316 protein-coding genes and 5 pseudogenes are annotated in these 353,239 nt (G+C 58.8%); 135 read left to right on the top strand and 186 right to left on the bottom strand.

The features are described 5' to 3' along the window. Window positions 1-231: 231 nt before the first annotated feature. Together CKW21_RS14555 and CKW21_RS14550 are read right to left on the bottom strand one after the other, a co-directional pair. Window positions 232-1,452: a CaiB/BaiF CoA-transferase family protein gene (locus CKW21_RS14555; protein WP_095194645.1), complete on the bottom strand. Its 1,221-nt coding sequence runs from the start codon at window positions 1,450-1,452 to the stop codon at window positions 232-234. Between the two features lie 12 nt (window positions 1,453-1,464). Beyond that, window positions 1,465-2,646 (bottom strand): acyl-CoA dehydrogenase, encoded by a 1,182-nt coding sequence (locus CKW21_RS14550; protein WP_095194644.1) that lies wholly within the window; start codon window positions 2,644-2,646, stop codon window positions 1,465-1,467. Between the two features lie 158 nt (window positions 2,647-2,804). Here CKW21_RS14550 and CKW21_RS14545 point away from each other — a divergent pair, with 158 nt between their 5' ends. From CKW21_RS14545 to CKW21_RS14495, 11 genes are all read left to right on the top strand, one after another. Next, the gene (locus tag CKW21_RS14545; protein WP_095194643.1) at window positions 2,805-3,704 is read left to right on the top strand and encodes a LysR family transcriptional regulator; all 900 of its coding nucleotides are present in this window, start codon (window positions 2,805-2,807) and stop codon (window positions 3,702-3,704) included. Between the two features lie 434 nt (window positions 3,705-4,138). Continuing rightward, window positions 4,139-5,260, top strand: a complete 1,122-nt coding sequence (locus tag CKW21_RS14540) for a Re/Si-specific NAD(P)(+) transhydrogenase subunit alpha (RefSeq protein WP_095194642.1) — start codon at window positions 4,139-4,141, stop codon at window positions 5,258-5,260. 11 nt (window positions 5,261-5,271) lie between these two features. Next, on the top strand, window positions 5,272-5,628 hold the full coding sequence (locus tag CKW21_RS14535) for an NAD(P) transhydrogenase subunit alpha (RefSeq protein WP_007992881.1): 357 nt from the start codon (window positions 5,272-5,274) through the stop codon (window positions 5,626-5,628). After that, the gene (locus tag CKW21_RS14530; RefSeq protein ID WP_095194641.1) at window positions 5,625-7,061 is read left to right on the top strand and encodes an NAD(P)(+) transhydrogenase (Re/Si-specific) subunit beta; all 1,437 of its coding nucleotides are present in this window, start codon (window positions 5,625-5,627) and stop codon (window positions 7,059-7,061) included. Before CKW21_RS14535 ends, CKW21_RS14530 begins: the two co-directional genes overlap by 4 nt. Before the next feature lie 213 nt (window positions 7,062-7,274). Further along, entirely contained in the window at window positions 7,275-8,768 is a 1,494-nt protein-coding gene (locus CKW21_RS14525) for an acetyl-CoA hydrolase/transferase family protein (RefSeq protein ID WP_095194640.1), read from the top strand. Window positions 8,769-9,087: 319 nt separating this feature from the next. Then, complete coding sequence (locus CKW21_RS14520) at window positions 9,088-9,303, top strand: DUF1127 domain-containing protein (RefSeq protein ID WP_028619839.1); 216 nt, start codon at window positions 9,088-9,090, stop codon at window positions 9,301-9,303. A 258-nt stretch (window positions 9,304-9,561) separates the two neighbouring features. Continuing rightward, window positions 9,562-9,771, top strand: a complete 210-nt coding sequence (locus CKW21_RS14515; protein ID WP_095194639.1) for a DUF1127 domain-containing protein — start codon at window positions 9,562-9,564, stop codon at window positions 9,769-9,771. 142 nt (window positions 9,772-9,913) lie between these two features. Then, window positions 9,914-10,231, top strand: a complete 318-nt coding sequence (locus CKW21_RS14510; RefSeq protein ID WP_095194638.1) for a DUF2388 domain-containing protein — start codon at window positions 9,914-9,916, stop codon at window positions 10,229-10,231. A gap of 107 nt (window positions 10,232-10,338) precedes the next feature. Next, window positions 10,339-10,656 (top strand): DUF2388 domain-containing protein, encoded by a 318-nt coding sequence (locus CKW21_RS14505; protein WP_095194637.1) that lies wholly within the window; start codon window positions 10,339-10,341, stop codon window positions 10,654-10,656. Between the two features lie 28 nt (window positions 10,657-10,684). After that, entirely contained in the window at window positions 10,685-11,005 is a 321-nt protein-coding gene (locus tag CKW21_RS14500) for a DUF2388 domain-containing protein (RefSeq protein ID WP_095194636.1), read from the top strand. Between the two features lie 20 nt (window positions 11,006-11,025). Further along, window positions 11,026-12,963: a DUF4105 domain-containing protein gene (locus CKW21_RS14495; protein ID WP_371917523.1), complete on the top strand. Its 1,938-nt coding sequence runs from the start codon at window positions 11,026-11,028 to the stop codon at window positions 12,961-12,963. 24 nt (window positions 12,964-12,987) lie between these two features. Here the strand turns inward: CKW21_RS14495 and CKW21_RS14490 are convergent, their stop codons facing one another. From CKW21_RS14490 to tssA, 16 genes are all read right to left on the bottom strand, one after another. After that, on the bottom strand, window positions 12,988-13,986 hold the full coding sequence (locus CKW21_RS14490) for a serine/threonine-protein kinase (protein ID WP_095194634.1): 999 nt from the start codon (window positions 13,984-13,986) through the stop codon (window positions 12,988-12,990). Then, entirely contained in the window at window positions 13,983-14,711 is a 729-nt protein-coding gene (locus CKW21_RS14485; RefSeq protein WP_095194633.1) for a PP2C family serine/threonine-protein phosphatase, read from the bottom strand. The genes CKW21_RS14490 and CKW21_RS14485 overlap by 4 nt, the downstream gene beginning before the upstream one ends. Next, window positions 14,711-18,214: a type VI secretion system membrane subunit TssM gene (gene tssM, locus CKW21_RS14480; protein WP_095194632.1), complete on the bottom strand. Its 3,504-nt coding sequence runs from the start codon at window positions 18,212-18,214 to the stop codon at window positions 14,711-14,713. Before tssM ends, CKW21_RS14485 begins: the two co-directional genes overlap by 1 nt. Further along, window positions 18,214-19,107, bottom strand: coding sequence for a type IVB secretion system protein IcmH/DotU (icmH, locus tag CKW21_RS14475; protein WP_095194631.1), 894 nt, complete (start codon window positions 19,105-19,107; stop codon window positions 18,214-18,216). The genes tssM and icmH overlap by 1 nt, the downstream gene beginning before the upstream one ends. Before the next feature lie 5 nt (window positions 19,108-19,112). Beyond that, window positions 19,113-20,444: a type VI secretion system baseplate subunit TssK gene (gene tssK / locus CKW21_RS14470; RefSeq protein WP_095194630.1), complete on the bottom strand. Its 1,332-nt coding sequence runs from the start codon at window positions 20,442-20,444 to the stop codon at window positions 19,113-19,115. 2 nt (window positions 20,445-20,446) lie between these two features. Beyond that, window positions 20,447-20,947, bottom strand: coding sequence for a type VI secretion system lipoprotein TssJ (tssJ, locus tag CKW21_RS14465; RefSeq protein ID WP_095194629.1), 501 nt, complete (start codon window positions 20,945-20,947; stop codon window positions 20,447-20,449). 5 nt (window positions 20,948-20,952) lie between these two features. Beyond that, window positions 20,953-22,143 (bottom strand): type VI secretion system-associated FHA domain protein TagH, encoded by a 1,191-nt coding sequence (tagH, locus tag CKW21_RS14460; RefSeq protein WP_095194628.1) that lies wholly within the window; start codon window positions 22,141-22,143, stop codon window positions 20,953-20,955. Window positions 22,144-22,160: 17 nt separating this feature from the next. Beyond that, complete coding sequence (locus tag CKW21_RS14455; protein ID WP_095194627.1) at window positions 22,161-22,301, bottom strand: type VI secretion protein; 141 nt, start codon at window positions 22,299-22,301, stop codon at window positions 22,161-22,163. Window positions 22,302-22,377: 76 nt separating this feature from the next. Then, window positions 22,378-23,895 carry a sigma 54-interacting transcriptional regulator gene (locus CKW21_RS14450; RefSeq protein WP_095194626.1) on the bottom strand — a complete coding sequence of 506 codons (1,518 nt, stop codon included), beginning with the start codon at window positions 23,893-23,895 and terminating at the stop codon, window positions 22,378-22,380. A 10-nt stretch (window positions 23,896-23,905) separates the two neighbouring features. Further along, window positions 23,906-26,512, bottom strand: a complete 2,607-nt coding sequence (gene tssH / locus CKW21_RS14445) for a type VI secretion system ATPase TssH (protein WP_095194625.1) — start codon at window positions 26,510-26,512, stop codon at window positions 23,906-23,908. A gap of 3 nt (window positions 26,513-26,515) precedes the next feature. Beyond that, window positions 26,516-27,532 (bottom strand): type VI secretion system baseplate subunit TssG, encoded by a 1,017-nt coding sequence (gene tssG, locus CKW21_RS14440; RefSeq protein WP_095194624.1) that lies wholly within the window; start codon window positions 27,530-27,532, stop codon window positions 26,516-26,518. Next, window positions 27,496-29,283, bottom strand: a complete 1,788-nt coding sequence (tssF, locus tag CKW21_RS14435) for a type VI secretion system baseplate subunit TssF (RefSeq protein ID WP_095194623.1) — start codon at window positions 29,281-29,283, stop codon at window positions 27,496-27,498. Before tssF ends, tssG begins: the two co-directional genes overlap by 37 nt. 15 nt (window positions 29,284-29,298) lie before the next feature. Continuing rightward, on the bottom strand, window positions 29,299-29,709 hold the full coding sequence (gene tssE / locus CKW21_RS14430) for a type VI secretion system baseplate subunit TssE (RefSeq protein ID WP_095194622.1): 411 nt from the start codon (window positions 29,707-29,709) through the stop codon (window positions 29,299-29,301). 13 nt (window positions 29,710-29,722) lie between these two features. Then, window positions 29,723-31,195, bottom strand: coding sequence for a type VI secretion system contractile sheath large subunit (gene tssC / locus CKW21_RS14425; protein ID WP_095194621.1), 1,473 nt, complete (start codon window positions 31,193-31,195; stop codon window positions 29,723-29,725). Between the two features lie 29 nt (window positions 31,196-31,224). Continuing rightward, the gene (gene tssB / locus CKW21_RS14420) at window positions 31,225-31,728 is read right to left on the bottom strand and encodes a type VI secretion system contractile sheath small subunit (protein ID WP_095194620.1); all 504 of its coding nucleotides are present in this window, start codon (window positions 31,726-31,728) and stop codon (window positions 31,225-31,227) included. A gap of 32 nt (window positions 31,729-31,760) precedes the next feature. Beyond that, window positions 31,761-33,317 carry a type VI secretion system protein TssA gene (gene tssA, locus CKW21_RS14415; RefSeq protein WP_095194619.1) on the bottom strand — a complete coding sequence of 519 codons (1,557 nt, stop codon included), beginning with the start codon at window positions 33,315-33,317 and terminating at the stop codon, window positions 31,761-31,763. Window positions 33,318-34,036: 719 nt separating this feature from the next. Between tssA and CKW21_RS14410 the strand changes: the two genes are divergently transcribed. After that, window positions 34,037-34,432 carry a DUF6124 family protein gene (locus tag CKW21_RS14410; protein WP_095194618.1) on the top strand — a complete coding sequence of 132 codons (396 nt, stop codon included), beginning with the start codon at window positions 34,037-34,039 and terminating at the stop codon, window positions 34,430-34,432. Window positions 34,433-34,705: 273 nt separating this feature from the next. Here CKW21_RS14410 and CKW21_RS14405 read toward each other — a convergent pair whose 3' ends face one another. From CKW21_RS14405 to CKW21_RS14395, 3 genes are all read right to left on the bottom strand, one after another. Then, complete coding sequence (locus CKW21_RS14405) at window positions 34,706-34,981, bottom strand: HU family DNA-binding protein (protein ID WP_003213368.1); 276 nt, start codon at window positions 34,979-34,981, stop codon at window positions 34,706-34,708. Between the two features lie 194 nt (window positions 34,982-35,175). Beyond that, window positions 35,176-36,324, bottom strand: coding sequence for an NAD(P)/FAD-dependent oxidoreductase (locus tag CKW21_RS14400; protein WP_095194617.1), 1,149 nt, complete (start codon window positions 36,322-36,324; stop codon window positions 35,176-35,178). Between the two features lie 17 nt (window positions 36,325-36,341). After that, window positions 36,342-36,512, bottom strand: coding sequence for a rubredoxin (locus CKW21_RS14395; RefSeq protein WP_095194616.1), 171 nt, complete (start codon window positions 36,510-36,512; stop codon window positions 36,342-36,344). 200 nt (window positions 36,513-36,712) lie between these two features. Between CKW21_RS14395 and CKW21_RS14390 the strand changes: the two genes are divergently transcribed. Next, window positions 36,713-37,276 (top strand): chorismate lyase, encoded by a 564-nt coding sequence (locus CKW21_RS14390; protein ID WP_095194615.1) that lies wholly within the window; start codon window positions 36,713-36,715, stop codon window positions 37,274-37,276. Continuing rightward, window positions 37,276-38,166: a 4-hydroxybenzoate octaprenyltransferase gene (ubiA, locus tag CKW21_RS14385; protein ID WP_095194614.1), complete on the top strand. Its 891-nt coding sequence runs from the start codon at window positions 37,276-37,278 to the stop codon at window positions 38,164-38,166. The genes CKW21_RS14390 and ubiA overlap by 1 nt, the downstream gene beginning before the upstream one ends. 134 nt (window positions 38,167-38,300) lie before the next feature. Here ubiA and CKW21_RS14380 read toward each other — a convergent pair whose 3' ends face one another. Beyond that, window positions 38,301-38,687: a hypothetical protein gene (locus tag CKW21_RS14380; protein WP_095194613.1), complete on the bottom strand. Its 387-nt coding sequence runs from the start codon at window positions 38,685-38,687 to the stop codon at window positions 38,301-38,303. A 151-nt stretch (window positions 38,688-38,838) separates the two neighbouring features. Between CKW21_RS14380 and phoB the strand changes: the two genes are divergently transcribed. From phoB to CKW21_RS14365, 3 genes are all read left to right on the top strand, one after another. Further along, window positions 38,839-39,528, top strand: a complete 690-nt coding sequence (gene phoB / locus CKW21_RS14375; RefSeq protein ID WP_008064504.1) for a phosphate regulon transcriptional regulator PhoB — start codon at window positions 38,839-38,841, stop codon at window positions 39,526-39,528. A gap of 148 nt (window positions 39,529-39,676) precedes the next feature. Further along, window positions 39,677-40,963 carry a phosphate regulon sensor histidine kinase PhoR gene (gene phoR, locus CKW21_RS14370; protein ID WP_256590227.1) on the top strand — a complete coding sequence of 429 codons (1,287 nt, stop codon included), beginning with the start codon at window positions 39,677-39,679 and terminating at the stop codon, window positions 40,961-40,963. A gap of 123 nt (window positions 40,964-41,086) precedes the next feature. Beyond that, entirely contained in the window at window positions 41,087-42,427 is a 1,341-nt protein-coding gene (locus CKW21_RS14365; RefSeq protein ID WP_095194611.1) for a hemolysin family protein, read from the top strand. Window positions 42,428-42,541: 114 nt separating this feature from the next. Here CKW21_RS14365 and CKW21_RS14360 read toward each other — a convergent pair whose 3' ends face one another. From CKW21_RS14360 to CKW21_RS14325, 8 genes are all read right to left on the bottom strand, one after another. After that, complete coding sequence (locus tag CKW21_RS14360) at window positions 42,542-43,438, bottom strand: M23 family metallopeptidase (protein WP_095194610.1); 897 nt, start codon at window positions 43,436-43,438, stop codon at window positions 42,542-42,544. Between the two features lie 222 nt (window positions 43,439-43,660). After that, window positions 43,661-44,578 (bottom strand): response regulator, encoded by a 918-nt coding sequence (locus CKW21_RS14355; protein WP_095194609.1) that lies wholly within the window; start codon window positions 44,576-44,578, stop codon window positions 43,661-43,663. A gap of 167 nt (window positions 44,579-44,745) precedes the next feature. Continuing rightward, window positions 44,746-45,507: a phosphate signaling complex protein PhoU gene (phoU, locus tag CKW21_RS14350; RefSeq protein ID WP_095194608.1), complete on the bottom strand. Its 762-nt coding sequence runs from the start codon at window positions 45,505-45,507 to the stop codon at window positions 44,746-44,748. A gap of 111 nt (window positions 45,508-45,618) precedes the next feature. Further along, window positions 45,619-46,452 (bottom strand): phosphate ABC transporter ATP-binding protein PstB, encoded by an 834-nt coding sequence (gene pstB, locus CKW21_RS14345; protein ID WP_008064516.1) that lies wholly within the window; start codon window positions 46,450-46,452, stop codon window positions 45,619-45,621. A gap of 188 nt (window positions 46,453-46,640) precedes the next feature. Beyond that, complete coding sequence (gene pstA, locus CKW21_RS14340) at window positions 46,641-48,311, bottom strand: phosphate ABC transporter permease PstA (RefSeq protein ID WP_095194607.1); 1,671 nt, start codon at window positions 48,309-48,311, stop codon at window positions 46,641-46,643. Between the two features lie 15 nt (window positions 48,312-48,326). Further along, entirely contained in the window at window positions 48,327-50,609 is a 2,283-nt protein-coding gene (locus CKW21_RS14335) for an ABC transporter permease subunit (protein WP_095194606.1), read from the bottom strand. A 252-nt stretch (window positions 50,610-50,861) separates the two neighbouring features. Further along, complete coding sequence (locus tag CKW21_RS14330) at window positions 50,862-51,860, bottom strand: phosphate ABC transporter substrate-binding protein PstS (protein ID WP_095194605.1); 999 nt, start codon at window positions 51,858-51,860, stop codon at window positions 50,862-50,864. 232 nt (window positions 51,861-52,092) lie between these two features. Beyond that, a complete protein-coding gene (locus CKW21_RS14325) occupies window positions 52,093-53,391 on the bottom strand; it encodes an MFS transporter (RefSeq protein ID WP_095194604.1) in 1,299 nt (432 codons plus the stop codon). A gap of 364 nt (window positions 53,392-53,755) precedes the next feature. On the opposite strand from CKW21_RS14325, the gene CKW21_RS14320 reads away from it, so the two are divergent. Both CKW21_RS14320 and CKW21_RS14315 read left to right on the top strand, forming a co-directional pair. Beyond that, window positions 53,756-54,160: an acyl-CoA thioesterase gene (locus CKW21_RS14320; protein WP_007896491.1), complete on the top strand. Its 405-nt coding sequence runs from the start codon at window positions 53,756-53,758 to the stop codon at window positions 54,158-54,160. A gap of 69 nt (window positions 54,161-54,229) precedes the next feature. Next, a complete protein-coding gene (locus CKW21_RS14315; protein WP_095194603.1) occupies window positions 54,230-55,129 on the top strand; it encodes a D-hexose-6-phosphate mutarotase in 900 nt (299 codons plus the stop codon). 115 nt (window positions 55,130-55,244) lie between these two features. Here CKW21_RS14315 and CKW21_RS14310 read toward each other — a convergent pair whose 3' ends face one another. The 5 genes from CKW21_RS14310 to CKW21_RS14290 form a co-directional block, all read right to left on the bottom strand. After that, window positions 55,245-55,781 (bottom strand): DUF3299 domain-containing protein, encoded by a 537-nt coding sequence (locus tag CKW21_RS14310; RefSeq protein ID WP_095194602.1) that lies wholly within the window; start codon window positions 55,779-55,781, stop codon window positions 55,245-55,247. Window positions 55,782-55,864: 83 nt separating this feature from the next. After that, window positions 55,865-56,110, bottom strand: a complete 246-nt coding sequence (locus tag CKW21_RS14305) for a GlsB/YeaQ/YmgE family stress response membrane protein (RefSeq protein WP_008064532.1) — start codon at window positions 56,108-56,110, stop codon at window positions 55,865-55,867. Between the two features lie 112 nt (window positions 56,111-56,222). Beyond that, window positions 56,223-57,305: a 5-(carboxyamino)imidazole ribonucleotide synthase gene (locus CKW21_RS14300; protein ID WP_095194601.1), complete on the bottom strand. Its 1,083-nt coding sequence runs from the start codon at window positions 57,303-57,305 to the stop codon at window positions 56,223-56,225. Between the two features lie 11 nt (window positions 57,306-57,316). Continuing rightward, complete coding sequence (gene purE / locus CKW21_RS14295; RefSeq protein WP_095194600.1) at window positions 57,317-57,808, bottom strand: 5-(carboxyamino)imidazole ribonucleotide mutase; 492 nt, start codon at window positions 57,806-57,808, stop codon at window positions 57,317-57,319. Between the two features lie 935 nt (window positions 57,809-58,743). Beyond that, window positions 58,744-59,652: a LysR substrate-binding domain-containing protein gene (locus CKW21_RS14290; protein WP_095194599.1), complete on the bottom strand. Its 909-nt coding sequence runs from the start codon at window positions 59,650-59,652 to the stop codon at window positions 58,744-58,746. A gap of 180 nt (window positions 59,653-59,832) precedes the next feature. Between CKW21_RS14290 and aspA the strand changes: the two genes are divergently transcribed. The 4 genes from aspA (at window position 59,833) to CKW21_RS14270 (ending at window position 69,082) form a co-directional block, all read left to right on the top strand. Beyond that, complete coding sequence (aspA, locus tag CKW21_RS14285) at window positions 59,833-61,257, top strand: aspartate ammonia-lyase (RefSeq protein WP_020797941.1); 1,425 nt, start codon at window positions 59,833-59,835, stop codon at window positions 61,255-61,257. A gap of 437 nt (window positions 61,258-61,694) precedes the next feature. Then, window positions 61,695-63,143 carry a sodium:alanine symporter family protein gene (locus tag CKW21_RS14280; RefSeq protein ID WP_095194598.1) on the top strand — a complete coding sequence of 483 codons (1,449 nt, stop codon included), beginning with the start codon at window positions 61,695-61,697 and terminating at the stop codon, window positions 63,141-63,143. Between the two features lie 165 nt (window positions 63,144-63,308). Next, a complete protein-coding gene (locus CKW21_RS14275; RefSeq protein WP_095194597.1) occupies window positions 63,309-64,313 on the top strand; it encodes an asparaginase in 1,005 nt (334 codons plus the stop codon). A gap of 119 nt (window positions 64,314-64,432) precedes the next feature. Then, window positions 64,433-69,082 carry a dermonecrotic toxin domain-containing protein gene (locus CKW21_RS14270; protein WP_095194596.1) on the top strand — a complete coding sequence of 1,550 codons (4,650 nt, stop codon included), beginning with the start codon at window positions 64,433-64,435 and terminating at the stop codon, window positions 69,080-69,082. Window positions 69,083-69,235: 153 nt separating this feature from the next. Here CKW21_RS14270 and CKW21_RS14265 read toward each other — a convergent pair whose 3' ends face one another. Continuing rightward, window positions 69,236-69,655, bottom strand: a complete 420-nt coding sequence (locus CKW21_RS14265; RefSeq protein WP_095194595.1) for a hypothetical protein — start codon at window positions 69,653-69,655, stop codon at window positions 69,236-69,238. Between the two features lie 292 nt (window positions 69,656-69,947). On the opposite strand from CKW21_RS14265, the gene CKW21_RS14260 reads away from it, so the two are divergent. The 3 genes from CKW21_RS14260 to CKW21_RS14245 all read left to right on the top strand — a co-directional run bounded on the left by CKW21_RS14260 (window position 69,948) and on the right by CKW21_RS14245 (window position 73,352). Beyond that, window positions 69,948-70,943: an AraC family transcriptional regulator gene (locus CKW21_RS14260; RefSeq protein WP_095194594.1), complete on the top strand. Its 996-nt coding sequence runs from the start codon at window positions 69,948-69,950 to the stop codon at window positions 70,941-70,943. Between the two features lie 265 nt (window positions 70,944-71,208). After that, entirely contained in the window at window positions 71,209-72,246 is a 1,038-nt protein-coding gene (locus CKW21_RS14250) for a histone deacetylase family protein (protein WP_095194592.1), read from the top strand. Window positions 72,247-72,251: 5 nt separating this feature from the next. After that, window positions 72,252-73,352, top strand: coding sequence for a polyamine ABC transporter substrate-binding protein (locus CKW21_RS14245; RefSeq protein WP_095194591.1), 1,101 nt, complete (start codon window positions 72,252-72,254; stop codon window positions 73,350-73,352). Window positions 73,353-73,490: 138 nt separating this feature from the next. On the opposite strand, the gene CKW21_RS14240 is transcribed toward CKW21_RS14245, so the two are convergent. Further along, window positions 73,491-75,041, bottom strand: coding sequence for a PLP-dependent aminotransferase family protein (locus tag CKW21_RS14240; RefSeq protein ID WP_095194590.1), 1,551 nt, complete (start codon window positions 75,039-75,041; stop codon window positions 73,491-73,493). A 92-nt stretch (window positions 75,042-75,133) separates the two neighbouring features. Here CKW21_RS14240 and CKW21_RS14235 point away from each other — a divergent pair, with 92 nt between their 5' ends. From CKW21_RS14235 to CKW21_RS14220, 4 genes are all read left to right on the top strand, one after another. Continuing rightward, window positions 75,134-75,757: an FMN-binding negative transcriptional regulator gene (locus CKW21_RS14235; protein WP_095194655.1), complete on the top strand. Its 624-nt coding sequence runs from the start codon at window positions 75,134-75,136 to the stop codon at window positions 75,755-75,757. A 9-nt stretch (window positions 75,758-75,766) separates the two neighbouring features. Further along, a complete protein-coding gene (locus CKW21_RS14230) occupies window positions 75,767-76,213 on the top strand; it encodes a GNAT family N-acetyltransferase (RefSeq protein ID WP_095194589.1) in 447 nt (148 codons plus the stop codon). Window positions 76,214-76,230: 17 nt separating this feature from the next. Further along, window positions 76,231-76,902, top strand: a complete 672-nt coding sequence (locus CKW21_RS14225; protein ID WP_095194588.1) for a GNAT family N-acetyltransferase — start codon at window positions 76,231-76,233, stop codon at window positions 76,900-76,902. Between the two features lie 139 nt (window positions 76,903-77,041). Then, window positions 77,042-80,005, top strand: coding sequence for an autotransporter domain-containing protein (locus CKW21_RS14220; protein ID WP_095194587.1), 2,964 nt, complete (start codon window positions 77,042-77,044; stop codon window positions 80,003-80,005). A 193-nt stretch (window positions 80,006-80,198) separates the two neighbouring features. Here the strand turns inward: CKW21_RS14220 and oadA are convergent, their stop codons facing one another. After that, entirely contained in the window at window positions 80,199-82,007 is a 1,809-nt protein-coding gene (gene oadA, locus CKW21_RS14215; RefSeq protein WP_095194586.1) for a sodium-extruding oxaloacetate decarboxylase subunit alpha, read from the bottom strand. An 11-nt stretch (window positions 82,008-82,018) separates the two neighbouring features. Continuing rightward, window positions 82,019-83,434, bottom strand: coding sequence for an acetyl-CoA carboxylase biotin carboxylase subunit (locus CKW21_RS14210; protein ID WP_095194585.1), 1,416 nt, complete (start codon window positions 83,432-83,434; stop codon window positions 82,019-82,021). A 189-nt stretch (window positions 83,435-83,623) separates the two neighbouring features. Here CKW21_RS14210 and CKW21_RS14205 point away from each other — a divergent pair, with 189 nt between their 5' ends. After that, on the top strand, window positions 83,624-84,586 hold the full coding sequence (locus CKW21_RS14205; RefSeq protein WP_095194584.1) for a LysR family transcriptional regulator: 963 nt from the start codon (window positions 83,624-83,626) through the stop codon (window positions 84,584-84,586). On the opposite strand, the gene CKW21_RS14200 is transcribed toward CKW21_RS14205, so the two are convergent. Both CKW21_RS14200 and hexR read right to left on the bottom strand, forming a co-directional pair. Continuing rightward, complete coding sequence (locus CKW21_RS14200; RefSeq protein WP_095194583.1) at window positions 84,528-84,740, bottom strand: PA3496 family putative envelope integrity protein; 213 nt, start codon at window positions 84,738-84,740, stop codon at window positions 84,528-84,530. The genes CKW21_RS14205 and CKW21_RS14200 overlap by 59 nt on opposite strands. Window positions 84,741-84,978: 238 nt before the next feature. Continuing rightward, entirely contained in the window at window positions 84,979-85,845 is an 867-nt protein-coding gene (gene hexR / locus CKW21_RS14195; protein ID WP_007927594.1) for a transcriptional regulator HexR, read from the bottom strand. 351 nt (window positions 85,846-86,196) lie between these two features. Here hexR and CKW21_RS14190 point away from each other — a divergent pair, with 351 nt between their 5' ends. Further along, window positions 86,197-86,511 carry a hypothetical protein gene (locus tag CKW21_RS14190; protein ID WP_095194582.1) on the top strand — a complete coding sequence of 105 codons (315 nt, stop codon included), beginning with the start codon at window positions 86,197-86,199 and terminating at the stop codon, window positions 86,509-86,511. A 59-nt stretch (window positions 86,512-86,570) separates the two neighbouring features. Here the strand turns inward: CKW21_RS14190 and CKW21_RS14185 are convergent, their stop codons facing one another. Beyond that, window positions 86,571-89,432 carry an EAL domain-containing protein gene (locus CKW21_RS14185; RefSeq protein WP_095194581.1) on the bottom strand — a complete coding sequence of 954 codons (2,862 nt, stop codon included), beginning with the start codon at window positions 89,430-89,432 and terminating at the stop codon, window positions 86,571-86,573. Between the two features lie 258 nt (window positions 89,433-89,690). Between CKW21_RS14185 and uvrD the strand changes: the two genes are divergently transcribed. The 4 genes from uvrD to CKW21_RS14165 all read left to right on the top strand — a co-directional run bounded on the left by uvrD (window position 89,691) and on the right by CKW21_RS14165 (window position 94,055). Beyond that, the gene (gene uvrD / locus CKW21_RS14180) at window positions 89,691-91,874 is read left to right on the top strand and encodes a DNA helicase II (RefSeq protein WP_095194580.1); all 2,184 of its coding nucleotides are present in this window, start codon (window positions 89,691-89,693) and stop codon (window positions 91,872-91,874) included. Window positions 91,875-92,011: 137 nt separating this feature from the next. Beyond that, window positions 92,012-92,452: an EamA family transporter gene (locus CKW21_RS14175; protein ID WP_095194579.1), complete on the top strand. Its 441-nt coding sequence runs from the start codon at window positions 92,012-92,014 to the stop codon at window positions 92,450-92,452. Between the two features lie 179 nt (window positions 92,453-92,631). Further along, window positions 92,632-93,510 (top strand): Tim44 domain-containing protein, encoded by an 879-nt coding sequence (locus CKW21_RS14170; protein ID WP_095194578.1) that lies wholly within the window; start codon window positions 92,632-92,634, stop codon window positions 93,508-93,510. Window positions 93,511-93,647: 137 nt separating this feature from the next. After that, complete coding sequence (locus CKW21_RS14165) at window positions 93,648-94,055, top strand: SMI1/KNR4 family protein (RefSeq protein WP_095194577.1); 408 nt, start codon at window positions 93,648-93,650, stop codon at window positions 94,053-94,055. A gap of 21 nt (window positions 94,056-94,076) precedes the next feature. Here the strand turns inward: CKW21_RS14165 and CKW21_RS14160 are convergent, their stop codons facing one another. Continuing rightward, window positions 94,077-95,840, bottom strand: a complete 1,764-nt coding sequence (locus tag CKW21_RS14160) for a cation:proton antiporter (protein WP_095194576.1) — start codon at window positions 95,838-95,840, stop codon at window positions 94,077-94,079. A 286-nt stretch (window positions 95,841-96,126) separates the two neighbouring features. On the opposite strand from CKW21_RS14160, the gene CKW21_RS14155 reads away from it, so the two are divergent. After that, a complete protein-coding gene (locus CKW21_RS14155; RefSeq protein WP_095194575.1) occupies window positions 96,127-96,609 on the top strand; it encodes an acyl-CoA thioesterase in 483 nt (160 codons plus the stop codon). 145 nt (window positions 96,610-96,754) lie between these two features. On the opposite strand, the gene pdxY is transcribed toward CKW21_RS14155, so the two are convergent. After that, window positions 96,755-97,627, bottom strand: a complete 873-nt coding sequence (pdxY, locus tag CKW21_RS14150; RefSeq protein WP_095194574.1) for a pyridoxal kinase PdxY — start codon at window positions 97,625-97,627, stop codon at window positions 96,755-96,757. Window positions 97,628-97,746: 119 nt separating this feature from the next. Here pdxY and CKW21_RS14145 point away from each other — a divergent pair, with 119 nt between their 5' ends. Next, window positions 97,747-98,160, top strand: a complete 414-nt coding sequence (locus tag CKW21_RS14145; RefSeq protein WP_095194573.1) for a DUF3301 domain-containing protein — start codon at window positions 97,747-97,749, stop codon at window positions 98,158-98,160. Window positions 98,161-98,286: 126 nt separating this feature from the next. On the opposite strand, the gene CKW21_RS14140 is transcribed toward CKW21_RS14145, so the two are convergent. Then, window positions 98,287-99,252 (bottom strand): GTP-binding protein, encoded by a 966-nt coding sequence (locus CKW21_RS14140; RefSeq protein WP_095194572.1) that lies wholly within the window; start codon window positions 99,250-99,252, stop codon window positions 98,287-98,289. 25 nt (window positions 99,253-99,277) lie between these two features. Here CKW21_RS14140 and CKW21_RS14135 point away from each other — a divergent pair. Beyond that, a pseudogene (locus CKW21_RS14135) lies at window positions 99,278-99,634 on the top strand (NADH:ubiquinone oxidoreductase). Between the two features lie 13 nt (window positions 99,635-99,647). On the opposite strand, the gene zigA reads toward CKW21_RS14135, so the two are convergent. Next, the gene (gene zigA / locus CKW21_RS14130) at window positions 99,648-100,853 is read right to left on the bottom strand and encodes a zinc metallochaperone GTPase ZigA (protein WP_095194571.1); all 1,206 of its coding nucleotides are present in this window, start codon (window positions 100,851-100,853) and stop codon (window positions 99,648-99,650) included. Window positions 100,854-100,969: 116 nt separating this feature from the next. Here zigA and folE2 point away from each other — a divergent pair, with 116 nt between their 5' ends. The 5 genes and pseudogenes from folE2 (at window position 100,970) to CKW21_RS14105 (ending at window position 105,309) form a co-directional block, all read left to right on the top strand. Further along, the gene (gene folE2 / locus CKW21_RS14125) at window positions 100,970-101,866 is read left to right on the top strand and encodes a GTP cyclohydrolase FolE2 (RefSeq protein ID WP_095194570.1); all 897 of its coding nucleotides are present in this window, start codon (window positions 100,970-100,972) and stop codon (window positions 101,864-101,866) included. Continuing rightward, complete coding sequence (locus tag CKW21_RS14120) at window positions 101,863-102,531, top strand: metal ABC transporter ATP-binding protein (protein ID WP_095194569.1); 669 nt, start codon at window positions 101,863-101,865, stop codon at window positions 102,529-102,531. Before folE2 ends, CKW21_RS14120 begins: the two co-directional genes overlap by 4 nt. Next, window positions 102,531-103,397: a metal ABC transporter permease gene (locus CKW21_RS14115; protein ID WP_095194568.1), complete on the top strand. Its 867-nt coding sequence runs from the start codon at window positions 102,531-102,533 to the stop codon at window positions 103,395-103,397. The genes CKW21_RS14120 and CKW21_RS14115 overlap by 1 nt, the downstream gene beginning before the upstream one ends. Before the next feature lie 11 nt (window positions 103,398-103,408). Next, a pseudogene (locus tag CKW21_RS14110) lies at window positions 103,409-104,284 on the top strand (metal ABC transporter substrate-binding protein). 119 nt (window positions 104,285-104,403) lie between these two features. Continuing rightward, window positions 104,404-105,309, top strand: a complete 906-nt coding sequence (locus tag CKW21_RS14105; RefSeq protein WP_095194567.1) for a His/Gly/Thr/Pro-type tRNA ligase C-terminal domain-containing protein — start codon at window positions 104,404-104,406, stop codon at window positions 105,307-105,309. Window positions 105,310-105,387: 78 nt separating this feature from the next. Here CKW21_RS14105 and CKW21_RS14100 read toward each other — a convergent pair whose 3' ends face one another. Further along, entirely contained in the window at window positions 105,388-105,909 is a 522-nt protein-coding gene (locus CKW21_RS14100; RefSeq protein WP_095194566.1) for a DUF3617 domain-containing protein, read from the bottom strand. Window positions 105,910-106,042: 133 nt separating this feature from the next. On the opposite strand from CKW21_RS14100, the gene cls reads away from it, so the two are divergent. Continuing rightward, window positions 106,043-107,482: a cardiolipin synthase gene (gene cls / locus CKW21_RS14095; protein ID WP_095194565.1), complete on the top strand. Its 1,440-nt coding sequence runs from the start codon at window positions 106,043-106,045 to the stop codon at window positions 107,480-107,482. Here the strand turns inward: cls and cfaB are convergent. The 5 genes from cfaB to hflK (CKW21_RS14070) form a co-directional block, all read right to left on the bottom strand. Continuing rightward, complete coding sequence (gene cfaB, locus CKW21_RS14090) at window positions 107,479-108,666, bottom strand: C17 cyclopropane fatty acid synthase CfaB (RefSeq protein ID WP_095194564.1); 1,188 nt, start codon at window positions 108,664-108,666, stop codon at window positions 107,479-107,481. The two genes, cls and cfaB, sit on opposite strands and share 4 nt — an antisense overlap. Window positions 108,667-108,947: 281 nt before the next feature. Beyond that, window positions 108,948-110,846, bottom strand: a complete 1,899-nt coding sequence (locus tag CKW21_RS14085) for a cation-translocating P-type ATPase (protein ID WP_095194563.1) — start codon at window positions 110,844-110,846, stop codon at window positions 108,948-108,950. Continuing rightward, window positions 110,843-111,901, bottom strand: coding sequence for a protease modulator HflK (hflK, locus tag CKW21_RS14080; RefSeq protein ID WP_095194562.1), 1,059 nt, complete (start codon window positions 111,899-111,901; stop codon window positions 110,843-110,845). Before hflK (CKW21_RS14080) ends, CKW21_RS14085 begins: the two co-directional genes overlap by 4 nt. After that, window positions 111,898-112,941: a protease modulator HflC gene (gene hflC, locus CKW21_RS14075; RefSeq protein WP_095194561.1), complete on the bottom strand. Its 1,044-nt coding sequence runs from the start codon at window positions 112,939-112,941 to the stop codon at window positions 111,898-111,900. The genes hflK (CKW21_RS14080) and hflC overlap by 4 nt, the downstream gene beginning before the upstream one ends. Further along, window positions 112,938-114,896 (bottom strand): protease modulator HflK, encoded by a 1,959-nt coding sequence (gene hflK, locus CKW21_RS14070; protein ID WP_095194654.1) that lies wholly within the window; start codon window positions 114,894-114,896, stop codon window positions 112,938-112,940. Before hflK (CKW21_RS14070) ends, hflC begins: the two co-directional genes overlap by 4 nt. 217 nt (window positions 114,897-115,113) lie before the next feature. Between hflK (CKW21_RS14070) and lpdA the strand changes: the two genes are divergently transcribed. After that, window positions 115,114-116,514: a dihydrolipoyl dehydrogenase gene (gene lpdA, locus CKW21_RS14065; protein WP_095194560.1), complete on the top strand. Its 1,401-nt coding sequence runs from the start codon at window positions 115,114-115,116 to the stop codon at window positions 116,512-116,514. Window positions 116,515-116,625: 111 nt separating this feature from the next. Here lpdA and CKW21_RS14060 read toward each other — a convergent pair whose 3' ends face one another. Continuing rightward, window positions 116,626-117,099 (bottom strand): Lrp/AsnC family transcriptional regulator, encoded by a 474-nt coding sequence (locus CKW21_RS14060; RefSeq protein WP_095194559.1) that lies wholly within the window; start codon window positions 117,097-117,099, stop codon window positions 116,626-116,628. A 145-nt stretch (window positions 117,100-117,244) separates the two neighbouring features. Between CKW21_RS14060 and CKW21_RS14055 the strand changes: the two genes are divergently transcribed. Then, on the top strand, window positions 117,245-117,874 hold the full coding sequence (locus CKW21_RS14055) for a LysE family translocator (RefSeq protein ID WP_095194558.1): 630 nt from the start codon (window positions 117,245-117,247) through the stop codon (window positions 117,872-117,874). 3 nt (window positions 117,875-117,877) lie between these two features. Here CKW21_RS14055 and CKW21_RS14050 read toward each other — a convergent pair whose 3' ends face one another. The 13 genes from CKW21_RS14050 to CKW21_RS13990 form a co-directional block, all read right to left on the bottom strand. Further along, window positions 117,878-119,995 carry a hypothetical protein gene (locus CKW21_RS14050; protein ID WP_095194557.1) on the bottom strand — a complete coding sequence of 706 codons (2,118 nt, stop codon included), beginning with the start codon at window positions 119,993-119,995 and terminating at the stop codon, window positions 117,878-117,880. Beyond that, window positions 119,982-121,178, bottom strand: a complete 1,197-nt coding sequence (locus CKW21_RS14045; protein ID WP_095194556.1) for a DUF3142 domain-containing protein — start codon at window positions 121,176-121,178, stop codon at window positions 119,982-119,984. The genes CKW21_RS14050 and CKW21_RS14045 overlap by 14 nt, the downstream gene beginning before the upstream one ends. Window positions 121,179-121,291: 113 nt before the next feature. Then, complete coding sequence (locus CKW21_RS14040) at window positions 121,292-123,322, bottom strand: pyridoxamine 5'-phosphate oxidase family protein (protein ID WP_095194555.1); 2,031 nt, start codon at window positions 123,320-123,322, stop codon at window positions 121,292-121,294. Between the two features lie 63 nt (window positions 123,323-123,385). Next, the gene (locus CKW21_RS14035) at window positions 123,386-124,012 is read right to left on the bottom strand and encodes a glutathione S-transferase family protein (RefSeq protein WP_095194554.1); all 627 of its coding nucleotides are present in this window, start codon (window positions 124,010-124,012) and stop codon (window positions 123,386-123,388) included. A 124-nt stretch (window positions 124,013-124,136) separates the two neighbouring features. Next, complete coding sequence (locus CKW21_RS14030; protein ID WP_095194653.1) at window positions 124,137-125,039, bottom strand: LysR family transcriptional regulator; 903 nt, start codon at window positions 125,037-125,039, stop codon at window positions 124,137-124,139. Window positions 125,040-125,132: 93 nt separating this feature from the next. Beyond that, complete coding sequence (proC, locus tag CKW21_RS14025; RefSeq protein WP_095194553.1) at window positions 125,133-125,951, bottom strand: pyrroline-5-carboxylate reductase; 819 nt, start codon at window positions 125,949-125,951, stop codon at window positions 125,133-125,135. 10 nt (window positions 125,952-125,961) lie between these two features. Further along, complete coding sequence (gene rocD / locus CKW21_RS14020) at window positions 125,962-127,158, bottom strand: ornithine--oxo-acid transaminase (protein WP_095194552.1); 1,197 nt, start codon at window positions 127,156-127,158, stop codon at window positions 125,962-125,964. 39 nt (window positions 127,159-127,197) lie between these two features. Next, window positions 127,198-128,316, bottom strand: coding sequence for a succinylglutamate desuccinylase/aspartoacylase family protein (locus CKW21_RS14015; RefSeq protein ID WP_095194551.1), 1,119 nt, complete (start codon window positions 128,314-128,316; stop codon window positions 127,198-127,200). A 181-nt stretch (window positions 128,317-128,497) separates the two neighbouring features. Next, window positions 128,498-129,754 (bottom strand): OprD family porin, encoded by a 1,257-nt coding sequence (locus tag CKW21_RS14010; RefSeq protein ID WP_095194550.1) that lies wholly within the window; start codon window positions 129,752-129,754, stop codon window positions 128,498-128,500. A 114-nt stretch (window positions 129,755-129,868) separates the two neighbouring features. Continuing rightward, window positions 129,869-131,524: an ABC transporter ATP-binding protein gene (locus CKW21_RS14005; protein ID WP_095194549.1), complete on the bottom strand. Its 1,656-nt coding sequence runs from the start codon at window positions 131,522-131,524 to the stop codon at window positions 129,869-129,871. Window positions 131,525-131,526: 2 nt separating this feature from the next. Continuing rightward, a complete protein-coding gene (locus tag CKW21_RS14000) occupies window positions 131,527-132,411 on the bottom strand; it encodes an ABC transporter permease (RefSeq protein WP_095194548.1) in 885 nt (294 codons plus the stop codon). Continuing rightward, complete coding sequence (locus CKW21_RS13995) at window positions 132,408-133,349, bottom strand: ABC transporter permease (protein WP_095194547.1); 942 nt, start codon at window positions 133,347-133,349, stop codon at window positions 132,408-132,410. Before CKW21_RS13995 ends, CKW21_RS14000 begins: the two co-directional genes overlap by 4 nt. A gap of 2 nt (window positions 133,350-133,351) precedes the next feature. Next, complete coding sequence (locus CKW21_RS13990) at window positions 133,352-134,908, bottom strand: ABC transporter substrate-binding protein (protein WP_095194546.1); 1,557 nt, start codon at window positions 134,906-134,908, stop codon at window positions 133,352-133,354. Between the two features lie 472 nt (window positions 134,909-135,380). Between CKW21_RS13990 and CKW21_RS13985 the strand changes: the two genes are divergently transcribed. Then, complete coding sequence (locus CKW21_RS13985) at window positions 135,381-136,298, top strand: LysR substrate-binding domain-containing protein (protein ID WP_095194545.1); 918 nt, start codon at window positions 135,381-135,383, stop codon at window positions 136,296-136,298. Window positions 136,299-136,353: 55 nt separating this feature from the next. Continuing rightward, a complete protein-coding gene (locus tag CKW21_RS13980) occupies window positions 136,354-137,826 on the top strand; it encodes a serine hydrolase (RefSeq protein WP_095194544.1) in 1,473 nt (490 codons plus the stop codon). A gap of 227 nt (window positions 137,827-138,053) precedes the next feature. On the opposite strand, the gene glmS is transcribed toward CKW21_RS13980, so the two are convergent. The 21 genes from glmS to rpmH form a co-directional block, all read right to left on the bottom strand. After that, window positions 138,054-139,886: a glutamine--fructose-6-phosphate transaminase (isomerizing) gene (gene glmS, locus CKW21_RS13970; RefSeq protein WP_095194542.1), complete on the bottom strand. Its 1,833-nt coding sequence runs from the start codon at window positions 139,884-139,886 to the stop codon at window positions 138,054-138,056. A gap of 1 nt (window position 139,887) precedes the next feature. Beyond that, entirely contained in the window at window positions 139,888-140,664 is a 777-nt protein-coding gene (locus CKW21_RS13965) for a DeoR/GlpR family DNA-binding transcription regulator (RefSeq protein ID WP_095194541.1), read from the bottom strand. A 218-nt stretch (window positions 140,665-140,882) separates the two neighbouring features. Continuing rightward, window positions 140,883-142,250, bottom strand: coding sequence for a bifunctional UDP-N-acetylglucosamine diphosphorylase/glucosamine-1-phosphate N-acetyltransferase GlmU (gene glmU, locus CKW21_RS13960; protein ID WP_095194540.1), 1,368 nt, complete (start codon window positions 142,248-142,250; stop codon window positions 140,883-140,885). Window positions 142,251-142,363: 113 nt separating this feature from the next. Next, window positions 142,364-142,789 (bottom strand): F0F1 ATP synthase subunit epsilon, encoded by a 426-nt coding sequence (locus CKW21_RS13955; RefSeq protein WP_010465460.1) that lies wholly within the window; start codon window positions 142,787-142,789, stop codon window positions 142,364-142,366. A 45-nt stretch (window positions 142,790-142,834) separates the two neighbouring features. Beyond that, entirely contained in the window at window positions 142,835-144,211 is a 1,377-nt protein-coding gene (gene atpD / locus CKW21_RS13950) for a F0F1 ATP synthase subunit beta (RefSeq protein WP_095194539.1), read from the bottom strand. A 27-nt stretch (window positions 144,212-144,238) separates the two neighbouring features. After that, window positions 144,239-145,099 carry a F0F1 ATP synthase subunit gamma gene (gene atpG, locus CKW21_RS13945; RefSeq protein ID WP_095194538.1) on the bottom strand — a complete coding sequence of 287 codons (861 nt, stop codon included), beginning with the start codon at window positions 145,097-145,099 and terminating at the stop codon, window positions 144,239-144,241. Between the two features lie 50 nt (window positions 145,100-145,149). Next, the gene (gene atpA / locus CKW21_RS13940; protein WP_095194537.1) at window positions 145,150-146,694 is read right to left on the bottom strand and encodes a F0F1 ATP synthase subunit alpha; all 1,545 of its coding nucleotides are present in this window, start codon (window positions 146,692-146,694) and stop codon (window positions 145,150-145,152) included. Window positions 146,695-146,715: 21 nt separating this feature from the next. Beyond that, window positions 146,716-147,252, bottom strand: a complete 537-nt coding sequence (locus CKW21_RS13935; protein ID WP_095194536.1) for a F0F1 ATP synthase subunit delta — start codon at window positions 147,250-147,252, stop codon at window positions 146,716-146,718. Window positions 147,253-147,264: 12 nt separating this feature from the next. Continuing rightward, window positions 147,265-147,735: a F0F1 ATP synthase subunit B gene (locus tag CKW21_RS13930; RefSeq protein ID WP_095194535.1), complete on the bottom strand. Its 471-nt coding sequence runs from the start codon at window positions 147,733-147,735 to the stop codon at window positions 147,265-147,267. A gap of 58 nt (window positions 147,736-147,793) precedes the next feature. Further along, the gene (atpE, locus tag CKW21_RS13925; protein ID WP_003097235.1) at window positions 147,794-148,051 is read right to left on the bottom strand and encodes a F0F1 ATP synthase subunit C; all 258 of its coding nucleotides are present in this window, start codon (window positions 148,049-148,051) and stop codon (window positions 147,794-147,796) included. A 131-nt stretch (window positions 148,052-148,182) separates the two neighbouring features. Continuing rightward, entirely contained in the window at window positions 148,183-149,052 is an 870-nt protein-coding gene (gene atpB / locus CKW21_RS13920) for a F0F1 ATP synthase subunit A (RefSeq protein ID WP_095194534.1), read from the bottom strand. Between the two features lie 16 nt (window positions 149,053-149,068). Next, entirely contained in the window at window positions 149,069-149,476 is a 408-nt protein-coding gene (locus CKW21_RS13915; RefSeq protein ID WP_095194533.1) for a F0F1 ATP synthase subunit I, read from the bottom strand. A 148-nt stretch (window positions 149,477-149,624) separates the two neighbouring features. After that, window positions 149,625-150,497, bottom strand: a complete 873-nt coding sequence (locus CKW21_RS13910) for a ParB/RepB/Spo0J family partition protein (protein WP_095194532.1) — start codon at window positions 150,495-150,497, stop codon at window positions 149,625-149,627. 9 nt (window positions 150,498-150,506) lie between these two features. Beyond that, entirely contained in the window at window positions 150,507-151,304 is a 798-nt protein-coding gene (locus CKW21_RS13905; protein ID WP_095194531.1) for a ParA family protein, read from the bottom strand. An 18-nt stretch (window positions 151,305-151,322) separates the two neighbouring features. Next, complete coding sequence (gene rsmG / locus CKW21_RS13900; protein WP_095194530.1) at window positions 151,323-151,967, bottom strand: 16S rRNA (guanine(527)-N(7))-methyltransferase RsmG; 645 nt, start codon at window positions 151,965-151,967, stop codon at window positions 151,323-151,325. Next, window positions 151,964-153,856 (bottom strand): tRNA uridine-5-carboxymethylaminomethyl(34) synthesis enzyme MnmG, encoded by a 1,893-nt coding sequence (gene mnmG / locus CKW21_RS13895; RefSeq protein ID WP_095194529.1) that lies wholly within the window; start codon window positions 153,854-153,856, stop codon window positions 151,964-151,966. Before mnmG ends, rsmG begins: the two co-directional genes overlap by 4 nt. A 554-nt stretch (window positions 153,857-154,410) precedes the next feature. Beyond that, entirely contained in the window at window positions 154,411-155,781 is a 1,371-nt protein-coding gene (gene mnmE, locus CKW21_RS13885) for a tRNA uridine-5-carboxymethylaminomethyl(34) synthesis GTPase MnmE (RefSeq protein ID WP_095194528.1), read from the bottom strand. A 79-nt stretch (window positions 155,782-155,860) separates the two neighbouring features. Then, the gene (gene yidC / locus CKW21_RS13880; protein ID WP_095194527.1) at window positions 155,861-157,540 is read right to left on the bottom strand and encodes a membrane protein insertase YidC; all 1,680 of its coding nucleotides are present in this window, start codon (window positions 157,538-157,540) and stop codon (window positions 155,861-155,863) included. Between the two features lie 2 nt (window positions 157,541-157,542). After that, on the bottom strand, window positions 157,543-157,788 hold the full coding sequence (yidD, locus tag CKW21_RS13875; RefSeq protein WP_010207715.1) for a membrane protein insertion efficiency factor YidD: 246 nt from the start codon (window positions 157,786-157,788) through the stop codon (window positions 157,543-157,545). Beyond that, window positions 157,781-158,182, bottom strand: coding sequence for a ribonuclease P protein component (gene rnpA, locus CKW21_RS13870; protein WP_197677877.1), 402 nt, complete (start codon window positions 158,180-158,182; stop codon window positions 157,781-157,783). The genes yidD and rnpA overlap by 8 nt, the downstream gene beginning before the upstream one ends. 16 nt (window positions 158,183-158,198) lie before the next feature. Then, window positions 158,199-158,333 carry a 50S ribosomal protein L34 gene (gene rpmH, locus CKW21_RS13865; protein WP_003213577.1) on the bottom strand — a complete coding sequence of 45 codons (135 nt, stop codon included), beginning with the start codon at window positions 158,331-158,333 and terminating at the stop codon, window positions 158,199-158,201. Window positions 158,334-158,901: 568 nt separating this feature from the next. Here rpmH and dnaA point away from each other — a divergent pair. Genes dnaA through gyrB form a run of 4 tightly spaced genes read left to right on the top strand, consistent with a single transcriptional unit; the run spans window position 158,902 to window position 165,121 of the window. After that, window positions 158,902-160,431: a chromosomal replication initiator protein DnaA gene (dnaA, locus tag CKW21_RS13860; protein ID WP_095194526.1), complete on the top strand. Its 1,530-nt coding sequence runs from the start codon at window positions 158,902-158,904 to the stop codon at window positions 160,429-160,431. A 39-nt stretch (window positions 160,432-160,470) separates the two neighbouring features. Then, window positions 160,471-161,574, top strand: a complete 1,104-nt coding sequence (gene dnaN / locus CKW21_RS13855) for a DNA polymerase III subunit beta (RefSeq protein ID WP_095194525.1) — start codon at window positions 160,471-160,473, stop codon at window positions 161,572-161,574. A 20-nt stretch (window positions 161,575-161,594) separates the two neighbouring features. Continuing rightward, window positions 161,595-162,698, top strand: coding sequence for a DNA replication/repair protein RecF (gene recF / locus CKW21_RS13850; protein WP_095194524.1), 1,104 nt, complete (start codon window positions 161,595-161,597; stop codon window positions 162,696-162,698). Between the two features lie 5 nt (window positions 162,699-162,703). Beyond that, entirely contained in the window at window positions 162,704-165,121 is a 2,418-nt protein-coding gene (gyrB, locus tag CKW21_RS13845; RefSeq protein ID WP_095194652.1) for a DNA topoisomerase (ATP-hydrolyzing) subunit B, read from the top strand. Between the two features lie 275 nt (window positions 165,122-165,396). On the opposite strand, the gene CKW21_RS13840 is transcribed toward gyrB, so the two are convergent. The 4 genes from CKW21_RS13840 to glyQ all read right to left on the bottom strand — a co-directional run bounded on the left by CKW21_RS13840 (window position 165,397) and on the right by glyQ (window position 169,787). Beyond that, complete coding sequence (locus CKW21_RS13840) at window positions 165,397-166,176, bottom strand: 1-acyl-sn-glycerol-3-phosphate acyltransferase (protein ID WP_095194523.1); 780 nt, start codon at window positions 166,174-166,176, stop codon at window positions 165,397-165,399. 66 nt (window positions 166,177-166,242) lie between these two features. Beyond that, window positions 166,243-166,776: a D-glycero-beta-D-manno-heptose 1,7-bisphosphate 7-phosphatase gene (gmhB, locus tag CKW21_RS13835; protein ID WP_095194522.1), complete on the bottom strand. Its 534-nt coding sequence runs from the start codon at window positions 166,774-166,776 to the stop codon at window positions 166,243-166,245. Window positions 166,777-166,782: 6 nt separating this feature from the next. Further along, complete coding sequence (gene glyS, locus CKW21_RS13830; protein ID WP_095194521.1) at window positions 166,783-168,837, bottom strand: glycine--tRNA ligase subunit beta; 2,055 nt, start codon at window positions 168,835-168,837, stop codon at window positions 166,783-166,785. Beyond that, window positions 168,834-169,787 carry a glycine--tRNA ligase subunit alpha gene (glyQ, locus tag CKW21_RS13825; RefSeq protein WP_003213601.1) on the bottom strand — a complete coding sequence of 318 codons (954 nt, stop codon included), beginning with the start codon at window positions 169,785-169,787 and terminating at the stop codon, window positions 168,834-168,836. Before glyQ ends, glyS begins: the two co-directional genes overlap by 4 nt. An 81-nt stretch (window positions 169,788-169,868) precedes the next feature. Between glyQ and tag the strand changes: the two genes are divergently transcribed. The 3 genes from tag (at window position 169,869) to CKW21_RS13810 (ending at window position 171,666) form a co-directional block, all read left to right on the top strand. Further along, entirely contained in the window at window positions 169,869-170,426 is a 558-nt protein-coding gene (gene tag, locus CKW21_RS13820; RefSeq protein WP_095194520.1) for a DNA-3-methyladenine glycosylase I, read from the top strand. A gap of 40 nt (window positions 170,427-170,466) precedes the next feature. Next, window positions 170,467-171,354 (top strand): lysophospholipid acyltransferase, encoded by an 888-nt coding sequence (locus tag CKW21_RS13815; RefSeq protein WP_095194519.1) that lies wholly within the window; start codon window positions 170,467-170,469, stop codon window positions 171,352-171,354. A 72-nt stretch (window positions 171,355-171,426) separates the two neighbouring features. Further along, window positions 171,427-171,666, top strand: coding sequence for a PilZ domain-containing protein (locus CKW21_RS13810; RefSeq protein ID WP_095194518.1), 240 nt, complete (start codon window positions 171,427-171,429; stop codon window positions 171,664-171,666). Here CKW21_RS13810 and CKW21_RS13805 read toward each other — a convergent pair whose 3' ends face one another. From CKW21_RS13805 to def, 5 genes are all read right to left on the bottom strand, one after another. After that, window positions 171,667-171,981: a tetratricopeptide repeat protein gene (locus CKW21_RS13805; protein WP_095194517.1), complete on the bottom strand. Its 315-nt coding sequence runs from the start codon at window positions 171,979-171,981 to the stop codon at window positions 171,667-171,669. 162 nt (window positions 171,982-172,143) lie between these two features. Further along, window positions 172,144-173,517 carry a Trk system potassium transporter TrkA gene (gene trkA, locus CKW21_RS13800; protein ID WP_095194516.1) on the bottom strand — a complete coding sequence of 458 codons (1,374 nt, stop codon included), beginning with the start codon at window positions 173,515-173,517 and terminating at the stop codon, window positions 172,144-172,146. A 22-nt stretch (window positions 173,518-173,539) separates the two neighbouring features. Beyond that, on the bottom strand, window positions 173,540-174,850 hold the full coding sequence (rsmB, locus tag CKW21_RS13795; protein WP_095194515.1) for a 16S rRNA (cytosine(967)-C(5))-methyltransferase RsmB: 1,311 nt from the start codon (window positions 174,848-174,850) through the stop codon (window positions 173,540-173,542). Then, window positions 174,847-175,806 (bottom strand): methionyl-tRNA formyltransferase, encoded by a 960-nt coding sequence (gene fmt / locus CKW21_RS13790; RefSeq protein ID WP_095194514.1) that lies wholly within the window; start codon window positions 175,804-175,806, stop codon window positions 174,847-174,849. Before fmt ends, rsmB begins: the two co-directional genes overlap by 4 nt. Window positions 175,807-175,876: 70 nt before the next feature. Continuing rightward, entirely contained in the window at window positions 175,877-176,383 is a 507-nt protein-coding gene (gene def, locus CKW21_RS13785; protein WP_095194513.1) for a peptide deformylase, read from the bottom strand. Window positions 176,384-176,554: 171 nt separating this feature from the next. Here def and CKW21_RS13780 point away from each other — a divergent pair, with 171 nt between their 5' ends. From CKW21_RS13780 to CKW21_RS13770, 3 genes are all read left to right on the top strand, one after another. Continuing rightward, window positions 176,555-177,580, top strand: a complete 1,026-nt coding sequence (locus CKW21_RS13780; RefSeq protein WP_095194512.1) for a LysM peptidoglycan-binding domain-containing protein — start codon at window positions 176,555-176,557, stop codon at window positions 177,578-177,580. An 81-nt stretch (window positions 177,581-177,661) separates the two neighbouring features. Then, window positions 177,662-178,765 (top strand): DNA-processing protein DprA, encoded by a 1,104-nt coding sequence (gene dprA, locus CKW21_RS13775; RefSeq protein ID WP_095194511.1) that lies wholly within the window; start codon window positions 177,662-177,664, stop codon window positions 178,763-178,765. Window positions 178,766-178,819: 54 nt separating this feature from the next. Continuing rightward, window positions 178,820-179,377, top strand: a complete 558-nt coding sequence (locus CKW21_RS13770; protein WP_095194510.1) for an L-threonylcarbamoyladenylate synthase — start codon at window positions 178,820-178,822, stop codon at window positions 179,375-179,377. 116 nt (window positions 179,378-179,493) lie between these two features. Here the strand turns inward: CKW21_RS13770 and CKW21_RS13765 are convergent, their stop codons facing one another. Continuing rightward, entirely contained in the window at window positions 179,494-180,471 is a 978-nt protein-coding gene (locus tag CKW21_RS13765) for an NADPH:quinone reductase (protein WP_095194509.1), read from the bottom strand. A 162-nt stretch (window positions 180,472-180,633) separates the two neighbouring features. Here CKW21_RS13765 and hemF point away from each other — a divergent pair, with 162 nt between their 5' ends. Together hemF and aroE are read left to right on the top strand one after the other, a co-directional pair. Continuing rightward, window positions 180,634-181,548, top strand: coding sequence for an oxygen-dependent coproporphyrinogen oxidase (gene hemF, locus CKW21_RS13760; RefSeq protein ID WP_095194508.1), 915 nt, complete (start codon window positions 180,634-180,636; stop codon window positions 181,546-181,548). A 13-nt stretch (window positions 181,549-181,561) separates the two neighbouring features. Then, window positions 181,562-182,383, top strand: coding sequence for a shikimate dehydrogenase (gene aroE / locus CKW21_RS13755; RefSeq protein ID WP_095194507.1), 822 nt, complete (start codon window positions 181,562-181,564; stop codon window positions 182,381-182,383). Window positions 182,384-182,511: 128 nt separating this feature from the next. Here aroE and CKW21_RS13750 read toward each other — a convergent pair whose 3' ends face one another. The 3 genes from CKW21_RS13750 to betC form a co-directional block, all read right to left on the bottom strand. Then, on the bottom strand, window positions 182,512-184,080 hold the full coding sequence (locus CKW21_RS13750; protein ID WP_095194506.1) for a SulP family inorganic anion transporter: 1,569 nt from the start codon (window positions 184,078-184,080) through the stop codon (window positions 182,512-182,514). Window positions 184,081-184,291: 211 nt separating this feature from the next. Then, a complete protein-coding gene (gene choX / locus CKW21_RS13745) occupies window positions 184,292-185,212 on the bottom strand; it encodes a choline ABC transporter substrate-binding protein (protein ID WP_095194505.1) in 921 nt (306 codons plus the stop codon). 16 nt (window positions 185,213-185,228) lie between these two features. Further along, window positions 185,229-186,743, bottom strand: coding sequence for a choline-sulfatase (gene betC / locus CKW21_RS13740; protein WP_095194504.1), 1,515 nt, complete (start codon window positions 186,741-186,743; stop codon window positions 185,229-185,231). 114 nt (window positions 186,744-186,857) lie between these two features. Here betC and CKW21_RS13735 point away from each other — a divergent pair, with 114 nt between their 5' ends. Beyond that, window positions 186,858-187,808 (top strand): LysR family transcriptional regulator, encoded by a 951-nt coding sequence (locus CKW21_RS13735; protein WP_095194503.1) that lies wholly within the window; start codon window positions 186,858-186,860, stop codon window positions 187,806-187,808. On the opposite strand, the gene CKW21_RS13730 is transcribed toward CKW21_RS13735, so the two are convergent. Then, window positions 187,805-188,467: an NAD(P)-dependent oxidoreductase gene (locus CKW21_RS13730; protein WP_095194502.1), complete on the bottom strand. Its 663-nt coding sequence runs from the start codon at window positions 188,465-188,467 to the stop codon at window positions 187,805-187,807. The two genes, CKW21_RS13735 and CKW21_RS13730, sit on opposite strands and share 4 nt — an antisense overlap. Window positions 188,468-188,549: 82 nt before the next feature. On the opposite strand from CKW21_RS13730, the gene CKW21_RS13725 reads away from it, so the two are divergent. Continuing rightward, window positions 188,550-188,876, top strand: a complete 327-nt coding sequence (locus CKW21_RS13725; RefSeq protein ID WP_095194501.1) for a DOPA 4,5-dioxygenase family protein — start codon at window positions 188,550-188,552, stop codon at window positions 188,874-188,876. Window positions 188,877-188,893: 17 nt separating this feature from the next. Here CKW21_RS13725 and CKW21_RS13720 read toward each other — a convergent pair whose 3' ends face one another. Further along, on the bottom strand, window positions 188,894-189,295 hold the full coding sequence (locus CKW21_RS13720; RefSeq protein ID WP_095194500.1) for a GFA family protein: 402 nt from the start codon (window positions 189,293-189,295) through the stop codon (window positions 188,894-188,896). Between the two features lie 410 nt (window positions 189,296-189,705). Here CKW21_RS13720 and CKW21_RS13715 point away from each other — a divergent pair, with 410 nt between their 5' ends. The 9 genes from CKW21_RS13715 (at window position 189,706) to CKW21_RS13675 (ending at window position 200,177) form a co-directional block, all read left to right on the top strand. After that, entirely contained in the window at window positions 189,706-191,013 is a 1,308-nt protein-coding gene (locus CKW21_RS13715; RefSeq protein WP_056854231.1) for a CitMHS family transporter, read from the top strand. An 85-nt stretch (window positions 191,014-191,098) separates the two neighbouring features. Next, window positions 191,099-191,866: a TerC family protein gene (locus CKW21_RS13710; RefSeq protein ID WP_095194499.1), complete on the top strand. Its 768-nt coding sequence runs from the start codon at window positions 191,099-191,101 to the stop codon at window positions 191,864-191,866. A 312-nt stretch (window positions 191,867-192,178) separates the two neighbouring features. Next, entirely contained in the window at window positions 192,179-193,837 is a 1,659-nt protein-coding gene (locus CKW21_RS13705) for a Na/Pi cotransporter family protein (RefSeq protein WP_095194498.1), read from the top strand. Between the two features lie 174 nt (window positions 193,838-194,011). Further along, window positions 194,012-195,388 (top strand): pitrilysin family protein, encoded by a 1,377-nt coding sequence (locus CKW21_RS13700; protein WP_095194497.1) that lies wholly within the window; start codon window positions 194,012-194,014, stop codon window positions 195,386-195,388. Between the two features lie 193 nt (window positions 195,389-195,581). Next, window positions 195,582-196,610 carry a DUF5924 family protein gene (locus tag CKW21_RS13695; RefSeq protein WP_095194496.1) on the top strand — a complete coding sequence of 343 codons (1,029 nt, stop codon included), beginning with the start codon at window positions 195,582-195,584 and terminating at the stop codon, window positions 196,608-196,610. Window positions 196,611-196,665: 55 nt separating this feature from the next. Beyond that, window positions 196,666-197,814, top strand: coding sequence for an ABC transporter permease (locus tag CKW21_RS13690; protein WP_095194495.1), 1,149 nt, complete (start codon window positions 196,666-196,668; stop codon window positions 197,812-197,814). After that, the gene (locus tag CKW21_RS13685) at window positions 197,811-198,614 is read left to right on the top strand and encodes an ABC transporter ATP-binding protein (protein ID WP_095194494.1); all 804 of its coding nucleotides are present in this window, start codon (window positions 197,811-197,813) and stop codon (window positions 198,612-198,614) included. The genes CKW21_RS13690 and CKW21_RS13685 overlap by 4 nt, the downstream gene beginning before the upstream one ends. A 1-nt stretch (window position 198,615) precedes the next feature. Beyond that, window positions 198,616-199,554, top strand: a complete 939-nt coding sequence (locus CKW21_RS13680) for an MlaD family protein (protein WP_095194493.1) — start codon at window positions 198,616-198,618, stop codon at window positions 199,552-199,554. Then, window positions 199,551-200,177 carry an ABC-type transport auxiliary lipoprotein family protein gene (locus CKW21_RS13675; protein WP_095194492.1) on the top strand — a complete coding sequence of 209 codons (627 nt, stop codon included), beginning with the start codon at window positions 199,551-199,553 and terminating at the stop codon, window positions 200,175-200,177. The genes CKW21_RS13680 and CKW21_RS13675 overlap by 4 nt, the downstream gene beginning before the upstream one ends. A 127-nt stretch (window positions 200,178-200,304) precedes the next feature. Here CKW21_RS13675 and CKW21_RS13670 read toward each other — a convergent pair whose 3' ends face one another. The 4 genes from CKW21_RS13670 to CKW21_RS13650 form a co-directional block, all read right to left on the bottom strand. Then, window positions 200,305-201,534 carry a nucleoside recognition domain-containing protein gene (locus CKW21_RS13670; protein WP_095194491.1) on the bottom strand — a complete coding sequence of 410 codons (1,230 nt, stop codon included), beginning with the start codon at window positions 201,532-201,534 and terminating at the stop codon, window positions 200,305-200,307. A 205-nt stretch (window positions 201,535-201,739) separates the two neighbouring features. Continuing rightward, on the bottom strand, window positions 201,740-203,071 hold the full coding sequence (gene gltP / locus CKW21_RS13660; protein ID WP_095194489.1) for a glutamate/aspartate:proton symporter GltP: 1,332 nt from the start codon (window positions 203,069-203,071) through the stop codon (window positions 201,740-201,742). Between the two features lie 872 nt (window positions 203,072-203,943). After that, entirely contained in the window at window positions 203,944-204,108 is a 165-nt protein-coding gene (locus CKW21_RS13655) for a DUF1328 domain-containing protein (protein WP_003170804.1), read from the bottom strand. A 72-nt stretch (window positions 204,109-204,180) separates the two neighbouring features. Beyond that, window positions 204,181-204,468: a hypothetical protein gene (locus CKW21_RS13650; protein WP_095194488.1), complete on the bottom strand. Its 288-nt coding sequence runs from the start codon at window positions 204,466-204,468 to the stop codon at window positions 204,181-204,183. A gap of 435 nt (window positions 204,469-204,903) precedes the next feature. Here CKW21_RS13650 and algB point away from each other — a divergent pair, with 435 nt between their 5' ends. Next, complete coding sequence (gene algB, locus CKW21_RS13645; RefSeq protein ID WP_095194487.1) at window positions 204,904-206,250, top strand: sigma-54-dependent response regulator transcription factor AlgB; 1,347 nt, start codon at window positions 204,904-204,906, stop codon at window positions 206,248-206,250. 10 nt (window positions 206,251-206,260) lie between these two features. Beyond that, a complete protein-coding gene (locus CKW21_RS13640; protein WP_095194486.1) occupies window positions 206,261-208,051 on the top strand; it encodes a KinB sensor domain-containing domain in 1,791 nt (596 codons plus the stop codon). 6 nt (window positions 208,052-208,057) lie between these two features. Here CKW21_RS13640 and CKW21_RS13635 read toward each other — a convergent pair whose 3' ends face one another. From CKW21_RS13635 to CKW21_RS13600, 7 genes are all read right to left on the bottom strand, one after another. Then, on the bottom strand, window positions 208,058-209,668 hold the full coding sequence (locus tag CKW21_RS13635) for an EAL domain-containing protein (RefSeq protein ID WP_095194485.1): 1,611 nt from the start codon (window positions 209,666-209,668) through the stop codon (window positions 208,058-208,060). Between the two features lie 77 nt (window positions 209,669-209,745). Continuing rightward, window positions 209,746-210,525, bottom strand: coding sequence for an N-acetylmuramoyl-L-alanine amidase (locus CKW21_RS13630; RefSeq protein WP_095194484.1), 780 nt, complete (start codon window positions 210,523-210,525; stop codon window positions 209,746-209,748). Window positions 210,526-210,630: 105 nt separating this feature from the next. Next, window positions 210,631-212,685 carry a GGDEF domain-containing protein gene (locus tag CKW21_RS13625; RefSeq protein ID WP_095194483.1) on the bottom strand — a complete coding sequence of 685 codons (2,055 nt, stop codon included), beginning with the start codon at window positions 212,683-212,685 and terminating at the stop codon, window positions 210,631-210,633. Then, entirely contained in the window at window positions 212,686-213,561 is an 876-nt protein-coding gene (locus CKW21_RS13620; protein WP_095194482.1) for an endonuclease/exonuclease/phosphatase family protein, read from the bottom strand. Window positions 213,562-213,575: 14 nt separating this feature from the next. Beyond that, on the bottom strand, window positions 213,576-214,217 hold the full coding sequence (locus CKW21_RS13615; RefSeq protein WP_095194481.1) for a thiol:disulfide interchange protein DsbA/DsbL: 642 nt from the start codon (window positions 214,215-214,217) through the stop codon (window positions 213,576-213,578). A 200-nt stretch (window positions 214,218-214,417) separates the two neighbouring features. Further along, a complete protein-coding gene (locus CKW21_RS13605; protein ID WP_095194479.1) occupies window positions 214,418-215,047 on the bottom strand; it encodes a cytochrome c in 630 nt (209 codons plus the stop codon). 45 nt (window positions 215,048-215,092) lie between these two features. After that, entirely contained in the window at window positions 215,093-215,383 is a 291-nt protein-coding gene (locus CKW21_RS13600; protein ID WP_019020904.1) for a cytochrome c5 family protein, read from the bottom strand. Between the two features lie 191 nt (window positions 215,384-215,574). On the opposite strand from CKW21_RS13600, the gene yihA reads away from it, so the two are divergent. Continuing rightward, a complete protein-coding gene (gene yihA, locus CKW21_RS13595; protein ID WP_095194478.1) occupies window positions 215,575-216,216 on the top strand; it encodes a ribosome biogenesis GTP-binding protein YihA/YsxC in 642 nt (213 codons plus the stop codon). Between the two features lie 333 nt (window positions 216,217-216,549). On the opposite strand, the gene polA is transcribed toward yihA, so the two are convergent. Continuing rightward, window positions 216,550-219,354 carry a DNA polymerase I gene (gene polA, locus CKW21_RS13590; RefSeq protein ID WP_095194477.1) on the bottom strand — a complete coding sequence of 935 codons (2,805 nt, stop codon included), beginning with the start codon at window positions 219,352-219,354 and terminating at the stop codon, window positions 216,550-216,552. 74 nt (window positions 219,355-219,428) lie between these two features. On the opposite strand from polA, the gene CKW21_RS13585 reads away from it, so the two are divergent. Together CKW21_RS13585 and CKW21_RS13580 are read left to right on the top strand one after the other, a co-directional pair. Then, window positions 219,429-219,719, top strand: coding sequence for a DUF2782 domain-containing protein (locus CKW21_RS13585; RefSeq protein WP_095194476.1), 291 nt, complete (start codon window positions 219,429-219,431; stop codon window positions 219,717-219,719). A gap of 57 nt (window positions 219,720-219,776) precedes the next feature. Continuing rightward, entirely contained in the window at window positions 219,777-220,727 is a 951-nt protein-coding gene (locus CKW21_RS13580; RefSeq protein ID WP_095194475.1) for a homoserine kinase, read from the top strand. Window positions 220,728-220,836: 109 nt separating this feature from the next. On the opposite strand, the gene CKW21_RS13575 is transcribed toward CKW21_RS13580, so the two are convergent. Beyond that, a complete protein-coding gene (locus CKW21_RS13575; RefSeq protein ID WP_095194651.1) occupies window positions 220,837-221,757 on the bottom strand; it encodes a zinc ABC transporter substrate-binding protein ZnuA in 921 nt (306 codons plus the stop codon). A 66-nt stretch (window positions 221,758-221,823) separates the two neighbouring features. On the opposite strand from CKW21_RS13575, the gene zur reads away from it, so the two are divergent. The 4 genes from zur to CKW21_RS13555 are packed head-to-tail and all read left to right on the top strand — an operon-like array spanning window position 221,824 to window position 224,629. Next, window positions 221,824-222,306: a zinc uptake transcriptional repressor Zur gene (gene zur, locus CKW21_RS13570; RefSeq protein WP_095194474.1), complete on the top strand. Its 483-nt coding sequence runs from the start codon at window positions 221,824-221,826 to the stop codon at window positions 222,304-222,306. After that, window positions 222,306-223,091, top strand: coding sequence for a zinc ABC transporter ATP-binding protein ZnuC (znuC, locus tag CKW21_RS13565; RefSeq protein WP_095194473.1), 786 nt, complete (start codon window positions 222,306-222,308; stop codon window positions 223,089-223,091). The genes zur and znuC overlap by 1 nt, the downstream gene beginning before the upstream one ends. Next, window positions 223,084-223,872 (top strand): zinc ABC transporter permease subunit ZnuB, encoded by a 789-nt coding sequence (gene znuB, locus CKW21_RS13560; RefSeq protein ID WP_095194472.1) that lies wholly within the window; start codon window positions 223,084-223,086, stop codon window positions 223,870-223,872. Before znuC ends, znuB begins: the two co-directional genes overlap by 8 nt. Window positions 223,873-223,909: 37 nt before the next feature. Next, the gene (locus tag CKW21_RS13555; RefSeq protein ID WP_095194471.1) at window positions 223,910-224,629 is read left to right on the top strand and encodes a PA5502 family lipoprotein; all 720 of its coding nucleotides are present in this window, start codon (window positions 223,910-223,912) and stop codon (window positions 224,627-224,629) included. 93 nt (window positions 224,630-224,722) lie between these two features. Here CKW21_RS13555 and katE read toward each other — a convergent pair whose 3' ends face one another. Continuing rightward, complete coding sequence (gene katE, locus CKW21_RS13550) at window positions 224,723-226,891, bottom strand: catalase HPII (RefSeq protein WP_256590224.1); 2,169 nt, start codon at window positions 226,889-226,891, stop codon at window positions 224,723-224,725. 178 nt (window positions 226,892-227,069) lie between these two features. Between katE and CKW21_RS13545 the strand changes: the two genes are divergently transcribed. The 3 genes from CKW21_RS13545 (at window position 227,070) to CKW21_RS13535 (ending at window position 229,587) form a co-directional block, all read left to right on the top strand. Continuing rightward, the gene (locus CKW21_RS13545; RefSeq protein WP_095194469.1) at window positions 227,070-228,077 is read left to right on the top strand and encodes a methionine ABC transporter ATP-binding protein; all 1,008 of its coding nucleotides are present in this window, start codon (window positions 227,070-227,072) and stop codon (window positions 228,075-228,077) included. Then, complete coding sequence (locus CKW21_RS13540) at window positions 228,077-228,751, top strand: methionine ABC transporter permease (protein WP_095194468.1); 675 nt, start codon at window positions 228,077-228,079, stop codon at window positions 228,749-228,751. Before CKW21_RS13545 ends, CKW21_RS13540 begins: the two co-directional genes overlap by 1 nt. 62 nt (window positions 228,752-228,813) lie before the next feature. Continuing rightward, entirely contained in the window at window positions 228,814-229,587 is a 774-nt protein-coding gene (locus CKW21_RS13535) for a MetQ/NlpA family ABC transporter substrate-binding protein (protein WP_095194467.1), read from the top strand. 172 nt (window positions 229,588-229,759) lie between these two features. Here the strand turns inward: CKW21_RS13535 and CKW21_RS13530 are convergent, their stop codons facing one another. From CKW21_RS13530 to CKW21_RS13510, 5 genes are read right to left on the bottom strand one after another with little or no spacing between them, the layout of a single operon-like run. Then, a complete protein-coding gene (locus CKW21_RS13530; RefSeq protein WP_095194466.1) occupies window positions 229,760-230,395 on the bottom strand; it encodes an SCO family protein in 636 nt (211 codons plus the stop codon). After that, the gene (gene cyoE / locus CKW21_RS13525) at window positions 230,392-231,291 is read right to left on the bottom strand and encodes a heme o synthase (protein ID WP_095194465.1); all 900 of its coding nucleotides are present in this window, start codon (window positions 231,289-231,291) and stop codon (window positions 230,392-230,394) included. The genes CKW21_RS13530 and cyoE overlap by 4 nt, the downstream gene beginning before the upstream one ends. Then, a complete protein-coding gene (locus CKW21_RS13520; RefSeq protein WP_095194464.1) occupies window positions 231,279-232,352 on the bottom strand; it encodes a heme A synthase in 1,074 nt (357 codons plus the stop codon). Before CKW21_RS13520 ends, cyoE begins: the two co-directional genes overlap by 13 nt. A 10-nt stretch (window positions 232,353-232,362) precedes the next feature. After that, the gene (locus CKW21_RS13515) at window positions 232,363-232,956 is read right to left on the bottom strand and encodes a hypothetical protein (RefSeq protein WP_095194650.1); all 594 of its coding nucleotides are present in this window, start codon (window positions 232,954-232,956) and stop codon (window positions 232,363-232,365) included. Continuing rightward, the gene (locus CKW21_RS13510; protein ID WP_095194463.1) at window positions 232,922-233,662 is read right to left on the bottom strand and encodes an SURF1 family protein; all 741 of its coding nucleotides are present in this window, start codon (window positions 233,660-233,662) and stop codon (window positions 232,922-232,924) included. Before CKW21_RS13510 ends, CKW21_RS13515 begins: the two co-directional genes overlap by 35 nt. A gap of 71 nt (window positions 233,663-233,733) precedes the next feature. Here CKW21_RS13510 and CKW21_RS13505 point away from each other — a divergent pair, with 71 nt between their 5' ends. After that, complete coding sequence (locus tag CKW21_RS13505) at window positions 233,734-233,937, top strand: twin transmembrane helix small protein (RefSeq protein ID WP_095194462.1); 204 nt, start codon at window positions 233,734-233,736, stop codon at window positions 233,935-233,937. 92 nt (window positions 233,938-234,029) lie between these two features. Here the strand turns inward: CKW21_RS13505 and CKW21_RS13500 are convergent, their stop codons facing one another. The 4 genes from CKW21_RS13500 to coxB all read right to left on the bottom strand — a co-directional run bounded on the left by CKW21_RS13500 (window position 234,030) and on the right by coxB (window position 238,423). Further along, entirely contained in the window at window positions 234,030-234,917 is an 888-nt protein-coding gene (locus CKW21_RS13500) for a cytochrome c oxidase subunit 3 (protein WP_095194461.1), read from the bottom strand. Between the two features lie 25 nt (window positions 234,918-234,942). Further along, complete coding sequence (locus CKW21_RS13495) at window positions 234,943-235,494, bottom strand: cytochrome c oxidase assembly protein (protein WP_095194460.1); 552 nt, start codon at window positions 235,492-235,494, stop codon at window positions 234,943-234,945. A gap of 126 nt (window positions 235,495-235,620) precedes the next feature. Further along, the gene (gene ctaD, locus CKW21_RS13490) at window positions 235,621-237,213 is read right to left on the bottom strand and encodes a cytochrome c oxidase subunit I (RefSeq protein ID WP_095194459.1); all 1,593 of its coding nucleotides are present in this window, start codon (window positions 237,211-237,213) and stop codon (window positions 235,621-235,623) included. Window positions 237,214-237,295: 82 nt separating this feature from the next. Then, the gene (gene coxB / locus CKW21_RS13485) at window positions 237,296-238,423 is read right to left on the bottom strand and encodes a cytochrome c oxidase subunit II (RefSeq protein ID WP_095194458.1); all 1,128 of its coding nucleotides are present in this window, start codon (window positions 238,421-238,423) and stop codon (window positions 237,296-237,298) included. Window positions 238,424-238,793: 370 nt separating this feature from the next. Between coxB and CKW21_RS13480 the strand changes: the two genes are divergently transcribed. After that, the gene (locus CKW21_RS13480; protein ID WP_095194457.1) at window positions 238,794-239,444 is read left to right on the top strand and encodes a hypothetical protein; all 651 of its coding nucleotides are present in this window, start codon (window positions 238,794-238,796) and stop codon (window positions 239,442-239,444) included. 127 nt (window positions 239,445-239,571) lie between these two features. Here the strand turns inward: CKW21_RS13480 and CKW21_RS13475 are convergent, their stop codons facing one another. The 3 genes from CKW21_RS13475 to CKW21_RS13465 all read right to left on the bottom strand — a co-directional run bounded on the left by CKW21_RS13475 (window position 239,572) and on the right by CKW21_RS13465 (window position 243,221). Further along, window positions 239,572-241,098 carry a SulP family inorganic anion transporter gene (locus CKW21_RS13475; protein ID WP_095194456.1) on the bottom strand — a complete coding sequence of 509 codons (1,527 nt, stop codon included), beginning with the start codon at window positions 241,096-241,098 and terminating at the stop codon, window positions 239,572-239,574. A 90-nt stretch (window positions 241,099-241,188) separates the two neighbouring features. Next, complete coding sequence (locus CKW21_RS13470) at window positions 241,189-241,920, bottom strand: carbonic anhydrase (RefSeq protein ID WP_095194455.1); 732 nt, start codon at window positions 241,918-241,920, stop codon at window positions 241,189-241,191. Between the two features lie 242 nt (window positions 241,921-242,162). Beyond that, window positions 242,163-243,221: a PA0069 family radical SAM protein gene (locus tag CKW21_RS13465; RefSeq protein WP_095194454.1), complete on the bottom strand. Its 1,059-nt coding sequence runs from the start codon at window positions 243,219-243,221 to the stop codon at window positions 242,163-242,165. Between the two features lie 207 nt (window positions 243,222-243,428). On the opposite strand from CKW21_RS13465, the gene CKW21_RS13460 reads away from it, so the two are divergent. Together CKW21_RS13460 and CKW21_RS13455 are read left to right on the top strand one after the other, a co-directional pair. Beyond that, window positions 243,429-243,731, top strand: coding sequence for a hypothetical protein (locus CKW21_RS13460; protein ID WP_095194453.1), 303 nt, complete (start codon window positions 243,429-243,431; stop codon window positions 243,729-243,731). Between the two features lie 224 nt (window positions 243,732-243,955). Then, a complete protein-coding gene (locus CKW21_RS13455) occupies window positions 243,956-244,597 on the top strand; it encodes a tyrosine-protein phosphatase (RefSeq protein WP_095194452.1) in 642 nt (213 codons plus the stop codon). Window positions 244,598-244,642: 45 nt separating this feature from the next. On the opposite strand, the gene CKW21_RS13450 is transcribed toward CKW21_RS13455, so the two are convergent. Together CKW21_RS13450 and prlC are read right to left on the bottom strand one after the other, a co-directional pair. Further along, on the bottom strand, window positions 244,643-244,930 hold the full coding sequence (locus CKW21_RS13450) for a YheV family putative zinc ribbon protein (protein WP_095194451.1): 288 nt from the start codon (window positions 244,928-244,930) through the stop codon (window positions 244,643-244,645). Beyond that, complete coding sequence (prlC, locus tag CKW21_RS13445; RefSeq protein WP_170948667.1) at window positions 244,927-247,005, bottom strand: oligopeptidase A; 2,079 nt, start codon at window positions 247,003-247,005, stop codon at window positions 244,927-244,929. Before prlC ends, CKW21_RS13450 begins: the two co-directional genes overlap by 4 nt. A 62-nt stretch (window positions 247,006-247,067) precedes the next feature. Here prlC and CKW21_RS13440 point away from each other — a divergent pair, with 62 nt between their 5' ends. Beyond that, the gene (locus CKW21_RS13440; RefSeq protein WP_095194450.1) at window positions 247,068-247,613 is read left to right on the top strand and encodes a gamma carbonic anhydrase family protein; all 546 of its coding nucleotides are present in this window, start codon (window positions 247,068-247,070) and stop codon (window positions 247,611-247,613) included. 28 nt (window positions 247,614-247,641) lie between these two features. Further along, window positions 247,642-248,289 (top strand): HAD family hydrolase, encoded by a 648-nt coding sequence (locus CKW21_RS13435; RefSeq protein WP_095194449.1) that lies wholly within the window; start codon window positions 247,642-247,644, stop codon window positions 248,287-248,289. A 162-nt stretch (window positions 248,290-248,451) separates the two neighbouring features. On the opposite strand, the gene CKW21_RS13430 is transcribed toward CKW21_RS13435, so the two are convergent. Beyond that, window positions 248,452-249,525: an aminopeptidase gene (locus tag CKW21_RS13430; RefSeq protein ID WP_095194448.1), complete on the bottom strand. Its 1,074-nt coding sequence runs from the start codon at window positions 249,523-249,525 to the stop codon at window positions 248,452-248,454. Window positions 249,526-249,584: 59 nt separating this feature from the next. On the opposite strand from CKW21_RS13430, the gene CKW21_RS13425 reads away from it, so the two are divergent. Both CKW21_RS13425 and CKW21_RS13420 read left to right on the top strand, forming a co-directional pair. Beyond that, window positions 249,585-250,007, top strand: a complete 423-nt coding sequence (locus CKW21_RS13425) for a hypothetical protein (RefSeq protein WP_095194447.1) — start codon at window positions 249,585-249,587, stop codon at window positions 250,005-250,007. A gap of 40 nt (window positions 250,008-250,047) precedes the next feature. Next, window positions 250,048-250,467 carry a hypothetical protein gene (locus tag CKW21_RS13420; RefSeq protein WP_095194446.1) on the top strand — a complete coding sequence of 140 codons (420 nt, stop codon included), beginning with the start codon at window positions 250,048-250,050 and terminating at the stop codon, window positions 250,465-250,467. A gap of 6 nt (window positions 250,468-250,473) precedes the next feature. Here CKW21_RS13420 and CKW21_RS13415 read toward each other — a convergent pair whose 3' ends face one another. After that, complete coding sequence (locus tag CKW21_RS13415; RefSeq protein ID WP_095194445.1) at window positions 250,474-250,707, bottom strand: DUF1161 domain-containing protein; 234 nt, start codon at window positions 250,705-250,707, stop codon at window positions 250,474-250,476. A 184-nt stretch (window positions 250,708-250,891) separates the two neighbouring features. Further along, window positions 250,892-251,323 carry an OsmC family protein gene (locus CKW21_RS13410; RefSeq protein WP_095194444.1) on the bottom strand — a complete coding sequence of 144 codons (432 nt, stop codon included), beginning with the start codon at window positions 251,321-251,323 and terminating at the stop codon, window positions 250,892-250,894. A 238-nt stretch (window positions 251,324-251,561) separates the two neighbouring features. Between CKW21_RS13410 and CKW21_RS13405 the strand changes: the two genes are divergently transcribed. Further along, a complete protein-coding gene (locus tag CKW21_RS13405) occupies window positions 251,562-252,563 on the top strand; it encodes an LLM class flavin-dependent oxidoreductase (RefSeq protein ID WP_095194443.1) in 1,002 nt (333 codons plus the stop codon). A 130-nt stretch (window positions 252,564-252,693) separates the two neighbouring features. Here the strand turns inward: CKW21_RS13405 and CKW21_RS13395 are convergent, their stop codons facing one another. Then, window positions 252,694-252,915: a DUF1161 domain-containing protein gene (locus CKW21_RS13395; protein ID WP_095194442.1), complete on the bottom strand. Its 222-nt coding sequence runs from the start codon at window positions 252,913-252,915 to the stop codon at window positions 252,694-252,696. A 123-nt stretch (window positions 252,916-253,038) separates the two neighbouring features. Then, window positions 253,039-253,254 (bottom strand): dodecin, encoded by a 216-nt coding sequence (locus tag CKW21_RS13390; RefSeq protein ID WP_008027736.1) that lies wholly within the window; start codon window positions 253,252-253,254, stop codon window positions 253,039-253,041. Between the two features lie 157 nt (window positions 253,255-253,411). Here CKW21_RS13390 and CKW21_RS13385 point away from each other — a divergent pair, with 157 nt between their 5' ends. Next, complete coding sequence (locus tag CKW21_RS13385; RefSeq protein WP_095194441.1) at window positions 253,412-253,738, top strand: YqjD family protein; 327 nt, start codon at window positions 253,412-253,414, stop codon at window positions 253,736-253,738. Here CKW21_RS13385 and CKW21_RS13380 read toward each other — a convergent pair. Next, window positions 253,735-254,628 (bottom strand): LysR family transcriptional regulator, encoded by an 894-nt coding sequence (locus CKW21_RS13380; protein WP_095194440.1) that lies wholly within the window; start codon window positions 254,626-254,628, stop codon window positions 253,735-253,737. The genes CKW21_RS13385 and CKW21_RS13380 overlap by 4 nt on opposite strands. Before the next feature lie 112 nt (window positions 254,629-254,740). Here CKW21_RS13380 and trpB point away from each other — a divergent pair, with 112 nt between their 5' ends. The 4 genes from trpB to CKW21_RS13360 all read left to right on the top strand — a co-directional run bounded on the left by trpB (window position 254,741) and on the right by CKW21_RS13360 (window position 257,918). Beyond that, window positions 254,741-255,961, top strand: a complete 1,221-nt coding sequence (trpB, locus tag CKW21_RS13375; protein WP_046818704.1) for a tryptophan synthase subunit beta — start codon at window positions 254,741-254,743, stop codon at window positions 255,959-255,961. Further along, a complete protein-coding gene (gene trpA / locus CKW21_RS13370) occupies window positions 255,961-256,773 on the top strand; it encodes a tryptophan synthase subunit alpha (protein WP_095194439.1) in 813 nt (270 codons plus the stop codon). The genes trpB and trpA overlap by 1 nt, the downstream gene beginning before the upstream one ends. Before the next feature lie 121 nt (window positions 256,774-256,894). Beyond that, window positions 256,895-257,341 carry an anti-virulence regulator CigR family protein gene (locus tag CKW21_RS13365; protein ID WP_095194438.1) on the top strand — a complete coding sequence of 149 codons (447 nt, stop codon included), beginning with the start codon at window positions 256,895-256,897 and terminating at the stop codon, window positions 257,339-257,341. Between the two features lie 193 nt (window positions 257,342-257,534). Continuing rightward, window positions 257,535-257,918 carry a helicase gene (locus tag CKW21_RS13360; protein ID WP_095194437.1) on the top strand — a complete coding sequence of 128 codons (384 nt, stop codon included), beginning with the start codon at window positions 257,535-257,537 and terminating at the stop codon, window positions 257,916-257,918. Window positions 257,919-258,015: 97 nt separating this feature from the next. Here the strand turns inward: CKW21_RS13360 and CKW21_RS13355 are convergent, their stop codons facing one another. The 6 genes from CKW21_RS13355 to exbB all read right to left on the bottom strand — a co-directional run bounded on the left by CKW21_RS13355 (window position 258,016) and on the right by exbB (window position 264,930). Next, complete coding sequence (locus CKW21_RS13355) at window positions 258,016-259,416, bottom strand: aminoacyl-tRNA deacylase and HDOD domain-containing protein (protein WP_095194436.1); 1,401 nt, start codon at window positions 259,414-259,416, stop codon at window positions 258,016-258,018. A 78-nt stretch (window positions 259,417-259,494) separates the two neighbouring features. Then, complete coding sequence (gene recG / locus CKW21_RS13350; RefSeq protein WP_095194435.1) at window positions 259,495-261,570, bottom strand: ATP-dependent DNA helicase RecG; 2,076 nt, start codon at window positions 261,568-261,570, stop codon at window positions 259,495-259,497. Between the two features lie 9 nt (window positions 261,571-261,579). Then, a complete protein-coding gene (locus CKW21_RS13345) occupies window positions 261,580-262,509 on the bottom strand; it encodes a hydrogen peroxide-inducible genes activator (protein WP_095194434.1) in 930 nt (309 codons plus the stop codon). 265 nt (window positions 262,510-262,774) lie between these two features. Further along, window positions 262,775-263,524: an energy transducer TonB gene (locus CKW21_RS13340; RefSeq protein ID WP_095194433.1), complete on the bottom strand. Its 750-nt coding sequence runs from the start codon at window positions 263,522-263,524 to the stop codon at window positions 262,775-262,777. Then, a complete protein-coding gene (exbD, locus tag CKW21_RS13335; RefSeq protein ID WP_095194432.1) occupies window positions 263,521-263,949 on the bottom strand; it encodes a TonB system transport protein ExbD in 429 nt (142 codons plus the stop codon). Before exbD ends, CKW21_RS13340 begins: the two co-directional genes overlap by 4 nt. A 6-nt stretch (window positions 263,950-263,955) precedes the next feature. Continuing rightward, window positions 263,956-264,930 carry a tonB-system energizer ExbB gene (gene exbB / locus CKW21_RS13330; RefSeq protein WP_095194431.1) on the bottom strand — a complete coding sequence of 325 codons (975 nt, stop codon included), beginning with the start codon at window positions 264,928-264,930 and terminating at the stop codon, window positions 263,956-263,958. A gap of 188 nt (window positions 264,931-265,118) precedes the next feature. On the opposite strand from exbB, the gene CKW21_RS13325 reads away from it, so the two are divergent. After that, window positions 265,119-265,976, top strand: a complete 858-nt coding sequence (locus CKW21_RS13325; protein ID WP_095194430.1) for an SDR family oxidoreductase — start codon at window positions 265,119-265,121, stop codon at window positions 265,974-265,976. A 140-nt stretch (window positions 265,977-266,116) separates the two neighbouring features. On the opposite strand, the gene CKW21_RS13320 is transcribed toward CKW21_RS13325, so the two are convergent. The 6 genes from CKW21_RS13320 to CKW21_RS13295 form a co-directional block, all read right to left on the bottom strand. Beyond that, window positions 266,117-266,857, bottom strand: coding sequence for a hypothetical protein (locus tag CKW21_RS13320; protein ID WP_095194429.1), 741 nt, complete (start codon window positions 266,855-266,857; stop codon window positions 266,117-266,119). Between the two features lie 67 nt (window positions 266,858-266,924). Then, window positions 266,925-267,305, bottom strand: coding sequence for a RidA family protein (locus tag CKW21_RS13315; protein WP_003229509.1), 381 nt, complete (start codon window positions 267,303-267,305; stop codon window positions 266,925-266,927). 27 nt (window positions 267,306-267,332) lie between these two features. Then, complete coding sequence (gene spoT / locus CKW21_RS13310; RefSeq protein WP_095194428.1) at window positions 267,333-269,438, bottom strand: bifunctional GTP diphosphokinase/guanosine-3',5'-bis pyrophosphate 3'-pyrophosphohydrolase; 2,106 nt, start codon at window positions 269,436-269,438, stop codon at window positions 267,333-267,335. Window positions 269,439-269,495: 57 nt separating this feature from the next. Next, the gene (rpoZ, locus tag CKW21_RS13305; RefSeq protein WP_007921129.1) at window positions 269,496-269,759 is read right to left on the bottom strand and encodes a DNA-directed RNA polymerase subunit omega; all 264 of its coding nucleotides are present in this window, start codon (window positions 269,757-269,759) and stop codon (window positions 269,496-269,498) included. A gap of 167 nt (window positions 269,760-269,926) precedes the next feature. After that, window positions 269,927-270,547: a guanylate kinase gene (gmk, locus tag CKW21_RS13300; RefSeq protein ID WP_095194427.1), complete on the bottom strand. Its 621-nt coding sequence runs from the start codon at window positions 270,545-270,547 to the stop codon at window positions 269,927-269,929. A gap of 12 nt (window positions 270,548-270,559) precedes the next feature. Beyond that, complete coding sequence (locus CKW21_RS13295; RefSeq protein ID WP_095194426.1) at window positions 270,560-271,423, bottom strand: YicC/YloC family endoribonuclease; 864 nt, start codon at window positions 271,421-271,423, stop codon at window positions 270,560-270,562. Window positions 271,424-271,689: 266 nt separating this feature from the next. Here CKW21_RS13295 and rph point away from each other — a divergent pair, with 266 nt between their 5' ends. Then, window positions 271,690-272,412: a ribonuclease PH gene (gene rph, locus CKW21_RS13290; RefSeq protein ID WP_047535109.1), complete on the top strand. Its 723-nt coding sequence runs from the start codon at window positions 271,690-271,692 to the stop codon at window positions 272,410-272,412. A gap of 28 nt (window positions 272,413-272,440) precedes the next feature. Beyond that, on the top strand, window positions 272,441-272,809 hold the full coding sequence (locus CKW21_RS13285) for a DUF4870 domain-containing protein (RefSeq protein WP_095194425.1): 369 nt from the start codon (window positions 272,441-272,443) through the stop codon (window positions 272,807-272,809). 169 nt (window positions 272,810-272,978) lie between these two features. Here CKW21_RS13285 and CKW21_RS13280 read toward each other — a convergent pair whose 3' ends face one another. Further along, the gene (locus CKW21_RS13280; RefSeq protein ID WP_053163881.1) at window positions 272,979-273,758 is read right to left on the bottom strand and encodes an exodeoxyribonuclease III; all 780 of its coding nucleotides are present in this window, start codon (window positions 273,756-273,758) and stop codon (window positions 272,979-272,981) included. 82 nt (window positions 273,759-273,840) lie between these two features. Here CKW21_RS13280 and pyrE point away from each other — a divergent pair, with 82 nt between their 5' ends. Further along, window positions 273,841-274,485 carry an orotate phosphoribosyltransferase gene (gene pyrE / locus CKW21_RS13275; protein ID WP_034147724.1) on the top strand — a complete coding sequence of 215 codons (645 nt, stop codon included), beginning with the start codon at window positions 273,841-273,843 and terminating at the stop codon, window positions 274,483-274,485. 167 nt (window positions 274,486-274,652) lie between these two features. Here pyrE and argB read toward each other — a convergent pair whose 3' ends face one another. The 4 genes and pseudogenes from argB to coaBC all read right to left on the bottom strand — a co-directional run bounded on the left by argB (window position 274,653) and on the right by coaBC (window position 278,840). Then, window positions 274,653-275,558 (bottom strand): acetylglutamate kinase, encoded by a 906-nt coding sequence (argB, locus tag CKW21_RS13270; RefSeq protein WP_095194424.1) that lies wholly within the window; start codon window positions 275,556-275,558, stop codon window positions 274,653-274,655. Between the two features lie 17 nt (window positions 275,559-275,575). Further along, window positions 275,576-276,979 (bottom strand): annotated as a pseudogene (locus CKW21_RS13265) (phosphomannomutase/phosphoglucomutase); the annotation flags it as partial. A gap of 191 nt (window positions 276,980-277,170) precedes the next feature. Beyond that, a complete protein-coding gene (gene dut, locus CKW21_RS13260; protein WP_095194422.1) occupies window positions 277,171-277,626 on the bottom strand; it encodes a dUTP diphosphatase in 456 nt (151 codons plus the stop codon). Between the two features lie 5 nt (window positions 277,627-277,631). Then, window positions 277,632-278,840: a bifunctional phosphopantothenoylcysteine decarboxylase/phosphopantothenate--cysteine ligase CoaBC gene (coaBC, locus tag CKW21_RS13255; protein ID WP_095194421.1), complete on the bottom strand. Its 1,209-nt coding sequence runs from the start codon at window positions 278,838-278,840 to the stop codon at window positions 277,632-277,634. 135 nt (window positions 278,841-278,975) lie between these two features. Here coaBC and radC point away from each other — a divergent pair, with 135 nt between their 5' ends. After that, window positions 278,976-279,650, top strand: a complete 675-nt coding sequence (gene radC, locus CKW21_RS13250; protein ID WP_095194420.1) for a DNA repair protein RadC — start codon at window positions 278,976-278,978, stop codon at window positions 279,648-279,650. A gap of 134 nt (window positions 279,651-279,784) precedes the next feature. Here the strand turns inward: radC and CKW21_RS13245 are convergent, their stop codons facing one another. After that, window positions 279,785-281,371 (bottom strand): ABC transporter substrate-binding protein, encoded by a 1,587-nt coding sequence (locus CKW21_RS13245; protein ID WP_095194419.1) that lies wholly within the window; start codon window positions 281,369-281,371, stop codon window positions 279,785-279,787. A 445-nt stretch (window positions 281,372-281,816) separates the two neighbouring features. Here CKW21_RS13245 and rpmB point away from each other — a divergent pair, with 445 nt between their 5' ends. Both rpmB and rpmG read left to right on the top strand, forming a co-directional pair. Continuing rightward, entirely contained in the window at window positions 281,817-282,050 is a 234-nt protein-coding gene (gene rpmB / locus CKW21_RS13240) for a 50S ribosomal protein L28 (protein ID WP_003177273.1), read from the top strand. Window positions 282,051-282,061: 11 nt separating this feature from the next. Continuing rightward, entirely contained in the window at window positions 282,062-282,217 is a 156-nt protein-coding gene (gene rpmG, locus CKW21_RS13235) for a 50S ribosomal protein L33 (RefSeq protein ID WP_007894709.1), read from the top strand. A gap of 189 nt (window positions 282,218-282,406) precedes the next feature. Here the strand turns inward: rpmG and CKW21_RS13230 are convergent, their stop codons facing one another. Further along, a complete protein-coding gene (locus tag CKW21_RS13230) occupies window positions 282,407-282,769 on the bottom strand; it encodes a cupin domain-containing protein (RefSeq protein WP_095194418.1) in 363 nt (120 codons plus the stop codon). A 236-nt stretch (window positions 282,770-283,005) separates the two neighbouring features. On the opposite strand from CKW21_RS13230, the gene CKW21_RS13225 reads away from it, so the two are divergent. Together CKW21_RS13225 and CKW21_RS13220 are read left to right on the top strand one after the other, a co-directional pair. Next, window positions 283,006-284,499, top strand: a complete 1,494-nt coding sequence (locus CKW21_RS13225; RefSeq protein ID WP_095194417.1) for an aldehyde dehydrogenase — start codon at window positions 283,006-283,008, stop codon at window positions 284,497-284,499. A gap of 187 nt (window positions 284,500-284,686) precedes the next feature. Further along, on the top strand, window positions 284,687-285,832 hold the full coding sequence (locus tag CKW21_RS13220; protein WP_095194416.1) for an MFS transporter: 1,146 nt from the start codon (window positions 284,687-284,689) through the stop codon (window positions 285,830-285,832). Here the strand turns inward: CKW21_RS13220 and CKW21_RS13215 are convergent. After that, window positions 285,829-287,397 (bottom strand): phospholipase D family protein, encoded by a 1,569-nt coding sequence (locus tag CKW21_RS13215; RefSeq protein WP_095194415.1) that lies wholly within the window; start codon window positions 287,395-287,397, stop codon window positions 285,829-285,831. The two genes, CKW21_RS13220 and CKW21_RS13215, sit on opposite strands and share 4 nt — an antisense overlap. A 57-nt stretch (window positions 287,398-287,454) precedes the next feature. Further along, on the bottom strand, window positions 287,455-288,888 hold the full coding sequence (locus CKW21_RS13210; RefSeq protein ID WP_095194414.1) for a PLP-dependent aminotransferase family protein: 1,434 nt from the start codon (window positions 288,886-288,888) through the stop codon (window positions 287,455-287,457). A 179-nt stretch (window positions 288,889-289,067) separates the two neighbouring features. Between CKW21_RS13210 and CKW21_RS13205 the strand changes: the two genes are divergently transcribed. After that, the gene (locus tag CKW21_RS13205) at window positions 289,068-289,313 is read left to right on the top strand and encodes a DUF1127 domain-containing protein (RefSeq protein ID WP_095194413.1); all 246 of its coding nucleotides are present in this window, start codon (window positions 289,068-289,070) and stop codon (window positions 289,311-289,313) included. A gap of 138 nt (window positions 289,314-289,451) precedes the next feature. Here CKW21_RS13205 and CKW21_RS13200 read toward each other — a convergent pair whose 3' ends face one another. After that, complete coding sequence (locus CKW21_RS13200; RefSeq protein WP_095194412.1) at window positions 289,452-290,744, bottom strand: FAD-binding oxidoreductase; 1,293 nt, start codon at window positions 290,742-290,744, stop codon at window positions 289,452-289,454. A 148-nt stretch (window positions 290,745-290,892) separates the two neighbouring features. Here CKW21_RS13200 and CKW21_RS13195 point away from each other — a divergent pair, with 148 nt between their 5' ends. Beyond that, complete coding sequence (locus CKW21_RS13195; protein WP_095194411.1) at window positions 290,893-291,246, top strand: YkgJ family cysteine cluster protein; 354 nt, start codon at window positions 290,893-290,895, stop codon at window positions 291,244-291,246. Window positions 291,247-291,387: 141 nt separating this feature from the next. On the opposite strand, the gene CKW21_RS13190 is transcribed toward CKW21_RS13195, so the two are convergent. Further along, window positions 291,388-291,876, bottom strand: coding sequence for an Lrp/AsnC ligand binding domain-containing protein (locus CKW21_RS13190; protein ID WP_095194410.1), 489 nt, complete (start codon window positions 291,874-291,876; stop codon window positions 291,388-291,390). Between the two features lie 157 nt (window positions 291,877-292,033). On the opposite strand from CKW21_RS13190, the gene dadA reads away from it, so the two are divergent. The 5 genes from dadA (at window position 292,034) to CKW21_RS13165 (ending at window position 298,022) form a co-directional block, all read left to right on the top strand. Next, on the top strand, window positions 292,034-293,338 hold the full coding sequence (gene dadA, locus CKW21_RS13185; protein ID WP_095194648.1) for a D-amino acid dehydrogenase: 1,305 nt from the start codon (window positions 292,034-292,036) through the stop codon (window positions 293,336-293,338). Between the two features lie 133 nt (window positions 293,339-293,471). Then, window positions 293,472-294,545, top strand: coding sequence for an alanine racemase (alr, locus tag CKW21_RS13180; protein WP_095194647.1), 1,074 nt, complete (start codon window positions 293,472-293,474; stop codon window positions 294,543-294,545). A gap of 128 nt (window positions 294,546-294,673) precedes the next feature. Then, entirely contained in the window at window positions 294,674-295,222 is a 549-nt protein-coding gene (locus tag CKW21_RS13175) for a cupin domain-containing protein (protein ID WP_007947433.1), read from the top strand. A gap of 182 nt (window positions 295,223-295,404) precedes the next feature. Continuing rightward, on the top strand, window positions 295,405-295,818 hold the full coding sequence (locus CKW21_RS13170; protein WP_095194409.1) for a cytochrome c5 family protein: 414 nt from the start codon (window positions 295,405-295,407) through the stop codon (window positions 295,816-295,818). 281 nt (window positions 295,819-296,099) lie between these two features. After that, on the top strand, window positions 296,100-298,022 hold the full coding sequence (locus tag CKW21_RS13165) for an acetyl-CoA hydrolase/transferase C-terminal domain-containing protein (RefSeq protein WP_095194408.1): 1,923 nt from the start codon (window positions 296,100-296,102) through the stop codon (window positions 298,020-298,022). 132 nt (window positions 298,023-298,154) lie between these two features. On the opposite strand, the gene CKW21_RS13160 is transcribed toward CKW21_RS13165, so the two are convergent. Continuing rightward, the gene (locus CKW21_RS13160) at window positions 298,155-298,727 is read right to left on the bottom strand and encodes a xanthine phosphoribosyltransferase (RefSeq protein ID WP_095052388.1); all 573 of its coding nucleotides are present in this window, start codon (window positions 298,725-298,727) and stop codon (window positions 298,155-298,157) included. A gap of 56 nt (window positions 298,728-298,783) precedes the next feature. Then, window positions 298,784-300,793 carry a DNA helicase Rep gene (gene rep / locus CKW21_RS13155; RefSeq protein WP_095194407.1) on the bottom strand — a complete coding sequence of 670 codons (2,010 nt, stop codon included), beginning with the start codon at window positions 300,791-300,793 and terminating at the stop codon, window positions 298,784-298,786. Between the two features lie 264 nt (window positions 300,794-301,057). On the opposite strand from rep, the gene CKW21_RS13150 reads away from it, so the two are divergent. Then, on the top strand, window positions 301,058-302,731 hold the full coding sequence (locus CKW21_RS13150) for a bifunctional diguanylate cyclase/phosphodiesterase (RefSeq protein WP_095194406.1): 1,674 nt from the start codon (window positions 301,058-301,060) through the stop codon (window positions 302,729-302,731). A 107-nt stretch (window positions 302,732-302,838) separates the two neighbouring features. Here CKW21_RS13150 and CKW21_RS13145 read toward each other — a convergent pair whose 3' ends face one another. After that, a complete protein-coding gene (locus tag CKW21_RS13145; protein WP_095194405.1) occupies window positions 302,839-304,236 on the bottom strand; it encodes a NorM family multidrug efflux MATE transporter in 1,398 nt (465 codons plus the stop codon). Between the two features lie 158 nt (window positions 304,237-304,394). Here CKW21_RS13145 and CKW21_RS13140 point away from each other — a divergent pair, with 158 nt between their 5' ends. Both CKW21_RS13140 and CKW21_RS13130 read left to right on the top strand, forming a co-directional pair. Then, window positions 304,395-305,315, top strand: coding sequence for a LysR substrate-binding domain-containing protein (locus CKW21_RS13140; RefSeq protein WP_095194404.1), 921 nt, complete (start codon window positions 304,395-304,397; stop codon window positions 305,313-305,315). A gap of 187 nt (window positions 305,316-305,502) precedes the next feature. Beyond that, the gene (locus CKW21_RS13130; RefSeq protein WP_095194403.1) at window positions 305,503-307,479 is read left to right on the top strand and encodes a methyl-accepting chemotaxis protein; all 1,977 of its coding nucleotides are present in this window, start codon (window positions 305,503-305,505) and stop codon (window positions 307,477-307,479) included. 136 nt (window positions 307,480-307,615) lie between these two features. Here CKW21_RS13130 and CKW21_RS13125 read toward each other — a convergent pair whose 3' ends face one another. From CKW21_RS13125 to CKW21_RS13070, 12 genes and pseudogenes are all read right to left on the bottom strand, one after another. Continuing rightward, window positions 307,616-309,103, bottom strand: a complete 1,488-nt coding sequence (locus CKW21_RS13125) for a VWA domain-containing protein (RefSeq protein WP_095194402.1) — start codon at window positions 309,101-309,103, stop codon at window positions 307,616-307,618. Window positions 309,104-309,159: 56 nt separating this feature from the next. Next, window positions 309,160-309,666: a hypothetical protein gene (locus tag CKW21_RS13120; protein WP_057712764.1), complete on the bottom strand. Its 507-nt coding sequence runs from the start codon at window positions 309,664-309,666 to the stop codon at window positions 309,160-309,162. 4 nt (window positions 309,667-309,670) lie between these two features. Further along, entirely contained in the window at window positions 309,671-310,408 is a 738-nt protein-coding gene (locus CKW21_RS13115) for a hypothetical protein (RefSeq protein WP_095194401.1), read from the bottom strand. Between the two features lie 34 nt (window positions 310,409-310,442). Then, window positions 310,443-311,987, bottom strand: coding sequence for an SUMF1/EgtB/PvdO family nonheme iron enzyme (locus tag CKW21_RS13110; protein WP_095194400.1), 1,545 nt, complete (start codon window positions 311,985-311,987; stop codon window positions 310,443-310,445). Further along, entirely contained in the window at window positions 311,977-313,200 is a 1,224-nt protein-coding gene (locus CKW21_RS13105; protein ID WP_095194399.1) for an ABC transporter permease, read from the bottom strand. Before CKW21_RS13105 ends, CKW21_RS13110 begins: the two co-directional genes overlap by 11 nt. Then, a complete protein-coding gene (locus tag CKW21_RS13100) occupies window positions 313,184-313,885 on the bottom strand; it encodes an ABC transporter ATP-binding protein (RefSeq protein ID WP_095194398.1) in 702 nt (233 codons plus the stop codon). Before CKW21_RS13100 ends, CKW21_RS13105 begins: the two co-directional genes overlap by 17 nt. A 10-nt stretch (window positions 313,886-313,895) precedes the next feature. After that, window positions 313,896-315,887 (bottom strand): vWA domain-containing protein, encoded by a 1,992-nt coding sequence (locus CKW21_RS13095; protein ID WP_095194397.1) that lies wholly within the window; start codon window positions 315,885-315,887, stop codon window positions 313,896-313,898. Next, a complete protein-coding gene (locus CKW21_RS13090; RefSeq protein WP_095194396.1) occupies window positions 315,887-316,909 on the bottom strand; it encodes a hypothetical protein in 1,023 nt (340 codons plus the stop codon). Before CKW21_RS13090 ends, CKW21_RS13095 begins: the two co-directional genes overlap by 1 nt. A gap of 3 nt (window positions 316,910-316,912) precedes the next feature. Then, window positions 316,913-319,627, bottom strand: a complete 2,715-nt coding sequence (locus CKW21_RS13085; RefSeq protein ID WP_095194395.1) for a putative virulence factor — start codon at window positions 319,625-319,627, stop codon at window positions 316,913-316,915. Beyond that, complete coding sequence (locus CKW21_RS13080; RefSeq protein WP_095194394.1) at window positions 319,624-322,689, bottom strand: virulence factor SrfB; 3,066 nt, start codon at window positions 322,687-322,689, stop codon at window positions 319,624-319,626. Before CKW21_RS13080 ends, CKW21_RS13085 begins: the two co-directional genes overlap by 4 nt. A gap of 16 nt (window positions 322,690-322,705) precedes the next feature. Next, the gene (locus CKW21_RS13075) at window positions 322,706-324,094 is read right to left on the bottom strand and encodes an SrfA family protein (protein WP_095194393.1); all 1,389 of its coding nucleotides are present in this window, start codon (window positions 324,092-324,094) and stop codon (window positions 322,706-322,708) included. Window positions 324,095-324,634: 540 nt separating this feature from the next. Then, a pseudogene (locus CKW21_RS13070) lies at window positions 324,635-325,285 on the bottom strand (ATP-binding protein); the annotation flags it as partial. Window positions 325,286-325,543: 258 nt separating this feature from the next. On the opposite strand from CKW21_RS13070, the gene CKW21_RS13065 reads away from it, so the two are divergent. From CKW21_RS13065 to CKW21_RS32325, 7 genes and pseudogenes are all read left to right on the top strand, one after another. After that, complete coding sequence (locus CKW21_RS13065) at window positions 325,544-326,068, top strand: TnsA endonuclease N-terminal domain-containing protein (RefSeq protein ID WP_371917522.1); 525 nt, start codon at window positions 325,544-325,546, stop codon at window positions 326,066-326,068. Further along, a complete protein-coding gene (locus CKW21_RS13060; RefSeq protein ID WP_095194391.1) occupies window positions 326,065-327,984 on the top strand; it encodes a Mu transposase C-terminal domain-containing protein in 1,920 nt (639 codons plus the stop codon). The genes CKW21_RS13065 and CKW21_RS13060 overlap by 4 nt, the downstream gene beginning before the upstream one ends. Further along, window positions 327,981-328,874 (top strand): TniB family NTP-binding protein, encoded by an 894-nt coding sequence (locus tag CKW21_RS13055; RefSeq protein ID WP_095194390.1) that lies wholly within the window; start codon window positions 327,981-327,983, stop codon window positions 328,872-328,874. Before CKW21_RS13060 ends, CKW21_RS13055 begins: the two co-directional genes overlap by 4 nt. Further along, a complete protein-coding gene (locus CKW21_RS32330) occupies window positions 328,826-329,944 on the top strand; it encodes a TniQ family protein (protein ID WP_095194389.1) in 1,119 nt (372 codons plus the stop codon). The genes CKW21_RS13055 and CKW21_RS32330 overlap by 49 nt, the downstream gene beginning before the upstream one ends. 518 nt (window positions 329,945-330,462) lie before the next feature. Then, complete coding sequence (locus CKW21_RS13040; RefSeq protein WP_256590218.1) at window positions 330,463-331,374, top strand: hypothetical protein; 912 nt, start codon at window positions 330,463-330,465, stop codon at window positions 331,372-331,374. Between the two features lie 109 nt (window positions 331,375-331,483). Beyond that, entirely contained in the window at window positions 331,484-331,834 is a 351-nt protein-coding gene (locus CKW21_RS31790; RefSeq protein ID WP_095194386.1) for a hypothetical protein, read from the top strand. A 36-nt stretch (window positions 331,835-331,870) separates the two neighbouring features. Next, window positions 331,871-332,092, top strand: a pseudogene (locus CKW21_RS32325) (IS66 family transposase); the annotation flags it as partial. 63 nt (window positions 332,093-332,155) lie between these two features. On the opposite strand, the gene CKW21_RS13030 reads toward CKW21_RS32325, so the two are convergent. The 6 genes from CKW21_RS13030 to CKW21_RS13005 all read right to left on the bottom strand — a co-directional run bounded on the left by CKW21_RS13030 (window position 332,156) and on the right by CKW21_RS13005 (window position 337,551). Then, window positions 332,156-332,467, bottom strand: coding sequence for a hypothetical protein (locus CKW21_RS13030; RefSeq protein WP_095194385.1), 312 nt, complete (start codon window positions 332,465-332,467; stop codon window positions 332,156-332,158). 139 nt (window positions 332,468-332,606) lie between these two features. Next, on the bottom strand, window positions 332,607-334,256 hold the full coding sequence (locus CKW21_RS13025; protein ID WP_141232962.1) for a hypothetical protein: 1,650 nt from the start codon (window positions 334,254-334,256) through the stop codon (window positions 332,607-332,609). Between the two features lie 184 nt (window positions 334,257-334,440). Continuing rightward, window positions 334,441-335,175: a DUF5677 domain-containing protein gene (locus tag CKW21_RS13020; protein WP_141232961.1), complete on the bottom strand. Its 735-nt coding sequence runs from the start codon at window positions 335,173-335,175 to the stop codon at window positions 334,441-334,443. A 172-nt stretch (window positions 335,176-335,347) separates the two neighbouring features. Beyond that, entirely contained in the window at window positions 335,348-335,590 is a 243-nt protein-coding gene (locus CKW21_RS13015; RefSeq protein ID WP_095194382.1) for a molecular chaperone DnaJ, read from the bottom strand. 133 nt (window positions 335,591-335,723) lie between these two features. Next, window positions 335,724-336,950 carry a hypothetical protein gene (locus tag CKW21_RS13010; protein WP_095194381.1) on the bottom strand — a complete coding sequence of 409 codons (1,227 nt, stop codon included), beginning with the start codon at window positions 336,948-336,950 and terminating at the stop codon, window positions 335,724-335,726. A gap of 232 nt (window positions 336,951-337,182) precedes the next feature. Beyond that, window positions 337,183-337,551: a hypothetical protein gene (locus CKW21_RS13005; RefSeq protein WP_095194380.1), complete on the bottom strand. Its 369-nt coding sequence runs from the start codon at window positions 337,549-337,551 to the stop codon at window positions 337,183-337,185. A gap of 662 nt (window positions 337,552-338,213) precedes the next feature. Between CKW21_RS13005 and CKW21_RS13000 the strand changes: the two genes are divergently transcribed. From CKW21_RS13000 to CKW21_RS12980, 5 genes are read left to right on the top strand one after another with little or no spacing between them, the layout of a single operon-like run. Then, on the top strand, window positions 338,214-338,486 hold the full coding sequence (locus tag CKW21_RS13000; protein ID WP_095194379.1) for a hypothetical protein: 273 nt from the start codon (window positions 338,214-338,216) through the stop codon (window positions 338,484-338,486). Further along, a complete protein-coding gene (locus tag CKW21_RS12995) occupies window positions 338,483-338,833 on the top strand; it encodes a helix-turn-helix domain-containing protein (protein WP_095194378.1) in 351 nt (116 codons plus the stop codon). Before CKW21_RS13000 ends, CKW21_RS12995 begins: the two co-directional genes overlap by 4 nt. A 9-nt stretch (window positions 338,834-338,842) precedes the next feature. Beyond that, a complete protein-coding gene (locus CKW21_RS12990) occupies window positions 338,843-339,859 on the top strand; it encodes an ImmA/IrrE family metallo-endopeptidase (protein ID WP_095194377.1) in 1,017 nt (338 codons plus the stop codon). Beyond that, window positions 339,856-340,500 carry a C1 family peptidase gene (locus CKW21_RS12985; RefSeq protein ID WP_095194376.1) on the top strand — a complete coding sequence of 215 codons (645 nt, stop codon included), beginning with the start codon at window positions 339,856-339,858 and terminating at the stop codon, window positions 340,498-340,500. Before CKW21_RS12990 ends, CKW21_RS12985 begins: the two co-directional genes overlap by 4 nt. After that, the gene (locus tag CKW21_RS12980; RefSeq protein ID WP_095194375.1) at window positions 340,484-341,287 is read left to right on the top strand and encodes a hypothetical protein; all 804 of its coding nucleotides are present in this window, start codon (window positions 340,484-340,486) and stop codon (window positions 341,285-341,287) included. The genes CKW21_RS12985 and CKW21_RS12980 overlap by 17 nt, the downstream gene beginning before the upstream one ends. Here the strand turns inward: CKW21_RS12980 and CKW21_RS12975 are convergent, their stop codons facing one another. From CKW21_RS12975 to CKW21_RS12965, 3 genes are read right to left on the bottom strand one after another with little or no spacing between them, the layout of a single operon-like run. Next, a complete protein-coding gene (locus tag CKW21_RS12975; protein ID WP_095194374.1) occupies window positions 341,288-341,959 on the bottom strand; it encodes a uracil-DNA glycosylase in 672 nt (223 codons plus the stop codon). A 6-nt stretch (window positions 341,960-341,965) separates the two neighbouring features. Beyond that, window positions 341,966-343,171: a nucleoside triphosphate pyrophosphohydrolase family protein gene (locus CKW21_RS12970; protein ID WP_095194373.1), complete on the bottom strand. Its 1,206-nt coding sequence runs from the start codon at window positions 343,169-343,171 to the stop codon at window positions 341,966-341,968. Beyond that, window positions 343,128-343,484 (bottom strand): DUF4031 domain-containing protein, encoded by a 357-nt coding sequence (locus CKW21_RS12965; RefSeq protein WP_095194372.1) that lies wholly within the window; start codon window positions 343,482-343,484, stop codon window positions 343,128-343,130. Before CKW21_RS12965 ends, CKW21_RS12970 begins: the two co-directional genes overlap by 44 nt. A 45-nt stretch (window positions 343,485-343,529) precedes the next feature. On the opposite strand from CKW21_RS12965, the gene CKW21_RS32320 reads away from it, so the two are divergent. The 4 genes from CKW21_RS32320 (at window position 343,530) to CKW21_RS30790 (ending at window position 346,460) form a co-directional block, all read left to right on the top strand. Then, entirely contained in the window at window positions 343,530-343,877 is a 348-nt protein-coding gene (locus tag CKW21_RS32320; RefSeq protein ID WP_095194371.1) for a helix-turn-helix transcriptional regulator, read from the top strand. 392 nt (window positions 343,878-344,269) lie between these two features. Then, window positions 344,270-345,124: a hypothetical protein gene (locus CKW21_RS12955; RefSeq protein WP_095194370.1), complete on the top strand. Its 855-nt coding sequence runs from the start codon at window positions 344,270-344,272 to the stop codon at window positions 345,122-345,124. After that, window positions 345,121-345,885 (top strand): hypothetical protein, encoded by a 765-nt coding sequence (locus CKW21_RS12950; protein ID WP_141232960.1) that lies wholly within the window; start codon window positions 345,121-345,123, stop codon window positions 345,883-345,885. The genes CKW21_RS12955 and CKW21_RS12950 overlap by 4 nt, the downstream gene beginning before the upstream one ends. A 56-nt stretch (window positions 345,886-345,941) precedes the next feature. Continuing rightward, window positions 345,942-346,460: a hypothetical protein gene (locus CKW21_RS30790; protein ID WP_141232959.1), complete on the top strand. Its 519-nt coding sequence runs from the start codon at window positions 345,942-345,944 to the stop codon at window positions 346,458-346,460. 133 nt (window positions 346,461-346,593) lie between these two features. On the opposite strand, the gene CKW21_RS12940 is transcribed toward CKW21_RS30790, so the two are convergent. The 3 genes from CKW21_RS12940 to CKW21_RS12930 form a co-directional block, all read right to left on the bottom strand. After that, complete coding sequence (locus CKW21_RS12940; RefSeq protein ID WP_095194367.1) at window positions 346,594-347,205, bottom strand: hypothetical protein; 612 nt, start codon at window positions 347,203-347,205, stop codon at window positions 346,594-346,596. Beyond that, a complete protein-coding gene (locus CKW21_RS12935) occupies window positions 347,198-347,917 on the bottom strand; it encodes a hypothetical protein (RefSeq protein WP_095194366.1) in 720 nt (239 codons plus the stop codon). Before CKW21_RS12935 ends, CKW21_RS12940 begins: the two co-directional genes overlap by 8 nt. A gap of 305 nt (window positions 347,918-348,222) precedes the next feature. Next, the gene (locus CKW21_RS12930) at window positions 348,223-348,975 is read right to left on the bottom strand and encodes a LysE family translocator (protein WP_256590217.1); all 753 of its coding nucleotides are present in this window, start codon (window positions 348,973-348,975) and stop codon (window positions 348,223-348,225) included. Between the two features lie 960 nt (window positions 348,976-349,935). On the opposite strand from CKW21_RS12930, the gene CKW21_RS12925 reads away from it, so the two are divergent. Further along, window positions 349,936-350,328 carry a hypothetical protein gene (locus CKW21_RS12925; RefSeq protein ID WP_095194365.1) on the top strand — a complete coding sequence of 131 codons (393 nt, stop codon included), beginning with the start codon at window positions 349,936-349,938 and terminating at the stop codon, window positions 350,326-350,328. Window positions 350,329-350,574: 246 nt separating this feature from the next. Further along, entirely contained in the window at window positions 350,575-353,025 is a 2,451-nt protein-coding gene (locus CKW21_RS12920) for an AAA family ATPase (protein ID WP_095194364.1), read from the top strand. Window positions 353,026-353,239: the final 214 nt, after the last annotated feature.

The following is a 353,239-nucleotide window of genomic DNA, read 5'->3' as shown; positions in this document are numbered from 1 at the left end:
TTCGGCTTCGATGACCTGAAGCAACCCGCTGCCGAAAACTGCGTAACTCATTGTTTACCAAGGAGTTTTCCGTTTCGACTGCGCCGGAAGTGGGGCGAATTATAGACACCTGAGATCTGCCGTCAACCGTTAATTTCAGTTTTCTTTCAATAAGTTACGAGAGGCAGGAAATGAGCCCGCTCCACCCACACCTGGAAGGAGCAAGCCACTCTTCTATATAGGGGGAAATCCTTAGAGCACGCCGGACTCTTTGAAGTTAGCCACGGTACCGGCATCCAGCCCCAGTACCCGCTGTAGAACCTCAAACGTATGCTCCCCCAACAAAGGAGGCGCACGACGGTACTCCACCGGCGTCTCCGACAAACGTATCGGGCTCGCCACCTGCGGCACCATGCCAGCCAGCGCATGCGGCAACTCAATCGCCAACCCGCGCGCCTTGACCTGAGGATCGGCAAACATCTGTGCAAGATCATTAATAGGCCCACAAGGAACCCCCGCCTGCTCCAGCTGAGCCACCCATTCAGCAGTGGTCTTGAATACAGTGGCCTGGCGGATCAGTGGAATGAGGACCGCCCTATTGGCCACCCGCAGTTTGTTGGTTGCGAAGCGCGGATCATCCGCCCACTGAGGCTGCCCGGCGACCTCCGCGAATTTGCGGAACTGCCCGTCATTACCCACGGTAAGAATGAAGTCGCCATCCGCCGTAGGAAAATCCTGATAAGGCACGATGTTCGGATGAGCATTCCCCAAGCGTTTGGGCGCATTGCCTGTCGTCAGGTAGTTCATCGCCTGGTTAGCCAGGCACGCCACCTGAACATCCAGCAACGCCATATCAATATGCTGACCGCCACCGTCATGATCACGATGTGCAAGCGCCGCCAGGATCGCGACCGTCGAGTAGAGCCCGGTCAAAATATCTGTCAGCGCCACACCCACCTTCACCGGTCCTGCCCCCTCATCGCCTTCAGGTCGCCCTGTCAGACTCATGAGGCCGCCCAACCCCTGGATCATGAAGTCATAACCCGCACGCTTGGCATAAGGACCGGTTTGACCGAATCCGGTGATCGAGCAATAGATCAGGTCCGGGTTGATTGCCTTCAACGATTCGTAGTCCAGCCCGTAAGCCGCCAGACCACCGACCTTGAAGTTCTCGATCAGGATGTCCGACTTCGCCGCCAGATCTCGCACCAGCTTCCGCCCCTCTGGGCGCGTGAAGTCGATAGTCACCGATTGCTTGTTGCGATTGGCCGACAAGTAATAGGCGGCCTCGCTAGTGTTCTCGCCATAAGCGTCTTTAAGGAATGGCGGGCCCCAGGCGCGCGTATCATCACCATTGCCCGGGCGCTCGACCTTGATCACTTCAGCGCCAAGGTCGGCAAGAATCTGCCCGGCCCACGGCCCGGCCAGCACCCGCGATAAATCCAGTACCCGTAGATGTGAAAGCGCGCCCATGCCGTTCCCCTATTAATAGAACGCCTGGATGCCGGTCTGCGCCCGACCGAGGATCAGCGCGTGGACGTCATGCGTACCCTCATAGGTATTCACCACTTCCAGGTTGACCAGATGGCGAGCGACACCGAACTCGTCGGAGATACCGTTGCCGCCCAGCATGTCGCGGGCCATGCGCGCAATGTCCAGGGACTTGCCGCAAGAGTTGCGCTTCATCATCGAAGTGATTTCAACCGCTGCAGTACCTTCGTCCTTCATGCGCCCCAGGCGCAGGCAGCCTTGCAGCGCCATGGTGATTTCGGTCTGCATGTCGGCCAGCTTCTTCTGGATCAACTGAGTGGCAGCCAATGGGCGGCCGAACTGCTGACGATCCAGTGTGTACTGGCGAGCGGTGTGCCAGCAGAACTCAGCAGCACCCAGCGCTCCCCAGGAAATGCCGTAACGTGCCGAGTTGAGGCAAGTGAAAGGACCTTTCAAACCACGGACATCCGGGAAGATGTTCTCTTCGGGGACAAACACGTTGTCCATGACGATCTCGCCGGTGATCGATGCGCGCAGGCCGACCTTGCCGTGAATCGCCGGGGCGCTCAGGCCCTTCCAGCCTTTTTCCAGAACGAAGCCACGGATATCGCCCGCGTCGTCTTTACCCCAGATCACGAACACATCGGCGATCGGGCTGTTGGTAATCCACATCTTGCTGCCAGTCAGGCTGTAGCCGCCTTCCACTTTACGCGCACGAGTAATCATCGCGCCCGGGTCGGAACCGTGGTTAGGCTCGGTCAGGCCGAAGCAGCCGATCCACTCGCCCGAGGCCAGTTTCGGCAGGTACTTCTGTTTTTGCGCCTCGGTACCGAACTCATTGATCGGCACCATCACCAGTGAGGACTGCACACTCATCATCGAGCGATAGCCGGAGTCGATGCGCTCGACCTCACGGGCAATCAAGCCGTAGCTGACATAGTTCAGGCCGCTGCCACCGTACTGCTCCGGAATGGTCGCACCCAACAGGCCCACTTCGCCCATCTCGCGGAAAATCGCCGGGTCGGTCTTTTCATGACGGAACGCTTCGAGAATGCGCGGCGCGAGGCTCTGCTGGGCGAACTGCGCGGCAGTGTCGCGGATCATGCGCTCTTCTTCGGTGAGCTGTTGATCCAGCAGCAGGGGATCGATCCAGTTGAAGCTAGCTTTACCGGCCATGAGTATGTCCTCTCGAAACGGGTCAAATAAACGTGGACTGATCCTAGGCCCGGTTCACCGTCTCGGCAAACGAGGATTTTGCATACTGTTGTGCTAATTTCTCACTCCGAAACGTCGCAAAACGCATTTAACGCGATGTATTAGTGAGGTTGACGTACATGCGCAGGAAGATACCCAGCACAACGGCCCTGATCAGCTTTGAGGCAGCTGCACGCCATGAGAGCTTTACCAAGGCAGCGCAGGAACTTTCGCTGACGCAAGGGGCGATTTGCCGACAGATCGCCGGCCTTGAGGAATTCCTCAGCGTAGAACTGTTCCGACGTTCGCGGCGCGGCGTGAAGCTGACAGAAGCCGGTCTTTCCTACAGCCGCAGGGTCGCCACCCAACTTGATGCAGTCGAACGGGACACCCTGTCCGTGATGGGTCAGCAAGGTGCCAATGTGATCGAACTGGCCGTAGTTCCGACGTTCGGCACCCAGTGGCTGCTGCCTCGACTCAAGGACTTCCAGCAAAAACACCCGGAAGTGACGGTCAACCTGACCAACCGCACACGCCCCTTCCTGTTTGCCGATACGGACTTTGACGCAGCGATTTACTTCGGCGACGCGGACTGGCCCGGTACGGAGTCCCACCGCTTGATGGGCGAACATCCGCTTCCCGTTTGCAGCCCCAACCTGATGGGGAAAAACACTCATCTGACCGCCGGTGAAATCGCTGAACTCCCCCTTTTGCAACAGACCACCCGCCCCTACGCCTGGCGACATTGGTTTAACTCTCAGCGACTGAATGTCCCTCGCGACATGACAGGACCGCGCTACGAGCTATTCTCCATGCTGGCCCAGGCGGCCATGCACGACATGGGCATCGCCTTGATTCCACCCTTCCTGATTCAGCATGAATTGGCCGAGAAACGACTGGTCATTGCCAACCCCCAGGCACTCTCCAGCATCAAGGCTTATTACCTGATGATTCCTGAGCGGAAGGTCGAATCGGCGTCTTTAAGGGCATTCAGAGATTGGCTGGTCAATCAGGCGCACAGCTACAGCCTCGAAGGATAAAGGCTTACAGAGGATAGCTGACCCCGTAGTCAGCAAAATAAAAACCCTACAGATATAACTATTTGTCGCATATTCGAAGACTGTACCGAAAGCAGTACAAACGTCCCACAAGCGCCTGAACATATGGCTTTGCGCCGCTATTTCGAAGCAATGCAGGAACATTCATATGGCCTATGTGAAAATTCTCAAATTCAAGAAAAATGCTCTGAAAGGCACGCTTTACAAGGGACTGCGCTTAATCGATGCGACATTCGGTCACGGGGTGACTTGTAGTTAATTTTCCGTCACGCGTCATAATCCCTTGAAGGGCACAAAGTTCGCCTGCAAAATGCCGCGCCCCGCCCTGATTTGGCGGGGTCGTGCTGATCGGCCGCCCCAGCCGCACCATCCGTAGTGCATGGGTTTACTCAATAAGATCACGCAGGAGATTTGACGTGCACATTGGTGTTCCTCTCGAAACCCAGACCGGTGAAACACGGGTTGCTGCAACCCCTGAAACCATTAAGAAGCTGATCGGCCAGGGTCATAAGGTCACTGTACAAAGCGGCGCCGGCGTCAATGCCAGCGTTGTCGACAGTGCCTATGAAGCCGCAGGCGCAACCATTGGCAGCGCCGGTGACGCGTTTGGTGCAGAGCTGATTCTGAAGGTCGTCGCCCCCACTGACAGCGAACTTGCGCTGATAAAAAGCGGCACCATTGTGGTGGGGATGCTCAATCCGTTCAGTAACGAAACCATCGCCAAAATGGCCGAGTGCGGCATTACCGCGTTTGCGCTGGAAGCTGCGCCACGCACCTCCCGCGCCCAGAGCCTGGATGTGCTGTCTTCGCAAGCCAACATCGCCGGCTATAAAGCCGTGTTGCTGGCTGCTCACCACTATCCGCGATTCATGCCGATGCTGATGACCGCTGCGGGCACCGTGAAAGCGGCGCGCGTGCTGATTCTCGGCGCCGGCGTCGCCGGACTGCAGGCCATCGCCACAGCGAAACGCCTGGGAGCGGTGATCGAGGCGTCCGACGTGCGCCCTGCGGTTAAAGAGCAGATCGAATCCCTCGGCGCCAAGTTCGTCGACGTACCTTACGAGACCGATGAAGAGCGCGAATGTGCCGTTGGTGTCGGCGGCTACGCACGCCCAATGCCGGCCAGTTGGATGCAACGTCAGGCTGTGGCCGTGCACGAACGCGCCAAGCAGGCTGACATTGTTATCACCACCGCGCTGATTCCAGGCCGCAAGGCGCCGACGCTATTGAGCGCGGAAACCGTGGCGCAAATGAAACCGGGCTCGGTGGTCATCGATCTGGCGGCGGCCCAAGGCGGTAACTGCCCGCTGACCGTGGCTGATCAGGTGGTCGTCGAGAATGGCGTAACCATCGTCGGCCCGACCAATCTGGCGGCCGCGGTCGCAGCCGACGCCTCGGCGCTGTATGCACGCAACCTGCTGGACTTCATGAAATTGTTGTTCGATAAAGAAGGACAACTGGTGATCAACCTTGAAGACGATATCGTCGCCGCGTGCCTGATGTGCCGCGACGGCCAGATCGTGCGCAAGAACGGCTGAGGATAAAAACAATGGAAGACATGCTGATCTCTCACGGTATCTACAACCTGATCATCTTTGTGCTGGCTATCTATGTCGGCTACCACGTGGTCTGGAACGTGACCCCTGCCCTGCACACACCACTGATGGCCGTGACCAACGCGATCTCGGCTATCGTCATCGTCGGCGCCATGCTCGCGGCCGCCCTCACCGTGACCCCACTGGGCAAGACCATGGGCACCCTCGCCGTGGCCCTGGCCGCGGTCAACGTGTTTGGTGGCTTCCTGGTGACCCGACGCATGCTGGAAATGTTCAAGAAGAAAGCGGCGCCAGCAAAGGCTCCGGCAGCCAAGGCCGAAGCAGTCAAGGCTGAGGTGCAGCAAGCATGAGCATGAATCTGGTTACTTCCCTGTATTTGATCGCCTCAGTCTGCTTCATCCAGGCGCTCAAGGGACTCTCGCATCCCACCACGTCGCGTCGCGGCAACCTGTTCGGCATGCTCGGCATGGGCCTGGCGATCCTCACCACGGTTGGCCTGATCTACAAGCTGGGTGCCGAACTGGCCCACGACGGTATCGTCTACGTGATCGTCGGCCTGCTGATCGGTGGCACTGTCGGTACGATCATGGCCAAGCGTGTTGAAATGACCAAGATGCCCGAACTGGTCGCCTTCATGCACAGCATGATCGGCCTGGCAGCGGTGTTCATCGCCGTGGCCGCCGTGGTCGAGCCACAGTCGCTGGGCATCGTCCAGAACCTCGGCGATGCAATCCCGGCCGGTAACCGCCTGGAGTTGTTCCTCGGCGCTGCCATCGGTGCGATCACCTTCTCCGGTTCGGTCATTGCCTTCGGCAAACTGGCAGGCAAGTACAAGTTCCGCCTGTTCCAGGGCGCGCCAGTACAGTTTGGCGGTCAGCACAAGCTGAACCTGCTGCTGGGTCTGGCCACACTGGCACTGGGCGTGACTTTCATGCTCACCGGCGACTACACCGCTTTCGGCGTGATGCTGGCGCTGGCCTTCGTACTCGGCGTGCTGATCATCATCCCGATTGGCGGCGCCGACATGCCGGTCGTCGTGTCCATGCTCAACAGCTACTCCGGCTGGGCAGCAGCGGGCATCGGCTTCTCGCTGAACAACTCGATGCTGATCATCGCCGGTTCTCTGGTGGGCTCAAGCGGTGCGATTCTCTCGTACATCATGTGCAAGGCGATGAACCGTTCGTTCTTCAACGTACTGCTCGGTGGTTTCGGCAACACCGCGGACGCGGCCGGCCCTGCCGGCTCGAAAGAAGCCCGCCCGGTGAAATCCGGTTCGGCTGACGACGCGACCTTCCTGCTGACCAACGCCGACACTGTGATCATCGTTCCAGGCTACGGCCTGGCGGTAGCACGGGCGCAACATGCGCTGAAGGAACTGACCGAGAAGCTGACCCATCGCGGCGTGACCGTGAAGTATGCGATCCACCCGGTTGCCGGTCGTATGCCGGGCCACATGAACGTACTGCTGGCCGAAGCCGAAGTGCCTTACGACCAGGTGTTCGAGATGGACGACATCAACTCCGAGTTCGGTCAGGCCGACGTGGTGCTGGTGCTGGGCGCCAACGACGTGGTCAACCCGGCCGCCAAGAACGATCCGAAATCGCCGATTGCCGGCATGCCGATTCTCGAAGCGTTCAAGGCCAAGACCATCATCGTCAACAAGCGCTCGATGGCCAGCGGTTATGCCGGTCTGGACAATGAACTGTTCTACCTGGACAAAACCATGATGGTGTTCGGTGACGCGAAAAAAGTCATCGAGGACATGGTCAAGGCCGTCGAATAACCCTCGCCGGCACCACAAAACGCCCCGACTTGTCGGGGCGTTTTTGTTTGCGCAAATCGTCGGACAAACCGTCTCTTTGTTACTGATCCGGTAATGGTGTTTTGCTTGAAAGGCCCGGAATAGAGGCCTCTTTTGCGACCTTGGTAGCGGGACAGGGACCGGCGAAATTCAATAGACTGCGCTTCCTGTACCCGTTGCCCGAGATAACAATCCATGTACCGTGACCGAATTCGCCTGCCTTCGTTGTTGGATAAAGTGATGAGTGCCGCCGAGGCTGCCGCCTTGATTGAGGACGGCATGACCGTCGGCATGAGCGGCTTCACCCGCGCCGGCGAAGCCAAGGCCGTACCCCATGCACTGGCCGAGCGGGCCAAGGTCACGCCGCTGAAGATCAGCCTTATGACCGGCGCCAGCCTGGGCAACGACCTCGACAAACAGCTCACCGAAGCCGGCGTATTGTCACGACGCATGCCGTTCCAGGTGGACAGCACACTGCGCAAGGCGATCAACGCCGGGGACGTGATGTTCATCGACCAGCACCTCTCGGAAACCGTCGAGCAACTGCGCAACCAGCAATTGAAGCTGCCGGACATCGCGGTCATCGAAGCCGTCGCCATCACCGAACAAGGCCATATTGTGCCGACCACTTCCGTGGGCAACTCCGCCAGCTTCGCGATCTTCGCCAAACATGTGATTGTCGAGATCAATCTCGCGCACAACCCGAACCTCGAAGGTCTGCACGACATCTATATCCCGACCTATCGCCCGACCCGCACACCGATTCCGCTGGTCAAGGTCGACGATCGCATTGGCAGCACCGCCATCCCGATTCCGCCGGAAAAGATCGTCGCAATCGTGGTCACCAACCAGTCCGACTCACCTTCCACCGTATTGCCGCCGGACGTAGACACCCAGGCCATCGCCGATCACCTGATCGACTTCTTCAAGCAGGAAGTCGACGCCGGACGCATGACCAACAAGCTCGGCCCGCTGCAGGCCGGGATCGGCACTATCGCCAACTCCGTGATGTGCGGCTTGATCGACTCGCCCTTCGAAGACCTGACGATGTACTCCGAAGTGCTGCAGGACTCGACCTTCGACCTGATCGACGCCGGCAAGTTGAGCTTTGCCTCGGGCAGCTCGATCACGCTGTCGAGCCGTCGCAACGCCGATGTGTTCGGCAATCTGGAGCGCTATAAGGACAAACTGGTGCTGCGCCCGCAGGAAATTTCCAACCACCCCGAAGTGGTCCGTCGCCTCGGCATCATTGGCATCAACACGGCGCTGGAGTTCGACATTTATGGCAACGTCAACTCCACCCACGTCTGCGGCACGCGGATGATGAACGGCATAGGCGGTTCCGGCGACTTCGCGCGCAATGCGCACCTTGCGGTGTTCGTGACCAAGTCGATCGCCAAGAGCGGCGCCATTTCCAGCGTGGTGCCGATGGTCAGCCACGTTGACCATACCGAGCATGACGTCGACATCCTCGTCACCGAAGTCGGCCTGGCCGACCTGCGTGGCCTGGCGCCCCGGGAACGCGCCCGCGTCATCATCGACAACTGCGTGCACCCCGACTACCGCCAGGCATTGAATGACTACTTCAATGCTGCTTGCGCCATCGGCGGACACACGCCACATATCCTGCGCGATGCCCTGAGTTGGCACATGAACCTGGAAGAAACCGGGCGAATGCTTGCCGTGTAATGAATACAGATAACCGCTGGCGCAAACACAGTTTCGCCAGCGTGCTATTGCCAAGTCAAAACTCGCCAAAAACTGTACTGCTGTACCGGTTATTTCCTACAAAAATACCCTACGCCACGAGACCAAATCAGCAAAATCGCACCACAACAGTGCAGATAGGTACAGTTGCCTCAATTTAGACCAGTACACCCCCTATAAACAGTTAACTGAGCTCTCACAATACAGGTGAACTGTATCTACAGAGACTAGGCAAACAGGAGGATCATGGGCACCAGTTAAACCACTACCTAATCCCGCCACAAGCGGAAGGATGAAAACCATGGAACGTACACTCAGTTCCGATCTGTTCTTCGAAAACACCGCTGCAAAAACCCAGGCTTCCATGCCTCTGCGCGTTATCGCCAACCTGATGCTGTGGCAGCGCCGCATCTCCAGCCGCCACCAACTGGCTCGCCTGGATTCGCGTCTGCTGGCTGATGCCGGGATTAGCGAAGCACAACGCTACGAAGAGCTGAGCAAGCCGTTCTGGCGCTAAGTGAGCGTCGCTGGCTCTGACCCACAGGGTCCATCGCCAGCAACCCGAATTGAACAAACAAAGCCCGTCGTGGGAAACCACGACGGGCTTTGTCGTTTTGGCGAATTAAAACAGGCGACACAGAAGATGAAACGCCGTACAGATACAGTTTAGAAAAATGCATAACTGAACCAGTACAATTTAACCCCAGTGTGTCTGTTGCCAGCCTGCGGCCGGGATCACTCTTGAATCCCACCACGACCGCAAAAGGACTGCACCATGAATCACGCTCAGGACACGTCCCTTTCCACGCCTCAATCCAATCGTCGCTTGAATTGGCTCCGCGGATTGCTCTGCAGGTTCTGTAACAGCCTGGAAAGGAGCAGAACCCGGTATTTACTGGGCCAGCTCGATGATCGGCAGCTTTCAGACCTGGGTATCAGCCACGCCGAGCGAATCAACGAATTAGACAAACCCTTTTGGCGCTGATGTCGCCCGAACAGATGGGACTGTTCGAATGGCTATGCGCAGGCCTAATATCAGAACAGAACGTGGCGAATGCGGAGTGTCTAACGTCTGACTCTCCAGACACCGCGCCATTTTTCAATTGATTTACCAAAGGAGCTACACCATGTCCCGTCTTCGCCTGCTCAGCGCTGCAGCCCTGCTTGCCGTGGCTGCCAATGCCCACGCCACCAGCTTCATCGTGACCACCGATGCCGTCGTCGGTGCACTCAAAGCCACCTCCGACGCGACCTCGGACGTCACCTCATCCTTCCGCGATGACAAGATCGTACTCGCCGCCCGTGATGACGCCGCCAGCTTCGTTGCCAGCGAAGGCAACATTCGCGGCGTAAAACTGGAAAGCGCCCTCGATCACATTCGCCATCAAGCACCACAGCTGAACGCATCCGATGCACAACTGGCGCAGGCGATCCTCGCGATCTAAGCGCCTTCCCTGACATGGGACACGCCCGACGTGTCCCCGTGTTTCGGCGCTGGCTCTAGAACGGGCATTGCGCTAGCCTTGGGACTCGCTTTCAACCGTCGAGTCTCATGCGTTTTCTTTCGAATCTGTTACTCACTTCAGCCTTTCTTGCGGCCAATTATTCGGGTACTGCCTGCGCCTTCGACGCCTTTAACCTGTCGACCCAAGGCATCGTGGCCAGCGGTTACGCCACAAGCATGGTGACCTCCGCCCCCTTCGACCATAAACTGCTGCTCGCCGCCCAGGATGACGCCGCGGCATTCATTGCCAGCGATGGCCAACTGAGAGGCGCACAACTGGAGTCGGCCCTGCGTTATCTGCGTCAGACCCAGCCAAAACTTCATGTCAGCGATCTTGAACTGGCACAGGCAATTCTCGTCCAATAGTTATCCTTAGTTCCTCCGGAGTCGTTCCATGCGTAGCCCGCTGATTGCCGCCACCCTTGGCCTGTTGTTGTTGGCCGATATGGCCCAGGCCCATACCCTGGTTGCCACCAGTAACATCCTCATCCGTGCCACCGAGCGCACACTGGATTTCACTTCCGACACCACCACGTCGATCCGCGATTCGAAAATCGTCCGTGAAGCCCACGACGACGCCGCCAGTTTCGTCGCAACCAATGGCGATATTCGCGGTGCGCACCTGGAAGCCGCCTTCGACATGCTGCGCACCCGCGTACCGGAAGCCCGTGACGCCAGTGATCAGGTACTCGCCGAAGCCATCCTCGCACTGTGAAGTTTCCAGCAGCCTGGCTGATGGCCGGGGCGCTGTTGCTATTGGGCAACAGCGCCCACGCAGGCCTTGAATTACACCTCAAGACCGAAGGCTTGAGTCCCGCACAACAGCAAGCCAGCCAGGCTTTGCTCGATGAAGCCATGCAGGCGCTACCGCCGCGCTTTATCGAGCAACTGGACCGGCGCATCGACGTCGGCTGGACCGATGACATGCCCGGCAACGCCTATGGCCAGGCATCGCTGGTGTCCGAACTCGATCTGAATCGCAAACTGCTGGCCAGCCTCACGGACGGCAGCGCCGCGACCCAAAAAACCTATCGCCCCCATGGCACTGTGCGCCGGGAAATGCTCGCCACGGTGTTGCACGAACTGACCCACATCTATGACCGTTCCCGCCTGTGGTCGCCGGCGGAACGTACCTTGATCCAACGCTGCACCCGCCAGGACAACAGCTCAGGCCTGATCGGCATTCCCGACCAATGCCGTGGCCAGTCCGGCCGCCGCTTTACCCTCAGCGACGATCCACGCCTGCTCGACCTCGCCGGCTGGCCGCAATACGTAGGCCGTCGCGGCGAGCGCGAACAGTACAACCGGCAGATCGCGCGTAGCCCGGACATCTACGAGACCAGCAGCCCCAAAGAGTTCGTCGCGGTCAACATGGAGTACTTCCTCCTCGACCCCGGCTACGCCTGTCGCCGCCCTGCCCTGTACCGCTACTACCAGGAACACTTCGGCTGGGCGCCCGCCGCCAAAGACACCTGCGGCAAAACCTACGCCTTCCTTAACGCCGGCAATGACTTTGCCAAGACGCCACTGGGTCAAGTCGACCCCGAGCGGGTGTATGCCGTCGACTACCTGCTGGCCGAAGCCAATCAGAACTGGGTCAGCCGCTGGGGTCACAGCATGTTGCGGCTGGTGATCTGTGCGCCCGGTCGCCCGCGCGGGCCGGACTGTCGGCTGGACCTGGACCAACATCTGGTGCTGTCCTACCGCGCCTTCGTCGGCGACGTACAGCTGTCGAGCTGGGATGGGCTAGTGGGTAAATACCCGTCGCGCCTGTTTGTGCTGCCGCTGGCCCAGGTGATCGATGAATACACCAAGACCGAATTGCGCAGCCTGGCTTCCGTGCCGCTGAACCTGTCGCGCAACGAGATTGATGAGGTGGTGGAACACGCCGCCGAGATGCACTGGAGCTACGACGGCAACTACTTCTTCCTCTCCAACAACTGCGCCGTAGAAGGCCTGAAATTGCTGCGCAGCGGCACCAACAATTCGAAACTGGTGGGGTTGGACAGCATCATGCCCAACGGCCTGCTCGAAGTACTCAAGGGGCGCGGCCTGGCGGACACCAGCGTGCTGGACGACCCCCGTGAAGCACTGCGCCTGGGTTACCGCTTCGACTCCTTCCGCGAACGCTACCAAGCAATGTTCGAAGTGCTGAAGAAACACTTGCCGATCAAGCAGGAAAAGGTCGAGGACTGGCTGTCATTGAAAGCCGAACAGCGCCGCCAATGGTTCGATCAGGCTGACCTGCGCACCAGCGCCGCGTTACTCCTGCTCGAACAGGCCAGCTTCCGCCAGCAATTGGTGCTGGCCCAGGACGAAGTGAAGCAACGTTACCTGGGCGCCCGGGAACTGCAACACGGCGGCATGGACAGGGCCAACAAAACCTTGCAGGAAATTCTCGCCAACAGCGGCTTCCTCAGCCGCCCGGCGGAACTGCTCGGCAGCGGCGGCTATGGCTTGCCGCAACCGAATGAATGGCAACGCCTGGAATCGGAAAGCAGCCTGCGCCAGAAACAGCTACAGGCACTGAGCGGGGATCTGGACAAGGAAGTGCGTGCGTTGCTCGAACCGGAACGCGCTGCGGAAATGGCGGCCAATGAAGCTAACGTGAAGCAGATTGGGGAGCATCTACGTAAATTGCATAAGGCTTCGGGGGGGTTGGAGTTGCCGTGATGCCTTACAACCGGATCGCCCAGATCAGCGTCCGGCCCACCGTCGCAACCACGACGATTGCGTGTTGAAGGCGTCATACAGTTGCCGGGCCGTGATAGTGCGTTGGGCTACATCGAAACTCAGGGCCTTTCGTAGCGCGGGCCAACAGTATTTCGGCAAATACCGGGGGGCTCGCAATTCACGGTCAAGATGCTCATCCCGCGCGCGGGTTGAGGGCCAACGGCGGAATGGGTGTTTGCCACCCGCCAACTCATACAACACACATGCCACGGCATAAATGTCCGAAGCAACGGACAGCGGCTTGCCGTCGAGCAATTCGGGGGCGGCATAACCTGGAGTCCAGGCCTTGAATCGGTCGCGACTCAGCTTCGGCACGCCCGGAATGATGCTTTCATCGGCTCGGCCCAGACCGAAATCAAACAGCCGAACGCCTTCTTCACTGAGCATCACGTTGCTCGGTTTTAGATCCCCGTGCAGCACACCACGGCTGTGGACATGGTCCAATGCGTCGAGCAGCGGGAGCGCGACATCGCGCAATTCTGGCCACGATATTCCAAGAGGCCTTTCGCAGAGCAGTTTATCGAGGGTCAGACCGCGCATCAGCTCCATGGTGAAGAAGGCTCGATGGCAACCTGTGTCCACTTCAAAACTGTTCAAGCGCAGCACATTCGGATGGTGCAAATGTTGGGTGAGGGCGAACTCACTGTAGAGGAAGGCGCTGGCGTCCGGGGAATCGACGAGGTCTTCACCGAGCATTTTCAGCGCGACGTAAGGCTCACGGTCACCGAACTGTTCGTGCAACAGATCCCGTGCGCGATACACCATGCCCATACCACCAGCACCGAGCAACCGCTCGATGCGGTATCGTCCAGACAGCACTTCAGGCAATTCGACGGCGGAGGCCTGGGGCGAGATGGCGTCCTGGGATGCGGTGGCAGGTTTGGCGAAAGCAAAATAGGTCAGGTCGGCGACCTCCCCTTCGCAGATCGGGAGTTTCTCAGGTGTTGGTGCGAGCTCACTCATTGGCGAATCACCACACCCGTCAGGTTATCCCGCGCCGGACCGCTCAAGGCACTATCGAACAAGCGCTCCATCACTTGCGTTGGTGTATTCAGACTCAGGGCGCTGCCCAGTGCGTTGCTGCTCAAGGCTTGATACAAACCATCACTGCACAGCAAAAACGAGTCTCCGGGATACACCATCAATTCCAGTACCTCGAGCGTCAGCTCTTCGCTTGCCCCTACTGCGCGGGTCAATGCTCCGGCATGCGGTTGAATGCTGGCCTGTCCGGCGCACATCTGCTGCTGGTCGATCAGTTGCTGCATCAGCGAATGGTCCTTGGTCAGCTGATACAAGCATTGGTCACGCCACAAATAACAGCGGCTGTCGCCAGCCCAGATACACGCCGCACGACTGCCATCCACCAGCAGCACTACCACGGTGCTGCCGACGATGCTGTCCTGATGCCCGGCCATTAGGGTCAACTCTTGGCCCAAACGACGATTGAGCCAATGCAGGCACTGACTCACACCTATGAGTCGATCATCGAAGTTTTTGTGCATCGGCAACTCCGCCAGGCTGGCAACGATCATCTGGCTGGCAATGTCGCCCCCTTGATGCCCACCCATGCCATCGGCGACCACCCAAAGCCCCTGCTGTGGACAATCAAGAAAAGCATCTTCATTGCGCCCCCTGACCTTCCCGGGGTCGGTACGCGCAGCACTACGCCAGGGGCTGATCATCGACATCAGAGTTGCGCCGGCATGCGGAACGTACGCAATACACCCATATCGAACGGATTCGGCGCACGTTGACTCGTCAGCAGATAGTTGGCGCGCAGGCCACCCAGATCGGCTTTGAGCACCAGCACATCCCGACCGATGAGGTATTCGGTCTGCATCAAGTCCAACAAACGGAACAGCGACCACGGACCGCTGTTTTTCTCGATACCGATCGGACGCTCGGTCATTCTCTCGAGTACCAGGCTGGTGCGGCCGTCTTCGGCATCATTTGGCCATTTGAATGAAGCCGCTACGATTGGCCCGTGGCGATACTCCATGGCCTTGTCTCCAAATCGGAACTCGGAACGGCTGACCGCCGGGTCGAGGGTGTACGGCTCCAGCTTGAAAAGCACGTACGGCGCGGCGGAGTTCTCGGCGAAGAAACTCTGGCGAATAATGTGTGCTGAAGCCATCTGATCGAGGTAAATCCGAGACACGGGCAGATTTTGACCATCAATACTGCGCAAACGGTAGTTACCCGGGCCGCCGCTGACAAATGGACGCATGTAGTTGTCGAAGAAGCGGTCAACGATGCCTTGAGCCTTGAAAAACTCGCGAAAATCGCTGATCGCCACGTCGCTGGCGCTATGCGCGCTAAATGGATAACGCTTGTAGATCGCCTTGCCATAGAAGCTGTACAGCTCGCTTTGATAGCGCTGATTCAGGTACTGATAGGCGTCACCCAGCACCAGACGCCAGGCATCTTCGGCCAGCACGTTGAACCAGGCACCGACTGGTCGCGGCAAGCGACCTGAGGCCATGCGCAATTGACTCAGCGCATCACGCTGGTTAGCCATACGGGCCTTGGCCAGGTCATACGCCGCCTGATCAGGTGAGCTGGCACGAGCCAGACTCGACAATTGCAGTTGCAGCTCATTGAGCGCGTGCATTACAGGGGTCAGGTCGGCGCTCGGGCCGTTATTTTCATCCAGTAACCGGTGGAGAGGTTCAAAGCGACGTTGCAGGGCCTTTCTCGCGGTGTCCGGCAGATTACTGCCCAAGGCGCCTGATGCTTTTTTTAATGTGGCGACGGCGAGTTTTCCAACCTTGCCATTCTTCTCTGCCAATGTTTGTGCGGCTGTCGCTACGTCATCTACAGCATCGGTGACCACCGGGAAATGAGTGTTTTCACGCACCTGCACGAGCAGTTGCATCACGGGCGAGTTGGCAGATGTCAGGCCGGCCAGCTGCTCTGCCCCTTCGAGTGCGTGGTTGATGGGCTGTAAAGCAACCCTCCCCATCGCATCGCCCCATGCATTGGCGTAGTCACGGAAATAAAATTGCTCCAGCTCGACCATTAAGCGTCGCAAGTCCATGTTGCTGATGTTCGACACCTCACCCAGCACCCAGTTGTCGCGCAAAATGTCGGTGACCAGCGCAGCGCCCCGGACCGAGAAATACTGCTGATAACCCTGCTGGGTGTAAAAGCCAGGGATCGGATGATCAGTGCCAATCAATAGTGCACCCTGTGGCCCCAGATGCTGACTCAAACGGTACTCCGGGAGAATGCGAGCCTGCTCGTGGAGCATTCGGTAAACCACATTGGCCAGGGATTCGCTGCGCAAGCTCTGACGTGCCTGGGCCACTAGTGAATCATTGAGGGGGTAGCTGAATGGTAGTGCTAGTAAATGGTCAATATGGGCGTTCAAGCGGTTTTGCACTGAAGTATTGCCCGCGTATCGCACGGACCAATCCGTGGCAACCCAATCCTTAAGCCATGCCACGTCGCGGCGATCCTGGTTGCTCAGCATCAGGTATGCACGCAGGCCGTTGAGCAAAAGTTCGCGGTCTTTCATGTTGGTGCGGATCTGCCCTTCCAGCAGCGTCGCGAGCCGCGGCAGAAGTTGCGCTTCAAGCTCGCGCTCGTAGGCGCTTCTGATCACCGTATTTACCTCTACACCTTGGTACAAGCCACCCCGCTCGTGGTACGAGACATCGCGTTTGTCAGGGAACAATTGAGTTGCCGCGAAGCTGGTGTCGAGGGACTCGAGCGCCGGCAGCCATTCATCTTGTGCACTCAGGGTCGATCGCTGTTGAATCCAGGTCTGCGCCAGAGCACGAAGGTTATCCAAGCGCTCATGGTTGGCCGAGAAGCTGCAGGCCCATAAAAAACCAAACAAACTCAATGCAGTCAGCGCCCCCACATACAGCGCGCGCTGCATCCAGGAAAGACGGTTGCGCTCACGTTTGTCCAGCTCGACAAGACCGGATTCGGAAAAGATTATCCGACTGAACAAATGGTGGATAAACCGCGAATGCCCAGCATGCCGGACCGGCGCCGCCCCATATTTCAGCCCTTCACCGGCACCAGTTTGGTGATCCTGCGGTTTGCTTGAGTAAGTGGCACTGGTGAGGTAGAAACCGCGTAATTGGCCCGTGTGCGGATTACGGCTACTACTAAATGTCTTTTCGACGAATTTGCACAGCCCTTCACCAACCTGACCCAATTGATGCGGAAAATCGAGAATGCGGCCTCGACGCAGAGGGTCGCGCTCTTGATGCATGCGCATGATCACCTGACTGTTGAGGCGCTGTAGCAATGCTTCGAATTCGATGCGTACCGCGGTAGCGACAGACGCCAGCGATGCTTCACTCAGACTGGCGCCCAGCACCTGCTCCTTTTCCTCCCGGGTCAGTTGATCGAAGAACTCGTGAAAACCCGGCTGATCATCCGTTTTACTTAACACCAAGTAGATCGGAAGGTCGACGTGCAGCCTTTGCTGTATCTCTTGCAAACGTGAACGCACGTGGTTCGCCAAAGCCTCCAAACTCTCATGGTCATGGCTGAACAAGGTTTGCACCGGGAGCATCACCATCACACCATTGAGCGGTCTGCTGCGACATCGTTTATGCAAAAGGCAGAGTAAAGAGCTCCAGCCACTGGCGTCGACTTCGACGTTTGACTGAGTCAGGTAGCGGCCGGCCGTCTCGAGCAGCACACCGTTCTCAGTGAAGTACCAATCGCAATACTCTGTACTGGGCAAATCGCGAGTCAGCGTACGGTCGAACGAATTGAGCGGAAACTCCAGGCCTGAACGCTCCAGTAAACTGGTTTTGCCACTGCTCTGAGGACCGATCAGCAAGTACCACGGCAATTCACGACGCCCGCGATAGAGGCTAGAAGTCCTGAGGGTGTGAAGGGCATTTTTAAAGCGCACCTTCAGTTCTGTGAGTTCCTGATTGATCTGTTGATGACGGAACAGACTTGCCCGACCGTCTTCGGAGCTTTCCAGGATCTGCTTGCGTACACCGGCGCGCCAATTGACGAAAACCATGGTCAGGCCCCAGACCAGAAACAACACGCTGATGCTCAGCAGTCGCGAGGTGGGACTTTCCCAGAACCTGTAATCATCCACCGCCAACAGCGGTCCGATGCGCCACACCAGCAGTGCGACAAACAACACCAACAACAGGCTCCAGATCCACGTCTTTTTCAGGAAAGGGCTGGTTCTTCTGAAGAGCTTGATCATCACCTGCGCCCCTTCAATTGGTGCGACTGCGATTGAACCGCTGCTTGCTCAATTTGCTGGAATGGCTTTAAAACCAAAGCGCGCTGCTCACCCAATACCCAGGCAAACCCTGAGTACATAACGATCAGGCACACCCCGGTAATCAGCGTCACCATCCACCAGGGCACAATCTGCACCAGACCGCGCCGCGGGCCTTCACCAACACCCTTGCAGTGCTGTGAAAGTTCACGCGGAACATCTACGTGCAACTGGTGAATCTGTCGATAGAGTGCATCACGGAGATTTTCCAGCTCCTGATGGCCTCGCGACTGAACTCGGTATTTGCCCTCGAATCCAAGCGCCAGGCACAGATACATCAGCTCCAGCATCGGTAGGTGCTTCACCGGGTTTTTTGATAGACGATCAAGGAGCTGGAAGAATCTTTCACCCCCTGACGTCTCATTGTGAAATGTGCTCAAAAGGCTCATTTTCGACCACTCGCCTTCTTTACCCCACGCAGAGGTCGCCACGGCCTCGTCAACAACTGTGCACAGTATGTAACGTGCGGTTGATACCCGGCCGCTTTCGACACCCTTGTGTAGCGCGTTATCAAAAAAATCTACCAACGCGGTACTCAACCGCTGGTTAAGGGTTGGCAAGTCTTCACCGGCGCCGGTCTGTTTGAGCCGCACCACTTCCGATAGCAGGCCGGATGCCGCCGCCACCAACGCGTTGAGACTGATGCTGAAAGTATGTGCCGGCCGCTGTCGAGCGGCGTAAATCATGCGCGCCTCCAACTGCTCGAAACGCGGTGGTGCGGTAGAGTCAGTCAGGTTTACCTGCGCCGGTCCATGACCCAAACGATCGAGCAGCACGGTTTTGTCGTCCTGATGATGTTCCATGTCCTTGATCATGTTGCTCAGTTCCTGATGGCCCAGAATTTCAATTCGAGCTCGGCGAATTCACCGGAGACATGGAACGCAAAGCCGCCAGAGCGTTCGAGTTGTGTCTGGTATTCGGAACTGAGTTCGAGGATGAAATAGGTTTTGTTGGCGTGGAACGCGATCTGTCGCGGGGCTACCGGTAATGGCCTGACTTTGATACCCGGCAAATGAAGATTGACCAGTTGACGGATGCTCTCCACCGGACCGACCTTGAGGTGCGCCGGCAATCGATGACGCAGTTCTTCGCCATCGCATTGAGCACTGGCGGCGAGTACGAACGAGGCCGAGCCCAGTAATTTATGGTCGTGCAACGGCGAAACAATGATTCCGTACTGACGCGCCTGCATCGGCAACTCGACGGCATGCTGTTCCAGCACCATCGATAGAACCTGACGAATCGCCTCCATGAGTTTACGGAAGCTTGTGCCCTGGTCACTGTGCTCATAGCGACTGTCCAGTCCAGGGCGCTTGCTTTCGCTGGAGAAAGTAGCCAGTTCGCCCAGCAGGGTCAGCAGTATGCAGTACAGCTCTTGAGGATGAAGCTGCTCCCTGGTGAGGTAATGACGCAACAGTGGTTCGGTACGGTTGATCAATTGCAGCATCATGAAATCGCCCACTTCCGCGCCCCCCACCTTGCCATTGGAGCGAATCCGCTCGGCAATGGCGTCCCCCCGATGGCCGAGCATGCTGATGACCTCTTTCAGACAAGAGAGCAGATAGCTGGACGAGTGCACCTGCAGGTACGTCGCCACGAAATCCGGATCTAGGGTGATCACACCATCGGGAGTGGTGTCGAGTACTTGGCAGACTTTCAGCTTTACAAAGGCCTGATCGTTTTGCTGTTCGCCTAGCATTAAGCGCAAGTCCGGACGGGCGCAACTCACCGTGCTGGTGCAACCGTCTCCCGCATTGGAGTCGGCGATCTCAATTTCATAGGCGATGTAACGCGCCAGTACGTCGCTTTGCTCCGGACGGCGTGATTCGACATGGTTGCCGGTCACTAGCGGCAACGCCAGATAGATGGGTGAATTGACGGTGTTGGCAGGTATGTCCAGGATGAGGGGTCTGGTGCTGCCTCCCACTTCGAAGAGACTGCCATCCGGCAGGATCCCCGAGGCACAGTTGAGAACCACTTTCCCCATCTTGAGAAACTGCAGATCGATTTCCAGGTTCAGGAGACCCGAGATGTAACTGCCTACAAGCTGTGTTCGGGCTTTCAACTGATGGTCGTGGTAGCGATCGCTGTGCTGCAAGTGCTGCGGACGCAGCAACATGCCTTCTTGCCACAAGACTTTATGGGTATGCATGTTCAATCACCTGCCTTGGCAAGAGTTTCATTGCTGCTGCGAATCCCTGCATGGTCGAGCTTGAGGTCCGAGTTGGTAATTCCCCCAGACGTGAGTGGCACGGTGAAGCGCCACCTGGTTTCAGGTAGGTCACGGTAGGCAGCGAGGATGCCGACGTAGCGACTCTCCCCTTGCACGCTGAGCTTGAGTTCTACAGTTTCCCCGGGGCGTAGCTGTAGCTCTTCACTGGTCACAAGATCCGGCATCAGGGATGACGCCGCGCGCTCGTAAAGGCTGAAGAAGTCGGCGTTCTCGAACGCAACCGGGTGCTTCAGCTCGAGCAAGCGCACGACAATCGGAGATGGACGCCCATGGAGATCCGGATTCAGTTGATCACTGGCGGTCAGCTTCAGATTGAGTTTGGTCATACCGGAATACGGCGATAACACCGAGCAACCAGCCAGCAACAGCAGCGCTGCGAGACCGGTCAGCGCATTGATTGAAACAGTCCAACGGCGCGACATGTGTGTCATCCCTGGAGGTCAGAATGGAGAGTGGAGATCAGGCGAATCTGCTCTTCATAGGCCAGTGCAAAGTCTCTCGTCAGCAAGCGCTCGCTCCAGTCGTCATCCTGTAGCAGGGCCTGGTGGTAACGGCCATAGGCTTTCCAACGGCTACCGGAAGTGGCGATCAGTGACTTGTTATCGCGCTCGAAACGCAAGGTCAGCTGTTGTGGTGAGAGATGCTCCAGAGTCCCTCGAAGCGCTGCGCGACTGCCGGCCAGCAACGCCACTTGGTGCGCCTGTAGATCACGGAAAACACGAGAGATCGCTTGCTCTGCTGATAATTGGCCTGGTTTATTGGCCAACAGCATCCCCAGCGCCTCACCTGCACCAACGCCGATCTTCAGCGGGTTTGTGGGTGACCCTTGCAGGGTCGTCTGGGCAAGCCGCAACTCGTTTTTCAGCTCGCTGCGGGTGCGCAGGCTTTGCTGTAAGCCGCAGACGCTTTGCTTGAGCAATCGGGCGGCATCGAGCGCTACTGCTTCGCGGGCGACAGGGTCGAGGCCCTTGAGATCTACTCCCAGTGCGGCACCGAAGCGCTCCCAGAAATCCTCACGCTGAGGCTCGGTTACCTTGGGCCTGACTGATGCGGGTCCTGACGGAGTTTCAACCAGCTGCGGTACCGTCAGATTTTCCATGTCGATGCGTGCATAGTCGGCGCATTGCATGGGTGCTTGAAACGGCACTTCGAAGTCCTTCAGTTCATCGAGCTCGTAGCAAGAACGCTCCATCTGATCAATGCCCCTCAACGGATCGAACTCAAGGAACACATCATCAGGAATGATGTTGCCTGTCCTGGAAGGACGGCAGGCTTCGGCGCCTGAGAATGCAGAGTCATGACTCAGTCGCGCGTGGATCTCGAAGTCGCCCAACGCATAAATACTGCCGGTCTCGATACGAATCGCTTCCCCCTTCATTAGTGGGGTACCACTGACTTGATCCTGGATACCGTTGCTGCTGATATCGGTCAGGTAAAACACGCCCTCGTGATAGCTGATCATTGCGTGGTGGCTGGAAAGGTGACGTTTGCGGTCGGGAATAACCCAGTCGCAATCCTCGCCCCGACCGATCAATCCACCAGACTGTGTGAAAGTTTTCTGGCACAAATCGGTCGGCACGAACTGTTTGTTGTTCAGCATTTCTAAAACCAGTTCCAAGGTGGTGCTCCCTGTATTTACTTGCCGCGATTGACTGCCTGTGGATCACCCAAGGGGCGATAGGTGTTGTCGTTGTACTTATAGTTACCGCCACAGCCGCCAACACCGAATAAAACGACGAGCGCCAGCAAAGCGGCCTGCCAGTGACGAACAGGCATGCGAGGTCTCCGAAAGACAAAAGAGGTTGGAACCGGTTGAGCGGACTCAGGGAACCGATCATCCGTAGCCAGAGGATTAACCATCGAGATCACCTGGCTTGATGTTCAAACGTGCGAGGCGATACAACAGCGTACGGCGCGGCAGCCCGAGCTCCCGGGCAGCAATCGTCTGATTGCCGTTGTTTTTACGCAGACAATCGATCACCAGACTGCGTTCGACCTGCACAAGGCGCTCGCGCAAGTGCAGGCTGCTATCTTGCGTAATTGCATCCATAGGCAGAGAAAAGTGTCCGACCAGCAATTCGTCTCCCTCGCACAGCAACACCGCACGCTCGACGAGTCCTTTGAGTTCGCGCACATTGCCGGGAAAGGCATAAGCGGCCAGATGACTCAGCGCCGCCTCAGACCAATGCACGCTATCGCGTTGCAAAAATGTGCAGGCCTTTTCAGCGAAATGCCGGGCCAGATCGAGGATGTCACCTGCGCGTTGACGCAGGGCCGGCAGTTCGATTGGAAATTGCGCGAGACGGTAGTACAGGTCCTCACGGAATTTTCCTTCCCTGACCAGCAACGCCAGATCACGGTGGGTCGCCGCGATAATGCGTACGTCGATCTTATGGGTATCGTTACAACCCAGCGGCCGAACCTCACCCTCCTGCAAAACCCTCAACAACCTGGCTTGCAGGGATAACGGCATATCGCCGATTTCATCCAGGAACAGGGTGCCGCCGTTAGCCGCATCGAACAGCCCGGCGCGATCGCGGTCGGCACCGGTGAAGGCACCTTTTCGGTAGCCGAACAGTTCACTTTCCAAGAGGTTTTCGGCGAATGCCGCGCAGTTCTGCACGATAAGTGGTCGAGAGTGCCGAGGACCACCATCGTGAATTGCCCGCGCAACCACTTCCTTGCCAGTACCCGTCTCGCCGCGCAACAACACGGTGTAAGGACTATGCATGACCTTACTGATCAGCAAATAGGTTCGGCGCATGGCCGGACTATTGCCTATCAGTCCATAACCGCTGGCATTCGGGACGCTGTCTGATGCAGATCGTGTGTTGCCAGACGGCAGACGCAGCCGTTGCAGCAGTTGCAGCTGACTAAGTACAAACGAGCCCAATTGACCCAGTGACTCGGCAAGCCCTTGCAGATCAACGTGTTGGCGGCTGGCACAGAGCACTAAACCCTCAACGCCCTTTTGCCGATTTAGCAGAGGCACACACAACAACGATTTCCATGGTTTGCTCTGGAGCGGCAAAAAACTGGTTTCGTACAAGCTGTCACTCAAGGAGTCGAGGCACACCACGCGGTTCTGGCGCAGGGCGTATTGCAGCAGTTGCGCATCGTTGAAATCCATCGGGAAGTCCGCCCTGTCCCGAGGCTGCAAAATGCCGTTCAGGTGTTCGGAGTTCAGTTCCAGGCAGCCGTGGTTTGCGTCAAGCAAATATAATTGCGCCAGCTCGCAATCACTCAGTTGCGTCACTGCACGAAGAAAGTCACCCAGCAATACAGCGCTGTCCGCCGCCTGAGACAAACTGGCGAATTGATCCAGCAAGGCTTCGGCATACGCCAGCGATTGAGGCGTTTGAGCGAGCATTACCCCCATCTCAAGCGAACTCGCAGATGACGCCGGCATCAACATCCAGCGTCGCATGAACACGTGTGAAGTGATCACCGGTTGCCATTGCATCAAGCAAGCGGTCAGCCACCCGGGGCAGCACATGCCGATCCAGCAACTGGTCAATCAGACGGGCACCGCTGTCGCTTTGCGTGCAAAGCCCGGCCAAGTGATCGACAAGGTTCTGGCAATAGCCGAAATCCAGCTGACGACGATGCAGGCGCTCTCTCAAGCGGCCAAGCTTGACCTCGATCAGTTCACAGAGTACCGGTCCACTGACCGGGTAATACGGCACTATGCGCATGCGTGCCAGCAGCGCCGGCTTGAAGTGTTGGATGAGAATCGGGCGAATGGAGGCTTCGAGCTCCTGCACGGGTGGTCGTGCAACGTTTTCGCACAGCTCGCTGATCCGCTCGCTACCCAGATTGGAGGTCATCAGAATGAGCGTGTTTCGAAAGTCGATCTGGCGCCCTTCCCCATCGTTGGCCAAGCCTTTGTCAAAGATTTGGTAGAACAGGTTAAGTACGTCCGGATCAGCCTTTTCGACCTCATCAAGCAATACAACGGAATACGGCTTCTGACGCACGGCTTCGGTAAGCATGCCGCCCTCCCCGTAACCGACATAACCAGGTGGCGCTCCGATCAAGCGAGAGACGGTATGCTTTTCCTGGAACTCCGACATGTTGATGGTTGTAATAAAACGATCGCCGCCATACAACAAATCCGCTAGCGCCAGCGCGGTTTCGGTCTTGCCGACGCCACTCGGGCCAACCAGCAGAAATACGCCCACTGGCGCTTCAGGATTGTTCAGGCCGGTGGCTGTCGCACGCATCGAGCGATCCAGTATCTCGATGGCTTGTTCCTGACCACGAATACGATTGCGCAGGTCAGTAGCAAAGCTGGCGATCCTGGCGTTGTGCTCAAGGGCCAGTTGAGACAACGGCACTCCCGTCCAGGCACTAATGACTTCAGCCACCAGACGCGGGCACACTTCAAAACTCACCAGGCGTTGTCTGACTTGCGAATCAGTCAAGTTGCGATGGACTTCGTTGAGCGCAACTCCCAGAACTTCGATGTCCGGTGCCTGCTCCTCATTTGAAACTGTTCTAGTGACAGCTTCTTCCCGGGCCCTTGCCAGTTGCTGACGCAGATCCAGCAGACGTTCGGCCAGTTCCTTTTGCTCAGTCCACAGCGACTCCAGTTCAGCCCTTTCGTACTCAACCAGGACGAGGCGTTCTTGCAGGGCGGCCAGCACCTTATGATCAATCAGCAATCCCGCCTCGGCGTCCCGACACATGGCCTGACACTGGCGGACACCTTCAGCCAGTTCGCCACGCAAACGCTCCAGACTTTGCGGAGCAGCAGCCAGGCTGATACGCACGCGGGCACATGCAGTGTCGAGAACATCAACGGCTTTGTCCGGTAGTTGACGACCGGTCAGGTAGCGAGCAGACAATTCAGCCGCTGCCACCACAGCGTCATCGCGAAGGTAAATGCCGTGGCTCTTCTCATACACCGGAGCCAGCCCGCGAAGGATTGTCACGGCTTCGCTGATAGTTGGTTCATGCAATTGCACGGGTTGAAAACGTCGGGCCAGGGCCGGGTCTTTTTCGAAGTATTTCTTGTACTCCGTCCAGGTCGTGGCGGCGATGGTTCGCAACTCGCCACGAGCCAGCGCTGGCTTGAGCAGATTGGCCGCATCGGAACCACCGGCACTGCCTCCCGCGCCGATCAGCGCATGAGCTTCGTCGATGAACAGGATCACCGGCTTTGGCCTGTCCTTGACTTCATCAATTACACCCTTGAGGCGCCGCTCGAACTCACCTTTGATGCTGGCGCCGGCCTGTAATAGCCCCATGTCCAGGGACAACAACTCAACACCTTTCAACACCGGCGGTACTTCACCGGCAGCGATGCGCAATGCCAGGCCTTCGACAATGGCCGTTTTCCCCACGCCCGCTTCGCCGACCACGATCGGATTGTTCTTGCGACGACGGGCGAGAATATCGACCATCTGACAGATCTCAGTATCGCGGCACAACACCGGGTCCAATTTGCCGTCACGGGCTTGTTGAGTCAGGTTGTGAGTGAAGCGTTCCAATAAGGATTCAGCGGATCCAACCGGTTTGCCGGTGGCTGGCGGCTCAATCCGGGATAACGCGAATTCTTTAATTCGCTCAATGTTCAGCCTCGCGAGCAACAATTGGTAACGGCTACCGGCGTAGCGCAGTGGATTGCACAACAAAGAGAGGATCAGTGAGGCCTGTCCAATCACGCTCTCACCCAACTCGAGAGTTGCCAGCAGTAAGGCATCCTGTAGCCATTGAATCAGTTCCAGTGCAAACACAGGTCGCTGCGAAGCGGTGCTCTCGACTCGCAATTGCAACGCGACCGCCAACTCACTGGCATCTACTTCAGCGTCTTGCAGGGCACGACCTAGCAAACCTTGTGGGCGCTCCAATAACGCCAGCAGAAAATCCTCGACGAGCACTTTGCTGCCACCACGGGCGATGCAGCGCTCGGCAGAGCTTTCCAGGTCGTGACGGCTTTCGGCGTCAAGCGCCTGGATAAGCTGTTGCAGGTCCACAGTGATCATTGCTCACATCCTTAATGAGTTTTTACTGCTCAGTGTCACCACGCCGTCGGCGCGTTCGCGGCCCAGCCAACTTGTCCAACCCAGATGACAGACATTCAGCTCACCGATGCGCAGCTCGCGAATTTCTTCCTGACGCAGGGCCAGACGAATGTCGTAGTCGAGCGGATCACGCAGGGTGAATCGCACCAGCGCACACAACGGCTGATAGCCGAAACCGAGCGGCAGGAATTCATGAAAGCGTTGCCAGTCGAGTTGGCGAATATGAATCCGGAATTTTCCGCCTCGATCGCGAACGTGCTCGCCCAGTACCAGGTCTTCACCGAGTTTGCTGTTGCTGCGCCCGAGGCCATTGCGTTGCTCGTCGAGAATCGCGACGCGACGCTCGATGCATTGCTCAATGGTCAGCTCGGCGTGCTTGAAGTAGTAACGTAGTACTGCCTCGATCAAGGCTGCCGAGTGCGCTCGCAGACTGAGCAGACCGAGGTACGGCAGCAAGCGCTTCCAATTCAACTCCCGGGCCTTGCGGATCTCTTCGCCACCAAGACCTATCAGGGCAAACAGTTGCGAAGAAAAAGAATCGAGGGCACCACTCTGGAAGCCCGCGTGATATCGGTACTTGCGCCAGATCGGCCACATCAGCCGTTGCAATCGGTGATGAAACAGATCGAGGAAATTGCGGGTCGGGTTACCCTCTTCGCCGTCCCTCAAGGCCTGTTCGGCATAAAACGCAGGCAGCGGTGAACCGGAACCCACCAGGCTTATCAGGTTGAATCGCAACCGCGCGCGCATCTGCCCGTGCTCTTCAAAGAACTCCACACGGTCCACGTCGCTACCGGGAAAACCAAGGCTCGGATTAGCCTGGAATTCCAGCTGGTCGTACAGTTGGTCTTCGCTCAGATGCGGATATATCTCGCGCAGCCGATCAATCACCAGTCGCACAGCCTGAAACAGTGAATATTCTCTAATTGCCCGGCTCAGCCCGCTTAAAGCAGGGGCTGAAGCCCCATGCGCGGTGTCCATTGATAGACCTCTCCTTGTGTGCTGATTACCCGCAGCTCGTGATACGAATTGAGGCTGGCGTAAAGTGCGAAAAACTCGTTGAGTACCGAAGCGAACACGAACAGATCGCCCTCACCGATATACCCCTGTGGGTCGATGACCAGTTCGGTGCGCAAGCCTCGTACCGGTAATCCACGGTGCAATCTGTCGACATGCTGATGCTTGATCGACTTCAGCCCGCCGAGCAGCCTCTTGCTGACTTTCTCAGCCTGCTGGTCGTAGTAGCGTGGCAGGTCGTAGGTTTCGAGAATCAGCTTCAAAGCATTGACGTCGGCCAGGGACAGATAGTTGAGCGACATATTGCTTATCAGCTTCCAGAGGAAGTCCTGATTGAGCGGCGGCGCAAAACATGATGTGACCGAAGTGATGTTGCGAAAACGCAGGAACTCGGGCGTCTGCCTGCAAGGCTGGTTGATGTCACCGGGCTTTAACTTGCGCGGCAGGTTTTGGTTGGTGCACATCAGCTCGACCGAGAGCGTTTCCTGTACTTCGCAATGTTGAATGCCGAAGCTCAGATAGGTATCAAGACCGTCGTGAAGCAAGGATGAACGCTGGCGAACGCTGTAATGCGGGCGGCTGACCGGCACATCGAAACTTGGATCGTGCTCGAAGGATTCGAACGGCACATACTCCCGATTACCCAGCCCCCCAGTTCTCCATCCGGTGACGCTTTCAACCGAAAACACCCCGCAGTGTTGCGGGTCGTACTCGGCTGGCAGGAGCAAGTGCTCATCTTGTTTGCCGTCGAGACGCACTGGCAGCGCGTCGTGTGTGAACAGATTGACGATCGGTGTGCAGTGGAGCTTTATGTTGTCCAGGGTCGGACACAGTTGCTGCGATGCGCTCTTGCGAATATCAAAGCGCAACTCCAAACCTCGCACCTGTTTCATGCTGTCTTCGGATAAAGTCTTGAGCAGGTCGAGTCCGTTGATATCGACGAACAGGAACTTGTCCTGGAAAGCGAAATACTCCTGCAGGTAGCGATAACCACGGAAGGTATTCAACGGGTAAGGCACCAATGCGTCTTCTTCGGCAAAACCTACCGGTTGCACGTGACTACCAGGTAACCGGAGTGCCATCGGCATGTCTTTCACCCCAGCGATTGGCTTGCCGGCACCATCCAACGGGACTAACTCGATGCCATGCAGATGACGCAACAGGCTCAGGTAAAGCATCTGGCTGATGTAGCGTTCGCCCGTGAAGTGCAGGCGCAAACGATTCAACGCCAGCTCACCAAAATGGCCGTCAGTGCTCATCTCTAGTCGCAAGCTCAAAAGCGAACCATCGCCTTTGGCCGAATAATTCAGCCCGATAAGATTCAGCGCTGAGACTTCGGTCGAGTAGCACGTGCGAAAACGACAACGCATACCGTCGATCGGCACACTCTCCACCGGTGTGTCGCGTTCAACCACAAATGCCGGTTCCGAACGCGTCAATGCAGCAAACTGCAAAATGCTGAACGCCGGCAACGGTCGCATATAGTTGGGCCACAGTAACTGCATCAACGACTGGCACAGCTCCGGCAATTCGTCGTCAAGTTTCTGCCGCAGACGCCCGGTCAAAAACGCGAAGCCTTCAAGCAACCGCTCTACATCCGGATCACGTCCGGGCTGGCCCAGGAAAGGTGCCAATGCCGGACTACGCTCGGCGAAACGACGGCCCAACTGGCGGAGTGCGGTCAGTTCGCTTTGGTAGTAGTGGTTAAAAGACATCGAGAATTCCATTTGTCATTGGCTGACCTTGACCTGTCCACTGCCATCCAGGCACGCGGTAAAACTGACCTGACGTTTGAAGCCATCGATTTCCAACAAACCTTCAATGCTGAAGGACAGGCGAAGTCGATCGTCATCGCGCACTCCAGGAGAAACCTGGACTTTGCTCAGACGAGGTTCGTAGGCCTCAATGAAGTGTTCAATGGCCAGACGCGCCTGACTCAGGGAGTCGTGCAGACTCAGGCGCATGTCATTGAGATCGGGTAATCCGTAGTCGGGCAATGTCTGCACGCTGCCCATACGGGTACTTAGCATCTTGGCCAGATGGGCAGCCACAGACGCCATGGCAGAGTTTTCGCGACTCCAGCCAACCCGTTTTTCCACATCTCCGCCCAGGCGCTCGAAGAGGCTGCCATATCCAGTCATGAGTCAGCTTCTCTTACTCTTTGTCCAGCTTGCCAACCAGAGACAGGGTGAAATCGGCACCCATGTACTTGAAGTGCGGACGCACATTGAGGCTGACGCGATACCAGCCCGGTTCCCCGTCGACATCGCTGACAATGATCTGCGCTGAGCGCAGTGGTCGACGACCACGGACTTCAGCACTCGGGTTTTCCTGGTCGGCTACGTACTGGCGAATCCATTTGTTGAGCTCCTGCTCGAGGTCAGTACGTTCCTTCCACGAACCCAGTTGCTCGCGCTGCAGTACCTTTAAATAATGGGCCAGGCGATTGACGATCATCATGTACGGCAATTGGGTGCCGAGCTTGTAGTTCAGTTCTGCAACCTTGCCTTCGGCGCTGATGCCGAAGTGTTTCGACTTCTGCACGGAACTGGCGGAAAAGAAAGCTGCGTTGTCGCTACCTTTGCGCATCGTCAGGGCGATAAACCCTTCCTCCGCCAGCTCGTATTCACGGCGATCGGACACCAGCACTTCGGTCGGAATTTTGGTTTCGATTTCGCCCATGCTTTCGAAGTGGTGCAACGGCAGATCCTCAACCGCACCGCCGCTTTGCGGGCCGATGATATTTGGGCACCAGCGGAACCTGGCGAAGCTGTCGGTCAGTCGCGTGCCGAACGCGTAAGCCGTGTTGCCCCACAAATAGTGCTCGTGGTTGTTGGCCACGGTTTCTTTGTAGACGAACGATTTCACCGGGTTCTCTTGCGGATCGTACGGATTGCGTAGCAGGAAACGCGGAACAGTCAGCGCCATGTAACGCGCATCCTCTGATTGGCGGAAACTCTGCCATTTGGCGAATTGCGGGCCGTCGAAGTGATCTTTCAGATCTTTCAGGTCAGGCAGGCCGGTAAAGCTCTCCAAGCCGAAAAATCCTGGACCCGCCGCTGCGATGAAAGGCGCATGGGACATGCAGGCGACACTGGACACGTACTGCATCAGCTTCACATCCGGCGAGCTCGGCGACATGAAATAGTTAGCAATGATCGCTCCGACCGGCTGGCCGCCGAACTGGCCGTACTCAGCGGTGTAAATGTGCTTATACAAGCCAGACTGCATCACCTCCGGTGAATCTTCGAAGTCATCCAACAGGTCTTCTTTGGAGACGCTGAGGAATTCGATCTTTATGTTCTCGCGAAAGTTGGTGCGATCAACCAACAACTGCAGGCCTCGCCACGAGGACTCCACCGACTGAAAGTCAGGGTGGTGGAGGATTTCATCCATTTGGCGGCTGAGTTTGCTGTCGATCTCGGCGATCATCCGATCGACCATGGCTTTCTTGACCGGCTCACCATTGTTCTGGGGCTTGAGTAGTTCTTCAATAAACGCCGATACACCACGTTTGGCGATGGCGTAGGCTTCGTCGTCAGGGCTCAGACGGGTTTCGGCAATGATGCTGTCGAGAATGCTGTATTCACTCTCGTTGCCATGCTGCTGCGCTGCATTTGTATTCACGGTATTGGCTTCCTTGACGGGTGGCAGATTCAGGCGGGTTGAGCATCGGTGTTGAGCCCTAGCTCACCCAGTACGCGGCTGCGGGATTCGTCATCTGCCAAAACGCCTTCAATGGCCTTGCGGAACGCAGGTGTATTACCGAGAGGCCCCTTGAGCGCAACCAACGCATTGCGCAGCTCCATCAGTTTTTTCAGTTCCGGCACTTGATCGACCAGGCTGGCCGGATTGAAATCCTTCATCGAGTTGACACGCAGATCCACAACCAATTCATCTGAGCCGCTGTCATCCTGAAGTCGATTTGGCACACCCAATGTCACCCGCAACTCCTGCTTGGCCAGTACTTCGTCAAAGGTCATCTTGTCGATGTTGATCGGCTTGCGATCTTCAACTTTCCGGTCATCCTTGCGTTGGGTGTAGTCACCGATCGCCAGCAGTTTCAGCGGCAGTTCAATCTCTTCCTGAGCACCACCAGTGGCGGGTTTGAAAGTGACGTTGATGCGTTCCTTGGGGGCTACCGAGCCTTCTTTGGCCATGGCGATTCTCCTTGCGGTTGTGGCCCTGGGGCCTAGTCGAGTGCCACTTCGATATCGAGGTGGCACAGCCTGCGATAAATCTCTTCCTTGCATTCGCGCACCGCGTGGTTCTGCGGCAATGACTCGCAGCAGCTATGCAGCAACTGCAGCACTTGCAACGCAAGATCCGGCTCCCAGGCGTGCAGGCCTGCGTCCCTTAATGTCTGGTCGAGGGTTTCAAGTTGGGTCTTGGCCAATTCAAACTTCCTGGCCATGAAGCACAGGCGTGCGAGTGCGAACTGCCAGAAAAACCGCGCCCGCCCGCCGTGAGCGGCCAGCAGGCCCTGCTTGAGAATCTGCACGGCAGCCTTGAGGCCGTCCTTACGCAAGACAGGCTGGACGTCTTCCAGGGCCTGCTCCCAAGCCGGTAAAGCCTCAAGGATTTCTGCGGAGCGCGGTGCATGGGGACTTTGCAAATGCGGCATGATTTGGGTATTGACCCATGTACGGGTGGCCGGATCAGCGAATGGAGCGCCGTCATGAAAGCGCAACTCGAGGATGCCAGGCAGACGCTGAATCAATAGTGCGAAGTGGATTTCCACTTCACGCATGGCCATCTCTGCGTTCAATCCCTGAAGGCATTCCCAAACCATCCGCTGACCGTCAAACCAGAACGGCGCCTTGGACAGACTGGACTCCAGCTCCACCAGCAAATCAGCGTATCGGGCTTGCTCGTAGTGCTCTTGTAAGAGTTGGAGCCTGTCGACGGGTAACCCGCGCAGGGCTGTGATCTGCTCGGCGTTTCGCTCGGGCAATGTGTCGACAGGTAGCCAGAGCAGCGTACGGTTGAGGCGTAATGCGCGCAGATCGGTCGCCTTTTGTTTGAGCCACCAGGCACACAGCGGTCGCGCGCTGTCCTGTTGGGCACGCAAGGCTTTATGGGCATCTTTTTCGTTATCAATGGGCGTGCAGGGGTTGAATAGCTGCGTGGCAACCTGTTTGACCTGAGCCACTGCGGACTCAACGACGCTGGGTGTCGATTGATGCTCGGTTGTGCGTTGCACCAGATTTTTCAGGCGACGGGAAATGGGTAGCAACAAAGGTGCGTCGTCGCCTAGGCGTTTGGTGCAAATGGCATCAAGCCCTTCCAGATGCTCCACAAGACAATGGAACAAGGGCAGTTGCTCTTTGATCGCGACGTTTTCAGTGAGCACCTTTTCGAGACGCGGCACCAACCAGTTGATCGCGGCAGCACGGGTACGGGATTTTTTCGGGTAAACCTCGGTCCAGTGACTTTCACACAGGTGACGCAACAACCCGAGGCCGGCCAACAGTCCCTGGAAAGACTCACCCTGGTACAAGGCCCATGTCAGCCAGACGCCCACCCGTAAATCCTTGGACTGAGTCCGCAGCAGGCTTTCGCAGTTCTCGCGAACTTTCAACCAATCAATCTGACCTCGTTCCTGCATGGATCGAGCTTTATCCAACTCACTTTCCAACGCTTCGTATTCGCTCGAATAGCGAACATCCTCCCCTGCAAAATTACCGTTGCAGACTGGTGACTTGGCTAATTCAAGATAATGCGCCGATAGTTTAGTTGAATATGTCATAGAAACTTACAACTCACGTCAAGGAATACCCTTGCAAGTAGACAGGATTACGAAAAAGCCAGGTTTTGGATGTTGGGCAAGTGTACGTCCGAACCCACGAAGCAAAGGCCATCCGTTGAAGGCTGGAGAACTTATTATGAAATTGAGGCCGAATATGTAGGAAAAGTCGCTGTATTCCATGCGATTTGCCATTCCCCGGTGTAAGACAGCAATAAACTGAAGAATATTGATTAAACAGCAATCTCTATAGTGCAATTATTTGCGCATTATTTAGTGTTCAATGCCTCACGAAATTGATAGTAGTTAAAGCAACGAAATCTATGTCACTGAATGCTTCTTGATCTGTACTCCACTGATCAACACCTACTCAACAACCCCATGTTTAAGAATCGTCAGATTTACTTCAGGAAAGCTACGACACCTTGCGCCGTTGCCTACGGGTACGCCAGAATCCGCCGGCTTGTGCGCCTTGGGGCCGGTCGGTAACTTGATTTCCGTCACTGATCGTCAGTGGTCGGGTTTAGTCGCCCGCTGGTAATTGAAGTTGCACAAGCGTCTGTCAGACAGGTATTCCCTACCTGCATTTGATGGTGGCTGTGCGCAGGGCACCTTAGGGTGCGCCGGCTTCTTCAATTCCCCGGACCGACTAACCTGCGTACAGCCGCCACCCTTCGTTTAGTCGCGAAGTGATGTCAGCATCATCAATGGAATTGAAGATCATGTTCAAAGTAACTCCAAACCCGCCGGACTCCGATCCGGTATCGCCGTACGAAAACCTCGATTCAAAGAAACTTCACGAAGCCGCCGAGCGCGCCCTCGACCATCACTTCCCGCCAACCGAAAAGAAGCCACCGAAACGCAACGGCCAACTCTTCAGCGTCTGCCCGGACATCAACACTGAAGCCCTCCTGGCCAACGCCTCGGAAGACCTACTGTCGATCAGCGCCATCGCCGCCGACCTCGCCGATAATGTAGACGGTTCGCGTCGTTCCGTAGCCTTGGCACTCAGCCGCATGGCCGATGGGGTGCAGTTGTTGGTGGAGCGAGCGCTGGATGATCTGGATGAACCGGAAATGGCGGCGATACTCGCCAAGCAACAAAGCCGGGCCTGCTAACTCGCCATGCAATGAACAACTCCGATTGGTGGAAACTTGAGTCTTTGAGAAACCCGTGGCGAGGGAGCTTGATCCCGCCTGAGTGCACAACTCTCACAAGAATTACGAAGTTGTCAGATTTTTTGGGGCCGCTTCGCTGCCCAACGCGAGCAAGCTCGCTCGCCACAAGGTCTCGTATTGCTTAAGACTCCGGCACAAAAAATGGGCACCCAACCTCGGTTGGCGTGCCCATTTTTTATTCCACTCTCCCGCTACGCGGGTCAGGGAAACGGCTTACGGATTGACGCTGTCTTTCAAGGATTTGCCTGGCTTGAACGCAACGGTGTTGCTGGCCTTGATCTTTACTGGCTCACCGGTTTGCGGGTTTTTGCCGGTGCGGGCGCCGCGGTGGCGTTGCAGGAAGGTGCCGAAGCCTACCAGCGTGACGCTGTCTTTGCGGTGCAGGGCGCCGGTGATTTCTTCGAGAACGGCGTTCAGGACGCGGTTGGCCTGCTCTTTGGTGAGGTCTGCTTTTTCAGCAATTGCTGCGGCGAGTTCTGGTTTACGCATGTTAGTGAAGCCCCTTTGACGGTTTTTTGTTGTTATGTCCGTGCTGCTCTCTATGGAGCAGCGCCCAAGGCGCCGCAGATGCTCTACTCTGCGGCAGACGGGAGTGAGGATGGCACGCACGGAAGCCCTGCGCCAGTATCCGCGTGGCCATTCTCAGGGCATTTTGGGGGTGATTCCGACAGAACGACCGGTATTTACGCCAGCAGTGTCGGAAGCTCTTTATTCAGGGCCAGTTTTTCCATCACGGCCGTACCGGTGAGGGCATAACCGAGCAGCTTTCCGCTGGCATCGCGGCATAACACCTTGATGTCGGCGCCCTGCCCTTCGACCGTCCAGACGCCTTCCGCACCCCGTGGCGGCGGGGACACCACCAACGGGCACACCGGGGTTTTGACGGTGATGGGCATCGGGCCATAGTTGACCGTTGTCGGGTTGCCGGCGAGGGTCTGGGCCAGCGCTCGCGCACAGCTCATCAGGGGCATCACGTACAGCAAATTCAGCCCATCGACCTCGGCGCAGTCGCCCAGGGCGTAGATATTGGCGTGGGAGGTTTGCAGGTGACGGTCGACGACGACGCCACGATTGACCTGCAAACCGGCAGCGGCGGCCAGGTCGATGCGCGGGCGCAGGCCAACGGCCGAGACCACGACGTCGCACGGGATGACCTGGCCGTCGGACAGGTGCGCTTCCAGGCCGTCGGCGACCTTCTGCAGGCGAGTGAGCACCGGCCCCAGGTGGAAACGTGCACCTAGGCTTTCCAGCCCGGCCTGTACCGCAGCAGCGGCGGCCGGGTGCAGCAGGGTCGGCATGACCTGTTCGCACGGTGCAACCAGTTGCACCTCATAACCGCCCAAGCTCAGGTCGTTGGCGAACTCGCAGCCAATCAGGCCGGCGCCGAGCAACAACACCCGACGCTTGCCGGCCGCTGCCGCGCGAAAGCGTGCGTAGTCTTCCAGGTCGTTGATGGGGAACACGCAGTCCGCCGCGTCGCCTTCGATGGGCACGCGCACGGTTTCAGCCCCCCAGGCCAGGATCAGGTCGCGGTAGTACACCGCTTCTTCACCGATCCACAGGCGTTTGTGGCCCGGGTCGATGCCGCTGATGCGGGTGTGGGTGCGCACTTCGGCCTTCAACTGTTCGGCCATCGCGCCCGGTTCGGCCATGCTCAGGCCGTCGGCGTCTTTGTTTTTGCCGAAACCGGTGGAGAGCATCGGCTTGGAGTAGGAGCGCCCGTCATCGGCGGTAATCAGCAGCAGCGGGGTTTCGCCATCGAGTTTGCGAAACTCCCGGGCCAGGTTGTAGCCAGCCAGGCCGGTGCCGACGATCACGACAGGTGCGTTCATTCCTTACTCCTCAGTTTTCAAGCGGTGATTTCGATCATTTCAAAATCCATCTTGCCCACACCGCAGTCCGGGCACAGCCAGTCTTCCGGCACGTCTTGCCACAGGGTGCCCGGCGCAATGCCGTCATCCGGCCAGCCTTCGGCTTCGTTGTAGATCAGGCCGCAGACCACACATTGCCACTTTTTCATTCAGGTACTTCCTCAGGGTTCAGGCTTTTGCCGGCGCGAACGGCCGATGATTGCAGCGCTGCCGTTCGGCTCAGCGCGTTTTGTACTGATGGGGCCACGCAGATGCAAGCCCGTTCGGTGCAACGGGCGGGCGGATCACTCAATTTCATGAGCTGACATGTTAAGCTCGCCGCCTCCTTTGCTGCCAATAATGACTCATTGTGCAACACACAAACTCCACCCGTTCGGCCCCGCTCTGGCTCCCTCAAAGCCTGCTGACGCCCCTCCCCGACCCGTTTACCCTCGACTGGCTGTTTGACGAAGGATCGCTGACCCGACGCCTGACCCGCTTGTCGAATGACGGTTTCAGCGTCACGCCGCTGTTCGAAGGCTGGCAAACCCTGCGCGCCGATGAATGCGCCGCGCTGGACCTGGCCGAAGGCAGCGAAGGCTGGGTGCGCGAGGTGTATTTGCGCGGGCATGGCCAGGCCTGGGTGTTTGCCCGCAGCGTCGCGGCGCGCAGCGCGTTGCAGGGCGACGGCTTGCACATGGACGAACTGGGCAGCCGTTCCCTGGGCGAACTGTTGTTTTGCGACCACGCCTTCCAGCGTCGCGCCATCGAGGTTTGTCACTATCCTCAAGCGTGGCTGCCGACCGAGGTGCAGGCGCCTGAGCTGTGGGGTCGCCGCTCGCGCTTCGACCGCGGTACGTTGAGCGTGCTGGTGGCTGAAATCTTCCTGCCGACCCTGTGGAGCGCCGCCCGCGCCCACCCGGAGAACTACTGATGTACCAGAGCCTGCTCAAGTCCCTGAATCGCTTGAACCCACGGGCCTGGGATTTCATTCAGCTGACGCGCATGGACAAGCCGATCGGCATCTATCTGCTGCTGTGGCCTACGTTATGGGCGCTGTGGATTGCCGGCAAGGGCTCGCCGTCGCTGGCCAATATCGTGATTTTCGTGCTTGGCGTGGTGCTGACCCGCGCGGGCGGCTGCGTGATCAACGATTGGGCGGACCGCAAGGTCGACGGCCATGTGAAGCGCACCGAACAGCGCCCGCTGCCGAGCGGCAAGATCAGCTCCAAAGAAGCGCTGGTGTTCTTCGCCTTGCTGATGGGCGTGAGTTTCCTGCTGGTGCTGTGCACCAATGCGGCAACGATCTGGCTGTCGTTCGGCGGCTTGGCCCTGGCCTGCACTTATCCGTTCATGAAGCGTTACACCTATTACCCGCAAGTGGTGCTGGGCGCGGCGTTTTCCTGGGGGATGCCGATGGCGTTCACCGCTGAAACCGGCGAGTTGCCGGCAGCAGCCTGGTTGCTGTGGATCGCCAACCTGATGTGGACGGTGGGCTACGACACTTATTACGCGATGACCGACCGTGACGACGACTTGAAGATCGGCGTGAAATCCACGGCGATTCTGTTTGGCGAGGCAGACCGGGTGATCATCCTGACCCTGCAAGGGTTGGCGCTGGGTTGCCTGTTGCTGGCCGGTTCGAAGTTCGAGCTTGGCGGCTGGTTCCACCTCGGCCTGGCGGTGGCGGCGGGCTGTTTTGCCTGGGAGTTCTGGTACACCCGCAGCAAGGACCGCATGCGCTGCTTCAAGGCGTTTTTGCACAACCATTGGGCCGGGTTGGCGATTTTTGTCGGGATTGTGCTGGATTACGGGTTGCGCTGAAGCCTGGGATTACCCCTGACTCGATTTCCTGTAGGAGCGAGCTTGCTCGCGAAAAAACCAGAGCCGCCGTTGGGCATCTGGTTTTACGCGTTATCGTTCACGCCCATCGCGAGCAAGCTCGCTCCTACAGAGAATTACTTCTGCGACTCGCGCACAACGTGCCAAACGTCCTTCATCTTGTCGCCCGTCATGTCTCCCGGGGCCTTGTCCTTGACGAAGTAGTACAACGGCTTGCCGTCGTAGGCCCATTGCATGCTGCCGTCATCACGTTTGATGACGCTCCATTTACCTTCAGCCTGGGCACCCGCTTCCGCCATCAGTGGCGGCCAATTATCCGCGCACTGGCCAGTACAGGCAGACTTGCCGCCGGTGTCCTTGTCGAAGGTGTACAACGTCATGCCTTTGTGGTCGGTCATCACGCCGCCTTTCATCATCGCCGGCTCGGCAGCGAAGGCCATTGTTGGTAAAGCGAGGGCAGCCGCCAACAGCAGGCCTTTGAAGGATTGCGAGCATAGCTTCATGGAAACCTTCCTTTTGTGGTTGTCAGGATTCGGACTTAGAGCTTAGTCCAGGTTCGTGACAACCGCAGACGACTAAAATACTGTCACACGACTGCAATAATTCCGTTATCTAATGCGGCGCAAGACAGTTAAATGACAAGAGGATTAAGGCATGGTTGGCAGGAGCATTCTGATCGTCGACGACGAAGCGCCCATTCGCGAAATGATCGCCGTTGCGTTGGAAATGGCCGGCTATGACTGCCTGGAGGCTGAAAACTCCCAGCAGGCCCACGCCATTATCGTCGACCGCAAACCGGACCTGATCCTGCTCGACTGGATGCTGCCCGGCACGTCCGGCATCGAGCTGGCCCGCCGCCTCAAGCGCGATGAGCTGACCGGGGATATCCCGATCATCATGCTCACCGCCAAGGGCGAAGAGGACAACAAGATCCAGGGCCTGGAAGTCGGCGCCGACGATTACATCACCAAACCCTTTTCCCCCCGCGAGCTGGTTGCGCGCCTCAAAGCCGTACTGCGCCGTGCCGGCCCGAGCGATGGCGAGGCGCCGATTGAAGTCGGTGGCCTGCTGTTGGACCCAATCGGCCACCGTGTGACCATCGATGGCAAACCCGCGGAAATGGGACCGACCGAATACCGTCTGCTGCAATTTTTCATGACCCACCAGGAGCGCGCCTATACCCGTGGCCAGTTGCTGGATCAGGTCTGGGGCGGCAACGTGTATGTCGAGGAGCGCACTGTCGACGTGCACATCCGTCGCCTGCGCAAAGCCCTCGGCGATGCCTATGAAAACCTGGTACAAACCGTGCGCGGCACCGGCTACCGCTTTTCTACTAAGGCCTGACGGCAGTTACAAGCTGCAAGCTTCAAGCGGCAAGCTAAAGCCAACCCGCATCGAACTTGCAGCTTGAGGCTTGAAGCTAGAGGCTGCTTTTCTTTCAAGGACGCGCGTTCAAGTGAACCAAAACTGGCATGGCACCCTGATTCGCCACATGCTGCTACTGGTCACCGCCTGCCTGGTGATCGGCCTGATTACCGGCTACTACGGCTGGAGCCTCGCTGCGGGACTGGGCCTTTACCTGGCCTGGACGCTCAAGCAATTGCTGCGTTTGCACGAATGGCTGCGCCTGCACAAACCCGATGAAGCACCGCCCGATGGCTACGGTCTGTGGGGCGAGGTGTTCGACAGCATCTACCACCTGCAACGTCGTGACCAACGAGTACGCGGGCGCCTGCAAGCGGTGATCGACCGGGTTCAGGAATCCACGGCGGCCTTGAAAGACGCGGTGGTCATGCTCGACAGCGACGGCAACCTGGAATGGTGGAACCGCGCCGCCGAGACCCTGTTGGGCCTCAAGACTCCGCAGGACAGCGGCCAGCCGGTGACCAACCTGGTGCGTCATCCGCGGTTCAAGGAGTACTTCGAGCAGGACAGCTACGCCGAGCCGTTGGAAATCCCCTCGCCGACCAACGACCGGATGCGCATTCAGCTGTACATCACCCGCTACGGCAATAACGAGCATTTGATGCTGGTGCGCGACGTGACGCGCATCCATCAGCTGGAACAGATGCGCAAAGACTTCATCGCCAACGTGTCCCATGAGCTGCGCACACCGCTGACGGTGATTTGCGGTTACCTGGAAACCTTGCTCGACAACGTCGAGGAAGTGAACCCGCGCTGGACCCGCGCCCTGCAGCAAATGCAGCAACAGGGCGGGCGCATGCAGACCTTGCTCAACGACTTGCTGCTGCTGGCGAAACTGGAAGCCACCGATTACCCGTCGGACAACCAACCCGTGGCCATCGACGGTTTGCTGCAGTCGATCAAGAGTGATGCGCAACAGCTGTCGGGCCAAAAAAACCAGAAAATTTCCCTGGAAGCCGACCCGACGATCCTGCTCAAGGGCAGCGAAGCGGAATTGCGCAGCGCGTTTTCCAATCTGGTGTTCAACGCAGTGAAATACACCCAGGCCGAAGGCAACATTCGTATTCGCTGGTGGGGCGATGAGCAAGGCGCGCACCTGAGCGTGCAGGACTCCGGCATCGGCATCGACAGCAAACACCTGCCGCGCCTGACCGAACGCTTCTACCGCGTCGACTCCAGCCGCAACTCCAACACCGGCGGTACAGGGCTGGGCCTGGCCATCGTCAAGCACGTGCTGTTGCGCCATCGCGCGCGCATGGAGATCAGCAGCGTGCCGGGCCACGGCAGTACCTTTACCTGCCATTTCGCCCCTGCCCAGGTCAGCAAATCCCGGGTCATCAGTACCGCGGACTGATACCGGCCAGCACGCGCCACTAGGCAATCGCCAAGTCAGCCGTTACATTGGCTGACTTGCGCCTGCTTTTCAGGCGCACTTTTTTCTTTCCATTCGAATACACGGAACCCGCAAAACTCCATCATGGACCCTTCCCCTGGCTTGTCCCTCGCAACAATATTCGCCGACTTCGGCATGATTCTTTTTGCTCTGATCCTGGTTTTGCTCAACGGCTTTTTCGTTGCGGCCGAATTTGCCATGGTCAAATTGCGCTCGACCCGGGTCGAAGCCATCGCTGAGCAGCACGGCTGGCGCGGGCACATCCTGCGCACGGTGCACAGTCAGCTCGATGCTTACCTGTCGGCGTGCCAATTGGGTATCACCCTCGCCTCCCTCGGGCTTGGCTGGGTCGGCGAGCCGGCGTTCGCCCACCTTCTGGCTCCTGTGCTGAGTGCTGCCGGCGTGGACTCCGCCGAAGTGGTCAAGGCGGTGTCGTTCTTCACCGCGTTCTTCATCATTTCGTACCTGCACATCGTGGTCGGCGAACTGGCACCGAAATCCTGGGCGATCCGCAAACCTGAATTGCTGTCGCTGTGGACGGCAGTGCCGCTGTACCTGTTCTACTGGGCCATGTACCCGGCCATCTACCTGCTCAACGCCAGCGCCAACCAGATCCTGCGCATTGCAGGGCAAGGCGAGCCCGGCCCGCACCACGAGCACCACTACAGCCGTGAAGAACTGAAACTGATCCTGCACTCCAGCCGTGGTCAGGACCCCAGCGACCAAGGCATGCGCGTATTGGCCTCGGCGGTGGAAATGGGCGAGCTGGAAGTGGTCGATTGGGCCAACTCTCGCGAAGACCTGGTGACCCTGGAGTTCAACGCACCGCTCAAGGAAATCCTGGCGATGTTCCGTCGCCACAAGTTCAGCCGCTATCCGGTGTACGACAGCGAGCGCCAGGAGTTCGTCGGCCTGCTGCACATCAAGGACCTGCTGCTGGAGCTGGCAGCCCTGGACCACATTCCCGAGTCGTTCAACCTGGCCGAACTGACCCGCCCGCTGGAGCGTGTATCCCGGCATATGCCGCTGTCGCAGTTGCTGGAGCAGTTCCGCAAGGGCGGCTCGCACTTCGCCGTGGTTGAAGAGGCCGACGGCAATATCATCGGCTACCTGACCATGGAAGACGTGCTGGAAGTGCTGGTGGGCGACATCCAGGACGAACACCGCAAGGCCGAGCGCGGGATCCTCGCGTACCAGCCGGGCAAACTGCTGGTGCGCGGTGATACGCCGCTGTTCAAGGTCGAACGGCTGCTGGGCATCGATCTGGACCACGTCGAAGCCGAAACACTCGCCGGGCTGGTCTACGACAGCCTCAAGCGGGTGCCGGAAGAGGAAGAAGTACTGGAAGTCGAAGGCCTGCGGATCATCATCAAGAAGATGAAAGGGCCGAAGATTGTCCTGGCCAAGGTGTTGATGCTCGATTGACGCACTGATCTGACACCCAGTCGATCCCTTCGCGAGCAGGCTCGCTCCCACAATTGGAATGCATTCCAATGTGGGAGCGAGCCTGCTCGCGAAGGCGTCAGCTCAAACAACACCTCATTGTTTGCCCAACGCAAAGTTGGGCAACGCCCCCACCGGCTGATTGAACCGGAACGGTATGGACACCAGCCCCATCCCGGTATTGCGCTGCACCGCGAAGTGCAGATGCGGCCCGCTGCTGTTGCCGGTATTGCCTGACAGTGCCAGCGCACTGCCCACTGCCACCTGCTGCCCCTCGCGAACACTGATCGAGCCCTTTTTCAGGTGCAGGTACACGCCCATGGTGCCGTCATCGTGCAGCACCCGTACGAAATTGCCCGACGGGTCGGTGCCGCGTCCGGTCTGGCGGTTTTCGGTTTTCACCACGACTCCGCCACGGGCGGCGACGATTGGCGTGCCCACGGGCATGGCGATGTCCATGGCGTAACGGTTCTTCGGCCCATAGTGGCTGTACTGGCCATTGGCACCCTGACTCAGGCGAAACGGCCCACCTCGCCAAGGCAGCGGATAGCGATAGACCATGGCGGCTCCTGACGGGTCGCCCAGGGAGTATTCGAACCTTGGGGTATACACCAGCGGCTTTCCGGGGCGGCTGGCCTTGAGCAGCGCCAGACGAATGCTGCTGCGTGCGGGCATCACCCGACGGATCGGCCGACTCGGTGCGCCGCTGACGTTGTTCAGGCCGGCAAAACTCAGTTCGATCTCTACCGGCGCATACAGGTCATTGCGCACAAACACGCTGTCCATGCCTTTGAGCTTCTTGATATCGAGGTACACCTGACGCTCCAGGTGCTCGTCCATGCGATCGCGAAAGACGAACACCTTGGCGCCCTTGATGGGGCGATCGCTGTAGGAGACCACGCCATTGGCGTCGGTGGACGTGTAGATCGTCATGGCCACAGCCGAGGTGGATGCCATGAAAAGACTACAGAAATACAGCAGGCGCGCGTACATGGGCAGGGTTCTGTCGAGTAAGGCCTGGGAAGGAGCCTAGCAGCTGCAATGGACCCGGGTAGTCGGCAGATGTTTCAAGATGGGTGGATCAGGGTGATGTGTGGTGCAGGTGATGGCCCCTTCGTCGGAACGCCGCCCGGAGCAAGCCCGCTCCCACAGGTTCAGCGGCAATCCTGCGGGAGCGGGCTTGCCCGCGAAGGCTGACTAACAGGCGATACGGGATCAAGCGCCCGGAATAAAGTGCTTCTGCGCCGTGCCCCGGGCAATCAATCGGGAGATGTAATCAAGCTTCTGCGCATCCTGATCGACGAAGCGGAAGGTCAGTTGCAACCATTCGCTGTCAGGTTTCTGCTCGTGGGCGACGATGGCGTGCAGGTAGCCGTTCAGGCGCGCCGTTTCGGCGTTGTCGCCCTGCTCCAGGTCGAGTACGGCGCTGTCGAGCACTTGCGGCAGGGTGTCGGCACGTTTGACCACCAACAGCGCTTCCTTGAGGCTCAGGGCCTTGATCACGCATTGCTGAATGCCGTTCGGCAAGCGCAGTTGACCCTGGCCACGCCCTCCCACGGCGGCCGCAGCGGCTATCGGTGCCTTGACCGGTGGGCTGTTGAGCAAGCCACGGGCTGGGGCGGCTGCCGCAGCAGGCGCCGGTGCAGTGGGCGCCACCACGGCGGCCTTGCCACCGGTCAATGCATTGAGCGAGTCATTGCCGAATGCCGAGCTGGTTTTGGTATTGGCGGTGTTCATCAAGGAGTCGAGCTTGCCGACCTTGTGCAGCGCCTGCTTGACCTTGGTGATCAATTGCTCGTTGGTGAATGGCTTGCTGACATAACCGGATACCCCGGCCTGGATCGCCTGGACGACGTTCTCTTTGTCGCCACGGCTGGTCACCATGACAAACGGCATGCCTTTGAGATTGTCCTGCTCGCGGCACCAGGTCAGCAGTTCCAGGCCGGACATTTCCGGCATTTCCCAGTCGCACAGCACCAGGTCGAACGTTTCCCGGGCCAGCAGGGCCTGAGCCTTCCTGCCGTTGACGGCGTCTTCGATCCGCATGCCCGGGAAATAGTTACGCAGGCATTTCTTTACCAGGTCACGAATGAACGAGGCATCGTCCACGACCAATACACTGACCTTACTCATCCATAACCCCTTTAAAAAATCCCGGCAAGCATACCGCTTTGCTGATGGCACTTTGCCAAAAACCTTCAGTCACGCCGGCACTTTTCGTTCGCGGGTGCTGCTTTTCGAATTCGTAAGCCACAAACAAAAACGCCCGGCCAAAGGGCCGGGCGCGTCCTGGGGCAACCTTACTTATCGTCAGCTTTGCCCGGAACATTAGCGGTTTCGCCACTTGTTCCCTCAACTTCTTCCTTCATGCGTTTAAGGCCCAGGTGACGCACGTCAGTGCCGCGCACCAGGTAAATCACCAGTTCCGAAATATTGCGCGCATGGTCACCGATGCGCTCCAGCGAACGCAGCACCCAGATGATGCTCAAGACCCGCGAGATAGAGCGTGGGTCTTCCATCATGTAAGTCGCCAGCTCACGCAGGGCAGTCTTGTATTCGCGGTCGATGATCTTGTCGTACTGCGCCACCGACAACGCCAGGTCGGCGTCGAAACGGGCAAAGGCGTCCAGGGCATCGCGCACCATGTTGCGGACCTGGTCGCCAATGTGGCGCACCTCGACGTAACCGCGTGGCGCTTCGCCTTCTTCGCACAGCTGAATGGCGCGACGGGCGATCTTGGTCGCTTCATCACCGATGCGCTCCAGGTCGATCACCGACTTGGAGATGCTGATGATCAGGCGCAAGTCAGATGCCGCCGGCTGGCGACGAGCCAGAATGCGCAGGCATTCTTCGTCGATATTACGTTCCATCTGGTTGATCTGGTCGTCGATCTCGCGCACCTGCTGGGCCAGGCCGGAGTCGGCCTCGATCAGTGCGGTCACCGCGTCGTTGACCTGCTTCTCGACCAGCCCGCCCATGGCCAGGAGGTGGCTGCGCACTTCCTCAAGCTCAGCGTTGAACTGCTGGGAGATGTGATGGGTTAAGCCTTCCTTCGAAATCATCTTTTGCTCCGCGATAGCTGTGAGCTGCAAGCTACAAGCTGCAAGCTGTTTTGTGTCGTACTCGAACCGCTCTTACTTGCCGCTTGAAGCTTGCGGCTTGCAGCTGTACGGCTAGCCGTACCGCCCGGTGATGTAGTCTTCGGTCTGCTTCTTCGCCGGATTGGTGAACAAGGTGTCGGTGTCGCCGAACTCCACCAGTTTGCCCATGTACATGAACGCCGTGTAGTCGGAAACCCGCGCGGCCTGCTGCATGTTGTGGGTCACGATGACGATGGTGAACTTGGATTTCAGTTCGTAGATCAGCTCTTCGACTTTCAGCGTCGAGATCGGGTCGAGTGCCGAGCAAGGTTCGTCGAGCAGCAGCACTTCCGGTTCCACGGCGATGGTGCGGGCAATCACAAGACGTTGCTGCTGACCACCGGACAGGCCCAGTGCCGACTCGTGCAGACGGTCCTTGACTTCGTCCCACAGCGCCGCGCCTTTCAACGCCCACTCAACGGCCTCGTCGAGTACACGCTTTTTGTTGATGCCCTGGATACGCAGGCCGTAGACCACGTTCTCGTAGATGGTTTTCGGGAACGGGTTCGGCTTCTGGAACACCATGCCGACACGACGACGCAGCTCCGCCACGTCTTCGCCCTTGCGGTAGATGTTGTTGCCGTACAGGTTGATTGCGCCTTCGACACGGCAGCCATCGACCAGGTCGTTCATGCGATTGAACGTACGTAACAGCGTGGACTTGCCGCAGCCGGACGGGCCGATGAAGGCGGTCACGCGCTGTTTCGGGATGTTCATGCTGACGTCGTACAGCGCTTGTTTATCGCCGTAGAACAGGCTCAGGCCCGGCACTTCAATGGCCACGGTTTCCTGCTCGAGGCTCAGGCTCTGTTTATCGCGACCCAGGGCCGACATGTTGATGCCGTGGGTATGTGCTTCGTGCTGCATGGGAGGCTCCCTGTGCTAACAAATTCGGTTCGGAACGCCGCTTGGCGGCATGTCCAATCAATGTTCGATTGGACGCGATCCACTGTGGGAGCGGGCTTGCCCGCGAAGACGTCAGCACATCCGCAAATGATGTGACTGACAGATCGCTTTCGCGGGCAAGCCCGATCCCACAGGGTTCGCGTCGACTCTTAGCTATCCAGCGCCTTGTACTTCTCGCGCAGGTGGTTACGGATGTAAACGGCCGACAGGTTCAATGTCGCAATCACCAGCACCAGCAACAGCGCTGTGGCGTATACCAGCGGCCGCGCGGCTTCGACGTTCGGGCTCTGGAAGCCGACGTCATAAATATGGAAGCCCAGGTGCATGATCTTCTGGTCCAGGTGCAGGTACGGGTAGTTGCCGTCCACCGGCAGCGACGGCGCCAGTTTCACCACACCCACCAGCATCAGCGGCGCCACTTCACCCGCGGCGCGGGCCACGGCGAGGATCATGCCGGTCATCATCGCCGGGCTGGCCATCGGCAGCACGATCTTCCACAAGGTTTCGGCCTTGGTCGCGCCGAGGGCCAACGAACCTTCACGCACGGTGCGAGGAATCCGCGCCAGCCCCTCTTCGGTGGCCACGATCACCACCGGCACCGCCAGCAGCGCCAGGGTCAACGAAGCCCACAGCAGACCCGGCGTACCGAAGGTCGGCGCCGGCAAGGCCTCAGGGAAGAACAGACGGTCGAGCGAGCCACCCAGCACATAGACGAAGAAGCCCAGACCGAACACGCCATAAACGATGGCCGGAACGCCCGCCAGGTTGTTCACCGCGATGCGGATCACCCGGGTCAGGGTGTTCTGCTTGGCGTATTCACGCAGGTACACCGCCGCCAGCACGCCAAACGGGGTCACGATCATCGCCATGATCAGGGTCATCATCACGGTGCCGAAGATCGCCGGGAAAATCCCGCCTTCGGTGTTCGCTTCACGCGGGTCATCGCTGAGGAATTCCCACACCTTGCTGAAGTAGAAACCAATCTTGGTGAAGGTGCCCATGGCGTTCGGCTGATAGGCGTGAACCACTTTACCGAGGCTGATTTCGATTTCTTTGCCATTGGCATCACGGGCGGTCAGGCTGTCGCGGTTGAACTGCGCGTGCAGATCGCCCAGACGGGCCTCGATGTCCTGATAACGGGCATTGAGTTCGGCGCGCTCGGACTCCATGTCCGCTTGCGCGGCTGGATCAAGCTTGCCTTCCAGTTCCAGTTTGCGGCTGTGCAGGCGGATGCGCTCGAGACCGGCGTTGATCGCGCCGATGTCGACCTTTTCCAAAGTCTTGAGTTGCGCGGCCAGCTGATTCACGCGGTTGATCCGCGCTTGCAGCTCGGGCCAGGCAGCTTCGCCTTCGGCGATCACCTTGCCGTCCTGTTTGACGTTGACCAGGTAACCGTAGAAGTTGCCCCACTCGCGACGCTCCAGCGCCATCAATTCGACCGGGTTTTTCTGATTGGTCAGCCACTCGCCAACGATCCAGGTGAAGTCGGTGCCGTTCAGGTCACGGTTGCCGACCTTGATCAGCTCACGGGTCATGAACTCCGGGCCTTCATCCGGCACCGGCAGGCCAGCGCTTTTCAGGCGCGCGCGCGGCACTTCTTCCTTCTGTACCACTTCGCCGATGACCAGGTGATTGGCCTGGCCCGGCACATCGTAGCTGGCATGCACCAGATCCGCCGGCCAGAAGTGACCCAGACCGCGCACGGCAATCACCGCCAACAGGCCAATGGTCATGATGACCGCGATGGACACCGCGCCACCGCTGATCCAGACGCCCGGGGCGCCGCTCTTGAACCATCCTTTCAGGGAGTTCTGTTTCACAGACTTCTACCTTTCTTAAAGCGACGAGTATTTCTTGCGCAGACGCTGACGAATCAGTTCCGCGAGGGTGTTCATGATGAAGGTGAACAACAGCAGCACCAGCGCCGAGAGGAACAGCACGCGGTAGTGGCTGCCGCCGACTTCCGACTCCGGCATTTCCACCGCGACGTTGGCCGCCAGGGTGCGCAGGCCTTCGAACAGGTTCATTTCCATGACCGGGGTGTTGCCGGTGGCCATCAGCACGATCATGGTTTCACCCACCGCGCGGCCCATGCCGATCATCAGCGCCGAGAAGATGCCCGGGCTGGCGGTAAGAATCACCACGCGGGTCATGGTCTGCCACGGCGTGGCACCGAGGGCCAGGGAACCGAGGGTCAGGCCACGCGGTACGCTGAACACGGCGTCTTCGGCAATGGAGTAGATGTTCGGGATCACCGCAAAGCCCATGGCCAGACCGACCACCAGTGCGTTGCGCTGGTCGTAGGTGATGCCCAGGTCGTGGGAGATCCACATCCGCATGTCGCCGCCGAAGAACCAGTTCTCCATGTACGGGCTCATGTACAGCGAGAGCCAGCCGACGAACATGATCACCGGAATCAGCAGGGCACTTTCCCAGCCGTCAGGGACTTTCAGGCGGATCGACTCAGGCAGGCGGCTGAAGGTGAAACCGGCGACCAGAATGCCGATCGGCAACAACATCAGCAGGCTGAAGATGCCCGGCAGATGCCCTTCCACATACGGCGCGAGGAACAGACCGGCGAAGAATCCGAGGATCACCGTCGGCATTGCTTCCATCAACTCGATCACCGGCTTGACCTTGCGGCGCATGCCCGGGGCCATGAAGTACGCGGTGTAGATCGCAGCGGCGACAGCCAGGGGCGCGGCCAGCAGCATGGCGTAGAACGCAGCTTTCAGGGTGCCGAACGTCAGCGGGGACAGGCTCAGCTTCGGTTCGAAGTCGGTGTTGGCGGCAGTCGATTGCCAGACGTATTTAGGCTCGTCGTAGTTCTCGTACCAGACCTTGCTCCACAACGCGCTCCACGACACTTCCGGATGCGGGTTGTCCAGCAGCAACGGTTGCAGTTTGCCGCCCTGCTCCACGATCACGCGGTTGGCCCGTGGCGACAGGCCGAACAGGCCTTGGCCTTCGACCACCTGGTCCACCAGCAAGGTGCGGTGGGCGGTACTGTGGAACACGCCGAGCTTGCCGGAAGCATCCAGGGCGACGAAGCCCTTGCGGCGCTCTTCGGCGGTGATTTCCACGATTGGCGTGGTGCCCATCTGGAAGGTGCGGATTTGCTTCAGGCGCTGTTCGCCATCCGGATCGCGCGCCATGAACCACTGGGCCAGGCCACCTTTGGAATCACCGAGGATCAGCGAGATGCCGCCTACGAGCTGAGTACTGGCGGTAATTTCAGCGTCACCGTTTTCCAGCAGTTTGTAGCGTCCATTGAGGCTCTTGTCGCGCAGGCTGAACACGTCGGCCTGGGCACGACCGTTGACCACATACAGCCATTGCTGGCGCGGGTCGACGAAGATGTTCTTCACCGGCTCGGTCATTTGCGGCAGATCGATACGCTTCTGCTCGTTGGTGATCTCGCCGGTCATCATGTTTTCTTCGCTGGTCAGCGACAGAACATTGAGTTGCGAACCGGTGGAACCGACCAGCATCAGGGTCGAATCGTTGGCGTTGAGGCTGACATGCTCCAGCGCACCGCCGGTTTCGTTCAGCGCGATCGGGGTTTCGCCGTAAGGGTATTCGATGGCCGGCGAGATGGTTTTCTTGCCGTCCGGATAGCTGACTTTATACGTGTGACGGAACACCAGGGCCTGACCGTTGGAAAAACCCACGGCGACCAGCGGGTGACCGGGTTGATCTTCGCCGATGGACGTTACGCTGGCGCCTGCAGGAACCGGCAGATCAACGCGCTTGAGTTCAGCGCCACTGTCGATATCGAAGAACAGTGCCTGGCCCTTGTCGGAAACCCGCATGGCGACCTGGTTCTGCTCTTCAAGGGAAAACATCAACGGCTTGCCGGCATCTTGCATCCAGGCAGGCGTGATGGCGTCCTTGGCAGTCAGGCTGGCACCCTGAAACAGGGGCATGACCACGTAGGCAAGGAAGAAGAAAATCAGCGTGATCGCCGCCAGAACGGCGAGCCCGCCCACGAGGACGTACCAGCGAGTCAGGCGATCCTTGAGCGCGCGAATGCGGCGCTTGCGTTGTAGCTCAGGCGTATTGAAATCAATTCGCTTGGGGGGATTTGTAGTCATTGTGGAATTGGCCAGATCATTCATTCGCACACCCTAGCGATCCTGTATGACAGAAAGATGACAGTGCAGTGACGCAACAAATCCGCCGCCAGCGGGAACTGGCAGTGGACAGAGAATTTGGGAGGGCCGGGTTGCCGGAAATGGCAACCCTGAGCCGTTGTAGGAGCGAGCTTGCTCGCGAAGATGGAACATTCAGACACATTTTCTGTGGCTCGACTTCCATCGCGAGCAAGCTCGCTCCTACACAGGTCCGGAGTGAACTCCGGACCTAGGGTTTTACTTTTTTGCTACGTTGTTACCTTCCTGCAGACCCAGGTCAGCCAGTGCTTTTGCAGCAACCTTGGCTGGCAGCGGGATGTAGCCGTCTTTCACTACAACTTCCTGACCCTGCTTGGACAGAACCAGTTTCACGAACTCGGCTTCCAGCGGGGCCAGAGGCTTGTTCGGGGCCTTGTTGACGTAAACGTACAGGAAGCGTGACAGCGGGTACTTGCCGTTCAGGGCGTTTTCTTCGGTGTCTTCGATGAAGTCGGTGCTGCCTTTCTTGGCCAGGGCCACCGTCTTCACGCTAGCGGTTTTGTAGCCGATGCCCGAGTAACCGATGCCGTTCAGCGAGGAGCTGATCGACTGCACGACCGAAGCCGAGCCTGGTTGTTCGTTGACGTTTGGCTTGAAGTCGCCTTTGCACAGGGCTTCTTCCTTGAAGTAGCCGTAGGTGCCGGATACCGAGTTACGACCAAACAGTTGAACCGGCTTGTTGGCCAGGTCACCGGTCACGCCCAGGTCACCCCAGGTTTTCACGTCGGTTTTAGCGCCGCACAGACGAGTGGACGAGAAAATCGAGTCAACCTGTTCCATGGTCAGGTGCTGGATCGGGTTGTCCTTGTGCACGAATACAGCCAGGGCGTCCACGGCAACCGGGATTGCGGTTGGCTTGTAGCCGTACTTCTGCTCGAAGGCAGCCAGTTCGGTGTCCTTCATCTTACGGCTCATCGGGCCCAGGTTGGAGGTGCCTTCAGTCAGCGCAGGTGGCGCAGTGGCGGAGCCAGCGGCCTGAATCTGGATGTTTACGTTCGGGTATTCTTTTTTGTAGTTCTCAGCCCAGAGGGTCATGAGGTTGGCCAGGGTATCGGAGCCGACGCTGGACAGGTTGCCCGACACACCAGTGGTCTTGGTGTAGCTCGGGATAGCAGGGTCAACAGCGGCAACCGCGTTGGCAGTCGCAACGCCAGCAGCGACAAAAGTCATTGCCGCCATCAAACGCTTCAGTTTCATGCCTTACTCCTAGCAGATAGGGTGTGTTAAGTCGGGGCCAAGTATCAGCAGGCCGTGTGAACACTCTATGGCTGAAATATGACAATTGGATGAAAGGCCAGTATTCGAGTTTTTCCTGGATGATTCATGGCGCTCCAATCGCCAGCAGGCTGGCTCCCACATTGGAATGCATTTCAATGTGGGAGCCAGCCTGCTGGCGATTGGGCCGGTACAGACGACAGGAAAGTCGAAATTAACGACCCTTCTTCCAGAGATACGCCCCCACCAGAATCCCCACCCCACACAGCACCGCCACGTAATACGCCGGCCCCATCGGGCTTTCCTTGAGCAGCAGGCTTACGATCATCGGCGTCAGACCACCGAAAATCGCGTAGGCAACGTTGTAGGAAAACGACAGGCCGCTGAAGCGCACAACTGGCGGGAACGCCTTGACCATCACATACGGCACCGCACCGATGGTGCCCACCAGCAGGCCGGTCACGGCGTACATCGGGAACAACCAGTCCGGGTGGTCGGCCAGGTTGTGATAGAAGGTCCAGGAGCTGGCCAGCAACGCGGTACAACCGATCACGAAGACTCGCCCCGCTCCAAAGCGATCCGCCAGGGCACCGGAAATGATGCAGCCAAAGCTCAGCAGCACAATCGCCACGCTGTTGGATTGCAGGGCTGTGGTTGGTGAGAAATGGTAGACCGTCTGCAACACGGTCGGGGTCATCAGGATCAGTACCACAATGGCGGCGGACAGCAGCCAGGTCAGCAGCATGGAAATGGCGATAGCACCACGATGATCACGCAGCACCGCACGCAGCGGCACTTCTTCGGCCAGGGCCTTGCGCAGTTGCAGTTCGGCGAACACCGGGGTTTCGTGCAGCCAGCGGCGCAGGTACACCGAGAACAGGCCGAACACACCGCCCAGCAGGAACGGGATCCGCCAGGCGTAATCCGACACTTGCGCCGGGGTATAAACGCTGTTGATCGCCGTAGCCACCAGTGAACCCAGCAAGATACCCGCCGTCAGTCCGCTGGTCAGGGTGCCGCAGGCATAACCGATATGGCGTTGCGGCACGTGTTCGGAAACGAAGACCCAGGCGCCGGGCACTTCACCACCAATCGCGGCGCCCTGGATCACCCGCATCAACAGCAACAGGATCGGCGCCCACATGCCGATCTGCGCATAAGTCGGCAGCAGGCCCATGATCAGGGTCGGCACCGCCATCATGAAAATACTCAGGGTAAACATCTTCTTGCGCCCCAGCAGGTCGCCGAAGTGCGCCATCACGATGCCCCCCAGCGGCCGGGCCAGGTAACCGGCGGCGAAGATGCCGAAGGTCTGCATCAGGCGCAGCCACTCGGGCATGTCCGCCGGGAAGAACAGCTTGCCCACCACCGTGGCGAAGAACACGAAGATGATGAAGTCGTAAAACTCCAGCGCGCCCCCCAGGGCCGACAGCGATAGTGTCTTGTAGTCGCTGCGGGTCAATGGACGTGCTGGTTGTGAAGGCTGCGCGATACTCGAGGGCGCTGTGGTCATGGCAAGGGCTTCTCTTATAGTCAGGTCTGCCGCCCCAACAACGCTGGCAGGGGCTCGGGCAGGTCCGGCACGATAGCAAATTGTTCGAAAAAGCACATAAAGGTGCTTATTTGACGGTCAAAATGAGAACCGGACGGTCGTATCGGAGTCTACCGACCGATATACTCGCAACTGTGCAATGGCTTGCAAGGGTTGCTGTGCGAAAACGCCTGTCAGGTTCATAGGCGATTTCGCAGAGTTTCCCTTTAGGCGCCTTATGGAAAACGTGACGAACGTAGTATGTTCGGTGCTGAATCGTTTTTCCTGAAGACGGCTACCACCAGGCATTACCAATGAAGAGTCACGGGTCAGAGGCACCCCCGGCATGATAGAGCTCGAACAAGAAGATCCGATCCCGCAAGGCGACCTGGCCCTGCAAATCACCGCACTTCCCCGCGAAACCAATGGCTTTGGCGATATTTTCGGCGGCTGGCTGGTGGCGCAGATGGATTTGGCGGGTACCGCGATGGCCAGCAAGGTAGCCGGTGGTCGCGTGGCCACGGTGGCGATCGACCGCATGGCGTTTCTGGTACCGGTGGCGGTGGGCGCCCAGCTCTCCTTCTATACACAGGCACTGGAAATCGGCCGCAGCTCGATCCAGATGATGGTCGAGGTCTGGAGCGACGATCCGCTGTCCAGCGAATGGCGAAAAGTCACCGAAGCGGTGTTCGTATTCGTCGCCATCGATGGCAGCGGCCGCACTCGCTCGGTTCCGCCTCGCGCCCGTTAAAGAGCCTCGTTAAACCCGGCGACCGTTTTACGGTCCATTGCAGTCCTGTCACTGATCGAGAGCTGTCCCATGAGCACGCCCAACGTTGAAGCCGTGAAACTGGATGAACTGAACTGCTGGCGCATCCGCCACGGTCAGGCCGAATTACTGGTGGCCCAGCAAGGCGCGCACATCCTCAGTTATCAATTGGCTGGTGAACCGCCAGTGATCTGGCTCAATGACGAGGCTGTGTTCAAGGCCGGCAAAAGCATCCGCGCCGGTGTGCCGGTGTGCTGGCCGTGGTTCGGCAACTTCTCGCGCAACCCGCAGAGTGTGCAGGCGATGCGCGTCGGCAACGAGCCGCCAAGCGCTCATGGCTTGGTGCGCGCGATGGACTGGGAACTGGGAGGCATCGAAGCCGAGGGCGAAAGCCTGAAGGTCGAATTCCTCCTGCCCTACCCTGAAGGAGGCTTGCCAGGCTGGCCGCATAAGGTGGACTTGAAGCTGAGCATTCGCCTGGACGAGCAACTGCACATCAGCCTGACCAGCCACAACCAAGGCGCTGAAACAGTGACCATCAGCCAGGCACTGCACAGCTATTTCGCCGTCAGTGATGTGCGCAACGTGCATGTCGAAGGTGTGGATGGCTTGAATTACATCGAGACGCTGGATAACTGGAAAACCGTCACCCAGACCGGCGATCTGCGCTTTGACGGCGAAACAGACCGCATCTACCTCGATCCTCCGGCAAAACTGAGCATCGTCGACCCAACCTGGGAGCGGCGCATCGAGCTGACCAGTACCGGCTCGCGCTCGGCGGTGATCTGGAACCCATGGATCGACCGCGCCGCGGCATTCAGCGACATGGCCGACGATGGCTGGCAGCGCATGTTGTGCATCGAGACGGCGAATGTGATGGATGATGTGGTGGCATTGGCGCCGGGAGCCAGCCATACCCTGGGCGTGAGCATCGCCAGCAAGCCTAACTAATATCCAAAAGCCATTGTGGGAGCGAGCCTGCTCGCGAAGGCGGCATAACAGTCAACATTGATGTTGGATGTTATGGCCTCTTCGCGAGCAGGCTCGCTCCCACAGTTTTGATTTTCTACAGGTCTGATTCCTGCACCACCCGCACCTTCGCCGCATCCAGCGCATAGGCCGCGTCCGCCAGGTCGTTGCTGACCTTCTCGATCTTCAGCGTGCCAGTAACCCACAACGGCGTGTAGATATCATTGAGCTTCAGGCCCTTGGGGTAACGCACCAGCACCAGTTGATTGGGCGGAGGTGGCGGTACGTGGATGCAGGCGCCGGGGTACGGCACGAGGAAGAACAACGTGCTGTGGCCCTTTGCATCGGTTTCCAGCGGCACCGGATAACCGCCCAGGCGGATGTTCTTGTCGTTCATCGACGACACGGTCTTGGTCGAATACATCACCGCCGGCAGGCCTTTGCTCTGCTTCATGCCACCCTTTTCGGTAAAGGTGCCATTGGCTTCGGGGGAGTTGTGGTCGATCTCGGGCATGGCCTCGAGGGCTTTCTGGTCCGACTTGGGCATCAGTTCGAGCCAGTCGGTTTCCGGCAGTTCGCCGGCGTGGGCAAGGCCCGTACCCAGGAAAACAAGAGTCAACAGAAGACGGCGCATGAAAATGCTCGGTAGGGTTGAGGAAATCGCCGGGCATTCTAGTCCTCCCGGGCTGCGCAGCCGAGAGGACTTTGTCGCCTGAATCAGTTCTTTTTGATCAAGCCGTAGATGACCAGCAAGATGACAGCGCCCACCAGCGCACCGATGAAGCCTGCGCCTTCACCCGCTTGATAGAAGCCCAGGGCCTGGCCGCCGTAAGTGGCCGCCAACGAACCGCCAATACCGAGCAGGATGGTCATGATCCAGCCCATGCTGTCATCGCCCGGCTTCAGGAACCGTGCCAGCAGGCCGACGATCAAGCCGATAAAGATGGTTCCGATAATTCCCATGGCATTTCCCTCTGATTTGGTTGGTTATGCGAAAGCCTAGTCAGACTTTGGCATCCTGCCATGAGAGAACGGCGGCCCCGCAATGGTTCCGCCGCTGCCAAATGAAACTGATTTACTCGGCGATGAGCGCTTCGACCTTGAGGATCTGCGCGGCCAGCGTTTCGCGGTCCGCACAGCGCAGGTTGGCGTGACCGACCTTGCGGCCGACCTTGAACGCCTTGCCGTAGTGATGCAGATGGCAATCGGCAATGGCCATGACTTTCTCGGTCTCCGGCACTTTGCCGATGAAGTTGACCATCGCGCTTTCGCCGACCTTGGCGGTCGAACCCAGCGGCAGGCCAGCGACCGCCCGCAGGTGGTTTTCGAACTGGCTGCACTCGGCGCCTTCGGTGGTCCAGTGCCCGGAGTTGTGCACTCGCGGGGCGATTTCGTTGGCCTTGAGACCGCCGTCGACTTCGAAGAACTCGAACGCCATCACGCCGACGTAGTCCAGCTGCTTGAGCACGCGGCTGGAGTAGTCCTCAGCCAGGGCTTGCAGCGGATGGTCGGTACTGGCCACGGACAGTTTGAGAATGCCGCTGTCGTGGGTGTTGTGAACCAATGGATAGAACTTCGTTTCACCATCGCGGGCACGCACGGCGATCAGCGAGACTTCACCGGTGAACGGCACGAAGCCTTCCAGCAGGCAGGCCACGCTGCCCAGTTCGGCGAACGTGCCGACCACGTCTTCAGCGCTGCGCAGTACTTTCTGGCCCTTGCCGTCGTAACCCAGGGTACGGGTCTTGAGCACGGCCGGCAGACCGATGGAAGCCACGGCGGCGTCCAGGCCAGCCTGGGACTGAATGTCGGCGAACGCCGGAGTCGGAATCCCCAAGTCCTTGAACATGCTCTTTTCGAACCAGCGATCGCGGGCGATACGCAGGGCTTCGGCGCTCGGGTAAACCGGAACGAATTGCGAGAGGAATGCCACGGTTTCTGCCGGAACGCTCTCGAATTCGAAAGTCACCAGGTCGACTTCATCGGCCAGCTGACGCAGGTGATCCTGATCGCCGTAATCGGCACGCAGGTGTTCGCCCAATGCAGCGGCGCAAGCGTCTGGCGCCGGGTCCAGGAAAGCGAAGTTCATGCCCAGCGGAGTGCCCGCCAGCGCCAACATGCGACCCAACTGGCCGCCACCGATTACACCGATCTTCATCGTCAACAACCTCAGGCGATGCGTGGGTCTGGATTTTCCAGGACGCTGTCTGTCTGTTCAGCACGGAAGGTTTTCAGCACCTTGTGGAACTGCGGGTGCTTGGCGCCAAGGATACTCGCCGACAGCAGCGCTGCGTTGATCGCGCCGGCCTTGCCGATGGCCAGGGTGGCGACCGGAATGCCGGCCGGCATCTGCACGATGGAGAGCAGCGAATCGACGCCCGAGAGCATCGCCGACTGTACCGGCACGCCCAGTACCGGCAGGTGGGTCTTGGCCGCACACATGCCCGGCAAGTGGGCCGCGCCACCGGCACCGGCGATGATCACCTCGATGCCACGCGCCTCGGCTTCTTCAGCGTACTGGAACAGCAGGTCCGGGGTGCGGTGGGCAGAGACCACTTTCACCTCGTAAGGGATGCCGAGCTTTTCCAGCATATCGGCGGTGTGGCTAAGGGTGGACCAATCGGACTTGGAGCCCATGATCACGCCAACCAGTGCACTCATCGTCGTGCCTCTTCTCTCTGGGCGCCCGCAGGCGCGTCAAAAAACAACAAGCCACGCAATGTGCGTGGCTTGAATGTACGAATTATGGCCGGTCGTAACCGGCCGAAGGCCGCGCAGTATACCTCAATGAAGCCAATAAACAGCCCCTGATACGACCATCTGTCATACGGTGCAAACCGGCAGTTTTATTGACTTTAAGGTCAGCCAAAACCACGAGCTAACAAAGGAAACTCAATGAGAGTGAAATTCGCAAGATCGTGTATTGGTAATCCCGTCCTTCAGATGGTCGACCCATGAACTCCAGCCAATAACCTCACGTACTCATTGAACTCCGGCAGAGAGGACGCGTGTTGATGAACGGACTCTGACGGGTAGATATGTAATTCAGGTGGCAAAGTTGGTTTCGGGTCGGCATGAGACGCTTGAACAACAAACAACTTAGATAGATCACACATAATAATTCTCCATTAAACATAATAATTCAATAATTAACAATACGCTTGCACACTAAATCTGGTGCAGGCTCATTAAATGACATTAGCATTAAAAAAAACAATACTTAGATGTCGCTCGATGTAACCAGGCACACCTGAAAACACTGGGGTTTGTTGGCGGGAAGATAAGACTGCGCTTGACAAATGGCGAACCGCATGGAGTTTCGCTTACATGAGCAACTCAGCATCGCTTCGTTTACACCGAATACTTTGTCGACCATTAAGCTTGTTGCATACAAACAGTCAAAACCTCCCGAATTCAAATACAACAGCGGGTGGCTATTCACGACACTGAAAGCCACCGCCCTGCGTTTCAATTATTATTTTTTACGGCGCCAAACATCTATTCAGACAAATCCCCTGAACAACACTTCAACAGCACCGGCATATACCAAGGGCATTTTTAATAAACAAATTCTAGTCACTTCACCCAATACCGAGTCATGTAGCGCTCGCCGCTCCACCTTCAAGCTTGCGCCACAACAACCGTACGTTAGCTTTGCGCACCAACGCGCATCGGTACAAGCGAATCTCCAGCGGCACATGCCACTGTGGACCACCGCACACCACCAGTTCACCGCGGGCCAGTTCGGCGCGTACGCTGAGCTGTGGCACCCAGGCAATGCCCAATCCTTCCAGCGCCATGCTCTTCAAGCTGTCGGCCATGGCGGTTTCGTAAATGGTGGTGAAGCGCAATGCCCGTTGGCGTAGCAACATGTTCACCGAACGTCCGAGGAAGGCACCAGCACTATAGGCAAGCAACGGCACGCTGCCCTCACCTTCCAGATCGAACAGTGGTTTGCCATTCGCGTCCGCTGCACACACTGGCAGCATTTCGGTATTGCCCAGGTGCAGTGACGGGAAGATTTCCGGGTCCATCTGCATCGCCGCATCCGGGTCGTAGAACGCCAGCATCAGGTCGCACCCCCCTTCACGCAGCGCATGCACCGCGTCGCCGACGTTGGTCGCCACCAACCGCGTGGCGATGTTCAGACCTTCGTTGCGCAGTTGGGCGATCCAGCGCGGGAAGAAGCCCAGGGCCAACGAGTGCGCGGCGGCGACTTGCATCACTTCGCCCTGCCCGCCTTCCAGATGATGAAGATGACGCAGCACTTCGCCGAGCTGTTCGACTACGGTACGCGCGGTGACCAGAAACAACTGCCCCGCCGCCGTCAGCTCGACGGGCGTACGCGAGCGGTTGACCAGCGTCAGCCCCAGCGCGGCTTCGAGGCTGCGGATCCGCCGGCTGAAGGCCGGTTGGGTCACGAAGCGCCGTTCCGCCGCCTGGGAGAAGCTGCGGGTGGCGGCCAGGGCACTGAAGTCCTCCAGCCATTTACTTTCCAGATTCATCACGTCCTCCCGGACACGCACCAATTTAGGTCACACGCTCACCGCGAACGCGGCGTCACATAGGCATTATGCCGAATATGCATAGGCCAGTGTTTAACAGCATTGGCCCAAAATTCTCCACAAGCCTAGCATTTGCAGTGTTCCGGCACAGACCGGGTCCATATCGAGATGATTTCTATCATGTCCTCCGCTGCATCATTCCGCACAGAAAAAGACCTGCTTGGCGTACTCGAAGTACCGGCTCAAGCGTATTACGGCATCCAGACCCTGCGAGCGGTGAATAACTTCCGTCTCTCCGGCGTTCCGATTTCGCATTACCCGAAGCTGGTAGTCGGCCTGGCGATGGTCAAACAAGCCGCCGCTGATGCCAACCGCGAGCTGGGTCACCTGAGCGAAGCCAAGCACGCTGCCATCAGCGAAGCCTGTGCCCGTCTGATCCGCGGCGACTTCCACGAAGAGTTCGTGGTGGACATGATTCAAGGCGGCGCTGGCACTTCGACCAACATGAATGCCAACGAAGTCATCGCCAACATCGCGCTGGAGGCCATGGGTCACCAGAAGGGCGAATACCAGTACCTGCACCCGAACAACGACGTGAACATGGCGCAGTCGACCAACGACGCTTACCCGACGGCGATCCGCCTGGGTCTGCTGCTGGGTCACGACGCGCTGCTGGCCAGCCTCGACAGCCTGATCCAGTCGTTCGCCGCCAAAGGTGAAGAATTCAGCCACGTCCTGAAGATGGGACGTACCCAGCTGCAAGACGCTGTGCCGATGACCCTGGGCCAGGAATTCCGTGCCTTCGCCACCACCCTGGGCGAAGACCTGGCACGCCTGAAGACATTGGCGCCAGAACTGCTGACTGAAGTGAACCTGGGCGGTACCGCGATCGGTACCGGCATCAACGCCGACCCGCGTTACCAGCACCTGGCCGTTCAGCGCCTGGCCACCATCAGCGGTCATCCGCTGGTACCGGCAGCCGACCTGATCGAAGCCACTTCCGACATGGGCGCCTTCGTGCTGTTCTCCGGCATGCTCAAGCGCACCGCGGTCAAGCTGTCGAAGATCTGCAACGACCTGCGCCTGCTGTCCAGCGGCCCGCGCACCGGCATCAATGAAATCAACCTGCCGGCGCGTCAGCCAGGCAGCTCGATCATGCCAGGCAAGGTCAACCCGGTTATTCCGGAAGCCGTGAACCAGGTGGCATTCCAGATCATCGGCAACGACCTGGCCCTGACCATCGCCGCCGAAGGTGGCCAGTTGCAGCTGAACGTGATGGAACCGCTGATCGCCTTCAAGATCTTCGACTCGATCCGCCTGCTGCAACGCGCCATGGACATGCTGCGCGAGCACTGCATCACCGGCATCACCGCCAACGAAGAACGTTGCCGGGAACTGGTCGAGCACTCGATCGGCCTGGTCACCGCGCTGAACCCGTACATCGGCTATGAAAACGCCACCCGCATCGCCCGTATCGCCCTAGAAAGCGGCCGCGGCGTGCTGGAACTGGTGCGCGAAGAAGGCCTGCTCGACGACGCCATGCTCGCCGACATCCTGCGCCCGGAAAACATGATTGCTCCGCGTCTGGTTCCGCTCAAAGCCTGAGCCGACGCGTTACCTGTAGCACCGCTCACCAGGTCGAGGGACTAGACACCTCTCACCTTTTGAGGGCTTGGAGATCACTCTCCAGGCCCTTTTTTTTAACTTTTTATAGGTAAACACAGACCCTGTGGGAGCGAGCCTGCTCCGGGCGGCGTTTCGACGAAGAGGCCATTACACTCAACATCGATGCTGTCATTTACACCGCTTTCGCGAGCAGGCTCGCTCCCACAGACAAGCATCGGTATAGTGCCGCCCCTCTTCGCGTGAGCGGTCGTCGGTAGCGAGGCTACAACCCATGCGAAACCCGAACTAATAACAAACCCGCGATATGAAACCGGGACGAACATCGACCCGCCCGTTGTGCCGTGCGCCAACGGATGTAACTCGATGTGTCTATCCGGCCAGCATTTGCCTACACAAAAAACAGCGAGGAATAATCCATGCTCGAAGTCATTAACGACTTCCTCTCAGGGAAAGTACTGATCGTGCTCATTGTCGGGCTCGGTGGCTACTTCACGATCCGCTCGCGTTTCGTTCAATTGCGCCACTTCTTCCATATGTTCGCGGTGTTCCGCGACAGCCTGCGCAGCAGCACCGGTCAACTCAGTTCGTTCCAGGCCCTGATGCTCAGCCTCGCCGGCCGTGTCGGCGCGGGCAACATCGCCGGTGTCGGCATCGCCGTAACCCTCGGCGGGCCCGGCGCGGTGTTCTGGATGTGGGTGACCGCATTGGTCGGCATGTCCAGCAGCTTCTTCGAATGCTCCCTCGGCCAGCTCTACAAACGCGCTGACGCCGACGGTACCTATCGTGGCGGCCCGTCCTACTACATCCAGCACGGCCTGCAAAAACGCTGGCTGGGGATGATCATGGCGTTCCTGCTGCTGATCACCTTCGGCTTCGCCTTCAACGGCCTGCAATCCCATGCCGTGACCCACTCGCTGAACAACGCCTTCGGCCTTGACACGACTTACACCGGTATCGCTCTGGCAGTACTGCTGGGCCTGGTGTTCATCGGCGGGATCAAGCGCATCGCCAAGGTCGCCGACCTGCTGGTACCGGTGAAAACCCTGGTGTACATCGGCGTGACCCTCTACGTGATCGTGCTGCAGTTCGATCAGGTGCCGGGCATGTTGATGACCATCGTCAAAAGCGCCTTCGGTCTCGACCAGGCCTTCGGCGGGTTGATCGGCAGCGCGATTATCATGGGCGTGAAGCGTGGCGTGTTTGCCAACGAAGCGGGCCTGGGCAGTGCGCCGAACGTGGCTGCCGTTGCGTCGGTCGAGCATCCGGTGGCGCAAGGCGTGGTCCAGGCGTTCAGCGTGTTCCTCGATACCTTCGTGATCTGCACCTGCACCGCGCTGCTGATCCTGCTATCGGGCTTCTACACTCCAGGGTTCGAAGGCGACGGCATTGCCCTGACCCAGAACTCCCTGGCCGCCGTGGTCGGTGACTGGGGTCGGATGTTCATCTCCGTGGCCCTGGCGTTGTTCGTCTTCACGTCGATCCTCTACAACTACTACCTGGGCGAAAGTAACCTGCGCTTTTTGATCGGTGAAAACCGCAAGGCGCTGATCGGCTACCGCGCGCTGGTACTGCTATTGATTTTCTGGGGTGCCATCGAAAACCTCGGCACCGTGTTCGCTTTCGCCGACATCACCATGACCCTGCTCGCGTTCGTCAACCTGATCGCGCTGTTCCTGCTGTTCAAGGTCGGCATGCGCATCCTGCGCGACTACGATGACCAGCGCGCTGCCGGCATCGAGACCCCCGTCTTCGATTCAAGCAAGTTCCCGGATCTGGACCTGGACCTCAAAGCCTGGCCGGCCAACCCACCGCCAGCCACCAAGGCTCAAACTCAGCCGCAAGGCGTACCCGCGGCGCAACGCTGATTGGTAAACAACGGGCGCATCCCCTGCGCCCGTCAGTTAAAGTGCACACATTGTGGGAGCGAGCCTGCTCGCGAAAGGGCCATCACCTTCAACATCTTCGTTGACTGAGACACCGCTTTCGCAAGCAGGCTCGCTCCCACAGTTTTCTCTTGCGGAGACCTGCTCATGATTTCCAATACCTACCCTGCCGCGCAAAATGTCATGGTGCTCTACACCGGCGGCACCATCGGCATGCAAGCCAGCGCCAATGGCCTGGCCCCGGCGTCCGGTTTCGAAGCGCGGATGCGCGACTATCTGCACAGCCAGCCTGAACTCGTGGTGCCGCAGTGGCGCTTCCGCGAAATGGCGCCGCTGATCGACAGCGCCAACATGACCCCCACCTATTGGCAGCAACTGCGCGAAGCGGTAGTCGATGCGATTGATGTTCAAGGCTGCGATAGCGTGCTGATCCTGCACGGCACCGACACCCTGGCCTACAGCGCAGCAGCCATGAGCTTTCAACTGCTGGGCCTGAATGCCCGTGTGTGCTTTACCGGTTCGATGCTGCCGGCCGGCGTGACCGACAGCGATGCCTGGGAAAACCTGGGCGGTGCGCTGGTCGCTTTGGGCCAGGGCCTGGCACCCGGCGTGCATCTGTACTTCCACGGCGAACGGCTGGACCCGACCCGTTGCGCGAAAGTGCGCAGTTTCGGTCGCCATCCGTTCAAGCGCCTGGAACGTCAGGGCGGCGGTGTGAAGGCCGCTTCACTGCCCGCCGCGTTGAACTACAACCAGCGCAAACAACTGGCGAACATCGCGGTGTTGCCGCTGTTTCCCGGCATCAGCGCCGAGATTCTGGATGGCCTGCTCGACAGCGGCATTCAGGGCCTGGTGCTGGAGTGTTACGGCAGCGGCACCGGGCCAAGCGACAACCCCGAATTCCTCGCCAGCCTGGAACGGGCCCGGGACAAGGGCGTGGCGGTGGTTGCAGTTACGCAATGCTATGAAGGTGGCGTCGAGCTGGATGTGTATGAGGCCGGTAGCCGCTTGCGCGGCGTCGGTGTGCTGTCTGGCGGCGGGATGACCCGCGAAGCCGCCTTTGGCAAGCTGCATGCGCTGTTGGGCGCCAGCCTGGATACCGCAGAAGTTCGCCGTCTGGTCGAACTGGATCTGTGTGGCGAATTGAGCTGAATCTGAAAACCATTGGGTATAAATAATTACCACCTTCCCTGACTGATGGCTCCCTAGCATGGAAAACCCGAGGCTTGTCCTCGGGCAACTTCCATGACTTTGAAACGCAGGGATGCACCATGAGCTCATCCGTCTCACCCCCCACACAGCAGACGCCCCCCCATCAGGACGCCATCGATGCCCTGATCACTCAACTGAACATCGGCCCCGACTTGAGAGACGTGGCGGCCGTGTTGCTGCGCCAATCTTTGCAAAAATTGTATCCGGCGCTGGATTTCGACCCAAGCATTCTCATGGTCGGCACGCCCTCATGGGAAATCTTCGATGATGAAATCGTGCCCGGCCCCACCCACTATCAAGCGCTGACTGAAATCCTCGCCAATCAGACGGTGCTCGCAGTGCCGGCCCTGTACATCGAGGGTGAGCACTTCCTGACCCAACAGCCGATTACCAAACCGGCCATTCATTTGCCGGTGCGGATCGACGAAATTGCCAACATGATCAATTTGCTCGCTCCTGTGATGCTCAAGGCCTTTCAGGAGCAGCAACTGGAGTACTGGAACAACGCCGAAGGCAGTTCCGGTCCGCGCTGGCACGAGCTTTCGAACACACTGCGGAGTTTTTGGAATGTCGATCAAGTCACCGGGTGGAACGAAGATGACTGCAGCATGGCACGCACCTTGTTCCGCACACCGGACCTGACAACCCTTGAAGTCGTGGATCCGTATAAAAGCAAAGCGTATCTGGTTGCTATTGACCTGGTAGACGGTGAGAACACAGTACATCTGGACGAGATGTCGATCGCCGTTCTGGTCGGTACCCATCAGAAGAAAACCTCCGTCCTGACCCACTCGTTGCTCAAGGGGTATGAAAAATTCGACTCCCTGGAACAGTTTGGCGCAACGCTGCCCGCCCACGTAAATGTGGCACCAGGTCAGGAAATCCAGTGGCAGTTAGTGGAGGTCAGCGGAAACTATTTCGACCATCTGGCTTGCATGCTGGTATCTATCCAGATTGCCATTATCGGTGCTCTTGATTTCTCCCCCCTCAGACACACTCGCCCGCACAAACCTCGCCTCGCCCCTGATGTGGATGTTAACGAAGCCAAAACAGCAGGTCCGAAGCTTGATTGGTACAAGGACGCTCTCCCTGACTGGCTCAGCTCCGCTTCCCTCCCGGATTTAAACAACTACTCCCGGCACTTGAAGGATCTGGCAGTGTTGCACAGCCAGAATGAAGGCAAGACTTACCTGGAAGACATCCTGCCCATCGAGCAGTACGCCCTCGACGTGCTGACCGCCCAAATGAAAAGCGACCATCCAGACGAACCGCAGCCGGATCTGGCCACGATTGAAATTCGCGTCCGGAATCTTGTCATTTGGGGAACATTCGTCGTCCCCGGTAAAGTCGAGACTTCCACATTCAGCGTGGTTGATCTGGCGCTGCAGAACCTCATCGCCCTCCCCCTCGGAGACAAGTCCATTCTCTCCACCAACGGCAAGCCGCTACCTGAGTGGATGACCGTAGAGTATGTGGAAGGACTCGTCAGCAAAGCGAATATCGGTAGCACCTACCCGGCCCTGATCAAGGAAAAACTGCTTGATGACCCGAAAGAATCGACGCGCCGACAAGCCTTGTACGCCCAGCACCTGAAGATCCAGTTACCGTTGCTGGCCTTGCAATGCAAGATTCGCGAGGAAGCCGGCATCGACGCACGCGGGTACCGTTATGTCGCTGCCGTGATGGAGTCCGAAATCACTGATCGTGTGGTCGAAGGTCAGACCATCGTGATGCGTGCTCTGGCCTTTGTCCCGAAGCGTCGAACAGGTGGCGCCGAAGACGAAGTCGCCAACATGTTCGTGATTGGCCCCCAGGACACGACGGCCGGCCCATGCCTGCTGTATCGGCCAATGCTGGATCAACCATTGACCCAATACCCTTCTCTATTCAACTTGTTTTACGCCATTCAGCAATCCGTCAGCCTGCGCGAATCGGTGCTGGCGTGGCTGCCGGACGACAGTCGCAGCGACTATACCAATTACGTTTTCCCAGGTTCTCTGCCATCACCCTGGGCTGTTGTCGAGTTTCTGGCGGATCCCATCAAACTCGTGGCAATGACCGGGCCAATAGCCCTGGGAGGAAAGGCCATGGAGGGCGATCTGTGCGCGGCCCTGTTCAAGGCAAACGCAAATGCCCTGGTTGAGCTCGCCGATCGTCAATCGGTATCAAACACCGAAAGCCGGTGGGCCAGTTTCAAGCGGGCCGGCTGGATGTTGTTCAACGCAGTCCTGCCCTTTTTGGGGCGAACCATCGGTATGGGGGCCTGGATCTGGCAGATCATGGACCAGCTTCAAGAACTGCATGACGCGAAAGAACAAAACGACAATCAGGCGCAATGGGCAGCCCTCGCTGATCTATTGCTCAATCTCGGGATGGCGATCACGTTGCATATCGCCACTCAGGACACTTCAGGCAAACACCAGGCGAAGAACGAGCCAGCAGTTAAACCCACCTTAACCAAGGCACCCGTGGTAGAAAAAACCAGTGTTAAACAACTGACCAGTAGCGCCTCCCATGAGACACCCAGCCCTCAGCAAACCCTGAACATCAATGGAGCGGTAAATCGAACGCCCATTACATTGGCTAAGGTTCTGGACCGCTTCAAAATTACCCGACCTGCAAGTATCGGTACTGCTCATGCCGAGGCAGACGTCCATCGGCATCTCTACAGTGCCAACAAGAAATGGTATGCCCCCGTGGGGGAGAACTGGTACGAGGTCTCGGCGGATGAAGACGGTAACGTCACGATCATTGACTCCACACAACCCACACGCTCAGGCCCGGCCCTGATCAACAATACGAAGGGTGAATGGTTTATCGATCCCCGTCTGCGTCTGCGAGGCGGAGGGGTGAAAAGCCATTCCAGGACAGCTCAGGCTCAAGCCACCACAAAAGCTCAGGATCTGCGTACAAAACTGGCTGCATTCGAAAGCGGCAAAGCAGCCGCGCAAAAAGAGCTGCAACAGGCCCGCCAAGCAATGATCGATGCCGACACCGAGACCGCTCAAGCCAAGCGTCTGCTCTACCTGCAGAAGCTGGAATCCCAGCAAGAGGACTACGCAACAGCGCTGAAAAATCTCAAGACTTTACATGTCTTTTCACCAACGGCGGACTATCAACAGAAGTCGCTGAGCTACCTGAACGCTCAGCTCGAACTCATTCATGCCGGCATTCGAGAAAGGCTCACCACCTTCACCCCCAAAATGCGAACTGTCCTGGATCACATCAATCGTCAGGCCGAAAACCCACAAGAGCGTCATATCGAAGACGCGAGGCAAATGTGTGTGATGTCCCAAGACATGATTGCGCGCCTGGACAATATCCAGTCGCGGGTCAGGGAACTCAAGGGTTTTGGAAAAGAAGGGCTACACTTGAGCCAGCAGACCCTCCAGCATCTACCCGTATATAAAGCCGATGATCTCAAGGCGCTCCAGGTGACACTGGCGCGCAATCTATGCCTGCCCAAAACTACGCTCGCCACGATGGCCGACGCCTGGTCCACCCTGGACAACATCGTCGATAAGGCCGACATGGCCGTTCAAGTCTTGCGAGAAACATTGGATGAACGCAGTGTGGCCCGCCTCGACGAACGAATCGACACCCTCAACAACCTGATTGAACAATTCAACATCATTGACGAACGCCTGCAGGATTTCCAGACGATGTATTCCAAGGATGTCCTTGAAGAGCCGCTGAAAAGCCTGCGCCACCAGCTCGATGAGTTCAAAGACCGCGCCGCGCGCAATCTGGTGCTGGTAATCGAAGAAAGAGATGCGATACGCGCTCTACCCTCCGCGCCTCTGTTTAAGCCAAGGCCAAAGAAGGTATTTATCAAGACGCGTTATCACGGCGTTCTCATCGGGCAACCACGTCTCACCGCGCAGGGTTTGGAGACTGACCTGGTGGATATCACCTCCCCACTCACCGCAAAGGTCATCGCAACGTTCCACCGCAAAAACTCGGACACCTGGGTTGAGCACGTGGAAATCGCGGCGGCCAGCAACGCCATTGCGGATCTGCAACCCAGCATCAGTGAAGGCCAGGCCTTGCTTGACGAGCTGCCAGCGTTCAAGACGCGCATGACCGAATTACTGAAACAGCCAGGGCGTTCACCTGGCGGTGTGGAGTTCCTGTTTCACCAGCACGCGACTCAACTGGAACGGGCCAGCAAAAAAATCGAGCAAGCGCTGACCGACAGCAATGCCACCGAGAGCAATGGCACCGAGAACAGCAGCGCAAGTTCGGCCGCCCAAGTGAATAAATCACTCACCGACGCCGCACAGGATCTCTATCAACAAGCCACCAGCAACATGCTGAAGTTGACCAAACAGCAAGCACCCACCCTGGCGGGCATTGAATGGTTAAAAAACAAGCAAGAAATAAGCATCACCAAAACCGTCGATCGACGGCGCCTTAAAGGTGGCAAGATCCAGTATCTGGACGAATACACCATCAGTGACAAGAAAAGCCGCGAGATCCTCTGGTATGCGCATTTTCTGTATTCCACTTCGTGGGTGCCTGCCAAAGCCTTTCTCTACGCACGTTTGAAAACCCCAAAAGAGCAAAGCCTGGGTATGAGCGCCGACACCCCTGAAGGGCTCAACAGTTCACAACGTCTGGCCTATTACCGCAGCATGATTGGTCTGGAGCAGGCTACGCAGTTGTTTTTCAATGCGGGTACAGAAAACAAAAGTTGTGAAGTCTGCTGACATCCAGCGCCCTTGCCGTCGAGAACGCTCAAAACTCCGCAGGAGCCGACTTGCCGGAGATCAAGTCAACGCAGTGTACTAGTTACACTGCGTTATCGAACTTCGCCAGCAAGCCGACTCCTGGAATCGCCCATCCCGCCAGAACGGCTGGCTTTAAGTTTTTATCGGAGAAATACAGAATTCTCCGTTCTTTAGCTCGGAGACCGGCGCTCCATCTCGCACCTTAATATGAAATTTCCCGGTGACCGGGGAGTCATCAAAATAGACCGTTAGTGCTCCGCTTTTCGGATCATATACTTGAGAGTCATGGATGCAGAGAACCAACGCATAGGGGTGTGGTAAAACAATTTCCTTCCCGAGATCCTTCTCGTCAATTCTTATGAGGAATCCCTCTTTTACATGGTTTCCATCTTGTGAACCAAAGATCACTTGAACAGCACCATTATTCAAATTTAAAGATTGCGCCGGATAGATTTTACTCACGCCATCCACTTCTACCGTAGCCTCTCCAACTTCTTTTGGCGCATGCGCGGATTTATTGCTCAGCCATTTTTTAATATCCTTCATCTTCATTTCGTTCACCTTTTAAAATTAATGAACAACCTGATATGTAACGATCGAAAACCTAGCTCACAGTTAACGCAGGGTCAAATTTAAAGCCGCAAATAAACTATTATTTAACCACTCTAAAAAAATCCGACGAAATACTAATTCCACCCATCTAAACTGATATTAATGACAGTGGGCAAACTCGCTAAATATCTATAAATTTAAATGGCGAGCAGCCACATCTTGAATACTGTGCTATTTCAACCCGGCACAAAACTTGCCTTTCGTTGCGTATATTCAGTAACCGGATGCTTACATGCTCCACTCCCACCTCACCACCCTCAACGCCGTCTCCCTGATCCTCAGCACCTTCAAGGCCGAGGGCCTGTCGAGCGAAGCGCTGCTGGCCGGCAGTGGCATCAGTGCGGCAGACCTCAGCCGGGCCGACACGCGCATCACGACCAATCAGGAGATGCAGGTCTGCGCCAACGCCGTTGCCCTCAAACGCGACATCGGCCTGGAGCTGGGGCGGCGCATGCACGTTTCGTCCTACGGCATGCTCGGTTACGCATTGCTCACCAGTGCCACCTTCGGTGACGCATTACGTTTGGCGATGCGTTATCCGGCACTCCTGGGAACACTGTTCGAACTGAGTCTGGAAGACGACGGCGAGCGCGTCTGGTTCGTCGCCGCCGATTACCGGGAGAACCCGGCGCTGGCGGTGTTCAATGCCGAGTTCTGCCTGGTCTCGCTGAAAGTCATCTGCGACGACTTGCTCGGTCACCCGCTGCCGCTGCTGGCCGCACGCTTTGAACATGCCGCACCCGATTATGAATCGACTTACGCCGAGCACTTTGATTGCCCGCTGCACTTCGGTGCGCGGGACAACGCCTTTGCCTTCGACCAGCAGTGGCTAGACCAACCCTTGCCACTGGCGGATGTCATCACCCATCAGGCCATGGCTGAACGCTGCCGCAAGCAGAACACCGAGTTCACCGGGCGCCAGGCGTGGCTGGGGCGGATTCGCCAGCTGCTCAGGGCGCAATTGAATGCGGCACCGGGGCTTGAAGGCCTGGCCGAACAGATGAACTGTTCCGCGCGAACCTTGCGCCGGCACCTCAAGGATCTGGGCTGCAGTTATCAGGAGTTGCTCGACGAATTGCGTTTCGAACAGGCCAAGCAAATGCTTTGCGAGGATCAACTGCCGATCTACCGGATTGCCGAGGCGTTGGGCTTCAGCGAAACCGCGAGTTTCCGTCATGCGTTTGTGCGCTGGAGTGGTGTGGCGCCCAGCCAGTTCCGCCCTCACTGATCATTCATGTGGGAGCGAGCCTGCTCGCGAAGGCGTCGGATAATCCAACCTCCTAGGCGACTGATGCACCGCTTTCGCGAGCAGGCTCGCTCCCACAGGTTGTGCATTCCATGCCCGGTTCGGGTGTTCAGCCGTGCCAACAAGGGGCGAATTTCGGTCAAATGTTTTGGCCACATTAATCCCCTTTTGGCCTTTCCTGCCGTTCTCCAAAACCGTCTGCGCCGCAAGACTGTGTTCAACCGAATCAGCCTGCGGAGAACAAGAAATGCTGACGATCTACTCGGACGATCACCACCTGCACCACGGCCGTTGTGAATTGATCGACGGGCAACTCAAGCCCTGCTTCGAGATGCCTTCACGTGCCGACCATGTATTGGCACGGGTGCAAAACCAGAACCTCGGTCCGGTAGAAGGACCGAAGGATTTTGGCCTCGAACCGATCGCGCGCATCCACAGCCGCGACTACCTCGACTTCTTCAAAGGCGCCTGGGCCCGTTGGACCGAGTTCAACACCGACGGCGACTTGCTGCCCTACACGTGGCCGGCCCGTACCTTGCGCCGTATCAAGCCCGCCAGCCTGCACGGCGAACTCGGTTACTACAGCTTCGACGGCGGCGCCCCCATCACCGCCGGCACCTGGCAAGCAGCATACAGCGCGGCGCAAGTGGCGCTCACCGCTCAAGCGCAAATCCAGCGCGGCGCCCACAGCGCCTTCGCCCTGTGCCGTCCACCGGGACACCACGCCGCCGGCGATTTGATGGGGGGTTATTGCTACCTCAACAACGCCGCCATCGCCGCTCAGGCGTTCCTCGATCAGGGCCACAAAAAGGTCGCGATCCTCGATGTCGACTACCACCACGGCAACGGCACCCAGTCGATTTTCTACGAGCGCAGTGACGTCTTGTTCACCTCGATCCACGGCCACCCGGAAGCCGAGTTCCCATTCTTCCTCGGCTATGAAGATGAGTTGGGCGAAGGTCCCGGCGAGGGTTTCAACTTCAACTACCCGCTGGCCGCAGGTTCGGGCTGGGACATCTGGAGCGCGGCGCTGGAGCAGGCCTGCAAAGAGATCGAAAACTACGGTGCCGACATCATCGTCGTGTCCCTGGGCGTCGACACCTTCAAGGATGATCCGATCTCGCAATTCAAGCTCGATAGCCCGGATTACCTGGCCATGGGCAAGCGCATTGCCGGTCTTGGCAAACCAACGCTGTTCGTGATGGAAGGTGGCTACGCCGTTGAGGAAATCGGCATCAATGCCGTGAACGTTCTCGAAGGTTTTGAAAGCGCCCAGGGGAAATAACAACAATGAACAGACTCAAGCGTTTTATCGCGCCAGCGTTATGCGCCACGGTACTCAGCGGCGCTGTGCATGCCCAAGAGCGAACGTTGCGCGTCTACAACTGGTTCGACTACATCACCCCCAAGGCCCTGGAAGACTTCAAGGCGCAGAACACCCAGACCAAACTGGTCTACGATATCTTCGACACCAACGAGGCCCTTGAAGCCAAATTGCTGACTGGCAACTCCGGCTACGACGTGGTGGTGCCATCCAACGTGTTCCTCGCCAAGCAAATTGAAGCCGGTGTGTTCCAACCGCTGGACCGCAGCAAGTTGCCGAACTGGAACCACCTCGATCCCAAGCTGATGAAACTGATCGAGGCCAATGACCCTGGCAACCAATTCGCCGTGCCCTACATGTACGGCACCATCCTGATCGGCTTCAATCCGGACAAGGTCAAAGCCGCATTGGGCGCCGACGCACCAGTGGACAGCTGGGACCTGATCTTCAAGGAAGAGAACATCAGCAAGCTCAAACAGTGCGGCGTCGCCCTGCTCGATTCGCCATCGGAGATCCTGCCCCTGGCCCTGCAACACCTGGGCCTGGACCCCAACAGCAAAAAACCTGCGGACTACGACAAGGCAGAAGCGCTGTTGATGAAAATCCGTCCGTACGTCACCTACTTCCATTCCTCCAAATACATGGCCGACATCGCCAACGGCGACATTTGCGTCGCAGTCGGTTATTCCGGCAGCTTCTCCCAGGCCGCCAATCGCGCCAAGGAAGCCAAGAACGGCGTGATTGTCGACATGCGCCTGCCCAAGGAAGGCGCGCCGATCTGGTTCGACATGCTGGCCATTCCGAAAGGTGCGAAAAACACAGAGGACGCCTACACCTTCATCAACTATTTGCTGCAACCTCAGGTGATCGCCCCAGTCAGCGACTTTGTCGGCTACCCGAACCCGAACAAGGACGCCACAGAGTTGGTCGACCCGGCAATCCGCAATAACCCGAACCTGTACCCGACCGAAACGACGATGAGCACGCTCTACACCCTGCAACCGCTGCCGCGCGATGCCGAGCGTGCGCGGACCCGGGCCTGGACCAAGATCAAGTCCGGGACTTGATAACAAGCACTGTTGCACTGACGACCATGACCTGTGGGAGCGAGCCCGCTCGCGAAAGGGTCGGTACATCCGCCGCCAAATCTGCTGTGGTTGGAATACCGTCTTCGCGAGCAGGCTCGCTCCCACAGGAGTTACGCTTTAGTGACCCCACGCCGAACGCAACCGCACCAATGCCGCCTGAATGTCAGCGTCCGGCACAGCGGCGAACCCCAACACCAGACCGGCACGCTCATCTGCTGGCCGGGTCGAATCCGGTAGCCAATAGCTGCTCAACGCATTGATCTCAACCCCCACCGTCTCGGCTAGCGCCACCAACTCACGTTCGCGAGCCACGCTCTCGACCGGAACTGTCAAATGCAGCCCGGCTGCCACACTCGGCAGACTGCCCAAGCCGGGGATATCTTTTGGCCAATCCGCCAGAAGGGTGTTGCGACGACTCAGAGCAGCCCGCCGCATCCGCCGGATGTGCCGCTGAAAATGCCCTGCCGCCATGAACTCGGCCATCACCGCTTGAGTGCTGACTTCCGAGTGCCGTACGTCCACTGCGCGGCGTTGCGAAAACGCATCCACCAGTGGTGGCGGCAGCACCAGATAACCCAGGCGCAACGCTGGAAAAGCAACCTTGCCGAAGGTCCCGACGTACAAAACCCGCCCCTGACGATCGAGTGCCGCCAACGGCGCCAATGGCGCGCCGCTGTAGCGATACTCGCCATCGTAGTCGTCCTCGACGATCCAACCTTGGGTGCGCTCGGCCCAGGCGAGCAATTCAAGGCGGCGCGCCAGGCTCATGACCACACCGGTCGGGTACTGGTGCGAAGGTGTGACATAGACCAGACGACAGTCATTGAGCGCTGACAATTCGGCGCAATCGATGCCCTCGCTGTCCACCGACACGCCGTGCAGGTGCGCCCCGGCCACCGCGAAGGCATGACCGGCAGCCCGATACCCCGGATTTTCAATGGCCACCCCATCGCCGGGCTCCACCAGCAACTGTGCACAAAGGCTGATTCCCTGTTGCGCGCCACTGGTGATCACAATTTGCTCAGCTGTGCACTGCATGCCGCGGGAACTGCGCAAATAAGCCGCGATCATGCCCCGCAACCGCGCATCGCCGGCCGGGTCGCCATAACACAGCTGTTGTAAATCCGGTTTGCGCCAGAAAGCCGCATTCAGCTTGGCCCACACCTCAAAAGGAAACAGATCGAATGCCGGAACACCCACCCTGAAAGCACGAGGCGGACCGCTCGGTGGCACAGGTAAATGGTTCTTTTCAACACGTCGTAAAGCACCGCTGTGGATAACTTTGCTGGATGAAACTACAGGTAAATCCTGCCATTTTGTGGATAAGGCTGTGGGTAAGCCTGTTGACAACCCTGTGGATACTTTTGTGGATAGTTTTTTCCCAGGCATCGCGCTTTGCGGCAACTGCGCGACATAAGTCCCGTCACCGACCCGCCCCTCGATAAAGCCTTCTGCATACAGCTGATCGTAGGCGCGCACCACGCTGTTGCGCGAAATCGACAGTGCCGCGGCCAGATCCCGGCTGGCCGGCAAACGCGTGCCGCTGGCCAGTCGTCCGTCGAGCACCCGTAAACGCAATGCCTGATAGAGCTGACGGCTCAGACCCTGGCGGCGATCGAGTTCGATGCCGGCCGGGTTGAACGACAGGGACAGCGGCTCGCTATTCATGTTAATGGACCTATGAAATTGGTCATTAATGGCTCTTACAACAGACCAATAGCATGCCTAGGATGCAGGCATTCGCCAAGGAAAATTTCACCATGTACACGCCCCGCGCTTTTGCCATCGATGAGTTGTCCCAACTGCACGAACTGATCCTGGCCACCCGCCTCGCCATATTGGTAACCAACGGCGAACACGGTTTGCAGGCCAGTCATGTACCCGTGCTACTCCATCGTGAACAGGGCCCGAACGGCACGCTGTACGGGCATCTGGCCAAGGCCAATCCGCAGTGGAAAGACCTGCGCGACGGCGCCGAAGCCCTGCTGATTTTTTCCGGTGCCGATGCCTACGTCAGCCCGGGCTTTTATCCGAGCAAGGCCGAGCACGGCAAAGTCGTCCCGACCTGGAACTACGTCGCCGTACACGCCTATGGCCGCGCCGAAACATTCAGCGATGGCGGACGGCTGCTCGACATCGTCAGCACCCTGACCGATCGCCATGAGAGCAGCCGTGCCCAGCCCTGGAAAGTCGCCGATGCGCCCGCCGATTACATCGACGGCATGCTCAAGGCCATCGTCGGTTTCGCCGTGCCGATCGAACGCCTGGAGGGCAAGCGCAAGCTCAGCCAGAACCGTAGCACCGCAGACATCGCCGGTGTGCGCGGAGGGTTGGCCGCCAGCCCTGACGTGCACGATCAGGCCCTCGCCCACTTGATGCGTTAAGGAATGAACATGAGTCAGATCGAGATTCGCCCGGTCAGCGCCGACGACCACGGCGCCTGGCTGCCGCTGTGGCAAGCCTACCTGCGCTTCTACAACACCGAACTGCCCGAAGCCGTCACCCAAAGCACCTGGCAGCGCCTGCTCGACCCGAGCGAACCGACCCACGCCGCCCTCGCCTGGGCTGACGGCAAAGCGGTGGGCATGGTGCATTTCATCTACCATCGCTCGAACTGGAGCATCGAAAATTCCTGCTACCTGCAAGACCTGCTGGTAGAACCGCAAACCCGTGGCACCGGCGTCGGTCGCCTGCTGATCGAACACGTCTACGCTACCGCCAAGGCCGACGGTTGCTGCAAAGTGCATTGGCTGACTCACGAAACCAACGCCACAGCGATCCAGCTCTACGAGCGCATCGCCGAACGCCCCGGTTTCATTCAGTTTCGTAAAGCCATCTGAGGCTCAAGGAGAACAACATGTCGACTTCACTCGCCGATTGGAAAGGCGTTCCGGCACCCTCGGTGCAAACGATCGAAGGACGCTTTATCCGCCTGGAAAAACTCGACCCGGCGCGCCACGGCGACGATTTGTTCAAAGCCCTGCAAGGCCCCGGGGCCGACCCCAAGCTCTGGGACTACTTGCCGTACGGCCCGTTCCCGGAACGCAGCGCCTTCAATGACTGGCTGAACAACCACGCCGCCAACAGCGACCCGTATTTCTTCAGCGTGATCGACCGCGCCAGCGGCGAGGTGCAAGGCATCCTCAGCCTGATGTCCATCGTCCCGGCCCAGGGCCGCATCGAAATCGGCCACGTCACCTTCGGCGCCCCGATGCAGCGCTCGCCGAAAAGCACCGAGGCAGTGTATCTGCTGGCCAAGGAGTCCTTCGCCCTCGGCTACCGTCGCCTGGAATGGAAGTGCAACAACGGCAACGCCCGCTCCAAATACGCGGCTGAGCGTCTGGGCTTCACTTTCGAAGGCGTGTTCCGCCAGCACATGGTGGTCAAGGGTCAGAACCGGGATACGGCGTGGTATTCGATTCTGGACTCGGAATGGCCGGCGATTGCCGCGGGGTTCGAGCAGTGGTTGAGTGATGAAAACCAAACGGGGTCGGGGCAACTGAAAACGCTGACTGAGTGCCGTGGATAATCTTCAGCGCCTGGATGTACGCCTTCGCGGGCGGCGTTCCGACTTGCCCGCGAAGCGCTTTTCAACACAGCCCGACATCAATCTGTAAAAACCATCCGCTATACAGGACGCCCCGCTTATAACGAAACGGACGTCCAAAATGCCCTTCTCGCCCCAGCGCCTGGCGCTCGTCATCGCTCTGTCGATCAGCACCGGCACCCTCGCGGCACCGTATAAAACCGTGCAGATCGATACCGCCACCACCACAGCGCAAACCCTGGGTGGCGCTGACACGTTGACGATTTCGGCGCCGGGCAGCATTACCAATGCCGGCAAGGCCGTCAGCCTCAAGGACGGTACTGCCGGCGCCGGGGTGGTGATTGATAACGCGGGGCAGATTGTTTCTACCGGTGGCCGGGCGATTGACAGCAGTGGCGACCTGACCCAGGCGCGCAACTACAGCATTTACAACCGCGCGGGCGGGCAGATTCTGGGGTTCAACGATGCGCTGCGCATCGACAGCAACTTCGTCAGCGGCAGTCTGTTGATCGATAACAGCGGCATCATCCGCTCCACCACCGGCCAGGGCCTGGACCTGGATGCACTGCGCAGTGCCGGGGTCACGACCACGATCATCAACCGCGCGGGCGGACTGATTCGCGGCGATGCCAGCGACGGCATGAAGACCGGTGCCAACGCGACCATCACCAACTACGGCGAGATCTCCACCGGCGATTCACACAATGCCGACGAGAAGTTCGACGGTGTCGATATCGACTCGGCAACTGGCGTGACAGTGACCAACTACGGCAACATTTCCGGTGGGCGTCACGGCATCACCACTGATCTGGGTGCGACCCTGACCAACTTTGGGCACATCACCGGGCGCAACGGCTCCGGTTTCGGCTCCGATGGCGATGGCACGGTGATCAACCACGGCATCATTACCGGCGCCTATTCAGGGTTGCAGCCAAATGGCGACGGCGATGGCGTAGACATCGACAAAATCGCCCATATCGAAAACTACGGCACCATTCAGGGCGTCGGTGCCGGTGGTGTGGACAAGGCTGGCTTCGCCAACGGCAGCGAAGGCATCGCACTCGGCGGCGGCTATATTCTCAACGCCAGCGGCGCGCTGATCAGCGGCGCCGACAGCGCGATTCTGGTGGATGACGGCAGCGGCGGCTCAGGGTTGGCGGCGACCACCCTGGAGAACTTCGGGACCATCCAGGGCCTCAATGGCTTCGGTGTGAAATTCGTCGGCGAGTTCGCCGACAGCGTGACCAACGGCGGCACCATCAGCGGTAGCAACGGCCTGGCGCTGGACCTCGGCGGCGGCAACGACAGTCTGACCCTGCGCAACGGCAGCCGTTTCATCGGCGCAGTGGATGGCGGCAGCGGTTACGACCGTGTGGTGATGGACGACGCGGCGGGCGGCAGCTTCGGCGGCAGTCGCCATTTCGAATGGCTGGAGGTCAAGCAAGGCGCCTGGACACTCACCGGCAGCGGCGACTTCAGCGACGGCGGCGCCGTGCGCAACGGCGCAACCCTGATCAACCACGGCAGCATTGCCGGCAGCCTGACGGTGGATGCCGGCGGTGTGTATGCCGGGGGTGGTTCGGTGGGCAATCTCGACGTCAATGGCACCTTGCGAACCGACACCGGTCTCGGCACGGCAACCATCGTGCACGACCTGAGCATGGGCCGCGCATCGACCCTCGCCTATGGCGTCAATGCCGACGGCAGCAGCGCCCCGGTGCAGGTCGGCGGCACAGCCAACCTCAATGGCGCGACCCTGGCGGTCAATCCCGGCAGCGGTACCTATCCGTGGCAAAGCCACTACACCGTGCTGCAAGCCGCACGCATCAACGGCACGTTCGGCACGGTCACCAGTAACTACGCATTCCTCACACCAACGCTTGCCTACACGCCAACCCAGGTCGATCTGACCTATACCCGTAACGACGTGGCCTTCAATGAATTCGCCGTCACCGGCAACGGCAGCAACGCTGCCAACAGCCTGGCGTCACTGGGCAGGAACAACGCGTTGTATAACGCTTTGTTGAACACCACCAACGCTACAGCCGGCGCGGCGATTGAACAACTGAGCGGTGCCAGCAATGCCAATCTGACCAGTGCGACACTCGGCGCCAGCAGTCAGGTCGGCGCCAGCATGCTTTCGGCGATGCAGCAAATGGGCGGCAGCCCGGGCCTGATGGTCGGTTTGGATCAACGCGACACGCCGATCCTCGCCGCCAATGGCGTACCGTCCGAAGCCCGCCATTTGAACGACCCGAATGCTCGCGGCCGTCTCTGGCTGCAGGCCATCGGCGGTTACGGCAAGCTGGACGGCGAACACGGCAACAGCGGTCTGGAACAACGCACCAAAGGCAGCGTGTTGGGTGCGGATTGGTCGCTGAATCCACAGTGGCGCCTGGGTGTGCTTGGCGGCTATTCGAAGACCGATCTGGATGCCACGGGCGCCGACGGCAATGTCGAGAGCTGGCATGCCGGTGTTTATGCGCAACATCAAAACGGCCCATTGGCCCTGCGCCTCGGCGCGGCGTACAGCGGCCATCAGGGCGAGAGCAAACGCACCATCGCATTCAATGGTTTCAGCGACCGCCCCAAAGGCGACTACGACGCCGACAGCCAGCAGGCTTTCGCTGAACTCGGCTACGCCATGGGCAGCGGCCGGCTCAGTGCCGAGCCGTTTGCCAGCCTCGGCTACCAGCGCTACCACCGTGACAGTTATCAGGAAAAAGGCGGCGCCGCCTCTCTGCACGTCGATGGACAAACCCAGGACAACTTCAGCACCACCTTCGGCCTGCGCCTGGCACACCTGAGCAGTCTGGATAACGGCATGAGCCTGACCCCGCGTATGACCGCGGGCTGGAAACACACCTACGGCGATGTCAGCAATTCAACCCGGCAGGCATTTGTGACGGGTGGCACGGCGTTCAGTGTCGATGGCGTTTCGCTGGATCGGGACAGCCTGGTGCTGGAGGCAGGGCTGGATGTGGGCATTTCGGCTCGTCATTCGCTGGGCATCGGATACAGCGGGGAAATCGGCAACAACAGCCGCAATCACGGTTTGATCGGGCAGTGGCAAATGAGTTTCTGATCGCTGAATCAATGCAATACCTGTGGGAGCGAGCCTGCTCGCGAAGGCGGTAATACATTCAACATTTGTGCAGGCTGACACTGCGCATTCGCGAGTAGGCTCGCTCCCACAATTAACCCGCGTTTCTTCAGTGCAAAAAAAAGGGGAGCACATGCCCCCCCGAGGTTTAAAGCGTTGTATCGAGGTTGTTAATTCAACCTTCGATCTCGATCAGGATTTCGCCAGGGTTGACCCGGTCGCCCTTGGCCACGTGAATGGCGGTGACTTTACCGGCGATGGCAGCCTGGACTTCGGTTTCCATCTTCATCGCTTCGGTGATCAGCACGGCCTGGCCCGCCTTGACGGTGTCGCCTTCCTTGACCAGCACGTCGACGATGTTGCCCGGCATGGTGGTGCTGACGTGGCCCGGCGCAGTCGCTTGCTTGCGCTTGCTGCTGCCGCCGCTGACGAATTCGTTGAGCGGTTCGAACACCACTTCTTCCGGCATGCCATCGATGGACAGGTAGAAGTGACGCTTGCCTTCAGCCTTGACGCCGACACCAGTGATGTCGACGCGATAGGTTTCACCGTGAACGTCGATGACGAACTCGGTCGGCACGCCTTCACCGCCGGCCGAGGCAACACCGCCGGCTTCAGGAATCGGCAACAACACTTCCGGAGTCAGGGTGCCGGCGGCACGCTCTTCGAGGAACTTGCGGCCGATATCCGGGAACATGGCAAAGGTCAGCACGTCTTCTTCAGACTTGGCCAGGGCACCGATATCGGCACGCAGCTTGGCCATTTCCGGCTTGAGCAGGTCGGCCGGGCGAACGTCGATCACCTCTTCGCTGCCAATGGCCTGGCGACGCAGTTTCTCGTTCACGGCGCCTGGCGCCTTGCCGTAGCCGCCTTGCAGATACAGCTTCACTTCGTTGGTGATGGTCTTGTAGCGCTCGCCGGCCAGCACGTTGAAGAACGCCTGGGTGCCGACAATCTGCGAGGTCGGGGTCACCAGCGGCGGGAAGCCGAGGTCTTCGCGAACACGCGGGATCTCTGCCAGCACTTCGCTCATGCGATTAAGGGCGCCCTGCTCTTTGAGCTGGTTGGCCAAGTTGGAGATCATGCCGCCCGGAACCTGGTTGACCTGTACGCGGGTATCGACGGCGGTGAATTCGCTTTCGAACTGGTGGTACTTCTTGCGCACGGCGTAGAAATACAGGCCGATTTCCTGCAGCAGTTCCAGGTTCAGACCGGTGTCGTACTCACTGCCTTTAAGGGCGGCGACCATCGACTCGGTACCCGGGTGGCTGGTGCCGGAGGCGAAGCTGGAGATCGCGGTGTCGATGTGGTCGGCACCGTTTTCGATGGCCTTGAGCTGGCACATCGCGGCCAGGCCGGCCGTGTCATGGGAGTGGATAAACACAGGCAGCGACTGCTCGGCTTTCAACGCCCTGACCAGTTCGCCGGTGGCGTATGGGGTCAGCAAACCGGCCATGTCCTTGATCGCCACCGAGTCGCAACCCATGGCTTCCATTTGCTTGGCTTGTGCCACGAACGCATCGATGGTGTGCACCGGGCTGGTGGTGTAGGCGATGGTGCCCTGGGCATGCTTGCCCGCCGCTTTCACCGCTTCGATGGCCACGCGCAGGTTACGCACATCGTTCATGGCGTCGAAGATGCGGAACACGTCGATGCCGTTGACCGCGGCCTTGGCCACGAAAGCCTTGACCACATCATCGCTGTAGTGGCGGTAGCCCAGCAGGTTCTGGCCGCGCAAGAGCATTTGCAGACGGGTGTTAGGCAATGCCGCGCGCAGCTGGCGCAGACGCTCCCACGGGTCTTCCTTCAGGAAGCGCACGCAGGCGTCGAACGTGGCGCCGCCCCAGCATTCCAGCGACCAGTAGCCGACTTTGTCGAGCTTGTCGCAGATCGGCAGCATGTCTTCGGTGCGCATGCGGGTCGCGAGCAGCGATTGGTGGGCGTCGCGCAGGATGGTGTCGGTTACGTGAATCTTCTTGCTCATTGTTCTATTCCTCACAGGCCTGCGTGGGCGGCGATGGCGGCGGCGATGGCCAGGGCCAGCTCTTCGGGTTTGCGCTTGATCGAGTAGTTGGTCAGTTCAGGGTGGCTTTCAACGAAGCTGGTGTTGAACTGGCCGCTACGGAATTCCGGATTGCGCAGGATTTCCTGATAGTAGGCGGCGGTGGTCTTGACCCCTTGCAGACGCATGTCGTCGAGGGCGCGCAAACCACGGTCCATCGCCTCTTCCCAGGTCAGCGCCCACACCACCAGTTTCAGGCACATGGAATCGTAGAACGGCGGAATGGTGTAACCGGTGTAGATCGCCGTGTCGGTACGTACACCGGGACCGCCGGGTGCGTAGTAACGAGTGATCTTGCCGAAGCTCGGCAGGAAGTTGTTTTTCGGGTCTTCGGCGTTGATCCGGAATTGCAGGGCGAAACCACGGTGGTGGATGTCTTCCTGCTTCACCGAAAGCGGCAGGCCGGAAGCAATGCGGATCTGCTCGCGGACAATGTCGATACCGGTGATTTCTTCGGTGATGGTGTGTTCCACCTGCACCCGGGTGTTCATCTCCATGAAGTACACCTCGCCCTCGGCGAGCAGGAACTCCACGGTACCGGCGTTCTCATAGCCCACGGCTTTGGCGGCACGTACCGACAGGTCGCCGATGTAGGCGCGCTGCTCAGGGGTCAGCTGCGGGCTCGGGGCAATCTCGATCAGCTTCTGGTTGCGGCGCTGGATCGAGCAGTCACGCTCGAACAGATGCACCACGTTGCCAAAGCTGTCGCCGAGGATCTGCGCTTCGATATGTTTCGGATTGACGATGCATTTTTCCAGGAACACTTCCGCAGAACCGAAGGCCTTGGTGGCTTCGGAGATGACCCGCGGGAAAGCCTGCTCGAGTTCTTCGCGGCTGTTGCAGCGACGGATACCGCGGCCGCCACCACCGGACGTGGCCTTGAGCATCACCGGATAACCGATGCGATCGCCTTCGTTCAGGGCTTCTTCGATCCCCGAGACGTTGCCTTCGGTGCCCGGAGTGACCGGCACGCCAGCCTTGATCATGCTGCGGCGGGCTTCGGTCTTGTCGCCCATACGGCGAATGACTTCAGCCGATGGACCGATGAACTTGATACCGCGCTCGGCGCAGATGTCCGCCAGTTCCGCGTTTTCCGAAAGGAAACCGTAGCCAGGATGCAACGCATCGCAACCGGTCTCCACGGCCAGGTTCACCAGCTTGCGCGGGTTCAGGTAACCCGCCAGGGGCTCGGCACCAATACTGTGGGCCTCGTCCGCACGCTTCACATGCAGGGCATGGCGGTCGGCGTCGGAATAGATCGCGACCGAGCGGATGCCCATTTCGGCGCAGGCACGCACGATTCGTACGGCAATCTCACCACGGTTGGCGATCAGGATCTTTGTTATCACTTGGAAATTCCCTTGAGCCGGTGGTACCCACGACCTGCTAGACCAGGTCGACGCGTGACCAAATGTTTCAATTTGGTCGCAGGACCACACTAGCGCTCACAAGGGATTAACAAAAATGAATAATAATTGGGTCACGCATAAGTAAAGACTTATAGTTAGCTCATCAGCCTGCGGCGAGAAAATAAAAAAATGCGTAAGTCCTTGATGCGTATGACGTTGCGTCAATTGCAGATCTTCAACGAAGTCTGTGATCTGAGGTCCTACAGCCGCGCAGCCGACGAAATGTCGCTCACACAACCCGCCGTCAGCCTGCAGATTCGTCAACTCGAGGAGCTGATTGGTCAACCTTTGTTCGATTACGTCGGCAAAAAACTCTACATGACGGAAGCGGCTGAAGCACTGCAACGCGCCAGCCGGGACATTTTCGGGCGCCTGGAAAACCTCGACATGCAGCTCTCCGACATGCAGGGCTCATTGCAGGGGCAGCTGAAACTGGCGGTGGAATCCAGCGCCAAGTACTTCGTCCCCCACCTGTTTGCCGCGTTCAAGCGTCAGCATCCGGAGGTGAACCTGCAACTGACGGTGGTCAACCGCGGCCAAGTGATTCGACGCCTCTCCGATAACCGCGATGACCTGGTGATCATGTCCATGGTGCCGCAAGACATGGGGCTGGAGTTCCTGCCGTTCCTCAACAACCCGATCGTCGCTGTCGCGCCGCCCGATCATCCGCTGTGCCACATGGGGCCGTTGCGCCTGCAGGATCTTGAACCTTACACCCTGTTGCTGCGCGAACCCGGCTCCGGCACACGCCTTGCCTGCGAAGAGTATTTCAAGGAGAAGCGTGTGCACTTCAACCAGACACAGGAAGTGTCCTCAGCCGAAGCCCAGCGTGAATGTGTATTGGCGGGACTGGGCGTGGCGCTGTTGACGCGCCACGCCCTGAACCTGGAACTGGCGACCGGCGGGTTGATTGAGTTGCCGGTCGAAGAATTGCCGCTGTACCGCAGCTGGTGCCTGGTGCAGGCCAAGGCCAAACGGCTGTCACCGGTGGCTCACGCATTCCTTGCGTTTGTGCGAAGTGAGCGGGTGCAGATCAGCGGCCTGGTTGAGCGTTTCGACGGGAAGCTGTCGAGGCCGCCTGCCAGTAATTGAGTTCAAACTCTTCCGGAAAATCGCCGATCTCGGCAAGAAGCTGACGTCGTTCGCAGCGATCTTCGATGGCGCGGCGAAACTCCATGCGGCGCTGGTCTTCCTGCTGACGACGGGTTTTGACGGCGCTGTTGCGTTCTTCGTAGGGCTGGGCCATTTCGAGTCTCCCAAGGCGAGTACGGGAGCTTCAAGATAGGCGCGGGGGATGACGGTTTGGCGGCTTGTGCGTTACAGCCTGATGAAAGTTGTGGTGTATTCAAGGGACGCCTTCGCGAGCAGGCTCGCTCCCACAGGGTTAGTGGTGTGAACAGATTCTGTGCAGCACCGAAGAACCACTGTGGGAGCGAGCCTGCTCGCGAATGAAGGTCGGAACGACCTTCCGCCTTTTCAGATGATCAGTCGTCCAGCGCTTTCACCGACTTTGGCGACAATCGCAAACTGCGCAGGCTGCGCTTGACGCTCTTGAGGTGGTTGACCAGGCTCGGCCCGCGCGCCATGGCCACGCCCATTGCCAGGACGTCGATCACCACCAGGTGAGCGATCCGCGAGGTCAGCGGCGTGTAGATTTCGGTGTCCTCATGCACGTCGATTGCCAGGTTGACGGTCGACAGCTCAGCCAACGGCGTCTGGCTTGGGCACAGGGTGATCAACGAAGCACCGCTTTCGCGCACCAGGTTGGCGGTGATCAGTAGGTCCTTGGAACGCCCGGACTGGGAAATGCAGATCGCCACATCGGTCGGTTTCAGGGTCACCGCCGACATCGCTTGCATGTGCGGGTCGGAATACGCTGCCGCTGTCAGCAGCAAACGGAAAAACTTGTGCTGCGCATCTGCCGCTACCGCACCCGAAGCGCCAAAGCCATAGAACTCCACGCGCTGAGCCTGGGACATCAGCGTCACCGCTCGCTGCAACTCCACCGGATCGAGCTTCTCGCGAACCTCCATCAGGGTATGCAGGGTGGTGTCGAAGATTTTCAGGCTGTAGTCGGCGACCGAGTCATCTTCATGGATCGCGAACTGCCCGAAACTCGCGCCTGCCGCCAGGCTTTGGGCCAGCTTCAACTTCAGGTCCTGAAACCCGGAGCAACCGATGGCGCGGCAAAAACGCACGATGGTCGGTTCGCTGATACCGACGCTATGGGCCAGGTCGGCCATGGAGCTGTGCATCACGGCCGCGGGGTCAAGCAGCACGTGATCGGCGACCTTGAGCTCCGACTTGCGTAACAGGTGGCGAGACTGGGCGATGTGTTGCAGCAGATTCAAAGGGCTGGACTCTTTGTTATTGGCAGGTGCCGGGGATGTAGCACGCTTGTAGTTATACTACATGAATCGGCTTTTTGCCTGCTCAATCCGTAACCAGATCCCTCGATTTCAGGTACTCGCACCTCATGTAGCACTCAGTTTCGATGCTCAAGCACGTCATCGTTGCGCGACCTGACCATGACAACGAATAAATATTCGCCGATCAAAGTACTACCCGTAGTTATTACATTGACATTCACAAAAACATACAGCCTTACAAACCAGAACCTCAAACCTCTCCAATTCTCCATTTCAGATAGATATATTAATCCGGCAGGAAGCCACCTTATTTAATTAAAGGGATTATTAAACATGAGTATTAAAACCAAAAACTGGACCGCACAAATCGACCGAATGCCGGGCAACCCGTCTTTCCGCGTCTATGCCACCATAACCGTACCCCACAGCGGTGTCACACCCAAACTGGAATACATGAAACTGCAGGACAAGTCATTCAATGTGCGGTTGGAACTGAAACTGGAAACATCCGATGAGCCATCCTTGCAAGTTGAAACCGACAAGTTTGTCGAATACAAGGTAATGGGTGACTCCAATGTCCCAAGCGTTAGCATTTTCTATAAAGGCGAGTTGCTGCACCGCATCGACAAAGTTCTGATTACCAACTAAGAAACTCCCGCATCAAGGCTGCCCGTCAACCTTCGCAAGGGGTCGACGGGATTGGCCTTTCAATCCATGCTTTGTTCACGTAGTAGTGCTGCCAGCCCATCCGCCTCTATCGGCCGACTGATGAGATACCCTTGCACCTCATCACATCGCTCCCCCTTGAGAAACTCAAGTTGCTCCCGTCGCTCCACCCCTTCCGCAACAACCTTCAGCGATAAGCCATGTGCCATGGCAATGATCGCTCGGGTGATCGCTGCATCCTCCGTACCCTCCCCCAGGCCGCGAATGAATGCCTGATCGATCTTCACGTAATCCACTGGAATCCGCTTGAGGTAGCTCAGGGATGAATAGCCAGTGCCAAAATCGTCGATCGCCAGCTTTACGCCCAGATCACGCAGCTGCTGGAAGGTCGCGATGATGTGCTCGACGCTGTCCAGCAACTGACTTTCAGTGAGTTCCAGCTCCAGGTAGTGCGGTGCCAGGCCGGTTTCTTCCAGCACCTGCCGCACGAGACTGACCAGCTTGCCCTGCCGCAGTTGATGCACCGACAAATTGACGGAAACCCGAATCGGCTCAAGCCCCAGCCGCTGCCACTCGCAGGCTTGCCAGCAAGCCTGGCGCAGCACGAACTCGCCGATCGGACCAATCAAGCCGGTTTCTTCGGCCAAACCGATGAAGTCTCCCGGCGGCACGCGCCCCATGGTCGGGTGATCCCAACGCACCAACGCCTCGGCGGCGTTCAGTTTGCCCGTGGCGAGGCACAGTTTCGGCTGGTAAAAAACCTTCAACTGCTTCTCTTCAACCGCTTTACGCAGCTGGTTTTCCAGCTGCAAGCGCTCCAGCGTGCTGGCTTGCAAGCTGTCGGTGTAGAACTGGAAGTTGTTGCCACCCAAATGCTTGGCATGTTGCATGGCCATGTTCGATTGGCTGACCAACGCGGAAATTTCCCGGGCATTGTCCGGCAACAGACTGATGCCCATCGACGCGCTGACCACCAGTTCATGCCCTTCGACCGTCACCGGCAAACGCAACTTGTTCGCCAAACGTGTGGCGACCCGCGCCAGGCTCGACAGGTTGCCATAGGCGTTGAACAGCACCGCGAACTCATCGCCGGACAAACGCGCGATGGTGTCCGCCTCGGGCAGCGCATTGACCAGTCGCCGGGCCATTTTCTGCAACAACTGGTCGGCGACTTCATGACCCAGACTGTCGTTGAGTTGTTTGAAGCGGTCCAGGTTGATGTGTAGCAGCGCCAGGCTGCGATAGCCGCCCTGACGCACACGCTGATGAGCCTCGCTGAGCCGTTCGCGAAACATCGAACGGTTGGCCAGGCCGGTGAGTTCATCGTAATGGGTCAGGTAGCGCATCCGCTCTTCGGATTCTCGGCGAGCGGAGAGATCTGCGAAGAAGCCGACGATATGGCTAACCTTTCCCCGAGTATCGCGCACAGTATTCAACTGCAACCATTGCGGATACATCTCGCCATTCTTGCGGGTTTCCACCAGTTCGCCCTGCCAGCTGCCGTGCTGCTCCAGCGCCTGATGAATCGCTGCGTAATGACGGCGAGCGTCGCGGCTGCATGGCAACTCGACGACATTGCGCCCGAGCATGTCCTCGATCTCATAACCGGTTACACGACTGAAGGCCTGATTGACCGCGATCAGGGCGTAGCTGGGGTCGAAGATCATGATGCCTTCGCTGGCTGCCTCGAACACCGTCGCCGCCAATTGTTGCTGCTCTTCAAGTGCCTTGCTGACGCTGATGTCACGGCGAGTGCCCACCATGCGGATCACCCGGCCGTTTTCGGCCCGCTCGACCGCCCGCCCGCGATCCTCGATCCAGACCCAGTGACCGTCGCCGTGGCGCACGCGGTATTCGATCTGATAATCCTCGGTGCGCCCCTTCAAATGCTCGACCAACGCCTTTTTCAGTGCCGGAAGATCCTCGGGATGCAGACGGGGCTTGAGGTGGCGCAACATCGCCGTCACGTATTCCGGCTCCAGGCCGAACAATTCCTGAATGTGCGTGTGATGGACTTCGTCGGTTTGCAGGTTCCAGTCCCACAGTCCCAGCTCACTGGCCTTCAATGCCAACGCCAGACGCGCTTCACTCTTGCTCAATGCCTGGTTGGCGGCGTCCAGTTCCAGGCTGCGCTGGGCCACGCGAGTTTCCAGATCGACCTGGATTTCACGCAATTCGTCTTCGGCACGCCGGCGTTGATCGATTTCCCTGGCCAGCTCTTTATTGAGTTGATCGCTGCAGTTTTGCGCCTGCTGCAGATGTTCGATCAGCGCCTGATTCTGGAACCGTCGCAACATGCCGTTATCGATCAGCCGATTGACCTGCCAGGCAACCACGCTCAATGCACCGAGCAAAATCAGTCCAAACCAGCCCCACCCCTGCTCCTGCCCCCAAAACATGTAGGCGATGGCCGGCAATAAACAGGGCAAGGTGAACGACAGAAACGCCGGCAGGCTGACGGCGTAGGCAACACTGGCTGAAAGGGCGGCCGCGCCGATCAGACCGAAAACCCAGGCTTGCTGGATGAAATTGTCGGCGGGAACCAGGGCGATACCCGCGCCGGCCAGCGTCAGGCCGGTGAGCCCCGAACCCAGTAAAAACATGCGCCGCCAGATCGGATGGGCCTGACGGTTGGGAATCGCCGAATCGAAGGCGGCCACCTGAATCACCCGCAACGCCACCAACGACAGCAACCACACCAGCCAGACCGAGACCAGGAAGTAGCGCTGCGGGCTCCAGAGCAAACCGGCGCAGACCAGACCATTAGTCAACATGAACAAAGTGGGCAGCAAAGAGCCCTGATACAGCAGACGCGTGCGTTCAACCGCCATTTCCATGGCGTATTGCTTTCGGATAACCCGGGGCTCCACAGAGGGGCCCGACAGATCGGAGCTGAGGGTCATAGGCAATGTTCTTGTTCTTATAATGATGAGCATGAGCCCGAAACATCGACGGAGCATACACAAGGCAGTGCCCGTACCAAACTGCTACAGATCAAAAAACAGACAAAATCACTGACCGTCCGACTCGACCTCCAAGCTGCCAGCGTAGAGCGGCCAACGCTTGCAGGCGATGACTGACCGGTCGTCCCGCGCGCATCTTTCATCGGCTAAAGCAAAGCGGGGTTTGCCCGGTGTGTCGCCGCCCCCTAGAATGCCCCGATGCGCGATGATCTCTCCCTTCTGCTGAACTCCCTCAACGATGCCCAACGCCAGGCCGTAGCGGCCCCCGTGGGTCGTCAGTTGGTCCTGGCCGGTGCTGGTTCCGGTAAAACCCGAGTGCTGGTGCACCGTATCGCCTGGTTGATCCAGGTCGAAAACGCATCGCCACACTCCATCCTGTCGGTGACGTTCACCAACAAGGCTGCTGCCGAGATGCGCCAACGTATCGAGCAGCTGATGGGCATCAACCCGGCCGGCATGTGGGTCGGTACCTTCCACGGCCTGGCGCACCGCTTGCTGCGTGCGCACTGGCAGGAAGCCGGGCTGAGCCAGACCTTCCAGATTCTCGACAGCGACGACCAGCAACGGCTGGTCAAGCGGGTGATCCGCGAGCTCGGTCTGGATGAGCAACGCTGGCCGGCCCGCCAGGCCCAATGGTTCATCAACGGGCAGAAAGACGAAGGTCTGCGCCCGCAACACATTCAAGCCAGCGGCGACTTGTTCCTGGCGACCATGCGCAGCATCTACGAGGCCTATGAGGCCGCGTGCCTGCGCGCCGGCGTCATCGACTTCTCCGAACTGCTGCTGCGTGCCCTCGACCTGTGGCGCGACCACCCGGGGCTGCTGGCGCATTATCAGAAGCGTTTCCGGCACATTCTGGTGGACGAGTTCCAGGACACCAACGCCGTGCAGTACGCCTGGTTGCGCTTGCTGGCCAAGGGTGGCGACAGCCTGATGGTGGTCGGCGACGACGATCAGTCGATTTACGGCTGGCGCGGGGCAAAAATCGAGAACATCTACCAGTATTCCGAAGACTTTCCCGACGCCGTGACCATTCGACTGGAGCAGAACTATCGCTCCACCGCCGGCATCCTGAAAGCCGCCAACGCCCTGATCGCCAACAACACCGGTCGTCTGGGCAAGGAACTGTGGACGGATGGCGGCGAAGGCGAAGCGATCAACCTGTACGCCGCGTTCAACGAGCATGACGAAGCCCGCTACGTTGTCGAAACCATCGAAAGCGCGCTGAAAACCGGCCTGGCGCGTAGTGATATTGCGATTTTGTACCGCTCCAACGCCCAATCGCGCGTTTTGGAAGAAGCTTTATTGCGTGAGCGTATTCCGTATCGTATCTATGGCGGTCAGCGCTTCTTCGAACGGGCTGAAATCAAGAACGCCATGGCTTATTTGCGCTTGCTCGAAGGCCGAGGCAACGATGCCGCGCTGGAACGGGTGATCAACGTGCCGGCCCGTGGCATCGGCGAAAAAACCGTCGAAGCGATTCGCGACCATGCGCGCCACAGCGATGTGTCGATGTGGGAAGCGATGCGCCAACTGGTGGCCAACAAGGGCCTTACCGGTCGCGCCGCCAGCGCACTGGGCGCGTTTATCGAGCTGATCGAAAACCTCGCAGCCAAGTGCATGGACATGCCGCTGCACTTGATGACCCAGACCGTCATCGAGCAGTCGGGGCTTATCGCTTACCACGAAGCGGAGAAAGGCGAGAAAGGCCAGGCTCGGGTAGAAAACCTTGAGGAACTGGTCAGTGCCGCGCGCAACTTCGAAAACAGTGAAGAAGACGAGGATCTGACGCCACTGGCCGCGTTCCTCGGTCACGCTTCGCTGGAGGCCGGGGACACCCAGGCCGACGAGCACGAAGACAGCATTCAGCTGATGACCCTGCACAGCGCCAAGGGCCTGGAATTCCCCTATGTGTTCCTGGTGGGCATGGAAGAGGGTCTTTTCCCGCACAAAATGAGCCTGGAAGAGCCCGGTCGCCTTGAGGAAGAACGTCGTCTGGCATATGTCGGTGTCACCCGCGCCATGCATAACCTGGTGATGACCTATGCTGAAACCCGACGCCTGTATGGCAGCGAAACCTACAACAAGGTCTCGCGTTTCGTACGCGAAGTGCCGAAAGGCCTGATCCAGGAAGTACGGCTTTCCAACAGCGTCAGCCGTCCGTTCGGCGGTGGCCAGCAGCAGAGTACCAGCAGCCTGTTCGGCGGCAGCGAAATCCCGCAGACCGGTTTCAGTCTCGGCCAGGCAGTACGGCATTCGGTGTTCGGCGACGGCGTGATCCTGAACTTCGAAGGCGCCGGCGCACAGGCGCGGGTTCAGGTGAACTTCAGCGAAGGCAGCAAGTGGCTGATGCTGGGGTATGCCAAGCTGGAGGCGATCTGACAGCTTTCCGGGGTGGCTTTCTGTGGGAGCGCGCCTGCTCGCGAATTAAAGCACTTCGGTCTATCTGGAAAACCGGGGGGCGCAGCTTTCGCGAGCAGGCTCGCTCCCACAGGTTGGTCTGACTAAAGGAAAAAGTCATGGGCTCAGGCTTCTTTTCTTCCTGGACATTCTGGGCCTTGTTATCGGCTGTCTTTGCGGCGTTGACCGCCATTTTCGCGAAGATCGGTGTCGAAAACGTCAACGCTGACTTCGCCACACTGCTGCGAACGGTCGTGGTCCTGGTCAGTCTGGCCTTGATTTTGTACGCCACGGGCCAATATCAGGCATTAGGATCGATATCGTCCAAAAGCTACCTGTTCCTGCTGTTGTCAGGCCTGGCTACCGGCGCATCGTGGATTTGCTACTTCCGCGCATTGAAAGTCGGTCCGGCGTCCCTGGTCGCTCCAGTGGACAAACTCAGTGTGGTTCTGGTGGCCGTGCTCGGCGTGATCCTGCTAGGTGAAAAACTCGACCTGCGCCAATGGGGCGGAATCGGACTGATCACGGCAGGGGTAGTGATGTTGGCGCTACGACGCTAGGCATCTGTCCTACAGAACTTATCCACTCATCCTACAGACCAAAGTTAACAAGCCTTATTGCGCTGACTGAAGCTGAACCGAACCTGTCAGGCAAAAGCCCGAAACACTCTGCCGCTAGCCAGTAACACTTCAGCTGTGCAACATGGCGCGCGTGCCTTCCACAAATGGGAATTCCCTTTATGAAACGTTTTCTTAGCATCGCCATGGCGTTGTGCATCGGCCTGACGATGAGTCTCGACGTCAATGCCGCCAAGCGCTTCGGTGGTGGCAAAAGCGCAGGCGCTGCGCCGACTCACCAGACCAGCCAAATGGCTCCTTCTTCTCCTGGCATGGGCGGCGCCGCAGCGACCGCTGGTGCTGCCGGTGCCGCTGGCGCTGCTGCCAAGGCCGGCGGTGCTTCGCGCTGGCTCGGTCCTCTGGCCGGCATCGCCGCCGGTGGCCTGTTGGCGTCCATGTTCATGGGCGACGGCTTCCAGGGCATGCAGATCCTCGACATCCTGATCATGGCGGTCATCGCGTTCCTGGTCTTCCGTTTCATCGCCGCCCGTCGCCGCAAGCAGCAGGAGCAGTTCGCTCCGGCTGGTCACGCGCCGATGCAGCGTGAAGCGTTCGAACAGAAGCCTGCTGGCGGTTCGATCTTCGGCGGCTCGGCTGCACCGGTTGCCGCACGTCCGGTCATCAATGCACCGGCCTGGTTCAATGAAAGGAATTTCATTGAAGCGGCCCGCAACCACTTCCAGTCCCTGCAACAGCACTGGGACGCCAACGAAATGGACAAGATCGCCGAGTTCGTGACCCCGCAGATGCTGGAGTTCCTCAAGCGCGAACGTGCCGACCTGGGCGACGGTTTCCAATCCACCTACATTGATAACCTCAATGTGCAACTGGACGGTGTGGATGATCGCGCCGACAAGACCATCGCCACCCTGACCTTCAGCGGTGTGTCGAAAACCTCGCGTTTCGACCAGGGCGAAGTGTTCAGCGAAAGCTGGAACATGGAACGCGCCCAGGGCGAAAACCAGCCTTGGCTGGTGGCAGGTATCCGCCAGAACGGCTGATCCCCCTCCGCGCTTGATACGCTGTAATAAAAACCCCGGCTTGCCGGGGTTTTTCTATTTCGCGATTGCATCTATAGCGAGCTACTGTATAAACCGCCCCATATAAACCGCGCCATTCAAGCAAGAGGATCCCGGACGTGGAAGAAATCATCGAACAACTGCGTGAAGCCAACGAACCGGTACCGGTCCCCTTGGAGTTGCCCGACGAAGATCTGCTGGTCGAAATCGAAGAACAACTGTTCATCGACATTCCATTTGTCTTCAGAGAGTTTTTGCTGACCGTCAGCGACGTGGTCTACGGCAGCCTGGAGCCGGTCACCGTCACCGACCCGCAATCCCACACTTACCTGCCGGACGTCGCTGCCAACGCCTGGGATGCTGGCGTCGATCGCAGCCTGATTCCGATCTGCCAGGACGGCGACAACTACTACTGTGTCGAAGAAGACGGCACCGTGGTGCTGTGGCAAGGCGACGAAGAGCTGATCGCCGAAGAAACCTGGGAGTCGGTGTGGCACTGGGCGCGGGACGTCTGGCTGGAAAGCTGAGTCAGCTGACGCCCCATCGGGTCAGTGCCCTGGCGAATCCTTGTGGTTGTCCAGGGTATCCAGCAAGGCCACTTGCATGCGCGTGTGAACGCGGATAAACCAGCGCCACAGCAGCGCAGCCACGGCAGCCGCTACCACGGCGATCAGCACCAGCAACTTGTTGGTCGGCAGAATACTGGCCGACAAGGCTGCCAACAGCAGGAAAATCACCAACAGCGAGAGGATCGGGATCACTTCGGCGATCACCCGGCGCACTCGCTGCGTGTGACGTCCGGCCATTTCCGGCTTCACCCCCATTTCCGCCAGCAACATCGACAGCGCCTTGAGCTTGCGATACGCGGCAATCAGGAAGGGCAGCGAAAGCAGCAGCGCCCCACCCCAGATCAACGCTTTCTGCCAGCTTGGGTCACTGATCCAGTCTTGCAGGTAAGTAGACATTCGCTCAGCGAAGTAAGCGCCCGCGAAGAAGATCGCAATCACCAGCGCCAGATTGACCCCCACCTGCAGCAAGATCCGCCGAATCATCGAAGCCAGCAACGCCCCCTCTCCCTGCGGCTGAATGCTGCGCAACCATTCGCCATACATCCCCAAAACCCGAGCCAGCCGTTGCGGCATCACCGTGGCCAGCTTGATCGACAATGGGTCGGCCGCGCGGATCAAATAGGGCGTCATCAACGTGGTGAGCACCGAAACTGCCACGGCCACCGGATAAAGGAAGTTACTGGTGACCTGCAGGGTCATGCCCAGCGAGGCGATGATGAAGGAAAATTCGCCAATCTGCGAAAGCCCCATCCCCACACGCAGTGAGGTGCGTCCGTCATTGCCGGCGATAAAGGCGCCCAGACCGCAGGACAACATCTTGCCGAGCACAACCGCCAACGTGATCACTGCGATTGGCCAGGCGTACTGCAGCAAAATCATCGGGTCTAGCATCAACCCGATCGCCACGAAAAAAATCGCGCTGAACAAGTCGCGAACCGGTTCGATCAGGCGCTCGATTTTCAGCAACTGCCGGGATTCGGCCATGATCGCGCCAATCAGGAATGCGCCGAGCACCATGCTGTATTCGAGTTTGACCACCAGCAGGCAGAAGCCGAAACACAGGCCCAGCACGGTGATCAGCAGCATTTCGTTGCTGTCGAATTTGGCCACGTAGGCCAGTAGCCGTGGAACCAGCAAGATGCCGATCACCAGCGCGACGATCATGAACAGCGAGAGTTTTCCAACGGTGGAAAATACCTCGCCCGAGCTGACCGTTCCGCTGACCGCGATGCTCGACAGCAAGGCGATGATGCCGATGCCCAGAATGTCCTCAACGATCAGCACACCGAAAATCAGCTGCGCAAAGCGCTCGTTTTTCATCTTCAGATCGTTGAGCGCCTTGACGATGATGGTGGTCGAGGAAATGGCCAGAATCGCGCCGAGGAACAGCGAATCCATGGTGTTCCAGTCGAACCAGCGACCGATCTCGTAGCCGATCCAGATCATCAGCACGATTTCCATGAACGCCGCGATAAACGCCGTGGCGCCGACCTTGAACAGCTTGCGCAGGCTGAATTCCAGACCCAGGCAAAACATCAGGAAAATCACCCCGAGTTCAGCCAGGGTCTTGATGGTGCCTTCGTCGTGGATCAGGCTGAACGGCGGCGTGTGCGGACCAATGATGAAGCCGGCAACGATATAGCCAAGCACCACCGGCTGTTTGAAGCGGTGGAACAGCACGGTCACCACACCTGCGACCAACATGATCACTGCCAGATCCTGAATAAAACTGATGGCATGCATGGTGTGGGGCTCCTTGGTTGGACAACGTTCAATCGCAGACGCGGGAAATGTCCGATTGAGCAGAGTAAAAATTCGTTTTTGGTGTAGGAATTTGCCTTTTGGGGTGGGCTTTTGCAGGGTAACACCGCGACTTCCGGCAGAAATGCGGTGCAATATATGGAAACAGATCGATCCGGCGTGACGGCAGCTTACCGTCCGGCGTCCCGATAACTGTTGGTTCGAAAAAACCATGCAGGCACCCGCAGAGGTGCATCCCTCAAACCCTGCCTTGATCCGTGAGAACGCTATGGAACCCGGAAACGCCCAGCTGTCGATGACGGTATTGATGACCCCCGACATGGCCAACTTCTCTGGCAATGTTCACGGCGGTACCCTGCTCAAGTACCTCGACGAAGTCGCCTACGCCTGCGCCAGCCGCTATGCCGGACGCTACGTGGTGACCCTGTCGGTAGACCAGGTGATTTTCCGTGAGCCGATCCATGTCGGCGAACTGGTGACCTTCCTTGCTTCGGTCAACTACACCGGGAACACCTCGATGGAGGTAGGCATCAAGGTGGTGACCGAGAACATCCGCGAGCGCTCGGTGCGCCATACCAATAGCTGCTTCTTCACCATGGTCGCGGTGGATGACCAGCGCAAACCCGCGCCGGTACCGCCTCTGCAGCCGGAGAACAGCGAAGACAAGCGCCGCTACATCCAGGCCCAGCAGCGTCGTCAGATTCGTCAGGAACTGGAAAAGCGGTATCAGGAAATCAAGGGTGATGCCTGAGGCGCATCAGGTCGTTTGATGGCGCGCTTTAGATAGTCTTCGCGAGCAGGCTCGCTCCCACAATGGATCTCGGTCTGCACAAACTCTGTGACCGCAGCAAATCCGTGTGGGAGCGAGCCTGCTCGCGAATGGGACCAGCGAGGAATTAGAGGCTGATAGAGGTCGCTTCGAACCGCACCCGAGGATGGGCGATCCGGTCCTGCGCCCGCACCAGCTCCAGCTCGTAGCTGGCGCAGGCCTGGGTTTCCAACAGCACCTCATGCACCGCCGACGCCGCGAATTCAAAAGCAGCCAACAGGCTGTCGCCCAGCAGGACGCGCGCCAGAAACAATCCAGAGGTCAGGTCACCAACACCCACTGGCTGACGCGGAAACGCCAGTAGCGGACGTTGCAGGTGCCAGCTGCCCTCGGCCGTCACCAGCAGCATTTCGAAGACGCCCGGCGTTTTGCCCGGGTAGTCCAGATGCTTGACCAGCACCGCTTTCGGCCCACGCGCCAGCAGCGCCCGCGCCATCGCCAGGCAGTCGAACAGCGACTGCGGCTTGCGCCCCGAGAAGCTGTCGAGTTCCAGCTGATTCGGGCACATGAAGTCGGCCACGGCGGCGGCCTCCTCCAGCAGGAAATCGCTGACTTCCGCCGGTACACTGCAGCCTTTTTCCGGATGGCCCATCACCGGGTCGCACAAGTAAAGCGCCTTGGGATTCATCGATTTGATTCGCGCGACACCTGTGAGGATGGCCCGGCCTTGAGCCGCGCTGCCGAGGTAACCCGATAACACTGCATCGCAATTGCCCAACTCGCCAATCGCCGCGATACCTTCTACCAGATCGGGGATCTGGTGCGGAGCCAACACGTCGCCGGCCCATTGGCCGTACTGGGTATGGTTGGAGAACTGCACGGTGTTGAGCGGCCAGACATTCACCCCGACCCGCTGCATCGGGAAAACCGCGGCACTGTTGCCGGCGTGACCGAACACCACGTGGGACTGGATAGCGAGCAGATGGGGCGTACGTTTCATGCGGTGAGTTTCCGTAAAACGATTGAAATTCGAGCAGCGCAGTATGCGACTAAACGCAGCCTGTACGACAGACCGGCGACGCAGTTAAGCTGACACTATCTTGTTGGAGCGCCCTGTTGATGCTGACCCTTGGAAATATTTTCGTGCTGATGCTGCTTGCCACCGCGGGTGCCTGGCTGTGGCACAACCACGGTTTGCGCGAACGTGCACTGGAGCGGGTCAAGCAGCATTGCAGCAACGTCGGGATCGAATTGCTGGATGGTAATGTGGCGCTGAAAAAAATCGCGTTCATCAAGGATGCCAGTGGCCAGCGGCGCCTGGCCCGTGTGTATAACTTCGAATTCACCGTGACCGGCGAAACCCGTCATAACGGCACTATCACCCAGTTCGGCCCCCACAGTGTGCAGATCGAACTGGCGCCCTACCCGATGCCGTTCGACGACACCCCGCCCGTCGCCGACGTGGTCAAGCCCAGCGCCCAGGTGATCGAACTGAGCCATTGGCGGCAGGAACATAACAAGTGGCGGCCTTGATGATTGATGCCGTCAGTTAAATCCATTCGCGAGCAAGCTCGCTCCCACATTTGAGAATGGGCTCCCCTGTGGGAGCGAGCCTGCTCGCGAATGGGCCATTAGCCACAATACAGAAACCCGCTAGTTCTATTGAACCCTGCATTCCGCCAAACCTCTCTGCAGCAAATCAACCTCCTGCGACTCACTGAAAATCAATTCAACCCGCGAATCCTGCCGCCATTCACTCGACTGCCATTCCAGTATCGAGTTATCCACTGCATTCGCCGACACCCAGCCTTGGCCACTGTGGATAACCAACTTCGCCCTTCGCCAGGCAAGGCCTTCAAGCCATTGCTCGACAAGTGCCAAATCGAATGTCTGGCTTGGGTGCCAACGCCAGCCGACGCTCCAGCCACCCTCCTGTTCCTGACTCAAGCAAATCGGAAAGGCCGGATCAGTCCAGATCGCCGGAACCTGCGCCAGCCCCTTGGGCACAACAAAGTTATCCACACCCGCCACGGCCCGAGCCTCCAGGCCGGGCAGTTCGCTCAATGGCAGCATTGCTTGTTGCGTCCAGTACAACGGTCGAACCGGTAGCTGATTGGCGAGGCGCTGGCGATCAGCCTCATCGAGATTTTCCGATTTATTCATCAGCAGCAGTCCGGCATCGTTCAGCGCCTCCTGTTGCGCCTGCGGCAGCAACTTGCCGTCCGCGAGCGCCTGAGCGTCCAAAACCAGTACACAAGGCAGTACACTTAGTACACCTCGCCACGGCGTTTCACTCAGCTGACTGAGCAGCTGCGCCGGATGGCCCAGGCCAGATGGCTCGATAAACAGGCGATCCGGCCGGGCCTTGCGCAGCAGCCGGCCGAGCCCGATCTGAAACGGCGCGCCGTTGACGCAACACAAACAGCCCCCGGCCACCTCACCCAGTGAGATACCATCGGCATCGCGAGTCAGCAGCGCAGCGTCGAGGCCGATCTGGCCGAATTCGTTGATCAACACCGCCCAGCGCTCACCGTCAGGGCGTTGCGCCAGCAGGTGCCTGATCAGGCTGGTCTTGCCGGCCCCCAAGGGTCCGGCGATGACGTGGGTGGGAATGTTCTGCAACATGATCGAAGGTTCTGAGGAGGTAAGGATGCGGTGGATGGGATGGTCGCTATTGCTGTCGCTTGCTAGCGGCGAGGCGCTGGCCCAGGCCTGCGTAGTCCACAGCCAGGCGGAACGGCTCGACGTTAAAGTCTGCCAGCAAAACCGCAATATCCCGGAAAAACTGTTCGCCGACGGATTCTGCCAGCCAAACCTGGCCGGGCAGAACGTCGAAGTGCAGTAAGTCGACCAGTGCCCCAGCGGGGCGTTCGGCGTGTGCAGCGACGCCCAAGTCGCCAATATGCCTTACCGACAGGATATTCACTATTACGGCGTTGCCACGGATGCGGCGTATCTGAAGCCGTATTGTGAAACCAAGAGCCAGGGAACCTGGCTCAAGCCTTGAACTCAGTCGTCGTTCACGCCACCTCTTCGAACCACGGACCAAACGGATCCGGCAGCCTCTGCCAGCCCTCTTCACCCATTGCCATTTCATCGTCGGTCAGCAAGCAATCATCGAGCTCGACAGTGAGCTGTGCGAAATCAATGTCCTGGCCGATGAACACCAGTTCCTGTCGGCAATCACCGGAGGCAGCGGCCCAGTTTTTCATGATGGCGGCGGTGCTTTCAGCGTCCTGTGGCCATTGACTCTTCGGCACGAAACGCCACCAGCGCCCGGCATAGCCATGGCGCATCAACCCACCCGCCTGGGACCAGCTGCCGGCGTCCATGGGTTTGCTCGCCAGCCAGAAAAAGCCCTTGGAACGCAGTAACTTGCCATTGGGCCACGGCCGGTCGATGAAGTTGAAAAAACGCTGTGGATGAAAGGGGCGGCGCGCACGATAAGCGCGAGAGGCGATGCCGTACTCCTCGGTTTCCGGTACATGTTCACCGCGCAGTTCCCGCAGCCAGCCCGGTGCCTGTGCAGCTTTTTCGAAGTTGAAGCGTCCGGTATTGAGGATCTTCTCCAGCGGCACTTCGCCCATGACCATCGGAATGATTTCCGCCTGTGCGTTGAGTCGTTCGAGGATCGCCATCAGCTCCAGGCGGTCGCGGCTGCTGATCAGGTCGGCCTTGCTGATCAGGATGACGTCGGCGAATTCGATCTGCTCGATCAACAGATCGGTAATCGCGCGTTCATCCTCCTCACCCAGGGTTTCGCCACGGGAAGCAAGACTTTCGGCAGCCTGATAATCGAGCAGGAAATTCATGCCATCGACCACAGTGACCATGGTGTCGAGTCGCGCGATGTCGGTGAGGCTTTGGCCGTTTTCGTCACGGAAAGTAAACGTCTCCGCAACCGGCAGCGGTTCGGAAATACCCGTGGATTCGATCAACAGATAATCGAAGCGACCGTCCCGTGCGAGTTTGCTTACCTCCTCTAATAAATCTTCGCGCAGGGTGCAGCAAATGCAGCCGTTGCTCATTTCCACGAGTTTTTCTTCTGCTCGATTGAGGCTGACATCGCGCTGGACTTCACTGCCGTCAATGTTGATTTCACTCATATCGTTGACGATTACAGCAACCCGCAGATTATTACGATTACGTAGTACGTAATTAAGAAGTGTACTTTTTCCAGCCCCTAAAAAGCCCGACAGGACGGTAACGGGGAGACGATTGGCCATCAGATAGTCCTCACAGGGTTACCCGGTCAAATTGCCGGGCTTGATTAGCGTTATGTTATAACTATATTGTTATACAGTAACACACCAAATCAACCCCTCTCACGATGGACCTGCTGATGAATGCGCTGACTCTGCCGGATATCGCCGCGCAGGCCTCACGCCAAACCCTGCCACTGGAGTGGGTGGGTATGTGTGGCATTGCTCTTCCTGTTCTGATTGGAAACGAACGTGTGGCTGCAACGGTTGATGCCGGTGTGAGCCTCGACAACGGTGAGGCGCGCGGTATTCATATGTCGCGGCTTTATCTGGCGTTGGAAAGGCTTGAGCACGAACCCCTTTCACCCGATCTGCTTCGGCGAGTCCTGTTGAGTTTCCTCACCAGTCATGACGGTTTGTCGAACAATGCTTACTTGAATATTCACACGGATTTACTGTTGAAAAGGCCGGCGCTGATCAGCCCTTTGGCCGGCTGGAAATCCTATCCCGTCAGCATCCAGGCACGTTTGAAAAACGCGATGTTCCACGTGGAACTAAAAATCCAGGTGCCTTATTCCTCGACGTGCCCCTGTTCAGCAGCGCTTTCCCGACAACTGATCCAACAACAATTCGTCGATGACTTCGCCAACAAGGCTCTACACCATGCCGATGTGTTGGCTTGGCTCGGCTCTCCCAAGGGCATCGTTGCAACCCCGCATAGTCAACGCAGCACAGCGCAGTTGTGCCTGCGCCTGGACGACTATCTCGATGATCTGCCGCTGATCGCGTTGATCAATGACGCCGAAGCGGCCCTCGGCACCGCTGTGCAAACCGCCGTGAAGCGCGCCGACGAACAAGCCTTCGCACTGGCCAACGGTCAGAACCTGATGTTCTGCGAAGACGCCGCTCGACGCTTGAACCTGGCCCTGAAACGCTCACCCGGTATCAACGGTTTTCACATTCGAGTTGTTCACGCCGAGAGCCTCCACGCCCATGACGCGGTTGCCGAAAGTCTCTGGAACTGGGAGCAGACATGATCCGTTTTCAGGCTTTGCGTTGGGGCGCGCCGGGGCAACCGCTGACGCCGCCTCTCGATATCGAGCTGTCAAAGGGAAGCATGACCGCCGTGATCGGTGCCAATGGCTGCGGCAAAAGCAGCTTGTTGAAAGTCATCGCCGGGCTGCAAAAACCGCTCGCGGGAAAGGTCTTGCTGGATGTACCACGCAAGGGCTCCCTCTCGTTTCTGCCGCAGCAGCAACATCTTGATCGCCAATTCCCCATCAACCTTCAGGAACTGGTCGCCGCCGGTTTCTGGGGCAGTAAGCAATCGCCTGCGTGGCGTCGTGATCGTCTTGAATCGGTACTGGAAGATTGGTGCCTGAGCGGCCTCGAACGGCGCCCCTTGATGGCCCTTTCGGGGGGCGAGTTGCAGCGTGCGTTGCTCGCTCGCTTGAGCCTCACCGATGCGCCGTTGCTGCTGCTCGACGAACCCCATGCCGCCCTGGACGAACTCGGTCAGGCACTGCTCTGGAGACACATCCACAGGTGGCATGCCGCCGATCGAACCCTGGTGGTTGTGTGTCATGACCTGGCCGCCGTTCGCCATCACATCCCCCACACACTGCTGATCAAAAGCAGCGGATGCGTCTTCGGGTCGAGCACCGATCTCATTCGCCAACAACCTCAAGCACAGGTGGCCTGATGCTTGGCGCCGCTCATCTTTGGCAACCCTTCAACGAATTCGTGTTCATGCGCCGGGCGTTGTTGGGTGGTTTGGTTCTGGCGTGCAGCACAGCGCCCCTGGGCGTATTTCTGATCCTGCGACGGATGAGCCTGATCGGTGACGCGGTGGCACACGGCATCCTGCCCGGGGCCGCATTGGGTTTCTGGTTCGCCGGCTTGAGCCTTCCCGCATTGACCCTCGGTGGCCTCGGCGCGGGTCTCGGCATGGCCGGGCTCGCCGCCTGGATCACCCGTCGCACGGGCTTGCGAGAGGACGCCAGTCTCGCGGCGATCTACCCGATTTCCCTGGCCAGCGGCGTGCTGATTCTTGGTATCGCCGGTAAACGCCTGGACCTGCTGCACCTGCTGTTCGGCTCGGCGTTGGCAGTCGACGCCCCGACCCTGAACGGCATGCTCTGGGTTTGCGGGGTGAGTCTGATCGCCATGCTGGTGATCTATCGCCCCCTTCTGCTGGACACCCTCGACCCGCTTTTCCTGCAGTCCGTCAGCCGCCTCGGTCCCCTGGCCCATGGCGTATTCCTGACGCTGGTGGTGCTGAATCTGGTGATCGGTTTCCAGGCCATCGGCGCGTTGATGGTGGTCGGCCTGATGATGCTGCCCGCCGCGGCCTCACGGTTCTGGAGTCGGCGCTTGCCGGTGTTGATGGCTATTGCCGCGCTGCTCGGCAGTCTCTCGGTTTGGCTCGGGTTGTTGCTGTCCTTCCATTACTCGCTGCCCAGCGGTCCGGCCATCGTCCTGGTGGCGGGCGGTTGGTATCTGCTGTCCGTCGTGTTCGGACCTGTGCACGGTTTGTTGCGCCGCCCGCCTTTGCTCACATCCCAATGAGGTATTACCCGATGCGCGCTTTATTCGTGCTGTTCAGTTTGATGCTGTCGATGTCGCTGTCTGCCGCAGAAAAACTCCAGGTGGTCACCAGTTTCAGCATCCTCGCCGACATGACGCAGCAGGTCGGCGGCGATCACATCCAAATCACCAACATGGTCGGCCCCGACGCCGATGCCCACACTTATTAGCCAACCCCGGACGACGGCCAGGCGCTGCTCAAAGCGAAGCTCATCATTAAAAACGGCTTGGGATTCGAGCCATGGCTCGATCGCCTGGTGATCAGTACCGAGACCAAGGCGCCGGTAATCAGCGCCAGCCAGGGCGTGATCCCGCGCTCCCTGGATGAAGACGGCGAGACTGTTCCCGACCCGCATGCCTGGCACAACCTGGCGAACGCCGAGCTGTACATCAGCAACATCACCAAGGCATTGATTGCCGCCGACCCGGCGAACAAGGCCGACTATCAGCGCAACAGCCAAGCTTACCTGAAGCAAATCTACGCCCTGCTTGCGCAAGCCAGGGCCAAGCTCGGTTCACTGCCGCCGGGCAACCGCAAGATCGTGACGTCCCATGATGCCTTCGGTTATCTGGGACAGGCCTACGGGATCGATTTCATGGCGCCCCAGGGTTTGTCCACCGAGCGCGAACCTTCAGCCGCCGAAGTCGCTGCGCTGATTACCCAGATTCGTCAGGCCAAGGTCAAAGCGGTGTTCATGGAAAACATCAAGGACTCGCGCCTGCTCAAGCAGATTGCCGACGAAAGCGGCGCCCGGATCGGCGGCACCTTGTACTCAGATGCGCTCGCTGCGACCGGCCCGGCCAGTACGTTTACCGGGTTGTTCGAATACAACATCAACACCCTGTACGACGCGCTGAGCAAGCCATGATCCGTGTCCCGGAGTGTTCGCAAACGTGGCTCGACAAACGTCTACATGACAAAAGCAATCGTTTGCCGCTAATGTTGATGCGCTAGCGCGTGTGATCGAAGCATCCGAGAACAATAACCATGATCCAGATCACCCTGCCCGATGGTTCATTGCGTGAGTATGACCAACCGCTGTCCGTACATGAGGTTGCCGCGAGTATTGGCCCCGGGCTGGCCAACGCAGCGGTAGCCGGTCGGGTCAATGGCGTGTTGGTGGATTGCGAGTTCATGATCAAGGCGGATGCCAGAGTCAGCATCGTAACGGCGCAGGAGCCCGACGGGCTGGAGATCCTCCGCCGCTCCTGTTCGCTGATGCTCGCAATGGCGGTCAAACAACTGCACACCCATGCGCAATTGCGAACGGGCTCGGAGCTGGGTGATGGATTCTATTGCGAGTTTGCTGTCGACCGTCCTTTGACCACAGCGGACCTTCCCCTCATCGAAGCGCGCATGCAAACACTGGCGGCGACCAACCATTCGATCCGCCGACGTCCGACGCCCTCTCCATCGACACCTCCCGAGCATCTGTCGCTGTACCGCCTCGGTGACACCGAGTATCTGACAACTGGCCCGCACGTCCCTACCACCAAGGTGCTGCAGGCATTTGCCCTTGATCATGTCAGCGGGACCTTGCAGCAACGCATCTACGGTACCTGCTGGTCCAGCCACCAGGAACTGCAGCAGTGGCGCTTGCCGCCTCATGTGGTGGTCGTCAGCATGGATGAGCGCCAGACGAGCTATGCACACGCGGTCACCGAGCGCCTTCGCCGCAGTGGCGTGCGTGCCCTTGCGGATCTGCGCCACGAGAAAGTCCGCCACAAGATTCGTCATCACAGCCAGACAGTGCCGTACGTGGTAGTGGTCGGGGAGAAGGAAAAGGCCGGTGGGTTTGTCAGTGTTCGCAGTCGCGATGGACAGGATTTTGGCAGGATGGCGGTTGAGGCGGTGTGTGAGTGGTTAGGGCAACCCGGGATTTCGGGTGTCTGAACGGATGCCATCGCGAGCAAGCTCGCTCCCACAGGGGATAGTATTTAACCTGTGGGAGCGAGCCTGCTCGCGAAGCTTTTAAGCTCTCGGCTTGACTGTCCCGCAATCCTGCCCCAACCACACGGCGCGACTTTCCAGGCTGCCCTTCTGTTGGAGGCCGGTGGCATTGAACGTGCCGTTGACCTTGGTAGTGAACTCACGGTCACTGAGGAAAGTCGCAACACCCGCACCCTGCGCTTTCGGGCAACTGAAGCGGAACTTCCACTGGTTACCGGTGCGGTCGGTGATTTCCTGCTTGCAGCCCGATTGCGGGTCCGTCAGCGGGATATCGTCGGTCTTGACCTGCTCCGGCGTCAGGCACGCGCGAATCCCCTTGCCGCCCATGGTGATGCCCTGTTTTTCCAGCTGCGCGCGCTGTTCAGGGGTCATCTGACTTTGTATCTGCCCGAGGATCAGTTGCAGATCCGGCAGGTTCTGGTCATCGACCTTCATGTTGCTGGTGGTCAATTCCCACAAACCTGGCTGCAGCATCTGCGCCTGAGCGGCCACAGGAAGTGCCAAACCCAGCGTAATGGCCAAACCCAGCAAACGAACGTTCATCATGTAACTCCTGATCAATGGTGGCCGTTAGACGTCAGCCACGGGCTTCGGTTCATGGGCCAATTAAATAGCGACATTCTGCCCGGAACATGGTCTGTTAAGCATTGAATCTTCAGGAGCAAGGCTGCCCCCCATGGATTATTTTGGACCCCATATTTTCGGCTACACCATCGCATTGCTGCACTCCCTGGGCACGATCGCAGCGATCCACGCCGTGTTGACCGTTCGAACCGCCCAAGGCTCGATCGCCTGGGCCTTGTCTCTGGTCTTCATGCCCTACCTGACGCTCATCCCCTATCTGGTATTCGGCCGCAGTACCTTCGACGGTTACATCAAGGCCCGGCGCCAGGCCAACGAAGAAATGCGCAAAGCCGTCTCCGAGCTCAATTGGCGGCCGTGGGTAGAAGAAGCGCTTACCGCTCGCGCTTCCAATGCTTATGCGTCGCTCAGGGCGATGCCGAAGCTGGGGCGCATGCCGTGCCTGGCAAACAACGAAGTGAAACTGCTGATCAATGGCCGGGCCACCTTCGATGCGATTTTCAACGCCATCCGCCAGGCCAAAGAAGCGGTGCTGATCCAGTTCTTCATCATTCATGACGACCGCCTCGGCCAGCGCCTGCATAACCTGCTGCTGGAGAAAGCGGCCGAAGGCGTGGCGGTCTATCTGCTCTATGACCGAATCGGCAGCCATTCCCTGCCCCACCGTTATGTGCAGGCGCTGCGCGATGGCGGTGTCGAGGTCAAGGCATTCGCGACCCGCAGCGGCTGGCTGAACCGCTTCCAGGTCAACTTTCGCAACCACCGCAAGATCGTGGTGGTCGACGGCATCCTCGGTTTCGTCGGCGGACACAACGTCGGCGACGAATACATGGGTGAGAAACCGCCGCTGGCGCCCTGGCGTGATACCCACGTACAGGTACGCGGCCCCGTGGTGGCCTGCATGCAGGAATCCTTCGCCGAAGACTGGTTCTGGGCGGCCCGATCGTTACCGCCGCTGATCCTGCCAGAGGAGTACCCGGACGACGGCGTCCTGTGCCAAATGCTCGCCAGCGGCCCGGCAGACCCCTACGAGACCTGTTCACTGTTCTTCGTCGAAGCCATCCACGCAGCGACCGAACGGGTGTGGATCACCAGCCCGTATTTCATACCCGACGAAGCCGTATTCGCCGCATTGCGCCTGGCGGTGCTGCGCGGGGTAGATGTACGGATTCTGCTGCCGTCACGGCCCGATCACCGTATCGTCTACGCGGCCTCGAGTCTGTTTGCCTTCGAAGCGGTGCGTGCGGGCGTACGGGTGTTCCGCTACGAACCCGGTTTCCTGCATCAGAAAGTGGTGTTGATCGACAGCGAAATCAGCGCCATCGGCAGTGCCAACATGGACAACCGTTCGTTCCGCTTGAACTTCGAAGTGATGCTGCTGACGGTCGACAGCGCGTTTGCCGCCAAAGTAGAGCAGATGCTCAACGATGACTTCGCCCAGGCCCACGAAATCGCCAAAGGAGAGGGCCGGGAGACCGCACGCCTGCAACAGGTCGGCATGCGGATCGCCCGGCTTATTTCGCCGATTCTTTAGGGGTTGTAGATGTCGTCCCGGGTCCATGGCAGTTCATGGCTGCCATCGGGGTGCGCTTTGACTGCAAGGATCTGGTGCAGGTTGATCCAGCCCCTGGCGAACGCATAGGCGCAGCCCGCCAGGTACAGGCGCCAGATCCGCAACGCTTGTTCCGGCACCAGTTTCGCGGCGGCCTCGAGATTGTCTTCCAGACGTTCGCTCCAGTGATCCAGGGTACGTGCATAGTGCAGGCGCAGGCTTTCGACATCGACGATCTCAAGCCCTGCTTCGCTGATCTCGGCAGAAATCATCGACAGGTGCGGCAGCTCGCCGTTGGGAAACACATACTTCTCGATGAACTCACCGGCACCGCGTCCCACCGGGCGACCATCGGTGTGTTTGGCGGTGATCCCATGGTTCATCACCAGGCCGCCCTCCTTCACCGCGCCGAACAAGGTTTTGCAGTACTCGGCCAGGTTCGCATGACCGACGTGTTCGAACATGCCGACGCTGACCACTTTGTCGAAGCGACCGTCCTGCGGCAGGTCGCGGTAGTCGAGCAACTGCAGCTCGATCATGTCCTCCAGACCTTCTTCTTTCACGCGTTCACGGGCTAAAGCCAGTTGCTCTTTACTGAGGGTAATACCAAATACTTTCGCGCCGAATTCACGGGCCGCATACCGCGCAAGGCCGCCCCAACCGCAGCCGACATCCAGCAAATACTCGCCCGGTTGCAGGCGCAACTTGCGACATAGATGACGAAACTTGGCCTGCTGGGCCTGCTCCAGCGACTCGCTGCCGGTCTCGAAATAAGCGCAGGAATAAGCCATGTCGCTGTCGAGCCACAACTGATAAAAGGCGTTGGAAAGGTCGTAGTGGTAGGAAATGGCCTTGGCGTCGGTCTCTTTATCGTGGGCGGTACGGACGGGCTGATTGTCCTCATCCGCATCACGCAACGCCTGGCTCAATTCATCACACACGCGGATCACATCACTGATAGAGCCTTCGAGCTCCAGCTTGCCCTCGACAAACGCTGCTCCGAGCGAGCTGAGGCTTGGATGGGTGAACTGGGTAACCATCTGTGGGTCCTTGACCACAATGGTGACGCTGGGCGTCGGCCCCAGATTGAATTCATGGCCATCCCAGAGTCGCAGGCGTAGCGGTAACTGCAGATTCTGTAAGGCCGGTGGAAGTTGCGCGAGCATGGAAAATCCCCCTTGTTTCAGACGTCTGCTGAGAGGTTAGACCATCCTGGAAAAATAGCTGCCTATCGATTTCATAGCGGATTTCTATGAAGCTGCTGCACCCGAAAATTCGTCGTGAATTCACAGAAATGATCGCTCTTACCCTAAATGACTACAGATTTGGCGCACAGTTCTGTAAACCATTTGTAGGAGCGAGCTCTGCTCGCGATGGACGTGAACGATAACGCGCCCTGCCTGAATGAGCGCGTTACCTGGACGTTTTTCGCGAGCAGAGCTCGCTCCTATAGCTTGAGCAACGGTTCCTGAAACCGCAGCAAACGCCCGGCATTGCCCAACACCAGCAATGTGCTGAAGTTATGCAACAACGCCGCGATCATTGCCCCGGCCGCGCCGAGCCAGCCGAACGCAGCGAAGGCAACGATGGCCAGGGTCCAGCCCAGACCAATGATCACGTTGACCTGCAAGGTTTGCCGACACTGGCGACTCAAGCGCACGCAGGTCCCCAGACGACGCAAGTCACTGCCGATCAACACGATATCTGCCGACGCCAGGGCGATGTCCGCGCCGCCGGCGCCCATGGCCACGCCTACCACGCCAGCCTTGAGGGCCAACGAATCATTGATACCGTCCCCCACCACCATAGGCCGAAAACCATTACCAATTTCTTTCAACACACGGTTGAGTTTGTCCTCAGGCAACGCCTGCGCTTCGACATCACTGATACCCACATCCCGCGCCAGCGTATGCGCCACGCTTTTGCGATCGCCGGTGAGCAACAGCTGTCGTCCCAAGCCAAGATCACGCAACTCGCTCAGGGCAAACCTGGCTTCGGGTTTCACGCTGTCGGCCAGCAGCAGCCAGGCGAGGAACTCCCCGTTGAGTGCCAGTCCGGCAATCGGGCCGTCGTGGTCGGGAACGGTTGAAGTGGGAATCTTCAACTGAGCGAACAGCTCCGGTCGCCCGAGCGCAGCCTCACCCTGCTCCGTCATGGCCACCACACCCAGGCCCTGACGTTCATGAATATCCGTGAGCAGCAAAAAATGCTCCTGTGTCACCAGCCCGGCCAGCGCCCGGCTGACCGGGTGACTGCTGGCGGAACCGAGGCTGGCGGCGAGTTTCAGCACAGGGGTGCGATCCTCCAGCGGGCTGTCGATGGATTGCAGGCGCAAGGTGCCAAAGGTAAGGGTGCCGGTCTTGTCGACCACCAGCGAGGTCAGGTCTGCCAGCTCTTCAAGAAACGCCGAGCTGCGTATCAGAATCCCATGTCGTGCCGCCACGGCTACGCCGGCAATTGCGGTAGCAGGCGCCGACAACACCAACGCACAGGGACAGGCCGCCACCAGTACCGCGAGCATGGCCTGAGCATCGTTGGTGATGAACCAGGTCACTGCGGCCAGCAACAACACCAACACCATGTAGCTGCCGGCGTAACGCTCCAATAGCCGCGTGATCGGCGGTTTCGAACGCTCGGCGTTTTGCATCAGCGCGATGACTTTGCCGAGGGTCGACTCATGGCCGGTGCGGGTTACTTCGATGCGCAGCAGGCCATCGAGATTGATCGCCCCCCCGAACACCGGCATGCCGACGCCTGCCTCAACCGGCACTGATTCACCGGTAATGGAGGCGGTATCGAGACTCGCTTGACCGGAGAGTACGAGGCCATCCGCTGGCACTCGATCACCGGCGCGCACTTCCACCCGGTCGCCAGCCTTGAGCGTGCCGTTGTCGACTTCAACGATGGAGCCGTCGGCCTGAATCTTCCGCGCATGACTGCGCGTCAGTTTGCCGAGGGCACGAATGGCTTCCTGCGAACCAATTACGCTGCGCTCTTCCAGGACATGGCCGAAGATCATGATGATCGGCAGCAAGGCCGCCGTCAGCAGATCGCCGGTCGCCCAGGCACCGAGCATGGCCAATGCGATCAGCTGATCGGTGATGCCGTGCAGGCTCGGATAACGCAAGCTGTACCAGGCCGAGCGCATGACCGGGACGGCCACCAGCACGGAAGCAAAACCCAGCAGCAATTGGCTGACACCGGTCTGCTCGGGCGACAACCAGCGCCAGACCAAACCGAGTATGAGCAAGCCGAGGGCGAGCATGGCCAGGGTCAATTGGCGAGCGGCGCTGCGTTGTTCGGCCGAGGACAACATGCTCGGTGCAGCGGCGGTTTGCGCAGTCATTGTGCAGCTCCCTGAATGATCAGGCGGGAATCGTCTTTCGGATCAACCGTGGTCACCGAACCCGCCTGCCCGAGAATTTTCGGCATCCGTTCGCGGTAAATCCGCAGCAACATCTGTGGGTCGGTGCCTTGTTGTTGTGCCTTCGCCAGGCTCATCACCGTGGCCGTATCAGCAGAGGCTTTCGCCAACCGTTCACTCGCCTGTGCGTGAGCGACTTGCAGTGTGCGGTCGGCTTGTTCGTTGGCGGCCTGAGTCAGCTTCTCGGCTTCAGTGCGCGCATTGGCCACGGCTTTGTCCGCTTGCTGGCCGGCCGTCAACACCGCATTGAAAGCGTTCACCGCAGGCCCGGGCAAACTCGATTGCACATCGACCCGCGCCACTTCGATCCCGAGCCCCTGACCGATCGCCGTTAGTTCGGTAAGGCGTTGATTGATGGCCTGCACCAAATCACCGCGCAAGCGCTCGCGTCTTTCGGCTGCCTTGCTATCGGCACCGATCAACTCCGGTCGCGCCACCAGAATGGTGTCCAGATCACGCGCCGCCGTCAGTGCCAACGCGCTGCGAGTGACCAGGCGATCCAGTGCCGGTAGCACATGTTCACCTTGCAGCACGAAAGCATAGGGATCCGTCACCTTAAAGAAGACCCGCACATCGAGTTGCACCACCCCGGCATCTCCGGTCAACAGGTAACCGGAGCCTGCCAGCGCATCGCTGATGGGTGTGGCGAAACTGGCGGCGCGATCGGCTTGTAAAGCCGCATCACTGCGCAGCAGATTTTCCACCCGACGCTCGATCACCCGATCGGCTGCGGGCAACAAAATCACCTGCTCAAACGGCCGCGGCCAAGCCAATAGCAACCCGGCATTCTGGATGCGATCCAGCGCACCGAAATGCAGAACCACCGCGCGATTTTGCGGATCAATCTGCCGCACATTGGAAAACGCCCACGCCAAAGCGGCCAACACCGTCACCGCATACAACGCGAGAAATGCCAGTCGCCCCGCTTGAATCCAGGGACTGCTCAATTCATTTGTTCCACGTGGAACCACGCTCATGGTTGCGACCCGGATTTGTTATCGAGGCTTGGCGGACCGTCAACCAACACCCGGAATGGCGCAGCATCGGTGCGCAAAATCAGTTTTGTCCCTGGCGTCACCACCGTACCCAAGGTATCGAGTGAGCGCAGCAGGTTGTACAGCTGTGGCGAGCCGGCGTAGGCACGACCGTAAATTTGCGCGGCTTCAACGCGTGATTGCGCTTCGATGTCTGCGGCTTTTACCGTGGCATCGGCCTGCACGATCCGCGCATCACGTTCGGCTGCAGAACGAATTTGTGCCGCTTCACGCTTGCCGATGGCGGTACGTTCGGTGGCGATGGTTTCACGCTCGGCACGCATACGATCGACCGTCGCGGTGAGGGTGACCGATGGCAGGGTCAGACGCTCGATTCCGACCTGCAACACGCGCACGCCATACGTGGTGAGCAACTGCTGATCAATTTGCTGGCGCAACTGCGCCTCGAAATCGGCGATGTGCACCTGACTGGCGTCCGTGTTCACCAGGTTGGCCAGGTCGAAACTGCTGGCGGTGGTTTCCAGCGCCGAGCCGACAAATGTACGAATCTGACGCGCCGCTTCATCCGGCTGATTTTGTACGGCACGCATGAAGCGCTGCACATTGTCCGGGTCGCCCTGCACCTGCCAGGCTACGTAAGCTTGAACAATGATGCGCAAGCCATCGCGCGTACCCACGTCCTGCAAACCGCTGGAGGTGGTGCGCAGTCGCAGGTCAACCGGGATGGCCGCTTCGAACGGCGCCGGCCAGCGCCAGCCAAGACCCGGTTCAAGCAACACCCGCGACGGATTGCCGAAGCGCGTGATCACCGTGGCCTCCCCCGATCTCACCTGCACCAGGCTCGCCGCTGCAACCGCGAACGCCACCAACAACGCCGCCCAGCCCATGCGCCGCCATGGAAAAGGACCAGCCTCCTGTGGATCGCCATGATGGTGATGATGGTGACCGTGGTGATGATGCCCGCCATGGCCATGATCGTGGCCGGCGTGGTCATCGTGATTGTGAGTATGAGACTGGCTCAATTGGCAGCTCCTGGCTGAGCGGTTTTACGTGACGGCGCGGGATCAGCCGGTAATGTGAATGTACGCAGGTCGATGGTCGGCGCATTGTTGCTGCCGCCCAGACGATGATCGAGCACCAGCAACCTGGCATTGGCCAGGCCTTGGGACAGTTGACTGAGGTACTGCTCCAGCACAAAGGCCTGGCCGGCGCTGGCGTAAGCTTTTTGCTCGGCACTGAATTTGAGGTCGGCTGCTTGCGCACTCGCGTTTATTTCACGAGCGCTGGCCGTCGCTTGATCGCGGGCGATGCTGGCCTGCAGTTGCGCCTGGTGGGTGGCTTCGGCAGCCGCTCCGCGTTCTCGGGCGATCAGGGCCTGCGCACCGATCTGCGCCGCTTGCACGCTGTGATAAGCATTGGCAGCCCCGGCCGGTGGGTGAATCGCTTCGACCACCGTGGCAAGGATTTCCACGCCGCTGTCGAGTGTGTTCAGGTCCGCCTGCACCGCGCGACCGATCTCTTCGGCAAGCCCTACCCGGTCTTCTCCGAGCAACCCGTCCAGGGTCCGGGAAGCGAAGTCGTGGACCAGAATCCTGCTGGCCGTGCTGCGGATCAGTGTCGGCACATCGGCGCTGTTGTAAGTCGCCGCCAGTGCCGCCTGATCGCTCAGGCCGATGCGATAGACGAAACGCACGTCCATGTTGACGATCTGAAAGCTCTGCTTGTCAGCACGGCTGCTGGCGATCACTTGGGATTTGTCGTTCACATGGCTCGCATCCCACAACCGATTCGCCGTGAGCGGCGCCGGACCCTCAGCGGGGGCGGCCTGTATGGGTGCCGATGTTTCTCCAACGCTGGTGGCCAACTCGTGAACCACGCCGTTTTCAACACTCAGCACCCGGCCCAGCGGCCAGGGCAAGCCGGCATGCAAACCAGGGCCGAACACCGCCACCGGTTTGCCGAAACGCTCGTAAATGCCCCGCCCCTGCAGCGGAATTTCGTGAATGCCGGTGAGTGACCAACCGACGATAACAACAACGGCCAGCACCGGTAAGAACGCCCGGCGCATGTAAGTAAAAGCCCAGATCTGCCGCAGGTCGATGCCGAAGCGGTTATGCAGTTCGTGCTGCAGCGCCAGTAATGGCTGCGGTGGCCAGCGCAGCATGTCAGCAACAAAACTGCGCGCAAGCAACGAAGGTTCAAGTTGTTCACGGCGGGGACTGAACAACGACAGCACCGCGCGCAACAGCAACTCCACCGCGACCAGTCCCGGCAGCAGGCCGATCAGCACCGCCAGACGCACCGGCCACACCGAGGCTTCATTGCCGAGCAACAGGCACAATGCTTCCAGCACCAGGCTGATGATCGCCACCCGAGTCAGCTGCGCCAACGCTCCGGCTTCAGGCCACTGAGCCGGGGTTTCCTGAGCCAGTTGACGTTCCAGCACCAGCAAACCGAACGCCAGCAACAAGGCCAAGGCCGCGCCGACAGTGGCCGACAACCCCAGCGCGGCAGGTGGCAAGCCAAGGTTCCAGACCTGTTTAACGCAAAGCAGCGCCAACAATGCCCAACCGCCGAGCCATAGCGTTGGCGCACCGATCTGTTTGAGGATGTGCAGCCAGCGCTGGCCTATGCGATCCAGCAGTCGTTCGTACCAGCCTACCGGGGATTCGACTTCTTGCGCTTCGACCACCGGCACCACGGGATTCAACGCCCGCGCCCGCCATTGCGTCACCCACCAGGCCGATTGCAAACCGGCAACCAACACCAGCAACGCAGCGCTTTGATTGAACAACAGCGCCGGCCAAAGAGATTGCGAGGCAAAGAGCCCGACAAAGAACCCCACCACCAACCCCATGGCCGCCAGCACGCCGAGGCCGATAGCGAGCTGCCGCAGTCGCCGCCCTTGAAAAACTGCCTGTTGAAAGCGCGATAGCTCCGCTACCTGCGCTTCCTCCACATCGAGATCGACTTGCATACCACCCCAGTGCTCCACTTTGCTCACATCGCAATTCGTTACGATATAACGAAAAGAGTGAAATTTCCGTACTCAATTGCGTTATCTAAAGATGCGTAACCTGTCCCTTGCCTGAAGCCTTGACCGAAAGGCGCCATAACGCACATATTACGTTCGTAATTTTTTATTCGGGGCTACTTTTACCCTCCCGATCCCCTTTCCATCCAGGAGTCGATCCATGAGCACTTATGACGTCGTGATACTGGGCGGTGGCCCCGGCGGTTACAACGCAGCGATCCGCGCTGGCCAATTGGGTTTGAAAGCGGCTTGCGTTGAAGGACGCGCCACCCTCGGCGGCACCTGTCTGAACGTCGGCTGCATGCCATCCAAGGCGTTGCTGCACGCCTCCGAACTTTACGACGCGGCCATGGGCGCGGAATTTGCCAACCTGGGCATTGAGGTCAAACCCACGCTTAATCTCGCCCAGATGATGAAACAGAAAGATGAAAGCGTGACCGGATTGACCAAGGGCATCGAGTTTCTCTTTCGCAAAAACAAGGTCGACTGGATCAAGGGCTGGGGCCACATCGACGGGCCGGGCAAAGTCACGGTGACGGATAACGCGGGCGGCAAGACCGAACTCAGTGCCAAGGACATCATCATCGCCACCGGTTCCGAGCCCACTCCCCTGCCCGGCGTGGATATCGATAACAAGCGCATCCTCGATTCCACCGGCGCACTTTCACTGACGCAAGTGCCCAAGCATCTGGTGGTGATCGGCGCCGGCGTGATCGGCCTGGAGCTGGGCTCGGTGTGGCGGCGTCTGGGCGCGCAGGTGACCGTGGTCGAATTCCTCGACCGGATCTGCCCCGGCGTGGATGGCGAAGCAGGCAAAACCCTGCAGCGCTCGTTGAGCAAGCAAGGCATCAGCTTCAAGCTGAGCTCCAAAGTCACCCGCGCCACAACGTCAGACAGCGGCGTGCAGCTCAGCGTCGAACCCGCCGCGGGTGGTACCGCCGAAACGATTGAAGCCGATTACGTACTGGTGGCTATCGGGCGCCGACCTTATACACAGGGTCTGGGACTGGAGAACGTCGGCCTCGCCACGGACAAACGCGGCATGCTCGCCAACAAGGGTCATCGCACCGAAGCCGCCGGGGTCTGGGTAATCGGCGACGTGACATCCGGACCGATGCTCGCACACAAGGCCGAAGACGAAGCCATGGCCTGCGTCGAGCAGATCGTCGGCAAGGCTGGCGAGGTCAATTACGAGCTGATTCCCAACGTGATCTACACCAAACCCGAACTGGCCAGCGTCGGCAGAACCGAAGAGCAACTCAAGGCTGAAGGCCGGGCGTACAAGGTCGGCAAATTCCCCTTCACCGCCAACAGCCGGGCGAAGATCAATCACGAAACCGAAGGCTTCGCCAAGGTCCTGGCCGATGAGCGCACCGATGAAATCCTCGGCGTGCACCTTGTGGGGCCTAGCGTCAGTGAAATGATCGGCGAGTATTGTGTGGCCATGGAGTTCAGCGCATCCGCCGAAGACATTGCCCTGACCTGCCATCCACACCCGACCCGTTCGGAGGCCTTGCGCCAGGCGGCGATGAATGTGGAGGGGATGGCGACGCAGATGTAAGGCTGAAGAATTGTCGTGATTGCTCTACCGCTTTCGCGAGCAGGCTCGCTCCCACAGCAGCTCAATGATGCCCTGCGGGAGCAAGCCTGCTTGCGAAGCAAGCGACTCGGTCTAGAGCGGCAAATGCTCAAGCGGCAACGCCCCCGGCGCCTTCACCGTATGAATCGCAAAATTGCTGCGGATATCGCTCACACCCGGCAACTTGAGCAAACGCCCCGTGAGAAACCGGTCATAACCCCGCAAGTCCGGCACCACCACCTGCAACAGAAAATCCGATTCCCCGGACACCAGAAACGCCGAAATCACCTCGGGCAACGCCGTTACGGCCAGGCGAAAGGCTTCGGCCTGTTCGTCGTTATGGCGCTCGACCTTCACCCCGACGAACACCGTTAAACCGAGTCCGACTTCATCGCGATCCAGATTGGCCTGATAGCCACGAATCACCCCGGCGTCTTCCAACATCCGCACCCGCCGCAAGCAGGGCGACGCGGACAGGCCGATCTCGTCAGCCAGCTGCACATTGCTCAGGCGACCGTCCCGTTGCAGCGCGGCGAGAATCTTGCGGTCGTAGGCATCGAGTTTCATGGTTTGGCAGATCCGGAGAATTCATCGGGCACTTAATGGCAGATTATGCCAACCCAAGCTGTTTTAGAAGCAAACTACGCAAGCACCTGCCCTGCCCCTTCGCCCTAGACTGGCCGTACCGAATCGACAACGAATGGGGTGCGACATGGCGGGACTCTGGCTGTTTTTCATGGCGCTGGCGGTGGTGTACCTGCTGCCTGGACCAGACATGATCCTGCTGTTGCAGACCGGCGCGCGTCAGGGCAAAGGCGCGGCATTGGCCACTGCCGTGGGATTGGCCATCGCCCGGGGTTGTCATGTGGCATTGGCGGCCCTCGGGCTGGCGGCACTGTTCAAGGCGGCGCCCTGGACCTTTGATGTTGTACGCCTGGCCGGTGCCGCGTACTTGTTGTGGATCGGCATTCAGTGCCTGCGCACGACGATGCTGCCGAACCTGAACGGCTCGAATGCAACCGGCGAAAAACCGCGTTATCGGGAAGCGATCCAGCGCGGTTTGCTGACCAACCTCCTCAACCCCAAAGCGTTGCTGTTCTGCTCGGTGCTGCTGCCGCAGTTCATTGATCCCCACGCAGGACCGGTGCTTGCGCAATTCGCCACCTTGGGTGTGGTGCTGGTGGCCGTCGGTTTACTGTTCGACAGCGCTTACGCCCTGGCCGGCGCCGCCCTGGGCCGATGGTTGCAACGCAGTCCATCAGCCCAACGCCTGCAGCAGTGGTTGTTCGGTAGCCTGTTGATCGGTTTCGCCGTGCGGCTGACGTTTGTTCAGCAGGCTTGAGCCTCACTGAACCTTGCGGCGGCGGCGATTGATCAGCATCAGCGCTGCTGCCGTAACGGCCAGCACACCGCCCACCTGCAGTGCTCTCTTGTACGGTCGCAGCGTTGACCGAGCCGCGTCGGTGACCTGGGTGACATAGCGTTTGTCGGCGTTCTGGAAGTCAGGATCCTGGCACTGATGGCCAAAATCACCGGCCCACACAACATACGGACCATTCTCGACGTAACGCCGATAGAACGCGCTTTGTTCTTGCAGACTTGTGCCCCAGTTCGACGCCCTGCACAGCACCGCTGCAAATGCCTGACTGCTGTGGGGTAAATGATTTGCAGCCTTGTTCGCCAAAGCGGTGGCGACAAAACGGTAATGGAAGCGTTCATCTGGCTGTGCGACTGTCGCTTGTTGTCGCTGGACCTCGCCCTCGGCGATTAGCGGTCCCACCTTGAGCTCAGAGGTTTCAAGACTGTAATTGCCCCCGAAGGTCGCATAATCCGGAGACATCTCGTAGCCCAACAACTCCATTCCGTCGTAACGGGCCACCTGCGCGGCATGGAAATAAGCGAATGCCCGTTTGGTCGGCCACCATTTCGATTCGGCATCGTCTCTCAACTGCCCGTACCAACGAGCCTTGTGTTGCAACTCGACACGGTCAAAATACGCAGGTGCTTCGTCATAGCGCTCTTCGCGCAATAATCGCCGCGCGAGCAAGTTGCGCAGTTTCGCCGCCACCGGCAACGGCACGTAGTTATCACGATCTTGCTGAGTCAGCGCCGGTGGCGCCGGTACCTGGGTATCGACGTATTGCTTGAGTTCATCAACGGTCAGCACCCGCTCGGCGACCGTCGCCGCATCCAACCAGTAGATCTCATTGCTGCGGTAAAGCTGATCGAACGCTTGCAGATAATCCCCGCGTTGCAAGGCAAGAATCGCGCTTTCACCTTCAACCCGACACTTGGGCTGCACTGATTCAAAAGCCCAGTCCGGAGTGCGCCGCTCGCCCCAGGATTCATTCTGTGGGAAGGCCTGGGCCGCTTTCGCATAGGCCGCAGCCGCCGCATTTTTATCGCCTTCGCGCACCGCCAGCTTGGCCCGCAGCCACCAGGCCAGGCCGCCATCACCGGCGTGTTCGAGGAATGCCTTGGCGCTGGCGTAATCGCCCTGTTGATAATTCACCGCTGCCAGGCGATCGGCATTGTCGAGACTGCCGCGGGTGCTGCCTTGAAGTAGCTTGATCAATTTTTGTTCGTTCGGCGGCTGATCACCGAATGACCAGCCCAGGCGACTGATCAACGATGCCGTGACCAATTGCTGCACTGGTTGTTGCTTGAGCAGTTCAGCCAGTTGCTCCTCAGGCATATTCGCCAGATCGGCCATCAACAATTTCAACGAGGTGTAGCCCACGGTCGAACCGTGGCGGTTTTGCGTGGCATAGAGTTCGATGGCGCTGTCCCAGTCGCCCACGGTACGCGCCACGCGAGCCTCTTCACCGAGGCTGGCGACACCCAGCTCCAGCGGATCACTGTAGCCGTCGATGCTCAGTTGCCGGGTTTGCTCGAACGCCGTTCTCGACTGCGCCAGCAGGTCCGAGCCTGCGCCCGCTTGCGAACTCATGGCGAACAACGCGCGGCCCAACGAATAGGCCGCCCAGGTACTGCGCAACGCCCGTTGATCAGACGGTAACGCGAGCACCTTCTGAAAATAATCCGCCGCCAAACCCTGGTCATCCGCAGCAAACGCCACGGCTCCAGCCAGATACAGCCTGAGTTCGGCAGGCAGACTCGCGCCTTGCGCCTCAACCTGGCGAGCATCGGTCAGACCACGCAGCTGCTTCACCAAAGCTTGTTGTTCGACGGTCAAACCGGTTTGCTCGGCTTGGCTGCGTTGTTCCGCGTAGTCGGTGGCGTCCATGCCATACGCAACTTCTGTGACGTCTTTCAATCCACCGATCGCCTGCCCAAGCCGATTGATCTCAAACCGGAAGTTGCCTTCCGGCAACTCCGCCAGCGACTGGCCACGGTTATCCAGCAGACGCATGGGAAAGTCAGGCCCGCACGCCAGTGCCGAGCCCAGTGGCAGGCTAAGGCTCAGGCACAGCAGATGGCGCGGCCAGTTATGGGTGAACATTCGACTCTCCTTGATCAATTTTTGCGCAGCGTGCCCAACCGATGGCGCGCTGCCCGCCGGCTGCTATCCGGCCGTCACGCAGGCGGGTGAAGGTAAGCAGATCCGGACCTTGTTGCAACGCATACCCGGCCAGCGCATCGGCCCCCTCGCAACCTTGCACCGCCAGTGTCAGACGCTCGGGCCAGGCGCTGTCAAGATTGCCCTCGTTGCGCACGCCGATGTCGTAGAGGCCCTGGTGCGCCGAGAGGCTCAGCGCCAGCCGACTGTCGAGGGCATCACCACGCGCCACGGCGCGCAGGGTGGTCAGGCTCCAGGCCCGACGGTCATTGGCCAGCGGCAGGCGAAACCAGATCAGGCCGGCCAGATGCGCCGGCGGGTCGGCGCGCAGTTCGGTGCCAAGCTGGCTCAATGGCTGCGGATCGGCCAGCAGCTCCCGGCGTTGGCCGTCCCGCTCGATGCTGACTTCACTCTCCACGATTGGCGTACCGCCGGCATCCGGCAACAGTGCCACGCCATACGCTGGCAGCGCCAGATAGAAGGGTTTGGCTGTAACGCGACTCCAGGCTTTCACCCACTGCCGTGCCTGATCCGGATCAAACAGTCCATGACGCGGATCGCTCACCGCATGTACCTGCAACACGCTGCTGTCGACTGTGGATAACAACGCTGGCAACTCGGGACTGTCGAGCCAGGCCGGCAGTGCGGTAATGCTCAGCGGCACAGAGGTCGGCAGCACAGCGCGCAAGTGCGTCAGGAATTCGCGATAGGCCGGCAGCCGAGCGTTACCCGCGTCGTGGTCGATTTCCACGCCGGCGAGCGTCAGGCCCTGTGCCTGCCAGTCACTGATCACCTGCTGAATCTGCGTCGTGACCTCGTCCCGGTTCAGCGACTTCAGCTGCCCATCGAGGCGAATCACGGCAATCAGCGGCCGGCCATCCGCCTTGAGCAGCGCCGGATCAATCCGCGCCCGACTCCAGCCCGCCTGGGGAAAGGCTTGCAACGCCAGCACTCGAAGGGTGGAGAAGTCTGCACGGCTGTCTCTCAGCGCCGCTTCATGGGCCGGCGTCCATTGCCTTTGCCAAACGTAAAGCTGCTGATCGAGTGGCGGTGCGTCTGGCCGTTCGCAACCATTGAGCAGCGCGAGCGTCGTCAGTACGAACATCCAGCGAGTGAGAAAAAACATGAAAGCGTCTGTCCCTGAAAATGCACAAAGGGCCGTCAACGGCCCTTTTTCGTTCTGCCCACTACCCTACTCAGCCATCGACCGCCGAGCAAATGTTCACCTCAGTTCATTCTTCACAGGTCCAGAACCAAAGGCTGCGAACCCTGAGCCGGAATCGCACAGCAAATCAGAACCTGCCCTTCATCCGGTACTTCCGCTGGCGGCTGTGGGTAATTCACCTGGCCACTGATCAGTCGCGTCTTGCAGGTACCGCAGGAGCCACCACGGCAACTGAATTCCGGGCGCAAGCCACGGCTTTCCGCCAACTCCAGCAGACTGCCGCCGTCGGGTTGCCAACGCGCCTCCTTGGCCGAACGCTGGAACACCACCGGCACCGAAGTGGTGGCCGCAGGCGGCTGCTCGATAACCACCGCATCGGGGTCCGGGCGCCGACGCAAGGTTGATGGGCCGAAGGTTTCCGCGTGAATCCGCGTATCACGAATATCCAGTTCCCGCAGGCTGTCGTACAGCCCTTGGGTAAAACTGCCGGGGCCGCACAGGACAAAATCCACCTGATCGTAGTCCTCGGCCTCAATCAGGGTTTTGATCAGTTCCACGTCGATCCGCCCAGCCAAATCGAAATCCTCGCCCTCCCGCGCCTCCGGCTCCGGTTGACTGAGCAGGCGCACCACCCTGACCGCGTCACCGGCTTCGTCGAGTAAGCGGTTCAGTTCAGGACGAAACACCTGATCGGCCAACGTGCGCGAACTCTGCAAGAACAAGGTCGGGCGTATACGGCGTGTACGCAACCCTTGATAAACCACCTCACGAAGCATCGACAGCAACGGCGTGATGCCGACCCCGGCGGCCAGCAATATCAGTGGCCGACGCTCATGGGGCGCCACGGTGAAATGCCCTTGGGGCGCGCGTGCCTCCAGCAGGTCGCCAACGCGAACCTGCTCATGAAGGTGCGAAGACACTCGCCCGTCACGCTTCACGCTGATGCGGAAAAAGTCATCAGACGGCGCACTCGACAGGCTGTACGTGCGGATATGCACGTCACCATCAATGTTGAATCGCAAAGGCAAATGCTGCCCGGCCTGAAATAGCGGCAGACCGGCGCCATCGGCTGGCTCCAGATAAATCGAACGGATGTTGTGGCTTTGCGCTTCGACCCGCACCACCCGCAGGGGCCGCCACTGATCGCCCAGGGCCTTTGCTTGCAGACGCGCCGCGGCTTGCGCCCAGGTGCCGGTGAGCAAACTGGTGGGCGATACGCCGTCGAAGCGCCAACGCAACGCCAGTGCAGCAGGACGACGAACTACATGTTCCACGTGGAACGTCCACAAACGTTCAGCACCTTGAAATGCCTCGACCTGCGGTCCTTCAAGGATGATTTCGGTGCGACCGCTCAGTTGCAGCAGATCACCCGAATTGAAATCGATGAACAGCAAACCGGCCCGGGGATTGACCAGCAGGTTGCCCAGCGTGTTGAAAAACAGATTGCCGGCGAAATCCGGAATGGTCAGCCGATTCCCTTCCACGTGTACGAAGCCGGCCTGTCCGCCGCGATGGGAAACGTCCACCGAACGCTCGCCATCGACGTCCACGTAACTGGCGACAAAGAAGGTGTCAGCCTCGGCAATCACGGCTTTGGTCGCGTCATCCAGTTCGTTGAGGTGCTGGGCGATACGCGTCGCCGGGTCCGCCAGCGGCACGGTACGAAACTGGCGCAATTGGATGTATTGCGGGCAATTGCCAAAGGACTGTTGCACCGTCACCCCGAAGCCGTCCGCTGACACGCCGCCAACACGTCCGTTGATGCGGTTGCGTCGCCGGGTGTGCAGCTCGATCCCCAGCAGACCGATGGCCGCCCCCTCACTCAATTGCGCGGGATCGTCAGCGGCCAGCAGGCTGCTGAATTGCAAAAGCCCGGGTTCGGGCGAGTGAGCGAAACCCGGCGCGCCTTCCAGCACACTGGCCCACGGATTGCCATCCGCATCGACTGCCCCATACAGCATGAACGGCAATTGCTGGTAGAAGGTGCGGTGCTGGTCGGGCATTTCGCTGCGAATCACCCTACGGCCCAACGTCTCCATTCGCTCGACAACGCCTACATGTGCCTGCAATTGTTGCTCGCCGGCATGCCACGGTGAACGGTCCATTACGGATTCTCCCCTGCACCCAAGGCGCAGCGTGAAAGGCCCGGAAAAGCCGGGCCACCAGCATCAGGCAGTTTTTTGCAGGCCAGCGACGGTGCGCGGCATGCCGACAAAACCGGGCAAGGCTTCGACCCGGGCCAGCCAGGTGCGAATGTTGGCGTAGTCGTCCAGCGACACATTGCCTTCCGGCGCGTGGGCGATGTAACTGTAGGCAGCCACGTCGGCAATCGTCGGCTCATTGCCGGCCAGATAAGCCGTGTTCGCCAGTTCGTGATCGATGACCTTGAGCACGGTGTGGGCGTAGGGGATCACTTCATCAGCTCTGTAAGGCGCACCGAACACCGTGATCAGCCTCGCCCGGGCCGGGCCGAATGCGATGGGACCCGCAGCGGCGGATAGCCAGCGCTGCACTTTTGCCGCGCCGACCGGATCGGTGGGCAGCCAGCGACCGTTGCCATACTTTTGCGCCAGATAAACCAGGATCGCGTTGGAATCGGCCAGCACCACACCCTGGTCATCCAGCACCGGCACCTGACCAAACGAATTGAGTGCCAGGAACTCCGGTTTTTTGTGTTCGCCCTTGGCCAGGTCCACCAGGATCAGCTCGGTCGGCAGTTGCAGCAGCGAGAGCATCAATTCCACACGGTGAGCGTGGCCGGAACGTGGGAAGTTGTAGAGTTTGATGGCTTGCATGGTCGACTCCGTGGGGTGAGTGGCGCTGTTCGGGAACGAGCAGCACCGATGGCAGCCATCTTCTACCAGTCATCAAAACAACAGAATAATCAGTAAACGCAATCCATTATTTCAGCTAGTGAAATTATCCATGCAATGCAGGATGCGTTCTGAGGCCATCCACCACGAAGTCGACAAAACTGCGCACCCGGGCCGGCGCCTTGCGACCGCCTTGATAGACCACATGGATAGGCAGTGGCGGCATTTCAAAATCCGCCAGAATAATTTCCAACTCCCCGGCTGCAATCTTGCTTGCCACCTGATATGACAGAATCCGAGTACACCCAAGTCCCAAGGCCGCCGCAGTAATGGCGGCCTGATTCGCCGTCACCACCAGACGCGGTTCGGCCCGAATGCTCAGCGGCTCGCCTTGCTCAAGAAATGGCCAGTTTCTTGATTGACCAATGGCGGATGTCGCAATGATTGGCGTATGCGCTAGTTCCTGCGGGTGCATTGGTCGCCCATGGCTGGTCAGAAACTGCGGCGAGGCGACGATTACCCGTCGAACCTCCCCTACCCGAATCGCATGCTGATTGCTGTCGGGCAGCTCTCCAATGCGTACCGCAACATCGATCCCCTCCTCGACCACACTGACCACACGATCAACCAGCAGCGCATTAATCGACACCTCTGGGAATTGCGTCAGAAAACTCACCATCAGTGGTGTGACGAACAGCTCCCCAAACAAAACCGGCGCAGTTATCGTCAATTGCCCACGTGGTTGGGCATGACTTCCTGCTGCCGAATCCTCGGCTTCCTGCACTTCGGCGAGAATTCTGCGACAGTCCTCCAGATACCGCTGACCCGCCTCGCTCAAATGCACGCTGCGCGTCGTACGCGTGAGCAACTGCGTGCCGATGCGCTTCTCCAGCGCCGCCACCGCCCGGGTGACGCTGGCCGCCGACATGCCCAAACGCCGCGCCGCTACCGAAAACCCTTGCTCCTGGGCAACGGCAGTGAAGACCTGCATTTCCTGGAAGCGGTCCATGGGCATGTCCTCGATTGAGATAAAAAAATCGCAACCGGAGGCTGCGATTTTCATGGTGATTCAAAACCGGGATTTTTGACAACCTGGCATTTTTCAAACCTCCAACGGATGAGCGAGTTCGGCCGAGCGATGCGCACTCGCCGTCAGCGCCTTCTCCACCAGTGATTCGAAGCCACCGACTTGAAACACCTTGATCGCAGCCTCGGTCGTCCCTCCGGGCGAGGTCACCCGACGGCGCAGCTCGCCGGCCTCGACCTCACTGCCCAGCGCCATGCGAGCCGCCCCGAGCGCGGTCTGCAGGGTCAGCTGCACGGCAGTTTCCCGTGGCAATCCGAGTTTCTCGCCGGCAGCGGTCATGGTTTCGATCAACAGGAAAAAATACGCCGGCCCGCTCCCGGACACCGCCGTCACCGCATCGAGCTGCTGTTCCTGATCCAGCCACAGTGCCAGGCCGACAGCCGATAACAATCCCTCGGCCCACGTCCGCTGTTCGGCACTGACACGGGCATTGGCATACAGCCCGCTGACACCCTGGCGCACCATTGCCGGGGTATTCGGCATGCAGCGCACGATGGCCACCTCACCCAGCCACTTCGCCAGGCTGATGCTCGTGATGCCGGCAGCGATCGACACCACCAATTGCCGAGGCAGCAGGTGCGGGCGCAATGCTTCACAGACCGATTTCACGGCTTGCGGCTTGACCGCCAGCACCACCACATCGGCGCCTTCGACGACGAGATGGTTATCGGCGAAGGTTTGAATGCCGTGTTCGGCATGGATCCGCGCACGTTGTTCCGCGCGAGGGCAACTTGCGCGAATCAATAAAGCATCCAACCCCTTGGCGCGTAATCCGCCGATCAGGCTGCCAGCCATGTTGCCCGCACCGACGAAGGCAATTCGAGTATTGCTCATGAGCCTTCCATCAACGCAGCTGATTGAAGACGCGCTCGATGCGGGTCAGGCCCCATCCAAGCTCGTCGAGCGTGATTGAAAGTGGAGGCGCCACACGCAGGACATTTTCGTGGGTTTCACGGGTCATCACCCCTTCCTCCAACAGTGCCTCACAGTAAGGTTTCGCCGGGCGATCCAACTCGATCCCCACCCACAATCCGCGACCACGCACTTCTCTAATCGCAGGATCATTGAAGCCTTGCAGTCGGGCCTTCAAGTGCTCGCCCAGGCGCGCACTGTTTTCAATCAGCCCCTCTTCATCCAAAACCTTCAGGGCTTCAAGACCAATGGCCGCAGCCAGCGGATTGCCACCGAACGTCGAACCGTGGCTGCCGGGATCAAACTGATCGAGGATCTCCCGCCCGGCTACAAATGCCGACACCGGCATGATCCCGCCACCCAAAGCCTTACCGAGAATCAAGGCGTCAGGACGAATCTCTTCGTGTTCGAAGGCGAACCATTTCCCGGTGCGTCCAAGCCCGGATTGAATCTCGTCGAGGATCAGCAAGGTATTGGTCTCGTCACACAGCTTGCGCAATTCGCGCAGGAAGCCTGCCGGAGGAACACGGATACCCGCCTCGCCCTGAATCGGCTCGATCAGCACCGCACAGGTGTGCTCGTTGATGGCCTCGCGAAAACTGGCGATGTCGCCAAAACGTGCCTGTTTGAAGCCGTCGCAAAACGGACCAAAGTCAGCCTTGTAGGAAGGTTCGGAAGAGAAGCCGACAATGGTGGACGTACGCCCGTGGAAATTGTTGTCCGCGACGACGATTTCAGCGCGGTTCGCCTCAATCCCCTTCACCCGATAACCCCAACGCCGTGCGGCCTTGATCGCCGTCTCGACGGCCTCGGCACCACTGTTCATCGGCAATGCGCCAGCAAACCCGGTGACCCGGCAAAGTGCTTCCAGAAAGGCACCCAGCGGCTGGCTGTAGAAAGCCCGGGACACCACACTGATCTTGTCGATCTGAGCCACCGCCGCCTGGCGAATCCGTGGATGAACATGGCCGTGGCTGACCGCGGAATACGCCGACATCATGTCCAGGTAGCGCTTACCCGCTTCATCGGTTGCCCACACCCCTTCCCCTTTGACCAGCACCACAGGCAGTGGTGAATAGTTATGAGCGCAGAAGCGGTTTTCCAGCTCGATCGTATCTACAGAGTTCATCATCAACTTCCTGAAACATTGAATTCGGAGGCAGTGCCCTCAGGCACCCAGAAGCTTGCCGGTGCGGATCGGCACCGGGCCGGAAACCCGTCCCAGCGGATCACCGGGTCTGACGTAGCGGATTTCACGGCGCATGTAGAGCACACCGCTGTTGTGGCTGCTGAGCGTGGTGGTTTCGCCCGTCGTGGGGTCGACAATGTCGAACAGCGCCTGGCCTGCCTCGACATGGCTGCCGACCGGGACGCGATGTACGAGAATGCCGGCGGAGCGGGCATAGAACTGCTCACTGCCGGACAGCGGTGTGGCCGGATTGAGTAACGGTGGCTGCGGCGATGGAATGCCCTCGATGGCACCGCGATGGATCAAGTACTCGATAATCGCGGCGGCGTCCTGTTCGGCCACTTCATAGGACACGTCGCGCTGCCCACGGTGCTCGATCGTCACCGCAACCGTACCGTTGGGTATCGGGAACGCTTCACCGAACCGGGCTTGCAGGTTTGTCCACAGCAGGCACAGCGCTTCATCGAAGGAGTAACCTTGCGAGTCATTGGCCAGCAACGACACCTGTGCGCCCAGGTATCGCGAGAGCGGCTCGACTTCGCTCCAGATCTCTTCGCCGGTGTACAGATGCATGGCCGCTTCGCGGGAACAATGCAGATCGAGTACCACGTCTGCGTCGTGGGCCAGCAACATCAAGGTGCGTTGCAATGACGCGTATTCATCCACAGGGTCCCAGGCCGTGAGGCACTCGCTCCACGCCGAACGGATCAGCGCGCGATTGCTCTGGATGTCCTGACTGAGTCCACCCTCGATTTTTTGTGCAATCTCTTGGTGGTAAACCGGGAAACTGCGGTTGTAGTTACGACCACTGCCCAACTCGAAACGTCCGCTCAAGGCGCCCATGACGTACTGGCTCAAGCCCGCCGGATTGGCCACGGCCACCAGAACGATTTCGTCCTTCAGGCGGTTGGCCTTTTCCAGGGCGACCAGGTGTCGACGCAGCATCGTCGCCACCAGCATGGCGGGAATTTCATCCGCGTGCAGAGCCGCCTGGATGTAGATCTTGCGGCCCTGTCCGGTCGGTCCGTAATGCTCGCTGTCGATGTGCCTGCGGCTGCCATGTGTCGCCTGAAGCAATACGTGTTCGCGATGTTCCATAGGGTAAAACTCTCGAATTCAAAGTAGGACGGCCACTGGGTGAATCATAAAGAGAGGCTCTGGACCGCCATAAGGGCGGTCCCGGCTATCCCGATCGGGTAAATCGATCAGGCGAAGAAAATTCGTTCATCACTGCCGTCAGCCGGGTTTGAAACCCTGCTGACGGCGTCCCCCGCAACGACTACCAGAGCGCCAGGGTGTAACCGATGATGAGGCGGTTTTCGTTGGTGTCGTTGTAGTAATTGCCTTTGTTTTGCGCGTTGCGCCAGCGCACCGAGACACCTTTCAAGGGCCCGCTCTGAAGCGCGTAAGTGATATCGAAATCGCGTTCCCACTCGCGGCCTTCGCCGTCGAAGCCGATGATTTCGGCCTGGTCGCCTTTGGCGTAGCGCGTGGAGAAGGTCAGTCCCGGCACACCCAGCGCAGCGAAGTCGTAGTCATAGCGCGCATGCCAGGCGCGCTCATTGGTTTGCGAAAAGTTACCCAACTGGTATTCGGTGAAGAGGTACGTGACCGAGCCATCGACATAGGTAAACGGCGTGCTGCCCATTTGCTTCTGATAGCCGCCGCCGATGCTGTGTCCATTCCAGTTCCAGGTCAGTCGCGTACTCAGGGCACGGTTGTCGACCTTGCCGGCCAGCCCGGACCCGTCCTTATCGGCATCGAAATAACGAATGTCGGTTTTCAGCGTGCCTGCACCGAGGGCGAAGCTGTTTTTCAAGCCGACATACTGCTGGCCATAGAGGTTTTCCAGCTGCGCGTAGTGATAGCTCAGAACAGTATTGGGCGTGAGCTTGTAGTCGCCGCCAGCGAAACGAAACTGATCGCTGGCCGCCGTACTTTTGTAGGCTTTGTTCTGCGCTGTCAGACGCATGTCTTCGTAGTCGGTCGAATCACGGTCCTTGGCCTGATCGAGCTGACCCAGGCTCAGCGTCAGATCCTTGATGTCACTGGAAATGAGTTGAGCGCCACTGAACGACTGTGGGAACAGTCGACTGGTGTTGGGCTGCAGCGTCGGCAAATTCGGCACCAGATAGCCGACACGCAGCTCACTCTTGGCCAGACGCGCCTTGCCGGTCACACCCAGCTTGGAATACTCATCGTAGGCGCGCTTGTCGCTGCCGCGGTTCAGCAGGCCCGTACCGGAACGATCGGGGCTGGAGTCGAGCTTGATCCCCAGCATGCCAACGGTGTCCACACCAAAACCCACGACGCCCTCGGTGAAGCCGGACTTCACGTCCAGGGTAAAACCCTGGGCCCACTCTTCGCGCTTGGACTGCGTCGACTCTTCGCGGTAATCACGGTTGAAGTAATAGTTCTTTGTGTCCAGCGTTGCACTGCTGTCCTTGAAGAACTCCGCCTGGGCCATGCCCGGAATGCAGCCCGTGCCGACGACGCTCAGGCCGGTCATTAATTGAGTCAGGGATTTTTTTTTCATGTTGTTGGCTCCTGGCAGATCAATGGTTGAGGGAATGTTTTTTTGTTTTTTTCAGGCATGGCTTCGCCGTTCGCGCAAATCATCGATTTGCGCGTCGGTGTCGCTTTTGTCTGGTTAGTTCACGGCTTGAATCACTGCGGGGACGGGGCTGGGTCGTATGCGATAACCACCGCCTTCAAGTTTTTCCAGCGGGCTGGCCGCGGCCAACAGCTTTTGGGTGTAAGGGTGTTGCGGACGATCAAAGATCTCATCGCGCGCGCCCATCTCGACCACCTTGCCCTGGCTCATGACCGCGACGCGATGGGCAATACGCTCCACGGCCGCCAGGTCATGGGAGATGAACAGACAGGCAAAGCCGTATTGCGCCTGCAAGCGCTCGAACAACTCGAGAATCTGTTTCTGGATGGTCATGTCCAGTGCCGAAATCGGTTCGTCGGCGATCACCAGGCGTGGATGACGCACCAGCGCACGACCGATGGCGACACGTTGGCGCTGACCACCCGACAGTTGATGCGGGAAGCGGTCGACAAAATGATCCGCCAGACCAACGTCGATCAAGGTTTTGCGCACACGCTCACGCCGTTGTTCCGCGTTCAGACTGTGCTCGTGACGCAGCGGCTCGGCGAGGATTTCGCCGATTTTCATCCGTGGATCGAGTGACGAAAAAGGGTCCTGGAAAATCATCTGGCACTGCAGACGATGCTCACGGTTGCCCGCCTTGAGGATGTCGACGCCCTCGAAGCGAATCGCCCCTTCACATGGATTGACCAAGCCGACCACCGCACGGCCGAGGGTGGTCTTGCCCGAACCGCTGCCACCGACCAGGGCCAGGGTTTCTCCCGGCGCGATACTCAGGCTGGCCGAATGCACGACGCGTTTGTATTGGCTTCGCCCCCAGAAACTGCGAGGTCCCGGGTGTTCGATGCAGACGCCTTCGACCTCCAGCAGCGGACGCTCGCTCGGCGGCAACGGCACCAGATCGCCGCGCCGGGGCAAGGCTTCCAGCAACTGCCGGGTGTACTCGGCCTCGGGCGCCAGCAAAATGCGTTCGATACTGCCCTGCTCCACGGCTCGACCATCGCGCATGACCACCACTTTGTGGGCATAACGCGCCACCAGCGACAGGTCATGGCTGATGAACAGGATGGCCGTACCCTCTTCCCGGGTCAGGTCCAGCATCAACTTGAGAACATCCAATTGCGCCAGGCAATCGAGCGCGGTGGTCGGCTCGTCGGCAATCAACAAGGCCGGTCGCAGCAACATCACCGACGCCAACATGATGCGCTGGCGCATGCCGCCGGAGAATTCGTGGGGATAAGCGGCGAGACAACGCTCGGCATCGGCGATGCCGATGTGGCCCAGCATCTTCAGGGAGCGCTGGCGGATTTCTTCTTCGCTCAGGTCGGTATGCAGGCGCAAGCCTTCGGCCATCTGCTGGCCGATGGTCAGCGACGGGTTCAGGGAAACCATCGGTTCCTGGAACACCATGCCGATTTTAGCCCCACGGATCTGCCGCAGCGCTTCGGGTGTCAACGCATTGAGATCGCGTCCCTGAAAACGCACCGCGCCACCACACTGCTCCAGCGGCGGCGGCAGCAGACCGATGGCCGCGCGTGCCGCCATGGTCTTGCCACTGCCGGACTCGCCGACCAGTGCAACGATTTCACCGGGGGCGATGGTGAAGCTCAGGTCGTCGACCGCCAACGCGCCTTCCGGACCGACCCGAATCTTCAGGTTTTCTACTGCCAACAAAATATCGGATGCCGCCATGATCACTTCCTCATCCGCGGGTCGAGACGATCGCGCAGCGCATCGCCAGAAAGGTTGAAGGCCAGCAACGACAGGGCAATCAAAACGCCGGGGAACATCCCGAGCCAGCTGGCGGTGGCGATGTAGGGGCGGCTCGCCGCGAGCATGTTGCCCCACGTGGCGGCGGGTGGCGGTACGCCCAGGCCGAGGAAACTCAAGGAGCTTTCAGCGAGAATCGCCCAGCCGAACATGCTGGTGGCCAGCACGCAGATCGGTGCCACGCAATTGGGCGCAATGTGACGCAGCATGGTGTACAGCTCGGAGTTGCCGATCACGCGGGAGGCTTCGACGAACTCTTTTTCACGCAACGACAGCACGGTGCCGCGCACCACGCGAACCACCGATGGCGTATACGCCAGGCTGAGTGCCAGGACGATGCCGTACAGGCTCGGACCCATGATCGCCATCAATCCCAATGCCAGCAGGATGCCGGGGAATGCCAGCAGGGCGTCGTTGATCATCATCAGAACCCGGTCGACCCAGCCGCGCATGAACCCCGCCAGCAACCCCAGGAAAGTGCCGGCGATAACCGCCAGACTGACCGTCAACCAACTGATCCAGAGACTGGTGTGCGCACCGATCATCAAGCGGCTGAGTACGTCACGACCATACTCATCGGTCCCCAGCCAGTGCTGCATCGAGGGCGCCTGCAAGCGAGCCATCAGGTTCAACGCCAAGGGATCGGACGGTGTCCACACCAGGCCCACCAGTGCCATGGCCAGCAACAGAACGAGCAACCCGCCACCGATCAAACCATTCAATGGCAACCGGCCTCGCGAACGCCGGCGCGGTACAGTCACCGGCGGCACGGGAACGGTGTAGGGAGGAGGAGAAACAGGCTTGTTCATAGCTTGACCCTGGGATCGAAGAGCGGATAAAGAAGATCGACCAGCAAGTTGACGAGCACGTAGACGAAGGTCACCAGCAGCAGGCAGCCCTGCAATACCGGGTAGTCCCGTGCATAAATCGAATCGACCATCAGGCGGCCGAGGCCCGGCAGGGTAAACACGGTTTCCAGGACCGCAATGCCGCCGAGCAGGTTGCCGAGAATCAGACCGATCAGCGTCAACGTCGGAGCGAAGGCATTACGCAGTGCGTGCCGCCACAACACCGCCCGCTCGGAAAGGCCCTTGGCCCGGGCGTGGGTGATGTACTCCAGGCGCAGCACTTCGACAGCGCTGGCGCGTGCCATGCGGGTGATGGCGCCGAGTTCGACCAGGGTCAACGTGACGATGGGCAAAACGATGTAGCTGAGTGCCTGCCACGGGTCCTCATTGAAAGCGACATACCCCACCACCGGCAGCCAGCCCAGCTTGATACCGAAGCCGTACAACAGCAAAAGTCCCAACCAGAAACTCGGTATCGACAGCAGCAATGTCGCACCAGCCACCACACCGAAATCCATCCCGCTGTTCTGTTTCCACGCCGCCAACAGGCCCAATGGCACAGCGATCAACGCAGCGAACAGCACCGACACCAGAACGATGCTGGCGCTCACGCTGAAGCGGTCCAGGAGTAACGGCAGCACGGCCTGATTGGTGGTGATCGAGAAGCCCAGATCACCGCTGAGCACAGCCTTGAGCCAGATCACGAACTGCATAACCAATGGCTGATCCAGACCCAACGCTTCGCGGGTCGCGGCCAGGCTCTGGGCGTCGGCCATGTCGCCGAGCATCAGCAGCGCCGGATCACCCGGCACCATCCGGATGATGGCAAACACCATCAACGAGATCAGCAGCAGCGTCGGCAATGACATGGCCAGCCGCTGCACAATGAAACGCATCATGATCAGGGTCTCCCGGCTTGCAGATCAACGGTCCACAGACGTGGCTTGGAGACTGGCCACGGACGAAGCCCCTGCACGTAATCACGGTGCGCCGAGATCGAGTTGCCGTTGTACATCACGATCAGCGGCACATCCTTGATCATCTGTTGATGCAATTTATCGAACAGCACCTGACGCTTGGCCGGATCGGATTCACGCATGGCTTCCGACAGCCATTCCCGGGCCTGCGGGTTGTCCCAGACCTTGCGCGGCTCCTTGTCTTTGTCGCCGGTGACTGAATCGAAACTCAATGCCGGGTCCAGTCGTTCGGAGTAAGGAAACGCCATCATCTGGTAGTTACCGGTCTGATAGCGCTCCAGCTGAGTCCCCCACTCCAGGGTTTCCAGCACCAGATTGATGCCGCTTTCCTTGGCCATGGCTTGCGTGAACACGCCCATGTCGAAGATCGAAGGGTAGCGTTTGTTCACCAGGAGTTTGATCGGCTGGCCTTTATAACCGGCCTCGGCGAGCAGACGACGGGCCTTGACCGGGTCATAGCCATAACCCTTGTCTTCAACCGCCTGATGATATTTGCTGCCCACTGCAACCATCGAGGCGTTGGCCTTGGAGCGGTTGTCGGTCAAGGCAGCGACGATTTGCGAGGTGTCCAGCGAGTAGGCAATTGCCTCGCGCAAGCGCACATCCTGCAAAAGTGGGTCACGGGTCTGGAACAACAGGGCACTGATCGACATGGTGCCACTGGACGAAACCTTCACCTTCGGGATCGCTGCCAATTCGTTGGCATCCAGCGGTGTGACATCCACCAGCATGTCGACGTTTTTCGACAGCAACGCCGCCTTGGCGGCCGCCGGGTCCGGGATGATCATGAGTTTGATGCGATCAAGCGTCGTCGATTTGTTGCCGGTGTAGCCATCGGGAGCGGCTTCTGCGCGCGGTGTGTAATCCGCGAAGCGCAGCAGCTCGATCGACTGTGCGGCCTTCCATTCGCCCAGCTTAAACGGCCCGGTGCCGATCGGGGCTTTCCAGGCGCCATCCACCACAGAATCAGGGTGCACGATGCCGCTGCCACCGCATTCCGGCAGCGCCGTGCTGGCCAGGAAAAGTCCGCTGGGCTTATCGAGCGTGAACACCACAGTCAGCGGATCCGGGGCCGAGATATCGACCACTTTGGTCCCACCGCTGCCATCAAACGCGCCCAGACAACGCCATTGGGTTTTCGGATCAAGATAACGACGCCAGCTCCACAGCACTTCAGCGGATGTCAGAGACGCGCCATTCTGAAACTTCACACCGTCGCGAAGGTGGAAGGTGTAGCGCAGGCCATCTTCGGAAACCTGCACTTCCTTGGCCAGCAGCGGACCGACGCTGGCGTCCTCGCGAAAAGCCACCAGTCCTTCGGTCAAATGCAGGATCACCGCATCCGAGTTGGTGTCACGGTTAACACCCGGCTCAGTGCTGCGAATGTCTGCGTTCAAGGCCACGGTCAGGGTGTTGTCCGCCCAGGCGTGGGCGGTCATGACGGCCGAGAGGCCGCCGGCCAGAAGAAAAGCTTTGTTCATATCAAGAACCTTTAGCTGTCGGCCCGGACGTTGGCAGGACCTCAAGACGAAGGCACGGCCGGGCACATGATGATTTTTCTTGTTTTACAGCTCCGCCGGGCACACGCCTGAGGGAGGTTTTACATCCGATGTCATTGTTGTTTTGGGTTTGTGTTTTGGGATTGATTGCCGCGAAGCGATGAACCGGTCCGAAGTGATCCAAGGTGATGGGGCCGATCTTAGGGGGGTGGCAAGCGCATTGAGAAGAACGTATGGGATGATCATGTTCGGTATTTCCGCTCACCCCACTGACCATTCATCGCCAATGCGAATCAACGGCCCGCCAACCGGGGGTTTGCGCGGTATTGCCTAACTTTCATAAATCACTTTGTCCGATCATGATCACTTGAATCGATAGCATTTACGGGCATTTGTTCGGATAAGCTTCGGTCAAATCGATCATGCCTTGCCGTGTTCCCTGAGGTTACCTCCCATGACGCTGGTTCATCTTCGTGCCTTTTGCTCGGTCGTCGAGAAAGGCAGCTTTCGTTCGGCGGCCCGGCAATTGGGTGTTGCGCAGAGTACCCTGACCCAATCGATCCAAAGCCTCGAAAAAGAGTTGGGCGTCGTCCTGCTGGCGCGCTCCAACCAGGGCATCAACCTGACGCCAGCGGGCGAAAGTTTTCTGACCCGGGCGCGTTCGATCACCATGGATTGCGATCGTGCGTTGCAAGACATCCAGCAATGGAAGGGCGAACCCGAAGGGCAAATCGCACTGGGTGTCACCGCAGAACCCCTGGCCGAACTGCTGATGCCGGTTTTCAGCAGCTTCACGCGCAAATTCCCCAAGGTGCAGGTTCACGTCGCCAGCGGCTCGACAAAGATGTTGATCGAGAAGATTCGCGATGGCCGACTCGACTTCGTCATGTGCCCCCTGGCGCCCAACGTCACCGACATCGACCTGAACATCGAGCGGCTCTACAGCTCCGATGCCAGCATCATCGCACGCAAAGGGCATCCACAAGCACACGCCCGTTCAGTGCGCGAGTTGACTGACTGTCAATGGATCAGCGTAAGGCCCGCCGGCGTGGTGGGCGGTGCAGAGAACCGGTTGATCGAGTTGTTCAGGGCTCAAGGACTGGCACCGCCGAAGATCGCGATCACGGCCGACTCATTGCTGGAAATCCTGCACATCGTGTCAGAGTCAGACTACCTGACCATCGAACCGCGCATGCTGCCCGGCATGAAGCTGTTCTCCTCGTCATTGATCACTATCCCGATCCGGGAACCGCTGGCTTCGCGCGATGTGTGCCTGATCAGCCGTCGATCTTCACCGTTCACCCAGGTCACGCAGGAATTGACCAGTATGCTGATTTCCTACTCGCGCCTGGTCCATCGACCCAAAGGCTGAGACCACGTTTCCCCCTTCGATCACTTCCGTTCACGTCACAAGAGACCTGCCTTTCATGCCTGCGCACCCTTCCTTGTCGTCCGTCCCCTCTTTTTCAACAAGTCATGACGGACTGCACCGCTCGACGGCCAGTGAGGCAGGCATCGCGCCTGATCGCATCATTGCCTTTCTCGATGAGGTCGAGAGCGCTGGCCTGGACTTGCACGGGCTGATCCTGCACCGCCATGGCAAAGTCGCCGTCGAAGGCTGGAAGTGGCCCTACACCCCGGATCGCCCGCGTGTCCTGCATTCGGTAGCGAAAAGCTTCACGGCGTGCGCCATCGGTTTCCTGCATGACGAAGGTCTGCTGCACCTCAGCGATACGGTGATGTCTTTCTTCCCGGAACACCTGCCGGCGCACGTCGATCCGCGTTTGCCGAGCATGACCGTCGAGCATTTGCTGACAATGCGCACCGGCCATCAATCCAACACATCGGGATCGGTCTGGCGCTCAATCGACAGCAGCTGGATCACCGAGTTTTTCAAGATTCCGCTGGTCCATGAGCCTGGTGGACACTATGTCTACACCAGCGCTGCCAGCTACATGCTGTCGGCGATCGTGACCAAGGTAACGGGCCAGACCATGCATGATTATCTGCGTCCACGCCTGTTCGAACCGCTAGGCATTACGGACGAGCACTGGGCCATCGGACCTGACGGAATCAACCCGGGCGGCAATGGCCTGACCGCTACGCCGGCGTCCATGCTCAAGCTCGGCATCCTCCATGCTCAGGATGGCCTGTGGGAAGGCAAACGTATTCTGTCGAGCAAATGGGTCCAGGCCGCGACTCGCCCGCAAGGCGGTTCCAACAGCAAGTACGGGTATCACTGGGCGATCAAACCACAAGGGGCCTACTGCGCGGTTGGCGTTTTCGTACAAATGGCGATTGTCTTTCCGGGCGATGGTGCAACGCTGGCGCTGGTCGGCGCCATGAAGAACTCGGCACAGATCATCCCGCATATCGAACGTCACTTTCCGGCGGCCTTCCTCGACACCCCGCAATCGACGACTGAAGCGGACACCCGCCTGATGCAACGTCTGGATACGATGCGCCAGGTACCCGCATTCGAATCCGCAGCCACTTCCCCTTTCGCCGTTTCCACCACTTTCGATATGGAGACCAACGACCTGGGCGTCGCTCGGCTCAGTTTTACCTTTGAAACCGATGCGCTGACCGTGTACCTGACCGATAACTCGGGGGTTCATCGCATTGTTGCGGGACTGGATTGCTGGCATCAGGGGACCACGGACATGCCAGGCAGTGAACTGCACCATGGCTACGCCTTCAAGGACGAAGCCGTCATCGCCGGCGCACGCTGGCTCGATGGCAAGACACTGGAGATGCAATGGATCTACCTCGCCAGCGCCTTCCGCGACACGGTCCATTGCACCTTTACGGCAGATGGCCTGACGTGGGAACGCAGCGTCAATGTCAACAGCGGTGTGCTGGCCCAACAGCCACTACGGGGTCGGCGATTGACGGACTGAAAAAAAACCCGAAGTCGGGGGAATGCTGTTCACTTACGCGGATCCTGAGCCTTACCAATCCCTGTGGCGAGCGAGCTTGCTCGCGTTGGGCTGCGCAGCAGCCCCAAAAAATCTGGTAACCAACGTGATTTTTGTGAGTGCTGCGCACTCAAACGGGAGCAAGCTCCCTCGCCACAGATTTCTCACTAACTCAAGAACCGCTTAAGGTTTTACCGGCTGTGGATAACTTATTCCACCGTCACCGACTTCGCCAGGTTGCGCGGCTGGTCAACGTCAGTGCCCTTCAGAACGGCCACGTAGTAAGACAGCAGTTGCAACGGGATGGTGTAGAGGATCGGCGAAAGGATGTCGTGGATGTGCGGCATCTGCACGACGTGCGTGCCTTCACCATTGGTCATGCCGGCCTTCTCGTCGGCGAAGACGATCAGCTCGCCACCACGGGCACGGACTTCCTGAAGGTTGGACTTCAGTTTCTCCAGCAGCTCGTTGTTTGGCGCCACGGTCACCACGGGCATGTCGTTATCCACAAGCGCCAACGGACCATGTTTCAACTCGCCGGCCGGGTAGGCTTCGGCGTGGATGTAGGAGATTTCCTTGAGCTTGAGTGCCCCTTCCATCGCCACCGGGAATTGCGCGCCACGGCCGAGGAACAGCGTGTGGTTCTTCTCGGCGAACAGCTCGGCGATTTTCTCCACGGTGCTGTCCATTGCCAGCGCCTCGCCCAAACGGGTTGGCAGGCGACGCAGTTCTTCGACCAGCCTGGCTTCAACGCCGTCGGCCAAGGTACCGCTTACCTGACCCAGGGACAGGGTCAGCAGCAGCAAGCCAACCAGTTGGGTGGTGAACGCTTTGGTCGATGCCACGCCGATTTCGCGACCGGCCTGGGTCAGCAGCGTCAGATCGGACTCACGCACAAGGGAGCTGATGCCAACGTTGCAGATGGCCAAACTGGCGAGAAAGCCCAGTTCCTTGGCGTTACGCAGAGCGGCCAGGGTGTCGGCGGTTTCGCCGGACTGGGAAATGGTGACGAACAGGGTGTCAGGTTGCACCACGACCTTGCGGTAGCGGAACTCGCTGGCGACTTCGACCTGACAAGGGATACCGGCCAGTTCTTCGAGCCAGTAACGGGCGACCATGCCGGCGTGATAGCTGGTGCCGCAAGCGACGATCTGCACGTTGCGCACTTTGGCGAACAGCTCGGCCGCCTGTGGACCGAATGCCTGCACCAATACTTGGTTCTGGCTGATGCGACCTTCCAGGGTGCGCTGCACCACGGACGGTTGTTCGTGGATCTCCTTGAGCATGAAATGGCGGAACTCGCCTTTCTCCGCAGCTTCGGCGCCATCGCGGTATTGCACGGCTTCGCGCTCGACAGCCTGGCCGTTAACGTCCCAGATCTGCACGCTGTCGCGACGAATTTCCGCGATATCGCCTTCTTCCAGGTACATGAAACGGTCGGTGACTTGACGCAGGGCCAGCTGGTCGGAGGCCAGGAAGTTTTCACCCAGGCCCAGACCGATCACCAGCGGGCTACCGCTACGGGCCGCCACCAGGCGATCCGGTTGCTGGGCGCTGATCACCGCCAAGCCGTAAGCACCATGCAGTTCTTTGACTGTCGCCTTGAGGGCAACGGTCAGATCACGCAATTCCTTGAGTTTGTGGTTCAGCAAATGGGCGATGACTTCAGTGTCGGTGTCCGACGTAAAGACGTGGCCCAGGGCTTTGAGCTGCTCGCGTAGCGCTTCGTGGTTTTCGATGATGCCGTTGTGCACCACCGCCAGATCACCGGAAAAATGCGGATGCGCGTTTCGCTCGCTCGGAGCACCGTGCGTCGCCCAACGGGTATGGGCGATACCCAAGCGGCCGGCCAGGGCTTCTTCATTCAGGGCTTGCTCCAACTCGCTGACCTTGCCCGGACGACGCAGGCGCTGGAGTTTTTCGTCATTGGTGTAAACCGCGACCCCGGCACTGTCATACCCGCGGTACTCAAGACGCTTGAGGCCTTCGACCAGGATGGCAGTGATGTTACGTTCTGCGACTGCGCCAACAATTCCACACATGCTATTTCTCCTGACTGACGGCCGCGCAAATCAAAGTGATACCGCGGGCCTGAATCTGATCCCGTGCCTCAGCCGGCAGGCGATCATCGGTAATTAGGGTATGGACACTGCTCCAGGGCAGTTCCAGGTTGGGAATCTTGCGACCGATCTTGTCGGCTTCCACCATCACCACCACTTCGCGCGCCACTTCGGCCATGACCCGGCTCAATCCCAGCAACTCATTGAAGGTCGTCGTGCCACGCACCAGATCGATGCCATCGGCACCGATGAACAATTGGTCGAAGTCGTAAGAGCGTAGTACCTGCTCGGCAACCTGCCCTTGAAAGGACTCAGAGTGCGGGTCCCAGGTGCCTCCGGTCATCAGCAGCACCGGCTCATGCTCGAGCTCGCTCAGGGCATTGGCGACATGCAGGGAATTGGTCATCACCACCAGACCCGGTTGTTGGCCGAGTTCCGGGATCATCGCTGCGGTGGTGCTGCCGCTGTCGATGATGATGCGCGCGTGTTCGCGAATCCGCGTCACTGCAGCACGGGCGATGGCTTGCTTGTATTTGGAGACAGGCTGACTGAGATCGGCCACCAGTTCCTGGGGCATAGTGATCGCACCGCCATAACGACGTAGCAGCAAACCGTTGCTTTCAAGTGCGGCCAAATCCTTGCGAATCGTAACTTCAGAGGTTTCGAAGCGCTTGGCCAGTTCGTCCACACTGACTTCGCCTTGCTCGTTGAGCAAGGCCAGGATGTTGTGGCGGCGTTGAGGTGTATTGCGCTTCGACATGGTTGATTAAGTTTCGATCCGAAAGATAACGTAAGCAATCAAAACCTATCAGTGAAACTTCGTCAAGCGCGAGGCGATAAAAAGTTCTGTGGATAAACGCTTCGCGGGCAAGGCCACTCCCCCAAGGTATATTGATAACCCTGTGGGAGCGGGCTTGCCCGCGAATACGATGGTTCTGCCTGTGCGTAACTTCAGCTCATCATCGATATGTGGATAACTCAGCTTTTTTTGACCTTCTCCGGCCGCTTCCAGCCATCGATGTTCTTCTGGCGTGCGCGCCCCACCGCCAACTGGGATTTATCCACAGTGGAGGTAATGGTCGAACCCGCTGCGGTCGTCGCACCGTCGAGGATATCCACAGGCGCTACCAACGAGTTGTTGGAACCAATGAAAACATCTTCGCCCAACACCGTTTTCCACTTGTTGGCGCCATCGTAGTTGCACGTGATGGTGCCGGCGCCGATGTTGGTGCGTGCACCGATTTCGGCATCGCCCAGATACGTCAGATGGCCGGCCTTGGCGCCTTCACCCAAATGCGCGTTTTTCAGTTCGACAAAGTTACCCACATGCGCCCGTGCTTCCAGCACCGTACCTGGACGCAAACGCGCAAACGGCCCGGCATCGCTGCCTTCACCGAGAATCGCGCCTTCGATATGGCTGTTCGCCTTGATCACCACGCCTTCTCGCAGGGTGCTGTCCTTGATCACACAGTTCGGGCCGATCACCACGTCATCTTCGATGACAACCTTGCCTTCGAGAATCACGTTGATATCGATCAGCACGTCACGGCCAACGGTTACTTCACCGCGTACGTCAAAACGTGCGGGGTCGCGCAGGGTTACGCCCTGGGCCATCAAGCGGCGACCGGCGCGCAACTGATAGTGACGCTCAAGCTCGGAAAGCTGCTTGCGGTCGTTGGCGCCCTGCACTTCCATGGCGTCGTGGGGTTGTTCGGTGGCGACGACCAGACCGTCGTTCACTGCCATTTCGATCACGTCCGTCAGGTAGTACTCACCCTGAACGTTGTTGTTCGACAGACGACCGGTCCAATCAGCCAGGCGGTCCGAAGGCATCGCGAGGATACCGGTGTTGCCTTCTTTGATAGCGCGCTGAGATTCGTTGGCGTCCTTGTGCTCAACGATGGCAGAGACCTTACCGTCAGCATCACGAACGATTCGGCCGTAACCGGCTGGATCGTCCAGCTCGACGGTTAGCAAGCCCATTTGCCCTGGCACTACCAGTTTGAGCAAGCGTTGCAGAGTTTCGACTTCAATCAACGGCACATCACCGTAAAGAACCAGCACGGTATCGGCTTCGATGAATGGAATCGCTTGGGCCACGGCATGACCGGTGCCCAGCTGTTTGTCCTGAAGGACGAAATTCAGATCGTCGGCGGCCAGGCGTTCACGTACTGCCTCGGCACCATGACCGATTACCACATGGATGCGCTGTGGATCGAGTTGCCGGGCGCTGTGGATAACATGGCCGAGCATCGAATTGCCGGCAATCGGGTGCAAGACTTTCGGCAAGGCCGAACGCATGCGCGTACCTTGACCAGCAGCGAGAATAACGATTTCAAGAGACATGACTGGCTACCAATCCTGGGTGGTCAGCGGCTGCGACCATAGTGATGAAAGTCGGAAAAGAAAAAAGGGTAGCCGAGGCTACCCTTTTTAATCAATCGCACAACAAGCTGGCCTTAATGGCCGAACTTCTTGCGGATCTGCTGGACGGTGCGCAGCTGAGCTGCAGCCTCGGCCAGACGTGCGGCAGCAGAACCGTAATCGAATTCCGCGCCCCGCTCATGCAAGGCCTTCTCGGCAGCCTTAACGGCTTCCTGAGCGGAGGCTTCGTCCAGGTCGGCAGCACGTTGCACGGTGTCGGCAAGAACCTTGACCATGTTCGGCTGAACCTCGAGGAAACCACCGGAGATGTAATACACCTCCTCTTCCCCGCCCTGCTTGATCAGGCGGATCGGACCCGGCTTGAGATTGGTGATGAGCGGCGCGTGACCCAGGGCGATACCAAGATCACCCAGTGCACCGTGCGCAACCACCATCTCGACCAGACCGGAAAAGATTTCTCCTTCCGCGCTGACGATATCGCAATGGACTGTCATAGCCATCTGATTGCCTCAACCTAAATTAGCGCCCGTTGCCGGGCGCCGGGATTACAGTTTCTTGGCTTTCTCGATCGCTTCTTCGATGCCGCCAACCATGTAGAACGCTTGTTCTGGCAGGTGGTCGTAGTCACCGTTGAGGATGCCTTTGAAGCCAGCAATGGTGTCTTTCAGGGAAACGTATTTACCCGAAGCACCGGTGAAGACTTCAGCCACGAAGAACGGCTGCGACAAGAAACGCTGGATTTTACGAGCACGGTTTACCAACTGCTTGTCGGCTTCCGACAGCTCATCCATACCCAGGATCGCAATGATGTCCTTCAGTTCTTTGTAACGTTGCAGCACGTACTGAACACCACGAGCAGTCTCGTAGTGGTCGTTGCCGATCACGTTAGGGTCCAGCTGACGCGAAGTCGAGTCCAGTGGGTCTACCGCTGGGTAGATACCCAGGGAAGCGATGTCACGGGACAGAACGACGGTGGCGTCCAAGTGGGCAAACGTGGTCGCTGGCGACGGGTCAGTCAAGTCGTCCGCTGGTACGTATACGGCCTGGATCGAAGTAATCGAACCTTGCTTGGTCGAAGTGATGCGCTCTTGCAGCACGCCCATCTCTTCAGCCAGGGTCGGCTGGTAACCTACTGCCGAAGGCATACGGCCCAGCAGTGCGGATACTTCGGTACCGGCCAGGGTGTAACGATAGATGTTGTCGACGAACAGCAGAACGTCGTTACCTTCGTCACGGAACTTCTCGGCCATGGTCAGGCCGGTCAGGGCTACGCGCAGACGGTTTCCCGGCGGCTCGTTCATCTGACCGTAAACCAGTGCCACTTTGTCCAGAACGTTGGAGTCCTTCATCTCGTGGTAGAAGTCGTTACCCTCACGAGTACGCTCACCCACACCGGCGAACACGGAATAACCGCTGTGCTCGATGGCGATGTTACGGATCAGTTCCATCATGTTTACGGTCTTGCCTACACCGGCACCACCGAACAGACCGACTTTACCACCCTTGGCGAACGGGCAAACCAGGTCGATAACCTTGATACCGGTTTCCAGCAGGTCGTTGCCGCCCGCTTGTTCAGCGAAGGATGGCGCAGGACGGTGAATGCCCCAGCGCTCTTCGGTGTCGATCGGGCCAGCTTCGTCAATCGGGTTGCCCAATACGTCCATGATCCGGCCCAGGGTCGCTTTACCGACTGGTACGGAGATGGCAGCGCCGGAGTCGATAACGTCCAGACCGCGCTTCAAGCCTTCGGTGGAACCCATCGCAATGGTGCGAACTACGCCGTCGCCCAGCTGCTGCTGAACTTCCAGGGTAGTTTCCGCGCCTTGTACTTTCAGCGCGTTGTAGATGCTCGGTACGCTGTCGCGTGGAAATTCCACGTCGATAACGGCGCCGATGATTTGAACGATACGTCCGCTACTCATAGCTGGATCCTCTGAATATTTGAACCGTTAAACCGCGGCAGCGCCGCCGACGATTTCCGAGATCTCTTGGGTGATCGCAGCCTGACGCGCCTTGTTGTAGACCAGCTGCAAATCGCTGATCAAATCACCGGCGTTGTCGGTAGCGTTCTTCATCGCGATCATCCGCGCAGCTTGTTCAGCCGCATTGTTCTCGATCACCGCCTGGTACACCTGCGACTCCACGTAACGCACCATCAGGCCGTCAAGCAGCTCTTTGGCGTCCGGTTCGTAGAGATAGTCCCAGTGGTGCTTGAGTTCTTGATCCGGGGTTGCCACCAGCGGAACCAATTGCTCCACGGTAGGCTGCTGCGTCATGGTGTTGACGAACTTGTTGGACACCACGGACAAGCGGTCAATACGACCGTCCAGATAAGCGTCCAGCATCACCTTGACGCTGCCGATCAGATCATTGATCGACGGCTCTTCACCCAGGTGGCTGATAGCTGCAACGACGTTACCGCCGAAGTTGCGGAAGAAAGCCGCACCCTTGCTACCAATCACACACAGATCAATCTCGACGCCGTTTTCGCGGTTTACCGCCATGTCCTTGACCAGGGCCTTGAACAGGTTGGTGTTCAAGCCGCCGCACAGACCACGGTCACTGCTCACCACGACATAACCGACGCGCTTGACTTCGCGGTCGATCATGAACGGATGGCGGTATTCCGGGTTGGCGTTGGCCAGATGCCCAATTACCTGGCGGATACGCTCCGCATAAGGACGGCTAGCAGCCATGCGCATTTGTGCCTTGCGCATTTTGCTGACCGCCACTTTTTCCATGGCGCTGGTAATTTTTTGCGTGCTTTTGATGCTCGCAATCTTACTGCGAATCTCTTTTGCGCCTGCCATGTAACACCTATCAGGTTAGCAAGCGGGAGCCTTCCGGCCCCCGCTGCGGCTTACCAGGTTTGGGTGGCCTTGAACTTCTCGATACCGGCTTTCATACCGCCATCGATTTCGTCATTGAAGTCACCCTTCACGTTGATCTTCGCCATCAATTCGGCGTGATCGCGGTTGAAGTAAGCAATCAGCGCTTGCTCGAAGCTGCCGACTTTGGCGATTTCAACGTCAGTCAGGAACCCACGCTCAGCGGCATACAGCGACAGCGACATGTCGGCGATCGACATTGGCGCGTATTGCTTCTGCTTCATCAGCTCGGTAACGCGCTGACCATGCTCAAGTTGCTTACGGGTCGCTTCGTCCAGGTCAGAAGCGAACTGGGCGAATGCCGCCAGTTCACGGTACTGAGCCAGAGCGGTACGAATACCACCGGAGAGCTTCTTGATGATCTTGGTCTGAGCGGCACCACCCACACGGGATACCGAAACACCGGCGTTCACTGCAGGACGAATGCCCGAGTTGAACATGGCCGATTCCAGGAAGATCTGACCGTCGGTGATGGAAATCACGTTGGTCGGAACGAACGCGGAAACGTCGCCAGCCTGGGTTTCGATGATCGGCAGTGCGGTCAGGGAACCGGTTTTGCCGGTCACTGCGCCGTTGGTGAACTTCTCTACGTACTCTTCCGAAACGCGGGATGCGCGCTCCAGCAGACGGGAGTGGAGATAGAACACGTCGCCTGGGTAAGCTTCACGGCCTGGTGGACGGCGCAGCAGCAGGGAAATCTGGCGGTAAGCCACTGCTTGCTTGGACAGATCGTCATAAACGATCAGCGCGTCTTCACCGCGGTCGCGGAAGTATTCGCCCATGGTGCAACCGGAGTACGGTGCCAGGAATTGCAGCGCAGGAGATTCCGAAGCACTGGCAGCCACGATGATCGTGTTGGCCAGGGCGCCGTTTTCTTCCAGCTTGCGAACCACGTTGGCGATGGTCGATTGTTTCTGACCGATCGCTACGTAGACGCAGAAAATGCCGCTGTTCTTCTGGTTGATGATCGCGTCGATCGCCAGAGCGGTTTTACCGATCTGACGGTCACCGATGATCAGCTCACGCTGGCCACGGCCGACAGGGATCATGGCATCGACAGCCTTGTAGCCAGTCTGTACAGGCTGGTCTACCGACTTACGCCAGATCACGCCTGGAGCAACTTTCTCGACCGCATCGGTCTCGGTGTTGTTCAGCGGACCTTTGCCATCAACAGGGTTACCCAGTGCGTCGACTACGCGACCCAGCAGTTCCTTACCAACCGGAACTTCCAGGATGCGGCCAGTGCACTTGGCGCTCATGCCTTCAGCCAGAGACTGGTATGCACCCAATACAACGGCACCTACGGAGTCTTGCTCCAGGTTGAGGGCCATACCGTAGACACCGCCCGGAAACTCGATCATCTCGCCGTACATGACGTCGGCCAGACCGTGAATCCGCACGATGCCGTCAGATACGCTGACGACAGTGCCTTCGTTACGGGCTTGGGAGGTCACATCGAGCTTGTCGATGCGGCCCTTGATAATTTCACTTATTTCGGAAGGATTGAGTTGCTGCATTGCTCTGCTGCCCCTTCAAACTCAAGATTTCAATGCTTCGGCAAGTTTCGCGATTTTGCCGCGAATCGAGCCATCGATAACCAGGTCGCCGGCGCGGATGACGACACCCCCAATAAGGGATGAATCTTCCTCGACTTGCAGGCGCACTTCCCGGTTGAGTCGTGCACTGAGAACCTTGGCGAGTTTGTCTTGCTGTTCTTGGTTCAATGCGAATGCACTGGTGACTTCAACGTCTACCGACTTCTCTTGCTCAGCCTTGTACAGGTCAAACAGAGCGGCGATCTCCGGCAACAGCAGGAGACGTTCGTTTTCGGCAACGACGTTAATGAAGTTCTGTGCCTTGGCATCAAACTTGTCGCCGCACACGTCAATGAACGTGGCGGCCTTTTCTGCGCTCGTCAGTCGCGGGGCCTTGAGCACGCGCTGCATGGTGTCGTCTTCCGACACCGCTGCAGCCAGGCCGAGCATGGCTGACCAATTGGCCAGTTGCTGGTGGGCCTGAGCGTGCTCGAAGGCCGCCTTAGCGTAAGGTCGGGCCAACGTGGTCAGTTCTGCCATGATCGCCCTCGCTTAGATTTCAGCAGCCAGTTGGTTAACCAGCTCTGCGTGCGCGTTTTGATCGATTGACTTGCCCAGGATCTTCGAAGCACCGTCAACGGCCAGGCTACCCACTTGGGCGCGCAGCGCGTCTTTGACGCTGTTCAGTTCCTGTTCGATCTCGGCCTGAGCCTGAGCCTTCACACGGTCAGCTTCGACGCGAGCCTGTTCACGGGCTTCGTCGACAATCTGGGTACCGCGCTTCTTGGCTTGCTCGATGATTTCAGCTGCCTGAGCTTTCGCTTCGCGCAGTTGGTGACCCGCTTTCTCTTGGGCCAACTCCAGGTCGCGAGCTGCTCGGCTGGCAGCGTCCAGTCCATCCGCGATCTTCTTTTGACGTTCGTGCAGTGCCGCGATGACCGGAGGCCATACGAACTTCATGCAGAACAGTACAAAAATGAGGAACGCAACGGACTGGCCAATCAGGGTCGCATTAATGTTCACGCCAACACCTCGCAGTTACGTTGTCCATCACATCAAATCACTCGGAAGATCCGAGTAATTAGCCAGCGATCTGACCAACGAACGGGTTCGCAAAGGTGAAGAACAGAGCGATACCAACACCGATCATGGTTACGGCGTCGAGCAGACCGGCAACGATGAACATTTTAACTTGCAGCATTGGAACCATTTCTGGCTGACGCGCTGCGCCTTCCAGGAACTTGCCGCCCAGCAGGCCGAAACCAATTGCGGTACCCAGTGCGCCCAGGCCGATCAACAGTGCAACAGCGATAGCGGTTAGACCAACTACAGTTTCCATCTTTCCTCCCGACTTTTACGTCGTATGGTTTAGGTTTTTTAGATTAAAGCGGTAAAACAAATCGTTTCAGAGCCCCCAAGGACTCCCCTCCCGTTTGACCGGGAGGGACATCAGACTAGTCGAGACTGGTCTTAATGGTTTTCTTCGTGCGCCATCGACAGGTAGACGATGGTCAGCATCATGAAGATGAACGCCTGCAGGGTGATGATCAGGATGTGGAACACTGCCCACGCCCACTGCAGAACAACGCCCAGGCCGCTGAGCCAGAGCAGGCCGCTGCCGAACATCACAGCGATCAGGATGAACACCAGCTCGCCGGCATACATGTTGCCGAACAGACGCAGAGCCAGGGAAATCGGCTTGGCGATCAGGGTCACGAATTCCAGCAGGAAGTTCACCGGGATCAGCAGGGCCTGAACGAAGATGTTCTTGCTGCCGAACGGGTGCAGGGTCAGCTCGCCGATGAAACCGCCGAGGCCCTTGACCTTGATGCTATAGAAAATGATCAGTGCGAAAACCGAGAACGCCATGCCCAGGGTCGCGTTCGGGTCGGTGGTCGACACGGCACGGAACGGGATGTGTGCATCGCCGGAGATCATGATGGCCAGCTGAGGAATCCAGTCGACCGGTACCAGGTCGACGGCGTTCATCAGGAACACCCAGACGAAGATGGTCAGTGCCAGCGGTGCGATCACCGGGCTACGGCCATGGAAGCTGTCTTTCACGCTGCCATCGACGAATTCGACCAATACTTCAACGAAGTTCTGCAAAGCACCTGGCTGACCGGATGTCGCCTTCTTTGCCGCCATGCGGAAAAGAAGAACGAAAATCAGACCCAATGCGACCGACCAGCCGAGGGTATCGACGTGGAAAGCCCAGAAGCCCATTTCCTTGGCTTCTGCTGCGGTGTGGGCAAAGCCCCAGCCGCCGGTAGGGTGCTGACCGAAAGTCAGGTTCTGCAAGTGGTGCTGGATATAGCCCGAAGCGGTTGTTTCTGCCATGGTTGCCTCAAACGCCCTAAGGTCTCGAAAGTCTTGTTCTCATCAGCAGGGGAGCGAACCAGCTGACCGACTGAGTCAGCACGAAGGCACCGAAGACTGCTATCGGCGCCAATGGCTTCACACCTGCAAACACCAGTGCAAACAGCACTGCCGTCAAAATCAGTTTGCCCGCCTCGCCGGCATAAAAAGACCGGACGATGGCTTGAGCTGCTCGGGCGCCGGAAAACCGAAATGCCCTGTGAGCGAAATAAACATTGGGAAGCAAGGCTATCAGGCCTCCGCAAAGTCCCGAGTACCCGGCAACGACTCCATACCATTGCCAGAGCGCCAGAGCGGCAATGAGCAAAATGACAAATTGAGCCATTAACACCGGAAAAACCGCGAGGCGATGGAACGGCAAGCGGTTTGGCGTGCGGGTTTCCATCACTATTGCTCTCCAATGGTCGGCTGCCGAAATTCAATAACTTGGCATAATTTGTGCCGACAAAATGCGCGCAGAGTATAGGGGCGGTTCTGCCCCTATTCAACTGTCAGGTAGTGATTTCCGACTGCGCGCTACATGAGGAAATGTTTCAGCGAATATGTGCGAGCACGCCTTGAAGCTCATCCAGGGAGTTGTAGCCAATCACCAACTGCCCTTTTCCCTTCTTCCCGTGCCGAATCTGCACCGCAGAGCCTAGGCGCTCGGCCAGACGCTGCTCCAATCGGGCGATATCCGGGTCTGGTTTTACGGGTTCGACGGGCTCGGGTTTGCCACTCAACCACTGACGAACCAGTGCCTCGGTTTGGCGCACGGTGAGTCCGCGTGCGACAACATGTCGCGCCCCTTCGACCTGTTGATTGTCCGGCAAACCGAGCAAAGCACGGGCATGGCCCATTTCCAGATCGCCATGGGACAACATCGTCTTGATGACTTCCGGCAACGAGATCAGGCGCAGCAGGTTGGCCACGGTCACCCGGGACTTACCGACGGCTTCGGCCACCTGTTGCTGGGTCAACTGGAACTCCTGCTGCAGACGCTGCAAGGCCATCGCTTCTTCAATCGGATTCAGGTCTTCGCGCTGGATGTTCTCGATCAGCGCGATGGCGATCGCGGTTTCATCGGGCACGTCGCGAACCATCGCAGGGATGGTTTCCTGCCCGGCTTGCTGGCTGGCACGCCAGCGGCGTTCACCAGCAATGATTTCAAAACGGCCGCTGCCAATCGGACGAACCACGATGGGCTGCATGACGCCCTGGGCCTTGATCGACTGTGCCAGTTCTTCCAGCGCCTGGGGATCCATGTCCCGACGCGGCTGGTATTTGCCGCGCTGGAGCAGGTCCAGTGGCAGATGTTGCAGCTCACGCTGATCGGCTTGCGCCGCTTGTTCTTCCAGCGAGCTGACAGTCGGACCACTCAGCAGTGCATCCAGTCCACGTCCGAGACCTCGTTTCTTGACGGCCATGGGGATTCCTTAAGTTGCCTGAGCAGCGGCGATGCGTGAGTTTTTACGCTGACGACGAACCATTTCCCCGGCCAGAGCCAGATAGGCTACAGCGCCGCGCGATGCTTTGTCGTACGCCAACGCCGGCATACCGTAGCTTGGAGCTTCGGCCAGTCGAATGTTGCGCGGAATGACCGTGTCGTAGAGCTGATCACCGAAGTGTTCCTTGAGCTGCGCCGACACATCGTTCATCAGGCTCAGGCGCGGGTCGTACATCGTACGCAACAGGCCTTCGACCTTGAGGTTCGGGTTCAGCAACTCAGCGATGCGCTTGATGTTATCCACAAGGTCGCTCAAGCCTTCGAGTGCGAAGTACTCGCACTGCATGGGGATAATCACCCCGTCAGCGGCAACCAATGCGTTCAAGGTGAGCATCGAAAGCGACGGCGGGCAGTCGATCAGGATGTAATCGTAGTTTTCACGGATCGGCGCCAGCGCACTGCGCAGGCGGCTTTCCTTCATCTGCATTTCCAGCAAAACCACTTCGGCGGCCGTCAGGTCGCGGTTGGCCGGCAACAGCTGGTAACCACCGTGCTCCGAGTAATGCATGGCCTGGGCCAGATCGCACTCGCCGATCAGCAGGTCATAGACCGAGTTTTCCAGGCCGTGTTTATCCACACCGCTACCCATGGTGGCGTTGCCCTGTGGATCGAGATCGATCAACAACACCCGGCGCTTGGTTGCGACGAGGGATGCTGCGAGGTTGATGCAGGTGGTGGTCTTGCCCACACCACCCTTTTGGTTCGCTATCGCGAATACCTTAGCCATTCTTGCTTGTGTTCCCAATCATGCCGTGCGGCGCAGTATCAGCAGATGGCGTTGGCCTTGGCAACCGGGTACGGCCAGGGCGTGTTCGCTATCGAGGTGGAAGTCTGTCGGCAATGCTACCAGCTCATCGGCGGGATGAACGCCCTTCATTGCCAGCCAACGTGTATCGGTATCACCGAGGTGACGCGTCCAGTTGGTGAAGTTCTCCATGCTGCTGAACGCCCGGGAAATGATCCCGTTGAACGGCTGAGCTGGCTGGAAAGCTTCGACGCGACTGTGGATAACTTGCAGGTTATCCAGTTTGAGTTCGAGTTTGACCTGGGTCAGAAAGCGGGTTTTCTTGCCGTTGCTGTCCAGACAGGTGACTTGAGACTGCGGAAACAGGATCGCCAGCGGAATACCCGGCATACCGCCGCCACTGCCAACGTCCAGCCAGCGGCCGTTTTCGATGAACGACATCACACTCAAGCTATCGAGCAAATGACGGGACACCATTTCGTCCGGATCGCGCACCGCGGTCAGGTTGTAAGCCTTGTTCCATTTGATCAACAGGGCCAGGTAACCCAGCAATTGCGCGTGCTGGGTTTCTGTCAGCGTGACACCGAGCTGGCGAGCGCCTGTGGATAACTCTTCGGCATGTTGCGAGGTGACCAACGAACTCAAGCGCTTTGCTCCAACTGACGGCCCGCGCCGCGTTTTTTCAAATGAATCATCAACAGCGAAATCGCCGCTGGGGTAACGCCCGGAATACGCGACGCCTGGCCCAGGGTTTCCGGACGGGTCGCACCGAGCTTGCTCTGGATCTCTTTGGAGAGACCGGAAATATTCGTGTAATCGATATCCACAGGCAGTTTCGTGTCTTCGCTGGCGCGTAGACGGGCGATTTCATCCTGTTGACGATCGATGTAACCGGCATATTTGGTCTTGATTTCGACCTGCTCGGCGACCTGTGGATCTTCTGCACCTTCACCGGTTACGGCGATCAGACCAGCGTAGTCGATTTCCGGACGGCTCAAGAGGTTGAGCAAGTTGTATTCGTGGGTCAGCGGCGTGCCGAATTTTTCGGCAATCGCATCGCCTTGTGCAGTACCGGGGCGAACCCAGGTGCTTTTCAGTCGCTGTTCTTCCTGCGCGATACTTTCGCGCTTTTTGCTGAACGCAGCCCAACGCTCGTCATTGACCAGACCCAGTTCGCGACCTTTTTCGGTCAAGCGCAGGTCGGCGTTGTCTTCACGCAGAATCAGGCGGTACTCGGCGCGGGAAGTGAACATACGGTACGGCTCTTGGGTGCCGAGCGTAATCAGGTCGTCAACCAACACCCCGATGTACGCCTCATCGCGACGTGGGCACCAGGCGTCTTTGCCTTGTGCACGCAGCGCGGCGTTGGTTCCCGCCAACAAACCCTGGGCGCCGGCTTCTTCGTAACCGGTGGTGCCGTTGATCTGTCCGGCAAAGAACAGGCCGCCGATGACTTTGGTTTCCAGGCTGTACTTCAGGTCACGCGGATCGAAGTAGTCATATTCGATGGCGTAACCCGGACGCACGATGTGCGCGTTTTCCATGCCGCGGATCGATTGCACGATCTGCAATTGCACATCGAACGGCAGGGATGTGGATATCCCGTTCGGATACAGCTCGTTTGTGGTCAGGCCTTCCGGCTCGATGAAGACCTGATGGCTTTCCTTGTCGGCAAAACGATGGATCTTGTCTTCAATCGACGGGCAGTAACGCGGGCCAATGCCTTCGATCACACCGGAATACATCGGCGATCGATCCAGGTTGGCAGCAATGATTTCGTGGGTACGCGCGTTGGTATGGGTAATCCAGCAACTGATCTGCCGTGGATGCTGCTCTTTGGAACCCATGAACGACATCACCGGAATCGGCGTGTCACCCGCTTGCTCGGTCATGACCGAGAAATCCACAGATCGGGCGTCAATACGCGGCGGTGTACCGGTTTTCAGGCGACCAACCCGTAAAGGCAATTCACGCAAGCGGTGAGCGAGGGCGATCGACGGTGGATCTCCGGCACGTCCACCGGAAAAATTCTGCATGCCGATGTGGATAAGTCCACCCAGGAAGGTGCCTGTGGTCAAAACAACCGAATCGGCGAGAAAACGCAGACCCATTTGAGTGACTACACCACGTACCTGGTCTTGCTCGACGATCAGATCATCGGCGGCTTGTTGAAATATCCACAGGTTCGGCTGGTTTTCCAGGATTTCACGGACAGCGGCCTTGTAAAGAACCCGGTCGGCTTGAGCGCGAGTGGCGCGCACGGCCGGGCCTTTGCGGCTGTTCAATACGCGAAATTGAATACCACCTTTATCGGTAGCCATGGCCATTGCGCCGCCAAGGGCGTCGATTTCCTTGACCAGATGACTTTTGCCAATGCCGCCAATGGCTGGGTTGCAGCTCATGGCACCGAGGGTTTCCACGTTGTGCGTCAGCAACAGGGTTTTCACCCCCATGCGTGCTGAGGCCAGTGCTGCCTCGGTACCGGCATGACCGCCGCCGATGACGATCACTTCAAAACGGGAAGGGAAATCCACCACGCACCTCGTGCCTGCTTAAGTAGGTAATTCAGGAATAGTTTGAGCTCAGGTTTTTGGACCTGGTCGACAAGTATAGGGACTTCGCCCTTCCTAAAGAACCCTTTGCACAAAATTTAACCAGCTGTGGAGAAGTCACGGTTATAGAAATTAAAAAGAGAGAAATTTATTAAATCTTTGTTTTTATGTTTATTTCTACTGACTGACCTTTCTGTGGATAGATTCACGTAGCCTTTTATTTTCAATGTGTACAGAGATTCAAAACCCTGTGGTCATGTGCCAAGGAGGCCCTTGGATAACCGCTTTAAGCCTGTGGATGAATGGGATGGTTATCCACAGAGGTGGTTACCTTCAGTTTTGAGGCCCTGTTATCAACTGCCCTCAGTGGCAGTTATTCACAGAGCTTAATCCACAGAAAAAGCGTTGGATGGCGGAAATTTGGGTACGACTGATCCGCTCAAGCAGAAAGAATCCGCTCAGCACTGGAGGTTGCGTTTCAGAAAAAAGAAGAGAACAGGCAGGCACGAATGGCCTGCCTGTGGAGAACGGAAGGACTATTTACCGATGCAGAAGCTGGAGAAAATTCGCCCTAGCAGATCATCAGAGCTGAAGGCTCCAGTGATTTCCCCAAGAGATTGCTGAGCTTGTCGCAAATCCTCCGCCAGCAGTTCGCCGGCACCGGCCAGTGTCAATTGCGAGCGTCCGTGTTCCAGGGAGTCACTGGCATGGCGCAAGGCCTCAAGGTGACGCCGGCGAGCGCTGAAGCTGCTCTCCGAGGTTTGCTCATATCCCATACAGGCCTTGAGGTGTTCACGCAGCAGTTCCAGGCCGACGCCTGCAGACTTGGCACTTAGACTGATGGTGACATGGCCATCGTCGCTGACATCCAGGGCCATCGCTTCCCCGGTCAAGTCAGCCTTGTTACGGATCAGCGTGACTTTTGACGGATCTGGACGGGTTTCGAGGAATTCTGGCCACAAGGCGAAGGGATCAGCCGCTTCGGGAGCCGTGGCATCAACGACCAACAGCACGCGATCTGCCTCGCCAATAGCTTTCAATGCGCGCTCGACGCCGATTTTTTCCACATGATCGTCGGTATCGCGAAGGCCTGCGGTATCGACCACGTGCAGCGGCATGCCGTCGATGTGGATATGTTCGCGCAGGACGTCGCGGGTCGTGCCGGCAATTTCGGTCACAATGGCCGCTTCGCGACCGGCCAATGCGTTGAGCAGGCTGGATTTACCGGCATTCGGCCGACCGGCAATCACCACGGTCATACCGTCGCGCAGCAGGGCACCCTGCCCGGCCTCGCGCAAGACGGTGGATAACTCGTCTCGTACTTTATCGAGCATGCTCAGCACATGGCCATCGGCAAGGAAGTCGATCTCTTCTTCCGGAAAATCGATCGCCGCTTCGACGTAGATGCGCAGGCCGATAAGTTGTTCGGTGAGGTTATGCACACGCTGGGAAAATGCACCTTGCAACGAGCGCAGGGCGTTGCGTGCCGCCTGTGCAGAACTCGCCTCGATCAAGTCTGCGATTGCTTCGGCTTGGGCCAGGTCGAGTTTGTCATTGAGGAAGGCGCGTTCGCTGAATTCCCCCGGCCGGGCGAGACGGCAACCCAGTTCAAGGCAGCGTTTGAGCAGCATATCCAGAACGATAGGGCCGCCATGGCCCTGCAACTCCAGCACGTCTTCGCCGGTGAACGAGTTCGGTCCAGGAAAGTACAGTGCTATCCCCTGATCCAGCACCTCGTCGTTTTCACCGAGGAACGGACCATAATGGGCGTATCGCGGTTTGAGTTCGCGACCGCTGAAGGCCGTGGCCGCAACGCTGGCCAACGGCCCGGAAATACGGACAATACCCACGCCGCCCCGACCTTGAGCAGTGGCGACCGCGGCAATGGTTTCACGAGGAGCGCTCATAAACCGGTATCCAGACAAAAGTGACAGATAGCAAAACGCCCCACTAGGGGGCGTTCTGAGTGGTTATCCACAGTGTAAATCAGGCAGTCGCTTTGGCAGCTGCTTCAATCTTACGAGTGATGTACCACTGTTGGGCGATCGACAGGCAGTTGTTCACTACCCAGTACAGCACCAGACCGGCCGGGAACCACAGGAAGAAGAAGGTGAAGATGATTGGCATCATCTTCATCACCTTGGCCTGCATCGGATCCGGTGGAGTCGGGTTCAGCTGCTGCTGGATGAACATGGTTGCGCCCATGATGATCGGCAGAATGAAGAACGGATCCTTGATCGACAGGTCAGTGATCCACAGCATGAACGGCGCTTGGCGCATTTCAACGCTTTCCAGCAGAACCCAGTACAACGAAAGGAAAACCGGCATCTGCACGAGGATTGGCAAGCAACCACCCAGCGGATTGATCTTCTCTTTCTTGTACAGCTCCATCATGGCTTGCGACATTTTCTGCCGGTCATCGCCATGTTGCTCTTTCAACGCAGCCAGTTTCGGTGCCACTGCACGCATGCGCGCCATGGATTTGTAGCTGGCAGCCGACAACGGGAAGAAGATCCCTTTGATCAGCATGGTCAGGAAAATGATCGACCAGCCCCAGTTACCCACAATGGCGTGGATATGTTGCAGTAACCAGAAGATAGGTTGAGCGATGAACCACAGAATGCCGTAGTCGACGGTCAGTTCAAGACCTGGGGACAACTCTTTCAGCACTGCCTGGCTTTTCGGACCGGCGTACAAAGTAGCGCTGGTTTCAGCCTTCGCACCCGGCGCAACGGTCAGAGATGGACCGGTGTAACCGATAATGTAGTTGCCTTTGCTGTCTTTACGGGTCTGGACGATGTTGTTTTCGCCCTTGGCCGGAATCCACGCGGTCACGAAGTAGTGTTGCAACCAGGCAACCCAACCACCGGTGACGGTTTCTTTCAGCTGAGCCTTGTCCATGTCGCTCATCGACACTTTCTTGTATGGCTCGTTACTTGTCCACAGGGCGGCGCCCAGGTAAGTCGCGGTGCCGGTGGCAGTGCTGGAAGACGGATCGGAGCTGGCGTCACGCTTCAATTGCGCGAACATCGCCCCGGACCAGGGCTGAGCGCTCTGGTTGTCGATCAGGTAGGAAACGGTTACGTCATACAGGCCGCGCTTCAGAGTGAAACGCTTGATGTAATTGACGCCGTCCTTGCTGAACTTCAGGTCCACGACCAATTGGTCCTGACCGTCAGCCAGTTGATAAATCTTCTTCTCCGAGGAGTAAACAGGACGACCGGCAGGACTTGCGTCCGGGCCGTTGCTGCCGATCAGGCCGCTTTGTGCCAGATAAGTGCGCTCGTTACCGTTGTCGAACAGCTGGAATGGAATTTCCGGATGATCCTGACGACGTGGATACAGCGGCAGTTTCAGCTGGGCAACATCACCACCTTGTGGATCGACAGCCAGATCGAGCACATCCGTTTTGATCTGAATGAGATCGGTGCTTGCAGCTACCGGAGTTTCGGCAGGTGCACTGGTATCGTTTGCGGCGTGTGGAATGTCGTCACTGACGGACGCTTTATTGCCAGTTGCCGTATCCGGGAGACCCGGTGCGGTCGTACTGGAAGCAACATTCTGAGTCGGCAGGGCAGCCTGGCCATAATCCTGGTTCCATTTAAGAACCAGAACGTAGGACACGATTGCCAGGGCGACGATCAGGATCGTGCGTTTGATATCCATGATTACTCGGCCATCGAAGAAGAACGGGAGGTAGGGATAGGTGGAACCGGGTCATAACCACCGGGATTCCACGGATGACAGCGACCTAAACGACGAAAGGTCAGCCAGCCACCGCGCAGAAGGCCATGATTTTCGATGGCTTCCAACGCGTAGCAGGAACAACTGGGGTAGAAACGACAGTGACTGGCCATCAGGGGACTAATGGCATAGCGGTAAAACTGGATCGGAACGAGGGCCAGTTTACGCATCTGGACTGTCTACCCCTACAGTTTCGGTTTTGACTGCTGGTACCGGCGTGCTACGTGCCAGACGCTTCCAGAGTTTGCCGAAATGCTGAATCAATTCGGGGTTTTCTACGTCACCCAAACCTTTGCGCGCGACGATAACAATGTCCCAGCCGACCAGTAAATCCTGGTTGAGGCGAAACGATTCGCGCATCAGACGTTTGAGGCGATTGCGCTCGACGGAGAGCTTTACGCTCTTTTTCCCGATAACCAGCCCGAGACGGGGGTGATCAAGATCGTTGTTGCGCGCAAGGAGCAGGAGATTTTTCCCCGGAACCTTGCCGGTAGGGGAGTCAAAGACTGCCTTGAAATGCCGGGGTGTAAGCAGACGCTTTTCCCGACTGAAGTCCTGACTCACCTCCAGTGCCGGATTATCAAACTGCCAGACGCGCACGACCTTTGGCGCGACGACGCGACAGGACGGCACGACCGTTCTTGGTAGCCATGCGAGCACGGAAACCGTGGGTACGAGCGCGTTTGATAGTGCTTGGTTGGAAAGTACGTTTCATTGTCGTGTTACCTGGTTCGTCCACAACGGGCCGGAATGGCCCCCGTTTTAAGAGACCGGGGATTCTAGAGAAAGCAAGCCTCTAGGTCAATTTCCAACCAACGTTTCCTTATAAATAGATCTCCAGAGCGTCTGCCTGGACTCTGACCCTTCGCTAGACATAAAAATAAAGAAGGAAAGTATTTAAAGCTTTTCTGTAAAGCTTATAAAAGCTAGAGGCACGTTCGTCTGTGGATAACTGGCTTCAGACCTTATACTGCAAGCTGTACAGAGAATGACAACTACGGTGGAAAACCGTGTTAAGCCTGTGCTGCACTGTCGGAAAACCTGTGTGTGAAAAGTCGGTTTATCCACAGGCAGGTTATCCACCGAGTTTTGCCCCCAGTTGTGCAATGCCCTCAAGACGGGTTATCCACAGAGCTTATGCACAGACCATTGGTCGTCTTTTTTTTGTATAAACCGCTGATTCTTCTTGGTCGATGCCCCACCTACGTGTGGATAAGTCGGCGTCTGATCGTTACAATGGCCGCTTGTTTTTGCCTCACCGGCTTTCAACTTAGGGGATATCCGTGTCAGTGGAACTTTGGCAGCAGTGCGTGGAGCTTTTGCGCGATGAGCTGCCTGCCCAACAATTCAACACTTGGATCCGTCCACTACAGGTCGAAGCCGAAGGCGACGAGTTGCGTGTCTACGCGCCCAATCGTTTTGTCCTGGACTGGGTCAACGAAAAGTACCTGGGTCGCGTCCTGGAATTGCTGGATGAGCATGGCAACGGGATGGCGCCAGCGCTTTCCTTATTAATAGGCAGCAAACGCAGTTCGGCACCGCGTGCCGCTCCGAATGCCCCCCTGGCTGCCGCTGCAGCAGCTTCCCAGATACAGACAGCTTCGGCCCAGATCACTGCGCCGGCACCCGCACCGACAACGACTCAAACCAAACGCGCAACGCAAAAAGTTGCCGAGGTCATTGAGGAAGAGCCGTCGCGTGACAGTTTCGACCCGATGGCGGGGGCCAGCTCGCAGCAGGCTCCGGTTCGGGCGGAACAACGCACTGTGCAGGTGGAAGGCGCGCTCAAGCACACCAGCTACCTGAACCGCACCTTTACCTTTGAAAACTTCGTTGAGGGTAAATCCAACCAACTGGCCCGGGCTGCGGCCTGGCAGGTCGCGGATAACCCCAAGCATGGCTATAACCCGCTCTTCCTTTATGGTGGCGTGGGCTTGGGTAAAACCCACTTGATGCATGCTGTGGGTAACCACCTATTAAAGAAGAACCCGAATGCCAAGGTTGTTTACCTGCATTCCGAGCGCTTCGTGGCGGACATGGTCAAGGCTTTGCAGCTGAACGCGATCAACGAATTCAAACGTTTCTACCGCTCGGTAGACGCTTTGCTTATCGACGACATTCAGTTCTTTGCTCGCAAGGAGCGCTCTCAGGAAGAGTTTTTCCACACCTTCAACGCCCTGCTTGAAGGTGGCCAGCAAGTCATTCTCACCAGTGACCGCTACCCGAAAGAAATCGAAGGCCTTGAAGAACGCCTGAAATCCCGCTTCGGCTGGGGCCTGACAGTAGCTGTCGAGCCGCCTGAGCTGGAAACCCGCGTGGCGATCCTGATGAAAAAGGCGGACCAGGCCAAAGTCGAGCTGCCCCACGACGCCGCGTTCTTCATTGCCCAGCGCATTCGCTCCAACGTCCGTGAACTCGAAGGCGCGCTCAAGCGTGTGATCGCTCACTCTCACTTCATGGGCCGCGACATCACCATCGAGTTGATTCGCGAATCTTTGAAGGATCTGTTGGCGCTGCAAGACAAATTGGTCTCTGTGGATAACATTCAGCGTACCGTCGCCGAGTACTACAAGATCAAGATCTCCGACTTGCTGTCCAAACGCCGTTCGCGTTCGGTCGCCCGTCCACGTCAGGTCGCCATGGCGTTGTCCAAGGAACTGACCAACCACAGCCTGCCGGAAATTGGCGATGTGTTTGGCGGACGTGACCACACGACGGTTTTGCACGCCTGTCGCAAGATCAACGAACTTAAGGAATCCGACGCGGACATCCGCGAGGACTACAAGAACCTGCTGCGTACACTGACCACTTGATGAACACCAGCGCAGCTAATTAAGGCAAGGGACTAGACCATGCATTTCACCATTCAACGCGAAGCCCTGTTGAAACCCCTGCAACTGGTCGCAGGCGTCGTTGAGCGCCGACAGACCTTGCCGGTGCTCTCAAACGTGCTGCTGGTTGTCGAAGGCCAGCAACTGTCGCTGACCGGTACTGACCTGGAAGTCGAGCTGGTCGGTCGTGTTCAACTCGAAGAGCCCGCAGAACCAGGTTCCATCACCGTACCTGCGCGCAAGCTGATGGATATCTGCAAAAGCTTGCCTAACGATGCGCTGATCGACATCAAGGTGGACGAGCAAAAGCTTGTGGTGAAGGCCGGCCGTAGCCGTTTCACCCTGTCGACTTTGCCGGCCAATGACTTCCCGACGGTAGAAGAAGGCCCGGGTTCGCTGACCTGCAGCCTTGAACAAAGCAAGCTGCGTCGCTTGATCGAGCGAACCAGCTTCGCCATGGCCCAGCAGGATGTGCGCTACTACCTCAACGGCATGCTGCTGGAAGTCTCGGCCGGTGTGATTCGGGCCGTGGCCACTGACGGCCACCGCCTGGCCATGTGTTCGATGCAGGCTGATATCGGCCAGCCGGATCGCCATCAGGTCATCGTGCCACGCAAAGGCATTCTGGAACTGGCGCGTCTGCTGACTGAACCGGACGGCAACGTCAGCATCGTTCTGGGTCAGCACCACATTCGCGCTACCACCGGTGAATTTACTTTCACCTCCAAACTGGTCGACGGTAAGTTCCCGGATTACGAGCGTGTGTTGCCCAAGGGCGGTGACAAGCTGGTACTGGGGGATCGTCAGGCGTTGCGCGAAGCTTTCAGCCGAACCGCGATTCTGTCCAACGAGAAATACCGGGGTATCCGTCTGCAACTGGCCAATGGTCAGCTGAAGATCCAGGCGAACAACCCGGAGCAAGAGGAAGCGGAAGAAGAGGTGGGTGTTGAGTACAACGGCAGCTCCCTGGAAATCGGCTTCAACGTGAGCTACCTGCTCGACGTATTGGGCGTGATGACCACCGAGCAAGTTCGTCTGATCCTGTCCGACTCCAACAGCAGCGCGCTGGTGCAAGAGTCCGACAATGACGACTCGGCCTACGTTGTCATGCCGATGCGTCTGTAATCATGCTCAGCAGAAGCTAGATGTCCTTAAGTCGCGTCTCGGTCACCGCGGTGCGCAATCTGCACCCGGTGACCTTCTCCCCCTCCCCCAGAATCAATATTCTTTACGGCGCCAACGGCAGCGGCAAAACCAGTGTTCTGGAAGCCATCCACCTGCTGGGGCTTGCCCGTTCGTTTCGCAGCACCCGTTTGTTACCGGTCATTCAGTACGAGCAATTGGCATGCACAGTGTTCGGCCAGGTTGAGCTGGCTGAAGGTGGACATAGCGCCCTCGGTATATCGCGTGACCGCCAGGGGGAGTTCCAGATCCGTATCGACGGGCAAAACGCTCGCAGTGCTGCGCAGCTGGCCGAAATCCTGCCCCTACAGTTGATCAACCCCGATAGTTTTCGCCTGCTCGAAGGTGCACCGAAGATTCGCCGACAGTTCCTCGACTGGGGTGTGTTCCACGTGGAACCACGGTTCATGTCCACCTGGCAGCGTTTGCAGAAGGCCCTGCGCCAGAGAAACTCTTGGCTGCGGCATGGTACACTTGACGCCGTTTCGCAAGCGGTTTGGGACAGGGAACTGTGCCAGGCCAGCGCTGAAATTGATGAATACCGCCGCGCTTATATCAAAGCCTTGAAGCCAGTCTTTGAACAGACCTTGAGCGAACTGGTTGAGCTCGAGGGCTTGACGCTCAGCTATTACCGAGGTTGGGACAAGGACCGTGAGCTGAGCGCTGTGCTCGCCGGTTCCCTTCAACGGGATCAGCAGATGGGGCATACCCAAGCCGGACCGCAACGCGCAGATTTGCGTCTCAGATTAGGCGCACATAATGCCGCGGACATCTTGTCTCGCGGACAGCAGAAGTTGGTGGTTTGCGCATTACGGATTGCTCAAGGGCATCTGGTCAGCCAGATCCGCCGCGGTCAGTGTATTTATCTGGTGGATGACCTGCCGTCCGAACTGGACGAGCACCACCGTCGCGCGCTTTGCCGCTTGTTGGAAGACTTACGCTGCCAGGTGTTTATCACCTGTGTAGATCACGAATTATTGAGGGAAGGCTGGCAGACGGAAACGCCAGTCGCTCTGTTCCACGTGGAACAGGGCCGTATCACCCAGACCCACGACCATCGGGAGTGAAGGCATTGAGCGAAGAAAATACGTACGACTCAACGAGCATTAAAGTGCTGAAAGGCCTGGATGCCGTACGCAAACGTCCCGGTATGTACATTGGCGACACCGATGATGGTAGCGGTCTGCACCACATGGTGTTCGAGGTGGTTGATAACTCGATCGACGAAGCGCTGGCCGGCCATTGCGACGACATCAGCATCATCATCCACCCGGATGAATCCATCACCGTTCGCGACAACGGCCGTGGTATCCCGGTAGACGTGCACAAAGAAGAAGGCGTATCGGCAGCCGAGGTCATCATGACCGTGCTGCACGCCGGCGGTAAGTTCGACGACAACTCCTACAAGGTTTCCGGCGGCCTGCACGGTGTAGGTGTGTCGGTGGTGAACGCCCTGTCTGAGGAGCTGGTCCTGACCGTTCGCCGTAGCGGCAAGATCTGGGAGCAGACCTACGTGCACGGTGTTCCGCAGGAGCCGATGAAAATTGTCGGCGACAGCGAAACCACCGGTACCCAGATTCACTTCAAGGCTTCCAGCGAAACCTTCAAGAACATCCACTTCAGCTGGGACATCCTGGCCAAGCGGATTCGTGAACTGTCCTTCCTCAACTCCGGTGTCGGCATCGTCCTCAAGGACGAGCGCAGCGGCAAGGAAGAACTGTTCAAATACGAAGGCGGCCTGCGTGCATTCGTTGAATACCTGAACACCAACAAGACCCCGGTCAACCAGGTGTTCCACTTCAACATCCAGCGTGAAGACGGCATCGGCGTGGAAATCGCCCTGCAGTGGAACGACAGCTTCAACGAGAACCTGTTGTGCTTCACCAACAACATTCCTCAGCGCGATGGCGGTACTCACCTGGTGGGTTTCCGTTCCGCGCTGACGCGTAACCTGAACACCTACATCGAAGCCGAAGGCCTGGCGAAGAAGCACAAGGTCGCGACCACCGGTGACGATGCCCGTGAAGGCCTGACAGCGATCATTTCGGTGAAGGTGCCGGATCCGAAGTTCAGCTCCCAGACCAAAGACAAGCTGGTGTCTTCTGAAGTGAAGACCGCGGTCGAACAGGAAATGGGTAAGTACTTCTCCGACTTCCTGCTGGAAAACCCGAACGAAGCCAAGCTGGTCGTCGGCAAGATGATCGACGCTGCTCGTGCCCGTGAAGCGGCGCGCAAGGCACGTGAGATGACCCGCCGCAAAGGCGCCCTGGACATCGCCGGCCTGCCGGGCAAACTGGCTGACTGCCAGGAAAAGGACCCTGCCCTTTCCGAACTGTACCTCGTGGAAGGTGACTCTGCTGGCGGTTCCGCCAAGCAGGGCCGTAACCGTAAGACTCAGGCGATTCTGCCGCTCAAGGGTAAAATCCTGAACGTCGAGAAGGCGCGTTTCGACAAGATGATCTCTTCCCAGGAAGTGGGCACCTTGATCACAGCGCTGGGCTGTGGCATCGGTCGCGAAGAGTACAACATCGACAAGCTGCGTTATCACAACATCATCATCATGACCGATGCTGACGTCGACGGTTCGCACATCCGTACCCTGCTGCTGACCTTCTTCTTCCGTCAGCTGCCTGAGCTGATCGAGCGTGGCTACATCTATATCGCTCAGCCACCGCTGTATAAGGTCAAGAAAGGCAAGCAAGAGCAATACATCAAAGACGACGACGCCATGGAAGAGTACATGACGCAGTCGGCCCTGGAAGATGCAAGCCTGCACCTGAACGAAGATGCACCGGGTATTTCCGGTGAAGCCCTTGAGCGCCTGGTGAATGACTTCCGTCTGGTGATGAAGACCCTCAAGCGCCTGTCACGCCTGTACCCACAGGAACTGACCGAGCACTTCATCTACCTGCCGGCCGTCAGCCTGGAGCAGCTGTCCGATCACGCAGCGATGCAGGATTGGCTGGCCCAGTACGAAGTCCGTCTGCGCACCGTCGAGAAGTCGGGCCTGGTGTACAAGGCGAGCCTGCGTGAAGACCGCGAACGTAATGTCTGGCTGCCAGAGGTCGAACTGATCTCCCACGGCCTGTCGAACTACGTCACGTTCAACCGCGACTTCTTCGGCAGCAATGACTACAAAACCGTTGTTTCCCTCGGGGCTCAGTTGAGCACCCTGCTGGACGACGGCGCGTACATCCAGCGTGGCGAGCGCAAGAAGGCGGTCACCGAGTTCAAGGAAGCCCTTGACTGGCTGATGGCAGAAAGCACCAAGCGCCACACCATCCAGCGATACAAAGGACTGGGTGAGATGAACCCGGACCAGCTGTGGGAAACCACCATGGACCCAAGCGTTCGCCGGATGCTCAAAGTGACCATCGAAGACGCCATTGGCGCCGACCAGATCTTCAACACCCTCATGGGGGATGCGGTCGAACCTCGCCGTGACTTCATCGAAAGCAACGCCCTGGCGGTTTCCAACCTGGACTTCTGATTCAGATTGCCCGCCAAATAAAAAAGGCCAACGTTCAAGCGTTGGCCTTTTTTATTGTGTGCAAGGTCGCAATCTGGTTTGCACTTCGCGATGGAAACGGTCTGAGCACAGGTATAAAAAAACCGGCTATATCAGCCGGTTTTTTTGCGCCCGAAAAAAACTTATGCACGTTTTTCGGAAATTTATCGGTTTATGAAATATGTATATAAATCAATAATTTATGATTGAGATACAGCATTTTTCTCAAAAACGGTACACAGGTTATCCACAGAAACTCAAACGGCCACCTGATCGTTGGAAACCGGAGCTTGCGGCGTCGGTGGGAGCGAGCCCATTTCCCGTTGCATCTGCTCGTTCCAGGCCTGGACCCGGTCGTTCAAATCGGCAATGGCGCGCGGTCCGCTGCCTTCGGCAAACATCGGTGCGCCAATGATCACGGTAATCACACCCTGCTTCTTTGCCCAACCGGTCTTGGGCCAGAACTTCCCGGCATTGTGCGCAATCGGCAGCACGGGCAACTCTGCATTGACCGCCAGCGCAGTCCCGCCCCGGGAGAACTTGCCGATAGTGCCGTAAGGAACGCGCGTGCCTTCGGGGAAGATCAGCACCCAGACGTTGTCCTTGAGCAGCTCGTCGCCCTTCTTCGCCACGTGCTTGAGTGCGGCTTTCGGATTGTCACGGTCGATGGCGATCGGACGCAGCATGGCCATGGCCCAGCCAAAGAACGGCACATACAACAACTCACGTTTGAGCACCTGGCTCAACGGTTCGAAATACGCCGAGAGAAAGAACGTTTCCCAAGTGCTCTGGTGATTCGATTGAATCACACAGGGCCGGTCAGGCACGTTCTCGGCGCCCTTCACTTCGTAGCGGATACCGAGGAACACCTTGCTCAGCCACAAGGCGCAGCGGCACCAGTACACATTGATGAAGCGATAGCGCGCCTTGAACGGGAGAAAGGGCGCGATAAAAAAGCTCAGGCTGCACCACAGCAAAGAGCTGGTGCCCAGCAGCAGGTAAAAGAGGAAGGTTCTGATGGCCTGCAGTATCGACATGGCGACGTTTACCGTTACGGGCACTGCCCGACTGTTCAAGCGCACTCCCGAACTGTCGAAAGCGCTCTAATTGTGGATAAGTTCTGCGGCAATCGCCGCCAGATCATCGAAAATCAATGTGCCTGCCGGTAGGGTCTTGCCCAAAGTCTTTTCGCCTTTCCCGGTCTTTACCAAAACTGGCTGAGAATCGACGGCTTTGGCGGCTTCCAGGTCACCGAGACTATCGCCGACGAACCATAGATCAGTCAGCGACACGTTGTAATGTGCGGCGATGTTTTTCAACATTCCGGGTTTTGGCTTGCGGCAATCGCAACCGTCGTCCGGCCCGTGCGGGCAATAGACGATCAGCCCGACTTCACCACCCTGCTGCGCCACCAGCGAGCGCAAGCGCTCGTGCATGGCGTCCAGGGTGGCGATGTCGTAATAGCCGCGAGCGATGCCCGACTGGTTGGTAGCGACCGCTACCGTCCAGCCGGCCTTGCTCAACTGCGCGATGGCTTCGATCGAACCGGGAAGTGGAATCCACTCCTCCACCGACTTGATGTAAGCGTCGGAGTCATAATTGATCACTCCGTCCCGATCGAGAATCAGCAGTTTCAAACAGACTTACCCCAGCAACGAAATATCGGCGACGCCGAGGAACAAGCCACGCAGACGCGCCAGCAGCGCATAGCGGTTGGCGCGGACCTTGGCATCCTCAGCGTTGACCATCACCGCTTCGAAGAACGCATCCACCGGTTCACGCAGGGCGGCCAGACGTGCCAGCGACTCGCTGTACTGACGTGCCGCGGCCATTGGCTGAACAGCCTGGTCTGCCTGCTGGATCGCCGAGTACAGGGAGAACTCGTTGGCATTGTCGAAGTACTTGGCTTCCACGACCGTCGGCACGGAGCCTTCGACCTTGCTCAGCAGGTTCGACACACGCTTGTTCACGGCCGCCAGGGCTGCGGCTTCCGGCAATTTGCGGAACGCCTCCACCGCTTGCACGCGCTGGTCGAAGTCCAGGGCCGAACCCGGCTTCAGGGCGCGTACCGACAGGTAGGTCGCGACATCAACACCTTCGTCTTCGTAACGCGCACGCAGGCGGTCGAAGATGAACTCCAGCACCGCGTCGTTGAGGCCGGCTGCCTTGACCTTGGCGCCAAATGCATTCACAGCGAAAGCCACGGCATCGTTCAGATCCAGATCCAGTTGTTTCTCGATCAGGATGCGCAGCACACCAAGTGCGGCACGGCGCAGGGCGTATGGGTCTTTACTGCCGGTAGGCAGCATGCCGATGCCGAAGATGCCGACCAGTGTATCGAGCTTGTCGGCGATGGCCACGGCCGCACCGGTCAGGGTGGACGGCAGTTCAGCGCCGGCACCGCGCGGCATGTACTGCTCGTTCAGAGCCAGTGCGACATCTTCCGGCTCGCCATCGTTGAGGGCGTAGTAGTAGCCGGCGACACCTTGCATTTCCGGGAACTCGCCGACCATTTCGGTCGCCAGGTCGCACTTGGACAGCAAGCCTGCACGAGCAGCCCAGGAAGCGTTACCGCCAATGCGCGCGGCAATGTAAGCGGCGAGTTTGGAAACACGTTCGGCCTTGTCATAGACGCTGCCGAGTTTTTCCTGGAACACCACGTTTTGCAGGCGCTGGTTGAAGTCTTCGAGTTTCTGCTTCTTGTCTTGCTTGAAGAAGAACTCGGCGTCGGTCAGGCGTGGGCGAACCACTTTCTCGTTACCGGCGATGATCTGCTGCGGGTCCTTGCTCTCGATGTTGGCCACGGTAATGAAACGTGGCAGCAACTTGCCGTCGACATCCAGCAGGCAGAAGTACTTCTGGTTGTCCTGCATGGTGGTGATCAAAGCTTCTTGCGGTACATCGAGGAAGCGTTCTTCGAACGAGCACACCAGCGGCACCGGCCACTCGACCAGCGCGGTCACTTCGTCGAGCAGGTCCGGTGGCACGATGGCGGTGCCTTCCTGGCGGGTTGCCAGCTCTTCGGTGCGCTTGCTGATGATCTCGCGACGCTCGTTGGCATCGGCCAACACGTAAGCGGCACGCAGATCGGCCAGGTAGCTGGACGGCGAACCGATACGCACGCTTTCCGGGTGGTGGAAGCGGTGACCACGGGAGTCGCGACCGGCCTTCTGGGCGAGGATGGTGCAATCGATGACCTGGTCACCGAGCAGCATCACCAGCCATTGGGTCGGGCGAACGAATTCTTCCTTGCGCGCGCCCCAGCGCATGCGCTTGGGAATCGGCAGGTCGTTCAGCGAATCTTCGACGATGGTCGGCAGCAGGCTCGCGGTCGGCTTGCCGGCGATGCTTTGGCTGTAGCGCAGTTTCGGGCCGCTCTGATCGATTTCGCTCAGGTCGACGCCGCACTTCTTGGCAAAGCCCAGTGCCGCTTGAGTCGGATTGCCTTCGGCATCGAAGGCGGCCTGGCGTGGCGGGCCATCCAGGTTGATGCTGCGATCCGGCTGTTCGGTGGCCAGCGAGGTGATCAGCACGGCCAGGCGACGTGGCGCCGCGTAAACGGTTTTGGTCTCGTAGTTCAGGCCGGCGGCTTGCAGGCCCTTGTCGATACCGGCAAGGAACGCCTCGGCCAGGGTGTTCAGGGCTTTGGGTGGCAGTTCTTCAGTGCCCAATTCAACCAGAAAATCCAGAGCACTCATTGTGCAGCCTCCAGCTTGGCCAGTACTTCGTCACGCAGGTCCGGGGTCGCCATCGGGAAGCCCAGCTTGGCGCGCGCCAGCAGGTAGGCTTGCGCAACGGAACGCGCCAGGGTGCGAACACGCAGGATGTATTGCTGACGCGCAGTCACGGAAATCGCCCGGCGCGCATCCAGCAGGTTGAAAGTATGGGAAGCCTTCAACACCATTTCGTAGCTCGGCAACGGCAGCGGCTGGTCGAGTTCGATCAGGCGCTTGGCTTCGCTTTCATAGAAATCGAACAGTTCGAACAGCTTCTCGACGTTGGCGTGCTCGAAGTTGTAGGTCGACTGCTCCACTTCGTTCTGGTGGAACACGTCGCCGTAGGTCACCTTGCCGAATGGACCGTCAGCCCAGACCAGGTCGTAGACCGAGTCCACGCCTTGCAGGTACATGGCCAGGCGTTCCAGACCGTAAGTGATCTCGCCGGTTACCGGATAGCACTCGATGCCGCCCGCTTGCTGGAAGTAAGTGAACTGGGTCACTTCCATACCGTTGAGCCAGACTTCCCAGCCCAGACCCCAGGCGCCGAGGGTCGGCGATTCCCAGTTGTCTTCGACGAAGCGGATGTCATGCACCAATGGGTCCAGGCCCACGTGCTTGAGGGAACCCAGGTACAGTTCCTGGAAGTTGTCCGGGTTCGGCTTCAGGACAACCTGGAACTGGTAGTAGTGCTGCAGACGGTTCGGGTTTTCGCCGTAGCGGCCGTCAGTCGGGCGACGGCTTGGCTGCACGTAGGCGGCGTTCCAGGTTTCCGGGCCAATGGCGCGCAGGAATGTAGCGGTGTGGAAAGTGCCGGCGCCTACTTCCATATCGTAGGGCTGAAGTACCACACAACCTTGCTCGGCCCAGTATTGCTGGAGGGCGAGGATCAAGTCTTGGAAGGTACGCACGGCTGGCGTAGGCTGGCTCACGAAATTCACCTGTTTCTTGGGCTGCGATTTAAAGAGCGGGAGTATACCCGATTCATTGCTGCGCACGCCCCCTGGAGCCTTATGCCACGCTGCTTTTGGTGTTCCGAAGATCCGCTGTACATGGCTTATCACGATCAGGAGTGGGGCACGCCGCTACGCGATGCGCAGGGTTTGTTCGAGTTGCTTTTGCTCGAAGGGTTCCAGGCCGGCCTTTCCTGGATCACCGTGTTGCGCAAACGCGAGCATTATCGCCAGGTGATGTATGGCTTCGATGTGCAGCGCGTGGCACAGATGAGCGACGCTGAAATCGATGAATTGATGCTCGACCCGGGCATCATCCGCAACCGCCTCAAGCTCAACGCGGCCCGGCGCAATGCCCAGGCCTGGCTGGCGCTGGAAGACCCGGTGGCGTTTCTCTGGTCCTTTGTCGGGGATGTGCCGAAGATCAATCATTTCAAGGATCGCAGCGAAGTGCCGGCTGTCACGCCCGAGGCGGTGGAGATGAGCAAAGGCTTGAAAAAAGCCGGCTTCACCTTCGTAGGGCCAACCATTTGTTATGCGTTGATGCAGGCTTCGGGCATGGTCATGGATCACACGCAGGATTGCGATCGCTACGCGATGCTGGCCAACGGCGGTTAGAATAGCCGCCTCGCGCACAGCACAAGATCAGGAGTGACCTGTGGATAAGTTTAAAGGCGCCTTGCTGGTAGGCGCTCTGCGGCTGTTTGCCCTGCTCCCTTGGCGGGCAGTGCAGGCTGTCGGCTCGGCGATTGGCTGGGTGATGTGGAAAACCCCCAACCGCTCCCGCGACGTGGTGCGGATCAACCTCTCCAAATGCTTTCCGGACATGGACCCCGCCGAACGCGAGCGTCTGGTCGGCCAGAGCCTGAAAGATATCGGCAAGTCCCTGACTGAAAGCGCCTGCGCCTGGATCTGGCCGGCCCAGCGTTCCATCGACCTGGTGCGCGAAGTCGAAGGCCTCGACGTGTTAAAGGACGCCCTAGCCTCCGGCAAAGGCGTCGTTGGCATCACCAGTCACCTGGGCAACTGGGAAGTGCTCAACCATTTCTATTGCAGCCAGTGCAAACCCATCATTTTCTACCGCCCGCCAAAATTGAAGGCGGTGGATGAATTGCTGCAAAAGCAGCGCGTACAACTGGGCAACAAGGTGGCCGCGTCCACCAAGGAAGGCATCCTCAGCGTCATCAAGGAAGTGCGCAAAGGTGGTGCAGTGGGCATTCCCGCTGACCCGGAACCGGCTGAATCCGCCGGGATTTTCGTGCCGTTCTTCGCCACTCAGGCACTGACCAGCAAGTTCGTACCGAACATGCTCGCCGGCGGCAAAGCGGTCGGTGTGTTCCTGCACGCGCTGCGGCTGCCGGACGGTTCGGGCTACAAGGTGATCCTGGAAGCTGCGCCAGAGGCCATGTACAGCACCGATACCGCAACGTCCTGTGCCGCGATGAGCCAGGTGGTAGAGCGCTATGTGCGGGCGTATCCGAGCCAATACATGTGGAGCATGAAGCGCTTCAAGAAGCGTCCTCCCGGTGAGGAGCGCTGGTACTGAGTCGGTTGGCACGATCTGTGGATAACCTTGATGTCTGGGTTATCCACAACCGTTCATTCAAGGGCGCAGAAGATGTCCGAACAACGCAAATCATTTCGCATCAAGATTACTCACGAAAGCTTCGGCGAATGCCTGGGCCAGACGCGCAACCTGTCGACCACGGGGGTCTACGTCAAGCATCCGGTATTGTCGACGCTGCCTAGAGGCGCAGTGGTTTACGGGCAAGTCCAGGACTTACCCACAGGTGCTCCGCGGGTGCGCATGGAAGTGGTGCAAGTCGATGCCGAGGGTATTGGCCTGCGCTACCTCTGATCAGTGCGCTTGACGATCGAGCTTCTTCAAAAACACCGTCATCTCCTTCTCGGCCTGCTTGTCGCCGTGGTTTCGAGCGGCTTCCAGACCTTTCTCCCAGGCCTGACGTGCAGCGGCATAATCCGCCAGCGCCAGATGGGCCTTGCCCAATAGCTTCCAGGCGGCAGAATACTTAGGATCGATCTCGACGCAGCGCTGAAAATGTTCCACAGCCTTGGCGTTCTCCCCCAGATCGAGATAACCCTTGCCCAGGCCGAAGCGCAGCAATGAGTTATCCACACCCTTGGCGAGCATTTTTTCCAGGGATTCGATCATGGTGGATTCCTTATTCGGGTGTATCAGGAAAGGATCTGATTTCGGTGCGGCCGCCTTCGCGAGCAGGATCGCTCCCACAGTTGATCTTCAGTGACCACAAATGTTGTGTACAGCCGAAAACCCTGTGGGAGCGAGCCTGCTCGCGAAGAGGCCAGCGCCGGCTCAGAAAAAGCTAAGCCCCACATGGAACAGCTTTTCCACATCGCGAATATGCTTTTTATCCACAAGGAACAGAATCACATGGTCACCCGCCGCGATCACCGTGTCATCGTGGGCGATGATCACTTCTTCGTCGCGGATGATCGCACCGATGGTGGTGCCCGGCGGCAGGCCGATATTCTCGATGGATTTGCCAATGACCTTGCTCGATTTGGCATCGCCGTGGGCAATCGCCTCGATGGCTTCCGCCGCGCCTCGTCGCAGTGAGTGCACGCTGACGATATCGCCGCGCCGCACGTGAGCCAGCAGAGTACCGATGGTTGCCAGTTGCGGGCTGATGGCGATGTCGATGTCGCCGCCCTGGATCAGGTCGACATAGGCCGGGTTGTTGATGATGGTCATCACCTTCTTCGCGCCCAGGCGCTTGGCCAGCAGCGACGACATGATGTTGGCTTCGTCGTCATTGGTCAGGGCCAGGAAGATATCGGCGTCGGCGATGTTCTCTTCCAGCAGCAGGTCGCGGTCCGAGGCACTGCCTTGAAGCACTACGGTGCTGTTGAGGTTGTCCGAGAGATGTCGGCAACGCGCCGGGTTCATCTCGATGATCTTCACCTGGTAACGGCTTTCAATGGCCTCGGCCAGGCGTTCACCGATCTGCCCGCCACCGGCGATGACGATGCGTTTGTAAGTCTCGTCGAGACGGCGCATTTCACTCATGACCGCGCGAATGTTCGCCCGGGCGGCGATGAAAAACACTTCGTCATCCGCCTCGATCACCGTATCGCCCTGGGGCAGGATCGGCCGGTCACGACGGAAAATCGCCGCGACGCGGGTTTCGACGTTCGGCATGTGTTCGCGCAGCTGCCGCAGTTGCTGGCCCACCAGTGGCCCGCCGTAGTAAGCCCGCACGGCGACGAGCTGTGCCTTGCCTTCTGCGAAGTCGATCACCTGCAAGGCGCCCGGATGCTGGATCAGGCGCTTGATGTAGTTGGTGACCACTTGCTCCGGGCTGATCAGCACGTCCACCGGGATGGCTTCGTTATCGAACAATTCGTCGCGGGTCAGGTACGCGGCTTCGCGGACCCGGGCGATCTTGGTGGGCGTGTGGAACAGGGTGTGGGCGACCTGGCAGGCCACCATGTTGGTTTCGTCACTGCTGGTCACGGCGACCAGCATGTCGGCATCGTCCGCCCCGGCCTGGCGCAGAATGGTCGGCAGCGAGCCGCGACCTTGCACCGTGCGGATGTCCAGGCGGTCGCCAAGGTCGCGCAGGCGTTCGCCGTCGGTGTCTACCACCGTGATGTCATTGGCTTCGCTGGCCAGGTGTTCTGCCAGCGAACCGCCGACTTGCCCCGCACCGAGGATGATGATTTTCATCCAGTCACTCCATTGAATCCGTTTAACCGCGCGCGGCGGCGATCTTGATCAGCTTGGCGTAATAGAACCCGTCATGCCCGCCTTCCCGGGCCAGCAACTGGCGACCATGGGGCTGCTTGATTCCCGCCGCAGTAGCCAGGTCCAGTTCGCGGGCACCGGGGGTTCGGGTGAGGAACGACTCGATGACTTCGGTGTTCTCGGTCGGCAATGTCGAGCACGTTGCATAGAGCAGGATGCCGCCAACCTCCAGGGTTTTCCACATGGCGTCGAGCAATTCGCCTTGCAGCACCGCCAGCGCGGCGATGTCATCCGGTTGGCGGGTCAACTTGATGTCCGGGTGGCGACGGATCACGCCAGTGGCCGAGCACGGTGCGTCCAGCAGGATGCGCTGGAATGGTTTGCCATCCCACCAGGCCTCGGTGTCGCGGCCGTCGGCGGCGATCAACTCGGCGCTCAGGCCCAGGCGTTCGAGGTTTTCCCGCACCCGTACCAGGCGCTTGGCTTCCAGGTCCACCGCTACCACGCCGGCCAGTGCGGGTTCGGCTTCGAGGATATGACAGGTCTTGCCGCCCGGTGCGCAGCAGGCGTCCAACACCCGTTGGCCCGGGGCCAGATCGAGCAGATCAGCCGCCAATTGTGCCGCTTCATCCTGCACACTGATCCAGCCTTCGGCGAAACCCGGAAGGCTGCGCACGTCGGCGGCTGCGTCGAGGATGATGCCATCCCGACTGTAAACGCAGGGGTTGGCGGCGATTCCGGCCTGGCTGAGCAGTTCCAGATAGGCATCGCGTGTTTGATGGCGACGGTTGACCCGCAAAATCATCGGCGGGTGCGCGTTGTTCGCCGCGCAAATCGCTTCCCACTGCTCGGGCCAGAAGGCTTTCAGGGATTTCTGCAGCCAGCGCGGGTGGGCGGTGCGTACCACCGGATCATGCTCCAGCTCGGCCAGCAACGCTTCGCTTTCCCGTTGGGCGCGGCGCAATACGGCGTTAAGCAAGGCTTTGGCCCAGGGCTTTTTCAGCTTGTCGGCGCAACCGACGGTTTCGCCGATGGCGGCGTGAGCCGGGACGCGGGTGTAGAGCAATTGGTAGAGGCCGACCAGCAGCAGCGCTTCGACATCGGCATCGGCCGCCTTGAACGGTTTCTGCAAAAGCTTGGCCGCCAGTGCCGACAAACGTGGCTGCCAGCGCGCGGTGCCGAACGCCAGGTCCTGGGTGAAACCGCGGTCGCGGTCCTCGACCTTGTCCATTTGTGTCGGCAGTGAACTGTTAAGTGAGGCTTTTCCGCTCAGAACAGCAGCCAGTGCCTTGGCGGCGGCCAGACGTGGATTCATTGAACGTCCACCGTTTGACCCAGTAGGGTACCGGTGGCGAATTTCTCGCGACGGCTGTTGAACAGGTCGCTGAAATTCAGTGCCTTGCCGCCGGGCAATTGCAGACGGGTCAGGCACAAGGCCTGTTCACCGCAGGCGACGATCAGGCCGTCCTTGCTGGCGCCAAGGATCTCCCCCGGAGCGCCCTTGCCTTCAGCCAGATTCGCGGCCAGGACTTTCAGTGCTTCGCCGTTCAGCGTGCTGTGAGTGATCGGCCACGGATTGAAGGCACGGACCAGACGCTCCAGCTCAACGGCCGGGCGGTTCCAGTCGATGCGGGCTTCGTCCTTGTTCAATTTGTGCGCGTAGGTGGCGAGGCTGTCGTCCTGCACTTCGCCCTCCAGTGTTCCGGCGGCGAGACCGGCAATCGCTTGCACCACCGCCGGTGGACCCATTTCGGCCAGGCGGTCGTGGAGGCTGCCGCCGGTGTCTTCGGCGCTGATCGGCGTGGTGACTCTCAGCAACATCGGCCCGGTGTCCAGGCCCGCTTCCATGCGCATCACGGTCACGCCACTTTCGCGGTCACCCGCTTCGACGGCGCGCTGGATCGGCGCCGCACCGCGCCAGCGAGGCAGCAGGGAGGCATGGCTGTTGATGCAACCCAGGCGCGGAATATCCAGCACGGCTTGCGGCAGGATCAGCCCGTAGGCGACCACCACCATCAAGTCCGGTTTCAGCACGGCCAATTCGGCCTGAGCGTCTTCGTTGCGCAGTGTTGGCGGTTGCAGCACCGGGATGTTGTGCTCCAGCGCCAGCTGCTTGACCGGGCTCGGCATCAATTTCTGCCCACGACCTGCCGGGCGATCCGGTTGGGTGTAGACCGCGACGATCTCGTAAGGGCTGTCGAGCAGCGCCTTGAGGTGTTCGGCGGCGAATTCCGGGGTGCCGGCAAAGACAATGCGCAATGGCTCGGTCATGGGTGGCTCTCTATTGCAAAGCTTCTTGAAAAGAAAAAGGCTTGCCGCAGCAAGCCTTTGAAGATGGGCATCAGGCGTTCTGGCGATGAAGCTTTTCCAGTTTCTTCTTGATGCGGTCGCGTTTGAGCGTGGACAGGTAATCGACGAACAATTTGCCGTTGAGGTGGTCGCATTCATGCTGGATGCACACAGCGAGCAAGTCTTCGGCGATCAGTTCGTAAGGCTTGCCGTCGCGGTCCAGCGCCTTGACCTTGACCCGTTGCGGACGATCGACGTTTTCGTAGAAGCCCGGTACCGAAAGGCAGCCTTCCTGGTACTGGCCCATCTCGTCGGTCAGAGGTTCGAGCTCGGGGTTGATGAACACTCGCGGCTCGGTGCGGTCTTCGGAAAGGTCCATCACGACGATACGTTTATGTACGTTGACCTGGGTCGCGGCGAGGCCGATGCCTGGTGCCTCATACATTGTTTCAAACATGTCATCGACCAACTGACGCACTTCGTCGTCCACTACGGCCACCGGTTTGGCGATGGTGCGCAGGCGCGAGTCAGGGAATTCGAGGATGTTCAAAATGGCCATAAGCTTGATGACTGCACGTGTGAAGTAAGGTCGGGTCGGTGGCCTGGTGAGTCCGAAGAGGCAGGCTACCTTTGTGAAACGTAGCTCCCTTCTCTTCATAAGCAAGCCGGGAGCGAGCCACTGACGGCTCTGGCGTTTCACGCGAACGTACATAATAAAGGGATTCACCGCATGAGGAAATCACTACTCGCCTTGCTGCTTCTGGTCTCTGCCGGTCTGGCGCACGGGCAAGTGCAACTCAGGGAAGGTTTTCCACAGCAATACATCGTCGTATCGGGGGACACACTCTGGGACATCTCGGGAAAATTCCTTCGTGAGCCGTGGCAATGGCCGCAGCTCTGGCAAGCCAATCAGCAAATCGAAAACCCCAGCCTCATCTACCCCGGCGATACGCTTTCGTTGGTTTACGTCAACGGTCAACCACGCCTGACCCTCGATCGCGGGGTCTCCCGAGGCACCATCAAACTCTCGCCGCGAGTGCGCAGCAGTCCGGTGGCTGACGCGATTCCGAGCATTCCTCTGAAATCGATCAACAGTTTTCTGCTGAGCAACCGCATCGTCGACAAGTCCGAGGATTTCGACAAGGCGCCGTACATCGTCGCCGGTGATGACGAACGCGTGCTCAGCGGCATCGGCGACCGTATTTTCGCCCGCGGCCACTTTGACCCGGCGCAACCGGTCTACGGCATCTTCCGCCAGGGCAAGGTCTACACCGATCCGCAGACCCGGGAGTTTCTGGGGATCAACGCCGACGACATCGGCGGCGGCGAGATCATCGCCACCGAAGGTGACGTCGCCACGCTGGCGTTGCAGCGCACCACCCAGGAAGTGCGCCTCGGTGACCGTTTGTTCAGCGGCGAGGAACGTTCGATCAATTCGACCTTCATGCCCAGCGCACCCGGCGCCGACATCAACGGCCTGATCATTGATGTGCCGCGCGGGGTCACCCAGATCGGCGCACTGGACGTGGTCACGCTGAACAAGGGCCAGCGCGATGGCCTGGCCGAAGGCAATGTGTTGGTGGTGATGAAGACCGGGGAAACCGTGCGTGACCGGATCACCGGCCAGCCGCTGAAAATTCCTGATGAACGCGCCGGCCTGCTGATGGTTTTCCGTACCTACGACAAGCTCAGCTACGGGCTGGTGCTCAACGCGTCGCGTTCCCTGGCGGTGATGGACAAGGTGCGAAATCCGTAAGCTTGCTTCACAAGTTACCAACAGAGTTATCCACAGCTTATTCCCGCTTGGACGGGGGCTTATAACGATCAAGGATGATCCATGTCGCAGTCAGCTTTTACACCGGTTTCACCCGCGGAACTGGAGGCTCGTTTACGCCTGCATCGATTGCCGGAACTCGGTCCGGCGCGATTCAGGAAGTTGCTGGAGGCCTTCGGTTCAGCGTCAAAAGCCATCAGCGCACCGGCCAGCGCCTGGCGTGCGCTGGGCTTGCCATTGGCCTGTTCCGAGGCTCGACGATGCTCGGAGGTCCGCGATGGCGCAAGCCATGCGCTGGCCTGGCTAGAGCGTCCGGGCCAGCATTTATTGATGTGGGACCAGCCTGACTACCCGGCGCTGCTGGCGCAAATCAGCGATGCACCGCCATTGTTGTTCGTCGCAGGCAATCTCGACATTCTGGAAAAACCGCAACTGGCGATGGTGGGCAGTCGTCGCGCGTCAAGGCCGGGCATGGACACCGCTGTTGCGTTCTCCCGCAGTCTGGCCGGTGCCGGATTTGTCATCACCAGCGGTCTGGCCCTGGGCATCGACGCCGCTGCGCATCAGGCAGCACTGGACGTTGGCGGGCAAACGATCGGAGTGCTCGGCACCGGGCTGGAAAAATTTTATCCACAGCGCAATCGGCCGCTGGCCGATGCGATGATCGCCTCCGGTAGCGCAGTGCTTTCCGAGTTTCCGCTGGACGCCGGCCCGACGGCCAGCAATTTCCCGCGACGCAATCGAATCATCAGCGGTTTGTCCCTTGGCGTGTTGGTGGTCGAGGCCAGCGTCGCCAGCGGTTCCTTGATCACCGCGAGGCTGGCGGCGGAACAAGGGCGCGAGGTCTATGCCATTCCGGGGTCGATCCACCACCCCGGCGCCAAGGGTTGTCACCAGTTGATCCGCGACGGTGCGGTGCTTGTGGAAACCGTCGAACATATCCTTGAAGCCTTGCGTGGCTGGCAACAGCTGCCGTTATCCAAAGACGAGCCAGCGAAAGCCATCCACCCTTTGCTGAAGTTACTCCACGCTGCGCCCCACACCAGTGAAGCGCTGGCCGACGCCATCGGTTGGACCTTGCCCAATGTACTGGTGGCGCTGACCGAACTGGAAATGGAGGGCCGCGCAGTCTGCGAAAACGGGCGCTGGTTTGCGCGGGTGAGCTAGGTTTTATAAGGAAGATCGGTAAACTGCACAGAGCCTTATTCTGGAGCGTTTTTCATGGTCAACAGTTGGCGTGTGCAACAAGCCGCACGAGCCGTTCGCGCGGGGGCGGTAATTGCCTACCCAACCGAAGCCGTCTGGGGTCTGGGTTGCGACCCGTGGGACGAAGAGGCAGTGGACCGGTTGTTGCTGATCAAGGGCCGGTCTGTGGATAAGGGCCTGATTCTGGTCGCGGATAACATTCGCCAGTTCGACTTCCTGTTCGAGGACTTCCCCGAATTGTGGATGGACCGCATGGCCAGCACCTGGCCGGGGCCGAATACCTGGCTGGTGCCGCATCAGAATATGTTGCCGCAGTGGATTACCGGCGTGCATGAAACGGTGGCCCTGCGGGTCAGCGATCACCCCCAAGTACGGGATTTGTGCGCCCTCGTCGGGCCGTTGGTGTCGACCTCTGCCAACCCGCAGGGCCGGCCGGCGGCGCGCACGCGGATTCGCGTCGAGCAGTATTTCCGTGGGCAGGTTGATCTGGTGCTGGGCGGGAATCTGGGCGGGCGCAAGAACCCGAGCGTGATTCGTGATTTGGCAACCGGGCATGTTGTGCGCCCGGATTAATACCGTGGTGTGGCCATTCGCGAGCAGGCTCGCTCCCACAGTAGATCTTCAGGGAACACAGAATGGGTGTTCGACAACGATCAAATGTGGGAGCGAGCCTGCTCGCGAAATCGTCCTTAAGGCAACAGAACCACCGATCCTGTCGTACGCCGTGCCGACAATTCAGCCTGCGCCTTCGCCGCTTCCGCCAGTGGATAACGCTGGCTGATGTCCACCTTCAGCTTGCCGCTGATGATCATCTCGAACAGCTCATCGGCCATGCGCTGCAGGTTTTCCGCGTTATTGGCATAGGTACCCAGGGTCGGCCGGGTGACGTAGAGCGAACCCTTCGCCGCCAGAATCCCCAGATTCACACCGTCCACCGCGCCCGAAGCGTTGCCGAAACTCACCACCAGCCCCCGTGGCGCGACGCTGTCCAGAGAGGTCAGCCAAGTGTCCTTGCCGACGCCGTCGTACACCACCGGGACTTTTTTGCCGTCAGTCAATTCCAGCACCCGCTGTGCGACGTTTTCATGGCTGTAGTCGATGGTCGCCCAGGCACCATTGGCCTTGGCCAGCGTGGCTTTTTCCGCTGAACTCACCGTACCGATCAACTTTACGCCCAAGGCCTTGGCCCATTGGCAGGCCAGGGAACCCACGCCGCCAGCCGCAGCGTGGAACAGAATGGTTTCGCCACCCTTGAGTTCATAGGTCTGACGCAACAGGTACTGCACCGTCAGGCCTTTGAGCATGACCCCGGCCGCCTGTTCGAAGCTGATGGCGTCCGGAAGGTGGACCAGATTGGCCTCGGGCAAGACATGCACGTCGCTATAGGCGCCCAATGGGCCGCTGCCGTAAGCCACGCGATCACCCACCTTGAACCGGCTAACTTCGCTACCGACCGCTTCAACCACGCCTGCGCCTTCCGAACCTACACCTGATGGCAGGGACGGTGGCGGATAGAGACCGCTGCGGTAATAGGTGTCGATAAAGTTCAGGCCGATGGCCTTGTTGCTTACGCGGACCTGCTGCGGACCGGGCTCGGCGGGTAGGTAATCCACATACTCGAGTACTTCGGGGCCGCCATGGGCACGGAACTGGATACGCTTTGCCATCTGCACTCTCCTGAGGTCGCTTTACCAAGCGCCCTATCGAACGCCTAAGCTTGATCTTCGTCAACTGCGACGAGCGCATTGGCGGTGGTATGCTACGCGCCCATTTGCGCAGGCCGGCTCCGATGGAGCGCCGCGTAGCTTTGCCCGATCCAAGGTGATGCCATGACTACCCGCACCGAGGCCGTAAAAGCCTATCTGCTCGATCTGCAAGACCGTATTTGCGCTGCCCTGGAAGCCGAAGACGGCGGCACGCGCTTCGTCGAAGACGCCTGGACCCGCCCTGCCGGCGGTGGCGGACGTACGCGGGTGATCGAAAACGGTACGGTCATCGAAAAGGGCGGCGTTAACTTTTCCCACGTCTTCGGCAGCGGTTTGCCACCGTCCGCCAGCGCCCATCGACCGGAACTGGCCGGGCGTGGCTTTGAAGCCCTGGGCGTGTCGCTGGTCATTCACCCGCACAACCCGCACGTACCGACTTCCCACGCCAATGTGCGTTTTTTCATCGCCGAAAAAGAAGGCGAAGAGCCGGTCTGGTGGTTCGGCGGCGGTTTCGACTTGACGCCCTACTACGGCAACATCGATGACTGCGTGCACTGGCACCGTGTGGCCGAGCAGGCTTGCGCGCCATTCGGTCCGGACGTCTACCCGCGTTACAAGGCCTGGTGCGACAGCTATTTCCACATCAAGCATCGTCATGAGCCGCGGGGCATCGGCGGTCTGTTTTTCGACGACCTGAACGAGTGGGATTTCGACACCAGTTTCGCCTTCATGCGTGCCATTGGCGATGCGTACATCGATGCTTATCTGCCGATCGTGCAGCGCCGCAAGCACGATGCGTTCACCGCCGAGCAGCGGGAGTTCCAGGAGTACCGTCGCGGGCGTTATGTCGAGTTCAACCTGGTTTACGACCGCGGCACCTTGTTTGGCCTGCAATCAGGCGGGCGTACCGAGTCGATCCTCATGTCCCTGCCACCGCAGGTACGTTGGGGTTACGATTGGAAAGCCGAGCCTGGCAGTGAAGAGGCGCGCCTGACCGAGTATTTCCTGCAAGACCGCGACTGGTTGGCCGAGGCCTGAACGAGGAATGTTGATGGACCGTTATGTCGTTTTCGGTAATCCGATTGGCCACAGCAAGTCGCCACTGATCCATCGGCTGTTCGCCGAGCAGACCGCGCAGAAACTCGACTACAGCACCTCGTTGGCGCCCCTCGACGATTTTTCCGGCTGCGCCCGGGCATTTTTCCTCGAAGGTCGCGGAGCAAACGTAACGGTTCCGTTCAAGGAAGAAGCCTATCGCCTGGCCGACACCCTGACCGCGCGGGCGCAACGGGCCGGTGCGGTGAATACCCTGAGCAAAATGGACGACGGCAGTCTGCTGGGTGACAACACCGACGGCGCCGGCCTGGTGCGGGACCTGACGGTCAACGCCGGGTTCAGCCTCAAGGGCAAACGCATCCTGCTGCTCGGGGCTGGCGGCGCGGTGCGCGGTGTAATGGAGCCGTTGCTGGCCGAGCAACCGGCGTCAGTGATCATCGCCAACCGGACGGTGGACAAGGCCGAGTTGCTGGCGGAACTGTTCTGCGACCTGGGACCGGTATCGGCCAGCGGTTACGACTGGTTGCAGGAATCGGTGGACCTGATCATCAACGCCACGTCCGCGAGCCTGACGGGCGATGTGCCGCCGATTGCCGCCAGCCTGATCGAACCGGGCAAAACGGTGTGCTACGACATGATGTACGGCAAGGAACCGACCTCGTTCTGCCGCTGGGCCAGCGAACACGACGCGGCGGTGGCGATGGACGGTTTGGGCATGCTGGCTGAACAAGCGGCGGAGGCGTTCTTCCTGTGGCGTGGCGTGCGCCCGGACACGGCGCCGGTGTTGGCCGAACTTCGTCGACAACTCGCTCTATAAGCTTTTGTGGCGAGGGAGCTTGCTCCCGCTCGGGTGCGAAGCGCCCGCAGATCTTAGGGTTGCTCCGCAACCCAACGGGAGCAAGCTCCCTCGCCACAGAAGCGATGTGCATTTCAGGGTTCGGTGTTTCAATCTTCGAAACGGATCGGGCATTTCTCCGCCCCCTCAAGCTTCCTCAATTCTTCCACCACCTGCGGCCGCGCCCGGCGCAGGGTCAGGCTGCGATCTTGCCGCAGTAGCCGTCGCGCTTCCTGATGCAGCATTTCCACCCCTGAATAATCGATGAAGTTGATCTGCTGCGCCTCGATCACCACGCGCGCGCCGTGCATCCGTTGCAGGCGTACTTGCAGGTAATGGCTGGCGCCGAAAAAGATCGAACCGCCCACCCGCAGAATGTCCTCATCGCCGTCGCGCACATGTTGTACCCGCGGTTGCGAGGTGCGCTTGAGGTAAAAGAACAGCGACGCCAGCACCCCGGCATAGATCGCCGTCTGCAGTTCCAGCAGCAAGGTGGCGACACAAGTCAGGACCATGACCAGGAACTCGGCGCGGCTGACCCGCAGCAAGGCACGAATGCCGCGATGGTCCACCAGGCCCCAGGCGATCAGCAGAATGCTGCCGGCCATGGCCGGAATCGGAATGTGCGCGATCAACTGCGCACCGAAGATCGCGAACAACGCCACCCACAACGCCGAAAAAATCCCTGCCAGGGGTGAGCAGGCGCCTGCTTCGTAGCTCAGGGCCGAGCGAGTGAAGGAGCCGGCTGACAGCGATCCGGAAAAAAACGCACCGACGATGTTGGATAAACCCTGGGCGCGGACCTCCTGATTGGCGTCGAGCAATTGTTGCGAGCGCGCCGACAACGAACGGGCAATCGACAGGCTGGTGACCAGGCCGAGCATGCCCACGGCCACGGCGCTAGGCAGCAGGCGCAGGATCAGGTCGAGGTCCAGCGGCAACGGGCTCAAGGGCGGCAGCTTTCCGGTGAATGCGCTGACCAGTTCCACGTGGCCGAACATCGATGGCCAGAGCCAGACCGTGAGTGCGCCCAGCACCAGAGTGATCAACAGCGTTGGCCAGCGCGGCAACCACAGCTTGAGGATTACACCCACCACCACGGTCGCCAGCCCCAGCACCAGTGATGGTTTATCGAGTTCGTCGAGGTGTTTGAACAGCGCGATGAAGCTGTCCAGCGCGGTGGCCTGGCTGGGCAAAGCCAGCCCCAACAGGTTGGGCAACTGGCCGATGGCGATCACCACCGCCGCGCCGAGGGTGAAGCCGAGTACTACTGAATGAGAAACGAAATTCACCAGCGCGCCAAAGCGCAGCAAGCCCAGCAGCCACTGGAAAATCCCGGCCAGAAACGTCAGCAACAGGATCAAGGTGACGTAGTCCTGTGTCGCTGGAACGGCCAGAGGACTGACGCTGGCGTACAGGACAATGGAGATGGCCGCTGTAGGACCGCAGATCAAATGCCACGACGAGCCCCACAGGCAAGCGATCAATACCGGGATGATCGCCGCGTACAAGCCGTATTCCGGTGGGAGACCGGCGATCAGTGCGTAGGCAATGGATTGTGGCAACGCGAGAATCGCACCGCTGAGGCCGACGATCAGGTCTCGACCGACGCTGGCGCGGGTTTGCCGGGGCAACCAGGTAAGGAACGGGAAGAGTGAATGGCGGCTGGGAAGGGCCATGAAGCCTCTCGGTTGGGGTTTTGCACAAGGGTAACAGGACGACGCAATCACTGTGGCGAGGGAGCTTGCTCCCGCTGGAGTGCGTAGCGCTCCCAATCCGGTCAACGCGGTTAGTCAGCCTTATCGAGTTGTCCGGGTTTGCGTCTGCTGCGCAGCCGAGCGGGAGCAAGCTCCCTCGCCACAGGTAATCATTACAACCCACAGGTAATTGTTACAGCTTGGCTTTCACTGCCGGCAACGCATCCTTGCCATCCACGGTTTTTACGCCATCGAGCCATTTATCCAGCACCGCCGGGTTGGCCTTGATCCACGCCTTGGCTGCATCGGCATTGCTGACTTTCTTGTTGACCACCTCGGCCATGATGCTGTTCTCCATCTCCTGAGTGAAACTCAGGTTGGTCAGCAGCTTGCCGACGTTCGGGCAGGCCTGTGCATAACCTTTGCGGGTCAGGGTGTGGACGGTGCCGGTGTCGCCGAAGTATTTCTCGCCGCCCTTGAGGTAATGCATTTTCAGCTGCACGTTCATCGGGTGTGGAGTCCAGCCCAGGAATGTTACGAATTTCTGCTTCTTCACGGCGCGGGACACTTCGGCCAGCATCGCCTGCTCACTGGATTCGACCAGTTTCCATTGCCCCATGTCGAAATCGTTTTTCTTGATGATCTCTTGAAGGGAAATGTTCGCTGGCGCACCGGAACCGATGCCGTAGATTTTCCTGTCGAACTTGTCCGCGTATTTGTTCAGGTCGGCGAAGGTATGCACGCCCGCGTCCCAGACATAGTCCGGAACCGCGAGGGTGAATTCGGTGCCGTCGAGGTTTTTCGCCAGTTGTGTGACATCGCCGGTGGCGACGAACTTGTCGTAGAAGCCCTGTTGCGCCGGCATCCAGTTACCCAGGAACACATCGACCTGGCCGTCCTTGAGCCCGCCAAACGTGATCGGCACCGCAAGGGTGTCGACCTTGGCCTTGTAGCCCATGCCGTCCAGCAGAAAACCGGTGATGGCGTTGGTCGCGGCGATGTCGCTCCAGCCAGGATCGGCCATCTTCACTGTCTCGCAACTCTGATCGGCATAGGCCGATGCGCTGCTCAGAGCCAGAAGCCCGACCGTCAGTACTGTGGATAACCTTTGCATGGACTTCCCCTTAACATTATTGGTTTTGGCAGGGTTGTGGATAACGTGCTTTACGCTCCAGATCATCAAGGTCGATATGGTTGCGCATGTATTGCTGACTGGCGTCCACCAGCGGCTGGTGATCCCAGCTCTTCAGCTTGCCGATGGTCAGGGCGTCTGCGACGAAACGCCGGCGCCGCTGGCTCGCGAGCACCTGTTGGTGGATCGCCGAAATATTCCACTTAGCCCGCGCTTCGGTGAGAAAGTCGTCGAACAGCCGGCGATATTGCGGTGATTGGCTGAGTTCTTCCAGCTCATGTGGATCGTTATGTACATCGAAGAGTAGGCAAGGGTCGTCTTCGCTGTAGATGAATTTGTAGTTGCCCCGGCGAATCATCATCAATGGGCTGATGGTGCCTTCGGCCATGTATTCGCCGAACACTTCGTCGTGACCGCCCTGCCCTTGCAGATGCGGGACCAGCGACCGACCGTCCAGCGGCAAGCCCGGCTCCAGTGACCCGCCCGCCAGCTCGACGAAAGTGGGCAACAGGTCGGCGGTGGACACCGAGGCGCTGACCCGGCCCGCGCCGAATTGACCCGGAGCACTTATCAACAGGGGCACCCGTGCAGCCATTTCGTACCAGTGCATTTTGTACCAGAGGCCACGCTCGCCCAGCATGTCGCCATGGTCGCCAGAGAAGACGATGATGGTGTCGTCGATCAGACCAGTATCTTCGAGCGTTTGCAGGAGTTTGCCGACGTTGCTGTCAATATAGCTGCAGGCGCCGAAATAGGCGCGGCGTGCGTCGCGGATCTTATCCACAGGCAGCGGCTTGTCCCACAGGTCATAAACCTTGAGCAACCGCTGGGAATGCGGATCGAGACCGTGTGGGTCCGGCGTTGTGGGTAATGGGATGTCGGCGTCGTCGTACAGATCCCAGAAGGCCTTTGGAATGGTGTAAGGATCGTGTGGATGGGTCATCGAAACCGTCAGGCAAAACGGCTGGTCGCCATCTTCGCGAATGTGATCGAACAGATACTGCTGGGCCTTGAATACAACTTCTTCGTCGAAATCCAACTGATTGGTACGCACGCAGGGTCCCGCTTGCAGCACCGACGACATGTTGTGGTACCAGGTCGGCCGCACATCCGGCTCATCCCAATTCACCGCCCAACCGTAGTCGGCCGGATAGATGTCGCTGGTCAGGCGTTCTTCATAGCCGTGCAACTGGTCCGGGCCGCAGAAATGCATCTTGCCCGACAGCGCGGTGCGGTAGCCGAGACGACGCAGGTAGTGGGCATAAGTGGGGACATCGGCAGGGAAATCCGCCGCGTTATCGTAAGCACCGATCTTGCTCGGCAGCTGACCGCTGACCAGGGTAAAACGCGACGGCGCGCACAACGGACTGTTGCAATACGCGGAATCGAACACCACGCCTTCGGCGGCGAGGCGGCTCAAATTAGGCAGTTTGATTGGCGAAGGGCCGTAGAACGGCAACATTGGCGCGGCCATTTGATCGGCCATGATGAAAAGAATGTTCTTGCGCTTCATGTGATCGCGGCATTCCATAGTGGATGTTTATGCGAGAGTGCTGTGATCGAGCATGAAACCCATACAGTTTGTGGTAAAGCCCATGCGTGACAATGACTAGGATAAGCACAGCTTATGTATGACGCACTTGGTGACCTGTCTCTGGATTTGCTGCGCGCCTTCGAAGCGGCGGCGCGACAACGCAGCTTTACCGCTGCGGCAGTCGAGCTTGGCACCACGCAACCGGCCATCAGCCAGCAAATCAAGCGCCTGGAGGAGCGACTGGCGACACGGCTGTTCGACCGCATTTACCGCGGCATCGAATTGACCGAGTCTGGGATGATACTTTTCGAACAAGTTCAGCTGGGTTTGCAGCAAATCGATGCTGGTTTGAACGCGATCAGCGCACAGCAACAGCATGAGGTGCTGCAAGTCGCCACCGATTTCGCCTTCGCCGCCTATTGGCTGATGCCGCGTTTGCATCGTTTTCACGCCGCCAATCCGCAGGTGGATGTCAGCCTGGTGACCAGTGAACGTAGTCACAACATGCTGCGCACCGACATCGATGTGGCGGTGTTATTCGGCGATGGTCGCTTCAAGCAGGGCGAAAGCCATTGGCTGTTCAGCGAAGAAGTGTTTCCGGTCTGTAGCCCGCAACTGTTGAATGAGCGTGCCCTGCCCTTGCCTGCCCAGGGATTGCTGGAGTTTCCACTGTTGCACTTGCGCGGCGAGCACAGCAGCAACTGGTTTGACTGGAGTGGCGTGTTTCGCGAGTTGGGGATCACCTCGCCTCCCGCTCCAGGGCAATTGCGCTTCGACAATTACACGTTGCTGATTCAGGCGGCGATTGGTGGTCAGGGCGTGGCCATTGGTTGGCGCCACCTTGTGGATAACTTGTTGGCGCAGGGGTTGCTGTGTCGGCCGATTGCCGAGACGGTGATGTCGCGGTTGGGATACTACGTGGTACTGCCGCAGCGCAAACGGCGTGGGGCGTTGATTCAGCAGTTTGTCGATTGGCTGGTGGCCGAGCAGGCCAGCAGTGCACAATCGCTCAATGGCCTGGCGCTGCCGTCTATCGCGGTTTAGCTGTCAGCCGCGACGAAACTGACGTGCTCACCGATGTGCAGGTTCAAATGCAATTCATCGGCAATCCCTGTTGCCGCCCGGACCAGGCGCTCCAGTGGTTCAGCCAGCCCTGGTTCCAGTGTGCTGCTGACATGGCTGAAATGTTCGATGGTCAATCCGGGCACTCCACGCGGAGCATTCACCAACGTCCACTTCAAGGAGCTGCTTTGCAGGGCTTCGCGGATTTCCTCGGCGGCGTGACGCTGCAGTGGATCGAAGGTCTCGGGATCGTCCAGGACCTCGAAGTCCCCCACCAGAAACAACCTCGCGATGCCCGCCGCTTGCATGCCATCGATCAACGCGTCCGCCGCCAGTACTTGCTCGACCGGCCCCGGAACGATGTTTTTTTCCACGTGTTCACTGTTGAACGGTAATCCGGGTGCGTCCAGTAGACAGATGACCGCCGAACTGCCCGCCACGCTTTGCTTCACCCGTTCAGCCTCGAACAAATCGCCGGTCTTGGTGCGCAAGCCCGGACGTGGCGCGAGCGCCGTCAGATCATCGAGTATGGCGATCACTTCGTGCTGGCGGCGTAGCAATTCAGCCATCAGCGCACTGCCCAGGCTACTCATGGCACCATAAAGCACCACTTTCACGACCGGGGTTTCGGCATTCTTCATGGCTGCGCTCCCTGTTATTGACCTATATGGCGTGTGACCTGCGGCAAACACCGACGGTTCGAACCGATTCAGAGGGCTTCAGATGCCAACGATCAAGGGCTACCACGCCCATGTGTATTTCGACGCCAGCACCGTCGATCAAGCGCGGGCCTTGTGCGAGCAGGCGGCGCAACTGTTCCCGCTGAAAATGGGCCGCGTGCATGAACGCCCCGTCGGCCCGCACCCGGACTGGAGCTGCCAGCTGGCCTTCGGTCCGGAATTGATCGGTGACGTGCTGCCCTGGCTGGCGCTCAACCGCAAGGGGCTGGTGGTGTTCCTGCATCCGGACACCGGCGACGATCTGCGCGATCACAGCGAGCACGCGATCTGGATGGGCGCGATTCGCCCGCTGGATCTGTCTATTTTTTGATCAGGCTTAATTTAAGTTTATAAGGTTTCTTCCGGCTCGCCGGGCAAATGCTCGTCCAGGTGCAGCCATGGCAAGCGGCTGTCAGTCCAGATGTGCCGTTCGGCAGGAGCCTGCTCGGGGTGATCAAGGGTGGCGATGGTCACATCAATAGTCTTGGGGCTGAGGTGGGTGACCAGTGCCAGTTGCGCCCCGCAGTGGCCGCAGAAGTAGCGCGCGCAGGTCGCTGAAGAGTCGTACCGCGCCGGTGTTCCGGCCAGCCATTGGAAGGCCTTCGCGGGCACGGTGATCCAGGTGGTCACGATGCCGCCGCTGACCCGTCGGCATATCGAGCAATGGCAGTGGGCGATGTCGTGCAGCGGCCCGCTGAATTGATAGCGCAGCTGGCCGCAGTGGCAGCCGCCTGTATGAATGTCGACCATATCGCTTCCTCCTGACTGACGCCTTCGCGAGCAGGCTCGCTCCCACACGGGGGCTCGCGTACGACACCGATCCAGTGTGGGAGCGAGCCTGCTCGCGAAGGGGCTTGACTCGGTTTCCCTCCCTGCCCCGTCCGACGACCGGTTGCACTTCCGGTCAACGCTTTCATGGCCGAAAGCTGGCTGAAAGCTTGCGCGATTAGGATCGCCCTCACTGCCGGCAACAGACCGGTTGGCCAATGCGAGTGTTCGATTGCTCGCCAGGTCCATTTAACAACAACAATGGTGATTCTGATGTCCTCTGTAACCCGCCTCCTCGTTGTCACTCCGCCCGTACGTCTCGTGCTTCCCGTTCTGCGCTGACCCGACCCGGTCCGCCCATTCCCTAGCCGCGCCACGCCTGGAGTATTCCCATGCTGACTTTCCTTGGCTTCGCCATGGTCATCACCTTCATGTTCCTGATCATGACCAAGCGCCTGTCCGCGCTGATCGCCCTGATCATCATCCCGATCGTCTTCGCCCTGTTCGGTGGTTTCGGCCCGAAAATCGGCCCGATGATGCTTGAAGGCATCACCAAGCTCGCGCCGACCGGCGTGATGCTGATGTTCGCCATTCTGTACTTTGCCCTGATGATCGACTCCGGCCTGTTCGACCCGGCCGTGCGCAAGATCCTCAAGATGGTCAAGGGTGACCCCCTGAAAGTATCGGTCGGCACCGCCGTACTGGCGCTCGTCGTTTCCCTTGATGGTGACGGCGCGACCACTTACATGATCTGCGTGGCCGCCATGCTGCCGCTTTACAGCCGCATCGGCATGAGCCCGCGGATCATGGCCGGTCTGATCATCCTCGCCGGTGGCGTGATGAACATGACCCCATGGGGTGGCCCGACCGCCCGTGCGGCCAGTGCACTGCATGTGGATCCGTCGGCGATCTTCGTCCCAATGATTCCGGCGATGGCTGCCGGTGTCGTGGCTATCCTGGCCATCGCTTATTTCTACGGCAAACGTGAGCGTGCGCGCCTGGGTGAACTGCATCTGGTCGGCGATGAAATCGATCACAGCGAAATCAGCGTTTCCCAGTTCCCGGATGCCCGTCGTCCGAAGCTGATCTGGTTCAACGGCGCCCTGACCCTGGGCCTGATGTGCACCCTGATCGCCGGCCTGCTGCCGCTGCCGGTGCTGTTCATGGTGGCTTTCAGTATCGCGATGATCGTCAACTATCCGTGCCTGCAGCAGCAGAAGGATCGCGTCGCGGCGCACGCCGGCAGCGTGCTGGCAGTGGTCGGGCTGATCTTTGCCGCCGGCATCTTCACCGGTATCCTGTCGGGCACCGGTATGGTCGATGCCATGTCGAAAAGCCTGCTGTCGGTGATCCCTGATTTCCTCGGCCCGTATTTGGCCGTGATCACGGCGCTGGTGAGCATGCCGTTCACCTTTTTCATGTCGAACGATGCATTTTATTACGGCGTGTTACCGGTACTTGCCGAAGCCGCCAGCCACTACGGTATAACCGCGGTGGAAATGGCACGTGCCTCGATCGTCGGTCAGCCCGTCCACTTGCTGAGCCCGCTGGTACCATCGACTTACCTGTTGGTGGCCCTGGCCGGGATCGATTTTGGTGATCACCAGCGCTTCACCCTGAAGTGGGCAGTGCTGGTGTGCATGTGCATACTGGTCGCCGCGTTGCTGATGGGGATTTTTCCGCTGTTCAGCACTCTATAAGCCCAAGACTCACCATTGAGGGTCCAGGCTTCGCTGTTTGAAGCCCGGACCCTTTGTGGTTTAACACTCGCTCAAAGGAATACACATGGAATGGCTGACCAACCCTGAAATCTGGGTTGCCTTCTTCACCCTGACCGCCCTGGAAATCGTCCTGGGCATCGATAACATCATCATGATTTCGATCCTGGTCAGCCGCATGCCCAAGCACATGCAGGCGCGCACCCGGATTTTCGGCCTGGCGCTGGCCATGATCACGCGGATTCTGTTGTTGCTGTCGATCACCTGGGTCATGCGTCTCACCGCCGATCTGTTCGAAGTGTTCGGCCAGGGCATTTCCGGGCGAGACCTGATCCTGTTCTTCGGTGGTCTGTTCCTGCTGTGGAAGAGCTCGCAAGAGATGTACCACGCGCTGGAAGGCGAAGATGAAACCCATGATGAGCCGAGCGTCAAAGGCGGCAGCTTCCTGTACACCATCATCCAGATCGCGATCATCGACATCGTGTTCTCCCTGGATTCGGTGATCACCGCCGTGGGTATGGTTTCCCATGTACCGGTCATGGTCGCTGCGATCGTCGTCGCCGTACTGGTGATGATGCTGGCCGCCGGTACCATCAGTGCGTTCATCGACAAGCACCCGTCGCTGAAAATGCTGGCGCTGGCGTTCCTGTTGCTGGTCGGTACCGTGTTGATTGCCGAGTCCTTCGAAGTGCACTTGCCAAAAGGCTACGTCTACTTCGCGATGGCATTCTCGCTGGCAGTGGAAGCGATCAACATCAAGATGCGCACCGCGATCGCCAAAAAGAAGAAGCAGCAGGATCCGGTGAAACTGCGCAAGGACATTCCGGGGCAGTAACCCTGTTGTCTGCCGCTTAGCGCGCAAAACCTGTGGGAGCGAGCCTGCTCGCGAAGAGGGAATGCCAGTCGACATCAAAGTCGTCTGTCATACCGCCTTCGCGAGCAGGCTCGCTCCCACAGTCGCTTCAGGGTCCCTTTTTCTTGTCCGCAGCAAGCTGTTTTCATGACAGTTTTGTTTCAATCGCTTCTTTAGCTATGCGATGCTGGCGCCCAGACCGTTAGCCAACTACAGCTTAAGTACAGAACGTAGAACATCGCGCGGCACCGTCAACTTGCTCCTTTGGGGCGCTACCACCACAGGGGGCCCTGCATGCTCACCCTGCTCAATTTGCTTTCTGCCGTGGCCTTGCTGATCTGGGGCACGCACATCGTCCGCACCGGCATCCTGCGGGTCTACGGGTCCAACCTGCGCCATGTGATCGGCCAGAACATGTCCAAACGCTGGCTGGCGTTCATCTCCGGGATCGTGGTGACCGCCATGGTCCAGAGCAGCAACGCCACGGCGATGCTCGTCACGTCATTTGTCGGCCAGGGTTTGATGGGGCTTACTCCTGCGCTGGCGACCATGCTTGGGGCCGATGTCGGTACGGCGCTGATGGCGCGGGTGCTGACCTTCGATTTGTCATGGCTGTCGCCGCTGCTGATTTTTGTCGGGGTAATCTTCTTTCTCTCGCGTAAACAGACGCGAGTAGGCCAGATGGGCCGCGTCAGTATTGGCCTGGGATTGATCATCCTGGCGCTGCAACTGATCGTCGAAGCCGCCGCGCCGATCACCCACGCCCAAGGGGTGAAGGTTATTTTTGCCTCGCTGACCGGCGATATCCTGCTCGACGCCCTGGTCGGCGCGTTGTTCGCGATGATTTCCTACTCCAGCCTGGCGGCGGTATTGCTGACCGCAACCCTGGCCGGTGCCAACGTGATCAGTCTGCCGGTGGCCCTCGGCCTGGTGATCGGCGCCAACATCGGCAGTGGCATCCTCGCGTTCCTCAGCACCAGCATGCAGAACGCAGCGGGTCGTCAGGTGGCGTTGGGCAGCCTGTTGTACAAGCTGATCGGCCTGTTGCTGATCATTCCGGTGCTCGACCCGCTGGTGCATTGGATCGACAGCCTGGATTTCAGTCCTCAGGAAATGGTCATCGGCTTTCACCTGCTCTACAACACGGCGCGCTGCCTGGTCCTGCTGCCCAGCGTCGGGCCGATGGCCAGGTTTTGCGCGTGGGTGCTGCCGGAGCGCCCGCAACTCAATGGCACCGCCAAACCCCGGCACCTTGATCCGACCGCGTTGGTCACGCCCAGTCTCGCTTTGGCCAACGCCGCCCGGGAAACCCTGCGCATGGGTGACCTGATCGATAACATGCTCGAAGCCATGCAGGACGTGCTGCACGGCAAGCAAACTGCCGTCACTCAGGAAATGCGACGCCTGACGGATGATGTGGAATCCCTCTACAGCGCCATCAAGCTGTACTTGGCGCAAATGCCCCGCGAGGACCTCAGTGACCAGGACAGCCGGCGGTGGGCGGAAATCATCGAGCTGGCGATCAACCTGAAACTGGCCAGTGACCTGATCGAGCGCATGCTGCGCAAGGTCCAGCAACAGAAAACCGCGCAGCGACGGTCGTTTTCCGAGGTTGGCCTGGAGGAGTTGGCGGGGTTGCACAGTCAGCTGATTTCCAACCTGCGTCTGGGCTTGTCGGTGTTTCTCAGCGCCGATAAGGAAAGTGCCCGCCAATTGCTGCGGGAGAAACGTCGCTTTCGTGCACAGGAACGCCGCCTGGCCCACGCTCATGTCAGCCGATTGCAACGTAAGATCGTGCAAAGTATCGAGACCAGCTCCCTGCACCTGGAGCTGATCGCCGATATGAAGCGTCTGAACTCGCTGTTTTGCAGCAGTGCCTATGTGGTGTTGGAAACCTCCGAAACCGGCGCACTGGCGGCCGACGATCTGGCGGACATCACGCATTCGCCTTGAACGTCTGCCAGAGTGGTCAGTCAGTAACATTGATTCGGCTGGAAGGTCATTCGCGAGCAGGCTCGCTCCCACAGTTGATTTGCAGGGTTCACAAAACCATGTGGGAGCGAGCCTGCTCGCGAAGACGGCCTGACTGACGACATGGATCTCCAATCAGCCGTATGGAAGCTCGTTATGCGTTGCCTGTTGTTCGCCTGTCTGTTGCTGGGTTCATTACCATCGCTAGCCCTGGATCGCTTCCAGGTCGAGGGCTACACCCTGCGTAACGGTCTGCAATTGCTGCTCAAGCCCGGCACCGAACGCGGGCACGTGGCGATTCGCCTGGTGGTTGGCGTGGGTATCGATGATTTCGGTTGCGCCGAAAAAGAGTTGCCGCACTTGCTTGAACACTTGCTGTTTAGCGGCATCGACGCCAGTGGCGAAGGCGGCCTGGAGGAGCGCATGCAAGCGCTGGGGGGCGAATGGAACGCCTTTACCAGCAATGCCGACACCACCTTCGTGATCGAAGCCCCGGCCAAAAACCAGCGCAAAGTCCTCGACCTGCTGCTGGCGCTGCTGACCCAGACCCGCTTCGACGACAACGCCATCAACGCCGCCAAGCAAGTGGTCGAGCGCGAAGACGGCGGCCACTACACGCATTTGCAGCGTTGGCTGGATCGCCAGGATCTGGGGCATACCGCGAGCAAGCAACTGGCCGTCGAGCTGGGTCTCAAGTGCCCTGAACGTGCGGAAGTCGATCAACTGACTCGCGAACAACTGGAGAAGGTGCGCAAGGATTGGTACGCGCCCAACAATATGACGTTGATCGTGGTCGGTGATCTTGACCGCTTGCTGCCGGCTTATCTGGAGCGGGCGTATGGCGTGCTCAAGCCTGTCGAACCGACGGGCCACCCGCCGCTGCCGCAAATCCAGGCCAGTGCCGCCCATGAACGCAACCTGACCCGCGGCTTTGTAGGCGGTGGGGCCAAGCTGCATTGGCTGGTACCGGAACCGGTATTGGAGGATCAGCACGACCAAACCTTCGACCTGCTCAAGGATTATCTGGACTGGGCGCTGTATCGCCAGCTGCGCCTGGCGCACGGTTTGTCCTACGGCCCGTGGGCCGAGCGTGAGGTGTTCGGCGGTGTGGGCTTCATGAGCCTCAACGCCGATCTGGAGCGCGATGACGTGGTCGAAGCGCAAAAGGTGCTGGATGAAATGAAGGCCGGGTTGCTCAAGGACGGTCTGAATGCCGAGACCTTCAACCGCCTCAAACAGGCCGCCATCGCCCGCCAGGCCTGGGCCGTGCAAGGCAACAGCGCGCTGGCCGATTACTACTGGAGCGCCCTTGGGGACTACGAGGACGGCCGTTTCGCCAATCCGGCCAAGGAGCTGCAAGCGGTGACTCTGGCAGAAGCCAACAAGGCGATGCGCGAATTGCTCCTGCAACCGGGGTATGTCCGGATTGAAAAGCCGTTGCTCAGTGATGATCAGTTGTTGTGGGTGATGGCCGGATTACTGGGATTGATCGTACTCAGTCTGGCGGCCTGGCGCTTTCATCGCAGAAAGTAAGAGATCCTTGTGGGAGCGAGCCTGCTCGCGAAGGCGGCAAAGCAGGCGATATCAATGCGGGATCTGCCGACCTCTTCGCGAGCAGGCTCGCTCCCACAAGTTTCGCACGTCAACCGGCTGTGGCCCCTCGCCACACCGCCCCGCCAGCGGTACCCTGTCGAGGATTTTTCCTACGACGACTGTGAACCGCCGAATGCCGACCCTGACCCTTTTCGTACAGCGCATCCTCGAACTGATGAAGCGCTACCCCGGGGTCATTGCGCTCGGTGGCTTTATCTCCGGGGTCGGCAGCTTCATCCTGGTGGATCGGCAACAGGGGCTGGCGAGCTGGATCACCACCATCATGCTGATCAGCTGGGTCTGGCTGATGCTGGAAAACAGCCTGACCAAGCTGTTCACCAAAATCTTCAAGCGGGAAATTCCCCAGCCCCTGCTGCGTTATGCAACGCAGATGATCCATCAGGAAAGCCTGTTCTTCGTCCTGCCGTTCTTTTTCATCACCACCACCTGGAACAGCGGCCAACTGTTCTTCACCGGGCTGTTGGGTATCGCGGCATTGATCTCCATCGTCGACCCGCTCTACTACAAGTGGCTGGCGCCGCGGCGCTGGGCGTTCCTGGCGTTGCATACGCTGACCCTGTTTGCCGCCCTGCTCACCGCGTTACCGGTGATCATGCACCTGACCACCTCACAAAGTTTCAAGTGGGCGCTGGGCATCGCGGTGCTGTTGTCATTCCCGAGCCTCGCTTCGATCTTCCCGATCCGCACCGTGCGCAACGCCGTGGCGATCCTCAGTATCACCGTAGGCATCGGTGGCGTGGGCTGGGTGCTGCGTTCGTGGGTACCGCCGGCGACGCTGTGGATGACCGAAGTGGCCATCAGCACGCAAATGCAGGACCGAACGCCCGGCAAGAGTCTGGAAGAAGTCAGCGCCGAGCAGATCCGTGGCGACGGGTTGTATGCCTATACCGCGATCAATGCTCCGCGCGGCCTCGACGAGCGGATTTATCATGTCTGGCAGTTCAACGGCAAAGAGGTCGATCGCATCGCGCTGGATATTCACGGTGGCCGCAAGGAAGGCTATCGCGCCTGGACCCACAAGCAGAACTTCCCCGGCAACCCGGCGGGCAAATGGCAGGTCCGGGTGCTGACCGAAGACGGTCAGTTGATCGGGGTACTGCGCTTCAAGATCACCGACAGCACACCGATCAAAGAAAAGTAAGACAGTTCGTGCTATTACGTAGGTCTGCGTAAATAGCCGAAAAAGCACGGAGCTTATGACCAGCAGCACAGTGGCCGGCAATGCCCAACTGGACACCTCGCACTCCCCGACCCGGATCCGGGTGACGGGGGACTGGACGCTCGCCCATTACGCCGACCTCAAGCACTTGAGCGAAAAGCTCGAAGGCCAGTACGACGACAGCACCCATATCGACCTCAATGGCCTCGGCGCCCTCGACACGGCGGGTGCCTCGTTGCTGGTGGAACTGCTGGGCTCCGAACGGCTGGGGCGATCCGCCGAACACCCCGATTGCACCCTTTCGGCCGCCGACCGCGCGTTGCTGCAAACGGTCTATCGCTCCCTGACCGATTTCTGTGTGCCGATCAAAGAGCCGGAAATCAGTGTCGGCATTCAACTGCTGACCCGTATTGGCCGCGCGGTGGACACCGTTTGGCAGGACACCCTGCAACTGCTGGGTTTCGTCGGCCTGATTCTGGAAACCATCCTTCGCGGCCTGTTTCGCCCGAAACGCTGGCGCATCACCCCGATGGTCGCGCACATCGAGCAGACCGGCCTGGACGCCGCCCCCATCGTCGCCCTGCTGACTTTTCTGGTGGGTGCCGTGGTGGCGTTTCTCGGGGCGACGGTGTTGGCCAGTTTCGGTGCGACGGTGTTCACCGTGGACCTGGTGGCGTTCTCCTTCCTGCGCGAATTCGGCGTGCTGCTGACCGCCATCCTGATGGCTGGGCGTACCGCCAGTGCGTTCACCGCGCAGATCGGTTCGATGAAGGCCAACGAAGAAATCGACGCCATCCGCACCCTGGGTCTCGACCCGATGGAGTTGCTGGTGGTGCCGCGCGTTCTGGCCCTGCTGATCGCACTGCCGATGCTGACCTTTCTGGCGATGCTGTCAGGGATCGTCGGCGGCGGTGTGGTCTGCGCGATATCGTTGGATATTTCCCCGGCGATGTTTCTGTCGCTGCTGCAATCGGACATCGGCGTACAGCACTTTCTGGTGGGGATCGTCAAAGCGCCGATCTTTGCCTTCCTGATCGCCGCGATTGGTTGCCTGGAAGGTTTCAAGGTCAGCGGCAGCGCCGAGTCCGTCGGTGCGCACACCACCTCCAGCGTGGTGCAGTCGATTTTCGTGGTGATCGTGCTCGATGCCGTGGCCGCGCTGTTTTTCATGGAGATGAGCTGGTGAGCCGTGTACCCCGCGCGCCTGCAGAGGCGGTGATCGAAGTCCGTGGCCTGTGCAATCGCTTCGGCCACCAGAGCGTGCATGAGAACCTCGACCTGGATTTGTACAGGGGCGAGATCCTGGCCGTGGTCGGTGGCTCCGGCAGTGGCAAATCGGTGCTGTTGCGCAGCATCGTCGGCTTGCGCCAGCCCAGCGAGGGCGTGGTGAAAGTGTTCGGTAAAAACCTGCCGACGCTGTCCGAGCATGAGCGGTCCCTGGTCGAACGGCGCTTCGGCGTGCTGTTTCAGAAAGGCGCCCTGTTCTCTTCATTGACGGTGACCGAGAACGTTGCCCTGCCCTTGATCGAGCATGCCGGGCTGAGCCGTGACGATGCCGAACACCTGGCTGCGGTCAAGATGGCCCTCGCCGGGTTGCCGCTGTCGGCGGCGGACAAATACCCCGCCTCCCTGTCTGGCGGGATGATCAAGCGTGCGGCGCTGGCGCGGGCATTGGCGCTGGACCCGGATATCCTGTTTCTCGACGAACCCACCGCCGGTCTCGATCCGATTGGTGCCGCCGCGTTCGATCAGTTGATCCTGACCCTGCGTGACGCCCTGGGCCTGAGCGTTTTTCTGGTGACCCACGACCTCGACACGCTCTACACCATCACCGATCGCGTGGCGGTGCTGGCGCAGAAGAAAGTGCTGGTGGCCGATGCCATCGACGTGGTCTCGGAAACCGACGACGCCTGGATTCACGAATACTTCCACGGCCCTCGCGGCCGCGCGGCGCTGACGGCCGCTCAACAGCTCAACGAGGTCTGACATGGAAACCCGAGCCCATCATGTATTGATCGGCCTGTTCACCGTGATTGTGGTGACGGGCGCCCTGCTCTTCGGCCTGTGGCTGGCCAAGTCCAGCGTCGACACCGAATTCAAGGACTACGAAGTCGTGTTCAACGAGGCGGTCAGCGGCTTGTCCAAGGGCAGCTCCGTGCAATACAGCGGGATCAAGGTCGGCGACGTGGTGTTGCTGCGCCTGGATCCGGAAGACCCGCGCCGGGTGCTGGCGCGGATCCGTCTGGGCGGCGATACGCCGGTCAAGGAAGACACCCAGGCCAAGCTGGCGCTGACCGGGGTCACCGGGACGTCGATCATCCAGCTCAGTGGCGGCACACCGCAAAGTCCGACGCTCAAGGGCAAGGACGGCAAGTTGCCGGTGATCGTCGCTTCACCCTCGCCCATCGCCCGTCTGCTCAACGACAGCAACGACCTGATGTCCGGCGTGAACATGCTGATGCACAACGCCAATCTGATGTTCTCGACGGAAAACATCGAACGCATCAGCAAGACTCTCGAGCATCTGGAGCAAACCACCGGCACCATCGCCGAGCAGCGCGGCGACCTGCGCCTGGCCATGCAGCAACTGGCTTCTGTCGGCAAGCAGGCCAGCACCATGATGGAACAGACCTCGGCGTTGATGCGCAACGCCAACGGTTTGCTCAACGATCAGGGCAAGCAGATGTTCGGCAGCGCTGAACAAGCCATGAAGTCGCTGGAACAGAGCAGCGCGACGATCAACAAACTGCTCAGCGCCAATCAGGATTCGCTCAACAGCGGCATGCAGGGCCTCAATGGCCTGGCCCCGGCGGTGCGCGAGCTGCGGGAAACCCTGACCTCGCTACGCACTATTTCGCAACGCCTGGAGGCCAACCCCAGCGGCTACCTGCTGGGCAGTGACAAGAACAAGGAATTCACCCCATGAAGCTGACCGCCCTCGCCCTCCTCGCCGGTTTTACGCTGATCAGCTCATGCTCGATCCTGCCCGAGTCCGAGCCGTTCGATGTCTATCGATTGCCGTCGGCGCAAAGCAATGTTTCGGCCAGCCATGGCACGCCGCAGCGCTGGTCGCTGCGCCTGAACAAACCCCAGGCCAGCGAAGCGTTGAACAGCCCGAACATTGCCGTCATCCCCCAGGGCGATGTGATCAGCAGCTACAAGGGCTCGCGCTGGAGCGACCCGGCACCGGTGCTGCTGCGCAATCGTCTGCTCGATGGTTTTCAACGCGATGGCCGGGTGACGTTGCTCAGCACCGACGACAGCAACTTCCTGGCAGACCTGGAATTGGGCGGCAATCTGCAGGCGTTCCAGACGGAGTATCAAGGCAACGCCGCCAGCGTCGTCGTGCGGATGGATGCGCTGCTGGTGCGCGGGTATGACCAGCGCATCCTTGCCAGCCGCCGCTTTGAAGTGCGCCAGCCATTGGGCGATGTGAAGGTGCCTGCCGTTGTCGGCGGATTCGGCCAGGCCAATGATCAGCTGACGGCGCAGGTGGTGGCTTGGGCGGTGGAGCAAGGGCAGAAACTGGCGCCACCACCGAGGCCCTGAGCCTGGTGGCAAACCCTGTAGGAGCGAGCTTGCTCGCGATGGTCGTGAACGATAACGCGTAAAATCAGATGGCCAGCGGCGCCCGTTGGTTTTTCGCGAGCAAGCTCGCTCCTACAGGGGGATATGGTCAGCCGAAGAACCAGTAGCAGACGCCGATGGCGCCCAGGACGCCCGCCAACTCCGCCAACAACGCACACCCCACCGCATGCCGCGCGCGCTGGATGCCCACCGCGCCGAAGTAAACGGCCAGCACATAGAATGTGGTTTCGGTACTGCCCTGGATCGTTGCCGCTACCAGTGCCGGGAAGCTGTCCACCCCCGATGTTTTCATGGTTTCGATCAGCATCGCCCGGGCGGCACTGCCGGAGAATGGCTTGACCATCGCCGTCGGCAACGCGTCGACGAAGCGCGTGTCCCAGCCCGCCCATTCAACCAGGTGACGAATCCCGTCCAGGCCGAAATCCAGTGCCCCGGACGCCCGCAGCACGCCTACGGCGCAGAGCATCGCCACCAGATACGGCAGCAGGTTCTTCGCGACGTCGAAACCCTCTTTGGCACCTTCGACGAACGCCTCATAGACCTTCACTTTGCGCAACGCGCCAATCACCAGAAACAGCATGATGATTCCAAATAGCGTCAGATTGCCGAGGATCGACGACAAACTGGCCAGGGCGGTGGCAGAAAGCGTCGCCAGCAACGCCATGAAACCGCCAAGGATGAGGGCACCGGGAATGATGTACGCCAACACCACCGGGTCCCAGACACGCAGGCGTTGCATGAACGCCACGGCCAGGAAGCCGACGATGGTCGAGCAACTGGTGGCCAGCAGAATCGGCAGGAACACCAGCGTCGGATCGGGCGCGCCTTGCTGGGCGCGGTACATGAAAATCGTCACCGGCAGCAGGGTCAGGGAGGAGGCGTTGAGCACCAGGAACAGGATCTGCGCGTTGCTGGCGATGGTGTCACTGGGGTTGAGTTCCTGCAGGGCCTTCATGGCCTTGAGGCCGATCGGCGTGGCGGCATTGTCCAGGCCCAGGCCGTTGGCGGCGAAGTTCAGGGTGATCAGGCCGATGGCCGGGTGACCGGCCGGCACTTCAGGCATTAACCGCAGAAACAGCGGGCCGAGGGCCTTGGCCAGCCTTTCGACGATCCCGGCTTTCTCGGCAATCCGCAGAAAACCCAGCCAGAGGGTGAGGGTGCCGAACAGCAGGACCATGACCTCGACCGACAATTTGGCCATGGCGAAAATGCTTTCCACCATCGCCGCGAAGATCCCGGCGTTGCCGCCGATCAGCCATTGCGCCAGCGCCGATACGGCGGCCACGATGAAGAAGCCAAGCCACAGGCCATTAAGCATCAGTCAAATCCCCCAAAAGATGCGCGAATGATAGCGGGGTGGCCAGAAACGACAAACCCCGGATTTCTCCGGGGTTTGTTTCGCGTTGTGCACGCGGACCAGTGTGGGAGCGAGCCTGCTCGCGAAAGCGATGTAACAGTCAAAATTTATGTCGACTGACCCACCGCATTCGCGAGCAGGCTCGCTCCCACAAAGGGGTTTTGTGTCAGTTGGTGGAAACCTCACCCACCGGCAGCTTTTCTTTGCTGCGCCAGTGCGGCAGGGAGTTCCAGTAGCGCTGGCCCTTGGCATCGTCGTACATGCCTTCCCAGCGAGCGATGACCAGCACGGCCAAGGCGTTGCCGATCACGTTCAGCGCGGTACGGGCCATGTCCATGATGCGGTCGACACCGGCGATGAAGGCCAGGCCTTCCAACGGGATACCCACGCTACCCAGGGTGGCCAGCAGCACCACAAAGGACACGCCCGGTACGCCAGCGATGCCTTTGGAGGTGACCATCAGGGTCAGGACCAGCAACAGTTGCTGGCTGATCGACAGGTCGATGCCGTACAGCTGAGCAATGAAGATGGCCGCGATACTTTGGTACAGGGTCGAACCGTCGAGGTTGAACGAGTAACCGGTCGGCACCACAAAGCTGCAAATGGCTTTCGGCGCACCGTAGGCTTCCATCTTCTCGATCACGCGCGGCAGCACGGTTTCGGAGGAGGCGGTGGAGTAGGCCAGTACCAGCTCATCCTTGAAAATGCGCATCAGCTTGATCACCGAGAAGCCGAACAGGCGAGCGATCAGTCCCAGGACCACGAAGGCGAAGAAAGCGATGGCGACGTAAACCAGGATCACCAGTTTCGCCAGTGGCAGCAAGGATGCGAAGCCGAAGTTGGCAACAGTGACCGCAATCAGGGCGAAAACGCCGATCGGCGCGTAGTTCATGATCATGTGAGTGACCTTGAACATGCTTTCCGAGACGCCCTGGAACATCGTTACCAGCGGATCGCGCAGCTCAGGCTTGAGGCTCGACAGACCGAGGCCGAACAGCACCGAGAAGAAGATGATCGGCAGCATTTCGCCGCGGGCCATGGCCGCGAAGATGTTGGACGGGATCAGGTTGAGGATGGTTTCGATGAACGCGTGTTCATGCTGAACCTCAGCCGCCGTCGCCTGGTACTTGGAGATGTCCACGGTACCCAGGGTGCTCATGTCGATGCCCGCACCCGGATGGAACAGGTTGGCCAACAGCAGGCCGACGACGATGGCGATGGTGGTGACGATTTCGAAGTAAATGATGGTTTTCAGGCCGATGCTGCCGAGCTTCTTCGCATCACCGACGCCGGCGATGCCGACGATCAGGGAGGAGATCACGATCGGGATCACGATCATCTTGATCAGACGGATAAAGATATCGCCTGCCGGTTGCAGAACGTTGCTGATCCACCAGGCTTTCTCGGCACTGAAATGGTTGAGCAGCGCACCGATTGCAATCCCCAAGACCAGACCGATGAGGATCTGCCAGGCGAGGCTAAGCTTTGCCTTCTTCATATCTTTACCCTTACTTCAGTTTGACTCGGGCAGATGCGCGAACTGGAACGCTTGTGGCGAAAAAGTCGTGTGCATCTGCCCCCGTATAAGGAGCCCCAGAGCGCTTGTTGATGGCTCTCTGGCAGGCGAAAAAAGGCGCAACTATTCCGATGCAAGGAAGCGACGTCTAATGCCGTAAACGCCTACCCTATGCCGAATCGGCATGAGGTTTTTTCACTGAAAGCGACGTCGCAAACGGTTCGAATATGACATTTCGGCAGGCATAAGTGCCGTGAACCGGCCATCACAGCGCAGATTGAGTGTTTTTTGATCAGTCGAATGGAAGGGTGTTTTCGGGAAAATCCCACAGGGCGCGGGAAAGATTTACGGCGAAAGGCAGGCAATTTTTCTCGATATACGGTCGCTGGCGAAACACCGGGAAAAGTATTTTTCGGGGAAGAGCAGAGGGATTATCGAGGGGAGGGGGTGAAAACGAAGGGATCGCTCTAGTTCAACGCTTTGCACGTGAAGCCCTTCGCAAGTCCGTCGAGTCGTGGTTGACCGGCGAACTTGCGACGCAGCTTTTCCTGACCCGGCCCTTGCGCAGGTACTCCCTGTAACCGTAGGTCACTCCGCCCCTGAAACAGGCAGAACGTCCCGACCCCTTGGTCATGCGCCGGCCTTCCTCGGGTAGGCGCAGGGGAAGAAGCGATGGCTTCTCTCGTATATCTGAATTCCGTACTTGTCCGGGTCCTTTTCGGGCTGCTCCATCAACCATTCCTGCGTACCGTGGTGCGGTCTGCCAAGGAATCGGAGTGTGCCTGCCCGCTAGAACCCGGGGCGGCACCGCCCAACAGTAGGGCGGCTGCCAGTGTCTCTATCAACGATTATGTTCAGCCTCGACCTCGACGGCCAAAGAAGAAGGAAGCAATGAACATCACCAGGAACACGACAAAGAGAATCTTGGCGATACCCGTGGCGGTGCCCGCGATACCACCGAAGCCCAATACGGCGGCGACAATGGCAATGATCAAGAATGTGATTGCCCAGCTCAACATGGTGATTCTCCTTACGCTTCTATTTAGAGGTGCTGCGTTTCCCGGCGCTTTGAGCGCGCCAAGTGTGTGTACTTAGAACACCCAGCGCTCCTGGCGAGGCATTTCATCCATCGCCTGGTGTTGGTCGACGTCCATCATTCGCATCGAACTGCTGTCGGCCATACCGTTGCTGGCGGCGCTGAAGTGGGTTTGGGTCGGGTGCTGAAACGACACGCTTGGCCCTTCTTGCTGTTGGCTTTGCTCCCAGCGCACAAACTGCTGGCCGCCGATCAAGGTGATCAGCAGCGCCAACACGGCGAACACGCCTTGCTGGAGATGCAGTGGCGAGAGCAGCAATGGGGTGGCACGTTGGCGATTCATCCTGAAGCTCCTCCCACTCGGGGTAGTCGGGTTGAGGGCGATTTGTTGGTTGCCCTGCGTTACTCACGACATTGCAGCCTGCGTGCCAGATTTTTTTCGTAAAAAAATACTTATATATCAATTGGTTATGATGGTGTCGCAAGTCCTTTCGGACGCATCCTGCACGATGGAGCTTTTCACGGTCGTGCGTAATGCACGATCGGCTGACGGTTATTGCAATATTTTTGGAATTGAGAGGAGGGCGTAGCTGTCAGAAAAAGACGTGATTCATCGTCTGAGCAGAAGCTGTCTATAAAAGGAATACGAAATCAGGCGAAAACCGGTGTGGCAGTAGATAACTACCCTGCCATGACGGGAATGGATCAGAATGAACCATGCAACTTGCCCGATTTTTCCGGGACTAAACCAAGAACATTCATTATGGAGCGTAGGAAAATGGAATCAGCCACTGAGCATCAAGGCCGTATTCTTCTGGTGGATGATGAGTCTGCCATCCTGCGAACCTTCCGCTATTGCCTCGAAGATGAAGGCTACAGCGTGGCGACTGCCAACAGCGCCGCGCAAGCCGACGCGTTGCTGCAACGCCAGGTCTTCGACCTGTGCTTCCTCGATCTGCGCCTGGGTGAAGATAACGGCCTCGATGTGTTGGCCCAGATGCGCATTCAAGCGCCCTGGATGCGCGTGGTGATCGTCACCGCGCATTCGGCGGTGGACACTGCTGTCGATGCCATTCAGGCCGGTGCTGCCGATTATCTGGTCAAGCCGTGCAGCCCCGACCAATTGCGCCTGGCCACTGCCAAGCAGTTGGAAGTGCGGCAATTGTCGGCGCGCCTGGAAGCCCTGGAAGGCGAGGTGCGCAAACCCAAGGACGGCCTGGATTCCCATAGCCCGGCGATGAAAGTCGTGCTGGAAACGGCCCGTCAGGTGGCCAGCACCGATGCCAATATCCTGATTCTCGGCGAGTCCGGCACGGGTAAAGGCGAGCTGTCTCAAGCCATTCACGGCTGGAGCAAGCGGGCGAAGAAGTCCTGCATCACCATCAACTGCCCGTCGCTGACCGCCGAACTTATGGAAAGCGAACTGTTCGGCCATAGTCGCGGAGCGTTCACAGGGGCCAGTGAAAGTACCTTGGGTAGGGTCAACCAGGCGGATGGCGGCACGCTGTTTCTCGACGAAATCGGCGATTTTCCTTTGGTTTTACAACCAAAGTTACTGCGATTTATTCAGGACAAAGAGTACGAGCGTGTGGGCGATCCGGTCACCCGCCGCGCCGATGTGCGCATTCTCGCGGCCACCAACCAGAACCTCGAAGACATGGTTCGCGACGGACGTTTTCGCGAAGACCTGCTCTATCGCCTGAACGTCATCACTTTGCACCTGCCACCGCTGCGCGAGCGCAGGGAAGACATCCTTAATCTCGCCGACCGCTTTCTGGCGCGCTTCGTCAAAGAGTACGCCCGCCCGGCCCGGGGTTTCAGTGATGAGGCCCGCGAAGCGTTGCTGGGGTATCGCTGGCCGGGGAATATTCGTGAGCTTCGCAACGTGGTGGAGCGGGCGAGCATCATTTGCCCGCAGGAGCGGGTAGAGATCAGTCACTTGGGCATGGCGGAAGCACCGGTCAACAATGCTCCGCGCATTGGCGCTGCCCTGAGCCTTGATGAACTGGAGAAAGCCCATATCGGCGCGGTTCTCGCCACCGCCGGCACGCTGGATCAAGCCGCCAAGACGCTGGGTATCGATGCGTCCACGCTGTATCGCAAACGCAAGCAGTACAATTTGTGAGCCGCCAGCGATGAAACTGGCGATGAAGTTGCGGACCCGGCTGTTCCTGAGTATTTCCGCACTGATCACCGTTGCGCTGCTCGGGCTGTTGCTGGGGCTGGTCAGCGTGATGCAGATGGCCGGGAGCCAGGAAGCACTGGTACGCAACAACTTCGTCGCCCTCGATATCGGGCTCAAGCTGCGCCAGGCGCTGGGTGACCAGTTGATCATCATGCTCAGCGATCAACCGGATTCTGCGGCCTTCGAAGCATCCAAACAGCGTTACTTCGAATTGCTGGAAGAGGGGATCGCCCAGGAGCCGGCGAGCATCGGCAGCGAATACGGTTTCAAGAAAGCCAAGGCTGACTACCTGAGCTTTATCAAGGCATATGAAGTTTCGCCTGACCCGACACGTGTGCTGAGCGGCGGCGACGAACTCACCGAAAAATTCAACGCCCTGCGAAATGGTCTGATCACCGAACACAAGCGTGCGCTGGATGACATCACGCAAATCGAGCGGCAGGCCCGTGAACGTGCATTGCTGATCGCTGGCCTGCTGGGTCTGGTCGGGCTGGCCGTGTTGATCATTGGCTTTGTGACGGCCCATGCCATCGCCCGGCGTTTCGGCGAGCCCATCGAGGCCCTGGCGCAGGCGGCGGATAACATCGGCCAGGGCAATTTCGACGTCACCCTGCCGGTCTCCTCGGCGATTGAGCTGAACCAGCTGACCAAACGCTTCGGAATCATGGCCGAGGCGCTGCGTGAACATCAGGCCACCAACGTCGATGAACTGCTTGCCGGTCAGCAGCGGCTGCTGGCGGTGCTCGACAGTATCGACGACGGCTTGCTGATGATCGATCGCCAGGGTCACCTGGAGCACCTCAACCCGGTGGCGCAGCGCCAGTTGGGCTGGGACGACGAACGGGTTGGCCTGGGGTTGGGCGCGGCATTGCAGCGTCCCGAACTCGATGAACAGCTGCAACTGGTGCTGCGCGGCGGCACGCTGGAGCGAGCGCCGGAGGATTTGAGCATCGAGGTCGATGGCGAGGCGCGGTTGCTGACCTACAGCTTGACGCCGGTCATTCATACCCAAGGGCAAATTCTCGGTGCGGTCATGGTGCTGCATGACGTCACCGAGCAACGCGCATTCGAGCGGGTGCGCAGCGAGTTCGTGTTACGCGCCTCCCATGAGCTACGGACGCCGGTGACCGGCATGCACATGGCGTTTGGCCTGTTCCGCGAACGCGCACATTTTGCCCCGGACTCCCGTGAAGCCGATCTGCTGGATACGGTGAACGAAGAAATGCAGCGCCTGATGCAGCTGATCAACGACTTGTTGAATTTCTCCCGTTACCAGAACGGTTTGCAGAAACTCACCTTGGCGCCGTGCTCCATCGAGGATTTGCTGGAGCAGGCGCAGCTACGCTTTACCAGTGGCGCCGAGGAGAAAGGCATCGAATTGTTGGTGGAAGTGCAGGGGCCATTGCCGCGCCTGCAGGCCGATCAGCCGCAATTGGATCGGGTGCTCGACAACCTGATCGACAATGCCCTGCGCCATACCGCCTCGGGTGGCCTCATACGCTTGCAGGCCCGGCGTCATGGCGAGCGGGTGATCATCAGCGTTGAAGATAACGGCGAAGGCATTGCCTACGGACAGCAGGGACGGATCTTCGAGCCCTTTGTACAAGTCGGCCGCAAGAAAGGCGGGGCCGGGCTGGGTCTGGCGCTGTGCAAGGAGATCGTGCAATTGCACGGCGGACGGATGGGCGTCTATTCGCGGCCAGGGCAGGGCACGCAGTTCTACATGGCGTTGACGGTGTAGTGCACTTTACGCTTCGTCGTCCAGGCGTCGGCTGGCCAGTCGGCGACCACGGGTAATCAGTTCGATGAACTGCACAGCACTCAATGCATGGGCGAACAACCAGCCCTGGCCAAACTTCACACCTTCACTGCTCAGTAGCGCTGCCTGCGCTTCATGCTCAATGCCTTCGGCAATAACCTTCAGGTGCAGTGATTGCGCCATGTGGATGATGTGTGGAGCCACACCGCTACTAGCTGCGTCATGGCCCAGCGCATCGATAAAGGCTTTGTCGATTTTCAGGCAATCCACCGGCAGGGTTTGCAGATACGCAAGGCTGCAATAGCCGGTGCCAAAGTCATCGATCAACACCTGATGCCCGACATCGCGTAAGGCTTGCAGATTTTCCCGGGCCACCACCACATCGATCAGCCCGCGTTCGGTAACCTCAAAGGCAATCTGTTTGGCGGCAACACGATGCAGGGTCAGCAGGCGTGCCATCACCTGGCCGATTCGCGGCACCATCACGTCACACGCCGCCAGGTTGACCGAGATGTACAGCTGCGGATTGGCTCGCAGCAATTGCCCCAGCTGTTCCAGCAAGCGTTGCAGGACGAAGTCGGTCATCTGGCGGATCTGCCCGGTGTTCTCCGCCATTGGAATGAACAGGTCAGGGCTGGTCAGGGTCCCATCCGGCCGGCGCCAGCGCAGCAAGGCCTCGGCGCCGACGCAGTTACGGCTGTCGAGGTCGAAGATCGGTTGATACAGCACCTGCAATTCGCCCCGGCGTATGGCGCCGGTCAGCTCGGCGTCCAGGGACTGCCGCTGGCGCACCAGCAGAAACACCAGAAAACCCACACATAAGGCCAATCCCACGCAGACCGGCAACAACCACCACCACACCGGCGGTATATGGGGGCCGCCGCGGGGGCTGATCAACACCAGTTGGTATTCCGGGTTGTCGGTGGGCATGCGGTAAATCAGACGCGACTGAGTGACTTGCAGCGCATCCCGGCTTTTCGGCGGCCACATTTTTGGCGGCCAGGCTTGCGACACACCCAGTACCGGAATCGCCCGAGTACCGTGGTCGAGTACCACCAGCAGGCTGCTTCCCGGCGACAGGTCGACCATATCGGTCAGATGCCCGCGGGACGTCGCGACCCGGAAATTGCCGCGCCCGAGCATCAGTACGGCACGGTTTTCATCGGGTTCGGTGGTGGTGTTCAGCCAGTAGCTGTAGGTGGGACCCTGGATGTCAGGTGGTCGTATCAGCGACAACGCTTCCTTGCGTGGACGATTGGTACAGATCCGTGGGGCATCCATGTAGGCGGCTTCATAGACGAAACGATAATTGAAACTGACCTGCTGCAGCGTCGCGACCATCTCCTCATTGCAGGTGCGCAGCGGTTGGGCTTCCAGATCGTCAAGGCTTTCGCGCAATTGCCCGAACAACTGCTCCAGCCGGGCGAGGAAGCGTTCGCCCTGCGCATTCATTTCCTGGCTTTCGCTCTGTTCGACTTGATGCAGGGCGATGAACAGGCTGCCGGTCATCAGTAGTGTTGCACTCAGGACAGCCGCCAGTATCGCCAGAAACCAGGGGCGATAGAACCAACTACGGAATGTCTCTCTAGCAACAGTCATTAGGGCAATATCCGAAGAATTACCAATGAGTTATAGCTGCTGATTGGAAAAAAGCGCTGACCGTCGGGCGGGCGTCATTATTTTGTCTGGTTCAAAACCTGTAGTAGCGCCGCCGTTTGCGCATCCGGTGTACCGTCGAAGCGCGATGGGCGGAAATGCATCTGGAAGGCGGCGATCACATGGCGCGTGGCGACATCCAGTTCGCCGGTCTGCGGTGTTTCATAACCGACGCGGGCCAGTTGTGCCTGGTACCAGCTGATGCTCGGGAGCTGTGCTTCAAACTGTACCTGCTGTCGCGCCACGGCCTGCTCGTTCGGCCAGATGCCGATACCTTCCGCCGCCAGACGCTTCCATGGAAACAGCGGGCCCGGATCGAGCTTGCGCAGCGGCGCAATGTCGCTATGGCCGACGATGCTGCGAGGGCTGATGACGTAGCGTTTGCTGATGTCCTTGAGCAGGACGATCAAGGACTGGACCTGCGCTTCGCTGTAGGGGTACCAGAGGCGCCCGGTGGGCGTGTCCTTGAAGCCCGGATTGACGATTTCGATACCCAGGGAGCTGGAGTTCATCCAGGTCCGGCCTTGCCATTGGCTTTCGCCGGCATGCCAGGCCCGCATGTTTTCATCCATCAGTTTGTAGATGGTCGCCTTCTTGTCGTCGCCGATCAGGTAATGGGTGCTGACTTCGCCATGGGTCAGCAGTTGCAGCGAGCGCTCCATCGAGGCGGAGGTGTAGTGCAGCACCACGAACTGGATGCGGCTGTCATGATTGGCGGAAGGATGATTGGTGTCGTAGCGGGGGCCGCTGGCGCAACCGGCCAAGAGCAGCAGCGACACAATGAGAGCGATAAATTTCATGGCAGGAGGCAATATACACTGGACAGTAATGCAACAGTGTAACGTAATGCCTGGTGTAGGGAGGGCAATTGAACAAAATGGAACAATTAGCCCTCAGCCTGTCCCCTAGCCCAGCTCCACTCGGTTGCGGCCCGCATTTTTTGCTCTATAGAGCGCCTGATCGGCTCTTTTGAGCGCCAGATCACTGTGTTCGTCAGGTTTGAATGCTGTCAGGCCCATCGAAATAGTGATCGTTACCCGCTCACCCTTGAAGTGGAATGGGCAAGCTTCGATCGAAGCGCGCAGGTGTTCCAGCAGTTTCATGCCGGCCGCCGGCACCGTAGACGGCAGCAGCAGGACAAATTCTTCGCCGCCAAACCGGGCAATGAAGTCCGTCCCGCGCAGGCGCTTGCGCAACACGGTGGCAATGATCTTCAGCACTTTGTCACCTGCCAGGTGACCGTAGCTATCGTTGATGCGTTTGAAGTGATCCAGGTCAAGCATGGCCAGCATCAGCGTGTTGCCGTGTTGCTGCCATTGGCTGATTTCATGGTCCAGCCGTTCGCTCCAGGCTGCGCGGTTGGGCAGCCCGGTCAGCGGGTCGATCAATGCTTTCTGGCGCTGTTCTTCGAGGTGTTCGCGAAAGCCCAGGGCTTCCTGCTCCATGTGCGCCACCCGTTCGGCCAGGCTGTGCAGACGGGCTGCGACCTCTTGTTCGCGTTCATCGCGCTGCCTGCGGTGCTGGTCCATGGTGCCGAGCAGGCCCTCGAGGTGGTTCTCCAGAACATGCTTGAGCCCCTCCAGGTCGGCCGCTTCATGCATGCGGGTCTGCAGGCCGTCGACCTGTTCGCGGATCTGCGTATCCATGGCCTCTGCCGCGGAACGGCTGTCCGCATGACCCGCGCTGGCGGCTTGCAGATTGCTCTGGAACGACTCGAGGCGTTCGTTGAGATGTTGAAGGTACGCTTCGAATTCATGCTGGCCACTGTCCGAGATCGCCAGCATCAAAGTCGCCAGATCGTCGAGGATCGGCAGCAACTCGTACCAATTCAAGCCGTTTTTCAGGCGATCACGCATCGATTCGGCTTGCGGGCGGTGCCGTTCGGGGAGTGTCAGATCGTCGAGCAGCCCCAGCAGAGTGTCTTCAATGTGCTTGGCCACCGAGCTGTAGGACGGCTCGGGGGAGTCCGGCAGCGCGTAGAGCATGTCATGGCCGGGCAGTTCCGGCTCGCCGGGTGCCAGGGCTGTAGGCCGTGGTAGGGAATCGGGAAGCGCTGCATGCGTAAGTTCGTCGGGATTGATTGCCGGCTCGATCTGAAGCGCGGGTGTCTCGACGGGTATTGGTATTTCGTCGGCTTCATCCGGTCGGGCATACGCCTCGGGGAGCAGATTGGGCGCTTGCTGCGGATCGAGGGCAGGTGCAGCAGTTGCAGGGGCAGCAGAAGGTTCGGGCGTCTCGGATAATGCCTGTACAGCTTGTGGCTGGGCGGCCGCGATGGTTGGGTGCGAAACTTCGATGCGTGGTTCATCGATGGCGGGTGCGGGTTCGGTGGTTGCGGGCGATGACGCGGCCATCGGCGCCGGGATCGCTTCGACAGGCGTTGCAATGGCGGCTTGCCCGGCGACAGGGACGAGCGGCGTCATTGCATCTTCAGTGTCCCGGTGACCGAACAACCGTTGCAACAGACCAGGGCGTTCGGGTTCCGCAGGGCTTTCCACCTGGCTCAAGGCTTTGCCTTGCAAGCCGCTCAGTTCACTGAGCAGCAATGGAATCTCTCGAGCCTGGCTGACGCGGCTATCGAGCTGTTTGGCGAAGTTCTTCAGCGGTCGGCTGACTTCTCGGGGCAGCGGCAATGTTTGCAGCTGAGTCACCAGTGCGGTCAGTGCCGCGCTGGTCTGGTTCACTCGGGTTTCACGACGCTGCTCGGAGTCGAGCACGGCTTTTTCCAGGCGCGGAAGCAGGGCGGCGAGACCGGCGTCCATGTCATCGGTGCGCACGACTTCACGCATCTCCTTCATGCACTGGTCGACGGCGCGGTCGGTGCCTTCTGCCGCCAGGGTGCTGCGTACCAGTCCGCGACGCAGCAAGTCGAGGCGGGCGTCCCAGCGACGTTCGAGCTTTTCCTGTTGTTCGATGCTTCTGAGGTACTTCTCTTTCCAGCGCTGTGCTTCGTCGCTCATTCAGGGGTTCCGCGTGGGGGCAGGACTCAACGCGGGCAATGCATCGGCCGTGAGCGAACCCGGCAGACGAATCTCTACCGCGACCGGCAGGTGATCGGAAATGGGTTGGGCCAGCACCTCGACCTTTTCAAGGGTCAGGGTAGGGCTCAGCAGGATGTGGTCCAGGCAGCGCTGTGGGCGCCAGCTGGGGAATGTCGCTTCCAGTTGCGGTGCAAGCAGGCCCAGATCTCGCAATGGCGAGTGTTGCAGCAAGTCGCTGGCATGGGTGTTCATATCACCCATCAGCACTTGATGCTTATAACCGCCAATCACTTCGCGGATGTACGCCAATTGCATGCTGCGGGCTCGCGCGCCCAGCGCCAGGTGCATCATGACCACCACCAGCGCTTCCGGACCTTCGCCGAAGCGCACCAGGATCGCTCCGCGACCTTTCGGCCCTGGCAGCGGATGGTCTTCGATCGCCCACGGGCGCAAGCGGCTGAGCACGCCATTGCTGTGCTGGCCGAGGTGTCCGAGATTGCGATTGAGCTGTTGATACCAGTAGGGGAAGGCGCCGAGCTGGGCCAGATGTTCGACCTGATTGACGTAGCCTGAACGCAGGCTGCCGCCATCGGCTTCCTGCAAGGCGACCAGATCGAAGTCCCCCAGCAGGTTGCCGATTTTCTGCAGATTGTCGGCGCGCCCGGTGTGCGGCAACAGGTGTTGCCAGCCCCGGGTCAGATAATGCCGATAGCGTTCGGTACTGATGCCGACCTGGATATTGAAACTGAGCAGGCGCAAACGGCTGTCTTCGGGCAGGCCCGTCGACTCCAGATGATGCTCGTTGACCCGCGGATCGTGCAGGCCAACGATGCGTTCAGTTCCCCAGCGGCGCATGGCGGGTGCTGCCCTTAGTTGGCGGCAGCCTTGTTAGCCGCTCGCTCTTTGTCGATCAGTTTGTCAGCCAATTGCAGGGCTTGCTCGGCGCCGCCGGCAGAGCCCACGTCAAAGCGATATTTGCCGTTGACGATCAAGGTTGGAACACCGGAGATTTCATATTTCTTGGCCAGGTCGGTGGCCTTGGCGATCTGACCCTTGATAGCGAAAGAGTCGAAGGTGGCCAGGAACTTGTCCTTGTCGACGCCCTGGGTGGCCAGGAAGTCCGCCATGTCATTCTTGTCGGTCAGCTTTTTGTGCTCTTTCTGAATGGCTTCGAACACCGCAGCGTGGACCTTCTGCTCGACACCCATGGCTTCCAGGGTCAGGAACATCTGGCCGTGTGCGTTCCACGGGCCGCCGAACATGGCGGGGATACGGACGAAGTTCACGTCGGAAGGCAGCTTCTCGACCCAGGGATTGATCACTGGCTCGAAGGCGTAGCAGTGCGGGCAGCCGTACCAGAACAGCTCCACCACTTCGATCTTGCCCGGAACGGCGACCGGAACCGGATTGCTCAGTTCGACGTAAGGGGCGGCGGGGGCTTCGGCAGCCTGGGCAGTCATGCCGAACAGGCTGGCAGCGACGAGTGCGGCGCTGATGATCAGATTACGCATGCTTTACTCCTGGACAAATTTTATCGCCTCGCGCGACCTGTTTTCAGACAGGTCATGGCGGGTCTGAGTTCTGTAGTGTAACGGCAGCGGCCACAAAAAAGGGCGGCCAAAGCCACCCTTTTTATACTTGCTGCGACGGATTAATCGAGCGTTAACGTTGCAAGCGTTGTATGCCTCGCGCAACGCTCGATTCGCCGGCCTTAGTGCAGGCCTTGAATGTAGCTCGACACTGCGGCGATGTCTTCGTCGCTCAGCTTTTTGGCAATGCTCTGCATCGGTTTTGTATCGCCGTCGTTGGCCCGACCACCTTCTTCCTTGCGGAAGTCGGTCAGCTGCTTGGCAATGTATTGAGCGTGCTGGCCACCCAGGTGCGGGAAGCCGGCTGCGGCGTTGCCTGTGCCGTTTGGCGAGTGGCAGCCGGTGCAGGATGGCAGACCCTTGGCCAGATCACCGCCACGGAACAGCGCTTCACCGCGAGCCACGATTTTCGGGTCGGCGGCGCCAACGCTGCCTTTCTGGCTGGCGAAGTAGGCGGAGATGTCCGCCAGGTCCTGATCGCTGAGATTGGTCAGCAGACCGGTCATTTCCAGAACGGTGCGCTTGCCCGACTTGATGTCGTGCAGCTGCTTGGTCAGGTAGCGTTCACCTTGCCCCGCCAGTTTCGGAAAGTTTGGCGCCATGCTGTTGCCATCCGGGCCATGACAGGCGCCACATACGGCGGCTTTTGCCTGGCCTGCGGCGGCGTCACCAGGTTTTACTGGCTCACCTGCAGCATGGGCAATGCCGGAGATTCCCACGGTCAACAGCAGACTCACGATCAATTTGTTCATCAGCTAATCCAACTACGGCTAAGGGTTAAGAGTTATGGACCGGGTTTACTCGCTCATCCACTGGATGATGGCTCGGTAATCCTCGGCACTGCAGTCCATGCACAAACCACGCGGCGGCATCGCCTTGAAACCCTGGGTCACGTGTTGCACCAGCGTCTCCATACCTTTCGCCAACCTCGGCGTCCAAGCTTCCTGATCGCCTCTTCTGGGCGCCATGGGTAGTTGGCCGGAATGACAGGCACCACAAACACGGTTGTACACAGCTTCCGGATCCTGTGTAGCCTGAGCGCTGTAAAGCGGCATCAAGACACCGGCGGCTAGCAGCCATTTCGTCATAAAACGACCTTTTCAGGGTTGAGAGCGTGCTGCGTTCTAGTGCGCAATCAAGGTCTGTCGCTCTCGTGAACTTCATCCTACGCTGGGACAAAGCGCACACAAAATCTGCGGCATTATATACTGGCGTCACTGAAACGGAAGCGACACTGCTTGCCGCGCCCATTCCCGGCGCCGCCCACATCGGAAATCCCATGCAACTCAAGAATCCCATCCTCGGTCTGTGCCAACAGTCCACCTTCATGCTCAGCGCCGCCAAAGTCGACCAATGTCCGGACGACGAAGGTTTTGAAGTTGCCTTCGCCGGGCGTTCCAACGCCGGCAAGTCCAGTGCGCTCAACACCTTGACCCATGCCAGCCTGGCGCGTACCTCGAAAACACCGGGACGCACACAGCTGTTGAACTTCTTCAAGCTAGACGATGAACGTCGTCTGGTCGACCTGCCCGGTTACGGTTACGCAAAAGTCCCTATCCCGCTCAAGCAACACTGGCAGCGTCACCTGGAAGCTTATCTGGGCAGTCGCGAGAGTTTGAAGGGTCTGATTCTGATGATGGATATCCGTCATCCAATGACTGATTTCGACCTGCTGATGCTCGACTGGGCCGTGGCCAGCGGCATGCCGATGCACATTCTGCTGACCAAGGCGGACAAGCTGACCTACGGCGCGGCGAAGAACACGCTGCTCAAGGTTCAGTCGGAAATCCGCAAGGGCTGGGGCGACAGCGTGACGATTCAGCTTTTTTCGGCACCGAAACGCATGGGCCTGGAAGACGCCTACACTGTATTGGCAGGCTGGATGGAACTGGCGGACAAGGGTGCCGAGGTGGCCGAATAAAAAACTGGTTGTGACGCGCTCAGGCAAGGCAAATAGCGCGTCACAGCCAGTTTTAAGGCAAAAAAAACCCCGGACTTCTATGGGGAGGGGGAAGTTCCGGGGTTCAAGTTCTAGACCGCTAGGGCGGGGTCCAGATATCTGCCAACACTTAACACAACATAGGAGCATCGAAGGGCTTCACCAGCCATTCAGTAACTCTGAGTAGCGATTCCCGGACTAGTTCAGATTTTTTTCAAATACGTTTGGAATAACTCCAAGCATTTTCCGGACTAAGCGCTCTCTACTTGTTCTGCCGCGGCACTATGCCGCAGCAAAACCCTCATCTTGATGGGCTCAGTGAGCCTCATCCCAGTTGTTACCTACACCCACTTCGACCAGCAGCGGAACATCCAGTTTCGCCGCACCGCTCATGTGGACGCGAATTTCATCGCGGACCTGGTCGACCAGATCTTCACGCACCTCAAGCACCAATTCATCGTGCACCTGGAGGATGACCTTGGCATCGAGGCCCGAAGACGCCAGCCAGTTGTCCACCGCCACCATGGCTTTCTTGATGATGTCCGCTGCGGTGCCCTGCATCGGCGCGTTGATCGCCGTGCGTTCGGCGGCCGCACGCTCCTGCGGTTTGTTAGAGTTGATTTCCGGCAGATACAAACGGCGCCCGAAGAAGGTTTCCACATAACCCTGCTCCGCTGCCTGGGCGCGGGTGCGGTCCATGTACTCGCGCACACCCGGATAACGGGCGAAGTAAGTATCGATGTAAGCTTTGGCGGTCTTGGTATCGACGCCAATGTCTTTGCCAAGCTTCTGTGCGCCCATGCCGTAGATCAGGCCGAAGTTGATCGCCTTGGCGCTGCGGCGCTGGTCGGAGGTCACGTCCGCCAATTCGACCTTGAACACTTCAGCAGCAGTGGCGGTGTGTACGTCCAGATTGTGGCGGAAGGCGTTCATCAGACCTTCATCCCGAGACAGATGCGCCATGATCCGCAGTTCGATCTGCGAATAATCCGCCGCCAGCAATTTGTAACCGGTCGGGGCCACGAAGGCCTGGCGGATGCGACGCCCTTCAGCGGTGCGCACCGGGATGTTCTGCAGGTTCGGATCACTGGAAGACAGGCGCCCTGTAGACGCTACCGCCTGGTGGTACGAGGTGTGGATGCGCCCGGTGCGTGGGTTGATCTGCTCCGGCAAACGGTCGGTGTAGGTGCTTTTCAGCTTGCTCATGGAACGGTATTCCATCAGCACCTTGGGCAGCCGGTAGTCGTCCTCGGCCAATTTGGCCAGCACTTCTTCGGCAGTGGATGGCTGGCCCTTGGCGGTTTTCTTCAGTACCGGCAGACCGAGCTTCTCGTAAAGGATGACGCCGAGTTGCTTGGGCGAACCGAGGTTGAACTCCTCGCCGGCGATCTCGAAGGCTTCACGCTCCAGCGCCACCATCTTGTCGCCCAGTTCAATACTTTGCACCCCGAGCAGTGCGGCATCGACGAACGCGCCTTGGCGTTCGATACGCGCCAGCACCGGCACCAACGGGATTTCGATGTCGGTCAGCACGCTGGCCAGGCTCGGGATGGCGGTGAGTTTCTCGAACAGCGCCTGATGCAGACGCAGGGTGACGTCGGCGTCTTCGGCGGCATACGGGCCCGCCTGCTCCAGGGCGATTTGATCGAAGGTCAGCTGTTTGACGCCTTTGCCGGCAATGTCCTGGAAACTCACCGTGGTGTGGTCCAGATACTTCAGCGCGAGGCTGTCCATGTCATGGCGGGTGGCCGTGGAGTTGAGTACATAGGACTCGAGCATGGTGTCGAAAGCGACTCCACGCACGGTGATGCCGTTGGCCTGATCGCCACCGATGGCGCAGTTGGCCAGGATGTTCATGTCGAACTTGGCGTGCTGACCGACCTTGAGTTTGTTCGGGTCTTCCAGAATCGGCTTCAGGGCAAGCAGGACGGTGTCGCGATCCAGCTGCTCGGGCACGCCGATGTAGGAATGGGTTAACGGGATGTAGGCCGCTTCGTTGGCCTGCACAGCAAATGACAAACCCACCAGTTGCGCCTGTTGCGCGTCGATGCCAGTGGTTTCGGTGTCGAAGGCGAACAACGTGGCGTTGTTCAGTTTCTCCAGCCAGACGTCGAATCGCGCCTGATCGAGGAGGGTCTCGTACCGGGTTTCAGACGTCGTCACCGGTGCCTCGGCTTCGGTGGCGCTGAACAGATCGACGACCGGCTCAGGCTCAGCGGCAGTGCTCAGCTCAATGCGCTTGGCGTCCCGTTGCAGATCATTCAACCAGCTCTTGAATTCGAGCAGGTTGTAGAGCTCGGTGAGTTTGACTGGATCTTCAGGACCCATTTGCAGGTCATCGAGGCCGATCTCCAACGGCACATCGACCTTGATCGTCGCCAGCTGGTAGGAAAGGAACGCCATCTCCTTGTGCTCTTCGAGCTTGGCCGGCAGAGTCTTGGCGCCGCGGATCGGCAGGGTCGGGACGATATCGAGCTGCGCGTAGAGCTCGCTCAGGCCGCCATTCACACCGACCAGCAGACCGGAGGCGGTTTTCGGACCGATTCCCGGAACCCCCGGAATGTTGTCGGAAGAGTCGCCCATGAGCGCCAGATAATCGATGATCTGCTCCGGAGCGACGCCGAATTTCTCCTTCACGCCCTCCACGTCCATGCTGCTACCGGTCATGGTATTGACCAAGGTAATGTGGCCGTCGACCAGTTGCGCCATGTCCTTGTCGCCCGTGGAGATAACCACCGGGCGATCGGCGGCGGCGCTGCTGCGGGCCAGGGTGCCGATCACGTCGTCGGCTTCGACGCCTTCAACGCACAGCAGCGGGAAGCCCAGGGCGATCACGCTCTGATGCAACGGCTCGATCTGCACGCGCATGTCGTCGGGCATGCTCGGACGATTAGCCTTGTATTCGGCGTACATCTCATCGCGAAATGTCCCACCCTTGGCGTCGAACACCACGGCAAACGGACTGTCCGGGTACTGCTTGCGCAGACTCTTGAGCATGTTCAACACGCCCTTGACCGCACCGGTCGGCAGGCCTTTGGAGGTGGTCAGCGGTGGCAGCGCGTGAAAGGCGCGGTACAGGTAAGACGAACCGTCCACCAGGACGAGGGGGGCTTGGCTCATGAGCAGGATCAACCTTTTCGGCGGGTCCGGCGCTAGAATAGCGGGACCGTTGACGACAAAGGGACAAGGTTATCATGCGCACACTAAATCGCCTGTTGCTGGCTGGGTTGTTTGCAGTCACTCCGTTGGCCGTGATGGCGGCGGACGATGCGCCATCGCCGGAACCGGAAGTCACCATTCGCACGGAAGGCGACAATACGATCAAGGAGTACCGCCAAAATGGCTTTCTGTACGCCATCCAGGTCACTCCGAGTGTCGGCAAACCGTATTTTCTGGTGCGCGCCGATGGATCGGACGGTAACTTCATCCGCTCGGATCAGCCGGATATGCTGATTCCGTCGTGGAAGATCTTTGAGTGGAAGTAGTTTCTTAATTTCAATCGGCGCTGGCTCGACAGCGGCGCCCGTACTGGCAGTTAAAACATGTCTGTGTTCACCCCCCTGGCTCGGCCCGAGCTGGAAACCTTTCTCGCCCCTTATGGCCTCGGCCGCCTGCTTGATTTCCAGGGGATTGCCGCCGGTAGCGAAAACACCAATTTCTTTATCAGCCTGGAGCAGGGCGAGTTCGTCCTGACCCTGGTCGAGCGTGGCCCGGTGCAGGAGATGCCGTTCTTCATCGAATTGCTCGACGTACTGCACGAAGCCGACCTGCCGGTGCCCTACGCCCTGCGCACCACCGACGGCGTTGCACTACGCGAATTGGCCGGCAAACCAGCGCTGTTGCAACCGCGCCTGGCCGGTAAACACATCAAGCAAGCCAACGCACAGCATTGTGCGCAGGTGGGTGAGTTGCTGGCGCACCTGCACCTGGCGACCCAGGCCAAAATGATCAAGCGCAAGACCGATCGAGGCCTGGACTGGATGCTGGAGGAGGGCACGCAGTTTCTGTCGCACCTCAATGCCGAGCAGAAGGACTTGCTGGAGCGGGCGCTGGAAGAAATCACCCAGCAGAAAGAGAAAATTCTGGCGCTGCCTCGGGCGAATATCCACGCCGACTTGTTCCGCGATAACGCGATGTTCGAAGGCACGCACCTGACGGGCCTGATCGACTTCTACAACGCGTGTTCGGGGCCGATGCTCTACGACGTGGCGATTGCCCTGAACGATTGGTGCTCCGACGATGACGGCCTGATCGACGGGCCACGGGCGCGGGCGTTGCTGGGTGCTTATGCTGCACTGCGTCCGTTCACCGCGGCCGAAGCCGAGTTGTGGCCGACGATGTTGCGGGTGGCGTGTGTGCGTTTCTGGCTGTCGCGGTTGATCGCGGCGGAGTCATTTGCCGGACAGGATGTGCTGATTCACGATCCGATGGAGTTTCAACAGCGATTGGCGCAGCGGCAGACGGTCAACACGCCGCTACCTTTCGCCCTCTAAATTGTGGCGAGGGAGCTTGCTCCCGCTGGGCAGCGAAGCGGCCCCAAAAAAACGGGCCTGCTACGCAGTCCGGCGGGAGCAAGCTCCCTCGCCACAGGTTATGTGTTGGTTACAACGACTCCAGGCACCCCGCCAAATCATTCCCCAGCTTCTCCAGCACCTGCTCATACCCCTGAGCAGTCGCTGGTGTGTACCCGCCCAGCGCATCCAGTTCCGCCAGTTTCACCGGCAGGCCGGCCACCAGGGTTTCCGCCAGGCGTGGGCGCAGCGGTGGCTCGCTGAACACACAGGTCTTGCCGACTTCCTGCAGTCGTGCGCGCATCGCCGCGACATGCTGGGCACCGGGTTGCACCTCGGCTGCGACGCTGAACACACCCGCGTGCTTGAGACCGTAGGCATCTTCGAAGTAGTCGAAGGCCTCGTGGAACACGAAGTATGGTTTGCCTTCAACACCTGCCAGACGTTTCTTCAAGCGCAGGTCGAGAGCATCCAGGCGTTCATCAAAGGCCTTGAGGTTGCTGGCATACCGCGCGGCGTTGTCAGGATCGGCCGTGCTGAGGTCAGCGGCCATTTTTGTGGCGATGACCCGGGCGTTGATCGGCGATAGCCACAAATGCGCGTCCAGGCTGCCTGGGCGGTGATCGTGGTCATGTTCGTCGGCTTCTTCAGCGTGGGAGTGGTTATCTTCGGCGAAATGACGCAGTTTCAGACCGGGCAGATCCTGCACGGCGACGCTGGGCAGCGTACGGCCATTCAGTACCCGAGGCAGGAAGCCTTCCATGTCCGGCCCGATCCAGTACAGCAGATCCACCGATTGCACTTTCCGTACGTCGGAAGGGCGCAGGGCATAGTTATGCGGCGAAGCGCCGGGCGGCAGCAATACTTCCGGGATCGCCACGCCATCCTGTACGGCAGCGGCAATCAGCTGTAGCGGCTTGATGCTGGTGAGGACCTTGACCTCGGCTTGCGCCGGACCAATCAGCAGAAAACTTGCGACAAATGCGACAAAGATAGAAAAAAGTCGGGACACGATGACCACTCGAAGAGGCGAGAACGGGTAACATAATAACGTCTCTCACAAAACTCGTCGCCGCTCATGCCTAAAACACCGATTGCCAGCCGTCCCCACGACCACTCTCATTGCGTGCACAGCGCTCTGTCTGAGGCCGATGCCCTGTGCGAACGCCAGGGTCTGCGTCTGACCGCGTTGCGTCGGCGGGTGCTGGAGCTGGTATGGCAAAGCCACAAGCCGTTGGGCGCCTATGACATTCTCGCGGTACTCAGCGAGCAGGATGGCCGCCGCGCCGCGCCACCGACCGTGTACCGCGCGCTGGATTTCCTGCTGGAAAACGGCCTCGTACACCGCATCTCCTCGCTCAACGCCTTCATCGGCTGCAATCACCCGGAACACGCGCATCAGGGTCAGTTCCTGATCTGCCGCGACTGCCACGCAGCCATTGAGCTCGAGCAGAAATCCATCAGCGACGCGATCATCGCCAGCGCCCAGGATGTGGGGTTCGTCGTCGAAGCCCAGACGGTCGAAGTGATCGGCCTCTGCTCGGGTTGCCAGGGGGCTTGATGAGCAACGCGCTGATCCGCCTCGAGCAGGTTGCCGTCACGTTTGCCGGGCAAAGTGTGCTGGATAATATCGAGCTGAGCGTCGAGCCAGGGCAGATCGTCACCCTGATCGGCCCCAACGGTGCCGGCAAGACCACCTTGGTGCGCGCTGTACTGGGATTGTTGAAACCCGACAGCGGCAGTGTCTGGCGCAAGCCGAAACTGCGGGTCGGCTACATGCCGCAAAAACTGCATGTCGATCCGACCCTGCCGCTCTCGGTCCTGCGCTTCTTGCGTCTGGTGCCGGGCGTGGACCGAGCGATGGCCTTGGCCGCGCTCAAGGAAGTCGGTGCCGAACAGGTGATCGACAGCCCCGTGCAAAGTGTTTCCGGCGGAGAGATGCAACGCGTATTGCTGGCCCGCGCCCTGTTGCGCGAACCGGAATTGCTGGTGTTGGATGAGCCGGTGCAAGGCGTCGACGTGGCTGGGCAGGCCGAACTCTACAGCCTGATCACCCGCCTGCGTGACCGTCACGGCTGCGGTGTGCTGATGGTTTCTCACGATCTGCATCTGGTGATGAGCACCACCGACCAGGTGGTGTGCCTGAATCGCCACGTTTGCTGCTCCGGCCACCCCGAGCAGGTCAGCGGCGATCCGGCCTTCGTCGAGCTGTTCGGAAAAAACGCACAAAGCCTGGCGATTTATCACCACCATCACGACCACGCCCACGATTTGCATGGCTCGGTAGTCAAGGCGCCCGCGTCGGGCCATAACCATGTTCACGGAGATAGCTGCAAGCATGGCTGATTTTTTGCTTTACGCCCTGCTTGCAGGCCTGGCTCTGGCGGTCGTTGCGGGCCCGTTGGGTTCTTTCGTGGTCTGGCGGCGCATGGCGTATTTTGGCGATACCCTGTCCCATGCGGCGCTGCTGGGTGTGGCGCTGGGCTTCCTGCTGGATGTCAGCCCGACCGTCGCTGTGACCGTTGGCTGTTTGCTGTTGGCAGTGATGCTGGTGACGTTGCAGCAGCGTCAGCCGTTGGCGTCCGACACGCTTTTGGGAATTCTCGCACCCAGCACCCTCTCTTTAGGCCTGGTGGTACTAAGCTTCATGCACGAAGTGCGGATCGACCTGATGGCCTATCTGTTTGGCGACCTGCTGGCGATCAGCCCGACCGATCTGGCGTGGATTCTCGGCGGTAGCGCGGCAGTGCTGGCGTTGCTGGTGACGCTGTGGCGGCCATTGCTGGCAATCACCGTGCATGAGGAGTTGGCCAGGGTCGAAGGCCTGCCGGTGGCGGGGTTGCGCATGGCGCTGATGTTGCTGATCGCCGTGGTGATTGCCGTGGCGATGAAAATCGTCGGCGTGTTGCTGATCACTTCGTTGCTGATCATTCCGGCGGCTGCGGCACAACGTCACGCCCGTTCACCGGAACAGATGGCACTGGGCGCGAGCCTGCTGGGCATACTCGCCGTGTGTGGCGGGCTGGCGTTGTCCTGGTTCAAGGACACACCGGCCGGCCCGTCGATTGTAGTGACGGCCGCCGCGCTGTTTCTGCTGAGTTTTGTTCTGCCCCGTCGAGGGGTGTAGACTTGCTCGTTTTTTGCGCAAATAGAGAGTCGCAGGAATGAAGTCGTTCCCCTCCCGTTATCTGCTCCTTGTCGCATTTTCATTGCTGCTGGGCGCTTGCCAAAGCACGCCACCAGCGGCCACCGAGGTCCCGGATGCGCGGGCCACGGCCATTGCACAGCTGGAACAAAGCCTGGCCAGCAGCGAACTGGCCACTGCCGAAGGTCAACTGGCTGCCTTGCAGGCTGAATCGCCCAACGATCAATCCCTGGAGCAATACCAGCGGCAGTTGGCCGAAGCCTATCTGATGCGCAGCCAGATCGTGCTGCAAAAAGGTGATGTAAACGCGGCGGCCACCGCCCTGGCTCGGGCTCGCGCCTTGATGCCCAAGGCTCCTGCACTCACCGGCGGGGTCAATGGTGCGCTCGCTCAAGCCCGCAAGGCTGAACTGGAAAAAACCGAAGCGGATCTCAAGTCCGCCGAAGCCAAGCGCAAAGCCAAGGTCATTGATCCGGAAGCTGAAAGCACCACGGTGAAGCTGAAAATCACCGATATGGGCAAAATGCGCCGTCAACTGGATGCCATTGCCGCCGATGTGGTGAATTTTCAGTGCGATGTGAGCCTTCAGGTGCCACGTACTGACGATTATCCGTGGTTGGCTAACCTGCTGACCAAGCGGGTGAATAAGCTGGATCCGCAGTTTGATCTGAAGCTGGAACGGCAGATTCTGCGCAGCGTTCCGGCGCAAGTTGTTCTGAGCCCTCGTAAAACCCCTTAAAAGCATCGCGGGCAAGCCCGCTCCCACAGGTTCACGCTAACCTTGTGGGAGCGAGCCTGCTCGCGAAGAGGTCATCCCTGTCGATACAACACTTCAGGCTGGAATACGCTTGGCCTTCGACTCCCTCTCCCAAACCCGATGCTGCCCGATCGCCGCAAAAAACGCCTTGAACAGCTTGGCGTCCGCACCCACGATCAACCCCGCATCAATCTCCAGCCTCAACACATCCAGCAATTGCTTCGCCTCGCCATGCAACGCAATCGCTTTCAAATGCTTGTAAGCCTCCAGCACGTAATGCAACGCCACGCCGTCAGTGCTCAGCGCCTTGATCGACGCCGCGCCTCCAGGCACGAACACCGCATCGAACGCCACTGAAGGCAAGCCTTCCATCGAAGCGTCCACCGGCATCGACTTGCCATCGGCAGTTTTTACCGGTGCCGAGGTCGGGCCGAGCAATTTGGCATGCGCCCCCTCAGCTTCCAGCGCTTTCTTCATGGCTTCGATTGCTGCACCGTCTACGCCATCGGCCGCCAGAATCGCCACTTTCCGGGTTTTGATATCGCCCGGCAGCAGATTGGCCTGACTCAGAGCCGGCGAGCGTTCCAGGGACGCTTTCGGTACTTGGACCGTTCCGGCTTTCGGCACCGGCAGGCCAAGGTTCTGTGCCACCCGTTTGGCAAGTTCCAGATCGATGTTGGCCAGGATCTCATTCACTTCCCTTGCCCGAATGAACTCACGTTCCACCTTGCCCAGCTCAAAGCTGTACGCCGAGATGATGTGTTCCTGCTCATGCTTGCTCATGCTGTGGAAAAACAGCCGTGCCTGGGAGAAGTGGTCGCTGAACGACTCGCTGCGTTGACGGATCTTGTTGGCGTCGATGCGCTCCGCGTAGCTCTCGAAGCCGCCGTCTTGCGCTGCGGGTGGGGTTTCTTTAGGCCAGCCGCCATCGATGGAGTTTGGTTCGTAGGCCGCACGTCCTTTGTCGATGGTGGTGCGGTGCAACGCGTCCCGCTGGCCATTGTGCAGGGGTGAAATCGTTCGGTTGATTGGAATCTCGTGAAAGTTCGGGCCACCGAGTCGGCTAATCTGCGTGTCGGTGTAGGAAAACAGCCGGCCCTGCAGCAGTGGATCGTTGGAGAAGTCGATCCCCGGCACGATATGCCCCGGGCAGAACGCGACCTGCTCGGTTTCGGCGAAGAAGTTGTCCGGGTTGCGGTTGAGCACCATTTTGCCCAGCGGGGTGATGGGTACGATCTCTTCAGGAATGAGCTTGGTCGGGTCGAGGATGTCGAAATCGAAAGCGTGTTCGTTTTCTTCCTCGACGACCTGAACACCCAATTCCCATTCCGGGTAGTCGCCCACTTCGATGGCTTCCCAGAGGTCGCGACGGTGGTAGTCGGTATCTTTTCCCGCAAGTTTTTGTGCTTCATCCCACACCAGGGAACAGGTGCCGGCGGCGGGGCGCCAGTGGAATTTGACGAAGCGCGATTTTCCTTCGGCATTGATCATGCGGAAGGTGTGAACCCCAAAGCCTTGCATGCTGCGCAGGCTTTTTGGGATTGCCCGGTCGGACATGGCCCAGATCACCATGTGCGCCGATTCCGGCTGCAACGAAACAAAGTCCCAGAAGGTGTCGTGGGCCGAGCCGCCGGTGGGTATTTCGTTGTGGGGTTCGGGTTTCACCGCGTGGACGAAGTCAGGGAACTTGATGGCGTCCTGGATGAAAAACACCGGCATGTTATTGCCCACCAAGTCGTAGATGCCTTCATCGGTGAAGAACTTCACGGCGAAACCTCGTACATCACGCACGGTATCGCCTGACCCGCGAGGGCCCTGCACCGTGGAAAAGCGTACGAAGACTGGAGTCTTTTTGCCGGGGTCTTGCAGGAATCCGGCTTTGGTCAGAACGCTGTGATTCTCATAACTCTGGAAGTAGCCATGGGCACCCGTCCCGCGGGCATGAACGATGCGCTCGGGAATGCGCTCATGGTCAAAATGCGTGATCTTTTCACGCATGATGAAATCTTCCAGCAGCGACGGCCCGCGGGCGCCGGCTTTCAGGGTGTTCTGATTGTCCGCCACCTTCACGCCTTGGTTGGTGCGCAAGGCTTCGCCTGTGGCATCGGAGCGGAATTTTTCCAGGCTATCGAGTTTGGCGTTGGTGTTGCTTCGGTCCAGGGTATCGGTCCCGGCCAGGTCACTCTTTGGCGTGGCAGGCTTTTTAGTACTCATCAGGCGAGACTCCTCAGGCTTTTTGGAGATGCCTAAGTAGTGACTGGTGACGTTTTTAGCCGTTCCTTTTATCTGACCTTTGATCGCGTTATTGCCAAATGGCTGGTTGAATACGAAATAAATGCTAAGAACCTCTATACGGACAGGCTAAAATGCGCGCCCGGCTAACCGCTGATCCTTTTCCAACGCGCCCCACAAGGTTCGCTACGTGATCGAGTTTCAAAACGTCCATAAAACCTACCGCGTCGCCGGTAGGGATATCCCCGCCCTGCACCCGACCAATCTCACGATTGAGAACGGTCAGGTCTTCGGCCTGATCGGTCATTCCGGTGCGGGGAAAAGTACCCTGCTGCGCCTGATCAATCGCCTGGAAAACTCCACTGGCGGCAAGATCATCGTTGATGGCGAAGAAGTCACCGCGCTCGATGCCAACGGCCTGCGCCGATTCCGTCAGCAGGTCGGGATGATTTTCCAGCACTTCAACCTGCTGGCGTCCAAAACCGTGGCCGACAACGTCGCGCTGCCGCTGACGCTGGCCGGTGAACTGTCCCGCAGCGATATCGATCAGCGTGTTGCCGAGTTGCTGGCCCGGGTCGGTTTGTCCGATCACGCCAACAAGTATCCGGCGCAACTGTCTGGCGGTCAGAAGCAGCGTGTCGGCATTGCCCGCGCCCTGGCCACCAAGCCAAAAATCCTGCTGTGCGACGAAGCCACCAGTGCGCTGGACCCGCAGACCACCGCGTCGGTCCTGCAATTGCTGGCCGAGATCAATCGCGAGTTGAAGCTGACAATCGTGTTGATCACCCATGAAATGGATGTGATCCGCCGGGTCTGCGACCAGGTCGGGGTGATGGACGCTGGCGTGATCGTCGAGCAAGGCTCGGTGGCCGAGGTTTTCCTGCATCCGAAACACCCGACCACCAGGCGCTTCGTGCAAGAAGACGAGCACATCGACGAAAGCGAACAGCGTGACGACTTCGCTCACGTGCCGGGCCGCATCGTGCGCCTGACCTTCCAGGGCGAAGCGACCTACGCGCCGCTGCTGGGGACCGTCGCCCGGGAAACGGGTGTGGACTACAGCATCCTCGCCGGTCGTATCGACCGCATCAAAGACGTCCCTTACGGGCAACTGACCCTGGCCGTGACCGGCGGTGACATGGAAGCGGCTTTCGCCCGCTTCACCGCAGCAGACGTCCACATGGAGGTGCTGCGCTAATGGAAGCCCTGACAAGTTTCTTCGCCAATATCGACTGGTTCGAAATCTGGCTGGCCACCGGCGACACCCTGCTGATGCTCGGCGGTTCGCTGCTGTTCACCGTGTTGCTGGGCCTGCCGCTGGGCGTGTTGCTGTTCCTCTGCAGCCCGCGTCAGTTGCTGGAAGCCAAAGGCGTCTATGCGATGTTGTCGTTGGTGGTGAACATTCTGCGTTCGCTGCCGTTCATTATTCTGCTGATCGTGATGATTCCGTTCACTGTCTTGATCACCGGCACTTCGCTGGGTGTCGCCGGCGCGATCCCGCCGCTGGTGGTGGGCGCCACGCCGTTCTTCGCGCGACTGGTGGAAACCGCGCTGCGTGAAGTCGACCGCGGCATCATCGAAGCGACCCAGTCCATGGGCGCGACCACGCGGCAGATCATCACCAATGCGCTGTTGCCAGAAGCCCGTCCGGGCATCTTTGCGGCGATTACGGTGACGGCCATTACGCTGGTTTCCTACACGGCGATGGCCGGTGTGGTGGGTGCCGGTGGATTGGGCGACCTGGCGATCCGCTTCGGTTACCAGCGTTTCCAGACCGATGTGATGGTGGTCACGGTGGTGTTGCTGCTGGTGCTGGTACAGGTCCTGCAAACCGTCGGCGACAAATTGGTCGTCCATTTTTCCCGTAAGTAAGACATGAGCCGGCCATTCGCTGGCAGGCGCCGAATCCAGGCGCCTCACAAGGAGTTCGCAGAATGAAAAAACTACTCGTCGCGTTCGCTGCCGTTGCAGCCTTTTCCGCCCATGCCGCCGACACCCTGACGGTCGCCGCCACGCCAGTGCCGCACGCGGAAATCCTCGAGTTCGTTAAACCGGCGCTGGCAAAAGAAGGCGTGGACCTGAAGGTCAAGGTCTTCACCGACTACATCCAGCCGAACGTGCAGGTGGCGGAAAAACGTCTGGACGCCAACTTCTTCCAGCACCAGCCGTACCTCGATGAATTCAACAAGGCCAAGGGCACCGACCTGGTGTCGGTGGCCGGTGTGCACCTGGAACCTCTGGGCGCTTACTCCAGCAAGTACAAAGCGCTGACCGAACTGCCGGGCGGTGCCAACGTAGTGATCCCGAACGACGCCACCAACGGCGGTCGCGCGCTGTTGCTGCTGGCCAAGGCCGGTCTGATCAAGTTGAAGGATTCGAACAACATCCTGTCGACCGTCAAAGACATCACCGAGAACAGCAAAGACCTGAAATTCCGTGAACTGGAAGCTGCGACCATCCCGCGCGTGCTGACCCAGGTCGACCTGGCGCTGATCAACACCAACTACGCGCTGGAAGCCAAGCTCGATCCGGCCAAGGACGCACTGGTCATCGAAGGCAGCGACTCGCCATACGTGAACATCCTCGTTACCCGTCCGGACGACAAGGACAGCGAAGCGATGAAGAAGCTGGTGGCGGCCTTGCACAGCCCGGAAGTGAAAGCGTTCATTATCGAGAAGTACAAAGGCGCGGTCGTGCCGGCGTTCTGATCTGCGGATGTAATGAAAAAAGGGGCGCATAGAATGCGCCCTTTTTTTATGCTTGAAATACGGACCCTGTGGGAGCGGGCTTGCCCGCGATCGCGGTGTGCCAGACAACAAATATGCCGGATGTGCGGGCCTCATCGCGGGCAAGCCCGCTCCCACAGGTTCGGCGGTGTTTTTATTGACGGTTAAGCATCACCGGCAACTGCGCCACCAGCTTCACGTTGTTCAACGGCGCCCGAATAAATCCGCGCTGCGTGCCGTCCGGCCCGATCACCGCGAGGTTACCGCTGTGATCCACCGTGTAGTTCGGCTTGCTGGTGTCCGCCGGAATGAACGGGATGCTCACGGCGTTGGCGACTTTCTGCAGCTCCTCGATCGAGGTCGGCGTCAGGCCGATGAACTGCGGATCGAAGTAACCCAGATACTGTTTGAGCTGCTTGGGTGTATCGCGGTTCGGGTCGACGCTGACCAGCACGATCTGCAACTTGTCCACCGCTTCAGGCGGCAATTCGCTCTTGATCTGGCGCAGTTGGGCGAGGGTGGTCGGGCAGATGTCCGGGCAGAAGGTGTAGCCGAAGAACAGCAGGCTCCACTTGCCTTTGAGCTCGTTGACCGCCACCGGTTTACCGTCCTGGTCGGTCATCTTCACATCCGGCAGGTTGCGGCTTTGCGGCAGCAGGATGATGCCGGCATCGATCAGGGCCGTCGGATCGCCCTGGCCTTTGCCGGTGAGCACTTTGTTGATGGTCAGGCCCAGGACCAGCGCGATCAGGGCGACAAGGATGAAGACGGTTTTCTGGGTTCGGGTCATAGGTTCAACAATAGGTAGTGGTCTACGAGCAGCGCGATGAACAGCAGGAACAAGTAGTAGATAGAGTACTTGAAGGTGTTGATCGCCGCGTGCGGCCGAGTGCCACGGTACAGCACCACGGCCCATTGCAGAAACCTCGCGCCCAGGCCGATGGCGCAAATCAGGTAGAGCAGGCCGCTCATGTGGATCACGTAGGGCATCAGGCTGACGGCCAGCAGGGCACAGGTGTAAAGCAGGATGTGGATTTTGGTGTAGTGCTCGCCGTGGGTCACCGGCAGCATCGGGATATCGGCCTTGGCGTATTCCTCTTTGCGGTGGATGGCCAGCGCCCAGAAATGCGGCGGGGTCCAGGCGAAGATGATCAGCACCAGCAACAGCGGTTCGGCGCTGATGTGACCGGTGGCGGCCGTCCAGCCGAGCAAGGGCGGAGCGGCACCGGCCAGCCCGCCAATGACGATGTTCTGTGGTGTCGCACGTTTGAGGAAGCCGGTGTAGACCACCGCATAGCCGAGCAGAGAGGCGAGGGTCAGCCACGCGGTCAGCGGATTGGTGAAGGCCAGCAACAACGCCTGGCCGAGCAATGCCAGCACCAGGGCGAAGGTCAGCGCGGCGGCAGGCGAGACGCGCCCTTCGGCCAAGGGGCGTTTGTGGGTGCGCGCCATCACCGCATCGATCCGCCGGTCCACCACATGGTTCACCGCCGCTGCCCCGCCGGCACACAAGGCGATGCCCAGATTGCCGAACACCAGCACGGTCCATGGCACCCCGGCGCGAGTGGCCAGGAACATCCCGACCAGCGAGGTGATGAGCATCAGCACCACCACCTTGGGTTTGGTTAGCTCCAAATAGTCACGCCAGATTGCCTGGCTGTGACGCTCGCCGATCAGAATCGCCATGGCATTTCTCCTTTTATTGTTATGGGCCCGGCTGAATGTTTACGCGGGCTGAAGCGCCAGCGATTCGGCTGCTTGATCCGAACCAGACGGGTTCGCGCGTGATAGTTGACCAGTACCATCGTCAGCAGCAGCGCCGCGCCCCCGGCGTTGTGCGCCACGGCCACCGGCAGCGGCAGATGAAACAGCACGTTGCTGATGCCCAGGGTGATTTGCGCGGCGAGGGCGATTAACACCAACCCGGCCAGCCGTGTCATGCCGACGACTTTCAGTTGCCAGGCCAGGCCGAGCAACACCAGGGTCACCAGGAGCGCGCCGATGCGATGCGTCAGGTGAATCGCGGTGCGGGCATCGCTGTCCAGTTGCCCGCCGAGGTAGTTCGGGCCTATGTGCTGGGTCAGGTGGAAGCCGTTGGCGAAGTCGGCAGGGGGTAGCCATTGGCCGTGGCAGGTCGGGAAATCGATGCACGCCACGGCGGCATAGTTGGAGCTGACCCAGCCGCCGAGGGCGATCTGCCCGATCACCAGCAGCAGCGCGGCGGTCGCCCAGTGCTGCAAACGACGTGGCACCGTCAGCGCCGGCAGTACGCCGGACAGACGCAAGGTCAGTAGAAACAGCAGGCTCAAGGTGGCGAATCCGCCAAGCAAATGCCCGGTCACCACTTGCGGCCAGAGCTTGAGCGTGACCGTCCACATGCCGAAGGCGGCCTGGGCGAACACCACCGCCAGCAGGAACAACGGCAGCTTCACCGGTTGCCCCGGGTCCCGACGATGAACCCAGGCCCGACCGGCCAACACCGAAATCAGCAAGCCGAGGGTGCCGGCGAAGTAGCGATGGACCATCTCGTTCCAGCCCTTGTGGGCCTCCACCGGGGCGTCCGGGAAATGCAATTCGGCATGGGCCAGTTGGGCTTCGCTTTTCGGCACGCTGATAAAGCCATAGCAGCCGGGCCAGTCCGGGCAGCCGAGGCCGGCGTGAGTCAGGCGTGTGTAGGCGCCGAGCAACACCACAATCAGTGCCAGGAAGGTGGCAAACAGCGCGAGGCGAAATCCAGGTTTGGCCATGACGATGCCCTTATCCGATGTTCGACAGTTTCAGCAGGTGTCGCAGGTCGTTGAGCAGGTCCTTGCCTTTGACCGACGGGTCGTAGCGCAGCACCAGATTGCCGTGGGGGTCGATGATCCACAGGTGTGCAGCTTCATTGCTCTGAGCACCTTTGGTGTAGATCTGCGAGTCCAGGGGATAGCGTTGCAACTGCGGATACTCGCGTTGAAGTTTAGCCTCGTAATCACTGCTCAGCGGTTGGGTCACCGCCAGTGCGTGACTGGCGCGACCGGCATCACGACCGAGGCCGATCTGGATTTGTCGCGCCAGGTAAACCAGTTGCTGACAGTCCACCGAACACGCCTTCGGTGCCGTGACCAGCAACTGCCAGCGATCTTCTTGCGCCTGCACGCCCAGGTCGGCGCGGGTCTGGCCGTTGCCGATCAGTTCGCCGTGATAACTGCGACCTTCCGGCACCCAGAACTGCCATTTGTACATGCCGGTGGCGAGGATCATCGGACCGACCACCCCGAGCACAATCAGCAGCAACTGCAAGCGTCCCTTGCGCCGGTTCACCGGCGTTTTTGCCTCAGACATGCTGGGTGGATTCATGGCCGCTCCCATGGTGTTTCTCCTTTGCGTTGTGCCAACCGAGGTAGAGATAGAGGCCGAGCAGGGCGATCGACATGGCGAACCACTGCACGGCATAAGCGATGTGTTTTTCCGGACCTGTGGCAATCACCGACCAATCGGCCTGGTAAGTCGCGGGTCCGGTTTCTGCGCGTAATTCGTAGGCAAAGCCTTCGCGGTCCAGGGCTGTCCAGAGCGCGTTCGGGTCAATAGCCGTCAGCAGTTTTGGCCAGGTGCTGGTGCTTGGGTCGGCGTGAAGCTGGAAGACCGCGCCGGGGGAAACGTAGACCCAGGCGTCAAGACTCAGAGGGGCGTCGGGGGTGGTGAATTGCGGCGGTGTACGGCGATCCGGCCATGGCAGCCAGCCGCGATTGACCAGCAGCCACAGCCCGGTCGCCTGGTCCTGAAACGGTTGCAACAGCTCGATCCCGACCTTGCCGCCTCGCTGACGGTTATCCAGCAGCAGGCTATGGGCGGCGTCGAACTGGCCGTGCAGGCGCACCCGGCGGAAGGCTGGGTCGGCGGTGTGTCGCAGCTCGGAGCTGGCCATCGGTTCGGCGGCCCGGCGCTCGCTGTAGGTTTGCAGCAGCGCGCTTTTCTCCGCGCCCCGGCTCAATTGCCAGAACCCCAGGGACACCAGCAGCGGCAGCAGGGCTGCGACCACCAGCGTCGGCACAACGCCCGGCCGGAAACGCTTCATGGCGTCACCAGCCAGTCGGTCAACGCGATAGCTATACTCATATGCATCGCTTGTCCCCCCGGAGTTCCACCATGCTCAAAGCAGCTATCGTCCTGATGCTGATTGCCACGGTTGTCAGCCTGTTCAGCGGCCTGTTTTTTCTGGTCAAGGACGACAGCAGCTCGAACCGCCTCGTCATTGCCTTGAGTGTTCGTGTGACGCTGGCCGCCCTGACCGTCGGCTTGATTGCCTGGGGTTTTTTCAGCGGCCAGCTTGTGTCTCAAGCGCCCTGGTAACTGTAGGAGCGAGCTCGCGAAAAACTTCATGACAACGCGTTGATTCAGATAGCCCGCGTTATCGTTAACGCCCATCGCGAGCAAGCTCGCTCCTACAGCACGTAGACGAAAATGAACAGCCCGATCCACACCACGTCCACGAAGTGCCAATACCAGCTCGCCGCCTCGAAGCCGAACTGATGCTCGTTGTCGAAGTGCCCGCGCAGGATGCGCATCAGCATCACGAACAGAATGATGGTGCCGATGGTCACGTGCGCGCCGTGGAAACCGGTGAGCATGAAGAAGGTGGCGCCGTAGATGCCCGAACCCAGGGTGAGGCCCAGCTCCTTATAGGCATGAATGTATTCTTCGGCCTGGAACCCGAGGAACGCGCAGCCCAGCAATACGGTGATCGCCAGCCAGAGTTTCAACGCGCCGCGATGGCCCTTTTTCAAGGCATGGTGGGCGATGGTTATCGTGACGCTGGAACTCACCAGCAACACGGTATTGAGCAACGGCAGGCCCCAGGGGCTGATGACGTCCTTCGGGGGCACGAAGAGCTTGGAATCCGGGTTGTTCAGCAGCGGCCAGGTCCACTCGAAGCCAGGCCATAGCATATGCGCGAGGCCTTTTGTGCCTTCACCGCCGAGCGCCGGACCGGAAACGTGGCGCACGTAAAACAGTGCACCAAAGAAGGCGATGAAGAACATCACCTCTGAGAAAATGAACCAGCTCATGCCCCAGCGGAACGAGCGATCCATTTGTGCGCTGTACAAGCCGCCGCGACTTTCCTTGATCACCGTACCGAACCAGCCGAACAGCATGTAGGCCAGCAGCAGGCTGCCAACGAAGAAGATCAGCGGGCCGTGGGATTCCGGCCGCGCGGCTTTCAGATCATTGAACCAGGTGCCCAGGCCAAACACTGTGACGAACATCCCGACCGTGGCGATGATCGGCCATTTGCTCTGGGCCGGGACGTAATAATGTTCATGAGTTGCCATTTATTGTTCTCCTTATCGGGCACGCTCAACCGCCAGTGTTTACAGCTACCGGTGGATGTCGGGCGGTGATATCGAACAGCGTGTAGGACAGCGTCAGGTGCTTCACATCCTTGGGCATGTCTCGGTCAACGATGAAACGTACCGGCATCTCGATCCGTTGACCGGGCTGCAGCACTTGCTGGGTAAAGCAAAAACATTCGGTCTTGTGGAAATACGCCGCCGCGGCGCTCGGCGCGATGCTTGGCACGGCCTGGGCACTCATCGGGCGGTCGGTGGGGTTGTGCGCAATGAAGATCATCTCGTTCACCGCCCCGGGGTTGGCCGTCAATTCATCGCTCTTGGGATAGAAATCCCAGGACATGTCGGCGGAATTGGTCGACAGAAACTGCACGCGAACCTGCCGCGACGTATCGACCGTCTGCTCGCCCTCGTATTGCCCGGCAGTCTTGCCGTTGATGCCGAAGACTTTGCACATCACGTCGTAGATCGGCACCAGGGCAAACCCGAAGACAAACATTGCTACCACCACCAGCAATAGACGGGTGACCAGTTTCTTCATTGAAATCGAGTCAGCCATGACTTTGAACTCCTACCCAAACCCCTGTGGGAGCGAGCCTGCTCGCGAAGCAGACGCCACGGTTTGGCAGGCATACCGCATCATCGTTCTTCGCGAGCGGGCTCGCTCCCACAAAGGAAACAGTGTTCATTTCACTTCCGGCGGCGTGGTGAACGTGTGATACGGCGCCGGTGACGGAATGCTCCACTCCAGGCCTTCAGCCCCATCCCATGGTTTGGCCGGTGCAGGCGGGCCGCCGCGAATGGTCTTGATCACAATGAACAGGAAGAAGATCTGCGTTGCGCCGAACATGAACGCACCGATCGACGACACCATGTTGAAGTCGGCGAATTGCAGGTTGTAGTCCGGAATCCGCCGCGGCATGCCCGCCAGCCCCACGAAGTGCATCGGGAAGAAGGCCATGTTCATGCCGATGAACGACAGCCAGAAGTGCAGCTTGCCCAGGGTTTCGTCGTACATGTGGCCGGTCCATTTCGGCAACCAGTAGTAGGCCGAAGCGAAGATCCCGAAAATCGCCCCCGGCACCAGTACGTAGTGGAAGTGCGCGACCACGAAGTAGGTGTCCTGATACTGGAAGTCCGCCGGGGCAATGGCCAGCATCAACCCGGAGAAACCGCCGATGGAGAACAGGATCACGAATGCCACCGCGAACAGCATAGGCGTCTCGAAGGTCAATGAGCCCTGCCACATGGTACTGGCCCAGTTGAACACCTTGACCCCGGTCGGCACCGCGATCAGCAGCGTGGCGTACATGAAGAACAGCTCGCCCACCAGCGGAATGCCCACCACGAACATGTGGTGCGCCCAGACAATGAACGACAGGAACGCGATACTCGCCGTGGCGTAGACCATCGAGGTGTAGCCGAACAGCGGCTTGCGCGAGAACGCCGGAATGATCGAGCTGACGGCACCGAAGGCCGGCAGGATCATGATGTACACCTCGGGGTGGCCGAAGAACCAGAACACATGCTGGAACAGCACCGGGTCACCGCCACCGGCGGCACTGAAGAAGCTGGTGCCGAAGTGGATGTCCATGAGCATCATCGTCACGCATCCGGCCAGCACCGGCATTACCGCAATCAGCAGGAACGCGGTGATCAGCCAGGTCCAGACGAACAACGGCATTTTCATCAACGTCATGCCGGGGGCGCGCAGGTTGAGGATGGTGGCGATCACGTTGATCGCGCCCATGATCGAACTGATCCCCATCAAGTGGATGGCGAAGATGAAGAAGGTCACGCTTTCCGGCGCATAGGTCGTTGATAGCGGCGCGTAGAACGTCCAGCCGAAATTCGGCCCGCCACCGGGGGTGAACAGGGTCGAGACCAGCAAAATGAACGCCGCCGGCAGCAGCCAGAAGCTGAAGTTGTTCATTCGCGGCAGGGCCATGTCCGGCGCGCCGATCATCAGCGGGACCATCCAGTTGGCGAGACCGACGAAGGCCGGCATCACCGCACCGAACACCATCACCAGACCGTGCATGGTGGTCATCTGGTTGAAGAATTCCGGCTGGACGATCTGCAACCCTGGCTGGAACAGTTCGGCGCGAATCACCATCGCGAAGGTGCCGCCCAAGAGGAACATGGCGAAGGCAAACCACAGGTACAGCGTGCCGATATCCTTGTGGTTGGTAGTCAGCACCCAGCGCATCAGGCCTTTGGCAGGGCCGTGGGCGTGGTCAGTGTGGGTATGAACAGGGTCATCAATTACAGCAGTCATGTCCTGTCTCCTGCAAACAGATGGGCTGGGCGGGCCGGGGCGCGTTGCCCCGACCGGTTCCTGATGTACGCAATAGACCGGGTCATTTGCTTTCCGCCTGTTTCAGCTCCAGCACTTCTTTAGGCGTGACCATGTCGCCCTTGTTGTTGCCCCAGGCGTTACGTTCGTAGGTCACGACCGCTGCGATATCGACTTCCGAGAGTTGCTTGCCGAACGCCGCCATCGAAGTGCCTGGCTTGCCATGGAAGACAATGCCCAGGTGAGCGTCTTTCGGTCCGGTGGCGATTTTCGAGCCCTTGAGCGCCGGGAACATCGGCGGCAAGCCCTGGCCTTCGGCCTGGTGACAGGCTACGCAAGTGGTGTGATAGACCTTGTCGCCGCGCTCCTTGAGTTCGTCGAGGGTCCATTCCTTGCTGGTCAGCTCCTTGAGTTGCGCGGCTTCAGCCTTGCGCTCGCCCAGCCATTTCTCGTAATCGGCCTTTTCCTTGACTTCGACCACGATCGGCATGAATCCGTGGTCCTTGCCGCACAGCTCGGCGCATTGACCACGGTAGAGGCCGGGTTTTTCAACGCGGGTCCAGGCTTCGTTGACGAACCCCGGGATCGCATCGCGCTTGACCGCGAAGGCCGGCACCCACCAGGAGTGGATCACGTCGGCGGAGGTCACGAGGAAACGCACCTTGGCGCCGATCGGCAGCACCAGAGGCTTGTCGACCTCGAGCAAGTAGTGCTCGCCCTTGGTTTCCTTGTTGTTGATCTGGTCGGCGGGTGTGGCCAGGTTGCTGAAGAACTCGACGTCCTGGCCCAGGTATTTGTAGTGCCACTTCCACTGATAGCCGGTGACCTGGATATCGATATCCGGCTCACTGGCGTCGTACATCTTGATCAGGGTCGCGGTCGCCGGAACCGCCATGGCCACCAGAATGATGAAGGGCACGATGGTCCAGAGGATTTCGACGGTGGTGCTTTCATGAAATTTTGCGGCGACCTGCCCGGTCGAGCGGCGATGCAGAATCATCGACCAGAACATGGCGCCAAAGACGATGATGCCGATCACTACACAGATCCAGAAAATGGTCATGTGCAGGTCAAATACAGCGTGACTGATTTCAGTCGCTCCAGGCGCCATATTCACAGTCCAGGCCGCTTGTGCCTGACTGAAAATCGACCACAACAGGAGGCCCATCCAGACATGTGGATGTCGCATCATTGCGGGTTCCCCTTATCGTTCTTGTTATCCCGCCGGCTTTCACCTGCGGCAAGGGAGCGGCTGCATCAGACTACGAACTTGAATCGCCGGGCCTTGCTGCAGTGCAGTCGGGCGTCATCAGCTAACTCCATTCATGAGCGAGTATAGACAGCGACTCTCAGCTGGCAATGTGAAGGCGTAAATCATCTGAAACAGCATTAACTTGCTTTGCAGGTCACGAATGGAGAAGGATGCAGACGAGTGGTGGCAAACCGATATAACGGAGGCGTCTCAAGGATGAAACAATTATGACAAATGCGTCTTAGCATTTTTCGTAAGCCGGCTAAGTTATGTCTTCCCTATTTCATTGCCTTTGTTTCCTGGAGTTTTCATGAACACCGCCGCATTGCGCGAGCAGATCCAAAAAGCCCAACAACACGAAGCCGAAACCGGCCTGCTGACCCGTCAGCTGGAAAGCAAGCTGCCTCATCTACACCCGGCGATCCAATTGCCGGAAGCGGACGCTAACGGCGTGCTGACGCGTTTTGTCGCCGCCTATATCGACGAAGTTCCTGATCTGCTGGACGCAGCCAATGAAGTCGCCAGGGAAGCGGGCATCGAGTCACAGATCAAACCGGTGCTGAAAATCGCCGAACAGTACTTCCTCCAGCCGCCGGCGATCATGGCCGGGCACGTCGGGCTCGACAGCCTGTTGGACGAAGCTTACCTGGCGCATCGGTTTGTCGAAGAGGTCAACGACCTGTACATCAAGCATTTCGGCCAGCCACTGATCCCCTTGGACATGACGGTCGCCAATCTGATTGCTCACCAGCTGATCGGTGAGGAATTTGCCAACCAACTGGACGAGGCCGTGCATCACACGGTGGACGAGATGCTCGACGACGAAAGCTTTGCGCTGGAGTCGGTGGAAACCTACCGCGAGAAGCTCAGCAGCCCGGACACTGGCGCCGCGTGGAAACGCTGGCCGTGCATGTCCCGCCGCCTGGGTGTGGGTCTGGAGCTGGATCAAACCGTGGCGTGATCCACCCCGGTCTTCACTGTAGGAGCGAGCTTGCTCGCGATGGTCGACAACGATTACGCGGGTATCCTGACACCCCGCGGTGTTCTTTCGTCCATCGCGAGCAAGCTCGCTCCTACAGATGGGTTTTTTAGCCAGCCGCGCCGATACCGGTATTGGTCCGCACCCGTCCTTCAAGCCTGCGCTTCAACCCTCGGGATTCGATCAACAACTTCGAGCCCTTGGCCGCATTCGCCCGACCCCACTCCTCCAGCAATTCCAGACACGAATGATCGATGTAGCTCAGGTTGTTGAGCGGCACATGCACCGTTGCGCCGGGTGGAATGCTGCCCAGCACTCGAGTCAGCGCCGGCACTTTGAGAAAGGTCGCCGCGCCCACCAGGCGCAGCTCCATTTCGCCGTCCCGAGGCAGGTCGATCAGGCTGATTTTCAGCCGTGAAGCCTTCAGCGCCAGTTTCACCAGGGTAAGGCCGAAACCGATCAGTACGCCGGTCAGCAAGTCGGTGAAGATGATCGCCAATGCCGTCGCGGCGTAGGTGAACATGGGCATTCGGCCATAACGACCCAAGCCGCGGAAAACCTTGAGGTCCACCAGTTTGAAGCCGGTATAGACCAACACACCGGCCAGGCTCGCCACCGGAATGCTTTGCAGCACGCTCGACAGCAGCAACACGAACGCCAGCAACCACAGCCCGTGGAAAATCGTCGAGTAGCGGGTAGTGGCACCGGCCTGGACGTTGGCCGAGCTGCGCACGATCACCCCGGTCATCGGCAGCGCACCGAGCAATCCACAAAGCATGTTGCCCACACCTTGAGCCGACAGTTCACGGTCGAAGTCCGAACGCTGGCCACTGTGCATGCGATCCACGGCGGCGGCGGACAGCAGGGTTTCGGCACTGGCGATGAAGGCCACGGCGAACGCGGCGATCAATAATGTGGGATCAGCCAGATTGAGCAGGTCCGCAGGTTTGAGCCAGTCGATGGCTTCGGCCAGGTTGGCGGGTACTTCGACCCGTTTGACGGGCAATGCCAGCATCAGGCTGGCGATCGTTGCCAGACCGACCCCGAGCAACGCCCCGGGAATGAAGCGCAGTGAGTGCGGGCGCAGTTTTTCCCACAGCCACATCACGGCGATGGTCGAAAGTCCGAGCAGACCGGCCTGCCAGCCGAACGACGGCAGTGCCTGGGCCACCGCACCGGGGAATGCCGTGAGGTTATCCAGGCCGGAGGGTTTCGGTGCGGCGTCGAGCATCACATGCACCTGCGAAAGCACGATCAGCACGCCAATCCCGGCGAGCATGCCGTACACCACCGCAGGCGCGGTGACCCGAAACCAGCAACCCAGCTTCAAGCGCCCGGCCACAAGTTGCAGAAACCCCGCCAATAGCAGGATCGGTCCGAGCATGGCCACACCGTGCTGGCGCACCAGTTCGAACACCAGCACAGCCAGACCTGCCGCGGGACCGCTGACTTGCAGCGGAGAACCCGCCAGCCAGCCCACGACCAGACCGCCGACAATCCCGGTGATCAGGCCTTTGGCCGGAGGCAGTCCCGAAGCGATGGCAATGCCCATGCACAAGGGCAGGGCGACAAGAAAAACAACCACCGAAGCCAGCAGCTCCCGTGGCAGAACAGCTTTGAGTTGAGCAGCACGCATGGTGATTCTCCCGAAGATTTCTTCAGGCATGGCAAGGCCGGGCCGCTGAAACAGCGGCCGGCGTCAAACCACACAGATGGTTAGGAGGATTTAGAAGCGCGCTTTGGGCGTCGCCACCGGAATCGGATGGCTGCCGTCGAGCGGCAGGAAACAACCCTGATCCGCGTCGTAAGCTTTGATTTCGCTGGTTTCGATGTCGTAGACCCAGCCATGGATGAACAGTTGACCGTTCGCCATGCGCGAGGCTACCGAGGGATGGGTCCGCAAGTGCTGCAATTGGGCGATGACATTTTCATCGGTAAGGACATGCATGCGCTCGTTTTCGTCGGCGCAGTTGCAGTTGTCGTGCACCATGGTTTTCGCGACTTCCGCATGCCGCAGCCAGGCTTTGACCGTGGGCATTTTTTCCAGGCTGTCGGGATTGAGTACCGCACGCATCGCGCCACAATCGGAGTGGCCGCAGATGATGATGTGTTGTACGCCCAGCGCCAGCACCGCGTACTCGATGGCCGTGGAAACACCACCGTTCATCTGGCCGTAAGGCGGTACGACGTTGCCGACGTTGCGGGTAACGAAAAGATCGCCAGGCGAGCTGTGGGTGATGAGCTCGGGCACGATGCGCGAGTCGGCGCAGGTAATGAACATCGCCCGTGGCTGCTGGGCCGTGGCGAGTTTTTTGAAGAGTTCTTCCTGCTGCGGAAAGACCTCATGATGAAAATGCAAAAAGCCGTCAACGATGTGCTTCAACGCTGCATCGGCGCTTTCCACCGCGGGTTGGGCAGAAACCGACGCAGCCAACGGCTGTTTATCCTTGTCACTCATGATTCATCCTCTTTGGCGGACTCAGGAAGTCATTCCGTGTTGTCCGGTGTGAAGCCAGTGGCTGGTTAAAAACATCCAGGTCAAAAAGCCCGACCCGTCAGTCACTCGATGAACAAGGTAGCTGCCGAATCTTAATTGAAACTGAATAAAACGCTCTAGCACGCCTGTTCCAGGTCACGCAAAACGTGACCAGCCTAAAGATTGCACGGGTTTCCCAGTACTCAACCATAGGCCAATTGTCCTCAAATCAGTGACATTTGGCGACCCGGCGGACAAAAGGCTGTGCAATCCAGATTGAAGCCACTCCGATTATTGAGCCCCAGGCGCTTGATGGTTTTGGCAAAGCGCTGCGCCAGCAAGTCAGCAAAGGGGCCTTCGCCACGCATCCGTGCCCCGAAGCGACTGTCGTACAACTCACCGCCACGGCTCTGGCGAATCAGGCTCAGCACATGTGCAGCCCGTTGCGGGTAGTGGGCGGCCAGCCACTCTTCGAACAGCGGGGCCACTTCCAACGGCAGACGTAACATCATGTAGGCAGCACTTTGTGCCCCGGCTGCATGGGCCTCGGCGAGCAGGTTTTCGAGCTCGCTGTCGTTGATCATCGGAATCATCGGTGAACACAGCACCCCCACCGGTATTCCCGCGTCACGCATGACCCTGATCGCTCTTAACCGGGCTTTAGGCGCCGCAGCGCGGGGTTCGAGGATGCGCTTGAGTTCGTCGTCCAGGCTGGTCAGGCTGATCATCACCGCTACCAGCCTTTGCCGGGCCAGTTCGGTCAGCAGGTCCAGATCACGAAGAATCAGCGAGCCCTTGGTGACGATGGTTACCGGATGGCGGTAACGCAGCAGCACTTCGAGGGTTTGTCGGGTGAGCTGGTATTCGCGCTCGATCGGTTGATAGGGATCGGTATTGGAGCCGAGGTTGATCGGCGCGCATTGATAACCGCGTTTGGACAATTGTTCCTCCAACACGTCCACGGCGTTGGTCTTGGCGATCAGTTTGGTTTCGAAATCCAGCCCCGGCGACAGGTCCCAGTAGGCGTGGCTGGGGCGCGCATAACAATAGATGCAGCCGTGTTCGCAGCCACGGTAGGGGTTGATCGAGCGATCGAAGGGCAGATCCGGCGAGTTATTGCGGGTGATGATGGTTTTTGCCGTCTCGATGCGCACCTCGGTACCTTGGGTCATCGGCACTTCCTGATACCAGCCATCGTCCTCGGCCATCGAACGGTTGGGGGCGAAGCGGTTGTGCGGGTTGGTCGCGGTGCCGCGTCCGCGTCGAGGCAGGGGGGTAGCCATCAGTGCGATCCTTTAGCTGTATATGCATACAGTATCCGAGGTTCGACTGGCAGACCAGTGCCGTTCGGCGTTCAAAGGTTTTTTGAGCGTTTCCAGTTCGCCGATGTTCATGACGGGAAACATATCGCCGGTAGTGTTCTGCTATTTCATCAGTACCCTCTACTTCACACGAAACGATCGTGTATTCATTAATAAAAGGATTTATTCATGTCGTATTACAATCAACGTGGTGTATTTCTGCAGTTATTACGGCCTTCTATCGTGAACCCAAAGGAAATGCGGGTTTCCATGCAGTTTGCGCTCAAGGAAGAAGGCTACGACCCGGTCATCGGTGATGTCACCTGTTCCTTGCTCGACTCGACCATTCGCGAGGCCGTATCGAATGACGGCGGTGCCACCTTTACGATGAAAAGCCCCACTGACGTTGACGGTGATGGCGACATCGACGCGCAGGACAAGGTGGTATTGGTGGGACTGGCAAAAGCTTATTCGAAGATTATCAACCCCTGACCCGCAGATGTATCTGGTTCTCCAAGTAAGTAACGCTGTATAGCCAGCGATATAAAACGGCACTTTGGTTTTGTGCCGTTTTTTTATTTTTTTGAACTGTATATTTCAAGGCAAAAACAAAATAGAGCTTCCAATTCACAATTCTTTGACAGGCACCTCACAGGCCTTTAACCAGCAAGTAGCGACACTGAGCGCATTCACACTTTTCCCATGGTCGTCCAGGTATGTCCTTCGCGCGTCTTTCAATTGCGACGATACTGTTATCACTGTCCGCATTGTTCACTTTCGTCCATGCCGACGACTCCGCGGTGTCTCGCCCCTCGGAATGGGCGCAACCGGTCGAGGCGCAGTACAACCTGTTTCAGATGTCGCCGACGCTTTACCGCAGCGCGCTGCCCGACAGTGGGACGGTGCCGTTGCTGGAAACACTCAAGGTTGCGACGGTGATCAATTTTCTGCCCGAGCCGGATTCACGCTGGTTGATCACACCTGCTATTACCCAAGTGCAACTGCCCTATCGCACCAATCATGTCGATGACGCCGAGGTACTCAAAGTGCTGCGTGCCATCCAAGCCGCCGAAGCCAATGGCCCGGTGCTGATGCACTGCAAGCATGGTTCTGACCGGACCGGCCTGATGGCGGCCATGTACCGCGTGGTGGTGCAGGGTTGGAGCAAGGAGGATGCGTTGAGTGAAATGACTGAAGGCGGCTTTGGTGACAGTACCCACTTCAAGGATGGCGTTCGTTACATGATGCGAGCTGATGTCGAGAAGCTTCGCACGGCGTTGGCCAATGGCGATTGCAGCACGAGCCCGTTCGCGGCGTGTTCGATGAAGAACTGGTTCCAGTCAGCCCATCTGCAGTAGGAACACCTTCCACCGCCTTGCGCGGTGGAAGGGTGTCTTTGCGACTCAATGCTGCTCGTCAGGCTTTTTCTTCAGTTTTGGGTTCGGAAAAAACTGCACGGCTTGCACTTTGGTATCCGGTGTTTTCACCGCGGGCGTATTGACCCGCGTGCCCAATTCCTTGGGCACGGACAGACCTTGTTCATTCAGCGTGTCGGAATAACCGCAGGCCACGCACTCGCGATGTGGCACGCTGTCTTCGTTCCACATCATCAACTTGTCCGGCTCGCTGCAGGCCGGGCAGACCGCGCCGGCGATAAAGCGTCGTTTGGTAATCACGGGACCCTCGCTCATGCTGCCGCGCCCTCGGTCAGGCCGCTGTGGCGCAACAGTGCGTCAATCGACGGCTCACGGCCACGGAAGTCGACGAACAGCACCATCGGTTCCTGAGAGCCGCCGCGCGCAAGGATGGCTTCGCGGAATGCACGACCGGTCTCGGCGTTGAGCACGCCTTCCTCTTCGAACTTCGAGAAGGCATCTGCCGACAGCACTTCTGCCCATTTGTAGCTGTAGTAACCCGCTGCGTAACCGCCGGCGAAGATATGGGCGAAGCTGTTCGGGAAGCGGTTATAGGCCGGAGGACGCATCACCGAAACCTCGTCACGTACGCCTTCGAGCACTTGCAGCACACTGCGACCGTCACCGTGGGTGGCGTGCAGTTCGAAGTCGAACAGCGAGAATTCCAGTTGGCGCACCATCATCAGGCCGGATTGGAAGTTCTTCGCCGCGAGCATTTTTTGCAGCAGGTCCTGAGGCAGAGGCTCGCCGGTTTCGTAATGGCCGGAAATCAGTGCCAGGCCTTCCGGCTCCCAGCACCAGTTCTCCATGAACTGGCTCGGCAACTCGACCGCATCCCAGGCCACGCCGTTGATGCCGGAGACGCCGGCGTGCTCGACACGGGTCAGCAGGTGATGCAGGCCATGACCGAATTCGTGGAACAGGGTGGTCACTTCATCGTGGGTCAGCAGCGCAGGTTTGCCGCTGTCGGCCGGGGTGAAGTTGCACACCAGGTTGGCCACCGGGCTTTGCAGCACACCCTCGGCGGTTCGACGACGATCGCGTGCGCCGTCCATCCAGGCACCGCCACGTTTGTTGGCGCGGGCGTACAGGTCGAAGAAGAAGCGGCCGACGTGCTGACCGTTTTCCTTGATCTCGAACAGGCGGACATCCGGGTGCCAGGTGTCGAAACCTTTTTGCTCGGCGATCTGGATGCCGTACAAACGTTGCACGATGGCAAACAGGCCGCTCAGTACTTTATCGATCGGGAAGTAGGCACGCAGGGCTTCCTGGGCAACGCTGTAACGCTGCTCGCGAAGTTTTTCACCGTAGAAACCGCTGTCCCAGCTTTGCAGGTCCGGGCAACCTTGTTCGGCAGCGTAAGCCTTGAGCTGTTGCAGATCCTGAGCGGCGAACGGCTTGCTGCGCTTGGCCAGGTCACGCAGGAAACTCAATACCTGATCGCTGGATTCGGCCATTTTGGTCGCCAGGCTCAACTCCGAGAAACTGGCGAAGCCCAAGAGTTTCGCCAACTCCCGACGCAGGTCGAGAATTTCTTCCATGACCGGGCCGTTATCATTCTGACCGGCATTCGGACCCTGGTCCGACGCCCGGGTGCAGTAGGCCGCGTAGACTTCTTCGCGCAGCGCGCGATCCTGGGCGTAGGTCATCACCGCGTAGTAGCTCGGGAATTCCAGGGTGATCAGCCAGCCTTCAAGGTCTTTGGCCTGGGCGGCGGCGGCCATTTGCGCCTTGGCCGAATCGGTCAGGCCGGCGAGGGCGGCTTCATCGGTGATGTGCTTGGTCCAGGCCTGGGTCGCATCCAGCAACTGGTTGGAGAAGCGGCTGCCCAGTTCGGACAACTTGCTCTGCACTTCGGCGTAACGCTTTTGCTCGGCTTCAGGCAAATCGATACCCGACAGGCGGAAATCGCGCAGGGCGTGTTCCAGAATGGTTTTTTGCGCCACGTCGAAACCGGCGGATTCCGGGCTGTTGGCCAGGGCTTCATAGGCCTGGAACAGTTCACGGTTCTGGCCCAGTTCGGTGGAGTAGGCGCTCAGGGCCGGCAGGCAGGATTCATAGGCTTCGCGCAACTCGGCACTGTTGCACACGGCATTCAAGTGGCTGACCGGGCTCCAGGCCGCACCCAGTCGATCGTTGAGTTCGTCCATCGCCAATACCAGGCCGGCCCAGGTCGGTTGTTTGCCCTGGGTCTTGAGGATCTCGATAATGGCGGCGCGGTTGTCAGCCAGGATCTGTTCAATGGCCGGTTGCACGTGTTCGGCACGGATCGTGGAGAACGGCGGCAGGTCGTAGGACTGCAAAAGAGGGTTGTTCACGCTCACGGTTGGCACCTTGGCTGGAAGAAACATGCAGCCATCTTAATTACAATCGACACTCACCGCAGCTATCAGCGACAGAGAGAGAACCTATCGTGTCCCTTCGCAAGTATCAGAACCACACGCCGTTGCTCGCCAAAGGCGCTTTTGTCGACCGCTCGGCGGTGGTGATCGGCGACGTCGAGATCGGCGAAGACAGCTCGGTATGGCCATTGACGGTGATCCGCGGCGACATGCACCGCATCCGCATCGGTGCGCGCACCAGCGTTCAGGATGGCTGCGTGCTGCACATCACCCACGCCGGACCGTTCAACCCCGACGGTTTCCCGTTGCTGATCGGCGATGATGTGACCATCGCTCATAAAGTCATGCTGCATGGATGCACCGTCGGCAGTCGGGTGTTGATCGGCATGGGCAGCATCGTGATGGACGGCGCGGTGGTCGCGGACAATGTGATCATCGGCGCCGGCAGTCTGGTGCCACCGGGCAAACGCCTGGAAAGCGGTTTCCTGTATGTGGGCAGTCCGGTTAAACAGATCCGGCCCCTGACTGACAAGGAACAAGCCTTCTTCACTTACAGTGCGGCGAACTACGTGAAGCTCAAGGATCTGCATCTGGCCGAAGGCTACGACCAGATCTGAAATGTCTCGCTATTGCCCAGGAATTTTCATGCATTACCAAACCGTTTTGTTCGACCTTGATGGCACCCTGACCGACCCGCGCGAAGGCATCACCCGTTCGATTCAGTTCGCCTTGAGCAAACTGGGTATCGATGAGCCCGACCTGACCAAACTCGAACATTTCATCGGCCCGCCGTTGTTGCAGGCGTTCATGCAGTTTTATGACTTCGATGAGGCCAAGGCGTGGGAGGCGGTGAATTTCTACCGCGAACGCTTCAAGGTCACCGGTCTGTATGAAAACCGCGTGTTCGATGGCGTCATGCCGCTGCTGGAAACCCTTGGCGGACAAGGAAGACAGCTGTATATCGCGACCTCCAAGCCCTGGGTCTTCGCCTGGGAAATCGCCCGCCATTTCGACTTCGCCAAACACTTCAAAGTGATCTACGGCAGCGAACTGGACGGTACCCGAACCAACAAGGTCGAGCTGATCGCCCACTTGATGGCCGAAGAAGGCCTCGACCCGACCAACACCCTGATGATCGGCGACCGCAAACACGACCTGATCGGCGCACGCAGCAACGGGCTGGACGCGGTGGCAGTGGGTTACGGGTTTGGCAGTCGCGAAGAGTTGAGCGCCGAGACCCCGGCCTATCATTTTGAAACGCTGGATGAGATGCACCGGGCGTTTTTGCGCTGATACCGAGTTGTGGCGAGGGAGCTTGCTCCCGTTCGACTGCGCAGCAGGCGTAAAACTGATGAATGCAGTTTGCCTGGATAAATGCAGTTGTCGCATTTGGGGCTGCTTCGCAGCCCAACGGGACGGTGCGGCGATCCGACAAGCTCCCTCGCCACAGAGCTACTAGTCAGTCAGGTTCCGCAGCGTCGCTTTACGCTGTTCAACCGGCGTCGCCCCCAACTTCTCGACCTGCGTATAAAACTTCACCCAATCCCCACCCACCTGCTTGAACAACGCCGCAAACGCCGGCACCCATTGATCGTACAGGCCGAACGGCAGCAACCGTGCATTGTTCATCGGTGCATAAATCCACGCGTCGTAACGCTTATCTCCCGCCCATTGGCTGTCACGTAGTTGTCGATACTCGCCACGCATACGCTCGAATTCCGCCGCTTTGCGCTGGCGCATTTGTTCGGGTGGCAGTGGCAGGGTGTAGAGATTTTCAAGCCGGGTGCGGGCGTTCAGCACCAGTTGAATGAACTGATCCCGTCGTTGTGCTTGCGTCCCGGTGTCTGGCGGCAGGCTTCGGTAGGCACGCCATTGGCGGGTACCTTCCTGCTCTACGAAGGTGGCGAATGATTCGTTGAACTCAGTGTCATCCTTCACATAAATACGCTGATGCGCCAGTTCGTGAAAAATCAGTGTGGCCAGGCGCTCGTCGCCCCAACCCATCATCGAGCTCATGATCGGATCGTTGAACCAGCCCAGGGTCGAATAGGCTTCGACGCCACCGATCGACACGTCCATGCCCTGCACTCGTTGCAGCGCCGCCTCGCCACGGGCCGCGCTCTGGCTGTAGTAACCGCGATAGGCCACGCAACCGGCGACAGGGAAGCAATGGTTCTGCTGCTTCAGGGAGAATTCCGGTGTGACAAACACATTCCAGACGACGAAGGGGCGGCCAATGTCCGCGTACAAGCGGTAGCTTTGGTTGTCAGGCAGGTGCAGCTGTTGGCTGGCGAAAGTCCGGGCCTTTTGAGATTCAACCAGGTGAGCACGCAGTTTCTGATCTCGATGAGGATCGGCAATCACGCTGGAAACCGGTTCCCGTGCCCGCAGCAGTTGCCATTGGCCACTGGCCAGCTGGGTGTAGTAGCTGACGCTGGAGCAACCGTTGAGCAACAAAAGCAACACACCCGGAAACAAAATGCGTAAAACGCGATCAAGTAACCCAAGGCTTGGACGCGGCCTGATCAAAATAAAAAATTCCTGGAGAGTCTGCTCGCAAGACTATCCCGCTTGACTGGAGCTCCGCTATGCGCAAATTGATGCTGACGGGAGGCCTGCTGATGCTGGCCGGTTGTGCTGGATTCGGATTACCTCGCCATGATCCGAGCCAAGCGTGGATCGAGCTCGAATCGCATCAGGAGGACACTGCCCTGCAAGCGCTGGAAGTGGATAACAAGGCCGCCATCGACAAACGCTATTTCGAGGTGCAGCCCGGCAGTCATGAGCTGACGGTGCGCTACCTGTTTCCGGTCCAGCCCACCAACATCGGTCCCGACGCCGAGCCGCTGTGGCGCGATTGCCAGATGAATGTGAAATACAGCGGTTTCAACGCCGGGGAGCGCTATCAGTTGCAAGCGGGGAATATCGGATTTCGGCCGTGGGCCAAGCTTTACAACCAGCAGCGAAAAGTGATTGGCCAAGGCACACCGGCAGGCTGTCAACGCACCTGATCGGCGCTATTCTGAATATCCAGTATTCAGGACATTCATCATGCGCAGGTTGATGCTATTGCTCGCTGCGAGCGCCATTGCCGGCTGTTCGACCCCGATGCCGGCGGCCAACCCGCAAATGGCGTGGGTCGATTTCTCTACGCCATTTCCCAACGATAAATTGTTGATGGCCGAGCGGCTGGACGGTCAGCGATTGCGCGACGGGCGTTTTTTTCAGCTGACGCCCGGTAGCCACGAATTGACCGTTCGCTTCGATTTTGAAGTGCCTGGTGGCGGTTCGGACTTGTTCGACGGAGGCACGGAAAGGCTGTGCTACATGATCATCAACTACGATCATTTCGAAGCCGGCCAGCGTTATCTGCTGCAAGCCCGCTCCATGGCGTTCACCCCCGAAGCTCGCTTGTATAACGCCAAACGCGAAATTGTTGCCGAAGAACGCCAGATCAACTGTGTGCCATAAGGCTCATCAGCGGTCGTTCTTCTGGTAGATGATTTTTTTGGTGCCGTTTTCGCACGAGCCCACGACCATGTTCTGATCGTGTACTTCGTCGTTGGTGACGATCTCCAGGGTATAGGACGTCACTCCGCGGGCCTGGATCTTGGCTTCGATTTCGGCCTTGAGTTCTTCACAGGGTTTCGGCGCCGCCAGGGCCGAAGTGGCCAGTGCGCAACAGATAACCGTCAAGGCAAAACGTTTCATGGTTGAAGCTCCCTTGAAGCAGCACGCAGGATTCAGCGTTTTGGCTGCTGTCATTTATTCGACCACAGTTTTATGAGCCTTGTTTTGTTTCAAGGCAAAAAAGATCGCAACCTGCGACAGCACCTGCAGGTTCACTCAAAGCCAGTAGGAGCTGTCGAAGGCTGCGATCTTTTCATTTCAACGCTTAGCTGATCAACGTCGCATCCAGGCTGATTTTCGCGTTCAGCACTTTGGAGACCGGGCAGCCCTCTTTGGCCTTGTTGCTCAGCTCCTCGAATTGCGCCTGGCTGGCGCCGGGGATTTTGGCTTTGAGAATCAGTTTCACCGCCGTGATCGCAAAACCACCCTCCACCTGGTCCAGGGTCACTTCGGCATTGGTATCGATGCTGTCAGCCGTGAGGCCGGCATCACCGAGAATCATCGAGAAAGCCATGGAGAAGCACCCGGCGTGGGCCGCGCCGATCAACTCCTCCGGGTTGGTGCCCTTACCGCCTTCGAAACGAGCCTTAAAGCCGTAGGGCGCTTCCCTGAGAACGCCGGTTTCCGTGGAAATGGAGCCGATGCCGGTTTTCAGATCACCTTCCCAATGGGCCGATGCTTTTTTGATGATAGCCATGTCTGTCTCCTCAAGATTCGGTGCGAGGGCCGCACCTAAGGGCTTACGTTCGTTAAGGTTCTGAGGATAGTCCGCAGGTCAAAGTTCACGTATCGGATTAATCCGTCTCATTTGTAGGAATTTGCTCGGGTGCTATTGAAACTCGGGTATATGCCCTCATTGCATGAAACACGCTTTGGATTCGGCAGGTTTTCGTTCGCGAGAAAAAACCTGCGCCCTCAATTGGAGAAGCAGGTTCATGAAACGACTGTCCGATATCAAGTTTTCGACCCTCGATCTGGTCCCCGTGCGGGAAAACGGCAGCGCGGCCCAGTCGCTGCGCAATTCGCTGGACCTGGCGCAACACGTCGAGAAATTCGGTTACCACCGGTTCTGGGTCGCCGAACACCACAACATGGACGGCATTGCCAGTTCCGCGACTTCGGTGCTGCTGGGCTACCTGGCGGGTGGCACGTCGACCATTCGCGTGGGGTCCGGTGGGGTGATGCTGCCCAACCATGCGCCTTTGGTGATTGCCGAACAGTTCGGCACCCTTGAAAGTCTGTACCCGGGCCGCATCGACCTGGGTCTGGGGCGTGCCCCCGGTTCCGATCAAATGACGGCCCGTGCCCTGCGTCGCGAGCGTTCCGGCAGCGCGGATGACTTCCCGGAAGATGTAGCGGAACTGGTGCGTTATCTTGGCCCGCGCACGCCGGAACAGCGCGTCATCGCGATGCCGGGTACCGGTACGAATGTGCCGATCTGGCTGCTGGGCTCTAGCCTGTTCAGTGCACAACTGGCGGGCGAGCGCGGTTTGCCCTACGCCTTCGCTTCACATTTCGCACCGCGCTTCATGCATGAAGCGATTCGTGTCTACCGCAATCACTTCAAGCCTTCGGCGGTGCTGGACAAGCCCTATGTGATGCTCGGTGTGCCATTGGTGGCCGCTGACACCGACGAACAAGCCGACTATCTGGCCACCTCGGTGTTCCAGCGCATACTCGCGCTCATGCGCGGCCAGAGCCTGGTGCAGCGTCCACCGGTGAAAACCATGGATGGCCTGTGGCTTCCCCATGAGAGGGAGGCGGTTATGGATTTCCTGGGGTTGGCCATGATTGGCAGCCCGCAGAAAATCCGCGCCAAGCTGGACGTGCTGGTCGAACAGACCCAGGCCGATGAGCTGATTTTTACCTGCGACCTATACGAACATGCCGATCGTCTGCATTCTTACGAATTGCTGGCCCAGGTCATGAAGGGCTGAGATTTAGTAGATTGACTGTAGGAGCGAGCTTGCTCGCGATGGTCGTTAACGATTACGCGTGTTTACCGGTTAAACGCGGCGCTCTTGAATCCATCGCGAGCAAGCTCGCTCCTGCAAGGGCGAGGCTGGCTTATCGCTTGTAGACGATTTCCTTGGTGCCCTTTTCACAGGTACCGACGACTTTTCCGCCAGAGGCGGTACCTTTATCGACAATTTCCAGCGAATAACCGGAAACGCCCTTGGCATCAAGTTTTGCCGCGATCTCGGCTTTCAGTTCTTCGCAGGATTTGACGTCAGCCGAGGCTGCCCCCGCCAGACTCAACAAACCTGCCGCCAAAATAAACTTCTTCATCAGTCGCATTCTCTGGTCGGATCAAAAGGGAACACCCAGCCTTTGGCCAGATTTAGTTATATAGCGCCTTGCCACTCCCTATGGCACTCGGCCAGCGCGCAAGTTCAGAAGGTTCGACCAACGTCAGCTGCTGGCAATCCTGAACCCGACCTTGAGCGTCACCTGGAAATGCGCAGCCTTGCCGTCCTTGATATGCCCGCGGGTTTCGGTCACTTCAAACCATTCCATGTACTTGAGGCTTTTGCTGGCTTCGGCCAGTGCGTTGTTGATCGCGTCTTCGATGCTGCTTGTGGACGAGCCAACCAGTTCGACTTTCTTGTAGGTGTGATGGTCAGTCATGGCGTTCTCCTTAGGGTGTGAAATACAGCCTAGCAGTGATTTTCGGTCTTACTTCTGTCGGTCGGACTGATATGTAAGTTCACATTTACTGCACTTTCTCGACCCCCTGAAGTCCCAACCAACACACGCCACTCATCAACAATGCAGGAGAGCCACCATGGCCAATAGCTCGTTACGTAAAGCCTCATTGCAAAGCATGGAAGCGGAGATCGAGAGTCTGCTCAAATCCTTGGAAAATCTTAAGGACGACGCCTCGGACGAGTCGCGTAAAACCCTCAAGGTGCTCAAGGGCAACGCCGAGAACGCGCTGAGACATTCGCGTCATCTGCTCTCCGATGCTTATGAAGAGGTCAAAGTGAAAACCCGGGAAACCGGGATTGCCACCCGGGACTACGCCCAGGAACATCCTTGGACGACAGCCGGTGTTGCCGTAGGCGCATTGGGCCTGCTGGCGGCCTACCTGCTATTCAAGCGCGGTGACTAATTCGTCTGGCGCAGCTCGTTCTTGAGCCATTGCGCCAGTTGCCGGGCGCGCCCGTCCGCGGCGCGCTTGGGCAGCCACAGCGCCAGTTGTGCCGGGGTTTCACTGAAACCCCAAGGGGCGACCAATCGGCCGGCCTTCAAGTCCTCGACGACAAGCGGCTCGGGAGCGATCGCCACACCCAGCCCGGCCACCGCCGCTTCCAGCAAGTAATACAAGTGCTCGAAACCCTGACCGTACTTCAACGCTTTGGCGTCGAGGCCGCTTTGCTGCGCCCAACTGGGCCAGGCTTGTGGACGCGAGGTGGTGTGCAGTACTGATTCATTGAGCAGGGCTGAGGCCGGTGCGGTTTTAAGCCTGTCGTAGCCGACGAACCGGGGGCTCATCACCGGGCCGATCCGTTCACTGGCAAGCTCGAACACCTGCATATCCGCCGGCCAGGGTGGCTCGGCAAACACCAGCAAGGCATCCAGGCCTGGACGGCGAGGATCAAGATCCCCTTCACCGGCCGACAGGTGCAAGCGCAGATCTGGCAGGTCGGCATTCAACCGTCCCAGGCGTGGAATAAACCAGCGTGCGAGCAGGCTGCCCGAGCAGCCGAGCACAAATGGCGCATCGGCGGTGCTTTGGGTGAGTTCGGCGCACACCGTGCGCAGGCGCTCGAAGGCTTCAGCGCTGGCGTCGCGCAAACGCATGCCGGCATCTGTGAGTTTCAGGCCGCGCCCTTCCTTGGTGAACAAGCTGACCCCGAGGTGTTCTTCGAGTACTTTCAGTTGGCGGCTGACCGCGCCGTGAGTGACGTGCAACTGTTCCGCAGCCTGACTGACGCTGTTGAGGCGGGCGGTGGCTTCGAAGGCGCGCAGAGCATTTAAGGGGGGCAGGTCGTGGCTCATGGTATGTGTGAGTTTTCCTGACAGGTTGCGGCGATCTTATCGGTTTTCAGACCTTCGCGGCAGGGGTAGAGTGAAGCCCACTATCTCTTCACGCATTCAACTGGAGCGCCCCATGACCCAGACTAATCTGCGCAACGGCCCCGACGCCAACGGCCTGTTCGGCGCGTTCGGCGGCCGTTATGTCGCTGAAACCCTGATGCCGCTGATCCTGGATCTGGCCCGTGAATACGAAGCGGCCAAGGAAGATCCTGCATTCAAGGAAGAATTGGCCTACTTCCAGCGCGACTACGTCGGTCGTCCGAGCCCACTCTACTTCGCTGAACGCCTGACCGAGTTCTGCGGTGGCGCCAAGATCTATCTCAAGCGTGAAGAGCTCAACCACACCGGCGCGCACAAGATCAACAACTGCATCGGTCAGATCCTGCTGGCGCGGCGCATGGGCAAGAAACGCATCATCGCCGAGACCGGCGCCGGCATGCACGGGGTGGCGACCGCTACCGTGGCCGCGCGTTTTGGCCTGGACTGCGTGATCTACATGGGCACCACTGACATCGAGCGTCAGCAGGCCAACGTCTTCCGCATGAAATTGCTGGGCGCCGAAGTGATCCCGGTCGTGGCCGGCACCGGCACCCTGAAGGACGCAATGAACGAAGCGCTGCGTGACTGGGTGACCAACGTCGACAGCACCTTCTACCTGATCGGTACCGTAGCCGGTCCGCACCCTTATCCAGCGATGGTTCGCGACTTCCAGGCCGTTATCGGCAAGGAAACCCGCGACCAGCTGCAAGCCCAGGAAGGCCGTCTGCCGGACAGCCTGGTGGCGTGCATCGGTGGCGGCTCCAACGCCATGGGCCTGTTCCACCCGTTCCTCGACGACAAGAGCGTCGAAATCATCGGTGTTGAAGCGGCCGGCTACGGCATCGAAACCGGCAAACATGCAGCCAGCCTGAATGGCGGCGTACCGGGTGTGTTGCACGGCAACCGTACCTTCCTGTTGCAGGACGACGATGGTCAGATCATCGACGCCCATTCGATCTCCGCAGGCCTGGACTACCCGGGCATCGGCCCGGAACACGCCTGGTTGCATGACATCGGCCGTGTTCAGTACACCTCGGTGACGGACGACGAAGCACTCGCCGCTTTCCACCAATGCTGCCGCCTGGAAGGGATTATTCCTGCACTGGAAAGCGCCCATGCCCTGGCCGAAGTGTTCAAGCGTGCACCGACCCTGCCGAAGGATCACCTGATGGTGGTCAACCTGTCGGGTCGCGGGGACAAAGATATGCAGACCGTGATGCACCACATGGAACAATCGAAGCAGGAGAAACACTGATGAGCCGCCTGCAAACGCGCTTTGCCGAACTCAAGGAACAGAACCGCGCCGCTCTGGTGACCTTCGTCACCGCTGGCGACCCGGGCTATGACACTTCCCTGGCGATCCTCAAGGGTTTGCCGGCCGCTGGCGCCGATGTGATCGAGCTGGGCATGCCCTTCACCGATCCGATGGCCGATGGCCCGGCGATCCAGCTCGCCAACATCCGCGCCCTGGCCGCCAAGCAGAACCTGGCGAAAACCCTGGAAATGGTTCGCGAGTTCCGCAAGGACAACAACGAAACGCCGCTGGTGTTGATGGGTTACTTCAACCCGATCCACAAGTACGGCGTACCGCGCTTCATCGCCGAAGCAAAAGAGGCCGGTGTCGATGGCCTGATCGTGGTCGACATGCCGCCCGAGCATAACGGCGAACTGTGCGATCCGGCCCAGGCGGCCGGTCTGGATTTCATCCGTCTGACCACGCCAACCACCGACGATGTGCGTCTGCCAACGGTTCTGAACGGTAGCTCCGGGTTTGTGTATTACGTATCCGTTGCCGGTGTGACCGGCGCCGGCGCGGCGACACTGGAGCACGTCGAAGAAGCGGTCGCTCGCCTGCGTCGCCATACCAACCTGCCGATCAGCATCGGTTTCGGCATTCGTACGCCGGAGCAAGCGGCGTCGATTGCGCGTCTGGCGGACGGCGTGGTGGTGGGTTCGGCACTGATCGATCACATCGCCAATGCCTCGACGCCGGATCAGGCAATCGATGGCGTACTGAGCCTGTGCTCGGCACTGGCCGACGGCGTGCGTAAGGCTCGCGTCAGCTGAAGGTAAAGTTCCTGATACAGAGGAATTAGAGCCTACCGACACAGACTAACCAGCAAGACCGAGGGCTTCAGGACTACGTTCTGAAGCCCTTTTTGCTGCATGTGTTATGAGGAAAGCCCTAATGAAAATGCCGAAACGTCTGATTGCCAGCCTGGGCGTGCTGATGCTCAGCGCAACCCCATTGCTGCACGCCAGCGCCGATCAACGCGACGATCACGACCGCGGCGGCCCGCAGCAGGGCCATTACGACAATCGCGGTGACGATCACCGTGGCGGACAGGACAACCATCGTGGCGGCCCTCCGCCTCGGGACTTCGGCCCGGTGCGCCAGACCATTCACGACAATCACGGCTATTTCGTACGCGGCGCGCCGCCACCACCGGGTATTCATTTGGAGCGTGGTCGGCCACTGCCTCATGGCTACTACGGTGAGCGACTGGATAACCGCGCACTGGGGCGGCTGCCTTACTACCCTGGCTACGAATGGCGTCGTGCGGGCGGCGATATTGTGCTGATCGCGGTGGGGAGCGGGATTGTTTACGAAGTGTTGGAAGGGGTTTTGTACTAGGTAAGAAGATGGCTCACAAGATGCGTTCGCATGCCCCAATACGTTAGTGACCTGAGGGAGAACGAAAACTGTGACTTGGCGGTCATCATGCGAGAAACAGGGCTGATCTTCTTCTAACGCAACTCGATAGTGGCGTTCTTTATCCAAGTCGCTACACTGCGCCAGCCGTTCATTTTCTTTTTGAGGCTTGCGCATGAAATTTCGTTTTCTACTGTGGATGCTGGGTTTGTTGATGGGCAAGGCCAGTCGGAGCAATCCGGCGTTTCAGCAGCAGTTGGGTGACAAGGAACTGGTGTTTCAGCTGCAGACCCTGGACGGGAAAGTGGCGCGGCATTTTCGGGTGAAGGACCAGCGCATCACCAGCAAGTCCGGGGTGTATGCTGAGCCGGCGTTCGCCATTGCCTTCAAGGATGCCGGGTATGGCTTCGCCACGATGCAGGCGAAGAACAAGCAACTGGCGTTCATGACGGGGATTCAGGACAAGTCGATTCAGATCAAGGGCAATCCGGCACTGGTGATCTGGTTTCAGGGGTTGACCAAGTATTTGAAACCGAAGAAGACCAAGCCAAAGGCTTAAGGCCTGTCAGATAAATCGCAGTGGATTCTTCGCGAGCAGGCTCGCTCCCACAGGGAATACCTGACCTCTGTGGGAGCGAGCCTGCTCGCGAATGCTTTTAAGCCTGGCTGAACTGCGAAGCCAGTTCGCGCAACAGCACTTCGGCTTCCAGCACTTTGCTGACAACGTCTTCGGCTTTGGCGCGGCTCAGGCCGAGGCGTTCGAGCAGGGCGTCGGGGATGTCTTCGTCGGGGCCGGAACCGATGCCACGGCTGCGCAGCAGGCGCACGGCCAGGCACACCAGGTTCGGGTACTCGGCGTAGGCGCCGTCGTAGCCCGGGTCGTGCTGGAAGCGCAGTGCGGTGGCCAGCTCATCAGGCATGTCCCAGTAACGCATCAGCCACGCACCGATCTGTTCGCGGCTGATGCCCAGCAGGTGTTGCTCGATGTAGCTGTGGCACAGGTGCGGATTAACCTCCAGGTGGCGGCAGATCAGCGAAAAGTGCGGCGGGAACACGTGGGCCAGCAGCAGATAACCGAAGTTGTGCAGCAGGCCCGCCAGGTAGGTCAGGCCGGCTTCCGGGCGCTGGGCGCGTGGCATGGCGCGGGTCAGGCCTTCGATGACGGCGGCGGTGTAGATCGATTGCTGCCAGTACGGTGTGCTCTGTTGCGGATGGTCTTTGGGCAGGCTCAGGGTTTTACCAAGAGCCAGGCCCAGCGCCAGGTTGATCACCAGATCGAAACCCAGCACTCGCACGATGGCGTCTTCCACCGAGCGAATCTTGCCTGGCGAAGCGTAGTACGGCGACGCAGCCCAACTCACCACTTGCGCAGCCAGGGCCGGGTCGGTTTCGACCACGCCGGTGATGTCGTCGATGGTGGCGTTGGGGTCGACGCGCAGCTTGATGATCTTCTGCGCGGTTTCGGCCAGCGGCGGAATTTCGATGGTTGCTTCCAGGCGTTGCTGGATGCGCCGCGCGGTGAATGCCTGGACCGCCTGGGTGATTTCCGCGCGGTCATCATCGGGGCGGTCGAGGTTCGGGCGAATGCTGCTCAGGGCTTCGCCGAAGTTGGCGGCGCTGGCCTTGTTGAGCATCGATTTGAACGCTTCGCTGGTGATTTCCAGCAGGACGCCCGGCTCACCCGAATTGACCAGCACCGTCGGCTCGCGCAGCAGGCTTTCGTCATACAGGCACGGCGAGCTGGTGAGGGCTGGCAGGCCTGGCAGCAGGCTCAGGTTGTGTTTGCCGAGCATCTTTACCAGGCGCTCGGTCGGCACGGCGGTGAGGCGGCGGCCAGTGAGTTCGGTGAGGCGGTTGAGATCGAGCAACTGGCTCTGCGGAAACAGCACCATCAGCGCGCCAATGGCGTCGTCGAGCAGTACAGCCTGGACTTTGCGCGCCGGGTTCAAGCCGTGATGATCGAGGACTTCCTCGTAGGCAATACCCAGTTTGCCCAGCAGCAGCCGAATAACCGACGGAGCGTGCGGGGAGGCGGGTGCGAGGGCAACTTCGGTCATGGTCTGTATCCGGACTAAAACAATTGCAGGAGTATAACCAGCTTGCTCAAACCCATCCTCCAGAAACTGCGACGGTGCTCACACTTGGCCGTATTGCTGCCCGTGGCGCAGCCAGCGGTCGAGTAACGGGCTAACGTGGTCCGGCCAGCGCTCCAGCAAGGCCTGAGCGGCATCGCGCACAGCGGGCAACAGGTCGGCATCGCGCATCAGGTCGGCGACCTTGAACTGGAGCAGGCCGGTCTGCCGTGTGCCGAGCATTTCGCCGGGGCCACGCAGTTCGAGGTCTTTTTCGGCGATGACAAAGCCGTCGTTGGTTTCGCGCATGATGCCCAGGCGCTGACGACCGATCTGCGACAACGGCGGATGGTAAAGCAGCACGCAGTGGCTGACGGCGCTGCCCCGGCCGACGCGTCCACGCAACTGGTGCAGTTGCGCCAGGCCCAGGCGTTCGGGGTTTTCGATGATCATCAGGCTGGCGTTGGGCACGTCCACGCCGACTTCGATCACCGTGGTAGCCACCAGCAATTGCAAGTTACCGGCCTTGAACTCGGCCATCACCGCGGCTTTTTCGGCGGGCTTCATGCGGCCATGGATCAGCCCCACTTTCAGCTCACCGAGGGCGGCGGTCAGGTCTTCGTAGGTGGTTTCGGCAGCCTGGCAGGTCAGTTCTTCCGACTCTTCGATCAGCGTGCAGACCCAATAGGCCTGACGCCCTTCGGCACAGGCGCTGCGCACCCGTTCGATGACTTCGACACGCCGGGTATCGGTGATCAGCACAGTATTGACCGGGGTCCGGCCGGGCGGCAGTTCGTCGAGGATCGAGGTGTCGAGGTCGGCGTAGGCGCTCATGGCCAATGTGCGCGGGATCGGGGTGGCGGTCATGATCAACTGGTGCGGACACATGCGGCCGCCGACCCCCTTCTGCCGCAAGGCCAGTCGCTGCTGCACGCCGAAGCGGTGCTGCTCGTCGATAATCACTAGCGCCAGGTTCTTGAACTGCACTTCGTCCTGGAACAACGCATGGGTGCCGACCACCATCGGGGTGCCATTGGCGATCTGCTCCAGCGCGGCCACGCGGTTTTTGCCCTTGAGTTTGCCGGCCAGCCACGCAACCTCGATGCCCAGCGGTTCGAGCCAGCGCTTGAAGGTGATGAAGTGTTGCTCCGCGAGAATTTCAGTAGGCGCCATCAGCGCCACTTGATAACCGGCTTCCAGAGCCTGCAGCGCGGCGAGGGCGGCGACCACGGTTTTACCCGCGCCGACGTCGCCCTGAATCAGCCGCAGCATGGGCTCGCGCTGACTCAGGTCGTAGGCGATTTCGTTGCCGACCCGTTGCTGCGCGCCCGTGGGGTTGAACCCGAGATTGGCCAGGTATTGGGCCGGCAGGTGCGTGGCCTTGGGCATGGCCGGCGCGCGCAGCGAGCGCATGCTTTCGCGCAGCCGCTGCTGGGACAGCTGATGGGTCAGCAGCTCCTCGAAGGCCAGGCGATGCTGCGCCCAGTGATGACCGAGGGCGAGTTCGTCGACATCGGCATCGGCCGGCGGGTGGTGCAGGTAGCGGATCGCATCGGCCAGTGGCGCCAGTTGGTAATCACGGGCCAGTTCGGTCGGCAGCCAGTCGGGCAGGCTGGTGGGACCGAGCAACGTCAGGGTTTGCATGCACAGTTGGCGCAGGCGCTGTTGCGTCAGGCCTTCGGTGAGCGGGTACACCGGGGTCAGGGTTTCATCCACCGGCGGCGGTTCGTCGCCAGTAAGGGCGCGGTATTCCGGGTGGTAGATTTCCAGTCCCGACGCGCCGGGCCGCGCTTCGCCGTAGCAGCGAATCCGTGTGCCGCGCTTGAGGCCTTCTTTCTGTGCGTTGCTGAAATGGTAGAAGCGCAAACTGAGTCCGCCGGTGCCATCCTGCAGGCGCACCACCAGACTGCGGCGACGCCCCATGACCACATCGGCACCGCTGACGGTGCCTTCGATCACGGCATCTTGCCCGGGGCGCAGCGCGCCGATCGGGACCACACGGGTGCGGTCCTGATATCGCAGCGGCAGGTGAAACAGCACGTCCTGGAGATTTTCCAGGCCAACCTTGGCCAGTTTCTCGGCCATGGCTTCACCGACACCCTTGAGTGCCGTCACCGACACTTGCGACAACTCGGTCATGACGCTTGCTTAGCCCGCCACCACCTGCGCGGACGGCTTGGCCACCGAGCACAGGCGAATGGAGTCGGCGAGGATTTCGATTGCCTTGGGTCGCGGGAAGCTCGCGCGCCAGGCGATGGCCACGGTGCGGTAGGGCGTTGGTGCGGACAGCGGCCGAACTTCGATCACGCCAGGGGCGTAGTGGTGGCTGTCGACCGCCGACAGCGGCAGGATCGAAACGCCGAGGCCGGATGCGACCATGTGGCGGATGGTTTCCAGCGAGCTGGACTCCACCGTGGTGTGCTTGGCGCCGTCGTTGCCTTTGGTCAGCGTCGGGCAGGCTTCCAGTACCTGGTCGCGGAAGCAGTGGCCTTCGCCGAGTAGCAGCAGGCTCTTATCGTTGAGCAGGCCGGCGTCGATGGATTCCTTTTGAGTCCACGGGTGCTGGGCCGGCATCAGCACGTAGAACGGCTCATCGTATAGCTGCAGGGTCAGCACGTCGGCTTCGTTGAACGGCAGGGCGATGATGATCGCGTCGAGCTCACCGTTGCGCAGCTTGTCGCGCAGCACATGGGTGAAGTTTTCTTCGATGTACAACGGCATCTGCGGAGCGACCCGGTGCAGTTGCGGAATCAGGTGTGGAAACAGGTACGGGCCGACGGTATAGATCGCGCCGACTTTCAGCGGCGCGGTCAGCTGGTTCTTGCCGGCTTGGGCCAGTTCGCGAATGCCTTGGGCCTGTTCCAGGACTTTTTGGGCCTGGGCCACAATGCCTTCACCCACCGGGGTCAGGCGCACGGCACTTTTACTGCGCTCGAAAATCAGCACACCGAGTTCGTCTTCAAGCTTTTTCACGCCCACCGACAGAGTCGGCTGGCTGACGTGGCAACGCTCGGCCGCGTGGCCGAAGTGCTGCTCTTGGGCGAGGGTAACGATGTAGCGTAATTCTGTGAGAGTCATAGCAAGCGTCCAGGAAGATGCGGGCCAAGCATACCGCCTGCAATCGATAGGCGCACGTTATCAGAAGGTAGGTGTCGAGTGACACCGGGCAATGTCGGTTTGCCGCGGGCAGATATGCAAAAGGCACCTTTCGGTGCCTGTCTGGTTGTTGCGAGAACCTATGTGGGAGCGAGCCTGCTCGCGAAAGCGGTTTGACATCCAGTGGATGTTAAATGTGCTGGCCTCTTCGCGAGCAGGCTCGCTCCCACAATGGTTGGGTGATGATTTACCGCCGGCGGTTTTCCAGCGAGTAAACAAAGGGTGCAACAATTTCGATGGAGCCGTTGTTCAGCATGTCGGCCGGTGGTTTTGGCAGGGGCTGGGCGCGGCGAATCATGTCGAGAGTTGCCCGGTCCAGATCAGCCGTGCCGGAGCTACCCACCAGTTCAAATGACAACACGTTGCCTTCGGCATCCACGACGAAACGCAGGCGGTTCATGCCTTGCTTGCCCCGTGCCTGTGCGCTGGCCGGGTACTTTTTGTACTTGGCCAGATGAGCGAGCAGGGTGCCTTGCCAGCTGGCCTTGGCTGCCACTTGAGCGGCCGATGGGCCGGGCGCAGGCTGAGCGGATTTCTCGGTCGGCGCTGGAGTCGGCGGTGCTTCGCTCGGTTTTGCCTCGGACGGCTTTTCCTTCGGCGGCTCGGGCTTTTTCTCCACGGGCTTGGGCGGTTGAGGCTTCGGCTTGGGTTTGACCGGTTTCGGTACCGCGATCTCGGCCTTTGGCGCTTCGGCGAGCTTCGGTATCGGCAGTTCTTCAACCGGAGCCGGCGGCTGCGGTGGGGTGACGACCTTCGGCGGTGCGGGCGGTGGCGGGGCTGGGATCGGTGCCAGCTCGACCATCATTGCCTGGGGCGGCAATTCGATGGGCGGGCGGGCCGTCCAGTTCACGGCCAGCGCAATGGCCAGCGCGTGAACACCCAGCACCACAGCCAGGCTACCGCTGTAGCGCGTCAGCTTATGGCGCGTCGTGATCATTTCTTGACTGCCGTCTCGAGTCCAACCAGACCGACCTTCAGATAACCGGCCGAGCGCAGGTTGTCCATCACGCTCATCAGGTCGCCGTAATCCACGCCTTTATCGGCCTGGAAGAAGATCGTCGTGTCTTTCTTGCCCTGAGTCCTGGCGTCGAGCGTTGCGCCGAGTGCTTCAGCCTTCACTTCCTCTTCGCCCAGGAACAGGCGTTGGTCAGCCTTGACGCTGAGGAACACCGGCTTCTCCGGCCGCGGTGCCGGTTTGGCGGTGGACGCAGGCAGGTCGACCTTGATATCCACGGTGGCCAGCGGGGCCGCCACCATGAAAATGATCAACAGCACCAGCATCACGTCGATGAACGGCGTGACGTTGATTTCGTGGTTCTCGGACAGATCGTCGTCTGCCCCTTCTTTCAAATGCAGGCCCATGGCCGATTACCCCACTTTCACCATGTGCGGTTGCGAGCTGCGCTCAGGCTGGTGATCGAGGTCGCGGCTGACCAGCAGCAGGACTTCTGCCGAAGCGTCGGACACTTGCGCCTTGTAACCGGCGATGGAGCGGGCAAACACGTTGTAGATCACCACCGCAGGAATCGCCGCGACCAGACCGAGGGCAGTCGCCAGCAGGGCTTCGGCGATGCCGGGAGCCACGACGGCGAGGTTGGTGGTCTGGGTTTTGGCGATGCCGATGAAGCTGTTCATGATGCCCCATACGGTACCGAACAGGCCGACGAACGGCGCGGTGGAGCCGATGGTGGCGAGTACGCCGGTGCCGCTGCTCATGTTGCGACCGCAGGCGGCCACCAGGCGCTCAAGGCGGAAGCTGACGCGTTCCTTGATGCCTTCTTTCTCGCGGCTGCTGACCGACAAATGCATCTCTTCCAGGGCGTCATGTACCAAGAGGTTGGCCAGGGTGCCTGGTTTGGTTGCCGATGCGGCGGCTTCCTTGAGCGTGGCGGCTTTCTTCAGGTGTACGATTTCGTTGCGCAGACGACGCTTGGCGCCCATCAGCTCGAAGCCTTTGGCAATCCAGATGGTCCAGGTGATGATCGAGGCGATCGCCAGGCCGATCATCACGATCTTCACGATGATGTCGGCGTTCTGGTACATGCCCCACGGAGACAGGTCATGGGCCATGCCCAGGCTATTGTCGGCTTCGAGGACTTCAGGAACGTCTTCACCGAGCGCTTCTTGTGCAGGTGCTGCCTGGGCCGGATCGGTTGCGGCAGGAGCAGCAGCGGGGGCGGCGTGGTCAGCCGGGGCCGCTGCAGTAGCGGTCGGGGTGGCGGGTGTTTGTGCGTCAGCGAACGCCGCGGTCGGTGCCAGCATCAGGCTGAGCAGCAGGGCGGCCACCGCGCTCCAGGCGCGAGGTCGTTTGGTTGGCGAAGCGGGGATTTGATTGCGTGTCATGCTGGCCGGACCTGAGATAGAAAAACGATGATGCTCTTCCAGGCCTCGTAAGGCCGAGAACAAAAGTGGCGCGTATTATTGCAAGTAATTCTTGTTAACAGAAGTAATAGAGTATCTTTTTTTCCTGTATTGCTAGCCGCTCGTCCATTGCCGGCGCTAGTCTGTCCGTTTCCAAGGGGAGTTTTCTGATGTCCGCGCCTTCTGTTTTGATCGCCGGTTGCGGTGATGTCGGCAGCCGTCTGGCCACGCAATTGTTGACCGCCGGTTGGGAGGTTCATGGCCTGCGGCGCGACATCTCGCGCCTGCCCCAGGGTGTGGTTGGCGTTGCCGGCGACTTGTTCAACAAGGAATGTCCGGCGACCTGGCCGATTGGTGCGGTGGATTACCTGGTGTACTGCGCAGCCGCCACTGATCACGATGAGGCCGGTTACCGCGCTGCTTACATTCAAGGCTTGAAGCACGTGCTCGAGTGGCTGGACGACTACGGGCAGGTGCCCAATCGCCTGCTGTTCGTTTCCAGCAGCAGCGTTTACGGTCAGCAAGAGGGTGAGTGGGTTGACGAGAAGTCGCCAACGGTCGCGGCTGGCTATTCAGGGCGGGTGATGCTCGAAGCCGAGCAGATTGCCCTTGATAGTGGCATCCCGGCGAGCATCGTGCGTTTGACCGGCATTTACGGTCCGGGCCGTGAGTGGTTGCTGACCCAGGTGCGCCGTGGTTATCGCGTGGCTGTCGATCCGCCTTTGTACGCCAATCGGATTCATGCCGACGACGCCGCCGGGTTGATGGCGTGCCTGCTTGAGGCGGATCGGCGTGGCGTGGCGCTGGATGATGTGTACATCGGTGTCGATGACGCACCGGCAGCGCTGGCGGATGTGGTGGGCTGGTTGCGTGAGTATCTGGGCGTGACCGAATGGGCGGACGACGCCACTGTGCGCCGCACCGGGAGCAAGCGCTGCAGTAATGCGAGGGCGAAGGCGTTGGGATGGGCGCCGAAGTACCCGAGCTTCCGCGAGGGTTATGCCGCGATCCTCGAAGGACGCTGCTGAATTCCAATCACCCCATAACAACTGTGGGAGCGAGCCTGCTCGCGAAAGCGATGTAACAGTCAACAGAGATGTCGAATGTTTCGCCCCCTTCGCGAGCAGGCTCGCTCCCACATGGGACCTTCTTTGCAGTTAGACCCGGGTTACTGCTTTTCCAGCAACCACTTGCGATCCCCCGGCGTGAACTGAGGCATTTCATCCGCCAAGGCGGTATTCACAACCTGGAAGATTTCCAGCTCTTTGCCTTTGCGCGCAAAGATCCATGGATTTCCCTGGCCATTGAGTTGCAGCCACATGTTGTCGTTGCCGCCACTCATCGAGGCGCAATCACCGGCCAGGCACAATGCATAACGATCAGCGCCCTGGAGGCCGGTCACCTGGCCGTCAGCCTGAAACTGAACGGTGTTGCCTTCGCCGGGGCCGCTGATGACTTTCCAGCTTCCGCCCATGTAGGCCGAATACAACGCGCGTTCGAAGCTGGCACCAATCGGTGCGCCATCCGGCACCGGGATCAATGCGCGGTCGAAGACCTGTGCGGGTTCGTTCTCGGTCGCGGCCTGGCTCAGTTGTTTGCCGTCGCGCTTCAGTTCACTGCCGGAACTGCCGTAAAAGTCGATTTTCCAGGCGCCGGACTCTTCGCCCAGCAGCTTGCCGTCGACATTTTCAAAGCCATTGGTGTAACGGGCCTGACCGGCCTTGGTGTTGACGTCCCATTCCAGGTTCGGGCCATAAGCCTGGAGCGCTTCGCGCAGGGGGAGGCCCTTGGATGCAGCATCAATCGCCACCTGATTGATCCAGGTGCCGCTGATATCTCGGTCGGCAGGGTCGCTGGCACAACCGCCCAGAAGCAGGGCGAGCAGCGAGAGAGCAAGCGCTTTGCGCATGGTGGAATCCTTTCAAGCTTTCTTTACAGCAGAGCAGTCGGCGCAGCCTGAGGCTGCGCCGGACACATTACTCGATGACCAGGATGGCATCCATTTCAACCTGCGAACCCTTTGGCAGGGCCGCTACGCCAATGGCGGCGCGGGCTGGGTAAGGCTGGTCGAAGTACTTGCCCATGATCTCGTTGACCTTGGCGAAGTGGCTCAGGTCGGTGAGGAAGATGTTCAGTTTGACGATGTCCTTGAACGAACCACCGGCGGCTTCAGCCACGGCTTTGAGGTTCTCGAAGACCTGGACGGTTTGGGCTTCGAAGCCTTCAACCAGCTCCATGGTTTTTGGGTCCAGAGGAATTTGACCCGACATGTAGACGGTGTTGCCAGCCTTGATCGCCTGGGAGTAAGTACCGATGGCGGCCGGGGCCTTGTCGCTGGTGATAACAGTCTTGGTCATGAATGACTCCTTGTAATTGATGGTTGGCTACGCGCGCATGCGGGTGATGCGGATCACCCCGGTCAGGGCGCGCAGTTTCTTGATCACGCGGGCCAGGTGCACACGGTCGTGTACGCTGACCACCAGTTGGACCACGCTGATGCGACCATCGCGTTCGTCCATGCTGATTTTTTCGATGTTGCCGTCGGCCGCGTTGACGCTGCTGGCCAGCAAGGCGATCAGGCCGCGCTGGTGCTCCAGTTCGACGCGCAGTTCGACATTGAATTCACCAGTGACATCCTTGGCCCATGAGAGCTGGATGCACTTTTCCGGGTTATGGCGGATTTCGCTGATGTTGCGGCAGTTGTCCAGGTGCACGACCATGCCTTTGCCGGCGGACAGGTGGCCGACGATCGGATCGCCCGGGATCGGCGTACAGCACTTGGCGTAGCTCAGTACCAGGCCTTCAGTACCGCGAATGGCCAGCGGACCTTCCGGACTTGGCAACTGTTCGCCCTCGCCGAGTAACCGGCGCGCCACCACATACGCCATGCGATTACCCAGGCCGATGTCTTCGAGCAGGTCTTCGATCAGTTCGAGGCGATACTCGGTGAGCATGGCCTTGACGCGTTCAGCCTGGATTTTCTCCAGCGAGCTGTCGAAACCGTTGAGGACTTTGTTCAGCAAGCGCTCACCCAGGCTGATGGACTCGGAACGGCGTTGCAGTTTCAGCGCATGGCGGATGTGCGTGCGCGCCTTGCCGGTGACCACGAAGTTGAGCCAGGCCGGGTTCGGCCGCGCACCGGGGGCGCTGACGATTTCCACGGTGGAGCCGCTTTGCAGCGGTTCGGACAGCGGCGCGAGACGCCGATTGATCCGACAGGCAATACAGCTGTTGCCCACGTCGGTGTGCACCGCGTAAGCGAAGTCGACCGCCGTGGAGCCCTTGGGCAACTCCATGATCCGGCCCTTTGGCGTGAACACATAGACCTCGTCCGGGAACAGGTCGATCTTCACGCTTTCGATGAATTCCAGCGAGTTGCCGGCGCGCTGCTGCATCTCCAGCACGCCTTTGACCCACTGGCGGGCACGGGCGTGAGTGCCTTTTGGCTGCTCGTCGCCACTGGATTTGTACAGCCAATGGGCGGCGATGCCGTTGTTGGCCATCTCTTCCATTTCACGGGTGCGGATCTGGATCTCGATCGGAACACCGTGCATGCCGAACAGCGTGGTGTGCAGCGACTGATAGCCGTTGGCCTTGGGGATCGCGATGTAATCCTTGAAGCGGCCCGGCAATGGCTTGTACAAATTATGAACAGCACCCAGCACGCGGTAGCAGGTATCGACCTTGTCGACGATGATCCGGAACGCATAGACGTCCATGATCTCGTTGAAAGCCCGACGCTTGCCGCGCATTTTCTTGTAGATGCCGTAGAGGTGCTTCTGGCGACCGCTGACCTCGCCCTGAATGCCATCGATGGCCAGGCAGTGACTGAGGGACTCTTCGATCTTGTTGACGATTTCCTTGCGGTTGCCCCGGGCGCGTTTGACCGCCTGGTAGATCCGCGCGGAACGCATCGGGTGCATGGCCTTGAAGCCGAGGTCTTCGAATTCTATGCGGATGGCGTGCATGCCCAGCCGATTGGCGATGGGCGCATAGATTTCCAGGGTTTCCTTGGCGATGCGCCGGCGTTTTTCGCCGGACAACACTTCCAGCGTGCGCATGTTGTGCAGGCGGTCAGCCAGCTTGACCAGGATCACGCGAATGTCGCGAGCCATGGCCATGGCCATTTTCTGGAAGTTTTCGGCCTGGGCCTCGGCCTTGGTCTCGAAGTTCATCTGGGTCAGTTTGCTGACCCCATCGACCAGTTCGGCCACGGTTTCGCCGAACTGCGCTTGTAGCGCTTCCTTGGCAATACCGGTGTCTTCGATCACGTCATGCAGCATGGCTGCCATCAGGCTTTGATGGTCCATATGCATGTCGGCAAGAATATTCGCTACCGCAAGCGGGTGCGTGACGTACGCCTCACCGCTACGGCGGCGTTGGCCGTCGTGGGCTTGTTCGGCGTAGAAATACGCTCGGCGGACCAGGTTGACCTGGTCATTGCCGAGGTAGGTCGATAAGCGATCGGCGAGGGCGTCTATGCTCGGCATGATATCTCCTGCCGAAAGCTTTGTTCCCGCGCCGTGCTACGTCGACCAGGCATAGGCTTAGACGGCCTCGTTGGACTCGTCCTCGAATGCAGCAAAAAGCGGTTCATCTTCAACGATTTCGGCTTCGGCGATAGCTGCGTAGTCGATCAGGCCTTCAGCGATTTCACGCAGGGCGACGACGGTAGGCTTGTCGTTTTCCCATGCTACTTTCGGCTCTTTGCCGCCGGTGGCCAGTTGACGGGCACGCTTGGTAGAGAGCATGACCAGCTCAAAGCGGTTATCCACGTGTTCTAGGCAGTCTTCAACGGTTACGCGGGCCATGGTCTTCCTCGTAGCAAATGCAATATGCGCGCTGCCCGGATGGGCGAGCGGACTCAACAGTTTAAAAAATCACCAGCGATTAGGGAAGCGCTGATTTTTTGATCAAGCTCTTCAACGCGCTGCAAGTGCCAATGTAAAGCCCTTGCAGCGGTTTTGGGAAGAGTGGATCAGCCCAGCAATTCAGCCAGCAGTTTGCCAAAACGTTGCTGTTGGCGTTTCTGTTGCAGCTGATTGGCGCGGAAAATCGCCTTCAGATCGTGCAAGGCGTGGGCGAAATCGTCATTGATGATCAGGTAGTCGTAGTCGACGTAGTGGCTCATTTCACTGACGGCTTCGCGCATGCGGCCGTCGATGATCTCGTCGCTGTCCTGGCCGCGATTGGTCAGGCGCTGGTGCAAGGCCTGAAGTGACGGCGGCAGAATAAAGATCGAGCGGGCCTGAGGCATCAGTTTGCGCACTTGCTCGGCACCCTGCCAGTCGATTTCCAGAATCAGGTCGTGACCCTCATCCAGCGTTTGCTGCAGATGGCTTTGCGAGGTGCCGTAGAGATTGCCGAACACTTCGGCGCGCTCAAGGAAATCCCCGTGTTCGATCATCTTCACGAATTCGCTGCGTTCGACGAAGTGATAGTTCACGCCGTCCACTTCACCAGGGCGCATGGCGCGGGTGGTGTGGGAAACGGAAACGCGGATCTCCGGATCGGCGTCGGTCAGGGCCTTGACCAGGCTGCTCTTGCCCGCGCCCGATGGGGCGGAAATGATGTACAGGGTGCCGGTGCTGTGGGTCATGTCGGGTATGCCTTACTCAATATTCTGCACTTGTTCGCGCATCTGCTCGATCAACACCTTGAGGTTGACCGCCGCTTGGGTGCTGCGCGGGTCGAAGGCTTTGGAGCCCAGTGTATTGGCTTCGCGGTTGAGTTCCTGCATCAGGAAGTCCAGGCGTCGTCCGGCCGCGCCGCCGGATTTGAGGACCCGGCGAACTTCGATGATGTGAGTGCTCAGGCGATCCAGTTCTTCGGCGACGTCGCTTTTTTGCGCGAGCATGACCATTTCCTGCTCCAGGCGCTGCGGGTCCATCTCGGCCTTCATGTCGGCAAAGCGGTCGAGCACTTTCTGGCGCTGGGTGGCGAGCATCTGCGGAACCAGTTCGCGCAGGATCACCACGTCTTCTTCAATGGACGTCAGGCGATCGTTGATCAACCGCGCCAGCTCCGCGCCTTCGCGCTCGCGGCCGGCCTTGAGCTCTTTCAAGCCCTGGTTGAACAGTGCCAGTGCTTCGGTGTTCAGCGCTTGCGGGTCGGTCGCGTCGCCCACCAATACGCCGGGCCAGGCCAGCACTTCGAGCGGGTTCAGCGCTGCCGGATTTTTGATCAGGCTGGCGACGGTCTCGGCGGCCGCAACCAGTTGTGCGGCGCGTGCCTGGTCCACTTGCAGTGGTTTGCCGGTGTTTTCTTCGGTGAAGCGCAGGGTGCATTCGAGCTTGCCCCGGGACACGCCCTGGCGCAACGCCTCGCGGACGGCGCCTTCGAGGTCGCGAAAGGACTCCGGCAAACGCAGGTGGGGTTCCAGGTAGCGGCTGTTGACCGAGCGCAGTTCCCAGCTCAGGGTGCCCTGGACGCCGGCTTTCTCGACGCGGGCGAAGGCGGTCATGCTGTGCACCATGGAGGTACCTCGCAATGCAGATCGGCCCGGAACGATGTTCCGGCAACCCGATATCAATGAATTTAAGCCGACTGGCAGCAAAGGCGCAGGATTGTAGCGCAGTGCGGCGGATGCGCCCAAACACACGGTGTCACAAAGGGCTGCAGGCCGTCGGCGACGGGCTATCCAGAGCCTTCGGTCGTCGGAGGCTTTTTTTAGAAGTGCCCAGTCGTGGCTGGCAGCTCTATAATGCTCCGCAGTTTTCCGTCCCCGTACAGGTATCCCTTATGAAACGTCCAAGTGGTCGCGCTGCCGATCAGCTCCGCTCGATCCGCATTACCCGCAACTACACCAAACACGCCGAGGGATCCGTACTGGTCGAGTTCGGTGATACCAAAGTCATCTGCACCGTCAGTGTCGAAAACGGCGTGCCGCGTTTCCTCAAGGGGCAGGGCCAGGGTTGGTTGACCGCCGAGTACGGCATGCTGCCGCGCGCCACCGGCGAGCGTAACCAGCGTGAAGCGAGCCGCGGCAAGCAAGGCGGCCGTACCCTGGAGATCCAGCGCCTGATCGGTCGCTCCCTGCGCGCAGCACTGGACATGTCCAAGCTGGGCGACGTGACCCTGTACGTCGATTGCGACGTGATCCAGGCCGACGGCGGTACTCGTACCGCTTCCATCACCGGTGCCATGGTTGCTCTGGTCGATGCCTTGAAAGTGATCAAGAAGCGTGGCGGCCTGAAAGGCGGCGACCCGCTCAAGCAAATGATCGGTGCCGTTTCCGTCGGCATGTACCAGGGCGAGCCAGTGCTCGACCTCGATTATCTGGAAGATTCGGCTGCCGAGACCGACCTGAACGTCGTAATGACCAGCACCGGCGGTTTCATTGAAGTCCAGGGCACTGCCGAAGGCGCGCCGTTCCAGCCTGAAGAGCTGAACGCCATGCTGGAACTGGCCAAGAAAGGCATGAACGAAATTTTCGATCTGCAAAAGGCTGCACTGGCTGACTGATCGGAATACCGCAGGCAAGGAGGGCGTCATGAGTGATGAGCAACAGCTGCTTCCCACCCCGAGCAAAGAGGTTCGGCAGTGGGCGATGTTTTGTCACTTGTCCGCCTTGCTGGGAATCTGGATTCCGTTCGGCACGCTGATCGGCCCGTTGATTCTGTGGCAGATGAAGCGCGAGATGGACCCGTTCATCGATGCTCAAGGCAAGGAAGCGCTGAACTTTCAGATCACCGTCGCCATTGCCTCGGCCATCTGCTTCCTGCTGATGGTGGTGATTATCGGGTTCTTCCTGTTCGGGTTGGTGGCGATCGGTGCGCTGGTCTTGACCATCATCGGTGGCGTGAAAGCCAATGAAGGGGTGCCTTACCGTTACCCGTTCACTTGGCGATTGATCAAATAACGATCAGCGAGGTTCTCTTTGTGGGAGCGAGCCTGCTCGCGAAGAGGTCGTCACAGTCAACACTGATGTGACTGATAGACCGCTTTCGCGAGCAGGCTCGCTCCCACAGAAAGCAAACCAGCGCGCACAAAAAAGCCGACATCGCTGTCGGCTTTTTTGCATCTGACGCTTAGATGGTCAGCGTCCAGTCGTAGTCCACGATCAGCGGCGCGTGTTGCGAGAACCGCGGCTGACGTGGCAAGCGTGCGCTGCGTACAAAGCGGCGCAGGCCCGGGGTCAGCAGCTGATAGTCGAAGCGCCAGCCGAGGTTGAGCATTTCGGCCTGTTCGTTATCGGGCCACCAGCTGTACTGGTCGCCTTCACGACTGACTTCGCGCAGGGCATCAACATAACCCATGTTGCCGACAATCTCGTCCATCCAGGCACGTTCAGGTGCCAGGAAGCCCGGGGATTGCTGGCTGTCGCGCCAGTTCTTGATGTCCAGCTTCTGTTGCGCCACGTACAGCGAGCCACAATAAATGTACTCGCGGCGTTTGCGCCGTTGCTTGTCCAGGTACTTGGCGAAGTCGTCCATGAGCTTGAACTTCTGGTTCAAGTCCTCATCGCCGTTCATACCCGACGGAAGCAACAAGGTTGCAATACTGACTTTGTCGAAATCGGCTTGCAGGTAGCGCCCGTAGCGGTCGGCCGTCTCGAAACCGAGACCGCTGATGACAGCCTTCGGTTGCAACCGCGAGTACAAAGCCACACCACCTTGGGCGGGAACTTCGGCGTCGCAGGCATAAAGGAAGTATCCATCCAGTTGGAAGGCTGGATCGTCCAGTTCAAAGGCGGAGGCACGGGTGTCCTGCAGGCAGATGACGTCGGCATTCTGTGCTTGCAGCCAACTGAGCAAACCTCGCTCGACTGCAGCCTGAATACCATTGACGTTCACACTGATGATCCGCATAAATGGCCCCAAAAATCGCGTGCGTGTATGATACACGGCGTCAAGCTAATTAGCTAAATCCGTGGTATTTGGGGTTTTTTTCATGCAAGCGTATCAGCGCGATTTCATTCGTTTTGCCATCGATCGCGGCGTTTTGCGCTTCGGTGAGTTCACCCTGAAGTCCGGGCGCACCAGTCCTTACTTCTTCAACGCGGGCCTGTTCAACTCGGGTTCGGCCCTGGCACAGCTGGGTCGTTTCTACGCCGCAGCCATTGCCGAAAGCGGCATTTCCTTCGACGTGCTGTTCGGTCCGGCCTACAAGGGCATCCCTCTGGCGGCAACCACCGCCGTGGCGTTGGCCGAGCATCACAACCGTGACCTGCCATGGTGCTTCAACCGCAAGGAAGCCAAGGCTCACGGCGAAGGCGGCAGCCTGGTTGGCGCACCGCTGACCGGCGAGGTGCTGATCATCGACGACGTGATTACCGCGGGCACCGCCATCCGTGAAGTGATGCAGATCATCGCTTCCCAGGACGGTGCCAAGGCTGCCGGTGTATTGATCGCCCTGAACCGTCAGGAGCGTGGCAACGGTGAGTTGTCGGCGATCCAGGAAGTGGAGCGCGACTTCGGGATTCCGGTGATCAGCATTGTTTCGCTGAATCAGGTGCTGGAATTCCTGGCTGACGATCCGCAGCTCAAGCAGCATTTGCCAGCCGTGGAAGCCTACCGCGCCCAGTTCGGCGTTTAACCACAATTCCCTGTGGGAGCGGGCTTGCCCGCGATGACGGAGTGTCAGTCGACGGCGATGTTGGCTGACAGATAGCTATCGCGGGCAAGCCCGCTCCCACAGAGGTCGTGGTAAAAAAAGACCCCGCTCAGCCAGGCTGAGCGGGGTCTTTTTGCATCCGCTATCGCTTAGTGACGCTTGCGATTGCTGATCAAGGTACCCACGCCGGTATCGGTGAAGATTTCCAGCAGGATTGCATTCGGCACGCGACCGTCGATGATCAGCGAACTGCCCACGCCACCCTGGACCGCTTCCAGCGCGCAACGGATCTTCGGCAGCATTCCGCCGTAGATAGTGCCGTCGGCGATCAGGTCGTCGACCTGCTGCGTGCTCAGGCCGGTCAATACCTTGCCCGACTTGTCCATCAGCCCGGCGATGTTGGTCAGCAGCATCAGCTTTTCGGCCTTCAGTGCTTCGGCAACCTTGCCAGCCACCAGGTCGGCGTTGATGTTGTACGACTCGCCGTTGGCGCCGACGCCGATTGGCGCGATCACCGGGATAAAATCGCCTTTGACCAGCAGGTTCAGCAGGTCGGTATTGATCCCGACCACTTCGCCGACGTGGCCGATGTCGATGATTTCCGGCTGGGTCATCTCCGGGGTCTGGCGGGTGACGGTGAGTTTCTTCGCACGAATCAACTCGGCGTCTTTGCCGGTCAGGCCGATGGCGCTGCCGCCGTGACGGTTGATCAGGTTGACGATGTCCTTGTTGACCTGGCCGCCCAAGACCATTTCCACCACGTCCATGGTCGCCGCGTCGGTGACGCGCATACCGTCGACAAAGTGGCTCTCGATCGACAGGCGCTTGAGCAAGTCACCGATTTGCGGGCCGCCGCCGTGAACGACCACCGGGTTGATGCCAACGGCTTTCATCAGCACGATGTCGCGGGCGAAGCCGGTTTTCAGCTCCTCGCTTTCCATCGCGTTGCCGCCGTATTTGATCACCAGCGTCTTGCCGACATAGCGGCGAATGTAAGGCAGCGCTTCGGACAGGACCTTGGCGGTGTTGGCGGCGGCTTCGCGTTCGAGGGTCATTCAGGGCTCCGGGTGAATCAGAACGGTAGTTGGAGATCAGGTGCGACACGCTTCAACTGGACATGGAAAACGTCCTTGATGCGCTGCAATTCAGCCTCGTCATCGGCCTCGAAGCGCAGCACCAGCACCGGTGTGGTGTTGGAGGCGCGAACCAGGCCCCAGCCTTTGGCATAGTCGACTCGCACGCCGTCAATGGTGGTCAGGTCAGCGCCTTCGCCCCACTGCGCGTCGTGCAGTGCATCAATGATGCTGAATTTGCTCTCTTCGGTCACATGGATATTGATTTCCGGCGTAGAAATATCGTTCGGGAAGGTTGCGAACAATTCTTCGGCCGACGATTTTTCCTTGCTGAGGATTTCCAGCAACCGCGCGGCGCTGTAGATGCCGTCGTCGAAACCGAACCAGCGCTCCTTGAAGAAGATGTGCCCGCTCATTTCGCCGGCCAACAGGGCGCCGGATTGTTTCATTTTCTTTTTGATCAACGAATGACCGGTCTTCCACATCAGCGGACGACCGCCATATTCCTTGATCAGCGGGATCAGGCGGCGGGTGCATTTGACGTCGAAGATGATTTCCGCGTCGGGGTTGCGTGCCACCACATCCTTGGCAAACAGCATCAGCAGGCGGTCCGGGAACACGACGCTGCCGGTGTTGGTGACCACGCCCACGCGGTCGCCATCGCCGTCGAAGGCCAGGCCCAAGTCAGCGTTGGTTTCCTTGACCTTGGCAATCAGGTCTACCAGATTTTCCAGCTTGCCCGGGTCCGGGTGATGGTTCGGGAAATTGCCGTCGACTTCGCAGAACAGCGGGATGACTTCGCAGTTCAGTGCTTCGATCAGTTGCGGGGCAATCACGCCGGCAGCGCCGTTGCCGCAGTCCACCACGACCTTCAGGCGTCGGGCCAGCTTGATGTCCTGGACGATTTCGGTGGTGTAGCGGTCGAGGATTTCGACCCTGGTGATGCTGCCCTGGCCGCTGCTCAAGTCGTTATTCTTGAGGCGGTCATGCAGGGCCTGGATCTGCTCGTTGGCCAAGGTGTCGCCAGCAATGACGATCTTGAAGCCGTTGTAGTTCGACGGGTTGTGGCTGCCGGTCAGCATCACCCCGGATTTGCCGGCCAGTACGTTGGCGGCGTAGTACAGCGCAGGGGTTGGCACCAGGCCGACATCACTGACGTGGCAACCGCTGTCGGCCAGGCCCTGGATCAGTTGCTCCACCAGTTCCGGGCCGGAAAGGCGACCATCACGGCCGACGCAAACATTCGGTTCATCCTGGGCCAGACTTTGGGCACCGATGGCGCGACCGAGCCAGTAAGCCGTTTCAGCGTTCAGAAATTCCGGAACGGTGCCGCGAATATCGTAGGCGCGGAAGATGCTGTCAGGGAACTTGGGGGCTACGCGGGCGGGGGTGCTCATCTGTGGGAATGCTCCATCTCGAAAGTGGCTGGACCTGCCTGCGAATCATTCGTGGGCAGGCTCAAAGTGAAAGGTATGACGACGTTTTTCACAGAGAGTTCGTGGTGTGAAAGGGCCATGACGCCAGCACGGTGCAGAAACCAGCACAAATATTGTGGCGATGGAGCTTGCTCCCTCGCCACGATAAACCCTTGGGATTAATGGCTGCCGGAATGACCGAAGCCGCCAGTGCCGCGCTGGGTCTCGACGAACTCTTCGACCATCTCGAAATGTGCCTGTACCACCGGCACAAGTACCAATTGCGCCAGGCGCTCGCCAACGACCATGGTGAAATCGCTCTGGCCACGGTTCCAGCACGAGACCATCAGCGGACCCTGGTAGTCGGAATCGATCAGGCCGACCAGGTTACCCAGTACGATGCCGTGCTTATGGCCCAGGCCAGAGCGTGGGAGAATCAGCGCCGCGAGGTTCGGGTCACCGATATAGACCGACAGCCCCGTAGGAATCAGTACGGTCTCGCCCGGTTTGATCACGATGTCTTTTTCCAGCATGGCGCGCAGGTCTAAACCGGCGGAGCCTGGAGTGGCGTATTGCGGCAGCGGGAATTCGGTACCGATGCGAGGGTCGAGGATCTTGGCTTGCAAAGCGTGCATGTAAATTAAACCTGGTTCAGACGTTCGGCGATGAAAGTGATCAACTGGCGAGCAATCTTGCTCTTGCTAGTTTGGGCGAAAAGCGTGGCGTGAAGCTGACGATCGATCACGCTGCAGGCGTTCTCTTCGCTGTTGAAGCCAATGCTCGGGTTGGCGACGTCGTTGGCGACGATCAAATCGAGATTCTTGTCCTTCAACTTGCGGGCAGCGTAGTCGAGCAGGTGTTCGGTTTCGGCGGCGAAACCGACACTGAACGGACGGTCGGGGCGGGTGGCGATGCTGGCCAGGATGTCCGGGTTGCGCACCATCTGTAGCAACAAGCCGTCGCCGTTCGTAGGATCTTTCTTTAGTTTTTGTGGGGCGACGACTTCCGGGCGATAGTCTGCGACCGCTGCGGAGGCGATGAAGAGGTCGCACGGGATCGCAGCCTCGCAGGCGGCGAGCATGTCGCGGGCGCTGACCACGTCGATACGGGTGACGCGATCCGGCGTCGCCAGGTGCACCGGACCGGTGATCAAGGTCACGCGGGCGCCGGCTTCCACCGCGGCTTCGGCCAGGGCAAAGCCCATTTTCCCGGAGCTGTGGTTGGTGATGTAGCGCACCGGGTCGATGTTTTCCTGGGTCGGGCCGGCGGTGATCAGCACGTGTTTGCCGGTCAGCGCCTGGCGCTTGAAGCAATCCGCGGCCAGCTGTGCCAGGTCGGTGGCTTCAAGCATGCGGCCCAAACCGACATCGCCGCAGGCCTGGCTGCCGGAGGCCGGGCCGAAGACTTTCAGGTCGCGGCTTTCCAGGGTTTGCAGGTTGGCCTGGGTCGCCGGGTCGCGCCACATGGCCTGGTTCATCGCCGGGGCTACCGCGACCACTGCGTCAGTGGCCAGCACCAGCGTGGTCAGCAAATCGTCGGCGATGCCTTGAGCCAATCGGGCGATCAGGTCTGCGGTGGCGGGTGCGATCAGCACCAGGTCAGCCCATTTGGCCAGCTCGATATGGCCCATGGCCGCTTCGGCCGCCGGGTCCAGCAGGTCCAGGTGCACGGGGTGCCCGGACAGGGCCTGCATGGTCAGTGGCGTGATGAACTCGCTGCCGCCACGGGTCATGACCACGCGCACTTCGGCACCCTGGTCCATCAGCCGGCGAACCAGATCGGCGCTTTTGTAGGCAGCAATGCCGCCGCCGACGCCCAGAACAATGCGTTTCCGATACAGCCGCTGCATAGGCCTGCCTTTCAATTCGTTGGTGACAAACGTAGCGAAACCCCCTCCCCAGGGTGAATTCGCCCGCAAAAAAGATGGGCTACGATATCACAGCGACCGCTACGGAACAGCGGCGCCCACAGACAGGGAGGTGCTATGAGTATTCGCGATTGGCCGGCGGCGGAGCGGCCGCGGGAGAAGCTTCTTGAGCAGGGGCCGGCAAGCCTTTCGGATGCCGAATTGCTGGCCATCTTTTTGCGAACCGGGGTGTCAGGCAAAAGCGCGGTGGATCTGGCGCGGCATCTGCTGGGTCAATTTGGCAGCCTGCGGTCGCTGTTGGAGGCGGATCTCCCGGCGTTCAGCAGGCAGTTGGGACTGGGTGCGGCAAAGTTCGCACAATTGCAGGCGGTTCTGGAAATGAGTCGACGGCATCTGGCTGAGCGGCTGCGCTTCAAGCCAGTGTTGGAAAATCCGCATGCGGTGCGCGATTACTTGAAGGCGATGCTGCGCCATGAGCCCCACGAAGTGTTCGGTTGTCTGTTCCTGGATTCAAAACATCAGGTGCTGACCTTTGAGGCACTGTTTCGTGGCTCCATCGACAACACCAGTGTCCATCCGCGGGAGGTGGTCAAGCGCGCGCTGGCACACAACGCGGCGGCGCTGATCCTCTGCCACAACCATCCGTCGGGCAACTCCGACCCCAGTCAGGCCGACCGGATGCTCACCAAGCGTCTGCAAAAAGCCTTGGAGCTGATTGATGTGCGGGTGCTTGACCATTTCATCATCGGCGATGGCGATCCGCTTTCGATGGCTGAATACGGCTGGATGTAAAGCGGGGTGGAGCTAAGCAAGACTCTGTGGGAGCGAGCCTGCTCGCGAAGGCGTAGTGTCAGTCGATCTCCATTTTGACTGACAGGTTGCTTTCGCGAGCAGGCTCGCTCCCACAGGTTTTGTGGCCGGGCGGATTATTTGAGGTTGACCTTCGAATAGTCCTGCCGCCCAAACGGGCTCACCGAGTAACCCTCGACATCTTTGCGTGTCAGGGCAAAAGCCGTCGGGTGCGCCAGCGGCAGCCACAATGCCTGCTGCTGGATCTGCGTCTGGGCCTGTTCGTAGAGCTTGGTGCGCACGCCTTGCTCGCCGGTGGTCTTGCCGGCGTTGATGAGCTTGTCCAGGTCCTGGTTGCAGTAACGGGCAAAGTTGGTACCGGACTTGACCGCGGCGCAGGAAAACTGCGGCGTGAGGAAGTTGTCAGGGTCACCGTTGTCGCCGGCCCAGCCCATGAACAGCAGGTCATGTTCACCGGCCTTGGCGCGACGGATCAGTTCGCCCCATTCGATCACGCGAATTTCGGCCTGTATGCCGATTTCCGCGAGGTCAGACTGCAGCAGTTGGGCGCCGAGGCTGGGGTTCGGGTTCAGCAGGCTGCCCGACGGGCGAGTCCAGATGGTGGTCTGGAAGCCGTCCTTGAGTCCGGCCTTGGCCATCAACGCCTTGGCTTTCTCCACGTCATGGGCATAGCCCGGCAGGCTTTTGGCGTAGCTCCAGGTGTTCGGCGGGTAGGGGCCATTGGCAGGCTCGGCGGTGTCTTCGAACACGGCCTTGACGTAATTGGCCTTGTCGAAAGCGAGGTTGATCGCCTGGCGCACTTCAGGCTTGTCCAGCGGTGGATGCTGGCTGTTGATGCCGACGAATGCGGTCATGAACGCGTCAGTTTTTTCCACTTTCAGGGTCGGCTCTTTCAGCGCTGCCTGTACGTCCAGAGGCTTGGGCGACAGGGCGATCTGGCATTCATTGCGACGCAACTTCTGCAAGCGCACGTTGGCGTCCGGGGTGATGGCGAAGATCAGCGGGTCCACTGACGGCTTGCCACCAAAGTAGTCCGGGTTGGCCTTGTAGCGGATCGAGGCGTCCTTCTGGAAGCGCGTGAACACGAACGGGCCGCTGCCGATCGGCTGGCTGTTGAGCTTCTCCGGGGTGCCTGCCTTCAACAGTTTATCGGCGTATTCGGCCGAATAGATCGAGGCGAAACCCATGCTCAGGGTTGCGAGGAAAGTTGAATCCGGATGGTCCAGCGTGAAGCGCACGGTCAGCGGGTCGAGGGCGTCGATTTTTTTGATCAGCGCCGGCAATTGCATGGATTGCGCATGGGGGAAGCCGCTCTGGGCGACCTTGTGCCAGGGGTTAGCCGGATCGAGCATGCGGTCGAAGCTGAACTTCACGTCCTCGGCGGTCATTTCGCGCGTCGGGCTGAAATACTCGGTGCGGTGGAACTTCACCTGCGGGCGCAGCTTGAACACATACGTCAAGCCATCGGGGCTGACTTCCCAGCTCTCGGCGAGACTGGCGACCACTTTGCCGCTGGCCGTGTCGAAATCCACCAGACGGTTCATCAGTACGTCCGCCGAGGCGTTGGTGGTGGTCAGCGAGTTGTATTGCACCACGTCGAACCCTTCGGGGCTGGCCTCGGTGCAAACGCTCAGGGCGGCGGCGAAGGCCTGTGGGCTCAGCAGAAGCGGGGCTAGCAACAGCGGTAGGGCAGCGAGGCGCATGGTCGGATTCCTTTACAGATCGAAGGCCCATCTGCAAGTGCAGTCTGGAAAAGGCTTACCCTAGTGGGCTCCTTTGCAAATGACTATCCCCTTTTTCATTTTCAGGGGACTATAGGCGCCTGATTTTGCTGTGCTCGGGTGGAAAAACGTCGTCGTCGTGGCGTGGGGCAGATTCTCGCGACGAGCGGTCGAAAACGGCGACAGCCTTTATCCAAAGCGCTTGAGGCGTGGAAAACCGGGTTTTTCTCCATTCAAGGCACAGCGAATGTTGTTGCTCTCCAGTCTTTCTGGTATAAAGCAGCGCTCTTTTCTAGGGGCCCGGTTCCTTCACTGTAGGTGTAGCCGGTAAGACCTCTAAAGAATCGCGGCGCCTGGCGCCACAATGACTAGAGATTAAGCGGCCAACCCATGCCGGGTTGGGCATGTGGTTTTAGAGGGCTGAGGCATGTCTAGAGTATGTCAAGTTACCGGTAAGGGTCCGGTGACTGGGAATAACATTTCCCACGCAAACAACAAAACCCGTCGTCGTTTCCTGCCGAACCTGCAGCATCACCGCTTCTGGGTTGAAGAAGAGAAACGTTTCGTACGTCTGCGCGTATCTGCCAAAGGCATGCGCATCATCGACAAGCGTGGCATCAGTGTCGTGCTGGCCGAACTTCGTCGCGATGGCAAGGTTTAAGGGAGCTAATCATGCGTGAATTGATTCGTTTGATTTCGAGCGCCGGTACTGGTCACTTCTACACTACCGACAAGAACAAGCGCACTACTCCGGACAAAATCGAGATCAAGAAATTTGATCCGGTTGTTCGCAAGCACGTGATCTACAAGGAAGGCAAAATCAAGTAATTGATTTTTCCCGACTTACGAAAAAGGCCCGTATCGCGAGATACGGGCCTTTTTTGTTGCCTGATGGTCAGGTATTGCCTGTCAGGCCCCCTTCGCGAGCGGGCTCGCTCCCACAATGTCCGTGTACACACTGATCTCCTGTGGTAGCGAGCCTGCTCGCGAAAGCGTCGGCCCAGGCAACGCTAATTGTCAGGCCTTCTGCTCAAACGCCACATAAATTTTGCGGCATGGCTCCAGCACTTCCCAGGTGCCCCGGAAACCTGCCGGGATGACGAAGCGATCGCCAACCCGCAGCGTCTTGGCGTTACCATCGAGATCACGCAGCACGGAAACACCCTGCACGATTTCGCAATATTCGTGTTCGGTGAAATTCACTGTCCATTGGCCGACAGCCCCTTCCCACACACCGGCGTTCAGCTGGCCGCAAGGACTGTTGTAGTGGTTGAACACCGCTTGCTCAGGATCGCCCTTGAGCACCTTGGTCGGGTCTGGACGATAGCGTTCGGCGGCGGTGGTGGCCTGGCTGAAGTCGACGATGTTCTGGATGCTCATTGTTGTATTCCCCCGTCATTGCGGTGCGAGTGGTGACTGTTGTCAAAGTCTATGTTTATTAAAATGAACATCGCAAGGCCGTTTGCCAGCCTTATGTCAAATATATTGAAACTTCACCTGCCGCTGGTTTAGGGTGATGGTTGCCCTTGGCCGAATAGCAGGCTGGCCCGGGCAGAATTCCTGACAGCGCCCGCGAAGAACGCGGGTGTCGTATTCAATAAGAGGAGGACACTCGAATGACCACCCTGACTCGTGCCGACTGGGAACAAAAGGCTCGCGATCTGAAGATCGAAGGCCGTGCTTACCTCAATGGCGAGTACACCGATGCCGTCTCCGGCGAGACCTTCGAGTGCATCAGCCCGGTCGATGGCCGTCTGCTGGGCAAGATTGCCAGCTGTGACGCCGCCGACGCCCAGCGCGCTGTAGAAAATGCTCGCGCCACCTTTAATTCGGGTGTCTGGTCGCGCCTGGCGCCGACCAAACGCAAATCCGCGATGATCCGTTTCGCCGGCCTGCTGAAACAGCACGCCGAGGAGCTGGCACTGCTTGAAACCCTGGACATGGGCAAGCCGATCAGCGACTCCCTGTACATCGACGTTCCCGGCGCGGCACAAGCCCTGAGCTGGAGCGGAGAAGCCATCGACAAGATCTACGACGAAGTGGCGGCTACCCCGCACGATCAATTGGGTCTGGTGACCCGTGAGCCGGTCGGCGTAGTCGGCGCCATCGTGCCGTGGAACTTCCCGTTGATGATGGCGTGCTGGAAGCTGGGTCCTGCGCTGTCGACCGGTAACTCGGTGATCCTCAAGCCGTCGGAAAAATCTCCCCTGACCGCCATCCGTATCGCAGCACTGGCCGTTGAAGCCGGTATTCCGAAAGGCGTGCTGAACGTGCTGCCGGGCTACGGTCACACCGTCGGCAAGGCCTTGGCTCTGCATAACGACGTCGACACCCTGGTGTTCACCGGTTCGACCAAGATCGCCAAGCAGCTGCTGATCTACTCCGGCGAGTCGAACATGAAGCGCGTTTGGCTGGAAGCCGGCGGCAAAAGCCCGAACATTGTGTTCGCCGATGCTCCGGACCTTCAAGCAGCGGCCGAAGCGGCGGCTGGCGCCATCGCCTTCAACCAGGGTGAAGTCTGCACCGCCGGCTCGCGCCTGCTGGTGGAGCGCTCCATCAAGGATAAATTCCTGCCGCTGGTGATCGAGGCCCTGAAAGCCTGGAAGCCAGGTAACCCGTTGGACCCGGCGACCAATGTCGGTGCGCTGGTGGATACCCAGCAGATGAACACCGTGCTGTCCTACATCGAATCCGGTCACGCGGACGGCGCCAAACTGGTGGCCGGTGGCAAGCGTACCCTCCAGGAAACCGGAGGCACCTACGTCGAGCCGACGATTTTCGATGGCGTGAGCAACGCGATGAAAATCGCCCAGGAAGAAATCTTCGGACCTGTGTTGTCGGTCATCGCTTTCGATACCGCCGAAGAAGCCATTGCGATTGCCAACGACACGCCTTACGGCCTCGCCGCGGCCGTGTGGACCAAGGACATCTCCAAGGCTCACCTGACCGCCAGGGCACTGCGTGCCGGTAGCGTGTGGGTCAACCAGTACGATGGCGGCGACATGACGGCACCGTTCGGTGGCTTCAAGCAGTCCGGCAACGGCCGCGACAAGTCGCTGCACGCGTTCGACAAGTACACCGAGCTGAAGGCGACCTGGATCAAGTTGTAAGCCGTTAACGGGAGCCTGCTGTAAAAGCAGGCATCCCAAACGACGCAGATCCCCTGTGGGAGCGAGCCTGCTCGCGAAAGCGGTATAACAGTCGACGTCAATGTTGAATGTTGCTCCGTCTTCGCGAGCAGGCTCGCTCCCACAGTGTTTTGTGTTGTGCATAAAATTATCCACAGGAGCGTGGAACATGCGTTGGGCGACGTATTTCGCCGTGTTGGCGTCTGTCTTGAGTGTCGGCCTGGCCCTGGGTGTCAGCATGCCGCTGGTGTCGTTTCGCCTGGAAAGCTGGGGTTACGGCTCGTTTGCCATTGGTGTGATGGCGGCGATGCCGGCCATTGGCGTTTTACTGGGGGCGAAGATCTCCAGTCATCTGGCGGCACGTCTCGGCACGGCCAATCTGATGCGCCTGTGCCTGTGGGGCGGGGCGGTGTCCATCGGTTTGCTGGCGTTGATGCCGAGCTATCCGATCTGGCTGGTGCTGCGCTTGATGATCGGCGTGGTGCTGACCCTGGTGTTCATCCTTGGCGAAAGCTGGATCAACCAGCTGGTGGTCGAAGAATGGCGCGGACGGCTGGTGGCGCTCTACGGCAGCAGCTACGCGCTGAGTCAATTGGCCGGGCCGATTCTGCTGGGTGTCCTGGGCACCGAGCACGATTATGGCTTCTGGGTCGGGGTCGGTTTGCTGGTGGCGGCACCGTTTCTGTTATTGGGCCGCAGTGGCGCGCCCAGCAGCGAGGCCTGCAGCGTGACCTTCGGTGATTTGCTGACGTTCTGTCGTGGCTTGCCGGCGATTGCCTGGGCAGTGTCGCTGTTCGCGGCGTTCGAAGCGATGATCCTGACATTGCTGCCGGTGTACTGCTTGCGTCAGGGTTTCACCACGGAAATCGCCTTGGCGATGGTCAGTACGGTGGTGGTGGGGGATGCCTTGCTGCAATTGCCGATCGGTGCGCTGGCGGATCGCATGTCGCGTCGTGCATTGTTCACGTGGTGTGCGATGGTTTTGCTGGTGTCGAGTCTGGCGATTCCGTTGCTGATCGACACGCTGCTGATCTGGCCGCTGTGGGTGCTGTTCGGCGCCAGTGCCGGCGGTTTGTTTACCTTGTCCCTGATCCTGATCGGCGAGCGTTATCGTGACGATGCGCTGGTTCGGGCCAACGCACACATCGCGCAACTGTGGGGTATCGGTTGCCTGCTCGGGCCGTTGATCGCCGGTGCCGGCAGCCAGTGGATCAGCGGGCATGCGTTGCCGTTGCTGATGGCGGCAGGTGCGTTTGGCCTGGTGATACTTGTGTCGCGCCAGGGAGCGTTTGGCGCGGTTGCCGAACCGGCTTAAAGCATTTGCTCGAGTCCCACCGTGTCGCTCAGCCAGGCATTGAAGCGCCGCCACCAACTGCCTGGTTCCTTGGTCAGGGTGTGCATTTTGCCGTCGTCTTCGGTGGTCCAGACGACTTGGCCATTCTCCAGCCGCGCTTGATAACTCAGGGACGGCGCCATGCCTTCCAACGCCAGTTCGCGGACGCGGGCCGCCAGTTCCGGGCTGTCCACCAGCACCCCGACTTCGGTGTTCCACAGTACCGAACGCGGGTCGAAGTTGAATGAGCCGATGAAGGACTTCTGCTGGTCGAAGATGATCGCCTTGCTGTGCAGGCTGGAATCGGATTCGCCATAGGATCGTCGCGAAAACAGGCGAGGTCCGCTGCCGCTTTCGTCGCCGGGCTGGCGACGCAATTCATAGAGTTGCACGCCATGCTCCAGCAGGGCCTTGCGATACGGTGCATAGCCGCCATGCACCGCCGGTACGTCGGTGGCTTCCAGTGAGTTTGTCAGCAATCGCACCGATACGCCGGAATCGGCACGGCCGGTCAGGTACACCAGCCCCGGCTGGCCCGGCACGAAGTAAGCCGAGACCATCACCAGCTCTTTGCTGACGCCGTTGAGTTCGGGTGCCAACTGGGTGGTCAGCAGCAACTGCGGGTCTGGCTCGCCGTCCGCCAGCACCTTGCTCGGCGCATCCCACAACGCCTGGTTCCAGGCCCAGATCAGCTCCTTGCGCCAGATATCCAGGCGCGGGTCGGTGGCGAACTTCATCAACTGTTGAAACAGCGCGTGGTTCTGTTTGCGAGACTCCTCCAGGGATTCTTCCAGCCGCGTGCGGGTGTTTTGCAGGTCCTGTGCGGTCGGTTTGCTCGACAGGAACTGCTCGACCGGCTTGCTCAAGGCGCTGTTCCAGTATTGGTCGAAACTGTGACCCAGCTGCTCGGCGACGGGGCCGACGCCGAGTATGTCGATATCCGTGAAATTCAGATTCGGCTCGGCATCGAAATACTCATCCCCCAGATTTCGCCCGCCGACGATAGCCATGCTGTTGTCCGCCAGCCACAGTTTGTTGTGCATGCGCCGGTGTTGCTGCGACAGGTTGAACAGGCGGCCCATGGTGCGCGTCACGCCGGTGCTGCGCCCCAGATGCAGGGGGTTGAACACGCGAATCTGAATCTGTGGATGTGCCGCAAGGGTGGCGATGGTGCGGTCCAGGCCGTCGCTGGTGGTGTCATCGAGGAGAATGCGCACCCTCACACCGCGGTCGGCGGCCTTGAGCAGTTCCTCTACCAGCATTCGCGTGCTGACGCCGTCATGGACGATGTAGTACTGCAGATCGAGGCTGCCTTGGGCGTTGCGGATCAGTTCGGCGCGGGCGGTGAAGGCTTCGGTGCTGTCGGACAGCAGCCGAAAGCCGGATTTCCCTTCATGGGGGGCCGCCTGGGCCTGGACTGAGCGGCCGAATGCCGAAGCGCTCGCCGGCAGCGCCTGGCTCGGTTGGCGCTGCACATCGAAACTGGCGCAGCCGCCAAGGAACGAAGCAAGTAACACCAGAGCAAGCAGGGGCTGTCTGACTCTCACGTGGGATCGTTCCGATTGGCGGGTGTTGGCATATGGACGCTGGACTCTTCAGAAAGGTCAGTCGGTCAGCCAGTCGGTTTCCGCCAGCAGCTTGATGGCGGCGGCACCGACCTTGCGCACGGCTTCTTCAATCTGTGCCGTTGGTTTGGCAGCGTAGTTCATACGCAGACAGTTACGGTACTTGCCCGAAGCGGAAAATATGCTGCCCACGGCAATCTGTACGCCCTGATCGTGCAAGGCGCGATTCAGTCTCAGGGTGTCAAAGCCTTCAGGCAGTTCAACCCACAACATGAAACTGCCTTGCGGGCGGCTGGCGCGAGTGCCGGCGGGGAAATAGCGGGTGACCCAATCGATCATCGCGTCGCGATTGCGTTGGTATTGCGTGCGCATCCGCCGCAAATGCGGTTCGAAGTGACCACCCTTGAGGAACTCGGCGATGGCAATCTGCGGTTGTGGCGCGGTGGAGCCGGTGCTGATGTATTTCATGTGCAGCACGCGTTCCAGATAGCGACCGGGTGCGACCCAGCCAATGCGCAGGCCGGGGGCAAGGGTCTTGGAAAATGAACTGCAGAGCAGGACGCGGCCGTCTTCGTCGAAGGATTTGATCGTGCGTGGGCGCGGGTAGGTGTAGGCCAATTCGCCATACACATCGTCTTCGATGATCGCCACGTCGAAACGCTGTGCGAGCATCAACAACGCGCGTTTGCGCGACTCCGGCATGATGTAGCCCAGCGGGTTGTTGCAGTTGGGCGTCAACTGTATGACCTTGATCGGCCATTGTTCCAGGGCCAGTTCAAGTGCATCGAGGCTGATCCCGGTGAGCGGGTCGGTAGGGATTTCCAGGGCTTTCATGCCCAGGCCCTTGAGGGTTTGCATGGCGCCATGAAAGCTCGGCGAGTCCACGGCCACGATATCCCCCGGTTCGCAGATGGAGCGGATGCTGGTAGATAACGCTTCGTGGCAGCCGGTCGTAACCACCAGGTCACCGGGGCTCAGCTGGCAACCGGAATCGAGCATCAGCCGGGCGATCTGTACACGCAGTTCGAGGTTGCCGTGAATGTTGTCGTAATACAGGCCAGGCATGTCTTGCCGACGACTGAGCTGCGCCAGGCCGCGTAGCAGGGGCTTGAGGGTGGGGGTGGTGATGTCCGGCATGCCGCGACCCAATTGCACCACATCCTTGCGCGGCACCGCGCGAATCAACTCCAGCACCTGATCCCATTGCGAGATATCCACAGGCCGCTGCGCCGGGCGACCCACCGCCGGCAGCTCCGGTAATTGGCGACTCACCGGCACGAAATACCCGGATTTAGGCCTTGGCGTGGCCAGTCCGCTGTCTTCCAGCACGCGGTAGGCCTGCTGCACCGTACTCAGGCTGACGCCATGTTCGACGCTCAGCGCCCGTACCGACGGCAGCCGGTCGCCGGGGCGATAGAAGCCCTGTTCGATACGCGTGCCGAGCAGTTCAGCGAGGTTGACGTAAAGGGTCATGGCGCAGTCTCGAGGCAAGTGATTCGGCTAACCAGTACAGATGGGTGAAAAAACCAGGATTCAGAGCCTGAAGTGAACAATCTGTATGGAAATAATACAGATGCGTTGGATCTGTAATGGTTTTCGCCGTCCACGCATCATGAAAGCTCTGGCTACCCAAGTAAACAGGAGCATTCAAAATGAACGGCTTGAGCGATGTGCGGCTGACGTTACACAGTCAGGAACTGGCGGCAGGGCAAGATAACGATGCACGCGAGGCGGACATGCGCAACGCGCCGTCCGGCCTGAGTCGTTGGGGTCTGTTCTGGCATCGTCTGCACACGCGCAAGGCGTTGCTGACGCTGACATCCGAGCAGCTCAAGGATGTCGGGCTGACCCGTGAGCAGGCGCGGGAGGAGGGGTTGAAGCCCTTTTGGCGGATCTGAACATTGTGGTGTTCATTAGATCCATTCGCGGGCAAGCCCGCTCCCACAGGGTTCGCGTCGTACTCAACATTTGTGACCGGCGCGGTCGTTGTGGGAGCGGGCTTGCCCGCGATGAGGCCCGTAAGGGCACAGGTCACTTCAAACCAACTCTTTAAACCGATGCCACAACATCCCCAACGCTAATAACGGCGAGCGCAAATGCCGGCCGCCCGGAAAGGTAATGTGCGGCACCTTGGCAAACAGATCGAAACCACTGCTCTGTTGCCCGCTGATGGCCTCGGCCAGCAACTTGCCGGCCAGATGCGTGGCATTCACGCCATGCCCGGAATAAGCCTGGGCGTAGTACACGTTCGGCTGGTCCTTGAGGCGGCCGATTTGCGGCAGGCGGTTGGCGCCGATGCCGATCATGCCGCCCCATTGATAATCGATCTTCACGTCGCCCAATTGCGGAAAAACATCCAGCATCTTTGGTCGCATATAGGCCGCGATGTCTTTCGGGTCCCGTCCCGAGTAATGGCAGGCACCGCCGAACAGCAAGCGGCGGTCCGCCGAGAGTCGATAGTAATCCAGCGCCACCCGTTGATCGCAGACCGCCATGTTCTGCGGCAGTAGCGAGTGCGCCAGTTCTTCGCTCAAAGGCTCGGTGGCGATGATGTAGCTGCCGGCGGGCAGTACCTTGCCGCTGAGTTCGGGGTTGAGTTCGTTGAGGTAGGCATTACAGCCCAGTACCAATGTCTTGGCGCGGACCGTGCCTTGGGCGGTATGCACCTTGACCTCGGAACCGTAATCGATGCGGGTGACGGCTGACTGTTCGAACAGCCTGGCGCCCAGTTGCTTCGCGGCGGCGGCTTCGCCCAGCGCCAGGTTCAGTGGATGCAAGTGCCCGGAGCCCATGTCGATCAGGCCGCCCACGTAACGGTCGGACCCCACCACGGTGTGCATTTCATGGGGTTGCAGCAGGCGGGTTTCGTAGCGGTAACCGAGGTTGCGCAGTTCTTCGGCGTCCTCGGCAAAACCTTCGAGGTCGCGGGGCTTGTTGGCCAGGTCGCAATAACCCCAGGTCAGGTCGCAGGGGATCTGAAAACGCTCGACTCGCTGTCGGACGATTTCCACCGCTTCCAGGCCCATGAGTTTCATCTGACGCACGCCGTCGGCGCCGATAACGTTGGTGAACTGATCCAGGCCGTGGCCGACCCCGCGAATCAGCTGCCCGCCGTTGCGCCCGCTGGCGCCCCAACCGATTTTACGGGCTTCGAGCAGCACCACGCCGAGGCCGCGTTCCGCCAGTTCCAGCGCCGTGTTCAACCCCGAAAACCCACCGCCAACCACGCACACGTCGGCCAGCACTTCGCCTTGGAGCATCGGATAATCTGGCTGCGGCAGGCTGCTGGCGGCGTAATAGGAGGCAGTGTGCTGGGCACGGGCGTTCATGCGCGTCATCCTGATTCTTGTGTTTAGAAAACTTGACGGAGCATAAGCCGGACCTTTGCGCATGGGCAACATTGGTCGGTTGCCGCTGTCTGGATCGCGGCTTTTGCCTCAGAATTGCGCTCTATCTTGATATTTGGTCGTCGCCTCAATGAGCTGTAACAGTCAGAAAATTCGCACACTGCGCCAGCAGATCCCCTCCTTCGAGTGCGTGCCCGGCTGTCACGACTGCTGCGGCCCGGTGACCACCTCGCCGGAAGAAATGTCGCGGCTGCCGCGAAAGACCCGGGCCGAGCAGGAAGCCGCAATGGACGAACTCAACTGCGTCCATCTCGGGCCGAACGGCTGTACCGTGTATGACGAGCGGCCGTTGATCTGCCGGTTGTTCGGCACTACCCAGACCTTGCCGTGCCCCAATGGGCGGCGGCCGGTGGAGTTGATTCACCCGCGAGTGGAGAAGCAGGTATTCGAGTACATGGCGAGTAACCGGCAAGTTCTCGTTTAACAGTCAGACCGGGTCGCCTGCTTTTGCGAGCCGGCTCGCTCCCGCAGTTGATCTTCAGTGGCCACAAAACCCCGGTACGACACGAACCCATTGTGGGAGCGAGCCTGCTCGCGAAGGCGACCGAACAGGCGTTGTAAAACCTCAATCCGGAATCGGCAAGCTCAAGCTCTCCTTCACCTCTTCCATCACGATGTAGCTCTTGGATTCGCGCACATGGGGCAGCTTGAGCAGGATGTCGCCCAGCAGCTTGCGGTACGAGGCCATCTCGGAAATCCGCGCTTTCACCAGATAGTCGAAATCCCCTGATACCAAGTGGCATTCCAGCACATGGGGCAGTTTCAGCACCGCACGTCGGAACTCTTCGAAGGTGTCACCGGATTTGTAGTCCAGGCTGATCTCGACGAACACCAGCAGACTCCCCTTGAGGTGCTGCGGGTTGAGCCGCGCGTTGTAGCCCATGATGATCCCTTCGCGCTCCAGGCGCCGGACCCGCTCGGTGCAGGGCGTGGTCGATAGCCCGACCTTTTCCCCAAGCTCGGTGAAAGAGATGCGCCCGTCCGCTTGCAGGATCCGCAGGATGCTGCGGTCGATCTTGTCCAGCTCACGTTTGGTTTGAGTGTTGGTACGCATAGGGGATGCGCCTCCGTGAAAAGGGTTTTTGCCGAGAATTGTCGCCAAATATAGGCGCTTATATAGTGAAAATCACTGACCAATCTTTTTTACACTGCGCACATCTAAAGCTCTGAACTACACACGTCAGCGGTCAGCCGCGATGAGGGATATGAAAATGCGCGTTATGGTCTTGGGTAGCGGCGTCATCGGTACCACCAGTGCTTATTACCTGGCGCGTGCCGGGTTTGAAGTGGTGGTAGTCGACCGGCAGCCGGCTGCTGCCATGGAGACCAGTTTCGCCAACGCCGGCCAGGTGTCGCCGGGTTATGCCTCGCCCTGGGCCGCGCCGGGTGTGCCGCTCAAAGCCATCAAGTGGCTGCTGCAGCGTCACGCGCCGCTGGCGATCAAGGCTACCGCCGATATCGATCAATACCTGTGGATGGCGCAGATGCTGCGCAATTGCACCGCCAGCCGTTACGCGGTGAACAAGGAGCGCATGGTCCGTCTGTCCGAGTACAGCCGTGACTGCCTCGACGAACTGCGCGCCGAAACCGGTATCGCCTACGAAGGCCGCAGCCTCGGTACGACCCAGCTGTTCCGCACCCAGGCTCAGCTTGATGGCGCCGCGAAAGACATCGCCGTGCTGAAGGAGTCCGGCGTGCCGTTCGAATTGCTCGACCGCGAAGGCATTGCCCGCGTCGAGCCGGCCCTGGCCAGCGTCACCGATATCCTCGCCGGTGCCCTGCGCCTGCCGAACGACCAGACCGGCGACTGCCAGATGTTCACGACCAAGCTCGCTGAAATGGCCGCGAAACTCGGTGTGCAGTTCCGTTTCGGCCAGGACATTCAGCGCCTCGACTTCGCCGGTGATCGCATCAACGGCGTGTGGATCGACGGCAAGCTGGAAACCGCTGACCGCTACGTGCTGGCACTGGGCAGCTATTCGCCACAATTGCTCAAGCCGCTGGGTATCAAGGCGCCGGTGTACCCGCTCAAGGGCTACTCCCTGACCGTGCCGATCACCAACCCGGCGATGGCCCCGACCTCGACCATTCTCGACGAGACCTTCAAGGTCGCGATCACCCGTTTCGACAACCGCATCCGCGTCGGCGGCATGGCGGAGATTGCCGGTTTTGACCTGTCGCTGAACCCGCGTCGACGCGAAACCCTGGAGATGATCGTCAACGACCTTTATCCTCAGGGCGGCGATCTGGCCCAGGCAAGTTTCTGGACCGGCCTGCGTCCGACCACTCCGGATGGCACCCCTATCGTGGGCGCCACCCCGTTCAAGAACCTGTTCCTGAACACCGGTCACGGCACGCTTGGCTGGACCATGGCCTGTGGTTCCGGTCGCTTGCTGGCTGACCTGATGGCGAAGAGAAAACCGCAGATCAGCGCCGAAGGCCTGGATATTTCCCGTTACGGCAACAAGCAACAGGAATCCGCAAAGCACGTTAATCCAGCGCCAGCTCACCAGTGAGTGCATGAGCTGTCGCGGGTAACCGCCTTGCCTTGAGCCAGTCAGAAAGATCCCTCTCCCGGTGCTGTTGGCGGTTAACGCCGCCAGCCAGCGCCGGTTTTTCTTCCAAACGACCGACCAGAAGTCTGCCGCCATGCGTCCTGCCCGTGCCCTGATCGACCTTCAAGCTCTTCGTCACAACTACCGGATTGCCCGTGAGGTCACGGGAGCCCGCGCCCTCGCGGTGATCAAGGCCGATGCTTACGGTCATGGCGCGGTGCGCTGCGCCCAGGCGCTCGAAGCCGAAGCGGATGGCTTTGCCGTGGCCTGTATCGAAGAGGCTCTGGAACTGCGCGCCGCCGGTATTCGAGCGCCGGTTTTGCTGCTGGAAGGTTTTTTCGAAACCGACGAACTGTCGCTGATCGTCGAGCATGACTTCTGGTGCGTGGTGCATTCGCTGTGGCAGCTCGAAGCAATCGAAAAAGCGCCACTGAGCAAACCCATCACGGTCTGGCTCAAGCTCGATTCGGGCATGCACCGGGTGGGGCTGCATCCGAAGGATTATCAATCGGCCTATCAACGGCTGCTGGCCAGCGGCAAAGTGGCGAAGATTGTGCTGATGAGCCACTTCGCCCGTGCCGATGAGTTGAACTGCCAGGCCAGTGCCGAGCAGGTCGCGGTGTTCGAAGCAGCGCGTCAGGGCCTGGCGGCCGAGGTCAGCCTGCGCAATTCGCCGGCGGTGCTGGGTTGGCCGCAGATTCCGAGTGATTGGGTGCGCCCGGGCATCATGCTTTACGGCGCCACGCCTTTCGAAGAAGCCAATGCCGTGGCTTCGCGCCTGCAGCCGGTGATGACCCTCGAATCGAAGGTGATCAGCGTGCGTGAACTGCCGGCCGGCGAGCCGATCGGCTATGGCGCGAAATTCATCACCCAGAAGCCGATGCGCGTTGGGGTGGTGGCCATGGGGTACGCCGATGGCTACCCGCGGCTGGCACCGACCGGTACGCCGGTCCTGGTGGCCGGGCAACGCAGCCAGTTGATCGGCCGGGTATCGATGGACATGCTGTGCGTCGATCTGACCGATATTCCCCAGGCTGGCCTCGGCTCGACGGTGGAGTTGTGGGGCAAAAACATCCTGGCCAGCGACGTGGCCATGGCCGCCGGCACGATTCCTTATCAGATCTTCTGCAACCTGCGTCGGGTGCCAATGCTCTATTCCGGGAGTTGACGGCAAGCGAGCCGGACCGAAAGTCGCCTCACTGAACAGGATTCAGGTCAAAGTGTTGTAAATACTGAACGCTGTCGCCATGATAACGCTCAATATTCCAACAATCTGAATCCCTGGAGGCGCAAGCTTTGGACGTCGGTGAACGACTGCAATCGATCCGTAAGCTCAAAGGTCTTTCCCAGCGTGAACTCGCCAAACGCGCGGGCGTCACCAACAGCACCATTTCGATGATCGAGAAGAACAGTGTCAGCCCCTCGATCAGTTCGCTGAGGAAAGTGTTGGGCGGCATTCCCATGTCCATGGTCGAGTTCTTTTCCGAAGAGATCCTGCAGGAAAAACCGACTCAGATCGTCTACAAGGCTAACGAGCTGATCGATATTTCCGATGGTGCGGTGACCATGAAGCTGGTCGGCCGGGCTCATCCGAGCCGGGCTATCGCGTTCCTCAATGAAATCTACCCGCCTGGCGCCGACACCGGCGACGAGATGCTCACCCACGAAGGTGAGGAAACCGGAATTCTGGTGGAAGGTCGGCTGGAGTTGGTGGTCGGCCTCGAAACATTTGTGCTCGAAGCCGGCGATAGCTACTACTTTGAAAGTACCAAGCCGCACCGTTTCCGCAATCCGTTCGATGCGCCGGCGCGACTAATCAGCGCAGCTACACCCGCGAATTTCTAAGAAAAGAGGCGCCCTGCCAGCATGGCCGAGGCACCCGAGCTGTTTTTCCGTTGCGCAATAAGACCCCTTCGACTTTGGGGTTGTTTCAGTGTCGCGGGCTTACCGCTATACTTGCGCCCGCCTGCGAACCGTGGCCGCAGGCGTGAATAGCCACCATTGAGGGTGAACGCGTGAACCTAATTATGAAAATGCTGGCCGCACCAGCAACCGTACTGGCCCTCTGGGCTGTCAGCGCTCAAGCTGCGACCAACGACGAGATTGCCAAACGCCTTGAGCCAGTCGGCCAGGTCTGTGTTCAGGGTAAAGAGTGCAAAGGCATGGAAGTCGCCGCTGCTGCCGGCGGTGGTGGCGGTGCCAAGGCGCCTAAAGATGTGATTGCCAAGCATTGCAATGCTTGCCACGGCACCGGCCTGTTGGGCGCGCCGAAAATCGGCGACAAGGCAGCCTGGAAAGAGCGCGCCGATCACCAGGGCGGCCTCGACGGCATCCTGGCCAAAGCCATTACCGGTGTCAACGCGATGCCGCCTAAAGGCACCTGCGCCGACTGCTCCGATGACGAGCTCAAAGGTGCCATCAAAGAGATGTCTGGCCTGTAACAAGCCTGCCTCTTTCACAAAAAAGCCGCTTATAAGCGGTTTTTTTGTGCCTGCGATTTCGTTAAACGCCACTGATCCCTGTAGGAGCGAGCTCGCGAAAAACCTTCTTGCACCTCGTTCCATCAGGTTATGCGCGTCATCGTTGACGACCATCGCGAGCGAGCTCGCTCCTACAGGAGGGGGGACTGCGGCGACGGTTTGGCATTAACAGGCTGTTCATTGCAGCAAAGACCCGGCAAGCTCGGTCCAACCCCAGTTCATGGAATGTAAGGGAGGATCGAATGGTGCAGCTGTGTTCTATCGAGCAAGCGGTCGATGAGGTGTTGGCGAGATTGCCGGCGCATATTCACATGGGTCTGCCCCTGGGCCTGGGCAAACCCAACCATTTCGTCAACGCACTGTATCGACGCGTCGCGCAATTGCCCCAACGGCAGCTGACGATCTACACCGCGCTGTGCCTGGGGCGACCTGCATTGGGCGATGGCTTGCAGAAGCGCTTTCTTGAACCGTTCATTGACCAGGTCTTCGGTGATTATCCCGAGCTGGATTTCCTCGCCGACCTGCACCGCGACAGCCTGCCGGGCAATGTTCATATCCAGCAGTTTTTCATGCAGCCCGGTAGCCTGCTCAACAGTCCTGCGGCGCAGCAGGATTATGTCAGCAGCAACTACAGCCATGCGGCCCGGGACATCAACGCTGCGGGCTTGAACCTGGTGGCGCAACTGGTGGCCAGTCATGCCGAGCATCCCGACCGCTTGAGCCTGAGCTGCAACCCGGACATCACCCTCGACCTGTTGCCGATGATCGCCAAGCGCCGAGCCGCCGGGGAGACGATCCTGATGGTCGGCCAGGTGCACAACGACTTGCCCTACATGCCCGGTGACGCCGAAGTCGGTATCGACACTTTCGATGTGCTGATCGACGAGAAAGACCACACCACGCTGTTTTCCACGCCGAACATGCCGGTGGGGTTCCAGGATCATTTCATCGGTTTGCACGCCAGTACGCTGGTGCGCGATGGCGGCACGCTACAGATCGGCATCGGCGCCATGGGTGATGCGCTGACGGCGGCGTTGCTGGCACGCCAGGCGGATAACGATGGTTACCAGGCATTGCTCGCGGACGTGGATCTGAGCCCATGGGCGCAACTGATCGAGCGTGAAGGCGGCCTCGACCCCTTTGCCAAGGGCCTGTATGGCTGCAGCGAAATGTTCGTCAACGGCCTGTTGGTACTGGCCGATGCCGGGATCGTGCGGCGCAAGGTCTATCCGGACGTGCCGACCCAACAACAGGCGAATGCCGGCACCCTCGATGAAGCGGCGCAGACCGATGGCATCTCGGTGCATGGCGGTTTCTTCCTCGGACCGCGCAGTTTCTATGAGCGCTTGCGCGAGTTGCCGCAGAACAAGCGGCTCGAATTCAACATGACCCGCATCAGCTACATCAACGAGCTCTATGGCCAGGAAGAGCTCAAGCGGTTGCAGCGCCTCGATGCACGGTTCATCAACACAGCCTTCACCATGACCCTGCTTGGCGCCGGCGTGGCGGATCAGCTTGAAGACGGGCGAGTGCTCAGCGGCGTCGGCGGGCAATACAACTTTGTTGCGCAGGGCCATGCACTGCAAGGCGCGCGCTCGGTGTTGCTGCTGCGCAGCTGGCGCGAGTCAGGCGGGGATGTCAGTTCAAACATCGTCTGGGAGTACGGCCACTGCACGATCCCACGGCATCTGCGGGACATCGTGGTCACCGAGTACGGCATCGCCGATCTTCGCGGCAAGACCGATGCAGCGGTGATCGAAGCGCTGTTGAACATCAGCGACTCACGCTTTCAGCCGGGTTTGATCGAACAGGCGCAAAAGGTCGGCAAATTGCCCGGGGATTTCCGTCTCGATCCGCGCTTCACCGACAACCGTCCGCAACGCTTGCAGGCGATCCAGGGGCAGCATGCGCAGTTGTTTGCGGAGTATCCGTTGGGTTGTGATTTCACGGAGGTGGAGCGCGATCTGCTGCGGGCGCTGAACTGGCTGAAGAGCAAGTTCAAGCTGAGCGAGATACTGGAATTGGGCAAGGCTGCGCTGGATGCGCCGCCGGCTGAGGCGTTTCCCGAGCATCTGGAGCGGATGCAGCTGAGCAAGCCTGAAGGGCTGAAAGAGGATTTGTTTCAGCGACTATTGCTCACCGGCCTGAAAGCCACCGCGCAGTAACGGTCGACCCAAAGCCACTGTGGGAGCGAGCCTGCTCGCGAAGAGGCCATAACCTTCAACATCACTGTTGACTGTAAGGCCGCTTTCGCGAGCAGGCTCGCTCCCACAAGAGGGGGTAGGCGGTGTGGCGGATCAATCGATGAAGGTTACAACGCCATCCTTCAGCGACTGCACCCGCGCCAACGACTCTACGCGATAACCCTGCGCATCCAGCTCCGCACGGCCGCCCTGGAACGACTTCTCGATCACGATCCCCAGGCCCGCCACGGTGGCGCCGGCCTGTTTGATGATCGAGATCAGCGCCTGGGACGCCTTACCGTTGGCCAGGAAGTCATCGATGATCAGCACGCGGTCGCTGCTGGTCAGGTGACGCGGGGAGATCGCCACTGTGCTTTCGGTCTGCTTGGTGAACGAGTACACGGTCGCCGACAGCAGGTTTTCGGTCAGGGTCAGGGACTGGTGCTTGCGGGCGAAAATCACCGGCACGCCGAGGTTCAGGCCGGTCATGATCGCCGGGGCGATGCCCGAGGCTTCGATGGTGACGATCTTGGTGATGCCCGAGTCCTTGAACAGCGTGGCGAATTCGTCGCCGATCAGCTTCATCAGGGCCGGGTCGATCTGGTGGTTCAGAAAGGCGTCGACTTTCAGGACCTGATCGGAAAGCACGATGCCTTCTTCGCGGATTTTTTTGTGCAGGGCTTCCATGAAGCTGTCCTCTTTTGGCGCCTTTTGCGCCGAAGGTCTAAATAAAGTGGTCAATTCTAGCGCTTTAACATCGCGCGTATATCCGCCAATGCGTTGTTGCCGCGAACGGCTTTGACTTCGGTCGGGGTGTCGTCGTTGCCTTCCCAGGCCAGGTCGTCCGGTGGCAACTCATCGAGGAAGCGGCTTGGCGCGCAGTCGATGATCTCGCCATATTGTTTGCGCTTGGCGGCGAAGGTGAAGGCCAGGGTCTGACGCGCGCGGGTAATCCCTACGTAGGCCAGCCGGCGTTCTTCTTCGATGGTGTCGGCTTCGATGCTGGAACGGTGCGGGAGGATTTCCTCTTCCATGCCCATGATGAACACGTAGGGGAATTCCAGGCCCTTGGAGGCGTGCAGGGTCATCATTTGCACGCCTTCGGCGCCGTCTTCCTCTTCCTGTTGGCGCTCCAGCATGTCGCGCAGCACCAGTTTGCCGATGGCGTCTTCGACGGTCATCTCGCCTTCTTCGTCTTTCTCGAGCGTGTTTTTCAACGCCTCGATGAGGAACCAGACGTTACCCATGCGGTAGTCGGCGGCCTTGTCGCTGGAGCTGTTGGTGCGCAGCCAGTTCTCATAGTCGATGTCCATGACCATGCTGCGCAGGGCCGAAATCGGGTCTTCGCCGGCGCACTGTTCACGGACCTTGTCCATGAAGCGCTTGAAACGCGACAGGCGATCGGTGAAACGGCTGTCCAGATGTTCGCCCAGGCCGATTTCGTCGGTGGCGGCGTACATCGAGATTTTACGCTCGGTGGCGTAGTTGCCGAGTTTCTCCAGCGTGGTCGAGCCGATTTCCCGGCGTGGGACGTTGATCACTCGCAGGAAGGCGTTGTCGTCGTCCGGGTTCACGATCAGGCGGAAGTAGGCCATCAGGTCTTTCACTTCCTGACGTCCGAAAAAGCTGTTGCCGCCGGACAAGCGGTACGGCACCTGATGGTGCTGCAATTTCAGTTCGATCAGCTTGGCCTGGTAGTTACCGCGGTAGAGGATCGCGAAATCGCTGTACGGTCGGTCGGTGCGCAGGTGCAGGCTGAGGATTTCCATGGCCACGCGTTCGGCTTCGGCGTCTTCGTTGCGGCAACGGATCACGCGGATTTCGTCGCCGTGACCCATTTCACTCCACAACTGCTTTTCGAATTCGTGGGGATTGTTCGAGATCAGCACGTTGGCGCAGCGCAGGATGCGGCTGGTGGACCGGTAGTTCTGCTCCAGCATCACCACTTTCAAAGACGGGTAGTCTTCCTTGAGCAGCATCAGGTTTTCCGGGCGCGCGCCACGCCAGGCGTAGATCGACTGGTCGTCGTCGCCCACCACGGTGAACTGGTTACGCTTGCCGATGAGCATTTTTACCAGCAGATACTGGCTGGCGTTGGTGTCCTGGTATTCATCCACCAGCAGGTAACGCACCTTGTTCTGCCACTTTTCCAGGATGTCGGCATGCTCTTCGAACAGCTTCACCGGCAGCAGGATCAGGTCGTCGAAGTCCACTGCGTTGAACGCCTTGAGCGTGCGCTGATAGTGGGTGTAGACAATGGCGGCGGTCTGTTCCTTGGGGTTGCGCGCGTTTTCCAGGGCCTGGGCGGGCAGGATCAGGTCGTTTTTCCAGGCGCCGATCATGTTCTTGATCTCGTCGACGCCGTCGTCGCCCGAGTATTCCTTCTGCATGATGTCGGTCATCAGGGCCTTGACGTCGGTCTCGTCGAAGATCGAGAAGCCCGGTTTGTAGCCCAGCCGCACGTGTTCCTTGCGGATGATGTTCAGGCCCAGGTTGTGGAAGGTGCAGACCGTCAGGCCCCGGCCTTCACCGGCGCGCAGCAGGGTGCCGACCCGTTCCTTCATCTCGCGCGCGGCCTTGTTGGTGAAGGTCATGGCGACAATGTACTGGGCACGGATACCGCAATTCTGGATCAGGTGGGCAATCTTGCGCGTGATCACGCTGGTCTTGCCGGAGCCTGCACCGGCGAGCACCAAAAGAGGGCCGCCGACGTAGCTCACGGCTTCTTGCTGCCGGGGATTGAGTCGGGACATAGGTAAATTCAGGGGTCAGTCACGAAATGGGCCGGCATTTTAACAGGCTCAGCAATTTGTGCTGCTCTCTCCGACTTGTGACGTACAACGCGATCTCTAATTGCCGCTTTTGTTACTTTCACGCAGGATGCGCAACGGATTTGCGTCTAATGTTCGTAATTCCGGTTACAAAGGCCACGTTTGATAACCGATGTCATTGGTCATTGGTTATCGGCGCGGCATAATGCCCGTCGCCTACATCTTTGCAGAGTCTAGGGAGCTAGCTTGTCTACGCCTGTCGAACCCTTGCGTTTGCTGCTACTGGCTGAAGAGCCAGCGTGGGCAGCGTTGTTGCGCGAGTGTCTGGCTCCGATGGGGAGCTCGGCCGTGCTCATCAGCGCGCCGAGTTGGGAGTCGGTCAGCAGTCTGTTCGATGACAACCGCAGTGCGGTGTTGTTGACGATCCCGGCTCTTCAGCCGGCGCCGGGCCGTTGCTGTCTGCCGACGGTGTTGCTGCTCGAACATGAGCCGCTGACCCCGCCCGACGGTGTAAGCGATTGGTTGGTACGCGATCATCTCGATACCGGCATGTTGCGCCGTTGCCTGCGTCATGTGCGTGAGCGTGGCGTGCTGGAAACCACGCTGCAGCGCCTGGCCGAGCAAGATCCGCTGACCGGCATCGCCAACCGCCAGGGCTTCCAGACACTGCTGACGGCGCGTCTGGCGGAAAACGAAGGCCGTGGCCTGGCGCTGGGGCACCTCGATCTCGATAACTTCCGTCACGCCAACGATGCCCTCGGCCACCAGGCCGGAGATCGCCTGATCCTGCAAGTTGTGGCGCGGCTCAAAAGCCAGCTGGAGGCCGGCGATCAGCTGGCACGGCTGGGCAGTGACGAATTCGCTTTGCTGATCGACACCCGCCGCGCCCCGCAGCGCGCCGAATGGATGGCCGAGCGCATCACCGAAGCCTTGGCCGAACCTTATTGGGTCGATGGTGAAAGCCTGTTGATCGGTTCCAGTCTCGGCATTGCCCACGCCCGTGCCCAGGCCGGTGCCGACCCGTTGATGTGGCACGCACACATCGCCATGCAGCAAGCCAAGAGCACGCAGGGCTGCACCTTTCACATTTTCAACGAACGTATCAACCGCAATGCCCGCAGCATCGCCGACCTGGAAACCGAGCTGCGCCGCGCATTGCGCCGCGATGAGCTGGAACTGCATTACCAGCCACGGCTGAATCTCGAGGACGGGCAAATCGTCGGCCTCGAAGCCCTGGTTCGCTGGCGCCATGCCGAGCGTGGCTTGCTGCCCCCCAGTGAGTTCGTGCCACTGGCCGAGCAGAGCGGTTTGATCGTGCCGCTCGGTTACTGGGTGATTTCCCGGGCCCTGCGCGACATGCAGGCCTTGCGCGAACGCGGTTTGCCGCCGCTGCACATGGCAATCAACCTGTCGTTCCGCCAGTTCCAGGACAGCCAATTGCTGTCGACCCTGAGCCGGCTGATTGCCGAGCGCGGCGTCGAGGCGCAATGGCTGGAATTCGAACTGACCGAAACCGCGGTCATGCGCCGCAGCGATCTGGTCAAGCAGACCATGGATGCCCTCGGGCGTCTGGGCGTGCGCTTCTCCCTCGACGATTTCGGCACCGGGTTCTCGTCCTTCGTGCACCTCAACAGCCTGCCGATCACCTTGTTGAAGATCGACAAGAGCTTTGTCGGCGGCATGGAGCAACGGGAAGAGAACCGCAAGCTGGTGCACGCGATGATCAACCTGGCGCACAACCTCAACCTGGAAGTCGTCGCCGAAGGCGTGGAAACACCGGAGCAACTGGATTTGTTGCGCGGGTTTGATTGCGATCAGGTGCAGGGGTATCTGATCAGCAAGCCGTTGGCGCTGGCCGAGCTGGTGGAGTATCTGACTTTCGATGGCAGCCAACAGGCGATGATGGAAATCGTGAATTAATCACGAACCCATGTGGGAGCGAGCCTGCTCGCGAAAGCGGTTTGTCAGTCACATCTATGTTGGATGTGCCGCCTCTTTCGCGAGCAGGCTCGCTCCCACAGTGGATTTCAATAAGGCTGGGAGACCGAGAAGCTATCTTCTGACGCCGGCTCGCGCTTGATCATCCGCTTCATCTTCCACTCAAACGCCAGCGTCAAACCCACCGCCGCGAACGCCAGTCCCAGCGCCAGGCCCCACCAGACGCCCGTTGGCCCCCAGTTCAAGTGGAACGCCATCCACCATGCGGCGGGCGCGCCAATCAGCCAATAGCAACCCAGGCCTACCAGGAACGTGGTCTTGGCGTCCTTGAGGCCACGAATGCAGCCCATGGCGATGGTCTGCGTGCCGTCGAACAGCTCGAACCACGCCGCGACCGCCAGCAGGCTCACCGCCAGATTGATAACCTCGCGGAAGGCCGGGTCGTTGTGATCGAGAAACAGACCGATCAACTGATTCGGCAGCAGCCAGAACACCATCGCAAAGCACAGCATCGCCGCTGCGCCGAAGGCGAGGCCGACCCGTCCAGCCAGTCGTGCATCCAGCAGTTGCCCGGCGCCGTAATGCTGGCCGATGCGCATGGTGATCGCATAGGAAATGCCCGCCGGCACCATGAACGCCACCGAAACGATTTGCAGGGCGATCTGGTGCGCCGCCAGTTGCGTACTGCCCATGGTGCCCATGCACAGCGCCGCGAATGCAAACAACCCGACTTCCACGGCGTAGGTGCCGCCAATCGGCAGGCCAAGTCGCCACAGCTCCTTCAGGTATTGCCGGTTGAGCCGCAGCAACCCCTGACGCAGCGGATAGGCGTCGTAAGCCGGATGCCGATGGATGTGCCACGCCAGCGCCAGGGCCATGAGGTTGGCCACGATCGCGGTGACCAGACCGATGCCCATCAAGCCCAGTTTCGGCAGGCCGAACATGCCGGTAATCAACGCGTAGTTGAGCAGGAAGTTAGCCACCGTTCCGCCCAGGCTGATGACCATCACCGGCGTCGCGCGGCCGATGGCGCTGGTGAAGCCACGCAAGGCCATGAAACTCAGGTAGCCGGGCAGGGCAAAAGGCAAAAACACCAGGAACTGCCCGGCCGCCTGCACGTTGCTTTCGGTCTGGCCGAACAGCAGCAAAACCGGTTTGAGGTTCCACAGCAATAGCCCGGCACCCAGCGCCATCAGCCACGCCAGCCACAACCCGGCCTGGACCAGTCGGGCAGCCCCGAGGGTATCGCCCGCGCCCTGGCGGATCGACACCAGAGTGCCGACCGCCGCAATCACACCGATGCAGAAGAACGCCACGAACGAATAGCTCGCCGCGCCCAGACTGCCGCCGGCCAGTGCCTCGGGACTCAGGCGCGCCATCATCAAAGTGTCGGTGAGGACCATCAGCATGTGCGCCAACTGCGAGGCGATCAACGGCCCCGCCAGCCGCAGGATGGCCCAGAGTTCAATACGCGCTGGATGCTGCATGATCATCACGCTCGATTGTCAAAGTGAACAGGAAAGCGTCGATTCTCGGCGCTCTGCGGGGTTTGCACAAAGGGATAAAAAGGATGGATGGCATGATTCAAACTCATGCTGGAGAGTTTCTGCTAGGGTGATCGAATCCCGATGTAGGAGCTTTCCCAATGTCACGTCGTCTTCCTCCCTTGTATGCCCTGCGCGCATTCGAAGCGGCGGCGCGACACAGTTCGTTCACCCGAGCCGCTGAAGAGCTGTCGATCACGCAAAGTGCAGTCAGCCGGCATATTCGTACGCTCGAAGAGCATTTTGCCTGCCGCTTGTTTCACCGCAGTGGTCGCCACCTGCAGCTGACCGAATCGGCCCGCTTGTTGTTGCCGGGGATCCGCGAAGGCTTCACTGCTCTGGAACGGGCTTGCAATACCTTGCGCGCCGAAGACGACATCCTGCGCATGAAAGCCCCGTCGACGCTGACCATGCGCTGGTTGCTGGCGCGCCTGAGTCGCTTCCGCCATCTGCAGCCGGGCAACGAGGTGCAATTGACCAGCGCCTGGATGGATGTCGATTCGGTGGACTTCAACGATGAACCGTTCGATTGCGCGGTGTTGCTGAGCAACGGGCATTTCCCGCCGGACTGGGAGGCGAGTTACCTGTTCCCGGAGGAATTGATCCCGGTGGGCGCGCCCAACCTGCCGAGCGATCAGCCTTGGGACGTCACGCGTCTGGCCAATACTGAGCTGTTGCACCCGACACCGGACCGCCGCGACTGGCGCAATTGGCTGGAGCGCATGGGGCTGGCCGACCAGGTGTCACTCAAGGGCGGGCAGGTGTTCGACACGCTGGAGCTGGGCATGATCGCGGCAGCCCGAGGCTACGGCGTGTCCATGGGTGATTTGCTGATGGTGGCGGAAGATGTGGCGCAAGGGCGATTGAGCCTGCCGTGGCCGACGGCCGTTGCCAGCGGTGAGAAATACTACCTGGTCTGGCCGAAAACCCGTCCGGGCGGTGAGCGCATGCGCCGGCTCAGCGACTTTCTGCAAAGTGAAGTCCGGGCCATGGAATTGCCGGATGTCGAGCACCTGAGCTGAAACGATGGAGCGGCCGGAGTAGCGGCCTTGAGCCATATCCCCACTAATCGCTCAAGTATTTCCGTTCGCCGCCGAAAATCTGCTCGTGGGACCTTCGTGCAGGTTCGACGCTACCCCCTAAATATTAGAAATTTTGCTGAGTGTGCGCCGCGATCACGATGATCCAGGCACTTGGCCAGGAGCTGTCATGTCTCAACCTCGTGCCCGGATAGCCTCACAGCTTGGTCTTGCGCTCGCCGTGATTCTGGCGATCGTCATCACCGGCAGTACCTTGTTCGCCCTGCGTTCGCTGGACACCGCCAACCTCGCCACCCGCGAAGAGCACCTGGCCAGTGAGGCCCGGTTGCTGGCCGATCAGCTGAGCACCTTTCACGGCACGTTGCGTGAAAGTACCCAGCGCCTGGCCGGACTGTTCGAGAAGCGCTTCAGTGGAGGGCTGAGCGTGCACCCGGATGAACCGGTGGCCGTGGCGGGTATCCAGACACCGGGCTTGCACATGGGCAATGAAGTGCTTAACAACAACTTCAAGGAAGTGGACGAGTTCAAGCAGATGACCGCGGGCGTGGCGACGGTGTTCGTGCGCAGCGGCGAAGACTTCATTCGCGTCAGTACAAATGTCAGCAAACAAGACGGCAACCGTGCCATTGGCACTGTTCTGGATCACGCGAATCCGGCATACGCCCGTTTGATGGCGGGGCAGAGCTACGTGGGTCGATCCTTGCTGTTTGAACGCTTCTACATGTCGCAGTACACCCCTGTGCGCGACAGCAGCGGTAAGGTCATTGCCGTGTTGTATGTAGGATTTGATTACACCGACGCGCAGAAGGCGCAGTTCGAAAACCTCAAACGCTTCCGCATCGGCCAGACCGGTTCCCTGGCGCTTTTGGATGAGCAAAACAAATGGCTTGTGCCGATCGCAGGTGTACAGGCGCTGGACCAAGCGGTGCCAGCAATTGTCGAACTGGCGAAAACGCCGGGCAAGGGCGATTTCTGGAGCGACAAGTCCGAAGAATTTTATAGCGTGGCCGTACCGTTCGAAGGCGGGCCGTGGTCGGTGGTGGCGAGCATGCCGAAAACCGAAATCAGCGCCGTGACCTGGAGTGTCGGTATCCAGCTGGCCATCGGCAGTTTGCTGGCGATGTTGCTGGCGGTGGGTTCGGCGGTCTGGCTGTTGCGCAGCAAACTCGCGCCGCTGGCGGATCTGGTGCGCCAGGCCGAAGCCTTGGGTGCCGGTGATTTGAGCGTGCGTCTGAGTGTGTCGAGCAACGACGAGATCGGTCAGCTGGCCCGCGCCTTCAACCAGATGAGCCAGGCGTTGTCGACCATGGTCGAGCACATCCGCAATGCTTCGATGGAGGTCAACCGCCGCGCTCAGGCCCTGTCCGGTTTGTCCGGTGGCGCCTACGAAGGGATGGAACAGCAGTCGGGCGAAATCACCAGCATGGCCGGGGCCGTGGAAGAATTCAGCGCGACCTCGTTGAACATTGCCGACAACATGGGCAGCACCCAGCGTCTGGCCCAGGAAAACGCCCAGCAAACGCAGATTGGTCGCACGTCGATGGACGAAGCGTCCTCGTCGCTGGAGCAAATCGCCGGGGCATTGAACAGCACCGCAACGGTGATCAATACGCTAGGTCAGCGTTCCCAGGAAATCGGTGGCATCGTCGGTGTGATTACGTCGATCGCTGATCAGACCAACCTGCTGGCGCTCAACGCCGCGATCGAAGCGGCCCGTGCCGGCGAGCAGGGTCGTGGTTTTGCCGTGGTGGCCGATGAAGTGCGCAACCTTGCCTCTCGCACCCGTGAAGCCACCGATGAAATTTCCGGGATGATCCAGAGCATCCAGCAAGAGACCGGCAACGCCATCAGCACCATGGAGCAAGGCAACGTGCTGATGCAGGAAGGCTTGTCACGCAACGCCAACGTCGCCGCGGCACTGGCGCGGATCGATGAGCAAAGCCGCTCGGCCGGACAGCAGTTCGCCGCCATCACCACCGCCACTCAGGAACAGAGCAGCACTGCGACCTTGCTCAGCAGCAACCTGCAGAGCATCGCCCTGGCCAACAGCGAGCAGCGTGAAGTGGTGTCCAACCTGGCCGTCACCGCCAGGGAACTGGAGAAGCTGGCGGCGGATTTGCGGTCCGAAGTTGACCGGTTTCGTTGAGGTGCTTTGAACTAGTTATCGCGGGCAAGCTCGCTCCCATAGGGTACCTGCGTCGTCGAATAACCGTGTAGACGACACAAATTCTGTGCGAGCCTGCTCGCGAATGAGGTCACCTCAATTCAGCATCTTTGCCCCGCTAATCGCACTTGGCATTGCTGGAGACTTCCTTGCTTGCCTGTTTCAACAGGTTACCCAACTCAGCCGCATTGGTGCTGTTGTAAACCCGGCCCCCGGTGTTCTCAGCGATGCAGCGTGACGGGCCGCCAGCACCGATTTTCACCACGTTGACCCGCAGGCGTGGTTGTTCCCTGGCGATTCGACGGGATACCGCGCAAACGTCCTGCCCGCAACCGTCTTCTCCGTCGACAAACATCACGATAACCGCATCGTTATTGCGCCCGTCGACGGTACTCGCCGCATGGGCCAGGCTGTCGGCCAGCGGTGTGCCGTCGTCGGGAGCCAGACCTCGAATCCCGTTGATCAGCCGCGGACGGTCGCCGAACTTGAACACACCCCGGTCCGGTGTTCTTTCGCAACCGGCGAAGGTGATCAGGCGTGTGTCGATCTTCGGGTCCAGCCCGTTGATCATGCCGGCCAGCGAATCCTTGGCGACGTCCATGCGGCTGGGTTTGGCGGTGAGCCGCATGGTGCGGTTCGGGTCCAGGAGCTTGTTGATGTCAGGACCGAAGAACCAGTCCTCGTCGGCTTTCACTGACTTGATGTTCAAGTTCATCGAACCCGAGGTGTCGAGCACCACTACGAACTGTGGGATCTCTGCCTTAGGCGCATTTTTACGGCATGCGAAGTTGTCCAGCGTCGGGGCTGGTGGCGGGGCCGCTACTGCCGGTTTTGGTGGTGGAACCGGTTTGGGTGGCGGGGTCGGCTTGGGTTCCGGTACGGGTGCGGGTGCCGGTTTGGGTGGCGGGACCGGCTTGGGTTCCGGTACCGGTACCGGTTCTGGCGTGGGTTCTGGTGCCGGAACAGGTTTCGGTTCCGGTTCCACGACAGGTGCGGGAACAGGCTCAACCGGCTTCTCAACCGGTTTCTCAACTGGCGTAACCACCGGCGCTACAGGCGGAACCACGACAACCGGCTCACGGTGCAGGAACCACCAGAGCCAGAGCGCCAGAAGCAGCAACAACAGCGCGAGCAAGGCCGCCGCGAGCCACCAGCCCCGCCGCGACGGCGATACGACCGGCGCCACCGGAATCACCGGCGGCACGATCGGTTTGGGCGGACGCTGGTTCCAGCGCACCACCAATGGCTCACCATTGAGGCTGTAGAGCTTATCCAGCTCAGGCGTGCCGAGCAGGCTGCGCAGGTCATCCGCTTCCGTCGGTTGACCGCGTTTTTGCAGTTCATCCGCCAGTTGTCCGAGGGACGTCTGACGTACCTCGTAGGTTTCCAGCAAACGTCGTTGCGCGTCCTCGTTGAGATCGGCATAAGGCGTAGGTTGGCCGCCCAGTTCGGTCCACCATTCCAGCACGTCGCCGCTGCCCATCCGCGGGATGGCAAATAGACTGGCGACGGTCGGTGGAAAGTGTTTCTGGATGAGGGCGACTTTGGCTTGCAGCGCACTCATCTCCTCCGATCTGGCTTGCGCATCCCTGATGACCCGCTGCATGACGACGATTCCTGAAAAAGTGCAGGCATCCATCGGGACGCTTGCGGGGTGAAAAGTTACTCTTCGTAGCCGAGGCTGAATTGCAGCTGATTGACCTTCTTCTGCAACGTTTTCAGCTCTTGCTGCTTGGCCGCCAGTGTCGCGGGTGTTGATTTGGCCGTTGGCGCCGCTTGCGAAGCCTTGAGCTGCTTCTCGAGGTCGGCAATCTGCTTCTGCACCTGGGCCTCATTGCCACGCCGAGCCTTGAGCGAGGTCAGCAGTTGCGCCAGCGACTGATTCAGCGCCGCCTGGGATTTCTGCTGGCTGGCCAGATCGGTCTTGGTGCTGAGCTGCTGGGCCTGAATGTTCTCGTACACCTGACGGAACATTGCGTTTTGCTGTCGGGACTCGCTCAGGGCCAGTTCCTTCTGCTTGACCTGATCGCTGTAACCACCGGAGTAGTCGCAGTTCATCTTGGTCAGCAGGCTGCTGTCGCGATTGGTTGCATCGCATTCGCCGGGCTGGGTCGCGCAACCGCTCAGGGCCAGGACGGCAGTGATGACCATCAGTTGTCGTAGCGTCATGTGCTTAACCCAGGGTGATTGCGGAGCGTTGGCTGTACAGGGCGTCGACTTCCTTCTGCAGGCTGACGACTTTCTGGTTCATTCTCTGAATGTTCATGTCCACCTGTCGGATCTCGGCGCTGGTGCCTTGTGAACGCTCGGCGTCTGCCACTTTGCGGTACTCGGTGACCTTGGTACGCATGTTGGCAAGGTCTTTGCGCAGGCGTGCGATGTCCGAGTCAATCCCGGCGATTTGCGCCTGAGCCCTGCTCTTGTCGACTTTCTTGTTGGCGATGTCCTTTTTGATCTGGGCAATTTGCGCATGGTCATCATTGATCACTTGCTGAGCGGTCGCAGTCCGGGCGATCACGTTCTGCGTGTCTTGTTCGACGTCGCTGTTCATCTTCGCCAAGCGGGTGGCGGTGTCGGCGTATTCGGCGCGACGTTGGTCCAGGTAATAGTTCGCGCCCATGGCCACGCCACACGCGGTAATACCGGCGGCGATGACGCACACGGTTTTGTTGCTGCTGTTGGACAGCGCGCAAGCGAGGATGCCGACACCGGCGCCGACGGCGCAGGCCTGGTATCCGGACTTGCTGAAGAACTCTGCGTCATTGCCCTGGGTCAGGCGCGGGTCGGCACCGTCGCCTTCGCCCTCGCCGAGCATGGAGCTGCCGGTGTTGGCGCAACCGGTCATTAGCAGGCTGCTGGCGACTACGAATGCGATCTGTAGCTTGAAGCGAGTCCAAAGGCTGCGCGACATGGTGAAACTCCTACGTAACGGTGTTGACGCGTTGTTATTGAGTGACGGTTTTGCAGCTGGTCAGCCAGGCTACAGTGTCGATTTTCTGCTTTTGCAGGAACGCTTTCTGATTGGCCCAGTGAGTGCGCAGGTAAGGTTTGAGGTCTTGCAGCTGTTTGTTGCGTGTGATGATTTCTTCCATCACCGGGACTTGTGTTTCAAGCAGTGGCTGGCCGTACAAGGTAGCCGATTCCACCAGGCTGCTGGCGTAGTAACGGCTGAGTTTGTGCAGGCGATCCTTTTGCTCGTCGAGCTTGCCTTTACGCATGTCGCAACTGGCATCTTTGTCTGCGCTTTCACAGTTGAGCTTGTAGTTTTTTTGCAGGAAGTCCACGTACTGGCCGTCGTCGAGCATCTTGGTGCACAGGAACGCACCCAGGTTGAGGCTGGCGCGGATCGCCTGGTCGCGGGTTTCTTCCTGCTGCTGGTTGCTGGCGCGCAGTTGGTTCTCCAGGGTCTGGAGCTTTTCCTTGAGTACTTTGTCTTCGACGCCCGAGGCGAGGCTGTTCAGCGATTGCACGGTGCCTTTGTCGGCGGATTCGGTTTCCTTGCTGCCGGTACCGAGTTTCTTCCAGCTGCTTTCGATGCTGGCGACTCGTTCGCGAGAGGTGAGGGTCGGGGAGACCAGCACCAGTCGCAGGCCGGTGGTCTTGTTTTTCACCTGGCCTTCGGCATTGTAATACGGTTCCTCCTTACGTAATGCAGTACGAAGGTCGGCCTGCGCAGTCAGGTAGTTTCCGCCACGGACGACGTAGCCACCGGCCTGACCGTGCTGGCGGTCGAGTTTGTTCAGGCGAAACGGCTCGAACATCATTTCGTCGACGTTACCGAGCATGTCATGCAGGCCCAGCGGGTTGGGCTTTTGCAGACCGGTCAATTGCACTTTGCCGTTGGACGATTGCGCTCCGCTAAACCACTCGTAGGCGTTGATGCCTTCTGGCATCGGGTAGTGCATGTCGCGGAATTCAGCAGCACCGACTTCCAGCCCGCCGCGTGCGGCGAACTCCCACTCGACTTCGGTTGGCAGGCGCAGAAAGCCTTGCGCGCCGTCTTCCCTGGGCAGCTTGCCGGCGGCGTTTTTGCGCAGCCACAGGTTGTACTTGTCGGCGGCCTCGATGGCTTGCACCCAGCTCACCGCCGTTTGCGGCAAGCGCATCTTGGTGGCGGCGGTGGGGCAGGTTGCTTCGGTCAGCGCGGCGTATTGCAGTTGACTCATCTCGTACTTGGCCATCAGGTAGTAACGGGATTTGTCGTTCTTGGCCCCGGTGAAACTGCCGGCGATAAAGGTCGGGCGGGTCTGTTCGACATAGCCGTATTCCGCGCCGTCCTGACCGATGTTGATGGGGTAGTCATCCAGCGGACCGGCGACCGGAATGAATACCTTGCGAAATACCATCGAACCTTCGCAGGGCATCGGCAGCACGACGTCGCCAGCCTCGGGCATCGGGTTGTAATACTTCTCTTCCCAGCCCGCCGCCGAGGCGTCGAGCAAGTAGCCGAGGCTCAGGGGCAACAGCAAGCCAAAACGTTTATAGCTCACGCAGACTCTCCGCAGGTTGGATTTTGATGGCTCTCAGGGCGCCGATCATGGCCACCAGTGCAGCGACCAAGAAGGTCAGGAGCAGGGCGGCCAGGCCATGCCAAACAGTGATGTGGCAAGCGAAGGTGCCGGTGGTTTTGCTGCTGCCGAGCAGGTAGTCGAACAAATGACTGCCCACGGCATAAAATCCCAGCCCGCCAATGTAGCCGGCCAGGCTCAGCACCAGCGCTTGCAGGACCACGAAACCGCCAACGGACCTGCGTTTGAAACCCAGCAGACGCAGGACTGCCAGGCTTTTGCGTTTACGATCGATGTTGGCCAGGAATGCGCCGACCATTGATGCCACGCAGCCGATCAGTGCCGCCGCGGCGATCACACCGAAGATCAACCCCAGCACATGGTTGATGGCTTTGACGTTGTCGATATCGGCCAGTCGACTCGACGTTTCGATGTGTTGTTCGTTGAGCCAGTGCTCCAGCGATGCGACCTGATCGATGTCGCGTGCATATACGCGGGCGCGGGCATACAGCGGTTGTAAATTACCCTGAGGTTTACCGGTGGTCACACCGAACTCACTGACCTGATAACCGTCGCGAAAACGCTCCAGATCCAGCAGCAGCGGCGGGGCGACAAACCCGGCAGCGCGACCAAAGCGGGCACCGTCGAGCACGGTCAGTACCGTCAGCGTCATCTCGCCGCGTTCATTGACACCTTCCAGACGGCGCAACGCCCGCAGCTGCACGCTGTCGCCTGCCTTGGCCTGCAAGCGTTGCGCTGCGCTGGCGCTGAGGATCACTTGATTGCCGACGGGGTTGAGTGACGCCAGGTTCAGTTGGGGATCGCCGGGCTCAGTGGCGATGATTTCCGCGCCTTCGACAAACCGTTGCATGCCGATCAGCAGATCAGCCTGGGTATTGAGCGAGCGGGTCTGTCCGAGGGCAAAACCGGTCTCGGGGCGCTGGCGCAAACGCTCGATCCAGGCAGTGTCGTAGTTGCCGTTGCTGAGCATCTTCACTTCAAGATTGCGCGGATCGCGCAGCAGTTCGTCCTGCAACTGGCTGACCACCCCGTGTTTGAGCCCGAACAGCAACAACAACGGCGCGATCACCGCCACCAGGGAGGCGGCGATGCACAGCGAGACCTTGCGGTCGTGCCAGAGGTCTTGCAACGCCAGTGAGCCCAGCAGGCGCAAGCGATCAGTCCATCGGTTCAAACAGAGTCTCCCCCTGATGGCTGGTAGCGCCGAGTCGCGGCAAGCCGAAATCCTTCAACAAAGCCCAGTCATGGGATACAACGAGCGCACTCAGGCCCATGCTCGACACCAGGCTCAGGAGCAACTCGAACAAACGCCGGGCACCGTGAGGGTCGAGTGCGGCGGTCGGCTCGTCGGCCAACAGCAGCAGCGGTTCATGGGCAATTGCCCGAACGCAGGCAACACGTTGGCGTTCGCCGATCGACAACGCCTGAGGTTGTTTGTCCAGCAACCCTTGCAGGCGCAACACGTCAACGGCGTGGTCGATGTGATCGCTTTTTGCGGGCATCCCGAGCAAACGGCGCGGCAGGCTGATGTTGTCCCGCACGCTCAGGAACGGAAGCAAGCCGCCACTCTGCAAAATGAATCCCAAATGCCGCGAACGCACCGCTGCAAGAGCAGGCTGGTTGTCAGTGGCCAGCAGTTGGGCGATATCCTGAGCGTGCGTCGGGCCCAGCCGAAAGTACTCGAGCTCCACCGGCGCGAGCAACAGGCCGATGGCTTCGAGCAACGTGCTTTTGCCACTGCCGCTCTCGCCGGTGATGGCGAGGATCTCCCCGGCGCCGACCTGCAAGTGCGGCAGTCGCACGTGATGGGCGTGTGCGCCTTCACCACGGCGCACCAGCAGGTTCTTGATATCGAGCATCGGCGTCTCTTTAAGGCATCATTTCCAGTGGCACGGGGTAGACGTTGTCCCGCGCATCGCTGTCTTTGGCCAAAGCTACCCAGCGATCTACATCGGCGTTGTAACGCTGGTAATGCCGCAGTTTGGTGTTCAGCGTGCGGATGAATTTTTCTTGCGCCAGACCATCCCAGCTCTTCCAGGTCTCTTCATCCAGGTTCAGCACTTCACTCTGATAGGGCAGGTCTTCGAGGTATTCACCGAGGACGCCCATGTCCGCCAGTTTGGCGTTGCTGTTCTGTTTGAGCTGATTGGGATCGGCGCCCATGGTCGCCGCCACCGAGCGCAGGCGGTTGAACATGTCCGTCGGCGAAATCAGGCCTTCGTTGGCGGCATCGAGAATCTGCTTCATCACGTCGCTCAAGTCGCTGAGCTGTGACTTGGTCAGCAGCACCCGTACGTCGGTGGTCGGGATGTTTTGCTTGATCAGGTCGCGGTCGGTGATCCATGCCTTGAACACGGGCGGGGCTTTGCTGTTGGTCTTCTCGCCCAGATAGGCGAGTTGCATGGCGTGGCCGATCAGCGCCGCGTCTTCGAGCATCTTTTTCTCGGCCGGGTCCTGCTTGGCGTTCGCCGCACTGCCAATGGCGTCTTCTCCCATGTAGGCAGCTTTGACCTGTGTAGTAATCGCCCCGGCCAGTGCGTCGACCTTGCGCCCGAATTCCTGCACATCGCCAGCGTTCACCGGGTAGTACAGCGAAGTGTTGGTGCCCGGGTAGGTCGACAGGTCCTTGTACTGCGCCTCGGCCTTGGCGTGATCCTTGGTTCCGGCCGGGGTTTTCAGGTGCAGGGTGTAAATCGCTACGCCCGGGTTGGCGGCTTCGATACGCACCTGCGCGGCGTTCAATCCGGTCTTCGACAGCTTGTCGTCGCCTTCGATGGCGCCCGCATCGGTGATCAGCACCACGTAGCGTGCGCCGAACTGGTTCCAGTCGACTTTGTCGATGCTCTCCATGACGCCGGCAAACGAGTCCTCATCGAAGCTGCTGCTCGACACGGTGGCCTGTTTGAGGTCTTTGATCCTGGCGAAAAAGTCGGCGCTGTCTTTCACCTGCGTCGGGTCGGCGTACATCTTGGTGGTGTATTCCAGCCCCGGTACCGCCTGGGTGTTGGAGCGGAAAGCCACCAGGCCGAACTTGACCTGCTTACCGAGATTCTGAGCTTCGATCTTCTGGTAAACCTTGCGGATCGCCTCGCGGGTGCGGTCGATGTAGGGGTCCATCGAGATCGTCGAGTCGATGACAAATACCACGGCCGCGCTGAATTCCTTCAGCTGGTTGGCCTTCTTCTCTTCGGCTTCCTTGGCGCTGGCCGCGCTGTTTGCAGCACCACCCTTCACGTTCTTGTCATCCGGCTTGCTGACGGAGGCGACATTGAGCAGGCGCGTGCGGAAACCGCTTTCGGTCATGACTTCTTCGCCGCTGAGCACCGGCAGCAGGTAGAACTGCTTTTGCAGGTCGACGAAGTATTCAGGTTCTTCAGCCAGTACGCCCGGTGCTTGCTGGCCCTTTTTCAGCGTGGCCCGCAGCGGCGCGACTTTGCTGACCGGGTCCGGTGCATCAAGAATGCCCTCGACGGTGGCACGGTCCTTGAAAAACAGCAGTCGGTCGCGGTTGGCCGGGTTGGTGAAGGCCAGCGTCAGCTGCATCTTCCAGTCGGTGGTGCAGCTGGCAGGCAGCCAGCCAATGGTTTTGCCGTAGCTGTCGGGGCCGACTTTCAGCCACTCGGCGTTATTCGCTTGGGCGCGCTCGTACACATAAAAGCGGCTGAAGACTGGTTGTGCGTCGCCTGCCGCACCGCCCGCCGTCGGGCTGACTTTGCAGCCCGGCGTGGTCAGCACGCGTTGGAACAGGGTCTTTTTACCGGCCTGGATCAGCGGTTTGTCATCGGCCTGGGACAGCGGGCTGATGCACAGCGCGAGTAATGCGGCACCGCTCAGCAGGAATCGACTCAGGGGCGAACGCATCACTTCTGCAACTCCTCGAAGCGCTGCTTGGCTTCGGCGTTGTTCGGGTCCTGGGTGAGGATGGTTTCATACCAGTAGGCGGCGGTGGCGTTGTCCGCGGCCGGGAAGCACTCGCTGGCCTTCAGGTATTTCGGGTCGTATTCGCGGGCATAGGCGTTGGCGATCAGCGCGTCACCGGCCTGGGCACGGTTGGCGTACAGGCGCTGGGCGACGCCGCAGTGCTTGCTGGCTTTGGCCTGGTTGATGATCTCCAGCAATTTGGCACTGTCGGGTGCCGCCTTGATGCAGGTCTGGACGAAGGTCAGTTCGGGCAGGCTGTTCATGCTGTCGAGGGTGCAGGCCTGAGCGTCGGCGCCGGCGGGTGCGGCGGGAGTGGCTGCAACCGCAGGGGCCGGGGTGCGTTTGTAGAACCAGAATCCGGCGCCAGCCGCCAGCAGCAACACCACAATCAACAGACCGATCAGGCCTTTGTTGCTTTTTTTCACCGGTGCCGGAGGCGGCGCGTAGGCGGGCTCGGTGAGCACCGACTCCAACTCCATTTCTGGTTCGGCGGTGGACAGGGTCAGTTCAGGCAGATCCGGGATCTCCACGATCTCCGGTGCCGGTGTGCTCGGCGCCGTCAGTTCGGCACCGCCGTAAGTCGAGCGTGTCTGGCCGCCGGCCGTGGACGGCAGCAAACCAACGCCTGGGCGAACCACGCCTTTATCGGCATGACCGAGGCTCTGTTCGCGCAGTTCGATCTGGAATTGCGAATTGGCGACGCCTTCCAGTAGCGGGTCGACCACGTCCGGGCCGACCTGCGTTTCCAAAGCTTCGCCGTCGGCCGTGAGGTTGAAACGCGAGACCTTGAACCAGAATGGATGGTTGCTCCAGGCCTTGTGGTCCTGAAGGTAAAAACCGTCCTGGTTGCGCTGAATGGAAAACTCCAACTGTTGCTCGCCACCCTGCCATTTCTTCAAAGTGAGGCGGGCCTGGCCAGGCACATTGGGCTCTAACGCGAGCAGGTCGACACGAATTGGCATTGCTTATCTCGCTGCGAAGGCTGTGAGCACTTGGCCCAGCCGTTCGTTCTGTTCAGGGGTGATTTCACGTCCGGCACCATGGCCGGCATTGTCCTGCGTGATGTAGGCCAGGCCCGAGAGCCAGTCGCCCAGGTACCGTTGCGCCTGATTCGACGGTTGCGCCGGCAGTACGGGCACTTGGCCCGGGCCAATGTCGGTGTAGAACGAAAACAAAGGCGCCTTGGCTCCGGTGCGGCTGTTCGGACGCTCGTTCACCGGCTTCTGGAGGTAGCCGAACCAGGACACGAAATCGCGCAGCACACGTTGCACTTCCAGTACCTGGCGCTCGACCAGTTGATCGCGCCGCGCGCCACTTTGTGCTCGCTTGAGGACGGCGCGGCTCAGTTGCCCCGGCAAGTCCTGGCGATAGCCGGCGGTGATCAATTCATCGACCACCGCTTCCAGCAAGGCCTTTTCCAGCCCCAGCAGGTTGAGCAGGCTTTGCCGGGTGGTCAGTTCCCGCAGGTGCGCGATCCAGGCCTTGAAGGCCGCTTTGGCGAAGCGATGCTCATTGCTTTGCAGTTCGGGCGCCGGGGTGCCGGTTTTGTTGCTCGCTGGCGTGCTGTCGGGGCTCTGGTCGTCACCGAAATCGAAATCGAAACCGGCGTCGTTGCCGTAAAGGCTCTGGCTCGGTGTCGGGGCGACCGGTTCTTCGTTCACGGCCGGCTCGTCATCGGTCTCGTACACGCCGCTGAGGTACAGGTCGCGCACCTCTTCGCTCGGCATATCGAGTTGATCGATCAGTTCGCCAAGTACCGCCGGCCGACGACCCAGGCCCGTCAGAATCATTTGCGCCTTGGCTTTCTTAGCGGCTGCGGCGCTGTCGTCGTCAGCGTGGTACCAGGTGCTCAGGCCGTGAGTGGTCAGGCCTTCGAGGCACTCGCTCAATTGCTCGCGGATGCGCTGCAATTTGAATTCGATATTGGCCACGCCTTTGAAACTGCCGCTGAAGTGGCTGATGCCACCGTCATCGTGGCGCAGCATTTCTGTCCAGGCGTTGACCGGGTTCTTGATGTGTTTGCACACCAGAGCGTTGCTGGCGAAGCTGGTGCCCAGCGCGTTGACACGTTCCTGATAAATGACATTGAGGCCGGTTTCCGCACCGGTCGCGTCCTGCCCGATAAATGCCGCGTCCATACGCGGTTTGCGCACCAGGTAGGTGTTCTGGAATGGTGTGCCGGCCCAGTCGTTCATCCAGCTCAGGCTGCCGAAACGCTCCAGCATGGTCAGCTTGACCATGCCGTTCCAGCTCTCGTCGTACTGATCAGGTGTCAGGCTCAGGGAGTTGGTAATGCGCAGGTCAAGCATGGTCAGCGCCCAGATCAGGCCGGTGTCGCGCTTGCTGCGAGCAGCCGAGTCGGCGCCCTGGGTTTTTTCGATCCATCGGGTCAGCACCGGCCCCACGTCGTTGACGTCGCTCTGCTTGGTTGAGCTTGTGCAGACCACCAGTGCGTTCATTTCCTGGTTGTCGGTGTAGCGTTCGAACAGGTAGGCGACCTTGCCGCGCAGAATCAGCTGGGAAACGGAGTTGTCCTTGGTGGTGGATTGCGGGTCGTTGGAGTCGGCGATCTCGTGCAGTTTCTGGCGGCCGCGATAACCGGGGAAGTCCAGTAGGTCGACCTGATTGACGATGTCATCCACTGGCGCTTCGACCAGGCGGAACGTCATTTCGGCGGTCAGTGCCGCCAGTTGCGCGACCGCAATCGCCTGACTGTTTTGCAGGCGATCGCCAACCAGCGGTCGAACATCGATCGGCAAGTCCAGCGGGCTGCCGAAGCGTTCGAGGATATCGACGTTCATGATGCTGTCGCGCTGGCTGTAGGTGTCGTTTTCGAAACTCACCAAGGCCTTCAACGGTGCGAACACGGTCTCTGGCAGACCCAGCTTGTGCAACGCGCCGGCCAATTGCTGGTACACGCGCGTCAACTCGCGTTGCTCACCCCAGAGAATCGAAAACAGTTCGGCCCGTTCCTGGAAATTCAGGCGTGGCGCCAATTGCAACGCTCTGGGCCAGTACAGGTGCTCAAGTTTCTTCACCGAGTTGCGGAAGTTGTCGCGCAGGTAATCCCACAGCGACACCAGATCGTCAGCATTGACCCCTGTTTGCAGCGGGCCGGTTTCGCGGCCTTCGAACGGTTTGAGCACGCGCTGGATGCGCTCTTCATCGATCTCGTAGGAAATCCGTTCAAGGTCGAAATCCTTGAACCAGGCGTTGGCGAGAATCTTCGCCAGCTCGATTTCCTTGAACAGCGAGAGTTCTACCGGGAAGTCATTGTCCTGACTTATCGCCGCCCGACGGCTGAAGCGCGTTACCAGGCCGGTGGCCTCCTTGCCGCCACCCACCGGGTTGATGTGCTTGATGAAGTCCAGGCGCTGGTCGCCGAACTCGGTTTCCAGCTTGCCGTTCTGACCGGCGGCGAGGGCCGAAATCAGGTAGGACTTGCCGGCCTGAGACAAGCCGAAAAAGCCAATGGTCATCGGCGTGCAGGCCACACGACCGAGGCTTTGAGCCAGGTTGCGGGCGCGGTGCAGGCGGATGTTCAGGTTATCGGCTTCGCTGTCTAGGCGCGGTGCATTGCCGCGTGTCTGGCCAATCCAGTCCAGCGCCTGACCGGCGCCTTCATAAACAGCGGCCCAACTGGCAGAGAGCTGAGTTTGATCGGGGGTCAGGTCATTCATTTGCGTTTCACACTTCCACTGTCGAGCCAGTACTTGGTCTCGCTCAGGCCGGCGTCGAGCATGGTGTTGAGCTCCAGCTCGAGGTCGCTGCGCGGGTTGAAGTTGACGTTGTTGCTGTTGGATTCGATGTCGCGAACCGAGAGGCGGTCGCTGACCAGATCCTGCTTGCGGGTGTATTTGTCCGCCGGTTTGACCTCAAACCGCACCTTGAGCAGCGGGGCGCTGCCGTTTTCACCGATTGCCCGGGAAAACTTCTCCCGACCCGCCTTGGTGAACCGCAAGGTATACAACGGCGAAGCTGCCCAGCGTTCAGCGGCCAACTGGCGGAAACCCAGGCGCAGGTCGCCGCGCATTTCCAGCTGTGGCGTGTCGGCGGCGTCGCCAACGCCAATTTCCGGTAGCTTGATTTTGTAGTCTTCGGACTGGATATCGCGGTACAGCACGTCGGCATCCTTGATCACGTTGTTCAGATCGATGACGCCGATGTGCTTGACCGTCGAGTACGGCTTGAGTGCCGATGCCCGGAAGTAGAAGTTCGGCACGCTGTGGTTGGCGCACAACAGGCAGAGCATTGCGCCGACCGAGGCGGTGCTTTTCGGGTCGTCGATCCGGCCGTTCTTGTGAAACGGATACCAACCGCCGGTGCGGTAATTTTGCAGCGCCAGAATGCGCCCGGGTGGCAGCGGCAACACCTTGCGAATGAACGCCTGGATGCCGGGCAGGCGCGAGGGGCGGCCGGTCAGCAGCAAGACATCACACGGGTAATGCGCGGCCACTTCACACAGCGCCCCAAGGATCTTGGTGATGTTGATCTGGTCGTTGAGGAACGCGGCGTGGAGCTTTTGCAGGTCGAAGCTGATCGGCGCGGCATACAGGTCGAAACCGCTCTGGCCGCCGACATCGCGACGCACGGCAGCATTGACGTAGTCGAGCACGGTCTGGCTGATGGCGTTGTCACCGAGCAAATGGCGGTAGCTTTGCGGGATGACTTCTTGCGGAACCTGCGGATCGTAGTGCTCGTACGCCTTGAGCAGCGCCAGGCCCAGCGGGGCGAACACCTGGAGGTTCAATTGCTGACGCAGGATCATGTCCTGGGCGCTGACCGATTCATCGCCACACAGCCGCGACATCAGTGAGTTCGGGGCCTTCACGCCGGCGTTCTGCAAGGCTTTTTCGAAACTCGGCAGGATGAAGTCCTGAATCACATCCAGCAGGATGTCGTCGCCAGCTACTTTGAAACCATCGCGAAAACGCTGTTCGGGCACGATGTGTACGTTGCTGCCGCTGCCGGTATTGCCCGCGCGGTCGAGACGATAGTCGGTGATCACCAGGTCGGTGGTGCCACCGCCGATGTCGATGGTCGCGAGGGTGATGCGTTGGCGGTCAGCCTTGTCCGGCCGGGCGATGGTGTCAAAAAACTCTTCCGGGTGACCGGCGAAATTCTCGTTGACCTCGGTGTACAGGTACACCAGCTGGCCGCAGGACGCTTCGTCCCATTCCACGCGGATACTCGGGATCGGGGTGCGCGGGTTGACGGCCTGATCCTGATGTGGATCTTCCTCGCCGGCGTGCCAGCCGAGGCTTTTCCACACCAGGCCGATGGCTTGCAGCATGCGTTCGTTGAGGATGCTGCGCTCGGCCTGCGGCATGCCCGGCGGCACGGTCAGGGTAATGCTGTTGAGCTGGCGCGGCACGCGGGTGTGACCCTGGCGGGAGCGCTGGGCCGGGCTGTTGATTTGCGACAGCGCCTGGGCCAGCACTTCGGCGAGCATGAAGGTCATTAGCGAGCTGCGGGAATAACGCGGCATGAACACCGGCAGACGATCGTCTTCTTCGAGGCTGTATAGCGCCTCGCCGGTTTCGTTGATCAGATGCGAGAACGGCGCGGCGGTGGCGTACGGCTCATTGTCGGTCTTGATGTACGAGCAGTTGAAGCGCCAGCCGTGGCCGTAGGCGTTTTCGTCCCACAGATAACGTTTCGGGCTGGACAGGCCAGTGGAGCCTTCGGTGCCGCGACGACGACTGGCCAGACGACCGGCCTCATTGCCGACACGGGCAATCGTCGCCCATTGGAACGCATCGTGACGACCACTCTTGACCGAACAGTGGTCCTTGCCGAAATACGCCTGGGCGAATTCCACGCGGCTTTCGAATGGCAGGTTATAGGTGTGTTCGGGGGTGATCAGGTCGCGCAATTCCAGCACGTAGTTCTGCTTCAGCCCGGAGCCGGCCTGACCGTGGTTTTCGATCAGGATGCCGCAGGTGCGCGAGTTGCCGACGTCCAGCACCAGGTCCACAGGTATCGGTTTGACCAGGCCATTACTGTCGTTGGCGACCACTTTCAGCTCGGGGATTTCAACTTTCGCCCCGACCTTCGACTGCTGGGCAGCTGACGGTTTGCTCAACAGGCTGAGCAAGTTGAGGTAGTGCGCCAGGTGATGGTTGGCGCGGATATCGATGTCCAGCTCTGCGCGCGAACGGTGGGCATTGCCCTCATTGAACACTTCCAGCAACCATTCGTTGACCCACGGCTGCGCCAGAAACCAGCGGGTTTCGCTAGCTTTAGTCGCCAGTTTGAAAGACACGCCGGAGCTGATGTCTTCTTCGTTTGGCGCCAGATAGGCAGTGCCGTCACGCTTTGGCATCACACGGCTGTCGAACGCCATCGTCAGGCGGTGGGTGTTGCCGTCGATGTCGGGAGTCGCCAGTTTCACCAGGCGCATGCGCGACCAGTTGCTCGGACCTTCGTCGAAGCGATGCGGCGGCATGAAGCGGAAAAACGGGATCGGCAGCCAGATGCCGTCGAGCAAATCGAGGCTGCTTTTCATGTCGACGCTGAACGCAGGTTTGGCTTTTTCGACCTTTTCCGGTTCGGGTTCGTAGAAAAAGAAGTCTTTCTCTTCGTTGTACGCCAGGCGGCAGATCAGCCCGCTGATCATCGGTGCGAATTCACCCGCCGGTTCCTTGCGGGGATCCAGGCGCAGGGCGAAATCCATGAACTGGATGCCGGTGTCGCTGACCAGCGTGACGGTGTCTTCGAATTGAGTGACTTCAGGCAACATGTCGGGTTATTCCGTTTTATTCGGCCACTTGCCGCATGGACATGGGGAATTGTTCTTTTCCGTAACCGCCGGTGCAGTCCGCGATCGTGGTCGCCCCTTTGCGGCAGTTGACCTTGGGCATCTCGTAAGTGCTGCCATCGGCGCAAACGGCCTGGCCCTGGCTGTCGATGGCCAGGCTGCCACCCTTCATAGTAGCGCTCACCGGCCCGCTGCATTTCGAGCCGTCGGCCTGGTGCACGGTGACTTGGCCCTTACCGTCCTTGAGCTGGTATTCCAGACGCAGCGGTTTGCCGGTTCGGCGGTCCTGAATCCCGGCGCCTGCGCTGTACTGACCATCGAGAAACCTGGCGGCACCGTCGGCGGCGTCTGGCGGGATGCTCAGGGGAGGGCCGGGTTTTGCGGCGGCGGATTTTTCTGCTTCGGGCGATGTGACATCCGGCGGCGCGGTTTTGTTTTCGGGTGGCTCAGTTTTGTTTTCGGGTGGCGCAGTTTTGTTTTCCGCTGCCGGGTCAATGGCCGGATCTTTGGTCAAGTCGGCGGGGGACATGTCAGCCTCGTTACCCTCGACGGCCGACGTTTCCACACCATGCGTTCCGGTCACGGCGGTGCCGGTTCCAGTGGTTGAGCCTATAACGGTGCCTGTCACCGGAACGCTGTTGAGTGTCGTGACATTGCCGGTCACTGGCGGCTCTTCCAGTTGTTTTTCCACCGGTACAACGCCCTTAGGCAGCACATCTACCGCCACCAACGGAATCGGGACGCACCCTCGCAGGCCGAGCAACAGCCACAAAAGCAGCAGCAGGAGCGGCAGCAGTAACAGCCACCACCAACGACGCCACCACGGACGAGCAACCACCGGCATAGGGGGGGCAACAACAGGCGCTTCGGCCACGGGTGGCAGCGTGAACGCGGGCGGGACCTGATAGAGGCAGTGCAGGGGATCGCCATTGCCGGTACCGGCATGTTCGAAACCCCAGAAGGTCAGCACCGGTTTGCCTTGCACCAGGTAGACGAAATTCTCGTCGGGGAAATGAATCACGCGCTTGAGTAGCTTACCGAACACGGCTTTGTCGCCTTGCTGCGGTTCGGCGGAGTCAGTGCCCAGGAAACGCTGGCTCAATTCTTCGAGCGCGGTTTTCAGGGCTTCCAGCTGGCGGCGGGCAGGGGCGCGTTCTTCTTCGGTCGCGCTGCTCCACGGAATCACATCGCCGTCGAGGGCGCTGTACCAATCGATCTGGTTGCCCAGTTCATCGCTTTGAGGGATGGCCAGATGATCGACCAAATCGGGGTTCTTGCGGCGAATGGCTTCGCGCAATTGCAGGGCTGCCCGGTAGACCGGTTGTCCTGTTTCGCCGAGGGCAGTGAATGACCCGCTCTTACCGCTGCGTAATAGTGCCCCGCGCATTCAAACTCCATACGATCCGTTGCGCAAAAATGACAGACATATATATCTGTGCTTGCTCCTGCAATTAGCGGGCGACCTTAATGTCATTATGACATCGCCGTCAATCTGCAGAAGGTTCAAACCTTATGAGACTAACGTAAGCGTGCGGAGGTTGCATAAGGTCAATTTTAATTAGCTTGGGAAGGTTCGGGCGTAAGCTTTTTCAAGCTTATTGAATCGTTTCATCAGGGCTAAAAAAAGCGCTATAAAAAAGGCACGACGCCAAGAGTGGCTTTCTCCCTATCCCCGCTCAACGGTCGTGGCGGCCTGGGCGGACTAGAAGGCTTGGGGTTGGAGCCAGGAACGAGTTTTTCCTATAACCGCCTGTTTTGGTCCCGATTATTGGAGTTAAAGCAGAGGTAGCTACTGATCAAGTACAGCTTGCTGGCGGATTAGGAGGCTGTGGATAAGGCGTTACATCGGGTGAGCGAGATTCAGTGCGCTCGGGAAACCGAGGTGCGATAAACGCCGTTTGTTGATTTCGCCAAGGCGTCATTCTGGTCAGTTTGTGCTCGGTCGATACTGCAGCGCCTCAGCCAGATGATCGCGGGTGATGCCATCAACTTGCTCAAGGTCCGCCAGGGTGCGTGAGACTTTAAGCAGCCGATGGGCCGCTCGCAGTGACAAGGTCAATCGCTCACACGCCGTTTCCAGCCAGGCTTCGTCGGTTGTGGATAACGTGCAGTGTTCGCGCAAGCCCGGCAGATCAAGGAAAGCGTTCGCGCAGCCCTGGCGTTTTTGTTGTCGCTCTCGGGCGTCGGCAACCAGCACTGCGGCGGTAGCGGTGTCGTCACCGGGTTTCAGTGCAGGGTTCAATGCCGTGGCTTCCCGAGCGACGGTCAGGTGCAGGTCGATTCGGTCCAGTAGCGGCCCTGACAGCTTGTTGCGGTAACGCTGGACCATGTCCGGTGTACAACTGCATTTGCCGCTGGGTTCGCCAAGATATCCACAGGGGCACGGGTTCATCGCGGCGACCAATTGGAAGCGGGCCGGGAAGCGGACGCGGTCCTTGGCGCGGGAGATTACGATGTGACCGGATTCAAGCGGCTCCCTTAACACCTCCAATACCTTGCGATCGAATTCCGGAAGTTCGTCGAGAAATAGAACGCCATGATGGGCGAGGGTTATTTCGCCGGGCTGTGGTTTCGAGCCTCTGTGACATTTAAAAATAGATGCAACCCTCTAGCGCTGGGCGCCTCATTCTGTCGTATGATCCCCCAACAATAAATGCAACCAGACATTCGGAATAAGTGCAACTGGCCTAATATGGATAGAAATAGCTGCAACCAGCCTCCGTTCTCGGTTGCAAGATCGATAAAATCTGCGTCACGAAGCCTCTGTGGAGTGTTTTCTTTTCGCGGAGCAAGCGTTGCGTTCGAGTCGATGCTTGAGCGGGACTTCCTACGGCGCATGGACTTTCGTACCGACGTGCTCGATGTCGTCTCCCAGCCTCTATCGCTAGATTTTGTGGCGAGAAACGGCCGGACCTACACCTACACCCCCGACTACCTTGTGAAATTTCACTCGCATGCTGAGCAACGTCCGATGCTTGTTGAAGTGAAGCTCTCGGAGGACTGGCGGGTGAATTGGCGGGACTACTTGCCAAAGTGGAAGGCAGCGTGGCGTTACGCTCAGCAGCGCGGATGGAGCTTCCATATCTATGATGAGACCCGTATCAGGGGGCAATCCCTAAAAAACATTCAGACACTAGAGCGGTACCGGCATGCTGACTACGAACCGGTAGATCTGGATGCGATTGTGAAAACGGTAGCGTTCAAGGGGATCGCATCAATGGAGTATCTCGTTGCATTGCATTTCCAAGGACAGGAAGCGCTCGGCAAATCACACGTTCTTCATCTGATCGCGACTCGTCAGCTTGACTGCGATATCACAGGCACCCTCAACGACTCTCTTGAAGTGGTGGTTGCCTCATGACCAACACCATGACTACAGAAGTTCAGGGACTCAAAAACGACCGGTCCTTCGTCAATATCAACGTGGGCGAATTGGTCTGCCATCAGCGGGCGGTTTACAGAATCACTCAGGTTTTGGACTTCAGCTCGATACTCGGTATCAATGTCGAAACCGGTAAGCCCTCAGTTCTGCGGATTGCCGAACTTAAACCGTTCCTTGGAAACAAGATCATCGGACCGTATGCCGACTACGATCTCGAGGAAATTGGTGCTGAAGAGTGGGCTACCGCACAAAAACGGTATGCGGTTATCCAGCCACTCCTTACCTTTGAGAGTCAATCGAAACAGTTTGTCGAGAAATGTGCGCGGGAGGCCAAGGTTGATACGGTCACCGTATATCGATGGTTGCGTCGATATAAAGATCAGGGAGACGTAAGCGCGCTTATTCCGATGAAGCGTGGATGGGGAAAAGGTCGTGCGAGGATTTCTGAAGATGTAGAGACCGTCATCAAGAATGTAATAGACGAGTACTACCTCACTGACCAACGTCCGGACGTTGCTTCCACGGTTTTCGAGATTAGAAAAAAATGCCGGGCGCTCAAGCTGGTCCAACCCGCCGTCAACACCGTTCAGGCTCGAATAAATAGGATTCCAGAGCGGACTCGATTGATTAAGCGTGGCGATCGAGAGCTTGCAAAAAATAAGCATGACGCCAGACCCGGCAGCTTGAACACTGAGTATCCGCTGCAAATCGTGCAAATCGATCACACCCCAATCGATTTGATAATTGTCGATGACGTTTATCGCAAGCCAGTTGGACGTCCTTGGCTAACAGTCGCGATTTGCGTCCATTCGCGAATGGTCACAGGTTACTACCTCTCGCTGCACGCACCATCTGCATTGTCAGTAGCAATGTGCGTCGTCCACTCGATTTTGCCTAAAGAGAAGTGGCTGGCTTTACACGGCATCAATGGTGAGTGGCCTGTGTGGGGCAAGATGACCTCGCTGCACAGTGATAATGGCCGAGACTTTAAAACCGCAAATCTCATTCGCTCGCTTAACGCTCACGCCATCAGCAAGGAGTTTCGACCTAGCCAGGAGAAGCACTGGGGTGGCCACATTGAGCGATATATAAATAGCAACTCCAGACACAGCAAAAGAGACAGGGGAGCAACGTTCAGCAATCCTTTCGAGCGCCGGGAGTACGATTCAGAAGGCGAAGCCATCTACACCTTCGCAGAATTCGAAGCTCGCCTGGTCAGAAACATCCTCAAGTACCACGAGGTTTACCACAATGAATTGGACATGGCTCCGATCCGAAAATGGAACTTGGCCTTTTTTGGGGACAAGGAGCGCGATCCGCTTATGCCCCTCCCACCCCGGGTTGCCGATCCTTGGGCTTTTCAGCTCGACTTTCTTCCCGCGGAACATAGAGTCATCCATCCCTACGGTGTGGAATGGGATGCCATGTACTTTGCCGAGGCACTGCGTCCCTGGATCGGCGTCACTGATCTGCAGACGAAGAAGGCGCGGAAGTTTCTTTTCCGCCGAGATCCGCGCGACATAAACCGAATCTGGTTCAAGGATCCGTCCTTAAACGAATATTTTGAAATCCCGATTTTAAGAAGGCGCTACGAAGGCTTGAGCGTGGCGGAGTATGTGGACGCCAAGAAGAAGGCTAGGTCTGAAGGTCGGGGAGCAATCAACCATGAAGCAGTCGATCGCTTCGTGGACGAGAACAAGCAGCAGGAGATTGAGGCTGCTGAGAAGACGAAGCAGGCTCGTAAAAATGCGCAGAAGACGGCGAACAACGCCAAACAGTCTACTCCTGCGCGGCCAATAGCAGAGCCTCCAACTAACGCAAAAACTACAGTAGCTCAGAACTTACTCGAGATGCTTTCCGAGGATGATGTAGACGAGTTTGGAGATATCTCGTGAATGAGTACGCGCATATCGCGGCCCAGTTCAGGGACATAATGTTCAAAAGCGACACTGACCGCTTTGATTTCTTGGACCATGCACGTTGGATTGACTATAAGTCGGGTAACGCGCTTCTTGATCTTCTGCATGGGCTACTGCGTAAACCCGAGCGTCCTCGCATGCCCAATCTGGTTGTCGTTGGAGAGTCCAACTGTGGAAAGACGACGCTGATCGAGAGATTCATCGAAACCACGGGCAGGCCATACGTAAGTGACGATGCGATCAACGTCCGTCCGGTCATCTTCGTCGAGGTCCATAAGCCTGATGAGAGAGAGCTCTACACTGCTATCCTGAGAAGATTTTTCACTCCTCACAACCCTATAGCACCAGTGACCAAATTGCGGCATCAGGCGCTTCATCTCTTGAGGGAGGCTCGTACTCGTATGCTTATCGTTGATGAAGTCCACACGATAAACAACGGGTCACCTGTGAAGCGCATGGACATGATGAATGAGTTGAAGATGCTGTCGAACCTTTTACGAATCCCGTTGGTATTGGTAGGAACGAGAACAGCGTTGCAACTTCTGGTTTTGGATGCACAGTACGCGAGTCGCTTCGACGTTGTGTCGCTTCCAGCGTGGTCAGCGAACGCTGATCTTCAACGTTTTTTGAAAAGCTTCGAGTCCGTGTTGCCTTTGAAGAACCCGTCGAAGCTCTATTCCCCAGAATTGACGGCCCTCATTCACGCTATCTCCGGCGGCAACACCGGCAACATCGAGTACCTCTTGCGTACTTGCGCCAGAGAGGCCATCGAGAAGGGCAGTGAGGTCATCGATCGCAAGCTGCTCGAGAAGAACCAATGGGTACGTCCAACACGTACAGATGGGGTGCGCGAACGGATCCTGTAGATGCTTTGTGGCCGCTCGTACCTGCACTGCTAGACGACGAGGTGATCTCATCCTGGCTGGTGAGGTGTGCATTGGCCCAAGGTTGCGAGCCTACAACGCTTACCGCTGACGTATGGCCTGATTATAGAGTCTGGTGTCATGATTCGGACCGGAAGTTTAGCGAACAACAACTGATCACATTGAGTCAGCGATCCGGGATTTCGGTCGACGCCTTGGTAGCGTCAACACTCATGCCGTTGCAGCAGATGATGACCGGGGCAACGTGTTTTCCTCAGGGCGTAGCAGCATGGTTTCTTTGCTTGGGCACTCGCAATCGGCGAAGGTGCGGCGGCTTGCAGTACTGTCCCCATTGCTTCGCTCAGCAGACGCCCCATTACCTTATTCAGAATCGGTTTGCATGGCATACAGCGTGCCCGATCCATCAGGTTGGCCTGCTAGATCACTGTGAGCAGTGCCACGCGCCTTTATGCCCTCATTTGATTACCCCTCCCAAGCTTGACCTTGGCCGGTGTCATCGATGTGGGTATGAGTTAAAGCTGGCTGCACCAGGAGCTGTGGAGGAAGGCGCTCTGCGCTTCCAGATTGCAACGGATGACTTGTTCGACGGTGGGCACCGACGCTATGGCCGTTGTCGATTAGCGCTCGCTGAGTGGCTGGCTTTGGCAAAGTGGATGCTCGGTGTCCTACGCGCAGCTAGGAGGGCAAACAGTGCCTGCACCCAAGACTTCTTCAATGAGCTGGGCGTCAGCCTTGAAGGGTTATCTCGACCGACAACAGGGCTGGCATTTGAATACCTTTCACCAGTGGAACGTGGAAAATTGCTAAGCGACGTTTGGAGCATGATTGAGATAGGACCCAGGCGATTGATTGCAGTCGCTAAGCGCGAGCATGTCAGGCCTTCTCTGCTCATTCCCCGAAAGGCCCCGCTGCCGGATTCGTTGTCGGAACTGAGCTTGGTGCTCAATGAGTGCCGATACAAGCAATGCACAAAAAATCACATTGATAAACCTCGGTCACCCGACAGCGTGCTGATGAGATGGCAAAGACTGCTAAGGAAATTTGAAAGATGAGCTCCGTCGAATTGCAGGAGCCTCGATGTGATGAGTGCGGCTGCGTCGGGAAAAAAATTCACCGGGTCCATAAAGGTCGCCGATATTGTAGTAACTGCTACGTCAAGCTATTCAAGCGCAGCGTGTGCGCAGGCTGTGGCAACTATGCTCGACTCCCCACTTTTGACGAGCACGCTCGCTGTAGGCAATGCGTAACGAATAGTCCCTGCGTGCGATGTTCAAGAACCGGTAGGCCTGTCGGCATGATCACGGAGTACGGTCCTGCGTGCTCGAGCTGTGCTCACTATTTCACTAAGGCCGAACCTTGTGAACAGTGCGCAGAGCCTTCCACTCGACTATCCACTGTGCTTAGGGGAGAAAAGCGCCTTCGCTGCTGCCCGCGTTGTGCTCGTGAGGACGCTGCCACCTGTCCTGACTGCAGGCGACATCGTTTTCTAGTCCGCGGTGACGATGGCCAGATGCGATGTAAGCTGTGCAATACCCTGGGAAGCACACGCTGTCTCACCTGCAGCCAAGTCATGCCGGCAGGCAAGGGTAAGGAGTGCGACGAATGCGGCTGGAAAAGACATTTCGAACAACGCGCGCGTGTTTTTAAAGAACGTTTCGAGCACGAATGCGTCCGGGAGCGTTTTGCGGAGTTTTGTGAATGGCTGAAAGCGCATATGGAGGCCCAAAAAGCGGCATTGAAGCTTAAGTCATACATACCGTTCTTTCTGTTTCTCGACTGTCACCCTGAAGAGATACCTTCTTACGTTACGCTCCTCGAACACTTTCATGCCGATGGGTTACGCCGGATGCAAACCCCTATGCTTTGGCTTAAGGAACGGTACAGCCTCCTAGCTGACGACGTTCTGCGCGAGGAGTATTCGGACAAGAGAAGGATCACAGAACTCATCGCATCGGTTCCCCCAGGTACGGGAGCGGCCGCGCTCGAGGGCTATTTGGCCTACTTGATGTCAAAGCTTCAGGCGGGGGGGACGACCATTCGCTCAGTACGTCTATCGATGAGGGCGGCGAAGAGTGTGTTGCAAGCAGAGTCGGAAACGTTTGCCGCGTTGCCGACTCAGCAATCTGTGAGTGCCTACCTCACACGTACGCCTGGACAGAAAGCTGCAGCTCAGGGGTTCATCAGCTACCTGAACCGCACGTATAGCCTGAGTTTAAAGTCCGAGGTCAGCGCAAGGGCAGCATTGAGGGCGAGAACTCAACAGCTGGAAGTTAACCTGCAGGCTTTGTATGCCAGTAGTGGGGAGGGCGATACGTTTCACCGGCAATGGATAAAATCTGCGTTGATGTTGCTCCATGGGTTGCCCAGTGTTAACAAAAAGACTCTGTCTTTCAGCCCTGAAGAGATCAATGGTCAAGCCGGTTTCAATGTGGTCTTGAACGAACAAACCTATTGGGTGCCAGCACCCAAAGCTCCGCTTTGATGGCTGAATTCATCTAACTCCAAAAGCGCTGGCTAGCTCCCATGGTGTGAACTAGCAGCAACCTGATTTCGCGCAAGCTATCAGTCGTACGTAAATTTAAGGAGAACAAGTGAGTCTCGAATTAACTGAAGAGGAAATGCGTCGGGCTCTATTCGGGGGTGCGTGCACGAAGTCTCCGTCTTCAACTGCTCAAGGCCAGGTCGCTCCGGCAGTGCGGTCAGAAGTGAAAACCCTTCCCGCAGAACCTACGGCAGGTCTGCCACGCAAACGGTCTAAACCGCTAAGTCCGAAACTACGTGTCACGCTACACGTCACAAAGGAATTTGAAGGTGGGACTGAGGTGTTCGTACATGAGGCCAGCACTCTGAGCACGCTGCTCGCAGAGCAGGAGGCCAAGAAGGCAGCTCAAAAAAAACGATACAAATACTTTGACTTGATATCGATTGAGCCAATTTCATGATTACCTGGATGCACTGTTTCGACCGCAGGTAAGGTGAACTGGGTGGAAAACCAAATCCGGCCATATTCCATCGGACGCTCGACTGGTTGTTTGCCTGCTCGTATGCAGCGTTGGATTCGCGGTTGCCACCTAGATCCAATCGGTGTAGCTCCGTAGGCATAATCCAGCGCATGTTTGAAGAGCGTTCTCACGCGTCTCCCGGCGCAACGGGCGAGTGAGATTATCGAGCTACTGGCGCATAAGCGGGCACCCTTCTAAGCACGCAGGTGTGCTGGACGAACGCGACTTCGTATCCAAACGCTTGCGATTCGCTGAGCCAATCTATCGGCTTCCGGCGTCACCGAAATAATCATCCTTTGCGATCAGGCCGAGGTTCTCGATGAGATCCGGGCCATCCTCACTGAACAGGTTTTGAGTCCGCCGCTCCTGCTTGATGTAAGCCAATGTTCCGAAGAAGCATGCCTCGCACAGTTGCAGCTCATAGCGCTCCCCGTCATGGGTAGTACCATAGCCCCAGTGTGCATGTAGGGTGCCGAACTGAAGCCCACCAGCATGCACGCGGGTGGAGCATTGGCATACATCGCACACGACGTCCGTGACGGCATCGGCTTCGACTCTTCCGATTATTTTCATTGCTAACTCCTTCAATCGGCTCTGACTTATGCTCCTAGAATACAGGCTCCAGGACAGGGCGAGGGCTGACCATTGTTACATCCACATCCACATCCACATCCACATCCACATCCACATCCACAGTCAAAAGTCAGTTGGATTACCGTCGATGCTCTGTTGGAAACAGAATGCCAAAGTGCTCAAAAGCTTTACGCACGGTCAAGCTGGCAGCGAAGGCGTTGCCGTAGGTGTAGTGTCGAAACACCTTGTGCGGTGAATCAATATTCAGGCGACCGAACCGCCCCATTTTGTGCCGCACACGATCACAGATATTGAATACGGTCTCGTGAGTTATACGAGGATCATCTATGTTCACGAGTAGACCGGAGACCTGTTCCTCTTCGTAAACCGTCTTTTTACGTTTCTTCTTTCGCTGATGTTCAAACAAATAGAAAGTGCGGCCATTGATGATCGCGCGGGCAAGCAATATGCCTCTCACCTTGGTTGAGTTTTCTCGGTAAAACATCCATTTCCTTACCGCGTCAGAGACCGCAGCGTCCGTATCAAATGGAGCTAATCCATGCAGGCGGAAATCCGAGCTCTCGACAAATTTTTGCTCCGATGAAGAGTACCAAGCCAAGCTAGTAAAGCCCGGTGTCTGGCTTTTCAGATAGACCAACTCGTTCCACAAGGCCTTAAGAATGCCGCCGTCCCCTTCGACGCGCTTTGCATGATGAACGACGTGGCTTATCTCATTTGTGGGGCCCTTCGGGTCTCCAGTGGAACCACGAGTCGCTGAGCTTTCTGGGATCGAGACAACCTTTCTTTCCGAGTATTTACGCTCTACATAAGAACGCGTATGCGGGCATTTAGGGCCCAAAATTGCGAAGTCAGGATCCTGTTTGTTCCACGTCGATGCGCCTCGCCCAGGTTCGTTCTCATCAGTTATCGGGAACGGATCTTCCTCTTTTGGGATATCCAGAATTTCTCGTTTAAGATCGACAATTGGCTTTCCCTTTTCAACGTCTCGTTCCGAGCGCCGCTCTCTTCTCAGATCATAGGGTGGATGCTTAGGATGGCTCATGCCGGTGACTTCCAGGCACAGGAAAGTCTTGCCGCCGTTAATCCAACGACCGCGGGCCCGTATCTTCGCAAGACCTTGAAACCAAGGCATGACCTTCACACTCGTAGCCATTCCCTGGTCATGGGCGATGTCGAGCTGGGCGTGGATGCTCCTCGCTGCCACCTGGCTGTAACGGTCGTATTGGACCGCTGCGAGAAAAGGTACGTCGCTATCCGGGATGTACGGCTTGGGTTGGACTAGCCGTGTTTCGGGCTCATGGTCCATATGGGCATAAAGCCTATCGAGCACTTCAGACCAGGAATAGGTTGCCAGAATCCTGGCCATGTCAGACGTGCTTCCATAGCAACGGTAGAGAAATTCGATACAGGGAATCAGTAGGTTTTTCCCATCTGGAAGCGGGAAGTCGAGCAGGTCACTGAGCACCTCCTCGCTACCTGGCCTACGTAATTCATAGTCTTCCCTGAAAAACTGATGCTGGTGTCTACCAGTGACGCTCATATGCTCCCAAGCACCTCTGGTGAAATCAACAGAGAACGTTTGATCTTCACCTAGATATGTCTCAGCTACGCATTTTCCGTTTTCCCAGATGGTTCCCAGTCGGAAGCTGCCCATTCGACTCAGACCTATCTTCGCTACCGTCACACCAGACAATTGGTCAAATTTATCCAGGTATCTGAAAACGACTTCCACATAGGGGATGCTCTGTGCGCTTTCGTTTTTCGACATGCGTTCATACCACCACACCACTACAGGGCTGTGTATGTTCTTCAAAGCTTCGCCGTCGTCACTCGTGCACAAATGTTCTCGTGGTTCGACCCGCTTCAATCGCCTGCTCACTTCGAATCTCCGCCACGCCAGATATCTTTGGCTTCAAATGATGCTTGTGCCCACACTTCAACGCGGAGGGACCCTAAGGGTTAAGCGAATTTCTTATGCAATCGATCAAAATGTACATCTGGCGAATCGTCTCTTTAAGGCAGGTTCGGATGGTCCCCAATGTGAAGGTCAATTCATTATCAGTGGGCCCAGAGGTCAGCATTAACTGCTCCCCTTTTCTGACGAATGAATTGTCGAGAGACCTAAAGGTGGCATGGCTCGCCTTAGCCGACAGGCCCCGGTAGAACGTTTCGTATAGTTTTGATAGCTTGGCCGTTTTAGCGGCATTGTAAATCGGGTATTTCGCGGCCTTTGGATGAGCACGATCAATGACCGATTGCAGAATGGCAGATTGGTCGGCGGTCAGTGAGTCGGCGAGCGTTTTCAGGAGCCCGCGCGCCTGGACCGACTCTTCGTGATCGTTGCTGAGCAACAACTGCTGGAACACATTCGGGTCCACCAAGAGCGCTGCGCCGGCGAACAAATTTTCAGTTGCTGTGCGTACCAGAACTTGAGCTTCCTGGTTGAGACCTCTTTCGCACAGAAGGAAGGAAGCCTGACAGGCCCGTATGGAGCGCTCAAAAAATACCGCCGCGGCGAGCGTGGTAACCATTTGCTCATTCACTGGCAGAGCCATCACGAGCCTATGCGCCTGATCCGAAAGCGCAGCCGTCTCTTCGAAGTCTGAGGCGTAGTCTCGGTGAACTGAGTCCCTGAAGGAGTCAATCTCAGGTGATAAAAAACCCTTGGCTGCGAAGTTATCTTGCACGTGCAGTCCTCGTGAGTTGAGACGCTTGATCCTCAGCTGCTGTCCAGCTAGTAAAGACTTTTCGGGTTGATCGTGGTTTGGGTGATCCAAGCGGATGTGCATCACGCGTCGGTCATATCAACGCATGATGCACTTGAGGTTCGCTCTCGGCTTCTAGCGTGCGCTACCGGATTTACGATTCATCGTCATCGTTATCATCGTCGAAGTCATCGTCAAAATCGTCCTCGGTGATCTCACCCAAACCGCCGCACCGGGGGCAATCATCTTCATCAACCGTGCCTTCTCCATAGCATCTATGGCACTGGCCGTATGGGTTATCCTCTCGCGGATCATGCCCGGTACCGCAACAATCAGGGCATGTGATTTCGACCGGACCGCCCCGGCCATGACAGACCGGGCAAATGTATTTTTTCATGTTCGTTTCTCGCTGTAGCTCGCAGAAAATCAATGAGCGGCCGCCTCGCCTCGGCGAAAGATCGTGATGACCCATTTGCGATGGGTGGTTTCAGATCGACGCTGAACCTGAGGCGAACCAATCCTGGTATGGGTTAGAAGCGTTGTTTCAGAGCGGCGATATCACTGCTCTGCGCCATTTGCTGGCAGTACGCTTCGGCCATAGGAAACGTCGAGATTTTCTCGCGCAGCTTGAAAAACACTTCGTTTTCGGCGTTCTGCATAGGTGCGAAATCGGGTGTCAGAATCGACAAGACGAATGCGGCGAAGCCTTCAAAGCGGTGGCCGGCAGCAGTCAATGCAGCCTCGATCATCTGCTTCGAAAACTTCAACACGTCATCTGGGTCCTGGGCGTGTTGGACCGCATCGGTTTTGATGGTGTTATAGGTCTGGAAAAGCTCTGCTTCAGAGTCTTTCATCGTGAAAATGGATGAGGGAATAGGCTCCGATTTGTATTCGGAGTAGGCCGCGTCAATAACTTCGGCGGCATAGGTCTTGTCCACGCGGTTGGGTGAGACCACATGGAAATACATGCGAGCCAGCTGTACGCCAGCATAGACAATTCCCTGCTCCCAGAGATGCTCCAGGATTAGCGCCGCGCGAATGGTCTTGGTGCTTTCCCGAGTATTCGCCATGCGAACAGCAGCTATACCTAAATCTTCGCGCATTGCCAGCCAGCTGCGCGAGCCCCAGTGTGCCGTAGTGAGCGATTCTTCATCTGCGATTTTCAGAAGCGACAGCGCTTCGTACACGGTTTTGTTATGCAGCGGCAGGCTCTCATCCGAACTGGCGGCGTCGAGTTTCGCAGCCACCTTGGTAAACAAGGCAGGGAGTTCGCCCGAAGCTTTAGCGCGGGCTACGCGCAGCAAGGTTTCCGGATAGGCATCCGGCGCATACATCATGGGCTGCCAGACTTCGATGAAGCTGTCGCACAGTAGCAACAGTTTCTCCGGTGGGGTCAGTTCGAGCAGGGTGGCCTGTTCTATGATGTACGCACACAGGTTGGCGGCTTGCTGCTTTCTGCGCTTGTTCACGGTGGAGAGCGGAATGTCCTCATCGACCTTAAGCAGCAGCTTTGGCAGATCAGTGAAGCGTTCGGCACCGATGGTGGCGGCAACGATTGATTTGGTCGCCCAGATGGCAGGTCCTTCGTAGCCGTTAGCTTGTTTTTCGGCGAGCTCAGCTTGGCGCAGTTGCTGTTCAAACGAAGCAAGGAAAGCGAATTGCGAGGAGGGCGCTTTGAGCAGGGCGCGAAGATTCTGCTCCGTTTGCTTGGCAGCGTTGGAGTCAAAGCTGCGGGGTGTTTTGTTTGCAGATTTCATTGGCTAAACCTCAATAATGGATTTGATCGAACATGCACAGACGCACCGCTAGCATCTAGCAATGATCATCTGGCTCGGAATCGATCGATTCCATTGGGGTTTGAGCCGTCACCTGCGCCGATCTTATCGCATCTTATTTTCTCTGGCAAACTGCCATTACAGCTTCAACGGCCTCGCCATTGCGCAGAGACGTAAGGCTGAGTGAATCTCTTCAAGCCCTCCAATGAGTCGCTCACGCCTTCCAGCAATCGAGCACATCTTGTCGGGCAGCTTGGTAAAATGCTTCGCGATTGCTGGTGTTCTCACCGCACCTTTCAGCCATTTCGAAAAAACCAACACCCGGACGCTTTGTGAGCTTTCCGATGACGATCACCGACAGAAACCCACGTCCTTGGCTGTGTTCTTTTTCAGACAGTTCATCCAGAAGATCGAACAGCCTGCGATCATCTGCAGTCAGCGGAATTGACAGTAAATTGGCCAGATCGCTGTAGTAGATTTCCGGAACGTCCAGCGTCTCTATTCGATCAGTCAGAATGTCTTTCAACTCGATACGTGTTTTGAGCCGCTCCTCTGGAGTGAGTGGCTGTTGGAATGTTGCCATTGCTGCATACTCGATGACCATTACAGGGGAACGCTCAGAGGCCTAGAGGCTGAAAGGTGGTGGCCTAAGGCTTATAGGCCAGCGAGCCGTCCCGCCGGTTCCTGATTGGATCCTGAGGTCATGGCTGCATCCAGAAACCTTTGCGAAGCCTTTGGGGATCTTTTCTCCCATAGGTTTTGAGCTTCTACCTCTATACGTTTTTTCAGCAGCCACTTTTCTGTCTTGAGTTTGCGTTTGCCTTTCATGAGCAGATCTCGGTTGTGCTGAATGAGCTTTGCCTTCGCTGGGTATTTTGGTGCTGGTGCGCGTTTCCAGTCTTCACTGCAAAGGAGTACCAGGGAATCACCTTTAGCCTATCGGCGCGGATTGACTTCTATGAAAGTAGTCAGCTCACAGGGCAATCGCGCTGTTGGCGACTTCAGAAATCAATGTTACTGGCGAAAGTCTTCGTAAGCACTACGGCGGATGGCTGCTAGTGCGTCTGCCATATCATTGGCAAGACGGGTAGTGGCCAATTGACATTCGTGATGCGGCGGGTGATAGGATCCGATCCTAAAGATCGGTATGGCCGGGATGGGCAATAGGTCTTTCTTGTGGTTGTTCAATCTTTGGCGTATGTTTTTCATACATCAATGGTTTGATTTTCTTACGAGGATGCACACATGGACCTCAAGGTTGAGATCGAGAAAGTACTGGGAGCGTTTTGGGACAAGCGCGCCTTGGAAATTCTCGACGATCCACTGTCGACTGATGACCTCGGCGCGCCTTTGGATTCTATTGCGGCCTGCGATGCGTTTGTCCATTTGGACAAGCTGGTGAAGAAAAAACTACCCGTGGAATTGATCATTCGCCATGGTGGCTACGAGTCGAAAACTCAGTTCGTGACCGAAATCACCAAAGGGGTGCTGAAGCATCTCAAGGGCAACCCAAAATGAGCATTGTCCTGCAAGACGAACGCAATCAAATGGGGGAGCGCCTTCGCCAGGCGAGAGAGTACGTTGGGCTTTCTCAGGACGACGTTGCCGCTGTTTTAGGCCTTTCACGCCCTTCTATCACCAATATTGAGCTGGGAGCGCGAAAGGTGGAAGCCATCGAGCTCAGTAAACTGGCAAAGCTCTATCACAGAACGCTCGACTATCTATCCACCGGCGTCGAGCCCCTGTCAGATGGCCCTCAGCAACTCGGATTTCTTGCGCGAGCGGTCGATGGGCTCTCGGAGAAGGATCTGGAAGAGGTGGCCCGTTTCGCTCAGTTTTTGAAGCAGTCGGCGCGAAAAAAGTAGGAGTTGGAAATGGGGCATCGTGACATTGCGCTAACCACCGCCAAGCTGGCTTCTGATGTCTTTGAAGCAACGCGTGCAATGGAGCGTATTGAGCAGGACGGTTATACCCGGATTGATCCTTTCAAGATCGCTGCATCCGAAGGTATTTCGGTAATGCTTCAGCCCCTGGACAGGTTATATGGCGCTTTCATACGGGGCGATGAATCGGGGATTTTGGTCAATGCCGCGCGCTCTGCAGGCTTGATCCATATGACCTGTGCGCACGAGCTGGGCCATTATTTTATGGGCCACGACACCGCCTTCGACGAAACCATTGATTACGGTTCGAAGGGTGCGATTCAAGAGCAGGAAGCAGAATCCTTCGGCTACCATTTGCTGGTCCCTCGTCCACTCCTCACGATCATCTGCAAGCGTAAGGGGTGGAACCGCCAATCCCTTCAGAACCCACTAATCCTGTATCAGTTGTCTCTGAGGCTTGGGGTGAGCTACGCCGCCGCCGCGTGGTCTTTGATGAGGCACAAGCTGTTCGACTACGACATGGTGCAGCAGTTGCTCAAGACGACTCCTGCCTCGATCAAACGAGCATTGATGCAGGGTCCATTGCCCGATGCAACCAAGGAGGTCTGGTTGCTTGATGATGCTGATCAATCTTCGATTCTTGAGCCGCGTCCTGAAGATCATATTGTCGTTCGTTTGAAGAGCCATGCTTCGGCGGGTTATCTGTGGCTGGCAGATTCGGTTGATCAGGTGGCGGCGCACGGTTTTGCGATCGCGCCCTTGCCGGCGTCGAAAATTGATAAAGACAGTTTGTCGTTTGGCGCCGATGCGACCATGGACTATGTAGTGTCAGGAGAAGATGTAGGGTTTGATGCACCGTACCCTCTTGTGTTTACCGAACAGCGTCCTTGGATCGGCAAGCAGGAGGGGGATGCCAGCTTCAGTTCAAAAGCTCATTTTGAGCCAATCGCTGATGGCCTGTCCCGCGAGGCAAAAACAGCCCTCATTAAGGAGGCGTTGCTACCGTGATTACGCCTGAAGTCTTGGTCGACGCAAATCCTGTTGAGGCAAAAAACCAAGGCAATCGACCCACCTGCTTGGCATTTGCTATAGCGGACCTGAATCGTCGCTTTGCGGATGAAGAGCTGGGCCCTGAATTTTTCTATCGCGCAACAATCGCCCTTATCCCGAACTGGGAGCCAGGCGACGGCCTGCAAATTTCGGCTGCCGTAACAGCTTCCGCTCTGGGTCATCCAGTCGAACGGTTGTTTCCCTATCTGGATCATGAGCCCGAAGTGCCTCTCGAGGCGCTCCCGAACCATCTGGATCTGTATGGGCATCCTGTTCAGTTTACTGAGGCCGATATTGGCTGGTTGATTTCAAACATGCAGGCGCAGAAAGCAGTCGGTCTGGCGCTGCGACTGACACTTGAGTTCTACCAGCCCCAGGACGGGGTAATTTCGTTTAGTGAAGCAGTTCTCCCGGGCACGATGGTTCACGCTGTCGTGGCGGTCGGGCTGGGTTACGACAGTGATGGCGAGCCTTGGTTTTTGATCAGAAACAGTTGGGGGGCAGCCTGGGGCCTGGATGGCCATGCTTGGGTGTCTTCTACCTATATTGCAGCGCATGCGGCATGCGCCTTTGGAGTGGTACATGGCAGTACTGATTAAGGAAGAGCGGGCGGTTTCGGCCTGGTTGGCTGCAGCGCGTCATTTGGTGGCATGCCCGGAGTACACGGATCGCAATCTGATTCTCGAGATGGCGGCTGCAAGTGAAATCACAGCTGAGGATCTGAAGATCATCAAGGCAGTAGATACAGCTCTACGCCAGAGCACGCCGGGTTTGAGCGTGGATACCGTTGCCGGAACCATTTTTCCAAATGGGCTCTATAAGCGTGACGGTCGACCTGAGTTTTATGCCCGATATTTGGATGTAATGGCAAGGGCAAAAAAGCATGGCACCTGGGGCACGTACGCATTGCGGATGATGCGCAGGGTCGCCCGTGACGGCAAGACCGTGTTCAATCCACTCGAGGTGATCATTCGCAAGCTGCAGGCTTCCAAGGTCGGCCGCTGCTATCAGGCGGCTTATGAATTGGGGGTAATCGATCCAGAGTACGATATCGCCGACAACACCGATGGATTCGGTTGTGAGTTGCCTCTGTACGATCCGGGGGTCGATCGTAACAAAGCACTGAATATGCCGTGCCTCAGTCACTTGAGTTTCAAAGTGACGGCAGGAAAGCTCGACCTCACTGCAGTGTATCGTTCGCATTGGTACGGGCAGCGAGCATTGGGCAATCTGATTGGCCTGAGCAACCTGCATAGGTTTGTTGGTGCGGAAACAGAGTTTGAGTGCGGGGTGCTTACCTGCGTCGCCACGCACGCTTATCTTGATATGGGGAGTTTGGGCGGGCCTCAGCAAACCAAGAAAATGCTTGAGGATTTTCCTGGGTAGTCAGAACAACGAAGCTTGTCTTTTTGCGTTCAGCGATTCGAGAGGGATGTTGTAGAGCGTGCTCATCCCGTCACGAAAGTCCTTGATTCCACCGTAGCTCGGATGGCGGATGGCAATCACTTCTACATCGAATCGGCTCGCATAATTGAACGCGTCCTGCCCAATCGCTACGACTCTGCGCACCTTCAGCCACTTGATCAGCATCCTATTGAGTTCGTCGACTTGTTGCAGTTCGCGAGCGGTGAATTTGCGATTGGTGAATGGATTGCCAGGCTCGTGGGGATGAAACGGGAAAACGTTCCATAGCAGCGGTGGCAGGTCCACGGATCGCAACACTGACCAAATTTCAGAGGCGGTGCGTTCGGCAAGCGCAGGCCCGATCGTTGCTTGCTTGAAATTGGAGCCTGGGTATCTTTGTGTCATCTCTGGCAAATGAAATTCATCGGTCAGTGCCAGGCCGGTTCGCCGGCCCCCCCGATAGCCCAGATCTCGCCCCATCCAAATCGTGTCGACACCAATTTCGGTCGCTGCCTTCAGGTAGCCTCGAAGATTACGGCGACGTGAAGCCACAGCATCGGTCCGGTCATGAATCGGGCACGTGTCGGCGTAGGGATTGAACACGTTATCGAGCCTTAAGGCAGACAGTGCATTCACAAAGGCTGTTGGGTTCATTGCTGCTCATTTCTTCGTGAAGGGTTCAAAACTCATGGTGTGCTGCACCATATCGACGGTCACGGTGCCGCCGCGGTGCTCTTGCAGCTTACGGAAGATATCAAATCCGGTCAGTATCGCCTTTTCCCACTGCCACAGCTCACATTTGTCCACTTCATAACCTGCAACCATGCTTTGGATCTGCTTGAGTACGCCATAGTCCAGGCTTCCGACCCTGGCATCTACGTAGAACTGTTGCCCCTTGGCGTGATTGAAGATCCAGGTGGCAATGCCTTCTTCGATGATCATGGCGCGGGCGCCATCCTCATTTTCATCCTTTTTCGCATCGGATTTTCTTTTGCGCTTGAACAAGGCCCGAAGCACGGGTGACCAGCCGAGAAACGCGACGTAAGCCAGATGGAAAACGTCATGGAAGCGATAGTCATCAGGTTCGTTGCTGTTGTCTGTCAGGCGATCACCGATATAAACGCCTCGCAGGCTTTGAACGACATATCCATCCTTGGGCGTGCCTCGCTCGATAAAGTCCATTGCTATCTGGCGGGGAAATTGCTCGTGCTCAGGGGAGTGTTCATCAAATGCTTCGGGGTAACGCGCATTCTCTCCGGGCCATCGGCTGTGGATCTTTTCCAAGTTGGACCGCGCTACATCCTCAAATCGTAGATCGAAACTGGCGCATGTCAGGGCCAGTTCAGCAAGCTGAGTGCCAAAATGATCGCATCGGGCTTGGTGCGAGAGGGCCATGTATTGAGCTTGGCTGGTGACCGCGATAATCCCAGCGGCGTTAGCCAAGATCCCCAACTGAGCCGATCGATTGATAGATCCTGGGGTTCTTCTCACCTCAATCAAGCTGTCGATGTGCCGGAACGTCACCGGGATCACGGGGTCCTGCTCGCTCTCGTCGAAGCGCGTACGTAACGCAGCAATGCAGCGCTCCCCAATATGATTGTGTTCAACCCCGGCAGACGCTGCGAGATTGATCAGGTACCACAGGGCGTCACCCAGTTCTTCTGCCGCTAGTTCACTGACTGTAGCGGCAAGTTGGTCGCGTCCAACTTTTTTGAAGGCTGACAGCAATCCCCCGATTTCACCGAAATACCCGAATTTAAGACTTTGAAAGCCTTCAGGGGTGGTCTGAAATCGGTTGGTTCCACCTGCTTTCAGGCTGTATTCAGGAACTGATAGCGCCATAGCTTGGGGAGTGGGCTTGGACATGCAAAATCCCTTTCTTGGATGACTCAGCGCCATTAATGGCATTTTGGTATATCTGAATCATCTCGGATCGCATCCTTTTTGCGCAACCGACAATTGTCTCCCTATCCGCACCCAAAGCACCCATTGAAAGCGCGCGCGCTCTGACCGATGCCGTTACATCGTAATGCGGGTATAGGCTCTTGGATTGGAACCAGCGACGTTGCAACCCCAGCTGAGCAGCGAATGTATGGAGTTCATCCAGCGAATCAGCCACCAAGTGGGACCATTCGCGTCCACGCCAGCGGATTCCTTCTGCATCGACATAGACCGCCATACGTACTCGCCTTTCGTAAAATAATGTGCAAATATTTTGCACATTATGAGCACTCGATTCAACTCTCAAATGAACCTAAACCTGCTCGGCCGTCGGATAATGAAGGCTCGCAAAGACCGTGGATTTACCCTCAAGCAAGTGGGTGAGCAAATTGGCGTGCACTACACACAAATTTCCCGGATTGAGAGGGGGGATACGGCTCGCCTGAGTAAGAATGTGCAAAAAATATGCAAATTTTTAAGCGTTACGGTGGACGTTGATCTGTCGGTTGAGCCGGTCGCGAGCTTGTCACTCCGGGTCGAGCGGTTGGTTGGCGAATGGCCCGAATGCGAGCAGTTGATTAGGAGCATCCTTGATGGGATGGAAGAGGCACTTCGATCTCGTAACGCTTAGCTACAGTTGCAGTACCCGCGATGAGAGAAACCTGTGCGCCTTTTAGCCAAGCGTGAGATAAGGGGGACATGCTATCCGCTATTTACAGGTCTCAGATGAAATCGTACGCTAGCGGCAATTTATTTGGATGTATGGCATTTTGCCATTATTCTAGTGCTGAATTTAAATTGCGGAGCGAGCCTCAAGCGCCTAAAAGAATGAAACGTCTTTAGGTAGTGACGACCAAGAAGAGCTCAAGGATCTGTCTATACTGCGGTGCAGGAAGCGAACCATTGAAGCTGCCAAGCGTCGTAGGTTGAGGCCCAGCTCTTGTGCTGGTCATGACAAATGCCCCAACAGTGTCCGTAGGGGCGAAGTGAACGGATTCACAAGACCATGGATCAAAGACGCCAATGTCCCTGAAAAAATCTAATACCGTAGTGCGCGAACTCCCTCATGGATTAATCCATGCTGTGGAGCGTTTGAGCCTCGGTTTTGAGTGGGCGACGCCGCTGGATGGCCGGTCAATGGCCAGGCTCTCTGCTTTGGGCAACCAGCTAGTAGACGAGCTCCCGCGAAAGCTTGAAATCAGCACTTCGGATATTCGACCTCATGGGCCCGGTTCTGACGATGAGCAGAGTGGCTCCGAAGATGCCGAACTGTTTGCAGTGATGTTCGATGATAACAAGGACAAAGACGGTCCCGTTGATTTGAAGCACACCGAAATTATTATTAATAATGAAGGTATGTTTTTTACTGTTTACGCCCGTTACGACGGATGGGAAGTAACCCGTGCGCTTGCATTGAAACTATGCAGTGTCTTTCTAGAGGAAATCGTGCGTGATATTTCTCTTACGGCGATTGAGATTAAAGTCGCGAACATTTTTGGTCTAGCTAAGTTTAGTGGGCAATTAAGTGACTTGTTGAGTGATCGATGCGATTCTTTGCCGCGCAGGGTCTTCGGTGCGCAAGGCCTTTGGCATGTCGATGAGGGTTATTTTGAGACGCATGATGATCAAGATATGAGGCAGCTTTTGGTCAATCTAAGCGTTTCTAAAACCCTCGAGGATGATGAAGAGAGTTTGTATATTAGAACTTTGCACCGCTTTGAATTTAATACTCGCGCTTCTGATTCTTTGCCTGTCACAAAGCTGTTTGACAAATTTGAGCACCTTCACGCTATTAATAAAGACTTATTGGCGTCGGTATTGACTGATGATATCAGTGACGCGCTGGGGTTGTTTGCTGATAAAAGGGCATTAGTATGACTACTGCACAATCAACTCTCATAAGACCTCTGGATGGATTTAGGCGCGATAACGGCTTTTCGTCGCAAGCACCTAAGTGGCCCGGTGAAGATTCTCAAAATATCTATATGGATACCATCGTTGCTGCGGGGCGGAAACTACTCGAAAGGCAACAAGAAGTTTACAAGCATTCGCAGCTAGGACACTTTTATAATTCAGCCCCTGATGATTTTTTTATCGTTGCAGGGTTGAAAAGCGCATTGCTGAGTCATTTTTTACCTAAGGTGCATGTGGCTACTCCGCGTGCGTTTAGCCTTTTTATTACTCAGCAAACACCTGATGCTGTCGAGATTCAAAGCCTGCTGGCTTATATCAATGCAAACGGCGATGCGCAAATTACATCTTCTGTACCAGAGCAGGCTGATCTGCCTGACTACAGCTATGCGCTTGAAAGAATCCGATTGTTCGCTAATGAGGAAGTCAACTGGGACGGATGTGGAGGCTTGCCGGCATCCCCTCGTGTGGTCAAGGATGTTGTCAGTTTCTTAACATTCTCCCGACTCGCTTCCATTGAAGAGCCTAGCCTGGCGATGGGGGGCGACGGTTCGGTCGCCGTTGTATGGGCAAAGGATGATCTCTACATCTCTGCCGATTTTGATGGTGCGGGGAATTATGTGTTTTTTGTTTCCCAAGCAAGTGAGTTCCTCACCGACGGAGTGAGCTCATCGACGTTTTTGGACAAAGAGCTAAGTCTACACTTGAAGAAGCATTTTCACGGATGACTACACCAGCTGCGTGCCCGAGTTGCCTAGCCGTTTTTGCTACAAAGGTTCCTCGGGTGGATCAACTAGCAAAACACCTCAGTGCTGTTTTGAGTTGCACTAATAACTGCACTTGTGAGCATGTGTCGATCAGCCGATTTTCACCTAGCCCTGTTCAGAATGAGGAGAATATCGCGGCATGTGCGAGCCATCCCCATCATTCGGACAAGGCTGGCAACGTCACTCATAAAGTGTTTGATCGAGCTTTTACACAAGGGCTTTCGGTGACGCGACTCGCCGTCGCGGAAGGTGGAATGGCGCAGGTCATTTCCACGTGTGTTGCAATTGATGCAAAGAAGAAAGGCAAGACATTCATGGGGGTGGTGACCCTCACCGTCGACGACGTCCGGAACATTATTTTCAAGGGATGCAATAGCCGCGCGTTCAATGTTTATGACACTGCTTATCAAAGCAATCCGGCACATGCAGACGTCGTTGGTTCTAAATATTTTGGTAATACAGATGAATTACCTAAATTGGAGCAGTTGGCTCGTAACAGGGTGCAAAAGGAGTTGCTAGGTAAAATTCATCCCTGATTGCCCAGATTACTAACTCTAATCTGGAGTCAATCAAGCGCTATGAATGCGCTACGCCGCTTTAACAGCAAGTGGCGCATAATCTCGACCTGGTCACAGCTTGATAAATTTTCACCTAGTTCCGATATTAAAACTAAAACCTGCGAGGGCCTTTGTAAGGAACAGCAAAGGTCTGAGTTTTATCTTTAGAGTTCCAGCGTTCATCCGGCGTGTTGGTTCGAAAGCAGAGGACTTCTTCCTTACCTTCGCCGCAGGTGCTCCATTCAAGAAGGGCGCCACGCCGCTCCAGATTCTTAGCTTGTAACTCCATGGAGGCAAGCTCATTGCGCCGGGCTTGTAGCTCTCCAGGTGTCGGTATGACCTGAGTCACCATCAACCAGGCAGCACCTAGAATAAATCCCAAAAACAGTACCATTGCCCCAAATACCTTTAAGCTCAGCATGCGCCCAGCCCGTTCGTAACGTTCAGCAGCAGCGACGGCTTGATGATTCGCAGTCACGAATTTTTCCTGCAGCAGTTTGGCGGCCTCGGTAGCGATTGCGTCGGCGGAATTATCAATCTTATTGGCCACTGCTTTTGCGTGAGTATTAAGGTCGTCTTCGAGGCTCTGCTGCAGGCCGGTCAATGCCTGCATCGCGGCTTCGGCCGTGTCTTGATTTTTGGCACTGGCGGCCAAAATCTTCGTCACGATGTTAAGTTGGGCTTGAATCTGCTGATCGAAATCATGAAGCGTTGAATTACCCAATTCTGTGTCCTTTTGTTTGCGATTTCTGGCGCTTCAATTCTTTTTCTTGTTCACGCTTCATCCTGAATTCAGTTTCCCTTTCCATTTGAAGCATGCGTTCCTTAATCCAGTGACGGTCGTGCATGTTCAACTCGAGCATGTCTTCCAATGGGGCAAAGCGGACCAAGCCCCCAGGCTCCGCCACCAGTAACAGTCCTCCACTTCCTACCTCGCCTCCACCGGCGTTAATGTGCCTAACCCAAGCCATGTATTGTTTTATCTGATCACCCGTATAGGTCACTCGTTGTTCTGCGATATCTTGAGCAAGGGTATCGATGAAACCGTCAAGCCGCTGCAGTTTCGGGCCGCGGGGTCTCGGAAAGGCGTCGAGATAGGGAAGGGTTCTCAGTCCCAAGGTGTGATCGGTTGCCTTCGTTTCGACAAACCAATGTATGTCCTTTGATACGCCTACTAGCCCTAGCTCTTCCAGCGCTACCTTCAAGGCGGCATGTTTGCCGCGCTCTTTCGTAAGGTCAGCACCCTCTGCCTTGAACTCGATGAGGCGCACTACGCCAGTGAACTTGAGAAGGACGTCGCCTAGAAGCTCATCAGCGGGGGTTTGTTGCAGTAGGTTGATCGAGCCGGCCAGATGACGTCTAGGCTGCTTGTCTCGGATTAAGTAGCCCAGCGCAAAGAGAAAATTACCTATCGTGATGTTTTCGTAAAGCTTCATTTTGATGTGACATTCCATTGCATGAATGTGGAGGGCTGCAGTCGCACGAAGATAATGCGGAAGTCGAGGTGCTACTCGATTTACCACGCAATTTCTGAGCTCCGCAGCCTTCAGTTGTGGCATTGAGCCCGCTTGGTTAAAGTCAAATAGGCGCTGTTCAGGCTATCGCTCACTATTCCCATAACTTGAGAGGAGACTACGCGGCGTGGTCGATTCGCTTATTTAACTTGCTATCCCCATATCAGGTAGACGGGAGCGGTGTCAGCCCGCGTCGGCCTCCGCCTCCGGGTATCGGGTTCCTCTACTTATGAATGATAACTAAGCACCAACTGCACGCCGAGTCCAATGAATATCAAGCCCACTATCCGGTTCATCCAGAATTTTCCGACTCGGCCCAATCTCGCTGCGCTCAGCGCATTGCCTGCTAACCAAGCAACACCCGAGTCATGAACAAAGCCCAGTGCCACAAAAACTGCACCCAGTACGATAAATGCAGTCGTTTTGTTAGGGCTGTCCGGCCTTACGAACTGCGGAAAGAAAGTGATGAAAAAAAGGAGGAGCTTTGGATTTGAAGCGTTGGTTAAAAATCCCCTGAACACAAGTGCGCTATTTGTCAGGCGAGGAATAAAAACCTCGCTTTTGCTTTTCGTAGCTTTGTCGATTAGTAATTTTCCATCCAGATAGATCAGATAGACCCCGCCAACGTACTTGATGGCGGTGAAGGCCCAGGGCGACGCGGTAATCAACGTTGTTAATCCAAATGCGCAGAGAATCGTATGCACGCACCCGCCTAAAGAAATTCCCAAGACCGACAGAATCCCGGCACGGCGCCCGTGGACTACAGTCTGGCCGACTATGTAAGCAATGTCGGGGCCTGGAGTTAAGTTGAGTGCGACGATCGCTAATGCGAAAACTGGAAATTGAACTATGTCAAACATGTAGAACCTTTTGTAAGTGTGAGCAAGTTTATAGCGTGCAACAAATGACAAGCGGCGTAATTCAAGTTGACTAAATGTAAATAGCCCTCTTGGGTAGATTGTCTTTTGGGGGCGGCTCATGGAAAATATCTTGGTCAATTGCTCTGTTTCAAAACGAAATCAAGTAAGGTCGTTGCAGGTTTGGTTGCTTTAGTTTTCAAGCTGGCTGTTGGAACTTAATGCTTCAAAGGTACGGTTAATCCGAATTTGTTTAGCTTTTGTGATTTGGAGTGTCGGACAGTTTTTATGTCAACCTCGTTTTCATCAGATAAACACCTGTTTCCCATTGATCCGAGAAACACGGGTACTCAACCAATTCGCCATTACATTCTGTGTTGCGACATGCAGCCAACCCTGTTGCTTAATTGGCAACTCTTTACACTTTCTGCAAAAATTCATTCAGTGGGAGTCACTCGATGAACGAAAAACTAGCGCAATACCAGGGAGACTTCACCTCGGTGCCCGTGTGGCAAAGGTAGCCCGTTAGATGGCTGCAGGTCGTCACGCTGTGGAATGAGCTCTATACGCGCACTTGCTCTTTCGCCGCCATTTTCGGCGGCTTTTTTTCCGATGATTCTCCTGCGCAAGTGATTTGTGACGATAACCCTAGCTGGCACTACGACATCCTGCACGCTGAGGTGTCGCTCATACACACTGACAACCCGGAGATCAAAGATTAATCGTGCGACCTGTGAAGGCGCGTGTCCCAGCCAATCGGTAGACGCGGTGCCCTAGATAACGATGTGTCTACGCGCATTGGTGCCGGTGAGAATGTCAGACTGAGTAAGCTTCATTTAGTACTGTGAATGTGCACTTATGTCCGTTCTCTACCGATTGTGGAGACCGGCGTGCTGGTCGATTCTGCTGCATCGTGAGTCAGAGCGAATGCTAAATGGCTAGCCAGGTCGAACCAGATGAATAGCGAGATCACGTCGTTGCGTCGACCTGCAAGCAGAGTACGATTAGGAAAAAGCTCAAGTCGAGGTGGTGGCAGTGGACAGAGATGAGCTCCGGGACAGAAATCGCGCTCGTGAGCATGAGATGCTTGCTCAAGCAAAGATTGAAATTTTACGCTGCGGCGACATCTTGCCTGTTACTCGTCTTGCACAGCATCTCAAAACTCGCGTTGAAACTCTTGCTCCAGCCCTGGTTGAGTGGGAAGTAGATAATCGAATTTTTTCGGTCGAACACGAAGGCTGTAGTCTGTTCCCCTGCTATGCATTCTCCACGCAATTTGGCATCAGACCTCATCCCGAATTGAAAGAGATACTCTCAATTCTCACTCCTACCAAAGATGGTTGGTTGCTGGCATTCTGGTTTGCTTCGTCAAATGGAATGCTTGGAGGTAAACGTCCTCGGGACTTGCTTAGCACGGATGCGCCCCGTGTGGCCTTAGCCGCACAACATGAGGCTGATGGTATCCTTCACGGCTAGATGAGCTGCTCCCTGAGTGGATAGCTCAGCTTTGATAATTTGCGTCAGGAGAACATCGAGCGCGCGCGACTGCGAAAGCCAATCCAGAGTTGTCGGCCCAGGTATTACTTGGCATGCGTTTTATGATTGACACTGCTATGGGAAAATCAGCCATCCCCCCCGCGGAATCCACTTCTTCGTAAACGTTGCCTTGTTTAAGCAACACCCGCCCCACGGGAACGCGCCAGCATTTTAAAGGGATTCAAAATGATTGATGAGCGGGCCGTATTAACGGCCAAATTTTGGGAAGCTCTGCGTTCGCGGCGTGCCCCTTCCAGCCTCAGAGATGGGGAGTTTGAGCAATTTGCTCTGATGGTGCTGGGCTTGGTTTGCGCGGCGGAGTTGCCTGGGTTGAGGCTGAATCGTCCCATGCGGGAAGCTTTGGACACTTTGCGTTCTTTGGAGGCGCAGAGGGATAAAGATTTCTTTCGCAGCAAGTGGGTGAGAGCGTTGGATGCGATGGTCGAAGACCTACGTATTTCCGACCGAGTGGACACCTCACCTGAGATCGGATCCTGCGATGAGTTTCGAACCATCGTCGATCTACTCGATAGTCTTCAGAAACCTTGGAGTTCAAGGCAAGATTTTCTGCTCAGTTGCTTCGACGAGGTGTTTCATCGCGTCGTCAGTAGGCTAACGGCGATTACCTACCGAAGTGGTGACTCTGCAGCCGCACTGGCAGCGCATCTTTCTGCACCCTTTCTCGATAGTTCGGAATATTTCACGACCACGGGCGAATTTGCCGTATTGAGGCGTTCCATTCTCGATGTAGCGACTTCCGCGCGCATTGGTGTGCTGGCCCGACTAAATTTGTTCGTTTGCCTACGACTCTATCTGCACGATATCAAAGTGTCGGATCGACCACGCGAAGAATATCTTTCATCGTTCGTTGCCCGCCGTTTTTTGTTGGTCGATCAACCTCATCGAAAGACGTCGGGGCAACGCCCGAATTCTGATAAGAGAACTGATCACCAAACCTCTCTTAACGCTTTGGATTACCTACTTCAGGAGCTTCCGATTCTCGGGGCGTGCCTGATCGTAGTCCCCGGTGCAGACCGCTCAGCCAGCGGATGGCGCAAAGAATTGAGAGGGCACCTTGTTAGAACTGGGCAACTCCTCGCGGTAATCGATTTGCCATCGGCACGTGGTGATAAATCACGCAAGGAAGTTTCTGCCTGGCTTTTATCAGAGGAGTCATTCAACAGGGACGAGGTGTTGATGCTGGACACCAAAGGATTGGTTGGAAGAGGTGAGCTTCGAGACGTCGATAGTTTGATGGCGTTTGTAGCAGCAATTGCATCGCTCCGTAGACACGTAGGCTGGCCTTCCGATGCTTCCGTGAGGCACGGTCGACCCACTTCAGAAGATGCGGAAACAATGCTGAAAGCCTACTTCAAAGACGGATACAGGGACTTGGAAGGTATCTGTCGACGGGTGCAAGCCGACGAGCTCGAAGCCAGCGGATACAAGCTCGTTGCGTCTGCCTATGTGAAGAAATCCCAAAACCGAAGAGGAGCAATGCCGCTTCTTAACTGCGAGCCCGTTATGGAGATCCTATTGCGCAGGCAGGAGCGGAGCTCGTGCATATACATTATTGGCAACAATGGCGAGGGGAAAAGCATGCTGCTTGGAGATCTGGCAGATCGCCTTGTGCAGCAGGAACGTCGTGTCGTGGGTATCTCATTCGGACTGACCGACAGATTTACTTTCAAGCCCCCGAAGAGCGAGGGGCAGTCATATGTCTACGTCGGAGCGCGCACGTCGGAACTTGGGATTTCTCTAGGTCGCACATCCGCGGAGATAGATCGGATGGTTCGCGAGGTCCACGTAAGTGCCACAAGGCTTGGCATTTTTAGCGCCGTTGTGAGGCAACTCGGCTTCGGCGAGCGTAGATATCTTGTTCCAGTCGATCTCAAGAACTCGTTTAATGAGAGAGATCGTTATGCCGATCTGCAGCAGCTCACCGAGAACGCAGAAGAGAACCTGCAAATTTTTCAGTACGCGGACCCGAACAAGTACGTGTTGGGTCTTATGAGACAGGAGTCTCAAAACTCAATTACGACTTTTGGAGAGTTGAGCTCAGGTGAGCAGCAGTTGCTGACTTTAGCGCTCAAACTGACGACCTATGGTGCCAGGGGCACGGTGATACTCCTTGATGAGCCAGAACTGAGCCTTCATGTGAGTTGGCAGCGTGCCATTCCCGCGATGCTCGAAATAGTTGGCACACGCCTAGGTTGCTCGATTGTTGTAGCAACGCATTCTCCTGTAATTGTCGCTAGTGCGGCCCATCGCGACGACCAATGTTTCGTAGCACGCCAGCATGCGCTGACGGAGCTTAGCCTCCGTCAGCGTAAGTCCGTCGAAACGGCGTTATTCGATGGGTTCCGGACCTACACGGCGAATAACCGGCAAGTGCACGAGCGGTGCGCTGCAATGGTGTCGCTCGCGATTCAACGGCTCAACACTCAGTCACCAGCGCAAATGGCGGAGCTTCCGACGGTTCAATCGCTTTACGAAGAAGTGGAACTGATGGATCAGATCATTCGGAGGGCGGATTCAGCGCGTCTCTCGCATACGCGAGAGGATTTAGAACTGGTTGCTCGTACTCGGGCAGCCCTTGACGAGCTTGTTGCGATTCAGCGGGAAAGTACCCTGTGAGTTGGTTCAATGGACCGCATCCATCAGCGGCTGAGATGCGCCGGGAAATCGAGCTTTATTTGCGCGTGGCCCACGGTACCAAAAAACGTATGCGTCCGGCAAAGTCATCTAGCCCGCCCTGAAAAGGCAGGACATGGTGTGCACTTAAATTTAAGTGGACACCATTTCTAGCCTTTTAAGCGGGTCTTTCATGCAGCCACAACGCCGTTCCTAC

It is taken from the genome of Pseudomonas sp. Irchel 3A7 (assembly GCF_900187565.1).
GTDB lineage: Bacteria > Pseudomonadota > Gammaproteobacteria > Pseudomonadales > Pseudomonadaceae > Aquipseudomonas.
The sequence above is the reverse complement of the archived record's forward strand: the minus strand, read 5'-3'. Positions and strand labels throughout refer to the sequence as shown.

Excerpts from the sequence above, each read along its gene's own strand:
- glmU (WP_095194540.1), bottom strand. The coding sequence starts at position 142,250 with ATGTCTCTTGAAATCGTTATTCTCGCTGCTGGTCAAGGTACGCGCATG.
- CKW21_RS13520 (WP_095194464.1), bottom strand. The coding sequence starts at position 232,352 with ATGGCCAAACCTGGATTTCGCCTCGCGCTGTTTGCCACCTTCCTGGCA.
- CKW21_RS13510 (WP_095194463.1), bottom strand. The coding sequence starts at position 233,662 with ATGAAGCGTTTCCGGCCGGGCGTTGTGCCGACGCTGGTGGTCGCAGCC.
- CKW21_RS13160 (WP_095052388.1), bottom strand. The coding sequence starts at position 298,727 with ATGGAAGCCCTGCACAAAAAAATCCGCGAAGAAGGCATCGTGCTTTCC.
- CKW21_RS14530 (WP_095194641.1), top strand. The coding sequence starts at position 5,625 with ATGAGCATGAATCTGGTTACTTCCCTGTATTTGATCGCCTCAGTCTGC.
- CKW21_RS14545 (WP_095194643.1), top strand. The coding sequence starts at position 2,805 with ATGCGCAGGAAGATACCCAGCACAACGGCCCTGATCAGCTTTGAGGCA.
- CKW21_RS13555 (WP_095194471.1), top strand. The coding sequence starts at position 223,910 with ATGAAGTCGTTCCCCTCCCGTTATCTGCTCCTTGTCGCATTTTCATTG.
- CKW21_RS14030 (WP_095194653.1), bottom strand. The coding sequence starts at position 125,039 with ATGGACCGCTTCCAGGAAATGCAGGTCTTCACTGCCGTTGCCCAGGAG.
- rpmG (WP_007894709.1), top strand. The coding sequence starts at position 282,062 with ATGCGTGAATTGATTCGTTTGATTTCGAGCGCCGGTACTGGTCACTTC.
- CKW21_RS14310 (WP_095194602.1), bottom strand. The coding sequence starts at position 55,781 with ATGCGCCGTCTTCTGTTGACTCTTGTTTTCCTGGGTACGGGCCTTGCC.
- CKW21_RS14120 (WP_095194569.1), top strand. The coding sequence starts at position 101,863 with ATGATCCGTTTTCAGGCTTTGCGTTGGGGCGCGCCGGGGCAACCGCTG.
- CKW21_RS13005 (WP_095194380.1), bottom strand. The coding sequence starts at position 337,551 with ATGGCAACATTCCAACAGCCACTCACTCCAGAGGAGCGGCTCAAAACA.
- CKW21_RS13690 (WP_095194495.1), top strand. The coding sequence starts at position 196,666 with ATGACCAGCAGCACAGTGGCCGGCAATGCCCAACTGGACACCTCGCAC.
- CKW21_RS14115 (WP_095194568.1), top strand. The coding sequence starts at position 102,531 with ATGCTTGGCGCCGCTCATCTTTGGCAACCCTTCAACGAATTCGTGTTC.
- CKW21_RS13670 (WP_095194491.1), bottom strand. The coding sequence starts at position 201,534 with ATGCTTAATGGCCTGTGGCTTGGCTTCTTCATCGTGGCCGCCGTATCG.
- pstB (WP_008064516.1), bottom strand. The coding sequence starts at position 46,452 with ATGCAGCACGAAGCACATACCCACGGCATCAACATGTCGGCCCTGGGT.
- CKW21_RS12935 (WP_095194366.1), bottom strand. The coding sequence starts at position 347,917 with ATGAAGCTTTACGAAAACATCACGATAGGTAATTTTCTCTTTGCGCTG.
- CKW21_RS13915 (WP_095194533.1), bottom strand. The coding sequence starts at position 149,476 with ATGGAAACCCGCACGCCAAACCGCTTGCCGTTCCATCGCCTCGCGGTT.
- CKW21_RS14380 (WP_095194613.1), bottom strand. The coding sequence starts at position 38,687 with ATGAAGCTATGCTCGCAATCCTTCAAAGGCCTGCTGTTGGCGGCTGCC.
- CKW21_RS14275 (WP_095194597.1), top strand. The coding sequence starts at position 63,309 with ATGATTTCCAATACCTACCCTGCCGCGCAAAATGTCATGGTGCTCTAC.
- CKW21_RS13750 (WP_095194506.1), bottom strand. The coding sequence starts at position 184,080 with ATGGCCCTTCCCAGCCGCCATTCACTCTTCCCGTTCCTTACCTGGTTG.
- CKW21_RS13620 (WP_095194482.1), bottom strand. The coding sequence starts at position 213,561 with ATGCGCCGCTGGGGAACTGAACGCATCGTTGGCCTGCACGATCCGCGG.
- CKW21_RS14410 (WP_095194618.1), top strand. The coding sequence starts at position 34,037 with ATGTTCAAAGTAACTCCAAACCCGCCGGACTCCGATCCGGTATCGCCG.
- tssA (WP_095194619.1), bottom strand. The coding sequence starts at position 33,317 with ATGACATATTCAACTAAACTATCGGCGCATTATCTTGAATTAGCCAAG.
- CKW21_RS13505 (WP_095194462.1), top strand. The coding sequence starts at position 233,734 with ATGCTCAAAGCAGCTATCGTCCTGATGCTGATTGCCACGGTTGTCAGC.
- gmk (WP_095194427.1), bottom strand. The coding sequence starts at position 270,547 with ATGACCCACAGCACCGGCACCCTGTACATCATTTCCGCCCCATCGGGC.
- CKW21_RS13000 (WP_095194379.1), top strand. The coding sequence starts at position 338,214 with ATGGACCTCAAGGTTGAGATCGAGAAAGTACTGGGAGCGTTTTGGGAC.
- CKW21_RS13230 (WP_095194418.1), bottom strand. The coding sequence starts at position 282,769 with ATGAGCATCCAGAACATCGTCGACTTCAGCCAGGCCACCACCGCCGCC.
- CKW21_RS14140 (WP_095194572.1), bottom strand. The coding sequence starts at position 99,252 with ATGTTGCAGAACATTCCCACCCACGTCATCGCCGGACCCTTGGGGGCC.
- CKW21_RS14055 (WP_095194558.1), top strand. The coding sequence starts at position 117,245 with ATGGCGGGACTCTGGCTGTTTTTCATGGCGCTGGCGGTGGTGTACCTG.
- pdxY (WP_095194574.1), bottom strand. The coding sequence starts at position 97,627 with ATGAAACGTACGCCCCATCTGCTCGCTATCCAGTCCCACGTGGTGTTC.
- rep (WP_095194407.1), bottom strand. The coding sequence starts at position 300,793 with ATGTCCCGACTCAATCCCCGGCAGCAAGAAGCCGTGAGCTACGTCGGC.
- CKW21_RS13990 (WP_095194546.1), bottom strand. The coding sequence starts at position 134,908 with ATGAACAAAGCTTTTCTTCTGGCCGGCGGCCTCTCGGCCGTCATGACC.
- CKW21_RS14185 (WP_095194581.1), bottom strand. The coding sequence starts at position 89,432 with ATGACCCTCAGCTCCGATCTGTCGGGCCCCTCTGTGGAGCCCCGGGTT.
- CKW21_RS14155 (WP_095194575.1), top strand. The coding sequence starts at position 96,127 with ATGGAACCCGGAAACGCCCAGCTGTCGATGACGGTATTGATGACCCCC.
- CKW21_RS14555 (WP_095194645.1), bottom strand. The coding sequence starts at position 1,452 with ATGGGCGCGCTTTCACATCTACGGGTACTGGATTTATCGCGGGTGCTG.
- polA (WP_095194477.1), bottom strand. The coding sequence starts at position 219,354 with ATGAGCCAAGCCCCCCTCGTCCTGGTGGACGGTTCGTCTTACCTGTAC.
- CKW21_RS12920 (WP_095194364.1), top strand. The coding sequence starts at position 350,575 with ATGATTGATGAGCGGGCCGTATTAACGGCCAAATTTTGGGAAGCTCTG.
- dnaN (WP_095194525.1), top strand. The coding sequence starts at position 160,471 with ATGCATTTCACCATTCAACGCGAAGCCCTGTTGAAACCCCTGCAACTG.
- CKW21_RS13710 (WP_095194499.1), top strand. The coding sequence starts at position 191,099 with ATGGAATGGCTGACCAACCCTGAAATCTGGGTTGCCTTCTTCACCCTG.
- CKW21_RS14235 (WP_095194655.1), top strand. The coding sequence starts at position 75,134 with ATGTACACGCCCCGCGCTTTTGCCATCGATGAGTTGTCCCAACTGCAC.
- icmH (WP_095194631.1), bottom strand. The coding sequence starts at position 19,107 with ATGATCAAGGACATGGAACATCATCAGGACGACAAAACCGTGCTGCTC.
- coaBC (WP_095194421.1), bottom strand. The coding sequence starts at position 278,840 with ATGCAGCGGCTGTATCGGAAACGCATTGTTCTGGGCGTCGGCGGCGGC.
- CKW21_RS13320 (WP_095194429.1), bottom strand. The coding sequence starts at position 266,857 with ATGCGCAAAGCGCTTGCTCTCTCGCTGCTCGCCCTGCTTCTGGGCGGT.
- CKW21_RS13910 (WP_095194532.1), bottom strand. The coding sequence starts at position 150,497 with ATGGCCGTCAAGAAACGAGGTCTCGGACGTGGACTGGATGCACTGCTG.
- prlC (WP_170948667.1), bottom strand. The coding sequence starts at position 247,005 with ATGTTTCTTCCAGCCAAGGTGCCAACCGTGAGCGTGAACAACCCTCTT.
- CKW21_RS13025 (WP_141232962.1), bottom strand. The coding sequence starts at position 334,256 with ATGTCGAAAAACGAAAGCGCACAGAGCATCCCCTATGTGGAAGTCGTT.
- ubiA (WP_095194614.1), top strand. The coding sequence starts at position 37,276 with ATGTACCAGAGCCTGCTCAAGTCCCTGAATCGCTTGAACCCACGGGCC.
- CKW21_RS13200 (WP_095194412.1), bottom strand. The coding sequence starts at position 290,744 with ATGAACGCCCGTGCCCAGCACACTGCCTCCTATTACGCCGCCAGCAGC.
- CKW21_RS14535 (WP_007992881.1), top strand. The coding sequence starts at position 5,272 with ATGGAAGACATGCTGATCTCTCACGGTATCTACAACCTGATCATCTTT.
- CKW21_RS14405 (WP_003213368.1), bottom strand. The coding sequence starts at position 34,981 with ATGCGTAAACCAGAACTCGCCGCAGCAATTGCTGAAAAAGCAGACCTC.
- rocD (WP_095194552.1), bottom strand. The coding sequence starts at position 127,158 with ATGAACTCTGTAGATACGATCGAGCTGGAAAACCGCTTCTGCGCTCAT.
- CKW21_RS13530 (WP_095194466.1), bottom strand. The coding sequence starts at position 230,395 with ATGACCCGAACCCAGAAAACCGTCTTCATCCTTGTCGCCCTGATCGCG.
- CKW21_RS13390 (WP_008027736.1), bottom strand. The coding sequence starts at position 253,254 with ATGACTGACCATCACACCTACAAGAAAGTCGAACTGGTTGGCTCGTCC.
- tag (WP_095194520.1), top strand. The coding sequence starts at position 169,869 with ATGCCACGCTGCTTTTGGTGTTCCGAAGATCCGCTGTACATGGCTTAT.
- mnmE (WP_095194528.1), bottom strand. The coding sequence starts at position 155,781 with ATGAGCGCTCCTCGTGAAACCATTGCCGCGGTCGCCACTGCTCAAGGT.
- CKW21_RS13630 (WP_095194484.1), bottom strand. The coding sequence starts at position 210,525 with ATGAAATTTATCGCTCTCATTGTGTCGCTGCTGCTCTTGGCCGGTTGC.
- recF (WP_095194524.1), top strand. The coding sequence starts at position 161,595 with ATGTCCTTAAGTCGCGTCTCGGTCACCGCGGTGCGCAATCTGCACCCG.
- aspA (WP_020797941.1), top strand. The coding sequence starts at position 59,833 with ATGTCCTCCGCTGCATCATTCCGCACAGAAAAAGACCTGCTTGGCGTA.
- yidC (WP_095194527.1), bottom strand. The coding sequence starts at position 157,540 with ATGGATATCAAACGCACGATCCTGATCGTCGCCCTGGCAATCGTGTCC.
- CKW21_RS13955 (WP_010465460.1), bottom strand. The coding sequence starts at position 142,789 with ATGGCTATGACAGTCCATTGCGATATCGTCAGCGCGGAAGGAGAAATC.
- CKW21_RS14305 (WP_008064532.1), bottom strand. The coding sequence starts at position 56,110 with ATGGGAATTATCGGAACCATCTTTATCGGCTTGATCGTCGGCCTGCTG.
- lpdA (WP_095194560.1), top strand. The coding sequence starts at position 115,114 with ATGAGCACTTATGACGTCGTGATACTGGGCGGTGGCCCCGGCGGTTAC.
- tssJ (WP_095194629.1), bottom strand. The coding sequence starts at position 20,947 with ATGTCGCGCCGTTGGACTGTTTCAATCAATGCGCTGACCGGTCTCGCA.
- CKW21_RS14510 (WP_095194638.1), top strand. The coding sequence starts at position 9,914 with ATGTCCCGTCTTCGCCTGCTCAGCGCTGCAGCCCTGCTTGCCGTGGCT.
- CKW21_RS13085 (WP_095194395.1), bottom strand. The coding sequence starts at position 319,627 with ATGAATGACCTGACCCCCGATCAAACTCAGCTCTCTGCCAGTTGGGCC.
- CKW21_RS13735 (WP_095194503.1), top strand. The coding sequence starts at position 186,858 with ATGTATGACGCACTTGGTGACCTGTCTCTGGATTTGCTGCGCGCCTTC.
- znuB (WP_095194472.1), top strand. The coding sequence starts at position 223,084 with ATGGCTGATTTTTTGCTTTACGCCCTGCTTGCAGGCCTGGCTCTGGCG.
- CKW21_RS13435 (WP_095194449.1), top strand. The coding sequence starts at position 247,642 with ATGCATTACCAAACCGTTTTGTTCGACCTTGATGGCACCCTGACCGAC.
- ctaD (WP_095194459.1), bottom strand. The coding sequence starts at position 237,213 with ATGACTGCTGTAATTGATGACCCTGTTCATACCCACACTGACCACGCC.
- phoU (WP_095194608.1), bottom strand. The coding sequence starts at position 45,507 with ATGATTTCGAAGGAAGGCTTAACCCATCACATCTCCCAGCAGTTCAAC.
- znuC (WP_095194473.1), top strand. The coding sequence starts at position 222,306 with ATGAGCAACGCGCTGATCCGCCTCGAGCAGGTTGCCGTCACGTTTGCC.
- CKW21_RS13015 (WP_095194382.1), bottom strand. The coding sequence starts at position 335,590 with ATGAAAAAATACATTTGCCCGGTCTGTCATGGCCGGGGCGGTCCGGTC.
- CKW21_RS13720 (WP_095194500.1), bottom strand. The coding sequence starts at position 189,295 with ATGGTCGACATTCATACAGGCGGCTGCCACTGCGGCCAGCTGCGCTAT.
- dut (WP_095194422.1), bottom strand. The coding sequence starts at position 277,626 with ATGCACGCTTTGCAAGCCAAGATCCTCGACCCTCGCATCGGTACCGAA.
- purE (WP_095194600.1), bottom strand. The coding sequence starts at position 57,808 with ATGAGTGCACTGGTTGGCGTGATCATGGGCTCCAAGTCCGATTGGTCC.
- trkA (WP_095194516.1), bottom strand. The coding sequence starts at position 173,517 with ATGAAAATCATCATCCTCGGTGCGGGGCAAGTCGGCGGTTCGCTGGCA.
- CKW21_RS12965 (WP_095194372.1), bottom strand. The coding sequence starts at position 343,484 with ATGGCGGTCTATGTCGATGCAGAAGGAATCCGCTGGCGTGGACGCGAA.
- argB (WP_095194424.1), bottom strand. The coding sequence starts at position 275,558 with ATGACCCTCGAACGCGAAGCCGCCGCCAACACCGCCAAGGTCCTGTCC.
- CKW21_RS14355 (WP_095194609.1), bottom strand. The coding sequence starts at position 44,578 with ATGAGTAAGGTCAGTGTATTGGTCGTGGACGATGCCTCGTTCATTCGT.
- CKW21_RS13425 (WP_095194447.1), top strand. The coding sequence starts at position 249,585 with ATGCGCAAATTGATGCTGACGGGAGGCCTGCTGATGCTGGCCGGTTGT.
- CKW21_RS32330 (WP_095194389.1), top strand. The coding sequence starts at position 328,826 with ATGGGTACGTCCAACACGTACAGATGGGGTGCGCGAACGGATCCTGTA.
- CKW21_RS13345 (WP_095194434.1), bottom strand. The coding sequence starts at position 262,509 with ATGACTCTCACAGAATTACGCTACATCGTTACCCTCGCCCAAGAGCAG.
- pyrE (WP_034147724.1), top strand. The coding sequence starts at position 273,841 with ATGCAAGCGTATCAGCGCGATTTCATTCGTTTTGCCATCGATCGCGGC.
- CKW21_RS13165 (WP_095194408.1), top strand. The coding sequence starts at position 296,100 with ATGGTGCAGCTGTGTTCTATCGAGCAAGCGGTCGATGAGGTGTTGGCG.
- betC (WP_095194504.1), bottom strand. The coding sequence starts at position 186,743 with ATGAAGCGCAAGAACATTCTTTTCATCATGGCCGATCAAATGGCCGCG.
- CKW21_RS13980 (WP_095194544.1), top strand. The coding sequence starts at position 136,354 with ATGCCTGCGCACCCTTCCTTGTCGTCCGTCCCCTCTTTTTCAACAAGT.
- CKW21_RS14515 (WP_095194639.1), top strand. The coding sequence starts at position 9,562 with ATGAATCACGCTCAGGACACGTCCCTTTCCACGCCTCAATCCAATCGT.
- CKW21_RS14105 (WP_095194567.1), top strand. The coding sequence starts at position 104,404 with ATGATCCAGATCACCCTGCCCGATGGTTCATTGCGTGAGTATGACCAA.
- CKW21_RS12930 (WP_256590217.1), bottom strand. The coding sequence starts at position 348,975 with ATGAGCCGCCCCCAAAAGACAATCTACCCAAGAGGGCTATTTACATTT.
- atpB (WP_095194534.1), bottom strand. The coding sequence starts at position 149,052 with ATGGCAGAAACAACCGCTTCGGGCTATATCCAGCACCACTTGCAGAAC.
- CKW21_RS13065 (WP_371917522.1), top strand. The coding sequence starts at position 325,544 with ATGGACTTTCGTACCGACGTGCTCGATGTCGTCTCCCAGCCTCTATCG.
- tssF (WP_095194623.1), bottom strand. The coding sequence starts at position 29,283 with ATGTCTTTTAACCACTACTACCAAAGCGAACTGACCGCACTCCGCCAG.
- CKW21_RS13340 (WP_095194433.1), bottom strand. The coding sequence starts at position 263,524 with ATGATCACGACGCGCCATAAGCTGACGCGCTACAGCGGTAGCCTGGCT.
- CKW21_RS14400 (WP_095194617.1), bottom strand. The coding sequence starts at position 36,324 with ATGAACGCACCTGTCGTGATCGTCGGCACCGGCCTGGCTGGCTACAAC.
- CKW21_RS13295 (WP_095194426.1), bottom strand. The coding sequence starts at position 271,423 with ATGGTGCACAGCATGACCGCCTTCGCCCGCGTCGAGAAAGCCGGCGTC.
- rpmB (WP_003177273.1), top strand. The coding sequence starts at position 281,817 with ATGTCTAGAGTATGTCAAGTTACCGGTAAGGGTCCGGTGACTGGGAAT.
- trpB (WP_046818704.1), top strand. The coding sequence starts at position 254,741 with ATGACCCAGACTAATCTGCGCAACGGCCCCGACGCCAACGGCCTGTTC.
- CKW21_RS12955 (WP_095194370.1), top strand. The coding sequence starts at position 344,270 with ATGTCCCTGAAAAAATCTAATACCGTAGTGCGCGAACTCCCTCATGGA.
- CKW21_RS13090 (WP_095194396.1), bottom strand. The coding sequence starts at position 316,909 with ATGCCAATTCGTGTCGACCTGCTCGCGTTAGAGCCCAATGTGCCTGGC.
- glmS (WP_095194542.1), bottom strand. The coding sequence starts at position 139,886 with ATGTGTGGAATTGTTGGCGCAGTCGCAGAACGTAACATCACTGCCATC.
- CKW21_RS13095 (WP_095194397.1), bottom strand. The coding sequence starts at position 315,887 with ATGCGTTCGCCCCTGAGTCGATTCCTGCTGAGCGGTGCCGCATTACTC.
- tssM (WP_095194632.1), bottom strand. The coding sequence starts at position 18,214 with ATGATCAAGCTCTTCAGAAGAACCAGCCCTTTCCTGAAAAAGACGTGG.
- CKW21_RS14160 (WP_095194576.1), bottom strand. The coding sequence starts at position 95,840 with ATGCATGCCATCAGTTTTATTCAGGATCTGGCAGTGATCATGTTGGTC.
- CKW21_RS13380 (WP_095194440.1), bottom strand. The coding sequence starts at position 254,628 with ATGAGCCACGACCTGCCCCCCTTAAATGCTCTGCGCGCCTTCGAAGCC.
- CKW21_RS13460 (WP_095194453.1), top strand. The coding sequence starts at position 243,429 with ATGTCGTATTACAATCAACGTGGTGTATTTCTGCAGTTATTACGGCCT.
- CKW21_RS13695 (WP_095194496.1), top strand. The coding sequence starts at position 195,582 with ATGCCGACCCTGACCCTTTTCGTACAGCGCATCCTCGAACTGATGAAG.
- yihA (WP_095194478.1), top strand. The coding sequence starts at position 215,575 with ATGCAACTCAAGAATCCCATCCTCGGTCTGTGCCAACAGTCCACCTTC.
- CKW21_RS13705 (WP_095194498.1), top strand. The coding sequence starts at position 192,179 with ATGCTCACCCTGCTCAATTTGCTTTCTGCCGTGGCCTTGCTGATCTGG.
- coxB (WP_095194458.1), bottom strand. The coding sequence starts at position 238,423 with ATGATGCGACATCCACATGTCTGGATGGGCCTCCTGTTGTGGTCGATT.
- CKW21_RS14455 (WP_095194627.1), bottom strand. The coding sequence starts at position 22,301 with ATGCCTGTTCGTCACTGGCAGGCCGCTTTGCTGGCGCTCGTCGTTTTA.
- CKW21_RS13385 (WP_095194441.1), top strand. The coding sequence starts at position 253,412 with ATGGCCAATAGCTCGTTACGTAAAGCCTCATTGCAAAGCATGGAAGCG.
- CKW21_RS14145 (WP_095194573.1), top strand. The coding sequence starts at position 97,747 with ATGCTGACCCTTGGAAATATTTTCGTGCTGATGCTGCTTGCCACCGCG.
- CKW21_RS13140 (WP_095194404.1), top strand. The coding sequence starts at position 304,395 with ATGTCACGTCGTCTTCCTCCCTTGTATGCCCTGCGCGCATTCGAAGCG.
- CKW21_RS13730 (WP_095194502.1), bottom strand. The coding sequence starts at position 188,467 with ATGAAGAATGCCGAAACCCCGGTCGTGAAAGTGGTGCTTTATGGTGCC.
- CKW21_RS13120 (WP_057712764.1), bottom strand. The coding sequence starts at position 309,666 with ATGACGCTACGACAACTGATGGTCATCACTGCCGTCCTGGCCCTGAGC.
- uvrD (WP_095194580.1), top strand. The coding sequence starts at position 89,691 with ATGCGCGATGATCTCTCCCTTCTGCTGAACTCCCTCAACGATGCCCAA.
- CKW21_RS13635 (WP_095194485.1), bottom strand. The coding sequence starts at position 209,668 with ATGACTGTTGCTAGAGAGACATTCCGTAGTTGGTTCTATCGCCCCTGG.
- CKW21_RS14205 (WP_095194584.1), top strand. The coding sequence starts at position 83,624 with ATGCGTAAGTCCTTGATGCGTATGACGTTGCGTCAATTGCAGATCTTC.
- CKW21_RS12950 (WP_141232960.1), top strand. The coding sequence starts at position 345,121 with ATGACTACTGCACAATCAACTCTCATAAGACCTCTGGATGGATTTAGG.
- tssB (WP_095194620.1), bottom strand. The coding sequence starts at position 31,728 with ATGGCCAAAGAAGGCTCGGTAGCCCCCAAGGAACGCATCAACGTCACT.
- CKW21_RS14170 (WP_095194578.1), top strand. The coding sequence starts at position 92,632 with ATGAAACGTTTTCTTAGCATCGCCATGGCGTTGTGCATCGGCCTGACG.
- CKW21_RS13080 (WP_095194394.1), bottom strand. The coding sequence starts at position 322,689 with ATGTTGCCTGAAGTCACTCAATTCGAAGACACCGTCACGCTGGTCAGC.
- CKW21_RS14045 (WP_095194556.1), bottom strand. The coding sequence starts at position 121,178 with ATGTTTTTTCTCACTCGCTGGATGTTCGTACTGACGACGCTCGCGCTG.
- CKW21_RS13615 (WP_095194481.1), bottom strand. The coding sequence starts at position 214,217 with ATGCGTAATCTGATCATCAGCGCCGCACTCGTCGCTGCCAGCCTGTTC.
- folE2 (WP_095194570.1), top strand. The coding sequence starts at position 100,970 with ATGAATGCGCTGACTCTGCCGGATATCGCCGCGCAGGCCTCACGCCAA.
- CKW21_RS13410 (WP_095194444.1), bottom strand. The coding sequence starts at position 251,323 with ATGGCTATCATCAAAAAAGCATCGGCCCATTGGGAAGGTGATCTGAAA.
- CKW21_RS13365 (WP_095194438.1), top strand. The coding sequence starts at position 256,895 with ATGAAAATGCCGAAACGTCTGATTGCCAGCCTGGGCGTGCTGATGCTC.
- CKW21_RS13600 (WP_019020904.1), bottom strand. The coding sequence starts at position 215,383 with ATGACGAAATGGCTGCTAGCCGCCGGTGTCTTGATGCCGCTTTACAGC.
- CKW21_RS13285 (WP_095194425.1), top strand. The coding sequence starts at position 272,441 with ATGAGTGATGAGCAACAGCTGCTTCCCACCCCGAGCAAAGAGGTTCGG.
- exbD (WP_095194432.1), bottom strand. The coding sequence starts at position 263,949 with ATGGGCCTGCATTTGAAAGAAGGGGCAGACGACGATCTGTCCGAGAAC.
- CKW21_RS14320 (WP_007896491.1), top strand. The coding sequence starts at position 53,756 with ATGATAGAGCTCGAACAAGAAGATCCGATCCCGCAAGGCGACCTGGCC.
- CKW21_RS13725 (WP_095194501.1), top strand. The coding sequence starts at position 188,550 with ATGCCAACGATCAAGGGCTACCACGCCCATGTGTATTTCGACGCCAGC.
- CKW21_RS13655 (WP_003170804.1), bottom strand. The coding sequence starts at position 204,108 with ATGTTGAGCTGGGCAATCACATTCTTGATCATTGCCATTGTCGCCGCC.
- CKW21_RS13605 (WP_095194479.1), bottom strand. The coding sequence starts at position 215,047 with ATGAACAAATTGATCGTGAGTCTGCTGTTGACCGTGGGAATCTCCGGC.
- oadA (WP_095194586.1), bottom strand. The coding sequence starts at position 82,007 with ATGAGCAAGAAGATTCACGTAACCGACACCATCCTGCGCGACGCCCAC.
- alr (WP_095194647.1), top strand. The coding sequence starts at position 293,472 with ATGCGTCCTGCCCGTGCCCTGATCGACCTTCAAGCTCTTCGTCACAAC.
- CKW21_RS14260 (WP_095194594.1), top strand. The coding sequence starts at position 69,948 with ATGCTCCACTCCCACCTCACCACCCTCAACGCCGTCTCCCTGATCCTC.
- yidD (WP_010207715.1), bottom strand. The coding sequence starts at position 157,788 with ATGCGTAAACTGGCCCTCGTTCCGATCCAGTTTTACCGCTATGCCATT.
- CKW21_RS13480 (WP_095194457.1), top strand. The coding sequence starts at position 238,794 with ATGAACACCGCCGCATTGCGCGAGCAGATCCAAAAAGCCCAACAACAC.
- CKW21_RS13360 (WP_095194437.1), top strand. The coding sequence starts at position 257,535 with ATGAAATTTCGTTTTCTACTGTGGATGCTGGGTTTGTTGATGGGCAAG.
- CKW21_RS13805 (WP_095194517.1), bottom strand. The coding sequence starts at position 171,981 with ATGATCGAATCCCTGGAAAAAATGCTCGCCAAGGGTGTGGATAACTCA.
- atpE (WP_003097235.1), bottom strand. The coding sequence starts at position 148,051 with ATGGAAACTGTAGTTGGTCTAACCGCTATCGCTGTTGCACTGTTGATC.
- CKW21_RS13130 (WP_095194403.1), top strand. The coding sequence starts at position 305,503 with ATGTCTCAACCTCGTGCCCGGATAGCCTCACAGCTTGGTCTTGCGCTC.
- CKW21_RS14270 (WP_095194596.1), top strand. The coding sequence starts at position 64,433 with ATGAGCTCATCCGTCTCACCCCCCACACAGCAGACGCCCCCCCATCAG.
- dadA (WP_095194648.1), top strand. The coding sequence starts at position 292,034 with ATGCGCGTTATGGTCTTGGGTAGCGGCGTCATCGGTACCACCAGTGCT.
- CKW21_RS14085 (WP_095194563.1), bottom strand. The coding sequence starts at position 110,846 with ATGACTGCGCAAACCGCCGCTGCACCGAGCATGTTGTCCTCGGCCGAA.
- CKW21_RS13465 (WP_095194454.1), bottom strand. The coding sequence starts at position 243,221 with ATGGCTACCCCCCTGCCTCGACGCGGACGCGGCACCGCGACCAACCCG.
- tssH (WP_095194625.1), bottom strand. The coding sequence starts at position 26,512 with ATGATCACTGTGGACCTGCAACAGCTTATCCAGGCGCTTGACGCCGAA.
- CKW21_RS13680 (WP_095194493.1), top strand. The coding sequence starts at position 198,616 with ATGGAAACCCGAGCCCATCATGTATTGATCGGCCTGTTCACCGTGATT.
- atpG (WP_095194538.1), bottom strand. The coding sequence starts at position 145,099 with ATGGCAGGCGCAAAAGAGATTCGCAGTAAGATTGCGAGCATCAAAAGC.
- CKW21_RS13985 (WP_095194545.1), top strand. The coding sequence starts at position 135,381 with ATGACGCTGGTTCATCTTCGTGCCTTTTGCTCGGTCGTCGAGAAAGGC.
- CKW21_RS13515 (WP_095194650.1), bottom strand. The coding sequence starts at position 232,956 with ATGGGAGCGGCCATGAATCCACCCAGCATGTCTGAGGCAAAAACGCCG.
- CKW21_RS13280 (WP_053163881.1), bottom strand. The coding sequence starts at position 273,758 with ATGCGGATCATCAGTGTGAACGTCAATGGTATTCAGGCTGCAGTCGAG.
- CKW21_RS13210 (WP_095194414.1), bottom strand. The coding sequence starts at position 288,888 with ATGACCCTTTACGTCAACCTCGCTGAACTGCTCGGCACGCGTATCGAA.
- CKW21_RS13455 (WP_095194452.1), top strand. The coding sequence starts at position 243,956 with ATGTCCTTCGCGCGTCTTTCAATTGCGACGATACTGTTATCACTGTCC.
- CKW21_RS13470 (WP_095194455.1), bottom strand. The coding sequence starts at position 241,920 with ATGAGTGACAAGGATAAACAGCCGTTGGCTGCGTCGGTTTCTGCCCAA.
- CKW21_RS13325 (WP_095194430.1), top strand. The coding sequence starts at position 265,119 with ATGTCCGCGCCTTCTGTTTTGATCGCCGGTTGCGGTGATGTCGGCAGC.
- CKW21_RS13500 (WP_095194461.1), bottom strand. The coding sequence starts at position 234,917 with ATGGCAACTCATGAACATTATTACGTCCCGGCCCAGAGCAAATGGCCG.
- CKW21_RS14360 (WP_095194610.1), bottom strand. The coding sequence starts at position 43,438 with ATGTACGCGCGCCTGCTGTATTTCTGTAGTCTTTTCATGGCATCCACC.
- phoR (WP_256590227.1), top strand. The coding sequence starts at position 39,677 with ATGCTGCTACTGGTCACCGCCTGCCTGGTGATCGGCCTGATTACCGGC.
- CKW21_RS13770 (WP_095194510.1), top strand. The coding sequence starts at position 178,820 with ATGGTCAACAGTTGGCGTGTGCAACAAGCCGCACGAGCCGTTCGCGCG.
- atpA (WP_095194537.1), bottom strand. The coding sequence starts at position 146,694 with ATGCAGCAACTCAATCCTTCCGAAATAAGTGAAATTATCAAGGGCCGC.
- hflK (WP_095194654.1), bottom strand. The coding sequence starts at position 114,896 with ATGCAAGTCGATCTCGATGTGGAGGAAGCGCAGGTAGCGGAGCTATCG.
- glyS (WP_095194521.1), bottom strand. The coding sequence starts at position 168,837 with ATGAGTGCTCTGGATTTTCTGGTTGAATTGGGCACTGAAGAACTGCCA.
- hemF (WP_095194508.1), top strand. The coding sequence starts at position 180,634 with ATGACTACCCGCACCGAGGCCGTAAAAGCCTATCTGCTCGATCTGCAA.
- proC (WP_095194553.1), bottom strand. The coding sequence starts at position 125,951 with ATGAGCAATACTCGAATTGCCTTCGTCGGTGCGGGCAACATGGCTGGC.
- aroE (WP_095194507.1), top strand. The coding sequence starts at position 181,562 with ATGGACCGTTATGTCGTTTTCGGTAATCCGATTGGCCACAGCAAGTCG.
- CKW21_RS12980 (WP_095194375.1), top strand. The coding sequence starts at position 340,484 with ATGGCAGTACTGATTAAGGAAGAGCGGGCGGTTTCGGCCTGGTTGGCT.
- CKW21_RS13700 (WP_095194497.1), top strand. The coding sequence starts at position 194,012 with ATGCGTTGCCTGTTGTTCGCCTGTCTGTTGCTGGGTTCATTACCATCG.
- CKW21_RS13125 (WP_095194402.1), bottom strand. The coding sequence starts at position 309,103 with ATGCAGCGGGTCATCAGGGATGCGCAAGCCAGATCGGAGGAGATGAGT.
- rpmH (WP_003213577.1), bottom strand. The coding sequence starts at position 158,333 with ATGAAACGTACTTTCCAACCAAGCACTATCAAACGCGCTCGTACCCAC.
- CKW21_RS13315 (WP_003229509.1), bottom strand. The coding sequence starts at position 267,305 with ATGACCAAGACTGTTATCACCAGCGACAAGGCCCCGGCCGCCATCGGT.
- CKW21_RS14325 (WP_095194604.1), bottom strand. The coding sequence starts at position 53,391 with ATGACCACAGCGCCCTCGAGTATCGCGCAGCCTTCACAACCAGCACGT.
- CKW21_RS12995 (WP_095194378.1), top strand. The coding sequence starts at position 338,483 with ATGAGCATTGTCCTGCAAGACGAACGCAATCAAATGGGGGAGCGCCTT.
- CKW21_RS14240 (WP_095194590.1), bottom strand. The coding sequence starts at position 75,041 with ATGAATAGCGAGCCGCTGTCCCTGTCGTTCAACCCGGCCGGCATCGAA.
- CKW21_RS14505 (WP_095194637.1), top strand. The coding sequence starts at position 10,339 with ATGCGTTTTCTTTCGAATCTGTTACTCACTTCAGCCTTTCTTGCGGCC.
- CKW21_RS13650 (WP_095194488.1), bottom strand. The coding sequence starts at position 204,468 with ATGAATCGCCAACGTGCCACCCCATTGCTGCTCTCGCCACTGCATCTC.
- CKW21_RS13115 (WP_095194401.1), bottom strand. The coding sequence starts at position 310,408 with ATGTCGCGCAGCCTTTGGACTCGCTTCAAGCTACAGATCGCATTCGTA.
- CKW21_RS14280 (WP_095194598.1), top strand. The coding sequence starts at position 61,695 with ATGCTCGAAGTCATTAACGACTTCCTCTCAGGGAAAGTACTGATCGTG.
- atpD (WP_095194539.1), bottom strand. The coding sequence starts at position 144,211 with ATGAGTAGCGGACGTATCGTTCAAATCATCGGCGCCGTTATCGACGTG.
- CKW21_RS13625 (WP_095194483.1), bottom strand. The coding sequence starts at position 212,685 with ATGAGCGACGAAGCACAGCGCTGGAAAGAGAAGTACCTCAGAAGCATC.
- rph (WP_047535109.1), top strand. The coding sequence starts at position 271,690 with ATGAAACGTCCAAGTGGTCGCGCTGCCGATCAGCTCCGCTCGATCCGC.
- CKW21_RS14490 (WP_095194634.1), bottom strand. The coding sequence starts at position 13,986 with ATGAGTGAGCTCGCACCAACACCTGAGAAACTCCCGATCTGCGAAGGG.
- cyoE (WP_095194465.1), bottom strand. The coding sequence starts at position 231,291 with ATGGCGATTCTGATCGGCGAGCGTCACAGCCAGGCAATCTGGCGTGAC.
- cfaB (WP_095194564.1), bottom strand. The coding sequence starts at position 108,666 with ATGCTCGCGCAACTTCCACCGGCCTTACAGAATCTGCAGTTACCGCTA.
- CKW21_RS14395 (WP_095194616.1), bottom strand. The coding sequence starts at position 36,512 with ATGAAAAAGTGGCAATGTGTGGTCTGCGGCCTGATCTACAACGAAGCC.
- CKW21_RS13995 (WP_095194547.1), bottom strand. The coding sequence starts at position 133,349 with ATGATGCGTTTCATTGTGCAGCGGCTGGCCATGTCATTGCCGACGCTG.
- CKW21_RS14365 (WP_095194611.1), top strand. The coding sequence starts at position 41,087 with ATGGACCCTTCCCCTGGCTTGTCCCTCGCAACAATATTCGCCGACTTC.
- CKW21_RS14175 (WP_095194579.1), top strand. The coding sequence starts at position 92,012 with ATGGGCTCAGGCTTCTTTTCTTCCTGGACATTCTGGGCCTTGTTATCG.
- CKW21_RS13640 (WP_095194486.1), top strand. The coding sequence starts at position 206,261 with ATGAAACTGGCGATGAAGTTGCGGACCCGGCTGTTCCTGAGTATTTCC.
- CKW21_RS14225 (WP_095194588.1), top strand. The coding sequence starts at position 76,231 with ATGTCGACTTCACTCGCCGATTGGAAAGGCGTTCCGGCACCCTCGGTG.
- CKW21_RS13495 (WP_095194460.1), bottom strand. The coding sequence starts at position 235,494 with ATGGCTGACTCGATTTCAATGAAGAAACTGGTCACCCGTCTATTGCTG.
- CKW21_RS13965 (WP_095194541.1), bottom strand. The coding sequence starts at position 140,664 with ATGTCGAAGCGCAATACACCTCAACGCCGCCACAACATCCTGGCCTTG.
- CKW21_RS14060 (WP_095194559.1), bottom strand. The coding sequence starts at position 117,099 with ATGAAACTCGATGCCTACGACCGCAAGATTCTCGCCGCGCTGCAACGG.
- CKW21_RS14485 (WP_095194633.1), bottom strand. The coding sequence starts at position 14,711 with ATGTCGATGATCAGCCCCTGGCGTAGTGCTGCGCGTACCGACCCCGGG.
- CKW21_RS13535 (WP_095194467.1), top strand. The coding sequence starts at position 228,814 with ATGAAAAAACTACTCGTCGCGTTCGCTGCCGTTGCAGCCTTTTCCGCC.
- CKW21_RS14290 (WP_095194599.1), bottom strand. The coding sequence starts at position 59,652 with ATGAATCTGGAAAGTAAATGGCTGGAGGACTTCAGTGCCCTGGCCGCC.
- CKW21_RS13195 (WP_095194411.1), top strand. The coding sequence starts at position 290,893 with ATGAGCTGTAACAGTCAGAAAATTCGCACACTGCGCCAGCAGATCCCC.
- CKW21_RS13225 (WP_095194417.1), top strand. The coding sequence starts at position 283,006 with ATGACCACCCTGACTCGTGCCGACTGGGAACAAAAGGCTCGCGATCTG.
- def (WP_095194513.1), bottom strand. The coding sequence starts at position 176,383 with ATGGCCATTTTGAACATCCTCGAATTCCCTGACTCGCGCCTGCGCACC.
- rsmB (WP_095194515.1), bottom strand. The coding sequence starts at position 174,850 with ATGAATCCACGTCTGGCCGCCGCCAAGGCACTGGCTGCTGTTCTGAGC.
- CKW21_RS13585 (WP_095194476.1), top strand. The coding sequence starts at position 219,429 with ATGCGCACACTAAATCGCCTGTTGCTGGCTGGGTTGTTTGCAGTCACT.
- gltP (WP_095194489.1), bottom strand. The coding sequence starts at position 203,071 with ATGAAGAAGGCAAAGCTTAGCCTCGCCTGGCAGATCCTCATCGGTCTG.
- CKW21_RS14315 (WP_095194603.1), top strand. The coding sequence starts at position 54,230 with ATGAGCACGCCCAACGTTGAAGCCGTGAAACTGGATGAACTGAACTGC.
- CKW21_RS13030 (WP_095194385.1), bottom strand. The coding sequence starts at position 332,467 with ATGAAAATAATCGGAAGAGTCGAAGCCGATGCCGTCACGGACGTCGTG.
- CKW21_RS13060 (WP_095194391.1), top strand. The coding sequence starts at position 326,065 with ATGACCAACACCATGACTACAGAAGTTCAGGGACTCAAAAACGACCGG.
- CKW21_RS14300 (WP_095194601.1), bottom strand. The coding sequence starts at position 57,305 with ATGAAGATCGGTGTAATCGGTGGCGGCCAGTTGGGTCGCATGTTGGCG.
- CKW21_RS13395 (WP_095194442.1), bottom strand. The coding sequence starts at position 252,915 with ATGAAGAAGTTTATTTTGGCGGCAGGTTTGTTGAGTCTGGCGGGGGCA.
- CKW21_RS14230 (WP_095194589.1), top strand. The coding sequence starts at position 75,767 with ATGAGTCAGATCGAGATTCGCCCGGTCAGCGCCGACGACCACGGCGCC.
- CKW21_RS13145 (WP_095194405.1), bottom strand. The coding sequence starts at position 304,236 with ATGCAGCATCCAGCGCGTATTGAACTCTGGGCCATCCTGCGGCTGGCG.
- CKW21_RS14265 (WP_095194595.1), bottom strand. The coding sequence starts at position 69,655 with ATGAAGATGAAGGATATTAAAAAATGGCTGAGCAATAAATCCGCGCAT.
- dprA (WP_095194511.1), top strand. The coding sequence starts at position 177,662 with ATGTCGCAGTCAGCTTTTACACCGGTTTCACCCGCGGAACTGGAGGCT.
- CKW21_RS32320 (WP_095194371.1), top strand. The coding sequence starts at position 343,530 with ATGAGCACTCGATTCAACTCTCAAATGAACCTAAACCTGCTCGGCCGT.
- CKW21_RS13220 (WP_095194416.1), top strand. The coding sequence starts at position 284,687 with ATGCGTTGGGCGACGTATTTCGCCGTGTTGGCGTCTGTCTTGAGTGTC.
- zur (WP_095194474.1), top strand. The coding sequence starts at position 221,824 with ATGCCTAAAACACCGATTGCCAGCCGTCCCCACGACCACTCTCATTGC.
- CKW21_RS14450 (WP_095194626.1), bottom strand. The coding sequence starts at position 23,895 with ATGCTCGCTCAAACGCCTCAATCGCTGGCGTATGCCGAAGCCTTGCTG.
- CKW21_RS14525 (WP_095194640.1), top strand. The coding sequence starts at position 7,275 with ATGTACCGTGACCGAATTCGCCTGCCTTCGTTGTTGGATAAAGTGATG.
- CKW21_RS13040 (WP_256590218.1), top strand. The coding sequence starts at position 330,463 with ATGCCGGCAGGCAAGGGTAAGGAGTGCGACGAATGCGGCTGGAAAAGA.
- CKW21_RS14335 (WP_095194606.1), bottom strand. The coding sequence starts at position 50,609 with ATGAATGATCTGGCCAATTCCACAATGACTACAAATCCCCCCAAGCGA.
- CKW21_RS13450 (WP_095194451.1), bottom strand. The coding sequence starts at position 244,930 with ATGAGCGAGGGTCCCGTGATTACCAAACGACGCTTTATCGCCGGCGCG.
- CKW21_RS13905 (WP_095194531.1), bottom strand. The coding sequence starts at position 151,304 with ATGGCTAAGGTATTCGCGATAGCGAACCAAAAGGGTGGTGTGGGCAAG.
- rpoZ (WP_007921129.1), bottom strand. The coding sequence starts at position 269,759 with ATGGCCCGCGTAACCGTTGAAGACTGCCTAGAACACGTGGATAACCGC.
- choX (WP_095194505.1), bottom strand. The coding sequence starts at position 185,212 with ATGCAAAGGTTATCCACAGTACTGACGGTCGGGCTTCTGGCTCTGAGC.
- tssE (WP_095194622.1), bottom strand. The coding sequence starts at position 29,709 with ATGACTGGATATGGCAGCCTCTTCGAGCGCCTGGGCGGAGATGTGGAA.
- CKW21_RS14005 (WP_095194549.1), bottom strand. The coding sequence starts at position 131,524 with ATGGCGGCATCCGATATTTTGTTGGCAGTAGAAAACCTGAAGATTCGG.
- CKW21_RS12975 (WP_095194374.1), bottom strand. The coding sequence starts at position 341,959 with ATGAACCCAACAGCCTTTGTGAATGCACTGTCTGCCTTAAGGCTCGAT.
- CKW21_RS14250 (WP_095194592.1), top strand. The coding sequence starts at position 71,209 with ATGCTGACGATCTACTCGGACGATCACCACCTGCACCACGGCCGTTGT.
- recG (WP_095194435.1), bottom strand. The coding sequence starts at position 261,570 with ATGACCGAGTTGTCGCAAGTGTCGGTGACGGCACTCAAGGGTGTCGGT.
- spoT (WP_095194428.1), bottom strand. The coding sequence starts at position 269,438 with ATGCCGAGCATAGACGCCCTCGCCGATCGCTTATCGACCTACCTCGGC.
- CKW21_RS14100 (WP_095194566.1), bottom strand. The coding sequence starts at position 105,909 with ATGAACGTTCGTTTGCTGGGTTTGGCCATTACGCTGGGTTTGGCACTT.
- CKW21_RS14220 (WP_095194587.1), top strand. The coding sequence starts at position 77,042 with ATGCCCTTCTCGCCCCAGCGCCTGGCGCTCGTCATCGCTCTGTCGATC.
- fmt (WP_095194514.1), bottom strand. The coding sequence starts at position 175,806 with ATGACCGAGCCATTGCGCATTGTCTTTGCCGGCACCCCGGAATTCGCC.
- hflK (WP_095194562.1), bottom strand. The coding sequence starts at position 111,901 with ATGAGCGTGGTTCCACGTGGAACAAATGAATTGAGCAGTCCCTGGATT.
- CKW21_RS13765 (WP_095194509.1), bottom strand. The coding sequence starts at position 180,471 with ATGGCAAAGCGTATCCAGTTCCGTGCCCATGGCGGCCCCGAAGTACTC.
- zigA (WP_095194571.1), bottom strand. The coding sequence starts at position 100,853 with ATGGCCAATCGTCTCCCCGTTACCGTCCTGTCGGGCTTTTTAGGGGCT.
- CKW21_RS14330 (WP_095194605.1), bottom strand. The coding sequence starts at position 51,860 with ATGAAACTGAAGCGTTTGATGGCGGCAATGACTTTTGTCGCTGCTGGC.
- CKW21_RS13245 (WP_095194419.1), bottom strand. The coding sequence starts at position 281,371 with ATGCGCCTCGCTGCCCTACCGCTGTTGCTAGCCCCGCTTCTGCTGAGC.
- CKW21_RS12990 (WP_095194377.1), top strand. The coding sequence starts at position 338,843 with ATGGGGCATCGTGACATTGCGCTAACCACCGCCAAGCTGGCTTCTGAT.
- CKW21_RS13075 (WP_095194393.1), bottom strand. The coding sequence starts at position 324,094 with ATGCGCGGGGCACTATTACGCAGCGGTAAGAGCGGGTCATTCACTGCC.
- CKW21_RS13935 (WP_095194536.1), bottom strand. The coding sequence starts at position 147,252 with ATGGCAGAACTGACCACGTTGGCCCGACCTTACGCTAAGGCGGCCTTC.
- CKW21_RS14050 (WP_095194557.1), bottom strand. The coding sequence starts at position 119,995 with ATGTTCACCCATAACTGGCCGCGCCATCTGCTGTGCCTGAGCCTTAGC.
- CKW21_RS13205 (WP_095194413.1), top strand. The coding sequence starts at position 289,068 with ATGAACGGCTTGAGCGATGTGCGGCTGACGTTACACAGTCAGGAACTG.
- CKW21_RS13415 (WP_095194445.1), bottom strand. The coding sequence starts at position 250,707 with ATGAAACGTTTTGCCTTGACGGTTATCTGTTGCGCACTGGCCACTTCG.
- CKW21_RS13190 (WP_095194410.1), bottom strand. The coding sequence starts at position 291,876 with ATGCGTACCAACACTCAAACCAAACGTGAGCTGGACAAGATCGACCGC.
- radC (WP_095194420.1), top strand. The coding sequence starts at position 278,976 with ATGAGTATTCGCGATTGGCCGGCGGCGGAGCGGCCGCGGGAGAAGCTT.
- phoB (WP_008064504.1), top strand. The coding sequence starts at position 38,839 with ATGGTTGGCAGGAGCATTCTGATCGTCGACGACGAAGCGCCCATTCGC.
- CKW21_RS14520 (WP_028619839.1), top strand. The coding sequence starts at position 9,088 with ATGGAACGTACACTCAGTTCCGATCTGTTCTTCGAAAACACCGCTGCA.
- CKW21_RS14000 (WP_095194548.1), bottom strand. The coding sequence starts at position 132,411 with ATGAACAAGCCTGTTTCTCCTCCTCCCTACACCGTTCCCGTGCCGCCG.
- CKW21_RS13420 (WP_095194446.1), top strand. The coding sequence starts at position 250,048 with ATGCGCAGGTTGATGCTATTGCTCGCTGCGAGCGCCATTGCCGGCTGT.
- CKW21_RS13355 (WP_095194436.1), bottom strand. The coding sequence starts at position 259,416 with ATGACCGAAGTTGCCCTCGCACCCGCCTCCCCGCACGCTCCGTCGGTT.
- CKW21_RS14500 (WP_095194636.1), top strand. The coding sequence starts at position 10,685 with ATGCGTAGCCCGCTGATTGCCGCCACCCTTGGCCTGTTGTTGTTGGCC.
- CKW21_RS13675 (WP_095194492.1), top strand. The coding sequence starts at position 199,551 with ATGAAGCTGACCGCCCTCGCCCTCCTCGCCGGTTTTACGCTGATCAGC.
- CKW21_RS14200 (WP_095194583.1), bottom strand. The coding sequence starts at position 84,740 with ATGGCCCAGCCCTACGAAGAACGCAACAGCGCCGTCAAAACCCGTCGT.
- CKW21_RS13580 (WP_095194475.1), top strand. The coding sequence starts at position 219,777 with ATGTCTGTGTTCACCCCCCTGGCTCGGCCCGAGCTGGAAACCTTTCTC.
- CKW21_RS13840 (WP_095194523.1), bottom strand. The coding sequence starts at position 166,176 with ATGTCGATACTGCAGGCCATCAGAACCTTCCTCTTTTACCTGCTGCTG.
- CKW21_RS14035 (WP_095194554.1), bottom strand. The coding sequence starts at position 124,012 with ATGCAAGCCATCAAACTCTACAACTTCCCACGTTCCGGCCACGCTCAC.
- trpA (WP_095194439.1), top strand. The coding sequence starts at position 255,961 with ATGAGCCGCCTGCAAACGCGCTTTGCCGAACTCAAGGAACAGAACCGC.
- CKW21_RS13010 (WP_095194381.1), bottom strand. The coding sequence starts at position 336,950 with ATGAAATCTGCAAACAAAACACCCCGCAGCTTTGACTCCAACGCTGCC.
- CKW21_RS13715 (WP_056854231.1), top strand. The coding sequence starts at position 189,706 with ATGCTGACTTTCCTTGGCTTCGCCATGGTCATCACCTTCATGTTCCTG.
- CKW21_RS14190 (WP_095194582.1), top strand. The coding sequence starts at position 86,197 with ATGAGTATTAAAACCAAAAACTGGACCGCACAAATCGACCGAATGCCG.
- CKW21_RS13405 (WP_095194443.1), top strand. The coding sequence starts at position 251,562 with ATGAAACGACTGTCCGATATCAAGTTTTCGACCCTCGATCTGGTCCCC.
- CKW21_RS13780 (WP_095194512.1), top strand. The coding sequence starts at position 176,555 with ATGAGGAAATCACTACTCGCCTTGCTGCTTCTGGTCTCTGCCGGTCTG.
- exbB (WP_095194431.1), bottom strand. The coding sequence starts at position 264,930 with ATGACACGCAATCAAATCCCCGCTTCGCCAACCAAACGACCTCGCGCC.
- CKW21_RS12970 (WP_095194373.1), bottom strand. The coding sequence starts at position 343,171 with ATGTCCAAGCCCACTCCCCAAGCTATGGCGCTATCAGTTCCTGAATAC.
- CKW21_RS14040 (WP_095194555.1), bottom strand. The coding sequence starts at position 123,322 with ATGGACCGTTCACCGTGGCATGCCGGCGAGCAACAATTGCAGGCACAT.
- CKW21_RS12925 (WP_095194365.1), top strand. The coding sequence starts at position 349,936 with ATGCTTGCTCAAGCAAAGATTGAAATTTTACGCTGCGGCGACATCTTG.
- CKW21_RS13100 (WP_095194398.1), bottom strand. The coding sequence starts at position 313,885 with ATGCTCGATATCAAGAACCTGCTGGTGCGCCGTGGTGAAGGCGCACAC.
- CKW21_RS13475 (WP_095194456.1), bottom strand. The coding sequence starts at position 241,098 with ATGCGTGCTGCTCAACTCAAAGCTGTTCTGCCACGGGAGCTGCTGGCT.
- CKW21_RS14010 (WP_095194550.1), bottom strand. The coding sequence starts at position 129,754 with ATGAAAAAAAAATCCCTGACTCAATTAATGACCGGCCTGAGCGTCGTC.
- CKW21_RS14495 (WP_371917523.1), top strand. The coding sequence starts at position 11,026 with ATGGCCGGGGCGCTGTTGCTATTGGGCAACAGCGCCCACGCAGGCCTT.
- tssG (WP_095194624.1), bottom strand. The coding sequence starts at position 27,532 with ATGGACACCGCGCATGGGGCTTCAGCCCCTGCTTTAAGCGGGCTGAGC.
- cls (WP_095194565.1), top strand. The coding sequence starts at position 106,043 with ATGGATTATTTTGGACCCCATATTTTCGGCTACACCATCGCATTGCTG.
- CKW21_RS13540 (WP_095194468.1), top strand. The coding sequence starts at position 228,077 with ATGGAAGCCCTGACAAGTTTCTTCGCCAATATCGACTGGTTCGAAATC.
- tssK (WP_095194630.1), bottom strand. The coding sequence starts at position 20,444 with ATGCATACCCATAAAGTCTTGTGGCAAGAAGGCATGTTGCTGCGTCCG.
- CKW21_RS14015 (WP_095194551.1), bottom strand. The coding sequence starts at position 128,316 with ATGGAACATCGCGAACACGTATTGCTTCAGGCGACACATGGCAGCCGC.
- CKW21_RS13170 (WP_095194409.1), top strand. The coding sequence starts at position 295,405 with ATGAAAATGCTGGCCGCACCAGCAACCGTACTGGCCCTCTGGGCTGTC.
- CKW21_RS14550 (WP_095194644.1), bottom strand. The coding sequence starts at position 2,646 with ATGGCCGGTAAAGCTAGCTTCAACTGGATCGATCCCCTGCTGCTGGAT.
- CKW21_RS13810 (WP_095194518.1), top strand. The coding sequence starts at position 171,427 with ATGTCCGAACAACGCAAATCATTTCGCATCAAGATTACTCACGAAAGC.
- algB (WP_095194487.1), top strand. The coding sequence starts at position 204,904 with ATGGAATCAGCCACTGAGCATCAAGGCCGTATTCTTCTGGTGGATGAT.
- CKW21_RS14245 (WP_095194591.1), top strand. The coding sequence starts at position 72,252 with ATGAACAGACTCAAGCGTTTTATCGCGCCAGCGTTATGCGCCACGGTA.